Annotated in this window: 430 protein-coding genes, 10 tRNA genes, 1 rRNA gene and 1 other RNA gene (1 of these 442 cut by a window edge); 268 read left to right on the forward strand and 174 right to left on the reverse strand. The window is 67.6% G+C overall.

The window, feature by feature from the left end:
* Positions 1-140: 140 nt before the first annotated feature.
* Positions 141-257 (forward strand): 5S ribosomal RNA (rrf, locus tag ACP699_RS00005).
* Between the two features lie 9 nt (positions 258-266).
* On the opposite strand, the gene ACP699_RS00010 is transcribed toward rrf, so the two are convergent.
* Positions 267-1,637 (reverse strand): hypothetical protein, encoded by a 1,371-nt coding sequence (locus tag ACP699_RS00010; protein ID WP_426168121.1) that lies wholly within the window; start codon positions 1,635-1,637, stop codon positions 267-269.
* 6 nt (positions 1,638-1,643) lie between these two features.
* Here ACP699_RS00010 and ACP699_RS00015 point away from each other — a divergent pair, with 6 nt between their 5' ends.
* The 21 genes from ACP699_RS00015 to ACP699_RS00115 all read left to right on the forward strand — a co-directional run bounded on the left by ACP699_RS00015 (position 1,644) and on the right by ACP699_RS00115 (position 22,631).
* Positions 1,644-2,420 carry a hypothetical protein gene (locus ACP699_RS00015; protein ID WP_127482159.1) on the forward strand — a complete coding sequence of 259 codons (777 nt, stop codon included), beginning with the start codon at positions 1,644-1,646 and terminating at the stop codon, positions 2,418-2,420.
* Positions 2,420-3,457, forward strand: coding sequence for an HAD-IIA family hydrolase (locus tag ACP699_RS00020; RefSeq protein ID WP_055867119.1), 1,038 nt, complete (start codon positions 2,420-2,422; stop codon positions 3,455-3,457). Before ACP699_RS00015 ends, ACP699_RS00020 begins: the two co-directional genes overlap by 1 nt.
* Positions 3,458-3,509: 52 nt before the next feature.
* Positions 3,510-3,686: a hypothetical protein gene (locus ACP699_RS00025; protein WP_200942461.1), complete on the forward strand. Its 177-nt coding sequence runs from the start codon at positions 3,510-3,512 to the stop codon at positions 3,684-3,686.
* Positions 3,683-4,480: a TlyA family RNA methyltransferase gene (locus tag ACP699_RS00030; RefSeq protein ID WP_055867122.1), complete on the forward strand. Its 798-nt coding sequence runs from the start codon at positions 3,683-3,685 to the stop codon at positions 4,478-4,480. The genes ACP699_RS00025 and ACP699_RS00030 overlap by 4 nt, the downstream gene beginning before the upstream one ends.
* Positions 4,477-5,397 carry an NAD kinase gene (locus ACP699_RS00035; protein WP_055867128.1) on the forward strand — a complete coding sequence of 307 codons (921 nt, stop codon included), beginning with the start codon at positions 4,477-4,479 and terminating at the stop codon, positions 5,395-5,397. Before ACP699_RS00030 ends, ACP699_RS00035 begins: the two co-directional genes overlap by 4 nt.
* A 13-nt stretch (positions 5,398-5,410) precedes the next feature.
* The gene (gene recN / locus ACP699_RS00040) at positions 5,411-7,102 is read left to right on the forward strand and encodes a DNA repair protein RecN (RefSeq protein ID WP_055872289.1); all 1,692 of its coding nucleotides are present in this window, start codon (positions 5,411-5,413) and stop codon (positions 7,100-7,102) included.
* 17 nt (positions 7,103-7,119) lie between these two features.
* Positions 7,120-8,814: a CTP synthase gene (locus ACP699_RS00045; protein WP_055872290.1), complete on the forward strand. Its 1,695-nt coding sequence runs from the start codon at positions 7,120-7,122 to the stop codon at positions 8,812-8,814.
* Complete coding sequence (locus tag ACP699_RS00050; RefSeq protein WP_055867133.1) at positions 8,807-9,388, forward strand: NUDIX domain-containing protein; 582 nt, start codon at positions 8,807-8,809, stop codon at positions 9,386-9,388. Before ACP699_RS00045 ends, ACP699_RS00050 begins: the two co-directional genes overlap by 8 nt.
* Positions 9,389-9,390: 2 nt before the next feature.
* On the forward strand, positions 9,391-10,293 hold the full coding sequence (xerD, locus tag ACP699_RS00055) for a site-specific tyrosine recombinase XerD (RefSeq protein WP_302791588.1): 903 nt from the start codon (positions 9,391-9,393) through the stop codon (positions 10,291-10,293).
* Between the two features lie 152 nt (positions 10,294-10,445).
* Positions 10,446-11,462: a hypothetical protein gene (locus ACP699_RS00060; RefSeq protein ID WP_055867139.1), complete on the forward strand. Its 1,017-nt coding sequence runs from the start codon at positions 10,446-10,448 to the stop codon at positions 11,460-11,462.
* Positions 11,462-13,105 carry a hypothetical protein gene (locus tag ACP699_RS00065; protein ID WP_426168132.1) on the forward strand — a complete coding sequence of 548 codons (1,644 nt, stop codon included), beginning with the start codon at positions 11,462-11,464 and terminating at the stop codon, positions 13,103-13,105. The genes ACP699_RS00060 and ACP699_RS00065 overlap by 1 nt, the downstream gene beginning before the upstream one ends.
* Positions 13,102-13,782, forward strand: a complete 681-nt coding sequence (locus ACP699_RS00070; RefSeq protein WP_426168135.1) for an ABC transporter ATP-binding protein — start codon at positions 13,102-13,104, stop codon at positions 13,780-13,782. The genes ACP699_RS00065 and ACP699_RS00070 overlap by 4 nt, the downstream gene beginning before the upstream one ends.
* Positions 13,779-15,116 (forward strand): ABC transporter permease, encoded by a 1,338-nt coding sequence (locus tag ACP699_RS00075; RefSeq protein ID WP_141388110.1) that lies wholly within the window; start codon positions 13,779-13,781, stop codon positions 15,114-15,116. The genes ACP699_RS00070 and ACP699_RS00075 overlap by 4 nt, the downstream gene beginning before the upstream one ends.
* 108 nt (positions 15,117-15,224) lie before the next feature.
* Positions 15,225-16,058 carry a ParA family protein gene (locus ACP699_RS00080; RefSeq protein WP_174799605.1) on the forward strand — a complete coding sequence of 278 codons (834 nt, stop codon included), beginning with the start codon at positions 15,225-15,227 and terminating at the stop codon, positions 16,056-16,058.
* Complete coding sequence (locus ACP699_RS00085) at positions 16,042-16,899, forward strand: segregation and condensation protein A (RefSeq protein ID WP_017830142.1); 858 nt, start codon at positions 16,042-16,044, stop codon at positions 16,897-16,899. Before ACP699_RS00080 ends, ACP699_RS00085 begins: the two co-directional genes overlap by 17 nt.
* Complete coding sequence (gene scpB, locus ACP699_RS00090) at positions 16,889-17,503, forward strand: SMC-Scp complex subunit ScpB (protein ID WP_426168140.1); 615 nt, start codon at positions 16,889-16,891, stop codon at positions 17,501-17,503. Before ACP699_RS00085 ends, scpB begins: the two co-directional genes overlap by 11 nt.
* Positions 17,500-18,306 (forward strand): pseudouridine synthase, encoded by an 807-nt coding sequence (locus ACP699_RS00095; RefSeq protein WP_055872297.1) that lies wholly within the window; start codon positions 17,500-17,502, stop codon positions 18,304-18,306. Before scpB ends, ACP699_RS00095 begins: the two co-directional genes overlap by 4 nt.
* Positions 18,303-19,439, forward strand: a complete 1,137-nt coding sequence (locus ACP699_RS00100; protein WP_055867150.1) for a prephenate dehydrogenase — start codon at positions 18,303-18,305, stop codon at positions 19,437-19,439. The genes ACP699_RS00095 and ACP699_RS00100 overlap by 4 nt, the downstream gene beginning before the upstream one ends.
* Positions 19,432-20,151, forward strand: coding sequence for a (d)CMP kinase (cmk, locus tag ACP699_RS00105; protein ID WP_426168145.1), 720 nt, complete (start codon positions 19,432-19,434; stop codon positions 20,149-20,151). Before ACP699_RS00100 ends, cmk begins: the two co-directional genes overlap by 8 nt.
* Before the next feature lie 40 nt (positions 20,152-20,191).
* Complete coding sequence (der, locus tag ACP699_RS00110; protein ID WP_229779055.1) at positions 20,192-21,664, forward strand: ribosome biogenesis GTPase Der; 1,473 nt, start codon at positions 20,192-20,194, stop codon at positions 21,662-21,664.
* 61 nt (positions 21,665-21,725) lie between these two features.
* Positions 21,726-22,631, forward strand: coding sequence for an NUDIX domain-containing protein (locus ACP699_RS00115; protein WP_426168148.1), 906 nt, complete (start codon positions 21,726-21,728; stop codon positions 22,629-22,631).
* Between the two features lie 30 nt (positions 22,632-22,661).
* On the opposite strand, the gene ACP699_RS00120 is transcribed toward ACP699_RS00115, so the two are convergent.
* From ACP699_RS00120 to ACP699_RS00140, 5 genes are all read right to left on the reverse strand, one after another.
* On the reverse strand, positions 22,662-24,080 hold the full coding sequence (locus tag ACP699_RS00120; RefSeq protein WP_426168151.1) for a DUF222 domain-containing protein: 1,419 nt from the start codon (positions 24,078-24,080) through the stop codon (positions 22,662-22,664).
* Between the two features lie 63 nt (positions 24,081-24,143).
* Positions 24,144-24,515: an RNA-binding S4 domain-containing protein gene (locus ACP699_RS00125; RefSeq protein WP_302791606.1), complete on the reverse strand. Its 372-nt coding sequence runs from the start codon at positions 24,513-24,515 to the stop codon at positions 24,144-24,146.
* A complete protein-coding gene (locus ACP699_RS00130) occupies positions 24,515-25,183 on the reverse strand; it encodes a lysoplasmalogenase family protein (RefSeq protein WP_302791609.1) in 669 nt (222 codons plus the stop codon). Before ACP699_RS00130 ends, ACP699_RS00125 begins: the two co-directional genes overlap by 1 nt.
* 50 nt (positions 25,184-25,233) lie before the next feature.
* Positions 25,234-25,689 (reverse strand): hypothetical protein, encoded by a 456-nt coding sequence (locus ACP699_RS00135; protein ID WP_055867160.1) that lies wholly within the window; start codon positions 25,687-25,689, stop codon positions 25,234-25,236.
* 33 nt (positions 25,690-25,722) lie between these two features.
* Positions 25,723-25,893 (reverse strand): hypothetical protein, encoded by a 171-nt coding sequence (locus tag ACP699_RS00140; protein WP_302791612.1) that lies wholly within the window; start codon positions 25,891-25,893, stop codon positions 25,723-25,725.
* 186 nt (positions 25,894-26,079) lie between these two features.
* Here ACP699_RS00140 and ACP699_RS00145 point away from each other — a divergent pair.
* Positions 26,080-26,153 (forward strand) — tRNA-Pro (locus ACP699_RS00145).
* A gap of 191 nt (positions 26,154-26,344) precedes the next feature.
* Here the strand turns inward: ACP699_RS00145 and ACP699_RS00150 are convergent.
* The 25 genes from ACP699_RS00150 to dnaE (ACP699_RS00270) all read right to left on the reverse strand — a co-directional run bounded on the left by ACP699_RS00150 (position 26,345) and on the right by dnaE (ACP699_RS00270) (position 51,023).
* A complete protein-coding gene (locus ACP699_RS00150) occupies positions 26,345-27,568 on the reverse strand; it encodes a tyrosine-type recombinase/integrase (RefSeq protein WP_183150385.1) in 1,224 nt (407 codons plus the stop codon).
* Entirely contained in the window at positions 27,555-27,764 is a 210-nt protein-coding gene (locus tag ACP699_RS00155; protein ID WP_120776674.1) for a helix-turn-helix transcriptional regulator, read from the reverse strand. Before ACP699_RS00155 ends, ACP699_RS00150 begins: the two co-directional genes overlap by 14 nt.
* Entirely contained in the window at positions 27,761-28,135 is a 375-nt protein-coding gene (locus ACP699_RS00160; RefSeq protein ID WP_426168159.1) for a hypothetical protein, read from the reverse strand. Before ACP699_RS00160 ends, ACP699_RS00155 begins: the two co-directional genes overlap by 4 nt.
* Positions 28,136-28,162: 27 nt before the next feature.
* On the reverse strand, positions 28,163-28,438 hold the full coding sequence (locus ACP699_RS00165) for a hypothetical protein (RefSeq protein WP_426168162.1): 276 nt from the start codon (positions 28,436-28,438) through the stop codon (positions 28,163-28,165).
* A 124-nt stretch (positions 28,439-28,562) separates the two neighbouring features.
* On the reverse strand, positions 28,563-29,054 hold the full coding sequence (locus ACP699_RS00170; protein WP_183150384.1) for a single-stranded DNA-binding protein: 492 nt from the start codon (positions 29,052-29,054) through the stop codon (positions 28,563-28,565).
* A 79-nt stretch (positions 29,055-29,133) separates the two neighbouring features.
* Complete coding sequence (locus ACP699_RS00175; protein ID WP_426168166.1) at positions 29,134-30,900, reverse strand: type IV secretory system conjugative DNA transfer family protein; 1,767 nt, start codon at positions 30,898-30,900, stop codon at positions 29,134-29,136.
* An 81-nt stretch (positions 30,901-30,981) separates the two neighbouring features.
* Positions 30,982-31,527, reverse strand: a complete 546-nt coding sequence (locus ACP699_RS00180) for a hypothetical protein (RefSeq protein ID WP_426168169.1) — start codon at positions 31,525-31,527, stop codon at positions 30,982-30,984.
* Complete coding sequence (locus ACP699_RS00185; protein WP_426168172.1) at positions 31,524-31,964, reverse strand: hypothetical protein; 441 nt, start codon at positions 31,962-31,964, stop codon at positions 31,524-31,526. Before ACP699_RS00185 ends, ACP699_RS00180 begins: the two co-directional genes overlap by 4 nt.
* Positions 31,965-32,032: 68 nt before the next feature.
* Positions 32,033-33,556 carry an ATP-binding protein gene (locus ACP699_RS00190; protein ID WP_183150380.1) on the reverse strand — a complete coding sequence of 508 codons (1,524 nt, stop codon included), beginning with the start codon at positions 33,554-33,556 and terminating at the stop codon, positions 32,033-32,035.
* 56 nt (positions 33,557-33,612) lie between these two features.
* Entirely contained in the window at positions 33,613-35,076 is a 1,464-nt protein-coding gene (locus ACP699_RS00195) for an SCO6880 family protein (RefSeq protein WP_183150379.1), read from the reverse strand.
* A gap of 180 nt (positions 35,077-35,256) precedes the next feature.
* Entirely contained in the window at positions 35,257-36,672 is a 1,416-nt protein-coding gene (locus ACP699_RS00200) for a conjugal transfer protein TrbL (protein WP_183150378.1), read from the reverse strand.
* A gap of 36 nt (positions 36,673-36,708) precedes the next feature.
* On the reverse strand, positions 36,709-37,032 hold the full coding sequence (locus ACP699_RS00205) for a DUF6112 family protein (RefSeq protein WP_183150377.1): 324 nt from the start codon (positions 37,030-37,032) through the stop codon (positions 36,709-36,711).
* Between the two features lie 86 nt (positions 37,033-37,118).
* Complete coding sequence (locus ACP699_RS00210; protein ID WP_183150376.1) at positions 37,119-37,418, reverse strand: DUF6112 family protein; 300 nt, start codon at positions 37,416-37,418, stop codon at positions 37,119-37,121.
* A gap of 76 nt (positions 37,419-37,494) precedes the next feature.
* Positions 37,495-38,661: a M23 family metallopeptidase gene (locus ACP699_RS00215; RefSeq protein WP_426168178.1), complete on the reverse strand. Its 1,167-nt coding sequence runs from the start codon at positions 38,659-38,661 to the stop codon at positions 37,495-37,497.
* A gap of 13 nt (positions 38,662-38,674) precedes the next feature.
* The gene (locus ACP699_RS00220) at positions 38,675-39,373 is read right to left on the reverse strand and encodes a hypothetical protein (protein WP_183150374.1); all 699 of its coding nucleotides are present in this window, start codon (positions 39,371-39,373) and stop codon (positions 38,675-38,677) included.
* Positions 39,374-39,449: 76 nt separating this feature from the next.
* The gene (locus ACP699_RS00225) at positions 39,450-39,914 is read right to left on the reverse strand and encodes a hypothetical protein (RefSeq protein ID WP_426168181.1); all 465 of its coding nucleotides are present in this window, start codon (positions 39,912-39,914) and stop codon (positions 39,450-39,452) included.
* Complete coding sequence (locus tag ACP699_RS00230; protein WP_183150372.1) at positions 39,901-41,025, reverse strand: ParB N-terminal domain-containing protein; 1,125 nt, start codon at positions 41,023-41,025, stop codon at positions 39,901-39,903. The genes ACP699_RS00225 and ACP699_RS00230 overlap by 14 nt, the downstream gene beginning before the upstream one ends.
* Positions 41,022-41,864, reverse strand: a complete 843-nt coding sequence (locus tag ACP699_RS00235) for a hypothetical protein (RefSeq protein WP_183150371.1) — start codon at positions 41,862-41,864, stop codon at positions 41,022-41,024. Before ACP699_RS00235 ends, ACP699_RS00230 begins: the two co-directional genes overlap by 4 nt.
* Before the next feature lie 263 nt (positions 41,865-42,127).
* Entirely contained in the window at positions 42,128-42,574 is a 447-nt protein-coding gene (locus tag ACP699_RS00240) for a hypothetical protein (RefSeq protein ID WP_183150370.1), read from the reverse strand.
* The gene (locus tag ACP699_RS00245; protein WP_426168186.1) at positions 42,567-43,376 is read right to left on the reverse strand and encodes a DUF2637 domain-containing protein; all 810 of its coding nucleotides are present in this window, start codon (positions 43,374-43,376) and stop codon (positions 42,567-42,569) included. Before ACP699_RS00245 ends, ACP699_RS00240 begins: the two co-directional genes overlap by 8 nt.
* A gap of 2 nt (positions 43,377-43,378) precedes the next feature.
* The gene (locus tag ACP699_RS00250) at positions 43,379-44,257 is read right to left on the reverse strand and encodes a bifunctional DNA primase/polymerase (RefSeq protein ID WP_183150369.1); all 879 of its coding nucleotides are present in this window, start codon (positions 44,255-44,257) and stop codon (positions 43,379-43,381) included.
* A 245-nt stretch (positions 44,258-44,502) separates the two neighbouring features.
* Positions 44,503-45,678, reverse strand: coding sequence for a hypothetical protein (locus tag ACP699_RS00255; RefSeq protein ID WP_426168190.1), 1,176 nt, complete (start codon positions 45,676-45,678; stop codon positions 44,503-44,505).
* 360 nt (positions 45,679-46,038) lie between these two features.
* A complete protein-coding gene (locus ACP699_RS00260; protein ID WP_183150367.1) occupies positions 46,039-46,539 on the reverse strand; it encodes a hypothetical protein in 501 nt (166 codons plus the stop codon).
* Between the two features lie 88 nt (positions 46,540-46,627).
* Positions 46,628-47,353: a helix-turn-helix domain-containing protein gene (locus ACP699_RS00265; RefSeq protein ID WP_210274175.1), complete on the reverse strand. Its 726-nt coding sequence runs from the start codon at positions 47,351-47,353 to the stop codon at positions 46,628-46,630.
* Positions 47,354-47,495: 142 nt separating this feature from the next.
* Positions 47,496-51,023 carry a DNA polymerase III subunit alpha gene (gene dnaE, locus ACP699_RS00270; protein ID WP_183150365.1) on the reverse strand — a complete coding sequence of 1,176 codons (3,528 nt, stop codon included), beginning with the start codon at positions 51,021-51,023 and terminating at the stop codon, positions 47,496-47,498.
* 125 nt (positions 51,024-51,148) lie between these two features.
* Here dnaE (ACP699_RS00270) and ACP699_RS00275 point away from each other — a divergent pair, with 125 nt between their 5' ends.
* A complete protein-coding gene (locus tag ACP699_RS00275) occupies positions 51,149-52,084 on the forward strand; it encodes a LysR family transcriptional regulator (protein ID WP_183150364.1) in 936 nt (311 codons plus the stop codon).
* 125 nt (positions 52,085-52,209) lie between these two features.
* Here the strand turns inward: ACP699_RS00275 and ACP699_RS00280 are convergent, their stop codons facing one another.
* Both ACP699_RS00280 and ACP699_RS00285 read right to left on the reverse strand, forming a co-directional pair.
* Positions 52,210-53,286: a DNA-methyltransferase gene (locus ACP699_RS00280; protein ID WP_426168196.1), complete on the reverse strand. Its 1,077-nt coding sequence runs from the start codon at positions 53,284-53,286 to the stop codon at positions 52,210-52,212.
* 255 nt (positions 53,287-53,541) lie between these two features.
* Entirely contained in the window at positions 53,542-54,186 is a 645-nt protein-coding gene (locus ACP699_RS00285; RefSeq protein ID WP_220173453.1) for a class I SAM-dependent methyltransferase, read from the reverse strand.
* A gap of 186 nt (positions 54,187-54,372) precedes the next feature.
* Here ACP699_RS00285 and mobF point away from each other — a divergent pair, with 186 nt between their 5' ends.
* Positions 54,373-57,882, forward strand: coding sequence for a MobF family relaxase (gene mobF, locus ACP699_RS00290; RefSeq protein WP_426168199.1), 3,510 nt, complete (start codon positions 54,373-54,375; stop codon positions 57,880-57,882).
* Between the two features lie 202 nt (positions 57,883-58,084).
* Entirely contained in the window at positions 58,085-58,420 is a 336-nt protein-coding gene (locus ACP699_RS00295; RefSeq protein WP_183150361.1) for a hypothetical protein, read from the forward strand.
* Positions 58,421-58,748: 328 nt separating this feature from the next.
* Here ACP699_RS00295 and ACP699_RS00300 read toward each other — a convergent pair whose 3' ends face one another.
* Both ACP699_RS00300 and ACP699_RS00305 read right to left on the reverse strand, forming a co-directional pair.
* Positions 58,749-60,014, reverse strand: coding sequence for an MFS transporter (locus ACP699_RS00300; protein WP_183150360.1), 1,266 nt, complete (start codon positions 60,012-60,014; stop codon positions 58,749-58,751).
* Entirely contained in the window at positions 60,011-61,666 is a 1,656-nt protein-coding gene (locus tag ACP699_RS00305; protein ID WP_426168203.1) for an ABC-F family ATP-binding cassette domain-containing protein, read from the reverse strand. Before ACP699_RS00305 ends, ACP699_RS00300 begins: the two co-directional genes overlap by 4 nt.
* Before the next feature lie 226 nt (positions 61,667-61,892).
* Here ACP699_RS00305 and ACP699_RS00310 point away from each other — a divergent pair, with 226 nt between their 5' ends.
* Positions 61,893-62,327: a protein-tyrosine phosphatase family protein gene (locus ACP699_RS00310; RefSeq protein ID WP_183150358.1), complete on the forward strand. Its 435-nt coding sequence runs from the start codon at positions 61,893-61,895 to the stop codon at positions 62,325-62,327.
* Between the two features lie 15 nt (positions 62,328-62,342).
* On the opposite strand, the gene ACP699_RS00315 is transcribed toward ACP699_RS00310, so the two are convergent.
* The gene (locus ACP699_RS00315) at positions 62,343-62,786 is read right to left on the reverse strand and encodes a MarR family winged helix-turn-helix transcriptional regulator (RefSeq protein WP_183150357.1); all 444 of its coding nucleotides are present in this window, start codon (positions 62,784-62,786) and stop codon (positions 62,343-62,345) included.
* On the reverse strand, positions 62,783-63,166 hold the full coding sequence (locus tag ACP699_RS00320; protein ID WP_426168208.1) for a hypothetical protein: 384 nt from the start codon (positions 63,164-63,166) through the stop codon (positions 62,783-62,785). Before ACP699_RS00320 ends, ACP699_RS00315 begins: the two co-directional genes overlap by 4 nt.
* A 97-nt stretch (positions 63,167-63,263) precedes the next feature.
* Here ACP699_RS00320 and ACP699_RS00325 point away from each other — a divergent pair, with 97 nt between their 5' ends.
* The 4 genes from ACP699_RS00325 to ACP699_RS00340 all read left to right on the forward strand — a co-directional run bounded on the left by ACP699_RS00325 (position 63,264) and on the right by ACP699_RS00340 (position 66,014).
* The gene (locus ACP699_RS00325; protein ID WP_426168211.1) at positions 63,264-63,878 is read left to right on the forward strand and encodes a TetR/AcrR family transcriptional regulator; all 615 of its coding nucleotides are present in this window, start codon (positions 63,264-63,266) and stop codon (positions 63,876-63,878) included.
* The gene (locus tag ACP699_RS00330) at positions 63,875-64,705 is read left to right on the forward strand and encodes an NAD(P)H-binding protein (protein WP_426168214.1); all 831 of its coding nucleotides are present in this window, start codon (positions 63,875-63,877) and stop codon (positions 64,703-64,705) included. The genes ACP699_RS00325 and ACP699_RS00330 overlap by 4 nt, the downstream gene beginning before the upstream one ends.
* A complete protein-coding gene (locus tag ACP699_RS00335) occupies positions 64,702-65,280 on the forward strand; it encodes a hypothetical protein (RefSeq protein ID WP_183150353.1) in 579 nt (192 codons plus the stop codon). The genes ACP699_RS00330 and ACP699_RS00335 overlap by 4 nt, the downstream gene beginning before the upstream one ends.
* Before the next feature lie 212 nt (positions 65,281-65,492).
* A complete protein-coding gene (locus ACP699_RS00340; RefSeq protein WP_220173451.1) occupies positions 65,493-66,014 on the forward strand; it encodes a glyoxalase superfamily protein in 522 nt (173 codons plus the stop codon).
* A 471-nt stretch (positions 66,015-66,485) separates the two neighbouring features.
* Here ACP699_RS00340 and ACP699_RS00345 read toward each other — a convergent pair whose 3' ends face one another.
* Positions 66,486-66,878, reverse strand: a complete 393-nt coding sequence (locus ACP699_RS00345; RefSeq protein ID WP_426168219.1) for a MerR family DNA-binding transcriptional regulator — start codon at positions 66,876-66,878, stop codon at positions 66,486-66,488.
* Between the two features lie 52 nt (positions 66,879-66,930).
* Between ACP699_RS00345 and ACP699_RS00350 the strand changes: the two genes are divergently transcribed.
* The 3 genes from ACP699_RS00350 (at position 66,931) to ACP699_RS00360 (ending at position 71,891) form a co-directional block, all read left to right on the forward strand.
* The gene (locus tag ACP699_RS00350; protein WP_426168222.1) at positions 66,931-68,481 is read left to right on the forward strand and encodes an MFS transporter; all 1,551 of its coding nucleotides are present in this window, start codon (positions 66,931-66,933) and stop codon (positions 68,479-68,481) included.
* Between the two features lie 48 nt (positions 68,482-68,529).
* Complete coding sequence (locus tag ACP699_RS00355) at positions 68,530-69,531, forward strand: IS481 family transposase (RefSeq protein WP_426168225.1); 1,002 nt, start codon at positions 68,530-68,532, stop codon at positions 69,529-69,531.
* A gap of 353 nt (positions 69,532-69,884) precedes the next feature.
* Positions 69,885-71,891 carry an ATP-binding protein gene (locus ACP699_RS00360; protein WP_183150333.1) on the forward strand — a complete coding sequence of 669 codons (2,007 nt, stop codon included), beginning with the start codon at positions 69,885-69,887 and terminating at the stop codon, positions 71,889-71,891.
* 27 nt (positions 71,892-71,918) lie between these two features.
* Here the strand turns inward: ACP699_RS00360 and ACP699_RS00365 are convergent, their stop codons facing one another.
* Together ACP699_RS00365 and ACP699_RS00370 are read right to left on the reverse strand one after the other, a co-directional pair.
* A complete protein-coding gene (locus ACP699_RS00365) occupies positions 71,919-72,731 on the reverse strand; it encodes a GIY-YIG nuclease family protein (RefSeq protein WP_183150332.1) in 813 nt (270 codons plus the stop codon).
* Between the two features lie 78 nt (positions 72,732-72,809).
* Entirely contained in the window at positions 72,810-73,550 is a 741-nt protein-coding gene (locus ACP699_RS00370) for a hypothetical protein (protein ID WP_426168230.1), read from the reverse strand.
* Positions 73,551-74,028: 478 nt separating this feature from the next.
* Between ACP699_RS00370 and ACP699_RS00375 the strand changes: the two genes are divergently transcribed.
* The 10 genes from ACP699_RS00375 (at position 74,029) to ACP699_RS00420 (ending at position 87,775) form a co-directional block, all read left to right on the forward strand.
* Positions 74,029-75,174 (forward strand): tyrosine-type recombinase/integrase, encoded by a 1,146-nt coding sequence (locus tag ACP699_RS00375; RefSeq protein ID WP_426168233.1) that lies wholly within the window; start codon positions 74,029-74,031, stop codon positions 75,172-75,174.
* Between the two features lie 210 nt (positions 75,175-75,384).
* Complete coding sequence (locus ACP699_RS00380; RefSeq protein ID WP_183150329.1) at positions 75,385-77,325, forward strand: ATP-dependent nuclease; 1,941 nt, start codon at positions 75,385-75,387, stop codon at positions 77,323-77,325.
* Complete coding sequence (locus ACP699_RS00385; protein ID WP_183150328.1) at positions 77,322-78,980, forward strand: UvrD-helicase domain-containing protein; 1,659 nt, start codon at positions 77,322-77,324, stop codon at positions 78,978-78,980. The genes ACP699_RS00380 and ACP699_RS00385 overlap by 4 nt, the downstream gene beginning before the upstream one ends.
* Before the next feature lie 318 nt (positions 78,981-79,298).
* Positions 79,299-81,074: a site-specific DNA-methyltransferase gene (locus tag ACP699_RS00390; protein WP_183150327.1), complete on the forward strand. Its 1,776-nt coding sequence runs from the start codon at positions 79,299-79,301 to the stop codon at positions 81,072-81,074.
* On the forward strand, positions 81,071-83,389 hold the full coding sequence (locus tag ACP699_RS00395; protein ID WP_426168238.1) for a DEAD/DEAH box helicase: 2,319 nt from the start codon (positions 81,071-81,073) through the stop codon (positions 83,387-83,389). Before ACP699_RS00390 ends, ACP699_RS00395 begins: the two co-directional genes overlap by 4 nt.
* 21 nt (positions 83,390-83,410) lie before the next feature.
* Positions 83,411-84,436, forward strand: a complete 1,026-nt coding sequence (locus ACP699_RS00400) for a hypothetical protein (RefSeq protein ID WP_426168241.1) — start codon at positions 83,411-83,413, stop codon at positions 84,434-84,436.
* 495 nt (positions 84,437-84,931) lie between these two features.
* A complete protein-coding gene (locus tag ACP699_RS00405) occupies positions 84,932-85,759 on the forward strand; it encodes a DUF4397 domain-containing protein (protein ID WP_055872303.1) in 828 nt (275 codons plus the stop codon).
* Positions 85,760-85,944: 185 nt separating this feature from the next.
* Entirely contained in the window at positions 85,945-86,424 is a 480-nt protein-coding gene (locus ACP699_RS00410; RefSeq protein ID WP_241244652.1) for a class F sortase, read from the forward strand.
* Between the two features lie 33 nt (positions 86,425-86,457).
* Positions 86,458-87,015 carry an RNA polymerase sigma factor gene (locus ACP699_RS00415; protein WP_017830174.1) on the forward strand — a complete coding sequence of 186 codons (558 nt, stop codon included), beginning with the start codon at positions 86,458-86,460 and terminating at the stop codon, positions 87,013-87,015.
* On the forward strand, positions 87,002-87,775 hold the full coding sequence (locus tag ACP699_RS00420; RefSeq protein WP_426168247.1) for an anti-sigma factor: 774 nt from the start codon (positions 87,002-87,004) through the stop codon (positions 87,773-87,775). Before ACP699_RS00415 ends, ACP699_RS00420 begins: the two co-directional genes overlap by 14 nt.
* 219 nt (positions 87,776-87,994) lie before the next feature.
* Here ACP699_RS00420 and ACP699_RS00425 read toward each other — a convergent pair whose 3' ends face one another.
* From ACP699_RS00425 to ACP699_RS00445, 5 genes are all read right to left on the reverse strand, one after another.
* Complete coding sequence (locus ACP699_RS00425; RefSeq protein WP_426168250.1) at positions 87,995-90,373, reverse strand: DUF7507 domain-containing protein; 2,379 nt, start codon at positions 90,371-90,373, stop codon at positions 87,995-87,997.
* Between the two features lie 387 nt (positions 90,374-90,760).
* Positions 90,761-92,350, reverse strand: coding sequence for a carboxylesterase/lipase family protein (locus ACP699_RS00430; RefSeq protein WP_426168253.1), 1,590 nt, complete (start codon positions 92,348-92,350; stop codon positions 90,761-90,763).
* A 27-nt stretch (positions 92,351-92,377) separates the two neighbouring features.
* Complete coding sequence (locus ACP699_RS00435) at positions 92,378-93,052, reverse strand: GAP family protein (protein WP_426168256.1); 675 nt, start codon at positions 93,050-93,052, stop codon at positions 92,378-92,380.
* Between the two features lie 50 nt (positions 93,053-93,102).
* A complete protein-coding gene (locus ACP699_RS00440; protein ID WP_426168259.1) occupies positions 93,103-94,845 on the reverse strand; it encodes a hypothetical protein in 1,743 nt (580 codons plus the stop codon).
* Positions 94,842-95,519 (reverse strand): response regulator, encoded by a 678-nt coding sequence (locus ACP699_RS00445; RefSeq protein ID WP_200935120.1) that lies wholly within the window; start codon positions 95,517-95,519, stop codon positions 94,842-94,844. The genes ACP699_RS00440 and ACP699_RS00445 overlap by 4 nt, the downstream gene beginning before the upstream one ends.
* A 182-nt stretch (positions 95,520-95,701) precedes the next feature.
* On the opposite strand from ACP699_RS00445, the gene ACP699_RS00450 reads away from it, so the two are divergent.
* Together ACP699_RS00450 and ACP699_RS00455 are read left to right on the forward strand one after the other, a co-directional pair.
* The gene (locus ACP699_RS00450; RefSeq protein ID WP_055867232.1) at positions 95,702-96,793 is read left to right on the forward strand and encodes an ATP-binding protein; all 1,092 of its coding nucleotides are present in this window, start codon (positions 95,702-95,704) and stop codon (positions 96,791-96,793) included.
* Positions 96,794-96,839: 46 nt separating this feature from the next.
* On the forward strand, positions 96,840-97,385 hold the full coding sequence (locus tag ACP699_RS00455) for a hypothetical protein (RefSeq protein WP_127482181.1): 546 nt from the start codon (positions 96,840-96,842) through the stop codon (positions 97,383-97,385).
* 15 nt (positions 97,386-97,400) lie between these two features.
* On the opposite strand, the gene ACP699_RS00460 is transcribed toward ACP699_RS00455, so the two are convergent.
* Positions 97,401-99,185, reverse strand: coding sequence for a 2-isopropylmalate synthase (locus ACP699_RS00460; protein WP_426168265.1), 1,785 nt, complete (start codon positions 99,183-99,185; stop codon positions 97,401-97,403).
* A 203-nt stretch (positions 99,186-99,388) separates the two neighbouring features.
* Here ACP699_RS00460 and ACP699_RS00465 point away from each other — a divergent pair, with 203 nt between their 5' ends.
* On the forward strand, positions 99,389-100,057 hold the full coding sequence (locus ACP699_RS00465) for a FadR/GntR family transcriptional regulator (protein WP_400645971.1): 669 nt from the start codon (positions 99,389-99,391) through the stop codon (positions 100,055-100,057).
* Between the two features lie 32 nt (positions 100,058-100,089).
* On the opposite strand, the gene ACP699_RS00470 is transcribed toward ACP699_RS00465, so the two are convergent.
* Positions 100,090-101,679, reverse strand: coding sequence for an amidohydrolase (locus tag ACP699_RS00470; protein WP_426168269.1), 1,590 nt, complete (start codon positions 101,677-101,679; stop codon positions 100,090-100,092).
* Positions 101,676-102,911, reverse strand: coding sequence for an MFS transporter (locus tag ACP699_RS00475; RefSeq protein ID WP_426168272.1), 1,236 nt, complete (start codon positions 102,909-102,911; stop codon positions 101,676-101,678). The genes ACP699_RS00470 and ACP699_RS00475 overlap by 4 nt, the downstream gene beginning before the upstream one ends.
* A gap of 186 nt (positions 102,912-103,097) precedes the next feature.
* Between ACP699_RS00475 and ACP699_RS00480 the strand changes: the two genes are divergently transcribed.
* From ACP699_RS00480 to ACP699_RS00490, 3 genes are all read left to right on the forward strand, one after another.
* A complete protein-coding gene (locus tag ACP699_RS00480) occupies positions 103,098-103,742 on the forward strand; it encodes a TetR/AcrR family transcriptional regulator C-terminal domain-containing protein (RefSeq protein ID WP_055872314.1) in 645 nt (214 codons plus the stop codon).
* A 33-nt stretch (positions 103,743-103,775) separates the two neighbouring features.
* The gene (locus ACP699_RS00485; protein ID WP_426168276.1) at positions 103,776-104,150 is read left to right on the forward strand and encodes a DUF2255 family protein; all 375 of its coding nucleotides are present in this window, start codon (positions 103,776-103,778) and stop codon (positions 104,148-104,150) included.
* Positions 104,151-104,483: 333 nt separating this feature from the next.
* Entirely contained in the window at positions 104,484-104,867 is a 384-nt protein-coding gene (locus tag ACP699_RS00490; RefSeq protein WP_055867259.1) for a hypothetical protein, read from the forward strand.
* 14 nt (positions 104,868-104,881) lie between these two features.
* Here the strand turns inward: ACP699_RS00490 and ACP699_RS00495 are convergent, their stop codons facing one another.
* From ACP699_RS00495 to ACP699_RS00505, 3 genes are read right to left on the reverse strand one after another with little or no spacing between them, the layout of a single operon-like run.
* Complete coding sequence (locus ACP699_RS00495) at positions 104,882-108,349, reverse strand: error-prone DNA polymerase (RefSeq protein WP_426168281.1); 3,468 nt, start codon at positions 108,347-108,349, stop codon at positions 104,882-104,884.
* A complete protein-coding gene (locus tag ACP699_RS00500) occupies positions 108,349-109,887 on the reverse strand; it encodes a DNA polymerase Y family protein (protein ID WP_426168284.1) in 1,539 nt (512 codons plus the stop codon). The genes ACP699_RS00495 and ACP699_RS00500 overlap by 1 nt, the downstream gene beginning before the upstream one ends.
* Positions 109,884-110,672 carry a hypothetical protein gene (locus tag ACP699_RS00505; RefSeq protein WP_426168287.1) on the reverse strand — a complete coding sequence of 263 codons (789 nt, stop codon included), beginning with the start codon at positions 110,670-110,672 and terminating at the stop codon, positions 109,884-109,886. The genes ACP699_RS00500 and ACP699_RS00505 overlap by 4 nt, the downstream gene beginning before the upstream one ends.
* A 126-nt stretch (positions 110,673-110,798) precedes the next feature.
* On the opposite strand from ACP699_RS00505, the gene ACP699_RS00510 reads away from it, so the two are divergent.
* The 6 genes from ACP699_RS00510 to ACP699_RS00535 all read left to right on the forward strand — a co-directional run bounded on the left by ACP699_RS00510 (position 110,799) and on the right by ACP699_RS00535 (position 115,191).
* Positions 110,799-111,269 (forward strand): prepilin peptidase, encoded by a 471-nt coding sequence (locus ACP699_RS00510; RefSeq protein WP_055872317.1) that lies wholly within the window; start codon positions 110,799-110,801, stop codon positions 111,267-111,269.
* Between the two features lie 49 nt (positions 111,270-111,318).
* Complete coding sequence (locus tag ACP699_RS00515) at positions 111,319-111,531, forward strand: hypothetical protein (RefSeq protein ID WP_017830198.1); 213 nt, start codon at positions 111,319-111,321, stop codon at positions 111,529-111,531.
* Positions 111,524-112,138, forward strand: coding sequence for a CYTH domain-containing protein (locus ACP699_RS00520; RefSeq protein ID WP_055872318.1), 615 nt, complete (start codon positions 111,524-111,526; stop codon positions 112,136-112,138). The genes ACP699_RS00515 and ACP699_RS00520 overlap by 8 nt, the downstream gene beginning before the upstream one ends.
* A 62-nt stretch (positions 112,139-112,200) precedes the next feature.
* Positions 112,201-113,361, forward strand: coding sequence for a type III polyketide synthase (locus ACP699_RS00525; protein ID WP_426168293.1), 1,161 nt, complete (start codon positions 112,201-112,203; stop codon positions 113,359-113,361).
* On the forward strand, positions 113,358-114,083 hold the full coding sequence (locus ACP699_RS00530; protein ID WP_426168296.1) for a methyltransferase domain-containing protein: 726 nt from the start codon (positions 113,358-113,360) through the stop codon (positions 114,081-114,083). The genes ACP699_RS00525 and ACP699_RS00530 overlap by 4 nt, the downstream gene beginning before the upstream one ends.
* Positions 114,070-115,191, forward strand: a complete 1,122-nt coding sequence (locus ACP699_RS00535; RefSeq protein ID WP_426168299.1) for an FAD-dependent oxidoreductase — start codon at positions 114,070-114,072, stop codon at positions 115,189-115,191. The genes ACP699_RS00530 and ACP699_RS00535 overlap by 14 nt, the downstream gene beginning before the upstream one ends.
* Before the next feature lie 66 nt (positions 115,192-115,257).
* Here ACP699_RS00535 and lpdA (ACP699_RS00540) read toward each other — a convergent pair whose 3' ends face one another.
* Both lpdA (ACP699_RS00540) and ACP699_RS00545 read right to left on the reverse strand, forming a co-directional pair.
* Complete coding sequence (gene lpdA / locus ACP699_RS00540) at positions 115,258-116,655, reverse strand: dihydrolipoyl dehydrogenase (RefSeq protein WP_017830203.1); 1,398 nt, start codon at positions 116,653-116,655, stop codon at positions 115,258-115,260.
* A gap of 9 nt (positions 116,656-116,664) precedes the next feature.
* Positions 116,665-117,312, reverse strand: a complete 648-nt coding sequence (locus tag ACP699_RS00545) for a copper resistance CopC family protein (RefSeq protein ID WP_055867292.1) — start codon at positions 117,310-117,312, stop codon at positions 116,665-116,667.
* Between the two features lie 100 nt (positions 117,313-117,412).
* Here ACP699_RS00545 and ACP699_RS00550 point away from each other — a divergent pair, with 100 nt between their 5' ends.
* The 3 genes from ACP699_RS00550 to ACP699_RS00560 all read left to right on the forward strand — a co-directional run bounded on the left by ACP699_RS00550 (position 117,413) and on the right by ACP699_RS00560 (position 119,230).
* The gene (locus tag ACP699_RS00550) at positions 117,413-117,898 is read left to right on the forward strand and encodes an FHA domain-containing protein (protein ID WP_017830205.1); all 486 of its coding nucleotides are present in this window, start codon (positions 117,413-117,415) and stop codon (positions 117,896-117,898) included.
* A complete protein-coding gene (locus ACP699_RS00555) occupies positions 117,898-118,584 on the forward strand; it encodes a MerR family transcriptional regulator (RefSeq protein ID WP_055867295.1) in 687 nt (228 codons plus the stop codon). The genes ACP699_RS00550 and ACP699_RS00555 overlap by 1 nt, the downstream gene beginning before the upstream one ends.
* Before the next feature lie 100 nt (positions 118,585-118,684).
* Positions 118,685-119,230 carry a MerR family transcriptional regulator gene (locus ACP699_RS00560; protein WP_055867298.1) on the forward strand — a complete coding sequence of 182 codons (546 nt, stop codon included), beginning with the start codon at positions 118,685-118,687 and terminating at the stop codon, positions 119,228-119,230.
* Between the two features lie 70 nt (positions 119,231-119,300).
* Here the strand turns inward: ACP699_RS00560 and ACP699_RS00565 are convergent, their stop codons facing one another.
* Positions 119,301-120,113: a ParA family protein gene (locus tag ACP699_RS00565; RefSeq protein WP_028501500.1), complete on the reverse strand. Its 813-nt coding sequence runs from the start codon at positions 120,111-120,113 to the stop codon at positions 119,301-119,303.
* A 93-nt stretch (positions 120,114-120,206) separates the two neighbouring features.
* Here ACP699_RS00565 and ACP699_RS00570 point away from each other — a divergent pair, with 93 nt between their 5' ends.
* From ACP699_RS00570 to def (ACP699_RS00580), 3 genes are all read left to right on the forward strand, one after another.
* Positions 120,207-123,614, forward strand: coding sequence for a pyruvate carboxylase (locus tag ACP699_RS00570; protein ID WP_127482193.1), 3,408 nt, complete (start codon positions 120,207-120,209; stop codon positions 123,612-123,614).
* 65 nt (positions 123,615-123,679) lie between these two features.
* Positions 123,680-125,377 carry an AAA family ATPase gene (locus ACP699_RS00575; RefSeq protein WP_426168308.1) on the forward strand — a complete coding sequence of 566 codons (1,698 nt, stop codon included), beginning with the start codon at positions 123,680-123,682 and terminating at the stop codon, positions 125,375-125,377.
* A complete protein-coding gene (def, locus tag ACP699_RS00580; RefSeq protein ID WP_017830211.1) occupies positions 125,377-125,868 on the forward strand; it encodes a peptide deformylase in 492 nt (163 codons plus the stop codon). Before ACP699_RS00575 ends, def (ACP699_RS00580) begins: the two co-directional genes overlap by 1 nt.
* A gap of 58 nt (positions 125,869-125,926) precedes the next feature.
* Here def (ACP699_RS00580) and ACP699_RS00585 read toward each other — a convergent pair whose 3' ends face one another.
* Entirely contained in the window at positions 125,927-127,759 is a 1,833-nt protein-coding gene (locus ACP699_RS00585) for an AMP-dependent synthetase/ligase (protein WP_055867306.1), read from the reverse strand.
* A 152-nt stretch (positions 127,760-127,911) separates the two neighbouring features.
* On the opposite strand from ACP699_RS00585, the gene ACP699_RS00590 reads away from it, so the two are divergent.
* A complete protein-coding gene (locus ACP699_RS00590; RefSeq protein WP_017830213.1) occupies positions 127,912-128,601 on the forward strand; it encodes a lysophospholipid acyltransferase family protein in 690 nt (229 codons plus the stop codon).
* 47 nt (positions 128,602-128,648) lie between these two features.
* Complete coding sequence (locus ACP699_RS00595; protein WP_055867309.1) at positions 128,649-129,989, forward strand: class II 3-deoxy-7-phosphoheptulonate synthase; 1,341 nt, start codon at positions 128,649-128,651, stop codon at positions 129,987-129,989.
* A gap of 106 nt (positions 129,990-130,095) precedes the next feature.
* On the opposite strand, the gene pknB is transcribed toward ACP699_RS00595, so the two are convergent.
* Positions 130,096-132,042, reverse strand: coding sequence for a Stk1 family PASTA domain-containing Ser/Thr kinase (pknB, locus tag ACP699_RS00600; protein ID WP_426168314.1), 1,947 nt, complete (start codon positions 132,040-132,042; stop codon positions 130,096-130,098).
* Positions 132,043-132,120: 78 nt separating this feature from the next.
* A complete protein-coding gene (locus ACP699_RS00605) occupies positions 132,121-133,302 on the reverse strand; it encodes a LysM peptidoglycan-binding domain-containing protein (protein WP_426168317.1) in 1,182 nt (393 codons plus the stop codon).
* Positions 133,303-133,423: 121 nt separating this feature from the next.
* On the opposite strand from ACP699_RS00605, the gene ACP699_RS00610 reads away from it, so the two are divergent.
* A complete protein-coding gene (locus ACP699_RS00610; RefSeq protein ID WP_327037748.1) occupies positions 133,424-133,792 on the forward strand; it encodes an Rv2175c family DNA-binding protein in 369 nt (122 codons plus the stop codon).
* A 12-nt stretch (positions 133,793-133,804) separates the two neighbouring features.
* Here the strand turns inward: ACP699_RS00610 and ACP699_RS00615 are convergent, their stop codons facing one another.
* Positions 133,805-134,893: a polyprenyl synthetase family protein gene (locus ACP699_RS00615; RefSeq protein ID WP_426168321.1), complete on the reverse strand. Its 1,089-nt coding sequence runs from the start codon at positions 134,891-134,893 to the stop codon at positions 133,805-133,807.
* Positions 134,894-134,990: 97 nt separating this feature from the next.
* On the opposite strand from ACP699_RS00615, the gene ACP699_RS00620 reads away from it, so the two are divergent.
* The 29 genes from ACP699_RS00620 (at position 134,991) to ACP699_RS00760 (ending at position 165,235) form a co-directional block, all read left to right on the forward strand.
* Entirely contained in the window at positions 134,991-135,365 is a 375-nt protein-coding gene (locus tag ACP699_RS00620) for a DUF3040 domain-containing protein (RefSeq protein ID WP_426168324.1), read from the forward strand.
* Between the two features lie 265 nt (positions 135,366-135,630).
* Positions 135,631-136,062: a division/cell wall cluster transcriptional repressor MraZ gene (mraZ, locus tag ACP699_RS00625; RefSeq protein ID WP_017830220.1), complete on the forward strand. Its 432-nt coding sequence runs from the start codon at positions 135,631-135,633 to the stop codon at positions 136,060-136,062.
* A gap of 102 nt (positions 136,063-136,164) precedes the next feature.
* The gene (rsmH, locus tag ACP699_RS00630; RefSeq protein WP_017830221.1) at positions 136,165-137,103 is read left to right on the forward strand and encodes a 16S rRNA (cytosine(1402)-N(4))-methyltransferase RsmH; all 939 of its coding nucleotides are present in this window, start codon (positions 136,165-136,167) and stop codon (positions 137,101-137,103) included.
* Complete coding sequence (locus ACP699_RS00635; RefSeq protein ID WP_288969897.1) at positions 137,100-137,666, forward strand: hypothetical protein; 567 nt, start codon at positions 137,100-137,102, stop codon at positions 137,664-137,666. The genes rsmH and ACP699_RS00635 overlap by 4 nt, the downstream gene beginning before the upstream one ends.
* A 25-nt stretch (positions 137,667-137,691) precedes the next feature.
* Positions 137,692-139,461 carry a peptidoglycan D,D-transpeptidase FtsI family protein gene (locus ACP699_RS00640; RefSeq protein WP_151486550.1) on the forward strand — a complete coding sequence of 590 codons (1,770 nt, stop codon included), beginning with the start codon at positions 137,692-137,694 and terminating at the stop codon, positions 139,459-139,461.
* 27 nt (positions 139,462-139,488) lie between these two features.
* On the forward strand, positions 139,489-140,901 hold the full coding sequence (locus ACP699_RS00645) for a UDP-N-acetylmuramoyl-tripeptide--D-alanyl-D-alanine ligase (protein ID WP_055872331.1): 1,413 nt from the start codon (positions 139,489-139,491) through the stop codon (positions 140,899-140,901).
* Positions 140,898-142,004 carry a phospho-N-acetylmuramoyl-pentapeptide-transferase gene (mraY, locus tag ACP699_RS00650; protein WP_055872332.1) on the forward strand — a complete coding sequence of 369 codons (1,107 nt, stop codon included), beginning with the start codon at positions 140,898-140,900 and terminating at the stop codon, positions 142,002-142,004. Before ACP699_RS00645 ends, mraY begins: the two co-directional genes overlap by 4 nt.
* Positions 141,994-143,529 (forward strand): UDP-N-acetylmuramoyl-L-alanine--D-glutamate ligase, encoded by a 1,536-nt coding sequence (murD, locus tag ACP699_RS00655; protein WP_055872333.1) that lies wholly within the window; start codon positions 141,994-141,996, stop codon positions 143,527-143,529. Before mraY ends, murD begins: the two co-directional genes overlap by 11 nt.
* Positions 143,498-144,703 carry a putative lipid II flippase FtsW gene (gene ftsW / locus ACP699_RS00660; protein WP_055867335.1) on the forward strand — a complete coding sequence of 402 codons (1,206 nt, stop codon included), beginning with the start codon at positions 143,498-143,500 and terminating at the stop codon, positions 144,701-144,703. The genes murD and ftsW overlap by 32 nt, the downstream gene beginning before the upstream one ends.
* Positions 144,700-145,776 carry a UDP-N-acetylglucosamine--N-acetylmuramyl-(pentapeptide) pyrophosphoryl-undecaprenol N-acetylglucosamine transferase gene (locus tag ACP699_RS00665; protein WP_017830228.1) on the forward strand — a complete coding sequence of 359 codons (1,077 nt, stop codon included), beginning with the start codon at positions 144,700-144,702 and terminating at the stop codon, positions 145,774-145,776. Before ftsW ends, ACP699_RS00665 begins: the two co-directional genes overlap by 4 nt.
* Before the next feature lie 40 nt (positions 145,777-145,816).
* Positions 145,817-147,217, forward strand: a complete 1,401-nt coding sequence (murC, locus tag ACP699_RS00670; protein WP_426168335.1) for a UDP-N-acetylmuramate--L-alanine ligase — start codon at positions 145,817-145,819, stop codon at positions 147,215-147,217.
* A 3-nt stretch (positions 147,218-147,220) separates the two neighbouring features.
* A complete protein-coding gene (locus ACP699_RS00675; RefSeq protein WP_055872335.1) occupies positions 147,221-148,153 on the forward strand; it encodes an FtsQ-type POTRA domain-containing protein in 933 nt (310 codons plus the stop codon).
* Positions 148,154-148,318: 165 nt separating this feature from the next.
* Positions 148,319-149,461 (forward strand): cell division protein FtsZ, encoded by a 1,143-nt coding sequence (gene ftsZ, locus ACP699_RS00680; protein ID WP_017830231.1) that lies wholly within the window; start codon positions 148,319-148,321, stop codon positions 149,459-149,461.
* Entirely contained in the window at positions 149,458-150,165 is a 708-nt protein-coding gene (locus ACP699_RS00685) for a YggS family pyridoxal phosphate-dependent enzyme (RefSeq protein ID WP_055867344.1), read from the forward strand. Before ftsZ ends, ACP699_RS00685 begins: the two co-directional genes overlap by 4 nt.
* A 43-nt stretch (positions 150,166-150,208) precedes the next feature.
* Positions 150,209-150,682, forward strand: a complete 474-nt coding sequence (locus ACP699_RS00690) for a cell division protein SepF (protein ID WP_017830233.1) — start codon at positions 150,209-150,211, stop codon at positions 150,680-150,682.
* 3 nt (positions 150,683-150,685) lie between these two features.
* Positions 150,686-150,985: a YggT family protein gene (locus ACP699_RS00695; RefSeq protein WP_017830234.1), complete on the forward strand. Its 300-nt coding sequence runs from the start codon at positions 150,686-150,688 to the stop codon at positions 150,983-150,985.
* A gap of 181 nt (positions 150,986-151,166) precedes the next feature.
* Entirely contained in the window at positions 151,167-151,763 is a 597-nt protein-coding gene (locus tag ACP699_RS00700) for a DivIVA domain-containing protein (RefSeq protein ID WP_055867351.1), read from the forward strand.
* A gap of 9 nt (positions 151,764-151,772) precedes the next feature.
* Positions 151,773-152,453 (forward strand): signal peptidase II, encoded by a 681-nt coding sequence (gene lspA, locus ACP699_RS00705; RefSeq protein ID WP_235562485.1) that lies wholly within the window; start codon positions 151,773-151,775, stop codon positions 152,451-152,453.
* Between the two features lie 2 nt (positions 152,454-152,455).
* Complete coding sequence (locus ACP699_RS00710) at positions 152,456-153,376, forward strand: RluA family pseudouridine synthase (protein ID WP_055867358.1); 921 nt, start codon at positions 152,456-152,458, stop codon at positions 153,374-153,376.
* Positions 153,377-153,424: 48 nt separating this feature from the next.
* Entirely contained in the window at positions 153,425-154,024 is a 600-nt protein-coding gene (locus ACP699_RS00715) for a GNAT family N-acetyltransferase (protein ID WP_426168344.1), read from the forward strand.
* 31 nt (positions 154,025-154,055) lie between these two features.
* Positions 154,056-154,646, forward strand: coding sequence for an RNA polymerase sigma factor (locus ACP699_RS00720; RefSeq protein WP_288969889.1), 591 nt, complete (start codon positions 154,056-154,058; stop codon positions 154,644-154,646).
* Complete coding sequence (locus ACP699_RS00725; RefSeq protein ID WP_288969888.1) at positions 154,633-155,763, forward strand: hypothetical protein; 1,131 nt, start codon at positions 154,633-154,635, stop codon at positions 155,761-155,763. The genes ACP699_RS00720 and ACP699_RS00725 overlap by 14 nt, the downstream gene beginning before the upstream one ends.
* A 41-nt stretch (positions 155,764-155,804) precedes the next feature.
* A complete protein-coding gene (locus ACP699_RS00730; RefSeq protein ID WP_127483382.1) occupies positions 155,805-156,410 on the forward strand; it encodes an RNA polymerase sigma factor in 606 nt (201 codons plus the stop codon).
* Positions 156,385-157,512, forward strand: coding sequence for a hypothetical protein (locus tag ACP699_RS00735; protein ID WP_127482206.1), 1,128 nt, complete (start codon positions 156,385-156,387; stop codon positions 157,510-157,512). The genes ACP699_RS00730 and ACP699_RS00735 overlap by 26 nt, the downstream gene beginning before the upstream one ends.
* A 61-nt stretch (positions 157,513-157,573) precedes the next feature.
* A complete protein-coding gene (dnaE, locus tag ACP699_RS00740; RefSeq protein ID WP_055867383.1) occupies positions 157,574-161,092 on the forward strand; it encodes a DNA polymerase III subunit alpha in 3,519 nt (1,172 codons plus the stop codon).
* A gap of 72 nt (positions 161,093-161,164) precedes the next feature.
* A complete protein-coding gene (locus tag ACP699_RS00745; RefSeq protein WP_426168351.1) occupies positions 161,165-162,400 on the forward strand; it encodes a hypothetical protein in 1,236 nt (411 codons plus the stop codon).
* Position 162,401: 1 nt separating this feature from the next.
* Entirely contained in the window at positions 162,402-163,706 is a 1,305-nt protein-coding gene (gene hisD, locus ACP699_RS00750) for a histidinol dehydrogenase (RefSeq protein WP_426168354.1), read from the forward strand.
* Between the two features lie 10 nt (positions 163,707-163,716).
* Entirely contained in the window at positions 163,717-164,187 is a 471-nt protein-coding gene (gene nrdR / locus ACP699_RS00755) for a transcriptional regulator NrdR (RefSeq protein ID WP_017830243.1), read from the forward strand.
* Between the two features lie 10 nt (positions 164,188-164,197).
* On the forward strand, positions 164,198-165,235 hold the full coding sequence (locus ACP699_RS00760) for a quinone-dependent dihydroorotate dehydrogenase (protein ID WP_055872343.1): 1,038 nt from the start codon (positions 164,198-164,200) through the stop codon (positions 165,233-165,235).
* On the opposite strand, the gene ACP699_RS00765 is transcribed toward ACP699_RS00760, so the two are convergent.
* Entirely contained in the window at positions 165,210-165,782 is a 573-nt protein-coding gene (locus tag ACP699_RS00765) for a DUF3043 domain-containing protein (RefSeq protein WP_017830245.1), read from the reverse strand. The genes ACP699_RS00760 and ACP699_RS00765 overlap by 26 nt on opposite strands.
* A 46-nt stretch (positions 165,783-165,828) precedes the next feature.
* Between ACP699_RS00765 and ACP699_RS00770 the strand changes: the two genes are divergently transcribed.
* From ACP699_RS00770 to ACP699_RS00790, 5 genes are all read left to right on the forward strand, one after another.
* Entirely contained in the window at positions 165,829-167,232 is a 1,404-nt protein-coding gene (locus ACP699_RS00770; protein WP_426168359.1) for a dipeptidase, read from the forward strand.
* Positions 167,233-167,302: 70 nt separating this feature from the next.
* Positions 167,303-167,665, forward strand: coding sequence for an iron-sulfur cluster insertion protein ErpA (gene erpA, locus ACP699_RS00775; RefSeq protein ID WP_017830247.1), 363 nt, complete (start codon positions 167,303-167,305; stop codon positions 167,663-167,665).
* Between the two features lie 140 nt (positions 167,666-167,805).
* A complete protein-coding gene (gene coxB / locus ACP699_RS00780) occupies positions 167,806-168,708 on the forward strand; it encodes an aa3-type cytochrome oxidase subunit II (protein ID WP_055867399.1) in 903 nt (300 codons plus the stop codon).
* A gap of 3 nt (positions 168,709-168,711) precedes the next feature.
* Complete coding sequence (gene ctaD / locus ACP699_RS00785) at positions 168,712-170,445, forward strand: aa3-type cytochrome oxidase subunit I (RefSeq protein ID WP_017830249.1); 1,734 nt, start codon at positions 168,712-168,714, stop codon at positions 170,443-170,445.
* Between the two features lie 3 nt (positions 170,446-170,448).
* Positions 170,449-170,883, forward strand: a complete 435-nt coding sequence (locus ACP699_RS00790) for a cytochrome c oxidase subunit 4 (protein ID WP_017830250.1) — start codon at positions 170,449-170,451, stop codon at positions 170,881-170,883.
* A gap of 72 nt (positions 170,884-170,955) precedes the next feature.
* On the opposite strand, the gene ACP699_RS00795 is transcribed toward ACP699_RS00790, so the two are convergent.
* From ACP699_RS00795 to ACP699_RS00825, 7 genes are all read right to left on the reverse strand, one after another.
* Positions 170,956-171,375: a rhodanese-like domain-containing protein gene (locus tag ACP699_RS00795; RefSeq protein WP_314474799.1), complete on the reverse strand. Its 420-nt coding sequence runs from the start codon at positions 171,373-171,375 to the stop codon at positions 170,956-170,958.
* Positions 171,376-171,491: 116 nt separating this feature from the next.
* Positions 171,492-172,004 (reverse strand): GNAT family N-acetyltransferase, encoded by a 513-nt coding sequence (locus ACP699_RS00800; RefSeq protein ID WP_127482210.1) that lies wholly within the window; start codon positions 172,002-172,004, stop codon positions 171,492-171,494.
* 2 nt (positions 172,005-172,006) lie between these two features.
* A complete protein-coding gene (locus tag ACP699_RS00805) occupies positions 172,007-172,411 on the reverse strand; it encodes a RidA family protein (protein WP_426168367.1) in 405 nt (134 codons plus the stop codon).
* Positions 172,412-172,492: 81 nt separating this feature from the next.
* A complete protein-coding gene (locus tag ACP699_RS00810) occupies positions 172,493-174,304 on the reverse strand; it encodes a cytochrome bc1 complex cytochrome b subunit (RefSeq protein WP_055867417.1) in 1,812 nt (603 codons plus the stop codon).
* Complete coding sequence (locus ACP699_RS00815; RefSeq protein WP_426168369.1) at positions 174,301-175,377, reverse strand: Rieske 2Fe-2S domain-containing protein; 1,077 nt, start codon at positions 175,375-175,377, stop codon at positions 174,301-174,303. The genes ACP699_RS00810 and ACP699_RS00815 overlap by 4 nt, the downstream gene beginning before the upstream one ends.
* A 36-nt stretch (positions 175,378-175,413) precedes the next feature.
* Complete coding sequence (locus ACP699_RS00820; RefSeq protein WP_151486697.1) at positions 175,414-176,217, reverse strand: cytochrome bc1 complex diheme cytochrome c subunit; 804 nt, start codon at positions 176,215-176,217, stop codon at positions 175,414-175,416.
* 20 nt (positions 176,218-176,237) lie between these two features.
* Complete coding sequence (locus ACP699_RS00825) at positions 176,238-176,795, reverse strand: aa3-type cytochrome oxidase subunit III (RefSeq protein ID WP_226533298.1); 558 nt, start codon at positions 176,793-176,795, stop codon at positions 176,238-176,240.
* A gap of 288 nt (positions 176,796-177,083) precedes the next feature.
* On the opposite strand from ACP699_RS00825, the gene trpD reads away from it, so the two are divergent.
* Together trpD and ACP699_RS00835 are read left to right on the forward strand one after the other, a co-directional pair.
* Positions 177,084-178,154 carry an anthranilate phosphoribosyltransferase gene (gene trpD / locus ACP699_RS00830; RefSeq protein WP_017830258.1) on the forward strand — a complete coding sequence of 357 codons (1,071 nt, stop codon included), beginning with the start codon at positions 177,084-177,086 and terminating at the stop codon, positions 178,152-178,154.
* Positions 178,155-178,156: 2 nt separating this feature from the next.
* Entirely contained in the window at positions 178,157-179,143 is a 987-nt protein-coding gene (locus ACP699_RS00835) for a PHP domain-containing protein (protein WP_200935122.1), read from the forward strand.
* A gap of 18 nt (positions 179,144-179,161) precedes the next feature.
* Here the strand turns inward: ACP699_RS00835 and ACP699_RS00840 are convergent, their stop codons facing one another.
* A complete protein-coding gene (locus tag ACP699_RS00840; protein WP_426168373.1) occupies positions 179,162-180,100 on the reverse strand; it encodes a 5'-3' exonuclease in 939 nt (312 codons plus the stop codon).
* An 89-nt stretch (positions 180,101-180,189) separates the two neighbouring features.
* Between ACP699_RS00840 and ACP699_RS00845 the strand changes: the two genes are divergently transcribed.
* Complete coding sequence (locus ACP699_RS00845; RefSeq protein WP_426168375.1) at positions 180,190-180,915, forward strand: hypothetical protein; 726 nt, start codon at positions 180,190-180,192, stop codon at positions 180,913-180,915.
* Between the two features lie 15 nt (positions 180,916-180,930).
* Here the strand turns inward: ACP699_RS00845 and ACP699_RS00850 are convergent, their stop codons facing one another.
* Both ACP699_RS00850 and ACP699_RS00855 read right to left on the reverse strand, forming a co-directional pair.
* Positions 180,931-181,527: a hypothetical protein gene (locus ACP699_RS00850; RefSeq protein WP_426168378.1), complete on the reverse strand. Its 597-nt coding sequence runs from the start codon at positions 181,525-181,527 to the stop codon at positions 180,931-180,933.
* 215 nt (positions 181,528-181,742) lie between these two features.
* Positions 181,743-182,291, reverse strand: coding sequence for a hypothetical protein (locus ACP699_RS00855; RefSeq protein WP_426168381.1), 549 nt, complete (start codon positions 182,289-182,291; stop codon positions 181,743-181,745).
* A 239-nt stretch (positions 182,292-182,530) separates the two neighbouring features.
* Between ACP699_RS00855 and rpsA the strand changes: the two genes are divergently transcribed.
* The 11 genes from rpsA (at position 182,531) to ACP699_RS00910 (ending at position 195,091) form a co-directional block, all read left to right on the forward strand.
* Positions 182,531-183,985 (forward strand): 30S ribosomal protein S1, encoded by a 1,455-nt coding sequence (gene rpsA, locus ACP699_RS00860; protein ID WP_017830264.1) that lies wholly within the window; start codon positions 182,531-182,533, stop codon positions 183,983-183,985.
* 142 nt (positions 183,986-184,127) lie between these two features.
* A complete protein-coding gene (locus ACP699_RS00865; RefSeq protein ID WP_426168384.1) occupies positions 184,128-184,976 on the forward strand; it encodes an ABC transporter ATP-binding protein in 849 nt (282 codons plus the stop codon).
* A complete protein-coding gene (locus ACP699_RS00870; protein WP_426168387.1) occupies positions 184,973-186,013 on the forward strand; it encodes an aliphatic sulfonate ABC transporter substrate-binding protein in 1,041 nt (346 codons plus the stop codon). The genes ACP699_RS00865 and ACP699_RS00870 overlap by 4 nt, the downstream gene beginning before the upstream one ends.
* Positions 186,010-186,870 (forward strand): ABC transporter permease, encoded by an 861-nt coding sequence (locus ACP699_RS00875; RefSeq protein WP_426168390.1) that lies wholly within the window; start codon positions 186,010-186,012, stop codon positions 186,868-186,870. Before ACP699_RS00870 ends, ACP699_RS00875 begins: the two co-directional genes overlap by 4 nt.
* Positions 186,861-188,870 carry an acetate--CoA ligase gene (gene acs / locus ACP699_RS00880; protein WP_055872353.1) on the forward strand — a complete coding sequence of 670 codons (2,010 nt, stop codon included), beginning with the start codon at positions 186,861-186,863 and terminating at the stop codon, positions 188,868-188,870. Before ACP699_RS00875 ends, acs begins: the two co-directional genes overlap by 10 nt.
* Positions 188,867-190,171 carry an O-acetylhomoserine aminocarboxypropyltransferase/cysteine synthase family protein gene (locus tag ACP699_RS00885; RefSeq protein WP_055872354.1) on the forward strand — a complete coding sequence of 435 codons (1,305 nt, stop codon included), beginning with the start codon at positions 188,867-188,869 and terminating at the stop codon, positions 190,169-190,171. Before acs ends, ACP699_RS00885 begins: the two co-directional genes overlap by 4 nt.
* A gap of 86 nt (positions 190,172-190,257) precedes the next feature.
* Positions 190,258-190,749: a CoA-binding protein gene (locus tag ACP699_RS00890; protein ID WP_055869131.1), complete on the forward strand. Its 492-nt coding sequence runs from the start codon at positions 190,258-190,260 to the stop codon at positions 190,747-190,749.
* A 32-nt stretch (positions 190,750-190,781) separates the two neighbouring features.
* On the forward strand, positions 190,782-191,381 hold the full coding sequence (gene coaE, locus ACP699_RS00895) for a dephospho-CoA kinase (protein ID WP_426168395.1): 600 nt from the start codon (positions 190,782-190,784) through the stop codon (positions 191,379-191,381).
* Positions 191,378-192,595 (forward strand): MFS transporter, encoded by a 1,218-nt coding sequence (locus ACP699_RS00900; RefSeq protein WP_082531436.1) that lies wholly within the window; start codon positions 191,378-191,380, stop codon positions 192,593-192,595. The genes coaE and ACP699_RS00900 overlap by 4 nt, the downstream gene beginning before the upstream one ends.
* Positions 192,596-192,653: 58 nt before the next feature.
* Positions 192,654-194,726 (forward strand): excinuclease ABC subunit UvrB, encoded by a 2,073-nt coding sequence (gene uvrB, locus ACP699_RS00905; protein ID WP_127482217.1) that lies wholly within the window; start codon positions 192,654-192,656, stop codon positions 194,724-194,726.
* 14 nt (positions 194,727-194,740) lie between these two features.
* A complete protein-coding gene (locus ACP699_RS00910) occupies positions 194,741-195,091 on the forward strand; it encodes a TfoX/Sxy family protein (RefSeq protein ID WP_235562489.1) in 351 nt (116 codons plus the stop codon).
* Positions 195,092-195,093: 2 nt separating this feature from the next.
* Here ACP699_RS00910 and ACP699_RS00915 read toward each other — a convergent pair whose 3' ends face one another.
* A complete protein-coding gene (locus ACP699_RS00915; RefSeq protein WP_017830275.1) occupies positions 195,094-195,336 on the reverse strand; it encodes a hypothetical protein in 243 nt (80 codons plus the stop codon).
* Between the two features lie 45 nt (positions 195,337-195,381).
* On the opposite strand from ACP699_RS00915, the gene ACP699_RS00920 reads away from it, so the two are divergent.
* From ACP699_RS00920 to ACP699_RS00995, 16 genes are all read left to right on the forward strand, one after another.
* Positions 195,382-195,825 carry a MarR family winged helix-turn-helix transcriptional regulator gene (locus ACP699_RS00920; RefSeq protein WP_017830276.1) on the forward strand — a complete coding sequence of 148 codons (444 nt, stop codon included), beginning with the start codon at positions 195,382-195,384 and terminating at the stop codon, positions 195,823-195,825.
* 60 nt (positions 195,826-195,885) lie between these two features.
* Positions 195,886-196,644 carry a DUF4129 domain-containing protein gene (locus ACP699_RS00925; RefSeq protein WP_288969220.1) on the forward strand — a complete coding sequence of 253 codons (759 nt, stop codon included), beginning with the start codon at positions 195,886-195,888 and terminating at the stop codon, positions 196,642-196,644.
* Entirely contained in the window at positions 196,641-197,114 is a 474-nt protein-coding gene (locus tag ACP699_RS00930; protein ID WP_426168403.1) for a hypothetical protein, read from the forward strand. The genes ACP699_RS00925 and ACP699_RS00930 overlap by 4 nt, the downstream gene beginning before the upstream one ends.
* Entirely contained in the window at positions 197,111-198,082 is a 972-nt protein-coding gene (locus tag ACP699_RS00935; protein ID WP_288969218.1) for an AAA family ATPase, read from the forward strand. The genes ACP699_RS00930 and ACP699_RS00935 overlap by 4 nt, the downstream gene beginning before the upstream one ends.
* Positions 198,079-199,392 carry a DUF58 domain-containing protein gene (locus ACP699_RS00940; protein WP_426168407.1) on the forward strand — a complete coding sequence of 438 codons (1,314 nt, stop codon included), beginning with the start codon at positions 198,079-198,081 and terminating at the stop codon, positions 199,390-199,392. The genes ACP699_RS00935 and ACP699_RS00940 overlap by 4 nt, the downstream gene beginning before the upstream one ends.
* Positions 199,389-199,928 (forward strand): hypothetical protein, encoded by a 540-nt coding sequence (locus ACP699_RS00945; RefSeq protein ID WP_426168410.1) that lies wholly within the window; start codon positions 199,389-199,391, stop codon positions 199,926-199,928. The genes ACP699_RS00940 and ACP699_RS00945 overlap by 4 nt, the downstream gene beginning before the upstream one ends.
* Before the next feature lie 63 nt (positions 199,929-199,991).
* Entirely contained in the window at positions 199,992-202,880 is a 2,889-nt protein-coding gene (gene uvrA / locus ACP699_RS00950; protein WP_055867475.1) for an excinuclease ABC subunit UvrA, read from the forward strand.
* On the forward strand, positions 202,880-204,784 hold the full coding sequence (gene uvrC, locus ACP699_RS00955; protein ID WP_426168414.1) for an excinuclease ABC subunit UvrC: 1,905 nt from the start codon (positions 202,880-202,882) through the stop codon (positions 204,782-204,784). The genes uvrA and uvrC overlap by 1 nt, the downstream gene beginning before the upstream one ends.
* A gap of 34 nt (positions 204,785-204,818) precedes the next feature.
* Entirely contained in the window at positions 204,819-205,691 is an 873-nt protein-coding gene (gene rapZ, locus ACP699_RS00960) for an RNase adapter RapZ (RefSeq protein ID WP_017830284.1), read from the forward strand.
* Between the two features lie 67 nt (positions 205,692-205,758).
* A complete protein-coding gene (whiA, locus tag ACP699_RS00965; protein WP_017202788.1) occupies positions 205,759-206,736 on the forward strand; it encodes a DNA-binding protein WhiA in 978 nt (325 codons plus the stop codon).
* A 187-nt stretch (positions 206,737-206,923) separates the two neighbouring features.
* Positions 206,924-207,550, forward strand: a complete 627-nt coding sequence (locus tag ACP699_RS00970; protein WP_017830287.1) for a superoxide dismutase — start codon at positions 206,924-206,926, stop codon at positions 207,548-207,550.
* 115 nt (positions 207,551-207,665) lie between these two features.
* Positions 207,666-208,676: a type I glyceraldehyde-3-phosphate dehydrogenase gene (gene gap / locus ACP699_RS00975; RefSeq protein ID WP_017830288.1), complete on the forward strand. Its 1,011-nt coding sequence runs from the start codon at positions 207,666-207,668 to the stop codon at positions 208,674-208,676.
* Between the two features lie 10 nt (positions 208,677-208,686).
* Positions 208,687-209,901: a phosphoglycerate kinase gene (locus ACP699_RS00980; protein WP_055867482.1), complete on the forward strand. Its 1,215-nt coding sequence runs from the start codon at positions 208,687-208,689 to the stop codon at positions 209,899-209,901.
* Positions 209,892-210,683, forward strand: coding sequence for a triose-phosphate isomerase (gene tpiA / locus ACP699_RS00985; protein ID WP_021201515.1), 792 nt, complete (start codon positions 209,892-209,894; stop codon positions 210,681-210,683). Before ACP699_RS00980 ends, tpiA begins: the two co-directional genes overlap by 10 nt.
* A gap of 81 nt (positions 210,684-210,764) precedes the next feature.
* The gene (gene secG / locus ACP699_RS00990) at positions 210,765-211,013 is read left to right on the forward strand and encodes a preprotein translocase subunit SecG (RefSeq protein ID WP_017202783.1); all 249 of its coding nucleotides are present in this window, start codon (positions 210,765-210,767) and stop codon (positions 211,011-211,013) included.
* A complete protein-coding gene (locus tag ACP699_RS00995; RefSeq protein WP_017830291.1) occupies positions 211,013-211,366 on the forward strand; it encodes an RNA polymerase-binding protein RbpA in 354 nt (117 codons plus the stop codon). Before secG ends, ACP699_RS00995 begins: the two co-directional genes overlap by 1 nt.
* 69 nt (positions 211,367-211,435) lie before the next feature.
* On the opposite strand, the gene ACP699_RS01000 is transcribed toward ACP699_RS00995, so the two are convergent.
* Both ACP699_RS01000 and ACP699_RS01005 read right to left on the reverse strand, forming a co-directional pair.
* Positions 211,436-212,638: a hypothetical protein gene (locus ACP699_RS01000; protein WP_426168425.1), complete on the reverse strand. Its 1,203-nt coding sequence runs from the start codon at positions 212,636-212,638 to the stop codon at positions 211,436-211,438.
* 109 nt (positions 212,639-212,747) lie between these two features.
* Positions 212,748-212,821: transfer RNA gene (locus tag ACP699_RS01005), tRNA-Gly, on the reverse strand.
* Positions 212,822-212,930: 109 nt separating this feature from the next.
* Between ACP699_RS01005 and ACP699_RS01010 the strand changes: the two genes are divergently transcribed.
* The 13 genes from ACP699_RS01010 to ACP699_RS01070 all read left to right on the forward strand — a co-directional run bounded on the left by ACP699_RS01010 (position 212,931) and on the right by ACP699_RS01070 (position 224,320).
* Positions 212,931-213,004 (forward strand) — tRNA-Pro (locus ACP699_RS01010).
* Positions 213,005-213,067: 63 nt separating this feature from the next.
* The gene (gene tig, locus ACP699_RS01015) at positions 213,068-214,537 is read left to right on the forward strand and encodes a trigger factor (protein WP_426168428.1); all 1,470 of its coding nucleotides are present in this window, start codon (positions 213,068-213,070) and stop codon (positions 214,535-214,537) included.
* Between the two features lie 72 nt (positions 214,538-214,609).
* Positions 214,610-215,104: a tetratricopeptide repeat protein gene (locus ACP699_RS01020; RefSeq protein ID WP_055872365.1), complete on the forward strand. Its 495-nt coding sequence runs from the start codon at positions 214,610-214,612 to the stop codon at positions 215,102-215,104.
* 81 nt (positions 215,105-215,185) lie between these two features.
* Positions 215,186-215,782, forward strand: coding sequence for an ATP-dependent Clp protease proteolytic subunit (locus tag ACP699_RS01025; RefSeq protein WP_017830295.1), 597 nt, complete (start codon positions 215,186-215,188; stop codon positions 215,780-215,782).
* A 20-nt stretch (positions 215,783-215,802) separates the two neighbouring features.
* Positions 215,803-216,444 carry an ATP-dependent Clp protease proteolytic subunit gene (locus ACP699_RS01030; RefSeq protein ID WP_017830296.1) on the forward strand — a complete coding sequence of 214 codons (642 nt, stop codon included), beginning with the start codon at positions 215,803-215,805 and terminating at the stop codon, positions 216,442-216,444.
* A gap of 152 nt (positions 216,445-216,596) precedes the next feature.
* On the forward strand, positions 216,597-217,532 hold the full coding sequence (locus tag ACP699_RS01035; RefSeq protein WP_235563064.1) for a sugar-binding transcriptional regulator: 936 nt from the start codon (positions 216,597-216,599) through the stop codon (positions 217,530-217,532).
* Positions 217,529-218,530 (forward strand): deoxyribose-phosphate aldolase, encoded by a 1,002-nt coding sequence (deoC, locus tag ACP699_RS01040; RefSeq protein ID WP_426168435.1) that lies wholly within the window; start codon positions 217,529-217,531, stop codon positions 218,528-218,530. Before ACP699_RS01035 ends, deoC begins: the two co-directional genes overlap by 4 nt.
* A gap of 13 nt (positions 218,531-218,543) precedes the next feature.
* Entirely contained in the window at positions 218,544-219,986 is a 1,443-nt protein-coding gene (locus tag ACP699_RS01045; protein ID WP_017830299.1) for an aldehyde dehydrogenase family protein, read from the forward strand.
* Positions 219,983-220,834, forward strand: a complete 852-nt coding sequence (locus ACP699_RS01050; protein ID WP_017830300.1) for an aldehyde dehydrogenase family protein — start codon at positions 219,983-219,985, stop codon at positions 220,832-220,834. The genes ACP699_RS01045 and ACP699_RS01050 overlap by 4 nt, the downstream gene beginning before the upstream one ends.
* Before the next feature lie 16 nt (positions 220,835-220,850).
* Entirely contained in the window at positions 220,851-221,303 is a 453-nt protein-coding gene (locus ACP699_RS01055) for a DUF4304 domain-containing protein (RefSeq protein ID WP_426168440.1), read from the forward strand.
* A gap of 767 nt (positions 221,304-222,070) precedes the next feature.
* A complete protein-coding gene (locus ACP699_RS01060; RefSeq protein WP_055872366.1) occupies positions 222,071-222,388 on the forward strand; it encodes a hypothetical protein in 318 nt (105 codons plus the stop codon).
* Positions 222,389-222,518: 130 nt separating this feature from the next.
* A complete protein-coding gene (gene clpX, locus ACP699_RS01065) occupies positions 222,519-223,787 on the forward strand; it encodes an ATP-dependent Clp protease ATP-binding subunit ClpX (RefSeq protein ID WP_017830302.1) in 1,269 nt (422 codons plus the stop codon).
* The gene (locus ACP699_RS01070) at positions 223,784-224,320 is read left to right on the forward strand and encodes an NUDIX hydrolase (RefSeq protein ID WP_127482228.1); all 537 of its coding nucleotides are present in this window, start codon (positions 223,784-223,786) and stop codon (positions 224,318-224,320) included. Before clpX ends, ACP699_RS01070 begins: the two co-directional genes overlap by 4 nt.
* A 71-nt stretch (positions 224,321-224,391) precedes the next feature.
* Here ACP699_RS01070 and ACP699_RS01075 read toward each other — a convergent pair whose 3' ends face one another.
* The 3 genes from ACP699_RS01075 to ACP699_RS01085 are packed head-to-tail and all read right to left on the reverse strand — an operon-like array spanning position 224,392 to position 227,911.
* Positions 224,392-224,889 carry a GyrI-like domain-containing protein gene (locus tag ACP699_RS01075; RefSeq protein ID WP_141386152.1) on the reverse strand — a complete coding sequence of 166 codons (498 nt, stop codon included), beginning with the start codon at positions 224,887-224,889 and terminating at the stop codon, positions 224,392-224,394.
* A gap of 19 nt (positions 224,890-224,908) precedes the next feature.
* Complete coding sequence (locus tag ACP699_RS01080; protein ID WP_426168445.1) at positions 224,909-226,960, reverse strand: M3 family metallopeptidase; 2,052 nt, start codon at positions 226,958-226,960, stop codon at positions 224,909-224,911.
* 33 nt (positions 226,961-226,993) lie between these two features.
* Positions 226,994-227,911, reverse strand: coding sequence for a LysR family transcriptional regulator (locus tag ACP699_RS01085; RefSeq protein ID WP_055867510.1), 918 nt, complete (start codon positions 227,909-227,911; stop codon positions 226,994-226,996).
* Between the two features lie 82 nt (positions 227,912-227,993).
* On the opposite strand from ACP699_RS01085, the gene tdh reads away from it, so the two are divergent.
* The 4 genes from tdh to ACP699_RS01105 all read left to right on the forward strand — a co-directional run bounded on the left by tdh (position 227,994) and on the right by ACP699_RS01105 (position 231,142).
* Positions 227,994-229,037, forward strand: a complete 1,044-nt coding sequence (gene tdh, locus ACP699_RS01090) for an L-threonine 3-dehydrogenase (protein WP_426168448.1) — start codon at positions 227,994-227,996, stop codon at positions 229,035-229,037.
* A complete protein-coding gene (locus ACP699_RS01095) occupies positions 229,037-230,215 on the forward strand; it encodes a glycine C-acetyltransferase (protein WP_288969975.1) in 1,179 nt (392 codons plus the stop codon). Before tdh ends, ACP699_RS01095 begins: the two co-directional genes overlap by 1 nt.
* Before the next feature lie 88 nt (positions 230,216-230,303).
* On the forward strand, positions 230,304-230,927 hold the full coding sequence (locus tag ACP699_RS01100; RefSeq protein WP_055867522.1) for an ArsR/SmtB family transcription factor: 624 nt from the start codon (positions 230,304-230,306) through the stop codon (positions 230,925-230,927).
* A complete protein-coding gene (locus tag ACP699_RS01105) occupies positions 230,924-231,142 on the forward strand; it encodes a hypothetical protein (protein WP_017830310.1) in 219 nt (72 codons plus the stop codon). The genes ACP699_RS01100 and ACP699_RS01105 overlap by 4 nt, the downstream gene beginning before the upstream one ends.
* 27 nt (positions 231,143-231,169) lie before the next feature.
* Here the strand turns inward: ACP699_RS01105 and ACP699_RS01110 are convergent, their stop codons facing one another.
* On the reverse strand, positions 231,170-231,385 hold the full coding sequence (locus ACP699_RS01110; RefSeq protein WP_055867525.1) for a hypothetical protein: 216 nt from the start codon (positions 231,383-231,385) through the stop codon (positions 231,170-231,172).
* Positions 231,385-234,000 (reverse strand): valine--tRNA ligase, encoded by a 2,616-nt coding sequence (gene valS, locus ACP699_RS01115; RefSeq protein ID WP_127482232.1) that lies wholly within the window; start codon positions 233,998-234,000, stop codon positions 231,385-231,387. The genes ACP699_RS01110 and valS overlap by 1 nt, the downstream gene beginning before the upstream one ends.
* Before the next feature lie 170 nt (positions 234,001-234,170).
* On the opposite strand from valS, the gene ACP699_RS01120 reads away from it, so the two are divergent.
* The 4 genes from ACP699_RS01120 to ACP699_RS01135 are packed head-to-tail and all read left to right on the forward strand — an operon-like array spanning position 234,171 to position 239,071.
* Entirely contained in the window at positions 234,171-235,784 is a 1,614-nt protein-coding gene (locus ACP699_RS01120) for an ABC transporter substrate-binding protein (RefSeq protein ID WP_426168455.1), read from the forward strand.
* A 25-nt stretch (positions 235,785-235,809) separates the two neighbouring features.
* Positions 235,810-236,757, forward strand: coding sequence for an ABC transporter permease (locus tag ACP699_RS01125; RefSeq protein WP_426168458.1), 948 nt, complete (start codon positions 235,810-235,812; stop codon positions 236,755-236,757).
* A complete protein-coding gene (locus ACP699_RS01130; RefSeq protein ID WP_055867542.1) occupies positions 236,754-237,566 on the forward strand; it encodes an ABC transporter permease in 813 nt (270 codons plus the stop codon). Before ACP699_RS01125 ends, ACP699_RS01130 begins: the two co-directional genes overlap by 4 nt.
* The gene (locus ACP699_RS01135) at positions 237,563-239,071 is read left to right on the forward strand and encodes a dipeptide ABC transporter ATP-binding protein (protein ID WP_426168462.1); all 1,509 of its coding nucleotides are present in this window, start codon (positions 237,563-237,565) and stop codon (positions 239,069-239,071) included. Before ACP699_RS01130 ends, ACP699_RS01135 begins: the two co-directional genes overlap by 4 nt.
* A 25-nt stretch (positions 239,072-239,096) precedes the next feature.
* Here the strand turns inward: ACP699_RS01135 and ACP699_RS01140 are convergent, their stop codons facing one another.
* The gene (locus ACP699_RS01140) at positions 239,097-239,747 is read right to left on the reverse strand and encodes a pentapeptide repeat-containing protein (protein WP_426168465.1); all 651 of its coding nucleotides are present in this window, start codon (positions 239,745-239,747) and stop codon (positions 239,097-239,099) included.
* A gap of 312 nt (positions 239,748-240,059) precedes the next feature.
* On the opposite strand from ACP699_RS01140, the gene ileS reads away from it, so the two are divergent.
* The 4 genes from ileS to ndk are packed head-to-tail and all read left to right on the forward strand — an operon-like array spanning position 240,060 to position 245,626.
* Positions 240,060-243,449: an isoleucine--tRNA ligase gene (ileS, locus tag ACP699_RS01145; RefSeq protein ID WP_426168468.1), complete on the forward strand. Its 3,390-nt coding sequence runs from the start codon at positions 240,060-240,062 to the stop codon at positions 243,447-243,449.
* Positions 243,446-244,798, forward strand: a complete 1,353-nt coding sequence (locus ACP699_RS01150; RefSeq protein WP_055867556.1) for a bifunctional folylpolyglutamate synthase/dihydrofolate synthase — start codon at positions 243,446-243,448, stop codon at positions 244,796-244,798. Before ileS ends, ACP699_RS01150 begins: the two co-directional genes overlap by 4 nt.
* Positions 244,795-245,208, forward strand: a complete 414-nt coding sequence (locus ACP699_RS01155; protein ID WP_229778863.1) for a DUF4233 domain-containing protein — start codon at positions 244,795-244,797, stop codon at positions 245,206-245,208. The genes ACP699_RS01150 and ACP699_RS01155 overlap by 4 nt, the downstream gene beginning before the upstream one ends.
* A 1-nt stretch (position 245,209) precedes the next feature.
* Positions 245,210-245,626 carry a nucleoside-diphosphate kinase gene (gene ndk, locus ACP699_RS01160; protein WP_017830321.1) on the forward strand — a complete coding sequence of 139 codons (417 nt, stop codon included), beginning with the start codon at positions 245,210-245,212 and terminating at the stop codon, positions 245,624-245,626.
* Between the two features lie 86 nt (positions 245,627-245,712).
* On the opposite strand, the gene ACP699_RS01165 is transcribed toward ndk, so the two are convergent.
* Positions 245,713-246,330, reverse strand: a complete 618-nt coding sequence (locus ACP699_RS01165; RefSeq protein ID WP_426168474.1) for a vitamin K epoxide reductase family protein — start codon at positions 246,328-246,330, stop codon at positions 245,713-245,715.
* Positions 246,331-246,612: 282 nt separating this feature from the next.
* Here ACP699_RS01165 and ACP699_RS01170 point away from each other — a divergent pair, with 282 nt between their 5' ends.
* Positions 246,613-249,264, forward strand: coding sequence for an Rne/Rng family ribonuclease (locus tag ACP699_RS01170; RefSeq protein WP_426168477.1), 2,652 nt, complete (start codon positions 246,613-246,615; stop codon positions 249,262-249,264).
* Here the strand turns inward: ACP699_RS01170 and ACP699_RS01175 are convergent.
* The gene (locus ACP699_RS01175; protein WP_055867569.1) at positions 249,229-249,495 is read right to left on the reverse strand and encodes a DUF4031 domain-containing protein; all 267 of its coding nucleotides are present in this window, start codon (positions 249,493-249,495) and stop codon (positions 249,229-249,231) included. The two genes, ACP699_RS01170 and ACP699_RS01175, sit on opposite strands and share 36 nt — an antisense overlap.
* A gap of 245 nt (positions 249,496-249,740) precedes the next feature.
* On the opposite strand from ACP699_RS01175, the gene rplU reads away from it, so the two are divergent.
* The 11 genes from rplU to ACP699_RS01230 all read left to right on the forward strand — a co-directional run bounded on the left by rplU (position 249,741) and on the right by ACP699_RS01230 (position 257,564).
* On the forward strand, positions 249,741-250,049 hold the full coding sequence (rplU, locus tag ACP699_RS01180) for a 50S ribosomal protein L21 (RefSeq protein ID WP_028501602.1): 309 nt from the start codon (positions 249,741-249,743) through the stop codon (positions 250,047-250,049).
* Positions 250,050-250,067: 18 nt separating this feature from the next.
* Positions 250,068-250,325: a 50S ribosomal protein L27 gene (gene rpmA, locus ACP699_RS01185; RefSeq protein WP_028501603.1), complete on the forward strand. Its 258-nt coding sequence runs from the start codon at positions 250,068-250,070 to the stop codon at positions 250,323-250,325.
* A gap of 100 nt (positions 250,326-250,425) precedes the next feature.
* Positions 250,426-251,925 (forward strand): GTPase ObgE, encoded by a 1,500-nt coding sequence (obgE, locus tag ACP699_RS01190; protein ID WP_055867574.1) that lies wholly within the window; start codon positions 250,426-250,428, stop codon positions 251,923-251,925.
* Positions 251,922-252,707: a glutamate 5-kinase gene (gene proB, locus ACP699_RS01195; protein ID WP_055867577.1), complete on the forward strand. Its 786-nt coding sequence runs from the start codon at positions 251,922-251,924 to the stop codon at positions 252,705-252,707. Before obgE ends, proB begins: the two co-directional genes overlap by 4 nt.
* A 9-nt stretch (positions 252,708-252,716) precedes the next feature.
* Positions 252,717-253,970, forward strand: a complete 1,254-nt coding sequence (locus ACP699_RS01200) for a glutamate-5-semialdehyde dehydrogenase (protein WP_055867580.1) — start codon at positions 252,717-252,719, stop codon at positions 253,968-253,970.
* A gap of 65 nt (positions 253,971-254,035) precedes the next feature.
* The gene (locus ACP699_RS01205) at positions 254,036-254,260 is read left to right on the forward strand and encodes a hypothetical protein (RefSeq protein WP_021198522.1); all 225 of its coding nucleotides are present in this window, start codon (positions 254,036-254,038) and stop codon (positions 254,258-254,260) included.
* A gap of 6 nt (positions 254,261-254,266) precedes the next feature.
* Positions 254,267-254,872, forward strand: a complete 606-nt coding sequence (gene nadD, locus ACP699_RS01210; RefSeq protein WP_055867584.1) for a nicotinate-nucleotide adenylyltransferase — start codon at positions 254,267-254,269, stop codon at positions 254,870-254,872.
* Complete coding sequence (locus ACP699_RS01215; protein ID WP_426168488.1) at positions 254,869-256,068, forward strand: hypothetical protein; 1,200 nt, start codon at positions 254,869-254,871, stop codon at positions 256,066-256,068. The genes nadD and ACP699_RS01215 overlap by 4 nt, the downstream gene beginning before the upstream one ends.
* Positions 256,068-256,448, forward strand: coding sequence for a ribosome silencing factor (gene rsfS / locus ACP699_RS01220; RefSeq protein ID WP_017830333.1), 381 nt, complete (start codon positions 256,068-256,070; stop codon positions 256,446-256,448). The genes ACP699_RS01215 and rsfS overlap by 1 nt, the downstream gene beginning before the upstream one ends.
* A gap of 1 nt (position 256,449) precedes the next feature.
* Entirely contained in the window at positions 256,450-257,139 is a 690-nt protein-coding gene (locus tag ACP699_RS01225; protein ID WP_055872381.1) for an SDR family oxidoreductase, read from the forward strand.
* Positions 257,140-257,279: 140 nt separating this feature from the next.
* Positions 257,280-257,564, forward strand: a complete 285-nt coding sequence (locus ACP699_RS01230) for a hypothetical protein (RefSeq protein ID WP_055867594.1) — start codon at positions 257,280-257,282, stop codon at positions 257,562-257,564.
* Positions 257,565-257,714: 150 nt separating this feature from the next.
* Here ACP699_RS01230 and ACP699_RS01235 read toward each other — a convergent pair whose 3' ends face one another.
* The 6 genes from ACP699_RS01235 to ACP699_RS01260 all read right to left on the reverse strand — a co-directional run bounded on the left by ACP699_RS01235 (position 257,715) and on the right by ACP699_RS01260 (position 261,188).
* Positions 257,715-258,476, reverse strand: a complete 762-nt coding sequence (locus ACP699_RS01235) for a hypothetical protein (protein ID WP_426168493.1) — start codon at positions 258,474-258,476, stop codon at positions 257,715-257,717.
* Positions 258,473-259,390, reverse strand: coding sequence for an ABC transporter ATP-binding protein (locus tag ACP699_RS01240; protein WP_426168496.1), 918 nt, complete (start codon positions 259,388-259,390; stop codon positions 258,473-258,475). The genes ACP699_RS01235 and ACP699_RS01240 overlap by 4 nt, the downstream gene beginning before the upstream one ends.
* Complete coding sequence (locus tag ACP699_RS01245; RefSeq protein WP_426168499.1) at positions 259,387-259,620, reverse strand: PLD nuclease N-terminal domain-containing protein; 234 nt, start codon at positions 259,618-259,620, stop codon at positions 259,387-259,389. Before ACP699_RS01245 ends, ACP699_RS01240 begins: the two co-directional genes overlap by 4 nt.
* A gap of 133 nt (positions 259,621-259,753) precedes the next feature.
* Positions 259,754-260,338 (reverse strand): helix-turn-helix domain-containing protein, encoded by a 585-nt coding sequence (locus tag ACP699_RS01250; protein ID WP_426168502.1) that lies wholly within the window; start codon positions 260,336-260,338, stop codon positions 259,754-259,756.
* Between the two features lie 70 nt (positions 260,339-260,408).
* Entirely contained in the window at positions 260,409-261,032 is a 624-nt protein-coding gene (locus ACP699_RS01255; RefSeq protein WP_426168505.1) for a hypothetical protein, read from the reverse strand.
* Positions 261,033-261,115: 83 nt separating this feature from the next.
* A tRNA-Ala gene (locus tag ACP699_RS01260) sits at positions 261,116-261,188 on the reverse strand.
* 148 nt (positions 261,189-261,336) lie between these two features.
* On the opposite strand from ACP699_RS01260, the gene ACP699_RS01265 reads away from it, so the two are divergent.
* On the forward strand, positions 261,337-262,407 hold the full coding sequence (locus ACP699_RS01265) for an NAD(P)-binding domain-containing protein (RefSeq protein WP_055867609.1): 1,071 nt from the start codon (positions 261,337-261,339) through the stop codon (positions 262,405-262,407).
* Here ACP699_RS01265 and ACP699_RS01270 read toward each other — a convergent pair.
* Positions 262,394-263,416 (reverse strand): DUF2804 domain-containing protein, encoded by a 1,023-nt coding sequence (locus tag ACP699_RS01270; RefSeq protein ID WP_426168509.1) that lies wholly within the window; start codon positions 263,414-263,416, stop codon positions 262,394-262,396. The two genes, ACP699_RS01265 and ACP699_RS01270, sit on opposite strands and share 14 nt — an antisense overlap.
* A gap of 136 nt (positions 263,417-263,552) precedes the next feature.
* Between ACP699_RS01270 and ACP699_RS01275 the strand changes: the two genes are divergently transcribed.
* Positions 263,553-264,209 (forward strand): SDR family oxidoreductase, encoded by a 657-nt coding sequence (locus ACP699_RS01275; RefSeq protein ID WP_426168512.1) that lies wholly within the window; start codon positions 263,553-263,555, stop codon positions 264,207-264,209.
* A 19-nt stretch (positions 264,210-264,228) separates the two neighbouring features.
* Positions 264,229-265,440 carry a glycoside hydrolase family 3 N-terminal domain-containing protein gene (locus tag ACP699_RS01280; RefSeq protein ID WP_426168515.1) on the forward strand — a complete coding sequence of 404 codons (1,212 nt, stop codon included), beginning with the start codon at positions 264,229-264,231 and terminating at the stop codon, positions 265,438-265,440.
* Positions 265,441-265,444: 4 nt separating this feature from the next.
* On the opposite strand, the gene ACP699_RS01285 is transcribed toward ACP699_RS01280, so the two are convergent.
* Genes ACP699_RS01285 through ACP699_RS01295 form a run of 3 tightly spaced genes read right to left on the reverse strand, consistent with a single transcriptional unit; the run spans position 265,445 to position 268,011 of the window.
* Entirely contained in the window at positions 265,445-266,308 is an 864-nt protein-coding gene (locus ACP699_RS01285) for a 3-methyladenine DNA glycosylase (protein ID WP_141386111.1), read from the reverse strand.
* 1 nt (position 266,309) lies between these two features.
* On the reverse strand, positions 266,310-267,335 hold the full coding sequence (locus ACP699_RS01290) for an App1 family protein (protein ID WP_055867622.1): 1,026 nt from the start codon (positions 267,333-267,335) through the stop codon (positions 266,310-266,312).
* A gap of 4 nt (positions 267,336-267,339) precedes the next feature.
* Positions 267,340-268,011, reverse strand: a complete 672-nt coding sequence (locus ACP699_RS01295) for a DedA family protein (protein ID WP_055867623.1) — start codon at positions 268,009-268,011, stop codon at positions 267,340-267,342.
* A gap of 41 nt (positions 268,012-268,052) precedes the next feature.
* Between ACP699_RS01295 and ACP699_RS01300 the strand changes: the two genes are divergently transcribed.
* Both ACP699_RS01300 and leuS read left to right on the forward strand, forming a co-directional pair.
* On the forward strand, positions 268,053-269,372 hold the full coding sequence (locus ACP699_RS01300; protein WP_426168520.1) for an anthranilate synthase component I family protein: 1,320 nt from the start codon (positions 268,053-268,055) through the stop codon (positions 269,370-269,372).
* 34 nt (positions 269,373-269,406) lie between these two features.
* Positions 269,407-271,983, forward strand: coding sequence for a leucine--tRNA ligase (leuS, locus tag ACP699_RS01305; protein WP_055869137.1), 2,577 nt, complete (start codon positions 269,407-269,409; stop codon positions 271,981-271,983).
* Between the two features lie 69 nt (positions 271,984-272,052).
* Here the strand turns inward: leuS and ACP699_RS01310 are convergent, their stop codons facing one another.
* Positions 272,053-272,691 (reverse strand): phosphatase PAP2 family protein, encoded by a 639-nt coding sequence (locus tag ACP699_RS01310; protein ID WP_426168524.1) that lies wholly within the window; start codon positions 272,689-272,691, stop codon positions 272,053-272,055.
* Between the two features lie 185 nt (positions 272,692-272,876).
* On the opposite strand from ACP699_RS01310, the gene ACP699_RS01315 reads away from it, so the two are divergent.
* From ACP699_RS01315 to holA, 3 genes are read left to right on the forward strand one after another with little or no spacing between them, the layout of a single operon-like run.
* Positions 272,877-273,491, forward strand: coding sequence for a ComEA family DNA-binding protein (locus tag ACP699_RS01315; protein ID WP_151486491.1), 615 nt, complete (start codon positions 272,877-272,879; stop codon positions 273,489-273,491).
* Between the two features lie 20 nt (positions 273,492-273,511).
* On the forward strand, positions 273,512-275,815 hold the full coding sequence (locus ACP699_RS01320; protein ID WP_426168528.1) for a ComEC/Rec2 family competence protein: 2,304 nt from the start codon (positions 273,512-273,514) through the stop codon (positions 275,813-275,815).
* A gap of 40 nt (positions 275,816-275,855) precedes the next feature.
* On the forward strand, positions 275,856-276,893 hold the full coding sequence (gene holA / locus ACP699_RS01325) for a DNA polymerase III subunit delta (RefSeq protein WP_426168531.1): 1,038 nt from the start codon (positions 275,856-275,858) through the stop codon (positions 276,891-276,893).
* Between the two features lie 105 nt (positions 276,894-276,998).
* Here holA and rpsT read toward each other — a convergent pair whose 3' ends face one another.
* Positions 276,999-277,259: a 30S ribosomal protein S20 gene (gene rpsT / locus ACP699_RS01330; protein ID WP_017830351.1), complete on the reverse strand. Its 261-nt coding sequence runs from the start codon at positions 277,257-277,259 to the stop codon at positions 276,999-277,001.
* A 223-nt stretch (positions 277,260-277,482) separates the two neighbouring features.
* On the opposite strand from rpsT, the gene ACP699_RS01335 reads away from it, so the two are divergent.
* Positions 277,483-278,865, forward strand: a complete 1,383-nt coding sequence (locus tag ACP699_RS01335) for a glycoside hydrolase family 1 protein (protein WP_426168536.1) — start codon at positions 277,483-277,485, stop codon at positions 278,863-278,865.
* Positions 278,862-280,100, forward strand: a complete 1,239-nt coding sequence (locus ACP699_RS01340) for an MFS transporter (protein ID WP_426168539.1) — start codon at positions 278,862-278,864, stop codon at positions 280,098-280,100. Before ACP699_RS01335 ends, ACP699_RS01340 begins: the two co-directional genes overlap by 4 nt.
* On the opposite strand, the gene ACP699_RS01345 is transcribed toward ACP699_RS01340, so the two are convergent.
* From ACP699_RS01345 to ACP699_RS01365, 5 genes are all read right to left on the reverse strand, one after another.
* Positions 280,095-280,850 (reverse strand): alpha/beta fold hydrolase, encoded by a 756-nt coding sequence (locus ACP699_RS01345; RefSeq protein ID WP_426168542.1) that lies wholly within the window; start codon positions 280,848-280,850, stop codon positions 280,095-280,097. The genes ACP699_RS01340 and ACP699_RS01345 overlap by 6 nt on opposite strands.
* Positions 280,851-280,925: 75 nt before the next feature.
* Complete coding sequence (locus ACP699_RS01350) at positions 280,926-282,635, reverse strand: ABC transporter family substrate-binding protein (RefSeq protein ID WP_426168545.1); 1,710 nt, start codon at positions 282,633-282,635, stop codon at positions 280,926-280,928.
* A 116-nt stretch (positions 282,636-282,751) separates the two neighbouring features.
* Positions 282,752-284,680, reverse strand: coding sequence for an ABC transporter ATP-binding protein (locus ACP699_RS01355; RefSeq protein WP_426168548.1), 1,929 nt, complete (start codon positions 284,678-284,680; stop codon positions 282,752-282,754).
* A complete protein-coding gene (locus tag ACP699_RS01360; protein ID WP_055867651.1) occupies positions 284,677-285,606 on the reverse strand; it encodes an ABC transporter permease in 930 nt (309 codons plus the stop codon). Before ACP699_RS01360 ends, ACP699_RS01355 begins: the two co-directional genes overlap by 4 nt.
* A 2-nt stretch (positions 285,607-285,608) precedes the next feature.
* Entirely contained in the window at positions 285,609-286,592 is a 984-nt protein-coding gene (locus ACP699_RS01365; protein ID WP_055867654.1) for an ABC transporter permease, read from the reverse strand.
* A gap of 241 nt (positions 286,593-286,833) precedes the next feature.
* Here ACP699_RS01365 and lepA point away from each other — a divergent pair, with 241 nt between their 5' ends.
* The 3 genes from lepA to hemW all read left to right on the forward strand — a co-directional run bounded on the left by lepA (position 286,834) and on the right by hemW (position 290,642).
* Positions 286,834-288,687 (forward strand): translation elongation factor 4, encoded by a 1,854-nt coding sequence (gene lepA, locus ACP699_RS01370; protein ID WP_017830359.1) that lies wholly within the window; start codon positions 286,834-286,836, stop codon positions 288,685-288,687.
* 84 nt (positions 288,688-288,771) lie between these two features.
* Entirely contained in the window at positions 288,772-289,425 is a 654-nt protein-coding gene (locus ACP699_RS01375; protein ID WP_017830360.1) for a DUF1990 family protein, read from the forward strand.
* Positions 289,425-290,642, forward strand: a complete 1,218-nt coding sequence (gene hemW, locus ACP699_RS01380; protein WP_288967874.1) for a radical SAM family heme chaperone HemW — start codon at positions 289,425-289,427, stop codon at positions 290,640-290,642. The genes ACP699_RS01375 and hemW overlap by 1 nt, the downstream gene beginning before the upstream one ends.
* A gap of 13 nt (positions 290,643-290,655) precedes the next feature.
* On the opposite strand, the gene ACP699_RS01385 is transcribed toward hemW, so the two are convergent.
* Positions 290,656-292,074: a carboxylesterase/lipase family protein gene (locus tag ACP699_RS01385; RefSeq protein WP_426168556.1), complete on the reverse strand. Its 1,419-nt coding sequence runs from the start codon at positions 292,072-292,074 to the stop codon at positions 290,656-290,658.
* Positions 292,075-292,177: 103 nt separating this feature from the next.
* On the opposite strand from ACP699_RS01385, the gene hrcA reads away from it, so the two are divergent.
* The 12 genes from hrcA to ACP699_RS01445 all read left to right on the forward strand — a co-directional run bounded on the left by hrcA (position 292,178) and on the right by ACP699_RS01445 (position 302,275).
* Positions 292,178-293,209, forward strand: coding sequence for a heat-inducible transcriptional repressor HrcA (hrcA, locus tag ACP699_RS01390; RefSeq protein WP_426168559.1), 1,032 nt, complete (start codon positions 292,178-292,180; stop codon positions 293,207-293,209).
* A gap of 36 nt (positions 293,210-293,245) precedes the next feature.
* Entirely contained in the window at positions 293,246-294,361 is a 1,116-nt protein-coding gene (gene dnaJ, locus ACP699_RS01395) for a molecular chaperone DnaJ (protein ID WP_031206040.1), read from the forward strand.
* A gap of 2 nt (positions 294,362-294,363) precedes the next feature.
* Positions 294,364-295,092 carry a 16S rRNA (uracil(1498)-N(3))-methyltransferase gene (locus ACP699_RS01400; RefSeq protein ID WP_288968743.1) on the forward strand — a complete coding sequence of 243 codons (729 nt, stop codon included), beginning with the start codon at positions 294,364-294,366 and terminating at the stop codon, positions 295,090-295,092.
* 67 nt (positions 295,093-295,159) lie between these two features.
* The gene (locus ACP699_RS01405) at positions 295,160-295,510 is read left to right on the forward strand and encodes an HIT domain-containing protein (protein WP_426168564.1); all 351 of its coding nucleotides are present in this window, start codon (positions 295,160-295,162) and stop codon (positions 295,508-295,510) included.
* Between the two features lie 79 nt (positions 295,511-295,589).
* Positions 295,590-296,615: a PhoH family protein gene (locus tag ACP699_RS01410; RefSeq protein WP_229778869.1), complete on the forward strand. Its 1,026-nt coding sequence runs from the start codon at positions 295,590-295,592 to the stop codon at positions 296,613-296,615.
* Entirely contained in the window at positions 296,612-297,070 is a 459-nt protein-coding gene (gene ybeY / locus ACP699_RS01415) for an rRNA maturation RNase YbeY (RefSeq protein ID WP_017830368.1), read from the forward strand. Before ACP699_RS01410 ends, ybeY begins: the two co-directional genes overlap by 4 nt.
* Positions 297,067-298,362, forward strand: coding sequence for a hemolysin family protein (locus tag ACP699_RS01420; RefSeq protein WP_017830369.1), 1,296 nt, complete (start codon positions 297,067-297,069; stop codon positions 298,360-298,362). Before ybeY ends, ACP699_RS01420 begins: the two co-directional genes overlap by 4 nt.
* Entirely contained in the window at positions 298,355-299,251 is an 897-nt protein-coding gene (gene era, locus ACP699_RS01425; RefSeq protein ID WP_031206042.1) for a GTPase Era, read from the forward strand. The genes ACP699_RS01420 and era overlap by 8 nt, the downstream gene beginning before the upstream one ends.
* A 54-nt stretch (positions 299,252-299,305) precedes the next feature.
* Positions 299,306-299,827 carry an RNA polymerase sigma factor gene (locus ACP699_RS01430; RefSeq protein ID WP_426168571.1) on the forward strand — a complete coding sequence of 174 codons (522 nt, stop codon included), beginning with the start codon at positions 299,306-299,308 and terminating at the stop codon, positions 299,825-299,827.
* The gene (locus tag ACP699_RS01435; protein WP_288968748.1) at positions 299,827-300,795 is read left to right on the forward strand and encodes a hypothetical protein; all 969 of its coding nucleotides are present in this window, start codon (positions 299,827-299,829) and stop codon (positions 300,793-300,795) included. Before ACP699_RS01430 ends, ACP699_RS01435 begins: the two co-directional genes overlap by 1 nt.
* Positions 300,792-301,277 carry a hypothetical protein gene (locus ACP699_RS01440; protein WP_426168574.1) on the forward strand — a complete coding sequence of 162 codons (486 nt, stop codon included), beginning with the start codon at positions 300,792-300,794 and terminating at the stop codon, positions 301,275-301,277. Before ACP699_RS01435 ends, ACP699_RS01440 begins: the two co-directional genes overlap by 4 nt.
* 62 nt (positions 301,278-301,339) lie before the next feature.
* Positions 301,340-302,275: a quinone oxidoreductase family protein gene (locus ACP699_RS01445; RefSeq protein ID WP_426168577.1), complete on the forward strand. Its 936-nt coding sequence runs from the start codon at positions 301,340-301,342 to the stop codon at positions 302,273-302,275.
* Position 302,276: 1 nt separating this feature from the next.
* On the opposite strand, the gene ACP699_RS01450 is transcribed toward ACP699_RS01445, so the two are convergent.
* Positions 302,277-302,924 (reverse strand): hypothetical protein, encoded by a 648-nt coding sequence (locus ACP699_RS01450; RefSeq protein ID WP_256934339.1) that lies wholly within the window; start codon positions 302,922-302,924, stop codon positions 302,277-302,279.
* A gap of 193 nt (positions 302,925-303,117) precedes the next feature.
* Here ACP699_RS01450 and leuA point away from each other — a divergent pair, with 193 nt between their 5' ends.
* Positions 303,118-304,872: a 2-isopropylmalate synthase gene (gene leuA / locus ACP699_RS01455; protein WP_055867695.1), complete on the forward strand. Its 1,755-nt coding sequence runs from the start codon at positions 303,118-303,120 to the stop codon at positions 304,870-304,872.
* Positions 304,873-305,024: 152 nt separating this feature from the next.
* Here the strand turns inward: leuA and ACP699_RS01460 are convergent, their stop codons facing one another.
* Positions 305,025-305,723 (reverse strand): trimeric intracellular cation channel family protein, encoded by a 699-nt coding sequence (locus ACP699_RS01460; protein ID WP_055869141.1) that lies wholly within the window; start codon positions 305,721-305,723, stop codon positions 305,025-305,027.
* 34 nt (positions 305,724-305,757) lie between these two features.
* Between ACP699_RS01460 and recO the strand changes: the two genes are divergently transcribed.
* Positions 305,758-306,501 carry a DNA repair protein RecO gene (gene recO / locus ACP699_RS01465; RefSeq protein WP_055867697.1) on the forward strand — a complete coding sequence of 248 codons (744 nt, stop codon included), beginning with the start codon at positions 305,758-305,760 and terminating at the stop codon, positions 306,499-306,501.
* A complete protein-coding gene (locus tag ACP699_RS01470; RefSeq protein ID WP_055872405.1) occupies positions 306,498-307,301 on the forward strand; it encodes an isoprenyl transferase in 804 nt (267 codons plus the stop codon). Before recO ends, ACP699_RS01470 begins: the two co-directional genes overlap by 4 nt.
* Here ACP699_RS01470 and ACP699_RS01475 read toward each other — a convergent pair.
* Positions 307,241-307,852 carry an AAA family ATPase gene (locus ACP699_RS01475; protein ID WP_055867701.1) on the reverse strand — a complete coding sequence of 204 codons (612 nt, stop codon included), beginning with the start codon at positions 307,850-307,852 and terminating at the stop codon, positions 307,241-307,243. The genes ACP699_RS01470 and ACP699_RS01475 overlap by 61 nt on opposite strands.
* Positions 307,853-307,921: 69 nt before the next feature.
* On the opposite strand from ACP699_RS01475, the gene ACP699_RS01480 reads away from it, so the two are divergent.
* Positions 307,922-308,608 carry a DsbA family oxidoreductase gene (locus ACP699_RS01480; protein ID WP_055867703.1) on the forward strand — a complete coding sequence of 229 codons (687 nt, stop codon included), beginning with the start codon at positions 307,922-307,924 and terminating at the stop codon, positions 308,606-308,608.
* Here the strand turns inward: ACP699_RS01480 and ACP699_RS01485 are convergent.
* Positions 308,605-309,099: a glutathione peroxidase gene (locus ACP699_RS01485; protein WP_017830381.1), complete on the reverse strand. Its 495-nt coding sequence runs from the start codon at positions 309,097-309,099 to the stop codon at positions 308,605-308,607. The genes ACP699_RS01480 and ACP699_RS01485 overlap by 4 nt on opposite strands.
* A 60-nt stretch (positions 309,100-309,159) precedes the next feature.
* On the opposite strand from ACP699_RS01485, the gene dusB reads away from it, so the two are divergent.
* The 5 genes from dusB to ACP699_RS01510 all read left to right on the forward strand — a co-directional run bounded on the left by dusB (position 309,160) and on the right by ACP699_RS01510 (position 314,531).
* Positions 309,160-310,314: a tRNA dihydrouridine synthase DusB gene (dusB, locus tag ACP699_RS01490; protein WP_055867704.1), complete on the forward strand. Its 1,155-nt coding sequence runs from the start codon at positions 309,160-309,162 to the stop codon at positions 310,312-310,314.
* Positions 310,304-311,689, forward strand: a complete 1,386-nt coding sequence (locus ACP699_RS01495; protein WP_055867706.1) for a deoxyguanosinetriphosphate triphosphohydrolase — start codon at positions 310,304-310,306, stop codon at positions 311,687-311,689. Before dusB ends, ACP699_RS01495 begins: the two co-directional genes overlap by 11 nt.
* Positions 311,689-313,548: a DNA primase gene (gene dnaG / locus ACP699_RS01500; protein WP_055867709.1), complete on the forward strand. Its 1,860-nt coding sequence runs from the start codon at positions 311,689-311,691 to the stop codon at positions 313,546-313,548. Before ACP699_RS01495 ends, dnaG begins: the two co-directional genes overlap by 1 nt.
* 36 nt (positions 313,549-313,584) lie before the next feature.
* Positions 313,585-314,358: an ATP-binding cassette domain-containing protein gene (locus tag ACP699_RS01505; RefSeq protein WP_017830385.1), complete on the forward strand. Its 774-nt coding sequence runs from the start codon at positions 313,585-313,587 to the stop codon at positions 314,356-314,358.
* A 97-nt stretch (positions 314,359-314,455) separates the two neighbouring features.
* Positions 314,456-314,531 (forward strand) — tRNA-Asn (locus ACP699_RS01510).
* A 121-nt stretch (positions 314,532-314,652) separates the two neighbouring features.
* On the opposite strand, the gene ACP699_RS01515 is transcribed toward ACP699_RS01510, so the two are convergent.
* Together ACP699_RS01515 and ACP699_RS01520 are read right to left on the reverse strand one after the other, a co-directional pair.
* A complete protein-coding gene (locus tag ACP699_RS01515; protein WP_055867711.1) occupies positions 314,653-316,089 on the reverse strand; it encodes an APC family permease in 1,437 nt (478 codons plus the stop codon).
* A 52-nt stretch (positions 316,090-316,141) separates the two neighbouring features.
* Positions 316,142-317,239, reverse strand: a complete 1,098-nt coding sequence (locus ACP699_RS01520) for an alcohol dehydrogenase catalytic domain-containing protein (RefSeq protein WP_055867714.1) — start codon at positions 317,237-317,239, stop codon at positions 316,142-316,144.
* Positions 317,240-317,353: 114 nt separating this feature from the next.
* Here ACP699_RS01520 and ACP699_RS01525 point away from each other — a divergent pair, with 114 nt between their 5' ends.
* Positions 317,354-318,772: a PucR family transcriptional regulator gene (locus ACP699_RS01525; protein WP_426168592.1), complete on the forward strand. Its 1,419-nt coding sequence runs from the start codon at positions 317,354-317,356 to the stop codon at positions 318,770-318,772.
* Positions 318,773-318,833: 61 nt separating this feature from the next.
* Here ACP699_RS01525 and ACP699_RS01530 read toward each other — a convergent pair whose 3' ends face one another.
* Positions 318,834-319,340: a hypothetical protein gene (locus ACP699_RS01530; RefSeq protein ID WP_426168595.1), complete on the reverse strand. Its 507-nt coding sequence runs from the start codon at positions 319,338-319,340 to the stop codon at positions 318,834-318,836.
* Positions 319,341-319,469: 129 nt separating this feature from the next.
* On the reverse strand, positions 319,470-320,036 hold the full coding sequence (def, locus tag ACP699_RS01535; RefSeq protein ID WP_426168598.1) for a peptide deformylase: 567 nt from the start codon (positions 320,034-320,036) through the stop codon (positions 319,470-319,472).
* Positions 320,037-320,097: 61 nt separating this feature from the next.
* Here def (ACP699_RS01535) and ACP699_RS01540 point away from each other — a divergent pair, with 61 nt between their 5' ends.
* Positions 320,098-321,192, forward strand: a complete 1,095-nt coding sequence (locus ACP699_RS01540; RefSeq protein WP_426171509.1) for a DMT family transporter — start codon at positions 320,098-320,100, stop codon at positions 321,190-321,192.
* 38 nt (positions 321,193-321,230) lie between these two features.
* On the opposite strand, the gene pgl is transcribed toward ACP699_RS01540, so the two are convergent.
* From pgl to tkt, 6 genes are read right to left on the reverse strand one after another with little or no spacing between them, the layout of a single operon-like run.
* Positions 321,231-322,010, reverse strand: coding sequence for a 6-phosphogluconolactonase (gene pgl / locus ACP699_RS01545; protein ID WP_031206051.1), 780 nt, complete (start codon positions 322,008-322,010; stop codon positions 321,231-321,233).
* Between the two features lie 5 nt (positions 322,011-322,015).
* A complete protein-coding gene (locus tag ACP699_RS01550; protein WP_055867726.1) occupies positions 322,016-322,951 on the reverse strand; it encodes a glucose-6-phosphate dehydrogenase assembly protein OpcA in 936 nt (311 codons plus the stop codon).
* Complete coding sequence (gene zwf, locus ACP699_RS01555; RefSeq protein WP_017830394.1) at positions 322,948-324,498, reverse strand: glucose-6-phosphate dehydrogenase; 1,551 nt, start codon at positions 324,496-324,498, stop codon at positions 322,948-322,950. Before zwf ends, ACP699_RS01550 begins: the two co-directional genes overlap by 4 nt.
* Before the next feature lie 21 nt (positions 324,499-324,519).
* Positions 324,520-326,127, reverse strand: coding sequence for a glucose-6-phosphate isomerase (locus ACP699_RS01560; RefSeq protein WP_055867732.1), 1,608 nt, complete (start codon positions 326,125-326,127; stop codon positions 324,520-324,522).
* Positions 326,124-327,236 (reverse strand): transaldolase, encoded by a 1,113-nt coding sequence (tal, locus tag ACP699_RS01565; RefSeq protein WP_055867735.1) that lies wholly within the window; start codon positions 327,234-327,236, stop codon positions 326,124-326,126. Before tal ends, ACP699_RS01560 begins: the two co-directional genes overlap by 4 nt.
* On the reverse strand, positions 327,233-329,344 hold the full coding sequence (gene tkt / locus ACP699_RS01570) for a transketolase (protein ID WP_426171511.1): 2,112 nt from the start codon (positions 329,342-329,344) through the stop codon (positions 327,233-327,235). The genes tal and tkt overlap by 4 nt, the downstream gene beginning before the upstream one ends.
* A 205-nt stretch (positions 329,345-329,549) precedes the next feature.
* Between tkt and ACP699_RS01575 the strand changes: the two genes are divergently transcribed.
* Complete coding sequence (locus tag ACP699_RS01575) at positions 329,550-330,470, forward strand: heme o synthase (protein ID WP_371861307.1); 921 nt, start codon at positions 329,550-329,552, stop codon at positions 330,468-330,470.
* Positions 330,471-330,543: 73 nt separating this feature from the next.
* Here ACP699_RS01575 and ACP699_RS01580 read toward each other — a convergent pair whose 3' ends face one another.
* Together ACP699_RS01580 and ACP699_RS01585 are read right to left on the reverse strand one after the other, a co-directional pair.
* Positions 330,544-330,993 carry a hypothetical protein gene (locus ACP699_RS01580; RefSeq protein ID WP_426168604.1) on the reverse strand — a complete coding sequence of 150 codons (450 nt, stop codon included), beginning with the start codon at positions 330,991-330,993 and terminating at the stop codon, positions 330,544-330,546.
* Between the two features lie 68 nt (positions 330,994-331,061).
* Positions 331,062-332,168, reverse strand: coding sequence for a COX15/CtaA family protein (locus ACP699_RS01585; RefSeq protein WP_426168607.1), 1,107 nt, complete (start codon positions 332,166-332,168; stop codon positions 331,062-331,064).
* A 233-nt stretch (positions 332,169-332,401) separates the two neighbouring features.
* On the opposite strand from ACP699_RS01585, the gene sufB reads away from it, so the two are divergent.
* The 7 genes from sufB to ACP699_RS01620 all read left to right on the forward strand — a co-directional run bounded on the left by sufB (position 332,402) and on the right by ACP699_RS01620 (position 339,085).
* Positions 332,402-333,820: a Fe-S cluster assembly protein SufB gene (sufB, locus tag ACP699_RS01590; RefSeq protein WP_055867748.1), complete on the forward strand. Its 1,419-nt coding sequence runs from the start codon at positions 332,402-332,404 to the stop codon at positions 333,818-333,820.
* Positions 333,820-335,037, forward strand: a complete 1,218-nt coding sequence (sufD, locus tag ACP699_RS01595; RefSeq protein WP_055867751.1) for a Fe-S cluster assembly protein SufD — start codon at positions 333,820-333,822, stop codon at positions 335,035-335,037. The genes sufB and sufD overlap by 1 nt, the downstream gene beginning before the upstream one ends.
* Positions 335,034-335,360 carry a non-heme iron oxygenase ferredoxin subunit gene (locus ACP699_RS01600; protein ID WP_017830403.1) on the forward strand — a complete coding sequence of 109 codons (327 nt, stop codon included), beginning with the start codon at positions 335,034-335,036 and terminating at the stop codon, positions 335,358-335,360. Before sufD ends, ACP699_RS01600 begins: the two co-directional genes overlap by 4 nt.
* A 3-nt stretch (positions 335,361-335,363) precedes the next feature.
* Positions 335,364-336,134: a Fe-S cluster assembly ATPase SufC gene (gene sufC / locus ACP699_RS01605; protein ID WP_017830404.1), complete on the forward strand. Its 771-nt coding sequence runs from the start codon at positions 335,364-335,366 to the stop codon at positions 336,132-336,134.
* 9 nt (positions 336,135-336,143) lie between these two features.
* Positions 336,144-336,473 carry a metal-sulfur cluster assembly factor gene (locus ACP699_RS01610; RefSeq protein WP_017830405.1) on the forward strand — a complete coding sequence of 110 codons (330 nt, stop codon included), beginning with the start codon at positions 336,144-336,146 and terminating at the stop codon, positions 336,471-336,473.
* 90 nt (positions 336,474-336,563) lie between these two features.
* Positions 336,564-337,718: a MalY/PatB family protein gene (locus tag ACP699_RS01615; RefSeq protein ID WP_426168614.1), complete on the forward strand. Its 1,155-nt coding sequence runs from the start codon at positions 336,564-336,566 to the stop codon at positions 337,716-337,718.
* Positions 337,715-339,085, forward strand: a complete 1,371-nt coding sequence (locus tag ACP699_RS01620) for an MFS transporter (RefSeq protein ID WP_426168617.1) — start codon at positions 337,715-337,717, stop codon at positions 339,083-339,085. The genes ACP699_RS01615 and ACP699_RS01620 overlap by 4 nt, the downstream gene beginning before the upstream one ends.
* Here the strand turns inward: ACP699_RS01620 and ACP699_RS01625 are convergent.
* Positions 339,048-339,632 (reverse strand): TetR family transcriptional regulator, encoded by a 585-nt coding sequence (locus tag ACP699_RS01625; protein ID WP_426168620.1) that lies wholly within the window; start codon positions 339,630-339,632, stop codon positions 339,048-339,050. The two genes, ACP699_RS01620 and ACP699_RS01625, sit on opposite strands and share 38 nt — an antisense overlap.
* A 66-nt stretch (positions 339,633-339,698) precedes the next feature.
* Between ACP699_RS01625 and ACP699_RS01630 the strand changes: the two genes are divergently transcribed.
* On the forward strand, positions 339,699-340,397 hold the full coding sequence (locus ACP699_RS01630) for an energy-coupling factor ABC transporter ATP-binding protein (protein ID WP_426168623.1): 699 nt from the start codon (positions 339,699-339,701) through the stop codon (positions 340,395-340,397).
* Positions 340,394-340,987 (forward strand): CbiQ family ECF transporter T component, encoded by a 594-nt coding sequence (locus ACP699_RS01635; protein ID WP_426168626.1) that lies wholly within the window; start codon positions 340,394-340,396, stop codon positions 340,985-340,987. Before ACP699_RS01630 ends, ACP699_RS01635 begins: the two co-directional genes overlap by 4 nt.
* 1 nt (position 340,988) lies before the next feature.
* Here ACP699_RS01635 and ACP699_RS01640 read toward each other — a convergent pair whose 3' ends face one another.
* The 4 genes from ACP699_RS01640 to ACP699_RS01655 all read right to left on the reverse strand — a co-directional run bounded on the left by ACP699_RS01640 (position 340,989) and on the right by ACP699_RS01655 (position 344,996).
* Complete coding sequence (locus ACP699_RS01640) at positions 340,989-342,311, reverse strand: acyltransferase family protein (protein WP_426168629.1); 1,323 nt, start codon at positions 342,309-342,311, stop codon at positions 340,989-340,991.
* Positions 342,312-342,409: 98 nt separating this feature from the next.
* Entirely contained in the window at positions 342,410-343,081 is a 672-nt protein-coding gene (locus ACP699_RS01645; protein ID WP_426168632.1) for a response regulator, read from the reverse strand.
* On the reverse strand, positions 343,078-344,373 hold the full coding sequence (locus tag ACP699_RS01650; protein ID WP_426168635.1) for a sensor histidine kinase: 1,296 nt from the start codon (positions 344,371-344,373) through the stop codon (positions 343,078-343,080). The genes ACP699_RS01645 and ACP699_RS01650 overlap by 4 nt, the downstream gene beginning before the upstream one ends.
* 5 nt (positions 344,374-344,378) lie before the next feature.
* Entirely contained in the window at positions 344,379-344,996 is a 618-nt protein-coding gene (locus ACP699_RS01655; RefSeq protein WP_426168638.1) for a DedA family protein, read from the reverse strand.
* 163 nt (positions 344,997-345,159) lie between these two features.
* Here ACP699_RS01655 and abc-f point away from each other — a divergent pair, with 163 nt between their 5' ends.
* Entirely contained in the window at positions 345,160-346,758 is a 1,599-nt protein-coding gene (abc-f, locus tag ACP699_RS01660) for a ribosomal protection-like ABC-F family protein (RefSeq protein ID WP_055867785.1), read from the forward strand.
* 53 nt (positions 346,759-346,811) lie between these two features.
* Positions 346,812-347,435 (forward strand): pyridoxine/pyridoxamine 5'-phosphate oxidase, encoded by a 624-nt coding sequence (locus ACP699_RS01665; protein WP_426168643.1) that lies wholly within the window; start codon positions 346,812-346,814, stop codon positions 347,433-347,435.
* A 113-nt stretch (positions 347,436-347,548) separates the two neighbouring features.
* Here ACP699_RS01665 and ACP699_RS01670 read toward each other — a convergent pair whose 3' ends face one another.
* The 4 genes from ACP699_RS01670 to ACP699_RS01685 are packed head-to-tail and all read right to left on the reverse strand — an operon-like array spanning position 347,549 to position 349,500.
* A complete protein-coding gene (locus ACP699_RS01670) occupies positions 347,549-348,361 on the reverse strand; it encodes an SURF1 family cytochrome oxidase biogenesis protein (protein ID WP_055867793.1) in 813 nt (270 codons plus the stop codon).
* Positions 348,358-348,552 (reverse strand): hypothetical protein, encoded by a 195-nt coding sequence (locus ACP699_RS01675; RefSeq protein ID WP_082524193.1) that lies wholly within the window; start codon positions 348,550-348,552, stop codon positions 348,358-348,360. Before ACP699_RS01675 ends, ACP699_RS01670 begins: the two co-directional genes overlap by 4 nt.
* Complete coding sequence (locus ACP699_RS01680; RefSeq protein WP_082531440.1) at positions 348,549-348,896, reverse strand: DUF3099 domain-containing protein; 348 nt, start codon at positions 348,894-348,896, stop codon at positions 348,549-348,551. The genes ACP699_RS01675 and ACP699_RS01680 overlap by 4 nt, the downstream gene beginning before the upstream one ends.
* A gap of 55 nt (positions 348,897-348,951) precedes the next feature.
* Positions 348,952-349,500, reverse strand: coding sequence for a DUF4190 domain-containing protein (locus tag ACP699_RS01685; protein WP_426168648.1), 549 nt, complete (start codon positions 349,498-349,500; stop codon positions 348,952-348,954).
* A gap of 140 nt (positions 349,501-349,640) precedes the next feature.
* On the opposite strand from ACP699_RS01685, the gene ACP699_RS01690 reads away from it, so the two are divergent.
* Positions 349,641-350,351: a beta-ketoacyl-ACP reductase gene (locus tag ACP699_RS01690; protein ID WP_017830420.1), complete on the forward strand. Its 711-nt coding sequence runs from the start codon at positions 349,641-349,643 to the stop codon at positions 350,349-350,351.
* A 15-nt stretch (positions 350,352-350,366) separates the two neighbouring features.
* Here ACP699_RS01690 and ACP699_RS01695 read toward each other — a convergent pair whose 3' ends face one another.
* The 3 genes from ACP699_RS01695 to glgC are packed head-to-tail and all read right to left on the reverse strand — an operon-like array spanning position 350,367 to position 353,033.
* Entirely contained in the window at positions 350,367-351,062 is a 696-nt protein-coding gene (locus ACP699_RS01695) for an alpha/beta fold hydrolase (RefSeq protein WP_127482284.1), read from the reverse strand.
* A 44-nt stretch (positions 351,063-351,106) separates the two neighbouring features.
* The gene (serB, locus tag ACP699_RS01700) at positions 351,107-351,742 is read right to left on the reverse strand and encodes a phosphoserine phosphatase SerB (protein ID WP_426168653.1); all 636 of its coding nucleotides are present in this window, start codon (positions 351,740-351,742) and stop codon (positions 351,107-351,109) included.
* Positions 351,743-351,791: 49 nt separating this feature from the next.
* The gene (gene glgC, locus ACP699_RS01705; protein ID WP_017830423.1) at positions 351,792-353,033 is read right to left on the reverse strand and encodes a glucose-1-phosphate adenylyltransferase; all 1,242 of its coding nucleotides are present in this window, start codon (positions 353,031-353,033) and stop codon (positions 351,792-351,794) included.
* Between the two features lie 46 nt (positions 353,034-353,079).
* On the opposite strand from glgC, the gene glgA reads away from it, so the two are divergent.
* From glgA to ACP699_RS01720, 3 genes are all read left to right on the forward strand, one after another.
* Positions 353,080-354,264 (forward strand): glycogen synthase, encoded by a 1,185-nt coding sequence (gene glgA, locus ACP699_RS01710; protein ID WP_426168657.1) that lies wholly within the window; start codon positions 353,080-353,082, stop codon positions 354,262-354,264.
* Between the two features lie 17 nt (positions 354,265-354,281).
* Positions 354,282-355,067 carry an ABC transporter ATP-binding protein gene (locus ACP699_RS01715; RefSeq protein ID WP_426168660.1) on the forward strand — a complete coding sequence of 262 codons (786 nt, stop codon included), beginning with the start codon at positions 354,282-354,284 and terminating at the stop codon, positions 355,065-355,067.
* Positions 355,068-355,158: 91 nt separating this feature from the next.
* Entirely contained in the window at positions 355,159-355,416 is a 258-nt protein-coding gene (locus tag ACP699_RS01720; protein WP_017830426.1) for a type B 50S ribosomal protein L31, read from the forward strand.
* A 92-nt stretch (positions 355,417-355,508) separates the two neighbouring features.
* On the opposite strand, the gene ACP699_RS01725 is transcribed toward ACP699_RS01720, so the two are convergent.
* From ACP699_RS01725 to ACP699_RS01735, 3 genes are read right to left on the reverse strand one after another with little or no spacing between them, the layout of a single operon-like run.
* Positions 355,509-355,790, reverse strand: a complete 282-nt coding sequence (locus ACP699_RS01725; protein ID WP_017830427.1) for a hypothetical protein — start codon at positions 355,788-355,790, stop codon at positions 355,509-355,511.
* Between the two features lie 56 nt (positions 355,791-355,846).
* On the reverse strand, positions 355,847-357,100 hold the full coding sequence (locus ACP699_RS01730; protein ID WP_426168665.1) for an alpha/beta fold hydrolase: 1,254 nt from the start codon (positions 357,098-357,100) through the stop codon (positions 355,847-355,849).
* Complete coding sequence (locus ACP699_RS01735) at positions 357,097-359,100, reverse strand: DUF262 domain-containing protein (RefSeq protein WP_141387675.1); 2,004 nt, start codon at positions 359,098-359,100, stop codon at positions 357,097-357,099. The genes ACP699_RS01730 and ACP699_RS01735 overlap by 4 nt, the downstream gene beginning before the upstream one ends.
* A 176-nt stretch (positions 359,101-359,276) precedes the next feature.
* On the opposite strand from ACP699_RS01735, the gene ACP699_RS01740 reads away from it, so the two are divergent.
* Together ACP699_RS01740 and ACP699_RS01745 are read left to right on the forward strand one after the other, a co-directional pair.
* The gene (locus ACP699_RS01740; RefSeq protein WP_021200730.1) at positions 359,277-360,050 is read left to right on the forward strand and encodes a hypothetical protein; all 774 of its coding nucleotides are present in this window, start codon (positions 359,277-359,279) and stop codon (positions 360,048-360,050) included.
* A 181-nt stretch (positions 360,051-360,231) separates the two neighbouring features.
* Positions 360,232-360,735, forward strand: coding sequence for a DUF3145 domain-containing protein (locus ACP699_RS01745; RefSeq protein WP_017830431.1), 504 nt, complete (start codon positions 360,232-360,234; stop codon positions 360,733-360,735).
* Positions 360,736-360,871: 136 nt separating this feature from the next.
* Here the strand turns inward: ACP699_RS01745 and ACP699_RS01750 are convergent, their stop codons facing one another.
* A complete protein-coding gene (locus tag ACP699_RS01750) occupies positions 360,872-362,275 on the reverse strand; it encodes a PLP-dependent aminotransferase family protein (RefSeq protein WP_127482289.1) in 1,404 nt (467 codons plus the stop codon).
* Positions 362,276-362,370: 95 nt separating this feature from the next.
* On the opposite strand from ACP699_RS01750, the gene ACP699_RS01755 reads away from it, so the two are divergent.
* Positions 362,371-363,036, forward strand: coding sequence for a YczE/YyaS/YitT family protein (locus tag ACP699_RS01755; protein WP_426168671.1), 666 nt, complete (start codon positions 362,371-362,373; stop codon positions 363,034-363,036).
* 138 nt (positions 363,037-363,174) lie between these two features.
* Here the strand turns inward: ACP699_RS01755 and ACP699_RS01760 are convergent, their stop codons facing one another.
* The 6 genes from ACP699_RS01760 to aceE all read right to left on the reverse strand — a co-directional run bounded on the left by ACP699_RS01760 (position 363,175) and on the right by aceE (position 370,791).
* Positions 363,175-364,413 (reverse strand): beta-ketoacyl-[acyl-carrier-protein] synthase family protein, encoded by a 1,239-nt coding sequence (locus ACP699_RS01760; protein WP_017830434.1) that lies wholly within the window; start codon positions 364,411-364,413, stop codon positions 363,175-363,177.
* A gap of 97 nt (positions 364,414-364,510) precedes the next feature.
* A complete protein-coding gene (locus tag ACP699_RS01765) occupies positions 364,511-364,759 on the reverse strand; it encodes an acyl carrier protein (protein WP_017830435.1) in 249 nt (82 codons plus the stop codon).
* A 68-nt stretch (positions 364,760-364,827) separates the two neighbouring features.
* Positions 364,828-365,829 carry a beta-ketoacyl-ACP synthase III gene (locus ACP699_RS01770; RefSeq protein WP_055867826.1) on the reverse strand — a complete coding sequence of 334 codons (1,002 nt, stop codon included), beginning with the start codon at positions 365,827-365,829 and terminating at the stop codon, positions 364,828-364,830.
* Positions 365,826-366,746 (reverse strand): ACP S-malonyltransferase, encoded by a 921-nt coding sequence (locus tag ACP699_RS01775; RefSeq protein ID WP_055867828.1) that lies wholly within the window; start codon positions 366,744-366,746, stop codon positions 365,826-365,828. The genes ACP699_RS01770 and ACP699_RS01775 overlap by 4 nt, the downstream gene beginning before the upstream one ends.
* 90 nt (positions 366,747-366,836) lie before the next feature.
* Positions 366,837-368,033: a PucR family transcriptional regulator gene (locus ACP699_RS01780; RefSeq protein WP_055867830.1), complete on the reverse strand. Its 1,197-nt coding sequence runs from the start codon at positions 368,031-368,033 to the stop codon at positions 366,837-366,839.
* A gap of 31 nt (positions 368,034-368,064) precedes the next feature.
* On the reverse strand, positions 368,065-370,791 hold the full coding sequence (gene aceE / locus ACP699_RS01785) for a pyruvate dehydrogenase (acetyl-transferring), homodimeric type (RefSeq protein WP_426168678.1): 2,727 nt from the start codon (positions 370,789-370,791) through the stop codon (positions 368,065-368,067).
* 153 nt (positions 370,792-370,944) lie between these two features.
* Here aceE and ACP699_RS01790 point away from each other — a divergent pair.
* The 3 genes from ACP699_RS01790 to ACP699_RS01800 all read left to right on the forward strand — a co-directional run bounded on the left by ACP699_RS01790 (position 370,945) and on the right by ACP699_RS01800 (position 373,126).
* Positions 370,945-371,017 (forward strand) — tRNA-Val (locus ACP699_RS01790).
* 195 nt (positions 371,018-371,212) lie between these two features.
* Positions 371,213-372,100: a TIGR01777 family oxidoreductase gene (locus tag ACP699_RS01795; protein ID WP_426168681.1), complete on the forward strand. Its 888-nt coding sequence runs from the start codon at positions 371,213-371,215 to the stop codon at positions 372,098-372,100.
* A 72-nt stretch (positions 372,101-372,172) separates the two neighbouring features.
* Positions 372,173-373,126 (forward strand): L-lactate dehydrogenase, encoded by a 954-nt coding sequence (locus ACP699_RS01800; protein WP_017830455.1) that lies wholly within the window; start codon positions 372,173-372,175, stop codon positions 373,124-373,126.
* A 38-nt stretch (positions 373,127-373,164) separates the two neighbouring features.
* On the opposite strand, the gene ACP699_RS01805 is transcribed toward ACP699_RS01800, so the two are convergent.
* The gene (locus tag ACP699_RS01805; protein WP_426168685.1) at positions 373,165-374,013 is read right to left on the reverse strand and encodes an aldo/keto reductase; all 849 of its coding nucleotides are present in this window, start codon (positions 374,011-374,013) and stop codon (positions 373,165-373,167) included.
* 42 nt (positions 374,014-374,055) lie between these two features.
* On the opposite strand from ACP699_RS01805, the gene ACP699_RS01810 reads away from it, so the two are divergent.
* From ACP699_RS01810 to ACP699_RS01830, 5 genes are all read left to right on the forward strand, one after another.
* A complete protein-coding gene (locus tag ACP699_RS01810) occupies positions 374,056-374,478 on the forward strand; it encodes a YchJ family protein (RefSeq protein ID WP_426168688.1) in 423 nt (140 codons plus the stop codon).
* 36 nt (positions 374,479-374,514) lie between these two features.
* Positions 374,515-375,249 carry a zinc ribbon domain-containing protein gene (locus ACP699_RS01815; protein WP_151486423.1) on the forward strand — a complete coding sequence of 245 codons (735 nt, stop codon included), beginning with the start codon at positions 374,515-374,517 and terminating at the stop codon, positions 375,247-375,249.
* Positions 375,250-375,271: 22 nt separating this feature from the next.
* Positions 375,272-376,972 (forward strand): bifunctional 3'-5' exonuclease/DNA polymerase, encoded by a 1,701-nt coding sequence (locus ACP699_RS01820; protein ID WP_426168692.1) that lies wholly within the window; start codon positions 375,272-375,274, stop codon positions 376,970-376,972.
* A gap of 43 nt (positions 376,973-377,015) precedes the next feature.
* An RNA gene (rnpB, locus tag ACP699_RS01825) (RNase P RNA component class A) lies at positions 377,016-377,372 on the forward strand.
* Between the two features lie 152 nt (positions 377,373-377,524).
* The gene (locus ACP699_RS01830) at positions 377,525-378,181 is read left to right on the forward strand and encodes a YoaK family protein (RefSeq protein WP_055872437.1); all 657 of its coding nucleotides are present in this window, start codon (positions 377,525-377,527) and stop codon (positions 378,179-378,181) included.
* Between the two features lie 98 nt (positions 378,182-378,279).
* Here ACP699_RS01830 and ppgK read toward each other — a convergent pair whose 3' ends face one another.
* Entirely contained in the window at positions 378,280-379,026 is a 747-nt protein-coding gene (gene ppgK, locus ACP699_RS01835; protein ID WP_055867859.1) for a polyphosphate--glucose phosphotransferase, read from the reverse strand.
* Between the two features lie 68 nt (positions 379,027-379,094).
* Here ppgK and ACP699_RS01840 point away from each other — a divergent pair, with 68 nt between their 5' ends.
* The 4 genes from ACP699_RS01840 to ACP699_RS01855 are packed head-to-tail and all read left to right on the forward strand — an operon-like array spanning position 379,095 to position 384,615.
* Positions 379,095-379,319, forward strand: a complete 225-nt coding sequence (locus ACP699_RS01840; RefSeq protein WP_017830462.1) for a hypothetical protein — start codon at positions 379,095-379,097, stop codon at positions 379,317-379,319.
* Between the two features lie 2 nt (positions 379,320-379,321).
* Complete coding sequence (gene glnA, locus ACP699_RS01845; RefSeq protein ID WP_017830463.1) at positions 379,322-380,659, forward strand: type I glutamate--ammonia ligase; 1,338 nt, start codon at positions 379,322-379,324, stop codon at positions 380,657-380,659.
* A gap of 9 nt (positions 380,660-380,668) precedes the next feature.
* Positions 380,669-383,644 (forward strand): bifunctional [glutamine synthetase] adenylyltransferase/[glutamine synthetase]-adenylyl-L-tyrosine phosphorylase, encoded by a 2,976-nt coding sequence (locus ACP699_RS01850; protein ID WP_426168699.1) that lies wholly within the window; start codon positions 380,669-380,671, stop codon positions 383,642-383,644.
* Positions 383,645-383,694: 50 nt separating this feature from the next.
* A complete protein-coding gene (locus ACP699_RS01855) occupies positions 383,695-384,615 on the forward strand; it encodes a diacylglycerol/lipid kinase family protein (RefSeq protein ID WP_426168702.1) in 921 nt (306 codons plus the stop codon).
* Between the two features lie 34 nt (positions 384,616-384,649).
* Here ACP699_RS01855 and ACP699_RS01860 read toward each other — a convergent pair whose 3' ends face one another.
* Positions 384,650-385,783, reverse strand: a complete 1,134-nt coding sequence (locus tag ACP699_RS01860; protein WP_235562500.1) for an AI-2E family transporter — start codon at positions 385,781-385,783, stop codon at positions 384,650-384,652.
* 202 nt (positions 385,784-385,985) lie between these two features.
* Entirely contained in the window at positions 385,986-387,410 is a 1,425-nt protein-coding gene (gene glnA / locus ACP699_RS01865; protein ID WP_127482300.1) for a type I glutamate--ammonia ligase, read from the reverse strand.
* Positions 387,411-387,557: 147 nt separating this feature from the next.
* Between glnA (ACP699_RS01865) and ACP699_RS01870 the strand changes: the two genes are divergently transcribed.
* Positions 387,558-387,986: an RDD family protein gene (locus ACP699_RS01870; protein WP_031206091.1), complete on the forward strand. Its 429-nt coding sequence runs from the start codon at positions 387,558-387,560 to the stop codon at positions 387,984-387,986.
* An 18-nt stretch (positions 387,987-388,004) separates the two neighbouring features.
* Here ACP699_RS01870 and ACP699_RS01875 read toward each other — a convergent pair whose 3' ends face one another.
* On the reverse strand, positions 388,005-388,493 hold the full coding sequence (locus ACP699_RS01875) for an ATP-dependent zinc protease family protein (protein WP_036323483.1): 489 nt from the start codon (positions 388,491-388,493) through the stop codon (positions 388,005-388,007).
* 17 nt (positions 388,494-388,510) lie between these two features.
* Between ACP699_RS01875 and ACP699_RS01880 the strand changes: the two genes are divergently transcribed.
* Complete coding sequence (locus ACP699_RS01880) at positions 388,511-389,698, forward strand: RimK family alpha-L-glutamate ligase (protein ID WP_017830470.1); 1,188 nt, start codon at positions 388,511-388,513, stop codon at positions 389,696-389,698.
* A 59-nt stretch (positions 389,699-389,757) separates the two neighbouring features.
* On the opposite strand, the gene ACP699_RS01885 is transcribed toward ACP699_RS01880, so the two are convergent.
* Positions 389,758-390,468, reverse strand: coding sequence for a DUF4191 domain-containing protein (locus ACP699_RS01885; protein ID WP_055867876.1), 711 nt, complete (start codon positions 390,466-390,468; stop codon positions 389,758-389,760).
* 161 nt (positions 390,469-390,629) lie between these two features.
* On the opposite strand from ACP699_RS01885, the gene ACP699_RS01890 reads away from it, so the two are divergent.
* Entirely contained in the window at positions 390,630-392,099 is a 1,470-nt protein-coding gene (locus ACP699_RS01890; protein WP_426168709.1) for a hypothetical protein, read from the forward strand.
* Between the two features lie 9 nt (positions 392,100-392,108).
* Here ACP699_RS01890 and sucB read toward each other — a convergent pair whose 3' ends face one another.
* The 3 genes from sucB to ACP699_RS01905 all read right to left on the reverse strand — a co-directional run bounded on the left by sucB (position 392,109) and on the right by ACP699_RS01905 (position 396,774).
* Positions 392,109-393,857 (reverse strand): 2-oxoglutarate dehydrogenase, E2 component, dihydrolipoamide succinyltransferase, encoded by a 1,749-nt coding sequence (sucB, locus tag ACP699_RS01895; RefSeq protein WP_426168712.1) that lies wholly within the window; start codon positions 393,855-393,857, stop codon positions 392,109-392,111.
* A gap of 67 nt (positions 393,858-393,924) precedes the next feature.
* Entirely contained in the window at positions 393,925-395,298 is a 1,374-nt protein-coding gene (lpdA, locus tag ACP699_RS01900) for a dihydrolipoyl dehydrogenase (protein WP_426168715.1), read from the reverse strand.
* A gap of 3 nt (positions 395,299-395,301) precedes the next feature.
* The gene (locus ACP699_RS01905) at positions 395,302-396,774 is read right to left on the reverse strand and encodes a leucyl aminopeptidase (protein WP_426168718.1); all 1,473 of its coding nucleotides are present in this window, start codon (positions 396,772-396,774) and stop codon (positions 395,302-395,304) included.
* A gap of 113 nt (positions 396,775-396,887) precedes the next feature.
* On the opposite strand from ACP699_RS01905, the gene ACP699_RS01910 reads away from it, so the two are divergent.
* The 3 genes from ACP699_RS01910 to ACP699_RS01920 all read left to right on the forward strand — a co-directional run bounded on the left by ACP699_RS01910 (position 396,888) and on the right by ACP699_RS01920 (position 399,928).
* Positions 396,888-397,829 carry a proteasome assembly chaperone family protein gene (locus tag ACP699_RS01910; RefSeq protein ID WP_055867890.1) on the forward strand — a complete coding sequence of 314 codons (942 nt, stop codon included), beginning with the start codon at positions 396,888-396,890 and terminating at the stop codon, positions 397,827-397,829.
* Between the two features lie 168 nt (positions 397,830-397,997).
* A complete protein-coding gene (locus ACP699_RS01915; RefSeq protein ID WP_017830477.1) occupies positions 397,998-399,236 on the forward strand; it encodes an RNA polymerase sigma factor in 1,239 nt (412 codons plus the stop codon).
* On the forward strand, positions 399,233-399,928 hold the full coding sequence (locus ACP699_RS01920; protein WP_426168723.1) for a coenzyme F420-0:L-glutamate ligase: 696 nt from the start codon (positions 399,233-399,235) through the stop codon (positions 399,926-399,928). The genes ACP699_RS01915 and ACP699_RS01920 overlap by 4 nt, the downstream gene beginning before the upstream one ends.
* A 61-nt stretch (positions 399,929-399,989) precedes the next feature.
* On the opposite strand, the gene ACP699_RS01925 is transcribed toward ACP699_RS01920, so the two are convergent.
* Positions 399,990-401,006 carry a sugar-transfer associated ATP-grasp domain-containing protein gene (locus ACP699_RS01925; RefSeq protein ID WP_426168726.1) on the reverse strand — a complete coding sequence of 339 codons (1,017 nt, stop codon included), beginning with the start codon at positions 401,004-401,006 and terminating at the stop codon, positions 399,990-399,992.
* An 80-nt stretch (positions 401,007-401,086) separates the two neighbouring features.
* Between ACP699_RS01925 and ACP699_RS01930 the strand changes: the two genes are divergently transcribed.
* Positions 401,087-401,791 carry an alanine racemase gene (locus ACP699_RS01930; RefSeq protein ID WP_426168729.1) on the forward strand — a complete coding sequence of 235 codons (705 nt, stop codon included), beginning with the start codon at positions 401,087-401,089 and terminating at the stop codon, positions 401,789-401,791.
* Positions 401,788-402,828 carry an alanine racemase gene (locus tag ACP699_RS01935; RefSeq protein WP_426168732.1) on the forward strand — a complete coding sequence of 347 codons (1,041 nt, stop codon included), beginning with the start codon at positions 401,788-401,790 and terminating at the stop codon, positions 402,826-402,828. Before ACP699_RS01930 ends, ACP699_RS01935 begins: the two co-directional genes overlap by 4 nt.
* A 45-nt stretch (positions 402,829-402,873) precedes the next feature.
* On the opposite strand, the gene ACP699_RS01940 is transcribed toward ACP699_RS01935, so the two are convergent.
* Complete coding sequence (locus tag ACP699_RS01940) at positions 402,874-403,092, reverse strand: DUF7455 domain-containing protein (RefSeq protein WP_021200689.1); 219 nt, start codon at positions 403,090-403,092, stop codon at positions 402,874-402,876.
* 181 nt (positions 403,093-403,273) lie between these two features.
* On the opposite strand from ACP699_RS01940, the gene ACP699_RS01945 reads away from it, so the two are divergent.
* On the forward strand, positions 403,274-405,394 hold the full coding sequence (locus ACP699_RS01945) for a DNA gyrase/topoisomerase IV subunit B (RefSeq protein WP_371861300.1): 2,121 nt from the start codon (positions 403,274-403,276) through the stop codon (positions 405,392-405,394).
* Between the two features lie 42 nt (positions 405,395-405,436).
* On the opposite strand, the gene ACP699_RS01950 is transcribed toward ACP699_RS01945, so the two are convergent.
* Positions 405,437-407,878 (reverse strand): DNA gyrase/topoisomerase IV subunit A, encoded by a 2,442-nt coding sequence (locus ACP699_RS01950; RefSeq protein ID WP_426168737.1) that lies wholly within the window; start codon positions 407,876-407,878, stop codon positions 405,437-405,439.
* A gap of 95 nt (positions 407,879-407,973) precedes the next feature.
* Here ACP699_RS01950 and ACP699_RS01955 point away from each other — a divergent pair, with 95 nt between their 5' ends.
* A complete protein-coding gene (locus ACP699_RS01955; RefSeq protein WP_426168740.1) occupies positions 407,974-409,044 on the forward strand; it encodes an alkaline phosphatase family protein in 1,071 nt (356 codons plus the stop codon).
* 32 nt (positions 409,045-409,076) lie between these two features.
* Here the strand turns inward: ACP699_RS01955 and sepH are convergent, their stop codons facing one another.
* A complete protein-coding gene (gene sepH / locus ACP699_RS01960; RefSeq protein ID WP_055872447.1) occupies positions 409,077-410,126 on the reverse strand; it encodes a septation protein SepH in 1,050 nt (349 codons plus the stop codon).
* Positions 410,127-410,324: 198 nt separating this feature from the next.
* On the opposite strand from sepH, the gene ACP699_RS01965 reads away from it, so the two are divergent.
* Complete coding sequence (locus ACP699_RS01965; protein ID WP_029259298.1) at positions 410,325-410,618, forward strand: DUF4193 domain-containing protein; 294 nt, start codon at positions 410,325-410,327, stop codon at positions 410,616-410,618.
* Between the two features lie 75 nt (positions 410,619-410,693).
* On the opposite strand, the gene ACP699_RS01970 is transcribed toward ACP699_RS01965, so the two are convergent.
* Positions 410,694-411,167 (reverse strand): DUF3093 domain-containing protein, encoded by a 474-nt coding sequence (locus ACP699_RS01970; protein ID WP_051056600.1) that lies wholly within the window; start codon positions 411,165-411,167, stop codon positions 410,694-410,696.
* Between the two features lie 3 nt (positions 411,168-411,170).
* On the opposite strand from ACP699_RS01970, the gene dut reads away from it, so the two are divergent.
* From dut to dxs, 5 genes are all read left to right on the forward strand, one after another.
* Positions 411,171-411,644, forward strand: a complete 474-nt coding sequence (dut, locus tag ACP699_RS01975; protein WP_051056601.1) for a dUTP diphosphatase — start codon at positions 411,171-411,173, stop codon at positions 411,642-411,644.
* A complete protein-coding gene (locus ACP699_RS01980; protein ID WP_017830490.1) occupies positions 411,637-412,224 on the forward strand; it encodes a DUF3710 domain-containing protein in 588 nt (195 codons plus the stop codon). The genes dut and ACP699_RS01980 overlap by 8 nt, the downstream gene beginning before the upstream one ends.
* Entirely contained in the window at positions 412,221-412,955 is a 735-nt protein-coding gene (locus tag ACP699_RS01985; RefSeq protein WP_426168747.1) for a DUF3159 domain-containing protein, read from the forward strand. The genes ACP699_RS01980 and ACP699_RS01985 overlap by 4 nt, the downstream gene beginning before the upstream one ends.
* Positions 412,956-413,108: 153 nt before the next feature.
* Positions 413,109-415,943 (forward strand): aconitate hydratase, encoded by a 2,835-nt coding sequence (locus tag ACP699_RS01990; RefSeq protein ID WP_055867921.1) that lies wholly within the window; start codon positions 413,109-413,111, stop codon positions 415,941-415,943.
* A 168-nt stretch (positions 415,944-416,111) separates the two neighbouring features.
* The gene (gene dxs, locus ACP699_RS01995; protein ID WP_055867924.1) at positions 416,112-418,052 is read left to right on the forward strand and encodes a 1-deoxy-D-xylulose-5-phosphate synthase; all 1,941 of its coding nucleotides are present in this window, start codon (positions 416,112-416,114) and stop codon (positions 418,050-418,052) included.
* Positions 418,053-418,081: 29 nt separating this feature from the next.
* Here the strand turns inward: dxs and ACP699_RS02000 are convergent, their stop codons facing one another.
* The 3 genes from ACP699_RS02000 to ACP699_RS02010 all read right to left on the reverse strand — a co-directional run bounded on the left by ACP699_RS02000 (position 418,082) and on the right by ACP699_RS02010 (position 420,944).
* Positions 418,082-418,843 (reverse strand): SPFH domain-containing protein, encoded by a 762-nt coding sequence (locus ACP699_RS02000; RefSeq protein ID WP_127482310.1) that lies wholly within the window; start codon positions 418,841-418,843, stop codon positions 418,082-418,084.
* A gap of 74 nt (positions 418,844-418,917) precedes the next feature.
* The gene (locus tag ACP699_RS02005) at positions 418,918-420,369 is read right to left on the reverse strand and encodes a glycerol-3-phosphate dehydrogenase/oxidase (protein ID WP_426168753.1); all 1,452 of its coding nucleotides are present in this window, start codon (positions 420,367-420,369) and stop codon (positions 418,918-418,920) included.
* A complete protein-coding gene (locus ACP699_RS02010) occupies positions 420,366-420,944 on the reverse strand; it encodes a TetR/AcrR family transcriptional regulator (protein ID WP_055872451.1) in 579 nt (192 codons plus the stop codon). Before ACP699_RS02010 ends, ACP699_RS02005 begins: the two co-directional genes overlap by 4 nt.
* Positions 420,945-420,964: 20 nt before the next feature.
* On the opposite strand from ACP699_RS02010, the gene ACP699_RS02015 reads away from it, so the two are divergent.
* From ACP699_RS02015 to ACP699_RS02025, 3 genes are read left to right on the forward strand one after another with little or no spacing between them, the layout of a single operon-like run.
* The gene (locus tag ACP699_RS02015; protein WP_426168757.1) at positions 420,965-422,587 is read left to right on the forward strand and encodes an FAD-binding oxidoreductase; all 1,623 of its coding nucleotides are present in this window, start codon (positions 420,965-420,967) and stop codon (positions 422,585-422,587) included.
* A 1-nt stretch (position 422,588) separates the two neighbouring features.
* Positions 422,589-423,509 (forward strand): YegS/Rv2252/BmrU family lipid kinase, encoded by a 921-nt coding sequence (locus ACP699_RS02020; RefSeq protein ID WP_055872452.1) that lies wholly within the window; start codon positions 422,589-422,591, stop codon positions 423,507-423,509.
* Positions 423,506-425,137: a GMC oxidoreductase gene (locus ACP699_RS02025; protein WP_426168761.1), complete on the forward strand. Its 1,632-nt coding sequence runs from the start codon at positions 423,506-423,508 to the stop codon at positions 425,135-425,137. The genes ACP699_RS02020 and ACP699_RS02025 overlap by 4 nt, the downstream gene beginning before the upstream one ends.
* On the opposite strand, the gene ACP699_RS02030 is transcribed toward ACP699_RS02025, so the two are convergent.
* From ACP699_RS02030 to ACP699_RS02050, 5 genes are all read right to left on the reverse strand, one after another.
* Complete coding sequence (locus tag ACP699_RS02030) at positions 425,122-425,673, reverse strand: hypothetical protein (protein ID WP_426168764.1); 552 nt, start codon at positions 425,671-425,673, stop codon at positions 425,122-425,124. The two genes, ACP699_RS02025 and ACP699_RS02030, sit on opposite strands and share 16 nt — an antisense overlap.
* Positions 425,674-425,769: 96 nt before the next feature.
* Entirely contained in the window at positions 425,770-427,914 is a 2,145-nt protein-coding gene (locus tag ACP699_RS02035) for a 3-hydroxyacyl-CoA dehydrogenase NAD-binding domain-containing protein (RefSeq protein WP_426171514.1), read from the reverse strand.
* An 8-nt stretch (positions 427,915-427,922) separates the two neighbouring features.
* Positions 427,923-429,128, reverse strand: coding sequence for a thiolase family protein (locus ACP699_RS02040; protein ID WP_426168767.1), 1,206 nt, complete (start codon positions 429,126-429,128; stop codon positions 427,923-427,925).
* Positions 429,129-429,200: 72 nt separating this feature from the next.
* Positions 429,201-430,394 carry a ribonuclease D gene (locus ACP699_RS02045; RefSeq protein WP_055867943.1) on the reverse strand — a complete coding sequence of 398 codons (1,194 nt, stop codon included), beginning with the start codon at positions 430,392-430,394 and terminating at the stop codon, positions 429,201-429,203.
* Positions 430,387-430,968 (reverse strand): DUF3000 domain-containing protein, encoded by a 582-nt coding sequence (locus ACP699_RS02050; RefSeq protein ID WP_426168771.1) that lies wholly within the window; start codon positions 430,966-430,968, stop codon positions 430,387-430,389. Before ACP699_RS02050 ends, ACP699_RS02045 begins: the two co-directional genes overlap by 8 nt.
* A gap of 25 nt (positions 430,969-430,993) precedes the next feature.
* Between ACP699_RS02050 and ACP699_RS02055 the strand changes: the two genes are divergently transcribed.
* Positions 430,994-432,148: an alpha/beta hydrolase family protein gene (locus ACP699_RS02055; protein ID WP_426168774.1), complete on the forward strand. Its 1,155-nt coding sequence runs from the start codon at positions 430,994-430,996 to the stop codon at positions 432,146-432,148.
* Here ACP699_RS02055 and ACP699_RS02060 read toward each other — a convergent pair.
* Positions 432,132-432,563, reverse strand: a complete 432-nt coding sequence (locus tag ACP699_RS02060) for a SufE family protein (protein WP_055867962.1) — start codon at positions 432,561-432,563, stop codon at positions 432,132-432,134. The genes ACP699_RS02055 and ACP699_RS02060 overlap by 17 nt on opposite strands.
* 19 nt (positions 432,564-432,582) lie before the next feature.
* Positions 432,583-433,476 (reverse strand): sulfurtransferase, encoded by an 894-nt coding sequence (locus tag ACP699_RS02065; RefSeq protein WP_055867964.1) that lies wholly within the window; start codon positions 433,474-433,476, stop codon positions 432,583-432,585.
* 145 nt (positions 433,477-433,621) lie between these two features.
* On the opposite strand from ACP699_RS02065, the gene zapE reads away from it, so the two are divergent.
* The 3 genes from zapE (at position 433,622) to ACP699_RS02080 (ending at position 436,607) form a co-directional block, all read left to right on the forward strand.
* Positions 433,622-434,659, forward strand: a complete 1,038-nt coding sequence (zapE, locus tag ACP699_RS02070; RefSeq protein WP_055872456.1) for a cell division protein ZapE — start codon at positions 433,622-433,624, stop codon at positions 434,657-434,659.
* A gap of 134 nt (positions 434,660-434,793) precedes the next feature.
* Complete coding sequence (locus tag ACP699_RS02075) at positions 434,794-436,032, forward strand: ammonium transporter (RefSeq protein ID WP_055867970.1); 1,239 nt, start codon at positions 434,794-434,796, stop codon at positions 436,030-436,032.
* 20 nt (positions 436,033-436,052) lie between these two features.
* Complete coding sequence (locus ACP699_RS02080) at positions 436,053-436,607, forward strand: type II toxin-antitoxin system PemK/MazF family toxin (RefSeq protein WP_174799576.1); 555 nt, start codon at positions 436,053-436,055, stop codon at positions 436,605-436,607.
* Here ACP699_RS02080 and ACP699_RS02085 read toward each other — a convergent pair.
* Complete coding sequence (locus tag ACP699_RS02085) at positions 436,573-437,730, reverse strand: DUF1611 domain-containing protein (protein ID WP_318278842.1); 1,158 nt, start codon at positions 437,728-437,730, stop codon at positions 436,573-436,575. The genes ACP699_RS02080 and ACP699_RS02085 overlap by 35 nt on opposite strands.
* A gap of 396 nt (positions 437,731-438,126) precedes the next feature.
* Complete coding sequence (locus ACP699_RS02090) at positions 438,127-438,576, reverse strand: GIY-YIG nuclease family protein (RefSeq protein WP_031206109.1); 450 nt, start codon at positions 438,574-438,576, stop codon at positions 438,127-438,129.
* An 89-nt stretch (positions 438,577-438,665) separates the two neighbouring features.
* On the opposite strand from ACP699_RS02090, the gene ACP699_RS02095 reads away from it, so the two are divergent.
* On the forward strand, positions 438,666-439,748 hold the full coding sequence (locus ACP699_RS02095; RefSeq protein WP_426168783.1) for a PQQ-dependent sugar dehydrogenase: 1,083 nt from the start codon (positions 438,666-438,668) through the stop codon (positions 439,746-439,748).
* Positions 439,749-439,853: 105 nt separating this feature from the next.
* Here the strand turns inward: ACP699_RS02095 and ACP699_RS02100 are convergent.
* Positions 439,854-439,929 (reverse strand) — tRNA-Val (locus ACP699_RS02100).
* A gap of 151 nt (positions 439,930-440,080) precedes the next feature.
* Here ACP699_RS02100 and ACP699_RS02105 point away from each other — a divergent pair.
* From ACP699_RS02105 to ACP699_RS02120, 4 genes are all read left to right on the forward strand, one after another.
* Positions 440,081-440,153, forward strand: a tRNA-Gly gene (locus ACP699_RS02105).
* 54 nt (positions 440,154-440,207) lie between these two features.
* Positions 440,208-440,278, forward strand: a tRNA-Cys gene (locus ACP699_RS02110).
* A 27-nt stretch (positions 440,279-440,305) separates the two neighbouring features.
* Positions 440,306-440,377 (forward strand) — tRNA-Val (locus ACP699_RS02115).
* Positions 440,378-440,508: 131 nt separating this feature from the next.
* The gene (locus tag ACP699_RS02120) at positions 440,509-441,081 is read left to right on the forward strand and encodes a dihydrofolate reductase family protein (protein WP_426168786.1); all 573 of its coding nucleotides are present in this window, start codon (positions 440,509-440,511) and stop codon (positions 441,079-441,081) included.
* Positions 441,082-441,144: 63 nt separating this feature from the next.
* On the opposite strand, the gene ACP699_RS02125 is transcribed toward ACP699_RS02120, so the two are convergent.
* From ACP699_RS02125 to ACP699_RS02155, 7 genes are all read right to left on the reverse strand, one after another.
* Positions 441,145-442,371, reverse strand: coding sequence for a Dyp-type peroxidase (locus ACP699_RS02125; protein WP_426168789.1), 1,227 nt, complete (start codon positions 442,369-442,371; stop codon positions 441,145-441,147).
* Complete coding sequence (locus ACP699_RS02130; RefSeq protein ID WP_426168792.1) at positions 442,371-442,904, reverse strand: copper chaperone PCu(A)C; 534 nt, start codon at positions 442,902-442,904, stop codon at positions 442,371-442,373. Before ACP699_RS02130 ends, ACP699_RS02125 begins: the two co-directional genes overlap by 1 nt.
* Before the next feature lie 11 nt (positions 442,905-442,915).
* Complete coding sequence (locus tag ACP699_RS02135) at positions 442,916-443,533, reverse strand: copper resistance CopC family protein (protein WP_055868009.1); 618 nt, start codon at positions 443,531-443,533, stop codon at positions 442,916-442,918.
* Between the two features lie 123 nt (positions 443,534-443,656).
* Positions 443,657-444,262 carry a hypothetical protein gene (locus ACP699_RS02140; RefSeq protein ID WP_426168796.1) on the reverse strand — a complete coding sequence of 202 codons (606 nt, stop codon included), beginning with the start codon at positions 444,260-444,262 and terminating at the stop codon, positions 443,657-443,659.
* A 67-nt stretch (positions 444,263-444,329) separates the two neighbouring features.
* Positions 444,330-445,682, reverse strand: a complete 1,353-nt coding sequence (locus tag ACP699_RS02145; protein ID WP_426168799.1) for a cryptochrome/photolyase family protein — start codon at positions 445,680-445,682, stop codon at positions 444,330-444,332.
* Between the two features lie 39 nt (positions 445,683-445,721).
* A complete protein-coding gene (locus ACP699_RS02150; RefSeq protein ID WP_055872466.1) occupies positions 445,722-446,135 on the reverse strand; it encodes a DoxX family protein in 414 nt (137 codons plus the stop codon).
* A 63-nt stretch (positions 446,136-446,198) separates the two neighbouring features.
* Positions 446,199-447,149 (reverse strand): alpha/beta fold hydrolase, encoded by a 951-nt coding sequence (locus tag ACP699_RS02155; protein WP_055872467.1) that lies wholly within the window; start codon positions 447,147-447,149, stop codon positions 446,199-446,201.
* 165 nt (positions 447,150-447,314) lie between these two features.
* On the opposite strand from ACP699_RS02155, the gene ACP699_RS02160 reads away from it, so the two are divergent.
* From ACP699_RS02160 to ACP699_RS02175, 4 genes are all read left to right on the forward strand, one after another.
* Complete coding sequence (locus ACP699_RS02160) at positions 447,315-448,472, forward strand: sensor histidine kinase (RefSeq protein ID WP_426168804.1); 1,158 nt, start codon at positions 447,315-447,317, stop codon at positions 448,470-448,472.
* Positions 448,469-449,152, forward strand: coding sequence for a response regulator transcription factor (locus ACP699_RS02165; RefSeq protein ID WP_426168807.1), 684 nt, complete (start codon positions 448,469-448,471; stop codon positions 449,150-449,152). The genes ACP699_RS02160 and ACP699_RS02165 overlap by 4 nt, the downstream gene beginning before the upstream one ends.
* Before the next feature lie 167 nt (positions 449,153-449,319).
* A complete protein-coding gene (gene thrS, locus ACP699_RS02170) occupies positions 449,320-451,245 on the forward strand; it encodes a threonine--tRNA ligase (RefSeq protein ID WP_235563090.1) in 1,926 nt (641 codons plus the stop codon).
* Positions 451,242-451,796: an HIT family protein gene (locus ACP699_RS02175; protein WP_055872471.1), complete on the forward strand. Its 555-nt coding sequence runs from the start codon at positions 451,242-451,244 to the stop codon at positions 451,794-451,796. Before thrS ends, ACP699_RS02175 begins: the two co-directional genes overlap by 4 nt.
* Positions 451,797-451,866: 70 nt before the next feature.
* On the opposite strand, the gene pdxY is transcribed toward ACP699_RS02175, so the two are convergent.
* Positions 451,867-452,718 (reverse strand): pyridoxal kinase PdxY, encoded by an 852-nt coding sequence (gene pdxY / locus ACP699_RS02180; RefSeq protein WP_127482324.1) that lies wholly within the window; start codon positions 452,716-452,718, stop codon positions 451,867-451,869.
* 46 nt (positions 452,719-452,764) lie between these two features.
* Positions 452,765-454,072, reverse strand: coding sequence for an aminotransferase class I/II-fold pyridoxal phosphate-dependent enzyme (locus ACP699_RS02185; RefSeq protein ID WP_426168812.1), 1,308 nt, complete (start codon positions 454,070-454,072; stop codon positions 452,765-452,767).
* Positions 454,073-454,162: 90 nt separating this feature from the next.
* On the opposite strand from ACP699_RS02185, the gene pdxS reads away from it, so the two are divergent.
* Complete coding sequence (gene pdxS / locus ACP699_RS02190; RefSeq protein WP_055868042.1) at positions 454,163-455,056, forward strand: pyridoxal 5'-phosphate synthase lyase subunit PdxS; 894 nt, start codon at positions 454,163-454,165, stop codon at positions 455,054-455,056.
* Positions 455,007-455,666 (forward strand): pyridoxal 5'-phosphate synthase glutaminase subunit PdxT, encoded by a 660-nt coding sequence (gene pdxT, locus ACP699_RS02195; RefSeq protein ID WP_426168816.1) that lies wholly within the window; start codon positions 455,007-455,009, stop codon positions 455,664-455,666. The genes pdxS and pdxT overlap by 50 nt, the downstream gene beginning before the upstream one ends.
* On the opposite strand, the gene ACP699_RS02200 is transcribed toward pdxT, so the two are convergent.
* A complete protein-coding gene (locus ACP699_RS02200) occupies positions 455,667-456,590 on the reverse strand; it encodes an aminoglycoside phosphotransferase family protein (RefSeq protein ID WP_426168819.1) in 924 nt (307 codons plus the stop codon).
* On the reverse strand, positions 456,587-457,297 hold the full coding sequence (locus ACP699_RS02205; RefSeq protein WP_426168822.1) for a dienelactone hydrolase family protein: 711 nt from the start codon (positions 457,295-457,297) through the stop codon (positions 456,587-456,589). The genes ACP699_RS02200 and ACP699_RS02205 overlap by 4 nt, the downstream gene beginning before the upstream one ends.
* Positions 457,298-457,383: 86 nt before the next feature.
* On the opposite strand from ACP699_RS02205, the gene ACP699_RS02210 reads away from it, so the two are divergent.
* Positions 457,384-457,570: the start of a YebC/PmpR family DNA-binding transcriptional regulator gene (locus ACP699_RS02210; protein WP_017830533.1), read on the forward strand. It continues 575 nt past the right edge of the window; 187 of the gene's 762 nt are visible here — the first part of the coding sequence; it begins with the start codon at positions 457,384-457,386; the stop codon falls past the right edge of the window.

Below are 457,570 nucleotides of genomic sequence, written 5' to 3' on the forward strand. Positions count from 1 at the left end.
GACTGGTACTAATAAGCCGATGACTTGATAACACACCGTTTGTTGGTGCTACGCGTCCACTGAGTGGTTCTCGATGTACGGTCGAGAACCGCATAACAACAATGACTTTGTTATGTGTTAGATTGAAACATCAATAGTGTTTCGGCGGCCATAGCGTGAGGGAAACGCCCGGTTACATTCCGAACCCGGAAGCTAAGCCTCACAGCGCCGATGGTACTGCAGGGGGGACCCTGTGGGAGAGTAGGACACCGCCGGACTCCTTTTAGTCAAAATGGCCACCCATCGTTGGGTGGCCATTTTGCGTTTACACGAAGAGAACAGGGAGCATCATGCCAGAAGAGGAAGAGCGCCGTCCGCGTCGCAACGACGACAGTGGATCGCGCGGGAACCGGGCTTCTGGCGGACGCTCCGGCAACAGCCGAGACGCCGCAGCTCCGCGCCGTGAGGGTGGCGGGTACAACCGTGATGGTGGTGCTCCGCGCCGTGAGGGTGGCCACAACCGGGACGGCGCAGCTCCCCGTCGCGAGGGTGGCTACAACCGTGATGGTGGTGCTCCCCGTCGTGAAGGTGGCTACAACCGTGATGGTGGTGCTCCCCGTCGCGAGGGTGGCTACAACCGTGATGGTGGTGCTCCCCGTCGCGAGGGTGGCTACAACCGTGATGGTGGTGCTCCGCGCCGCGAGGGTGGCTACAACCGTGATGGTGGTGCTCCGCGCCGCGAAGGTGGCTACAACCGTGACGGTGCAGCTCCGCGCCGCGAGGGCGGGTACAACCGTGATGGTGGTGCCCCGCGCCGCGAGGGCGGTTACAACCGTGATGGTGCAGCTCCCCGTCGCGAGGGCGGCGGGTACAACCGTGATGGTGCAGCTCCCCGCCGCGAAGGTGGCTACAACCGTGACGGTGCAGCTCCGCGCCGCGAGGGTGGCTACAACCGTGACGGTGCAGCTCCGCGCCGCGAGGGTGGCTACAACCGTGACGGCGCGGCTCCCCGTCGCGAGGGTGGCGGGTACAACCGTGATGGTGGTGCCCCGCGCCGCGAGGGCGGTTACAACCGTGATGGTGGTGCCCCGCGCCGCGAGGGCGGTTACAACCGTGACGGTGGTGCTCCCCGCCGTGAGGGTGGCTACAACCGGGACGGCGCAGCTCCCCGTCGCGAGGGCGGCGGGTACAACCGGGACGGCGCAGCTCCCCGCCGCGAGGGCGGGTACAACCGGGACGGCGCAGCTCCGCGTCGCGAGGGCGGCTACAACCGTGATGGTGGTGCCCCGCGCCGCGAAGGCGGGTACAACCGTGATGGTGGTGCTCCGCGCCGCGAGGGCGGCTACAACCGTGACGGCGCAGCTCCCCGTCGCGAGGGCGGCGGGTACAACCGTGACGGCGCAGCTCCGCGCCGCGAGGGGGGCTACAACCGTGATGGTGCAGCCCCTCGCCGCGATGGCGGCGACCGCGAGAAGTCCCGGTCCTTCCCGCAGCGTGGGGGAGCGGGCAGGGAGCGTCCGGCTCAGGCGGCCAACGAGCGTCCGCGGTTCGATGAGCCGCAGATCCCCGATGAGGTCACGGCCCGTGATCTCAATGGGGCAGCTCGCAACGAGCTCAAGACTCTGAGCAAGGAGAACGCCGAGCACGTCGCCCGTCATCTGGCGATGGCCTCCCGCCTCATCGACGAGGATCCCGCACTGGCTCACGAGCATGCGCTGGCTGCGTCGCGACGTGCCGGCCGCATCGCGATCGTCCGGGAGACTCTCGGCATCACCGCGTATGCCACGGAGGACTTCGCCCTCGCTCTGCGCGAGCTGCGCACCTACCGTCGCATCTCGGGCAAGGACGATCAGATCGCTCTGATGGTCGACAGTGAGCGAGGCATCGGTCGTTCCGATCGTGCCCTCGAGACCGGACGAGCCGTCGATCGCTCCGCGCTCGACACGCCTGTGCGCGTCGCGCTGGCGATCGCGATGTCGGGCGCTCGCCTCGACCAGGGCGACCTCGAACTCGCACTCGGCGAGCTCGAGATCCCCGAGCTCGACCCCGATCGCGCATTCGAATGGAGCCCGGCTCTGTTCGCCGCTCGTGCCGCTGTCCTCGAAGATCTCGGCCGCACGGACGAGGCGGAGTTCTGGGCTCATCGCGCCGAGGTGGCCGCCGAGGCGCTGGGCGTCGATGAAGCCGGCGACGAGGAGATCTTCATCGAAGACAGCCTCATCGAAGGCGAGTTCCCAGACGACGAGGACGGCGCACAGGGCGTCGCCGCGGCGACCTCTGACGATCTCGCTCCTGAGGGTGCTGAGGAAGAGTCGGATGTCGAAGAGGAGAGCGCCTCTGACGACGACGACGCGTCTGCGGAAGTGGACCCGACGGTCGAAGACGAGGTGCGCGAGCTTCTCGGCGAAGACGAGGACGAAGACTCGGACCCGGAGGCGTAGTGGCGCTGTTCTCTCGGAAGCGATCCCCGCGCACTCCGCTCGACGGGGTCGACACGGTTCTCGCTGATCTCGATGGTGTGGTGTACGCAGGGCCTGGCGCGCTGCCGTTCGCGGTGGACAGCCTCAACGAGGCGGCGAAGTCGGCCCGGCTCGGCTACATCACGAACAACGCGGCACGCACGGACGCCTCGGTCGCAGCGCACCTGAGCAGTCTCGGGCTGCGTGTCCAGGCATCCGATGTCGTCACCAGCCCGCAGGCCGCGATGCGACTGATGGCGCAGATCGTCCCCGCGCCGGCGACGATCCTCGTCATCGGCGGCGACGGCCTGGTCGACGAGGTGCAGAAGGCCGGCTACACGGTCACGCGAAGCGCCGAGGACTCGCCGAGCGCTGTCGTGCAGGGGTTCGCTCCCGAGGTGGCATGGACGGATCTCGCCGAGGCGGCATACGCGCTCAAGCTTCCCGAGGACGAAGGCGGCATCCCGTGGATCGCCACCAACACGGACTGGACGATTCCGCGCGAACGCGGCGTCGCGCCGGGCAACGGGACGCTCGTCTCGGCCGTGCACACGGCCATCGGCAGGCTCGCGACGGTCGCGGGGAAGCCGGAGGAGCCGATCTTCCGTGAGGCCCTCGCGCGCTTCGGCGCGAAGAAGGCGCTCTTCATCGGGGACCGCCTCGACACCGACATCATGGGAGCGAGTCGTGTCGGTATCGACTCGGTGCTGGTGCTCACGGGCATCGATCGTCCGAAGCATGTGCTGGCTGCACCGGAGGGTTCGCGTCCCACCTACATCCTCGGCGACCTCCGTGAGCTCCATGCCCCGTACCCCGAGGTGATCGAGCAGGGCGGTGTGTTCCACGTGAACGGTGCCGCCGTGCGCGTCTCGGGAGCGGATGTCGAGATCGTCGCGGAGTCCGGCGAGCAGATCGATCTGCTGCGCGCGGGTGCCGCCGCCATCTGGGCATCCGGGACCCCGGTGTTCGTGCTGCGGGTACCCGAGCGTCTGTACGACGATCCGTTCCATCGCCCCTGAGGCGGCTCGCGTGGCTCCCTCCGGCGTCGGAGGCGCCGCGTACAGTAGAACCGTGAGCGATGAGACGACGAGCACGCCGACCGATGGTCTGTGGAGTCGACTGCGCCTGATCGAGGGCCAGCCGCTTCCGGCGCGAGCCGATGCGTACTCAGCCCTCCACGACGAGCTTTCGCGTCGCCTCGACAGCGGCGCGAAGCTCGAGCAGCGGGAGACTTCGGGATCCCGATGACGCGACTCGACGCCGCCCTCGCCGCCCGAGGACTCGCCCGTTCGCGCAGCCACGCGGCCACCCTCATCTCCGAGGGGCTCGTGAGCGTGGACGGCCGCCCCGTCGTGAAGGCGTCCACCGCTGTCGACGACGCGGCGGAGATCACGATCGCCGGGGCCGACCACTACGTCGGGCGCGCCGCCCACAAGCTCATCGCCGGTCTCGACGGCTTCGCGATCCCGGTCCAGGGGCGTCTCGCGCTCGACATGGGCGCATCCACCGGGGGCTTCACCCAGGTGCTGCGGGAACGCGGAGCACGCAGAGTGCTGGCCGTCGACGTCGGGCACGGGCAGCTCGCCCCGACCATCGCCGCCGACCCGGGAGTGGTGGCCGTCGAGGGCTACAACGTGCGCCACATGACTCGTGAGAACCTCACTGCTGCCACGGGAGAGGCTGAGGCGCCCGACCTCATCGTCGGAGACCTCTCGTTCATCTCCCTCGAACTCGTCCTCCCCGCCGTCGCCGCCGTGGGCACAGCGGAATCCGACATCCTGCTGCTCGTGAAGCCCCAGTTCGAGGTCGGGCGCACCGCCGTCCGCGGGGGACTGGTCACGGATCCCGCCACGCGCGCGGATGCGGTGTCGCGAACGGTCTGGAGCGCCTGGGACGCAGGGCTCGGAATGCTCGGCATCCTTCCCTCCCCGATCCTCGGAACGCACGGCAACGCCGAGTATCTCGTGCATCTCGCGCCGGGCCGGGGAAGCAATCCGACAGAATGGCTGGACAGCATCAACCGACTGGCAGGAGGACGATGAACGAGCGCAGCATCCTGGTCGTCGCCCACGCGGGCCGTGTGGACACCGTCGAGGCCGCCCGCCGGGTGATCGATGCGCTGAGAGACGCGGACGCACGGCCCGTCCTCGCCGCCGATGATCACGAGGCCCTCGTCGCCGTCGACCCGTTCTTCGCCGAGACCGAGGTGCTCGGCGTCTCCGTCGACCCGTCCGACCTCGAACTGGCCATCGTTCTGGGTGGTGACGGGACGATCCTGCGTGCGGCGGAACTCGTGCGAGACAGCGGTGCACCGGTGCTCGGCATCAACATGGGGCACGTCGGCTTCCTCGCCGAGATCGATCGCGACGACATGGACAAGGCCGTGCGTCGTGTCATCGACCGTGACTACGAGGTCGAGGAGCGACTCGCGCTGTCGGTGCGTGTGAAGGATGCCGACGGCACCGTGGTCTACGAGACCTGGGCCCTCAACGAGGCCACCGTCGAGAAGGCGAGCCGTGAGCGGATGATCGAGGTCGTGCTCGAGATCGACGGCCGACCGCTGTCGAGCTTCGGCTGCGACGGCATGGTCGTGTCCACCCCCACGGGCTCGACCGCCTACAACTTCTCGGCCGGGGGCCCGGTCATCTGGCCCAGCGTCGAGGCGATCGCCGTGGTGCCGTTGTCCGCCCACGCTCTGTTCGCCAAGCCGCTCGTCGTCAGTCCCGATGCCTCCGTCGCGATCGAGATGCTCGAGCGCACCGACGGCTCGGGCATTCTGTGGTGCGACGGCCGGCGCTCGCACGATCTGCCGCCGGGCGCTCGCGTCGTGGTGCGTCGGTCGTCGCGTCCGGTGAGGCTCGCGCGTCTGCATCCGACGGCGTTCACCGATCGCCTCGTGCGCAAGTTCCAGTTGCCCGTCGAAGGATGGCGTGGCCAAGCCCCGGGGGCATCGTCGTGATCGAGGAGACGTCATGATCGAGGAGATGCGGATGCAGGGACTCGGCGTCATCGCCGATGCCGTGTTGCCGCTCGGCCCTGGATTCACCGCGATCACCGGCGAGACGGGTGCGGGCAAGACCATGGTCGTCACCGGCCTCGGACTGCTGCTGGGTCAGCGTGCCGATTCCGGAGCGGTGCGTGCCGGCGCAGCACAGGCATCGGTGGCCGGCGTCTGGATCGTCCCCGCCGCCGGCAGCGTCGCGGAGATCGTCGCCGATGCCGGTGGCGAGCTCGAGCCCGTCGGAGCCGGGAGCGCAGAGCTCTACGTGTCGCGCACGCTGAGCGCGGAGGGCCGCAGCCGTGCGAGCGTGGGGGGACGCGCCGCGCCCGCCGGTGTGCTCTCGTCGCTCGCGGAAGAGCTCGTCGTCGTCCATGGCCAGTCCGAGCAGTTGCGTCTGCGCTCGGCCGCGGCTCAACGCGATGCCCTCGACCGCTTCGGCGGCTCTCCGATCACGGACGCCGTGGACCGTTACGCCCAGGCCTTCGCACGCTGGCGGACCCTCGACAGCGAGATCACGGAGATCACCGAGAACCGGGACCGTCGAGCCGAAGAGGCCGCGCGTCTTCGGGAGGCCATCGCCCTCATCGAGGCGACGGCGCCCGAGCCGGGGGAGGACGAGGAGCTCACTGCGCGCGCGGAGCGTCTCGCCAATGCCGAAGAGCTGCGTCTCGCGGCCTCCCTCGCCCACGGCGCGCTCTCGAACGAAGAGGGCGAGCCCGATGCCTCGGCACTCGTCGCTGAGGCGCGTCGCGTGCTGGAGAGGGCGTCCGATGCCCAGCTGACCGCGATCGGGGAGAACCTCGCCGACATCGGCTACCGGATCGCCGACACCGCCGGCCTCCTCTCCGCCTATCTCGCAGACCTCGATGAGACCGGTCCGCATGAGCTCGCCGCCGTCGAGGAACGCCGTGCCGCCCTCGGCACCCTGATCCGTGCGCACGGATCTCTCGACGAAGCCCTGGCCCTCTGGCAGACCGGATCCGCTCGATTGGCCGAGCTCGATGACGACGGAGATCGCATCGAACGCCTCATCGCCGAGCGGGATGCGGCGCGGAGCGAGCTCGACGCACACGCCGACGCCCTGACGGCAGCGCGCACCGAGGCCGCGTCCCGGCTCGGTGCGGCCGTGACCGAAGAGCTGCACGCACTCGCGATGCCGGACGCGCGCCTGGAGGTCGTGGTCTCCGAAGGAGCGGAGAGCGCGCACGGTCGCGACGATGTCGCGATCCTCCTCGCTCCTCACCCCGGTGCGGAGCCGCGCTCCGTCTCGAAAGGTGCGTCCGGTGGCGAGCTCTCGCGCGTGATGCTGGCCATCGAAGTGGTGATCGCCGCGACGGACCCGGTTCCGACTTTCGTCTTCGACGAGGTCGATGCGGGCATCGGCGGAGCGGCGGCTATCGAAGTCGGGCGGCGACTCGCCCGGCTCGCCGAGAAGTCGCAGGTCATCGCGGTGACGCATCTCGCACAGGTCGCTGCCTTCGCGAACAACCATCTCTCGGTCGTCAAAGCCAATGACGGCGCGGTCACGGCCTCCAGTGTGCGGCGTCTGGAGGGGGAGGAGCGGGAAGCCGAGATGGCGCGTCTGCTGTCGGGACTCGCCGATTCCGATGCCGCTCTGACCCATGCCCGCGAACTTCTCAGCCTCCGCGTCCCCACTGCCTGATAGGATCGAAGCCCGTGATGAACTCTTCTTCTGCGGGACCCAAGAACGACACGACCAAGCACATCTTCGTGACTGGTGGTGTCGTTTCGTCTTTGGGTAAGGGACTGACGGCTGCCAGCCTCGGCAACCTCCTCACTGCTCGCGGTCTGCGCGTCGTGATGCAGAAGCTCGACCCGTACCTGAACGTCGATCCGGGCACGATGAACCCCTTCCAGCACGGCGAGGTTTTCGTGACGGATGACGGGGCCGAGACCGATCTCGACATCGGACACTACGAGCGCTTCCTCGACATCAACCTGTCCGAGGCGGCCAACGTCACCACCGGTCAGATCTACTCGCAGGTCATCGCGCGCGAGCGCCGCGGCGAGTACCTCGGCGACACCGTGCAGGTCATCCCGCACATCACCGACGAGATCAAGCGCCGCATGCGGCTGCAGGCCTCTGAGGAGCCGCGCCCCGACGTGATCATCACCGAGGTCGGCGGCACCGTCGGCGACATCGAGTCCCAGCCGTTCCTCGAGTCCGCCCGCCAGCTGCGCCACGAGCTCGGACGCGACAGCGTCTTCTTCGTGCACGTGTCGCTCGTGCCGTTCATGGGCGCATCGGGGGAGCAGAAGACCAAGCCGACCCAGCACTCGGTCGCAGCCCTCCGCCAGGTCGGCATCCAGCCGGATGCGCTGGTGCTGCGCAGCGACCGTCCGGTGAGCGTGAGCAACCGCAACAAGATCGCGCTGATGTGCGACGTCGACGTCGAGGGTGTCATCAACACCGTCGATCTGCCGAGCATCTACGACATCCCCTCGACGCTGAACGACCAGGGTCTCGACTCGTACATCGTGCGCCGCCTGGGTCTGGACCAGAAGGCGGCCGATGTCGACTGGACCCGCTGGAACAAGGTGCTGCACGCGGTGCACAACCCCAAGCACGAGGTGACGATCGGTCTGGTCGGCAAGTACATCGATCTGCCGGACGCCTACCTCTCGGTGACCGAGGCGCTCAAGGCCGGCGGCTTCGCGCAGGAGACCAAGGTCAACATCCGCTGGATTCCGTCCGACCTCTGCGAGACGCCGGAAGGTGCCCAGGAGCAGCTGGCCGAGCTCGACGGCATCTGCGTGCCCGGCGGATTCGGTATCCGCGGCATCGAAGGCAAGCTCGGCGCGCTGAAGTTCGCGCGCGAGCAGGGCATCCCGACGCTCGGCCTCTGCCTCGGACTGCAGTGCATGGTCATCGAGTACGCCCGTGACGTGGCGGGAATCGTCGGTGCCTCGTCGAGCGAGTTCGACCCGGACACCGCAGAGCCCGTCATCGCGACGATGGCCGAGCAGGTCGACATCCTCGACGGCGGCGACCTGGGTGGCACCATGCGCCTCGGTCTGTACCAGGCCGCACTCGCCGAGGGATCGCTCGCCCGTGACCTCTACGGCGCGCCCGAGGCATCCGAGCGTCACCGTCACCGCTACGAGGTGAACAACGCCTACCGTGACCGTCTCTCGGCAGCAGGACTGGTGTTCTCAGGCCTCAACCCTGAGCTCGACCTGGTCGAGTACGTCGAGCTGCCGCGCGACGTGCACCCGTACTACATCGCCACCCAGGCGCACCCCGAGCTGCGTTCGCGTCCGACCGCCCCGCACCCGCTGTTCCGCGGCCTGGTCGGCGCGGCGATCGAGCGGCACCGTGCAAGCGAGCTGTTCGACGTCAGCGCGGATGACTGAGTCGACGGAGAACCTCCGGGACGAGCCCTTCGAGCCGGAGGTTCTCCACAGCGACCTCGTCTACCGGGGCAGCGTCTGGGACGTGCGCTCCGACCGCGTGCGCTACGGCGAGGGCGAGATCGTTCGGCAGTACGTCGATCACACCGGCGCGGTGGCGATCGTCGCGCTCGACGACGAGGGGCGCGTGCTGCTGATCCAGCAGTATCGCCATCCGATCCGGCACCGTGACTGGGAGCTTCCGGCCGGGCTGCTCGACGTGGAGGGGGAGGAGCCTCTCGCTGCCGCCCGACGCGAGCTCGCCGAGGAGGCCGACCTGGTCGCCGCGCACTGGGAGCCGCTGGTCTCCTCATGGACGACTCCCGGCGGGAACGACGAGATCATCCACCTGTTCCTCGCGACCGGGGTCGCATCGGCCGGATCGCCACACGATCGCGAAGACGAGGAAGCGGACATCCGTGTGGAGTGGGTGCCGCTGGCCGAGGCCGTCTCCGCCGTGCTCGAGGGGCGGATGCGCAACGGCATCCTCGCGATCGGTGTGCTCGCAGCCGCACAGAGGCTCCGCGACCGGAGCTGACGATGCTGCTCGAGCGCGCCCTCGACGCCTACCTGCGTCATGTCACGGTCGAGCGCGGCCTGAGCGCGCACACGATCGCGGCGTACCGACGTGACCTCGGGACATACCGTGAGTGGCTGGTCGCCGAGGGGATCGGCGACACCGCGGAGGTGACACCCGCGGTGATCGATCGGTTCATCGGTGAGCGGGCCTCGGCGGAGCCGCCCCCGGCCTCGACGAGCCTGGCCAGACTGCAGTCCTCGGTGCGAGGGTGGCATCGCTTCCTGGCGCGGGAGGGCATCGAGGTCGATGACCCGAGCGCCCGTCTCCGTCCGCCGAAGGCGCCGCAACGGCTTCCCAAGGCGCTGACCATAGAACAGGTCGAGCGCCTTCTCTCGGCGCCCTCAGGCGAAGAACCTCTCGGCATCCGTGATCGTGCTCTGCTGGAACTCCTCTACGCGACCGGCGCGCGCGTGTCGGAGGCGATCGACCTCGATGTGGACGATCTGGCTCACGGCGACGTCCTGCGGCTGAGGGGCAAGGGGGCGAAGGAGCGCATCGTGCCTCTGGGGTCTTACGCGCGCACCGCCGTGGACGCCTATCTGACGCGCGTGCGCCCGGGGCTCGCCATGAAGGGACGGGCATCGGCCCGACTCTTCCTCGGTGCTCGTGGAGCCCCGCTTTCCCGCCAGAGCGCGTGGCTGGTCATCCGGGCCGCCGCCGAGCGCGCCCAGATCACCACTGACGTCTCGCCGCACACCCTGCGGCATTCGTTCGCGACGCACCTCCTGCAGGGAGGTGCCGACGTGCGCGTGGTGCAGGAGCTGCTCGGCCATTCCTCCGTCGCGACCACGCAGATCTACACGCACGTCTCGGTCGACGCCCTCCGCGACATCTACGCGACCTCGCATCCCCGCGCGCGCTGAGGGGAGAGGTCCGTTATCGGACGCGCCAGGGGCATCGCCCGGATTCTTCACGACGCGTGATTTATCATCCCTCAGGTGGATGCGGGGCCCGCGTCTGACGATTTAGCGTGGAGGGCTCCGGCCATCTTCGGTCGTACAAAGGAGTCTTTCGCATGCGTTCCACCGTTCCTCTCGCCGCGCTCGCGGCGTCCGCCATGGTGTTCATCCTCACGGGCTGCGGAGGCGCGTCCTCCGACGACAAGCTCAGCTACGAGGACTCGCCGCTGAGCCAGTACCTCTCTGCGGCGTGGGGCGGAGACCTCTCGCAGGAGGAGCAGCAGAAGAAGATGGAGAAGGAGCAGGCCCAGGTCGAGGAACTGGTCGCGCAGTGCATGGCCGACGAAGGGTTCGAGTACACACCGAACGCCAGCAACGGCACCGTCATCTCGGATGGCGGCGAGTGGGAGCCCGAGAAGCGGGAGTGGGTCGAGAAGTACGGCTACGGGTACGTCAACAGCCCGTTCGCGGAGCAGGTCGAGGAGAACCCATCCGAGGAGGAGAACTCCGACCCCAACGCCGACTACGTCTCCTCGCTCTCGGAGTCGGAGCAGACCGCGTTCTACGAGACGCTCTACGGCCCGAGCCCGGCGGAGGACGAGATGGCCGAGGACGGCAGCTACGAGTACAGCTGGGAGGACGCCGGCTGCCAGGGCTGGGCGCAGCATGAGGTCCAGGGCGACGACATCACGCAGTCCGAGGAGTTCGGTGCCCTGCGCACGAAGATGGAGGAGCTGACGACGGCGTCGCAGGAGTCCCCGGAGCTGGCCGACCTCAACGCGGAGTGGGCGTCGTGCATGGCAGACAAGGGTGAGCCCGGCTTCACGAAGCAGGCCGAGGCGGCGGAGTCGATCATGGAGGAGCAGAACAAGATCTATGAGACGGCCTACGGCGACGGCTCGGAGCCTGTCGACACCGAAGCCGCCGATTTCGAGGACCCGAGCAAGAGCCCGGAGATGAAGGCGCTCGGGGAGCGGGAGCTGAAGCTGGCCCTCATCGATCTCGACTGCCGTGAGAAGACTTCCTTCGCGACGAAGTCCCTGGAGATCCAGTTCGCGCTCGAGGAGAAGTTCATCGCCGAGAACAAGACGGAGCTCGAGGCGTTCAAGGCCGCTGCAGAGCAGAGCAAGTGATGCGCGAGGACGATACCCCGACCACGAAGTTCCCCACCGATTCCACGCCTGAATCCGAACCCGAATCCACGGCCGCATCCACGGCGGAGACGACGGCGTTCTCCGAACTCATCGACGGCACCGAGCCTGATCCCGATGCCGAGGAGAAGGCGACGGAGGCGGACACCTCTCGCGTGAGCGGGTGGGGCCGGGTGCTGCGGGGGAATCGTGCACTCTGGATCGTGGCGCTCATCGCCGTGGTGTGCCTGGTCGCGGGGCTGCTCGTCGGCCGCTTCCTGATGTCGCCGGACGCCTCCAGTGCCGATGCACCCGAACCCGGCCTCGTCACGGCGCCGGTCGATTTCGGCCCGCTCAGCAACGACGTGACGCTGCGTGCGGATGTCGGATACGCGGACGCGGTCGAGGTGAAGCTCGACACGTCGGCGTTCTCCGGCGCGGCGGTGGTCACGGGTCAGGTCCCTGAGGTCGGAGCCACTCTCACCCCGCTCTCGATCGCCCTCGAGGTGGTCGGGAGGCCGGTCATCGTGCTTCCGGGTGAGCTCCCCTCGTACCGCACGCTGCGGTTCGGGGTCTCCGGCCCGGACGTGCTCCAGCTGAAGCAGGCACTCACGAGCGTCGGGATCGGGGTCGGCGACGTGAACTCGAACGTGTTCGATCGGGCCACGGCTGATGCGGTCGCCCAGCTGTACGCGCAGGCGGGATATCCCGTGCCCTCGCCCGAGGACGGCGCGTCCGACGGCGTGCGGGCCGCCGAGGAGGGGGTCCGCGCGGCGCAGACCGGAGTCACGGAGGCCCAGAAGGCGCTGAACGAGGCAGGAGCCGGACCCAGCGCCGTCGAGACCTGGCAGGCCGATGTGAAGGTCGCCGCGGCCCAGCAGGCTCTCGCCAATGCGCAGGGCGGCGATGGAGACGTGCAGCAGGCGCAATGGGATCTGCAGACCGCCCTGCTCGAACGGGACGAGCTCCGCAAGGGCAGGGACACCAGCGCCCAGCGCTCGGCACTCGACTCGGCTCGCGCTCAGGTGACCTCTGCCAATCAGGCTCTCGAAGAGGCTCGTCAGAAGGCGCTTCCCTACCTGCCGGCGAGCGAGGTGCTCTACCTCACTGAGCTCCCGCGCCGGGTGGACGCCGTCGGCGTCGAGCGCGGATCGGTGCTGTCGGGCTCGGCCATGACCGTCTCGGGAGCGACGGTGCGTCTGACCGGTGCCGCAGCCGAGGCGGACGCCGCCCTTCTCAGCGCGGGAGCGGAAGGGTCGTTCGAACTCCCAGACGGGACGGCGCATCGTGCCGTGATCTCGGAGCTGAAAGCGGGCAAGGACAACAAGGCGCGGTGGGAGGTGCTCCTCGATCCCGATCCGCTCGCGCCCGAGCAGATCACCCAGCTGCAGGGGAAGAACGTGCGGGTGAAGCTCGCGATCGGCGCGACAGACGGAGACGTGCTCTCCGTTCCTCTCGCCGCACTCACTGCCGGGCCGGGCGGCGAATCCCGTGTGGAGGTCGTCGAGTCCGATCCCCGTGAAGGCAAGGATGCGAAGACGAGGCTCGTCGTCGTCGAGACAGGGCTCGCCGCGAAGGGCGCTGTCGAGGTGACGGCCGTCGATGGCGGGCTCGAGGAGAACGACCTGGTGGTGGTCGGGCGGTGACGCCTGCACCTCCGCTCGTCGAGTTCCGCGATGTCACGCGCTCGTTCCCCGGCCCGCCCGAGGTACAGGCGCTCAAGGCCGCGACGCTCACCGTGGAAGCGGGAGACTACATCTCCATCGTCGGACCCAGTGGATCGGGCAAATCGACCATGCTCAACCTTCTCGGCCTCCTCGATCGTCCGAGTGTGGGGGAGTACCGGCTTGCGGGCTCGCTCACCGGTGACCTCACCGAGGACGAGCGGGCGGCGGTGCGCGCGCGGTTCATCGGCTTCGTGTTCCAGTCGTTCCACCTGCTCCCGCGGCGCAGCGTGCTCGACAACGTGCTGATGCCCATGCTGTACAGCGGCGTGCCGCGACAGGAGCGCGAGGCCCGTGCGCGGGCGGCGTTGACCCGCGTGGGCCTCGGACACCGCATCGACTTCTTCCCCAACTCGCTCTCGGGCGGTGAGCGCCAGCGCGTCGCCGTGGCGCGAGCGGTCGTCAGCAGCCCGCAGCTGCTGCTCGCGGACGAGCCGACGGGAAACCTCGACCAGCGCACCTCGGGCGAGGTGATGGAGCTGTTCGAGGAGCTGAACGACGATGGGCTCACGCTCATCGTCATCACCCACGACGATGCGGTGGCACGGCGTGCCGGCCGCAGCATACGCATCGCCGACGGCCGATTGACGGAACTGTGAAACGCGTGCTGCGGCGTCGCAGGAACGTCGAGGAAACCAGCGCCGAGAACCCCGGCGATGAGGTCGTGGAGCCGAAGAACTCGGCGGCCGCGCTGCTCCCGGCGGTGAAGCATGCCGATCGGTTCACGTTTCAGGACCTCGTGGCCGAGGCCACGGCCGACATCGGCTCGCGCCCGGCACGGCTCGTCATGACCATCCTCGGCACGGTCCTCGGTATCGCTTCGCTGGTCGCGACGCTCGGATTCGCGCAGACCGCCGCCGCGCAGATCGCGAGGCAGTTCGACGGCGTCGCTGCGACGCAGGTGGTCGTCACCCCGGCCAAGGCGCAATCGGGCAAGGGGAACACGACGGTCGCGACCGGGCGGCTGCCGTGGGACTCTCCCGAGCGCGTGAAGCTGTTGGCCGGTGTGGACAGCGCCGCACTGATCGCCCCGGTCGAGCTCGCGGACGGCGAGACCATCACGGCCGTGCCGGTGAACGATCCCTCGGCACCGATCACGGCATCCCCGAAGCTCTTCGCCACCACGCAGGACCTTCCGGAGACGGTGGACGGCGACCTCGTGACCGGTCGCTTCTTCGATGACGGACACGACGCCCGTGGCGACCGCGTCGCGGTTCTGGGACAGCGCGCGGCCGAGCGGATGGGGATCAACCGCGTCGATTCGCAGCCCTCGATCTTCATCGCAGGTGTCTCATATTCCGTCATCGGCATCATCGAGGGCATGGATCGCCGTTCCGAGTTCGTGGACGGGGTCATCATCCCTCAAGGGTCCGCTCGCGCCGACTTCGGACTGACCGCGCCTTCCGAGTTGACGATCCACATCGCGCTGGGGGCGGGGCCGCAGGTCGCGAAGCAGGCGGTGCTGGCCCTCCAGCCCGACGACCCCGACTCGCTCGAGGCGCGGTCACCGGCGGCATCGTCCGACCTCAGCCAGAACGTGCAGGCCGACGTGAACGTCGTGTTCCTCATCCTGGGCGTCATCGCTCTGCTCGCCGGCGGTCTCGGCATCGCCAACGTCACCCTGCTCTCGGTGATGGAGCGCATCGGCGAGATCGGGCTGCGGCGTGCGCTCGGCGCGACCCGGCGACAGATCGGCGCGCAGTTCATGGTGGAGTCCATCGTCATCGGGTTCATCGGCGGCATCATCGGGTCGGCACTCGGCGTGGTCGCGGTGATCGCCGTCGCGGCGGTGCAGGGGTGGTCGCCCGTGACCGATCCTCTGGTCGCCGTCGCCGGGACCCTCCTGGGTGCGCTGGTCGGATGGGCGTCCGGATGGTACCCGGCACGTCGTGCAGCCCGCATCGAGCCGGTCGCCGCGTTGCGCGGCGTGTGAGAGGGGGCCCGGCCGGTACAATCGACCAAGCACGAAGGAGCAGGAGAACGGGTGGCTGAGAAAGTGGCGAAGTCCAGGGCGAAGGCGCAGAAGGCCGACGAGACCCCCATGGGACCCACCGGCCGCCCCTATCACGGGTTCCCGATCCCCGGGCCGTTGAAGTCGCACGGTCCTGCGCGCATCATCGCGCTGTGCAATCAGAAGGGCGGCGTCGGCAAGACGACGACCTCGATCAACCTGGCCGCGGCTCTTGCGGAGTACGGCCGCAAGGTCCTCGCCGTCGACTTCGACCCGCAAGGTGCGCTCTCGGCAGGCCTCGGCATCCCGACGCACGATGTGCCGACGATCTACGACCTGCTGCTGGACACCAAGCGCGACGCGCACGACGCGATCGTGCACTCGAGCGTCGAGGGTCTCGACGTCATGCCGGCCAACATCGATCTCTCCGCCGCCGAGGTGCACCTCGTCAACGAGGTGGCGCGTGAGACGATCCTCGCCCGTGTCCTCCGCCAGGTGGCGGGGGAGTACGACGTCATCCTCATCGACTGCCAGCCCTCGCTCGGCATCCTCACCGTCAACGCACTGACGGCCGCTCACGGCGTGATCATCCCGCTCGAGTGCGAGTTCTTCGCGCTGCGTGGTGTGGCGCTGCTGATCGAGACCATCGACAAGGTGCGCGATCGGTTGAACCCGTCGATCACGATGGACGGCCTGCTGGCGACGATGTACGACCCGCGCACGCTGCACTCTCGCGAGGTGCTCGAGCGCGTCGTCGAAGCTTTCGGCGACGACGTGCTGGAGACCGTGATCGGCCGCACCGTGAAGTTCCCGGATGCCTCGGTCTCAGGTGTGCCCATCACCGAGTTCGCCCCCGAGCACGCCGCCGCTCAGGCGTACCTGCGGCTGGCGCGGGAGCTGGTCGCCCGTGGCGCCGTCGCCTAGCGAAAGACCTGTCGACGCGTCGCCCGAGGAGGGCGCAGGCGATTCCGCGTCTGCCGACACCGCAGGCTTCCGGGTCTCGCTGTCGAACTTCGATGGCCCCTTCGACCTACTGCTGAACCTCATCTCGAAGCACGAGATGGACATCACCGAGGTGTCTCTGAGCGCGGTCACCAACGAGTTCATCGCGTACCTGGGCGCGCTCGACGACGACGATGATCTCGATCAGGCTTCCGAGTTCCTGGTCGTGGCTGCGACACTGCTCGACATGAAGGTGGCAGGGCTTCTGCCGCAGGGCGAGCTGGTGGATGCCGAGGCCGTGGCTCTTCTCGAGGCGCGCGATCTGCTGTTCGCCCGGTTGCTGCAGTACCGGGCCTTCAAGGAGGTCTCGACGTGGTTCGCCCGCTGCCTGCAGCGCGAAGACCGTCGTCATGTGCGTGCCGTCCGCCTCGAGGAGAAGCACCGCCGCCAGACGCCGGAGCTCGTCTGGTCGCTGACCGCCGACGACTTCGCGGCGCTCGCACTGCTGGCCTTCGCGCCCAAGGAGATCCCACACGTCGGGCTCGACCATCTGCACGCGCCGCTGGTCAGTATCCGCGAACAGGCGGCGATCGTGGTGACGCTGCTGCGCGGCGCCGAGTCGCTGAGCTTCCGCGAGCTCGTCGCCGGCGTGACCGAGCCGGGTATCGTCGTCGCGCGCTTCATCTCGGTGCTGGAGCTGTACCGGCATGCGGCACTGTCCTTCGAACAACTGGAACCGCTCGGCGAGCTGACGCTGCGCTGGGCAGCCGACTCCTGGTCGGATGAGACGCTGGCGACCCTGGGAGCCGACTATGACCGATGACGTGACCGACGAGAGCCTGACCCCGGAAAGCACGGACGCGGCGCCGGAGATCCCCCTCTCTGAGCGGATCGAGGCGATCCTGTTCATCGTGGACGAGCCGATCGGTCTCGTCGCACTGGCCGCCGCCGTGGGATCGCCCGTGCCCGCCGTGCGTCAGACGCTCGAGGCGCTCGTCGAGGACTACGACGGGGTGGGCACTGGTCCTCGACGCGGCTTCGAGCTGCGGGAGGTCGGCGGCGGGTGGCGACTGTACGTGCGTGAGGACCTCGACGCCGTGGTGGCCGAGTTCGTCGGCGGACAGGCCCCCGCTCGTCTTTCGCAGGCCGCTCTCGAGACTCTGGCCGTGATCGCCTACAAGCAGCCGGTGACGCGCAGCCAGGTCGCCTCCATCCGCGCGGTGAACGTCGACTCGGTCGTGCGCACCCTCCTCGCCCGAGGCCTGATCACCGAGCTGTTCGCAGACTCCGAGACGGGCGCGCTCAACTACGGCACGACCGACGCGCTCCTCCAGCACCTGGGCATCAACTCGCTCGACGAGCTGCCCCCGATCTCCCCGCTGCTCGATGACGGGGCAGACGGATTCGACGAAGGGACCATCCGATGACCGGCTTCGACGCCTCGACAGACTCCGAGACCGCACCCGAGGGCGTGCGCCTGCAGAAGGTCCTCGCCGGCGCGGGGGTGGCCTCGCGACGCGTGGTCGAGCAGTACATCACCGAGGGGCGCATCCGCGTCAACGGCATCGTCGTCTCCGAGCTCGGCAGGCGGATCGACCCGGAGAACGACCTCGTCGATGTCGACGGCACCGCCGTGCAGCTCGACGTCTCGAAGCGCTACGTCATGCTCAACAAGCCCACCGGCGTCGTCAGCAGCATGAAGGACGAGAGCGGTCGTCCCGACCTCCGTCGCTTCACCGCCGACTACGAGGAGCGTCTGTACAACGTCGGCCGCCTCGATGCCGAGACCAGCGGACTGCTGATCCTCACCAATGACGGCGCCCTCGCGCACGTGCTGGCGCACCCCTCCTTCGGCGTGACCAAGGTGTACATCGCGAAGGTCGAGGGCACCGTGCTGCCGCAGACGATCTCGAAGCTCACCAAGGGCATCGAGCTCGAAGATGGTCCGATCGCGGCGGACAAGGCGCGGCTGCTGGACACGTCTCGCGGGTCAAGCCTGGTGGAGCTGACGCTGCATTCCGGTCGCAACCGGATCGTGCGTCGGATGCTCTCCGCGGTCGGCCACCCCGTCACAGAGCTCGTGCGTCGCCAGTTCGGTCCGCTCCACCTGGGAACCCTCCCGGCCGGGAAGACGCGGGAACTGAGTAAAATCGAACTCGGCGCGCTTTTGACCCTGTCGCGCCGTGATTCCGGTGTCGCCGAGGCGCCAGGCGAGCAGGAGAACGAATGACCGATACGACGAGTGCGCCCACGGGGCGGAGAGCGGGCTTTGTCGCGCCGCGCCTCTCCGGCACCGTCCGCATCGTCGGCGCCGGACTCCTCGGCGCGAGCATCGGGCATGCGCTCCGCACGAAGGGCGTCGACGTCGTGCTGACCGATGCCTCGCCCGCACAGCTCCGCCTCGCCGTCGACTACGGTGCAGGCCGCCTCCCCGCGGAGGACGACTCACCATCCCTGATCGTGGTCGCCGTCCCGCCCGATGTCACGGCCGACGTGATCCAGGTAGAGCTCGAACGGTTCCCGCACGCCGTCGTCACCGACGTCGCCAGCGTGAAGCTCGAGCCGTTCCGCACGCTCCGGGCCCGCGGCGTCGACCTCGCCCGCTACATCGGCTCGCACCCGCTCGCCGGTCGTGAGCGCGGTGGGGCGATCTCGGCCCGCGCAGACCTCTTCATCGGTCGGCCGTGGGTGGTGTGCCGTGACGAGGAGACCAAGGCTTCCGACCTCGCCCTCGTCGAGGCTCTGGCGCTCGATGTGGGAGCGATGCCGCTCGAGATGACTCCGGAGGAGCACGACCGTTCGGTCGCACTGACCTCGCACGTGCCCCAGGTCGTGGCGAGTCTGCTTGCGGGTCGCCTCGCCGAAGCAGAGGAGGGGGCGCTCCGTCTCGCGGGCCAGGGCGTCCGCGACACGACGCGGATCGCGGCATCCGCCCCTGAGCTCTGGGTGCAGATCCTCGGGGCGAACGCCGCACCGGTGGTCGAGATCCTCGACGCGCTCGCGTCCGACCTCGGGGAGATCTCCGACGCCCTTCGCCAGCCCGGGGCTCCCGGCGCCCGCCGCATAGTGGCCGAGACGATCCGTCAGGGCAACGACGGCGTCGAACGTCTTCCCGGCAAGCACGGACAGAACCAGCGCTTCGAATCGCTCGTCGTCATGGTCGACGACACCGCCGGGCAGCTCGGAAGGCTGTTCGGCGAGCTCGGCGAGCTCGGCGTCAACGTCGAGGATCTCCGTCTCGAGCACTCTCCCGGCGCGCAGTTCGGTCTCGCTGAGATCAGCGTCGATCCGGCAGCGCTGCACGGTGCGATCACCGGACTGCAGGAGCGCGGCTGGCGCATCGCAGGGAGCACCAATGACTGACATCTCGACCTCTGCCGCGGAGACGCACGTGACCGACGCCCACAAGTTCATCGCGATCGACGGCCCGGCCGGCTCCGGCAAGTCCAGTGTGTCGAAGGCCGTCGCCCGCACGCTCGGCTTCGGCTACCTCGACACCGGCTCCGCCTACCGTGCGCTTGCCTGGCATGTACTCGACCAGGATGCCGACACCGAGGATCCCGAGACTGTTCGCGCCGCGGCATCCGCGTTCCCGCTCACGCTCGGGCTCGACCCCGACGAGCGGACGGTGCTCGTCGGCGACGTCGATGTCACCGAGGCGATCCGCGACCCGCGGGTCTCCGGGGCCGTGAGCGGCGTGGCGCGCGTGCCCGAGGTGCGGGCACAGGTCAACGAGATGTTCCGGCGACTCGTCGCCGAGTCGTCGTACCCCGCCGTCGTGGTCGAAGGGCGGGACATCACGACCGTTGTCGCCCCCGACGCCCCGGTGCGGATCCTTCTCACCGCGGCCCCCGAGGTACGGGCCGCCCGACGTGCCGGCGAACTCGCCGGCGAGAACGCGGCTGCTGTCGCCGCGGCGCTGCACAAGCGCGATGCCTCAGACAGCGCCGTCGTCGACTTCCTCAACGCCGCAGAAGGCGTCGAGGTCGTCGATTCGACGGAACTCGATTTCCCCCAGACCATCGATGCCGTCCTCACGGTGATCGAACGAATCCAAGGAGCACACCGTGGCTGACGACGAATACGAAGGCGGCCCCGACCAGCTCGCCGAGAAGATGGACCAGCTCGACGAGCATCTCGCCGAGCAGCGTGCGGAGACACTGCGCGCCGGACTCTCCGACTACGAGCTGGACGACGAGGATGCGGAACTCCTCGCGGGCATCACGCTCGGCGAGGACGGCATCCATTACAGCCCGGCGCTGCCCGTGGTGGCGATCGTCGGACGACCGAACGTGGGCAAGTCCGCGCTCGTGAACCGCATCCTCGGCCGCCGCGAGGCCGTCGTCGAGGACACCCCGGGCGTGACCCGCGACCGCGTGACGTACAAGGCCGAGTGGGCCGATCGTCGCTTCTCGCTCGTCGACACCGGCGGATGGGAGCCTGACGCCCGCGGCATCGACCGGTCGGTCGCGATGCAGGCCGAGGTCGCGATCGACCTCGCCGACATGGTGCTGTTCGTGGTCGACGCGATGGTGGGTGCGACGTCGACAGACGAGCACGTCGTGAAGCTGCTGCGCAAGAGCGGCAAGCCGGTGTTCCTCGTCGCCAACAAGATCGACGATGCCCGCCAGGAGCCGGAGACCGCGGCCCTGTGGAGCCTGGGCCTCGGTGAGCCCCACCCCGTGTCTGCCATCCACGGACGTGGCGTCGCCGACCTGCTGGACGCCGTGCTGAAGAAGCTTCCCGAGGTCTCGGCCGTCGCGAAGCAGGAGATCGGCGGCCCGCGTCGAGTGGCGATCCTCGGACGCCCGAACGTCGGCAAGTCGTCGCTGCTGAACAAGGCAGCCGGCGAGGAGCGCGTGGTCGTGAACGACCTGGCCGGCACCACCCGCGACCCGGTGGATGAGGTCGTGGAGCTCGGCGGGAAGATGTGGCGACTGGTCGACACCGCCGGCATCCGCCGCCGCGTGCACATGGCCCAGGGCGCGGACTTCTACGCGTCACTGCGCACTTCTGCCGCGCTGGAGAAGGCCGAGGTCGCGGTCGTCGTGCTCGACGTCTCCGAGACGATCAGCGAGCAGGATGTGCGCATCATCGACCTCGTGCTCGAGTCCGGCCGCGCGCTCGTGCTCGCGTTCAACAAGTGGGATCGTCTGAACGACGACGACCTCGAGAACGCCGACCGCCGTCGCTACCTCGAGCGCGAGATCGAGCAGGACCTGGCGCACGTCGCCTGGGCCCCGCGCGTGAACATCTCGGCGAAGACCGGTCGTCACCTCGACAAGCTCGTGCCGGCGCTGGAGACGGCGCTGGAGAACTGGGATCGTCGTATCCCCACGGGCAAGTTCAACGCCTTCCTGGCGGAACTCGTGGCCGAGCACCCGCACCCGCTGCGTGGTGGAAAGCAGCCGCGCATCCTGTTCGGCACCCAGGCGTCGACGCGTCCGCCGACGTTCGTGCTGTTCACGACAGGGTTCCTCGACCCGGGATACCGCCGATTCATCCAGCGGCGTCTGCGTGAGCTCTATTCGTTCGAGGGCACGCCGATCGTGATCAACATGCGGGTGCGCGAGAAGCGTCAGCGCTGATCTGTTCCGGCGCGTGTCGCGCCGTGGTGCCGTGACCCCGATGCTGTGAAAGGCTGAGGGGGTGACTGTCGTACCTCCTGCCTCCGGTGAACCGCGTCGCCCTGAGGAGCCGCGGAATCCCGGCGATGCCTGGGTGATCGCGGAGTCGGGGGAGAAGTACTGGGGCCGCTTCGGCGCCGCCGGTCTTCTCGCCTACGACCCTGCCCGGGGGATCCTGCTGCAGCATCGCGTCTCGTGGAGCCACTTCGGGGGCACCTGGGGGCTGCCGGGAGGCGCGCTGCACGAGGGGGAGAGCGCGATCGCCGGAGCCATCCGCGAAGCTCAGGAAGAGGCAGGCGTCCCGGACGGGGCGGTGCGAGCCCGGTTCACGAGCGTTCTCGACCTGGGGATCTGGGCGTACACGACCGTCGTCGCCGATGTGCGGGTTCCTTTCGAGCCGGTGATCAGCGACCCGGAGAGCGTCGCCCTGGAATGGGTGCCGGTCGATCAGGTCGATTCTCGACCGTTGCACCCCGGCTTCGGAGCGTCGTGGCCGGCGCTGCGGGCGCTGCTCACCGTGCGTCCGGCTGTCGTGGTGGATGCCGCGAACGTCGTCGGATCCGTTCCGGACGGCTGGTGGAAGGATCGCGCAGGGGCGGCGGCTCGTCTGAGGGCTCGGTTGGAGGGACTGGCGATCTCTGCGGGCGACCTGGAGCTCGGGGGCGACGCGTGGTTCCCCGAGGTGTCGATGGTGGTCGAAGGGCAGGCCCGAGGAATCGATGACGATGCGAGCGCAGTCGCCATCATCCGGGCGGAGGCCGCGGGCGACGACGCGATCGTCGCCGAGGTCGAGCGCCGCGTCGCCGGTGCGGAGACGGTAGTCGCAGTGACCAGCGACCGGGAACTCCGCGAACGAGTGGAGCGCGCCGGTGCCGGTCAGGTCCGATCCGCAGGATGGCTTCTCGAAACTCTCGCGGCGCACGGCTGACGTCGTCTCCCGCTCTGCGGACATCATGATTCAGACGAACATCACGCGGCTGGGTGGCGGGTCGACGTAGTCGCGACCCAGGGGGCTGTGCCACGTGACGCTGCCGTCTTTCTCCTGCTGGGCCGTCCAACGATGCGGGTCGGGCATGTCTGGATGCTTGAGCGTGTGGTGACCACGGCAGAAGTGACCGAGGTTGTCGATTCTGGTCTTCCCGCCCTTCGCGTGGTCATGATTGTGGTCGATCTCGCAGCGGTGCACCGGCATGCGGCACCCGGGGAACCGGCAATGCTGGTCGCGCGCACGGAGGAACCGTCGCATCCCCTCGGTCGGCGTGTAGGTGTCGGTCTCGACCACCATGCCGGTCGGGTCGAGGAACAGGCGGCTCCAGCCGGTGTTGCGACCCGCGAGGTCGCGGGCGATGTCGGGGTGAAGTGGGCCGTGTCCGTCGAGTTCCGCAATCTTGTCGTCGGCGCCGGCGAGCGTGGTCGCCGCGACGGTGACCTGGATTCGGGCCTGGATGCCGTCGAGGCCGTCGCCGTGCGCGACGCTGGGGTCTGCGGTGAGGAGGAGATCCGTGAAGAGGTCGGCTTCCGTCTGCGCCCACGTTCGCGTGTCGGTGGGGAAGTGCTCGACCTCGGGGTCGGTGGCGAACGTGTCGCCCCCGGTGCTCGGGATCACCCCGTCGTCGAGCAGGTCGAACGCGGGGTCGTCGAGCGAGAGATCTTCGGGGCTGATGCCATCGACTTCCTCGAACCACCAGGGCAGCGGCGCGATATCGCGGTCGCTTCGAGTGCGCACGACCTCGCGCGTCATACGGTTCAGCCTGTCGGAGATCGCGGTGGCGATCCACTCGGGGAGCACTGCAGTGAGCAGGGCCAGCCCGTCGTCGAGGGACTTCACGGTGACGCAGCGCTCTTCCGCAGCACGTCGGTGCCTCTGCACGACGGTCTCGCCGACGAGCGCGGCTGCGATCTGGCGCGCATGAGCCTTCGTGCGCGCTGCCGTGTCCTGTTCGGCGACCACAAGCACCGCCGTCTCGAACAGGCTCATGACCGCGGCGTCGACCTTCTTGTTGCGGACGGCTTCGGCGACGATCGCGCTCGCCCTGGCGATCTCGCGCACGTGCCCGGCGCTCACGGCGCCCTTCGAGAAAGCGGCGCGGACGGCGGGGAGAAAGGTGCGCAGCGCCTGGGCATCGGCGAAGGCGAACTCCACCGAGCCTTTCGACACGTGGCCGGCGGCGGAGAACTCCGCGATCATGGAACGGTAGATCGCCTCTCGATGGAAGGGGCTCACGGTTACTTCGGCATCGTGCAGGGCGATCTGCTCGGTCAGCAGCTCTGCGGCTTCCGCCTCGAGCGCGGCGATCCGACGCCTCGTCGCGACCCAGGCATCCAGGACGCGACGTCGCTCCTCGAGTTCGAGGTCGAGATCGGTCGTGTTCGCCATTTCCCCATTTTAGAACATAGCTTCGAATGAAGGAAGGCGAGAGGGGGCATGAATGCCGAGATATCAGGTCAGGCGGTCCTCGTTGCGTCCACGAAGCTTGTCGATGTCGCGACGCTCTCGCTTCGTCGGACGCCCGGCCCCACGATCCCGAAGGCCCAGGGCGGCTTGAGGCTCGCGCTCGGGCGTGCGGTCTTCGTAGGCGAGCGCCGCTACCGGCGCTCCGACGCGCTTGACGAGGAGCTGACGAACGATGAGGATCCGATCGAATCCCGCGATGCGGATGCGCAACTCGTCGCCCACACGAATCTGCTGCGCCGCCTTCACCTTGTCGCCGTTCACCCTTACATGCCCTGCGCGGCATGCTGTCGTCGCGGCCGAGCGTGTCTTGTAGACACGGATCGCCCAGAGCCAGCTGTCCACACGTGCGGCATCCATCAGGAACTCGTCCTCCGCAGGGATACGAGTGCGCCCGCGATGATCAGGCCCTGGCCGATCACGTAGGTGAGCATCACCGCGGGGCTGCTCCACGACGGCAGGGAATCGGGGAGGAAGAGGCGGAAGGCGAGGATCGTGTCGCTCGCGAGGAAGAAGGCCCCGCCGACCGCGACGAGGGGATGGCAGCGCGCCGAGAAGGCTGCGGTGGCGCCGAGGATGAGTCCGTAGAGGGCGACCGCCACGAGCAGGCCGCCGGTGTGCGGACCGAGGAGAGCGATCATCGCGACCCACCAGGCGGCGTACACGAGAGCCCACCAGGGCATCCGACGCGTCGACAGGTGTCGCACGAACAGGAGGATGTATGCCACGTGCGCGATGCCGAAGAACAGCAGCATCAGGGGCAGCTCGGGACCGGCGGGGAAGAACGCCCCTGCACCGTCGCCGAGCCAGGAGAACAGCAACGCCGCGAGCAACAGGAACATCGTGATACGCGGAGTGAGATGTCGCGCGACGACCAGCACCGGAATGGCGAGCATCGGCATCAGGAGCAGCTTCGTGGGTGCGGCGAACGGGTTGTCCGTAGCCAGCAGGACGACGTGGATGATCGAGATCACGACGAACGGGAGGAAGGCCCACGTGAGTGAGAGGGACGGGGCGCGACGCTGCATCCCCCCATCGTAGGATGACGCCCGTGACGGGCTCTCGGGGGCCGCGCTGTTCACGATTCGACGGTGACCTGAACGACGCCGTCGTCCACGCCGAGATGCACGGCGGGCCAGTATCCCTCGGGGAAGTGCTCGCCGCAGCTGTCGATGAGGTGCAGGACGACGGTGCCGTCTGCGGCCGCCTCGATCGCTTCGATGGTGAGGTCGGACGCGGCGTCGTCGAGCTCGTGAGCTTCGGGGGCGCCCGTGCTGAAGTTCGTGACGACCGCATCGGTCGCGATCCGCTTCATGATGGGCAGTCGCTTCACCGTGTCGCGCAGTCGGGGGAGGAGCGGGGCGACCTCGTCGGACGTCGTGCCCTCGAGCATGAGTTCGAGCTCGGTGCCCTCGACGGAGATCGTGCCGACGAACCAATCGTGCGTCAGGACCGTGCCGTCCGTGAGCTCCGAACGGGCGCGCGCGAACGTGCCGAGCTCTGGATCGTCGATGGTCGAAGTCTCGTCGCTCATGCCTTCACGCTAGCGGCTTCTCGATGGTCACGATCATGCGGCGAGACCGAGGACGACGAGAGTGTGACCCGGCTTCAGCTCTGCGCCGGCGGTCGTGTTCCAGCCCCCGTCGCTCAGCACCGGCCAGAGGCACTGGCTACTGGCCACGCCGCCGCCGGTGAGCGCATGTACGTTATCCCCTCGCGCGGTCGCGATCGTCGCCATGCCGCGACGCTAAGTCGGGCATCCGACACTCGCAACGCCTCGGTTCGCGGAGGGGCCGAGGATGCGGCTAAGATAGTGGAGTTGCCTGCGCGAGAGTGCAGAACAACGGGCTGTGGCGCAGCTTGGTAGCGCACTTGACTGGGGGTCAAGTGCGGTAGCGGCTGGTTCAGCCTGAAAAGTGAACAACGGGATGTGGCGCAGCTTGGTAGCGCACCTGACTGGGGGTCAGGGGGTCGCAGGTTCAAATCCTGTCATCCCGACAGAAAAGCCCAGGTGAGAGCATGTTTCTCGCCTGGGCTTCGTCGTTTCCGTAATCCTCTTCGGAGGTGTTTATGGAAGCATCACACCAGTGAAGGCTGATGCCCTTCGAGACCCCCAGCTGCGGCTGTTGTGACGAGCCGGGACCTGGCCGGGACCTGGAGCCCGATTTCGTGTCGATCCGCGACCGTTTTCATCGCCCGGGTGCGGCTGTCCGATGGGTCTTGGCAGGAGGTTCGCGGGTGGGGGTTTCCTGTCCGTCGAGGAACGCGTTCGCGCGGGCAGCGGCGTCGGTGAGGTGTCTGGTGTCGGGGTGCAGGTAGCCGCGGGTGGTCTCGATGGACTTGTGTCCGAGGATGCCTTGGAGGACGTGGAGGGGGATGCCGGCGTCGGCGAGCCAGGTGGCTCCGGTGTGACGGAGGCCGTGCCGGGTGAGGCTCGTCAGTTCAAGGTCGGTGACGAGCTGATCCCATTTCGTTGCGTCCCGTACGGAGGCGGTAGTGAGCACGCCGCCGCGGGGTCCGGTCAGTAGTCGTTCCTCGGGTTCACGGTCGGCGGTGAGGCGCTCAAGTACGGGGGTGAGCGCTTGCAGGATGGGGACTTGTCGGATGTCTCGTCCCTTGGTCTGTTTGGTGACGAGCCCGCCTGCGCCTGGGTAGGTTTGGCGGCGGACCGTGACGATCCGTTGATCCCAGTCGATGTCGCCGACTTGAAGGCCTGAGATCTCGGAGCCGCGGGCGGCGAGGAGAGCGCAGAGCATTACGAAGTCGGAATAGCTTTGATGCACCTCCCCACACCGATCCGCCAGCGCCGTGAGCTCCGCGAGGTCTTTGAGCGCGTGGACGCGCGGTGACAGCTCGTTCTCTTTCAGGTTGAGTGCTGATTTCCCGAGGGAGCGTCTAGACCGGTTGCGGGCGGGGTTGCTGGGCAGGAGGTCGTCGCGGACGGCTTCGTCGAGGACGCGGACGAGGGGCGCGATGGTGTTCTTGATGGTCGACGCGGAGTGCAGTGTTTCCCACTGGTCGATGGTGCGGTCGATCATCCCGGCCGTGATCTGTGACAGTGGCAAATGTCCGAGGGCGGGGAGGACGCGGAGGCGGAGTCCGAGTTTGTAGCCGTCGACGGTGGACGTCGGGTCCAGGCCCCGCTGCCACCGGTCGCCGATCATCTCGACGTAGTCGGAGAACAGGATGCGTTTGTCGATCCCGAGTTCGGCGGAGGCCTGCAGGTATTGAAAGAACTCTTCGGCGGCGTCCTCGTCGGGGACGACGAGCGCGCGGGTGACCCGTTTGCGGGTGTGGGGGTCGATCCAGCGGGCGCGAGCACGGATCCCCGAGGCGCGGTGTTCAAGGTCGGTGGTGACCTTCACCCCGATCGGCGGCACCGGCAGAGGTGCGGTCGGTTCAGGCGTGCTCATCGGTGCCGAGGGAGGCGAGCCAGTGCTCGACCTGTTCGATGCGGTACCTGGTCACCCCACCGATCCGGATGAACGGGGGCCCTTTCTTCTCGGCCCGCCACCTCGACAGCGTCGATTCCGACACCCGCAGGAACGCCGCGATTTCGCGGCTGTCCCGCAACGGTGAAACGAGGACGTCACCGGTCTGTTCGGTCATGACTGCTCGCTCCAATCGATGTTCACGATTTCCCGGATCGTCGCGTCCTGCTCCGCAATCCGGGCCTTGACCTGCTCCTCGACGAACGCGAGGAAATCGTCCGTGCGCTTCGCGACGGGGCGTTCGGTGGTGTCGGGTTCTGTCCAGTCTTCGGCTTCGCCGCCGGGCCACACTGTGATGCGGGTGGGGCGGTCGCGGTCAAGGCGGGTGCCGGAGATCGTGACCCAGTCCCGTAGCCGTTCGCGGGCGACGCTGAAGTCGTGGTGCCAGGCGAGGGCCTGGTTGCCTTTGGCTTGTGGGTCGAAGCAGAACAGCCAGTGCTGGCGCAGGGCGGACAGTTCCCAGATGAGTTCGGGGTGGCGGTGCCACATCGGCGGGACAACTTGTGCGGGGAGGCCTTAGGTGTGGCGGAGCCAGTCGACCCATCCGTTCAGCTCGAGAAGCTCGTGCTCGAGGTCGGCGGGTGGGAGGGTGCGCCAGTTGATCGGGCGTGCCACCGCGGTGAGTGACTTCGCCAGGTCCGCCTGGAACGTTTGCTTCGCGAACTGCTTCGCTTTCTCAGCGACGTCTGCGGGGAGCTCGGACAGGTCAATCCCATCGAAGTCAGGCCCCGGCACGGCCGGCCTCGAGCTCTGCGGTTCGGTGTCGGGTGGGGCGGGGTTGTTGGTGGTCATCAGAAAACTCCCGGAACGTGGCGAGGCGAAGAAGGAGAGCCGCGAAGGATGCGGCGCAGGAAGGAGGCGGGTGCGGCGACCACACGGTGGTGGTGGTGGGGTGGCTGGTCGCCGCACCCGCGGCTTATCGGGCGACCGCGTCGCGCTGCGCGGACGCAGCGCTGGTCGCGGTGGGTGGTTCCGGGTCGAGCTGTCCTTCGCGGTCGGCGAGGGCCTGCTGCATCTGACCGCGTATCGGGGTCTCCTGTTGTGGGGTGTCTCGTTCGGGTGGGGTGCGGTCGACGGTGTAGCGGGTGATGTTGTTGTCGTGTCCGATCCGGGACGCTACGAACTGCTCTCGTTCGGTGCCGTCGCTGCCGGTGTAGGTGCGGGTCTCGCCCTCGGCGAGGAAGTTGTCACCCTTCTGGAACTGCTCATGCGCGAGCTCCGCGGAGCGCCGGAACATCACCAGGTCCGTGAACGTCGGCTCCAACGGGGTGAACGTCCCGTCGTCTTCGACCCGTGCCTGGGGCTGCCCGATCCGGGCGTAGAGGCGGGCATCGCCCTTGCTGGTGAACGTCAGCTCCGGGTCGGACGCGACGAACCCCGACAGGGATTCCTTCGTGCGAATAGTCATCGTGATGTCTCCCAACATGTCCATGTCAATCCCGCAGCCGCGGGCTCACCAGACAGGTACGACCAACACCCCGGCGGTACTATCGGGCACCGCCTTGGAGCGCCTGCTCGACCTCGCCCCGGTCCGTGCGGAGCTGTTTGGCATCCGCGCGGGTTGGCCACGGGCGCAGGTTCGTGATGATGGGGCGGGCGGTGCGGAGCATCACCACGCCCGTGCCGAACGGGAGGGTGCGGAGGACGTCGGGTGGGAGGATCGGGACGCGGCGGATCGACCGTTGCGATGAGTGCGCCCCATAGGCATCCGTCGTCATGCTGTCGGTGGTTTCGTCGCGGTCGCCGATGAGGGTGGAGAGGTCTTGGAGGTCTCGGCTGTTGGAGGCTCCGCCGAGGATGATTTTCACGATGGATGCGTCCCAGATCGCGTTCGCCTGGTTCTCACCCCACTTCTCCCGCGCCTGGGCAAGGGACTGCAACACCGGGAGTGGGGTGATGCCGGTGCCGCCACCTTCCGCCATCAACGTCGGCAGCGACGGCAGCGGGGCAAGGTTCCCAATCTCATCCAACGCCAGCAACAAAGGCGGGTCCATGCGTGCGCCAGGTGACCGTGCGGCGATCTTCCGGGCGGACTCGACGAGGTCTTCAATGAACGCCGCCACCAGCGCCGACGACGCGCCGGCGCCGGCACCGGTGGCGAGGAGGTAGAGGGTCCCGTTGCCGAGGAGAAACTCCTCAGGGTCGAACTCCTCACCCGGCCCCGGGGAAACCGCGTCCAGGACGCGGGGATCGGCAAGAGCAGAGAACGCGAGGGAGACACCCTGCCAGATCGAATCCCTCGTCCGCGGGTCTGCCTGCACCATCGCATCCAAGGAGTCCGCCCACCCTTCCGCCGCTCCCGGATGGGACGACAGCACCCTTACGGCGTCGGCGGCGAGGGTCGGGTTCAGCGCCCACTGGTACAGGGTCTTCGCGTTCCTACCGTCGAGAGCGGCGGCATGGAGAAGGGCTTGGATCGCGGCGGTCGTCTTCCCTTCCCAAAACCCCGCGTCCTGGACGCCACCGAACCCTGTGGCGGTGGCGAGGCCTTTCGCGCGGATCATCGCCGTGAGCGGGTCCTGGCAGCCGCGCACGGGTGACCACCGCATCCCCGCCGGGAGCCCTGGGGCGAGCTGCTGGGGGTCGAACACCGCGACCTTCCCCTTCTTCGCGCGCGCTTTCAAGGTCGCGGTGAGGTTGTCCGGACGGGTGCTGGTGGTGATGACGGCTCCGGGGGCGTCGAGGATCGCGTTGATCACTACATGCAGCCCTTTCCCCGAGCGGGGCGGGCCGATCAGTAGGATCGAGTCTTCGACGGTCGCCCAGATCTGCCCGCCTTTCCCGGTACCGAGCAGATACCCCACGTCTTCCGGGGCGGGTGTTCCGGTGAGCGAGGGCCGCAACGTCGCAGCCTTCTTCACCAGGGTCTTCGGGGAGGCGGCCCGGGCGACCTCGGCGGCGGTGGCGGTCCCGGCGAGCCGGTGTGGGTCCGATTTCGACCGGGAACGGTGAACCGCCCGAACCACGAAGAGGCCTGATGTTCCGAGCACGCCAAGAACCACGGCGACGACTGCCCAGTAGACGAACGGGTTCAAGCCTTCCGCGCCAAGCGCCGTCCCGGGGTCCGTTGGGGTGGCAAGGACACTGATCCAAGAGGTGAAACTGCCGGACGGTTCGGGCAGGCCGGTGAGGAATGCGGTCACGGAGCCCGCGATCCTTAGTATCCCGGTGAACACGGCGGCGGTGATGAGGGCTCCGAGGGTGAGGTTGATGAAGAGGTCGTTGGCGGGTTTCGCCTGCACAGGACCAGACATGTCGGCACCTTTCTGATCCCGCAGAAGGCACACGCGCGGGGTCAGGACAACAGGTACGACGACGAGCGGATAAGCGGGCGGTCAGTCGATGCGCTGCACCGAGGCGGTGCCAGAGATTCGCCCCAGCAAGATCACCTCACCCCTCACGCGAGGGATCTCGCCGCGGTCGACGAGGGCGCGGGCGGCACCGGTTGGGTCGGCCGAGCTGTGGCGGAGGATCAGGGCGAGGGCGACGTCTTCACCGGGGACGAACCCGTCCGCGGTGAACTCCAGAAGGCTCGGCAGTGCTACCAGTGCGGGTGCGGCGTCTTCTGGTGGAGCGAACGGCGACCGCGGCTCCGGCGCAGGTGGCGTGAGGATGTCTGCGTGGACGCTGCCGTCCATCTCTCGCACCTCCACCCGGGTTGGTGATCCGAAGCGCCCGACGAGCTCCGTCACCGTGGCTGTGATCTCGTCTCGGCGGATCGGGGTAGCGGCAAGGCGGTTACCGTTCACGGTCACGACGAGAGTGTCCGCGTTCACGGCTTCGAGGAGAATCTGCGGCAGCACCGCAGGCACCACCAACCTCGATTTCGGGGCCACGGGGTGTGTCTGGTTGCTGTTCTGGCGACGGCGTCGAAGGGTCATGCCAGGAAGGTGCGACCCGGCCCCGAACGCCCCACCCCGTCGTCTGCGACGGGGGCGGTGGTGAGGGCTTCCTCCCGGGCAATGAGCTCGCACAGCGCATCCGCCCACCCACCGGTGATGTGCAGCAGCGTCTCGTAGTCGGCGGAGGCGACTTCACCCTCGGAGAGCGTCACCCACGGCCAGCTCCCATCCGGCTGTGGAAGCCGCGCTTCGGATGCCCACGTCCAGGACACCGGGACACGGTCTTCATCGGACCAGTCGACCCCGGGCGGGTACTGCTCCTCGATCGCGAACCGCGGCGAAGACCCGTGCAGGGGATATAGCACGAAATGCCCAGCTCCGAACGTCTCCGGATCCTCATACAACAGGATCAACTGATCCTGGGATTGCTGCTCGATCCGATGCAACCCGTCATCGAGGGCCATCATGTTCCGCACCAGCTCCTCCTCCGACACGCTGCTCGTATCGTCCGAGCCCTGGTGCTCCGAGGCGGGGCCGTCTACGCTCAAGACAGCTCTCCGGAGCGCTCAGGATTCGTGAACTCGCGGGGATTCTGAGTCATCCGCTGGGTGGTGTCGAAGGCCCGCAGCTCATCAGGGTGCAACTGATGCTGGACGACGTATGACGACTCTTTGATCCGCCACAACCCCTGCCCGGTCCCCAGGGACGGCAGGAGTTTCTGCTCGGTGCCGGTGAGGCCGAGGGTCTTCCCGGTGGTGCCGATCTGGTCGGATTCTTGTCGGTAGATGATCCGCGACTCCGCATTGGCCAGCAGGCTGTTGGCGAGGGATCGCATGGCGGAGCCGTGGTCGCCGACGTTGTCGAGGTCGGTGAGCTTGTGGAAGATGAGCAGGTTCGCGATCCCGTAATGGCGGGCGAGCCGCCAGTGCGCGTCCATCCGCTTCAACAACGCCGGGTGGGATATGAGCCGCCACGCTTCGTCGTAGACAACCCAACGTTGCCCACCGTTCGGGTCCAGCAGTGCGGATTCCATCCATGCCGACGAGCAGGTCATCAGCACGCTGATGAGGGTGGAGTTTTCGACGACGCGGGATAGGTCGAGGGTGATCATCGGCAACGTCGGATCAAAGGTCACCGTGGAGGGTCCGTCGAACAGGCCTTGGAGGTCGCCGGAGACGAGACGGCGCAGGGCGTGCCCGACCATGCGGCCGTCCTCGGCAAGGCGGTCGTCATCTGTGGGGTCGGGAGTGAGGATGCGGTCAACGACCATCGGCAGGATCGGCACATCGTTACTGGCGACCACGGCCTGGAGGGCGATATCGATGACCGTGTGTTCCAGCGGCGACAACGACCGCTCGAGCACGGTCTCGGCGAGGGCGCCGATCAGGTCACGGCGACGCGACGCAACCGTGGACGCCCATTCGGCGTCGGTGAGCCCGCCGGGCCGGTAGCCCTCGTCGAGCGGATTGAGACGGTTCGAGAGGCCATGCCCGAGGACGATCGCTTTCCCACCCACTGCCTCCGCAACCGCCGTGTGCTCACCCTTTGGATCGCCGGGGACGTACACGCGACGCCCGAACGGGATGCTGCGGGTGTAGAGCGACTTGGCCAGCGACGACTTCCCACTGCCGACGATGCCGGCGAGGACGAGGTTTGGGGCGGTGATGATGCCGCGCTGGTACAGCACCCACGGGTCGTACACGAACGATCCGCCGGAGTACATGTCCTGCCCCACGAATACGCCCTGGGAGCCGAGGCCGCCTTCGGCGAGGAACGGGTACGCGCCCTGCAGCGCGGCCGAGGTGTCCTGATGCGAGGGAACCCGAAACCCCCGATACGACCGCAATCCCGCGGGACCTGGCTCGCCACCCCTGGGGAGGTAGTTCGTCGAGCGCGCTTCTGCCCGTTCCGCGGCGAGCTTCGCCTTCTCTGCGGCGCGTTGCTCGGCGTGCTCGCGGGCGATGACTTGCCGGGCGGCACGTTCCCGGGTCTTGCGGTTCTTCCGGCCGGTACCGTCTTCGACGAGGACGGTGGAGTGGAGCTTCTTCGGGCTGGTGTGCTGTCCCATGAGGGGTGGCCTTCCGACGGAGTGTGCAGTGACACCCGTCAGGTACGCCTCATGTCTCAGATTCCTCGGCAGAGCGGCAGGGCTGCCGCGACGAACGCCTGTGCCTGCTGCCCGACCAGGCGACGGGTTTCGCACGACGCCTGGATCGCTGCCTGCTCTATCGCCGACACTGCAGCTTCCAGCTCATCGGCGGTGGGTGCGGAGACGGCGAGGAGTCCGGTGTAGCGCAGGACGCCGTGGCCGCTGGTGAGGTCGGCTTCCTGCTGCAGCACGTCTTGGTATTCGGCGGATTGCTGCGCGTCTTCGATCTGCCCGACCTTCTGCCGCTGCGCCGCATCACTGATGTACTCGGTCTTCTTCTTCCGAATATCCCGCGCCGCCTGATCACTGCGGATCGGGTCGCACAGCAGCGTGAACGCTCGACGGATCCCGCTGGTCAGGAGTACGGGTGCGAGGAAGCCTGGGTAGACGAGTGAGCGCGGCCACTCACTGATCCACAACACCGCGTGATGCGCGCTGTCGGAGCGCAGCTGGTCCCAGGTCTCTTCGACCGCGACCGGGCCAGCCATGGCGAGGTCCTGCCCGATCTCCCCGGAGCGCTCCAGGGTTGCGGCGATCGCGGGGTCGTACGCACTGCGGAGCATGATTGCGAGCTGTCCTGGTGTGTACCAGTCGGAGGGTTTCAGGTCTGCGGTGCGGAGCGCGGTGGTGAGGGTCTCCATTTCTTGCTTGAGCACCACCGCGGCACCCTTGAGGCCACCGCCCGCGGTGCGGATAGTGCGGGATGCGGCCCGCATGTCCAGGCTGAGGGAGATGGTGGAGATGTGGCGTTCCCCGGCAGGGCCTGCCCGGTCGATGAGCTCCCGGTAAGTGCGCGCGACCCAGGAATCGTCGTCGTTGCCGTGCTCCGCCCACCACTGCGCGAGCCCCGACCCGGAGTCAGGGACGGTGCGTTCGAGGACTTGGAGGCGGGCGATCCGGGTGGACCGGCACGCAACGGACAGCACCCGACCCCAGGCGTGAACGCGGTGCTCCTGCTCACCCGGATCCAACAGAATGAACGAGGGATGGGTCACCTCCACCAGCGCCGTCAGGGTCTGCCCGTGCGGGTCATGCACCATCACCGCCCCGCTCTCGGGATCCTCGTACTGACGCAACGGCGCCGCATCTCCAGGCAGCGCGAGGGTTCCCGCAGGGCGTGGCTTCACAATCCGACGTCGATACCTCGTCTGCTGGAGGGCTTGCCGGAGCACCCAGTGCAGGGTGATCGGTACCCATTCGACGAGCTTCCGCCCACCGACCGGTACCCAGGCGAGGGCAGCGCCGGTGCCCCAGATCGGGGACGTGTAGAGCGCGGCGGGGCCTCCGGTGTAGAGGGAGGCGATGAACACGGCGACCGCGACGGAGAGGGCGATGACTTGTGGGAGGGAGAGGCCGAGGATGATCCCGCGTTTGGTGAGGCGGGAGAACTTCACCGCTGACAGCTCGAACTCGGTGCGGGTGGACGCAGTGCTGGCCATAAGGTGCTCCTGAACAGGCGAACGGATTGGGGTCGCCGGTCAGGTACGGACAGCACAGCGGGCGGTGACCCGTGAACCACCCCTGGGGTCAGGTCGTTTCTGACCACACGGGGTGTGCTGTTCACTGGCCACCGCCCAGATGACGGAACGTCACCTCCTTTCAGTGGCGGATCTCTCCGGTCAGGGCTTCGGCGGCGGCGGAGCCTGCCCACCACCGCTGTTGTTCGCGGGCGGGGTCTGCGGCTTCGATGCAGGCGCGCTCGGCGCCGGCGTGGTGGGGTGCGCGGGCGGCACTGACCGGTCAGGTGGTGGTGGCGTGGCCTGCCCCTCGCTGGCGGCTCCGGCGTGGCTGTCGGCGGTGCGGCCGATCGCGTCGCCGAGCTTCGGGCCGGCCTCCGCTGCGCCCTTGGCGATCTTTGCCCCGGCGACTGCGGCGATCCCGACCGGACCTGCCGCTGCAGCACCCGCCCCGGCTCCCGCTCCTGCACCGCCTCCGGCAGCGCCACCACCTACGCTGCTCCCCGCCGCTCCGGCACCACCTCCGCCGCCCGGCGAGGGTTTGGGCCCACCCCCTGGCGGGGGCGGCGGATTCCCTCCACCACCATCGTTCTTGCTGTCGCCCCCGCCGTCGAGGATCTTCTGTGGCCCGCCACCGTCGGGCTTGCCGGGGAGGGGCATGGGCCGGTTCATGGCCTGCTTCGACTCTTGCTCCGCACTCATGACGTGGTACATGTCGAAGCCGACGAAGGAGATGAACTTGTAGACCATGTAGGGCGCGAACGCGGCGATGAACATCAGCACAATCCCCGCGATCGGATCTGCAATCGAACTGAGGTCCATATCGATCGGCGCGTTGACCTGATTGATCGCCACCAGGAACACCACGACGATCACGAGTTTGGAGAAGATCAGCGCAAGCACAAACGACGCCCACTTCCCGAACCACCCCTTCGTCGCATCCCACGACGCTCCCGATAGCGCGATCGGTGCCATCACGACGGCGACCAGGATCAGCGCCTTCCGGATCAGGAGGCTGAACCAGACGATTGCTGCCGCGCAGATCGCGAGGAAGCTGAGGAAGATGGTGATGATCGCGCCGGCTCCGGGTGCGGTGAGGGTGATCGCGGTGAGACCTGCGACGAGGACCCCGATCTTCCCGCCCATCTCCTCCAACGTCGTCCCGGTCGCCTGGATGATCCCGATCGAGAGTTGGTCGACGATCTCGAGCAGTGTCGCGGTCAATGTGATGACCAGGAACGACCCGAGCACCGACTTCGCTAATCCGAGGGCGGCGCGGGAGAGGGCGGTGGGATCGCGTCTGATGAGGCCGGTGATGAGTTGCAGGCAGAAGAAGATCAGCATGACGAAGATCGCAATCCCGAAGATCACGTTGTACACGCCGATGTAGCCGGCCCCGGTGATGTCGACCAGGGTGGTCGAGTCGAACAGCGCCCACACGCCTTGGAAGATCCAGGACGCGGCCGCTCCGATCGCTTGGGCGAGCCAGTCGAACGGTGCAGCGACGAGGGTGGCTGCACCTTCGCCGACGGCGTCGCAGACGTTGCTGATGATGGGGACGTCACAGATACCAGCCACAACACCCCTCCCTTCTACGGGTCGAGATGGTGGTGGTTAGGAGACGGCCTGGCCGACGTTCCAGAAGAAGTTGATCAGCGTCACCGATGCGCCGGTAATGATCGCCGCCCCGCAGGAGATCAGCACCCCGACCTTCCCCCGCGACGCCAGATGCGGGTTGCTGCTGTTGGCGCCGAAGCCCCACACGACGGCGGAGACGATGAGGGCGAGGACGGACAGGATCAGCCCGATCGTCATCACCGCGCCCACGACCGTGCGCAGAGCGGCGATGCCGGGCAGCCCGGAGTCGTTCGGGGTGATGTCCACATTCGCGGGCAACACCGCGGCGAGAGTGGTGAGAGTGTCGAGAACGGCAAGCATGAATGGGCTCCTTCGCAAGCGATCGCCCCGTACCCGGTCGTGCGGGGTCACTGGGACAGGTGCGATGCCGGAACGTGCGACCAGGCTCAGAGGGTGTCTCCGAGGTTCAGGAGGAAGTTCATCCATGCCACTCCGGCACCTGCGAGGGCGGCGGCTCCGAGGGCGACGAACACACCGACTTTCCCTTTCGCGGCGGTCTGCGGGTTCCCGGCGGAGGAGGACACCGCCCACACGATCCCGGAGACGACGAGCATGAGCACCGAGACGATCAACACGATCGTGAGCAGCGCGCCGACGATCTCGATGAGGGTGGAGCGGCCTCCGACACTGGAGAGATCGGGGTAGACGTTCTCAGCCTGTAGCAGGGCCAAGGTGATGGCAGGCATACGGTTCTCCTCACGACAACGGGGGTGGGTGGGCACCGGTCAGGTGCGCCACCCACCCCGCCAGGCCCCGCTCAGCTCAGCTGGTGCAGCCTGGCCCGCCACCGACCGGGGCGTCGATGCCCTCGACACCGCGTTCTGCGAGCCACGGTTTTGCGTCGACGGCGGGGGCGTTCGCGCCGCCGGGGTGGACTTGGAAGTGCAGGTGCGGGCCGGTCGAGTGGCCGCTGCTGCCGACGTCGCCGATGTGTTGGCCGGCGGTGACCCTGTCGCCAGTGGTGACGTGGATGCCGTGTGCCCACATGTGGATGTACTTCGTCGCGACCTTTTCGCCGCCGATGGTGTGCTCGATAGTGATCTGCCCCGAATACCCATCGACCATCCCCGCATAGGTGACCATGCCGTCGGCGAGGGCAAAGATCGGCGTCCCATCAGCGGCAGCCCAGTCAGTTCCGGCGTGCACGCGCGCCTCACCAGTGATGGGGTCAATCCGCGGCCCGAACGACGACGTGTGCACATAGCTGCCTGTCGGCAGTGGGAACACCAGCCGGCTCGTCTCGGGAATGTTCGTGTCCCCGGGCACACCGCTCCCGCCGCTGTTGTTGCGGGTGAGGGTGTCGAGGATGGTGCGGGCGACGGGCTCGTAGTTCTGGTACCGGTCCGGGTAGGCGGACACTTCGACGGCTTGGGCGGCCTCGCCCTTGTCCATCTGCTGCCACCCCGGAATATCGAGCAGCCCCCGCGGTGAGGGATGGTTCGGTCCGTCGGGTCCGCCATAGAACGCCCGCGCCTGATACGTGGTGTCCATGAGCTCGGCAACGGTGCCCCACCCGGACTGCGGGCGCATCTGGAACAGACCCAAGCTGTCGTGATCGGAGCCGTTCCCGTCGTTCGGGTAGCTCCCGGATTCGGGGTAGGTGCCGGTATTGGCGAGCTGCCGCAGCGTCGACTCCGTCAGCGCCGCCATCAACGCGATCAAAATCCCGTCCCGCCCCACCCCAGGAGTATTCGCTCCGACGGTGATCATCGTCCCGGCGTGGGTGAGCTGCTGCTTGTTGAGAGTGAACGTGTACCCGTCTTTCATCGTCACCTGGAGCGAGTCCGGGATCGGCCCGAGGGTCACACCGCTGGCGATGCAGTTCCCCTGGTTGAGGACGGCCGGGTTCACGAGCAGACCAATGCTGAGCAGCCCCAGCATCGGGGCGAGCAGCATAAACGTGGCTGCGGCAGCAAGGAGCTTCTTCATCCCGTGCCCCGGCCTATCGGAGGGGGTTGTCGAGTTCGGATAGGCGCAGCAGATGGCACCGGTTGAACACCGGCTGGCAGGACATGAACACCGTGAACGCCACCGCATGCTCGCTCTGGACGGGGTCGTCGTACCAGACGCCGTCCCGGTGCCTGATGCCTTCGACCGTGTACGCGACCGTGCCGTCGGTGATGTGCCCGCCGGAGGCGGCGACCGCTTCCTCCCACTGTGCGGGGACGAATACCCGGTCGATCTCAATGTGTTGGCGGGTGCGGTACTCGGCAAGATCCCGCCACGTCGACGCCGACGGGAAGTACCCGTCCATGTCCGCGATCAGCCCCGGCGTCTCCGTGCCGGACGGGTCCGCGTCCTCGATCAACACACCCCGGTGATCAGCAGGAGTCAGGAGGGTAAAGGTATCCCAGTCGAACAACGCCACAGCGACCGCGCGCACGTAGGTCTCGGGGTTATTCGTGCGCGGCAAGGCCGGCAGATCGGCCTCGCCCGGCTGCCCAGTCGGGTCGACGGGGTCGAGCGGTGCCGTGGACGAGGTGGGTGTGCGCTCCCCGGGATCCTCACTGCCGTGGGGGCCGGTGACGAGGCCGTAGATGCCGACACCGGCGAGCACCGCGATGACGAGACCGGTCGCGGTGAGGGTGATGATCAGACGGCGACGACGACGCTGCTGGTCGTCGGTGTGAGGAGAAGACATGAAGTGGGGCCTTCCAATAGAGGGGCGGGCGGAGTCACCCGATAGGTGCGCCGCCCGCCCGCCGTCCGTTCCGCTCTCAGCGCGAGAGGCCCCTGCTCTGGTTGGTGTGTCCGCTTGCTGGGGGTTCGGAGTCGAGGGCCTCTTCCCGTTCCACGAGTGCTTCAGCGAGCCCCACAGTTCGTGTCGGTGCGGCCTCGGGCTGCCAGGCGATCCGCCCGTTCTCGCTGTGAGCTTTCATCACGAGCTGGACCACCTGCTCCGCGGAGGCAGCGGCGATCGTCAACCAGCCACCGGCCTTGACCGCGTGATCGTGCCCCGCAGCCCGGTCACCGTTGTCGGTAGCAGCGAACGAGGCATGCCGGTCGTGCCAGGCCGCGAGCTGCTGCAGCCACTGCTGGAGCCGCGACAACGTCAGATGCAATGACCCGAGCACTTCATACGTGTCCTCCGGGGTCCTGATCTGCCGGGTCGCATACGCGAGCCCGCGCGCTGCCTCCGCCAGCTCATCCGCGTCCAGGGACGGGTCCTCATACGTCGGCATCAGCGCTGTCCTCACTGGTGGTCATTCGTGCGGTGCGGGCCTGCTCGAGGAACCGGCTCGCTTCGGTGATGTAGCTCTCGACGAGTTCCCACTGCTTGGCGTCGGCGTATCGTCCGAAGTCTTCGGGGTTGTAGCGGTCCCACCAGCCGTGTTCCCGGCGCAGCAGATCGACGAGCTTGCGGATGGCGTGTTTCTGTCGCAGCAACGGGTCCGCGTCCTTCCACCCCTCTCGCGGCGCGAGAGCGGCGGCATCCCTCCGCAACTGCCCCACCCGAGAAATCGCCCGGGTAGCTTCCTTCATCGCATCCTTGGGATGCTCCTGCGCCTTCACCAGCTCGAGCTCCGCTGCGGCCGCCTCTCGGACTGCGTCGGGCTCGTCCGGGTCGAGTGCCCACCGCTGCAGGGCGTTCAGGGCTTGGAGGAGCTTCACTCGCAGGTAGCGGCCGTTGACCTTCCCATCCGTGTTCAACTCGAGCAGGGCTTCGGCGGCGCCCTGCCGCACCTCGGGATGCTCGTTGTCGGACGCGGCGATCTGCTTGAGCTCCACGACCTGATCGAGCATCGAGTGAGAGTCCCGCCCGGTCACGGCTTTCGCGGCTTGCACTCTCGTCTTCCCACCGCCCGTGGTGCTCGTCTGCTGCGGGGGTGTTGAATCAACACCCCCGTGCATTCCACCCTGTGGTGCGGCATCGTGGGCCTGCGCGATCCGTTCATCCCGGGTCTCGGAACCGAACCGGGTCGCAGTCTCCCGCCGTTCAGCTTCTTCGGCGTAGAGATGCTTGAGTTCCTCGTAGAGCTCTGCTTGTTCGATGGGGGTGAGCATCTTGTGGAGGGTGTTCTCGTCCTGGATCGCGAGGACGGTGGAGAGCTTGTCGGAGACTCCCTGCACAACCCATACGGGCACGGTGCGGTGTCCGAGGGCGCGCATGACGGCGAGGCGGCGGTTGCCGGAGATGAGGACGTTGCCGGTAGTGATCACAATCGGCGACAGCAACCCGAACCGGCGGATCGACTCCGTCAACTCCTCCAAGTCGCCGAGATCACGCCGGTAGGAGTGACCATCGATGATCTGATCCGTCGCATGCTCCAACACCAAATGACCCCGACTCATGACGCACCTCCGTTGCCTTCCTGCCCGGCAGGTATGGACGCCATCCGGCGGGAGGTTGTCACGAGGGTCTCGTCGCGAAGGAGGTCGGCGACATCGTCACCGAGCAGCACCCGGGCGAACAGCCCGTAGTCCCCGGCCTTCCGTTTCCCTGTCTTGGTGCCGACGACCAGGCGGACGAGGCTTGCCCATTCGTCGGGGGTGTAGCCGAGACGGATCGCGATGTGAAGCTCCTTGGCAACAATTTCCAGTGCGGAGGTGCCGGAGGAGAGGCCGGTGATGCGGTGGGCGATGTAGTCCACGGCCTGCTCGACGGGGCGGGCGGGCCAGTCGGTGAGGACGAGGAACACGCAGGTCGCGCGGATCACCCGATCCACCGACCTGTCCTCGCCGCCGTCGCCCCTGGCGTACAGGGTGTGGGCGTGGGGGTGGACGTCGTAGAAGAACTCCTCGTAGTGCCCGGCCCGCATCGGCTCCTCCGCCGGCCTCTTCGACGGACGGCGGGCCTTGTCCTGCGAGGTCATGTTGCGGTCGGCGTGGACTTCGGCGGCGATGCCGAGCGCGACCGCACGCGTGATCACCGCCCACGGATCATCCGCGCGCAGGGTGGTGGGTTGCCGCATCGCGAGGAACGCCTCGTAGGCGGCGTCGTCGGGGGTGCGGTGCCAGGCCTTCGCGATCGGCGCATACTTCCGTGTCGCGTAGACCATGAGCTCGGCCGCGACCGGGCTGTTCGCCCAGGCGTTGTGCTCGTTTAATTCCGTGAGCAGCTCGCGCAGCCCCTCGCTCGTGGTGAAGTCCGGCGACAGCGATGATGCCGGTGTGGTTGGGTGGTGGTTCATAGCGACTCCTGAAACGTGATGAGATCCGTCAACAGATAGGTGCGACACCCATCCCGACGAACTCCGCCATTGGGGTCACCGAGCACCGCCCACCGCAGGTACCACGGCCGTGCGGAGGCATGAGGGGACCACCAGACCCGCCCAGTGTGCGCGGGTCTGTGCGGTGCTGTCCGGTGCGACAGTGAGCAGCCGGAGCGGCTGGATGAGTGGTCAGGGGGTGTGGGTGTCGTGCGGCACTCGGGTGGTGCCGGGACAGGCAGCGATCACCGGCTCACCCCCGTTCTCCCGACCACACGCTCCCGCGCATTTGTCGGACTGCTCGAATCTGGGTCCAGGGCCTCCTGGCGGCGGACCAGACGCTCCTGCAACTGCGCACGCCCTTCACGAACCCCGTCAAGGACCGCATCACGCAGGCGCGTGTTCAGCTCCGCACCGCGGTCCAGAACGACGGCCCCGGCGCGGGCGGCGACATCGGTGGGGCGCACCCACTGCACGCCCGGACGAGGCGAGACCGGACTGGCGCCTCCTCCTCGGACGAGCGTGGGATCGCCGTGGGTAGCGAACTCCGATGCCCGCGCATCCTCAGCTGCCCCTGTTGGCGTCGATGTCGGTGGCGCATCGGTGTGCTTGCTCGCACCCGTCCGCTGGTCGTGATCCGCGAGGCGCTGGTGGTCGACGTGCTGGTGGTCGGGGGTGGTGGGGTCAGTCATGGGGGTCTCCGTCCTGTTGCCGGTCAGGTGCGTTTACCCATCGGCCTACCGTGGTCGGGTGCACGCCCAGCTGCGCGGCGATCTGCCGCTTCGACACACCCTCCGCACTCAGCGCGAGCGCCCGAGCACGCGCGTCTCCCTGCTGCCCACTTCCTCCACGGGATCTCGACGGCTGTTCGGTGACGCTCAGTTCCGGCGGCGCCGCCACCGTTATCTCCTGCGGCTTGGGTATCGCGTCCTGCTCGGAGCGATCCAGGGTTTCGGTCATTGCGACCGTGCTCTCGGTAGGGACCAGTGGTCGAATGCTCGGCTTCTGAATGGTCGGAGACGGTGCGGTGTTGCGAGTGAGTTCGACGGTGAGATGCGTCATCGCGAGCAGCACCAGCGGTGGCACCGACGCGACCAGCGCGGCGATCAGGGCGGGGACGCGGGTATCGGCGGCGACGACCGCGTGGGTGATGTTCGCCGCCACGCTCACTCCGGCACCTGCGCCCAGCAGGAGCCACGCGAACCGCCTCGCGGTGCGGGCGGAATCCCGCAGGGCGACGACACTGATCGTGGCTTCAAGGATGACGCCATCGACGATCAGCGGCCACATCCACGCTTGCCCCTCGGGAATCCCGGAGAGAACGGCGAGGTCACGGAGGGTGGTGAAGGACAGCCAGAACGCTCCCAGGGCGAGCAGGATCGTCCCGGTGACTGCGAGCACGATCACGAACCGCGACACACCAGCAACGGGGGCTCCGTCCGGGCTCAGGTCCAGATCGCGCGGGGCGCGAGCTGTCACTGCCGGGCCGGTCACCGCTACCTCCCGATCCCCGACAAAGAGCGAGCAGTCTGTGCGACGGGATCGTCGGGCACCTCAACGATCGCTGTGCGGTGGGCGGAGCGGATCGTTTTCGCGATCTCCCGCGGCTCGAGACCGGCGGCGGACGCGGCAGACTCAAGTACCCCGAGAGTGTCGGGCTCGGGCAGGCCGGCCTCGGCGAGACGGCATGCCGCCCAGAACAGGCCCGCGTTCCGGTTCCCCTCCGGTAGCGCGGCGACCCAGGCCGCGAGATGCTCCACCTCCCGCACCGCTAACGGATCGAGCCGGCGGGGCGGGTGCTCAGGCTGGGGCGTCAGCAGCTCACGGATCGTGTCCGCGTCAACTGGGCGCGGGTGACGGCCCCGGGCAATGATCTCGTAGTAGCGGGCTCCGTCGTCGGTGGTGATGGTGGAGGGTGGGGCGATGATGTAGCCGCCGGTGCCGCGGAAGTCCACATGCGCCCGCCCCCGCGACCACGATCGTTGAGCAGCGTCTGGGGCTGTCGGGTAGTACAAGTGCAGTCCACCCGATGGGGAGCGCACGGCCTGCCCCCACCCGCCGATCAGCCCCTCTCGTTGCAGGGTGCGGAGGATCGGGTATCCGCTGCCTGTGGCGTGTACATCCACGTCCAGCACGCCGATCACTGTCCCGGTGGGGATGCCGATATTCGCTTCCGGATGCCGTCCCCACCAGGCGGCGATTTGCGCGGGGTCGGTGGTGGCGTCCCGGAACCCATGCACGGTGAGCGGGCGCTTCTGACCGGGCGCGCACGGGAACACCGGGATGCCCGCCGCAGTGTAGACGGAGGCAGCGTGCGCGAGCACTCCAGGAAGCTCCGCGGGCATCGGCCAAACTTCGGGGTCGGTGATGACCATGCGCACCTCCTTCAGTACACGGCACGGGCCGGGGCTCGTGCGCGGTGTCACTGGGAAGGTGCGGGCAGCAGCCGTGCTGCCCGCAGAATCTCCGCTCTGAGCATCCCTTCTGAACCTCAACCCCTACCCGAACTCGCATGGTCGCCACGAGCGTTCCGGGGCAGGATGCGCCGTTTCGTCAAGAACATGCGCCAAATCGTCAAACACACCGGCACCCGCCTCCACCGGCCAACGGCGGCCCTCTGCTACAGGCTTCGGCCAGAATCACGATCCGGGGAGGGCGGCTCGGGGCCGTCAGGATCGGTGCTCAGGTGCTGCTCTCGTTCCGCGAGTAACTCGCTCAGCAGTGCCCCGCGTTCCAGCCTGGTCAGCGCCTGCTCGGGAGGGCGAATGTCCCCGGGAGCGGTGCCAGTGCGACCGGTAGCGAGGACTGCGGCGTTGATCCGATCAAGGACCACGGCCGGGTTGAGCTGTTCGGTGTCCTGCTCGAGGATGCGGGCGATCTCGTTCACCACGGCACTGTCATGCTCAACGGGTGGGAACGCCGACGATGCCGTCGCCCCATCGCCGACGGATACGCGGCCCACGACGAGTCGGAACTGGCCTTCTCCGTCGATCCCGGTCGCGTCGTAGACGCCGGGGACGATCCACGCATGCGCCTCCGACGCCAGCCCCTCATAGATCGGCACACCGACCGGATCATCCGGATCAGGAACGCTGACGTCGGGGTCGGCGGCGAATAACATCGCCTCCAGTTCTTCCCGTTCCCGCCGGTCCAACAACGGCCTGCCTTCCCCGGCCTTCTCCCGTTCCACGAGGACGCGGAGGGTCTGCAGGGCGATCAGATCCGACGGCACCCACTCACGGTGAAACCGCTCCGGAAGGAACATCGTCCGCGGCCCGCCCTCAGCGAGCAGTCCCTCCAATGCGTGTTCGCGTCGGAGCGCGGTTGCGGTGAACTCGGACCGCCACTGGGCGTGGTCGGATCTGAACCGCAGATCCTCAAACTCGCCCTCGAACGACGGGGGAACCGTGACGAGATAGTCCTCCTTCACCGGCTCCACGGGAAGATGCTCCCGCTCCAGAAGATCGGCCAGGCCGTCACGGACCCGTTCGGCCCGCTCCAACCGTTCCAACGTGTCCGGGAGGCGGGAGGCCTGTACAGCGAGCGAAAGACACTCGTCGCGCCACCGCTCGTGCGCGTCCTCAAACCCCTCCCGGTCGGGCGTGCCGTCTGGGAGGCGGAAGTCACCGGTGCTCGGTTCGGGTGGGAACATCTCCGCCACAATCTCCGGGATCCCCGACTCCTCGAACGCCTCCCACCCCACCGGCGGCAGCACCCGCGCGGCGGGCGAGGCCACGGGTGCGGGTATCCAGGAACGGATGTGCGGGACATCGTCGCCGAAGTCCTCACCGAACACCCGGTCGCCGTCTGTGCGGGGCTGACCGGGAGGGCCTGCGAGGTCTTCGATCAGCACCTCATCGACCATGTGTTGAGCCTCGGCCTGGGTGCGGGCGAGGACCTCGAACTCAACCACCACCCGGTGCGGGCGGGGCGGCTCAGGCGAATACCCCAACGGTGGGATCGTGGTGTCGGACATGATGAAGGCCTCCATTCACAGACAGATCGACAGAACACGCACCGCGCGCGAACGCTCAGCTGGCACGGGTGGTGCTGTTCCAGAGGTACGCACAGGAGCACGTCAAGGTCGAGGCGTCCGGGAGATGACGCGTCGAAACATCAAGAAGACGCGTGGAAACGTCAAACTCCCGCGATCGGGTCAGCGGGCGAGATATCCTCCAGTCGACCGGCCGACGTAAGTGCTCGGTGACGGGTCAGCGGTGAGAGCGGCTTCGCGTTCCTGCAGAGCATGCTGCAAGTACCGGTTCACGGCCGTGTGGTTCGTCCCGTCCGCACCACCGGTCATAGGCACTCGGTGGAACGAGTACGCCGGGTGCGGCGTCGCTTGCCGCAGCGCCTCCAACCATGCATCTACGTTTTCGGGCAGTACCCAATCCTGCGGCGGAGGATTTGACTGAAGGAACTCCGTCGCCCCGGCATACGCTTCGGAGTCTTCGAGCATCTCGTGAATTGTGACTGCAACCGCCCGCGCCACGGCGACCGGATTGCGGTCCGCGACCACCGTCGGATCAATCTCCGGGTCATCAGCCCACACAATCACCCCCAGAAACAGCGCACCCGGCAGGCTCGTCGCACCTCTGCGTGCTGTGGTGCCAGCAGGCGTCGATACTGCTGCCTCGTCAGGGTCAATGCTGCTCATGAGATTCCTTCCCTCAAGGTTCCCCGCGCGCGGTCGCGTCGGGGGCGTACCTGTCAGGTGGGCCCCCGATAGTGGGCGCTCAGACGGCCTAGGAAGATTGCTCGTGTGCTCGTCGGTACTGCTGCGGAGAGAGCCCGTACACGCGGCGGAACGCACGCGAGGCATGACTGGCGTCCAACCATCCGACCTGGCGAGCGGCTTCCTCGACACTAAGGCCACTGGAAAGCAGAAGATCGGCCATGCGACGCGCTCGCTCGTGGCGCAGGAACTCCGCAGGGCTTATCTGGAGGTGCTTGCGAAACAGTCGTGAGATCTGTGATCGAGACATCGCCGCCGAAACGGCGAGAGCGTCAAGAGTCCACGGCTGGTCGAACCGTTCGATGAGGATCGCCACTGCTCGCCGTACCGCTTCGTCGCCGACCCCGATCGCAGCATCCGACTGGGTAAGTACGTCGAGAAGCCCGGTAACAAGACTGAGGCTTCGGAGCGGCGAAACCTCGTGCTGCTGAATATCGAGCAGCACTCGGAATGCGGACTCTAGTTGCGGAAGCGTCCTGGGTGAGAGGCGGAACGTGACAGGATCCGACCCGCATTTGTTCAGAGAACCAAGAAGAGCGGGCGCGGCGGACTTGGGTATCCACCGTGCCTGCTCGTGAAGGAAGGTCGTGTCGATGTAGGCCGTCGTCGTCACCACCGTCCCGGAGGGGTCTCCCGAATACCAGTGACCAGGTCGCAGCAAGATGACGTCGCCTTCGACGGCCTTGAGCTCGCCGGACTGGTGCCTGAGCGTGGTCGCACCCGCGTTGACCATCATTACTTTCGTCGCAGCGAAAAGGACGCGGCCCGTGGGACCGGAATGTGTGGCACGGCGAACCGCCACCGGGAAAAGATCAGGTCGAGTAATTGGAGCGTCCGGCAGCAGGACTTTGGTGAACGGCTCCCTCACGATGCCTCGACTACATCTCGATGCTCTTTGCTCCGAGGAGCGACTTGACTTCGGCGTATAGGTCGGCGGTAACGGTGACAGGGTAGGGCGTCAAGGAGAAGAGGGACGCGGTGTCGGTCTTGACTAGCTTGAGGCGTGACTCAGTCTGGCCGGGGTGTCGGATGAGGATCTCGCGGAGTTCTGTGATGCGAGTCTCCGTTGCGGCTCGCTCTGGCATGACGATTACAAAGGGGCGATTTTGCATGTGGTCGGCCGACTCGATTTCTTCAAGGCCGTCGGCGTGGATTGTCACCCCGTCGTCGCGGAGACTTACTCGCCCGCTGACGAGCACGACGGAGTCAGCCTGAAGTGCTGATGAGTAGGCCTGATAGGTCTTTCCGGTGAACATAGTGCTGACCTCTCCGCCGAGGTCCTCGATTCGGACGAGGGCGTAAGGGTTGCCGGACGCTTTGGCGACGCGATGTTGAACGTTGGTCAGAAGACCGGCAACGGTCACCGACTTGCCGTCCTTCGGGGAACCTTCCCCCAGGAGCGCAGCGATCTGAGTGTTTGCGCGTTTGGAGAGCACCTGTTCAAGTCCACGAAGTGGATGGTCAGACACGTAGAGTCCGAGCATTTCTCGTTCGAACGCGAGTTTGTCGCGCCTGTTCCACTCGGGGAGATCAGGAATCTCAGTGTCGAAGGAGTCTTCCGCGTCGTCGCCGAGGGCGGCGAAGAGATCGAACTGTCCGTGAGCTTCTTGTCGTTTGATTCCGGCGACGGCATCGACGGCTTCTTTGTGGATGCTCAGCAGTCCACGCCGAGGATGCTCGAACGAGTCGAACGCCCCTGCTTTGATCAGCGATTCGACGGTGCGTTTGTTGGCGACATCGATGGGTGCTTTGCGGAGGAAATCATGGAAGCCGGCGTATCGTCCTTTGGCTTCACGAGTGTTGATGATCTGGGCGACGACGTTGCCTCCTACGTTGCGGATTGCTTCGAGTCCGAACCGGATATCTTCGCCGATGGCAGCGAAGTAGCGACCGGACTCGTTCACGTCTGGTGGGAGAACCTTGATACCCATCCGCCGGGTCTCGTTGAGGTAGAGCGCCATCTTGTCTTTGGATTCCCCGACGCTGGTGAGCAGGGCGGCCATGTACTCGGCCGGGTAATGGGCTTTGAGGTACGCGGTCCAGTAGCTCAGGAGTCCGTAGGCGGCGGAGTGAGCCTTGTTGAAGGCATAGTCGGAGAACGGGAGCAAGATGTCCCAGAGCGTTCGCACTGCCTCCAAACTGTACCCGTTGGCTTTCATCCCGGAGGAGAATGCCTCGAACTGCTTGTCGAGTTCTGACTTTTTCTTTTTGCCCATCGCGCGGCGGAGCAGGTCGGCTTGTCCGAGCGTGAAACCGGCAAGTACCTGCGCGATCGTCATGACTTGCTCTTGGTAGACGATCAGCCCGTAGGTCTTGCCAAGGACATCGGCGAGCGGTTCCGCGAGCTCGGGATGGATGGGGGTGATCTCCTGCTGCCCTGTCTTGCGGAGTGCGTAGTTGATGTGCGAGTTTGCGCCCATCGGCCCCGGTCGGTAGAGCGCGCCGACGGCGGTGATGTCTTCGAAGTGGTCGGGCTGGGCGAGGCGGAGGAGTGAACGCATTGCGTCGCCGTCGAATTGAATGACGCCGAGGGTGTCACCTCGGCGCATCAGCTCGAACACGGCAGGGTCGTCGAGGGGTAGGTCTTCCAGGGAAATTTGTTCGGCACGGTTGGTTCGGATGTTCTCGACCGCGTCGCTGAGGATGGTGAGGTTGCGTAGCCCGAGGAAGTCCATCTTGATCAGCCCGAGTGACTCACAAGCCGGGTAGTCGAACTGCGTGACGATCTGCCCGTCTTGCTCTCGTTTCATGAGCGGGATGACGTCGGTCAGCGGGGTGCTGGACATGATGACTCCGGCCGCATGGACGCCCCATTGCCGTTTCAGGCCTTCCAGCCCGACCGCGGTCTCGTAGACCGCTTTCGCGTCGACCTCAGATTCGATCAGGGTGCGGATCTCGGCGGCTTCGGCATAGCGGGGATCTTCGGAGTTGAAGATCCCCGCTAGCGAGATGTCCTTGCCCGACACGGTCGGCGGCATCGCTTTGGTGAGCTTGTCACCGGTGCTGAACGGGTAGCCGAGCACGCGGGAGCTGTCTTTGAGGGCCTGCTTGGACTTGATGGTTCCGTAGGTGACGATCTGCGCAACCCGATCGTCGCCGTACTTCTCAGTGACATAGCGAATCACCTCACCGCGACGCCGGTCGTCAAAGTCGACATCGAAGTCGGGCATCGATACACGGTCGGGGTTGAGGAAGCGTTCGAAGATCAGGTCGTGCACCAGCGGGTCGAGCCCGGTGATCTGCAGTGCGTAGGCGACCATTGAGCCGGCGCCGGAGCCTCGACCGGGGCCGACTCGGATGCCGTGGTCCTTCGCCCAGCCGATAAAGTCCGCGACGACGAGGAAGTACCCGGCGAACCCCATCTGGAGGATGATCCCGGTCTCGTACTCGGCGCGCTCTCGCACCTGCGCGCTTGCCCCGTCGGGATAGCGTTCCGCGAGGCCGCGCTGGATCTCCTTGACCAGCCAGGTCTCCTCGGTCTCGCCGACAGGGACGGGAAAGCGGGGCATGTAGTTTGCCGAGGTGTCGAACTCGACGTTGCAGCGCTCCGCAATCAGCAGAGTGTTGTCGCATGCGCTGGGGAAGTCCTTGAACAGGTCGCGCATCTGCGCCGGCGACTTCAGGTAGAACTCGTCAGCATCGAACTTGAACCGCTTTGGATCATCCACCGTGCTTCCGGACTGGACACACAGCAAGGCGGCGTGGCTCTTGGCATCATCGGCATGGACGTAGTGAAGGTCGTTGGTCGCGACCAGCGGGAGCGACAGCTCATCGGCCAGCCGCAGCAGGTCGGTCATGATCCGCCGTTCGATACCGAGGCCGTGATCCATAATCTCGCAGAAGTAGTTCTCCGCACCGAAGATGTCACGGAAGTCCGACGCAGCCTGGCGTGCTTCCTCGTACTGGCCAAGCCTCAGCCGAGTCTGAACCTCACCGCTCGGACACCCCGTCGTCGCGATCAGCCCCGCGCCGTGCTCGCTGAGGAGCTCACGATCCATGCGTGGTTTGAAGTAGTAACCCTCGATCGACGCCCGTGACGAGAGCCGGAACAGATTGCGCATCCCGGGCGTCGTCTCCGCGAGGAGCGTCATGTGCGTGTATGCACCGCTGCCGGATACATCGTCCCTCGAATCGGTGCCGTCACCCCACCGAACTCGCGTTCGATCCTGCCTCGCGGTCCCCGGCGTGATGTAAGCCTCAGTGCCGATGATCGGTTTCACCCCGGCGGCCGTCGCTGCACGCCAGAAATCGAACGCACCGAACACGTTGCCGTGATCGGTCATCGCGATCGCAGGCATGCCCTGCTCCGCGGCGGAGGAGATCAATGGACTCACCCGCGCTGCGCCGTCGAGCATCGAATACTCGCTATGCACGTGCAAATGGACGAATGAGTCCTGTGATGCCATCGGGTCTGGCTCCTGTCCACAACAGTTTGTTGTTCATGTCGATGGAACCAAGTAAGAATGGAGTTCAGCAAACAACGCTGGAGGCGGCGAGCCACAGCCAATAGTTGTGTTGATATGCTTTGGGGGTGGATGTTGAAGTAGTGCGAACCTTCGTAGCAGCTGCCGACGCGGGACAGTTCCAGGAGGCAGCGGTGGACCTCCACGTGACCCAGCAAGCGGTCTCGAAGCGCATAGCTGCACTGGAGCGCGAGCTGGGTGTTTCGTTGTTCAACCGTGCGGCTCGCGGGTCAGAACTCACGGTCGACGGACAAGCCTTCTTGCCTCATGCCCGAGAACTGCTCCGCATCGCAGTTCGGGCGGTCGAATCGGTGCAGCCGGGGACGCGAGCGCTCCGGGTTGATGTCGTCCATCGACGTATCGCTCCGGCAGTAGTTCTTCAGGACTTCTATCGAAGCAACAAAGAGATCCCGCTTGACGTCGTCACCCTCGGTTCGCACACCGCGGAAGGTGCCGTAGCAGCTGTCCGCGATGGCCTGATAGACGCAACATTCCGCGCCTGCGATATGAGCAAGCGACTGCCGATCGGTGTTGAAGTCGGCCCTACGCTCAACTCGGCACTCGAGCTACTTGTCGGCCCGGCCCATCCACTCGCAAATTTCAAAGAGGTCGAACTCAGCCAGCTTGGCGGGCATCGCATCTGGGTTCCAGGAATCACTGACGGCAGTGAGTGGGCCGTCTTCTACGCGCAACTCGCGAGGGCATTTGGCCTGTCAATCGATGCTTTAGGTCCGCACTTCGGAGACGAAGCACTCATGGATCAGCTATCCACTTCTTCGAACCTTGCGACGCTGGTAGGCGACCATGACCGGTACCTCTGGCCAACGCAGCATGACCTACGGCGTATCCGGATTCGTAACCCCACACCGGTGTATCCGCACTCCCTGATCTGGCTTAACACCAACCCGCACCCCGGACTCACTGCACTGCGGGCCTATCTTGAGAGCTACACCGCCCAAGAGGTTGCCACTGATATGTGGACGGCGGAGTGGCTCAAGAATTGACACGCAGCGACCATGGTTGGGTGCACCAAGTGCATATGATCGACGCCGCTTGCGAGGTGACGAACGTCTGGCTCAGCGTGATGCTCCCGCGTCAGGCGCCCCGCTGCGGGATTCGTCCGATGCGCTCACCACTGCATCCGCGAACTGATCAACGGTACATACGATGCGTCCTTCTCCGCTCCGACCACCCGGTGCCCGGCTTGCACAGCAGCTTCAATCGTCGTACCCGAACCTGCAAACGGCTCTAGCACGACACCTCCGCTCGGCGTGACGAGCGTGATCAGCCAGCGCATCAGGGCTAGCGGTTTCACCGTCGCGTGCGAGACTCCGAATGCGCGAGGGCGTTCATTGGCGTTGGGCTTGTTGTCGAGGCGGAAGATCGGGAACTTCCGCGACAGTGATTCGCCCTGCCACGTCCCCGTCAACACATCCAACGCATCCGCCTGCCCGGGGTCGAAAGCGACGTTCGTCGGCCACCGGCCGTCAGCGAACCTGCCGTTGTCGATGTTGATCCCGCCGACGCCATGCTTGAGGACGTTGCGGACGAGGTTTCCTTCGGGTGGTTTGCGGGCGATGATGATCGGCTCGAATGCCGGCCGCAACGCCGTACCCCACCCCTCCCACCGCTGCGCGTCCTCGGTCACCGGAGTGCCTTTGGACAGGACCGTGCGGGTCGCGCCGAGCACCCCGTCATGATCAGTGGTCTGCACGACCCGGTCGGTGCGTTGCGTGCCGTGGTGCTTGTCGATGGCGTGCGAGAGGTCCATGCTCTTGGGCATTCCGGTGGTGTGTAGCCATGCAATCTGGTCGCGGATCTCGAACCCTGCATTCTCGATCCCGCGCACCATCCGGTGCCAGGTGCGTGCACCACCGAACGCTGCAATATACGCACCCGGCTTGAGCGCATGCAATGCTCCTGCAGCCCACGCGGTGCACCACGTCTCGAACACCTCCGGTGCACTCATCGCACTTGTGTCGATGTGCGGGAGGGATTCCCGGAACCCGGATGCGTCATCCCATGCCTGCCCGTTGAAGCTCAACCCGTAGGGCGGGTCCGTGACCAGGGCGTCGATGCTCCCTTCGGGCAGGAGCGCGAGGAGCTCGACCGCGTCACCGAGATAGAGCGTCGCCCGTTCATCGGCGAACACCGGCTTGGGTAGTTCGGTCAGGCGTGCGGCGGGCGTCGGGGTGGAGTCGGGCATGACGGTGGCTCCCTGCTGTTCGGGGCCTGTCCGCGCTCGTGTGCGACGAACAAGCTCATCCGGCAGGTACGTGCCACACCGACGAAGTCGAGCCCACACAGCCCCAGCGTGGATGCCACGCGAGAGTCAGCGCCCGCGCGCCAGATCAGAGTTCCACGAGGTGCCCGGGCCTCGCTGATTCCCACTGCCAGATTTCTCCCACACACGATCGGCAATCAACGATCGAATGGGACCGTGAATGCCTCTGGACCGTCGCTACTCGTGTCTGGTGAGCGACGTGCTGATGGGTTTCTTCCAGGCAAGGAGGTACCGGTAGTAGAGCCCGCTGCGAACCGTGCGTCCAGGAAGGATATCCCGGCTCATCTGTCGGATTGCCACGAGGTTCTCCTGCGGTTCTGCGATGGGGACTCCGATGTCCGCCGTCTCGCGGTGTATGAGGGATCCGATCCTCACGAGCGGAAGGGTCGCTGCCGAGAGGATCCAGTCGACCAGGGTGTGGTTCGCCGCGAGCCCGACAACCATCAGGTGCCCTCCGGGGCGAAGCAACGATGCAGCTTTCTCGAGCGTCGGCTGAAGCTCCATGTGGTGGAGTGTCGCTACAAAGGTGATGAGGTCGAACCGTGCAGCACCGGGATGGAAAGACGCAAAGCTGGTGCACTGCAGCGAAACGTTCTCGGTGTCGCGCAGTCGGGTGCGTGCGCGCGCAATGGTCTCCGCGTCTGGTTCGATGCCGACGGCTGTGGTGACGTGCGGTGCAAGGCGCTGCAGCAGGAATCCGTCGCCGCACCCGACGTCCAGCACGTCACGCACGTCGTCGCGTAGGCCGGTGCGGAGAATCCACCCGTGGTATGCGGTGTTGTGATTCCAGTAGTCGCCCACATCACCAGTCTTCCAGGACACCGCTCTCCATGGCCCGTCACACCTTCACGGTGGAGGTGATTGTCCGAACACCGTTCGATAGGCAATTGACGCCTGGCTCGGATCATGGCAATCGCTCACTGGCGGCACTCTGACGTGCTGCAAAACGCAGAAAGGCACCGCTTCTTCGGCGTAGTCCGGTGGAAGGTCGTTGCGTACCTGCTGGATATGACGGTCTCCATCAGGGTGATGACCGCCGGTGACGGATACCGGTATCTACTCAACTCCGCCGTCACCGGCGACGGGGATCGTGACGCCGCTTCTGCGCTGACGAGGTACTACCTCGAGTCGGGGACACCACCGGGCACATGGACAGGATCCGGGCTCGTCGGGCTCCCCGGGGGCGTGGCCGCGGGCACGGCAGTGAGCGAGGAGCAGTTGCGGCGTCTGATGGGGTTCGGGCAGGACCCGAACAGCGGCGAGCAACTGGGTCGTCCATACCGGAAATTCGCCACCACCGCAGAACGTGTCGATCGTCGCGTCGAGAAACTCTCCGGCACTCTCACCGACGAGAAGCGCGCGATCCAGACCGCGCTGATCGAGGCCGAGGAGGCGGCGAAGCCGACGGGCGCACCGGTGGCGGGGTTCGATCTGACGTTCTCAGTCCCGAAGTCCGTCTCGACGCTCTGGGCGGTCGCTGACGCTGGGATACAGGCACTGATTGCCCAGGCGCATCACGTCGCGATCCAAGATGTGATCGCGCTGTTCGAGCGCGATGCCGCGATGACCCGGATCGGCGCGAAAGGGCCGCGGGGCGCAGTCGCCCAGGTCGAAGTCCGTGGTGTGATCGCGACAGCGTACGACCACTACGACTCCAGAGCATCGGATCCGCAGCTCCACACACATGTCGTCGTCGCGAACCGTGTTCAGGCCGTTCATGACGGAAAATGGCGGACCCTCGACTCCCGGGCGATTCATGCTGCGGTGACGGGGCTGTCAGAGCACTACAACGCGGTCCTCTCCGACCACCTCACCCAGGTTCTCGGGGTGGGGTGGGAAGCGCGGGAGCGTGGCGTTGGGCGGTCGACAGCGTGGGAGATCGCCGGCGTGCCGCAGAAGCTGATGGACGATTTCTCCTCCCGCACTCGCGATATCGAGCAGGTCAAGGACGGCCTCGTCGCCGACTACGTGACGAAGCATGGGCGGCAGCCGTCGCCGAAGTTGTTGTGGCAGCTCCGACAACAAGCCACATTGGAGACTCGACCCCCGAAGCAGCATCACTCGCTGAGCAGCCTCACCGCTGGGTGGCGAGATCGTGCGACCGAGCTTCTCGGTGAGGATGCTCCGACGTGGGCCACAACGCTCCTGGCCGAGAGCGTGGGGGAGCCGTTGCTGCGCGCGGACGACATTCCGCTCGGCGACCTTGATCAGGTTGCCGAAGGCGTGGTGGCGCGGGTGGGGGACCGGCGGGCGACATGGAAACGATGGAACCTTCACGCGGAGGCTGTCCGGCAGACGATGGGACTCCGGTTCGCGTCCGCGACTGACCGCGATCACGTCACCGAACAGATCGTCGACGCCGCGGAACGCGTATCGCTGCGGTTGACTCCGCCGGAGCTCGCGTCGAGCCCGCTGACCTTCCGCCGCGCGGACGCATCGAGCGTGTTCCGCCCGAAAGCCTCAACTGTGTTCTCATCCGAACAGGTGCTCGCCGCCGAAGACAGACTCCTCACCGCGTCGAACGACAGGAGCGCACCGACGGTGCCGCTTACGTGGGTCGAGCAGGCGGCGCGGAAGAGGAACCGAGACGGGCATGTGTTGTCACCGGATCAGGAGCGGGCGATCACGAAGATCGGCGTCTCCGCCCGCACCCTCGACGTGTTGGTCGGTCCAGCAGGAACCGGGAAGACGACGACTATGTCGGCGTTGCGGCGAGCGTGGGAGAAACGCCACGGCAGCGGTTCTGTGATCGGTCTCGCGCCGTCTGCGGCGGCAGCGGATGTCCTGGCAGGGGATCTGGGGATCTCGACGGAGAACACGGCGAAGTGGCTCCACGAACACCGCCACGGCAACTGGAACCTCACATCAGGCCAACTCGTCATCATCGACGAAGCCTCACTCGCAGGAACCCTCGCCCTCGACACCATCACCACCCACGCCCTGCAGGCTGGTGCGAAGGTGCTCCTCATCGGCGACTGGGCGCAGCTCGCGGCGGTCGATGCGGGTGGTGCGTTCGGGATGCTCGTCCGACACCGGGACGATGCCCCTGAGCTCACCGACGTGAGGCGGTTCCGTAAAGAGTGGGAGAAACAAGCCTCCCTCGGACTGCGCATCGGCGACACCGACGTCATCGACACCTACCTCGACCACGATCGCATCGCTCCAGGCCGATATGAGGACATCCTCGAGCAGGCATATCAGGCGTGGCGTGCCGACCAAGCCGAAGGGAAAGCGTCGGTGTTGATCGCTGAGGCCCTCGACACCGTCTCCGAACTCAACACCCGCGCCCGCACCGACCGAGTCCTTGCAGGCGACGTCGCCCTCGACGGCGTTCGACTCCATGACGGGAACGAAGCCTCCCGCGGTGACCTGGTCATCACCCGAAACAACGACCGACGACTCGCGATGGGGCGAGGGTGGGTGAAGAACGGCGACCGGTGGACCGTGACCCGCGCGAACGATGACGGATCTCTCACGGTCCGACGCGCCCACTCCAAATGGCGCATCACCATCACCCTTCCTGCCGCGTACGTGAGCGAACATGTCGAGCTGGGGTACGCGATCACCGCGCACCGCGCACAAGGTTCCACGGTCGATACCGCGCACGCGATCGTCTCGTCACCAGAAATGACCCGCGAGTCCTTCTACGTCGCGATGACTCGCGGCCGGGAATCCAACCACGCCTACATCGCCGCCGACCAACATCACCTCGAAGAACATCAACACCATGACGACCTGCAGATGACCGCCAGGAGCATCCTCTACGGCATCCTGCAACACGTCGGTGCCGAACAATCCGCCCACGACACCATCACCACTGAGCACGAAGCGTGGGGGTCGCTTGCGCAGTTGGCTGCCGAATACGACACCATCGCCCAAGAAGCTCAGCAACACCGATGGATCGCCCTGCTTGAGCAAGGTGGCCTCACCACCGAAGCGGTCGATGAACTCGTCCAGACCGAGTCATTCGGGGTCCTGACCACCGAGCTGCGGCGTCTCGAAGCCGCCGGCCACGACATCGAAAACCTCATGCCACGGGTCGTGCACGCAGGGAACCTCGACGAGGTCGATGATCTCGGGTCGATGCTGCGGTACCGGATCCAAAAGCTCACCAGCACCTACCCTCCCAGCGCTCGCCGAGTCGCAGGGCTCATCGCTGGTGTTGTCCCGCGAGCTACTGGCATCACTGATCTCGAGATGCAGCGAGCGCTCGAAGAACGCGAACACCTCATGGTCCAACGCCTTAACACTCTCACCACAGCAGCGCTCGAACAGCCTGTTCCCTGGACGGCAGGACTCGACGTTCTCGACGCCGAGGCTCGCATCGTCGCGGTCCGTGCGGTTGCTGCGTACCGTGACCGATGGGGCATTACCTCGACTCGCCCACTGGGGCCTGTACCCGCCGACGATGCGCAACGCATCGACTACGAACGCACCCGAGCCACGCTCACCCGCCTTCAACAGGACGCTAGCGAGCCCCATGAGACCCCGCAGCGACGGGACGGGCCGACCCTCTAAGCACTGTGGCGCTGGAGCGCCTCAAAGTGCTCGCCCTTCCTTCTCGCTGAGCACTTGGGTATCCTGGCGGTGGCAGGAGCAACCACGCGCCAACCCCTCAGAACCAGGGAACGGCAGACCGTTCGAGAAGTACCTCGGGCACTCAACCACTCAGGACCGGCCACACCACCGTTGTCCTGCGTGCGAAAGTGAGGCCCACGTCATGCTCCTGAACCGGCTCTGGAACGCCAGCGTCCACACCCGCGTCTTCCTCCGCAGATGGATGCCTACCAACATCCTCCTCGACGTGCTCCGCTCCCGTCGCGGCCTCAAATGGGGCATCCCCGCGATGCTCCTCGGCGTCATCTACCTGCTGATCGCTGTGACCTGTACCGGACTCATCGAACAAGGGTGGAGCAAGTGGCTGTACCTCGTGTTCTTCCTCGCCCTGTGGAACGCGCTGAAGCTCATCCTCTTCGGGCCGTGGAGCCTTGTGCTCCTTGCGCGATCCCGGTCGCAAGAACGACGCGCCCGCTCAGCTGTCATCGTCCAGCGTTAGCGGCCTGGAACGAATTCGTCGGAACACGCCCCAACGTCCGCAGAACCAGTTGCCGATCGTAGGCCGAAAACGGCCGCGACAATGACGGCTACTTGTGCGGGTGCTTTCATGGTTGCGCGATCCGCACCGATCGGATGGTGATGATCTACCAGCTTCGACGCATGTTTATCGTCGGATAGTTCTCGGTCATCACGACATCACTATCCGCCTGCAAACGTTGACTGGCTGAAACCGCAATCGTTGCGGTCGTTTCTCACGCCGCAATGCACGGGGCGAGTCCGCAGCGGGCGCTACACCGGACAAGAGCAGCAGGACAATCCGTCTAGATCTAGGCGTCGAGCGGGCGTTGTAGCTCGGTGCTGCGCATCCGGCCCGCGGCCAGAGCTATGACGGCCAATGCTGGCGGCACGACGCCAACGACGATGAAGATCGTTTCCACGGGGAAGATCAGCGACAGCGGCCCGGCGATCGCGATTGAGACGGGCATGAATGCGATCGAGACGAAGAAGTCGAGGCTTGCGACTCGACCGATCATGTCGACGGGCACGAGGCGTTGCAGCAGCGTGCCCCAGATCACGACTCCCGCGCCGGTCGCTGCGCCAACGACGAACAGCGCCGCCAGCATGATCCCGAGGTTGTCGGCCACGCCCAGCACGACGAGGGGGAGGGTTCCGCCGCCCCAGCAGAGGATCATGAACGTCAGGTAGCGGCGCGGCAGTCTCAGTGAGGAGACGACGAGCGAGCCGACCGCGCCGCCGATCCCGAATGCTGCCAGGAGAATCCCGAACGTCGCTTCGGCGTCCTCGAATCGGTCGCGGGTGAGGAACGGCAGGAGAACTTCGATGGGCCCTTGGATGATGAGGGCGAGCGATGATCCGAAGATGAGCGTCCAGAGTAGCCACCGGGTGCTGGCGACGTACCGGACGCCCGCGCGCAGGTCGCCCCACACGTTCGTTTTCTCGGCAGGCGTCGCGGGGCCGGCTATCTCGTCGCGTCGGCTCAGGAAGAGCACGATGACGAAGGCGACCGCGTAGGAAGCGGCCACGATCACAGCGCCGATCGCGGGGAAGAACGCGCCGACGATGATCCCGCCGAGCGCAGGTCCGAGTCCTTGCCCCATCGAGGGGCGCAACGCACCTTCGAGCCCGTTTGCGGCGAGGAGCTGTTCGGGCGGAAGCACCTGGGGGAGATAGGCGCTGTAGGCGGGGTAGAAGAACGCACTGCCGGCCCCCATCGCGAACGAGGCGACGCCGACGTGCCACAGCTCGATCGTTCCGGTGAGGGACAGGGCCGCGACGGCGGCCATCACTACGGCGGTGCATCCCTGCACGGTGATGATGATGCGCCGTTTCGAGAACCGGTCAGCGACGACTCCGCCGAGGATCGAGGACGCGAACAGGCCGAGACTCATCCCCGTGGCGACGGCGGACAACGCCAGCGGGCTGTCGTTGAGGGCGAGCACCTGGAACACCATGACGATCGTCCACATGCCGGTGCCGAATACCTCGATCCCGACGGCGGCGAACAACAGTCGGTAGTCGCGGGTCGCGAGGGGTCGCAGCGCACGAAGGGCGCCAGGGTTCTTCCGGCTCATGCCCGTGGCTCACTCTCAGTCATCGCGCCGAGGCGCAGCGGGGGCCAGTCGTCGACGTCGCGGAGGAGCTGCCGGTCATGGGTGGAGAGCACCACGGCGGCTTGCGTCGCTCCGAGGGCGTCGGTGAGTTCGTCGACGAGCGCGATCGACAGATGGTTGGTGGGCTCGTCCAGCAGCAGGACGTGTGGTTTCGTCGCGAGCACCAATGCCAGGTCGAGTCGGCGTTGCTGTCCCATCGACAGCTCACCGATGCGTTTGCTCGACTCCCGAGCGCGCAGGAGGCCGAGCTGCGAGAGCCCGACCGCTTCGGCGGCAGTGAGTGTCCCCGCCGCCACGAGAGCGTCGACGTGGGCGGCGTAAACCTCGCTCGCTCGCCGTTGCAGCGGCAGATCAGTCTCCTGTCGCAAGAATCCGAGACGGACGCTCTGCGGCATCCGCACCGAGCCGGTATCGGGGTGCAGCTCGCCCGCGATCACGGCGAGCAGGGTCGATTTGCCGGCCCCGTTCGGGCCGGTCACGACGAGGCGGCCGCGGTGCGAGAGCGAGAACGACACCGGATGCGCCAGGCGGCCGGCGACGCTGACGTGCTCCGCGCTTAGCAGCACCGCGCCCGTCCTGGTCGGCAGATCGGGGAACCGGAAATGCAGCGGCGGTTCCGGCACGGTGACGGCGTGCGCTTCGAGCTGTTCCTGCCGACGGTGAACGCTCTGCACGAGCCCGCCAGCACGGGTCGCTCGGCCGTGCTTGTTGGTGCCCTTCTCCGGCCGCCACCCGGAAACGAGCCTGTTCTGTGCGGAACTGAGACTGTCCTGCAGTCGGGCGTGCTCGGCTTGTTGCCTGTCGAATTCCTGTTCCCACCGTTCCCGCTCGGCCTGCCGGCCCTCGCGATACCCGGCGTACCCGTTGCCGTAGATACGCACTCGGTCGTCGGGAGTGGGGTCGAGGTCGAGGATAGTTTCCGCGACGTCTGAGAGCAGCGCGCGATCGTGCGTGACGATGACGACCCCGCCGGCACGAGCTCGGAGCTGCGAGCTCAAAAACTCGAGGCCGGATCGGTCGAGGTGGTTCGTCGGCTCGTCGAGTAGCAGGAAATCATGATCCGCACCGAGCAGGCACGCCAGGCGCACCCGATACCGCTGCCCCACAGAGAGGTCAGCGAGCAGCCTGGCCGGATCGGTTTCGGCGTCCAGGGCGTCGAGCGCTATTCGCACCCGCCGCTCGGCGTCCCAGGCATCGAGCACTTCGGCATGCTCCAACGCGGCCGCGTAACGCTCATCAGCGCCGGCCCTGCCGGCCGAGAGCGCACGGGCGGCCTCGTCGAGCGATGCCAGGGCCGCGAGAGGTTCGGCTATCGCTTCCGCGATGGCCTGGCCCACGGTGCGGTCATCGTCCGCGGACATTTCCTGTTCCGCGACCGCGAGCGTTCCGGTGCGCTGCACCGTGCCGGCATCAGGAGCCAGCGTGCCGTCGAGCACATGGAGCAGCGTGGACTTCCCGCGCCCGTTCTCCCCGACGATCGCGAGCCGAGAGGCGGGCGTCACGGTGAGGTAGACATGGTTGAGGACACGGGTCGCTCCGCGCATCACGGAGACGTCGGAGGCGATGAGTTGGGCGCGCTGGCGCGCCGGTAGATGGTTGGTCGGGGTGAGCATTCGAATCCTTCGAGACGACGCACCAGCCAGCCCACGTGAGGGCGGTCAGGGTGCGCGGATGACGGCGACCCGCGGAGGGTCGAGAACGAGTGGCCGCCGCATGCTCGGATTACTCAACGAGCGCGGTGGGCCTCACTCAGCCGTCAGAGGAACAACAAATGCACCCTTCGATCGTACGGGACCGCCGCGGCGTCCCGCAAACGATCGACGATGCGACGATGTACAGATGGAACCGTGGGCGGCTGGGCTGAGCGGTGTGGTGTCCTTGCCGAGTGGTCGACTGGTGCGCGGGCGCGGGCTGAGAAGCGGCCCGGTCGACGCGGCTAACGCGCCGGATTTCGGGGTGTATCTCACGGCCCGCCTGCACCAGGAGACTTGGCAATCGCAGTGGATTGCGTGGCCGGACTTTCGTCTACCCAGAGAGCCGTCGAGCGCACTATCCGCCCTACGAGAGGCTTATGACCGGTCGGCCACCGAGAGGGTGGAAATTGCTTGCGGTGGCGGTACGGGGCGAACGGGAACCGCTCTGGCCATCCTCGCGCGATACGACGGGGTGCCGGCCGATGAGGCCGTGGCATGGGTGCGCGCTGCCTATCGGCACAACGCGGTCGAAACTCCCTGGCAACGCCGGTTCGTGCGCGAGGCACATCTACAGCTCTGACCCATCAACGATCGTCTAGGAGCTGCTGAGGTCGGGTGACTTTTCGACCAGGCGGCGCATGGCCTGTTCGAACGCTGCGCGTTCGCCGTCGGTCCATTCCGCCGTGAGTGCTTCAAACACGCTGTCTTGCCATACGTGCGCCGCGGCGAGGAGCTGGTGCCCGGATGCGGTGAGGGTGACCGTCCGCTGCCGCCGATCGACCGCTGAGCGACTGAGAGCCAGGTAGCCCGCCTCCGCTGCATGCGTCAGCAGCCGCGAAGCGTTCGACTGATCGAGCCCCAGCTCGGCCGCAACGTCATTCACTGTCGGGTCGCTGCCGTGCGAGAGTGCGTTGACGGCCTCGACCGCGAGAACGTCGCGGCCGCGAGCTGCACGCTCGCCGTCAGCGGTTCCGTTCCAGCGTCGCGACCAGTGCCGCACGAACGAGAACAGTGCTCGACCGGCCCCGGGCTCGCTCATTCTGTGGCCGCAAGTTCAGTGTACAGGTAGGCGAACTCCAACGCCTCCCGCAGCGCGGGAAAGTGCAGCGCGGCCGACACCTGATCGCCAGTGGCTCGGAACAACGTCGCTAACCGTGTGGGCTCCGCGTCCGCCGGCCATTGAGCGTCTTGCTCGACGACGATCACCCGATCGGTGATCGGGTGATACGAGCGCGGCCGCAGGGTGATTCCTGACCGAGTGATCCACTTGACGAAACCCTCATCGGTGATCGGCCCGGCCACCTTCGGGCCATTGATGACGACGGGGTTAGTGACGGTGCCGAGGGCGGCCGTCAGGTCTTTGCTGTTCACCGCGTCATGCCACCGGCCGATCGCGGCCTCTGTCTCTACTGCACTCATCCTCAAAGTGTATGCGACTCGCATTCATTTAGGCACGGGAAGGATTGAGCCCAAAATTCGTTGCTACCGAAAATCGGTACGGTGATACCGTATATGCATGACGATTGTAGAGACGCGACAGCGGAGAGCCGGCACGGGACGTCGGCGGGAGACAGCTCTTGATGCTGCGGTGACCGTGCTGGTCGAGCGGGGTTATGAGGGCACGCGATTCAAAGATGTTGCGGCGGTGAGTGGTATCGCGGTGAGCACGTTGCAGGTCTACTTCGGCAGCCGGGAAGACATGCTGGTCGAGGCGCTTCTGCGATCCACGGCCTCGGAAGTTGAGGCGATGGAGCGATCAGCCGGCCAGGTGGCCGATGGGAGCTGGGAGCGGTTGTCAGCGCTGGTTGACTACGGGTTGAACACGCCTGTCAGGGCTTGGCGGATGTTGATGGAGTTCTGGGGTGCAGCAGCTCACGACGACGAGCTACGTCGTCACAGCGAGACGCTGGCCGCACGCTACCGGGCACCTTTCGCTGACGCGATCAACGCAGGAAGCCGTGCCGGTGATTTCGTTCCCGTGACCGATGTGGATGCGATCGTGGACGTTCTGATCGCGACTCTGGATGGTCGCATGGTTCCCACGGTTCTAGCCCTGCACACCCAGGCGACGGATGCTCACCGTGGAGTGGTTCATGCGCAGCTTCGTGGGGTGCTGGGGGTGCGCTCATGACCGTTCTGGTGACGGGTGCAACGGGCAAGGTGGGGAGCCGCGTCCTCGCTCAGCTCCTCGCGGATGGTCGCGCAGCTCGCGCAGGAACGCGGCGCAGTGACATTCCTCTCGACTGGTCGATCCCGGCCACGTGGACGCCGGCACTCAGCGGCGTTGAAGCGTTGTTCTTCGTCCTGCCGGGTGGTGATGACGGGCACCGATCCGTTGCCCGCATCGGAGACCAAGCGCAAGCATTTCTCGAGGCCGCGAGCCAGGCCGGGGTGCGCCGGGTAGTGCTCATGACGGCACTTGGGATGAATTACGCTCCGAGCGAGGTTGACCAGCGCGCGGTCGAGCTGAGGTTGCAGGAGAGCGATTTCGAGTGGTCGATCGTCCGCCCGAATTGGTTCCATCAGAACTTCACCGAAGGGTCGCTGCGCGACCTCGCTGTGGCGAACCACGGAGTTTTGCGCATCCCCGCGGGGGAAGCGGCAGTGAGCTTCATCGATGCGAACGACATTGCCGCCGTGAGCGTCACCGCGCTTAGGGGCACCCACGGCAACCGAGAGTACGACGTCACCGGTGAGGAAGCCCTGACATTCACCCAGGCGGCAGCGATCACCGCACAGGCAGGGCTCCCGGTCACCGCCTACGAGCCGGTTTCCGATGAGGAGTTCCGACGATCTGCCGCGGCGCTGGGATGGCACCCGGAGTACGTCGACACTCTCAGTGGGCTCTACTCCGTCATCGCGAGCGGCGCGAACGCACACACCACGCCCGACGCCACCGACCTACTCGGCCGGCCCCTACGCACGCTGGCTGAGTACGCGGCCGCCCCTGGCGCATGATCCTGACCGACCGCGTGGCGGCCGGCGTCGCCGCCGGCAGCATCACGCTCGCCTTTCGACGGTGGATGAAGCCCCGCGTTCGACCCGGCTCCACCTTTCGCAGCACAGCCGGGGTGGTGACCATCGGTGACGTCTCGATCGTCGCCGCTCACGACATAACCGTTCGGGACGCCGAGGCCGCCGGAGCGGCATCGGTTGAGGCGCTTGTCGGAACCTTTCGCGGCGATGAGGGAGACCCCGTATTCAGGATCGAGCTGGCAGCGGCCGGCCCCGACCCGCGCACAGAACTGGGCAACGACGCCGCCCTCACCGAGGACGACTGCACCGAGATCGACCGACGCCTCCGGCGACTCGATCAGCGCCCCCTTCACGGCGCATGGGCACTACGGACACTCCGACTCATCCAGGAGCGGCCCGGCCAGCACGCAGAATCGCTGCGCGGCGACATGGACAAGGAAACCTTCAAACGCAACGTCCGCAAGCTCAAAGAACTCGGACTCACCCGGAGCCTGCCCGAGGGCTACGAAATTGCACCGCGCGGGTCGAGCTACCTCGCCTACCGTGCGGGCCGCTGAGGTCTCCGCGTTTGGGGACTCCACATCCGGCCAGAACTGATCGTTTCGGATGAGGGGTCTTGCTAGGGTTGGTGTGGGTTGACGTACCCGCCGCTCGCAGCTTCGGCATGGTGAACGCGTCGCTTCGATTCGATCCGCGTGCATCCTCGTTCGAGCACGGCGACTCTGGCAATGCGAGCACCAGGACGGCCGCTCGATAACAAGGAGCAACCGTGATCCCTCTCACCATTGACGAAGCTAAGACTCTCGCGCGATCGCTACGCGACTCCCTGCCGAACGGCGTCGACCTGTCCCACGGTCAGAGTCTCGACCTCCTGTCGCGGACCCTCGGTTTCGCTGACTGGAACGAGCTTGCAGCACAGTACAAGCAACCAGGATTCGGTCCAGCGATGCCGGTCCTGCGCGTGTTCGACGTGGACCTTGCCCGCTCGTTCTACGTCGATGTTCTGGGGTTCACGATCGACTTCGAGTACCAATTCGAACCTGGTCTGCCGACCTTCCTCGGAGTCAGTCGCGGTGATACCTCGTTGGGCCTCAGCGAGCACCACGGGGACGGCACACCTGGGTCCGTTGTTTGGGTGCCGACCCGCAACCTCGACGACTACCGATCGCACGTAACGAGGGGCGCTGCGGGCAAGCTTCGGCCGGGCATTGACCGAGATGCGCCGGGTGGGCCGACGATGACCATCATTGATCCGTTCGGGAACGAGCTTCGATTCTGCGAGCCGGAGTAGGGCGTGCCGGAAACGATCGATTACGGCACGTCGACCAGGTTCAGCGCGGCGACGTCGACACGCCGTGCCGAAACCTCTCACGTTCCGAAAATCACTACCGACCGTTTCGGAGCAAGCTGGTTCGCTCGACGCCGTACCGCAGGCACGCGCGACTCCGCCCGAGCGCTTGGCGTTCTTCGATGCAGCTCTCGCGTTGGCTGGCGAGGAGGTTACCGGCCGGGTGCCGCGCGCCCTCATGGAGAGCGCCGTTCGTAGCGAGCTGACGGGGGATGAGGCGTTCGCTCGCGCTTCCTCCTTCAGCGCAGCCGTCATCCGACGCTTTGCGGCCCGGGCTTCCTTCTGCTCCTCGGTTAGTTGTTGCTGGCCATGAGGTCGTTTACGCCCGGAACCTTCGGCCTCGGCGGCGGTCCTCGTAACTGCGTGAAGAACACTGCCTACCAAGCAGCCCGGTCATCCCGTCTGATTTGCGCTTCACTGGCGCATAGGTCCGCCGGAGAGATCGCAGCGCTTGGCCTCGGATTTCAGGTCTGCGAGCACGGCGTGGAGTTCGGCGATCCGGCGTTCGGCGTCAGCGATGAGGTGGTCGGTCAGTCGCTGCCAGTCCTCGGGTGTCGGCTCGTCCGGAACATCCTCCAGCACCTTGGCGATCTCCTGCACGGACAACCCAACGCGCTGGGCCACTCGGGCTACGCGAACCACGCAGGGAACCCAGGGCTGGTAGCGGCGCTGGTTGCCGGAGGTGCGCTGTGACTCGATCAGTCCTTGCCGCTCGTAGAAGCGGATCGCTGAGGTTGCGGTGCCGCTGAGTTCAGCCGTCTCGCCTACCGTCAGCAACTCGGGGGCGTGAGTCTCGATGGTAGTCATGCTTCCAGCATGTCTTGACTTCAACCAATGTTCAAGTTCTAGCGTCGTGGCTATGAAGATGAGTACGCGCCAGCGTCTGGCCTTGACCACGTTGCTGCTGCCGGTCGTGGTGGTTTCGATGGACCTCACAGTGCTGTATCTCGCGGTGCCCTCGCTGAGTCAGCAGTTGCGCCCGTCGGGTTCACAACTGCTGTGGATCATGGACGTGTATGGGTTCGTCCTAGCTGCGCTGCTGATTCCGGCGGGCAGGCTCGGGGATCGCATCGGACGCCGCCGCCTGCTCGTGATCGGGGCGGTACTGTTCGGTCTCGCGTCGTTGGCTGCGGCGTTCTCGACCTCCGCGGGGTGGCTGATCTTCGCTCGCGCGATGATGGGGGTCGGTGGTGCCACGCTGATGCCCTCGACGCTTGCGCTCATCCGCACGACGTTCACCGACGAACAGCAACGCGCCAGAGCCATCGGCCTGTGGACGGCGGCGTTCGCGGCGGGCGGTGCGCTGGGGCCGGTGGTCGCTGGCGGGCTGCTTGAGTTCTTCCCCTGGGGGTCGGTGTTCATCATCAATGCTCCCGTCGTGGTGCTCCTGCTGCTCGGGTTGCGGCGATGGGTCGCGGAGTCTCGCGCAGAGACACCTGCACCGTTGCCCCTCGTCGGTGCTCTGATCGGTCTCGCGCTGGTCGTCTCCGCGATGGCCTTGCTGAAGCAAGCAACCTCCGGCGTCTGGGGTGTGGCCGAGTGGCTGCTGCTCGCTCTCACGCTGGCAGCGGGTGTCGGGTTCGCGTGGCACCAGCGCCGCGCACGGCATCCCCTGATCGACCGCGACCTGATCCGCGTGCCCGGCGTCAGGCTCGGACTGCTGATCGTCGCGGTCGGAATGTTCGCCCTCACCGGGCCGAACATGTCGCTGGCCCAGTACCTCCAACTCGTACTCGGCCTCTCTCCGCTGCTTGCATCACTGGCGATGATTCCGATGGCCTTGTTCGGGATCGGCGGCGCGATTCTGGCCAGCATCCTCATCACCAAGCTATCGAAACCGCGGGTCATCGTCCTCGGGCTGGGTGCCGCAAGCGTTGGCTTGTTCGGCATCGCGTTGGCCACCCCCACGCAGTCACTCGTCTTGGTGCTGCTGGGCGGTGTCGCAATGAGCGTTGGCGTGACCGCGTTTCTCTCCCTGGCCACTGACCTCACCGTCGCTGCCGCGCCGCCCGATCACGCGGGGTCGGCTTCGGCGCTCTCAGAGACCAGTTCCGAACTCGGCGCAGCGCTGAGCATCGCTGTCCTCGGCACTGCCGCATCGGTGGTCTACCGCAACGGACTCTCGCTTCCATCAGAGCTAAGTGCCAGCGATGCCGAGCAAGCCGGGCAGTCACTCCAGAACGCCGTCGCAACTGCCGACACCCTTCCCGAAACGGTCGGGAAGACGCTATTGGAGGCGGCGCAATCAGCTTTCAACGCAGGACAGTCCGCCATCACCGCCGGTGCCGGCGTTCTGCTTCTCACCCTCGCCATCGTCGTAACGATCTCGACGCGAGGCCGAGCGCTTCGCGATTCCCAAGCCACCGAATCAACACCGGACGCAGTGAGCCGGCCAACGAGTAATGACTGACGAGGCTGGTGTACAGACTCGGACACGTCTGTTCTGGGTGACGGCCAGATGACGCACGCCAACGCTCCATTGACCATCGAAGGCCGCCGCCGACTAGTAAAGAGGTGCCAGACGCGCCCGATCGCGCACGTCGCCTCCGAGATGGGAATCTCACGCGCTACGGCCTCGAAATGGGTGAACAGGTACCGGCAGTTCGGCGAGCTCGGACTGCAAGACCGTTCCTCAACCCCGCTACATCAACCCACCGCAAAAGGGGGCCAGCTCGTTGCACACATCGAACGGTTGCGCAGTGACTACAAGTGGTCGGCATCGAGAATCGAGTTCGAGCTGGCGCAGGAGGGTGTCGCCGTCAGCCGGCGCACGATCACGCGAATCCTCGCGCAGCTCGGCCTGAACCGGCGTAGCTTCATCGATCCGAGCGGAGTATCAAACCGCGAGCGAAAGCCCATCGTCGCTGAACGCCCCGGGCACATGGTTCATATCGACGTGAAGAAGGTCGGACGCATCCCGAATGGCGGCGGTTGGCGCGTTCATGGACGTGGCAGCGCACAGGCCCGAGCGGTCGAGCGAACGAAATCGCGCAGCACACGCGCAGGCTACGTCTACTTGCACTCTGCCGTCGACGGATACACGCGCCTCGCCTACACCGAGGCCCTGGACGACGAGAAGGGTGCCACCGCTGCAGGTTTCCTCAACCGCGTGAGGGAATGGTTCGCCGCGCATGGGATCACCACGATAGAGCGCATCGTTACGGACAACGGCGCGTGTTACCGCTCGAAAGTGTTCGCCGAGACCGTCGCACACGCACGGCATCAGCGGATCGCGCCCTACACGCCGCGACACAACGGCAAGGTCGAACGCTATAACCGAATCCTCGCCGAGGAGTTCCTCTACGCGAGAACCTGGACTTCGGAGCAGCAGCGCGAGAGAGCTCTGGAGACCTGGAACCTGCACTACAACTATCACCGGCCCCACGGCGCGCATGGCGGCAAACCACCTGCTTCCGCGACGCCCTTGCGCGTCAACAAGGTCCTGGCCTCATACAGTTAGTGGCACCGAGACTCCCCACTTCGTCGGCCAATGTCGGAGGTCCCGGGCACAATGATCCCGTGGCAGACCTATACACGAAGAATGGCCGTCCGCTTCGACGTAGCGGTGACAAGTTGTTTGCGCGCTCGGGAACATACGTGGGCAAAATCAAGGGCGACTACGTATTCGACCCTTCGGGACGCTACGCGGGCACGATCGTGGGGGAGCGCATTGTCTATCGCTCCACGCACTCCTCGAGGATCGCGAGCCCGTCGGTATCGGCGAACCGCGGAGGCAGTGGTGCAGGAAATCGCGGCGCCTCCGGTATGTGGGGCGATGAGCCGCCCTTCACTGACTGAGTCGACGGGCTCAGCATGAGCGTTGGCCCTACAGTGAGTCTGGTGAGGGACCTTCCACTGTCAGCAGGCGGCGATCTAGTCACGCGCCTCGCGCGCGAGCGCGATCCCGTTCGCGCGGTCGTCGAGCTTGTGTGGAACGCCATCGACGCCGAGGCCGACACTATTCGAGTGCAGTTGGCGCGAACCGATATGGACGCCATCGAGCGTGTGACCGTCGAGGACGACGGTCACGGAATCACGTCGGACGAGGTGCAAGCCACGTTCGGGCGTATTGGCGGGTCATGGAAGGCGCTCGCCAGCCGCTCCAAGAACGACAAGCGCGGCCTGCACGGGAAGCTGGGCGAGGGTCGCCTGCGCGCCTTCGCGCTCGGCTCACGGGTGACGTGGGCGAGCGAGAGCGTCAACACGACCGGCGAGAGAGAACGTGTCGTCATCGAGGGTGCCAAGGAGCGGGCAGAGCCCTTCAGTTGGGAAGCTTCACCTTCGACGGAGGCGACGACCGGCACGGTCGTGACAGCTCTGAACGAACAGGACCGCAGCCTCAACTCCCTCCTCAGCGACACGACCCTCGCGACGCTCACGTCTCACTTCGCCCCAGTGCTTCTCAACGACGACTCGCTGACGGTGATCTTCGACGGCTCGAAGCTCAACCCGAGCGACGAGATCTTGGATGACACCACTGTCGAAGTGGGCCTCGACGTCATCCAGGACGCTGCGCTCTCAATCCGCATCATCGAATGGCGCACGGGCAAGCATCGCGCGATCTACTTCGGTGAGGACGCGGAGCGATTCGTCGTCGAAATGTCGGGAGCCGAACTCGAGAGCCAGACGGCCTACTCGGCCTACGTCACTTGGAACGGCTTCGACGTCGACTCGCTGTCGGAGCTCGGACTCGGCGAGATGGCTCCAGACCCGGCCGGCGCCGTTTGGCGTGCCACCAAGACTGCGGTCCGCGAGCACTTCGCGTCTCGGCGTCGTTCGCGCCGTCGGGATCAAATCGACGAGTGGAAGTCGAAGGGTATCTACCCGTACGAGGCGGAGCCTACGACTGAAGCCGACAAGGCCGAGCGAGCTGTCTTCGACATCGTGTCTAGTGCCCTCGTGCCGCAGATCCCGAAGCGGAAAGACGGAGCACAGCTGACCCTGAACCTTCTTCGCGATGCGTTGAAGACTGATCCGGAGAACTTGGCCCTGCTGGTCAGCGAGTTCGTCGCCCTCACCGAGCAAGATCGACAGGCACTCACCAAGCTGCTCAGCGAGACAACGCTCGCAGGTGTGATCCGAGCCGCCAACCTCGTGACAAGTCGCACGAAATTTCTCGCCGGGCTCGAGCACCTGCTCTTCGACCCAGACGACTCGAAGAAGGTTGGCGAACGCGACCACCTCCACAAGATTCTCGAGCACGAGCTCTGGATCTTCGGCGAGGAATACCACTTCATGAACAGTGAGCGAGGGCTCACACAGATGCTGCGGACGCACCTCAAGCTCGAAGGCTTGCCGACAGGCAAAGCCGAGCCCGTCAAACGATGGGACGGCAAGAGTGGACGAATAGATCTCCACCTCGCCGTCAAGGCAAAGGAACACGACCGAATCCGTCATCTCGTGATCGAACTGAAGGCGCCGGGCATCACTGCTGGACGCACCGAGCGGAACCAGATCGAGGACTACATCAACGTCGTCGCCGACAACGCCGCGTTCGCGAGCGACCGCTCGGTTTGGGAAGTCATCCTCGTGGTCACCGACTACGACAGTGTCATGGACAACTCGATCATCGGATCCGACCGCGAACTTGGACTGGTCTTCGAACCCGACAAAAAGCCCGGCCGTCCGACCGTGCGAGCGTACGTGCGCCGCTGGCGAGACATCATCGATGAGAACAAGAGACGCTTGGACTTCGTGACCAGCTCTCTCGAGTTCGACCCCTCGCTCGCCGAGGGCCTGGCATTCATCCGTGAGGAATATTCGGAGTTGATCCCGGATAATTTGGCCGCTGACGAGGAGCCCCGCGGCGGCGATAGCTAGCTGGGCCGGTTCGGTTGGACGTGATGCCTAGTTTCGGTTCAAGCCGTGTCGGCGACTGTCGAGAGCGTCCTTGAAGTGACTTTCAGCCGCATCGATGTCCCGAGTGGGCGTCGACGGGTCGAACACGCGCAGCAGCGAGAACCGGAAGCTGGACGGGTCCAGCCTGCGTAGTTCGACGTTCCCTCCGTGACCGTTCGTCGCGTACGCGTTCCAGCGCTGACGAATGCTCTCTGCACCATCCGCCTTGCCGACATAGTGACGCCCGTCGTCAGTGTCGGTGATGAGGTATATGCCGACGACCGAAGCCAACGCCGTACGCCACGACGCGTAGCGGTGCTCACGCATCACCGCTTGCAGCCGCGCATGACTCAGGACGAGCCGGTCGAAACCTGGGAAGGGGATCGGCTCGGCATCTGCAATTCCTACGACGGGATAGCTCGCTGCGGTGGTCGCGTTAATTCGCCAGGTGCGGGGGGATCGCCACCCGATCACTAGCCGGTTTCGCAGGTCCGCCATTAACTCGGACTCAACCACGTCGAACGTTCGGATGATCCCATTGTTCGCGATTTCACTGCGGTTCTCGACGACCGACCAAAGTCGCGCCTGGTCGCCGCCTTCCTTGATGAAGACCACCCACATGCCCGGCGGTACGGCCGGGAATCGCTTCGTGTCCGCGGATTGGTTGCGCGTGTATTCGAGAATCTCCGCATGCGTCGAGTCCGCGTGAAGTCCCGTCAGGCCGCTCTCCTCAGACTCCTGCGCAAAGGCATGGCGAATCACGAGAGCCCGAGCTGGGTCGATTCCCGCGTCGAGCAGCAGCGGTCCGAGAGTTAGCGCCATTGGTGAATCGCTCCTGCTTCCTCAACGTCGACCGCCCATACGGTCAGATTTGGCGGTGATGGTCTACTCATGGCGAAGCTATCGCTTCGCGGTGACCTGCTCGCGGATGATCTCGACGATGTTGTCACGGTAGCGCGGCTTCACCCGATGCCGCGTGCCGGCCTTCATCTCCTTGACAAGCTTTTCGATCGACTCGGCGTGGCGGAAGCTACCACCAACCGCGAAATAGGCGCGCAGCCAGGGGGCGGGCTCCACCGGATACCCTTCGGCTGCGAACGCACGAATGAGCTGCACGACAGCATCCTTACCGCGACTGGAACTGAGCCCGTTGTAATCCTCGTTCCGCATCATCTCGGCGGCAGCCAGCATTAGGGAATCGGCAGGCGCGACGCTCTCGCCCGCGTGCAGGTTCGTCGCCCCGAGCGCGTCGAGCCAGATCCGCACCATGTCGTGTCGAGACCAGATTAAGACGAACAACCTTCCCACCGAGTCCGCTTCCACAGCGCGGCGCACGGTCTCAAGCTCACGCTGCTCGAACGGATGCAACACAACGGCGGTATGGTCTATGACCTTGTCCTCGCGATCGAGCCGGGAAAGCTCGCTGATGCTGAAGACCTTGCGATCACCTGCTGCGGGGGCAATAAACTCGGCCGCTTCAACATCGGCGCTCCGGTCGTCATAGCTGAACTTCTTCACATCTGTCACAGCGAAGAGATAGGGCGCTTCACCAAGCCACTCACGAATCACGGCGCTCTGCGACACCATGGCGGTTCCGTGCTGGCCCCAGTCTTCACGGACCATGTACGCAAGTTCAGTCATGGCGAGATGTTCTCATATAGGTCTGACATTGTGGCCGCTCGTCACGCGGGCGGGCGGCCGTCTCGATTCGCTCTCGACAGTAGCTCCCGCCGTCCTGCCCTCCTCCATCGCGATGAGCTCGTCCGTCCGCCGTGCACTGGCGATCGAGGGATTAGCGCCGTCGACGGACGACTTTAGCGCGAGGACTCCTCGAGCCGGACTAGAGCAATTGGCTCTGCCTCGCCCCGTGGAACGTAGTCAACTTCCTCCGCTTCGGACCGTGGAGCCTCGTACTCCTCGCGATCGCGGTTACAAGAACGATGCGCGTGTCCGTCTGCCAGCATCCCAGTTTCGCAACGGCCCGGGGGAGCAGCCCAGACTTGACGGATGCACGCAATACAACTTCCCAGCGAGCTCGATCCCCCGCACCATTCGGGAACGACGACAGTGACGGCGGTGGCTGGTGGTTAGACCGCGCACTCCAATAGGCACTTTCGGCGTGATCACCACCGCCCAGACGAACGGAAGCCGTTACGTCGCGCGGACCCGCTACCGAGACTGGGACGGCAAGAGCCGCCATGTTCAGACCACCGCGGACACGCGCCCCGCTGCTGTCCGGGCGTTGAAGAAGAAGCTCGCTGAACGAGATCTGTTCCATCCGGGGTTTTCCGGGATGAGTGCCGACAGTTCCTTTCCCGCGCTCGTTTCCTACTGGCTCGATGACATGGACCTCGAAGACCGGCTCTCCCGGACGACCCGGTTGCTGTACGAGCGGAACATGCGCACCCTCGTCCTTCCGTACTTTCAGAACGTCACACTCCGTGAAATTGGCGTGGCCCGTTGCGACTACTTCCTCAAGCAACTCGCGAAGCAGAGTTACAACCGTGCCCGCCAAGCCCGCGTCGTTCTTCGCCTCGCCCTCGGACTCGCCGTCCGGCACGAAATTCTGCCACGCAACCCGATGGACCACGTCTCACGCCTGCGCAGGCCCACCCGCAGCCCCGACGTGTTCACCTGGGACGAGATCACGTCGATCCGTACCGCGATCCGCGACTGGGAGAAGCGGCCCATCCTCGCCGGACCCCGCCCCGACGGGCAGCTCGGCCAGATCGTCGAGGCCATGCTTGGCACATCCGCCCGCATTGGCGAAGTCCTCGCGATTCGCCTCACCGACCTCGACCTCGACGCACCCGTACCGATGGTCCGTATTGCGGGGACGATCGTCAGCCGCAAGGGCGAACCTACACATCGACAGGATCACCCGAAGACCGCACGATCGGTCCGTCGTGTCGCGCTCCCGGGGTTCGCGCTGCGCGCAGTCCGTGCTCGGGTCCGCAGCCTGCGTTTCGTCGGCCCGGAGACTTTGCTATTCGCCACTCGTGTCGGGACACCACATACGACGAACAACGTGCGCCGCCAGCTCCGTGACGTCATGGAGCAAGCCGGTATCGAGGACGTCACCCCGCACCGGTTCCGTCGCACCGCTGCCACCGCGATCAACGACATCGGTGGACTCCAGCTCGCCTCCGAGCTCCTCGGCCACAGCGACCCCGCGATCACCAGGGAGCACTACATCCGCCGCAACGAAACCGTGAACCCAGCTACCGCCGAGTTCCTGGAGCAGGCGTTCGGGAAGGCGAGCTGAGATAGCTGCTCCGGTGGGTCGTGCGCTTTCGACTCATCTCGGAGCGAGAACGGCGTGTTCGTTGCCTCACCATGGAGGGCACAAAGGAGAATGAGCGAAACGCCATTTATGCGCTCGACTTGATCATCCGGATGAAGCGCTTCCGCACTAACCCGCTGCCCGCTTGGTTCTAGGACCCTCCACGCGCGTGCAGAGAGACGAGGACGTCTGATGCAGCTCACTCACCTCCGGATTTCCGGCTTCCAGTCGTTCGGTCCGACGCCGACCACGATCGTACTGCGAGATGTCACCTACGTGCTTGGCCCGAACGGCGCCGGCAAGACGGCGGTGCTCGAGGCGCTGTCGCGACTGTTTAGCCCGCTACCTACGCAGCGCAAGATCCGACACTCCGACTTCCACATCGCCGCCGGTCGCACCGCTGCTGAGGTGCACGCAGATGGGCCCGAGCTCTGGATCGAAGTCGACATCGAGGTCCCGGAATCGGGCGAGGACGGCGACCATCCGACTGTCCCGCCGAACTTCGCGCACATGCGCATCGCAACTGAAGACGGAGTACCTCGGATCCGCGTCCGACTTACCGCCACGATCGCTCCGGACAATGTCATCGAGGAGAAGCTCCAGTACATCCTCGAAGCTGACATCGATGGGGCGCCTTCGCAGCGCGCTGATATGTCCCGATTCGATCGCGCCAACATCGAAGTGCACTACCTGCCTGCGCGCCGCGATCCCGCTGAGCACATCGCCTACACCACCGCTTCGCTCGTCGGACGGGCGCTGCGCGCTGCCGACTGGGCAGCGGAGCGCACCACGCTCGACACGCTGTCGAAGGATCTCACCGACTCGCTTGCAGGGAACGCAGCGGTCAAAAGCATCGGCGTGCAGCTTGCGGGGGAATGGTCTGGGCTTCACTCCGGCGCCTTCTTCACCGACCCTTCAATCGCGTTCGGCAGTGGCGACCTGGAGAGTGTGCTGCGTCAGCTGACGGTCTCGTTCGCGCCGTCTCCGGCCGGTTCGTCGCTGCCGTTCGATCGGCTCAGCGATGGCCAGAAGTCCTTGCTCTACATTTCGCTCGTGCTCGCCTGGCAGTCGCTCGCGCGGGAGGTGCTGAACGGCACGGAGACTGCCTTCGATCAGCACCGACTCCGACCGCCGGTGCACACCATCATCGCGCTGGAGGAACCAGAGAACAGCCTTGCTCCGCAATACCTCGGTCGCATCGTCCGGCAGCTCCGCAAGGCTGCGGAGCATGGAGACTCGCAGGCCCTGATTGCAACCCACTCACCTGCCCTGCTGCGCCGCGTCAATCCCGAGGCCATCTGTTTCCTCCGTCTTGACGGTGATCGTCAGTCTCAGGTGCGTCGGATCGTCCTACCGGCCAAGAACGACGAAACGGCGAAGTACGTTCGCGAGGCGGTATTGGCGTTCCCGGAGCTCTACTTCTCGCGCTTGGTCGTTCTCGGTGAGGGCGATAGCGAGCAAATCGTGCTACCGCGCGTACTCGCTGCGGCTGGCGTTGCGGAAGATGACGCGTCAGTCTCCGTTGTCCCGCTGGGTGGGCGCCACGTCAATCACTTCTGGCGCCTATTGAACGAACTGGAGATCCCGCACGTCACCCTGCTTGATCTGGATTCCGGCCGGTACCAAGGAGGCTGGGGCCGCGTGAGCAACGCGCTTAAGCAGTACAACAAACTCAACCCCGGTAACTTCACGGACGCCCAGATTGACGGGCTTTCGAAGTGGGACGACGTCGTCGATTTCCCCGTCTACAACGACGTGAGCTTCACGGACGGTCACGGCCCGATCTATGCGCTGGAGCAGAAGGGCGCCTACTTCTCGCACCCGGTAGACCTCGACCTGATGATGCTCGAGGCCTTCCCCGACGCATACGGGGCGGAGTCGGTTGGAACGCCCGACGAGAAGACAGTCGCCGCTGTGCTCGGCAAGTCTCACGCGAACGAGGACCACCTGCCCGAGGATGCCTTCGAGCTCTTCGATGACTACCACCGCTTGTTCGATCTCAAGAGCAAGCCCGCGTCGCACCTCAAGGCGATGGCGGCGCTGACTAACGAGGCACTCCTGGCGGAACTACCCGAAGTCTTGCAACGCTTGGTCGCGGACGTGCAGGCCAAACTCGAGGCGCTTCCCGAGTGATTCAGCCAGAGGACTGGACACCGGTCGGCGGGCTGGAGCTCGAGCCGAACGCTCTGAAAGCAGTTCGCGACACCAACGCGAACGTCGTCGTGACCGCTGGCCCTGGCGCAGGCAAGACAGAGCTTCTCGCCCAGCGCGCCGACTTCCTCTTTCGCACGGGAGCGAGCCCGTACCCGAAGCGCATCCTGGCAATCTCATTCAAGGTCGACGCCGCCCGCAACCTGCAGTCCCGCGTTCGCCTACGCTCCGGGTCTCAGTACGCCGCCCGCTTCGACAGCTTCACCTTCCACGCATTTGCCAAACGCCTCATCGACAACTACCGTCCGGCCCTCACAGGCCAGAACGCGCTGAACCCGGACTACCGGATCGATGCCCGCACACGCATCCAGAACCAACAGATCACCTTCGATGACCTCGTGCCCCTCGCGCTAGAGATCCTCGAGAAGAACGACTACGCACGCGGCGCGTTGCGGCAGACGTACAGCCACGTCTTCATGGATGAGTTTCAGGATGCAACGACGGCGCAGTACGCCTTCTTGAAAGAGGCCTTCGCAGGCACCGGCGTGCACCTCATCGGTGTCGGTGACACCAAGCAGCGCATCATGGGCTTCGCGGATGCACTCGAAGGTGTCATGGCGACCTTCGCCGAAGACTTCGATGCGACTGATCTGCAGCTCTATCAGAACTTCCGATCCAAGCCTCGGCTGCGCCGGATGCAGAACCGCATGATCTTGGAGATGGACCCGTCCGCCGCGAGCCCGGACGAAGACCTCGAAGGCGAAGAAGGCATCCTGAAAGTGCTCCGCTTCGACACCGACGAGGAAGAAGCAGCTGCGGTCACTGAGATGATCGGCGAGTGGCTCGACGAAGGAGTGCCGACCCGGGAGATCACGGTGCTGGCTCGGCAACAGCCGCACCTCATCACGAGCGTCTTGGGGGAGCGTCTCACCGCTGCTGGCATCCCGTACCGCAACGAGCAGCAGTCCCAGGATCTGACCGCCGAGCCCGCTGCCGCCCTCATCTTCAACTTCCTCCGGGTCGTTACGGATGACGGCCGTCCCGAGGCGTACTCGGAATTGGTGCGCGTGGTGACGCGCGGCGGAATCGAAGAAGCTGACGGCGTCCTGGACAGCAAGCTCCGAACGATCCTGCGTGGAGCACGGCAGACCGTGCGCGCTACCGGGTTTGGCGCGTCGGACTACGCCTCGTGGAAGCCGCTCATCAACTCGTTCCTCAAGTTCGTAACGCGTCCGGCGCTCAATGCGCTGTCGCCTTCGTATCAGCAGGGCTCGCGGCTCAATGACGTGATCAAGGAAGCCGCCGGTGCGTTCAAGCGCGAGCTGGCGGTCGACGGTGAGCCGGTCGCCGCGCTCGACCGGCTGTCGGAAGAAGATGCCGTCCGGATCCTGACGGTGCACAAATGCAAGGGCATGGAGTTCGAGAAGGTCATCGTTTTCGGCGTTGAGCCCCAGTTCTTCTGGGGCAAAAAGGACGCCGACGTAAAGGCCGAGTTCTTCGTGGCTATCTCGCGGGCGAAGGATGAGCTCGTCCTGACAACAGCGCGCCACCGAACGAAGCCGGACGGCGCGAACGCCTACTGGCGCGAGGATTCGCCGCCACATGAGGAGCTCCTTGGGTACGCAGATGAATCCTGAGCTGTCATCCCGCACCAGCCCGTTCGATCCGGGAATGCCGCGGGGAACTCACCGTCATTGATCTCGAGGAGCTCAAGTGCCCCTCGATCGCCCCCGGTCGATATCGAGCGGACACTCTCAGTCTGTGCTTCGGGCGATGCCGCCGTTTCACGCACTTCAATAGGGCTTCGCCGTGACCCGCAAGCTGGCCTCGGCTGTCAGCTCCTGAAAAACCCCAGGCTGCAGGCTCATCCTCCAGAGGAGCAGGAGACCTGAGCTCGACTCGCCTGTCCGACACGCGTCTTCGTGAAAGTCGGTGGTGACTGAGAGAATCGAGGCATGACTGACCACGCCCTGCCGGAGACCGAGTCCGTGCGCGAAGAAGCCGGACTACACCTGCATTGGCAGGGGCGTCGATCGTACAAGTCGCTCATCCCGGTGCCTCGCGTCCTTGAGCGTGACGATGAACTCTCGTTCCAGTCGGACCGCGGCAGCAACCTCGTGATCGAGGGGGACAACCTGCAAGTGATGGTCTCCCTGCGAACGCAGTACGCGGAGTCCGTGGACGTGATCTACATCGATCCGCCATACAACCGCGGCGGCAATGACTTCCGGTACAGCGACGCTCGATTCCAAGACCCAGACGCAGACGGAAGCGATTCGGAGTATGTCTCGAACGTTGATGGCGGGCGACACACCAAGTGGCTGAACTACATGGCTCCCCGCCTGGTCGCAATGAAGTCACTCATGGCGGAAAACGGCGTGATCTTCGTGTCGATCAACGACATCGAGCTCGGCCGCTTACTCATGCTCATGGATGAAATCTTCGATGAGAAGAACCGTATCGGCGTGATCACCTGGCGCGGCTCGGCCGACAACAATCCTTCGCGAATCCAGATCGAGCATGAGTACGTCATCTGCTATGCCAAGAACGTAACTCAGGTCGCCAAAGCCTGGACCACACCGGCCGACGAGATGAAAGAGACGCTGCTTGAGCAGTTCGAAGAGCTCCTCCAGAGCGAGCCTGACACTGCCAAACGCGCGAAGGCGTGGGGTTCTCTCGTTCGAGCCAACGGGCGAGATTCTCTTGGGCGACTCGCCCGCTACACGCACCTCGACGAAGCCGGCCCGTACCAGGTTGCGTATCGCGTGCATAACCCGAAAAAGGGTGGCTACCAGTACGGGGTCACCAAGAAGGGGGTCGTCGACAGTGTGAAGGCACGAGGTACCTATCGTGTGCCGGCAAATGGCTACCGCTTCCCGGCGCAGACCATGCAGCGTTACATAGACGAGGGGCGTATCGTCTTCCCGCGCCGGCTTGAGCAAATCGTCCAGATGAAGGACTACCTGAAAGACTTCCGAGGCACGCTCCGAAGCGTCATCGACCTTGATGCGCGTGCAGGAAGCTACCGACTCAAGCAGCTCTTCGGTGAGGACTTCGATGGATTTCGATACGCGAAACCGGTCGAACTGATTGAGCTTCTCGTAGGTGCTGCCGGTTCAAAGGATGCTCTGGTCCTGGATGCCTTCGCTGGCAGCGGTACGACCGGCGATGCCGTCATGAGTCTCAACGACAAAGACGGCGGTCGCCGCCGGTTCGTCATGATTGAGGAAGGTAGCGAGGAAGACCCGTACGCGAGAACCCTTGTAGCGCGTCGTCTTCGGTCCGCCATCGAAACGGACGGCTTCGATGCAGGATTCACATTCCTGACAACTGGTGCTCAGCTCGATCGCGAAGCCATCCTGACACTTGAAAAAGACAAGATAACGGCCGTGATCTGTCAGACCGACAGATCTGGTACGCGTTCCGGCATCCGCCAGATCGACGGTAGGAAATGGGTCATCGGGGCGAATCAGCGGGGCGAGGCTCTCGCCCTTGTTTGGCGCGGCGCCACTAACAGCCAGGTCAACGCTGACGTCATCAACGAGGCGCTCTCGGAGACGAAGGCGCTTGGGCTCAAGACTCCGATCCGCATCTACGGCACGACATGCAACATCAGCGAGACGAAGTCCTTCGTTTTTTGCCAGATTCCGGATGAGATTCTGGCCGCATTGCAGATCGAGGACGCGATTCCTGAAGACATCGAAGCCGAGCTGGAGGCGAGCAACGCGTGAGTAACACGATGCGCCTGTTTGAGTTTCAGGAGAACGCTGCGAATCAGATTGTCGAGGCTGCGGCGGACTGGGTTCAGTACTACGCCGAAGATGGACCACTCTACTTTGGTAAGACCCCGATTCCCTTTATTGGGCATCTGAAAGCAGTCACCGGCGCGGGAAAGACGCCGATCCTCGCCAAAATTGTTGCTGATCTCGGCCCAAGCATCGTGCTCTGGACTTCAAAGTCGAGTGCCGTCGCAGATCAGACCTACCGCAACCTCAACGGCAAATATGCTCATCTGCTTCCGGCCGGAACTAGGATTGTTCGCGAGCGACCCAGCAAATCGGAATGGGAAGAACTCCTCGAGGCGACGACGGGCCTGACGATTTGGGTTACGACGGTGGGCTCTTGGAATGAGGTCGAGTACGCAGCCTCCGAAGGTAGCGAGACTGCACGACTCAACATGCACCGCCCCCACACCGACTGGGGCGGTGATCGATCGCCATGGGATCAGCTGCGCACCGAACCGCAGCGGCCGCTCTGGATTGTCTACGATGAGAGCCACAATCAAACCTCGACTCAGCTCGAGCAGCTGATCGGACTGCGACCTGTGGGCTTTCTGCTTGCGTCCGCAACACCTCCGAGTGGCGGACAGTTCGATCGATTCGCCGAGGTCGTTGACGGGGACGACCGTGCTCGGGAAATCGCCGACCGCGCGCGCTACCACGTGAGTACACGCGATGTGGTTGAGAACGAGCTACTCAAGCACACGATCATGGTCGAGAACTTCGATTCGGACCCCGATCAGCTGCTCGACTCCACGGTGGCGCTGCACAAGGAACTTACTCAGGCCGCCACAGCTGAAGGCGCAAGCATCACGCCGAAGGCGCTATACATAGTCGAGCGCTCTAACCCGACCAAAGACGAGATCATCTCCCGCCCGGTTGCTATCTGGGAACACCTGCGCGCCAGAGGCGTTCCGGCCGAAGAGATCGCAATCTATACGCAGACGAAGGTCGTCCCAGACGATGCTGTCCGCGTCTCATCCTTGGCAGAGCTCCAGCCTCACCACACGCACATCATCTGTAATCGCGCGCTGCAGGAAGGCTGGGACGATCCGGAAGCGTACATCGAGTACTTCGACGACGAGTCCAACTCCTATATCCGTATCGCGCAGGTCATCGGTCGTGCACTGCGCCAGCCTGGGGCGCGTCATTACGAGGACGACCGACTCAACACCTCGACACTATTTGTCCGCGTGCCGAACCGTACCTTCGAAGGCATTGTTGACGGGTTGAAGGCCGAGCTTGCGCTCTATGCCATCGATGAGACGAATCCAGGCGCAAACCCGTCCATCCGCATTAAGACACGCAAGCAACCGTTGCCTGATGTGCCTCTGAAGACGGACCTGCCGGTCGCCCTTTCGTTGCCGCAGTATGTGCTGGGCGAAGCGGAGCTCGAGGACGAAAAGAAGAAGATCCAAGCAATGTCGCGCCAGCCGTTCGCAGATGAAGATCTCCTCGCGAGAGGGCGAAAGAGCATTCAGAAGATCTCCTTGCGCGGTGAGGACGATTCCACACGCTATGAACAGATCGCTGCGAGCATGCGTCGCAAGAACGGCGAGTACCTCCGGCGCCGAGTTCAGCTTCGCGCTCGCCACTGCGCTCACCTGCTCGAGCCCGAGCTCTTCACTGGTCTCGCATTCGATCAGTGGGCCTGTTCCGGGTCCGCAGCGCAGTCTCTGCTATCTGACCGTGCGGACGCGATCGCAGAGGCGTTCGAGAACACAGTGGAGCTCGTAATCAACCAGATCCATGGCGAAGAAACCTGGACGCCTGCGGCACACACGCCCAGCGTCGACAAGTACCACTCGTTCGAGAACGCAATCCACTCGCGATACGCCCAGAACCAATTCAACACCGAGGAACTTGAGTTCGCGAAGGCTCTGGACTCCCTCGGACGGGGTGTGTGGATGCGGAACCCGACACGCGGCGACGGATACGGGGTGCTACTTCCCGTCAAGGTTGGAAGCTCCAACACCTTTTACCCAGATTTCCTGTGGTGGGTTGACGGTGAGTGCTTCGCAATCGATCCGACCGGTAAGCACATTCTCGAAGAGAAGGTTCGTGGAAAGCTGCTGACGATTGACCGGCCAAAAATCGCCCTGCTCACCCGAGGCAGGGTGAGCACGGACTTCCACTCTCTTTCGGACACTGACGGATACACGCTGGTGCGCCCTAGAAAAAACCGTGGTGCGGCGCCGGAGTATTTTTCATCAATTTCGGACGCACTACTGCGGCTTGCTCCCGAGCCCACTCTTGAAACCAGCTAAAACCGAGAGTGGGGAATGGCAATGAGCTCATCAAGCTCGAAGACGCGACGAGCTGCGCGGTCAGCGAAGGTGACAGCTCGTAGCGCCCAGAGCTCCGGCATCGTCAAGTGCTACATCGAGCGGTTCGAGAATGCCGCTGGCGCGCCCGACCTCCGCCTTCGCGAGAAGTCGACCCAACGGCTCGTGAGGGTTCTGACGAGAAACGAGATGTTCAGGTCATTCGCGCCATTGTCAAACCTGCTGCGAGACTGTTACGAGCATGGAGGCGGCCTCGTGGAGTCGCGGAGTCGTGCGGAGCACATCGCCATCTCCGCGCCGATCGTGACGCAAAATGCTCGGGAGATCGCTGTGGCGTTCGAGCGCTTATCGGTGCATGTCGACATCGTAACCGCGAACATCGCATCTCCTCCGACGTCCGTGTGGGCCTACATCGAGGAGTACACCGCCGAGGAAGGTGGCCTCGGACTGCGTCTTCGGGAGAAGATCACCGGCCGGAAAATCGAGATGTACGGCAAGAACCAGGACCATTTGCTCACATTCCTTAGCAGCCCGCACTTCACTGGTGCCCAAACACACATGGCGAACCTCTACCAGAAGGATGGCTTCGACGACTACGTCCTTGTCTCCGGAGGCACAGCCATAGATTCGTACGACGTGGTGCTGTATACGGATGGCGTCGAACTCACCTACTTGCTTGGCCCAACTCCTGATACCGCATACCGGGACGCGTTCCGGGCGCTGACGGAGGAGTCAGCGCCCAAGGCGCACGGGCGTACTGCGCAGATGCACTTCGATATGGGCCGGTACCGCGAGGCCATACTCTCCGCGCGACTCGCTGTCGAGACGGCTTGTGGTGGACGGGGGGCCGATGTGAAGCGCCGACTCGCCGATGCTCCCGCGGACGTCAAGGCCGCTGGTGATGCCCTTTACGGGAAGCGCCACGTCGCCGTTCACGAGGGCGACACGCGAGTCGAGCAGCCCGACGCGATACAGGCGATCCGTGCGATGCGCCGCGTGATGGACTACCTGGCTGACTACAGTTTCTGAGCCCTCAGCCCGGTGCGGCCACGTCCAGTTGCACGCACCGCACAACGTTGCTTCGATATGTGTGTTGGGCGCACCTTATAGAGAAGGCATAGGTGCTTCGAGCGCTTCCATAAACCTCTGACCAAATCGTCGACGATTATCAAGAGCCGGGACCTGGCCGGGACCTGATGCATGCAAACCATGCCATCCATGACGTGAAATGACGCCGTTTGAGGAGCAGGGACGTCCGGAAAATCAAGGATTCGGGTTGAACCGTCTACCTGGGGGTCAAGGGGTCGCAGGTTCAAATCCTGTCAGCCCGACCACATTGAGGCTCGGAATCACGCGGAAGTCGCGAGGTTCCGAGCCTCTGTCGTATCCACCGCGGTGCCGTGGCAGAACGGTCGAGCGACTCCGTCGCGACGAATTTCAGATCCAGTGCATCCAAACTCCGACTTCTCGGAGAACAACTCCTATGAAGGGCCGCGCAGGGCGGTCCGCGTTCAGGAGGAACAGATGCGCAAGACAGTCGCCGCCGGCCTCGCCGTCGGAATGATCACCGCTCTCGGCCTGGCATTGCCGGCCGGCGCCGCTACGGCCCAGGAGGCTCAGCTCTCCGTGCTCCACGCGATCCCTGACACGCCGGTCGACGTGTATGTGAACGGCGAGCTGACCCTCGACAACTTCGCCCCGGGAGACCTGGCAGGCCCTCTCGCATTGCCCGCCGGTGACTACGAGGTCGCCCTCACCGCTCCTGATGCCGCCGACGCGAGCGCCCCGATCCTCGGTCCGGCCACTCTCACCCTCGAGGGCGGTGCGAACTACACGGCCGTCGCACACCTGACGGCGGCGGGAGATCCGGGCCTCAACCTGTTCACGAACGACATCTCTCAGACGGCACCGGGTCAGGGACGGCTCACTGTCCGTCACACGGCCGCGGCACCCGCGGTCGACATCCTGGCGGGCGGATCGCCCGTCATCCAGAACCTCGCCAACCCCGATGAGGCGAAGCTCGACCTCGCCGCGGGAACGGTGTCGGCGGCCGTGGCTCTGGCCGGAACGACCGACCCTGTCATCGGCCCGACCGACGTCGCCATCCAGGAGGGCGTCAACACGATCCTGTACGCCTGGGGCAGCGCCGAAGACGGAAACCTCGCCATCGCGGCGCAGACGATCGGCGGGCTGCACACGAACCCCGACGGTGTGCCCTCGGGTACCGCCGGCTATCTCGCACAGCAGGACGCGTCGGTGACGACGATCCTCTCGGTCGGCGTCATCGCGATGGCCATCGCGGCCGCGGTGGGCGCAGGCCTGGTCGTGCGTCGGCGCCAGTCGGTGCGCTGATGCCCGCAGGCACGTCGCGGATCCCCGGTCGGCACCGCGCCATCGCGGCGTTGGGTGCAGTGGTCGCCGCGGCGTGCCTCGTGGCATGCACACCGGGAGGGGCGGGTGATGGCTCCCCTCCGTCGTCGGAGCCGACCCCCACGACTCCGACCCCCGTCCCTCCCACACCCACGCGAGACGTGGAGGTGCGACCGGGCTCCCTCCCCGCCCCGGTCGCACCCGTCGCCCCCACGCGTCTTGCCATCCCATCTCTCGACGTCGACATGCCGGTGACGGATGTCGGGGTGGAGGAGTCGGGACAGATGGAGCTTCCCGTCGACCCGGCCGTGGCCGGGTGGTACCGGTACGGGGCGGATGCCACGAGCACGAGTGGCCGGATCCTGATCGCAGCGCACGTCGACGCGATCGACTATCCGATCGGACCGCTCGCTCGCCTGCGGGACGTGCCCGCAGGCGAGACCGTCAGCGTCACCGCGGCGGACGGGACGACTCGCGACTTCGTGATCCAGTCGCTGACCTACTACGAGAAGTCCGCGTTGCCCTCCGACGAGCTCTTCGCCCGAGGTGGATCGTCCGCCCTGGTGATCGTCACCTGCGGTGGCCCTTTCGACAGCACCACCGGCCATTACCGCGATAACGTGGTGGCCGTGGCCGTCCCGCAGTGAGTCGGGGTGATCACCATGGAGAGGAGACTCCGGGTGGATGAGACCACCGAAGCCGAAGCGGCGCTCGATCGACGCTTCGTCGCGGGCGATGAACAAGCCCTCGCTGAGCTGTACCGGCGATGGTCTCCGGTCGTCTTCACGCTCGCGCTGCGATCGCTCGGCGATCGAGGCGATGCGGAAGACGTGACGCAGCGCACTTTCGTCTCGGCGTGGAACTCGCGCGCGGGTTATGACTCGTCGAAGGCGCGCCTCTCGACCTGGTTGATCACGATCGCCCGACGGCGCATCGCCGACACCTTCGAAGCGAGGGCCAAGGTGCAGCAGCTGCAGGCCGAGATGGAACGCCTCACCCCGCCGGACGCACTCGTCTCGGATGCCATCGATCTCTCGGAGACGCTTCTGCTCTCGAGCGAGCTGCAGCAGCTCGCACCGGACGCTCAGGCCGTGATGCGATTGGCCTTCTACGATGACCTCACGCATGACGAGATCTCCCGGAGAATGGGGATGCCGCTCGGCACCGTGAAGAGTCACATCCGCCGAAGTCTTGCCCGAATGCGTGATCGATTGGAGGTGAACCATGTCGCATCTTGATGACGAGACGATCGCTCTGATCGCGATGGGTGAACCGGTCGACTCCGACGCAGACACGCAGCACCTGGCCGAATGCGATGCCTGTGCCGCTGAGGTGGCCGAGATGTCGCGCGTGGCACTCGTGGCTCGATCCAGCGTCGTAGAGGGGGAGCTGGAGAGTCCCTCCACGGATGTGTGGTCGAGGATTCACGAGGAGCTCCGTCTGAGTCCAGCGCTGGCTTCGGATCCGGCGTCTTCGGGCGCACCCGAAGTCTCCGAGGCGCATGAGCAGCCGATGCGTGTCGCTGCGCCGACACCTCCGCGTGCCGGACGCACGCGTCGCTCGCGGTCGACCATCTGGGTGCTCGCGGCTTCGATGGCACTCGTCGCCGCGATCGGCGCCGGCATCTGGATCACGCGCACGCTCACGCCGTCGTCTGCGGTGATCGCGTCCGCCGAGCTCGCAGCCTTCCCCGACCACCCGCAGGCGACAGGGCAAGCCGAAGTCGACGACGACGGCGACGGACGACGCACCCTCACCGTGACTCTCGAAGGAGACGAGGGACTCGACGGCGACTACCGCGAGGTGTGGTTGATCCGTGCCGACGGTGAGGCCCTGATCAGTCTCGGTGTGCTCGAGAACGCGTCAGGGACATTCCTCGTGCCGGACGGCGTCGACCTCGACGAGTACCGCGTCGTCGACATCTCGTTCGAGCCGGTCGACGGTGATCCGGCGCACTCCGGTGATTCGATCGTGCGCGGCGAGCTCGACTTCGCCTGAGCGCTGCTTGGGTCATCTGCCCGAAACCATGGGCTGACCGGGCGTGTAGATGCGTTGTGCACGCCTCTTCCGACGGCCCAGAGGTCCGTCGGCCGCTGGGGTGCGGGGGAGAGGCAGACGGCGCCGATTCTCAGCTGCGCCCTGTCGTGGACAGCAAAGAAGGGAGGGAGTGGGATCGACTCCCACTCCCTCCCTTCTGCTAGAGGATCCTGCCCTCACTCACGATCGGGAGAATCTCGATCCCGACCTCACCTTGAGCGCTCCTCCGAGCACGAGGAGGAAGGCGGCTGCAAGAAGCGCAGCCCACAGGGGCTCCGATCCCGTGGTCGCCAGCCCGGAGAACGGGGGAACCGCGGGAACCTTGACCGTGGAGGGCGGCGATTCGATCGGCGGGCCCGTGGGCGGGACGCCGGTGGCCGTCGCCGTGTTCGACAGGCTTCCGGACTGCAGATCAGCGCGCGTGACGACGTAGGTCGCGGTGAACGTGGTCGATGCTCCCGGTGCGAGAGTGGCGACGGACGCCGGCGTGATCGGTCCCAGCTGACCGGAACCGGTGAACGCGCCTTCCTTGACCGTGACGCCGGTGAGCGTCGTGTTGCCGGTGTTGGTCACCAAGAACGAATAGGTGATTGTCTGACCGACAGTGGACACGCTGGGGCGGTCGACGGACTTCACGAGGGAGAGTCCGGGGGCGGGGATCGAGGGGACCTCGACCGTGGAGGGCGGGGACTCGATCGGGGGGCCCGTGGGCGGGACACCGGTCGCGGTCGCGGTGTTGCTGGTGGTTCCGCGGTCGATGTCGGCCTGGGTGAGCGTGTAGGTCGCGGTGAACGTCGTGGATGCTCCCGGTGCGAGAGTGGCGACGGACGCCGGGGTGATCGCCCCGAGGGTGCCGGAGCCGGTGAACGCGCCTTCTTCGACGGTGACGTCGGTGAGGGTGGTGTTTCCGGTGTTGGTGACCAGGAACGAGTAGGTCAGTTCCTGACCGACTTCGTAGGAGGCCTCATCCGACGGGGTCACGGACTTCACGAGGGAGAGTCCGGGGGCGGGGATCGAGGGGATCTCGACCGTGGAGGGCGGGGACTCGATCGGGGGGCCCGTGGGCGGGACGCCGGTCGCGGTGGCGGTGTTGCTGGTGGTTCCGCGGTCGATGTCGGCCTGGGTGAGCGTGTAGGTCGCGGTGAACGTCGTGGATGCTCCCGGTGCGAGAGTGGCGACGGACGCCGGGGTGATCGCCCCGAGGGTGCCGGAACCGGTGAACGCGCCTTCTTCGACGGTCACGTCGGTCAGGGTTCTGTTGCCCGTGTTCGTCACCAAGAAGGAGTACGTCAGTGTCTGACCGGCCGCCGAGACGCTGTTGCGGTCAGCAGACTTCACCAGGGACAGTCCCGGTGCAGGGATCGAGGGGACCTCGACCGTGGAGGGCGGGGACTCGATCGGCGGGCCCGTGGGCGGGACACCGGTCGCGATGGCGGTGTTGCTCGTGGTTCCACGGTCGACATCCGCCTGGGTGAGCGTGTAGGTCGCGGTGAACGTGGTCACCGCTCCGGGCGCCAGCGAGGGGACGGATGCCGGCGTGATCGGTCCCAGCTGACCCGAGCCCGTGAACGCGCCTTCCGTGACCGAGATGTTCGTGAGCGTGGTGTTTCCCGTGTTGGTCACGACGAACGAGTACGTCAGCTCCTGGCCGACCTCATAGGTTGCTGCATCCGCCGGGTCGACCGACTTCACCAGCGTGAGCTCCGAGCACAATCCGCTGTCCTGGGGTGAGGTCGCACCGAAGAACGGCAGTCCCGTCGCGACGATCGTGGTGAGCGGCACAGGCGAGGTGGAGGGCACGACGGGTACGGTCGCAATCTCGTACAGGTCACCGTTGGACCCGGCGAGATAGATCTTTCCGCCGCTCTGGGCGGCGCCGAACGACTGCGGCACGGTGCCGACCTGAGTCACCGAGAAGTCGGGGGCGATGCGGAACAGCGCACCCCCGGTCCCAGTGGAACCGACAGCGAGGATGTCTCCATCCGCGAGGGAGAGGAAGTCGCCGGCTGAACCGAAGCCCGTCGGGAACATGGCCTGGAACGGTGTGGCGACACCCGTCGTCGGGTTGATCTCGAAGATCATGCGGCCGGTTTCCCCGTTCGGTGCGGCACCGACGAGAAGAGACCCGTCCGGCAGCGCACTCAAGGCATTCGCGAAGTAGGCAGTGGCGGGCAAGCCGGTGACGGGAACCGATGCGATCTCGGCTCCGGTGTCGGGATTGATCGTGTACAGGACCGTCGGGGTTCCCGGAGCGATGCCGTAAAGCGTGACACCATCGCCCAGGAACGCGATGTCTGTGTAGGAGCGCGCAAGCGGGACGCTCGACACGAGGTCACCGGTCGTCGAGTACTTGTTGAGCTCGTTGACGGCGCCACCGGTGTTGGCGTAGATGTTCCCTGGCGTGCATACCGCCGCGGCCTGAGCGGCCTGCGGGGACCCGATGACGTTGATCGTGGTCAGCATCGCGAAGATCATCGCGAGCACAGCGATGACGGCCGCTCGGCGCTTTCCTGGAGACTCGCCGGTGTGCGCAGCGAGGGCGCGACGATCGTTGTTCATTTTTTCCTCCCCTGGCCGGGGCGGAACCTCAGCTCCGCCGCCGATCCCCCTGGCGCGGGTGAGAGATGATCTCGCACCCGTTTTGCGCCAGTATATCGACCGACTGTGACGCGGCAAGGGCCGATTCTCGCACCGGGATCACCAGCGTGGAGCTTTCGGCGCGCTGCTGTGGTCCGCGTTCAGTGAGGCAGGACCGCGGCGCGAGACCGAGGCGGCGGCGGTCCCCCTCTGGTCCTGGGGAGACCTCGAGGGACCGCCCGGGCCCGCCAAGTTGGGGGACTCCGCAGGCCCGTTGGCCGCGATGACTCAACGGCTATGCGGCCACCATACTGACGCGCTGTGAAGAACGGAAGAGGAATGCTGCCACGGCTCCTGTCCTGAGCGCGCTCAGCGGAAGTCGAGCACCTCGTCGCCCCAGGCTGCTCGCAACGGTGCATCGAGGTCGGCGACGAGGGTGTCCTGCCGCTCGATCACGAGAGTCTGTCGACTGCTGTCCGTTTCGCCTGCGGAATAGGGTGCCCACGCAGGCGCGTCCTTCGCCGTCGGGGAATCAGGGCTGCGTCCGTGAGCGAAGGCCGTCCAGCGCTCCTGCATCCGCACCGAGATCTCCTCGGCTGCTCGTCGACCGCCCAACCGGAACGTCGGATCCTTCGGTCCGCTCGAGAGGTTGCCCCACAGGTACGGCAGCTCGGTCGCGTGCGTCGCCCCGAGGCCGAGCAACCGCAGGAAAGGTGCGGCGTGATCGAACCGGTACAGCCACACATCGGCGACCGTGCTGTGTCCTTCCGCGATCCACAGAGTGGGCATGCGGAAGCCGATGTCGCGGGCGATGCCGAGACCGACGGCGCGCTGCCGCACGTTCTCATACGCCGTCTGCACCTGGGCGACGGCGGGGAGGGTGATCGTCGGATTGTCCTCGGCCATGTCGGTGAACATCTGCCTGATGCGGTCGTCGGTGATCGGGATGAGAGGCGACTTCATGAACTTGAACAGCGACGCCTCGTCCTTGTTCGTCCCGATCAGGAGAGGAACCCGGATCCCGCGTCCCTCGCGCAGGACCGTGACCGGCGCCTCCGGAATCAGTTCGCCGTCGATGACGGGCGCGAAGGCGAGGGTTCCCGGGGCCTCGTCCGGCACGGCCGCATACACGCTCATGCTCGCCGCCACGATGTCATCGACGGATGCCGCGCGCAGTGCCCCCGCGACTGCCGCAGCATCCGTCGAATCGATGCCCAACTCATGCACGAACCGGGCGGCGACGTCACGCGCTCGCTCGGTGCCGTACATGCTCGAGGCGGGGGAGGACTGCGCGATCGCGCGCGTGAACAGGCCTTCAGCAGAAGGCGTCGCCAGCAGCGTCGTCACGAGCCCCCCTCCCGCGGACTCCCCGAACACCGTGACCCTGCCTGCGTCGCCCCCGAACGCGGAGATGTTCGCCTGCACCCAGCGCAACGCGAGCAGCGCGTCCTTCACGGCCAGGTTGCGATCGAAACCCCCTTCGGGCAGGAGCCCGGCGAGATCCAGAAAACCGAAAGCGCCGAGTCGGTAGTTGACCGTCACGACCACGACTTCGCCGCGCGTCACGAACGAGGTCGCATCGAACAGCGGCTGGCTCGACGATCCGAAGGTGTAGGCACCTCCGTGCAGCCACACCATCACCGGCAGCGGGGTCTCGCGTGGCTCCGACGGCGCCCATACGTTCAGCACGAGGCAGTCCTCGTCCATCACCGCATCATCGCCCAGGGGCACTGCGGGGTTGGGTTTCTGCGGGCACACGTTGCCGTACGCGGTGGCATCGACCTCGCCCGCGGCGGCCGGCGCAGAGACGGGATCACGCCAGCGCAGCTGGCCGACGGGCGCTTGGGCGTAACGGATTCCGCGCCACGAGCGCACGACGCCGGTTGCCGTGCCGCGGAAGGCTCCGGCCGGAGCCGTGACCACCTGCGTGTCGTCGAGGGGGAGGGACTCGTCTGACATGTGCGCTGCTCCTGACATGGTCGTGGTTCAGATCAGATGACGGATGACCTGGGCGGCTTCGTTCGCGGCGAGGATCGCGAACAGCACCGTCATGATGATGGCGTTGTGGGCGATCATCTCGGTCTTCACCCGCTCGAGTGCCTTCGTGACGGCTGCTGAACCGCTGGTCGCGACGCTGGCCGCGACGATGAGCGGCAGCGAACCGACGACGACCAGTGCGAGGCACAGCCCTCCTGCCGCGAGCAGGGGGAGATGCGCTTCACCGATCAAGGCACCGCCCTTCAGCGCGAGCGGGATGTTCTTCGTGTTGGTGACCGCCATGATCAGGCCCAGAGCCGCTGCCTTGGCCGGGGTGACGGAGTCGAGCGCCGCGAGCCAGGCCGGCGCCTTCGGCGGTTGCCCGTGGCGCGGACGCGAGAGCCAGCTCGCGATGGCGAGGGCCGCGAAACCGAGCGTGAGCACGATCGCGAGGATGAACGACACGGTCTTCGCGGTACCGGACGGGGAGGCCGAGGAGGAGCCGGCGGAGGTGAGGGCACCGACGACGATGAACACGAGGGAGACGCCGATGAACACCGACGCATAGGCGGGTGCCGCCGTGCGTCCGCGCGGAGCGAGGGTGATCGCCACGATGGCCACGATGGGCAGCGGCGAGATGAGCATGCCCACCGCCAGTGGGAGGAGATCGTGCAGCTGGTTCACTTCGCGTCCGTTCGTCTTCGTGTGCCCTGCGGAGCGGGGCGAAGACGACGTTACGACTGCGGGGTGCGCGTCTGAACGCGATGTTCGGCTGACACGACAGCCGGAACGGAGGAGAGGGCGAAGGAGGCCTCGAGGGTGACTCCGTCGGGGATGCGGATGAGGCGGGCGCCGAGTTCCTGCATCCGGGAAGAGGCCCGAAGTCGTGCCCCGGGAGCTGCCGCGCCTGCCGAGGAGACGCGAACACGAAGCCGGGGCCCGGCGCCGGTCGTGACGCGGTGGAGCGATACAGCCGCCCGTCGCTCGCTCGCGTGTTTGGCGGAGTTCAGGAGCCCCTCGGCGATGACGTCGTAGCAGTCTCTCGCCACCCACGGCGCATGCTGCAGCGCCGAGCGGGCAGCCTCGTCGATGTCGATGCGAAGGTCGATGACGTGCGCCCAGGTGTCGAACAGCGCGGTCAGAGAGACGTGGGCTGAGGGACCGGGTGCCGCGGTGAAGGCATCGGGCAGGCGTCCCACCACCGCGGCGAGATCGTCCTGCAGGAGCTGCACCTCGTCCAGGGCGGGTGTCGGGTGAGCGAGCGCGAACATGATGCAGGCTCCCTGGGCCTCGGCGTGTAGAAGGTCGGCAGCGGCGCGGAGGCCTTCGCGAGTGGGGCGTGTACCGGCACGGGCGAGGTCCTGGGCGGCGGAGACAGCGCTGGAGAGTCGGTGCTGCTCACGGCGGAGGCTGTGCAGGACGCCGGCGCACGACGCGGCGGCGAGCGCGAAACCGACGTACGCGATCGCGGACACGGCAGCCAGGAGCGGTGTCACCCCTTGCGCGACCGCGAGGGCCGCGAGCGCGACGCCGACGGCGAGAGAGAGGAGCGCGAAGAGGCAGGAGGCTCCGTGAGGGATTCGGGTGATCGTGCGGCGACGGGGCAGCAGATCGGCCAGCACGCCTCCCGCGGCGAGCGCGGCGAGCCCGATGAGCAGGTCGAGCGGTGTCTGCGTCCGCGCCGCGTAGGGGAACAGGCACGCCGCGTAGACGAGGGTGACCATGCCCGGTGGCGGCACACGGAACGGGAGGCGTCGCCGTGCGGGTCGGGCGAGGGGGACACCGTCGTCGAAGAGAGCTTCGTCGGCGCTGCGCGGGCCTGCCGTACCCTTCGCCGCGGAGAGCTCGGCGAGGCGGTGGCTCCATTCGCGGATCTGCTCGCCGCCGAGACGGCGGACGCCGGCGGATGTCGGTTCCAGATCGACGATCGCCGCATCGAGAGTCGCTCGCGCCCGGTCGACGAGGTGGCCGGCGTCGGTGGCGAACACCTGCGCTTCGTCTTTCGCCCGAGATAGCTCCTGGGCGACGGACCGCAGCAGGGCGTTCGCTCGACGCAGCGATCGGAGCGAGGATTCGAGCACGGCGAGGATGCTCAGCACGACCGCCCAGACCACGATGTTCGTCGCGATGCGGAACGGCAGCTGATCTGTCGGCGGGGTGGGAAAGCCGCTGAGGTGGAGCCAGCCGTCCTGCACCACAGGACGCAGTGCCGCGCAGACGATGATCCCGGCGATCACGATGGCGGTGCGCGCCCGCCTCGTGCGGCTCCACCGTTCCAGCGCGGCGATGACGGCGAGTGCGGCGCCGAAGCAGAGCCAGGTCGCGCCCGTCGCCGCGAGCGCGTTCAGCGGATCGACGCCGTCTCCTGTCGGGGCCATGACGGTCAACGAGAGCGGGAGCGAGGCGGCGATCGACCAGGGGGTGAGGAAGTGGCCGCTGCCGACCGCGCGACCGGCGGCGCGGAGGAGATTCCTCATCGAGCGGGACCGAATGCGGCGAGATACAGCCCCGCCGCCGCCACGCGCGCGTTCACGGTCGGGTCGCGTGTCACCTCGAGCCGCGCGAACAGTCGGCTGATGGACCGTTCGACCGCACGCACCGTGCCGCCGGTCTCGACGGCGATGCGCTCATTCGACCATCCGCGGGCGATCATCGCGAGGATCTCCAGCTGATGCCGCGTGAGAGCGCCGAGGGCGTCGACCGAGTCGGCTTCGGGAGGTGCCGGCGTCGGATGCGTCGACAGGGCGCGCTCCAGCGCGGAGAGGAGAGTCTCTGGTGAGTCGAGGTCCTGCTTCGCGACGAACACGGCATGCTCGATGCCCATCGCCGTGGCCCCCGCGGCGGCGCGAGGGTAGCTGCTGAGGAAGACGACCGCGATGTGCGGTGCGAGCTCGACCAGCATGGCGGCCAGGTCGGCTCCGGAGGGGCGGGAGCCCAGGTCGATGTCGGTCAGCAGTGCGTCGGGGTCGAATTCGGTGAACAGCCGTGTCGCCTCTGCGGCATCGGAGGCTGCGGCGGTCTGGAAGCCGTGGCGCTCGAGCAGGTCGCACACCAGCATGCGCAGGGCGCCCTGATCCTCGACGACGAGCACCCGTCGTCTCCACTCCGCGCCCACGTTGTCACTGTAGTGGAGCGCGGGCGCGCCGATCATGGTCGAAATGCGAGAAACCGGTCGGTTTCCGGGCGTGCGGCCGCCCTGCGGGAATCCGCGGCATCGCATGTTCGCACTGGTGCGCACGAGCGCGACCGAGGATGATGTCGTCCACCGGCCTCGGAGGAGGAGGCGCCTCGGCCGGGCAGAACGATGACGACAGTGAAAGGCCTATCGGAGTGATGACGAACCTCACCATCGGAGCGGCGCTCGAGGACCCCGACGCGTCGGTCGACCTCGATGCGCGACGCTTCAACCGGCACACCTTCTGGGTCGGGCAGAGCGGCAGCGGCAAGACCTATGCGCTCGGTGTCGTGCTCGAGCAGCTCCTGCTGCACACCGAGCTGCCGATGCTCATCCTCGACCCGAACGGCGACTTCACACGCCTGCCGGAGACGCGTGCTTCTGCAGGCGTGGTGGATGCGGACCGGATGGCGGAACTCGACATCCGCGTCTTTCGCTCCGGTGCCGGCGAGGGCGAGCGTCTGCACGTGCGCTACGTCGATCTCGCCCCGGCGTCGAAAGCGGCCGTTCTGCAGATGGACCCGATCGCGGATGCGGAGGAGTACAACGCCCTTCTGCACGAGGAGCGAGACGCTCGTACCTTCGACGGACGGAACATGCTCCCGGGGCTGCGCGCATCGGGAGACCCCGCACGGGTGCGGCTGGCGAACCGGATGGAGAACCTGCAGGTGCTGGAGTGGGCACTGTGGTCGCGCGGTGCAGGATCGGTCGTCGACGTGATCGAAGAGCGCCCGCGGGCGACCGTGCTCGATCTCGGCGGATTCGAACACCCCGCGGAGCCGAAAGTCGCCGCCCTCGCCGTGCTCGAGCACCTCTGGGCGCATCGTGAGGAGCGTCGACCCGTCCTGATCGTCATCGATGAGGCTCACAACCTGTGCTCGCCGAACCCGGAGACGGCGGTCGAGCGCGCTCTCACCGAGCAACTCGTGCAGATCGCCGCCGAGGGACGCAAGTTCGGGCTCTGGTTGCTGCTCTCCACGCAGCGACCGACGAAGATCCACCCCAATGTGCTCTCGCAGTGCGACAACCTCGCGCTGATGCGCGTCAACGCACCGCGGGACCTCGCCGAGCTGGCCGAGGTCTTCGGCTTCGCCTCTGAGGACGCCATCCGCAGGTCGGCGGACTTCGTGCAGGGGCAGGCCCTGTTCGCCGGGGGCTTCATCGCGGCCCCGACCTTCGTGCAGATGGGGGAGCGGATCACCGAGGAGGCAGGAGGCGACGTGAAGGTCCCGCTGCGCGTCGAGGGATGAGGGGACTCGGATGCGGCGACGGCGCCGAGGATCGGGAGGGACGGCGGTGACGGACAGGCGGAGAACGGCTGCGGACGACGGGATCCTCCGGGTGCATCAGGCGCTGCGGTCGGGATTCGGCACGGAGGCTGCCGTCTACGGCACGATTCTCGTGAGCGGTCTGGTGGCGGTGTCCTCGGCGCACGGGGAGACATCACTGGTGGTGCTCGTGACCGTCGCCGTCACCGTGCTGGTGTTCTGGGGCGCACATGTCTATGCCGGCACCGTGGCCAGGGTCAGCGATCGGGACGAGCGCGAACAGGGCGAGACCGTGGGCGTGCGCGCGGCGTTCGCGGCCTCGGTGAAGCACTCCCTGGGCATGCTCAGCTCCGCCACGGTGCCGGCGGTGTTCCTCCTGGCCGGCACGACCCGCGCCATGCCCGACGGGCTCGCGAACGATCTCGCCCTCTGGTCGGGCGTCGTCATCCTCGCCTTCCTCGGCTACGTGGCCTTCCTCCGTCGGGGCAGCCCCTTCCTCACGCGCATTCTCGGCGCGCTGGGCACGGCGTCTTTCGGGCTCGTGTTCGTGGTCCTCAAGGCCCTCGTGCACTGAGTCGGGCGCGACGCGTCAGGCCGTCTGGTCCGCCCTGATGCGGTTGGCTGCCGCGATCACCGCGGACAAAGTCGACGACAGGACCGACCGGTCCCGCCCCGCCGACCAGGCGCCACCGTCGGCAGTGCGGTGTTCGAGGAGGGTCAGCGCCTCGCTGTCGGCGCCGGATCCCACGCTGGTCTGGTGCAGGCTGACGACGTCGATCCGGATGCTCTGAGCGTCGAGCGCCGCGGTGAGCGCCTCGACCGGACCGCCGCCCCGATGAGTGGTCGTGTGCTCGCGCCCGTCGATGCGCAGGGTGATCCGCGTGCAGGAATCCCCGTCGGTCTCGGCGGTATCGTACGAGGTGATCGCGATGCCGGCGTCGGCATCAGCGCGGAGGTAGGCCTCTTCGAACACTCTCCACAGTTCTGTCGCCGTGACCTCCGTGCCGGTCGTGTCCGTGTGCTGCTGCACATGTCGGGCGAAGTCGATCTGCAGCCGACGAGGCAGTTCGATCCCGAACTCGGTCTCCAACAGGTAGGCGATGCCGCCCTTGCCCGACTGCGAGTTCACGCGGATCACCGCGTCGTAGTCACGGCCGATGTCGGCGGGGTCGATCGGCAGGTAGGGGACCCGCCACTCGATCTCGCTCTCCTCGCGTTCCTCGGCTGCCGCGCGGGCGCGGTGTTCGGCGAAGCCCTTCTTGATCGCGTCCTGGTGGGTGCCGCTGAACGCCGTGTGCACCAGATCGCCGACGTACGGGTGACGGGCATGCACCTCGATCCGGTTGCAGTGCTCCACCGTGCGGCGGATCTCGTCGATGTCGGAGAAGTCGATCATCGGATCCACACCCTGCGCATGCAGGTTCAGGGCCAGAGTGGCGATGTCGACGTTGCCGGTGCGCTCGCCGTTGCCGAAGATGCAGCCTTCGACCCGCTGTGCTCCGGCCAGCACCGCGAGCTCGGCGCACGCGATGCCGGTGCCGCGGTCGTTGTGGGGGTGCACCGAGAGGATCACGGCATCGCGGCGCGCGAGGTTCTTGTGCATGTACTCGATCTGGTCGGCGTACACATTCGGGGTGGCGACCTCGACCGTCGCCGGGAGGTTGAGGATCACCGGACGCTCCGGCGTGGCGTGCCAGAGGTCGGTCATCGCGTCGCAGATCTCGATCACGTAGTCGGGCTCGGTCAGGTTGAACACCTCGGGGGAGAACTCGAATCGCACGTTCGGCATGTCTCCGGCGAGCTCCCACACATCGCGTCCGCCTGCCAGGATCAGCTGCTTCAGGTCTTCGCGCTCGCGGCCGAGCACTACGCTGCGCCAGGTCGGTGCGGTCGCGGTGTACATGTGGATCACGACGGGATTGGCGATGCCCTGGATGGACGCGACGGTGCGTTCGATGAGGTCCCGGCGCGCGGGAGTGAACACCACGACCGTGACGTCATCGGGGGCGATGTCGCCCTCGGCGATCAGCCGGACGAAGTCGTAGTCGGTCTGCGATGCCGAGGGGTATCCGACTTCGATCTCCTTGTAGCCCATCGTTACCATCAGCTCGAAGAAGCGACGCTTGCGTGCAGGGTCCATCGGCTCGGCGAGCGCCTGGTTGCCGTCGCGCAGATCGACCGGCACCCACAGCGGGGCTGCGGTCAGCCGATTCGCGGGCCAGTCCCGCTCGGTCTGGGGCACCTCCACCCGGGAGTGGACGTCGCGATAGCGGTGCGACGGCATCGAGGAGTGTCGTTGCCGGTTCCAGGAGGGAGCCTGGAGGGGCACGGGGCCGGTGGGGGTGCAGATGCGGGGGAACGATGTCGTGGTCATGGCGGTGCGGGTCCTTCGTCGGGAGTTGCGACCGGCACACGTTCGACCCCACGACGGGGAGCCGGTCCGGCTACGCCCCGCCGTGGCGGCGAAGAAGAAGGTGCTCTGACGAGAACATGGCTAGACTGTAACACAACTCCTCAGACAAGTAGACAAATTTAGTCGGATGAGATGATCTGAGGTGGAGAGAGCGGAGTCGACGCATGGCACAGGTCAGACGTGCACCCTTGGCGGACCAGGCTGCGGAGCTTCTGCTGGAGCGCGTCCGCGCCGGGGAATGGGCATTGGGGGAGAAGCTCCCTGGCGAGACGACGCTCGCCCCGCAGCTCGGCGTCGGCCGCTCCACCGTGCGCGAGGCGATCCGCCAGCTCGCCGGGCGCGGGGTGCTGGCCTCGCGACAGGGCGCTGGCGTGTTCGTGACGGCGCTCGACGCCCCGGAAGACTGGGACGCAGTTCTGCGCAAGGCCGGCATCGCCGCGGTGATCGAGGCGCGTATCGCGATCGAGACCGAAGCCGCGGCGCTCGCCGCCGTGCGACGTACCCCCGCAGACCTGCGCAGCATCCGTCGCGCCCTCGCCGATCGTGGAGCGCAGCGGTCCGACATCGAAAGCCATGTCGATGCCGACACCGCGTTTCATCGGACGATCGTCGCCGCCTCGCACAACCCCGTTCTCCTCGATCTGTTCGACAGCTTCACCCCCCGGCTGCGCGAGTCCATGATCGAGATGCTCCGCCTCCGTCGCGAGTTCGGCGACGATGCCGACCACGACGCCCATGCCGAGCAGGTGGAAGCGATCGCCGACCGTGATGAATCAGCCGCATCAGCGCGCAGCCGCGCTCATCTCCTCGCCCTGCGTGACGCGCTGGCGTGACGCGCCGCCGGAGTGTGAGGGGCTGCCGAGCACTAGACCTCGTGCACCGTACGGCCCGCGATCACGGTCCGGACCACCCGCGTCGTGAGCAGGGTCGCCGGATCCGCCGCGAACGGGTCGACGTCGAGAACGGCGAAGTCTGCCGCGTGGCCGACCGCGATGCGACCGCGCCAGCTCCCATCGCCGATCGACGCCGCCGCATCCCGAGTGGCGTGCGCGATGGCTCGCTCGAGCGGGAGGGCCTGTTCCGGGTGAACCGCCGGTGTACCCGGAGCCAGAGCCGAGGCGCGGGTGGCCGCGACGTACATGTTGGCGAGGGCCTCGTGCGGCGCTGTCGGTGCATCGGTCGAGAAGGCGAGAAGCGCACCGGCCTCCTCGTATTCCGACCAGGCGAATGCGCGGTCAGCGCGCTCGTCGCCGACCTGTGCCGTCCAGTTGGCGAAGATCGCGGGGTCGGCGTGCACGGGTTGCATGGATGCCGTCACCCCCAGCCGAGCCATCCGCTCCGCCGTCCCTGCCGCCGCGAACTCGAGGTGCTCGATCCGGTGACGGCGCGCGCGCTCGCCGTTCACGGAGATGGCATGCTCGATCGCATCGAGGGCGAGCGCGCTCGCCGCGTCGCCGATCGCGTGCATCGCGATCTGCAGTCCCGCGGCATCGGCCGCCGCGACGACCGGCAGCAGTCGTTCGGCGGGCCAGATCGGCTCGGCGTTGGTGCCATCGGCATAGGGGGTGCCCATGGCCGCCGTGCACGCGTCGATCGTGCCGTCGAGCACGAGCTTGATCCCGAGCACCCGTACCCCCGCCGTCGTTCCCGAAGCGTGGGCTGATGCCTGTCTGACCTGTGCGAGGTTCGCGGCGTCGTCTCCGGTGTTCGCGACGAACCAGTGCGCGGCGATGCGCAGCGGGAGCCGATCGCGCTCGGCCGCTCGACCGAGCGCGGCGAGCCCGAGCTCGTCGAAGGCCATGTCCACAGCGCCGGTCACACCGGCGGCGAGATAGGCGGACACGACCCGCTCGACCGCCGCGTCCCGCTGGGCATCGGTCGTGGTCGCGTCACGATGAGCCCACGCGTGCAGCTGCGCGGCCGTCTCGTACAGCATCCCCGTCGGCTCGCCGAGCGCGTCGCGCGCGATGCGTCCACCGATCGGGTCGGGGGTGTCTCTTGTGATCCCCAGCTCGGCGAGGGCCGCCGTGTTCACCCAGCAGGAGTGGTAGTCGTTCGCATCGAGGTAGACCGGGATGTCGGCGACGACCTCATCGATCATGGCCGCGGTCGGCTCGCCCCCGGGGATCGCGTCGAACAGCCAGCCGCGTCCGCGCAGCACGCCGGGCGCTGTGCGTCGCGCGGCGAGCAGTCGGCGCTGGATCTCTTCGAGCGAGTGCGCATCGGTGAGTCCGACCTGTCCGAGCGCCTCGCCCATCATGAGCAGGTGGGTGTGCGCGTCGGTGAAGCCGGGAAGGACGATGCGACCTCCCAGGTCGATCGCCGTGTCGGCGGGCGGCGCGGAGTCCTCGGTGCCGACGTGGATGAACTCCTCGCCGTCGACGACGAGGGAGTCCGCCCAGCGCGACTCGTCGCCGGTGAAGATGCGGCCGTTGCGGTAAAGGGTGCGGGTCATGCGTCGATCTCCTGTGCGGTCATGCGTTCCAGACGCGTCGATACGAGGGCGATCGCCCCGGCGGGCACGGCCAGGACGAAACTCGCGACGCCGAGAGCGATCGCGAAGCCCTGGTATCCGAGAGCGCCGACGAGCGCGGCGCCGATGACGGGAGTGAGTGCCGAACCGACGAGGTAGACGGCGAGCAGAGGGCCCGACCAGCGGCCGTCGGCGTCGAGCGCCGCCGATGTCGACACGAAGTACATGAACGCGATCGCGTACACGGAGTTCCAGACGATGAACACCACGATGAAGGTGGTGGGGTCGGTCACGAACCCTTCCACGATCTTGAGTGCGCCGCCGGCGATCAGCAGGATCACGAGGGGGACGGCACGCCCGAAGCGCGCTCCGACGATCATCAGCAGCAGTGAGCCGAGCAGTCCGCCGGCCGTGGCGCCGCTGAGCGCGATGCCGAGTCCCTCGGGTGTCAAACCGGCCTGCTCCGCGCCCATGACGCCTGCCATCGCCCAGAGCGAATCCTCGCTGGCCGCCCAGAGTGCGAACACGAGGAGGAGCCCGAAGCCGGCGAGGGTGACGGTGCGCGAACGGGCGGGAGAGGTGCGGATCGTCCCGGTCGGGGGGATCTCGATCGGCATCGCCTCGGCGACGGCCGCTCCCGCCTGCGGAGCGACGACCGGCGCGGCGGGGAGCCACGCCGAGGCGACGAGTCCGATCAGGTTGAACAGCGCGAGGGCGCCGAAGACATCGATCGGAGCGAGGCCGATCAGGGGGATCACGGCGAGTACCACCGTGATGATGCCGCGGTTCGCGAGCCCGTTGAAGCCGGCGACCCTGTCCGGATTGCGGAAGGCCGCGAGCGCCGCCCCGGACGCGGCGACTGCGCCACCGGCTCCGGCCCCGCCGAGGAGGAGTCCCGGAAGCATGGCGGCGGGCACGAGGGCCGCGATCGTGAAGCCCACCACGGCGAGACCGAGGCCCGCGCGTGCGACGGCCCGGCGATGCACGCCGGCGCACAGGGGGGCGATCGCCAGGCCCGTCACCGCCGTGAGCAGGAGCGTCGCGGTGACGAGCCAGCTGGCGGCGAGGATGTCGAGGCCCAGCCCCGTCTGCGCGGCGGTGATCATGTAGGGCGACAGGTTGACGCCGAGGTATCCCGCGATTCCGACGGCGAAGGTCGCCGTCGCTGTCGGGAATCGGAGGGGGATTCGCGTGCGGAGATCGAGAGTTGTCATGGGGCTCCAGGGAGTCGGCACGGCATTGTGCGCGGAGGGGAAGTCGGCGGACGTGCATCGGATGGGGCACGACGTCGTAAACGAATGGTGTTCGTAAACGAATGGTGTTCATTATTATGCACAGGAGAGGGTTTCCGCGGAACCCCGAATTTCACGATCCGGTCATCCGGAGAAAGCGAGCTTCCGATGCCGAGGCCCTCCTCACCGCTTCTTTCCCCGGAGATCATCGGCTCCGCGGGCCTCGCGCTGGCCAGAGCAGGCGAGCCGTTCGGGGTCAACGCCATCGCTCGCGAGCTCGGAGTGCGGCCGTCGTCGCTCTACAACCATGTCGACGGCATGGAGGGGATCCTCGAACTCATGCGCGGACAGCTCATGGAGGGCTACCGCATCCAATGGCAGGGGGAGCACTGGGAGGAGTTCGTGCTCACCGTGCTGCGCACCCAGCGTCGGATGTACGCGGATCATCCGCAGCTCGTGCCGCTGCTCGTGGGCAAGACGATCACGCACCCGGCGGTCATCGCCGCATACGACGACCTCGCCTCCGTGCTCGTCGACGGAGGATTCGCCGATGACGAGGTGCTCTCGGTCATCGCGGTGATCGACGCCTTCGCGATCGGATTCGGTCTCGATCTCGCATCTCCCGACGAGGTCTGGCAGCCCGGCGGTCCGACCCGCACGCTCGGTCGCCTCATCGACGGCGCGGAACGGGGGACCGCCCGGTCGGATCGCACGTTCGAACTCGGCGTCGGTCTTCTCCTCGATTCGCTGCGCATGCGTCTCATCGATGCCCCACCCGCGGTCGATCGTGAGGCCGGGCGCGATCTGACGTAGCATGCACTCTGCCGTATCGACCGAGGAGGACTCATGACGACCTGGAACACTGAAGAGCTCGCGCGCATCGCCGAGCCGGAGATGTTCGATCTCTCCGCGCAGCTCGAAGACGGGACGACGCCGAAGACGGTCGGGATCTGGGCGGTCGCCGTCGACGGGCGACTCTTCGTCCGCTCCTACACGGGGCTCGAGGGAAAGTGGTACGCCCCGGCTCTCGCCAGTCTGCGCGGCCGCGTCTCAGCGGGTGGCGTCACCAAGGACGTCCGCTTCGAGCGGATCACCGACGAGGCGATCAACTCCGCGATCGATGCCGAGTATCTCCGCAAGTACACGCCCAGCCCGTACGCTCCCGAGATGGGTCAGGAGTCGGTCCGGTCCAACACGCTCGAGGTCATCCCGCTCGACTGAATCGGAACTCTGCGCGACAGGGCTCTGCTCGGCGGGGCTCTGCTCGGCGAGTCGTGGCCTGACAGGCCCACCGGGGAGAATGGCCCTCTCGATGACCCGCCCCAGACGGTGCCGTCGAGAGGGCTCACCGCCCTTCCCGGACGGTAGGGGAGGCGGCGAAGATCTCGCTGCGCTCACGGCTGATTCCCCAGTCCATCAGCCTCGTAGCCCCCGCTACCCGAGCAGAATATCGCTTAATCCCCTTGTCCGCCATTTGGGGGACAAAGAAATCTACGAATGTTACTCGCATGGACGCCCTGTTGCCTTCCTGACGGGCGTGCCTAGGGTGGACTCATGGACAGACTGCTCGTGCTCTCCGCTCAGGTCGCCATCGCTCACGGCCACCGCATCGAGGTGACGGAGCAGGCCGATCCGCTCACCGATGAACCGGTGGTCCTCACCCTCGTCGACCTCGACACGGGGATCCGCTACCGACGTGCAGAAGACCCGAGCGGCGACTTCTCCCGCTGGATCGGGCGAGTCCTGCGGTGCACCGTGACGATGGGGGACGCAGGCGCGCACACCACGCTGCTCGTCGATCCCCTCGGGCCCGGCCCGACCGGCGCCAAGGTCGCTCTGCGCGAAGCCGACGCGGCTGCCGATGCCGCGAAGGCCGAAGCCGACAGATGGGGTGGAGTCGACCGTCCTCCGATGGAGGAGTCAGAGCGCTTCTGGTGAGTCGGGGGTCCTCCTCAACGGAAGTCCCTGGAGCGGTGCGTGAGACCGGTGCGCAGGTCCTCGAAGCCATCGGCGAGCACATTGATCACGCCCTCGGCGGATCGCTCCAGGATGCCGCGGATGATGAGCGCCGGTGAATCCCTGGCGACGCGGCGGTAGCGGTTCCACACCCCGGCGGAGCAGACGATGTTCACCAGGCCGCTCTCGTCCTCGAGGTTCACGAAGGTGATCCCGGCGGCCGTCGCCGGTCGCTGACGATGGGTGACGAGACCGGCGACCTCGATGCGTCGACCCACCTCGTGCCCGCGCAGGTCGACTGCCGTCAGCACACCGCGGGCGCGCAGCTGTTCGCGGAAGTGCGCCATCGGATGATCGTCGGTCGACACACCGGTCGCCCACAGGTCGGCGGAGAGGCGCTCGTAGCTGGTCTGGTCGGCGAACAGCGGAGGCTGCACGGCGACCGTCGTCCCCGGCAGGAACCGGGAGCGGTCGTCTGCCGCCGCGCCGGCCAGCCAGATGGCCTCGCGACGCTCCAGGCCCAGACACTCGAAAGCGCCGGCGGTGGCCAGAGCCTCCACGTGTGCGGCGGTGGCATCCGTTCGCCGCACCAGGTCGTTCAGATCCCGGTACCGGCCGTTCGCGTCGCGTTCGGCGACGATCCTCTCCGCCATCGGCACACCGATCCCACGGATGCCGCTGAGTCCCAGCCGTACCGCGGAGTTCCCGTCCCTGCGGTGCGCGGCCGATTCGTCCGGCGCATCCCGATCGAAGCGGAGCGCGGGCGGCTGCAGGTCGGCGGTGCACCCGTCCCGACCCGTCGGCCTTCGCGGGGCGCCGTCGACGAGCGGCTCCAGGGTCTCCGTCGCCCCCGAGACGTGCAGATCGGGACGTCGGACCTCGACCCCATGCCGCCGCGCATCCGCGGTGAGGGTCGCTGCGGAATAGAAGCCCATCGGTTGTGAGCGCAGGAGGCCGGCGAGGAACGCTGCGGGGTAGTGCAGCTTCACCCAGGAGCTGGCGTAGACGAGGAGAGCGAACGACAGGGAGTGCGATTCGGCGAATCCGAAATTGGAGAATGCCTGGATCTGCGCGTAGATGCGATCGGCGGCCTCATCCACCAGGCCCCGCCTGGCCATCCCCGCGTACAGCTTGTCCCTGACCTTCTCGATCTTCTCCAGGCCGCGTTTGGATCCCATGGCACGACGCAGCAGGTCGGCCTCATCGGCCGTGCAATCGCCGATCGCCGTCGCCATCTGGATGAGCTGCTCCTGGAAGATCGGAATGCCCAGCGTGCGCTTGAGGATGTCCTCCAGATCGCTGTGCGGGTAGGGGATCGCGAACTCCACCGGCGCCTCGCCGCGAGTCGCCCGTTCCCGGTTCTCCTCGTCGATGCGATCCTTGGCCATCTTCCGCCGCACGAACGGATGCACCGCGCCGCCCTGGATGGGGCCAGGGCGGATGAGGGCGATCTGGATGGCGAGGTCGTAGAAGGCCCGGGGCTGCAAGCGGGGGAGCAGCCCGATCTGCGCGCGCGACTCCACCTGGAACACCCCGATCGAATCCGCACGGCAGAGCATGTCGTAGACCGCGGGCTCCTCCTTGGGGATGGTCTCGAGCGTCCACTCCTCGCCCGTGCTCTCCCGGATCAGATCGAAGCAGTGCTGAAGGGCGGCGAGCATCCCGAGCCCCAGCAGATCGAACTTCACCAGGCCCATGAAGGCCGAGTCGTCCTTGTCCCATTGGATGACCGTGCGGTTCTCCATACGGGCGTGCTCCACAGGCACGACCTCGCCGACGGGACGGGCGGTGAGCACCATGCCGCCGGAGTGGATGCCGAGATGCCGGGGGGCCTTCAACAGCTCACCGGCATAGGCGAGCACCTTCTCGGGGATGTCGTGCCCCTCGACGGGTTCCAGTCCGGCGCCCCAGCCATCGACCTGACGGGACCAGGCGTCCTGCTGACCGGGGGAGTGGCCGAGCGCTCTTGCCATGTCGCGCACCGCGTTCTTCGGGCGGTACTGGATGACGTTGGCCACCTGGGCCGCACGTTCCCTGCCGTACTCGGCATACACCCACTGGATGATCTCCTCGCGGCGATCGGAGTCGAAGTCGACGTCGATGTCGGGCTCCTCGGTCCGCGTGGTCGCGAGGAACCTCTCGAACGGCAGGCGGTAGAGGATCGGGTCGACCGCGGTGATCCCCAGCAGGTAGCAGACCGCGCTCGCCGCAGCCGACCCCCGCCCCTGGCAGAGGATGCCGCGTCTGCGCGCCTCGGTGACGATGCCGTGCACGATGAGGAAGTACCCGGGGAAGTCCTTCTCCTCGATCACGTCGAGCTCGCGGGCGATCCGGTGGCGACCGTCGTCGTCCATTCGCGGGTACTTCGACGGCACGGCCTCCCAGACCAGGTGGCGCAGCCACGTCATCGGTGTGTGCCCCGCCGGCACCTTCTGCTGAGGCAGTGCCGGTCGCGCCAGGCGCAAGGGGAAGGCGGATGCCGCGGCCAGCTCGAGCCCGTACGAGATCGCTCCGGGGTGGCGTGAGAAGCGCGCCGACATCTCGGCACCGCTGCGCAGATGCGCGCCCCCGTGCGCAGGCAGCCAGCCGTCGAGCTCGTCCATGCTGCGCACCGCGCGGACCGCGGCCACGGCTTCGGCGAGCGACGCCTGCGCAGGGGTGGCGTAATGGACGTTGTTGGTCGCGACCATCGGCAGTCGCATCCGACCGGCGAGCTCGGCGAGGGCGTCGTTGCGACGGGTGTCCAGGGGATCACCATGGTCGAAGAGCTCGACGACGACGTGGTCGCTCCCGAACAGATCGACGAGCGACCGCAACGGGGCGCGCGCGTCTCCCGCCTCGAGCCCGCGGCGCACGGCACCTTTGCGGCATCCGGTCAGGATCGTCCAGTGCCCGTCTGCACGCGCGGCGAGATCGTCGAGGTCGTACACCGGGCGTCCCTTCTCACCGCCGCGCAGCTGTGCCGCGGTGATGGCCCCCGAGAGCCGGTGATAGCCCTCCATGCCTCGGGCGAGGACCAGCAGATGCTCGCCGGCGGGGTCGGCGGAGCCTCGTTGCGGCGCGGGCAGGTCGAGCGACAGCTCTGCCCCGAACACCGTCTGCAGCGGGCTCTCCATGAGATCAGCCACCTCGGCGAAGCGCGCGGCGCCGTAGAAGCCGTCGTGATCGGTGAGGGCGAGAGCGGTCAGCCCGAGGCGATCGGCCTCGGCGAGGAGGTCTTCGGGGGAGGAGGCACCGTCGAGGAACGAGTACGACGAATGAGCGTGCAGCTCGGCATAGGGGACCGCGCTCTCGGGACGGGGGACGGCGACGGGAGGGGTGCGCTTGCGGCGATGGCTTACCGGCCCTGCGTCTGTCCGCTGCCCCCGGGGCTCGGCGGCGGGAGGAGGCGACGGGGGTGACTCCTCGCCACTGAGGGTGCGCTCCAGGTCGTTCCAGGACAGGGGCGGATTGTGCCAGCCCATCAGCGATACCTCCCCTCGGCCCACCAGCGCTCGCCGGTGTGGAAGACCAGCCACGCGCGGTCGTGGGCGTCGATGATCTGGAGGCGATGCCCTCGCTTCCCACCGCCGGAGGTCCAGCGCCTCTCATGCACCGGCCAGGGGCCGGCCCAGGCCTGCACGGCGGCTCCGTCGATGCGGGCGGGCTCGCCCGAGAGAGCCCCGCGCTCATCGACGCTGATGGTGCTCTCATCCGCGGCGAGCACCCCGATGGGGCGCGGGGGCAGGAACACCTCGGCGGGCAGCGGGTCGGGAAGGCTGCCCGGCCATGGGGATCCGGGGTCGCGCGGGGGTACCGTGCGCTCGCCCCAGGGGGTGAGCACCTGGCGATCGGCGAGCCAGCGGCCGCCCGCCACAGCGGCTGTGACCACGCCCTGGTGGCCGAGCATGGTCTGCACGCGCGAGACCGCATGGTGCAGGCGTTCATCGGTGCCGGATCCGAAGAGGCCGGGCTGGTGGTGCGCGGCATCGTCGACGGCGGCCGGGATGATGCGCACCGCCACGATGCCGCCGAACGCTCGTGCCTCGTCGACCGGATCCTTCGCGGACTGCGCGGCCAGCGCCTCCAACTGCCAGCGCACCCGGTCGACGAGGTCGGAGGCGTCGAAGCAGGTCGGATGCAGCCAGGACCGCGAGAAGACCACCCCGTTGTCGTCGGTCAGGTCGATCCGCACCTCCGTGCAGACGAGCGAGGCGTCACCGAGAGCGAGCAGCACCGCATCCGCCGTCTGACGCACAGCGAACGCCACCTGATCGGTTCCGCCCAGCGGGGAGTCGAACTCGATGCTGCGCACCAGCTCAGGGTCGGGAGGGCGCGGTGTCAGCGGACGGGAGTCGGCGCCGGCGGCGAGTGCCTGCAGGCGCGCACCGTGCTCGCCGAAACGATCGCGCACATCGAGCGGTGCGAGGGCGGTGAACTCGCCGAGAGTGCGCACTCCGAGCCGCACGAGGAGGCCGGTGACCTGCTCGTCGCGCAGCACCTGCACGGGGTACGGCGCCAGGAACTCCCGTGAACCTCCTGGCGGCACGACCGTGCAGGGCATGGGACCCCGTGCGGCGATCTCGGCCGTGAACGGGCCATCGGCCACACCCACGCGCACCTCGGGAAAGCCGGCCTCCGTCAGGACGGCGGTGAGTGCTTCCGCGGCCTCCGCCTCTCCTCCGTGATAGCGGGAGAGGCCCCTGGCGCGGAGGATCGCGAGCCCGGGGCGCAGCAGCGTGACTCCGGGGGCGTGCTTCTCGATCAGGTGCAGCACCGGCAGGAAGGCGCGTTCGTCTCGATCGGGGTCGTGGGAGAGCACACGCAGCGAGGAGAGGTGGCCCTGCGCGACCCGGCGGCGCTGACCGGTGCGCACACCATGCTCTCTGGCGGAGGCGGTGCAGGCGACGATCGTGTTGGCCTGCACCAGGGCGGTGGGCGGATGCGGGGGCGCGCTGCCGAGGACGGCCCGCATCGGCCAATCCGGGAACCACAGCACGAGCACGCGGAGCGGGCTGCTCATCCGGCTTCCGCCCATCGCAGGAGCTCCGGTGGTGCGGATTCGCGTGAGGTGACGGACTCCGCCGGTCGTGCGGGCAGTGCAGCGAGCTCGACCCCGACGGCCTCGACGGCCCCGTGTCCTCCCGGCAGCTGCACCCGCACGCTCGACGGGCGGGGGCTGTGCCGCGTCTGCGCCGTCACCGTCACCGTGCAGTCGGAGAGCAGCCCCCAGCCGGCGCCGAGGCCGTGCCAGTGCGGATCGTGCAGGCGTATCGTCCCCTCGCTCTGCGGCCAGCGTTCGGTGACGGGAGACTCGGTGACCAGGAGCGTGCACCCGCGGTCGCGCAGGCGCGCGCTCAGCCGAGCGACATCCGCGTCTCGTGCGCGGGCGCCCGGGGCCACGACGATCAGGGGCACGACCTCGGCCAGGGCGGAGGTCGCCGCCAACCAGCGGTCTCCGGGGGTGGGGACGAGGATCAGGCGTGCGAGGTCGATGCCGAAAGCGGCGGCGGCTTCGACGCCGAGGGTCGGCATGCCCACCACGGCGCACCACAGCCCCTTCTGCGATGCGGCGCTGAGCAGTGCGAGGACGAGGCTCGGCGAGGGGGAGACGGTGTAGGAGGTGCCGGTCTGCAGTCCCTCCTCCGGAAGGAGCGCGGCGAAGGCGGGGTCGAGGGGGAGCAGCGCATGTTCGCTGCGCCGTCGTTGCATCCGGTTGATCTCGCGACGCAGGCGCAGCACTTCTCCCGCGCGGGAGTCGCCCGCCGGAGAGAGCGAGGCGATTGCATCGAGCCCGATCACCTGCATCCTTTCTCGAAGATATATTCTAATATAACAACCCGCGTGAATGACGATAGTTCGTACATCGGACATCGGCCAGGGGTTCTCCACAGGGAGTCGGAGCGAGGTCCGCCGATCTCCTAACCTGCGGGGATGGACATCCGGCTCGCCCTCATCGCCCTCGTGCACGCCGCACTGATCGGCGTCGGCGCGTGGCTCATCGTGATCGACGCCCGCACGCATCGCCTCCCGAACAGGATCGTGCTGCCGACGCTCGGCTGCCTGCTCGCGCTCGTCGCCGTCGACGCCCTGGCCGCGGGGCAGGGGGCACCGCTCGTTCGTGCCCTCCTGGGAATGGTGATCCTCGGGAGCTTCTATGCGGTGCTGCGGGCGCTCAGCCGTGCAGGGATGGGAGGCGGAGACGTGAAGCTCGCCGCCGTCATCGGGCTGGTGCTGGCCTGGCACGGCTGGCAGGCACTCGCGATCGGGGCGGCCGCGGCCTTCGTGCTGGGAGCGCTCTACGCGCTCGTGCTCATCCTGCTGCGGAGAGCGAACGGCTCCACCCGCATCGCCTTCGGTCCCTGGATGATCGCCGGCGCCCTTCTCGGTGTCGTCCTCGGTTGATTCCGCCTGCCCTGCACCGATACCGCGACGACGGCGCTACCCTGAGCACATGGCACTCGCACGACTTCACGGCGGCCCGCTCGACGGGCAGATCATCCCCCTCGGCGACGCGGACGACAAGCTGATCGTTCCCTACAGCGAGACGCAGGTGGTTTACAACCGCCGCGGCGAGCCGCAGAACACCGGCCCCGCCGACGGCCCCACGGAGATCGACTACTGGTTCGAAGAGTCTCTCGAGGACCTCACGCTCGACGATGACTGAGCCCTCCCGCACGGTCGAGGTCGAGCGCAAGTACGACGTCGATCCGGAGACCCCGTTGCCGCGATGGGAGGCGCTCCCGGGCGTCGACGCGGTCAGCCCCGGTGTGCTGCGCACGCTGGACGCCCAGTACTTCGACACTGCTGACGGCACGCTTTCGCGCGCCGGCGTGGCATTGCGTCGTCGCACCGGCGGGCCGGACGAGGGCTGGCATGTGAAAGGTCCCCGACAGGGAGACGGTCGACTCGAGCTCGGCTGGCCTCTAGGGGAGGGCGACGCGCTCCCCTCTGCGGTCGCCACGACCGTGTCGGAGTGGACGAGCGCACCGCTCACCCCACTCGCCCGCATCGAGAACGACCGCACCGCCTATCTGCTCACCGGCCCGGACGGCGTCGTCGCCGAGTTCGTCGACGACCGGGTGCGAGCGAGCGACCTGCGCCAGAACGTGAAACGCGAATGGCGTGAGTGGGAGATGGAGCTGGGGCCCGCGGCGCCGGCTGATGAGGCGGGACGCACCGCGTTCTTCGCGGCGGTGGAGCAGGCGGTGCTGGCTGCCGGAGGCCGCGAATCGGCATCCGACTCCAAGCTCGCCAGGGCGCTCGGCTTCTAGGGCAGACCGCGGTCGCGCGCAACCCCTTCCCCCCGGGCGGTGCGCAGTGCTTGAGTGGCACCATGAGCCGACCGCCTGTGCTTCGATCGCTGCAGACGATCGTCCCCGATACTGTTCTCGTCCAGGATCAGGTGCGTGACGTCTTCGCGCAGCAGCCCGGCCTCGGGCGGCTGGCGCAGCGCATCGTCACGACCTCGTTCAACGTCTCGGGCATCGACACCCGGCACACCGTGATCGACGAGCTGTCGCTGGATTCCGAAGCGACAGACCCCGTGTTCTTCGACCGCGGATCGGGGATGCTGCTCGCCCCCGGCACCAAGGCGCGCAACGACTTCTACGCCCGAGAGGCCACGAAGCTCTTCGTCGAGGCCGCCCGGCGGGCGATCGACTCCGACCCCGACCTCGAGCCGGCCGATGTGACCCACGTCATCACGGTCTCCTGCACAGGGTTCCATGCCCCGGGGCCGGAGTACGAGATCGTGCGTGCGCTCGGGCTGTCCGACGCGGTGCAGCGTTTCCACCTCGGCTTCATGGGCTGCTACGCCTCGATGCCTGCGCTCCGGGCCGCGAGTCAGTTCTGCGCCGCGGATGAGAACGCCGTGGTCCTGGTCGTGAGCGTCGAGCTGTGCACTCTGCACCTGCGTTCCTCGGAGAATCCCGACACGATCGTCGCGTCGTCCCTGTTCGCCGACGGTGCGGCCGCCGGGATCGTCACCGCGCGCGATCTCCCGTCTGCGTCGACCGGGTTGCGCCTGGACCGCTTCCACACCGCCATCGCGCCGGAGGGGGAGAAGGACATGGCCTGGACGATCGGCGACACCGGTTTCGAGATGATCCTCTCCACGGCCGTCCCGCAGATCATCGGAGAGACGATCATCGGTGCGCTCCGGCCGCTGTACGGCGCCGAGGAGGGGCTCGGCGAGGCCTTCGAGGCCGGCAGCGTGGGGGATGCGGTCCAGCACTGGGCCATCCATCCCGGCGGGCGGAGCATCCTCGACAAGGTGCAGGAGCGGCTACACCTCAGCGATGCGCAGCTGCGCCCGGCCAGGGACGTGCTGCGGGAGAACGGCAACATGTCCAGTGCGACCGTGCTGTTCGTCCTCAAGCGCATCCTGGAGGTGGAGGGGGCGAGCGACGGCGACCGGGTCTCCGCGATGGCGTTCGGTCCCGGTCTGACGGCGGAGAGCGCGCTGATGACCGTCGTCGCCTCGCCCGGGTCATGAGGCCGGACCTCACGACGCGGGACGCCGAGGCTCGCGAGCTGATGGACGATCCGCACGCCGACGTACGGATGCTGGCGCGGACCTACGGACGGTTCGGGTTCGTGAACGCCCTGGTCTCCCGGCCGGGGGCCCTGTACCGACGCGACATCCGACCGCGCGCGCAGCGCTCCCGGCCGTTGCGGATCCTCGACGTCGGGGCGGGCGGGGGAGACCTCTGCCGGCTGCTCGCCTGGCGGTTGCGTCAGGACGGTCTCGACGCGGAGATCACCGCTCTCGACGCGGACGAGCGGGCTATCCGCTGGGCGTCGGCGCACGACGGCGGCGCGGGCATCCGGTATCGCCGCGCCCTGACGACCGAACTCGTGGCCGCGGGCGAGACCTACGACGTGGTGCTGTCCAATCACGTGCTGCACCATCTCGATGACGCCGAACTCACGACCGTGCTCAGCGATTCCGTGCAGCTCGTCACTCCGGGCGGGTTGGTGTCGCATCATGACATCGCACGCAGCCGCACCGCCTACGCGCTGTTCGCCGCGGCCACCTGGACCATCTCGACCACGCTGCTGGCGGACTCGTTCATCCGCGAGGACGGCCTCATCAGCATCCGCCGCTCGTACACAGCCGCCGAGCTCGCCGCGATCGCCCCTGCCGGGTGGACCGTCCGCGGGGGTGTGCCCTCTCGTCTGGAACTGCGGTGGGGGGGTGATCATGCCCGACCATGACGTGCTGATCGTCGGCGCGGGGCCGGTCGGCCTGCTGCTGGCCTGTCTGCTGGTGCAGGACGGGGTGCGGGTCGCGGTCTGCGAACGCCGAACGTACGCCGACGATCGGACCAGGGCCATCGGCATCCACCGCCCGGGGCTCGAAGCGCTGGATGCCGCAGGCATCGGCACCGCGGTGCGGGCGGAGGCGCTGCGGCTCGAGGGCGGCGAGGTGCGCAGCCGTCGACGGAGTCTGGCGTCGCTGACCTTCGCCCCTGATCGCCCGGTCCTGATCCTTCCGCAGCCGCGAACGGACGCCCTGCTGCGCGCCCGGCTGCACTCGCTCTCCGCGGACGCATTGATCTGCGGATGCACCGTGCGCAGCATCTGCCAGAGCGCGGATGCCGTGCGGGTCACGGCCGACTCCGCCGAGGGTCCGCACGAGCTCTCGGCCAGCGTCGTCGTCGTCGCGGACGGCGTGCGCAGTCGATTCCGCGACGAGGTGGGTGCCGGGTGGCGCCCCCGCGCGGGACGCGCCTCCTATGCCATGGCAGACGCGGTCGATGCGACACCGGACGCACGTGCCGTGCTGCACTGCGAACCGGAGGGTCTCGTCGAGTCGTTCCCCCTCCCGGGCGGGCGCCGGCGATGGGTGGTGCGGGATACGGGGAGCGGTGTCCTCGGCAGCATCGAGGACTTCCGGGCGGCGATCCAGATGCGCACGGGAATCGACCTCGAACTCGCACCCGACCTGAAACCCGCGTCGTTCGTCGCCGCGCAGCACACGGCGACGAGGCTGCATCGGGGGAGGATCGTGCTCCTCGGCGACGCCGCGCACGAGGTCAGCCCGATCGGCGGGCAGGGGATGAACCTCGGATGGGTGGATGCCGTCCGTCTCGCCGCAGAGCTCGCACGGGTGCTGCCGAGCCGGACCCCCGACTTCTCGGCGTTCGCGCGAGAGGCGCACCGATCGGTGGCGCGGGCGCAGCGCCGCTCGTCGTTCTACATGTCGATGGGTGCTCCGGCATCCGCCACGATCGTGCGCGGCAGGGAACTGCTGATGCGGGCGCTCGGATCCGCGCCGCTGCGCGGGTGGACGGCGGGGCTGCTCACGATGCGCGGTCTCTGACCCAGGTTCCGGGACACACGAAGGCCCGGTCCGCGTATCGCGGACCGGGCCTTCGGGAGGATGAGATCAGAAGTTGATCATGTGGCCGGCGAGGCCGTGGAAGCCCTCCTGCAGCGCCTCCGACAGCGTCGGGTGCGTGTGCACGTTGCGGGCCAGCTCCAGCGCCGTCAGATCCCACTTCTGAGCCAGCGTCAGCTCGGGCAGGAGCTCCGACACGTCCGGGCCGATCATGTGGGCGCCGATGAGCTCGAGGTGCTCTGCGTCGGCGATCAGCTTGACGAAGCCGACCGGCTCGCCGAGGCCGTGCGCCTTGCCGTTCGCCATGAACGGGAAGGTGGCGACCTTGATCTCGCGCCCCTCGTCCTTGGCCTGCTGCTCGGTGAGACCGAACGACGCGACCTGCGGAGAGCAGAACGTCGCACGCGGCATCATGCGGTAGTCGCCCAGCGTCTGGGTCTCCGCGCCGCCGATCGTCTCGGCAGCGACGACGCCCTGAGCCTCGGCCACGTGGGCGAGCTGCAGCTTGGCGGTCACGTCGCCGATGGCGTAGATGCCCTCGACATTGGTGCGCATGTGGTCGTCGATGTCGATGGCGCCGCGCTCGGTCAGCTTCACTCCGGTGTTCTCGAGGCCGAAGCCCTCGATGTTCGGGGCGAATCCGACCGACATGAGCACCTTACCGGCCTCGATCGAGCTCTGCTGCCCGTCCTTGCCGGTGTAGGTGACGGTGACGGAGGAGCCGTTGTCGACGACCGACTCGACCTTGGTCGACGTGAGGATGTCGACGCCGTAGTTCTTGTACTGCTTCGTGATCTCCTTCGACACATCGGCGTCCTCGTTGGGCAGCGCACGGTCGAGGAACTCGATGATCGTGACCTTGACGCCGTAGTTCGTCAGGACGTAGGCGAACTCCATGCCGATGGCGCCGGCGCCGACGATGACGATCGACTCGGGCAGCTCACGGGTCATGATCTGCTCTTCGTACGTCACGACGTTCTCGCTGAGCGTGACACCCGGCAGCAGACGGACCTTGGAGCCGGTGGCGATGATGACGTTGTCGAAGGTGACCTCTTCGACCTGGCCGTCGGCCTTGGCGACCGAGATCGCCTTGGGACCGGTGAAGGTGCCGCGACCGTTGTACTCGGTCACCTTGTTCTTCTTCATCAGGAAGTGGATGCCCTTGACACGGCCCTCTGCGACCTCACGGCTGCGGTCGAAGGCCTTGCCGAAGTCGATCGTGAACTCGCCGGAGATACCGAAGAACTCCGCCTTGTGGTTCAGGGTGTGTGCGAGCTCCGCGTTCTTCAGGAGCGCCTTGGAGGGGATGCAGCCGACGTTGAGGCAGACACCGCCCCAGTACTTCTCCTCGATGATGGCGGTGGAGAGACCGAGCTGCGCGCTGCGAACCGCAGCGACGTATCCGCCAGGACCTGCACCAAGGATGACGACGTCGTAGTGTGGCATGCCTTAAGCCTATCGCTCGGAGGACGGGTCGGAATCGGTCGGAGTCGTGCCGCGACGGCGGCTCATGACGATCCAGACGACCACGCCGGCGACGACCAGGACGGCGACGATCGAGACGATCCAGATCGCCGCGGAGGTGCCGGCGGAGTCGTCTGCGTCCGTGCTCGGCGCGCTGGTGACCTCGGGAGCGGCGGTCTGCTCCGCGGTGGGCGCGGCCGTCGTCGGTGCCGCGGTGGGTTCATCCGTGGTCGCTGCGTCGCCGACCGTCACCGTGAAGAAGTACTCGCCCGACGTGGGGTGCCCGTCGCTGGAGACGACCTTCCAGATCACGTGGTAGGCGCCGGCCGGTCCCGATCCCTTCAGCGGCTGGGTGACGATCGCGCCGTCGACGGCCGCCGGGCCGTCGGTGACCTGGTTGCCGTCGGGGTCGGTCACGACCACCTCGGTGGAGCCTTCACCGCCGATCAGCTTCGCGCTGAAGGTGAGCGTCAGCGTGGCGGGCACGACGTCGACCGACTCATCAGCCGCCGGCGACGACGAGACGAGCGCGTCGTGCGCCGAAGCCGAAACCGGGGAGAGGAGAACGAGAAAGGCGGCGAGCAGTGTCGCGGCGAGGGCGATCGGGGCAGCCGAGCGGCTCAGAGCTTTGGTCTTCACGAGTACAGCCTATGAATCCTCGGTATGGGACCGCTGAGTGTGAAAGCGGCCTCCCGCGAGCGGCTCGGCATCCGTTAGTCTGGACAATCAGGAGGGCACAGTGACTGACAGCGACAGCCGACCGGCCGGAGAAGCCGCGATCCACCGTTCCGGTGAGCAGAGACACGACGTTACGCAGACGTTCGGACATGATTCCGATCTGTCGTTCGTGCCGTTCGGAGTGGAACTCACCGACGTCGAGCAGACGGCGATCGCCGCTCTGCCCGCGGGATCGGCGCTTCTGCTGGTCCGTTCCGGCGCTCTCGCCGGAGCGCGATACCTTCTCGACACCGACGTGACGACCGTCGGCCGTCACCCCGAGGCCGACATCTTCTTCGACGACGTGACGGTCTCGCGTCGTCACGCGGAGATCACTCGCACCGGGTCGACGTTCGAGATCATCGATCAGCGTTCGCTCAACGGCACGTACGTCAACGGTGAGCGCGTCGACCGCAGCGCGCTGGTGGACGGTTCAGAACTCCGTGTCGGCAAGTTCCGACTGAACTTCTTCGCCTCTCCGCACGACCGCCTGGCGGCGAACGCCTGATGGCGGCCTCTCCCGCCCGCGAACGCTCTGCGTCCGCGGGCCTGCTGAGTATCGGCCAGGTGCTCGCACGGCTCACCCCGGAGTTTCCCGACCTGACCTCCAGCAAGCTGCGCTTCCTCGAGGTGCAGGGGATCGTCACCCCGTCTCGCACGGAGTCCGGCTACCGCAAGTTCTCGGCCTCCGACATCGAGCGGCTGCGTCTCGGGCTCACGCTGCAGCGCGACCACTACCTGCCGCTGAGCGTGATCCGCGAACAGCTCGATGAAGCCGACGCCGGCGGGGATGCGACCGCGCTCGTGCCGCCGCCGTCCATCGCTCCGACCCCGCGCCGCTATCGCCGCGACGAGCTCCTGGCTGCTGCCGGAGCCGGGCCCCAGCTTCTCAACGACGCGATCAGCACCGGCGTCATTACCGCTCAGGAGAGCTACCCCGAGGCGACGGTCACGCTGCTGCGCGGTCTCGTCGGACTGGATCGTCACGGCATCGAGCCGCGGCACCTCCGCTCGCTGCGCCAGGGCGCCGAACGCGAGGTCGCCCTCATCGAATCGGCCATGTCCGCGCTGCTGCGCAGGACCGACGCCGCCTCCCGTGCGAAGGCCAGCGAGCTCGCCCCCGAGCTCGCCTCGCGCATCGATGAAGTGCGCTCGCTCTTCGTCAAGGACGCGCTCTCGCGAGTGCTTTCGTAACGAACTGATTGCGACACACCTTCGCCGTCCCACGGATGTGATTGCCGGTGCCCAGGCACTGCTCTACCGTGGAAGATAACCGTTCCAGGGAGGATTTCAGATGAATGCGGATGAGCTCACAGGCGACCCGCGGTTCGTACCCGAACTCCTCTTCACCGACGGTCTTCCCGCGATGGATGATGAGGTCGGATACCGCGGCGCTGTCGCTGCTCGTGCCGCCGGCATCACCTACCGACAGCTGGACTACTGGGCACGCACCGAGCTGGTGGAGCCCACTGTCCGCGGAGCGAGCGGTTCCGGTTCGCAGCGGCTCTACGGCTTCCGGGACATCCTCGTCCTCAAGCTCGTGAAGAGCCTTCTCGACACCGGCATCTCGCTGCAGCAGATCCGCACGGCCGTGGACGAGCTCCGCCGCGCCGGCATCCGTGACCTCGCAGGCACCACGCTCATGAGCGATGGGGCCTCGGTCTACCTGTGCACCTCGAACGACGAGGTCATCGACCTCGTCAGCCGTGGTCAGGGAGTGTTCGGCATCGCCGTCGGCAAGGTGCTCCGCGAGGTCGAGTCGACGCTCGTCGCCTTCGATGCGACCGCTCCCGACCCCGTCGACGAACTGTCGGCGCGTCGCACCAAGCGCACCGCCTGACCTCTCGCGTCATACAGAAAACGGCCGTCCTCGAAGAGGATGGCCGTTTCGCTGTGTGCGTCCGAGAGCGTCAGCTCTGCTGACCGCTCTCGGGGACGGCGATGCGTCCGGTGCGGATGATCCGGTCGAGCAGCTGGTCGAAGTCGGCCGCGAGCTCCTGCGCGGAATCTCCCGGCCAGATGTGCAGCGGCTTGGCGGCACCCTGCGCCTGCTGCAGCGAGGTGCGCTCCGGCAGCTGCGGGGAGAGCACGAGGGGCCCGAACATGTCGCGCAGCTCCTTGATGCGGAACTGGTGCTCGATGGACTGGGGGCGCACGCGGTTCACGACGATGCCGAGAGGCTGCAGACGAGGCGAGAGGCCGCGGCGGATCTCCTCGATCGCGCGAAGGGCACGGTCGGCCGCGGCGACGGAGAACAGGCCGGGTTCGGTGACGACCATGACGCGGTCACTCGCCGCCCATGCGGTGCGGGTCAACGCGTTCAGAGACGGTGCGCAGTCGACGAGCACGAGGTCGTAGTCGGCCTCGACGGATGCGAGCGCCTCTTCGAGCTTCCACACGTCGCGCACGCTCGGGTGCGGACCGTCGAAGTTGATCGCGGAGGGGCTGCCGATGAGGACATCGATCGTTCCGGGGTGCACCTTCGCCCAGCCGCTGGAGGTGATCGCCTGACGGACGACCTTCTCCTTCGGGTTCGCCAGGACGTCGGCGATGTTGAGACGTCCGGCCACCTGGATGTCCATCCCGGTGGAGACGTCGGACTGCGGGTCGAGGTCGACGACGAGAGTCCGGACTCCTCGGGCGAAAGCCGCTGAGGCCAGCCCGAGTGTCACGGTCGTCTTGCCGACGCCTCCCTTGAGAGAGCTGACGCTGAGTACGTGCACGGACACCACGTTACCTTCCCCTAGGCTGGGGGAACACTCAGCCCCGCCCCATGCGCATCGAAAACGCTGCGCATCGAGCTCCCAGAGGTGTGCATGTTCCAGAAGATCCTTGTGGCGAATCGCGGCGAGATCGCGATCCGTGCCTTCCGTGCGGCGGTCGAGGTGGGGGCGCGCACCGTCGCGGTGTTCCCACATGAAGACCGCGGCTCCGTGCACCGGCTCAAGGCCGATGAGGCCTACGAGATCGGTGAGCGCGGGCATCCTGTGCGCGCATACCTGAACGTCGACGAGATCATCCGCGTCGCGCTCGAGTCCGGTGCGGATGCGATCTACCCCGGTTACGGGTTCCTCTCCGAGAACCCGGAGCTCGCGGAGAAGGCCGCGGCGAACGGCATCGTGTTCATCGGACCTCCTGCCCACGTTCTCGAGATGGCCGGCAACAAGGTCGAGGCGAAGCGTCACGCGATCGAGGCCGGTGTCCCCGTCCTCCGCTCCACCGAGGCATCGGACGACGTCGAGGCTCTGGTGGCGCAGGCCGAGGACATCGGATTCCCGCTGTTCGCCAAGGCCGTGGCCGGCGGCGGAGGGCGCGGGATGCGTCGGGTCGAGACCGCAGGCGACCTCGCTCCCGCTCTCGCAGAGGCGATGCGGGAAGCCGCGAGCGCCTTCGGCGACGCACGGATGTTCCTCGAGCAGGCGGTCGTTCGCCCTCGGCACATCGAGGTGCAGATCCTCGCCGACAAGACCGGCGAGACCGTGCACCTCTTCGAGCGTGACTGCTCGGTGCAGCGACGCCACCAGAAGGTGGTGGAGATCGCTCCGGCGCCGAACCTCGACGACAGTGTGCGCACTGCCCTGCACGGGTACGCCGTCGCCTTCGCCCGCTCGATCGGCTACGAGAACGCCGGAACGGTCGAGTTCCTGCTCGAGACGGCGGGGGAGCGCACCGGCGAGGTCGTCTTCATCGAGATGAATCCGCGCATCCAGGTCGAGCACACGGTCACGGAAGAGGTGACCGATGTCGACCTGGTGCAGAGCCAGATGCGGATCGCCTCCGGCCAGAGCCTCGCCGACCTCGGCCTGCAGCAGGAGAACCTGCATCTGCGCGGCGCCGCACTGCAGTGCCGCATCACCACGGAGGACCCGACGCAGGGATTCCGCCCCGACACCGGCAAGATCACCACGTACCGTTCCCCCGGCGGTGCCGGCATCCGCCTCGACGGCGGCACGGTCCACCAGGGGGCCCAGATCAGTCCCCACTTCGACTCCATGCTGGCCAAGCTCACCTGCCGTGGGCGCGACTTCCCCGCCGCCGTCGCCCGCGCACGTCGTGCTCTCGCGGAGTTCCGCATCCGCGGCGTCTCGACCAACATCCCGTTCCTGCAGGCGCTCCTGGAAGATGAGGCCTTCATCGCGGGCGATGTCAGCACGTCGTTCATCGACGAACGCCCCGAGCTGCTGCGCGGCCGTGTCTCCAAGGACCGCGGGACGAAGCTCCTCAACTGGCTGGTCGACGTCACGGTGAACAAGCCGCATGGCGTCCACCCCGGCGTCGTCGACGCGGTCACCAAGCTGCCTGCCGTCGACCTGACTTCCGAGCCGGCGCCGGGTTCGCGCCAGCGCCTGCTCGAACTGGGACCTGAGGGCTTCGCCCGCAGCCTCCGTGCGCAGACGGCCCTGGCGGTGACCGACACTACGTTCCGCGACGCGCACCAGTCGCTCCTGGCCACACGTGTGCGCACCAAGGACCTGGTCGCCGCGGCGCCGTACCTGGCGAGGCTCACTCCCGGTCTGCTCTCGGTCGAGGCATGGGGCGGTGCCACCTACGACGTCGCGCTGCGCTTCCTCGGCGAGGACCCCTGGGAGCGCCTCGACAAACTCCGTGCGGCGCTGCCCAACGTGGCGATCCAGATGCTGCTGCGCGGTCGCAACACGGTCGGCTACACGCCGTACCCCACGGCTGTGACCGAGGCATTCGTCGCGGAGGCCGCTGCCAGTGGCGTCGACATCTTCCGCATCTTCGACGCGCTCAACGACGTGGAGCAGATGCGTCCGGCGATCGAGGCGGTCCGCAACACGGGGACCGCCGTCGCCGAAGTGGCGCTCTGCTACACCGGCGATCTGCTGGATCCGGCGGAAGACCTCTACACCCTCGACTACTACCTGGGCCTCGCGGACCAGATCGTCGACGCGGGGGCGCACATCATCGCGATCAAGGACATGGCGGGTCTGCTGCGTCCGGCCGCCGCCGCCAAGCTGGTCACGGCACTGCGCGAGCGATTCGACCTTCCTGTCCATCTGCACACGCATGACACCCCCGGCGGTCAGCTCGCGACGCTCCTCGCAGCCAGTGCCGCCGGCGTCGATGCCGTGGACGCCGCGTCTGCGCCGCTCTCGGGAACCACGAGCCAGCCGTCGCTGTCGTCTCTCGTCGCTGCGCTCGCGCACACCGAGCGCGACAGCGGGATCTCGCTCGACGCCGTCTCGGATCTCGAGCCCTACTGGGAGGCGGTCCGTCGCCAGTACGCGCCGTTCGAGTCGGGTCTTCCCGGCCCCACCGGGCGCGTCTACCACCACGAGATCCCCGGCGGTCAGCTGTCGAACCTGCGACAGCAGGCGAAGGCGCTCGGCCTCGCCGACGACTTCGAACTCATCGAGGACATGTACGCCGCGGCCGACCGCATCCTCGGTCGCGTGCCCAAGGTGACGCCGTCGTCGAAGGTCGTCGGCGATCTCGCCCTCCACCTCGCGGCCGTGAAGGCCGACCCTGCCGACTTCGAGGCGAACCCCGAGAAGTACGACGTTCCGGACTCCGTCGTCGGCTTCATGGCGGGCGAGCTCGGCGACCTGCCCGGGGGATGGCCGGAGCCCTTCCGCACCAAGGTCCTCGCCGGGCGCTCCGTGCGCACCGGCCTCACCGCGATCACGGCAGACGACGAAGCAGCACTCGCCGGAACCAGCGCCGAGCGGCGAACACGCCTCAACACGCTGCTGTTCCCCGCGCCCACCGCGGAGTTCGCCGAGCGTCGGGAACTGTTCGGCGACCTCTCGGTGCTCGACACCAGTGACTACCTCTACGGTCTCGTCGCGGGACAGGAGCACCAGATCGAGATCGATCGCGGTGTGCGCCTGTACGTCGGGCTCGAAGCCATCGGCGATGCCGACGACAAGGGCATGCGCACCGTCATGACGACTCTGAACGGGCAGCTGCGCCCGGTGTTCGTCCGCGACCGTTCGGTCAAGGTCGACGCTCTCGAGGTCGAGAAGGCCGACACCTCCGTTCCGGGTCAGGTGGCCGCTCCGTTCTCCGGTGTCGTCACTCTGAAGGCCGAGGTCGGGGCCACTGTCCGGGCCGGCGAACCCGTCGCATCCATCGAGGCGATGAAGATGGAGGCGGCCATCACCGCCCCCGTCGACGGCGTGATCGAGCGGCACGCGATCGCCGAGACCCAGCAGGTGGATGCAGGAGATCTTTTGGTCGTGATCCGCCCGGCGCACTAATCTTGTGCGGGCGAGGGCCGCGCATTCGTGTGCACCCGAGGCCCGCGCAGGCTTGGAGCGACATCGTGACACCGAAGAACACCACTGACCCCGAGGAGAACTCGCTGGGGGTGCTCGACGAAGCCGCGTCTCTCGACACGGCAGTGATCGGCATCCTCGGCGGGACGGCCCAGGTCAGCGTGACCCTGCCCAGGAGCGACGACGACGATGACCTCGCCGACGACGGTGTGGTCGACGGCGAGGTCATCGGCGACCTCGTGATCGATCCGCCCCCCGCCGTGGGATCGACGACGAAGACGAAGTCGCTTCCGAAAGCACCCCGTCCCGACCCCGTGCCCGCAGCCGCAGCCGCCGTCGCGCAGGATGCGGAGCCGGACGAAGCGCAGGTCGTCGAGGCGGCGTCAGAGGTCGAGCCTCCTGCGGAACCGGCTGTCGTCACGGGCGTGATCGACGAGCCGCTCGTCATCGAACCGATCGTGATCGAGGTGACGGCACTCGAATCGGCCCCCGTCGCGGATGCCGTCGTCGATGCGGTCGTCGTCGATGACCAGGTGTCCGAGACGATCGCCGACGATCGAGACACCGCCGACCAGCACGCAGCGGAGGAAGTCGCCGCCGCCCAGTTCCTCGCCAAAGCTCGGTCCGAGATCGAGACGGCTCCGCCGGCACCGGCATCCGCCGTGCAGGCGGCCACCGAGAAGGAGACCACCGTGTCCACTCCTGAAGAGAGGTCCGTCGTACCGCAGCCCGCTCGGGCGGCAGCGCGAGCGGATGTGACGCTGACCTCGAAGCGCCTGGACGATCTGGGCGAGTCCTCGCGCGAGTCCGCCGATCTGCTCACCGCCGACCGGCTGCTCGACCCGCACCGCATCACGAACCCGGAGCCCGAGGGGGCATGGAGTCATTTCCTCTACGCCGTCTCCGGTCGGCGCATCAACATCGGCGACGGTCGCCGTGCGCGGGAGCGGAAGGCGCTCTCGGCGAGGATCGCGGCGCCACTGGCCGGGGGAGCGCGGTTCGTCCCCGTGCTGTCCCGCAAGGGCGGGGTGGGCAAGACGACGATCACCGCGCTGCTGGGCATGGCTCTCGCCGACGCCCGCGAGGATCGTGTGATCGCGGTCGACGCCAACCCCGACCGCGGAACGCTCGCGGAGCGCATCGTGCGCCCGCACCACAGCAAGTCCGTGCGCGATCTCGTCCGGATCCACGACGACGTCAAGGGATACCACGACATCTCCGCGATCGTGGCCCGGGATGCGACCCGCCTCGACGTCCTCGCCTCCGATGCCGACCCTCGCATCGCCGAGGCCTTCAGCGACAGCGACTACCGGGATGTTGCCGGCGTCGCCGCACACTACTACTCGCTCGTCCTCACCGACACGGGCACGGGCATCGTGCACTCGGTGATGTCGGCGACTCTCGATCTCGCCGATCAGATCGTCATCGTCTCCGGTCTCAGCGTCGACGAAGCCCGGCTCGCCTCCGAGACGCTCACGTGGTTGGAGACCAACGGGTATGAGGAGCAGGCGCGCGAGGCGATCGTCGTCCTCAACCAGTCGACGCCGGGGACGCCGCTCGTGCGCCTGAACGAGTTGCAGGCGCACTTCGCCACTCGGGCGCGGAGCGTCGTCCGCGTGCCCTATGACCCGCAGATCGCCGGGGGAGGGACCATCGTGTTCGCGAATCTCCTGCCGGAGACGCGGATCGCAGCCCGTGAACTCGCCGCGCTGCTCGTCGAGGGCCTGCGGGCCAAGGCCGCCTGATGGCCGTCCGCGAGATCCGCATCTTCGGAGACCCCGTCCTGCGGGCGGTCTGTGCGCCGGTCGAGGAGATCGATGACGGAGTGCGTGCGCTGGTGGCAGACCTGGTCGACACCGTGGAGCTGCCCGGTCGCGCCGGAGTCGCTGCGCCCCAGATCGGTGTCGCTCTGCGCGCCTTCAGCTACAACATCGACGGCGACATCGGCTACGTGATCAACCCGGTCCTGACCGAGGTGCGCGGAGAGCCCGAGCCGACGGGGGAGGGCTGCCTCTCGGTCCCCGGACTCTGGCACGACGCGCAGCGTCATCCCTGGGCTCGTGTCGAGGGGATCGACCTCGATGGCAACCCCGTCGTCCTCGAGGGCGACGGCCTGCTCGCACAGGCGCTGCAGCACGAGACCGATCACCTCGACGGCAAGCTCTTCCTGACCCGTCTCGATCCGCAGACGCGCAAGGTCGCCATGCGTGAGGTGCGCGAAAGCGCCTGGTTCTGATCCTCAGCGCATGAAGAAGGGCCCCGCAGCTGCGGGGCCCTTCTTCGATCTCGGCGCGTCAGCCGCCGATCGGGACGTTCGTCGTCGCGACGGGCTCGTCGTAGATCGCGGCGATCTCGTCGGCGAAGTCGTTCATGATGATGTTCCGCTTGATCGAGAGCTTCGGGGTCAGATGTCCGGAGGCCTCTGTCCATTCGGAGTCGAGGATCGTGAACTTGCGGATCGACTCCGCACGCGAGACGCGAGCATTCGCGGCATCGACGGCACGCTGCACTTCGGCGCGCACACCCTCGTTCTTGGAGGCGTCGACGAGCGACATCTTCGCGTCGAGGCCATTGTTCGCCAGCCACGTCGGGAGCATCTCGGGGTCGAGCGTCACGAGCGCCGAGATGAACGGACGCTGATCGCCGACGACGACCACCTGGCCGATGATCGGGTTCGCGCGGATCGGGTCCTCGAGCGCCGCGGGGGCGACGTTCTTGCCGCCGGCCGTGACGATGATCTCCTTCTTGCGCCCCGTGATCGTCAGGAAGCCCTCGGAGTCGAAGCTGCCGATGTCGCCGGTGTGGAACCAGCCGCCTTCGCTGAAGGCCTCAGCTGTCGCCTCGGGGTTGTTCCAGTACTCTTTGAACACGTTGATGCCGCGGACCTCGATCTCGCCATCGTCTGCGAGACGCACGCCGACGCCGGGGAGCGCGGGACCGACGGTGCCGATCTTCGACTTGTCGGCCAGGTTCACGGTGGCGGGAGCGGTGGTCTCGGTCAGGCCGTAGCCCTCGAGGATCACCACGCCGAGGCTGTGGAAGAAGTGCCCGAGCCGCGAGCCGAGGGGAGCGGAGCCCGAGACGGCGTAGACGACGTTGCCACCCATGGCCTCGCGGAGCTTGCTGTAGACGAGCTTGTTGAACAGGGCGAACTTGAGCTTCATCCCGAAGGGGATCGGCTTGCCCGCCTCGAGCAGCTTGGAATGCTCGATGGCGACATCGGCCGCGGCGCGGAAGATCTTGCCCTTGCCGCCGGCCTCGGCCTTCTGCTCCGCGGAGTTGTAGACCTTCTCGAACACGCGGGGGACCGCGAGGAGGAAGGTGGGCTTGAACGATCCGAGTGCCGGCAGGAGCTGGCGGGTGTCGGGCTGGTGGCCCGTGCGCACTCCCGCGTGGACGTCGAGGATCGAGATGAACCGGGCGAACACGTGCGCGGTCGTGATGAAGAGGAGAGTGGAGGCTCCGGGCGTCTGGACGACCTCATCAAGGGCCTTGGCCGAGTTGCGGGACAACTCGACGAAGTTGCTGTGCGTGAGCACGCATCCCTTCGGGCGCCCGGTGGAGCCCGACGTGTAGATGAGGGTCGCGATGTCGGATCCGACCGCCAGACTGCGCCGGCGCTCGATCTCGGCGTCGGTCACCGAGGCGCCCTGTGCGGTCAGGGTGTCGATGGCTCCGAGGTGCAGCTGCCACACCTCACGGATCAGGGGAAGGTCGCCGCGGACCTCGTCGACACGGGCGAAATGCTCCGGCGACTCCACCATGAGCGCGATCGCTCCGGAATCCTCGAGGATCCACTGGATCTGGGAGGGCGAACTGGTCTCGTAGATCGGCACCATCACGGCACCGGCGTAGAAGAGCGCGAAGTCGACGAGCGTCCATTCGTACGTGGTGCGTGCGAGGAAGCCCACCTTCTCGCCAGGCCGGATGCCCGCAGCGGCGAAGCCCTTCGCGAGCGCGATCACGGCCGTCTGGAAGTCCGCGGCGGAGATGTCGCGCCAGCCGTCTCCCTCGGGGACCGAGAACAACGCACGATCAGGGGTGGCTTCGACACGCTTCACCAGAAGGTCGGCGACGTTCGCGTCGGGATCGGCGGGGACGATCGCAGGGACTTCAAACTGGACCACGGCAGCTCCTTCGGTACCGGTCGGGCACGGACTTGGCTACGAGTCTAGGGCATGGAACCGAGTCGCGCCTTGGGTGAAACTGGGTCGCGCGCGGGCTCGAAGCGGGAAGAGGCTTCCGACAGACGCTGGGCGCGGCGCTAGACTTCACCACGATGTTCTACTGGCTGATGAAGTACGTGGTGATCGGCCCCGTGGTCAAGGCGGTATTCCGCCCCTGGATCGTGGGGCGGAACAACGTGCCCGCGAACGGCGCGGCGATCCTCGCGAGCAATCACCTCTCCTTCGCCGATTCGATCTTCCTTCCCCTGGTGATCGACCGGTCGATGTCCTTCCTCGCGAAGAGCGACTACTTCACCGGCCGCGGCATCAAAGGCTGGGCGACGAAGTTCTTCATGAAGGCCACAGGGCAGATCCCCATCGACAGATCGGGTGGCAAGGCCTCCGAGGCCTCGCTGAACACGGGGCTCCAGGTTCTCGGCGGAGGCGACCTGCTCGGGATCTACCCCGAGGGCACGCGCAGCCCGGACGGCAAGCTCTACCGAGGGCGCACCGGCATCGCCAGGATGGCGCTCGAGGCGAAGGTCCCTGTCGTGCCGGTGATCATGGTCGACACCGACACGGCGATGCCCATCGGTCGGCGGCTGCCGCGCATCGTGCGCGTCGGCATCGTGATCGGGGAGCCTCTCGACTTCTCCCGTTACGCGGGGATGGAGAACGATCGCTACATCCTGCGATCGGTCACCGATGAGATCATGGTGGCCCTGCAGAGGCTCGGTGAGCAGAAGTACGAAGACGTCTACGCCTCGACGGTCAAGGAGCGGCTCCCGAGTCGCGTCACATAGGCCTCGCGCGGATCTGGGCGGCACCAGCGACCACTAGGCTGGAACGCATGCTCCCGCACCACATCGAAGCCCTTGATGCATGGCGCTCGCTTCCCATCAAGCAGCAGCCGCAGTGGCCCGACGCGGACCGCGTCGCCGACGTCTCCCAGCAGATCGCGACCCTTCCGCCTCTGGTCTTCGCCGGCGAAGTCGACAACCTTCGCGACCGGCTCGCGCGCGCCGCATCCGGTCAGGCATTCCTGCTCCAGGGTGGCGACTGTGCCGAGACCTTCGCAGGGGCGACCGCCGAACAGATCCGCAACCGCATCAAGACGGTGCTGCAGATGGCCGTCGTGCTGACCTACGGCGCCTCGATGCCCATCGTCAAGATGGGCCGCATGGCGGGACAGTTCGCGAAGCCGCGTTCGAGCGACTCCGAGACCCGTGGCGATGTCACGCTGCCGGCTTACCGCGGCGACATCGTGAACGGCTACGACTTCACCGAGGGGTCCCGCACGGCCGACCCCGGTCGCCTGCTCCAGGGCTACCACACGGCGGCGTCCACGCTGAACCTGATCCGTGCGTTCACGCAGGGTGGTTTCGCCGACCTCCGCGAGGTGCACTCGTGGAACAAGGGCTTCGCGCAGAACCCGGCCAATCAGCGCTACGAGCGCATGGCCGCCGAGATCGACCGCGCGATCAAGTTCATGGAGGCCGCGGGCGCGGACTTCGACGAGCTGAAGCGCGTCGAGTTCTTCACCGGGCACGAGGGCCTGCTCATGGACTACGAGCGCCCGATGACGCGTATCGACTCGCGAACGGACACCCCGTACAACACGTCTGCGCACTTCCTCTGGATCGGAGAGCGCACGCGCGAGCTCGACGGCGCGCACGTCGACTACTTCTCCAAGATCCGCAATCCCATCGGCGTGAAGCTCGGACCGACCACGTCGCCGGACACCGCCCTCGCTCTGATCGACAAGCTGGATCCCGAGCGCGAGCCCGGCCGACTGACGTTCATCACCCGCATGGGAGCGGGCAAGATCCGCGATGCTCTTCCGCCCCTGCTCGAAGCAGTTCGCGACTCCGGCGCGCAGCCCCTGTGGGTCACCGACCCGATGCACGGCAACGGCATCACCACGCCGACCGGCTACAAGACTCGTCGCTTCGACGACGTGGTCGACGAGGTGCGAGGCTTCTTCGAAGCGCACCGTGCCGTGGGGACGTTCCCCGGCGGCATCCACGTCGAGCTCACCGGTGACGATGTCACCGAGTGCCTCGGCGGGTCGGAGCGGATCGACGAAGCGGCCCTGGCCACGCGCTACGAGAGCCTGTGCGACCCGCGACTGAACCACATGCAGTCTCTGGAGCTCGCCTTCCTCGTCGCTGAGGAGCTCGAGAAGCGCTGACGCTCCCGTCGCGAAGACGAAAGAAGCCGCCCTCCCGGAATCATCGGGGAGGGCGGCTTCCTTCGTCGGTGGGTTCGTGCTCTTGCAGCAACCGACGCGGGAGCGCTCAGCCGCTCAGCTGGATCGAGAGGTTCACGGTGCCGCCGCGGGGGAGGGACTTGTCCGTACCAGGATCCTGGCCGGTGACTCTCGCCATCTCGGCGAAGCCCGGCAGATCGCCCCAGGCGGCGTAGGTCGATTTGAACCCCTTGTCGGCGAGGATCTTCTTGGCCTCGTTCAGGGTCTTCCCCGAGACGTCGGGCACGGGGAACAGCTCCGGCCCCTTCGAGACGATGAGCTGCACGTTGTCGCCGGGCCGCCAGTTGCCCTCCTCCGCGCGGTCGGCCACACCGATGACGACATCCTTGGCGACGCTGTCGCTGAACGTGTACTGCGGCTCGGCGGTGACGGTGAGGCCCTTGTCCGAGAGGGTGGAGGTCGCCTCGCCGATCGACATGCCCGCGACATCGGGGAACTCGCCGGCCGAGACGTACAGCTCCACCGTGTCGTCTTCGAAGACATCGCAGCCGTCGCCGCAGATGTATGCCTCTCCGCCGGCTCTCGGGGTGACGTAGGCGTTGATGACGATGCCGGCGTCGGCGTCGGAGAACAGCATCAGCGACGTGTCCGTGACGTTGACGTTGAGGCCATCGAGGTAGTCGCGGGCGTCTTGCTCGGCGCGTCCGTTCAGGGGGTCGAGAGTGTGCGCGGCGGGTCCTGCAGAGACGATCACCGTCACCGAGGCGCCCTTGTCGAGTCGCGAACCCTCGGCAGGGTCGGTCTCGATCACGGTCCCGGCGGGGATGTCGATGGAGAACTCGTCCTTCTGCGCGGGGACGAAGCCGGCCTCGGTCAGCGTGGAGGCGGCCGCGTCGTAGGTGCCTCCTGCGACGGAAGGCACCGCGATCAGCGAGCCGGGGCCGGAACCGAACCACCAGCCCACACCACCGGCGAGCACCGCCAGCAGGAGCACGAGAGTGAGGAGGAACGCTCCGCGCGCGCGGCGCTTGGACGCGCGTCGCCGCAGGAGGGTCGCATTGTCGAGCGCGGCGGGCACGGGAGCCGTGGGGTCGGCGATCACCATGGTTCCCGGCATCACCTTGGTGAGGTCGCCGGAGTCGCCGTGGCTGTGCTGCGCAGCCGTGGCTCTGGCCGCCGTCGGCGTGACGCCGAGGTCGCGTTCGATCTCCCGCAGGCGCTCGAGCATCTGCTGAGCGTCGTCCGGTCGGTCGTCCGGGGACTTCTCCGTGGCCCAGAGCACGAGCTCGTCGAGCTGCTCCGGCACGGCGGGGTTACGAACGCTCGGCCTCGGGACGGACTCCGTGGCGTGCTGGAAGGCGATCTGCATCGGCTGCTCGCCCTTGTAGGGCTGCTCACCGACCAGCATCTCGTACAGCATGATGCCGAGCGCGTAGATGTCGCTGCGGGCGTCGGCGGTGCCTCGGGTGACGAGTTCGGGGGCGAGGTAGGCGATCGTCCCCAGCAGCTGCTGTCCGGTCGCGGTGTTCGCGGTCGTCGCTCGTGCGAGTCCGAAGTCGCCGATCTTGATGCGGCCGTCCTCCGCGAGGAGGACGTTCTCCGGCTTCACGTCGCGATGCACGATTCCGGCGCGGTGTGCGGCCGAGAGACCGGCCAGGATCGCGTCCATGATCGTGATGGTCTGCGGGAGCGTGAGGCGCTTCTGCTCTCGGAGGAGCTCGCGCAGCGTGATTCCGGGCAGGTACTCCATGACGAGGTACGCCAGCTCGCCGTCCTGCCCCTGGTCGAACACGTTGACGACGTGCGGATCCGCCAGGCGGGCCGCGGCCCTCGCCTCCTGGATGAAGCGGCTCTGGAAGGCCGAGTCGTCGCTGAGGTGCGCGTGCATCACCTTGAGGGCGATGCGCCGTTCGAGACGGAGGTCGGTCGCGACATAGACCGTCGCCATGCCTCCGCGGGCGATGCGGGCGCGCACACGATAGCGGCCGTCGACAAGCCGCCCGATGAGGGGGTCGGCTTGCTGATTGGTCGTCACGTCAGAATTCTATGGAGAACTGCCTGAAAGACAGGGGAGCGCCTCACCCCTCGGGCCTGCGGGTTTTCCCGGATGTCGTCAGCTGTAGAGAGCGAGCCAGGCATATGCTTGGGCCTCCCACTGGCCGTACCTGTCCGGATACGCCGAGATCTGCACCGCCTGCGCCGCCGCTGTGAAGGGCATGCTGTCCCAGCCGGGGATGTCCAGGAGCCCGCGGGTCGCCTGTCCGTTCGGGTCGCTCTGACCGCCGTAGAACACGCGTGTGCTCCGGTCCGCGTCCATGATCTGCGCCGGGGTTCCCCACCCCGTGCTCGGACGCTGCTGGAAGATGCCGAGCGAATCGCGGTCGCCCCAGTCGAGGTTGCGCAGCCCCGACTCGACCATCCCGGTCGCGAGGGCGATGGCGATGGCCCGGTCGTTGACGCCGATCTCGCGACCGATGCGGATGATGAGCGCCGCGTTCGCCGCTTGCTCCGCGGAGAGCGTCGTCGCCTGCTGTCCGCCCGTGGAGGCGGGAGCAGTCGTCGCGGGGGCGGGGGTCGGCGCCCCCTGCAGGGACAGGGTCTGGCCGGGATAGATGATCGACGAGGGGCCGAGCCCGTTGGCGGCATACAGCGTCTGGGTCGTCGTGCCGTATCTCTGCGCGATGCCGAACAGGGTGTCTCCTGCGGCGACGGTGTGCGTGGCGGCGGATGCCGGAGCGGGGGTCTGAGCCGGAGCAACTGCCGGTGCGGCCGCCGCACTGCTCCCGGAGACGACGAGGCTCTGACCGGGGAAGATGATCGACGCGCGGTCGAAGCCGTTCGCCGAGAGCACGGCGTCGACGGTCGTGCCGTATCTCTGAGCGATGGCGTACACGGTGTCGCCGGCGACGACCTGGTGCGTGGCCGCGGCGGCGGGTGCTGGAGCGGCGGCGGGGGCTGCGACCGCTCCGGGCTGGAGCGTCAGACTCTGGCCGGGGTGGATCACGGAGCGCCAGGAGAGGCCGTTCCAGGTGAGGACGTCGACGGTGCGCAGCCCGAAGCGCGTCGCGATCGCCGAGACCGTGTCACCTGGCTGGACGACGTAGCTCGGTGGTGCCGCTTCGGTGGGAGCCACCCGTACGGGGAGGAGGCGCTCGCGTTCGACGGTGGCGGTGCCCACGGGGGAAGCCGCGCTGGCCGGTGCGGCGGTGAGCGTGGTCGCGAGGGCGCCGAGCACGGCTGCAGGCACTCCGATCTGCAGGTGTCGCGTTCGACGCGTGGCGGTCTTGAATGTCAAGGCTTGCCCCCTTTTCGAGTTTTTCACGCTGACACGGATGTAAACAGAAGTCAACTGAAGTGACGCAAGTGAAGGATGTGACTGGAGGGTCGACATGCGACGGTCACGCAGAGGTGAGATAGTGGGCAACGTGTCTGAGAACGTTGCTGGAACCCCTGCCGCTGCCGCCATCGAGTGGTTGACGATGCCCGACCTCGTCGAGGTGCTCGACGAGCCCCTCGGCCGTGTGCGCCGTCTGATCGACGAGCACTACCTGGTCGGATCCACTCGTAGCGGAGTCTTCGCGGTGCCGTCGGTGTTCATCGTCGATGGACACCCGCTGAGTTCTCTGCGCGGAACGGTGATCGTCCTGCAGGATGCCGGCTTCACGGACGACGAGCTGATCGACTGGCTCCTCGCCGACGAGGAGAGCCTCGGTCGCTCGCCGATCGACGCCCTGCTGGCCGGGCACAAGAGCGCGGTCCGACGCCTCGCTCGTACCCTCGCCTGACCGCAGGATCGCTCAGGAGGAACGCACCGTCGCCGCCCGCGCGAGCTCGCGCAGTTCGCCGACGGCCGCGTTGTCGAGCCGGGCGCCCGACAGTGCGCGATCAGCCTCGCGCGCATAGTCGGCGATCATCGCCTCGACCTGTTCCAGCGCGCCGGAATCGGTGATGGTCGCCTGCAGGAACGACACCTGCTGCGGCGTCAGTTCCGTGTCTCCGAGCATCTCGTCCAGGAGATTGCGCGCGGAAGCGTCGAGGGTCTGCCGAGTGAGGGCGATCAGCACTGTGCGCTTGCCCTCGCGCAGATCGTCTCCGGCCGGTTTCCCCGTGACGGATGCGTCGCCGAACACGCCGAGCACGTCGTCCCGGAGCTGGAAGGCCATCCCGACCGGGTGCCCGAAGCGGCGCAGCGCCGCCATCTGATCCGCGTCGGCCCCGCCGAAGGCTCCTCCGAGGACCAGCGGCTGCTCGATGCTGTACCTGGCGGACTTGAGCGATGCCACACGAAGAGCCCGTTCCGCATGGAGGCCGCCGTCGTTGACGCTCCACGCCGATTCCTCGGCGATGTCGAGGAACTGACCGGTGGTGACGTCTCTTCGCATCCTGGCGTACTCGGAACGCACGGTGAGTGCCTGAGGATGCCCCTCCAGCGCCGACTCCAGCAGGTCATCGCTCCACGCGACCAGGAGATCTCCCAGGAGGATGGCGGATGCCCGACCGAACGCCTCTGCATCTCCCGACCATCCGGCGGCGCGGTGCGATGCCTCGAGCGCACGGTGCGCTGCGGGGCGACCACGGCGGGTGTCGGAGTTGTCGATCAGATCGTCGTGGACGAGCGCGGCCGACTGGAAGATCTCCAGTGCGGTGCAGATGTCCCACAGAGCATCGGACTCCGTCGCATCTCGGTCGTGGAACCTGGCCACGGCGCGCCAACCTGCATGGCAGAACCGCGCACGAAGCCGCTTGCCTCCGTCCAGCGTGGCGGCGGCGGCGGAGAGGAAGGATGCCGCATCGGGGCCGTACTCCATCGATTCGTCGCGCATCCGCGCGAGGAAGCGGTCGAGATGTGCGGCGACGGCGTCGGGTACAGGGGAGGAGGACGACACGACTCCCAGCATACGTAAAGCAAGGGGACGCCGAACTGCTAGCCCCGGACGTCTCGTCGCGCGTAGAATGGAAGGCACGATACCCGAGGGGGACGAAATGCCACTCTCCGAACAGGAGCAGCGTCTGCTCGACGAGATGGAACGCCATCTCCTTCACAACGATGCCGACGTGGTGACCGCGCCGTCCGGCGATCGAGCATTGAGCTACCGAAATCTCGTCTACGGTGCACTCCTCCTGCTCGCCGGCGTCGGCGGTCTGGTCGCCGGAGTCATCCTCAGCGGCGTCTGGGGCATCGTCGTCGGCGTCGTCGGTTTCGCCGCGATGCTCGCCGGTGTCATGGTCGCCGTCACTCCCGTGAGGCGAACGAGCGCGGCTGGGCCCCGAGAGCGTTCCGCTCCCAAGCGGCAGGAGTCCGCCTCGTTCATGGATCGAATGAACGACCGCTGGGATCGCCGCCAGGACGGTCACTGACCGACATCGATACTTCACGACAGAAGCCCGGATGCTGAGCATCCGGGCTTCTGCCGTTAACCCCCGCGGGGAACGGGCCATCTCGATGGGTGGGAAAACCCTCCACTAGCCCTCCACCTTTCTCCACCGCGTAATTCCGCGGCTCTTCAGCGCGCCGATCGTCGTCGGCATGCGTTGCCTGCGGATTGGTCGTAGGTATGTGGAGGAAAGTGGAGTAAAGTGGGGCGCACCTCGAGTTGGCCGGACGCAGAGGGGGTGATGGCCGATGTTGCTGGGTACGCACTCACCGAAGCTGGACGACAAGGGACGGGTCATCCTTCCTGCGAAGTTCCGCGAAGACCTCGGCGGCGGCATCGTCGTCACCCGAGGCCAGGAGCGGTGCCTCTACGTGTTCAGCACGGCCGAGTTCGAGGCGATGCACGAGCGGATCCGTCAGGCCCCGCTCGCCAACAAGCAGGCGCGTGACTTCATGCGACTGTTCCTCTCCGGAGCCAGCGCGGAGATGCCAGACAGCCAGAACCGCATCACCATCCCGGCGCACCTGCGTCAGTACGCAGGCCTGCAGAAGGAACTCATCGTCACCGGAGTCGGCGCCCACGCCGAGATCTGGGATGCCGAGAGCTGGAACGCCTACCTCGCCGCCGGCGAGGAGACCTACTCCGACCTCGAGCAGGAGGTGATTCCGGGACTCTTCTGACCACGGCTGTGATGCCCCGCCGCTCCCGCCCCGACACACTTCCCCGGTGCCGGGTCGAGAAGCGGAGGGGGATCAGAGCCGAAGGTCACCCCGAGAAAGATCATGAACCTCCGAGACATACACACCCCCGTCCTGCTCGACCGCTGTGTCGAGCTGCTCGCTCCCGCCCTCCAGGCGGACGGAGCGGTGCTCGTCGATGCCACGCTCGGCATGGGAGGCCACTCCGAGGCACTGCTCGAACGCTTCCCGAACATCCGTCTGGTCGGACTCGACCGCGACACCGACGCGCTGCGCATCGCGGGGGAGAGGCTCGCTCGCTTCCGTGATCGCGTCACTCTCGTGCACACGGTGTACGACGAGATCGGGCTGCACGCGCAGGGAGCTTCGGGGATCCTGTTCGATCTCGGCGTCTCGTCCCTGCAACTCGACGAGGCCGAGCGCGGGTTCGCGTATTCGAAGGACGCCCCGCTCGACATGCGGATGGATCAGACGAAGGGTGTCACCGCCGCTGACGTGATCGCCACCTACAGCGAGGGCAACCTCCGCCGCATCTTCGAACGCTACGGCGAGGAGAAGCTCGCCGGCCGCTACGCCCGCTTCATCATCGACGCGCGTCAGAAGCAGCCGATCACGCGCTCCGGCGAGCTCGTCGAGATCCTGATCGCGGCGACGCCCGCAGCGGCGCAACGCGCCGGTCACCCGGCCAAGCGCGTGTTCCAGGCGCTGCGCATCGAGGTGAATGCGGAGCTCAACGTGCTCGCAGACGCGATTCCGTCGGCCATGGACGCGCTCGGCGTCGGAGGACGCATCGTCGTGATGTCGTACCAGTCGCTCGAAGATCGCCTCGTGAAGCAGGCGTTCGCCGCCGCTTCCTCCTCGACCGCACCCGCCGGGCTCCCGGTCGAGCTCCCCGAACATGCTCCGCGCTTCCGCATCCTGACCAAGGGCGCAGAACTCGCAGACGATGACGAGCGCGCGCGCAACCCGCGCGCGATCCCGGTGCGCCTGCGCGCCGCCGAGAAGCTGCGGGAGAGCGTATGAGCCTGAATGCCGTCGTCCGCAAACCGGTGCAGCCGGTCGCACCGGAGCGGACCCCGCAGCGGAAGCTGCAGCCGGTCACCCGGCCGGCCGTCCGTCGCAAGCCGAAGCTCGCCTACGCCCTCGTCGCACTCGGTGGAGCGCTCGCAATCGGTGCCGCGCAGATCGCACTGTCGCTCGCCATCACCCAGGACTCGTTCACCCTTGCCAGCCTCTCGTCGCAGCAGCGCGAATTGAACCTCAAGACCCAGGCGCTCCAGGAGGAGCTCACCGGCGTCAGCTCGCCGCAGGTACTGGCGGGCAATGCCGCCGGACTCGGCATGGTCGTGGCGGGCTCGCCGTCCTACCTGCGCCTCAGCGACGGAGCCGTCTTCGGCACCGGGGTCGGCGCCGACTGGACATCCACGGTCAACCCCGCCGGCGTCGGAGCCGTGAGTAACTCGCTCATCGTGGAGCCGCCGCCGCCTCCCGCGGAGACCGAGGACGGGACGGCCACGACCGAGCAGCCGGCGCAGGAACTCCCGCCGTCGATCACCGACGGCCTCCCCAGCCCCACGACGCACTGACACCCAAGATCGACGGAGAGATCCCATGACGACACGAGCCACCCGCGGACCGCGGCGACGCACCGTCGTCGCCCTCGCCGTGATCCTCTCGGTGCTGGTCGCCTTCGTGGTGCGGCTGGTCGATATCCAGGTGGTCAGCGCCGACGAGCACGTCTCCGAGTCGCTCGAGCATCTGGGCGCGAGCTCGGCCATCCCCGGGCAGCGCGGTTCGATCCTCGACGCCGACGGCACGGTCCTGGCGTCGAGCGTGATGGTCTACGACGCGCAGCTCAGCCCGCAGGTCATCATGCTGGTGGAGGAGAAGGACCCGAAGCTGCCCTGGGCCGAGGCCTCGGACAAGATCGCGGCCATCACCGGACAGACCGGCGAGGAGGTTCGCGCGTTGGTGTCGAACGCTCTCGCCGAGAACCCCAACAGCCAGTACGTGGCCCTCAAGCGCGGACTCAACACCGACCAGTTCATGAAACTCAAGGCGCTGGGCATCTCCTCCTACTTGAGCATGCCGCCACGCGAGACGCGGGTGTACCCGAACGGCGCGGTCGCCGGCAACCTCCTCGGCTTCCTCGACAACTCGGGCGAGGCGCAGGCCGGCGTCGAGAAGCTGGACGACTCGTGCCTGGCTCCCATCGACGGGGAGGAGACGTACCGCAAGGGCAAGGACGGCGTCGTGATCCCCGGGAGCGAGCGCACCATCGACGCCGTGAACGGCGGTTCCGTGCAACTGACCATCAACAGCGACCTCAACTGGTACCTGCAGCAGATGATCGCCGAAGAGGCCCAGATACAGGGCGCCAAGGGTGCCACCGCGACAGTTGTCGAGGTGAAGACGGGGAAGATCCGCGCCGCGGCCGAGTGGCCGGCGCTGGACCCGAACGACCTCGACGCCTCGACACCGGAGACCAGGGCGAGCCAGATCTTCCACCGCGACTTCGAGCCGGGATCGACCTTCAAGGCCGTCACCGCGGCTGCAGCCATCGAGGGCGCTGGTCTGACGCCCCTCAGCACGGTGAGCGCTTCCTCTCGCGAGAAGTTCCCGAACGGCGCCGTCGTCAACGACGCGTTCAGCCACCCCGCCTACAACTACACCCTCGCCGGTGGACTCATCGACTCGTCGAACGTCGCGCTGTCGAAGTTCGGCACCATGGTGAGCCCCGAGGTGCGGTACGACTACCTCGAGCGGTTCGGCGTCGGCGAGAAGACGCTCGACTTCCCGTCCGAGGTCGGGGGGATCCTGCACCCGGTCAGCGACTGGGACAACCAGTCGCTCTACACGACGACATTCGGGCAGTACTTCACCGTGACGGCCGCCCAGCTCGCCGGCGCCTACCAGGCGATCGCGAACGGCGGCGAGAAGATCGATCTCTCGCTCGTCGAGTCGTGCACCGGAGCCGACGGCACCGTCACCGAGGCGGCGGATCCGAAGCACGAGCAGATCATCCAGGAGCAGACGGCCGCCGAGCTCACCCGGATGCTCGAGAACGTCGCGGTGCAGGGCGGCAACGCCGAGCGCATCCAGGTTCCCGGCTACCGTGTGACCAGCAAGACCGGTACCGCGCAGGTCTCCGACGGGAACGGCGGCTACAAGGCCGGGGTCTACTACACCAGCATGGTGGGCTTCGCGCCGGTCGACGATCCGCAGTACGTCGTCGTGGTCACCCTGGACGAGCCGACTAAGGTTGTATCGTCCGCGGCCACCGCATCCGCCTTCCAGAAGGCGATGACGCAGGTGATGAAGACCTATCGCGTGATGCCGTCCTCTGTCCCGATGGACGAGCTCCTTCCCAAGTTCGGATAGTCGGCGAGAGCCGCGCATGGAGATGACATGATCGCCCTGACGCTCGCTGAGATCACCGCCGCTGTCGGCGGTGATCTGCGCGTGGCCGGAGAAGACACGACCGAGACCGTGGTCGACGGACTCGTCGACACCGATTCGCGCACTATGGGCCCCGGCTCGATCTTCGTGGCCAAGCCCGGAGCCGAGACCGACGGCCACCGCTTCGTCGGTGCCGCCGCCGAGGCAGGCGCCGTGCTGGCGATCGTCGAGCACCCCGTCGATGTCGCCGTCAGTCAGATCGTCGTACCGGATGCGGTCGCAGCTCTCGGCGCGCTCGCGAAGGAGGTCGTCGCGCGCGTCCGTGCCGGCGGAGACCTTCGCATCGTCGGCATCACCGGATCGAACGGCAAGACCACCACCAAGAACTTCCTCGCGCGCATCCTCGAAGCCGAGGGCGAGACCGTCGCCCCCGTGAAGTCGTTCAACAACGAGGTCGGCGCTCCCGTCACCATGCTCCGGGTCACCGAGAGCACCCGCTTCCTCGTGAGCGAGTTCGGAGCGGCGGCACCGGGGAGCATCGCTCACCTCGCAGGCCTCGTGGAGCCCGATGTCGCCGTCGTGCTGATGGTCGGCATGGCGCATGCCGGGGGATTCGGCGGGATCGAGGCGACGGCCAAGGCGAAGGCCGAACTCGTCGCCGCCGCCCGCGTGCCCGGAACCGCAGTGCTCAACATCGACGACGCCAGGGTCGCCGCCATGCGCGACCTCGCGGACTTCCGCGGACTGCGCACGGTCGGCTTCGGCCAGGGGCCCGCAGCCGACGTGCGCGCGCACGACATCCAGGTGTCTGCCTCCGGGACCGCATGCGTCGTCGAGGTCGACGGCGACCGACTGCCCCTGCGGCTCCGCGTGCTCGGGGCGCATCACGTCTCCAACGCCCTGGCCGCGATCGCCGCCGCGCACGTGCTCGGTGTCGCCCCCACCGACGCGGTCGCCCGCCTCGAGACGGTCGAGATCGCTGAGCGGTGGCGCATGCAGCCGCTGGGCAGCGACCGAGTACGGATCATCAACGACGCCTACAACGCCAGCCCCGACTCCATGTCGGCCGCCCTGCGCACCCTCGCGCAGATCACCGGCCCCGAGGAGCGCACGGTCGCGGTGCTCGGTGCCATGAGCGAGCTCGGAGAGAGCGCAGGGGAGGAGCACGACCGCATCGGGCTGCTCGCGGTGCGCCTCAACATCCGCCGGATCGTGGTCGTCGGACCCGAGGCGCGGCGGCTGTACCTCGCCGCGGTCGGTGAGGGGTCCTGGGACAGCGAGGCCGTGCATCTGCCCGACCAGGACGCGGCGTTCGAATACCTCCGCACCGAGCTCCGCGACGGCGACCGCGTGCTCGTGAAGTCATCCAACTCCGTGGGCCTCCGGCATCTCGGCGATCGTCTGGGAGAATTGTTCTCGTGAGGTCTCTCATCATGTCGGCGGCGATCTCGCTCGCCTTCACCCTGTTCTTGACTCCCGTCTTCCTCCGGCTCTTCCGGAAGTGGGGCTGGGGGCAGGTCATCCGCACCCCGGAGTCCGTCCACAACCCCAGCCATGAGGCCAAGCGCGGCACCCCCACGATGGGCGGTGTCATCTTCATCGTCGGTTCGATGGTCGGCTACTTCACCGGCGTGCTGGTGAGCGGAGAAGTCCCTGCCCTCTCCGCGCTGCTGGTGATCTGGCTGATGGTCGGATTCGGCGCCGTCGGATTCATCGACGACTACATGAAGGTGCGCAGCCAGCGCAGCCTCGGGCTCTCGGGCTGGCGCAAGGTGATCGGCCAGCTGCTGGTCATCATCCCCTTCGGCATCGTCGCGCTGAACTTCCCGAACAAGTGGGGTCAGACACCGGCGAGTTCTGCCATCTCGCTGTTCCGTGACATCACCTGGCTCAATCTCTTCGCGTTCGGCGTGGTGCTCGGCTGGATCCTCTACCTCGTGTGGATCTCGATCATCGGCGTCGCGACCTCGAACAGCGTGAACCTGACGGACGGTCTCGACGGGCTCGCCGCAGGCGCCGGCGTCATCGTCGTCGGCGCTTACAGCGTCATCGCCTTCTGGCAGTTCAAGCAGCCCTGCATCGGCGGCGATCTCGATGCCCTCGGCGGGTGCTACGAGGTGCGCGACCCGTTCAACCTGGCGATCATCGCCGCCTCGTTCGCCGCGAGCCTCATCGGATTCCTCTGGTGGAACGCGCCCAAGGCGAAGGTCTTCATGGGCGACGTCGGCTCGATGGCGATCGGCGGCGTCATCACCGCGATGGCGATCCTGACCCGCACCGAGCTCCTCCTGCTCGTGATCGCCGGCGTCTTCGTCCTGTCCTCCGGGTCCGTGATCCTGCAGCGCACATACTTCAAGCTCACCCGCGGCAAGCGCCTCTTCCTGATGAGTCCGTTCCATCACCACCTCGAGATGCGCGGGTGGTCCGAGGTCACGATCGTGGTGCGGATGTGGATCATCGCCGGGCTGCTCGCCGTCTCGGCCGTCGGACTCTTCTATGTCGAATGGCTGACGCGTGTCGACTGATCGTCTGGCAGGGCTGACGAGCTGGAACGCCGACTGGCGCGGTCTGCGCGTCGCCGTGCTCGGTCTCTCGATGACGGGCTTCTCGGTGGCGGACACGCTGGCCGAGCTCGGCGCCGACGTGCTCGTGCTGAGCGAGTCCGCCGAGGAGGAGTACGAGCGTCTGCTCCCGGTCATCGGCGCGAGGCTCGAGCTGGGTCCGCTCGATGAGGTTCCCAGCGTCCTCGTCGACTTCGCCCCCGAGGTGATCATCGCGTCGCCCGGCTTCTCTCCCGCTCACCCGCTCATCCGTTGGGCGCAGGAATCCGGCATCGCGATCTGGGGTGACGTCGAACTCGCCTGGCGCGTGCGGGACAAGGTCGTCCGGCCCGACGGCACACCGGCGGACTGGGTGCTCATCACCGGGACCAACGGCAAGACGACGACGACCCAGCTGACGGCCACGCTGCTCGTCGCGGGTGGACTGCGAGCGGCTCCGTGCGGCAACATCGGCGTTCCGGTGCTCGACGCCGTGCGCGACCCTGCCGGCTTCGACGTGCTCGTGGTCGAGCTCTCCAGCCACCAGCTCTGGTATCTGGGGCAGTCGAGTCCCGAGGGAGAGCTGTTCCCCTACGCATCGGTGTGCCTCAACCTTGCAGACGACCACCTCGTCTGGCACGGGAGCGCAGAGGCCTACCGCGACGCGAAAGCTGTGGTGTATCGCAACACCAGGATCGCGTGCGTCTACAACAAGGCCGACGAGGCCACCCGGCGGATGGTCGAGGAGGCGGAGGTCGTGGAAGGCGCTCGGGCGATCGGTTTCGATCTGGGCATCCCCGGACCGAGCGATCTCGGCGTGGTGGAGGGACTGCTCGTCGACAGAGCTTTCTTGGACGATCGCTCGCGCAGCGCCCTCGAGCTGACGACCGTCGCCGATCTCGACGCCGCGGGTCTCGCCGCCCCCCACGTCGTGCAGAACATCCTCGCCGCGAGCGCCCTCGCGCGTTCACTCGGCGTCGAGCCGGAGGCCATCCACACCGCGCTGCAGTCCTTCCGGCTCGATGCGCACCGCATCCAGGTGATCGCCCGGCACCGTGGCATCACCTGGATCGATGACTCGAAGGCGACGAACCCGCACGCCGCGGCGTCGTCGCTGCGCGCGTACCCCGGATCTGTGTGGGTGCTCGGCGGAGATCTGAAGGGCGTCGACATCTCCGACCTCGTCTCCGAGGTCGGAGCGACGGCACGTGCTGCCGTCGTGATCGGGGTCGAGCGCTCCGCCGTGGTCACGGCATTCCGGCGACACGCGCCCGGGGTGCCGGTGTTCGAGGTGGATGCTGGCGAGACTGGACAGGTCATGAACCGTGTCGTGGAGATCGCCGCGGGAATCGTCGACGACGAGGGAACAGTCCTGCTGGCCCCGGCGGCGGCATCCTTCGATCAGTTCTCCGGCTACGCGGAACGAGGCCATCGCTTCGCCGAGGCGGTGCGGGACTGGATCGACCGGGGGAGCGCCGATGACACAGGTATCTCGCCCTCCGCGCTCTGAGTCGGGCGGACTCGCAGCCCGGGTGTCGCTCGGACGCCGGTTCACCCCGGTGTCCACCGAGTTCCTGCTCATCGCTTCGACCGCGCTTCTCCTCACGCTCTTCGGTCTCGTCATGGTGCTCTCGGCGACGAGCGCGACCGCCGTCTCCAAGGGCGTCAACCCCATGGACGGCGTGCTGCGCCAGGGAGTGTTCGCGCTCCTCGGCATCCCGCTGATGTTCCTGATCAGTCGCCTGCCCGTCGACTTCCTCAAGAGGATGGCATGGCCGGCGCTGTTCGGTGCCGTGGCGCTGCAGATGCTCGTGTTCACGCCGCTGGGCATCGAAGACGGTGGAAACCGGAACTGGGTGAAGATCGCGGGCTTCACGCTGCAGCCCTCCGAGTTCCTCAAACTCGCCCTGGTCCTGTGGATCGCGGCCGTCCTCCTGCGCAAACGCACGATGCTCGGCACCTGGCATCACGTGTTCATCCCGGTGATCCCGGTCGGTGCACTCGCGATCGGCACGGTGCTCGCGGGTAAGGACCTCGGTACCGCCATGGTGCTGGTGCTCATCCTGCTCGGGTGCCTCTTCTTCTCCGGGGTCAAGCTCCGGCTGTTCATCATTCCGCTGATCCTCGGCATCATCGCCGTGCTCGCCTACGCGCTGTCGAGCGAAGACCGCATGCGGCGCATCACGGCGACCTGCGACAACATGGCGCTCTACTACACGGACTGCTACCAGTCGATCCATGGGATCTGGGGGATGGCCACCGGCGGCATCTTCGGTCTCGGACTCGGGAACTCGCAGGAGAAGTACGGGTGGCTCCCGGCCGCGGGCAACGACTTCATCTTCGCCATCGTCGGTGAGGAGCTCGGTCTGATCGGCTGCATCGTCGTGCTCGCGCTGTTCACGTTCTTCACGATCGGCGCGTTCCACATCATCCGCAAGACCCCGGACCCGTTCATCCGGGTGGCGGCCGGCGGCATCACGGTGTGGATCGTCGGCCAGGCCGTCATGAACGTCGGTGTCGTCATCGGCGTCTTCCCGGTGATGGGCGTCCCGCTCCCGTTCATGTCCCAGGGCGGCACGGCCCTGCTCGCGGTGCTGATCGCGTGCGGTGTGCTGCTCGCGTTCGCGCGCACGATCCCCGTGACCGAGAAGCAGTCAGCCGAGCGGGGTAGGGTCACCAGGTGACTTCGTATCTCCTCGCCGGCGGTGGCACCGCCGGTCATGTCAATCCCCTGCTCGCGGTCGCGGATGGTCTTCGCGCGCGCGATGCCGACGCGTCCGTCCTCGTGCTCGGCACGGCCGAGGGGCTGGAGTCCCGTCTCGTCCCCGCCCGCGGCTACGAGCTCCTGATCGTCGACAAGGTCCCGTTTCCCCGGCGCCCCAACCGGCAGGCCCTGTCCTTCCCCGGGCGCTTCCGCCGGGCCATCGCCCAGGTGCGCGCCCACATCCGTCGGCACGGCATCGACGTGGTGGTCGGCTTCGGCGGGTACGCCTCGGCCCCGGCCTACGTCGCCGCCCGTCGGGAGGGTGTGCCCTTCGTGGTGCACGAGGCCAATGCCAAGCCGGGGCTGGCGAACGTGCTCGGTGCCCGCCGCGCGGCCGCAGTGGGCGTCGCCTTCGAGGGCACCCCGCTGCGCGGCGGCGAGGTCGTCGGCATGCCGCTGCGCCAGGAAGTGATCGCCCTCGACCGCGCGGCTTCCCGCGCGGAGGCCGCGGAGTACTTCGGCCTCGACGTGGAGCGGCCCGTGCTCCTCGTCTTCGGGGGGTCGCTGGGCGCCCAGCGTCTCAACGAGGCGCTCGAGGACTCGTGGCGCGACATCCTGGACACCGGGTGGCAGCTGCTGCACGTCACGGGAGAGCGCAGCGACCTCCCCGACCCCGGCGTCACCGGCTACGCCCTGCGCCGTTACGTCGACCGCATGGATCTCGCCTTCGCGCTGGCCGATCTGATCGTCTCCCGGTCCGGCGCGGCGACCGTGAGCGAGATCAGCGCCCTGGGTATCCCCGCACTCTACGTGCCCTATTCCGTGGGCAACGGCGAGCAGCGTCTGAACGCCGCCTCCGCTGTCGCGGCCGGGGCCGCCGAGCTCCTCGACGATGCCACGTTCGACGGTGACGCGGTTCGGCGCATCGTGGTCCCGCTGCTCGGAGACTCGGCGCGGATCGCGCGGATGGCGGCGGCCGCGGAATCGGCCGGCACCCGCACGGGCACCGAGAACGTCATCACTCTCATCGATCGCGCACTCGTCGCCGCCTGACGCGGTCGGTGAGACCGAAGAAAAGTAGACTGAAGCGGACATGATCAGACCCGACCTCTCCCTCCCCATTCCCGACACGATCACCGCCGCGCACTTCATCGGCATCGGCGGTTCCGGCATGAGCGGTCTCGCGAAGATGTTCCTCGACGCTGGTATCCGGGTCTCCGGCAGCGACCGTGCCGACAGCGACAACCTGCGGGCACTGGCCGCCGCGGGAGCGACTGTTCACGTCGGTCACGACGCCGCCCATCTCGGCGACGCCGACACGGTCGTGCACACGGGCGCGATCTGGCCCGAGAATCCCGAGTTCGTGACGGCGAAGGCCCGCGGACTCCACGTGATCCATCGTTCGCAGGCACTGCACTGGCTGGTCGGCTCCCGTCGCCTCGTGTCGGTCGCAGGTGCGCACGGAAAGACGACGTCGACGGGCATGATCGTCACGGCGCTGCGTGAGCTCGGCGCCGACCCGCACTTCGTCAACGGCGGTGTGATCGAGCAGCTCGGTGCGTCGAGCGCGACGGGTTCCGGCGACCTCTTCGTCATCGAGGCCGACGAATCCGATGGCACGTTCCTGCTGTACGACACCGCGGTCGCGCTGATCACCAACGTGGATCCCGACCACCTGGATCACTACGGTTCGGACGAGGCGTTCCACCAGGCGTTCGTGCAGTTCGCTGACGCCGCCACCGAGGCTGTCGTGATCTCCAGCGACGACGCCGGGGCGCTGCGGGTCGGCGCCGGGCTCTCGCATCCGAACATCCTCACCTTCGGTCAGGCCGAGGGTGCGAATGTGCGGGTCACCGACATCGTCGCCGCAGGTCCCGTCGCTGCGACGCTGACGCATGGCGAGGAGCAGGCGCGCATGCAGCTCGCCGTTCCCGGTGTGCACAACGCCATCAACGCGGCGGGAGCGGTCACGGTTCTGCGCGCGCTCGGCTACCCGCTCGCCGACGCCGTTCGCGCCGTCGAGGGGTTCGCGGGCACCGTTCGTCGCCTGGAGCAGCACGGCGTCGAGCGCGGCGTCACGGTGTACGACGACTACTCGCACCACCCCACCGAGGTCCGCGCGGCTCTCGAGGCGATGCGCAGCATCGCCGGGGAGGGGCGGATCATCGCGATCCAGCAGCCCCACACGTACTCCCGCACGCAGCACATGTACCAGGAGTTCGCCGACGTGCTCGAGGAGTTCGCCGATCACACGGTGATGCTCGACGTGTACGGAGCCAGGGAAGACCCTGTGCCCGGAGTCACCGGTGAGCTGGTGAGCGGAGCCTTCCGCGACCCGGCGCACGTGCACTACGTCGCGGACTGGCAGCAGGCGGCCGACTACACGGCGACGGTCGCACGAGACGGCGACTTCGTCGTCACGCTCGGCTGCGGAAACGTCTACCAGATCATCCCGCAGGTCCTGGATTCGCTGCGTCGGACCGACGAGGCGTAGTCGATGCGTCGGCCCGCACCGCTTCCGACCACCCCGGGGCGCCCGGGGGAGGAGGCCACCGCGCCGGCGGCGACGTCTCGCCGACGACGTCGCGACGCCGGAGTGGAGGAAGAGCTCGCCTCGATCGACGCGATGACTCCCGGCGACAGCGCGGACGACGACTCGGGCGATGACCCGCAGCCGACATCGACGCGAGATGTCTGGCGTGCGGCGCGTGCGCGACGCAAGGCCCTTCGCGCCGAGATCCGACGCTTCACCCAGCGATCCCGACGGCGCAGGATCATCTGGTTGAGCAGCATCGGCGCCGCGCTCCTGCTCGTCGGAGGCAGCGTCGCGGCGGCCTACAGTCCGCTCTTCGCCGTGCAGAAGATCACCGTCGACGGTGCCACCAGCCTCGACCCCGCAGCGATCGAGGCCGCCCTCGGCGACCAGCTCGGAACCCCCCTCGCGCTCGTCGATTCGAGCAAGGTGAAAGCGGCGCTGCTCGCCTTCCCGCTCATCGAGACGTATGCCCTCGAAGCGCGCCCGCCGCACGACCTCACGGTGCGCATCGTGGAACGCACCCCGGTGGGCGTCATCCGTTCGGAGGCCGGCTACACGCTGGTGGATGCCGCCGGTGTCGCCCTCTCCACCACCTCGGATCAGCCGGCGGGGCAGCCGGTGATCGATGTGGCGGGTGGTGTGGATTCCGCGGCGTTCCGCAGCGCCGGTCTCGTCGTCCGCTCTCTGCCTTCCGACGTGCGCGCCGCCTTGACCGGCATCAGGGCCACGACGGCCGATGACGTGACCCTGACCCTCAGCAGCGGGCTGACGGTCGTCTGGGGAAGCGCCGATAAGTCCGCACTGAAGGCCATCGTCCTCTCGAAGACCATGGCGGCGAAGCCGGATGCCGCCTCGATCGATGTCACTTCTCCCGAGGTCGCGGTCGCGGGCTGATCGCTTTCGCGGGGCAATGGCGCGACACGCCCGTGTCTTCGCGCGCACGCGGCCGGGCGGCGCTTACCTTCGATCAAAGAGAACGCAATACCGGGAAATACTTTACACCTCTACTTGAGGTTTAAGGTTCACCCACTTCCAGGCTCGAATAATCGGAGGCCGGCCATGAGCCAGAACCAGAACTACCTCGCCGTGATCAAGGTCGTCGGCGTCGGCGGTGGCGGCGTCAACGCCGTCAACCGCATGATCGATCTCGGCCTCCGCGGAGTCGAGTTCATCGCCGTGAACACCGACGCCCAGGCGCTGCTGATGAGCGACGCCGACGTCAAGCTCGACGTGGGTCGCGAACTCACCCGCGGCCTCGGTGCCGGTGCCGACCCCGAGGTGGGTCGTCGTGCCGCCGAGGACCACGCCGAGGAGATCGAGCAGGCGCTGACCGGTGCCGACATGGTCTTCGTCACGGCCGGCGAGGGCGGTGGCACCGGAACCGGTGGCGCGCCCGTCGTGGCTCGCATCGCGAAGTCCATCGGTGCCCTCACCATCGGTGTCGTGACCAAGCCGTTCTCGTTCGAGGGTCGTCGTCGCCAGAGCCAGGCCGAGGCCGGCGTGTCCAAGCTCAAGGAAGAGGTCGACACCCTCATCGTGGTGCCGAACGATCGTCTCCTCGAGATCAGCGACCGCGGCATCTCGATGATCGAGGCCTTCGCCACCGCTGACCAGGTTCTCCTCGCCGGTGTGCAGGGAATCACCGACCTCATCACGACCCCGGGTCTCATCAACCTCGACTTCGCCGACGTGAAGTCGGTCATGCAGGGCGCGGGATCCGCGCTCATGGGCATCGGATCGGCGCGCGGCGCCGACCGTGCGATCAAGGCCGCCGAGCTGGCCGTGGAGTCTCCGCTCCTGGAAGCGAGCATCGAGGGCGCGCACGGCGTGCTCCTCTCGATCCAGGGTGGCTCGAACCTCGGCATCTTCGAGATCCACGATGCGGCCGACCTCGTCAAGGAAGCCGCTCACCCGGAGGCGAACATCATCTTCGGTACCGTTATCGACGACACGCTCGGCGACGAGGTGCGGGTGACGGTCATCGCGGCAGGCTTCGACGGCGGCGAGCCCTCTCTGCGTCTGGACCCGATGGTCGTGTCTCGGCCGGCCGCGACGACGCTTCCCGAGGTCGCGCTCACCGAAGAGACCGAGAGCAAGACCGAGACGGTCAAGCCCGAGCCCGTGCAGCAGCGTGTGCCGGCGACCAGCATCGAGCCGGCCTTCGCGGATGACGACATCGACATCCCCGAATTCCTGAAGTGACCCCGCCGGTCGACGCCTCGGGGTCGTCCCTCCTGGCGGCGCGGCTGTCGGCGATCGACGAGAAGATCGCCGTGGCCGCGCACGCTGCAGGGCGCAGCGCCGAGGAGATCACCCGCATCGTGGTGACGAAGTTCCACCCGGCATCCCTGGTGCGCGACCTGTACGAGCTCGGTGTGCACGACGTCGGCGAGAACCGCCAGCAGGAGCTGTCGGCCAAGCAGGGCGAACTCGCGGCTCTGGATCTGCGCTGGCATTTCATCGGGCAGGGGCAGACGAACAAGGCTGCCGCGATCCGCAGGAGTGCGGGCGTCGTGCATTCGGTCGATCGCGATCGATTCGCCGATGCCCTCCACCGGGCGGCGGACGGCGACGATCGGCTCGACGTGCTCGTGCAGATCAACCTCACCGATGATCCCGGTCGCGGGGGAGCGACGCCCGCTCAGGCGGTCGCACTCGCCGAGCACGTCCTGGCGCTGCCGTCGTTGCGTCTGCGCGGCGTCATGGCCGTGGCGCCCCTCGACGAGGAGCCCGCATCGGCCTTCGCCCGTCTGCGCGATGTCGCCGACGGCGTCCGCGCAGTGGAACCCTCAGCCTCCTGGATCTCTGCCGGGATGACCGGAGACTTCGTCGAGGCGATCGCCGCCGGCGCGACACACCTGCGGATCGGCTCCGCAATCACCGGCCCCCGACCAGACCGGGGTTAACCTGTGAAAAGACCAGCCCGACACGTTCGAACCGGAGGACACGATGGGTAACCCGCTGAAGAAGACCATGGTGTATCTCGGCCTCGCCGATGAAGAAGAGGTCTACGAGGAGGAGACGCAGGCACCCGCCCGCGCTCACCGCGAACGTGACCGTGACCGCGAGGAGCCGGCACCGGCCCCCGTCACGCCGCTTCGTCGCCCCGTCGCCGTCCGCCAGCCGTCTGCAGGAGCCGTGAACGAGATTCTCACCGTCCACCCGAAGCAGTACCGCGACGCCCAGCTGATCGCGGAGAGCTTCCGCGAGGGCGTCCCGGTCATCATCAACCTCTCCCAGATGAGCGACGCCGACGCGCGTCGCCTCATCGATTTCGCGAGCGGGCTCTCTCTCGGTCTCTACGGCCGTATCGAGCGCGTGACCTCGAAGGTGTTCCTGCTGTCGCCGGAGAACATCGCCGTCTCGGGTCACGGGGGCATCGCACACGCAGACGCCGAGTCTGCGGGCTTCGACCAGTCGTAGCCCGTGCAGCTGGTCTCCGTTCTCGCGAGCATCGTCCATCTGGTGCTCCTCCTGTACGTCTTCGTGCTTTTCGCGCGCCTGATCCTGGACTACATCCCGATGTTCAATCGGGAGTGGCGGCCCAAGGGTTTCGGATTGGTGGCTGCCGAGGCGGTCTACACGCTCACCGATCCGCCCATCCGGTTCTTCCGGCGGATCATCCCGCCGCTGCGGATCGGTTCGCTCTCTCTTGATTTCGGGTTCACGCTCACCCTTCTGATCGTTCTGATTCTGATGAACGTCGTCGGGCTGTTCATCCGCTGAAATCCAGGCGTGTCTCCCGATCGGACCTCGACCACTTCGCCCACTCTGGGTGTCGTGACATCGCGGCGCCAATGCGCGGGGGCTATGCTGGCACCCAGGTGCGCGCCCCGGGTTCGCGCCACATCACGACCACGCCATACATCGATACTGGCAATCGAACTCATCGAAAGAGGAGCCACCCATGGCACTTACCCCGGATGACGTCGTCACCAAGCAGTTCCAGCACGTCCGCTTCAAGGACGGCTTCGACCCGGACGAGGTCGACGACTTCCTCGACGAGATCGTCATCGAGTGGCGCAAGGCCCTCGAGGAGAACGTCGAGCTGAAGGCCAAGCTGGCCGCATACGAGTCCGGTGCTGCTCCTGAAGCCGCCGCTCCCGCTGCCGCCGAGGCTCCGGCCGCCGCCGCCCCTGTCGCCGAGGTTCCTGCGGAGCCCGCTCCGACCGGCTCCGCCACCGCGACCGCCGGCATCATCGAACTCGCACAGCGTCTGCACGACGAGCACGTCGCCGAGGGTGAGGCGAAGCGCAACGCGCTCATCGCCGAGGCCGAGACCGAGGTCGCCCGCATCCGCACCGAGGCCGAGGCCAAGCAGCGCGAGGAGTCGGCCCGACTCGAGCGCGAGCGCAACACGCTCGAGGCTCGTATCACCGAACTCCGCAACTTCGAGCGCGACTACCGCTCGCAGCTGCGCGGCTACATCGAGGGTCAGCTCCGCGAGCTCGACGAGAAGTCGACCTCCACGGACTCGACGCCCGTTTCCGCGATCGGTCTGTAAGGCGCCCTCTTGTCAGGACGCCGTCCCCTTCGTCGGTCGGCGGCCGGTGCGGTCGTTGCGATTCTCGCAGCGCTCGTACTGGCCGCCGATCAGTTTGTGAAGCACCTCACGATCGAGAACCTTCCGTATCAGGAGCCGGTTCCGGTCCTGGGGGAGTTCCTTCAGCTGTACTACGTCCGCAATCCCGGAGCGGCGTTCTCCCTCGGGTCCGAGGTCACCTGGATCTTCACGATCGCCCTCGCCGTCGTGGCCTGCGTGATCGTCTGGAAGGCGTTCGGACTCAAGTCGCGGCTGTGGGCGGTCGTCCTCGGCTGTCTTCTGGGCGGGGTGCTCGGCAATCTGAGCGACCGTCTCCTCCGTGAGCCCGGCTTCCCGGTGGGGCATGTGGTCGACATGATCTCGATGCCGTGGATGATGCCGGCGATCTTCAATGTCGCCGACATCTTCATCGTCACGGGCATGATCTCCGTGGCTTTGCTGGTCGTCTTCGGCCTCCGTTTCGACGGCACGCGGGAGCGCGATCACGAGATCGTCGAGACCGAGGCAGAAGCCGAGGCGGCTGCCGCGGCCGCTGTCACGGGGACCGAGACCGACGACGAGATGGTCGACGCAGGCGATTCCGTGCCGCTGCGTGCGTCCGATGACGATGCGCCTTCGGAGGGTGCGACTCCCGCACCCGAAGGGCGCTGACCGTGGAGTCGCGGTCGCTTCCCGTCCCCGACGGTTTGGACGGTGCGCGCGTCGACGCGGCGCTGGCGAAGCTGATGGGGTTCTCCCGCACCTTCGCCGCTGACGTCGCCGCGGCCGGCGGAGTCAGACTCGACGGCGTGACGCTCGACAAGTCGGACCGTCTACGCGGTGGCGGCTGGCTCGACATCGAGTGGCAGCCGAAGGAGGCGCCGAAGATCGTTCCCATCGCGGTGCCCGAACTCGGCATCGTCTACGACGACGACGACATCATCGTGGTCGACAAGCCGACGGGCGTCGCCGCCCATCCCTCAGTCGGATGGGAAGGTCCCACGGTCGTCGGCGCTCTGGCCGCCGCAGGCTTCCGCGTCGCAACCAGCGGTGCCCAGGAACGTCAGGGTGTCGTGCACCGACTCGATGTCGGCACCAGCGGTCTGATGGTCGTGGCGAAGTCCGAGCACGCGTACACCGTCTTGAAGCAGGCCTTCAAGGACCGCACCGTCGAGAAGATCTACCACGCAGTCGTCCAGGGGCATCCCGACCCGCTCGCGGGGACGATCGATGCACCCATCGGACGTCACCCGAATCACTCCTGGAAGTTCGCGGTGGTCCCTGAAGGCAAACCCTCGGTCACGCACTACGAGACGCTGGAGGCTTTTCCCGGCGCTTCGCTGCTCGAGATCCACCTCGAGACAGGACGCACCCACCAGATCCGCGTGCACATGGCGGCGCACCGTCACCCCTGCGTCGGCGACCCGCTCTACGGAGCCGACCCGACGATGTCGGCGCGGCTGGGGCTCACCCGTCAATGGCTGCACGCGCACCAGCTCGCCTTCGCCCACCCGACGACGGGGGACTGGGTGCAGTTCGAATCCCCGTACCCCGAGGACTTCCGCCACGCATTGGATGTGCTTCGAGGCGAGTAGACCGCGCTGCGCCGACACGATGTCCGTGATGTGCGCAACACTGGGCGCATGAGCATCGAGGTTCGACCGGCGACGGTGTTCGACGACGTCGCCACGCTCGTCGGACCGAAGAACCCGTCATCGAATGTCTGCTTCTGCCTCAGCTATCGCATCGGCAGCAAAGAGAACGTGGCGCTGAAGGGGAGCGCTCGCGCCGACCGCGTGCGCGAGCTGTGCCGTCAGGACCCTCCGCCCGGTGTGGTCGCGTATCTCGACGACGAACCGGTCGGGTGGGCCGCCGTGCATCCCCGACGGGAGACGAGCTTCGCTCGAAATCGGCTGATCCCGCACATCGATGATCTCGATGTGTGGTCGCTGTGGTGCTTCCGCGTGCGCCCGGGGTACCGCAAGCAGGGCATCTCCCACGCATTGATCGACGGCGCCGTCGCGTACGCGAGGGAGCGCGGTGCGTCCGCCATCGAGGGGTATCCGGTCGACAACGGTGGGGAGAAGGTGAACCCGACCATGGCCTACGTAGGTACGCGCGCGCTTTTCGAGAGCGCAGGCTTCGTGAAGGCGGCGGATACGGGGTCGGTCCTCGACGGGTTCCCCCGGGTAGTGATGAGGCTCGATCTGGGCGCCTCCACGATGTCGTCGAAGAAAGCGTGAACCGATCGACGGCGCACGGCCAATACATAGCGTGACCACAGACAGCGAGATCATCCAGCGATCTCTCCAGCAGCCGGCGGCGTTCGCCGAGCTCTTCGACAGACATGCGCGCGCGGTCAACGCGTTCGCGACATATCGGATAGGTCGGCATGCGGCCGAGGACGTCTTGAGCGAGACGTTCCTCGTCGCGTTCCGCAGACGCGCCGACTTCGACACGGACGTCGAGTCGGCGGGTCCGTGGCTTCTCGGCATCGCCTCGCGCCTTATCCGCCGGCACCGCGCGGTGGAAGCCAGGCAGTGGAGGTCCTTCGCGGCATCCATCTCTCAGCATGAGCACTCATCGCTCGGAGGTCTGGAGGATGCCTTGACGCGTGTCGATGCCGAGCGCGAGGTCGAGACGCTGAAAGCGCGTATCGCGGCCCTCGCGCCGAAGGACCGCGAGACACTGCTGCTGTACGCCTGGCAGGGGATGAGCTACGACGAGGTCGCGGCGGCACTCGGGGTTCCCGTCGGAACCGTGCGATCGCGCCTTAACCGGGTTCGCAGACGATTGGACTCCGCCCGGAGGATTCAGGCATTCGAGCAGCTGCAGCAGAAGGGAGAGACCCTTGGACATATTTGAGAAGGTTCAGCAGACCAGGCCCGCGATCGAGGGCGAGGAGGAGAATCTCGCCGCGGCGCGTGCGCTCCTCCTGATGGAGATCCAGAGACAACGCGAGCCCGCGTCCTCGCGGGCGGCGCGGCGGCCGTGGTTCATCGCCGCCGGTGCCCTCGGCGCAGCGGCTGCGGTCACCGCGGGAGTGCTCGTGGTGAGCAGCATCACGGCTCCGGCGCCGACAGTGGAGGCCGTGCCGACGCGCGTGCCGGGGCCGGTGCTCGTGCCGAGCCCGGTTCCGTCGCCTGCCCCCACACCGATGACGGGGCCTGAGGTCCTGCTCGGGGCGGCGAATGCGGCTGCCGGCTTCACTCCTCCTGTGCTCGCTCCTGGACAGTATCTGCGACGAGCGTGGACGACCTCTACGTTGGGCCTGTTCGACCCTGAACTCGGCGTGCCAGGAATGCCCGGCTACGGTGCCTCGCGTGCGACAGCGTCGAGTGGATGGGTGATCAGTCGCAGTGGCGCCGACTATGCCCCTGCCGACCTTCGCTCCCAGTGGTACCAGGAGTGGGGATCTCCGGTTGCGGGCGGCGTCTACGGAGACCAGGCGCAGGGGCGTGCAGGGCAGGATGCGGGGATGCAGGCATACGGGCCGGCGGTCACGCTGTTCCCGTCGGATGCTCCATATCTTCCCGAGAGCGGCGCCGAAGACGTTCTATGGTTCTTCGAATCGCTGCCGCGGGATCCGGCCGCCATGGTCGTGTGGATTGACGACTACCTGGGCCCCGATACGCAGGATTGGGCTGAGGGGAAGGTCGGGTGGCTGCTCATCGGTCTGCTGTCGCAGAACGTCGGTGACCCGGAGATGCGTGCTGCGATGTATCGCGCGCTGAGCACGCTCCCGGGATCGACGGTGGGGGTGGAGCATGACGGACGACGCACCGTCACCTTCGACTCGCATCTCGCCTTCTCCGAGGTCGGGGAGAGGTCGCTACGGCGGTCCACGATGACGATCGACATGGCGACAGGGCTCGTGACGGAAACCACGGACACCAGCGAAGTGGGCGAGGGGACGATCCCGAGCGATGTTCCCGACTCCCGGATGACCTTCGAGATGAGCGTGGTCGACAGTCTGCCGTGACGGGTTTCGAACTCTCCTCGCCCTCCGGGGCAATACATAGTGTGAGCACAGACAGCGAGATCATTCAGCGGTCGCTCGGTCAACCCCGCGCCTTCGCCGAGCTGTTCGATCGGCACGCCAGGACGGTGGGCGGCTATGCCGCTCGCCGTCTTGGTCCCGACGCGGGCGAGGACATCCTCAGTGAGACGTTCCTGGTCGCATTCGCACGACGCAAGTCGTTCGACACCGCGTGGGAGTCGGCGCTTCCGTGGCTGTACGGGATCGCGTCCCGTCTGATCAAGAAGCACCGGACCCGAGAGGCCAAGCATCTGCGATCGAGCGCGGCGGCAGCCGCGAGAGAAGAGCACATCTCGCACGGGGACCTCGACGTGACGGTCGCCCGCCTCGACGCCGAGATCTCCACCCGCGAACTGGCTCCGATGATCGCGTCGCTCTCTGCCAAAGATCGCGAGACCATGCTGCTGTATGCCTGGGGGGATCTCACCTATGAAGAGATCGCCATCGCTCTCGGGGTCCCGGTGGGGACCGTCCGATCGCGCATCAACCGAGTGCGGACGCGATTGAATCCGAGTCGTGGGAGCAGTCTGGAACGACTCGCGAACGAGAAGGAAGGAGAAGCCGATGGACGTCTTCGAGCGCGTGCGTGAGGTCAACCTGGGGGCTGGCCTGACGGAGGAGCGGATCACCGGGGCTCGTGCCAGGCTCCTGGTGGGTATCGACGCGTCCCGGAAAGCTGGTGGTTCCGCTCCGACGGCGCTGGCGAATGAGGCCTCGAGCGTGGCGTCAGAACTCGCGCATCGTGTCCGACGGCGGGCTTGGGCCGGCCTCGGTATCGGGGGTCTCGTGGCCGTAGCGGCTGCGTTCGCGATCGTGGCCGGTTCGGTTCTCGCGCCGACGGTCACGCCTGATGCTGCGGCGGCCGAGGTGCTGGAGCGTGCCTCCGCGGTGACTTTCGACGCGCAGGACACGACTCTCGTTCCGGGTGAGTATCTGCGGATCGAGACCGTCGGTGAGCACCTGCAGTTCTGGAAGGCCGAGTGGGCAGATGACGACGACGAGAACACGCTCTCGTTCAACGCCTCTCGAGAGGGGAGCGACGCCGCCGTTCTGGTGCGCGATACTCGGGTGCTGTACATCCCGGCGGACCGGGAAGGCGACTGGTTCTACGACTGGGGTCACTCCGAGGTCGTCGAGTCCTTCGGGGAACGGGGACCGGAGGCGGCGCGAGATTGGTCCGCCTGGCCCGGTTCCCAGGTGATCGAACATGGCACGATCGAGACACTCCCGGCCGGAGAGTACCTCGCCATCGGGGGAGACGAACCTCCGATGCCGTACCTGGCGGACCGCTACCGCCCCTTCTACGCGGAAATGCCCCGCGAGCCACAGGAATTGCTCGACTGGCTCCGCGGGCAGTCGGGGATGACGGGCGAAGACGCGGACCGCTGGCTCGTTGCGAGTCTGTCCGACCCGTCGGCGATCAATCTGATGCCGGCGGACCTGCGTTCGGCGTTCTTCCTCGCGATCGCCCTGATCCCGGGATTCGAAGTGGTGGCAGAGGAGGGTTCGACGGCGACGCTGCGGTACGTCGTTCCCGGTCACCGGACCACGACTATCGCGATCGACACCGTCCAGGGGTTGGTCTCCTCGATCTCGGAGAACTACGGAACCGGGGGGCCAGCGGGGGACACTCTCGACTCCACCACCACTGTGCGCACGACTGTCGTGGACTCCGCTCCGCAGGAACGCTGACGCGGCAGGACAGCCCCGCCACCGACCTCCGGTGTCGGGGCCCCGCCGTAGAATCGAAGGCATGGCATCCGACTCTTTCGTCCACCTGCACGTGCACAGCGAGTACTCGATGCTCGACGGTGCGGCGAAGATCAATGCGATGACCCAGGCGGCCGCCGACTACAAGATGCCGGCCATCGCGGTGACCGATCACGGCAACACCTTCGCGGCTTTCGAGTTCTACAACGCGGCGCGCAACGCGGGCATCAAGCCGATCATCGGGCTTGAGGCATACATGACCCCCGGCACGCACCGCAGCGACAAGACGCGTGTGCAGTGGGGCTCGCCCGACCAGAAGAGCGACGACGTCTCGGGCTCCGGCGCCTACACCCACATGACCATGTGGAGCCAGAGCACCGAGGGCATGCACAACCTCTTCCGCATCAGTTCCCGGTCGAGTATGGAGGGCTACTACTTCAAGCCCCGCATGGACCGCGAGCTGCTCCAGACCTATGGCAAGGGGATCATCGCGACGACGGGGTGCCCGTCGGGTGAGGTGCAGACGAGGCTCCGGCTGGGCCAGTACGACGCGGCGCGGGCGGCAGCGGCGGAGTTCCAGGACATCTTCGGCAAGGAGAACTACTTCGCCGAGATCATGGACCACGGGCTGTCGATCGAGCGGCGCGTGATGACCGATCTGCTGCGGCTCTCGAAAGACCTCAACATCCCGTTGGTCGCCACCAACGACTCGCACTACACGCATCAGCACGAGGCCGACGCGCACGAGGCGCTGCTGTGCGTGCAGTCGGGCTCGACGATGGACGACCCGAACCGGTTCAAGTTCGACGGCGACGGGTACTACATCAAGACCGCGGCCGAGATGCGCCAGCTGTTCCGCGACCACCCCGAGGCCTGCGACAACACGCTGCTGATCGCCGAGCGCTGCGAGGTCGAGTTCAACACCTCGGCCAACTACATGCCGCGCTTCCCGGTTCCCGACGGCGAGACCGAGGACAGCTGGCTCATCAAGGAGGTCGAGGCGGGCCTGCACTACCGGTATCCCGGCGGCATCCCCGACAAGGTGCGCAAGCAGGCCGAGTACGAGACCGGCATCATCCTGCAGATGGGCTTCCCCGGGTACTTCCTCGTCGTCGCCGACTTCATCAACTGGGCGAAGGACAACGGCATCCGCGTGGGGCCGGGTCGTGGCTCCGGTGCCGGCTCGATGGTCGCTTACGCGATGAAGATCACCGACCTGGACCCGCTCGAGCACGGACTCATCTTCGAGCGCTTCCTCAACCCCGACCGTGTCTCCATGCCCGACTTCGACGTCGACTTCGATGACCGGCGCCGCGGCGAGGTCATCGACTACGTCACGGAGAAGTACGGATCCGAGCGCGTCGCGCAGATCGTCACGTACGGAACGATCAAGTCCAAGCAGGCGTTGAAGGACGCCGGCCGTGTGCTCGGCTTCCCGTTCAGCATGGGGGAGCGGCTCACCAAGGCGATGCCGCCGCCCGTGATGGGCAAGGACATGCCCCTCGACGGCATGTTCGACTCGGCACACCCCCGGTACAAGGAGGCGAGCGAGTTCCGCACGCTGATCGATACCGATCCCGAGGCGAAGACGGTCTTCGACCGCGCGCTGGGGCTCGAGGGTCTGAAGCGCCAGTGGGGCGTGCATGCCGCCGGCGTGATCATGTCGTCGGATCCGCTGCTCGACATCATCCCGATCATGCGACGCGAGCAGGACGGGCAGATCGTCACGCAGTTCGACTACCCGTCGTGCGAATCTCTCGGCCTGATCAAGATGGACTTCCTGGGGCTCCGCAACCTCACGATCATCTCGGATGCCCTCGACAACATCCGCACGAACCGTGGCGAAGAGCTCGATCTCGAACACCTCGGCCTCGACGACCCCGGCGTGTATCAGCTGCTCGCCCGTGGTGACACCCTGGGCGTCTTCCAGCTCGACAGCCCGCCACTGCGTTCGCTCATGCGCCTGATGAAGCCCGACAACTTCGGTGACATCTCGGCACTCATCGCCCTGTATCGACCAGGCCCCATGGGTGCCAACTCGCACACGAACTACGCGCTGCGTAAGAACGGGGTGCAGGAGATCACCCCGATCCACCCCGAGCTGGAAGCGCCGCTCGCCGAGATCCTGGAGGAGTCCTACGGGCTCATCATCTACCAGGAGCAGGTCATGGCGATCGCCCAGGCGGTCGCCGGGTTCAGCCTCGGACAGGCAGATATCCTGCGCCGCGCGATGGGCAAGAAGAAGAAGTCCGAGCTCGACAAGCAGTACGAGGGCTTCGCGGGCGGCATGACGGAGCGCGGCTTCGGTGAGGCGGCCATCAAGGCGCTGTGGGACATCCTGCTGCCGTTCTCGGACTACGCCTTCAACAAAGCGCACTCCGCCGCATACGGCCTCGTGTCGTATTGGACGGCCTACCTCAAGGCGCACTATCCCGCCGAGTACATGGCAGCGCTGCTCACCAGCGTCGGCGACTCCAAGGACAAGATGGCGCTGTACCTGAACGAGTGCCGCCGCATGGGCATCAAGGTGCTCCCGCCGGATGTGTCCGACTCGATCAACTTCTTCGCCGCCGTCGGCGACGACATCCGCTTCGGCCTGGGTGCCGTGCGCAACGTCGGCAGCAACGTCGTCGAAGGCATCGTGCAGGCCCGCAAGGATGAGCGCTTCACGTCGTTCCATCACTTCCTCGACAAAGTGCCGCTGCACGTGTCGAACAAGCGCACCATCGAATCGCTGATCAAGGCCGGCGCCTTCGACTCGATGGGCGACTCCCGTCGCGCGCTCATGGAGGTGCACGAAGATGCGGTGGAGGCCGCAGTCGACCGCAAGCGCAACGAAGCACAGGGCGCGATCGGATTCGACTTCGACAGTCTCTATGACGGCATGGACGAGGCAGCCCCGGCGAAGGTCCCCGCGCGTCCCGAGTGGGTCAAGAAGGACAAACTCGCCTTCGAGCGCGAGATGCTCGGCCTCTATGTGTCGGACCACCCTCTGGCGGGGCTCGAGGTCCCGCTCGCGAAGCACGCATCGATCTCGATCCATGACCTCAACAACTCCGAAGACCTGCAGGATGGCGACCAGGTGACGGTGGCAGGCCTCGTGACCAGCGTGCAGCATCGTGTCGCCAAGGCGAGTGGAAACCCCTACGGCATGATCACCGTCGAGGACTTCAACGGCGAGGTCACCGTGATGTTCATGGGGAAGACCTACACCGAGTTCCAGCACACGCTGCAGCAGGACGCGATCCTCGCTGTCCGCGGGCGGGTGTCCCGGCGCGACGACGGGCTCAACCTCCATGCGCAGTCCGCATTCGCACCCGATGTGGGCTCCTTCGATGCTGCCGGCCCTCTGGCATTGGTCCTGGCCGAGCAGAGAGCAACCGAGCGCGTGATGATGGAGCTCGCGGAAGTGCTGCGACGACACAACGGCGACACCGAGGTACTGCTTCGCGTGCACCGTGGCGGCACGGCGAAGGTCTTCGAAGTGCCCATGCCGGTCAAGGTGTCCGCGGATCTGTTCGGTGACCTCAAGTCACTGCTCGGACCCACCTGCCTCGGGTGAGCGGGGTAGGATCGTGAGCCGTCGGCAGCACGACGAATCACCCCGTCGAGCCCTGTGACGAAAGGACCACGCATGAGCACGGATCTCCCCGAAGCAGAACCCGAGGACGAGGTTTTCGGCGACGATGACGGTGTCCTGTACGACGAAGAGGTCACCCCTGAGTTCGGCATCCTCGGATTCACGCTGCGGGAGCTGCTCATCGTCGGCGTCTGGCTGCTGTCGTTCGTGTTCTCGTTCTTCCCGCTGATCGGCGACCTCTCGCTGTGGAGTGTCGGCATCCAATGGGTCCTCCCGGTCGCGCTCCCGACGGTCGCCGTCTTCCTGCTGGTGCTGCGCCGATTCTCGCCCGAGGGCATCCGCCGGGTCGGTTCGCTCGGCATCGATCAGTTCGCCTCGGTCGCCTTCTCCGTGTCGGCCACGGTCTGGGCCGGCAGCCTCTGGCTCGCGATCTCCGCTGTGGTGTCCACCGGGAACTGGAGCCTCCCGTGGAACGGGGTGGCCATGGTCATCACCTCCCTGGCTCTCGTCGTCCTCACGGTCTTCGCCCCGATCATCCCGGGATTGAAGGAAGACTTCCACGGTCGCCTGGTGACTCTCGCCCACCGCAATGCGAATCCGGTGCGCCCCGTCATCGCGAGACCGCGTCCCGAACCCGTGCCGGTCCCGGAAGCCTCCGAAGAATCCGTCGACACATCCGCCTCGGCGGCATCCTCCGCCGCACCCGAGGCGCACGCCGAGAGCCCGACCGACGTCATCGCGGACGGCTCCGCGTCCCCCCTCGTCGTCGCGCTCGACGACGAGGCATCGGGTGAGCAGGCGACCGACGAGATCGCTCGTTTCGACCTGGCTGCACAGGTGCCGCTGACGGCGCACGCCTCGGGCGGCGGCATCGGCACCGAGCAGGCGAGCACCGACGAGGAGTATGTGCCGGCCTATTCGCGCCGTTCGCGTGGACAGGAGCCGGAGATCGTCTCGGACACCGGAAGCATCGAGTCCCTGCTGGAGACGGCCGCGACCTACGAGACGGGCGCGGTCGAGGAAGAGCCTGCGCCGCTGCTGCTCGAGGGCGTGACCGATGCCGATCTCGAGGCGACGAACCCGCGCGAGACCGCCGCCGTGGCACAGCCGTTCTGGATCCTCGCGCCCTCTGAGCGCGACGTCCACGACGAGCGGGGCGAACCGCTTTTCCGTATCGGTCCGAACGCCTGGGCTCTCGTGATCGAGGACCGTGGGGGTGCGTTCGTCGTCCGACATGACGACGGACGGATCGGCTACCTCCACGACATCTCCGACATCACGAAGGGCTGAAATGCGCACCATCGATCTGCGAGGGCGCGAGCTCTCGCCCGCAGGCATGCTCGCCGCAGTACCCCGGGCGACTCAGGCACGTGCCGAAGCACTCGACACCGCCGCACGCATCGTCGAGGACGTGCGTGACCGCGGCGAGGCCGCTCTTCGCGAGCAGGCCGAGCGTTTCGACGCGGTCACGGACCACGCCGTGCGGGTGCCCGCTGAGCACATCATCACGGCTCTCGCGGAGCTCGCTCCCGAGGTGCGCAGTGCGCTCGAGGAGGCCATCCGCCGAGTCCGTCTCGCCTCCGCCGCGCAGGTCCCCGCCACACAGGTCACCAGGATCGGCGAGGGAGCTGTCATCACGCAGCGCTGGCAACCGGTCCACCGCGTGGGCGTGTACATTCCCGGCGGCAAGGCCGTCTACCCGTCGAGCGTGATCATGAACGTCGTCCCCGCGCAGGTCGCCGGCGTCCAGGAGATCGCCCTGGCTTCGCCGCCGCAGGCAGATCAGGGTGGAAGAATCCACCCGACCATCCTCGCGGCGGCGGCGCTGCTGGGTGTGACCGAGGTGTACGCGATGGGAGGTGCCGGCGCGATCGGCGCCCTGGCGTACGGCGTGCCGTCGCTCGGCCTCGATCCGGTCGATGTCGTGTCCGGGCCGGGCAACAACTATGTCGCGTCGGCCAAACGTGCCGTCGCCGGCGTCGTCGGCACGGACTCGGAAGCCGGGGCGACGGAGATCCTCGTGGTCGCCGATGCACACGCGGATCCGCGTCTCATCGCCGCCGACCTCGTGAGCCAGGCCGAGCACGATGAGCAGGCGTCCGCCGTGCTTGTCACCGACGCGGCCGAGCTCGCAGAACAGGTCGCCGTCGAGGTGCAGCGGATCGCCGCGATCACCCGGCACAGCGAACGCGTCGCCGCCGCGCTGTCGGGGCCTCAGTCCGCCATCGTCCTCGTCGACGACAGGGCCATGGCCACGGCGTTCAGCAACGCCTATGCGCCGGAGCACCTCGAACTGCACCTCGTGGATGCCGAAGAGGCGGCCGCCGACTTCACCAGCGCCGGAGCCGTCTTCGTCGGCGACCAGACGCCGGTGAGCCTCGGTGATTACATGGCTGGCAGTAATCACGTGCTGCCGACCGGGGGACAGGCGCGCTATGCTCCCGGGCTCGGCTCGTACACCTTCCTTCGACCGCAGCAGGTGATCTCCTACGACAGGGCTGCGCTGGCGGCCGTGCGCGCCGGGGTCGTCGCCCTCGCCGACACCGAGGTGCTTCCCGCGCACGGTGAAGCGATCGAGGCCCGTTTCACCGCGTAGGATCGGTCAGATGCACTGCCCCTTCTGTCGACACCCCGACTCCCGCGTCATCGATTCACGCACGAGCGACGACGGGCTCTCGATCAGGCGTCGTCGACAGTGCCCGGAGTGCGGCGGCCGTTTCACGACGACCGAGACCGCGAGTCTCAACGTGATCAAGCGTTCCGGCGTGATGGAGCCGTTCAGTCGGGAGAAGGTCATCACGGGTGTGCGGAAGGCCTGCCAAGGGCGCCCGGTGACGGAGGGCGACCTCGCGGTGCTCGCACAGCGCGTGGAGGAGGCCGTCCGACAGACAGGGGTGTCGCAGCTCGACACCAACGAGATCGGTCTCGCCATCCTCGGTCCGCTTCGTGACCTCGATGAGGTCGCGTTCCTGCGCTTCGCCAGCGTCTATCAGGCCTTCGATTCGCTCGAGGATTTCGAGGCCGCGATCACAGATCTGCGCGCCGACCACACGAAGCGGGAGTCCGAGGAGCGGTAATCTGGCAGGGATGTATCCGCTGCTCTTCCGCGCTGTCCTCTCGCGCTTCGATCCCGAGTTCGCCCACCACGCCGGTATGGCGGTGATCCGCGTGCTCGGTGTGCCTCCGTTCTCGTGGGCCACGCGCGCGATCACCCGCCCTGACCCGTCGCTGCGCGTCGAGGCCCTCGGTCTCACCTTCCCCTCGCCGTTCGGCGTCGCGGCGGGCTTCGACAAGAACGCGGTCGGCGTGCGAGGACTCGCAGCTCTCGGCTTCGGACATGTGGAAGTCGGCACCGTGACCGCGATCGCCCAGGAGGGGAACCCGAAGCCGCGGCTGTTCCGTCTCATCGCGGATCGCGCCGTGATCAATCGGATGGGCTTCAACAACGCCGGAGCGGATGCGGCGGCGCGCCGGCTCGCTCGCCTGCGGCGCGGCGCGCCCGACACGATCATCGGGGTCAACATCGGCAAGAGCCGCGTGGTCGAGGTCGAGGATGCGACAGCGGACTACGTGGCCTCGGCGACGCGGCTCGCTCCGCTCGCCGACTACCTGGCCGTGAACGTGTCGTCGCCGAACACTCCAGGTCTGCGAGGACTGCAAGCGGTGGAGACGCTGGCTCCGCTGCTGCGCGCCGTTCGAGAGGCTTCCGGCGCCACACCGCTGCTCGTCAAGATCGCACCGGATCTTCCCGACGAGGAGATCACGGCGATCGCCCAGATGGCCGTCGCTGAGGGACTCGCGGGAATCATCGCGCACAACACCACCATCAGCCGAGACGGTCTGCTCACGGATCCCGCGACGGTCGAGGCTGCAGGCGCGGGAGGACTGTCAGGTGCACCGCTGAAGAAGCGCTCGCTCGAAGTCCTTCGCGTCGTGCGCGAAGCCGTTCCCGCCGACTTCTGCGTGATCGCCGTCGGGGGAGTGGAGACGCCATCCGACGTGCAGGAGCGCCTTGCGGCCGGTGCGACCCTCGTGCAGGGCTACACCGCTTTCCTGTACCGCGGCCCGTTCTGGGGCCGGGAGATCAACAGGGGACTGATCAGTCGGGGTACTGGCCGCGCTTGACCTGCGGCTTCGGCAGACGCATGAATCGCATCTGCAGGGCGCGCATCGCGGCGTACCAGCCCAGACCGCGCTCGAGACGCTCCTTGCCGAACTTCGCCGCGGCCTTGCGCTTGACGCGCATGCCGAGCAGGATCATGCCGCCGATCGCGATGACGAGGTAACCCATCATCACGATGTACGCGTAGAACGAGATGACCGTGTTCGCCGGCACCAGCGAGGCGAGGATGACCAGGACCATCACTCCCATCACGAACTCGGCCGGGTGCCAGCCCGCATCCACGTAGTCGCGGACCCAGCGGCGCTGCGGGCCCTTGTCGCGGACCGGGAGGTACTTCTCCTCGCCGGCGGCCATGCCGGCCTGCGCTCGTGCGCGACGCTCGTTGAGCTCCGCCTTCGCGGCCGCCTTCGCCTCCTTGGTGTTGGCGACCAGGGGGCGGCGACGAGCTGCCTCCTGCTCCGCACGGGTCGGCGTCGCGCGCCCCTTGCCGACGGCAGTCGTCTCGGGGGTGTCGTCGTTCGTGGAAGGGGAGGTAGGGGTAGTGGACACGGAGTTCCTCGGTTCGCCGGCGGGGGATCACCTTAAGATTACTCGCATGACCTCTCCTGTTCCTCCCCGTGAGTCCGATGCCGCCGTCCTCGAGGCGGTGGCGACCGGGATCCCGTCAGCGCTGTCGGACCTCGGCCACCTCGTGCGCATTCCGGGGACGGCCTGGCCCGCGTTCGATCAGACCCAGCTGGAGCGCAGCGCGGAAGCCGTGGCCGCGCTGGCGTCGGGCACCGGAGTCTTCGACGAGGTGCGCGTCCTCCGCGCCGCGATTCCCGGCACCGACGAGCAGGGGCAGCCGGCCGTCCTCGCCACGCGCGCGGCCCGCAACGGCAAGCCCACGATCCTTCTGTACGCGCACCACGACGTGCAGCCTCCGGGAGACGATGCCCTCTGGGAGACCCCGCCGTTCGAGCCGACGGTGCGCGACGGGCGTCTCTACGGGCGCGGTGCGGCCGACGACAAGGCCGGCATCATGTCGCATATCGCCTCGATCCGCGCGGTGAGCGAGGTGCTCGGCGATGACCTCGACCTCGGCATCGCGATGTTCATCGAAGGGGAGGAGGAGTACGGGTCCCGTTCGTTCGCCCAGTTCCTCTCCGACAACAAGGATGCTCTCCGCGCCGACGCCATCGTCGTGGCCGACTCGGGCAACTGGGACTCCGTGACTCCCGGTCTCACCGTCTCCCTCCGCGGCAACGCCCGGTTCACGATGCGCGTGCGCACCCTGGACCACGCCTCGCACTCCGGAATGTTCGGCGGCGCCGTGCCCGACGCGATGATGGCGACCGTCACGCTGCTGTCCACGCTGTGGAACGCCGACGGCTCGGTGGCGGTCGAGGGGATGACCGAGCGCGACGCCCCCACCCCCGACTACACCGAGGCGACGCTGCGAGACGAGGCGGGACTCCTTCCCGGCACCACTCCCATCGGGGACGGCAGCATCCTCAGCCGGATCTGGAACAAGCCGTCGGTCACGGTGATCGGGATCGACGCTACCAGCGTGGCGGCAGCCTCCAACACGCTGCTCCCCGAAGTCACCGTCGTGATCAGCGCTCGCGTGGCTCCTGGCCAGAGCGGCCAGGAGGCATACGAGGCCTTGGAGCGCCACCTCCGCGCACACGCACCGTTCGGTGCCGAGCTCACCTTCTCGGATGTCGACCTCGGCGACGGTTTCCTCGTGGACACCAGCGGCTGGGCGGTCGCGCTGACCCGGGACGCGATGCGCGACGGGTACGGGGTGCCTCCGGTGGACCTGGGCGTGGGTGGATCGATCCCGTTCATCGCCGACCTGGTGCGGGAATTCCCCGCTGCACAGATCCTCGTCACGGGTGTCGAGGACCCGCATTCGCGCGCGCACAGCCCGAATGAGTCGCTGCACCTCGACACCTTCCGCCACGCGGTCGCGACCGAGGCGCTGCTGCTCGCTCGCATGAATGCCGCAGAACTCTGAGCCTCCCCGCATCTGCGGCGGTAGAATCGTCCGAGAAGCCGTGCACCTGCGGCCCGTCACAAGGAGCGACATGAGCGACACCACACTCTCCCCAGAGACCACCCGCGCACACGGCGTCACCCTGACCGACGCTGCCGCCACGAAGGTGAAGAACCTCCTCGAGCAGGAAGGCCGCGATGACCTGCGTCTGCGCGTCGCGGTGCAGCCGGGCGGGTGTTCGGGGCTGATCTACCAGCTCTACTTCGACGAGCGCTACCTCGAGGGCGACGAGACCGTCGACTTCGACGGCGTCGAGGTCATCATCGACAACATGAGCGTCCCGTACCTCGACGGAGCGGCGATCGACTTCAAGGACACCATCTCCGAGCAGGGGTTCACGATCGACAACCCCAACGCAGCGGGCAGCTGCGCCTGTGGCGACAGCTTCCACTGACCCTCGCTTCGCCGACTCGGCCGTCGTCACCACTGGTGACGACGGCCGTTCTGGTTCCGGAACCTGCGTGGATGGCATGAATCAGGTGTGAGGTTGCCCTAGACTTGGGTGTGCTCTGTTCGCGATCTGAAAGGTGCATCGTGCCCTCGAAACGCAGCCTTCGTTGGGCCGCCCTCCCTGTGGGAGTTGCGGCAGCCTTGGCCCTGGCGGGATGCTCTCCCACCGAGCTGAACGGCTTTCTTCCGGGCTTCGTGGAGGGTGGCCCCGCAGCCACCAACCAGACCGAGCGCGTCTCCTCGCTCTGGGTGAACTCCTGGATCGTGCTTCTCGCCGTCGGCATCATCACCTGGGGCCTGATGGCCTGGGCTGCGATCGCCTACCGCCGCCGCAAGGGTCAGACCGGTCTTCCGGTGCAGATGCGCTACAACATGCCGATCGAGATCTTCTACACGATCGTGCCGCTCATCCTCGTGCTGGGAATGTTCTTCTTCACCGCTCGTGATCAGACCGAGATCGAAGCCAAGTGGGACCAGCCCGACGTCGAGGTCACCGCGATCGCGAAGCAGTGGGCGTGGGACTTCCAGTACGACGGCGACGAGAAGGACAACTCCGACGCCGTGTGGACCATGGGCATCCAGGCCCAGCCCGACAAGGACGGCAATATCGACCAGGCGCAGCTGCCGACGCTGGTGCTGCCCGTCGACAAGAAGGTGACGATCAACCTTCAGTCCCGTGACGTCATCCACTCCTTCTGGATCATCGACTTCCTCTACAAGAAGGACATGTTCATCGGGAAGGACAACTCCTGGTCGTTCATCCCGACGCGAGAGGGCGAGTACGCCGGTAAGTGCGCCGAGCTCTGCGGCGAGTACCACTCGATGATGCTCTTCAACGTGAAGGTCGTCTCGCAGAGCGAGTACGACTCCTACCTCGCGTCGCTCGAGGAGCAGGGCAATACCGGTGACATCACCGGCGCCTACGACCGTCTCTCGAACCTCCCGGGGACGACCCCGAAGACCGACACCGAGGAAGGAGGGGAGTAAGCCATGTCGACCACAGAAGCTCCCCGTACCGACGAGTCTCCCCGCTCGCGTCCTAACACCCTGCCTGCACGCCAGGCTGCTCTGATGAGCTCCTCGCGTGTGGAGCAGAAGGGCAACATCGTCGTCAAGTGGATCACCTCCACGGACCACAAGACCATCGGGTACATGTACCTGATCGCCTCAGTGATGTTCTTCCTGCTCGGCGGCGTGATGGCACTCGTCATCCGTGCCGAACTGTTCGCGCCGGGCATGCAGATCATCCCGACGAAGGAGCAGTACAACCAGCTGTTCACGATGCACGGCACGATCATGCTGCTGATGTTCGCGACGCCGCTGTTCGCCGGCTTCGCCAACGCCATCCTGCCGCTGCAGATCGGTGCTCCCGACGTCGCCTTCCCGCGTCTGAACGCCTTCGCGTTCTGGCTCTTCCTCTTCGGCTCCACCATCGCGGTCGCCGGCTTCCTCACCCCGCAGGGCGCGGCCTCCTTCGGATGGTTCGCCTATCAGCCTCTGGCAGGAGCATCCTTCTCGCCGGGGGCGGGTGGAAACCTGTGGATGGTCGGCCTCGGCATCTCCGGTTTCGGAACGATCCTCGGTGCCGTGAACTTCATCACGACGATCATCACGATGCGTGCGCCCGGCATGACGATGTGGCGCATGCCGATCTTCTCGTGGAACACGCTGATCACGAGCCTGCTCATCCTGATGGCGTTCCCCGTTCTCGCAGCCGCGATCTTCGCTGCAGCGGCAGACCGCATCCTGGGCGCTCACATCTACGATCCGGCCAACGGTGGTGTCCTGCTCTGGCAGCACCTGTTCTGGTTCTTCGGTCACCCTGAGGTGTACATCATCGCGCTGCCGTTCTTCGGCATCGTCTCCGAGATCTTCCCGGTCTTCAGCCGCAAGCCGATCTTCGGATACAAGACCCTCGTCTACGCGACGATCGCCATCGCGGCGCTCTCGGTCGCGGTGTGGGCTCACCACATGTACGTGACGGGCTCGGTCCTGCTTCCGTTCTTCGCGCTGATGACCATGCTGATCGCCGTGCCGACGGGTGTGAAGATCTTCAACTGGATCGGCACGCTCTGGCGAGGGTCCGTGACATTCGAGACTCCGATGGTCTTCTCCCTCGGCTTCCTCGTGTCCTTCGTCTTCGGTGGTCTGACCGGCGTCATCCTGGCAGCACCGCCGCTGGACTTCGCCCTCTCCGACTCGTACTTCGTCGTCGCTCACTTCCACTACGTGGTGTTCGGAACCGTGGTGTTCGCCATGTTCGCCGGCTTCTACTTCTGGTGGCCGAAGTGGACCGGACGCATGCTGAACGAGCGCCTCGGCTACGTGCACTTCTGGCTGCTGTTCATCGGCTTCCACATGACCTTCCTCATCCAGCACTGGCTGGGCGTTGACGGCATGGTGCGTCGTTACGCCGACTACTCGGAGGCGGACGGCTGGACCTGGCAGAACCAGGTCTCGACGATCGGTGCGATCATCCTCGGCGCCTCGATGCTGCCCTTCTTCCTGAACGTCTGGATCACGGCGCGCAAGGCTCCGAAGGTCACGGTCAACGACCCGTGGGGCTACGGCGGATCGCTCGAGTGGGCGACCTCCTGCCCGCCGCCGCGACACAACTTCACGTCGATCCCGCGCATCCGCAGCGAGCGTCCTGCGTTCGATCTGAATCACCCCGAAGCCGCCGAGTTCGCTACGACGGCTCCCGGCGAGCGAGAGGCCCACTAAGTCATGCGCGACAATGTCATTCTCTGGTGGATCCTGACGGCGTTCTTCGCCCTCGTCGGTGTGGTCTACACCGGCTGGCACATCCTGGCCACGCCGGCGGACAACTTCGCCATGCGGATCGAGTGGGTCGGAACGGTCGCCCTGTTCTTCGGCGCCTTCATGGGAGCCATGATCGCGTTCTACCTCGACCGCACGCACAAGGCTCAGCGGGGCGAGCTTCCCGAGGACATCCTGACCTCCGACATCGATGACGGTGACCCGGAGCTGGGCGAGTTCAGCCCGTGGTCCTGGTGGCCGATCGTGCTGGCGGCCTCGGCGGGAGTCTTCGTCGTCGGTCTCGCGGTCGGACACTTCCTTCTGCCGATCGGTCTCGCGATCTTCGTGGTCGCCATCGTCGGCTGGGTGTACGAGTACTACCGAGGCAACTTCGCCCGCTGATACTTCCGCATCGAAGAAGGCCCCCGGATTCCTCCGGGGGCCTTCTTCGTGTGTGCGGACGGGGCGCCGCGATCAGGCGCGGGTACGGATGCGGGGGATACCGGTCAGCGGATCGACCGGACGGTGGTGGACGCCATCCGCGTCCTCGACCGCGTACCCTTCTCTGACCCAGTACTCGAAACCGCCGATCATCTCGCGGACACGGTAGCCGAGACGGGCGAACTCGAGCGCGCCCTTCGCGCCGGCGTTGCATCCGGGACTCCAGCAGTAGACGACGACGTCAGCGTCCTTCGGCACCTCCGCCGGTGCACGAGAGGAGATCTCGCTGTAGTGCATGTGCACGGCGCCGGTGACGCGGCCCTGCGCCCAGGCTGCGTCGGAGCGGACGTCGACGACGACGATGCTCTCGCCGGACTCCAGCGCGGCATGCACGTCGCTGGGGTCTGTCTCATAGGCCAGCTTGGCAGCGAAGAAGTCAGTGCGATCGATCATGACCTCAGCCTAGGGAGGCAGCGGCGTCGCCCCCAGCGGATTCCGGTCGGCCGGCGTCCGATTGCCGTCAACGACAGTCGGACAGAGCGCGTGATGGTGCTCGGAGCGCCGACTGGTCAGAGCGTGGCGGTCATCTGCACACGAGGCCCGTGCTCGAAGAGTCCCAGACTCTCTTCGATGGCCACGAGCTCTCGGAGCAGCGCCGTGTCCGGTTCGCTCTCGACAAAGCCGCACGAAGCGTAGAACGGCGCGTTCCAGGGCACTTCGGTGTAGGTGCGCAGCGTGACGTCGGTGTGGCCGCGTCGCCGCGCCTCCGCCAGCGCGGCCGCGACGAGCTGACGACCGATGCCACGACGTCCGAACGAGGGGAGTACCGAGAGCTGCTCGAGATGGGCGTGTCCGTCGATCTCGAGGACATGGACGAAGCCGACGACCATCGGTGCCGCGACGTCGTCGGTGAGCTCGGCGACCAGGACGAATCCCGGTGACTCCGTACGATCCTGCGGCGGCGTCGGGGGAGGCCAAGTGACCGCGCCGAACAGGTCGATGAGCAGGGCATCGGCGGCGCGCTCGATCTGTTCGGTCAGCGCATCGTCCCTCGGCGTGGAAGGGCGTATGACGATGTCCATGATCAGTCGGTGACGGCGGCGATCGCTTCGATCTCCACGAGCTGATGGTCGTAGCCGAGCACGGTGACGCCCAGGAGGGTGCTGGGGACGTCGTGAGCGCCGAAAGCGGCATGGACCACGTCCCAGGCCGTCACGAGGTCGGCCTGCGCGGAGGAGGCCACCAGGACCCGCGTGCTGATGACATCCGTGAGCGTGGCGCCGGCCACGTCGAGCGCCGCCCGCAGGGTCTCCACACAGCGCGCCGCCTGGGCCGCGTAGTCGCCCGGTGCCGCGGTCGTGCCGTCATCGTTCAGGGGGCATGCTCCGGCGAGGAAGATGAGCCGGGATCCCGCCGGTGCGGTCGCGGCGTAGGCGTAAGGAGTGTCGGCGAGGGAGGTGGCGCGGATCAGCTGGACGGCGGATGACATGGGTGGATCCTCTCATTCGGGTACTAACGATGAAGGCCCCGTCCGTATGGACGAGGCCTTCATCAGATGGGGGAGTGGCGACTACTCGCCGTCCTCCGACTTCTTGCGAGGCTTCTTCACCGGCTCGGTCGCGATGACCGTGCTGGGGGTGTTCGGCGTCTCGTCGACGTGCGTCTCATCGACCGTGAGCGGGGCGTCGGGGAAGCCTGCGCGCTCGTGAGCGCCCTGGATCTCCGCGGCCTCGGTCTCGTCGTTGTGAGCCGTGACGTGGTGCTGGTGAGCGTCTGCTGCCTCGACCTCGGCCTGCGTGAGCGGTGCCAGGCGGTCTTCGAAGAACCAGCGGGAGATCGAGGATCGGAGGTTCTCCGTCCACGGGATACGTCCCTTGGCGTTCGGGCGCACCACGAGGGGCTCGTACGTGTCGACGTCGATGAGCTTCCAACGGTCGTACTTGTCGACCGGCTGGTGCACCTCGATGAACTCTCCGCCGGGAAGGCGGACGATGCGACCGGACTCGAAGCCGTGCAGCACGATCTCGCGGTCCTTCTTCTGCAGCGCGATGCAGATGCGCTTCGTGACGAAGTAGCCGAGGATCGGGCCCAGGAAGAGCATCGCCTGCAGCGTGTGGATGACGCCTTCCATCGTGAGCATGAAGTGCGTCGCGATGAGGTCGGACGAGGCTGCAGCCCACAGCACCGCGTAGAAGATGACACCGGCCACACCGATCGCCGTGCGCGTCGCGGCGTTGCGCGGGCGCTGAGCGATGTGGTGCTCGCGCTTGTCGCCCGTGACCCACGCCTCGATGAAGGGGTAGATCGCGACGAGCACGATGAACAGACCGAGCACGAGGACCGGCGCGATGATGCCGAACGACCAGGTGTGGTCGAGGAAGACGATGTCCCAGTTCGACGGTGCCAGACGCAGGGCGCCGTCGGCGAAGCCGATGTACCAGTCCGGCTGCGTGCCGGCGGAGACGGGGGACGGGTCGTACGGTCCGTAGTTCCAGATCGGGTTGATCTGGAAGAAGGTCGCGATCAGCACGATGGTGCCGAAGACGATGAACAGGTATCCGCCCATCTTCGACATGTACACCGGCATCATCGGGTAGCCCACGACGTTGTCGTTCGTGCGGCCGGGGCCGGCGAACTGCGTGTGCTTGTTGATGATCATGAGCATCAGGTGCACCACGATCAGTGCGATGACGAGCATGGGCAGCAGCAGGATGTGCAGCGTGTACAGGCGTCCGACGATGTCGGTACCGGGGAACTCTCCGCCGAAGAGGAGGAACGAGGTCCAGGTGCCGATCAGGGGGAGGCCCTTGATCATGCCGTCGATGATGCGAAGACCGTTGCCCGAGAGCAGGTCGTCGGGAAGCGAGTAGCCGGTGAAGCCCTCTGCCATGGCGAGGATGAAGAGGATGAAGCCGATCACCCAGTTGAGCTCACGCGGCTTGCGGAACGCACCGGTGAAGAACACGCGGAGCATGTGCACGCCGATTCCGGCGATGAACACCAGCGCGGCCCAGTGGTGGATCTGACGGACCAGCAGACCGCCTCGCAGGTCGAAGGAGATGTGCAGCGACGATTCCAGCGCTGCGGACATCTCGATTCCACGCATCGGCGCGTAGGCGCCGGTGTAGTGGGTCTCGACCATCGACGCGTCGAAGAAGAACGTCAGGAAGGTTCCGGAGAGGAACACGACGACGAAGCTCCACAGCGCGATCTCACCCAGCATGAACGACCAGTGGTCGGGGAAGATCTTGCGTCCGAGCTCCTTGACGAAGCCGGAGAGGCTGGTGCGCTCATCGATGTAGTTCGACGCGGCACCGACGAAGCGGCCGCCGAGAGGTGCCTTGGTGTCGTTGTCGTCTTTGGACAGCGTTGCGGTGCTCAATGGCGCTCCCAGAAGCTCGGGCCGACGGGTTCCGTGAAGTCGCTGCGTGCGATCAGGTAGCCCTCGTCATCGACGGTGATGGGCAGCTGCGGCAGCGGACGTGCCGCCGGGCCGAAGATGACCTTTGCGTGGTCCGTGACGTCGAACTGCGACTGGTGGCACGGGCACAGCAGGTGGTGGGTCTGCTGCTCGTACAGTGCCACGGGGCAACCGACGTGCGTGCAGACCTTGGAGTAGGCGACGATGCCGTCGTAGGACCAGTCCTTGCGATCCTCGGCCTCGATCAGCTGCTCGGGGCGCAGACGCATCATCAGCACGATGGCCTTGGCCTTCTCCTCGAGGTAGCCGTCGTGGTGGCTCAGCGTCGCGAGCTCTTCCGGGATCACATGGAACGCGGAGCCGAGCGTGACATCAGCGGCGCGGATCGGGGTGCCGTCGGGGTCGCGCACCAGGCGCGCTCCCTTTTCCCACATCGTGTGCTTGAGCAGCACGACCGGGTCGCCCGCCGTGGGGTCTTCCGGAGTGGAGTGCGGCGCCAGGCCACGGAACAGCGTCACGCCGGGGATGATCGAGGCGACGATCGCTGCGAACAGCGAGTTGCGGATCATCGAGCGACGACCGAAGCCGGACTCCTCGTTCGCGTCGGAGAAGGCCTTGATGGCCGCTTCGCGCGTGGCGTCCGTGCCACGGGTGGGGTGGCGGTGCTCGATGAACTCCTTGTCGGACATGAGCGCCTTGGACCAGTGGATCGCACCGATACCGAGGGCCAGCAGCGCGAGGGCGATGCCGAGACCGATGAAGAGGTTGTTCTGCCGGATGTCGATGAGCGCGCCGCTCTCGATCGGGAACAGCATGTAGGCGGCGACCGCCCAGATGCTGCCGGCGAGCGAGAGGTAGAACAGCGTGTAGACAGTGCGGACAGCGGCCTTCTCAGCGCGCGGGTCCTTGTCGGTCATCCGCTCGCGGTGCGGCGGAAGCCCGGGGTTCTGCACGGGATCGCTGACTGCGACACCCAGCCCCGGAGAGGGCTGGTAGGCCCTGTCAAGAGCCTGCGAGTCGTCGTCGTGTGCCATGGTGCTCCTCGTACGTTCCTCTTCGATGATTAAGCGTCAGTTGGACTTCGCCGTGATCCACACGGTGACGGCGACGAGTGCGCCGATACCGAAGATCCACACGAACAGGCCCTCGGAGACCGGTCCGAGCGAGCCCAGCGAGAATCCGCCGATCTGCACGGACTGCTGCTGGAAGAGCAGCGCCGAGATGATGTCGCGCTTGTCTTCGTCGGACAGGTTCATGTCGCCGAAGACAGGCATGTTCTGCGGGCCGGTGACCATGGCCGCGTACATGTGCAGTGCGCTGGTCTCGCTGAGTCCGGGGGCGTACTTGCCCTCGGTGAGCGCTCCACCGGCGGCGGCCACGTTGTGGCACATCGCGCAGTTGACGCGGAACAGCTCCGCGCCCTTGGAGACGTCACCCTTGCCGTCGAGGATGTGGTCCGACGGGAACGTCGGGCCGGGTGCCTCGGACTGGACGAAGGACGAGATCGCGAGGATCTGGTCCTCCGTGAACTGGGGTGCCTTCTGCGGTGCCTGCGGTCCCTGCATCTGCAGGGGCATGCGACCGGTCGACAGCTGGAACTCGGTTGCCAGTTCGCCCACGCCGTAGAGGCTGGGGCCGTTGGCCGTTCCCTCCAGGTCGAGACCGTGGCAGGTGGCGCAGTTGGCCGTGAACAGCTTCTCGCCGTCTTCGACGGTCAGCTGCGAGGTCGCGGCCGACTGGGTGTCGGATGCAGCGAACGCGGCGGTCGCTCCGGCGTATACAGCGCCGGTGATCATGAGGCCTGCTCCGATGAGCGCCGCTGCCGCCAAAGGGCTGCGACGACCGCCGGAACGGCGCTTCTTCTCTCGTGCCATCTCGGGGATCAGCTCCGCTCTTATTTCAGGAAGTAGATAACGAGGAACAGCACGATCCAGACGACGTCGACGAAGTGCCAGTAGTAGGACACCACGATCGAGGAGGTCGCCTCCTTGTGCCGGAAGTTCTTGACGGCGTATGCACGGCCGATGACGAGCAGGAACGCGACCAGACCACCGGTGACGTGCAGGGCGTGGAAGCCGGTCGTCAGGTAGAACGCGGAAGCGTAGGAGTCGGCGCCGATCGGCATGCCTTCAGCGACCAGCTGGGCGTACTCCCAGACCTGGCCGGAGACGAAGATCGCGCCGAGGGCGAAGGTGAGGAAGAACCACTCGACCATTCCCCAGCCGAACAGGCGACGGCGTCCGGCGCCGTTCTTCTGTCCCTTGCCGATCTTGTAGGGCTGCAGGTCCTCCGCCGCGAACACGCCCATCTGGCACGTGAACGAGGAGAGCACGAGGATCGCAGTGTTCACTGCGGCGAACGGGACGTTCAGCAGCTCGGTCCGGTCTGCCCACAGCTCCGGGGAGGTGCTGCGGAGGGTGAAGTAGATCGCGAAGAGTCCCGCGAAGAACATCACCTCACTGCCGAGCCACACAATGGTGCCGACAGCTACCGGGTTGGGCCGCTTAATCGTTCTCGCCGCCGGGGCATACGTCGCTGAGGTCGTCACCCCTCCATTATGGCCGATCCGCGGGCGTGATTCTTGCACCGACGGCCCTCGAATAGCCTGCCTTGGACTTAGGGGACCCTAAGAAAACACTGCGAATACCCGGTGAATCCGCGGGAAACAAGGGGTGAGGCCCCTGTGCACGTGTGTTCGGAAGCATCTGCATGTTTTCTCTGCGCCGATAGGATCGCACACATGGCTGATTCCCTGACCTGGTCCGACGTGCTCACCTCTCTGCTGGAGCGCCGTGATCTCAGTGTGTGGGAGTCCACGTGGGCGATGCGTCAGATCATGCAGGGAGGCGTCACCGAAGCGCAGTTGGCGGGCTTCCTCGTAGCCCTCCGTGCGAAGGGGGAGACGATCGACGAGATCGTCGGCTTCCGCGATGCGATCCTCGAGGCTGCGGTTCCCCTTCCCGTCTCACCCGACGTGCTGGACATCGTCGGAACCGGTGGTGACCGAGTCGGCACGGTGAACGTCTCGACCACGGCGGCGATCATCATCGGCGCGACGGGTGTGCCCGTGGTCAAGCACGGCAATCGCGCGGCGAGCTCCGCCTCCGGGTCCTCCGACGTGCTGGGGGCCCTCGGGCTCGAGCTGTCCCTCGACCCTGCCGCCGTCGCATCCATCCTCGACCGCACCGGCATCACCTTCGCCTGGGCCGGAGCCTTCCACCCGGGCTTCAAGCACGCCGGTCCCGTGCGGGCGGAGCTGGGAGTGCCGACCGTCTTCAACATGCTCGGACCGCTGTGCAACCCCGCTCGTGCCGAGGCCAACGCGGTCGGCGTCGCGCAGATCGAGCGCGTCCCGCTGATCACGGGTGTGTTCCGTACCCGTGGTGCGACGGCGCTCGTCTTCCGTGGCGATGACGGACTCGACGAACTCACCACCACCGGACACAGTCGCATCTGGGAGGTCACCCGCGGGGACATCCACGAGCACGACCTCGACCCCCGCGACCTCGGCATCCCGATCGCCGATCTCGCCGACCTCATCGGCGGCTCGCCCCAGCACAATGCGGAGGTGCTCCGGCGCACCTTGGCGGGGGAGACCGGCGCCGTGCGTGACATCGTGCTGCTCAACGCCGCGGCGGGCATCGTCGCCTTCGAGCTCTCGCAGGATGCCACTCAGGTGCAGCGGCCGATCCTGGAGCGCCTGCGTGAAGGCTACGACAAGGCGTCGGCGGCGGTCGACGACGGTCGCGCCCTGGCGAAGCTCGACCAGTGGATCTCGGTGAGTCGCGAACTGGCTGCTCCGAAGGAGTGACCGTGGACCCCGTCGACGCGCTGCTGGAGATCGCCTCTCTGCTGGAGCGCGAGCGGGCGTCGCGGTATCGAGCGAAGGCGTTTCGTCAGGCCGCGGCGACACTGCAGGACCTTCCCGACGACCTCAGCGCCGATCCCACCCGACTGCGTGCGGCGAGGGGCATCGGCGAGTCGACGTTCGCGGTGATCCGTCAGGCCCAGGCGGGGCAGGTTCCCGACTACCTCGTCGAGCTGCGGGGAGATGTCGAACCCGAGCGCGTCTCCGAGCTTCGCGCGAAGCTCCGCGGCGACCTGCACGCGCATACCGACTGGTCCGATGGAACGACTCCGCTCTCGGTGATGGCTGCTGCTGCACGCGCCCTCGGGCACGAGTATCAAGCGATCACGGATCACTCGCCACGCCTTCGGGTGGCCAGAGGGCTCTCTGCGGAGCGGCTGCGCGAGCAGATGCCCCTCGTGCGTGCGGAATCCGGCGACGGTTTCACCCTTCTCACCGGCATCGAGGTCGACATCCTCGAAGACGGGGCGCTCGATCAGGAAGACAACCTGCTCGCCGAGCTCGACATCGTCGTGGCATCGGTCCACTCCAAGCTGCGTATGGACTCGCGTCCGATGACCGCGCGGATGATCGCCGCGGTGTCGCACCCGAGGGTGAACGTGCTCGGACACTGCACAGGTCGACTCGTACAGGGCGAGCGGGGCACGCGCCCGCAGTCGGCGTTCGATGCGGCAGCGGTCTTCTCCGCCTGCGCCGACAACGGAGTGGCCGTCGAAATCAATTCCCGGCCTGAGCGTCAGGATCCGCCGGATGAGCTGATCGCGATCGCCCTGGAGGCGGGATGCCTGTTCTCCATCGATTCGGATGCTCATGCTCCCGGCCAGCTCTCACTGCTGGACCACGGCGCCGAGCGCGCGGAGCGGGCGGGGATCCCCGCGTCGCGGATCGTGACGACCTGGGGGCTCTCGCGTCTGCTCGCCTGGGCGGAGTAGACCCGCTCCGTCGCCCTGTCAGGCGGCTTTGAGCGCGGCGTTGGACACCGCGGCGACCGCACGCGTCATGGAGCCGCCGAGGTTCCACTTCTCCGCGAGTGCCGTGGCCGCGTCCACCTCTGCGGGGTCGAGCACTCGAAGCGGAACGTCGGGTGCGGTGAGGGGGAGGGAGGTGGCGACGGCCACCACCGTCGGCGCGACATCGAGGTAGGCGGATGCCGCGAGCAGCTTCGCACGCACTCCGGCGCTCATGCCCTCGCCTGCCTCCGCGGCGGCACGGATGCCCTCGAGATCGGCGTGCGCCTGGAGCAGGGTCGCCGCGGTCTTCTCGCCGACGCCGGCCACCCCGGGGAGTCCGTCTGAGGCATCGCCGCGCATGGTGGCGAAGTCGGCGTACTGCGAGGGGAGCACGCCGTACTTCGCGACCACCGTCGCATCGGTCACGATCTCGAGGTTGCTCATGCCGCGTGCGGTGTAGATGACCCGCACGTCGCGGGCGTCGTCGACGAGCTGGAACAGGTCACGGTCACCCGTGACGATGTCGACCGGCATCGTCGCGGTGGTCGCGAGCGTGCCGATCACGTCGTCAGCCTCGTGCTCCGCGACCCCGACGATGGGGATCCCGATCGCCGCGAGCGTCTCGCGGATGAGGGGGATCTGGGCTTCGAGAGGGTCGGGAACCTCTTCGACGTCTGGCCCGCTCTCGACGACTTCGACGACGCGGTGCGTCTTGTAGCTGGGGATGAGGTCGACGCGCCACTGCGGGCGCCAGTCGTCGTCCCAGCAGGCGACCACATGAGTGGGCTCGTAGAGCGTGACGAGCTTGGCGATGATGTCGAGCAGACCGCGTGCCGCGTTGATCGGCGAGCCGTCCGGTGCGGTCACCTTGTCGGGGACGCCGTAGAAGGCACGGAAGTAGAGGCTGGCGGTGTCGAGCAGCATGAGGCGATCGGTCACGAACGACAGTCTGGCACGGGCATGTGGCGCGGGCCGGCGCTTGTCGGTCGCAGACTGAGACGATCCGCTCGGTGGGGACACTCACGGGTATGAAAGCTCCTCTTCGCACGTTCTCGTCCCTCGTCCTGGGCGGGGTGGTGCTCGCCGCGGCACTGGCCGGATGCGCTACGTCGGCGGGAACTTCTCCGGTTCCGGAGTCGACGTCCGATCCGAACACCTCAGACTCGTCATATGCCCCGAAGGCGGCGTGGCTCGATGGAACGTCATTCGTGTTGAAGACATGGGGCGATGCGTGCGTGCCGCAGATCGGCGACATCGTCGCGGGGGATCAGTCGCTCGAGATCGTGCTCGTCGACGGGGAGGACGAGGCATGTGCGGACGTACAGACCGCGCACGGAACCTACATGGGCTTGCCGGCCGGGTTCGATTCCTCACGCCCGGTGGAGCTGACGGTGACCGACGCGGCAGGCGTGAAGAGCGAGCTCACTCTGCCCGGCCTCGCGGACGGAGAGATCATCCCTGCGGACAGGATGTCTCCGCAGACACCGGCGGCGACGTGGATCGATGAGCGCGAGCTCGCGATCCTGACATGGGGGTCGTCGACGTGTATGCCGGCCGCCGGAACCGTCGAAGTCGTCAGCGAGACGGAGGGGATCGTCCGGCTGGAGCCGAGCGCGAACCAGGTCTGCACGATGGATCTGGTTCCGCAGGTCACGTTCGTGCCGGCGGAGGGCGTCCCCGCGGATGCGAAGCTGACGCTGGAAGGCTATGTGGATGCGGACGGTGCTCCGGTCGTCGTGACCGCCGTGGGTTAGTCCGCGTGCGTCGTCTCAGCAGCCGGGTGCCGACGGTCGCTGCGCGCAGGTGAACGCCACGAGCGCGGTGTGCGCCTCGAAGATGCGTATCTCCCGCGCGGGGCCGGGAATCGTGAGGTCGCCGACCACCGGGAACCAGCCGCCGCCGAGGTCGACTTCGGCGGCGTAACGGACCGTGACGTGCGCCTGGTACGTGCCCCGTTCGCTGTACACATGGCTGGTGGAAGTGGGGGTGAACGGTGATTGACCGAGCGCCGACCACGTCTGTCCGCCTGTGCTCGAGGTGGCGGACGTGCCGTCGCCGTGCACGAACTCATAGCTGACAGGAGTGAAGCGCACGCTGAGCGGTGCGCCGAAAAGCGTGCCAGAGCGCGTGTGCACCGATGCCGCTGCGATGAAGTTCGTCGGCATCCCGGCCACGCCGACGTTGTCGGGTTCGCCCTCGTTCGCGACCGGATCCGGAGCGAACTGCGCGAGGTCGTCGATCGTGATCGCCGGGGCCGCAGGAGAGTCGGTGCCCGGTGACGACGGTTCCTCATCGATGACGGTGCGGAAGCAGCCGCGGGAGCTGTTCCAGTCGTCGAGACATGAGTCGAAGTCGAACTCGTGCACGGGGAAGGCGGGAAAGGACGGGGAGTCGGGGCGCGGCGCGCTGTCGCGGGGGCCGTCGGACGAGGTCTGGGTTTGCGTGCCGGAGATGACGACTGTGTGGTCACTGGTTGACGCCCAGGCTCCGTCGAACCCTGCTTGAGGCGGTGGCGCATCGAGCGATCCGATGTGCACGACGCCGCTTGTGAGTATGACCAGTGCAATGAGTGATGGTGACATCACTCGCACTGGATGCTCTCTGTGGGAGTGGTCGACGAGATAGCGAGCCTCGTCGCTGTCTCGGCTGAGACGTAGAACACCTCGATCGCCTGACGCGGGGGCCGGTCCGGCGGAACGGCCGAGGTGCCGTCCGCGTTTGACAACGTCACCTCTGAGATATCAAGGCATACAAGTGCTGTGACCGTCCCGTCGGAGTACTCCATCGGAGTGAAGGCGTCAAACGTTGAAGCGCCGCTTCGAGTGATCCCGGCAGCATAAAACTGACTGTAGTTTTCGCGCGCCGCAGAGAGGGCGTCACCCGCCAGCCAGGCAAAGACGGGTTCAAATGAGCTGGGGTCGGTGAGATCAGTTTCGTTGGTCGCATCCGCGTAGTGCTGAAAAGTCTCTTCTGCGGCGGCGAAGGCTTCTTCCTCCGAGGCGAAGGCCGCGGTGGGGGTGGGTGTCGGCTCGGGCGTCGGCGCGCAGCCCGCGAGCATCACGACGATCGAGACCATCATGAGCGCACCGGAACGACGGGGAATGGCGGAGGAAGCTGTCGGCGGGATCACCCAGTCACGGTAACCCGGAGGGTCGACGGCCCGTGTGAGTTATCCACAGCGCGATGCTCGGGGGAATCCGACTCCTGCAGTGTCGGAACTTCTGATAGCGTTAACTGTCACTCGTGGCGTGCATACGCGTGCCCTCGTGGCGAGAAAACCAAAATCCAACTGCTGTGAAGCATGCAGTCGGCCGTGCGCGGCCGTTGCCTCCCAGCCCGAGTCTCCATTCAACAAGGACAACCCACTACATGACTACCGCAACGACCGCCCCGGCCACCAAGCAGGTCGCCATCAACGACATCGGATCTGCTGAGGACTTCCTGGCCGCGGTCGAGAAGACCCTGAAGTTCTTCAACGACGGCGACATCATCGAAGGCACGATCGTCAAGATCGACCGCGATGAGGTCCTCCTCGATGTCGGCTACAAGACCGAGGGTGTCATCCCCTCGCGTGAGCTCTCGATCAAGCACGACGTCGACCCCAACGAGGTCGTCGCAGTCGGCGATCTGGTCGAGGCCCTCGTTCTCCAGAAGGAGGACAAGGAAGGCCGTCTGATCCTCTCCAAGAAGCGCGCACAGTACGAGCGTGCCTGGGGAGACGTCGAGAAGATCAAGGAGAACGACGGCGTCGTCACCGGTACGGTCATCGAGGTCGTCAAGGGTGGACTCATCGTCGACATCGGCCTCCGTGGCTTCCTCCCGGCTTCGCTCATCGAGCTGCGCCGCGTCCGCGACCTCACGCCGTACCTCGGCCAGGAGATCGAGGCGAAGATCCTCGAGCTCGACAAGAACCGCAACAACGTCGTCCTGAGCCGCCGCGCGCTGCTCGAGCAGACGCAGTCGGAGTCGCGCACCACGTTCCTGAACAACCTGCACAAGGGTCAGGTCCGCAAGGGTGTCGTCTCGTCGATCGTCAACTTCGGTGCGTTCGTCGACCTGGGTGGCGTGGACGGCCTCGTGCACGTCTCCGAGCTGTCCTGGAAGCACATCGAGCACGCCTCCGAGGTCGTCGAGGTTGGCCAGGAGGTCACCGTCGAGATCCTCGAGGTCGACCTCGACCGCGAGCGCGTCTCCCTGTCGCTGAAGGCGACGCAGGAGGACCCGTGGCAGGTCTTCGCCCGCACCCACGCGATCGGTCAGGTCACGCCGGGTAAGGTCACCAAGCTCGTTCCGTTCGGTGCGTTCGTTCGCGTCGCAGACGGCATCGAGGGCCTCGTCCACATCTCCGAGCTCTCCAGCAAGCACGTCGAGCTGGCTGAGCAGGTCGTGTCGGTCGGCGAAGAGGTCTTCGTCAAGGTCATCGACATCGACCTCGAGCGTCGTCGCATCTCGCTGTCGCTGAAGCAGGCCAACGAGTCGGTCGACCCCAACGGCACCGAGTTCGACCCGGCCCTGTACGGCATGCTCGCCGAGTACGACGAGAACGGCGAGTACAAGTACCCGGAGGGCTTCGACGCCGAGACCGGTGCGTGGAAGGAAGGCTTCGACGCCCAGCGCGAGGCATGGGAGCAGGAGTACGCTGCAGCCCAGGCTCGCTGGGAGGCGCACAAGGCTCAGGTCGTCAAGGCGGCCGAGGCCGAGGCTGCGGCCGGAGACGACTTCGGTGGCCAGTCCTTCACCAGCGAGGCTGCCGGCGCCGGCACCCTCGCGGACGACGAGGCTCTCGCCGCTCTGCGCGAGAAGCTCTCGGGCGGCAACGCGTAAGCAGCATTCTGAAACGGGTCGTCACCTCGCCTTCGGGCGGGTGTGGCGGCCCGTTTCGCATGTCCGCGTGACGGATTCCCGTGCGTGACGCAGCATTACGCCCGTATTCGCCGCAATCGACCCACTCGGCCAGCATGGGCACATGACCGCCTTGCTGCCCGCGCCGCGCACCACAGCCGTCCCGACGGCGTGGGGGACCGCGCAGGCGGTCCGGCTCGACGGAATCGAACGATCGTTTCCGCTGGCGAGCGGACGCCGCGACGTGCTGCGCACTGTAGATCTCGACATCTCCGCGGGCGAGATCGTCGCCGTGGTCGGACCCTCCGGGTGCGGAAAGTCGACCCTGCTTCGCCTCGTCGGCGGCCTGGACGCACCGACACGGGGCAGCATCCGCCTCGATGACACGCTCGTCGCCGACGTCGACGAACGCACGGCCGTCGCATTCCAGGAGCCCCGACTGCTCCCGTGGCGCACGATCGCCCAGAACGTCGAGCTCGGCCTGCCACGCGGCACCGCCCGTCGTGCCGGTCGTGAACGCGTGCGCGAGCTGCTGCACCTGGTCGGCCTCGACCATGCCGCCGACCAGCGCCCGCGCGAGGTGTCCGGCGGCATGGCGCAGCGCGCATCCCTCGCGAGGGCCCTCGCCCGCAACCCCGGCGTCCTCCTGCTCGACGAGCCGTTCGGAGCGCTCGACGCACTCACCCGCCTGCGCATGCACGACCTGCTGCTGAAGATCCATGCCGCGGAGCCGACCACGGTTCTCCTCGTCACCCACGACGTGGAAGAGGCCCTCTACCTCGCCGACCGTGTGCTGCTGCTGCGCACGCTGGACGGAACCGGCACCGACGAGTCCTCCATCGCCCGCACGATCACCGTGCCGGGCCTTCGCCCCCGAGACCGTGCCGATCGCGGCCTCGCCAACCTGCGCGCCGACCTCCTCGAAGGCCTCGGCGTCGACACCCACCACCGCACCGCCGAGGAGAACCGATGAGCATCACTACCCGCCGAATCATCCCCGCGATCGCGATCGCCGGGACGATGATGCTCGTCGCCACCGGCTGCGTCGCCGGAGAGAACGCCGCAGCCACCGACACGAAGCCCACGTCCGGCACGACCGAATGGTCATCCGACACGCTCTCGATCGACTTCGCCACCTACAACCCGCTGAGCCTCGTGATCCGCGACCAGGGCATCCTCGAAGACATCCTCGGCGACGACGTCACCGTCGAGTGGGTGCAGTCCGCCGGTTCGAACAAGGCCAACGAGCTGCTGCGCTCCGGGTCGGTCGATGTCGGATCGACGGCGGGATCGGCTGCGCTCCTGGCCCGGGCGAACGGCTCGCCGATCCAGGTCATCGACATCTTCTCGCAGCCGGAGTGGGCGGCGATCGTCGTCGGACCCGACAGCGACATCACCTCGATCGAAGACCTCAAGGGCGCCTCCGTCGCGGCCACCAAGGGCACCGACCCGTACTTCTTCCTGCTGCAGGCGCTCGAAGAGGGCGGTCTGTCTCTGTCCGACGTCGAGGTGCAGAACCTTCAGCACGCCGACGGCCGTGCCGCTCTCGACGGTGGTTCGGTCGACGCGTGGTCGGGTCTCGATCCGATCATGGCCGCGGCCGAGGCGGAGTCCGGCGACAAGCTCATCTACCGCAACGTCGACTTCAACACGTACGGCTTCCTCAATGCGACCGAGGAGTTCATCACGAACCACCCCGACCTGGCGCAGGCCGTCGTCGACGCGTACGAGCAGGCCCGTGAGTGGGCGCTCAAGAACCCCGACAAGACCGCGGCGCTTCTCGCCGAGGTCGCCGGCATCGACATCGGGATCGCCACCACCGTGATCGAGGAGCGCTCGAATCTCGACGTGAGCGGGATCCCCGGAGACGACCAGGTCGCCGTGCTCGAGAAGATCGCTCCCGTGCTCGTGGAGTCCGGCGACGTGCAGGGCGGCAAGGAATCCGTCGACAAGGCACTGTCGTCGATCGTGAACGACACGTTCGCCAAGAAGGCGGTCGACGGCGAGTGAGCGATCTCGACCAGAGGGTGATCGTCCCTGCGGACTCGCAAGACGCCCTCGACTTCGCCAGGGGAGAGCTCCGGCGCCCTGACCCCGTCGTTCGGCGCACGTGGGATCGACCCGCGGCGCGGATCATCGCCGGGCTCGTACTGCCGGCGATCATCGTGATCGTCTGGCAGGTCGTGACGACGAACGGAGCGATTCCGTCGTACCGTCTTCCCACACCCGCCTCTGTCTTCCGGGCCGGTGTCGAGCTGGCGCAGAGCGGGCAGCTCTGGACGCACATCGCCATCTCCGTGCAGCGCGTGCTGCTCGGATTCGCGATCGGATCCGTGATCGGGCTCGCCGTGGCCGGCGTGGTGGGGCTGTCGCGGCTGGGAGACGTGCTGCTCAGCCCGACGCTCGCCGCCGTCCGTGCGGTGCCCTCGCTCGCCTGGGTGCCGCTGCTGATCCTCTGGATGCAGATCGGCGAGGAGTCCAAGGTCACGCTCATCGTGATCGGGGCGTTCTTCCCCGTCTACACCACGGTCGCCTCGGCGCTGCGTCATGTCGATCCGCAGCTCGTCGAGGCCGGACGATCGTTCAGCCTGCGCGGATGGTCGCTGTTCCGCATCGTGCAACTGCCCGCCGTCGTGCCCTCCGTCATCTCCGGCCTTCGCCTCGCGCTCGCCCAGGCGTGGCTGTTCCTCGTCGCCGCCGAGCTCATCGCGTCGTCCATGGGCCTCGGCTTCCTGCTGACCGATTCCCAGAACAGCGGCCGGGTCGACCGCATCCTGCTCTCGATCGTTCTGCTGGCACTGCTGGGCACCCTCACCAACGGCCTCCTCGTGCTGGTGGAGAAGTACCTGCTCCGACGATGGGTGTGAGCGTGACGGAGGCCCGGCTGCACGAGACACGCGTCTACGAGCCCTCGAACGAGTTCCCGCACGCGAACGTCACGGGGGAAGCCTATGCGCGCGCGGCAGCAGATCCCGTCGCGTTCTGGGAGGATGCTGCCCGCCGCCTCGACTGGTCGGAGCCGTGGCATACCGCCCATGAGTGGGAGCCGCCGATCGGCGACGCGGTTCCTGCAGCCCGCTGGTTCGTCGGCGGCAGGCTCAACGTGGCCGCGAACTGCATCGATCGACACGTCGATGCCGGCCACGGAGACAGGGTGGCCCTGCACTTCGAGGGCGAGCCGGGCGACCGCGTCGCGGTGACCTATTCCGACCTGCAGCAGCGGGTCTCCCGCGCCGCCAACGCCCTCGTCGCGCTCGGCATCGAACCGGGCGACCGCGTCGTGATCTATCTCCCCGTTCTCGTGGAGACGATCGTCATCACGCTCGCCTGCGCCCGGATCGGTGCCGTGCATTCGCTGGTGTTCGGCGGATTCTCGGCCGAGGCCGTACGCTTCCGCCTCGAAGACACCGGCGCGAAGCTGCTGGTGACGAGCGACGGGCAGTATCGTCGCGGCGTCGCCACCGTGGTCAAGACCACGGCCGACGTCGCGGCGGCCGGTCTTCCCGACCTCGAGCACGTGCTCGTGCTTCGGCGCACCGGTCAGGACGTGCCGTGGACCGACGGGCGCGATCTCTGGTGGCACGACGTGGTCGACACCGCGCCGTCTACCCACGAGGCCCAGGCGTTCGACGCCGAGCATCCCCTCTTCATCATCTACACCTCCGGCACCACCGGGAAGCCGAAGGGGCTCGTGCACACCGCGGGAGGGTATCTCACGCAGGCGAGCTGGGCGCACTGGGCGCACTTCGACGCGAAGCCGGACGACGTGCACTGGTGCACGGCAGACCTCGCCTGGGTCACCGCGCACACCTACGAGATCTACGGCCCGCTCTCGAACGGGCTCACCCAGGTCATCTACGAGGGGACGCCGGATTCGCCGCATCGGGAGCGCCATCTCGAGATCATCGAACGGTACGGGGTCACCGTGTATTACACGGCACCCACGCTGATCCGCACCTTCATGACGTGGTTCGGCGCCGAGCTGCCGGGCGGCCACGACCTGTCGACCCTTCGACTGCTCGGAACGGTCGGCGAGGCCATCAACCCCGAGGCCTGGATCTGGTTCCGGCAGAACTTCGGCCGTGACGAGCTGCCGGTGATCGATACGTGGTGGCAGTCGGAGACCGGCGCCGCGATGATCGCCCCGCTGCCGGGCGTCACGCGGCTCAAGCCCGGTTCGGCCTCGGTGCCGCTGCCGGGGATCGACGCCGCGGTGGTCGACGCCGACGGGATCGAGGTGGCACCCGGTCGCTCGGGGACACTCGTCATCCGCCGCCCGTGGCCCGGGATGGCCCGCACCGTCTGGGGCGACCCGGTGCGCTATCGCGACGCGTACTGGTCGGCATTCTCCGGTCACGGACGCTTCGGCGGCTTCTACGTCGCCGGTGATGGCGCGACCAGGGACGCTGACGGGTACATCTGGATCCTCGGTCGCCTCGACGACGTCGTCAACGTCTCGGGACACCGGCTCTCCACGATCGAGATCGAGTCGGCCCTCGTCGCACACGACACGGTCGGCGAGGCGGGCTCCGCCGGGGTCTCCGACCCCGTCACCGGTCAGGCCGTCGTGGCTTTCGTGACGCCTTCCGGTCGTGCCGACGTGAATCCGGCCGACCTTCGCGCTCAGGTCGCGCAGTCGATCGGTCCCGTTGCAAAGCCCCAGCACATCGTGGTCGTGCCCGATCTGCCCAAGACCCGGTCGGGCAAGATCATGCGACGACTCCTGGCGCAGTTGTGGGAAGCCGAGCAGGATCGACGGGCCGGTCGCGAAGCCCAGCCGCTGGGAGACACGACGTCGCTGCAGAACCCCTGGGCCGTCGATGAGATCGCCGACGTGCTCGCCGCCGCTGAACTGAGGACATCATGACGGAAGAACATCGCTTCGGATTTCGCACCAGAGCACTTCACGCCGGTGGAACCCCCGACGCCTCCACCGGTGCGAGGGCCGTGCCGATCTACCAGACGACGTCGTTCGTCTTCGACGACGCGGCGGACGCCGGCAACCTCTTCGCCCTGCAGAAGTACGGCAACATCTACTCCCGGATCGGGAACCCCACGGTCGCCGCTCTGGAGGAGCGCCTCGCGTCGCTCGAAGGCGGCATCGGCGCCGTCGCCACGGCCTCGGGCATGAGCGCGGAATTCATCACGTTCGCCGCTCTGGTCGGCGCGGGCGATCACGTCGTCGCCGCTGCGCAGCTGTACGGCGGAACGATCACTCAGCTGGATGTCACGCTGCGCCGCTTCGGCGTGGAGACCACGTTCGTCGCCTCGACGGACCCGGCCGATTTCGCCGCCGCGATCCGCCCGGAGACGAAGGTCGTCTACGTCGAGATGATCGGCAATCCGTCGGGTGAGATCGCCGACATCGAGGGGCTCGCCGCCGTCGCCCACGCGGCGGGTGTGCCGCTCGTGGTCGATGCGACGCTGGCGACCCCCTACCTCGCGCGTCCTCTCGAACACGGCGCCGACATCGTCATCCACTCCGTGACGAAGTTCCTCGGCGGGCACGGCACCACGCTCGGCGGCGTCGTCATCGAGAAGGGCACGTTCGACTGGGGCAACGGCAAGTTCCCGCAGATGACCGAACCCGTCGACTCGTACGGCGGCATCAAATGGTGGGACAACTTCGGCGAGTACGGGTTCCTCACCAAGCTCCGCTCCGAACAGCTGCGTGACATCGGTCCCGCGCTCAGTCCGCAGTCGGCGTTCAATCTGCTCCAGGGGATCGAGACCCTTCCGCAGCGCATCGACGCGCACCTCGCGAACGCTCGCATCGTCGCCGATTGGCTCGCCTCCGACCCGCGCGTGGCGTACGTGACCTGGGCAGGGCTCGAAGGGCATCCGCATCATGACCGCGCGGCCAAGTACCTGCCGCTCGGACCCGGTTCCGTCTTCGCCTTCGGAGTCGCGTCGCCGGAGGGTCGAGCGGCGGGGGAGAGCCTGATCGAGAACCTGCAGCTCGCCTCACACCTCGCGAACATCGGCGATGCCCGCACCCTGGTGATCCACCCGGCCTCGACGACGCACCGCCAGCTCACCGAGGAGCAGCTCGTCGCCGCGGGTGTGCGTCCGGACCTGATCCGCATCTCGGTCGGACTGGAAGATGCCGAGGACATCGTCTGGGACCTCGATCAGGCCCTCACCGCGGCGACAGGAGCGAACCGATGAGCGCGACCACCTCGGGCGATGCGTGCGCGCTGCCCTCCGTGACGGATGATGCTGCGGCCTGCGCCCTCCCCGGTGCGGTGCCGACGATGCCGGGGCGGACCTGGATCGGGCCGACCCAGCAGGAGCGCTTCGGACTGCTGCGACGCGCGAAGTCGATCGCGATCGTCGGAGCGTCCAACAACCCCGCACGCGCGTCGTACTTCGTGGCGACGTATCTGCTCTCCAGCACGGCCTACGACGTGTACCTGGTGAACCCGCGCGAGACCGAGATCCTCGGACAGCCCGTCTACGCGACCTTGCGCGACCTGCCAGTGGTGCCCGACATCGTCGACGTGTTCCGTCGTCATGACGACCTTCCCGGCGTCGCCCAGGAAGCCATCGAGGTGGGGGCGCAGACGCTGTGGCTGCAGCTCGGGTCGTGGAACGAGGACGCGGCAGCGATCGCCGAGGGTGCCGGTCTCTCGGTGGTCATGGACCGCTGCATCAAGATCGAGCACGCGCGATTCCACGGCGGACTGCATCTGGCTGGCTTCGACACCGGCGTGATCAGCTCGCGCCGTCAGCTGCTCGCCCGATGAGACACGATCTCGACGACGCCTAGACTGGCGGCATGCCCCTCATCGCCCTCACCGGCGGCATCGCCTCCGGGAAGTCGACCATAGCCCGGCGCCTGGCAGAGCACGGTGCCGTGATCGTCGATGCAGATCAGATCGTGCGGGACGTGCAGTCGCCCGGATCGCCGGTCCTCGCGAGGATCTCGGAGGCCTTCGGCGCCGCCGTCATCGCACCGGACGGCTCCCTCGACAGAGCCGCGCTGGGGGCGAAGGTATTCGGCCATGCCGGCCTCCTCGCGCGGCTGAACGCGATCGTGCATCCTGCGGTGCGCGAGGAATCGCAGCGGCGTTTCGATGCCGCCCTCGCCGACGACGCGAAAGCCGTCGTCGTCTACGACGTGCCCCTCCTCGTCGAGGCTCGGGTGGACGACCCGTGGGATCTCATCGTGGTCGCGCACGCTCCTGCAGCGTTGCGTCGGCAGCGGCTCGTCGACCTGCGCGGCATGGACGAGAGCGCGGCGCAGGACCGGATCGACGCCCAGGTCTCCGATGACCGCCGCCTCGCGATCGCCGATGTCGTGATCGATACCTCCGACACCCTGGAGCGCACGCTCGAGCAGACGGACGCCCTCTGGGAGCGGATCAGCGAACAGTGACCTTCTCCGGTCACGCGCCGGGTTCGCGCGAGTATCGGCGTCTGATCGTCGGCCTCTTCTTCGCAGGCATCGCGACGTTCGCGCAGCTGTACTCCGCCCAGGCCGTCCTGCCGCAGATCTCGTCCGACCTCTCCGTCAGCCCGGCCACGGCGGCCCTGAGCGTGTCGGCGGCCACCCTCGGTCTGGCACTGGCCGTCATCCCCTGGTCGGTCGTGGCCGATCGCATCGGTCGGGTGCCGGCGATGGCCACGGGCGTTCTCACGGCGACGGTGCTGGGGCTCTCCGCGCCGTTGAGCGGCGAGATCATCACGCTGCTGTCCCTCCGATTCGCGGAGGGAGTGGCACTGGGCGCCGTGCCGGCTGTGGCCCTGGCCTACCTCAGCGAGGAGGTCGAGGCACGCCACGCCGCCGCAGCCGCAGGGAGCTACATCGCCGGAACCACAGTAGGCGGACTCCTCGGCCGCATCGCGTCGGGGATCGTCGGGGAAGTGGGCGGATGGCGTGCCGGAATCCTCTCCGTCGCGCTGATGTGCGCGCTGGCTGCTGCACTGTTCCTCTGGCTCACGCCCCGCGCCAGAGGGTTCGTCCCCGGACGCCTGCGGGTGGACCGCGGTCCCGGCATCCTGGAGAAGCTCCGCGCGCCGTTGCGCTCGTCGCTGCAATGGGCGCTGTATGCACAGGGCTTCCTGCTCATGGGGGCCTTCGTCGCGGTGTACAACTACCTCGGCTTCCATCTCTCGGCCGAGCCGTTCGCCCTGCCGGCCTGGTTGGTGCCGCTGCTCTTCCTGGCCTATCTGGCAGGCACCGCCTCCTCTCCGTGGGCCGGCGCGCTCGCCTCGCGGATCGGACGCTTCCCTGTACTCCTCTCCTCGATCGGTGTGATGGCCGCGGGCGCGGTTCTGCTGCTGGTGCCGATGGTGGCGATCGTGCTGCCGGGGCTCGTGCTCTTCACCGCTGGATTCTTCGGAGCCCATGCCATCGCCTCCGGATGGACACCTGTCGCTGCCGGTCCTGCCAGCAGGGCGCAGGCTTCGTCCCTCTACTACTTCGCCTACTACGCGGGATCGAGTCTGTTCGGCTGGATGCTCGGTCTCGTGTTCGGGGCCGCGAGCTGGGGGTGGTTCGTCGCCGTCATCGTCGCGATGTGCGCGGCCGCCGCTCTCGCGGCCTTCTCCGCACTGCGCGGCGCGTCGAGCGGCCAGTCATCTGCCTGAGCACATCTCGTCATCGGGCGACGGCCTCGATGTCGGAGGGGCGGCATACGCTGGAGGTATGCAACCCACGCGCAGTGTCCGACCCTTCGAGGTCATCAGCGAGTACGAGCCTGCAGGCGACCAGCCCAAGGCCATCGCCGACCTGGCGGCACGCATCAACGCGGGCGAGACCGACGTCGTCCTGCTCGGCGCGACCGGTACCGGAAAGTCCGCGACGACGGCCTGGCTGGTCGAGCAGGTCCAGCGCCCGACGCTCGTGCTCGCGCACAACAAGACGCTGGCCGCTCAGCTCGCGAACGAGTTCCGCGAACTCATGCCGAACAACGCGGTCGAGTACTTCGTGTCGTACTACGACTACTACCAGCCCGAGGCCTACGTGCCCCAGACCGACACCTTCATCGAGAAGGACTCGTCGATCAACTCCGAGGTCGAGCGACTGCGCCACTCCACGACGAACTCCCTGCTGAGCCGCCGCGACGTCATCGTCGTCTCGACAGTGTCGTGCATCTACGGGCTCGGGGCGCCGGAGGAGTACCTGCGTGCCATGGTCGCGCTGCAGGTGGGGGAGCGCTACGACCGTGACGCGCTCATCCGGCAGTTCATCGCGATGCAGTACAACCGCAACGACGTCGACTTCTCGCGGGGCAACTTCCGTGTGCGTGGCGACACCATCGAGATCATCCCCGTCTACGAAGAGCACGCCATCCGCATCGAGCTGTTCGGCGACGAGATCGAGGCGCTGTACTCGCTCCACCCGCTGACCGGAGAGGTGATCGAGAAGCTCGACGCCGTACCGATCTTCCCGGCTTCGCACTACGTGGCCGGCACCGACGTCATCCAGCGTTCGATCGGCACGATCGAGGCGGAGCTGGAAGAGCGTCTGGCCGAGTTCGAGCGGCAGGGCAAGCTCCTCGAGGCGCAGCGTCTGCGTATGCGCACCACCTTCGACCTCGAGATGCTTCAGCAGCTGGGCTTCTGCTCCGGTATCGAGAACTACTCGCGGCATATGGATGGGCGCGCGCCCGGCGAGCCGCCGCACACCCTGCTCGACTTCTTCCCGGATGACTTCCTGCTGGTGATCGACGAGTCGCACGTGACTGTGCCGCAGATCGGCGCCATGTACGAGGGCGATGCTTCTCGCAAGCGCACGCTCGTCGACCACGGCTTCCGTCTGCCGAGCGCGATGGACAACCGGCCGCTGCGATGGGACGAGTTCAAGAACCGCATCGGGCAGACGGTCTACCTCTCGGCCACCCCCGGGAAGTACGAGATGGGGATCGCCGACGGCATCGTGGAGCAGATCATCCGCCCGACGGGCCTTGTCGATCCGGAGATCGTGGTGAAGCCGTCGAAGGGTCAGATCGACGACCTGCTCGAGGAGATCCGCCTGCGAGTCGAGCGTGACGAGCGCGTGCTCGTCACGACTCTCACGAAGAAGATGGCAGAAGAGCTCACCGACTTCCTCGGCGAGCACGGGGTGCGGGTGCGTTACCTGCATTCCGATGTCGACACGCTGCGTCGCGTCGAGCTGCTCAGCGAGCTGCGCGCCGGGGTGTACGACGTCCTCGTGGGCATCAACCTCCTGCGTGAGGGTCTCGACCTGCCAGAGGTGTCCCTCGTCGCGATCCTCGACGCCGACAAGGAGGGCTTCCTGCGTTCGGGCACCTCCCTCATCCAGACCATCGGTCGTGCCGCTCGAAACGTGTCCGGCGAGGTGCACATGTACGCCGACAAGATGACCGACTCGATGACGAAGGCCATCGAGGAGACCGACCGGCGCCGCGAGAAGCAGGTCGCGTACAACAAGGAGCACGGCATCGACCCGCAGCCGCTCCGCAAGCGCATCGCCGACATCACCGAGGTGCTCGCCCGTGAGGGTGCAGACACGGCGGAGATGCTGTCGGGTCGAGGCCGCGCGACGGGCAAGGGCAAATCGCCGACGCCCAACCTGCGGCGCACGGGTATCGCAGCTGAGGGGGCGCAGCAGCTCGAGGCCACGATCCAGGACCTGTCCGACCAGATGCTCGCCGCGGCCGCCGAGCTGAAGTTCGAACTCGCCGGGCGTCTGCGTGACGAGGTGCAGGATCTCAAGAAGGAGCTCCGCGCCATGGAGCGCGCTGGACACGCGTAGACGGGGGCTGGTCGATGGACGCTGCGGGGAACGAGCTGGCCGACCGGGTGCGTGCCTTGTTGGGGGCCGACACCTGGATCGAAGAGCGGCGCATGTTCGGCACCAGGGCGTTCCTCGATGACGGCCACATCCTCGTCGGAGCGCGTCCCGGTGGAGTCCTCCTGGTGCGCGTCGACGACGAGAACGGCGCGGCGCTGCTCACGCACCCCGGAGCCGCACGTGCGGTGATGGGTTCGCGCACGATGGGTTCGGGGTGGATCGACGTGGTGCCGGGTGCCATCGAAGACGACACGGAGCTCATGTTCTGGCTCGATGTCGCCCGCGAGTCGACGGGCTCGGCGGTCGAGACGCCGGAGCAGGACTGACGCTATGGGCAGTGCACCAGGGTCTTGGGCCCGGTGCGGTCGATCTCGTGCTTCGTCATCGGGGCGCCGCAGAGCGGGCAGGCGCGCTCTGCGCGTTCGGCAGCGCTGGGCGGCGGGGTCTTCTCGTACGGGCCGACGGATGCGGGCCCCGCGAACCGGATGAGGTTCGTGTTCACCCAGGAGTACAACCCTCCTGCGTCGCGGATGCGAGTGCGGAGGGGTGGGCGGTCGGAATCCTTTGCCATGTTCGTTAGTGTACTAACTATTAGTGCAGATGTATAGTCTCCCTTGTGACGGCATCCGACGACCTGCTCCGGCTCGAGAACCAGCTCTGCTTCGCCCTGGTGACAGCGGCGCGCAACGTCGTCGCCCTGTATCGCCCGATCCTCGAGCCGCTGGGCCTCACGCATCCGCAGTACCTCGTCATGCTGGCGCTGTGGGAGAGGGCCCCGCGCACGCTCAACGATCTGGCGGTCGACCTCGCCATGGAGCCGGCGACCGCATCGCCGCTGGTGAAACGGCTCGAAGCCGAGGGGCTGGTCGCACGTCAGCGCAGCAGCGAGGACGAACGACGTCTGGAGATCACGCTCACCGCAGCGGGGTCGGCCCTCCGTGATCGGGCGATCGACGTTCCGCACCAGGTCATGGCGGCGGTGGGCATGGGCGTCGACGAGATCGCGGCCCTTCGGGACGGTCTCGGCCCTTTCGCCGGTCGTCGCCCTGACCTCGCCTGACGAGTCGTCTCACGGCGCGGTCGGGCCCGTGGCGTGGGAGCAGCCCCCTAGGGTGGAGGCATGTCGCGCTCCGAGCCCTCGGTCCCGGAGCGGCAGCGTGCCGGTGAAGAACGGCCTCGAACGAGGCTTCTGCTCCCGCTGCTCGCCATAACAGGTTTCTTCGCGACGATCATGTTCGCGGCGGCCACGCAGGGGATTCCGCAGTTCGGCGGAGGGTTGGACGACACCGAGGGGCGCACTGGCGAGGATGTCCTGCCGACCGCGCCGACGGAGACCGCACCCCCGCCGTTGGAGCCTCCGGAGGATTCGCCGCTGCTCGCGATCATCGGCACCATCCTCGCCGCGGTCGTCGTCGCCGCTGTGCTCGCGATGGCCTACCTCGGTATGCGGCTCCTGATCCGCTACCTCGTGGGGCTGTGGCGTGACCGCCCGCTCGCGCGCCGAGAGGCGGCGCAGGTCGCCATCCAGGTCGTGGCCGCGCCCGTGACGGATGTCGAGCCTGACGAGGCGACGATCAGACGAGGAATCGAGGAAGCCCTGCGGACGATCGACGACCGCCCCGTGCCCGGCGACAGCATCGTGGCAGCGTGGGTGGGCCTGGAGGAGTCGGCGGCGGACGCCGGTGCCGGGCGAGGACGCAATGAGACCCCGTCGGAGTTCACTGCGCGTATCATCGGTCGGCGCGCCGGAATCGCCGCCGACGTGGTCACCCTGCTCGCCCTCTACGAGCAGGTCCGCTTCGGCGGTCATGACGCCGACGAGAGCGATCGAGCCCGCGCCTCCCAGTGCCTCCGAGGCATCCAGGAGGGGTGGCGATGAAGCGACGGATGCTGATCCTGGGGATCGGCGGCGTTCTCGCCCTGGCCGTGCTCCTGCTGCTCGCGCAGCTGGGCTTCCCCGTGCCGTTCGTGCTCGCGTGGATGATCCTCGTCGTCGCAGTGGTCGTCGCCTGCCGCCAGGAGTTCATCGAGGTCGGACCTGCGTGGCCTCCCGAGAAGCCCGGCCGCGACTCGCGCGGCTCCGAGGTGTCGCGCATGGCCTGGGCGATCAACACGCGTACGGGTGTGGCCGGCCACGTCGTCGTGCGCCGGGTGCAGAGCGTGCTGAGAAGACGCCTCGCCCTGCGTGGACTCGACCTCGACGACCCCACGCAGCACGCTCGCATCGACGCCCTCCTCGGTGAGGGGGTGCGCGACGCCCTGCACCGTCGCGAAGTGCAGCGCACCGACATCGAGATCGTGCTCGACGCGATCGAACGAATCCCGAACGACACGGAGGAGACCGGATGAGCAGCCAGGAGACCACCCAGATCGCCGAGACCGGGCGTCGAGTGCTCGACAGCGTCCGCGGCGCCGTCGTCGGGATGGACGAGCCCCTCACGATCGCCCTCGCTGCGATCCTCGCGGGTGGCCATGTGCTCTTCGAGGATGTTCCGGGGTTGGGGAAGACGCTCGCCGCACGGAGTCTGGCGTCGGCGCTCGGCCTCGACTTCCGTCGCCTGCAGTGCACTCCGGACATGCTCCCTGGGGATGTCACCGGCTCCTACGTCTACGCGCCGGCCACCGGCGACTTCGTGTTCCGGCCCGGGCCGATCTTCACCGGGCTGCTCCTCGCCGACGAGGTGAACCGCACGACCCCCAAGACCCAGTCGGCGATGCTGGAGGCCATGGCGGAGCATCAGGTCACCGTCGAGGGGAACAGCTTCCCGCTCCCACTGCCGTTCCACGTGATCGCGACCTCGAACCCCATCGAGTACGAGGGGACGTACGCGCTTCCCGAGGCGCAACTCGACCGCTTCATGGTGCGCCTCGCCGTCGGCTACCCCGCACCGGAGGACGAGACGCGCATCATCCTCGACCGCGTCCGCCGACAGAGTCCCGATGCGTCCGTCGATTCCGTCGTCGACGCGGCAGGTCTCCTCGCTATCCAAGCAGCCGTCGAGAGGATCCATGTCGACGCCGATGTCGCCAGGTACTGCGTGGAGCTGACGAAGTCCACGCGGGAGGCGACGCATGTCGCCGTCGGAGCCTCGCCGCGCGGATCGCAGTCTCTCGTGCTGCTCGGTCGCGCACTCGCGGCGCTGGACGGACGAGACTTCGTCCGTCCAGACGACATCAAACGCATCGCGGAGGCGGTGCTCGCGCACCGCCTCACGCTCACGCCGCAGGCGTGGGCACAGGGAATCGACCCCCGGACTGTCGTGGCCGCGGTGGTCGAGAGCACGCCCGTGCCGCCGACCGTGGCCGCGGTGCGGTGACCGAGCCGGTCCGCGTCACGGCGCGTTCCTCTGCGCGCTGGAGCCGGACGCCCGTGATCGCGATCGGCGTCGCCGGCTCGGCGATCCTGGCTGCCGTGGGCCTGGTGTTCTCGCGGCCCGATGTCGTCGGCATCGGACTTCCGCTCGCCCTCGGGACAGCATGGATGCTGATGCGTCGGCCTCGGGATTCCACGATGTCGATCGAACTGCGTGCGCATGTCGAGGGTTCGGGAGACTCGTCGGAGGTCATGGCGGAAGTCGATGCGATCCTCGACAGCGACTGGGTCCAGGTGGCGATCGATCAGGAGGCGCGGCGGTCCGGGCTCGCCGATGCGCGACCGGGGCACTCCATCCTCCTCACCCGCAACCGCCTGCAGCACTCCGGTCCTGTGGAGCTCCTCGGAGTGACCGTGCGCGGCGTCGCGCTCGACGGCGCATGGGTCTCGGAAGCCGGCCCCCGCGTCGTGCTGGAGTGGAACACCCCGCCCAGGCAGGTCCGGATCGGGCAGCTTCCGGTCGCTCGCCGGCTGACGGGTCTGCACGGCGCCCACGAAGGTGTCCGCCCCGGTCAGGGCGGTGACTTCCGCGACATCCATCCGTTCGTCCCCGGCGACGAGCTGCGCCGCGTCGACTGGCGGGCGACGGCTCGCGCGGCCCGTCGACCTGGCGAACTCCTCGTTCGACGCAGCACGACCCTCAGCGATTCCTCGGTGGTGATCGCCGTGGACACCGCGGAGGATCTGGGGACCGTGGTCGCCTCCTGGGGAGCGGACGACGCCGACCGGTCAGGAGTCACCTCGCTGGATCTCGCGCGTGAGGCTGCCCTCTCCATCGCCACAGCGGCGGTCGGTGTCGGTGATCGGGTCGCGTACCACGCGTTGTCGCCCGGCGGCCGCAGTCTTCCCTCGGGTGGCGGCCCGCGCCACCTCGCACGCGTGCGGGACATGATCGCGGCGACCGGACAGAGCGAGGAGGTGTCCCGGTACCGGCGGTCGCCGGTCGTGCCGTCGGGATCCATCGTCTTCGTGCTCTCGACGTTCTTCGACGGCGTCGCCGCTCAGCTGGCCACCCGGTGGCGGGCGGCGGGTCATGTCGTGGTCGCGGTCGATGTGCTCCCGATTCCCGACCGGAGTCGGCTCACTCGTGAGCAGCGCATCGCACTGCGCACGCTGCTCGCTGAACGCTCCGACATCCTCGTCGAGCTCCGACATGCCGGGGTCGAGGTCGTCGCATGGACGGATCCCGACATCGACGTCGCGATGCGGCTCGCTGCCCTTCGCCAGCGACGGATGCGGACGGTGCGGCGATGACGCGCGGTCTCCGTTCGTTCCGGGTGCGTGCCGCTGTTCCCGGGATCACCGTCCGCCTCCTGATCCTCGCGATCGTGTGGGGCGGCGCTGTCGTGCTCGTTCCCTTCCCCCTGTGGCAGGGGGTGGCGGTCGTCACCGCTCTCGTCGCGGTGGCGCTCCCGCGATCACTGGCGGCGTGGTTCGGGGCCGCCTGCCTCGTTCTGGGCGTCCTCCTGACCGAATCGGATCCGGGACGCACAGCCCTCGCCGTGCTGCTCGTTCCCGCGATCCACGTCCTCGCATCGGTGAGTCTCGAGATCCCGATCTCCTCGCGCGTCGCCCTCGCCGTGCTGTGGCCGAGCCTTGCGCGCTTCCTCGTCGTGCAGCTGCTGGCGCAACCTGTCGTCTTCGGCGTGTGGGTGCTCGCGCCCTCGAACGTCGACCATGGGATCGCGGCGCTCGCCCCGCTCGCCGCCGTGGCGCTCGTGCTCGGGGTGCTGCTCGCGGTGCGAGCCGTGCGGAGGTCGGATGCTCCGCGGAAGGTGCCTCAGGTATAGGACTGAGGTGTGGGTCAGCGTCCTCGCGGAGCCAATGTCCGTGGCCCCTCGTAGACTTGTTCGGTGCCCATCGTCCCCGTTGCCTCCTCCGGAAAACTCAGTGTCCGCGGTGCCCGCGTCCACAACCTCAAGAACGTCGACATCGATATCCCGCGCGACTCGCTCGTCGTGTTCACCGGCTTGTCCGGATCGGGGAAGTCCAGCCTGGCGTTCGACACGATCTTCGCCGAGGGGCAGCGTCGCTACGTCGAATCGCTGAGCGCGTACGCGCGCCAGTTCCTCGGTCAGGTCGATCGACCGGACGTCGATTTCATCGAGGGCCTGAGCCCCGCCGTCTCGATCGATCAGAAGTCGACGAACCGCAACCCGCGGTCGACCGTCGGCACGATCACCGAGATCTACGACTACATGCGTCTGCTCTGGGCGCGAATCGGCATCCCGCACTGCCCCGAATGCGGTGAGCGGATCCAGCGTCAGACCGTGCAGCAGATCGCCGATCAGCTCATGGAGCTTCCCGAGCGCACCCGCTACCAGGTCGTCGCGCCGATCGTGTCGCAGAAGAAGGGCGAGTTCGTCGACCTCTTCCGTGAACTCGGCGCGAAGGGATACTCCCGCGCGATCGTCGACGGCGAGCTCATCCAGCTGGCCGAGCCGCCCACGCTGAAGAAGAGCTACAAGCACGACATCGCGGTGGTCGTCGACCGTCTCGTCGCCTCCGACGACATCCTCGGACGCGTCACCGACTCGGTCGAGACCGCTCTGGGCCTCGCCGGCGGCGTGGTGCAGATCAACTACGTCGACGGCGAAGGCGACGACGCCTGGCAGACCTTCTCCGAGAAGCTGGCGTGCCCGAACGGGCACGCGCTCACGCTCACCGAGATCGAACCGCGCACGTTCTCGTTCAACGCGCCTTTCGGCGCCTGCCCCGCCTGCTCCGGACTCGGCACGCGCATGTCTGTCGACGTCGACCTGATGCTCGGCGATGAAGACCTCTCGATCCGCGAAGGTGTCATCATCCCGTGGACCACTCAGGGCAAGGGGCTGTTCCAGTACTACGAACGCCTGCTGGAGGGGCTCTCGAACGACCTCGACTTCTCGCTGGACACCCCCTGGCGCAAACTCCACTCCGATGTGCAGAACGCGGTGCTGCGCGGCGAGAACTACAAGGTCTCCGTCAAGTGGAAGAACCGCTACGGCCGAGAGATGCGGTACACATCCGGGTTCGAGGGCGTGGTGCCGTACATCGAGCGGCAGTACCTGCAGGCCGAGTCCGACAACCAGCGCAATCGCTGGGGCGAGTACCTCCGCGAGGTGCCGTGCCCGGTGTGCGACGGCAACCGTCTCAAGCCGGAGGTCCTCGCCGTGCAGGTGCACGGTCACTCGATCGCCGAGGTCTCGCATCTCAGCCTGGCCGACGCGCGCGCCTTCATGGAGACCCTCACGCTCACCGACCGTGAGGCGAAGATCGCCGCGCAGGTGCTTCGCGAGATCCGTCTCCGTCTCGACTTCCTGCTGCAGGTCGGACTGTCCTACCTCAACCTCAGTCGCTCGGCGGGCTCGCTCTCGGGCGGAGAGGCCCAGCGCATCCGCCTGGCGACGCAGATCGGCTCCGGCCTGACCGGGGTGCTCTACGTGCTCGACGAACCGTCGATCGGTCTGCATCAGCGTGACAACCGCCGTCTGATCGAGACGCTGCTCGCGCTGCGCGACCTCGGCAACACGCTGATCGTGGTCGAGCACGACGAAGAGACCATCGAAGCGGCGGACTGGGTCGTCGACATCGGCCCCGGCGCCGGCGTCAACGGCGGCGAGGTCGTGCACTCCGGGCCCTATTCGGCCCTGCTCGAGGACCGCGCGTCGATGACGGGGGAGTACCTCTCAGGTCGCCGCGAGATCCCCATGCCGGCGAAGCGGCGCAAGATCGACAAGAAGCGGATGCTGAGCGTCGTGGGCGCTCGTGCGAACAACCTGCGCAACGTCACGGCCGACTTCCCGCTCGGCGTGCTCACCGCGGTCACCGGGGTCAGCGGCTCCGGCAAGTCCTCGCTCGTCAACGACATCCTCTACCAGGTGCTGGCGTCGCGGCTGAACGGTGCGCGCACCGTTCCCGGCAAGCACACACGGGTGACCGGACTCGACAACCTCGACAAGGTCGTGCATGTCGACCAGGCGCCGATCGGCCGTACGCCGAGGTCGAACCCGGCCACCTACACGGGTGTGTTCGACCGCATCCGCACACTCTTCAGCGAGACGCCGGAGGCGAAGGTCCGTGGCTACCAGCCCGGCCGGTTCAGCTTCAACGTCAAGGGCGGCCGCTGCGAGGCCTGCTCCGGCGACGGCACCATCAAGATCGAGATGAACTTCCTGCCCGACGTGTACGTCGACTGCGAGGTCTGCCACGGCAAGCGCTACAACCGCGACACGCTCGCCGTGCACTACAAGGGCAAGAACATCGCCGAGGTGCTCGAGATGCCGATCGAGGAGGCAGCCGACTTCTTCGAGCCCATCCAGGCGATCCACCGCTACATGAAGACGCTCGTCGACGTCGGGCTCGGCTACGTGCGGCTCGGCCAGTCGGCGACGACGCTCTCGGGCGGTGAGGCGCAGCGCGTCAAGCTGGCGACCGAGCTTCAGCGCCGCAGCAACGGGCGCAGCATCTACGTGCTCGACGAGCCGACGACGGGTCTGCACTTCGAAGACGTCCGCAAGCTCCTCGAGGTGCTGGGCGGTCTGGTCGACAAGGGCAACACGGTCATCGTCATCGAGCACAACCTCGATGTGATCAAGTCGGCCGACTGGGTGATCGACCTCGGACCCGAGGGCGGTTCCGGCGGCGGACAGATCATCGCCACGGGCACACCGGAGCAGATCGCGCGCGTCGAGGAGAGTCACACCGGTCTGTTCCTCTCCGAGATCCTGGGTGAGGGGCGCTCCGCGCGGAAGGCCAGCTGATGGCCGACGTCCTGTCGTACAAGCCGAGGCCGGGGGAGATCCCCACCGACCCCGGCGTGTACCGCTTCCGCGACGCCGCCGGTCGGGTGCTCTACGTCGGCAAGGCGAAGAACCTTCGTCAGCGCCTCTCGAACTACTTCGCGCCGCTGCGCACGCTGCACGAGCGCACGCGGCGCATGGTGACCACCGCGGCCTCCGTCGAGTGGACCGTCGTGCCGACCGACGTCGATTCGCTGCAGCTCGAGTACATGTGGATCAAGGAGTTCGATCCGCCCTTCAACGTGCGCTACAAAGACGACAAGTCGTACCCGTTCATGGCGGTGACGCTCGCGGACGAAGCGCCCCGCGTGATCGTGACCCGCAACCGGAAGATCCCGGGGGCGCGGTACTTCGGTCCGTTCCCGAAGGTGTGGGCGGTGCACGAGACCATCGACCTGATGGTCAAGGCGTTCCCAATCCGTACGTGCAGCGACTCCAGCTACCGGCGCGCGATGCAGACGGGCAGGCCGTGCTTCCCCGGCCAGATCGGCAAGTGCGGTGGTCCGTGCTCGATGACGGTGAGCATCGCGGAGCACCGCGCCATGGTCGACGACTTCGTCGCGTTCATGGCCGGTGGCGACGAGCGCTTCACCCGTGAACTCACCAAGCGGATGCTGGCGGCCTCCGCGGCGATGGACTACGAAGCGGCGGCGAAGTATCGCGACAAGCTTTCCGCGATCGAGGCGGTACTCGGCAAGAGCGCACTCGTGCTCCCCAGTGACGAGGATGCCGACCTGTTCGGCATCGCCGAGGACGAGCTGGCCGCTGCGGTGCAGCACTTCGTGATCCGCGGTGGCAGAGTGCGCGGTGTGCGCGCGCTGACGATCGAGAAGGAGATCGACATCTCCAGCGGCGAGCTCGTCGAGCAGGTGCTGCAGCAGGCCTACGGCGAGGCACAGGACGTTCCGCGGCGCATCCTGGTCCCCACCCTGCCCGACGACGCCGCGGAGCTCGAGGAGTGGCTGCGCGAGCGTCGGGGCAAGAAGGTCGAGATCGCGGTCGCGCAGCGGGGTCAGCGTGCCGACCTCATGCGCACCGCGACTCTGAACGCGCAGCAGGCGCTCATCCGGCACAAGACCCGTCGCACCACCGACTATGTCGCGCGCACGCAGGCACTCACAGACCTGCAGGAGGCGCTCGGCATGGACGAGGCGCCCCTGCGCATCGAGTGCTTCGACATCTCGCACCTGGGCGGCACGAATGTCGTGGCGTCGATGGTGGTCTTCGAAGACGGGCTGCCCCGCAAAGATCAGTACCGATCGTTCAACATCGCCGAGACCACGGACGACACGGACTCGATGTACCAGGTGCTCCGTCGTCGGCTCGCCTATCTCGATCGTCCTGACGAGTCGGAGACGATCGACCCGACGACCGACGAGGTCGTCGCGGAAGACGTCGGCGAGGCGACGGTGCGTCGCAAGCCCCGTTTCGCCTACCCGCCTCAGCTGCTCCTGGTTGACGGCGGCCAACCGCAGGTCGAAGCCGCGGCGCGAGCGCTGCGCGATGCCGGACACACCGAGATCGCAGTCTGCGGCATCGCCAAGCGACTCGAAGAGGTCTGGCTCCCCGGAGACGACTTCCCAGTGATCCTGCCTCGCACGAGTGAGGCGCTCTACCTGCTGCAGCGTCTGCGCGACGAGGCGCACCGGTTCGCGATCATTCATCAGCGCAAGAAGCGGCGAAACGACATCGGTTCGGTGCTTGCCGAGGTTCCGGGGCTCGGCGCCGCGCGCATCAAGGTGCTGCTCAAGCACTTCGGCTCGGTCACCGCTCTGCGTGCGGCCGAGCCGGGGCAGATCGAAGAAGTCCAGGGAATCGGTCCCGTGCTCGCTCAGAACATCCACACGCACCTGTCCACTCGCTAGGCTGGAGGCTGAGGGGGAGAGGGAGCACTGAGCAATGGCTGACGGGGAAAAGGGCGAGTTCCTCATCGTCACGGGAATGTCCGGCGCGGGTCGGACGACGGTGGCGAACGCACTCGAGGATCTCGGCTGGTACGTGGTCGACAACCTGCCCCCGCAGATCCTGCGTCCGCTGCTGGATCTGACCGACATGGGCGGCACCGCCCTTCCGAAGGTCGCGGCCGTGGTCGATGTGCGCGGCCGCAATCTCTTCGACGACTTCCCCGGGGTGGCGCGTGCGCTGCGTTCACGGGGTTCCGTGCGGGTGCTCTTCCTCGACGCGTCCGACGACGTGCTGGTGCGTCGGTTCGAGTCCGTGCGCAGACCGCATCCGTTGCAGGGCGAAGGCACCCTGCTGGACGGCATCCGCATCGAGCGTGCCCGGCTCGCGCCGATCCGCGAAGCGGCCGACCTCGTCATCGACACCTCGACCCTCAACATCCACCAGCTCGCGACCCAGGTCTCCGACATCTTCTCGGAGGAGGGCCAGGCGCGCCATCGCGTCACCCTGCTGAGCTTCGGGTTCAAGTACGGGCTGCCGACCGATGTCGACATCGTCGCCGACATGCGGTTCCTGCCGAACCCGTTCTGGAACGAGGAGCTTCGAGGCTTGACGGGCCAGGACGAGGAGGTCCGGGACTACGTGCTCTCCCGCGACGGCGCGATGGAATTCCTGGATGCGTACTCCGCGGCCTTGGCACCGGTGCTCGAGGGATATCAGCGTGAGAACAAGAGCCACTCGACGATCGCGATCGGCTGCACGGGGGGAAAGCACCGCTCCGTGGCGATGTCGGAGGAGTTGGGCCGCCGTCTGGCCGCGATCCCCGGCGTCGCCGTGAACGTCCGTCACCGGGACCTCGGCCGAGAGTAGTGGGCCGCCCGGCCGAGTAAGCTGGACGTTTGCGTCGCGATCCGGCGCGTGAACGTGAAGGAGTGTCGTGGCACTAACCACCGACGTCAAGGCCGAGCTGGTCAGCATCCGCAATGCACCCCCGACGGTGCGAGTCGCGGAAGTGACCGCCATCCTCCGGTTCGCCGGCGGTCTGCATTCGATCGCCGGTCGTGTGGCCGTGGAGGCCGAGGTGGATGCCGAGACTCTCGCGCGCCGCGTCGCGCGTGACCTCGCCGAGATCTACGGTGTGCGACCCGAGATCGCCCAGGTGCAGTCGAGCACCGCGAACGACGGCGCCCGCTGGGCGGTGCGTGTGATCGCGCAGGGGGAGACCCTCGCCCGTCAGACCGGCTTGCTCGACCAGCGTCGGCGTCCTGTGCGGGGGCTGCCCAACCGGCTCACCACCGGCTCGCGCGCCGAGGTCGCGGGTCTCTGGCGCGGTGCGTTCCTCGCTGCGGGCACTCTGAGCGAGCCCGGACGCTCGGCGATGCTGGAAGTCGTCTGCCCGTCCTCGGAGGCGGCGATGGCGCTCGTCGGCGCCGCTCACCGACTCGGCGTCGCCGCCAAGGCGCGCGAGGTGCGGGGCATGCCGCGCGTGGTCGTGCGCGAGGGGGAGGCCATCCGCACCATCCTCAACGAGATGGGCGCCCAGAAGACCGCGATCGCGTGGGAAGAGCTCCGTCAGCGCCGTGAGGTGAGGGCCGGCGTCAACCGTCTGGTGAACTTCGACGACGCGAACCTGCGCCGTTCCGCGCAGGCTGCCGTCGCCGCGTGCGCGCGCGTCGAGCGTGCGCTGGAGATTCTGGCCGACGAGGTGCCCGATCATCTGAAGGTGGCCGGCGAGCTGCGTCTCGCGCACCGCGATGCCAGCCTCGATGAGCTCGGCCACCACGCCGACCCGCCCCTGACGAAGGACGCCGTCGCCGGCCGCATCCGCCGCCTGCTCGCGATGGCCGACAAGCGCGCCCAGCAGGAGGGCATCCCCGGAACGGAAGCCGCGGTCCCCGTCGGACTCGACGTCTGACCCCGCACCCTTCGACGAAGACCCGCCGCCCGACATGAGGGCGGCGGGTCTTCGTCATACGACGGAAGGATCGGGGACGCAGCCGTGTTGTCGTCAGTAGGATGAATCACGTCCGCTCTACGCCGCACATCGGCGGCGCGGAGGATCGGCAAGCGCCGCGGCGCGGCGCGGATTGGATGAAAGCGATATGGCGACCTACACGCTCCCCGACCTTCCCTACGACTTCGCAGCTCTCGAGCCGCACATCAGCGGCAAGATCATGGAACTGCACCATGACAAGCACCACGCGGCCTACGTCGCCGGCGCGAACACCGCGCTCGACCAGCTCGCCGAGGCCCGCGAGAGCGGCAACCTCGCGAACGTCAACAAGCTCGAGAAGGACCTCGCCTTCAACCTCGGCGGTCACGTCAACCACTCGATCTTCTGGACGAACCTCTCGCCGAACGGCGGAGGCCAGCCCGAGGGTGAGCTGAAGGCGGCCATCGATGAGTACTTCGGCTCGTTCGAGAAGTTCCAGGCCCACTTCACGGCTGCAGCGACCGGCATCCAGGGCTCCGGCTGGGCGGTGCTCAGCTGGGACTCGATCGGCTCGCGCCTGATCATCCAGCAGCTGTTCGACCAGCAGTCGAACACCGCGCAGGGCACGATCCCGTTGTTCCAGCTCGACATGTGGGAGCACGCCTTCTACCTCGACTACCTCAACGTCAAGGCCGACTACGTCAAGGCCGCGTGGAACATCGCGAACTGGGAGAACGTCGCCCAGCGCCTCGAGGTCGCCCGTAAGCAGACGAACGGCCTGCTGGTACTGTCGTAATCGGGTCGCGTCCCGACGGGCCACGGCTCGTCGGGACGCCCTCTCAGCCAAAAAACCCCGCGCTTCACGCTTGCTGGAAAGCTGCGTGCAGCGCACGAGAAACAGGGAGACCTGAGTGTCTGTCAAGATCGGTATCAACGGCTTCGGCCGCATCGGACGCAACTACTTCCGCGCGGCTCTCGCGCAGGGAGCGGACCTTGAGATCGTCGCCGTCAACGACCTCACCGACAACAAGACCCTGGCGCACCTGCTGAAGTACGACTCGGTGGGCGGCGTCCTCGACGCCGAGATCAGCTACGACGAGGACAGCATCACCGTCAACGGCAAGACGATCAAGGCGTTCGCCGAGCGCGACCCCGCAGGCCTCCCGTGGGGCGAGCTGGGTGTCGACATCGTGATCGAGTCGACCGGCTTCTTCACCAAGGCCGAGCTCGCCAAGAAGCACATCGAGGCCGGCGCGAAGAAGGTCCTCATCTCGGCACCGGGCACCGGCGTCGACGGCACGTTCGTCATGGGCGTGAACGAGGACACGTACAACCCGGAGACGGATCACATCATCTCCAACGCGTCCTGCACCACGAACTGCCTCGCACCGCTGGCACAGGTCTTCAACGACGCCTTCGGTATCGACCGCGGCTTCATGATGACCGCGCACGCGTACACCGCCGACCAGAACCTGCAGGACGGCCCGCACAGCGACCTCCGCCGTGCACGCGCCGCCGCGATCAACATCACTCCCGCCTCCACCGGTGCCGCCAAGGCCATCGGAGAGGTGCTGCCGGAGCTCCAGGGCAAGCTGAGCGGCTCCTCGTACCGCGTCCCGGTTCCCACCGGCTCGATCGTCGACCTCACCCTCATCACGGACCGCGAGAACCTGACGGTCGACGAGGTCAACGAGGCGTACAAGAAGGCTGCTGCCGAGGGGCGCCTCGCCGGTTTCCTCCAGTACAACGAGGACCCGATCGTCTCGAGCGACATCGTGCACAACCCGCACTCGTCGATCTTCGACTCGACGCTCACCAACGTCAGCGGCAACCTGATCAAGGTCTCCAGCTGGTACGACAACGAGTGGGGCTACTCCAACCGTCTCGTCGACCTGACCGAGTACGTGGCCGAACGCCTCTAAGGTCAGACACATGACTCTGCGCACCCTGGACACACTGGGGTCGCTCGAGGGCAAGCGCGTCATCGTCCGTTGTGATCTCAACGTCCCCCTGCGGGATGGGATCATCACGGACGATGGCCGTGTCCGCGCCTCGTTGCCGACCCTCAATGCACTGATCAACGCGGGTGCCCGCGTGGTCGTGTGCTCCCACCTCGGCCGCCCGGATGGCGCGCCCGATCCTCAGTACAGCCTGGAGCCGGTGGCCCAGCGGCTGTCCGAGCTGCTTGGCGCTCCTGTCGCCTTCGCACGCGACACCGTCGGCGAGTCGGCTCAGGAGGCCGTCGCCTCGCTCGAGGACGGCGGGGTCGTCGTCATCGAGAACCTGCGGTTCAACGCGGGGGAGACGTCGAAGGATGACGCCACCCGCGCCGCGTTCGCCGCGGAGCTGGCAACGCTCGGGGACGTTCTCGTCTCCGACGGGTTCGGGGTCGTTCACCGCAAGCAGGCGAGCGTCTACGAGCTCGCCGAGCTGCTCCCGTCGGCGGCAGGCCTGCTGATCGCCGCCGAGCTCGATGTGCTCGATCGTCTGACCGAGAACCCGGAGCGCCCGTACGCGGTCGTCCTCGGCGGATCGAAGGTCAGCGACAAGCTGGGCGTCATCTCGCATCTGCTTCCGCGGGTGGACAGGATCCTCGTCGGCGGCGGCATGCTGTTCACCTTCCTGAAGGCACAGGGCCACGCCGTAGCGTCGAGCCTGCTGGAAGAGGACCAGCTCGAGACGGTTCGCGGCTACATCGCGGAGGCCGCCGAGCGTGGCGTGGAGCTCGTGCTCCCCACCGATGTCGTGGTCGCCGCATCCTTCGGCGCGGACGCCGCGCACGAAGTCGCCGCAGCCGACGCGATCGAGTCGACGCCGTTCGGTGCCTCCGGCATCGGACTGGACATCGGCCCTGCGACGGCGGAGCGTTTCGCGGAGGTCATCCGCGAGTCGAAGACGGTGTTCTGGAACGGCCCGATGGGCGTGTTCGAGTTCCCCGCGTTCGCGGCCGGCACCAAGACCGTGGCGCAGGCGCTCACCGAGGTCGACGGCCTCAGCGTGGTGGGCGGCGGTGACTCCGCGGCGGCCGTGCGTCAGCTCGGATTCTCCGACGACCAGTTCGGTCACATCTCGACCGGCGGCGGCGCGAGCCTCGAATTCCTCGAGGGCAAGAAACTACCTGGGCTGGAGGTCCTCGGATGGGCGTGAACTCCCGTACCCCGCTGATCGCGGGAAACTGGAAGATGAATCTCGACCACCTTCAGGCGGTCGCGTTCGTGCAGAAGCTGCACTGGACGTTGAAGGATGCCAAGCACGAGGACGGGTCCGTCGAGGTGGCGGTCTTCCCGCCCTTCACCGACATCCGCAGCGTGCAGACGCTCATCGATGCGGACAAGATCCCGTTCGCGCTCGGTGCGCAGGACGTGTCGGCGCACGACTCCGGTGCGTACACCGGCGAGGTCTCCGGGGCGTTCCTGGCGAAGCTCGACGCGAAGTACGTCATCATCGGACACTCCGAGCGTCGTGAGTACCACTCCGAAGGCGACGACATCGTGGCCGCCAAGGTGAAGGCGTCGCTCAAGCACGGCCTCGTGCCCGTGATCTGCGTCGGTGAGACCGCTGGCGACCTCGAGAAGTTCGGCGCCAGTGCGGTTCCGGTGTCGCAGCTCGAAGCCGCGCTCGAGGGTGTCTCGCCGAAGGCGGACATCGTCGTGGCCTACGAGCCCGTATGGGCGATCGGCTCCGGCCAGGCGGCGACCCCGCAGCAGGCGCAGGATGTCTGCGCCGCACTGCGCGCCGTCATCGCGAAGGTTCTGGGCGACGAAGCGGCCGCGCGCACGCGCATCCTCTACGGCGGTTCGGTGAAGTCGGGCAACATCGCCAGCTTCATGCGCGAACCCGATGTGGACGGCGCTCTGGTCGGCGGGGCGAGCCTCGTCGTGGACGAGTTCGCCGCGATCATCCGCTTCGAGAAGCACGTCGGCGTGTGAGTGCAGCGGGGCTTCGGCCCCGCTGCACCGTATACTTGACCGTTACGGGGGCGCTCCGGCCCCAGCGAAAGGCTCTTTCTCGTGGCAATTCTCGAGTTCGTCCTGCAGGTCGTGCTGGGTATCACCAGCGTTCTGCTGACCCTCCTCATCCTCTTGCACAAAGGTCGCGGCGGTGGCCTGTCCGACATGTTCGGTGGAGGCATGACCTCTGCGGTCGGCTCTTCCGGACTCGCGGAGCGGAACCTGAACCGCTTCACCGTCGTCCTGGCTCTGACGTGGTTCGTCTCCATCGTCGCGCTGGGCCTCATCACGAAATTCGAGGTCATCTGATGGCAACCGGTGGAAACGCGATCCGCGGAACCCGAGTGGGCTCCGGCCCCATGGGCGAGCAGGACCACGGCTATCACGCCGACCGCATCGCGGTCTCGTACTGGGACGGCCTCGGCAACGAGACCGTGCGGTACTTCGCCGCCGGTCTCCCGGAAGAGGAGATCCCGGAGACGATCGATCACCCGCAGTCCGGTCTCCCCGCCGGTCGCGACAAGGAGAATCCTCCTGCGCTCGCGAAGGCGGAGCCGTACAAGACTCACCTCGCCTACGTGAAGGAGCGTCGTACCGACGAGGAAGCCGTCCAGCTTCTCGACGATGCTCTCACGCAGTTGCGTGAGCGCCGGGGACAGTGACCTCGGTCTGACCTAGAAGAAGCCGCCGCGAGTGATCGCGGCGGCTTCTTCCGTATCCGGAGACCGTGCTCAGCGGCAGCCCGCCGCTGCGTCGATGTAGTTCTGCGGAGGGTATCCGTATGCCCAGACCCCGTTGGCATCGTCGGTGTAGCCCATGCTGATGGCCCAGGCGGTCGCCCACTTCTCGATGCTGTCCTGCGTGGAGGAGTCGTACATGCTCTGACACTTGACACTGATCGCATGCCCGACCTCGTGTGCGACGAGCGCCTTGCTCCGGACGCCCGGCCACTGCTCGGCAACCGAGTTCGAGAGTGCGATGGTCGCCCGCCCCTTCTCTCCCCACCACCAGGTCGTATAGCCGCCCATGCTGCCGTTGTAGCCGGCGCCGCTGACCACCGGCGCCCAGTCGAAGTCGAGAAGCACGCCGGGAGCGAGGGACCGCGCGAACGCCTCGATCTCGAGCCGGGTGTCCAGAAGCGGCCCTGCCTTCTCCGCCAGCTCTTCGTTCTCGGTCGCGATGACCTGCGCAGCCGCGTCCTGCAGGGCGAGGTAGGCCGTGGCCGCATCTTCATCCACCGCCGTCGCGGCCGTCGCCTCCGCGGCCGCGTCGCGCAGGGCGATCACGGTTTCGGTGCGCGCCGAGAGATGAGCGCCTTCGAACCCAGGCGCGGCCTCGCCCGCGGTGGTGATCACAGCCAGACCGCTCTCGGTCACCGTCGCCCGTGCGTCTTGGATATCGGTCGAGGCGTCCACGAGCTCGTCGGCGAGGGCATCGACGTCGCGGAGTCGCTCGTCCAGTTCCGACGTGGCGCCGAACAGCTCCCAGAACCAGCCGGGCTTCGTACCAACGGCAGGGATGTCCGTCGCGACGACGCCATCCGCGTCCGAGGCCGTGGCGGTGCTGTCTTCGACCGCTGAGGCGAGCCTGGCATGCACATCGTCGGGCACGGCGATCGGCTGGTTCCCTCCCGAGATGACCCGTCCGGCCGCATCGGTTGCGGCACGCAGGTCGGCGATATCGTCGCGCACCTGCGCCTTCGCGCTCGACGTCGTCTCGGCGGCGCTCTCGTACTGCGACGCGGCGCTGTCGTATCCGAGATTCGAGGTCACCTGAGTGATGGCCAACGCCGCGATCACGGCGGCTCCACCGAGCAGGCCGAGAAGGAGTCCGGTGCGCGTGCTTCGGCGTGGCGGCGTCGGTACAGGGGCGGAGGATGCCGCGGAGAACTGGACGGGCAGCTGGTGCCCGCCGTCGCGAAGCGTCTGACCCATTCGATGGTGCCTTCCGGTCGGAGACTGCGTGCAGCGGTGCTGTCAGCGTATTCGACGGGAGGGACAGGAATGCGAGAAGGCCCCCACCGATGGTGGGGGCCTTCTGGAGTGGAGGGGCTGACGAGAATCGAACTCGCATCATCTGTTTGGAAGACAGAGGCTTTACCACTAAGCTACAGCCCCGGATCCGCACCTTCGGAAAGGTTCGGTACCGACTCATCGACTATACCGGACTCTGACGCATGCTCCTGTCCGTTAGACTCGGTGGGGCTGAATCCGCGTGCGGATTCCCCGGGGCGTAGCTCAGTTTGGTAGAGCGCCCGCTTTGGGAGCGGGAGGTCGCAGGTTCAACTCCTGTCGCCCCGACACGGCCCCCACGGACCTTACAGCCGCGATTCGAAGCGGAAATCACAAGGAGAACACACCAGCATGGCGAACAGCACCGTCGAGAAGCTGACCCCGACCCGGGTCAAGCTCACCATCACGGTCACCCCGGACGACCTCAAGCCCAGCATCGCTCACGCGTACGAGCACATCGCTCAGGACGTGCAGATCCCCGGCTTCCGCAAGGGCAAGGTCCCGGCTCCGATCATCGACCAGCGCATCGGTCGTGGCGCCGTCATCGAGCACGCCGTCAACGAGGGCCTGGACAAGTTCTTCCGCGACGCGACGGTCGAGCACAAGCTGCGCGTCGTCGGCCGCCCGGCCGCCGACATCACGCAGTGGCCGAACGAGAAGGACTTCTCGGGCGACCTGCTCGTCGACATCGAGGTGGACGTCCGTCCCGAGATCGAGCTGCCCTCCTACGACGGCATCACGGTGACGGTCGACGCCGTCGAGGCCGATGACGCCGCGCTCGACGCAGAGCTCGACAACATGCGCGCCCGCTTCGGCACGCTCGTCCCGGTCGACCGTCCCGCCGCGAAGGGCGACTTCGTCGAGCTCGACCTCGTCGCCACGATCGACGGCGCCGAGATCGACCGCGCCGAGGGTGTCTCCTACGAGGTCGGCTCCGGCGAGCTGCTCGAGGGCATCGACGACGCGATCGAGTCGCTCACCGCCGGTGAGGACACCACGTTCCGCTCGGCTCTGGTCGGCGGCGACCACGCCGGTTCCGAGGCCGAGGTCTCCGTGACGGTCAAGGCGGTCAAGGAGCGCGAGCTCCCCGAGGCCGACGACGACTTCGCGCAGATCGCGAGCGAGTTCGACACGATCGCCGAGCTCCGCGAGAGCCTCGCCGAGCGCGTCGCTAAGCAGGGCGTCTTCACGCAGGGCTCCGCCGCGCGCGACAAGCTCGTCGAGGTGCTGCTCGAGCAGATCGAGATTCCGGTCCCGCCGCAGCTCATCGAAGACGAGGTGCACAACCACCTCGAGGGCGAGGGCCGTCTCGAGGACGAGGTGCACCGCGCCGAGGTCACCGAGGCCAGCGAGAAGCAGTTCCGCACGCAGGTTCTCCTCGACACGATCGCCGAGCAGGCCGATGTGCAGGTGTCGCAGGAAGAGCTCAGCCAGTACCTCATCCAGTCTGCTGCGCAGTACGGCATGGCTCCGCAGGAGTTCGTCGAGGCGCTGCAGTCCTCGAACCAGCTGCCGGCGCTCGTCGGTGAGGTCGCCCGCAACAAGGCCCTCGCGATCGCCCTGGGCAAGGTGAAGGTCGTCGACAGCAACGGCAAGCCCGTCGATCTGTCCGACTTCATCGTCACCGACGACGAGGCCGCCGAGGCCGAGTCCGCCGAGGTCGAGGAGAAGCCGGCCAAGAAGGCTCCTGCCAAGAAGCCTGCTGCCAAGAAGGCTCCGGCCAAGAAGGCCGACGCGGCTGACGAGGCCGAGAAGCCGGCTGCCAAGAAGCCCGCCGCCAAGAAGGCTCCGGCCAAGAAGGCGGCCGACAAGGCCGAGTGATCGGACACGATCCAGTGAAGAGGGCGGATGCTGCGGCATCCGCCCTCTTTTCCATACAGGGAGCGGACAGTGATGAAGACGTGGGATGAGCGCATCGACGAGGTGTGGGATGACGCGACAGGCGAAGAGGTCGGCGACGACACGATCGCCCGCATCGACGCCCTCGCCGCCGAACGCGGACCGGATGACGCTCGTGCGGAGTTCGAGCGCGGTGGTGCGCGGGATTCCGCGGGGAGGCCGGCGGAGGCCGTCGTGCTGTATCGGCGCGCCCTGACGCTGGGCTTGGACGAGGAGCATCGCCCGCAGTGCGTGATCCAGATGGCCAGCTCTCTGCGGAACCTCGGCGAGTACGACGACGCTCTCGCCGTGATCCGCGCCGAGGAGGAGCTGTCGGCGGACGGTCCGTATCGCGACGCCATCGCGTGCGTCCATGCCCTCATCCTCGCGAGCGCGGGACGGCCGGCGCAGGGTCTGTCGGTGGCTCTGCTCGCCCTGGTGCCGCATCTGCCGCGCTACCACCGGTCGATGACGGCATATGCCCGCGAGATCGCGGACGCCGACACCTGATATGCCGACGGCGAACACGGCCTGGGTGCTGCGTTGACGCCGGTAGATTCGAATCACTGAAACACGGAATCAGGAGCTGACATGGCTGCAGAACCCCTCCTCGCAACGAGCGTCTTCGACAGGTTGCTGAAGGACCGCATCATCTGGCTGGGGTCGGAGGTGCGCGACGAGAACGCGAACGAGATCTGCGCGAAGATCCTTCTTCTCGCCGCAGAGGACTCCGAGCGAGACATCTACCTCTACGTGAACTCGCCCGGTGGCTCCATCACCGCCGGCATGGCGATCTACGACACGATGCAGTTCGTGCCGAACGACATCGTCACGGTCGGCATCGGTATGGCCGCCTCGATGGGCCAGCTGCTGCTCACCGCGGGCACCAAGGGCAAGCGGTACATCACGCCCAACGCGCGAGTGCTGCTGCACCAGCCGCACGGTGGCTTCGGCGGAACGTCGAGCGACATCCAGACCCAGGCGCAGCTCATCATGTCGATGAAGAACCGCCTCGCCGAGATCACGGCGGCCCAGACCGGGAAGTCCGTCGAGCAGATCAACGCCGACGGTGACCGCGACCGCTGGTTCACGGCCGAGGAAGCGCTCGAGTACGGCTTCGTCGACCACATCCGCGAATCGGCCTCCGACGTCATCGGCGGCGGCGGAACCGACCAGGACACCGAGTAACGGAAAGCGAAAGGACGCTCATGTACACACCCACCTTCCGCTCAGCCGGTGACCTGCCCTCCAGCCGCTACGTGCTCCCGCAGTTCGAGGAGCGCACGGCCTACGGCTTCAAGCGTCAGGACCCGTACAACAAGCTGTTCGAAGACCGCGTGATCTTCCTCGGCGTGCAGGTCGACGACGCCTCGGCCGACGACGTGATGGCGCAGCTCCTCGTCCTGGAGAGTCAGGATGCCGAGCGTGACATCACGATGTACATCAACTCGCCCGGTGGCTCGTTCACCGCGATGACGGCGATCTACGACACGATGCAGTACGTCGCGCCGCAGATCCAGACCGTGGTGCTCGGCCAGGCGGCCTCTGCTGCGGCCGTGCTGCTCGCGGCCGGCGCGCCGGGCAAGCGCCTCGCGCTCCCGAACGCCCGGGTGCTCATCCACCAGCCCGCGATGGGGGAGGCCGGGCACGGCCAGGCCTCCGACATCGAGATCCAGGCCGCGGAGATCCTCCGCATGCGCACGTGGCTCGAGGAGACCCTCGCCGGGCACACCAAGCGCACCCCGGAGCAGGTGAACCGCGACATCGACCGCGACAACATCCTCTCCGCATCGCAGGCGCTGGAGTACGGCATCGTCGACCAGGTGCTCACGACGCGCAAGCGCGTCTGATCCCGATCGACTCGAAGGGCGTCCGTCATCACGACGGGCGCCCTTTCGTCGTCCCGGCGGATGTGCACTCGCCCTGGTGGAGAATGCGCATATGAGCAAGATGGTGCGCGAACGCTGTCAAAGGCCTACTCTGGAGGAGGAAGGAGGAAGCCGTGGAAGAAGATCTGCTCATGGTTCGCGTCGCCGAGCTGTACTACGACGAGGACAAGACCCAGGACGAGATCGGCGGACTCCTCAAGATCTCCCGGTGGAAGGTCGGTCGGCTGCTCACGCAGGCCCGTGAACGAGGCATCGTGCGCATCGAGATCGTGCACCCGCGCGCCCGCAGGCTCGGCCTCGAGCGGCTTCTGGTCGACCGGTTCGGACTGACGGATGCCGTCGTCGTGCCGGCGCCCGACGGCGATGACGGCACACTCGAGCGCGTCGCGCAGGCCGCCGCAGACTTCCTGACCGCCCTCCGGCCGGTGCCCCGCACTCTCGGGGTGAGCTGGGGACGCACGCTCCGCGCAGTCGCCGAAGCGCTCCCCGACGGGTGGGCGAACGGCGTGACCGTCGTGCAGCTCAACGGGGGAGTGAGCCTGAACCGGCGCTCCGGCGGTGCTGCCGGCCTCGCTGTCACGATCGCGCAGCGCGCCTCGGGACAGGTCTCCCTGCTTCCGAGCCCCGCGATCCTCGAGCGCGTGGAGACGAAGCAGGCGATCGAGTCCGACCGCACGGTCGCCGCGGTGCTCGAAGAAGCCGCGGAGGCGCAGGCGTTCCTGTTCACCGCCGGACCCTGCGATGCCTCTTCCGCTCACGTCGAGAACGGATACCTCAGCGCCGAGGACGTGGAAGAGCTCGCGCGTCGTGGCGCGGTCGGAGACGTTCTCGGGCGCTATGTCGACGCCGAGGGCAACATCGTCGACTCGCAGCTCGATGCGCGAACGGTCGGCGTCTCGCTCGACCGCCTGCGCGGAGCCACCCGCGCGATCTTCGTCACGGCGGGACCCGCCAAGCACGACATCGCGCGCACTGTCGTGACCAGCGGCCTGTGCGGCGTTCTGGTGACCGATGAGACCACAGCACGAGCATTGTTGGAGGAACAGTGACGACCAAAGAACTCAACCGCAGGACGGCGGTGGACGTTCTGGGCGGAGAGCCCGACGACGCCACGCTCCGGCGTTTCCTGCACGGACTTCCCGGAGTGGACGCCGTCGGTCTGGAGCAGCGCGCTGCCGGGCTCGGCACCCGCTCGATCAAGACCACCTCGAAGGCGTGGGCGCTCGACACGATCATCAAGCTGATCGACCTGACGACGCTCGAGGGCGCGGACACCCCCGGCAAGGTGCGCTCCCTGGTCGCCAAGGCGAAGAACCCGGATGCCGCCGATGCGTCGACCCCGCGGGTTGCCGCCGTCTGCGTCTACGGCGACATGGTCGCCGACGCGGTCACGGCGCTGGGGAGCCTGCACGGCGACCCCGACGACGGTCTGATCTCCGTCGCGGCGGTGGCCACGGCATTCCCGAGCGGGCGCTCGTCGCTCGCGATCAAGCTCGCCGACACCGCTGAGGCGGTCGCCGCCGGAGCCGACGAGATCGACATGGTCATCGACCGTGGGGCGTTCCTGTCGGGCCGCTACGGTCTCGTGTTCGACCAGATCGCCCAGGTCAAGGAAGCGTGCCGTCGCGAAGACGGCTCCTACGCCTCGCTCAAGGTGATCCTGGAGATCGGTGAGCTGAACACCTACGACAACATCAAGCGCGCCTCGTGGCTCGGCATCCTGGCCGGAGGCGACTTCATCAAGACCTCGACCGGCAAGGTCCAGCCCGCCGCGACGCTCCCGACCACCCTGCTGATGCTGGAGACCGTGCGCGACTGGCACCGTGGCACCGGAGAGAAGATCGGCGTCAAGCCGGCCGGTGGCATCCGTTCCTCGAAGGACGCGGTGAAGTATCTCGTGACCGTCGCCGAGACCGTGGGCGAGGAGTGGCTCCAGCCGCACCTCTTCCGCTTCGGCGCATCCAGCCTCCTCAACGATGTGCTCCTGCAGCGTCAGAAGCTCAGCTCCGGCCACTACTCGGGCCCCGACTACGTCACGATCGACTGACGGGAAGACGAACATGTCATTTCTGGAATACGCTCCCGCACCGGAGTCCACCGCGATCCTGAACCTCAAGGACAGCTACGGCCTGTTCATCGACGGCGAGTTCGTCGACGGCTCGGGCACCCCGTTCCACACCATCTCGCCGGCGACGGAGAAGCACATCGCCGAGATCGCCTCGGCCAGTGACGAGGATGTCGACCGCGCGGTCGCCGCCGCTCGTCGCGCCTACGAGAAGACCTGGTCGAAGATGAGCGGCCGCGATCGCGGCAAGTACCTCTTCCGCATCGCGCGCCTCGTGCAGGAGCGCGCCCGCGAGCTCGCCGTCGCCGAGAGCCTCGACAACGGCAAGCCGATCAAGGAGAGTCGCGACGTCGACGTGCCGCTGGTCGCCTCGTGGTTCTTCTACTACGCGGGCTGGGCGGACAAGCTCGATCACGCCGGACTCGGCGCGAACCCCCGCGCTCTCGGCGTCGCCGGGCAGATCATCCCGTGGAACTTCCCGCTGCTGATGCTCGCCTGGAAGATCGCGCCTGCACTCGCCGCCGGCAACACGGTCGTGCTCAAGCCTGCGGAGACCACGCCGCTCACGGCGCTGATCTTCGCGGAGATCCTTCAGCAGGCCGACCTTCCGGCCGGTGTCGTGAACATCGTGACCGGTGCCGGTGCCACCGGCTCCACTCTCGTCCGCCACCCGGATGTGGACAAGGTGGCCTTCACCGGTTCGACCGGTGTCGGCCGCGACATCGCACGGGCCGTGGCAGGCACCCACAAGAAGCTGACGCTGGAGCTCGGCGGCAAGGCCGCGAACATCGTGTTCGACGACGCCCCCATCGATCAGGCCATCGAAGGCATCGTGAACGGGATCTTCTTCAACCAGGGTCACGTGTGCTGCGCGGGAAGCCGCCTGCTGGTGCAGGAGTCGATCCACGATGAGGTCGTCGACCGGCTCAAGACGCGCCTGTCGACGCTGCGCCTCGGCGACCCGCTCGACAAGAACACCGACATCGGTGCGATCAACTCCGCAGCCCAGCTGGCGCGCATCCGTGAGCTCAGCGACATCGGGGAAGCCGAGGGCGCAGAGCGCTGGAGTGCGGACTGCGCGATCCCGGAGCAGGGCTTCTGGTTCGCCCCGACGATCTTCACCGGTGTCGAGGCGTCGCATCGCATCGCCCGTGATGAGGTCTTCGGACCCGTGCTCTCGGTGCTCACCTTCCGCACGCCCGCCGAGGCCATCGCGAAGGCGAACAACACGCCTTACGGCCTGTCCGCAGGCATCTGGTCCGACAAGGGATCGCGCATCCTCGCGGTGGCCGACCGCCTGCGTGCCGGTGTCATCTGGGCCAACACCTTCAACCGCTTCGACCCGTCGAGCCCGTTCGGCGGCTACAAGGAGTCCGGGTTCGGCCGCGAGGGCGGCCGCCAGGGTCTCACCGCCTACCTCAAGGGAGCCGCAGCATGAGCAAGCGACTGACCGTGCCCAAGACGTACAAGCTGGCGATCGGCGGGGCCTTCCCGCGGAGCGAGTCCGGCCGCACGTACGAGGTGCTCACCCCCAAGGGTGCCTTCCTCGCGAATGCGGCGAAGGGTTCCCGCAAGGACGCTCGCGACGCCGTCGTGGCCGCTCGTGCTGCGGTCAAGGGCTGGTCCGGTGCGACCGCCTACAACCGCGGACAGGTCCTGTACCGCGTCGCGGAGGTGCTCGAAGGCCGTCGTGCGCAGTTCGTCGAGGAGATCTCGGCGCAGGAAGGCGTCTCGGCGGCGGCCGCGGCCTCGCAGGTCGACGAAGCCATCGATCTCTGGGTCTGGTACGCCGGATGGTGCGACAAGTACGCCCAGGTGGCGGGTAACGCGAACCCCGTCTCGGGTCCGTACTTCAACATCTCCGTGCCGGAGCCGACCGGGGTCGTCGCGATCGTCGCACCCCAGGACTCGGCGCTGCTCGGTCTGGTGTCGGTCGTGGCTCCGGCTCTGGTCGCCGGGAACACGGTGGTCGTCGTCGCGAGCGAGCAGCACCCGCTCTCGGCCATCAGCCTCGCCGAGGTGCTGGCCACCAGCGACGTCCCCGGTGGCGTCGTCAACGTGCTGACGGGCTCGCCGGCGGAGATCGCCCCGTGGTTGGCCTCGCACCAGGACGTGAACGCGCTCGACCTGGCGGGTGCGGGTGCTCTCGACTGGGTCGACATGCAGATCGCTGCGGCCGAGACGCTCAAGCGCGTGCTGACTCCGGGTGAGGTCGTCGCCTCTCCGGAGCGGATCGGCGCGTTCACGGAGATCAAGACCGTCTGGCACACCAAGAGCATGGTCTGAATCGACGGAGGCGATGATGACGACCGCTCAGGATCAGGTGCGTTCGCTGCTACGTGAAGATGTTGCCCCGATCCTCCGTGCCGCGGGTTTCCGCGGCACGGAAAGGTCGTTCGCGATTCCCAACCCGGACTGGTTCGCCCAGATTGGCGTTCAGACCTCGGCGGCGAGCACAAGCATGCTCTCGAAGCTGACACTCAACGCGCAGGTCATCCCCAAGGCGTTCTGGAAAGAGGTGCGAGTCGAGCGACAGTATCCCGCCAAGCCGTCCCCGAACACACACTATGGGCGCGGTGGCGAGTTCTGGCAGGTGCGAGTAGGGGAACTCGTCGATGGCAACGACCGCTGGTGGGAGCTCGACGATCGTGGGACTCGCCGACGCCAGTTGGCTGTTGAGCTCACCGACCTGATCATCGATGTCGTGCTTCCCGCGATGATGTCGCGTATGTTTCGTCAGTCGAGCGAGTCGTGAGACGGTCTGGCACACCAAGAGTCTCGTTTGATCTGGGTGCGGTCGTCGATGGGGGGCTCACTTGGGTCTTGTGAAGCCGCCGCGGGCTGACCCATCGATCGATCCGTTCGTCGACGGATTGGGAGTGCTGTCGCGAGAGGGGCTACCCGCCGGTTATGTGGCAACGACGGTCGGTGAGTTCTGGAGCCCATCCCGTCCGCTTCGGAAGCAATGGTGGGTCTGGTACGTCGTGATCTGGCCGGACGGAACGCGAGAGCCGTCGACGGAGGACTACCCGCCGTGGTCCGCTGTTGCCGAGATGCGGAATGGCTACCTGGACGTTCAGGGTGCAGGTGCTCGCGATGGTCGCTACGACGTCTCGTTGCTCGATGCAGACGAAGCCGTGGCGGAAAGGATGCGTCTCGGCGTCTCCACCCGAGACTTCTGAGCCCTCGCCGGTGCGGCACACCAAGAGTATGGTCTGACGGACGTCGGAACGACGGAGGGCCCTGCCGCGCATCGCGCCGCAGGGCCTTCTCTCTCGAAAGGGCGTTGCGGGAGCATCACTGTGGTTTCATGACGGCATGACGATCACGCCACGTCGGAATCCCTCCGCGGTCTTGTCGCTCCTGCTCGCCGGGACACTCTTGCTCGGGGGATGCGCCGTGGTGCCGGCCGAGACGGGCGGTGCGGGGAGTCCGGCCCCGCCCACGCCCACCGTGGCGTGCCCCCAGAACGACGGTGCGGTGCTTCCCCCGGAATGCGCGCCGTACGATCCAGATCACGCCATGGCGCAGAACGATCGATATCGGGATCGCATGGAGCTCTCGGACGAGGCTGCGGCAGCAGCGGTGCAGCCGGTGGCCGACCTGCGTGTGCGTCTGGAAGCACTGCGGACGGAAGGCGAGATCTCGATCCGGGCCGTCGAGCAGGCGTTGCAGGAGATCGGCCTCCCGGACGCCGTGGTCCGCGGTGACGAGGCTGCCGTGGAGTTCGGCGCCGGCGCGCCGGAGGGCGGGTGCGTGTTCGGCGAGGTGCGTCAGGACGCGGTCCGCGTCGAGGCGGGCGGATACATCATGGACGGAGGGTGCCTGCCCGCGCAGTGAGTCCGGATCCGACTCGCCGCAGACCAGAGCTCGCCGGTATGCGCAAAGCACTACGCGCCAATGCGGCCCGGTGTCGTATGCAGCGGTTAGGCTCGAAGGACGATCTCTGATCCCCCCTAGGAGGACGCGCATGGCACGCATCGGTGAAAGCGCTGACCTGTTCAAATGCTCTTTCTGCGGAAAGAGTCAGAAGCAGGTCCAGCAGCTCATCGCGGGCCCCGGCGTGTACATCTGCGACGAGTGCGTCGAGCTGTGCAACGAGATCATCGAAGAGCGCATGGCCGAGTCGTCCGCCGACGGGGTCGCCGAGTTCGAGCTCCCCAAGCCGCGTGAGATCTTCGCGTTCCTCGAGGAGTACGTCGTCGGCCAGGAGCCTGCGAAGCGTGCCCTCGCCGTCGCCGTCTACAACCACTACAAGCGCGTGCGTGCGCACGGCACCCTGCAGACCGCCGAGCAGAAGGCGGAAGAGGTCGAGATCGCCAAGAGCAACATCCTGCTCATCGGCCCGACCGGATGCGGCAAGACCTACCTCGCACAGACGCTCGCGAAGCGCCTCAACGTCCCGTTCGCCGTGGCCGATGCCACCGCGCTGACCGAGGCCGGCTACGTCGGCGAAGACGTCGAGAACATCCTCCTCAAGCTCATCCAGGCTGCGGACTACGACGTCAAGCGCGCGGAGCAGGGCATCATCTACATCGACGAGGTCGACAAGATCGCCCGTAAGGCCGAGAACCCGTCGATCACCCGCGACGTCTCGGGGGAGGGCGTGCAGCAGGCTCTCCTGAAGATCATCGAGGGCACGGTCGCCTCGGTTCCGCCGCAGGGCGGCCGCAAGCACCCGCATCAGGAGTTCCTGCAGATCGACACCTCGAACGTGCTGTTCATCGTCGCCGGAGCCTTCGCGGGCCTGGAAGACATCGTGTCGGCGCGTGTCGGCAAGCACGGCATCGGCTTCGGCGCCCCGCTGCACGACAAGGGCAAAGACCTCGATCTCTTCAGCGAGGTGCTCCCCGAAGACCTGCACAAGTTCGGACTCATCCCCGAGTTCATCGGGCGTCTTCCGGTCGTCACCTCGGTGTCGCCTCTCGACCAGTCCGCGCTCATCGACATCCTCACCGGCCCGCGCAACGCTCTCGTGAAGCAGTACCAGCGCATGTTCGAGATCGACGGCGTGCAGCTCGAGTTCGAAGAGGATGCACTGCGATCGATCGCGGACCTCGCTGTCGAGCGCAAGACCGGTGCCCGCGGACTCCGCGCGATCCTGGAAGACGTGCTGGGACCGATCATGTTCGAGATCCCGTCGGCGGAAGATGTCGCCAAGGTCATCGTCACGCGCGCGGCCGTCGACGAAGGCGCACCGCCCACCATCGTGATGGAGCGCAAGCGCAAGAGCGCGTGAGCGCTGAGCCGGCCGCCTGGACGACGATCGCCCGCAGGACGGTCGTCGAAGACCGGTGGATCCGTCTGCGCGCGGACGACTGCGAAGACATCAGCGGCCGGTCGATAGCGCCGTACTACGTGCTGGAGTACGGCGACTGGATCTCGGTACTGGCCCTCGACGGGAACGACGACGCGATCGTCGTCGAGGAGTACCGTCACGGCGCCGCCATCGTGGCCATCGGCACGATCGGCGGGGGAGTGGAGCCCGGGGAGTCGCCGGAGGACGCGGCCGCCCGGGAACTCCTCGAGGAAACGGGCTTCGTGTCCAACGACCTCATCGGGCTCGGTGCGACGTGGGCCAACTTCGGCAACCACACCAACCGCGTGCACCACTTCCTCGCGCGAGGATGCCGGCGCGTCGCGGAGCAGTCGCTCGACGACGGAGAGTCGATCGCCGTGCACGTGCTGTCGCTCGACGGGCTCGGTGACCGCCTCTCGCAGAGCTACCACCAGCTCACCTGGTACAAGGCGATGGACTGGCTCGGACGATGACCGGTGCCGCGGCACGGGACGGAGATCGCCACTCCGCACCGCCGCAGTAGGCGGCGCTGTCTCGTCGCGGGTCAGGCGGTCTGCATCAGCAGATCGGTGCGCAGCTCCGCCGGTGCGGTGCTCGGGTCGGAGACGTAGACCTCGATCCAGACGCCTCCGGGACGGAGGCCTTCTGCCGCTGCGCGCTCGACCAGCCCTGCCCACGCGGCGCCGAGCTCTTCGTAGGAACCCAACAGGGTCGTCGCGACCGCTGGGCCTTCGGGCAGGGTCGAGGCGACGATGACACTCCCGCTGGCGGTCGGGATGGGATGATCGGGCGGCGACTGCACGGGGTAACCGATCTCGAGGTCGAACACGCCCATCGGATCACCGTGGTAGATCGCCAGCGCAGGGCCGGTCGGGATCAGGACGTCGCCCGCGAACGTCAGTGCGATCGCCGAGTAGCTCGCGTCGAACGCGGCCGGGAGGTCGGCGATGCGGATGCCTTTGTGTCGGATGACGGCGAGGGGGACGGCGTCGAGGTCGAGCCGGTCGGCAGGACCGAAGGGGGCGTCGGGGAATGCACTCATGCGCTCAGGGTCTCACGACTCACGAGCCCAGTCCACGGCGCTTCAGGAGGGGTTCGATGTCGGCATCGCGGCCGCGGAAGTCGCGGTAGGCCTCGAGCGGATCCTTCGAGCCGCCCACTCCGAGCAGGCGCTGGCGGAATCGGTCGCCGTTGCATCGCGTCAGACCGCCGCTCTCGCGGAACCACTCGACCGTGTCGGCGTCGAGCACTTCGCTCCAGATGTACGAGTAGTAGCCGGCACTGTAGCCGCCGGAGAACACATGGGCGAAGTAGGTGGATGAGTATCGGGTCGGGACGGCCGGATCGTCGAGTCCGATGTCGGTCAGCGCTGCAGCCTCGAAAGCGGCGACGTCGTCGACGTGTGCGTCTGTGCCCAGCCGATGCCATGCCTGATCCAGCCATGCCGCCGCCAGATACTCGCTGGTGGCATGGCCCTGGTCGAACGTCTCGGTCGCTCGCAGGCGCTCCACGATCGCGGAGTCGAGCGGTGCACCGGTCTCGTGGTGCCGGGCGTAGTTGTCGAGCACCTCGGGCCACAGGATCCACATCTCGTTCACCTGGCTCGGGAACTCGACGAAGTCGCGGAACACGTTCGTCCCGGCGAAGTGCGGGTAGGTCACGGTCGCGAAGAGTCCGTGCAGCGCATGCCCGAACTCATGGAACAGCGTGGTCACCTCGTCGAGGGTCAGCAGCGTCGGCTCGCCGTCTCCGGGGAGGGGCACGTTCAGGTTGTTGACGACGACGGGTGCCGTGCCGCGCAGTCGGGACTGGCTCACGATGGCGTTCATCCAGGCGCCGCCGCGCTTCGAGTCGCGGGTGTACAGATCGAGCACGTAGAGACCGACTGCGGTTCCGTCGGCGTCGCGCACCTCGAAGACTCGTGCGCCGGGGTGGTACGCGGCGAGGTCTTCGCGCTCGGAGAAGGTCACCCCGTAGAGCCGGTTCGCCGCGAAGAAGACACCGTCCTGCAGGACGCGCTCTGCCTCGAACCAGGGGCGCAGCGCACTGGAGTCGATGTCGTACCTGGCTGTGCGCACGCGTTCCGTGTAGAAGGCCCAGTCGTGTGCCTCGACCGGGAAGGGCGACGCCTCGGTCTCGTCGACGATCGCCTGGAGTGCGGCACGCTCGGCGCGGGCGTTGCGCGCGGACGGGGCGGCGAGGCGGCGGAGCATCTTCTCCACGGCATCCGGCGTCCCCGCGGTCTCATCGGCGGTGACATAGGCCGCGTGCGAGTCGTAGCCGAGCAGCTTCGCGCGTTCGGCGCGCAACCGCACGATCTCCCGCAGGACCGGTCGGTTGTCGTTGGCGTTGTCCCGAGAGGCCCGCATGAGCGAGGCCGCCATGATGCGCCGCCTCGACTCCCGCACGCGCAGCTGAGCCAGTGCGGGATGCCCGCTGAACAGCGGCAGCGTGATGAGGTACTTGCCGTCGAGCCCCCGATCCGCCGCCGCGCGCGCGGCAGCGGACAGCTCGCCCGCGCTCAGCCCCTCGAGTTCATCGGCGGCATCGAACACCACGGCGAGGGCGTTGGTGTCGTTCAGCAGGTTGCGCTCGAAGGTGTTGGTCAGCGTCGACAGCTTCTGGGTCAGCGCCGTCAGCTGCGCCTTGTCCTCGTCGTCGAGACTCGCACCCGCGTGCGTCATCTCGCGGTGATGGCGCTCCACGAGGTAGCGCTGCTCGGGGTCGAGGTCCAGGGCATCGCGCTGCTCGTACACTCGCTGCACCCGCCAGTAGAGCTGACCGTCGAGCGTGATCGCGTCCTGGTGTGCGGCCATGAGCGGTGCGAGCTGCTCATCGATCTCCTGGATCTCGGGCGTCGCATCGGCCGAGCTCACCGTGTAGAAGGTGTGCGCGACGCGGTCGAGCAGTTCGCCTGATCTCTCCAGCGCCTCGATCGTGTTCTCGAACGTCGGCATCGAGCGCACCATCGTGATGCGGGCGATCTCGCGAAGCTGCTCCTGGAAACCCGCCTGGAACGCGGGGAGATAGTGCTCGGGCCGGATCGCGCCGTAGTCGGGGAGCCCGTAGGGGAGCGTCGACGGCTGCATCAGCGGATTCGTGGCGTCGGTCATGCCCACGAGCCTATCCACCGTGACCCGGCGTGCTCAGGATCCGTCCTCGCTCAGGCGCGTCATCACCCCGCGGAGGGCTTCGACGACCACGCGGACCGATCGGCGACGCAGAGTCTCGGGACGAGCGAGCAGGTCGATCATCCGATGAGTGCTCACCCCCTCGAGCGGGATGCGCACGATGTCGCGGTCGTCGACGCTGCGTGACGTGAATCGGGGCAGCATCCCGATCACCCCGCCCGCGGCCACGACCGCGGACACCGCGCCGTAGTCGTTGATGCGGTGCTGGATGTCGACGGGGTGACGAGCAACCGCCGACACGGCACGGAGCACGTCATCGGGGGAGTATCCGATGCGACTGGTGACCCACCTCTCGCCCGCGACGTCGGCCGGTGTGAGGTTCGCGCGATCGGCGAGGCGATGGGCCGTCGAGACGGCGACGTCGAGCGGCTCGCGGATCAGCGTGAGGCTGCGCACGCCCTGATCGGGCCAGGGCTCGGAATGCTCCATGCGGTGCGCGAGCACGAGGTCGTAGCGTGCGGTGAGCGCGGGGAACTCGCTCTGGGCGACGTCCTCGTCGGTGAGCTGCACCGTCGGCGCGTTCTCGGAAGACGACAGCTCCCTCACCAAGGGGCCGAACAGGGCCTGTCCGACACTGTGGAATCCGCTGACGCTCACGACCCCCGTGGCGGCACCTTCGAAGTCGTCGAGGGCGTGCCGCGCCGAGGCCATCGCGTCGATGACCTCGGCACCCGCCGCTGCCAGCACCTCGCCGGCAGGTGTGAGAGCGAGTGTGCGACCGAGCCTGCGGGTCAGTGGGGTCGGAACGCCTCTCTGCAGGGCGGCGAGCTGTTGGGATACGGCGGAGGGGGTGACCCGGAGCGCATCGGCCACCGCCGTCACGCTCCCGAGAGCACCGAGCTCTCGCAGGATCTGCAGCTGATGGAGTTCCACGTTCTCAGTGTAGGTGCGGCTACATCGATGATGCAGACGATGCCGATTGTTCTACATTGTCTGATGCGATGGGATCGAACACATGAAGGCACTGTACAAAGGCGCACCCGGCGCCGGACTCGAGCTCGTCGAGCGTCCTGATCCGACTGCCGGCACCGACGACGTCGTCATCCGGGTGTTGCGCACGGGGATCTGCGGCACCGATCTGCACATCCTCCGTTGGGATGACTGGGCGGCGTCCGCGATCGCCGCTCCGCTCATCCCCGGCCACGAGTTCTACGGGGAGGTCGTCGAGGTCGGCCCCGGTGTGCACGACATCGCCGTCGGCGACCGGGTGTCCGGCGAAGGACACATCGTGTGCGGCACGTGTCGCAACTGCCGGGCGGGTCGCCGCCAGATGTGCATCCGCACGATCGGCCTCGGTCTGCAGCGCGACGGCGCCTTCGCGGAGTACCTCGCTCTTCCCGCGACGAATGTGTGGGTGCACCACTCCGAGGTGACGCCCGAACTCGGTGCGATCTTCGATCCCCTCGGCAACGCCGTCCACACCGCCCTCACGTACCCGCTCGTCGGTGAGGACGTGCTCGTCACCGGCTGCGGACCCATCGGGCTGATGGCGATCGCGGTGGCCCGGCACGCGGGTGCACGGTTCATCACGGCGACCGACGTCAGCGCACCCCGCCTGGAGATGGCCCGCCGGATGGGCGCCGACGAGGTGGTCGACGTCTCGGTCCGCGACATCCGCGATGCGCAGCAGGCGCTCGGAATGCGGGAGGGGTTCGACATCGGATTCGAGATGAGCGGTGCGCCCTCGGCTCTCCCGGCCATGATCGACAACATGAATCACGGCGGCCGCATTGCGATGCTGGGTCTGCCGAGCGCGGGGTTCGGAGTCGACTGGGGCAAGCTCGTCACCCACATGCTCACGATCAAGGGCATCTACGGACGCGAGATGTTCGAGACATGGAACGCGATGGGGGCGATGCTGCAGACCAGCGCGACCCTGCGGGACGCCATCGGCCGGGTGATCGCCGAGGTCGTCCCCGCTCGCGACTGGGAGCGCGGCTTCGCTGCGGCCGAGTCTGCGGGAACGGGCAAGATCATCCTCGACTGGACGGAGCTGTGATGTACGGGACTTTTCAGAAGCATGTGGCGGGCGAGCTGGCGGGGATCGAGGAGGCCGGGCTCACCAAGCATGAGCGCGGTATCCGCGGACCGCAGAACGCCTCGATCACCGCGGACGGCACGGAGGTGCTGAACTTCTGCGCCAACAACTACCTCGGCCTCGCTGACGACCCGCGCATCCTCGACGCCGCGACCACGGCCCTGCAGGAATGGGGCTACGGTCTGGCCAGCGTGCGCTTCATCTGCGGTACCCAGGAGCAGCACCTCGAGCTCGAGCGTCGGCTCGCCGACTTCCTCGGCACGGACGAGGCCATCCTGTACTCGTCGTGCTTCGACGCGAACGGGGGCGTGTTCGAGACGCTCTTCTCCGCCGAGGATGCGATCATCTCGGACGAGCTCAACCATGCGTCGATCATCGACGGTATCCGGCTCTCGAAAGCGCGCAGGCTCCGCTACCGCAACCGCGACATGGCCGATCTCGAAGCGCAGCTGCAGGCCGCCTCGGACGCCCGTTTCCGCGTGGTGGTGACGGACGGCGTGTTCTCGATGGACGGCTACATCGCACCGCTCGCCGAGATCTGCGACCTGGCAGAGCGTTATGACGCCCTCGTCTTCGTCGACGACTCGCACGCCGTCGGCTTCGTGGGCGAGAACGGCCGGGGGACGCCGGAGCTCTGCGGAGTCGCCGACCGCGTCGACATCTACACCGGCACATTCGGCAAGGCGCTCGGCGGCGCATCCGGGGGTTACGTCGCCTCGCACGCGGACATCGTGGCTCTGTTGCGCCAGCGATCCCGTCCGTACCTCTTCTCGAACACGCTCGCCCCGGCGATCGTGGCGGGTACCCTGACCGCGCTCGACCTCGTCGAGGGGTCGGCCGATCTTCGTGCGCGTCTGCGCAGCAATGCCGCGCTCTTCCGCGAGCGCATGACCGCCGAGGGGTTCGACCTGCTGCCGGGGGAGCACCCCATCGTCCCTGTCATGTTCGGCGACGCCGCGAAGACGGCGCGGATCGCTCGCGAGATGCAGGAGCGCGGTGTCTACGTGACCGCCTTCAGCTTCCCCGTCGTGCCCCGCGACCTGGCACGGATCCGGGTGCAGCTCTCGGCGGCGCATACGCCGGATCAAATCGAGCGCTGCGTCGCGGCCTTCGTCGCTGCACGGGCGGCGATCGACTGATCCGCACAACTTGCAAAGAAACACTTGCAAAGAAACACTTGCAAAGAAACACTTGCAAAGACTTCTTTGCAACGGTATCTTTGCATGCATGACGAATGAGACCCAGGTCAGGACTCTGGACGCCAGTGCGCTGAAGGCCCTGGCGCACCCGCTCCGGGTGAAGATCTTCGACCTTCTCGCCGCACGTGGTCCGCAGACGGCGAGCTCGCTCGCCGCCCTCGTGGGGGAGACCTCGGGGTCGACCAGCTACCACCTCCGCGCCCTCGCCGCGCACGACCTCATCCGCGAGGTCGAGGGGCGGGGCACGGCACGCGAGCGATGGTGGGAGCGGCCCAAGGGGCGCATCGACGTGCCGGGGCCCGACGAGATGACCTCGCCGGCGAACCGTGCCGCTGCGCAGATCGTCACGTCGGAGTTCTTCCGGCTGCGGCACGAGACGCTGATGTCGTACCTCAACCGGCCGCAGTCCGAGGTGCCCGAGGCCTGGCGCGATGTGGGGATCACGATCACCACCCACCTCGATATGACGCCGGAGCAGGCCATGTCGCTCCGGGAGGAGCTCGAGAGCATCGTGGAGAGCGCCATCGAGCGCTACCGGGGTCAGACCGGCCCCGATGTTCGACGCGTCTCGCTCCGCACCGAACTCTTCGACCTTCCGACGCCGCAGCAGGCGACGCACGGATCCAGCGACGACACCGTGGAGGAATCATGACCAGCGCGACTCTTCACCTGGTGGCGCCGACCCAGACCGAACGCGGGCTGCTGAGACTCGCCGGCCATCTCACCGCCTACGTCGAGCACCGCATCTCGCGGCGCGCCGAACGGCGTGAGCTCTCCCTCGATCTGCTGCGCGAGCAGCAGACCCGCAGGCAGGACCCGCGCGCCGTCGATCACGCTCTCGCCCAGCTCGGGCTGACCCGGCGCTGAGACCCGGTCTCGGCCTGGCGGGGAGGTTCAGTCCTCGAAGGGGCGGGCGACGATCTCGCCGGAGGCGGTCTGGAAGACCTCCCACCCCGCGTCGAGCTCAGCGATCGCGCGGCCTTCCAGCCAGGTGAGCGTCCAGTGACCGGTCAGCCCCTTGGCCTCGACCTCGGCGATCGCCGGTCGCAGGGAGGCGGGGACGGAGGCCGGAGCCTCGGACCCCGCCGCCCAGCGCGTGCCCAACTGCATCAGGACGCCTCGACCGGAGCGAGCTCGATCGCGGTGACCGCGAACGCCTCCGCCTCGGTGAACTCGAGCTCGGCGATGCGGCCGACGGCGCGGAGGTCGTCGGCGGCTGCGCGGAGGGCGTCGAGCTTCGCGGCGGGGGCGGCGATCGCCGCACGCGAGACCGGAGTCTTCTGCGAGGCCTTCGCCTCGGTCTTCGCACGGCGGATGCCGATCAGCGCTTCACTGGCTGCAGCCAGCACCGCCGGGTCGCCGTCGATTCCGAGCGGCGTCGGCCACGCGGCCGTGTGCACGGAGCCCTCTTCGAACCAGGACCACGATTCCTCTGCCGCGAAGGACAGCACCGGAGCCAGCAGGCGGAGCAGCGTCGACAGGGCCAGACGCAGCGAGAGCGCCGCGGAGGCCTGTCCCACGTCGGCCTGGTTGTAGGCGCGCTCCTTCACGAGCTCGAGGTAGTCGTCGCAGAACGTCCAGAAGAAGGCCTCGGTGAGCTCCAGTGCACGAGCGGCGTCGTACCGCTCGAACGCCTTGGTGGCCTCGACGACGACGCTGTCGAGCGCGGTCAGCATCGACGCGTCGAGGGCATGAGTCACCTGCGCACCCTCGGGCACGGGGAACGACAGCACGAACTTCGCCGCGTTCAGTACCTTGATGGCCAGACGGCGACCGATCTTCACCTGCGTCGGGTTCTGCGGGTCGAACGCCGCGTCCATGCCGAGGCGGCTCGAGGCGGCCCAATAGCGCACCGCGTCGGAGCCGTGGGCCTCGAGCACGTCGGCCGGGGTGACCACGTTGCCCTTCGACTTCGACATCTTCTTGCGGTCGGGGTCGACGATGAATCCGGAGATCGCGGCGTTGCGCCACGGCGTCCTGCCGTCTTCGAGCGTCGAGCGCAGCATCGTCGAGAACAGCCAGGTGCGGATGATGTCCTGACCCTGGGGGCGCAGGTCGAACGGAGCAGTGAGCTGCCAGAGCTCCTCGTCGCGCTGCCAGCCACCCGCGAGCTGCGGGGTGAGGGACGAGGTCGCCCAGGTGTCGAGGATGTCGGCCTCGGCGTCGAAGCCGCCCGCCACGCCGCGCTGGTCCTCGGTGTATCCGGCGGGCACATCGGTGGTCGGGTCGATCGGGAGCGTCGCCGCATCCGGGGTGAGCACGCGGTCGTAGTCGCGCTCGCCGTTCTCGTCCAGGGCGTACCAGAGGGGGATCGGCACGCCGAAGAAGCGCTGACGCGACACCAGCCAGTCGCCGGTCAGGCCGCCGACCCAGTTCTCGTAGCGCACACGCATGAACTCGGGGTGCCAGGCGAGCTCCTCGCCGTGGGCGATGAGCTTGTCGCGCAGCTCGCCGTCGCGGGCGCCGTTGCGGATGTACCACTGCCGCGTGGAGACGATCTCGAGCGGACGGTCGCCCTTCTCGAAGAACTTCACCGCGTGGTTGAACGGCTTGCCGACAGCGGTCATGTCGCCCGTCGCCTGCAGCTTCTCCACGATCGCCTTGCGCGCGCTGAAGACGGTCTTGCCCGCGATCTCCTCGCCGTACCAGGTCGCCGCCTCGGGGTTCGCGACGGAGGCGGGGGCATCGGGCAGGAATCGCCCGTCCAGGCCGATCGTGGTCATGTTCGGCAGCGACTCGTTGTCGGTGGTGCGCAGCTCGCGCCACCAGATGATGTCGGTCACATCGCCGAAGGTGCAGACCATGGCAGCGCCGGTGCCCTTGTCGGGCTGGGCGAGGTGGTGCCCGTGGATCTCGATCTCGGCGCCGAAGAAGGGGGTCTTCACCTTGGTGCCGATGAGGTGCTTGTGCGGGCCCTCCGGGTGCGTCACGATCGCGATGCACGCGGGGAGCAGCTCCGGGCGGGTGGTGTCGATCGCAATCGATCCCGAGCCGTCCGCGAAGGGGAACTCGATCGTGTGATAGGCCGCCTGCTGGTCGCGGTCCTCGAGCTCGGCCTGCGCGATGGCGGAGCGGAAGTCGATGTCCCACAGCGTCGGGGCCAGCGCCTGATACGCCTCACCGCGCTCGATGTTGCGCAGGAACGCGAGCTGGCTCTGACGGATGGTGTCGTCGGAGATCGTGCGGTAGGTCTGCGTCCAGTCCACGCTCAGTCCGAGCTGGCGGAACAGTGCTTCGAACTGCTTCTCGTCCTCGATCGTGAGGCGCTCGCAGAGTTCGATGAAGTTGCGGCGGCTGATCGGCTGCTGATCGGCTGCACGGCTGGACTTGTTGTCGCCACCCTCGAACGGGGGTGTGAAGTCGGGCGTGTAGGGGAGCGAGGGGTCGCACCGCACACCGTAGTAGTTCTGCACGCGGCGCTCGGTGGGCAGGCCGTTGTCGTCCCATCCCATCGGGTAGAACACGGTCTTGCCGCGCATACGCTCGAAGCGCGCCTTCACGTCGGTGTGCGTGTACGAGAACACGTGTCCGATGTGCAGGCTGCCCGATGCCGTGGGAGGAGGGGTGTCGATCGAGTACACGCCGTCACGGCCGGCCTGTGCCGCGCGCAGACGATCGAACAGGTAGGTGCCCTGCTCGGCCCATGCGGCATCCCACTTCGCTTCGAGGCCTTCGAGTACGGGCTTGTCGGGAATCTGGTTCTGCGACGATTCGGAAGCAGGCATGAAGGTCTCCTCGAGCGATGTATGCGGCACTGTGTGAGCGTGCCTGAGTGTGGGTGGTGCCGAACAGTCTACCGAGCATCGCGGGGCTGGCAGGTCGCCGCAGATCGACCCGGTCCAACAATCCGCCGTAGGATGGAGGGATCCCGACCCGCTCGTCCAGAGGAATCGTCATGCCCGCAAAATCAGTGCGTCGTCTCCTGCCCTTCGCGGCGCTCGCCGCTGCCACCGCGCTGGTGCTCAGCGCCTGCGCGGCCCCCGGTTCCGAGGGAGAAGGCGGAGGAGAGCTGGTGTGGTCCATCGAGGGCGCGAACCTCTCGGCCGGGCACATGGACCCGCAGGTGAGCCAGCTCGACGTCTCCGGCATGGTGCAGCGGGCCGTGCTCGACTCGCTGGTGTTCCAGGAGGCGGACGGAACGTTCAGCCCGTGGCTTGCGAAGAGCTGGGAAGTCTCGCCGGACAGCACGGAGTACACCTTCGTGCTCCGGGACGACGTGACCTTCACCGATGGCGAGAAGTTCGACGCCGCCGCGGTCAAGGCGAACTTCGACCGCATCGTCGACCCCGAGACGGCTTCCGCTCAGGCCGCCAGCATGCTCGGCGCTGATTTCTACAAGGGCACGGAGGTCGTCGACGACTATACGGTCACGGTGACCTTCACCCAGCCGTACGCCCCGTTCCTGCAGGCGGCGAGCACGCCGCAGCTGGGCTTCTACTCGCCGGCCGTGCTCGCGAAGTCCGCAGACAAGCTCAAGGCCGGCGGACCCGACATCACCGTGGGCACCGGCCCGTTCGAGCTCAGCGAGTACACGCCAGACCAGGAGATCGTCTACACCCGCAACGACGACTACGCGTGGGGTCCGCACGACACCGAGGCTCCGAAGTTCGAGACCCTGCGCGTCGAGATCCAGCCGGAGGCCTCGGTCCGCACCGGTGTCGTCACCAGCGGCGAGGCCGACCTCGCCAGCAACATCCCGCCGAACCTCGCGAAGGACCTCGGCGACGGCGTCACGGTCGACTCGATCGAGTACCCGGGTCTGCCGTACTCGCTGTACCTGAACGAGAAGTACGGGGTGTTCGCCGACGAGAAGGTGCGCCAGGCCTTCGCCCGCGGCATCGACATCGACGCCGCTGTCGAGGAGATCTACTTCGGACAGTTCCCGCGGGCATGGAGCATCCTCGGCTCGACGACTCCGGGCTACGACGCGTCGCTCGAGGGCAGCTGGCCGTTCGATCAGGATGCGGCCGATGCGCTGCTCGACGAGGCCGGATGGACGGATCGCGACGCCGACGGCATCCGCATGAAGGACGGCAAGCGACTCTCCGTGCGCTGGATCGCCTGGACGCCGGTTCCCGACGACCGCGCCGCGCTGGGCAACGCCATCCAGTCGGATCTGAAGAGCATCGGCTTCGAGGTTCAGCGTGAGGAGCTCGAGCCCGGCGCCTACAACGAGCAGTACGAGCCGAAGACCTTCGATCTGACCGACTGGGGCTTCTCGGGCGTCGATCCCGATCTGCTGCGCAGTCACCTGCACACCGACGGATTCCAGAACGCCTCGCAGGTGAGCGACCCGCAGATCGATGCCTTGCTCGAGCAGGCCGTCGCCTCCAGCGATCAGGACAAGCGCAACGAGCTGTACACCCAGCTGCAGCAGTGGAATGCCACATACACGGCCATCGTGCCGCTGTACAGCCCGTCGGCGATCACGGCCGTCGGCGACCGCGTCGAGGGACTCGAGTACGACCTGTACGGTCGGCCGCTGTTCTACGATGTGACCGTCGGCTGAACCGTCGACGGAGCGGAGGGCACGGGTGGTGAAGGCTGCTCTCGCCCGTATCGCCGGTCTGGTCGCATCCGTCGTCATCGTCCTGTGGGGCGCGGCGACCGTCGCCTTCCTCGCGTTCCGGGTGATCCCCGGTGACCCCGTCTCGGTGATGCTGGGGCCCCAGGCGCAGGTGAGTGAGGCCGTCAAGGACGGGATCCGTGCCGACCTGGGGCTGGACCGTCCGCCGTTCGAGCAGTACCTCGGCTTCATCGGCCAGCTCGCTCGGGGAGATCTGGGGGAGTCGTACCAACTGCGGATGCCGGTGACGGAGGTGATCGGACGTCAGCTCGGAGCGACGGTGCAGCTCTCGGTGCTCGCGCTCGTGATCGCCCTCGTGCTCGCGCTCGCGGTGGCGGTCCTCGTGCGGAGCAGGGCAGCGCGCACGATCGCGGCCGCTGTGGAGCTCGTGGTGCTCTCCTCCCCGGTGTTCTGGATCGGGCTCGTCCTGCTCAGCGTCTTCGCGTTCGGACTGGGCTGGTTCCCGGTGTCGGGAGCCCGCAACCCCGCCACGCTCGTCCTGCCGGCGATCACTCTCGCGCTCCCGGTCGCCGCGCTGCTCAGCCAGGTGCTGCGTGACGGGCTGATGCAGGCGGAGCGCATGCCGTTCGCCGAGACGGTGCGTGCCCGGGGTGCGAGCCCCTCGTGGTTCACCCTGCGGCACGGACTGCGGCACGGCGCTGCATCGGCCGTGACGCTCGCGGCCTACCTGACCGGATCCGTGCTCGGTGGTGCGGTGCTGGTGGAGACCGTGTTCGCGCGTCCGGGCCTGGGCCGCGTGACCCTCGCCGCGATCAGCGACCGCGACCTGCCGGTGATCACCGGGATCATCCTGCTGAGCGCCCTGGTCTTCGTCGCGGTGAACCTCGTGGTCGAACTCGTGCATCCCCTGATCGATCCGCGTGTCAGGGCCTCGCGAGCCGGAGACATCCGATGAGGCGCGCGCAGCGGGTGCTGCTGTGGGTCGCGATCGTGGTGCTCGCGGTGATCGTGTTCGCGGCGCTCTGGCCCGGCGTGCTCGCCACTCACGATCCGCTGCAGACCGCCGTTCGCTCCGCCCTGCTTCCGCCGAGTGCCGAGCACCTGTTCGGCACCGACCAGAGCGGGCGCGACGTGTACTCGCGAGTCATCTACGGCGCAGGGCGTTCGCTGGGCATCGGACTCCTCGCCACCGGGGTGGCGCTCGTCGTCGGGCTCGTCATCGGCGCGCTCGCCGGAGTCGCACCGAAGGGCATCGATACCACCGTGATGCGGGTGAACGACGTGCTGATGGCTTTCCCCGAGTTCCTCGTCGCGCTGGTCGTGGTCGCGGTCCTGGGTCCGGGGCCGGTGAACATCGCGATCGCGGTGACCCTGGCCGCTGTGCCCGTCTACATCCGGCTGGCGCGCGTGCAGACGCAGACGCTGCGCGTCGCCGAGCACGTCGAGGCGGCCCGCATCCTCGGCGTCCCGCGGGTGCGCGCGTTCACGCGGCACGTGGTGCCCGGCGTCCTCGGCGCACTGAGCGTGCTCGCGACCATCGGCATCGGTTCGAGCATCCTGGCCGCGGCCGGGCTCAGCTTCCTGGGTCTCGGCCCCTCGGAGCCGACACCGGAGTGGGGGCTCATGCTCGCCGGTGGTCGCAACGTGCTGGGACAGGCGTGGTGGATCTCGCTCTTCCCCGGCATCGCGATCACGCTCACCGTGGTGTCGGCGACGGTCGTCGGACGGATCCTGCGGGCGCGCGCAGACGGGAGGGCGGCATGAACGCTGCACTGCAGGTGCGGGGGCTGCGCATCGCCTTCGACGGGAAGCGCGTGGTGGACGACGTCTCCTTCACGGTCGAACGCGGGGAGTGCGTCGCGATCGTCGGGGAGTCCGGCGCGGGGAAGTCGCTCACGGCCCGCGCACTGCTGGGGTTGACGCCGGCAGAGGCCACCGTCTCCCTGGAGGGCCTCCTCATCGACGAAAGGGATGCCGCCGGGCTCTCCGAACGTGCGTGGCGCGACCTTCGCGGAGCCGGGATCGCGCTCGTCTCCCAGGACGCTCTGGTCTCGCTCGACCCCCTTCGCCGGGTCGGGGCGGAGGTCGCCGAGCCGCTGCTGCTGCATCGGCTCGTCCGCGGACGTGCGGCGCTGGCGGGGCGGGTGCAGGAGCTTCTGGCGCGGGTATGGATGCCCGACCCCGAACGTCGCTCCCGACAGCACCCGCACGAGCTCTCCGGAGGCCTCCGACAGCGGGCGCTCATCGCCTCCGCACTCGCCGCGGGCCCCGCCGTGCTGGTGGCGGACGAGCCGACGACCGCACTCGATGCCACCGTGCAGGCCCGGATCCTCGGACTGCTGCGCGAGATCACCGATGCAGGTACCGCGCTCGTCTTCATCAGTCATGACTTCGCCGCGGTTCGCCGGATCGCCGACCGAGTCCTCGTGATGAAGGATGGCATCGTGGTCGAATCCGGCACGGTCTCCGAGGTGCTCGAGAACCCCCGGCACGAGTACACGAAGCAGCTCATCGCCGCGACGATGCACGAGACCAGAGCTGCAGCCCCCACGGAGGCCTCGCCGGTGCTGATCGCCCGCGGCCTCTCGCGCAGCTTCGCCACGGTGCCCGCCGTCATCGACGCGACGTTCACGGTGAAGGACGGACAGACGCTCGGCATCGTGGGGGAGTCGGGGTCGGGCAAGACGACACTCGCGCGCATGATCGTCGGGGTCGACACGCCGGACAGCGGCACCCTGCGGTGGACGGCGGAGCGACGGGTGCAACTCGTGCACCAGAACCCGCTCGGCGCCTTCGATCCACGGTGGACGATCGGCCGATCGCTGCGGGAGGGACTGGAGGCGGGCGGCGTGCCTCGCGCGCGACGTGTCGCCCGCGTCGGGGAGCTCCTCGCCGAGGTCGGTCTTTCGCCGGAGATCGCCGACAGGCGTCCGAACGCCCTCTCCGGGGGTCAGCGACAGCGGGCTGCGATCGCCCGCGCGCTCGCCGCCGACCCGGAGGTGCTGGTGCTGGACGAACCCGTCTCGGCGCTCGACCCCTCGGTGCGGGAGCGGGTGCTGCGGTTGCTCGGCCGGTTGCAGCAGGAGCGGCAGCTGACGATGATCCTCGTCTCCCACGATCTCGACGTGGTCGGCGCGGTCGCCGACGAGGTGCTCGTGATGCAGGACGGACGGATCGTCGAGCAGGGGGCGACCGTCGACGTGTTCGCCTCGCCCCAGCATCCGTTCACGCGGGAACTGCTCGACGCGAGTGGCCCCGCCGGCTTCTGATCTGCCGTCAGTCCTTGATCTGCCGTCAGTCCTTGATCTGGATGCCGATGCCCGCCGCCAGCGCCGGGGCGAGCTGCTGAACCTGGAACGAGGTGAGGGTGGCCCCGCGGAGGCTGTGGGCGTCGAGATAGGCGACGGCGTCGAGCCCACGCAGATCCACGTCTTTCGCACGCATGCCCCGTGGGTCGACCTCGTCGCTCGATGTGGCTGTGAAGCGCACACGGGAGAGCTCGGCCTGCGGCATGTCGATGGTGCGGATGCTGCACCCCGAGATCTCGAGATCGGTGACTTTGGCCGCCCCCAGATTCAGATAGTCGATGCGCACATCCCGCAGATCGAGCTCCGAGATGAGCGCCTCGCTGAGGTCGAGAGTGCCGATACGCCCGCCACTGATCCGCACCCGCCGCACACCGGCATCGCGCATGCGGAGCGAGGCGATGCGCACACCGGACATGTCGACGTCGACGACCGTCGCGCCGGTGAGGTCGATGGCGTCGGCGTCGGCGCTCAGGATGCACTGCTCGAGCGTCGAGTAGGCGAGATCGACGGTGCCGTTCAGGTCGAGCCTGGCGGCGATGAGGTCGGCGCTGCGCGCGGGAAGCGCGGGCTCGAGCACGGGCGGCAGGTCGGGAGCGGTGATGCGGGGAGGGGCGGGGGACTCGGGGGTGCGGGCCATGCTTCGAGCGTAGGGTGCGCCGGCGACATCGCTTCCGGCGCGCGGGAGGCCGGGGCCAGGAGAGCAGAGGAGCGTCCTGAGGGTGTACGCACGCGTACACTGGACACACGAGCATCGATCCGGCCATCACCGGGGAGCTCTCGGAAGAACGGCGTCGCCCGCGGGAAGCGCTCAGTAGAACCGAGCGGGGCAGGCCCGTCACAGCCGCAGTGAGAGTGGTCGCGTCGTAAGGCGTGGCACGCGAGGTGGTACCGCGGTCCGCGAGGATCGTCCTCGCAGGAGCATCCGCCACGACGACCACTGCGAGACACGATGACCTACCCCCGTTCCTCCTTCGGCCCCGCCGCCGATTCCGTCGCGCCCAGCCCCCGCTTCCCGCAGATCGAGGAGGAGGTGCTCGCGTTCTGGAAGACGGACGACACCTTCCGCGCCTCGATCGCGCAGCGTGAGGGCTCACCCGAATGGGTGTTCTACGACGGGCCTCCGTTCGCGAACGGCCTGCCGCACTACGGCCACCTGCTCACCGGGTACGCGAAGGACGTGTTCCCGCGCTTCCAGACCATGACCGGCCACAAGGTCGATCGTGTCTTCGGGTGGGACACGCACGGGCTGCCGGCCGAGCTCGAGGCCATGAAGCAGCTCGGGATCACCGAGAAGGCCGAGATCGAGGAGATGGGCATCGACGTCTTCAACGCGAAGGCGAAGAGCTCGGTCCTGACCTACACGCACGAGTGGCAGGACTACGTCACCCGTCAGGCGCGCTGGGTCGACTTCGAGCGCGGGTACAAGACGCTCGACCTCGGCTACATGGAGAGCGTGCTGTGGGCGTTCAAGACCCTCTACGACAAGGGCCTCGCCTACGAGGGGTACCGCGTGCTGCCGTACTGCTGGCGCGACGAGACTCCGCTCAGCGCCCACGAGCTGCGCATGGACGACGACGTCTACCAGATGCGTCAGGACCCGTCCGTCACGGTCACCTTCCCGCTGACGGGAGCCAAGGCGGAAGCGCTCGGCCTCACCGGCGTCCGCGCCCTCGCCTGGACGACCACGCCCTGGACCCTGCCGACCAACCTCGCGCTCGCCGTGGGCCCGGAGATCGAGTACGTCGTGCTCCCCGCCGGTCCGAACGGCGCGGCCGACGTGCATCAGGCCGCAGGGACGACGGATGCCGCGATCGAGTCCTCCGCGCACCGCTACCTGCTCGCCCGTCAGCTCGTCGGCGGATACGCCAAGGACCTCGGCTACGAGAGCACCGAAGAGGCTCTCGCGGCCGTCGACGCCACGGTCCGCGGCGCCGAGCTGCAGGATGTGACGTACGACCGGCTGTTCGACTACTACGCCGACACCGAGACCTACGGGACCGAGAACGCCTGGCGCATCCTGGTCGACGACTACGTCACCGTCAGCGACGGCACCGGCATCGTCCACCAGGCCCCGGCCTACGGTGAGGACGACCAGCGTGTCGCCGGCGCCGCCGGGATCCCCACGATCCTGTCCCTCGACGACGGTGGACGCTTCCTCCCGAACGTCACCGATGTGGCGGGCGAGCTGTGGATGGAGGCGAACACTCCGCTCGTGCGCCTGATCCGCGACAACGGTCGTCTGATCCGCCTGCAGAGCTACGAGCACTCGTACCCGCACTGCTGGCGCTGCCGGAACCCCCTGATCTACAAGGCCGTCTCGAGCTGGTTCATCCGCGTGACGGACATCAAGGACGACCTGCTCGCGAACAACGAGCAGATCACGTGGGTGCCGGAGAACGTCAAGCACGGGCAGTTCGGCAAGTGGCTCGAGGGCGCGCGCGACTGGTCGATCAGCCGCAACCGCTACTGGGGTTCGCCGATTCCGATCTGGAAGAGCGACGACCCGGAGTACCCGCGTGTCGACGCCTACGGCTCGCTGGAGGAGCTCGAGCGCGACTTCGGCACGCTGCCGCGCAACCCCGAGGGCGAGATCGACCTGCACCGGCCGTACATCGACGACCTCACGCGCCCGAACCCCGACGACCCCACCGGCAAGAGCACGATGCGCCGCATCGAAGACGTCTTCGACGTGTGGTTCGACTCGGGCTCGATGCCCTATGCGCAGGTGCACTACCCGTTCGAGAACCAGGAGTGGTTCGACTCGCACTCGCCGGCCGACTTCATCGTCGAGTACATCGGGCAGACCCGCGGCTGGTTCTACGTCATGCACGTGCTGTCGACCGCGCTGTTCGATCGCCCCGCGTTCACGGGTGTCAGCTGCCACGGCATCGTGCTCGGCAGCGACGGCTACAAGATGTCGAAGTCGCTGCGCAACTACCCCGACGTGTCCGAGGTGCTCGACCGCGACGGCTCCGATGCGATGCGCTGGTTCCTGATGTCGAGCTCGGTGCTGCGCGGAGGCAACCTCGCGGTCACCGAGGAGGGCATCCGCTCGGGGGTCCGCGAATTCCTGCTGCCGCTGTGGAACTCGTGGTACTTCTTCGCGACCTACGCCAATGCATCCGGCGCCGACGGCTACGAGGCCTCCTGGCGCACCGACTCCACCGATGTGCTCGACCGCTACATCCTGGCGCGTCTGGGTGACCTCGTCCGCGAGGTGCGCGCCGACCTCGAGGGCCTCGACTCCACCACCGCGTCCGCGCGTCTGCGTGACTTCGCCGAGGTGCTCACCAACTGGTACATCCGGCGTTCGCGCGACCGCTTCTGGACCGGCGTGACGGAAGACCCGAAGAGCCGCGAGGCCTTCGACACGCTCTACACCGTGCTCGAGACGCTCACCCGTGTCGCGGCGCCTCTCGTACCGCTCGTCAGCGAGCGCGTGTGGCAGGGCCTGACCGGCGGACGCAGCGTGCACCTGACCGACTGGCCCGACGCGGCGCAGTTCCCGGCGGCGGACGAGATCCGCGACGCGATGGACGCGGTACGCGAGCTGTCGAGCGTCGGCAATGCCCTGCGCAAGAAGGAGAAGCTGCGCGTGCGCCTCCCGCTCGCCCGCTTCACCGTGGTCTCGCCGCTGGCGGCGTCGCTCGGCCAGTTCGAGGACATCCTCCGCGAGGAGCTGAACGTGAAGTCGGTGGAGCTCGTCCCGCTCGCCGATGACACGGCGACGGAGTACGGCATCGCCCACCGCCTCAGCGTCAACGCCCGCGCGGCGGGGCCGCGTCTGGGCAAGGACGTGCAGAAGGCGATCCAGGCTGCGCGTTCGGGCGACTGGAGTGAGGTGTCCGGCGTCGTGACCGCGGGCGGCATCGTGCTCGAACCCTCGGAGTACGAGCTCGTGCTCGAGACCACGGGCCGCCCGGAGGGAGAGGCTCTCGCCATCGTCCCCACCGGCGGCTTCGTGCTGCTCGACACGACGACGACCCCGGAGCTGGAAGCCGAGGGGCTCGCCCGGGATGTGATCCGCGCCGTGCAGGAGACCCGCAAGAACGCCGACTTCGACGTCAGCGATCGCATCCAGCTGGTGCTCCGGTTCCAGGACGACGTGGACACCGCGGCTGTCGTCTCCGCCTTCGACCTCGCCGGGATCGCGGCGGAGACCCTGGCCGAGGAGTACTTCGTGATCGACGCGCAGGGCGACTCGATCTTCGGACACGGGACGGTGCTCGCCGCCGCCGCGGCAGTGACGCCCGAGTTCTCCGCCGTCATCCCCGCCGGCACGTATGCGAACGCCGGTGACTTCACGATCGCCGTCACCAGGATGGGAGCAGCAGCATGAGCGCCGCCGACCGGGCCGATGCCGTCTACGAAGCCCTTCTGAGCCGCGCGGGAGAGCGCTGGGTGCAGCCCCGCAAGGAGCGCACCGCCCGCATCCTCGCCTTCCTCGACGACCCGCAGCGCACCTACCGCGTTGTGCACATCACGGGCACGAACGGCAAGACGTCGACCGCGCGGATGATCGAGAGCCTGTTGCGGGCGCATGATCTGCGCACCGGATTGTTCACGAGTCCCCACCTGGAGCGCTTCACCGAGCGCATCATGATCGACGGCGAGCCGATCGCCGACGAGGCGGTGGCGGACGCGTGGGACGAGATCGAGCCGTTCGTCGACATCGTCGACGCCGAGCTCGAGGCAGCCGGCGACGCTCCGCTGACGTTCTTCGAGCTGCTGACAGTGCTGGCGTTCGTCGCAGTGGCCGACGCGCCGATCGACGTGCTGGTACTCGAGGTCGGCATGGGCGGCGAGTGGGATTCCACGAACACGGCCGATGGTGACGTGGCGGTGTTCGCCCCGATCGACATCGACCACGCCGACCGTCTCGGCAGCACGATCGCCGAGATCGCCGAGGTCAAGGCCGGCATCATCAAGGAGGGCGCGGCGGTGGTGTCGGCCCAGCAGCCCGCAGAGGCGGCCGAGGTGCTGCGTCGGGTGGCGGCAGAGCGCAACGCGACCATCGCCTTCGAGGGCGAGGAGTTCGGTCTCACCGAGCAGAAGCTCGCGGTCGGTGGGCAGCTGCTCACGATCCGCGGCCTGGCGGGGGAGTACGCCGAGGAGTACCTCCCGCTCTACGGCGCGCACCAGGGGCACAACGCCGCTCTCGCCGTCGCCGCCGTCGAGTCGCTCATCGGCGGGGCCACTCAGCGCATCGCCGCGGACATCGTCACGGCAGGCCTGCAGGAGAGCACCTCGCCCGGAAGGCTGCAGCTGCTCGGCATCGCCCCGACCGTGATCGTCGACGCCGCGCACAACCCGCACGGCGCCAAGGCGCTCGCTCAGGCGCTGGACGACAGCTTCGACTTCGACGAGTGGGGTCTGGTGCTCGGTGTGCTCGCCGACAAGGACGCCGCCGGTATCGTCGCTGAGCTGGCTCCCACCGCGGCGCACGTGTTCGCCACCGCTCCGGATTCCGACCGCGCGAGCGATGCAGATGCGATCGCCGACCTCGTCGAGCAGAACGGACAGCGCGCGACCGTGCACCACTCGCTCGCCGATGCCGCCGACGCCGCGCGTGAGTGGGCCGCATCCTCCGACCGGCGCGCGGTGATCATCGCGGGGTCGGTCGTGCTCGCCGGTGAGGCGATCGCGCTGGCGCAGGACGAGGATTGGAAGGCGGGGTGGCGCGCATGAGCGCCGAGGCGACACCTGCTCGTCGGCCACGTCCGCCGCGCACCCTCGTGCAGAAGCTCGCACCGGTCGTGCTGGGCTTCGAGGCCATCGTGGTCTTCCTCGTCGGCCTCACGATCTTCGGGCTGCGCCAGCTTCCCGAGGGGATCGAGCAGTGGTGGGCGATCGTCGCCGGCGCCGTGCTCGCGCTCGCCTGCATCGTGATCGCCGGGATGATCACGAAGCCCTGGGCGCTCACCGCCGGATGGGTCATCCAGGCCGTCGTCGCCCTGTCGGCGTTCTTCGTCCCGTCGATCCTGCTCGTCGTCCTGATTTTCGGCGGCATGTGGGCGTATGCGACCATCGGAGGGGCCCGATTGGACGCACGACGCCCCGCCGAGCCCACGACCGAGACTCAGACAGAGAGTGAATGACATGGCCACCGAAGAAACCCTCGTCCTCGTCAAGCCCGATGGTGTCGCTCGCGGCCTCACCGGCGCGATCCTCGCCCGCATCGAGGCGAAGGGCTACGCCCTCGTCGACATCCGCCTGGTCGAGCCCGACCGCGACCTGCTCGCCGAGCACTACGCAGAGCACGAGGGCAAGCCGTTCTATGAGCCGCTGCTCGAGTTCATGCTCTCCGGCCCTTCGGTCGCCATCCGTCTCGCGGGCAACCGCGTGATCGAGGGCTTCCGCTCGCTCGCGGGCACCACCGACCCGACGACCGCGGCCCCCGGCACGATCCGTGGCGACTTCGGTCGCGACTGGGGACTCAAGGTGCAGCAGAACCTCGTGCACGGCTCGGACAGCCCCGAGTCGGCAGCTCGCGAGCTCGGCATCTGGTTCGACTGAGCGCCCGTCACGCCGAAGAAGCCCGCCCGTCGATCCGAGGATCGACGGGCGGGCTTCTTCGGTATCCGTCCGATATCAGCCGAGGGTCAGAAGACCATGCCGATGACCTCTCCGAGGAGGTCGAGGCCGCGCAGCTGGGCGAGCAGGATGACCACGGCGTAGGCGAGGATCGTCGCGAGTGGGACCCAGACCATCAGTCGGTTCGCCCGGTCCTTCAGCTTCTCGTTGTTCGTGAACGTGCCGTTGCGGGTCAGATGCAGCATCGTCGCGAAGAAGGTGGGGATGGTGACCGACCAGGTCAGCATGCACCAGGGGCAGAGCACGCCGAGGTTGGGCGCGTAGATGCTCTGCCAGATCAGCCAGCACACGAGGCCGAAGGCGAAGGTGACGCCCGCACCGAAAGTCATCCAGAACCATCGCGGGAAGCGCGAGCCTGCGAGCAGTGCGACGCCGATGAACAGGGGAGCCATCCAACCGGCGATGCCGAGCAGGGGGTTGGGGAAGCCGAACACCTCGCCCTGCCACGAGTCGAGATTCTTGCCGCACTGGATCATGACGCTGACGTTGCAGCTCAGCACGGCGTCCGGATTCGCCGCCAGCACGAACTTCTCGATCGTGAGCTGGAAGGCGGCGAACCAGCCCACCACACTCGCGATGATCAGCCAGACGGCATAGATGACGGGGCGGGTGCGCTGCTCGCTCATACTGGGGATTATCCCAGCGACTGCTATGGATGCGGCGAGAACAGGCCGGAGAAAACTCGCTGCGCGTGATGGGATGCCGCGAACGGAGCCACTTGGTGCGATAATGGCCTGTGATGCGATGAACGGCGTTGCCGCGACACGCATCGAGCAGACTTCGGGGTCCAATGCCCCACGCGATCAGAGCCATGAGCCGGTCGCAAACCGAGTGAGTTCGCGGAACCCGCGGGTACCGCATGAGATTTCACAGGACACCGAGTGTCCCGTGCAGGGAGTAAGCCAGAGATGGCCGATGACAACAATGACAACAACGCCCCTACCCTCGACTTCCCGGCTGACGCCGCGGGAGAGCTGACGGAGCCCACTGCTCCCGAGGCGGACGACCTCACAGGGTCGTCGGACGAGGGCGATGAGCTCTCCGAAGCGGCAGAGGTGGCAGAGGACGCCGCCGCCGATGACGTCGCCGCCGGCTATGCCGCTGCGGATGACGCCGCGGCCGCTGCCGACGACGCTGCTGCTGCCGCCGAGTCGGTCGCGGATGCACAGGCGGAAGCAGAAGCTGACGCGGAAGCCGCTGCAGGAGCGAGCGCTGAGGCAGAGGAGACCACCGAGACGGTGAGCACCGACACCGAGACGCTGCAGGCTGCCTCTTCAGAGGCAGACGCAGAGTCCGTGGCCGAGCTGGTCGTCGAGGAGACCACCGCCTCGGAGACCACCGCCGCGGAGACGGCCGTCGAGGAGAGCACCGCCTCGGAGACCACCGCCTCGGAGACGGCCGTCGAGGAGAGCACCGTCGAGGAGGCTCCGGTGACCGCCGTGTCGCTCGGCCTGCTTCCCGAGGTGTTCGTCTCCCAGGTCTCCACGCAGCTGCACTTCTACGCGCCGGAGGTCGTCCCTCTTCCCGCACGCCCGGGTCGCGAGCGCATCTTCGACCGCATCGCCGAACGCGAGCAGCCCCAGGAAGACGCGGCGGGCCGTGGTCGTGGCCGTCGTCGCCGCGGTGGCTCCGAGGGCGAGGATCAGCGTGAAGAGCCGCGTCAGCGTCAGCGCGTCGTGGAGTACATCACCGAGCCGAAGGCCATCAAGGGGTCGACACGTCTCGAGGCGAAGAAGCAGCGTCGCCGCGACGGCCGCGATGCCGGACGCCGTCGCCCCGTCGTGACCGAAGCAGAGTTCCTCGCGCGCCGTGAGTCGGTCGACCGCAAGATGGTCGTCCGGTCCAAGAACGGCCGTACCCAGATCGGCGTCCTCGAGGACGGCGTGCTCGTCGAGCACTATGTCGCCCGCAACCAGGACGCGTCGCTCATCGGGAACGTCTACCTGGGCCGCGTCCAGAACGTCCTCCCCAGCATGGAGGCCGCCTTCGTCGACATCGGTCGCGGGCGCAACGCCGTGCTGTACTCCGGCGAGGTCGACTGGGACGGTGTCGAGACCGGCAACCAGCCGCGTCGCATCGAGCTGGCGCTCAAGCCCGGCGACCGCGTTCTCGTGCAGGTGACGAAGGACCCGGTCGGACACAAGGGCGCGCGTCTCACGAGCCAGATCTCGCTCCCCGGCCGCTACCTGGTCTACGTGCCGGGCGGGTCGATGAACGGCATCAGCCGCAAGCTCCCCGACAACGAGCGTGCGCGCCTCAAGCGCATCCTCAAGGAGGTGCTGCCGGAGTCCTCCGGCGTGATCGTCCGCACTGCGGCCGAGGGTGCCACCGAAGACCAGCTGACCCGTGACGTACAGCGACTCACCTCGCAGTGGGAGCACATCCAGAAGCAGGTCGAGAACCAGCAGGCGCCCGCGCTCCTGCACGCTGAGCCCGACCTTCTCGTGAAGATCGTCCGCGACGTCTTCAACGAGGACTTCACGAAGATGCTGATCCAGGGCGAAGATGCGCAGCAGACCATCCGTGCGTACCTGGAGAGCGTCGCCCCCGACCTGCTGGAGCGCGTCGAGGCCTACGAGGACGAGACCGACCCCTTCGATGCTTTCCGCATCACGGAGCAGATCGAGAAGGCGCTCGACCGCAAGGTGTGGCTGCCCTCCGGCGGCTCGCTCGTGATCGACCGCACCGAGGCCATGACGGTCGTCGACGTCAACACCGGCAAGTTCGTCGGCTCCGGCGGAAACCTCGAGGAGACGGTCACCAAGAACAACCTCGAGGCTGCGGAGGAGATCGTCCGCCAGCTGCGTCTGCGTGACATCGGCGGCATCATCGTCGTCGACTTCATCGACATGGTGCTCGAATCCAACCGCGACCTCGTGCTGCGTCGACTGATCGAATGCCTGAGCCGCGACCGCACGAAGCACCAGGTCGCCGAGGTCACCTCACTCGGCCTCGTGCAGATGACGAGAAAGAAGCTCGGCCTCGGCCTGCTGGAGACGTTCAGCGAGGCGTGCGAGGTGTGTGCCGGTCGTGGCGTGATCGTGCACCACGACCCGGTCGTGAAGCACCGCTCCAGCAACAGCAATGGGGGCGGCAACAGCAACGGCAACGGGCAGAGCGGTCGTCGCCAGCGCGGCAACGGCGGCAACGGCAACGGCAACGGCAACGGGCAGAGCCAGAGCGCTCCTGCGGCGCCGGCCGTCACTCACAGCATCACAGAGGGCGCCAAGTCGGCTCTCGCGCAGATCGCGGCCTCGACCATCGCTCCGACGGCCGAGGGGGCGGCGCAGGAAGCCGAGACGGTCGACGTCGCGGCGGAGGCGCCCGCAGCTGCCGAGCGTCCGAAGAAGGCCCGCAAGAAGCGCGGCGGCGACCGCAAGGGCCCGAAGACTCCCGCTGAGCAGCTGCTCGACTCGGTTCTCGATGCCCTTCCGGAGCCGAAGGCACCCGGTCAGGGGCGAGGGCGTCGTCGAGTGAGCACGGCAGCGCTCACCGGCACTCCCGTCTCGGTGAACAACGAACCGTCAGCGCCGGTCGCGGCTGCGGACTCGGAGTCCTGAGGCGATCAGGCGACGCACCAACTCTTTGCCTTTCACATGCTGAGCGCCGGCGGCGACGAGCCGGGGGATGATCTCCTCCGGCACGTCGTAGTGGTCGAGGTCGAACGCGCGCGGAGCGATGCCGTTCGCCCGCGCGAACGCGTGCAGCTCATCGAGGCTCTCGTCGCTGACCAGGTGTGCCCACAGGCGTCCGTGGGCGGGCCAGAGCGGGTCGTCGACGAGTACGGTCACCTCGTCAGCCTACGTCCGCAGCGATGGGGTGGGGCTCGAGCGTGCGCCCAGACAGATCGGAGGCGGCCCGCTTTGCGACACAGACCCGCATCCGGTAAAGTAGTCCCTTGGTGCGTATGCCGCGTCGTCCTCGTCGGCCGAAGCGGAGAGTCTTGCGTTCGCACCCGCCGTTCTGCGGTGCATGCAAGCAACAGTCTTCCCGTGAGATCTCGGAGCCGCGAGCTCCCCAACGAAACAGGTATGAAGTGGTTTACGCAGTAGTGCGCGCCGGTGGGCGGCAGGAGAAGGTCGAGGTCGGCACGATCGTTCAGCTCGACCGTGTCAAGGCTGCCCAGGGCGAGAAGATCGAGCTGGCTGCAGTGCTGCTCGTCGACGGCGCCACGGTGACCACCGACGCTGACTCGCTCGCGAAGGTCAAGGTCACGGCTGAGGTCATCGGCAACCTCCGCGGCCCGAAGATCATCATCCAGAAGTACAAGAACAAGACCGGCTACAAGAAGCGTCAGGGCCACCGCCAGGAGCTCACGCGCGTCAAGATCACCGGCATCAAGTAAGCCCGAGGGGATTAGGACATGGCACATAAAAAGGGCGCAAGCTCAACCCGTAACGGTCGTGACTCCAACGCTCAGCGCCTCGGCGTGAAGCGCTTCGGCGGTCAGCAGGTCCTCGCCGGCGAGATCATCGTCCGCCAGCGCGGCACGCACTTCCACCCCGGCGTCAACGTCGGCCGTGGCGGCGACGACACGCTGTTCGCTCTGGCCGCCGGTGCGGTCCAGTTCGGCGCGAAGGGCGGCCGCAAGGTCGTCAACATCGTCGCCGCAGCTGAGTGATCACAGCGCGACACTAGATATCCGGTTCGGGGCGGGCTTCGGCTCGCCCCGTCCGTGTATCTGCCCTCCGAAAACGCACAGCAACCCAGAGGACTAGCAAATGGTCACGTTCGTCGACACCGTCACACTGCACCTGCGTGCGGGTAAGGGCGGCAACGGCTGCGTCTCCGTGCACCGCGAGAAGTTCAAGCCGCTCGGCGGCCCGGACGGAGGCAACGGCGGTGACGGCGGCGACGTCGTGCTCGTCGCCGATCCTCAGACCGGCACGTTGCTGTCGTATCACCACTCGCCGCACCGTTCCTCCGGCAACGGCGGTCCGGGCATGGGCGACCACCGCTCCGGGTTCCTCGGTGAGACGCTCGAGCTGCCGGTCCCGGTCGGCACCGTGGTGAAGAACACCGCAGGCGAAGTCCTCATCGACATGATCATCCCCGGTGAGCGGTTCGTCGTCGCCAAGGGCGGGATGGGTGGCCTCGGCAACGCCGCCCTCGCCACCCCGAAGCGCAAGGCCCCCGGGTTCGCTCTCCTGGGCACCCCTGGGCACGAGGGTGACATCATCCTCGAGCTGAAGACGGTCGCCGACATCGCCCTCGTGGGCTACCCGTCCGCCGGCAAGTCGAGCCTGATCGGTGCGATCTCCGCCGCCCGGCCCAAGATCGCCGATTACCCGTTCACGACCCTCCACCCGAACCTCGGCGTGGTGCAGGTCGGTGACTTCCGCTACACGGTCGCCGATGTGCCCGGGCTGATCGAGGGCGCCAGCGAGGGCCGAGGACTCGGTCTCGAGTTCCTCCGCCACGTCGAGCGCTGCTCGGCGCTGCTGCACGTGCTCGACTGCGCGACTCTGGAGCCCGGTCGTGACCCGATCTCCGACCTCGACGTCATCCTCGCCGAGCTCGGTGCCTACGAGGTCCCCGAGGGACAGACGCCGCTCCTCGAGCGCCCGCAGTTCATCGCTCTGAACAAGATCGACGTCCCCGAGGCACGCGACCTCGCCGAGCTCGTGCGTCCCGATCTCGAGGCCCGCGGGTTCCGCGTGTTCGAGATCTCCACGGTCTCCCATGAGGGGCTGCGTCCGCTCACCTTCGCGTTGGGCGAGCTCGTCGAGAAGGCGCGTGCCGAAGCCGCGCTCGAGACGCCGCCGGAGCGCGTCATCATCCGTCCTCGCGGCTCCAAGAAGGAATTCACCATCCGTGTCGAGGGTGGCACCTACGGCAACGTGTACCGCATCCTGGGTGAGAAGCCGGTTCGATGGGTGCAGCAGACCGACTTCCAGAACGAAGAGGCCGTCGGCTATCTCGCCGATCGACTCGAGAAGCTCGGTGTCGAGGATGAGCTCTTCCGTCTCGGCGCCGTTCAGGGCTCGACGGTCGTCATCGGCGAGGGCGACAGCATCGTCTTCGACTGGGAGCCCACCATGACATCGGCCGCGGAGCTGATGAGTGCGCCGCGTGGAACCGACCCCCGTCTGGCCCCGAACGCGCGACGGACGACGTCGGAGCGACGCGAGCAGTACTACGAGCGCATGGATGCCAAGGCCGAAGCCCGCGCCGAGGTCGAGACGCAGCGTCTCGCCGCGTACCGCGAGGACGGCGAGTGACAGCACGAACCCGCGCAGAACTCGCCACTGCGTCCCGCATCGTCGTCAAGGTCGGATCCTCCTCGATCAGCGGTGAGTCGTCCTGGCGCATCCCCGTCATCGTCGAGGCCCTCGCTGCCGCGCATGCACGCGGAGCCGAGGTCGTGCTGGTGTCATCGGGTGCGATCGCGTCGGGCATCCCGTTCCTGCGGTTGGACGCCCGCCCGACCGACCTCGCGACCCAGCAGGCCGCGGCGGCGGTTGGTCAGAACATCCTGATGTATCGCTACCAGGAGTCGCTGCGTCCCTTCGACATCGTCGCAGGGCAGGTGCTCCTCACCACCGGTGACCTCGAGAACCCGACGTCGCGCTCCAACGCCCGTCGCGCCATGGAGCGACTGCTCGGGCTGCGCACCCTGCCGATCGTGAACGAGAACGACACGGTCGCAACTCAGGAGATCCGCTTCGGCGACAACGACAGGCTCGGTGCGCTCGTCGCCCAGCTGATCGAAGCCGATGCGCTCATCCTGCTCAGCGACATCGAGTCGCTCTACACGAAGCCTCCGACCGATCCCGACGCCGAGCCGATCGACATCGTGGCCCCGGACGCCGACCTGACCGGCCTCGAGTTCGGAGCGACGGTCGTCAACAGCGTCGGCACCGGGGGAGCGGCCACCAAGGTCTCGGCGGCGCGCCTCGCGGCGGCGTCGGGGATCGGGGTGCTGGTCACCAGTGCCGACCTCGTCGAGCAGGCTCTCGCCGGCGCCGAAATAGGGACCTGGTTCGAGCCGGCCACCTCATAAACTGGGCGGATGACCGACCAGACCCCGCAGGCACGCCTCGAGCGCGCCAAAGAGGCCTCCCGCGCCACGGCAGCGCTCACGAGCGATGACAAGGCCCGTGTGCTCGAATCCATCGCCGTGTCCCTTCTGGATGCCGCGCCGCGCATCATCGAGGCGAACGGTCGCGACATCGCCCGCGGACGCGAGGACGGCATCGGGGAGTCGCTCATCGACCGGCTGCGTCTCGACGACAAGCGCGTGGCGGCCCTCGCCGCGGCTGTGCGCGAGGTGGCCGCTCTCGCAGATCCCGTCGGCCGCGTTGTCGGCGGACACCGGATGCCCAACGGCGTAGCTCTCGAGCAGGTGCGCGTGCCGTTCGGTGTGGTCGGCGCGATCTACGAGGCCCGCCCCAACGTGACGGTCGACATCGCCGCGCTCGCGCTGCGTTCCGGCAACGCCGTGGTGCTGCGGGGCGGGAGTGCCGCCCGCGACTCCAACACCGTCCTCGTCGACGTCATGCGCAGCGCCGTGCAGAACGCTGGACTCACGCCCGAGGCGATCCAGACCGTGGACGACTTCGGTCGTGACGGCGCGAAGGCGCTCATGCACGGTCGTGGCTTCATCGATGTCCTGATCCCGCGGGGGAGTGCGGGCCTCATCGAGGCGGTCGTCACGGAGTCGACCGTGCCCGTCATCGAGACCGGAGCGGGCAACGTCCACATCTTCCTCGACGAGACGGCGCCGGACGACTGGGCGAGTGACATCGTCGTGAACGCCAAGGTCCAGCGCCCGAGCGTGTGCAACGCGGTGGAGACCGTTCTGGTGCATCGTCAGGCGGCTCCGCGTCTGATCCCCCTGGTGGCCAGCGCGCTGCAGAGCGAAGGGGTCGCGATCCACGGCGACGACATGGTCGCCGGTCTCGTCTCCAACGTGATCCCCGCGGTCGAGGACGACTGGGAGACCGAGTACCTGAGCCTCGACATCGCGATGAAGGTCGTCGACTCCCTCGATGAGGCGCTCGATCACATCCGCCGATACAGCACAGGTCACACGGAATCGATCATCACGACCGACTCGCGCAATGCGGAGCGCTTCCTCGCCGAGGTGGACTCAGCCGTCGTGATGGTGAATACCTCGACCCGCTTCACCGACGGCGGCGAGTTCGGCTTCGGAGCGGAGGTCGGCATCTCCACCCAGAAGCTGCATGCGCGGGGGCCGATGGGCCTGTCGGAGCTGACCAGCACGAAATGGCTCGCGCGTGGGGCGGGGCAGACCCGCGGCTGAGGGCTAGACTGGGGGACGCTGTACATCACAGGATCCCGAACAGCACGCCACGAAACGGAGTCAGGATGAACCTCGTCGCACAGATCGCGATGGCCGCTGCCGAAACCGAGCACCACGGCAACGTCGCGCTCGAAACGGTGATCTTCGGAGCCATCGCTGCGGTCGTGTTCGCCTTCCTCGGACTGGTGACCTTCTCCTACAAGAACGTCGCCAACCGTCACTCGGCGAAGGCCGAGGCCTGGGCTGCGCAGCACGGCAAGGACGGTCACGAGGCGGGACACGGCCACTAGGCCCCCATGAACGACGCTGCGACCACGCGCACCCCGCGCATCGGCGTGATGGGCGGCACGTTCGACCCCATCCATCACGGCCACCTGGTCGCAGCCAGCGAAGTCGCGAACTCCCTCGGTCTCGACGAGGTCGTATTCGTGCCGACCGGACACCCGTGGCAGAAGTCGGGCGTCTCGCCGAGCGAGCATCGCTATCTCATGACGGTGATCGCCACCGCCTCGAACCCGCAGTTCACGGTCAGCCGTGTCGACATCGACCGCGAGGGCCCCACCTACACGATCGACACGCTGCGCGATCTGAAGCGCGATCGTCCGGATGCGGAGCTCTTCTTCATCACCGGTGCCGACGCCGTGGCGCAAATTCTCAGTTGGAGGGACCATGATGAGTTGTGGGAGTTGGCCCACTTCGTCGCGGTCTCACGCCCCGGACATGTCCTGAGCACCGACGGCCTCCCGAGCGACAACGTCAGCCAACTCGAAGTGCCGGCGCTGTCGATCTCGTCGACGGACTGCCGTGAACGCGTTCGCGACGATCAGCCGGTCTGGTATCTGGTCCCTGATGGGGTCGTTCAGTACATCGCGAAGCATCATCTGTATCGGAGCAAGGCATGAGTACATCGGATCAGCAGGAGCAGGGTCCGCTGACGCGAAAGCAGCTGCGGGAGATCCGGCTGACGGGATCGACCCCGGTCATCTCCAACGAAGAGGCCGCTGCGGCGGCTGAGGCGGCACCCCCCGTGCCGCCGCTGCCCCGTGCTGTCGAACCCGTCGAGGTCGCGCCGGCACCGACGTCGAACGCCGACGAGGCGAACGGCGATGCACCCCTGACGCGTCGTCAGGCACGTGAGCTGGAGAAGGTCCGCACCGCCTCGGTTCCGGTCATCGCCGACGACGATGCTGCAGAGGATTCCGACGACACGGAGTCGGAGCAGCCTGCCGACCACGCGCCGGAGGAAAACCCCGTCGAGTCGACCGCCGCCATCGCGGACGATGCTGACGCTCCTGCGGAGATCGTGTCGGGTGTCCCGGACTTCACCAGGAACGAAGAGCCCGGCGACGACGACGACATCGACGACGAGGTCGCCATCGCACCCGTGAGCGCATCCGTCGCCGCGGACTCGGTGGGCGAAGTTCCGCTCGAGGTCGCTGATGAGCAGGCTGAGGAGTCGGCGCACGACGAGGACGTGGCTTCGGCTCTCGGCCTCGTGACGAAGGACGCCGACGGTTCCGACGAAGATGCCGACGACGTGCTCGCCGACGTCGACGATGCCGATGACGACGACGACGATGACGCCGAGGTTCGCCCCACGGTCAACCCCGCCTTCGGTGAGGGGCTCCTCGCCGATGCTCCGGACCCGCATGCGCCGTTCCGCCCGTCGTTCGACGAACTGCTCACCGTGGGCGACTCGACCGGTTCGCAGCACTCCGCGCCGAACGCCCTGATCTTCACCCCGTCTCCGGGCGAAGGATCACTCTCCGGCCCTGTCGCCTCCACCGGCGAGATCCTCGTCACCGGGTCATACGAACTGCCGCAGGGCATGGGCTCGCAGGGCCATGCTCTCGGAACCACCGACGGCAAGGACGTCGACGCTGTTCTCATCGACGGCGAGCTTCCTCCCGCGTCGTCCCCCACGCCGATCGCCGCCAGCTCGGCGGTCAGCACCATCAAGCCCGCCGGCGAGGTGATCCGTCCGCCGGCGCCTGAGAAGGGCAACCGGCTGATGATCACCCTGGCGATCGTCGCCGGAGGCCTCGCCCTCGCTGTCGGTGTCGTCGTCATCATCGCCATCACCACGAATGTGTTCTGATGCAATCACCTGAAACCGCCGAAGAGATGCTGCGCCTCGCAGCACAAGCCGCCATCGACAAGGGTGGAGAGGATCTCGTCGCGCTCAACGTCTCCGAGCCGCTTCCGCTCGTGGACATCTTCCTGCTCGTCACCGGAAACAGCGAGCGCAACGTCGCCGCGATCGCCGATGAGATCGAGGACCGACTGATCGAGTCGGGCCACAAGCGGGTACGACGTGAGGGACGTGCAGAAGCGCGGTGGGTGCTGCTCGATTTCGGCGACCTGATCGTGCACGTCTTCCACCAGGAGGAGCGCGTCTACTACGGTCTCGAGCGTCTCTGGAAGGACTGCCCCGTCGTTCCGATCGACGTGGCCGAGCCCGCCGCAGACCCCAGCTGACATGTCGACGCACCTGATCACGGGTGCGGGCTCCGGCATCGGCGCGGTTCTCGCCCGTCGACTGCTGTCCCGTGGCGACGGCGTGGTGGCGCTGGTCCGTGACGCTGGGCGTGCCCGGCAGATCGCGGAAGAGCTCCCCGGCGCATCCGTCCTCGTCGGCGACCTCGCGCAGCCCGGCCGTCTGTCGTGGGCGCTGTCGAAGCAGCATCTGCCCGACCGCATCGACTCGCTGGTGCACGTCGCCGGCGTCGTCGATCTCGGTGACGTCGCCGACCTCGCCCCCTCACTCTGGGAGCAGCAGCTCGCGGTCAACCTCATCGCGCCCGCGGAGCTCACGCGCCTCCTGTTGCCGGTGCTGCGCGTGTCTCAGGGTCAGGTCGTGTTCGTGAACTCGGGCGCCGGGCTCCGTGCCAACGCCGGATGGTCGGCGTATGCGGCATCGAAGCACGGGCTCAGGGCCCTCGCCGATGCGCTGCGGGCGGAAGAGGCCCAGCACGGCGTGCGGGTGACCTCGATCTACCCCGGGCGCACCGCCACTCCGATGCAGGAGCGCGTGCATCAGCAGGAGGGGCAGGAGTACGACGCCGGCCGCTTCATCACCCCGGAGGCCGTCGTCACGACGATCCTCACTGCGCTCGACCTCCCTCGCGACGCGGAGATCACCGACCTCACGGTGCGACCGGGCCGCTGAATCGTCGCGGTTCTCCGCGCCCGTGCCGCGACCGAATCCACCGACGGCACCGTCCTCGCGTGGTGTCAAGGGGCTTCCCCGGCAACGGTTCGTGGCGCACTCTCTAGGGAGAGAGAGAGAGAGTCCTGGAGGGCCCCCACATGTCTGAACTTCCGGATCCGCGTTTCATGCTGAATCGCATCACGGCATCGGAGTGGGTGATCAACGACCTTCGTTACTCGCCCAACGATCCACGCCACGTGGTCGCGTGCGTGTACGAGCTCGCCGAAACAGAAGTCGAAGTGACCTGGTTGCGCGACCTGCCTCTCGCCACCCGATACGGGACCGTTTTCGAGGTGCTCGAGGACGTCGAGCGGATGCGTGGTTCGAGCAGGGCCACACGTCCGATCTCCATTCCCCATCGGCCGCCGCTGCTGGCGACGTAGTCGACCGCACGAGGCGCTGGCCACCGCGACGAAGCGCACCCCTCGATCATCGAGGGGTGCGCTTCGTCGTTCACCTGTGGAGTGCTCCACCGACCGAGGTCCTCGGAGAAACCGCGCGCGTCAGGCCGCACAGACACGCTCACACGTGACCTATGCGTCGCGTCGAAGGCTCTGCCGGTTCGAGATGAGACCGGCAGTGATCACGCATCCGACGGAGACGGCTGCCGCCGAGAGCAGCGGCGCCGCGAGGTCCGCGAGTCCGACGCCTGATGCAGTGAGCAGCGTCGTCGGAGCCCAGGTAGCCAGTGAGTCGACGCTGCTCAGCAGCGGCAGTACCAGCATCAGCAGGGTCGCGGCGGCGATCGCGGGGGCGGTGCGCCTGGTCAGCGCCATGATGAGGTATCCGATGCTCATCGCCATGACGAGGTAGAGCGCCGACGCCACGCCGACAGTGATGATCAGCCCGCTGTCGATCGGACCGAGGAACACCGTGGTGAGTGCGGTAGCGAGCAGCAGGGCCCCGGCGTAGCTCCCGACGGCCGCGATCCAGTTGATGACGAGGCGGGGCAGCATCAGCGGGGCGAGGTGTCTGACCCGGGTGCGGTAGAAGATCGAAGAGCCGGGGCGGGTGTCCCAACTCATGGAGGTGATCGCGAGGGCGACAGCCAGAATGAGACCGAGTTGCATGGCGCTCTGGTTGAACAATGCGATCCCGTCCATCGGGGTGGCGTCGGCAGCTTCGATGGTGAGTTGCTCAGTGCCGGCGGCAGCGGCCAGCAACTCGGGCATGTAGAGCGCGAGGGCGGGGCCGGAGAGTCCGAAGAACGCGAACACGGCAAGCAGACCAATCAGCGCTCCGGAACGGATGAGGCGTCGCGTCTCGACGCGGGCCGAGGCGAGGATGAGTGTCATCGGTGTTCCTGGTTCTGGATGATGCGGGCGAATGACGCGTCGAGGTCGCGATCGCTCAGAGTGACCTCGATGATGGGCGCGCGGAGGTTCTGCAGGGCGGTCACCAGGTGTTCGGCGGCTGATTCGAAGCTGGGGAAGCGGACCGTGCACAGCATGTCCGCGTCGAACTCGAAGCGCGCTTCAGGGACAGCAACCGCAAGGTCGGCAGCGCTGATCTGCGCGGGGGCGCCGAGGCGGATCGCCCAGACGGGCGCGATGCCCTCAGTGAGGATCGACGCCGTCGTTCCCTGGGTGATGACGCGCCCTTGGTCGATGACGACGATGTGGTCGGCAAGCTGTTCGACTTCGCTGAGCATGTGGCTGGAGAGCAGGATGCAGCGGTGGCGCTTCTGCGCGGTGATGATCCCGCGCACGTCGGCGCGGCCGATGGGGTCGAGCGCGCTGTTCGGCTCATCGAGGATCAGGATCTCCGGATCCGTGACCAGCGCTGCCGCGATGCCGAGGCGTTGGAGCATGCCGCGCGAGAAGTCTGCGACACGACGATCCTTCACCGATCCGAGGCCGCACGCCTCGAGGGCCTCCCGTGCGGTCTCACGAACGATTCGCGCTCGGTCTTCGCGTCTGCGTGACATCGCGAGGGAGATCTCCACCACTTCGAGTGCGGTGAGCCAGGACTCGAACTGGGGCACGTCAGGGCAATACGCCACACGTGCGTTCGGCGAGGCGAACTCGACGGTGCCCGACTCGGGCCGGGCGAGGCCTGCGATGATGCTGAACAGGACCGTCTTTCCGGCTCCGTTGGGCCCGATGACGGCCGTCACGGCGCGTTCGTCAGCGGTGAAGTCGATGCCACGGATGCCACCACCGCCCGGGTAGATACGGGTGAGGTCTCCGACCTTCAGCGCCGCGGTCACCGCAGGTCCTCGTCTCTGAGTCTCTCGCCCCGGGCTCGGCCGATGATGATGTAGATGACCGCGCCGACCGGGACGGCGAACAGCACGATCAATACCCACGCCCACTTGGGGAGATGCTCGACGGGCCTGCGGATGATGTCGACGAGTGACCATCCGATGAGCACGGCCACGAGGACGAGAACAGGCATGAGGGGGAGGAGCATCGACGTGTCGAAGTTCACGGCGTTCACAAGGACTTCCCTTTCTTTCAGAGGATTGCCGTGGCAGAGTGCGCGGGTGCTGCACGAGCCACGCACGGCGAGCTGAATCAGTGGTGGGCACCAAACCACCACTGACTCGCCGCCTTCGCGACGTCGATATCGCTCAGCCGTTCGGCTCCGCGCTCTTCGGGGTGCTGCCCCGACGCGCATCGCCTCCGGGGGCGGTTTCGCGCGGCATCAGAACCGTGCTGAGAGTGCGACGACGGCGACCCGCGGACGGTTCGTTGGTCAGCACGCCTTCGAGTGCCGTCATGAGGGTGCGCCCGAACTCATCGACCTCCTCGTCGCTGGCCCAGAAGGACGCCTGAGCGAAACTGACCTGATCGGCGTGCAGGTCCGGGTCTCCGGCGTGCAGATAGTCGCTGAAGTCGCGGATCAGTCCGGAGGTGAAGACCGTGAACGCCGTCAGCAGCTCCTCGTTGCTCAGGGAGTTCAGTTCCTCCGCTGAGGGGTTGGCGAAACTCGGGGAGAGGCGGTAGGTCCTCTCGCTCGCTCCTCGAACCTGCTGCTCATCTGCCACCTCGATCAGCTCGTGCGTGACCAAGTGGCCGACGTGCCGGTAGAGGGTGGCGATCGGGATGTCGGCCAAGCGCTCATGAAGCTGGTGCGTCGTGAGTTCCTCCTCGCCCAGCAGCGTCTGGACGATACGAAGGCGAACCGGATGCAGAAGTGCCGAAGAAGTAGCCACATCGCAACGCTATCAGTATTGATAGTGATAATGGTAAACAGCGTGGCCTCGCTGCCTCACGGTCGACAGGTCAGTTGACGGCGGGGCGGGGGTGATAGACCGATTGAGCCTCTACGGCTGCGGTGGCGAAATCACCGTCTGCATTGATGACGTGGCCGCGAGCCAGCGTGAGTCCGGTGGCGCGGCCCCGTCCCTTGAGCACGGCGCCGCGCAGGTCAGGGTCGGGGTCGCGGTGGCTCCCGCCGCCGACGAGCGAGACGTTCACCGCGGCGACGTCGCCGAGGATCTGCGATCCATCGCCCAGCGTGGAAGCGCCTGCGAGGTCGATCCTCCCGATGAGACGCACTCGACTGCCGACGGTGATCACGGCATCGTGACGATTCGCGAGGAGGGCAACGGCGTGCGGGCCGAACTCGTTGTCGGCACCGATGCTCACGCGCCCGCCGTCGGTCGCCTCGATGCGGGTGCCCTCGAAGAACCTGTTGCCGTCTCCGATACGGAGAGCGTCGGATTCAGCGTCGATACGGACGTTCGGTGAGAACACGTTTCCTGTCCCGATCCGAGCGTGCACGGAGAGGAGGGCGGAGTAGGGGTCGATGAAGACGTTGTGATCGTCCGCGAGGAGCTCGCTCACCGTCCGATAACCCAGGAGCGTGCGCACGCGGTCCGCGTAGGCGAGGGGTGTCTCCGTCATGGCGCCTCCTGATCGCGTCCTCGTCCACTGGAGCGACCCCCATGAGACGAAGAAAGCCCCCGGGGAACCGGGGGCTTTTTCTGTGGACCTGAGGGGACTCGAACCCCTGACCCCCTGCATGCCATGCAGGTGCGCTACCAGCTGCGCCACAGGCCCAGACGCTGTTCCGGACCAGCCGGAGCAACTTGAAAAGAGTACTACACGAATCGACACGAGCACCAATCGGGGTGGGTATCCCGGGCGCGTCACGGCGTGGACGACGGCGGAGAGGAACAAGCGCGTGGAGCGGGGCGTTGAACCCGGCGTGAGCATCCTCGACAGTCTGGTGATCGGCGCAGGGCAGGCCGGCCTCTCGGCATCCTTCCACCTCGCGCGGCTGGGCATCTCGCACGTGGTCCTCGACGCGGATACGCGTCCCGGGGGTGCCTGGCAGCACCGGTGGGACGCGCTGACCATGCGTGACGTGCACGGGGTCGCAGAGCTGCCGGGAGACACACCTCCACCACGCGACGGCACACGCGCGAACGAGGCAGTGCCCGCCTATTTCGCCGCCTACGAGCACAGGCATGCCCTCCCGGTGCTCCGTCCCGTGCACGTGGAGCGGGTGGACGACCGGGACGGCGTGCTCGTCGTGCGCGCCCGCGAGGGGGAGTGGACGACCCGCACCCTCGTGAACGCGACCGGCACCTGGTCGCATCCCTTCCTGCCGCACTTCCCCGGTATGGAGACCTTCGTCGGCGAACAGCTGCACACCGTCGACTACCCGGGGCCGGAGCACTTCATCGGCAAGCGGGTGCTCGTCGTGGGCGGGGGAGCGTCCGCCGTGCAGTTCCTCGGCGCACTCGCGCCGATCACCGACACGCTGTGGGTCACCCGTCGAGAACCGGTGTGGCGCAACGACGACTTCACACCGGAGGCAGGAGCTGCAGCCGTCGCGCTCGTGGAGCAGCGCGTCGCCGCCGGTCTCCCTCCTGAGAGCGTGGTCAGCGTCACCGGGCTCATGCTCCGCCCGCAGGAGCGGGAGGCCGAGCGTCTGGGCGCCTACGCCGACCGGCGCCCCCTGTTCGAGCGGATCGAACCCGACGGGGTGCGGTGGGCCGACGGCAGCTTCGAGCAGGTCGACGTGATCCTGTGGGCCACCGGGTTCCGCCCTGCGGTCACGCACCTGGCTCCTCTTCACCTGCGCAGTGCGGCCGGGGGCATCCAGTTGGACCGGAACGGCCGCGGTACGACGGCTGTCGCAGACCCCCGAGTGCAGCTGGTCGGCTACGGTCCGTCGGCGAGCACGATCGGTGCCAATCGTGCCGGTCGCTCGGCGGCGAAGGGAGTGCAACGGGCGCTGCAGTCCACGAACGCGCGCGTCACCAGCGGTTGAGCACCTCTTCCGCGAATCCTTCGATGCCGTCGACATGCACCTGCGTTCCGGTGTCGTCCCGTACCCAGCCCGACCACACGCCGAAGAGCTGATCCGTCCTGCTCGAGATCACCAGGGCATTCGTGCGCGAGTGCTTGTCATAGAACGGGGTGAAGGTGAGGTCGGCGCTCGTCCCGTGCACACGCCACGGGCGCAGGAACTGCTCGGGGTCGTAGTCCCAGACGAGCTCCTCGCTGATCTTCGACAGGCGTCCGCCGACCAGCAGCGCGTTCTCGGTCGCCCCGGAGCCGTCGGTCCATTTCGAGCCCAGCTGCAGCCCTATGACGCGGCCGTCGACGGTACCGCTCCCCGCCGCCCAGTTCCAACGCACACGGTAGGGCCAGCGTCCGCGCCCGTGGTCGAGCACCGCCCAGCTGCCCGCGGACACGTCGTGGGTGACGCCGTCCACCGTCACCGTCCCGGTCGTCGGGCGTGCCACATCCTTCACCGTGTACTGGAAACGGGAGATGTCCTCTCCTCGGCGCCAGGGGACGACGACACCGAGGGACTCGTGACCGGGAGGACGGCCCGCCAGCAGGTCGAAGGACACCCGTGGAGCGGTGCCACGCAGACGGGTCCCGTCGAACGTCTCGTCGACGTCGATGGTGATGCGACGGGTGCGCGCTCGGACGGGCCCTGCACCGAGAGACGCCGGTAGCGTCGCGCTGCGGCCTCCCGGCGATATCACCGTCGTGCCGATGTCGTCACCGGTCGCTCGGTCGAGCACCCACACCTCATGCAGCGACATGTAGTCGACGCACGACACCGTGAAGGCGATGATGTGCGACGCCGTCATCACGTTCCAGTACTCCCAGCGCTTGTTGCGCCCCCAATGACCGCGGCCCGGGATCCCCGAGGTGTCGTGCACCGGTACGCGCGACCAGCCCAGCGCATCGTGGTTCAAGGCCCCGTCGGGGGTGGTGAGTGACACGTGCGCGGTGATCTCGCGCTCGATCAGCGGTGTGGGCATCGTCGTCCTGCTGTCGGGAGGGACACCGTCTCGGGTCGGCGTCGTTGACCCGAGTGTAGAGGACCGAGTGCCGGGTTCGGGATCGACAGCGACCAGACCCCCGCCGCGCTCGGGGAGGGGAGCGTAGGGTGAAGACATGTCGCGAATCATCGTCTTCGGCGGCCACGGCCGCATCGCCCTCCTGCTCGCGCCGCTCCTGGTCGCTCGAGGGGATGAGGTGACGGGAGTGATCCGCAACCCGGAGCATTCCTCCGATGTGGAAGCCGGCGGAGCGAAAGCGCTGGTCGCCGACGTCGAGAGCATGGACGTCGAGGCGCTCGCCGAGATCATCCGAGGTCACGACGCCGTCGTCTGGTCGGCAGGTGCCGGCGGCGGGTCTGCCGAGCGCACCTACGCGGTCGACCGCGACGCGGCGCAGCGCTCCATGGACGCGGCCGAACGCGCCGGCGTCCGACGGTATGTGATGGTGTCCTGGCTCGGCTCCACCGCCGATCATGGCGTGCCGCAGGACGATTCCTTCTTCCCATACGCGGACGCGAAGTGGGCCGCTGACGAGCACCTGCGAGGAACCGGCCTCGAGGGCACGATCCTCGCACCGGGAACGCTCACCTTCGACGAGCCCACCGGCCGGATCCAGATCGACCCCGACGGTCGAGGAGCGGTATCACGCGCCGACGTCGCGGCCGTGATCGCAGCCACCCTCCACGAGCCGTGCACGGTCGGCCGGACGATCCGCTTCGGGAACGGCGACACCGACGCCGCGGTGCCGATCGCCGAGGCCCTCTCCTGCTGACGAGCCCTGCACCGCACCGATGCGCGTGAACTCTCGACACCGGGGACGGGCGGCAGGCGCACTCGCGCTCGCCGCAGCGGTGGGGCTCTGCGCCTCGTCGGCGGCGTCTGCCTCGATCACGGCGACCACGGCTCCGCGCACTCCCGCGGCCACGGTGCCGAGCACCGGAGCCGAGAGGTTCGTCGACCGCGCGACAGCTCTGGTGAAGGCGATGCCTGTCGGGGAACAGGCGTCGACCGTGGTGATGGGACACGTGGCGGGGACCGATCCGGGCGCGCTCCGGGCGTACATGGAATCGGGCCTGGGCGGATTCATCCTGATGGGAGCCAACATCCCGGCATCCGAAGACGAGCTGCAGGCGCTCACCGCCGCGCTCACTGTGGATCCGACGCTGCCGCCGCTCATCGCCGTCGATCAGGAGGGCGGTCTGGTCTCTCGTCTGAACGGCGACGACCATGCCGCCTCCACCTCGCTGAAGGGTCTTCCGGTGTCTGAGACTTCCGCGGCGTTCGCCGCGCGGGGCTCGTTGGTGGCACGCGCGGGGATCACCGTGAACTTCGGCACCGTGGCCGACTACACGGCCGATCCCGGCTCGTTCATCCATGGCCGCGCACTCGGCACCGATCCGGTCGGTGCGGCGGAGCGCGTGGCGGCTGCGACCGGTGCGCAGGAGCAGTTCCTCGCTTCGACGCTCAAGCACTTCCCCGGGCACGGTGCGGCGCCCGGCGACTCGCATCATGCGATCCCGAGCACGACGATGGGGCTCGAGGAGTGGCGTGCCACCGCCGCTGTTCCGTTCGCTGCAGGGATCGACGCGGGGGCCTCGCTGCTGATGTACGGGCATCTGGCCTACACGGCCGTCGACACCCTGCCGGCATCCCTCTCGCCGACCTGGCATGAGATCGCCAGGGACGAGCTCGGCTTCACGGGTGTCGCGGTCACCGACGACCTCGGGATGCTGCTCTCGTCGGGAGACCCGGCCTATGCGGACCCGGTCGCGAACGGAGTGGCGGCGATCGCCGCGGGGAACGACCTGGTGCTGATGGTCGCGGGCTCCGATGCGCAGACGGCGGGATCGATGGTGCACGGCATCACCGCGGCGGTCGAGACGGGCACGCTGTCGCCCGAGCGCCTCGAAGAAGCGGCGACGCGCGTGGTCGCGCTGCGGTTGCAGCTCTCCGCCGCGACGGCCTCCTGGGCGGTCTGCGAAGACTGCGACCGGGTGGACTGAGCGCTCAGGCCGCGTCGCGGGCCCCGGCGCCGAGCCAGGCGTTCAGCAGTGCGGTGCGCAAGGCGGCCCCGCGGTCCGCGAACCCTCGCTGCCGACGCACGTACTCGGCCTTGCCCTCGGGCGTCTCGATGGGCACAGGAACCACGTCCCACGCCGAGAGGTCGTACGGTGCCGCCTGCATGTCGAGAAGGCGTATGTCGCGAGCGAGTTCGAACGAATCCAGGAGGAGGTCGCCCGGGATGAGGGGCCCGAGCTTCGTCGCCCACTTGTACAGGTCCATGCCCGCGTGCAGGCACCCCGGCTGCTCGAACAGCGGCTGCTCGTCGCGACTCAACGAGGTGCGGTTGCGGGGGACCGCCTCGGGGGTGAAGAAGCGGAAGGCGTCGAAATGAGTGCAGCGCAGGTCGTGATTCTCGACGACGGCATCCGTGCCCGCCTGCCCCAGCCGCAGCGGAACCGCATGTCGGTGCTCGTCGGCGCGGTACACCATCGCCCACTCGTGCAGACCGAAGCAGCCGAACTGCCCTGGCCGCGATGCCGTGCGGCGGAGCATCTTCTCGATGAGCGATGCCAGCTCCGCCTTCTCTCGGCCGAAAGCTGCCGCATCGGGAACCGCGCTGTCAGCGGATCGTCCTGCGCGGTACCAGCGCCAGTCGAGGCGTTCGCCGGCATCGGCGAGCTCGACGCCGGCGCCCGGGTGCCAGCGGCGCAGCTGCGCGGGCTTGTACGAGTAGTACGTGAAGAGGAAGTCCCACACCGGGTGCTTCTCCGCCCGGGTCGCCCGGTCGCGGTGCGCAGCAGTGAGAGCATCGGCACGTTCACGATGCGCTTCTTCGAGGACCAGCCAGTCCTGGCGGGAGAGGGACATGTCAGTGCAGGATGCCGGCTTCGCCCAGCAGATCGCGAAGGCCGGCACCGTCTTCGGCGCTCACCCACGGGGCGACATCCTCGGAGTGCGGCTCGTGGCCTGCCCGACCACCCGCGAGGACGGCCTCGGCAGGGAGGAGACGACGGATCGCGACGCCCGCGACGGAGTCGGGGTACTCCTCCATGAACTGACTGTAGATCGACTCGTCGTGCTGGCCGTCGTCACCGATCAGCAGCCACTTCACATCGGGGAACTCGGTCGCGAGTCGCCGCAGGTTCGTCAGCTTGTGCTCGCGCCCGCTGCGGAACCAGCGCTCATGCGTGGGCCCCCAGTCGGTCAGGAGCATGGAACCGGCGGGGAACAGATGACGGCCGAGGAAGCGCCACAGGGTGGGGGCGACGTTCCACGCCCCCGTGGAGAGGTAGACCATCGGCGCGCCGGGGTGCTGCCGCAGCAGCTGGTCGAGGAGCACGGCCATCCCCGGTACGGGAAGACGTGCATGCTCGTCGAGCACGAAGGAGTTCCAGAAGGCGATGAAGGGACGAGGGAGAGCCGTGACCATCACGGTGTCGTCGACATCCGACACCACACCGAACGACGTGCCCTCAGCGACGATGAACGCTCGTGCCTCCACCGGAGGCTGTCCCTCGACGGAGAACGTGAACGTCTGCCAGCCGGGCTCCAGATCGACGCGGATCATGGCGTCGACCACACCGCCGCGGTCGGCGGCGACCTGATGCGTGGTGCCGCCGAAATGCACGCTCACGGCGGCGAAGCCCACAGGGATGCCGACGAAGCTGCGCCAGCCACGAACGCTCGCGGGTTCACCGTCGCGGGTACGACGCTGCGGCGGCACGATCAGAACACGGCCGACGACGCGGACCCAGCCGGGACCACCGTAGCCGGGGAAGGGAAGGATCGTCGCGACGCGGCCTCGACGGCGCGCGCGACCCTCTCGCCAGACGTGGAGGCGATGTTCGAGTCGGGCGAACCAGTGGATCCGGGGGGCCGGGGGAGCCGATGCCATTGCCTCAGTCTTTCACGTCGGCGTCGGCCTCTGCCTCCGGGCCCTCCAGATGACGCGCCTCGACGCGCTGCAGGAGCTTCTTGCCGAGGAACGCCAGGAGCAGGAAGAGCGCGATCACGCCGACGAAGATGTATCCCGCGAAGTGCACGCGATCGACCAGTTCGCGGAAGCTGCCCGCAGCGAGCGAGGTCACGCTCACGTAGGCGGTGGCCCAGAGGACGCACGCGGGAGCCGTCCAGGCCAGGAACCTGCGGTACGGGTACTCGCTCATGCCCACGGTGAGCGGCACGAGGGAATGCAGCACCGGGAGGAAGCGGGACAGGAAGATCGCGATGCCGCCGCGGCGCTCGAGATAGTTCTCGGCGCGAACCCAGTTGTGCTCACCGATTCTGCGCCCCAACCACGACACTCGGATGTGCGGGCCCAGCCAGCGCCCCAGCCAGAAGCCGATGCTCTCGCCGATCAGGGCCCCGATCACGACCGCGACGCCCATCGCGACGCCCTCCAGCGGAGTGGCGACCCCCATCGAGGCGATGATCACGATCGTGTCACCGGGAACGACGAGACCGATCAGGATGCTCGTCTCCAGCATCACGGCGAGCCCGGCGATCAGCGTGCGGGCGACCGGATCGATCGACTGCACGGTGTCGAGGAGCCAGATCAGGAGGTCGTCCACCCCATGAGGATACGGGAGCCGCCCGGTCCTAGGCTGGAAAGGTGCCCGAACAGCTGAGTGCTCGACCGCTTCCCGCCTGGGTGGAGCCGTCGTCGGTGTTCGGGATGCTGGAAGCCGAAGCCGCGGATGTGTTCTGGCTCGATGCCGGGGCAGCCGCCACGACGGGGTGGAGTTTCGTCGGTACGGGGGCGCGCTCGACACTTCCGCGCGAAGTGCGCCTCGACAGGGGCGCCGCCGATCCCGCGCTGCCGCCGTTCACCGGGGGGTGGGTCGGCTGGCTCGACTATGAGAGCGGCGCCCGTGTCGCCGGGGCGCCCGTGGCCGGCGCCGTCGAGGAGAGCGGCGGCTCCTGGCTGCGCGCCACCCGTGTCGTCGCCTTCGACCACTCCCTCGGCCGCGCGTGGGCCCTCAGTGCGGATCACGACGCCGAAGCCTGGGCAGCCGCTGTCTCCGCGTTGGCCGGGGCGCGGGAACCCGTGCCCATGCCCGTGCGGGCCGACGAGACACGCGTCGCCCAGGCGCGCCACGACCCGCAGGAGTATGCGGCGCTCATCGAACGCTGCCGCGATCTCATCCGCGCGGGTATCGCCTATCAGCTGTGCCTGACCACGCGCTTCACCGTCAGGGGAGCGCATGACGCCGTGGACGTCTACCACCGGCTCCGCACCGCCACGCCCGCCCACCACGGCGGGTTCGTGCGGATCGGCGACCGCGCGCTGCTGAGCGCCAGCCCGGAGCAGTTCCTCCATGCGGACGGAGGCGTCATCCGCACGCGTCCCATCAAGGGCACCAGGCCCCGAAGCTCCGATCCCGTCGCAGACGCCGCGCTCGCCGCTGAGCTCGCGACGGATCGCAAGGAGCGCGCCGAGAACGTCATGATCGTCGACCTGATGCGCAACGATCTCTCGCGGGTGTGCGAGCCGGGGAGCATCCGTGTCGAGGGGCTGTGGGTGGTGGAGAGCTATCCGGCCGTGCACCAACTCGTGAGCACGGTGAGCGGCGTCGCGGCCGCAGGGACGACGGTCGGTGCTCTGCTGGAGGCGGCCTTCCCCGCCGGCAGCATGACCGGCGCTCCGAAGCTGTCGGCGATGACCAGGCTCCACGAGTTGGAGGGCGGGCCCCGCGGCGTGTACGCGGGCTGCTTCGGCTACATCGGCGTCGACGGCACGCTGGATCTGGCCATGGTGATCCGCAGCATCCTGATCGAGGGGGAGCTGGCCGTCGTCGGCGCCGGGGGAGGCATCACCTGGGGCTCTGTCGCGGCGTCCGAGGTGGCGGAGGTGGCGACCAAGGCGCGCGCACCGCTCGCCGCGCTCGGCGCCGGAATGCCTGTGCTCTGGCGTTCCGATATCCTGAACTGATCCCGCTTTTTCCTTCAGATTGGTCGTGCGTTCGTTGTCTGAGAACCTGTCCACCGCTCCTGCCGACGACGAGGCCCCGTCGGCGCACGCCATCCAGAACAAGTGGCAGAAGTACTGGGCGGACAACGGCACGTTCCTCACGGGCGGCGACGACGACACGCGCCCGCGGCGGTACGTGCTGGCGATGTTCCCCTATCCCTCGGGCGACCTGCACATGGGGCACGCCGAGAACTATCTCTACTCCGACATCGTGGCCCGTTTCTGGCGCCACCGCGGGCACAACGTGCTCAACCCGATCGGCTGGGACTCCTTCGGTCTGCCCGCCGAGAACGCGGCGATCCGTCAGGGTGCCGACCCGCGGGAGTGGACGTACCAGAACATCGCGCAGCAGAAGGTCGGTTTCGAGGCGTACGGCGTCTCGTTCGACTGGAGCCGGGTGCTGCACACCTCCGACCCCGAGTACTACCGCTGGAACCAGTGGCTGTTCCTGAAGCTGTACGAGCGCGGTCTGGCCTATCGCAAGAAGAGTCCGGTCAACTGGTGCCCCAACGACCAGACGGTCCTGGCGAACGAGCAGGTCGTCGACGGACGCTGTGATCGTTGCGGCGCCGAGGTGATCAAGAAGAAGCTCACCCAGTGGTACTTCCGCATCACCGACTACGCCGACCGTCTGCTGGATGACCTGAACCAGCTCGAGGGCTTCTGGCCGCACAAGGTGCTGCAGATGCAGCGCAACTGGATCGGTCGCTCGGTGGGTGCCGACGTCGACTTCCTCATCGAGGGTCGCGAGGAGCCGGTCACGGTGTTCTCGACGCGTCCTGACACCCTGCACGGGGCGACGTTCTTCGTGGTCGCCCCCGACTCCGACCTGGCGTCGGAACTCGCAGCCGACGCTCCGGACGAGGTGCGCCAGCGCTTCCAGACGTATCTGGAGCAGGTGCAGAAGGAGACCGACATCGATCGGCAGTCCACGGACCGTCCGAAGACCGGCGTCTTCCTCGAGCGCTACGCGATCAACCCCGTCAACGGCGAGAAGCTGCCCGTGTGGGCAGCCGACTACGTGCTGGCCGACTACGGTCACGGCGCGGTCATGGCCGTCCCGGCACACGACCAGCGCGACTTGGACTTCGCCCGCGCGTTCGACCTGCCCGTCAAGGTGGTCGTCGACACGACGGCCCCCGTCACCGGTGCCATGCCGGTGATCGAGGTCGACGAGGAGGGCGTGCCGATCGACACCGGTGCCGCGCTCGAGGAGCAGAACCCCGCGACCACCGGCATCGCGCTCACGGGCGAGGGTCGCATGATCAACTCCGGGGCGCTGAACGGACTCTCCAAGCGCAACGCCATCGCGCGGGCCATCGAGCAGCTGGAGGCCACCGGTACCGGTCGTGCCGCCAAGAACTACCGTCTGCGTGACTGGCTCATCTCGCGTCAGCGGTTCTGGGGCACGCCGATCCCGATGCTGCACGCTGAGGACGGAAGCATCATCCCGGTTTCCGAGGACAAGCTCCCCGTCAAGCTGCCGAGCGTCGAGGGACTCGACCTCAAGCCCAAGGGCACGTCGCCGCTGGGTGGCGCCGAGAGCTGGGTGCGCACGACCGACCCGCACACGGGTGAGCCCGTGCTGCGTGACCCCGACACGATGGACACGTTCGTCGACAGTTCGTGGTACTTCCTGCGCTTCCTCTCGCCGAACAGTGACACCGTGGCGTTCGATCCGGCCCAGGCTTCCCGCTGGGCGCCGGTCGACTCGTACATCGGCGGCGTCGAGCACGCGATCCTGCACCTGCTGTACGCGCGCTTCATCACGAAGGTGCTGTTCGACATGGGGCTGATCGACTTCACCGAGCCCTTCTCGAACCTCATCAACCAGGGCATGGTGCTGCTCGACGGGCAGAAGATGTCCAAGAGCAAGGGCAACCTGGTTCTCTTCCAGGAGGAGCTCGACGCCCACGGCGCCGATGCCCTGCGCGTGGGGCTGGCGTTCGCCGGTCCTGTGGAGGACGACAAGGACTGGGCTGACGTCTCGACGACCGGCGCTCAGAAGTTCCTGGCGCGCGCGATGCGCATCGCCGGCGAGGTATCGAGCCCGGTCGATGTGGTGTTCGACGGTGGCGACGCCGCTCTTCGGCGTGCGACGCACAAGCTCCTGTCCGAAGCGCCGGGCCTGGTCGAGCAGACCAAGTTCAACGTCTTGGTCGCCCGCCTGATGGAGCTCGTGAACACCACCCGCAAGACGATCGACGGCGCAGCGGGCGCAGCCGACCCCGCTGTGCGCGAGGCCGCTGAGACGATCGCCGTGATGCTCGACCTCATCGCTCCGCACACCGCAGAGGAGATGTGGGAGATCCTCGGTCACGAGCCTTCCGTCGGCCTGGTGACGTGGCGTTCCGCCGACCCGGCGCTGCTGATCGAGGACAAGATCACCGCCGTCGTGCAGGTGGGTGGCAAGGTGCGCGCCCAGCTCGAGGTCTCCGCCCGCATCGGCGAGTCGGAGCTCGAGGCTTTGGCACGCGCGGACGAGCGCGTGATCCGGTCGATCGGCGACCGCGAGATCGTGAAGGTCGTCGTGCGTGCGCCGAAGATCGTGAGCTTCGTCGTCAAGGGCTGATCGCCTCTTCCTCCACGGAGGACGATGATCCGGTCAGGGGCCCCGCGGTACGCCGCGAGGTCCCTGATCTCATTCGGGGCGTGCTGGCGATCCGGTGTGCAGAGATTCTCGAAGTCTCTCCGAAAACGCGACGAGGATGATCGGGACGGCGACACCGAGCAGCGCACCGAGCGCGATGTCGTGGAGATAGTGGACGCCCTGGGCGACCCGCGCGACCGCGACCACCGTGGCGAGCGCCATCGCCGACCAGGTGAGCCAGGAACGCCCGACCGTCAGAGCGATGGCGGCAGCAGCACCGAACGCAAGCGTCGCGTGATTCGACGGCAGCGACCAGTCTCCCGGAGGCGGGCATTCGGCGGCGATCAGCCACACGGTGCACGGGCGCTCCTGGGCGAAGACCAGCTTCCCGCCCTCGCTCAGGACGTAAGCGAGAGCAACACCCGCGGCGGCCATCACGATCCGTGGTCGGCGTTCCGGATGACTCCACCAGGTGCGTCCCAGAGACGCGGCCGTCGTGGCTGCGAGCAGCATCAGTCCCGCGTCGGAGATCAGCTCGAGTCCGGGCATTCCGGCGGCGGTGGAATGGAGCCACCGCGTGCCGAGCACACTCACGCTGCCGGGCATCGGAATCGTAAGCAGGAGGGCCGCGGTGCAGATCGTGACGACCACGGGCAGGAGACTGCGCGCGGGCAGACGTGTCGAAGGCATGCCTACGAACGTACGGAAAGGGCATCCGAAGAGCATCCGTCCGGAGAAGTAACCGCATCGGTCGGACGGAGGAGACGTTGCGTGCACTTGGCCGATCTCCTGCACGGGGCGCCGTCTCAGACACTTGTCCACGGCTGATGTCCGAGGCGCCGACCGGGGTCACGCAGCCCGCCTAACGTGGCCGGATGGCATCCCCGCAGGCACCCCTTCCACCGCGTCATCGCCTGCGGCTGAGCATCGGCGCGGCGGTGGTGCTGGCGCTCGTCGTGCTGTCGGCTGCTGTCGGGCTCGGCATCATGCGGGGGCAGGCAGCCCCGGTCGAATCGGTGCCGCTGACCGATGCCGGATCGGGGAACGGATCCGGCGCCGAGCCGTCCGGCGATCTCTACGTGCACGTTCTGGGCGCCGTCGAGAAGCCGGGGCTCTACGTGCTCGATCTCGACGCGCGACTCGTCGATGCGCTGGCGGCCGCGGGCGGGACGACCACCGATGCCGACCTGGCTGCGGTCAATCTCGCACGTGTGCTCGAAGACGGGGAGCAGGTCGTGGTGCCGGCAGCCGGTGCGGCGGGCGGTGCGCCCGGCGGCGCAGCACCGCCACCGGGCGATGACCGCATCGACCTCAACGCTGCGGATCAGGCCGCGTTGGAGACGCTGCCGCGTATCGGACCGGCACTCGCGGAGCGGATTATCGCCTGGCGGGAGGAGAACGGCAGGTTCACGTCGGTCGATGATCTTCTCGCCGTGCCCGGAATCGGCGAGAAGCTGCTCGCGGGACTCCGCGACGGGGTCAGAGTGTGAGGGCGCGTGACCTTCGGCTGGTGCCGCTCGCGGTGGCGGTGTGGGGTGTGGTGCTGCTGTGCGTGCTGCTCCCGGCGGTCGCGTGGGGGTGTGCCGGCGCGTGCACGACAGCCGCGGTGGGAGTGCTGGTCTTCGTGTGCCGCCGGTCGCACGGCGCGCGTGGTCAGCGCGACCACGGGGGCTTCGTGGTCGTGGTGCTGGCCACGATGGCAGCGGCGGCGGCCTGCGTCGGGTTCGCCCTCCCCGCGCGGGAGGCGGCCATGAGATGGGACGGGCGGGTCGTCGAGATCACTGCCGAGGTGACATCCTCTGCCTCGGTCGGACGAGACGGGCGGCTGTGGTTCGAAGCGGCGACGACCACGCTCGGTCCGCCGGGGCATCCGGCCGACTCCAGCGCGCCGGTGCGCCTCGGCGTCGATCCTGCCGAAGGCTTCGATCTCGGAGCGCAGATCCGCGCGGTGGGAGAGTCGTCGGCGACCGATGCGGGGGAGCATTCGGCGCTGGTCGTCTTCGCGAGTGACGCGGAGGTCGTCTCACCCGCATCCGGTGCCTTCGGTGTCGCGGCAGGTCTCAAGAGCGCGTTCGTCGAACGCTCGCTGCGCCTGCCGGAGCCAGGATCCGGCCTTCTACCCGGCCTCGCGGTCGGCGACACCCGTGCGGTGACGCCTGCTTTGAACGAAGACATGCGCATCAGCGGCCTCAGCCACCTCACCGCCGTCAGCGGTGCGAACTGCGCGATCGTCGTCGGTGCACTCTTCTGGCTCACGGCAGTGTGCGGCGGCGGGCGAGGGATGCGCGTCGGGCTCTCCCTCGCAGGACTTGCCGGATTCGTCGTCCTGGTCACTCCTGAGCCGAGCGTGATCCGGGCAGGCGTGATGGCGGCTGTGGGCATGCTCACGGTGCTCCTGGGCAGGCCGAGCGCCGGCGCCGGCATGCTGTCCCTGTGCGCGACCGGGATTCTGCTGGCGGATCCATGGCTGGCGGCGACACCCGGGTTCGCTCTGTCGGTGGTCGCCTCCGGCGCGTTGATCCTCCTCGCTCCACCGCTAGCGCGGGGCCTGAGCCGGGGCATGCCCCATCCCGTCGCCCTGGCCGTCGCTGTGCCGCTGGCGGCGCAGCTCGCGTGCGGGCCGATCATCGCACTGTTCGCGCCGCAGCAGTCTCTGATCGGCGTCGCCGCGAACCTGATCGCCGCTCCGGCGGCTCCGTTGGCGACAGTGATCGGGCTCCTCGCCTGCGTCGCGGCGCCCCTGCCGGCGCTCGCTGATCTGCTCGCGTCCTCGGCGTGGCTGCCGGCAGCCTGGATCGCGACGACTGCCGCCACGACCGCGCGGCTGCCGGGCGCGCAGGTCCTGGTGCCTGCTGGGCCCGGCAGTGCCCTGCTGGTGGCCGTGGTGAGTGCGGCGGTCGCCATCGTGCTGATTCGGGCACCCTCCCGTGACCTGGGATCGAGCGTCGCGCGCGCGAGCGTGTGGGTGAGGCGAGGAGCGGCGGCGATCCTCGTGGTCGTTCTTTCGCTGGCCGGATCCCGTGTGCTCCTCGACGGTCCCCTGGCCACGGCGACCGCTCCGGAGGGGTGGGCCATCGCGGTATGCGATGTCGGACAGGGAGACGCAGTGCTCGTGCGCTCGGCGACCGAGATCGCGCTCATCGACGTAGGGCCCGATCCTGAGCCTCTCTCCGCGTGCCTGCGATCGCTCGGCATCGAGCGCATCGACCTTCTCGTGCTCACCCACTTCGACCTCGATCACGTCGGCGGGATAGGCGCTGTCCAGGGGCGAGTCTCCACGGCTCTGCACGGTCCGGTCGCCGAGGAGTCGGATCGACGTCTTCTCGAAGACCTCGTCGCGGGAGGCGCGCGCGTCGATGAGGCCTCGGCGGGCCAGCACGGCATGCTCGGCGAGGCGGCATGGCGAGTGCTCTGGCCGCTGCGGAAGTCCGTCGCGTTCCCCGAAGGCAACGACGCGAGTGTCGTGATGGAGTTCGACGGGGGAGGAGTGCCGCGCTCGATCTTCCTCGGCGACCTCTCCGCAGCCCCTCAGCGCATGCTGCAGCGTTCAGCGAGGCTGACGCCGTACGCCGTGGTCAAGGTGGCTCATCACGGCAGCGCGGATCAGGAGCCAGGCCTGTACGAGATGATCCAGCCGCGGGTGGCCCTGTTCAGCGTCGGAGCGGACAACGACTACGGCCATCCACGCTCCGAGACCCTCGACCTCCTGGCCGCGACCGGCGCGCATGTGCTGCGCACCGACGAGCAGGGACGCGTCCTGCTCGGCCTCCGGGACGGCGAGCTGCAGGTCTGGACGGAACAGGTGGGGCGGTGACAGTCCGAGCCATGTCGGCCACCGCCGGTAGGCTGGATCCATGGCAGCTTCGCGAACCCCCTCCCGCGGCGGCGCGAAGCCCACCAAGATTCCTCTGGTCTCCTGGCGCGAGCCGCACCCCGCCCCGATCGTGCTCGTGTCGGGCCCGGAAGAGGTCTGTGCCGAGAGAGCGATCGCCGGTGTCCGCGACTACCTCCGGGCCGAAGACCCTGCACTCGAAGTGAGCGACGTCCGCGCCGATGACTACGCTCCTGGAACGCTGCTCTCTCTCACCTCGCCGTCGCTTTTCGGAGAACCCCGCCTGGTACGTGTCTCGGGTGTGGAGAAATGCTCCGATGCGTTCATCCAGGAGGCGGTGTCCTACCTCGACAACCCGCAAGAGGGGGCGACGGTCATCCTTCGCCACACCGGCGCCAGCGTGCGCGGCAAGAAGCTTCTCGACGCGCTTCGCGCCGGGAACGGCGGCGGTATCGAGATCGCCTGCCCAGCCATCAAGCGCGACAGCGACCGGGTCGACTTCGCCGCCGGCGAGTTCCGTGCGGCGAAGAAGCGCATCGCGCCTCCCGCTCTGCGCGCTCTGGTCTCTGCATTCGCCGACGATCTCACCGAGCTCGCTGCGGCCTGTCAGCAGCTCATCGGCGACGTCGAGGGCGATATCTCCGAAGAGATCGTCACCAAGTACTACGGTGGCCGTGTCGAGGTCTCGGCCTTCGTCGTCGCAGACACGGCGATCGCCGGTCGGTACGGTGAGGCCCTCATCGCCCTCCGCCATGCGCTCTCATCGGGCGCCGACCCCGTGCCGATGGTCGCGGCGTTCGCGATGAAGCTGCGCACCATGGCGCGTGTCGCCGGCAACCGCGAGCCGAGCCGCCAGCTCGCTCAGCGCCTGGGCATGAAGGACTGGCAGGTGGATCGTGCCCGCCGCGACCTCGCAGGCTGGAACGAGCGCTCGCTCGGGATGGCGATCCAGGCCACGGCGAGGGCCGATGGCGAGGTCAAGGGTGCCGCTCGTGACCCGATCTTCGCGCTCGAGCGCATGGTCACCGTGATCGCCACGCGTCAGCCGTTCGGGGAGTAGCCGATCGCCTCCGGATCCGTCCGGCTCGCCGAGGCGATGACCTTTCCGAGGCAATGAAGAAGGCCCGCCCCGATGACGGGACGGGCCTTTCTCAGAAGCTTCGGCTCAGAGGGAAGCGACCTGCTTGGCGAGAGCCGACTTGCGGTTCGACGCCTGGTTCTTGTGCAGGACACCCTTGCTGACGGCCTTGTCGAGCTTGACGGCGGCCTTCTTCAGGGCAGCCTCTGCGGCTGCCTTGTCGCCGGCGGAGACGGCCGTGCGAGTGGTGCGGATGACCGTCTTGAGCTCGCTCTTCACGGCCTTGTTGCGCTCGCGCGCCTTCTCGTTGGTCTTGTTGCGCTTGATCTGCGACTTGATGTTTGCCACGTGTGGACGCTTTCTGTACAGGAGTGTTCGGAATGCCGGCAGCAGAAGAGGGCTGCTGCACAGCGGTCGTGAGGGAAGAACCCACACGCAAGCCAAGAGTCGAGTCTACCAGCAGACGGGCTGTTGACGCGAAACGGCGACGGGAACACGAGACGCCGTCGCGCTTTCGATGGTACCGGGTGCAGAATCATCACTATCCCGACACTGATGTCAAGGAGCCCACATGACCCCCGAGTCCTCTCGTTCGTCCCTGCCCTCAGGGCTCCGCTGGTCCGCGGCGACCTCGGCCTTCCAGATCGAGGGGTCGCGCCCCACCGGGATATCAGGACGATCGATCTGGGACGACTTCCTCGAGAGGCCGGGAGCCATCCTCGACGGTTCGGTCGCAGACCCGGCCTGTGACAGCTATCGACACCCCGAGGCCGACGTCGCTCTCGCAGCCGGGCTCGGGCTCGATCGCTACAGGTTCTCGATCCCCTGGGCCCGCGTGCAGCCGGACGGCCTCGGATGCGGCGACGGGGTGGCGCTCGATCACTACTCCCGTCTGGTCGATCTTCTCCTCGACGCGGGAGTCGTTCCGTTTCCCACCCTGTTCCACTGGGAGATGCCGAGCAGAATCGAAGCGGGCGGCGGCTGGCTCGAGAGGGACACGGCGGAGCGCTTCGCCGACTACGCGGCGATCGTGGCGGATCGTCTCGGCGACCGTGTGCAGCACTGGTACACCCTGAACGAGCCCGCCATGTCGACGCTCCAAGGCTATGCGGTCGGTGCGCTGGCACCCGGGAAGCAGCTCCTCTTCGGCGCGCTGCCGACCGCGCACCATCAGCTGCTCGCCCACGCTCGGGCGGCGGCCGCTCTGCGCGAGCATGGTGCCGCATCGGTCGGATTGGTCAACAACCACACCTGGGTCCTGCCGCTGCGCGACACCGCCGAGGACCACCAAGCGGCGGCGATCTACGACCTGATCCACAACCGCATCTTCAGCGAGCCGCTCCTCGCCGGTTCGTACCCCGACCTGGAAGCACTCGGCCTGCCTCCGATGCCTGTGCAGGACGGTGACCTCGAAGCCATCGGCCGCTCGATCGACTTCTACGGCATCAACTTCTACAACCCGACCACGGTGACCGCAGCAGGGGAGGAGAGCCCGATCCCGTTTGACATCGTGCCCACACCCGGAGCGCCGGTGACCGGGTTCGGTCCGGAATGGCCGATCATGCCGAGCGCGCTGCACGATCTTCTGATCGACCTGCACGCCCGTCATCCGCAGCTGCCACCCGTGATCATCGGTGAGAACGGGGCCTCGTTCCCCGAGCCCGACCGTGCGGCCCGCGTCGACGATGCCGACCGGATCTCGTACCTCGCCGACCACATCGCGGCCGTCGGCGATGCGATCGATGCGGGGGTGCCGGTGGAGGAGTACACGGTGTGGTCCCTGCTGGACAACTGGGAGTGGGCCGACGGCTACACTCAGCGCTTCGGTCTCGTCCACGTCGACTTCGATACGGGTGAGCGCACGCCCAAGGCGTCGTACGACTGGTATCGAGAGGTCATCGCGAGCTCGCGTGCAGCGGCTCCACAGGTGGCCGGGACGGGGGAGAAGCGGTGACCGAGGTCGCCGGCGCTCGCACGGTGCGGGCGGGGGCGCGATGGATGTCGCTGTTCACGCTGGCGTGGCTGGCGATCTGGACCGTGCAGCTCACGCCCGTCCAGCTGCTGCTGCCGCTGCAGCTCGACACCCCGGAGGACGACTGGATCCGTGGTGTCGTCTCCTCCGGACTGGTTCTCGGCATCGGCGGGCTCGCGGGGATCATCGCGGGCCCCGCCGCCGGTGCGCTCTCGGATCGTGCGGCGGCCGGACGCCACCGTCGGCGCCCGTGGGCCGTGGGCGGCGCACTGTTCACCGCTGCCTGTCTCGCGCTCACGGGCTACGCCGAAAACCCGTGGACCGTGGGCGCCGGCTGGGTGGGAGTGTCGATCGGCGTCGCCGTGTCGTCGGCGGCCTTCACCGCGCTCATCGCCGACCAGCTGCCGACGACACAGCGTGGGGCCGCTTCTGCTGCCGTCGGCTCCAGCCAGGCCGTCGGCATCGTGGTCGGGGTGGGGCTCGTCGTCCTTCTCGGCCTCGGGATCCACGAGGGGTATCTCCTGCTCGCGGGCGTCATCGCGGTGGTCGGCACGACCACCGCTCTGCTGTTGCCGGATCCCCCGACCACGGAGGCGATGCGACCGAAGCAGATCGGACGACGCCGTCTGGCCTCGCTGCGAGATCGGGACTTCGCCTGGATGCTCTCCGGGCGCCTCGTGACGAATGTCGGCAACGCGCTCGGAACCGCGCTGTTCCTGTTCTTCCTGCTCCACGGCCTCGGCCAGCCGAGTGCGGTGGCGCAGGACAACCTGCTGCTGCTCATCGTCGTCTACACGGTGTTCGTGGTCATCGCCTCGGTGGTCACGGGAATCGTCTCCGACCGCACCGGGAATCGGCGGACGCTCGCGGTGGCCGCGACCGTCGTCCAGGCGGCCTCGGGGGTGGCGATCGCGCTCGTGCCGACCTTCGAGATGACGATGGTCGCTGCCGCCCTGATGGGTCTCGGCTACGGAGCGTTCTCCACGGTGGGCCTCGCGTTCGCCGCCGACCTGCTGCCGGACGAGCAGGACCATGCGAGGGATCTCGGGATCGTGAACGTGACAGCCGCTCTCGGGCAGCTCATCGGACCTGTGCTGGGGGCGGGGCTGGTCGCGCTCGTGGGCGGCTTCTGGCTGGTGTTCGTCGCGGCCGCGGTGCTGTCCCTCGTCGGCGGGCTGCTCACGGCCTTCGCGCGCCAGCCGGTCAGGACATCATGAGGTCGAGGAGTCCCGCTCCAGGTCACCCTCGACATCCCGCTCCACTGTGGCGATGGCGAGTTGCAGCACAGCGTTGAAGATCTGCGGTCGCATCGCGGTGACGAGGTGCGTCGTCCGTGGCACGATGATGAGCTCGGCGTGCGGTGCGAGCCGTCGGAACAGCGACTCGTTGAGCCGCAGCTGATCGTACTGCCCGTTCACGAACCAGAGCGGAACCGTGACGCGGGGGATCGCAGCGGCGATGTCGAGTGCCGCCAGGCTGCGAAGCGCGGCGTCCTGGGTGTCCAGTGCGTACCCGCCTGCGGCGAAGTCGGATCGGGTCTCGAGGGGGATGGTGGCCTCGAGCATCCGTCTGGTGAGCCACATCCCACGGTCGGGGAGGGAATCGACGGCCCGGGCGAACAGGCGATAGGCGCGAAGACCGGCGCCGCGGGGGAGCGACGTGCAGGCGGCGGCGATGAGCCCGGCGACCGGCGGACGCTCTGCCCCGCCGGCATAGGCGAGACACAGCAGGCCGCCCATGGAATGCCCCACCAGGAGCACCGGACCCCTCTCGGCTGCGGCGCGCACCGCGACGTCGATCGTGTGCAGCGCCTCGTGAAGGGTGAAGTCCTCCTGCATGCGGGTGCCGTGACCCGGCAGATCCACGGCGGTGAACGCGGCGCCGCGCTCTTCGAGGTGGGCAGCCTGAGATCGCCACATGGTGGCCGAGGTGCGGATGCCATGCACGAAGACGATCTGGGCGCTCACGGGTTCAGCATAAGGAAAGCGGGGCCGGTGGATGAACCACCGACCCCGCTTCGACACGATGTGTGTCAGAGAGTTTTACTTCTCCCAGCCGACGTTCTCGACCGGGGTGATGCCGAACAGGTCGAGACCGACGTAGGGCTCGGGCGTGAGGTTCGCCAGGCCTTCCTTGACGGTGTAGATCTGCGGGCCGTTGTACAGCGGGATGAGGCCCCAGCGCTTGTAGATCTCGGGCTCGAGCTTCATCGCGGCAGCGGTCTGCGCCTCGGGGTCGCTCTGCGACTCGACCTTGTCCTTGATCTCGGCGTCGAGTTCGGCGTCACCGACACCCGACAGGTTGAGACCAGAGTCCGAGCAGTACAGCTGGCAGAACCACGCGGCACCGAACGGGTCGGAGGAGGTGAAGCGGAGTCCGGAGACATCCCAGTTCTTCGAGGTGTAGTCCTCGGAGAACTGGCTGGCCGGGCGGACCTCGACCTTGACGTCGATGCCGATCGCCTTCTCCTGAGCCTGCAGCGACTGCGCGAGGGCCTTCTGCGTCGCGGAGTCAGCCCAGATCGGGTACACGACGGAGAGCTTGACGCCGTCCTTCTCGCGGATGCCGTCGGAGCCTTCCGTCCAGCCGGCCTCGTCGAGGAGCTTCTTGGCACCCTCGACATCGAACTTCCAGCCGGCGGCCTTCATCGAGTCGGAGTAGCCGGGCTGGAACGAGAACAGGGTCAGCGAGCCGGCCGGGTCCTCTTCGTATCCGAGACCGTTCCAAGCGATCTGCTTCTGCTGATCGATGTTGATCGCCTTGAAGAACGCCTCGCGAACCTTGACGTCCTCGAACTGCGGCTTGGTCGAGTCGACCTGCAGGATGGTGTTGGCGGTCTGCTGCGCGCGGTAGACCACGGCGCCGTCGACGTCCTTGACCTGATCGATGAGCTCCTGGGAGCCCGTCTCGACCATGTCGACCTCGCCGTTCTTGAAGGCGTTGACGCCGGCCTGAGCGTCCATGCCGGTCATCGTGACCTCGTCGAGCAGGGGTGCATCGCCCCACCACTCGGGGTTCGGCTTGAACGAGACGTAGCCCTTGTTGGCGTCGAACTCGTTGATCGTGTACGGACCCGCGCCCCACTCGGGGTGCGGGTTCTCGATCATCGCCTCGTTGAAGGTGGTCGGGTCAGCGAGCGCGGGGTGCATGACGCCGCCGTTGAACGGCATCTGCGGCCACGCGAACTCGCTCTTGAACGTGACGATGGCGGTCTTGGCCGTGTCGCCCTGCTCGACCGACTCGATGTCCTTGTAGCCGTCGGTCGCGTTCGGGTTGAAGCCCTCGTCGTAGGAACGGTTGGCCTTCCACGTGGCGTCGATGGCCGTCCAGTCCATGTCGGTGCCATCGTTCCAGTGCGCCTCGTCGGTGAACGTGAAGGTCAGGACCGTCTTGCCGTCCTTCACCTCGTTCTTCCACTCGGAGAGGTAGTTGTCGTTCTTGTACTGCGTGCCATCCGGCTTCATGAGGATGATCTGCGGCATGTACCACGCGGCGATGCGCGCGGTGTCGGCGCTGCCGTCGCTGTTGAACGAGTTCAGCTGCGGCGGGACCTCGCGGATGGCGAAGTTGACCGTGCCACCCTCCTTGAGGTTCTCGCGCGGCTGCGGGTTGTAGTTCGCCATCTCGACACCGGCTGCTTCGCCGCTGTCGCCCTTGTCGCTACCACCGGTGGTGCCGGTAGCGCACCCGCTGAGCGCGAGTGCGAAAGCGCCGGTGAGTGCCAGCGCTCCCATCAGCTTGTACTGCTTCATGGTGCTCCTTTCGCCTTGCGGCGTGTCATAAGGGGAGAATAGTTCGCCGAATCCCCGATTGCCCGGGCGGCGAGTGAATATGGGCTAACCGTTACCGGACGGTGATGCGCTCCTCATCAGGAGGCAGCGGGGCGTGCCGACATGGTCGCCGGATCGAACACGATCCGCTCGCGGGTGCGCTCGATGTCGGGGTCCGGCACCGGGATCGCCGACAGCAGAGCCTTGGTGTACGGGTGCTGCGGGTTGTCGAAGACATCGTCCACGTCACCGTGCTCGACGAAGTCGCCGAGATACATCACGGCGACCCGGTCGGCGATGTGTCGGACGACGGACAGGTCGTGGGCCACGAACAGATACGACAGTCCGAGTTTGACCTTGAGGTCGTCCAGCAGATTGATGACGCCGGCCTGGATCGACACGTCGAGCGCGGAGACCGGCTCATCGAGCACCAGGATCTTCGGGTTGGTCGACAGCGCCCTGGCGATGCCGATGCGCTGACGCTGTCCACCGGAGAACGCCTGCGGGAAGCGGTCGCTGTGCGCGGGGTTGAGCCCCACGAGGTCCATCAGCTCCTTGACACGCCGGTGCGCCTCGGCCTTCGGCGTACCGATGGCCGACAGCGGCTCCGAGATGATGTCCGCGACCGTCATGCGGGGGTCGAGGGCGCCCATCGGATCCTGGAACACGATCTGGATGTCGCGGCGCAGCGCCCGCTCCACCTTGTGGCTGCGGATGTCGTTGACGCTGGTTCCCGCGATCACGATGTCGCCCTCGGTCTGCTTGACCATGTCCATGATCTGGAGGAGCGTCGTGGTCTTCCCACTGCCGGACTCGCCGACGATGGCCAGGGTCTCTCCCTCGCGCACGTCGAAGCTGATGCCCTTGATCGCGTGCACCTCGCCGACCTTGCGCTTCAGGAACGCACCCTTGAGCAGGGGGAAGGTCTTGGTGAGGTTCTTCACCTCGAGGGTGATCGGTCGCTGTTCGCGGGGGAGCCGGGTCAGCGGGCTCTCGGGTGCCTCACGAACGGGGTACACGGGCAGACCTCCGAGCAGGCCGCCGTCGGTGATCTCGTTCGCGCGGATGCAGGCTGCACGGTGCTCCTCGCCGCCGCCGGTGAGGACCGGCAGGAGCTCGGGCTCGCTGGTGCGGCACGCGTCCATGACGATGGGGCAGCGGTCAGCGAACGGGCAGGCATCCGGCAGGTCGATCAGCAGGGGAGGGTTGCCCTTGATCGGGGTGAGAGGCTCCTTCTCGGCCTTGTCCACACGAGGGATGGCACCGAGGAGACCGATCGAGTAGGGCATGCGGGTCTGGTGGAACAGCTCGCGGACCGGCGCCTGCTCGACCGGCTTGCCGGAGTACATGACCATCACATCGTCGGCCGTGCGGGCGACGACTCCCATGTCGTGGGTGATCATCATCACGGCGGCACCGGTCTCGGCCTGGGCCTTCTCGATCAGGTCGAGGATCTGCGCCTGGATCGTGACGTCGAGAGCCGTGGTGGGCTCGTCGGCGATGATCAGCTTCGGGTCGTTGGCCATCGCGATGGCGATGACGACGCGCTGCCGCATGCCGCCCGAGAACTCGTGCGGGAAGGACTTCATCCGCTTCTCGGGCTCGGTGATGCCGACCAGCTTGAGGAGATCGATCGAGCGCGCCGTCGCCTCCTTGATGCTGAGGTTGCGGTGCACCGTCAGCGCCTCGATCAGCTGCGCGCCGATCGTGTACACCGGGGTGAGAGAGGTCAGCGGGTCCTGGAAGATCATCGAGATCCCGTTGCCGCGGATGGTGGAGAGCTGCGCGTCGGTCTTTCCCAGGAGCTCCTGGCCGTCGAACACGATCGACCCTGAGACCTTGGCGTTCTCATCGAGCAGGCCCATCACCGCGAGAGAGGTGACGGACTTGCCGGAACCGGACTCGCCGACGATGCCGAGAGTCTTTCCCGCTTCGAGGTCGAAGGAGACGCCGCGCACGGCGTCGACGCGGCCCGCCTCGGAGGCGAAGCTGACCTTGAGGTCGCGGACGGAGAGTACGGGGCTCATGCGCGGCCTCCTGCAGCCGAAGTGGGATCGAGGGCATCGCGCAGTCCATCGGCGATGAGCGCCATGGACACGGTCAGCATGGTGAGGACCAACGCGGGGAAGTAGAACAGCCACGGCGAGCTGGTGATCGAGGAGCTGCCCTCACCGATCAGCGAGCCGAGCGAGACATCGGGGATCTTCACACCGAAGCCGATGAAGGACAGGCCGGTCTCGGTCGTCACCGCCGCGACGATGCCGAGGGTGAAGTTGATGACCAGCAGGGATCCGATGTTCGGGATCAGGTGACGCGTCACGATGCGCAGGCCGCGGACGCCCATGTAGCGCGCGGCCTGGACGTACTCGCGCTCACGCAGTGAGAGGGTCATCGTCCAGATGATGCGAGCGGGGAAGAACCAGCTGACGAAGATCATCACGAACGCGATGACCCACCACACGCCGCCGGAGTCGTTCGAGATGATCGACAGCAGGAGGAAGGTCGGCACGACCATCATGAAGTGGATGACGAGCAGCGCGATTCGCTCGAACCAGCCGCCGAAGTACGCGGCGGCGGTACCGACGAGCGCGGAGAGGATCGTCGTTCCCACCGAGACCGTGATCGCGATCATGAGGGATCGCTGCAGGCCGATGGCGGTCTGCGTGTAGGTGTCGTTGCCGGCACCGTTGGTCCCGAACCAGTGCGCCGCGGACGGCGGCTGGCTCAGCGCGAGGAAGTCCATGCTGTCGACGGCGTACGGCGACAGCAGCGGACCCAGCGTGGAGAAGAGGACCAGCACGAGCAGGACGACGACGCCGCCGACGGCCGGCTTGTTGCGCATGAACCGGCGCGTGTAGAGCGTCCACTTGGACAGCGACTTGTCCGCGGCGCGGTCGGCGCTGGACGGCGCTGCCGGCGGCTCGACGAGGGGATCGATCATATCGGTGGTCATAATCAGCTCACCCTCACTCGCGGGTCGAGAACGACGACGATGATGTCGGCGAGCACCGCACCGATCGCTGTCAGCACGGCGCCGAAAGCGGCGACGGCGACGACGCCGTTGATGTCGTTGTTGTTGATGGTGTCGAGGAAGTACCGCCCCATGCCCTGCCAGGCGAAGATGCGCTCCGTCAGGATCGCGCCGGTGAAGATCGTCGGGATCGTGAACGCGACCTGCGTCGCGACCGGGATGAGCGACGTGCGCAGGGCGTGCTTGCGGACCGCCTGCGCCTTGGTCAGCCCCTTGGCCCGGGCGGTGCGCACGTAGTCGGCGTTGATGTTGTCCAGCAGCAGCGACCGCTGCAGGAAGTGGTACTGGGCGTAGCCGACGATCACGAGCGCGATCGTGGGCAACGTGAGGTGCTGCAGGGTGTCGACCAGCACGGGGAAGAAGCCGGTGACGCCGGGGCTCGAGGAGCCGGTGACGTAGAAGATGCGGACGCCGGTCCACTCGTTGAGGGAGATCGCGAGGAGCACCACGGCGAGTCCGGCGACGATGATGTTCACGTTCATCGTGATGATCGAGGTCGCCTGGCCGATGCGGTCGGCGAGCTTGTACTGACGCGAGGCGGTGTAGACACCGAGCCAGATGCCGAGCACCGCCGCGATGATCGTGGCCCCGAGAACGAGCTCGGCGCTGACCCACATGCGGTATGAGACCTGCTCGTTCACTGACTGACCGGTGGGACTCACACCCCAGTCCCAGCGGATCAGGATGCCGCTGAACCAGTTCCACCACCGCTCGATCAGCGGAACTGTGTCGCTGAGGTTGCGGGGGATGAGGACGTTGTCGATCTGCTCCGGGGAAAGCGGAGGTCGGCGCCCGACGTAGTTGCTGCGCGGATCCAGGAAACCCCACGCCAGGAAGAACGTGAGATTCGTGGCGACCACGATCATGAGCAGCCAGCCGAGTGCTCGGCGCAGGAGGTACTTGATCAAGGGGGGTCAGTCTTTCTCTTCTACAGACGCGCTCGGGATCTGCCGACGCAACGCTGAGTCAGTTGGATACACAATCGCCATCCACCGAACTCTGCGACGCGACGACCATCACGGGGTGTATGACGGAGTCTTATCGCTTGCGGGATCCGGTGTCACGGATTTTCCCTGGCAACTTCGGGAGACTATCACCGGTATGCCCGAATCGGGGATTAGCCTCCCCTGACCGTAGAATCGAGTGGACATGTCCCCACGCGCTCTCACTCCTCTTCAGCCTGCTGCGACGCCGGCTGCGCAGATCCGTAACTTCTGCATCATCGCCCACATCGATCACGGCAAGTCGACGCTCGCCGACCGCATGCTCCAGATCACCGGAGTCGTCTCCGATCGCGACATGCGTGCGCAGTACCTCGACCGCATGGACATCGAGCGCGAGCGCGGCATCACCATCAAGAGCCAGGCGGTCAGGATGCCGTGGGAGCTCGATGGTCAGACCGTCGCTCTGAACATGATCGACACGCCCGGTCACGTCGACTTCACCTACGAGGTCTCGCGTTCGCTCGCGGCCTGTGAGGGAGCGATCCTGCTCGTCGACGCCGCACAGGGCATCGAGGCGCAGACTCTCGCAAACCTCTACCTGGCGCTCGAGAACGACCTGCACATCATCCCGGTGCTCAACAAGATCGACCTGCCGGCCGCCGACCCGGAGAAGTACGCCAAGGAGCTGGCTTCACTCATCGGCGGCAAGCCGGAGGACGTGCTGCGCGTCTCGGGCAAGACCGGTGTCGGCGTCGAAGAGCTGCTCGACCGGTTGGTCCAGGAGATCCCCGCGCCGACCGGCGACGCGGATGCTCCGGCCCGCGCGATGATCTTCGACTCGGTGTACGACGCCTACCGCGGTGTGGTCACCTACGTGCGCATGGTCGACGGAAGCCTGTCACCGCGCGAGCGCATCCAGATGATGTCCACCGGAGCGAACCACGAAGCCCTCGAGGTCGGCGTGTCGAGCCCGGAGCCGACTCCGACCAAGGGGCTCGGCGTCGGCGAGGTGGGCTACCTCATCACAGGTGTGAAGGATGTGCGCCAGTCGAAGGTCGGCGACACCATCACCACGTCGCGGAAGCCGGCATCCGAGGCCCTGCCGGGATACACCGACCCGAAGCCGATGGTCTTCTCCGGGCTGTACCCGATCGACGGCAGCGACTACGCCGAGCTGCGCGAGGCCCTCGACAAGCTCAAGCTCTCCGACGCTTCCCTCGTGTACGAGCCGGAGACCTCGGTCGCGCTCGGTTTCGGTTTCCGCTGCGGCTTCCTCGGACTGCTGCACCTCGAGATCATCACCGAGCGTCTGGCCCGCGAGTTCAACCTCGACCTCATCACGACCGCGCCCAGCGTGATCTACGAGGTACTGACGAGCGACACCGGCGAGACCGTCACCGTGACCAACCCAAGCGAGTATCCCGACGGGCGCATCGGGTCGGTGTCGGAGCCGATGGTCAAGGCGGCGATCCTGCTGCCCAAGGACTACGTCGGCACGGTCATGGAGCTGTGCCAGTCGCGTCGTGGAACGCTGCTCGGCATGGAGTACTTCTCCGAGGAGCGCGTCGAGCTGCGCTACAACATGCCGCTCGGCGAGATCGTGTTCGACTTCTTCGACCAGCTCAAGTCGAAGACGCAGGGCTACGCCTCGCTCGACTACGAGCCCTCAGGGCAGCAGGAAGCCGACCTCGTGAAGGTCGACATCCTCCTCCAGGGCGAGAAGGTCGACGCGTTCAGCTCCATCGTCCACCGTGAGAAGGCCTACGCCTACGGCACGATGATGGCCGAGCGTCTGCGCAAGCTCATCCCTCGCCAGCAGTTCGAGGTGCCGATCCAGGCCGCGATTGGTGCCCGCATCATCGCGCGCGAGACGATCCGCGCTATTCGCAAGGACGTGCTCGCCAAGTGCTACGGCGGTGATATCACCCGCAAGCGCAAGCTCCTCGAGAAGCAGAAAGAGGGCAAGAAGCGCATGAAGATGGTCGGCCGCGTCGAGGTCCCCCAGGAGGCGTTCATCGCCGCGCTCTCGGGCGACGTCGAAGGCAAGGACAAGAAGTAGCGAGCCTCGATCGCGCCCGGGGGATATGACGCCCCGCGGCGCGTGGGGGTGTTCGCTCAGGTAACGCGAAGTAGGGTGGAAGTCATGCGGCGCGGGACTTTCCGAGACGACACGGTGGACTATGCGGCCGTGGGTGCGACCCATGCGCCCGACCTGATGCAGTACCCGCCGGAGCGCAGCATCCCGGCGGAGGAGTCCTGGCGCATCGGCAGCGGTGTCGAACGTTTCCAGACCGCCGGTGAAGCCCTTCTGTCGTGGACCGCGCAGCGTGCGGCCGGACTGTCGGTGGAAGACGTGCGTCCTGCGCCAGGGCCCGCCTATGCGGGCGTGAGCTTCGATGCCGAAGGCAATCCGATCGCGCCGAGCAAGCGCGACGTCGAGCCCCGCTACGACGCGGAGGGCATGCCCTTCGTCGGGGCGGGGATGACGCTGCACCTTCGAGGACGCGTCGCCGGCATGCGCGCCGATTCCGAGCTGCGAGTGATCTCCGTCACGGAGGAGACCCGACGCGTCGGCTTCGTCCTCGGGACGGTCGGCGGATCGGTGGTCAGCGGCGAGGAGTCCTTCGATGTGGACTGGCGCGAGGACAACGACGAGGTGTGGTTCACCGTCCGCGCGTTCGACGCGCCGAACGGTCTTCTCTACCGCACGATTCCGGCGCTCGTGAAGCGTCGCCGCCGTGAGCTCTTCGCACGCTACCTCCGGGCGATCTCCCCGCTCTACGCGACCCCGCTCTGATGGCGGGACCGCTTCCTCTCGGAGACCCCGCGCCCGCGGACGGGCACCTGCCGGCCGATCTTCCGATCGATACGACGGTGCCGTTCTCCGCGTATCTGCACATTCCGTTCTGCACTGTGCGCTGCGGGTACTGCGACTTCAACACCTACACGTCGACCGAACTGCGCGGGGCGAAGCAGGAGGACTACGCGTCGACCCTGATCTCCGAGATCGCGCTCGCCCGTCGAGTGCTGGGCGACGCGGGAGCGCTGCGGCCGATGGACACGGTCTTCTTCGGCGGCGGTACGCCGACTCTTCTTCCCGCAGGTGACCTCGCGCGCATGCTCGAAGCGGTGACCGGTGCCTTCGGCCTCGCCGATGGAGCGGAGGTCACGGTCGAGGCGAATCCCGACACCGTGACGCCCGAGGTGGCCCGCACTCTGGCGCGAGCCGGAGTCACGAGGATGTCGGTCGGCATGCAGTCGGCTGTTCCGCACGTGCTCGCCGCGCTCGATCGCACCCATCGCCCGGAGAACGTGCGCACCGCCGTTGCCGCAGCGAAGGACGCGGGGCTCGCGGTGAGCGTCGACCTAATCTACGGGGCCCCGGGGGAGTCGCTGTCCGACTGGGAGGCCTCCCTCGATGCCGCGCTGGTGCTCGAACCCGACCACATCTCCGCCTACGCGCTCATCATCGAGGACGGCACGAAGCTCGCCCGCCAGATCCGCCGCGGCGAGGTTCCGACTCCGGATGACGACCTCCAGGCCGACATGTACGAGCTCGCCGATGCCCGTCTCGCGGACGGCGGCTTCGACTGGTATGAGGTGAGCAACTGGGCGCGCACGCCCGATCGCCGTTCCCGCCACAACCTCGCGTACTGGCGGGGGAGCGACTGGTGGGGCTTCGGTCCCGGTGCGCACAGCCACGTCGCCGGTTTGCGCTGGTGGAACGTGAAGCACCCGGCCGCCTACGCGCAGCGTCTGGCGGCAGCCGAATCGCCGGCGGCCGGAACCGAGCGCCCGGACGACGAGTCGCGCACGCTCGAGCGCATCCTGCTGCTCAGCCGCATCCGCGAGGGGATCGCCGTCGATGACGTGCCGAGCGCGAACCGGAGCAGAGTCGCCGGGCTCATGGCCGACGGGCTCATCGACCCGGTCGCGGCGCTCCAGGGACGCATCCGGCTGACCCTGCGCGGTCGCCTTCTCGCCGACGCCGTGGTTCGCGAACTGACCGACTGACCGACGGCCGCCGTCAGCCGGGGAGCAGATCCATCGCGGCTGTTCGTCGCTGCGCCACCGTCGTGCTGTCCGCATCGAAGAGTCGCGTCCGGCGACCCGATCCGTACGCGGGCCAGCCGGGGTCGCCCGTGGTCACGAACGCGACCCACGCGGCGTTCATCTCGGCGGCGAGTCCACGGGGAGCGTCAGGGCCGGCCATGCGCTGGGCCTCGGCATCGTCGAGCCGGTCGAAAACGAAGCCGAGTTCCAGCGCGTGGGCCGCGCGCAGGTCTCGGACCGGACTCGGCCATGCGAACTCGTAGACGTGCGTCGCGTCTGGGCGAGCGGCCGCCACCCGACTCAGGGGCGCCCGCAGCATCATGTCGGTGACGAGCTGCCCGAAGATCTCTCCGGTGATCGCTCCGGGGAAGGCCGAGCGGTACTTGGCGATCGCGCGCCGGGGAATCCGGGAGAGGACCCGGGCGGCTTGCATCTTGAACTCGCTGATGCCCGCGAGCGCCTCGGGTGGGAACCAGAGCCGATACTCGTCGGTGTTGCTGCCGATGAGTAGAGGAGTGTCGATCTCTGCGAGAACCTCGTGCGGCGACCGGGGAAGGCTGTCGGGGTCGATCGCGAACTGGTAGCCCGGTGCTCCGCCGAGCGGCGACGACCCCGCGGCCTGCGCCCTCCGCGCTTCCAGGAGCTGCTCGGGTGTCAGCGCCGCGAAGGACTCGCGGTCCGCTCGTACCCCGAGCCGCTTCGCGAGCTGTGCGGTCACCCGTCCCGCCTTCCGCGCCGTCTGCGCCTGGAGCGGTCCTGATTCGATGATGGCCCTGCTGATCAGCTCGCGGGAGCTGTCGCGAGCGAGGAGGCCGGCGACGATCGCTCCGCCGGCCGACTCGCCCATCGCGGTGATCCGCGCCGGATCACCGCCGAACGCGCTGATCTCACGGTGCACCCACTCCAGCGCGGCGGCGGCATCGCGCAGACCGAGGTTTCGGGGCGCGCCCTCCAACACCGAGAAACCCTCCGAACCCAGTCGGTAGTTGATCGAGACGAAGACGATGCCCGCCGTGGCGAAGACCGTGCCGTCGTAGAGGGGCAGCGCAGCGGTGCCTCGTTCCAAGGCGCCGCCGTGGATCCACAGCAGCACCGGCGCACCGGAAGCGTCCGACGGCGCCCACACGTTCGCGGTGAGGATGTCGTCGCCGTCGATGCGCACGGAACCCAGCAGCTCGCCGATGGCGCCGGCGTAGGGAACCTGGGGAGCGGTCGGACCGAACCGCGTCGCATCTCTCGCCCCTTCCCAGCTCACGGCCGGATGCGGCGCGCGGAACCTGTTCTCCCCGAACGGCGCCTGCGCGTAGGGAATGCCGAGGTAGCGGACGATCCCGGCCTCCTCGGTGCCGCTGACGATGCCGCTCGACAAGGTGGCCTGGGGCGAGGTGGTCATGAGCGTCATCCTAGGGTCGTGTGCCCGAGGTACGGAGAATCCCGAGCTGCACGGGGTAGGATTGGCACTCTGAACGTCCGAGTGCCAGCGGAAGGGAAGGGTGATGGTCACAGAGCGAGGACTCCAGGTTCTCCGCGCGATCGTGCAGGACTACGTCGAGACCCACGAGCCCGTCGGCAGCCGATCCATCGTCGACCGGCACTCCTTCGGCGTCTCCGCGGCGACAATCCGCAACGACATGGCGCTGCTCGAGGACGAAGAGCTCATCACGGCTCCGCACACCTCGTCAGGGCGCGTGCCCACCGACAAGGGCTATCGGGTGTTCGTGAATCACCTCGCCCAGCTGCGACCGCTCTCGTCGGCTCAGCGCTCGGCGATCGAGTCGTTCCTCGGCGAGCCTGCCGACCTCGATGACCTGATGGTCCGCACGGTGCGGGTGCTCACGCAGCTGACAGGACAGGTCGCGCTCGCCCAATATCCCTCCTTCGCGCGCGCGCACGTCACGCACGTCGAGCTGGTCGCGCTGGCGCCGAATCGGCTTCTCATCGTGCTGGTGACCGATGCGGGTGGAGTCTCTCAGCGCATGGCCGTCCTCCCGGAGGCGATCGACGACGCCGATATGGCGGTGCTTCGCGCCCGACTGTCCGCGTTGATCACCGGTCAGGGCATCGGCGAGGCCTCCGACCGTCTGCAGGCGTTGCTGGCCGCCGAGGAGACGCCGCAGGATGCGGTGCTGCGCACGCTCGCCGGTGTCGTCGTGGACGAGCTCGGCGGATTCCGTCAGGAGCGTCTGGTGATGGCGGGAGCGGCGACCCTCGCGCGCCGGGAGCAGGACTTCCGCGGCAGCATCCACCCCCTCCTCGAAGCCATCGAGGAGCAGGTCACGCTGCTGCGTCTGATGAGTGAGATGGTGACGGACGAGCACGGGCTCGCCGCCAGCATCGGCACCGAGAACGCCCCGTTCGGGCTCGGTGAGGCGTCGATCGTCGCCAGCAACTACGCCGCGCCCAGTGGCACGGCGCGCGTCGGCGTGATGGGGCCGACGCGCATGGACTACCCGAGCAACCTCGCCGCAGCGCGGGCCGTGGCCCGCTACCTGTCTCGGATGCTCGATGAAGACGAGGCCGGCCGCTGACGCGGTCGCCGACAGTACACACGCAGAAAGGCGATCGTGGCGGACCACTATGAGGTTCTCGGGGTGTCCCGAGACGCTTCCACCGACGAGATCAAGAAGGCGTACCGACGTCTCGCACGGCAGTTGCACCCGGATGTGAACCCGGGAGAAGACGCTGCGGAGAAGTTCAAGCTCGTCACGCACGCGTACGACGTGCTCAGCGACGACGACTCCCGCCGACGCTATGACATGGGCGGCGGAGACGGCGCTGCGGGGAACTTCGGTGGGTTCGGCGGGTTCGGCGACATCTTCGAGACGTTCTTCGGCGCCTCGCAGGGCGGCGGACGCGGTGCGCGTCCGCGTTCGCGCCGCGAGCGGGGCCAGGACGCCCTCGTCCGCGTGACGCTCGATCTCGGCGACGTCGTGTTCGGAGCGCACCGTGACATCGACGTCGACACGGCGGTGCTGTGCGAGACGTGTCAGGGTTCGTGCTGCCAGGAGGGCACCTCCCCGGTCACCTGCGACATCTGCGGCGGCTCCGGTCACGTGCAGCGTCAGGTCCGCAGCCTGCTCGGCAACGTCGTCACCTCCCAGCCCTGCGGCACCTGCGAGGGCTACGGCACGACGATCCCGTACCCCTGTGGCACCTGCGGCGGCCAGGGCCGTGTGCGTTCGCGCCGTACGGTGTCGCTCGACATCCCGGCCGGCGTCGAGACCGGACTCCGTCTGCAGCTGCCCGGCTCCGGCGAGGTCGGCAAGGCGGGCGGACCGAACGGAGACCTCTACGTGGAGGTGACGGTCAACCCGCACGCGGCCTTCAGTCGTGACGGCGACGACCTGCTCGCGACCTTGGAGGTGTCCATGACGGATGCGATCCTCGGCACCGAGACCAAGATCCAGGGGCTCGACGGCGAGGTCGACCTCGAGATCCGCCCCGGCGTGCAGTCCGGCGACGTGCTCACGATCAAGGGCAGGGGCATCACCCCGCTTCGTGGCACGCAGCGGGGCGACCTGCGCGTCGGCGTTCAGGTGCTCACCCCCACGCGGCTGGATTCCGCGCAGCGGGCGCTCATCGAGGATTTCGCGAAGAAGGCGAAGTCGCCCGAGCCGCAGCTGGCACAGTTCCAGCAGGGACTCTTCTCCAAGCTCCGCGACCGCTTCCGCAGCCACTGATCATGGCACTGCATTTCCTCGTCGAGTCGTCGACGGATGCCGCTGTCGGCGACCTCGTGTCGTTGACCGGGGCCGAGGCGAAGCACGCAGCCGTCGTGAGACGACTTCGCGTCGGCGAGGCGGTCACGGTCGGCGACGGTGCCGGAGTGTGGTTGGCCGGGACCGCCGAGGAGGTGTCTCCCGCTCGCGTCGATGTGCGCATCGCGGAGCGCGTCGAGCATCCTGCGCCCACGCCGCGGATCGTCCTGGTCCAGGCGCTGGCGAAGGGCGATCGCGACGAGCTCGCCGTGCAGGCCGCGTGCGAACTCGGCGTCGACGAGATCGTGCCCTGGCAGGCGAGCCGGAGCGTGTCGCGCTGGGAGGGACCGAAGGCGGCGAAGGGCCGCGAACGTTGGGCGACCATCGTGCGCGAGGCCGCCAAGCAGGCTCACCGCGCCTGGCTCCCCGACGTCGTCGCGCCGGTGTCGACCACGCAGCTCGCCGAGCGGGCGCGTGAGCAGCGCGTTCTGCTGCTCGATCCGACCGCGCCCGTGCGACTCTCGGAGATCGAGCCGGACGACCGTGACCTGGTGCTGGTCGTGGGGCCGGAGGGAGGGATCTCCGAGGAGGAGCTCCGCCGGTTGACGGAGGCGGGGGCCGAACGCGTGCTCCTCGGGGACACGGTGCTGCGCACCTCGACGGCGGGACCTGCCGCGATCGCCGTGCTGTCGGTCGCGCTCGGGCGATGGTGACGGCACCGCGAGCACACGACGACGGGCTCACGGCTGCGGGGTCGCTGTGGTCAGTAGACTTGTCGGCATGACGGACACCTCGATCTTCACGCGCATTCTGAACGGGGAGATCCCTGCCGAGATCATCGGCGAGACCGACCGCCTCTTCGCTCTGCGCGACATCGCCCCGCAGGCACCGGTGCATCTGCTCGTGGTGCCGAAGTCGGCGGACTACCGCGATGTCACCGAACTCGCTGCGGGGGATCCCGCTCTGCTGGCCGAGATGATCGCCTTCGCGGGGACGCTCGCCAAGGAGCACACCGAAGACGGCGACTTCCGCCTCGTCTTCAACACCGGCGCCAACGCCGGACAGACCGTTTTCCACGTCCACGCGCATGTGCTGGCCGGCGGATTGACCGAGAAGAGCGTCGGTGCCTGAGAACCACGAACCCCAGGAGCGGAGCCTCGGCGGCCAGCCTCCCGAGGCGGTCGAGAAGATCTACGCCGACGGCGTCGCGATGGTCCAGCTGCTCGGGCCGCAGGACCGGCTTCTGCGGATGCTGGAGAAGGAGCACCGTGACGTCCAGGTGCTGGTGCGCGGCAACGAGATCACACTCAGCGGCACCGCCGATGCGGTCGCGAAGGCGAAGACACTGGTCGAAGAGCTTCTCGAGATGACCAGGGCAGGCCATGATCTGGCCCCGAGCGATGTCTCCAGCTCAGCACGCATGCTGCGGCAGGAGGGGGGCCCGCGTCCGAGCGAGGTCCTGGGCGAGGCCATCCTGACGACGCGCGGCAAGGTCATCCGTCCGAAGACCCTCGGGCAGAAGGAGTACGTCGACGCGATCGAAGAGAACACGATCGTGTTCGGCATCGGTCCCGCCGGTACCGGCAAGACCTACCTCGCGATGGCGAAGGCTGTGCAGGCGCTCCAGCGCAAAGAGGTCACCCGCATCATCCTCACGCGTCCCGCCGTCGAGGCGGGGGAGCGGCTCGGTTTCCTCCCCGGCACCCTGACCGACAAGATCGATCCGTACCTGCGCCCGCTGTACGACGCGCTCAACGAGATGATGGACCCGGAGATCGTCCCGCGCCTCATGGCGACCGGCACGATCGAGGTGGCACCTCTCGCCTACATGCGCGGCCGTACCCTCAACGACTCCTTCGTCGTGCTCGACGAGGCGCAGAACACCACCCCCGAGCAGATGAAGATGTTCCTGACCCGTCTCGGCTTCGGCACGCGGATGGTCGTCACCGGTGACATCACGCAGGTCGACCTTCCGCAGGGGTCCTCGGGACTCCGCCTGGTGACCCGCGTGCTCGACGGCATCGACGACATCCACTTCTCCCGGCTCACGAGTGACGACGTCGTGCGGCATTCGCTGGTGGGACGCATCGTCGACGCGTACAGCGAATACGACGAGAAACGCACCGCGCAGCGGTTCGAGCGCGAACAGGCGGCCGAGTTCGCCAATCGGGCCGAGCGCAGGGGAGCACAACGACCAGGACCGCGTGACCGCGCGCCGAAACGAGGACTCTCATGATCGAGATCAACAACGAGTCGGCCATCGACGTCGACGAGGCCGTGCTGCAGCGGCTGACGGACTTCAACCTCGCGCAGCTGCACGTCAGCCCGGATGCCGAGGTGGCGATCGTCCTCGTCGACGAGGGAGCCATGGAAGCCCTCCACGTGCAGTGGATGGATGAGCCCGGTCCCACCGACGTGCTGAGTTTCCCGATGGACGAGCTGCGTCCCGGAACCGAGGACCGTCCGACGGCTCCCGGCCTGCTCGGCGACATCGTGCTCTGCCCGCAGGTGGCCGAGACGCAGGCGCAGGCTGCGGGCCACACTCTGATGGACGAGCTCATCCTGCTCACCACTCACGGGCTGCTGCACCTCCTCGGTTTCGATCACGCCGAGCCCGACGAGGAGCGTGAGATGTTCGGGCTGCAGAAGGAGCTGATCCAGGGCTTCGCCGCAGCTGAACGCCGGCGATGACCGCGGCTCTCCTCCTGATCGCCGCCGTTCTGCTGGTGGCGTTCGGCGGTCTCATGTCTGCGATCGACGCCGCATACGGAGTCACATCGCGCGCCGGGCTCGCCGACATGGCGACAGAGGGTCGCAGAGCCAAGGCGCTGGGTCGCATCGCCGCTGACCTCGACGCGCACGTGAACGCCGTGGCCTTCATCCGCGTGCTCGCGGAGGTCACAGCGGCCGTGCTGGTGACGGTGGCATTCACGATCCTGATCGAGAACAACTGGTGGGCGATGCTCGCCGCCGCCGTCCTCATGACGGCCATCACGTTCGTGCTCGTGGGAGCGAGTCCTCGGTCGTTCGGTCGCCAGCACGCCGAGGCGATGATCCGCGGCACGGCCTCGATCGTGCGAGGGCTCCGGATCTTCCTCGGGCCGCTTGCACAGGGGCTCGTCCTGCTCGGCAACCGCGTGACGCCCGGCACGGGCCGCAGCTCCTTCACCAGCGAGGACCAACTGCTCAGCATGGTCGACGAGGCGGCGTCGAACGACCTCATCGAGGAGGACGACCGCGATCTCATCCACTCGGTCTTCGACTTCACCGATCAGTTCGTCCGCGCCGTGATGGTGCCCCGCACGGAGATGGTCACGGTCGATGCGACGGCGACCACGGACGAGGCGATGTCGCTCTTCCTGAACCGCGGTGTGTCCCGGATGCCCGTCGTCGATGATGATGCCGACGACGTCGTAGGAGTGCTGTACCTCAAGGATCTCGTGCAGTTCGCGTACCGCGACGACAGTGCGTGGCGCTCGGCGTCGATCCGGCCGATCGCCCGCCCTGCGACCTTCGTCCCCGAGTCGATGCGCGCGGAGACGCTCCTGCAGCAGATGAAGCGCGACGCCGTGCACGTGTGTCTGGTGATCGACGAGCACGGGGGGATCTCTGGCCTGGTCACTCTGGAGGATCTGATCGAGGAACTCGTCGGCGAGATCTCCGACGAGTACGATCAGGTATCGGCGGAATTCGTCGATCTCGGTCACGGGCGATACCGCGTGAGCGCCCGACTCTCGCTCGAGGATGTCGGCGATCTGTTCGGTCTCGAGCTCGAGGACGAGGACGTCGATTCGATCGGCGGTCTGCTCGGCAAGGCGCTGGGACAGGTTCCGCAGCCCGGGGCGACGGCTACCGTGGAAGGCTTGGTGCTCACGGGCGGCGCATCGCGCGGTCGTGGGCGAGGGATCGCGACGGTGTTCGTGGAACGTGCGGCGGGGGAACCCGACGATGTGCAGGATGAAGGAGATCGAGACGATGACTGACGACACTCGAAGCGGGTTCGTGACCTTCGTCGGCCGCCCCAATGTCGGGAAGTCGACGCTCACCAACGCGCTCGTCGGCGAGAAGATCGCGATCACCAGCGAGAAGCCGCAGACGACGCGTCGGGCGATCCGCGGAATCGTCAACCGGCCGGAGGGGCAGCTCGTCATCGTCGACACCCCCGGCATCCACAAGCCGCGTACGCTGCTCGGCGAGCGGCTCAACGATCTCGTCGAGCAGGTGCTGGGCGACGTCGACGTGATCGGCTTCTGTGTACCCGCCAACGAGAAGGTCGGCCCCGGAGACCGGCGGATCGCCGCCTCCCTCGACGGCTACCCGCGCGCGAAGAAGATCGCGATCGTGACCAAGATGGATGCGGCCGGGCGCGACGAGGTCACCGAGCGGCTGATGGAGGTCGACTCGCTCCGGGAGGACTGGGCCGCGGTCATCCCGCTGTCCGCGCTGACCCGTGAGCAGCTCGACGTGCTTTCTGACGAGATCCTCTCGCTGATGCCGCAGGGTCCTGCGCTGTATCCTGAGGGCATCACGACCGACGAGTCGGAAGAGGATCGGATCGCGGAGATGATCCGCGAGGCCGCCCTCGAGGGCGTGCGCGATGAGCTTCCGCACTCGATCGCCGTCGTGATCGACGACATCGCACCCCGGGAGGGCACCGACCTGACCGACGTGCATGCCTCGATCGTGGTCGAACGGGACAGCCAGAAGGCGATCATCATCGGGCACAAGGGAAAGCGGCTCAGCGAGGTGGGTGCACGCGCGCGTGTCGGGATCGAAGAGCTGCTGGGAACACGCGTGTTCCTCGGGCTGCATGTGAAGGTCGCGAAGGAATGGCAGCGCGATCCGAAGCAGCTCGGCAGGCTCGGATTCTGAGATGACGTCCGGCACCACGTCGATGGCGGCGGGAAGACCGCCGACCCCGGCGACATGAGCGGTCGCAGCGAAGACCCGGATCCGCTGCGCACCGAGGTCTTCACCCGAGTGTTCGACGAGCACTGGGCGGCAGTGCGCCATCACATCGAGGGTGTGGTCGGTGCGGAGGAGGAAGTCACCGAGATCGTCTCGGAGGTGTTCCTTCTCGCGTGGACGAAGCTCAGACCCGCGCGACCGCCGAGTCGCGTCTGGCTGCTGCGCGCCGCGGATCGGAGGCTACGTGCGCGTTCGGGTCGATCGTCCACTCCGTATGGCGCGCTCGACGCGGTGCATGTGGGCGTCTCATGCGATGATGCTCCGCCGGATCAACGGAACCGCGTCGAAGTCCTCCGGGCCTTGTCTGTCCTCACCCCAGCTCAGCGGCGTATCATCATGCTCACGTACTGGGATGGACTCGCGGTGGGGGAGATCGCGGAGTTGATGCGTGCTTCCGAGTTCCGGGTGCGCAAGACGCTGGGACGCGCGCGGCATCGCCTGTGCGCGGAGCTGGGACTGGAGGGGGTGGACAACGGGTGATGACTGAGAACGCCGTGCTCGAACGGATGCTGAGCGAAGCCGACCCCGCGCCGACGCTCCGTGACGCTGCGCCCGATGCGCGGGCGCTTGCCACACGTGACCGCATCCTCCGCACGAGCACGGCACCGAGTCGTCGTCGAGTGCGTGCTGTCGGATGGGCTTCGGGTCTCGTCGCCGCGGCCGCATGCGCTGCGGTGGCCTTCACGCTGATGATGCCCACGGGAGCCGCGGTCGCAGGGACTCCGTCTCCGTTGGCCTTCGGTGAATCGGAGACGGTTGCGGAGATCGTCGATGCCGCCGAGGTCGATCTCGCGGCGGTTCCGGGGCCCGCGGAACCGGAGCGTCACGTGCGCGCCGCATCGTGGACCCTCTCTCTCGATGACGCGAAGATCACGCCGCAGTTCTCTGTGCTCACCTGGAACGCGGATCTCTCCGGGCGGGTGGTGATGTACGCCGGCGTGCCGTATGAATCCACTGACGCCGTCGCGAACAACAGCGCCGAGGTCCGCAGCAGCGGTGAGGTGACCATGGATCTCGTGATGTCACCAGGAGAGTTCAGCACGCCGGTTCCGGAGGCACCGGGTGCGTCGCACGATGAGCTCATGGCGGCGCTCCACGCATTCGGGATGCCGGATTCGCCGAACGCGTTCGAGGTCGCCACGGCGATCACATCGCTCATCGAGCAGTGGACTCTCACCAACGCGCAGCATGCCGAACTCCTGTCCATCGTCGAGAACACGGCGGGAGTCGAGGGACTCGGCATCGCGACCGACCGACTCGGCCGTTCCGTTCTAGGGATGCGGATGGTGTCGGGAGACGGTGACGCGAGCAACGTGCTTCTCGTATCGGCTGACACCGGGCGGATCGTCGGGCTGGAGACCATAGCCCTGCGTGACGTCGGAGCGGCCCCCGTCGGCGCGGTGACGGGCTATCGCATGTGGGGCCTAAGTGAAGGTGAGGCGGAGTGAAGAAGCTGACTGTTCTTGCCGCGATGACGATCGCTTCGCTTCTGACGACCATGATCACGCCGTTGATGGCGAGTGCGAGCACGGACATGGATAATGTCCATCCGGAGATCGCGGAGGCCCTGAGTCAGATCCCTGGTGGTGTCGTGATCGATGCCACCCACGCCTACTGGGCGGAGTGGGACATGGATCTGCGGGTGCTGGGCTCCGCGGGGCTGGCGGCCCGATCAGTCGGGAGCTGTGCTACCGGCAAGATCTGCGCCTACACTTCTGGGTCCCTGGTCAATATGTATGTCAGTTGGGGCGCCTGCTCGACGAGTCTCCCCGTACCGAACTCGTCTCAGTACGCCATGCGTTCCTTGGCCAATGCCCGCAGCACGGGCTATGCACAAGCTCGAAACGGCACGACGGTGCTGGCGACCGCGAATGCGGGAGGCTGGACGAACGTCTCAGGAACTCCGAACTTGATCAGGTGCGTGCTCTGAGCAGCTCTCGGGCTCTCGAGCTCTCTGGGTGATGCTCGACACGTCCTCGCGAAGGGATGATGATGGCTTGGCGATGGCTGGCGACGGCGTGGGGCCCTCCTGAGACGTGGGAGTTCGTCGAACACGACGTCCCTGCTCCCGAAACGGGCGAGGTCAGGATCCGCGTCCGTGCCGCGGGGGTGAACCCCGCCGACGCGAAGCATGTGGCTGCCGCCCGCCCGGGCGCCGAACTGCCCGTGCCGATCGGGTACGAGATCTCGGGGGAGGTCTCGGCGATCGGCGCGGACACCCGGATCGGTTCGGGCGCCGTCGACATCGGTGACGAGGTCATCGCCTTCCGCGTGCGCGGCGGCTACGCGACAGAGATCACCGTGCCCGCCGAGAAGGTGTTCGCGAAGCCGTCGACTCTCACGCATCCTGAGGCGGCGAACCTGCTGCTCGTCGGCACGACCGCCGCGGAGATGCTCGCCGTCACCGGTGCGGCGCCGGGGGAGACGATCCTTCTCCATGGCGCTTCCGGCGCTGTCGGGGTGAGTGTGTTGCAGCAGGCGCGACTCCGTGGCGTCCGCGTCATCGGATCGGCGAGCGAGGCCCGCTTTGAGGAGGTGCGACGGTTCGGGGGCATTCCGGTGGAGTACGGCCCGGGGCTCGCCGGTCGCGTGCGCGATCTGGCGGGCGATCCGATCGCCGCGGCGCTGGATGCGGTGGGGACGAACGAGGCTGTCGACGTGTCCCTCGAACTCGTCCGAGACCGTCGGCGGATCGTCACGATCGCCGCTGCCGGTAGAGCCGCGACCGACGGCATCACGTTCATCGCGGGTTCGATGCCCGAAAGCGCCCGCTTCCGCGACGAGGTGCGTGGCGAGCTGATCGCTCTGGCGCAGAACGGCGATCTCGTCGTCCCCGTGGCCCGCGCCTTTGCCCTGGGCGAGGCACCCGTGGCGCATCGGCTTCTCGCCACCGGGCATCCCGGCGGCAAGCTCGCGCTGGTCCCGTAGATCAGTCGATCTCGCGGAGCGCGGAGGCCACGATCACGACGTCGTCGCCGTACTCGGCATCGACGGCATCCTGCATGCTTCCGTCGTCCCACACGACACTCAGCCAGACGTACCCGCGATCGGTGCGGAGAGCGAGTGCCTCCTCGCCGAGACGTGCGGAGATGTCGTCCTGGATCCGGGTGAGCTCATCGCTCGGCGTCGCGCCGTCCACCCCGCCCGTCGGATCCTCCGGAGCGATCGGGTCGTACAGCGCGAGCATGATGGGTGCGTCGGTGTTGGTGAGTCGCTCGCCGTCGAAGGTCGCATACACGGCATAGGCCCCCCAGGTGGTCTCCCCGCTGGACTCGCTTCCCTCCACGCCCTCCCAGGACCAGTCGTCGAGAGGGACTCCGCTGCACTGCGGAGGGTACGACTCCCTGATCGCGCCCATGCACAGCTGCACGTCGCCTGCCACGTCCAGCACCGTGCCCACCCCGATGACGCGCCCGTCAGGGAGATCGGGGCGGACGTTCTCGAGGCGCTGGTCGGAGGGCACCGTCGTGCTCGTAGGGGCCGCGGAGCTTCCGGGGCCCGACGTGCACGCGCTCAGGAACAGGAGGCCGACGGCTGAGGCCGCGGCGATGGCCAGGCGACGCTGCGATGTGCTCATACCGGGGAGTGTCGTCACCGCCGTGATCGTCTCAGCCTCGTCGAAACCGTCATGGCATCCCTGCTACCATGACCTCATGCCTTTCGGCGGTCTGCTTCTTCTTAGCTGCCGCGACGAGTCCTAAAGCTAGGGCCTTCCTCGTCGCGGCGCTTGTGTTGGCCCGTTCATCTTGACGAAGAGAAGAAGCCCCATCATGCAGAACACTCAGCGCCCGTCCGCGATGCCGATCCACAAGTACCGGCCGTTCCACGAGCAGATCAACGTCCACCTGCCTGACCGCACTTGGCCCGACGCCCGCATCACCGAGGCGCCCCGTTGGTGCGCGGTCGACCTCCGCGACGGCAACCAGGCCCTGATCGACCCGATGTCGCCCGAGCGCAAGCGCGTGATGTTCGAGCTGCTCGTCAGCATGGGGTACAAGGAGATCGAGGTCGGCTTCCCCTCGGCGAGCCAGACGGACTTCGACTTCGTCCGCCAGCTCATCGAAGAGAACCTGATCCCGGACGACGTCACGATCCAGGTGCTGACCCAGGCTCGTGAGCACCTCATCGCCCGCACCTACGAGTCGATCGCCGGCGCGAAGCAGGCCATCGTGCACCTCTACAACTCCACGAGCGTGCTGCAGCGCGAAGTCGTGTTCCGCACCGACAAGCAGGGCATCATCGACATCGCGCTCGAGGGTGCACGCCTGTGTCGTCAGTTCGAGAAGACCATTCCCGACACGAAGGTCTACTACGAGTACTCGCCCGAGAGCTACACCGGCACCGAGCTCGAGTTCGCCGTCGACATCTGCAACCAGGTGATCGAGGTCTTCGAGCCCACCCCCGACCGCAAGGTCATCATCAACCTGCCGGCGACCGTCGAGATGGCCTCGCCCAACGTCTACGCCGACTCGATCGAGTGGATGAGCCGCCACCTCGCGCATCGCGAGAACGTGATCCTGTCGCTGCACCCGCACAATGACCGCGGTACCGCGATCGCTGCCGCTGAGCTCGGCTACATGGCCGGCGCGGACCGCATCGAGGGCTGCCTGTTCGGCAACGGAGAGCGCACGGGCAACGTCGACATCGTCGCGTTGGGCATCAACCTGTTCACCCAGGGCATCGACCCGCAGATCGACTTCAGCGACATCGACCAGGTCAAGCGCACGGTCGAGTACTGCAACCAGCTGCCGGTGCCCGAGCGCAGCCCGTGGGCGGGCGACCTGGTCTTCACCGCGTTCAGCGGATCGCACCAGGACGCGATCAAGAAGGGCTTCGAGGCCATGGCGGTTCGTGCCGAGGCCGAGGGCGTCACGGTCGACGACATCGAGTGGGCGGTGCCGTACCTGCCCATCGATCCGAAGGATCTGGGGCGTTCGTATGAGGCCGTCATCCGCGTCAACTCGCAGTCCGGCAAGGGCGGCGTCGCCTACCTGCTGAAGGCCGACCACGCCATCGACCTGCCCCGCAAGCTGCAGATCGAGTTCTCCGGTGTCGTGCAGGCGAAGACCGATGCCGAGGGCGGCGAGGTCACGAGCGACCAGATCTGGTCGATCTTCAACGACGAGTATCTGCCCGCCGCCGACACCGCGGCCAAGTGGGGACGCTTCGAACTGCTCGCGACGCAGACCCGCAGCGATATGTCCGGCGAGGTCGTGCTCGACGTCGTGCTGCGCGACGACGACCAGCAGGTGTCTGTCACCGGCAACGGCAACGGTCCGGTCGCTGCCTTCGTCGAGGTGCTGCGCGCACAGGGCTTCGACATCACGGTGTACGACTACGTCGAGCACGCTCTCAGCGCCGGCGGTGACGCGCAGGCCGCGGCCTACGTCGAACTGCAGGTCGGTGACCAGCGTCTGTGGGGCGTCGGCATCGACGGCGATATCTCGACGGCATCGCTCAAGGCGATCGTGTCGGGAGTGAATCGCTCGATCCGCACGCGTCAGCAGGAGCTCGCGGCGGTCTGATCGTCCTCGCACAGGCGACGGCGGCCGGAATCCCCTGCGGATCCCGGCCGCCGTCGCCTGTATCTGCGCTGACGGTCGTCCGCGCAGGGCACGTCGGCGCGTGCGGTCTCCTCGTCCTCACGGCGTGAGCCGGGCTCGGGATGCCGCCCGCGTCAGAGGTCGATGCCGGGCTTGACGATCGCGATGGCACCCGTCTCGGCGGCGACCTTGCGACGGTAGATGCGCCGCTGCTCCGGCAGGGAGACGTCGAAGGTCACAGCGAGGACCCGGATGACAGCGGTGACCGCGATGCCGACGACCGCGGCGAGTGTGATCGGCATCCCCAGAGCGACGGCGATCACGATGAACGTGCACCCCGCGCCGGCGGCCACAGCGTAGAGCGAGCCGACGTGCATGATCGCGGTCGGCAAGCCCATCAGCATGTCGCGGAGCACGCTGCCGCCGACGGCGGCGCAGACGCCTATGAAGACGGCCGGCACCTCGGGGATGCCGAATGCGAGGGCCTTGCTCGTCCCGAAAGCGCCGAACATGCCGATCACCACGGCATCGAGCACGACGATCGCCGTGTTCAGGCGGGTGAAGAGGCCGGACAGCAGCATCCCGAGGAGCGCGGCGCCGCCTGCCGTCACCAGATACCACTGGTTCTGGAGCGTCGCGGGCGTCTGTCCGAGCAGGATGTCGCGGATCAGACCTCCGCCCATGCCGATCATGATGCCGATGATGGCGACACCCAGCCAATCGAGCCGACGCTGGCCCTGGAACCCCGATGCGAACATCGCGCCCTGGACCCCGCCGAGGCCGACGCCGAGCAGGTCCGCCCACAGCGGAATGGTGAAGAGCGGTTCGGTCACGCGTCCATTCTCGCGCACGGAGGATAATCGAAGGGTGCCCACCTATCGAGACGAAGCGGTGATCCTGCGCACCCACAAACTCGGTGAGGCGGATCGCATCGTCACGATGCTCTCGCGACGCCACGGCAAGGTCAGGGCGGTGGCCAAGGGTGTGCGCCGGACGTCGTCGAAATTCGGTGCCAGGCTCGAGCCGTTCATGGTGGCCGACGTGCAGCTCTACCAGGGTCGCTCCCTCGATATCGTGCAGCAGGCCGAGTCGCTCGGCTCCTACGGAACGGACATCGCCGCGCACTACGACCGCTTCACCGCGGCGAACGCCATGGTCGAGACCGCCGACCGCCTGAGCGACGCGGAGGCGACTCCCGACCAGTACCTGCTCCTCGTGGGTGGACTGCGGGCGCTATCGCGCGGTGAGCACGTCGCCCGGAGCATCCTCGATTCGTACCTCCTGCGGGTCATGTCGCTGTCTGGGTGGGCGCCCTCGCTCGACGAGTGCGCACGGTGCGGCACACCAGGGCCGCACTCGCGGTTCGTCGCGCAGCTGGGCGGCGTGGTGTGCCAGAACTGCGCCCCCGCCGGCAGCCCGCGCGTCGCCGAGAAGACACTGGGCCTGCTCCGATCTCTCATCGCGGGGGAGTGGGACGTGATCGACGCCGCTCCGCACGCCGACACCGCCGCTGCGTCCGGACTCGTCTCCGCCTACGCCCAATGGCACCTGGAGCGCGGCATCCGCTCGCTCGCCCACGTGTCCGACATCACTTCAGGAGGAGAACGGTGAGCCCGAAGCCGTACACGCACAAAGACGCCGTGGCCTATCGCCCGCTGGACTGGACGGGCGTGCATCCGCCCGCGTTCCGCGCCGTACCCGCGCACGTCGCGATCGTGATGGACGGGAACGGACGCTGGGCCAACCGCCAGGGACTCACTCGCATCGAAGGACACAAAGCGGGCGAGGAGGTGCTGCTCGACGTGGTCGCCGGCGCGATACAGGCGGGAGTGAAGCACCTCTCGGTCTATGCCTTCTCCACCGAGAACTGGGCGCGCTCTCCGGAAGAGGTCCGCTTCCTCATGGGCTACAACCGCGATGTGCTGCATCGCCGTCGTGACCAGCTCAACGAATGGGGCGTGCGCATCCGCTGGGCCGGCCGCAAGCCCCGGCTGTGGGGGAGCGTCATCAAGGAGCTGCAGTACGCCGAGCAGCTGACCCGCGACAACGACGTGCTCACCCTCACGATGTGCGTGAACTACGGCGGCAGGGTCGAGCTCGTCGATGCGATGCGGGCCATCGCCGAAGACGTCGCCGCCGGGCGCGTGAAGCCCAAGGCGATCAGCGAGAAGATGATCCGTCGGAACCTCTACGTGCCCGACATGCCGGACGTCGATCTGTTCCTGCGCAGCTCGGGGGAGCAGCGCACCTCGAACTTCCTGCTGTGGGAGTCCGCATACGCCGAGATGGTGTTCCTCGACACGCTCTGGCCCGACTTCTCACGTGAGGAACTGTGGCGGGCGATCGGCGTCTACCTCGCCCGGGACCGCCGCTTCGGCGGCGCGATCGACACTCCTGACGCGTCGGCCTGAGACCGCAGCCATCGCTCCGTCTCCCGCGGATGCCGTAGCCGCACGACGGTGAGGTGCGGGAAGCGCTCCTGCATCTCCGGGAACCGCTCGTGCCATTTGTGCAGTGTCGCCCTCTGCCACGCCAGGATGTTCTCCTCGGGATCGCGGTTGAGGAGGTTCCACGGTCCCTTCTCGCGGTTGCCGTTCCAGAGCTCTCGCCGCAGGATGCCTCGGGCCAGGGTGCGCCGCATCAGACGGCCGCGCACCACACGGTAGGGGTAGTCGAGCCAGAGCGCGAGCTGGGCGCGCGGTGCGAGGATCGCGTCGGTGCCCTTGCTCGTGTACTGCCATTCGGTGACCCATCGATCCTCGGCGGCGAAGGCGCGCACGTCGTCGAGGAACTCGGGCCTCGGAGTCCAGTTCGCCCCGTGGAACAGGCCGTCGATCTCGATGTGGCGGAGCCCCCACAGTGCGCCGATGCGACCAGACAACGTGGTCTTCCCTGATCCGGAGACGCCGGCCACCAGCACCCGCTCCGGGGTGAACGGGAGCGGATCGTCGGCGCAGAGCATCCGAGAATCCTACCCACCGTGGCGCGGCGCCGAGGAATAGCTCATAGGCGCATGCGGTTGGATGAAAGTGTGACTGAACCCATCTCCATCGACATCTGGTCCGACATCGCCTGCCCCTGGTGCTACATCGGCAAGCGCAACCTCGAGAAGGGTCTCGAAGCGGTCGCGGCCGATGAGGATGCGCCGCAGGTCAACATCACCTTCCATTCGTTCGAGCTCTCGCCCGACACTCCCGTCGACTTCGACGGTGACGAGGTCGACTTCCTCGCCGGGCACAAGGGCATGCCGCGCGAGCAGGTCGAGCAGATGCTGTCGAACGTGACCGGCGTGGCCGCGAACGCGGGGCTCGAGTACCGCTTCGATCTGCTGCAGCACACCAACACGGTGAAGGCACACGAGCTGCTGCACTTCGCGAAGGCCGAGGGGCGTCAGCACGAGATGGAGGAGCGGCTCATGTCCGCCTACTTCACCGAGGGCAAGCACGTCGGGCGCATCGACGACCTCGTCGACCTCGCGGTCGAGGTCGGCCTCGACGCCGATCGAGCACGTGCGGCGCTCGAGAGCGAAGAGTTCCTTCCGGCCGTTCGCCAGGACCAGGCTCAGGCTCGCGCCTACGGCATCCAGGGCGTGCCGTTCTTCGTCGTCGACGGCCAGTACGGCATCAGCGGCGCCCAGCCGCCCGCCGCATTCGAGAACGTCCTTCGCGACCTCTGGTCGAAGCGCGGAGAGAGCGAGACGGAGACCGCAGCGGTCTAGCGGGTCAGAGCCGCTTCGATCGCGCTGACGATCTCGGGGGCGTCCGGCTTCTGCTTCGGGCGGAAGCGCAGGACGTCCCCGTCCGGCAGCACGAGGAACTTCTCGAAGTTCCACTCCACCCGGCCGGCCTTGCCACCGGCGTCCGGGGTCTCCTTGAGCGCCTTGTAGAGCTCCGCGGCGTTCTTCCCGTTCACCTTGACCTTGTCGTTGACCGGGAACGTGACGCCGTAGGTCGTCGAGCAGAACTCGAGGATGTCGTCCACCGAGCCGGGCTCCTGGCCGAAGAACTGGTTGCACGGGAAGCCGACGACCGTGAACCCGCGGTCGCCGTACAGACGCTGCAGCTCCTCGAGCTGCTCGTACTGGGGCGTGAGGCCGCACTTGGAGGCGACGTTCACGACCAGCACCACGTCGGCGCCGAGATCGTCGAGGGTCTTCTCCTCGCCCTTCGCGTCGGTGAACGGGATCGTGCGGAGCGCGGAATCGGTCATACTTCACAGCTTAGATCGCAGCATCCCTCGTGGCTCTGCGTCTGGGAGAATGGAGGGGACATGACTCTCGCCACCGCCCCCGCCCGCCCCCTTCGCATCGGTCCGATCGATCTCGACGTGCCGGTCGTCCTCGCCCCCATGGCGGGGATCACCAACACCGCCTTCCGGCGTCTGTGCCGTGAGTACGGCGCCGGGCTCTATGTGAGCGAGATGATCACCTCGCGTGCCCTGGTCGAGCGCAACGAGACCACGATGCGGCTGATCCGCCATCACGAGTCGGAGACGCCGCGGTCGATCCAGCTCTACGGCGTCGACCCGAAGACCATCGCCGAGGCGGTGCGCATCATCGTGGCCGAGGATCACGCTGACCACATCGACCTCAACTTCGGGTGCCCGGTGCCGAAGGTCACCCGCCGCGGCGGGGGAGCGGCGCTGCCCTGGAAATCGAAGCTGTTCGCCGACATCGTCGACCAGGCCGTCAAGGCCGCAGGTGACGTGCCGCTCACGGTGAAGATGCGCAAGGGCATCGACCGCGATCACCTGACGTTCCTCGACGCCGGGCGCGCGGCCGAAGATGCCGGTGCGGCTGCGGTCGCCCTCCACGCCCGCACCGCGAGCGAGTTCTACTCCGGCTTCGCCGACTGGAATGCCATCGGCGAGCTCAAGCAGGCCGTGACGAGCATTCCTGTGCTGGGCAACGGCGACATCTGGTCGGCCGACGACGCGGTGCGCATGATGGCCCAGACCGACTGCGACGGCGTCGTGGTCGGACGCGGCTGCCTCGGACGCCCGTGGCTGTTCGGCGAGCTGGCGACGGCTTTCGGCGGTGAGGGCAAGACCGTCGATGCCACGCTCGGATTCGTCGCGAACGCCTTCCGGCGTCACGCAGAGCTTCTCGTCGAGTTCTTCGAGGATGAGGACCGCGGGTGCCGCGATGTGCGCAAGCACGTGTCCTGGTACTTCAAGGGGTATCCGGTCGGCGGCGACATCCGCACGGGGCTCGCCACCGCGTCCAGCCTCGCGGAGATCGACGACTTCCTCGGGCGCCTCGACCACACCGCGCCGTACCCAGGCGCGGATGCCGAGGGCCAGCGCGGTCGGTCAGGTCACCCCAAGCGCACGGCGCTGCCCGACAAGTGGTTGGAGTCTCGGGAGCTCGCATCGTCGGCCTCCGAGATGATGCGTGGAGCGGAGATCGAGAACAGTGGTGGTTGATCCCCAGGTCGGCCTGCGTGCCGACGGCTATGACGCACGCGACGCCGAGCGCTTCTTCGCTGAGACCCACCGTTCCGAGCGCAACGACTTCGCCCGCGACCGCGCGCGGGTGCTGCATTCCGCAGCGCTGCGCCGGCTCGCCGCGAAGACGCAGGTGCTCAGCCCCGCCAGCACAGCCGACTTCGCGCGCAACCGCCTGACGCATTCCCTGGAGGTCGCACAAGTCGGGCGTGAGCTCGCGGTCGCCCTCGGCGTCTCGGCCGATGTCGTCGACACCGCGTGCCTCAGCCACGACCTGGGCCACCCTCCCTTCGGCCACAACGGCGAGCGGGCGCTCAACGAATGGGCTGAGCCCATCGGAGGGTTCGAGGGGAACGCGCAGTCCTTGCGCATCCTCTCCCGACTCGAGGCGAAGGTCCTCGACGACGATGACCGCTCGGTCGGACTGAACCTCACCCGCGCCAGTCTCGACGCCACGTGCAAGTACCCGTGGACGGTCGACAGCCCGGTTCCGGACCCGGGTGGTCGCCTGAAGTTCGGCGTGTACCCCGAAGACGAGGCGGTCTTCCGCTGGATGCGCGAGGGGGCACCGGGGCGTCTGCGCTGCATCGAGGCCGAGATCATGGACCTCTCCGACGACATCGCCTACTCGGTCCACGACTTCGAGGATGCGATCGTCAACGGCTACGTCGACGTCGCCCAGCTCGCCGATCCGCGCCAGCACGATGCCCTCGTCGGACGCATCCAGCAGTGGGTGGGCTACGACTTCACGCGCGACGAGCTCGCCGATGCTCTGTACCGCCTGGCATCGCAGCCGATGTGGCTGTCGTCGTTCGACCGCTCCCGTCAGGCACTCGCCCGACTCAAGAACCTGACGAGCGACCTGATCGGACGTTTCGCCCGTGCCTCGGTCTCCGCCACGAAGGAGGCGTACGGCTCGACCGCCCTGGTGCGCTACAACGCCCACGTCGTCGTGCCACGCGTGATCGAGGTGGAGATCGCGGTCCTCAAGGGCATCATGGGCCAGGCGATCGTCACGATCGAAGCCCGCAAGGGCGTCTACAAGGAGCAGCGACGCGTGCTGAAGCGGCTCGCCGACGCCCTCTGGTCGACCGACGCGCTGTGGTCCGCGGGCTCCGATGTGCTCGAGCCTGCATTCGCGGCCGACTTCGTCGCCGCGCAGAACGACGCCGAGCGCGCCAGGGTCGTGGTGGATCAGATCGCGAGCCTCACCGACCAGAGCGCGATCGATTGGCACAACCGGCTCGTCGGCGAGATCGATCCGGCCGAGGTCGGGATCTGGACTCCGCGTCACCCCCGTCCGGGCGCGCAGGCGCACGCCGAGCGGCTGCCCGTGGTCGAAGGGGCGCACTGATGCCGCGGATCCTGCAGGCCGACGTCGACGAGGTGAAGGCGCGGACGAACATCGCCGACATCATCGGTGAGCGTGTGGCTCTCAGATCGGCCGGGGTCGGATCCCTCAAGGGACTGTGTCCCTTCCACGACGAGAAGAGCCCGAGCTTCCATGTGCGCCAGCAGGTGGGGTACTACCACTGCTTCGGCTGCGGGGAATCCGGCGACGTCTACTCGTTCCTGCGGGAGATGGACCACGTCAGCTTCACCGAGGCCGTGGAGCGTCTCGCCGGGCGTATCGGATACACGCTGCATTACGAAGACGGGGGAGCGGCTCCCGAGACCAGCGGTCGCAGCCGTCTGTACGCTGCCAACACCGCGGCGGCGGAGTTCTTCCGTGCGCAACTGCTCACCCCCGATGCCGAGGCCGGGCGTCGCTTCCTGGGCGAGCGCGGGTTCGATGCTGGTGCTGCCGCGCATTTCGGAGTCGGTTTCGCCCCGCGCGGGTGGGACGGGATGCTCAAGGCCCTCACCGCGCAGGGATTCACGCGTGAGGAACTCAGCAACGCCGGTCTCGTCTCGACGGGGCAGCGCGGCGTGTACGACCGCTTCCGCGGGCGGCTGGTGTGGCCGATCCGGGACGTGTCGGGACAGACCATCGGTTTCGGCGCGCGCAAACTGTTCGACGACGACCAGGGGCCGAAGTACCTGAACACCCCCGAGACGCCGATCTACAAGAAGGCGCAGGTGCTCTACGGGCTCGACCTCGCCAAGCGCGACATCGCTCGCGGGGATCCTCGCCGTGTCGTCGTGGTTGAGGGATACACCGATGTGATGGCCTGCCACCTCGCGGGTCTCACGACCGCGATCGCCACCTGCGGCACGGCGTTCGGCACCGAGCACATCAAGGTCCTGCGCCGGGTGATGGGCGACGACAACGCCTCGGGCGAGGTCGTCTTCACCTTCGACGGAGACGAAGCGGGACAGAAGGCGGCCCTGCGTGCATTCACGGAGGACGACAGGTTCAACGCGCAGACTTTCGTCGCCGTCGCCCCTGACGGCATGGATCCGTGCGACCTGCGACTCCAGCGCGGAGATGCGGCCGTGCGCGGGCTGATGGACGCGAAGCAGCCGATGTTCGAGTTCGCGATCGACCGCAAGCTCGGCGGCTTCGACCTCTCCACCGTCGAGGGGCGGGTCGGTGCGCTGCGTGCGGCCGCGCCCATCGTGGCCGAGATCCGCGACCAGCTTCTTCGTCCGGGATACGAGCGGGTGCTGGCGCGCCGGCTCGGGATGGATCCCACCGAGGTGCGCAGCGAGGTCGAACGCGCGGCACGCGGCGCGTCGACTCCGCAGCAGGTGCGTCGGGAGGCTCCGCTGACGGATGCGGTGACGGGTGCTCCCGTCGTCGCTCCGGTCACTCTGTCGAGCCTGCCGCGCAGCCCCGACGTCGCCGTCGAACGCGACGCGCTGATGGGCGCCCTGCAGTACGGCCATCAGGTCGATCAGGCCCTCCTCAACAGGGCGTTGGAGGCGCCGTTCCGGACCCCCGGTCTCGACGCCGTGCGCGAGGCCGTCGCCGCCGCCCCCGACCGCACCAGAGCCGGGTGGGTGACCGAGGCGGTGAACAGCGTCCGTGAGCCCTACCGTTCGCTCGCGGGGGAGCTGCTGATGACGCCGTTCCCCGCCCGCGACGAAGAGCGAGCCGTCGCCACCGTGGCCGACCTCACCCGTCGACTCGTGCTCCGTCAGCTCGAGCGCGAGAAGCAAGAGCTCCTCGGTGCGGTGCAGCGAGTGCCCGCGGATTCCGACGGAGGCCGCGCGCTGCGGATGCGGTTGCGCGACATCGATGCGGAGCGTCAGCGCTTCGCCGAGTCGTAACCCCGACCGGCATCGCGCAGAGGGCAGGATGGAGTCATGTCCCGCAGGCCCGAATCCACGAACGCGATCGATTGCTCTGATCTGGTGATCGACCGCATCGGCCACGGGATGCCGACGCGTGCCGTCGACGGCGTCACCTTCTCGCTCGCGCCCGGCGGTCTGATCTGCGTCGCTGGGCCCACCGGCTCCGGCAAGTCGACGCTGGTCGCCGCCCTCGCCGGCTCCACCGATCCCTCGGTCAAGGTCGTCGGAGGGAGGGCCCAGGTGTGCGGCGTCGATGTGCGCCGGCCTGGCCGCAAGCACCGGATCCTCACCTATCGCACCGGATTCGTACCGCAGGGTGCGGGCGCCGACCTGCCGCCGCGGCTCACCGTGAACGAGGTGATCGCGGAGCCGATCCTCATCCGCGAGCGTCGGGTGAACACGAAGGCGCTCTCGATCCGTGTGGCGACGCTGCTGGACGAGCTGCACCTGCCCCTCGGCACGGCGGCGAAGTTCCCCTATGAGCTCAGTGCCGGCATGCGTCAGCGTGTGGCGATCGCCCGCTCGTTCGTCTTGGAGCCGAAGGTGCTCATCGCCGACGAGGTGCTCGCGAACCTCGACCTCGAGGTGCGGCCGGTCGTCTTCGATGCGATCACCCGTCGCCGCAAGGAGCAGTCGATGGCCGCTCTCCTGGTGACCAACGACGCCGACTTCATCCGCGAGCTGAATGCCGAGACTTTGATGCTCCGCAGTGGGCACGTGGTCGCCCGTGGCGTGGGCAAGGATCTGCTCTGGGTGCCGAACGCGGAGTCGGATTCGCGGCACTGAGTCCGACACGCCCGGCATCCCCGAACGGCGCCTCGGTGTCGTGAACACCTCCCGGAGTTTGCTAAGCTTGTCGAGTTGCCCGCTCAGCGGTGCACATTCCTCGGTAGCTCAATTGGCAGAGCAGCCGGCTGTTAACCGGCAGGTTCTTGGTTCGAGTCCAAGCCGGGGAGCCAACGAGAGAAGCCCCCTCCACGGAGGGGGCTTCTCTCGTTTCCCCGTGAAGTCGAGCAATGGGCTGGACGCAGAAGAGCCCCTTCGATGGAAGGGGCTCTTCTGCACGGCGGCGAGAGAGGATCAGCCGACGCCCTCCATCGCACTCGTCTCGGTGTTGCCGATGCGGGCGATGACATCGGGGCGACGACGCGCCAGGTAGGCGTATCGCGTGAGGGCCAGGGCCACCGTCGCCAGGAACACGTACGGGATCACGTTGTAGGGGAATGCCGGCACCGGCCAGACGTTCGCGAAGAACACGTACCCCATCGTGACGACGGCGACGGTCGCGCACGCCTTCACGAGGCCGTTGCGCATCTTCGCCCGCTGCGTGTAGACGACGCAGGCGATCGCGACGAGGGCGTAGGCCACCATGTAGCCGTAGGTGCCCCAGGTGTTGACCCAGACGAGGATCTCTCCGGTCGCGGCGCCCGAGACCAGCAGCACGATGTCGACCGCGACGGCCGCAGCGCCGGCGATGATGAGCACGCGGTGCGGCGTCAGATGCTGCTCGTGCGTGCGCCCGAACCGCTCCGCGACGACGCCCTCCTTGCCCATCACGTAGACGATGCGTCCGATCACGTTGAGCGGGGCGACGACCACGGCGAAGAACGACGCGGAGACGCCGAACGTGAGCACGGCGGCGAACCAGCCCGGCATGCCGATCAGGGCCGACATGCTCTCCAGAGGACTGGACGAGGTGGCCAGATCGTCCCCGAGCACGGTGATCTGCGTGTACGCGGCGAAGACGTACAGCACACCCACGCCGAGCGCGCTCCACATGATCGCGCGGGGGATGGCCTTGTACGGCTCCTTGGCCTCACGACCGAGCGCGTCGGCCGAGGAGAAGCCCACGAAGCCGAGGATGCCGAGCACCATGCCGGAGGCGACGCCCTGGAACGACGAACCGGTGGCGAGCACCTGCGCGGGGTCCCACGCGGCCGGGCCGGCCCAGACGAGGGCGGCGATCAGCAGCACGAGGATGATCCCGACCGAGACGAGCTCGAGGACGAGCGAGACGCGGGCGGACAGGCGGATGCCGCGGATGGTGAACAGCGTCGCCAGGCCGCCGAGCACGATGGCGAGACCGATGTCCCAGCCGAGTCCCTGTGCCGGGAGGCCGAGCATGCTCAGGAACTGCGCCATGTAGCTAACGGATCCGCTGAGCGAGGCCGCGGCGATGCCGAAGCAGCCGATCAGCAGCGTGACGCCGGCGAGGAACGCGCCGAACGGGCCGAGTCCCTTCGAGACGTAGGTGTAGAGGGACCCGGCCGAGGCGTGCTTGCGGGCGAACACCACCACGCAGTAGCCCACGCACAGGATGACGATGGTGGCGAGAGCGAAGGCGTAGATGGTGCCGTTACCCGCACCGAGGAAGATCGCCGCTGCGGTGAAGGCGATGACGGCGCTGGGGGCGATGTTGGCGATGGCCTGGGCGGCGAGTTCGGGTCCGCTCATGACGCCGGTGCGAAGACCGGCATCCTTGGGTGCGCCAGGCGGGGCGACGACGGTGTCTGACATGGTTCTCCTGGATTCGGGTTTCAGGGGTGGGGGTGGGGTCCGCCGAGGGCGGTCAGGGGATGAGGAGCGTGCGAAGCGCGGATCCGGCCTCGAGGTCGTCGAGCGCGGCGGCGGCTTCGGACAGCGGGCGCCGCCCCGAGATCAGGGGATCGATCTTGAGCTGGCCGTCCATGTACCGGTCGACGAGAGCGGGAACGTCGATCGAGGGGCGCACGGAGCCGTAGTTCGAGCCGAGGATGCGCTGATCGGCCTCGGCCAGGACGAGGGGCTCGAACGATGCGCGGGCGCCCGTGGGAGGAAGCCCGACGATGACGGCGGCGCCGCCGAGACCGAGCATCTGGATCGACTGCTCGGTCGTGGACGTGCGACCGATCGCGTCGAACGCGTAGTCGACGCCGTCGGGGATGAGCTCGCGCAGCTGGGCGACGGCGTCACCCTGCGACGCGTCGATACGGTCGGTCGCACCGAACTGCAGCGCCATCTGGGTCTTCTCGGGACGCACATCGATCGCGACGATGCGCTCGGCGCCGGCGAGTCGTGCGCCCTGGACGACGTTGAGTCCGACGCCGCCGCAACCGATGACGACGACGGTGGAGCCGGGCTCGACGGCGGCTGTGTTGAGCACCGCGCCGACGCCGGTGGCCACGGCGCAGCCGACGACGGCGACGACGTCGAGCGGGGCGTCGTCTCGGACCTTGACCGCACCGGATGCGGGAACCACGACCTCCTCCGCGAACGAGGAGACGCCGAGGTAGTGGTGCAGCGGTTCACCGTCGCGGCTGAGGCGGGACGTGCCGTCGAACAGCACTCCGAGGGGAGCGACGACCGTGGCGACTTTCTGGCACCGGGCCTCGTGACCGGCTCGGCAGTAGCGGCACTCACCGCACGGCGGTACCCAGCTCAGGACGACGTGATCGCCGACAGCGAGGGTCGTGACACCTTCGCCGAGTTCGGTGACCACGCCGGAGCCTTCGTGGCCCATGACCAGGGGAGCGGCGGCATCCCACTCGCCGCGCTTGACGTGCAGATCGGAGTGGCACACGCCGGCAGCGGCGATGCGCACGCGCACCTCACCCGCGCGCGGGGGTGCGAGGTCGACGTCGACGAACTCGATCGGTGACTGGGGATCGCGGAAGACAACAGCTTTCATGACATCCTTCGGGTGGAGAGGGGATGCCGACGATGCTAGGAGAGTGCTGACCGTCGGGCATCCGACAAATATGTGGATGGAGTGCCACCCGTTCACACTTTGTATGATCAAGGTGTGGCTCGTGATGTCGCCTCCGTGGCGCGATACCTCCAAGGTGAGCTGCTGCATGGCGGGGTGTCGAGTGCCCGGCATGTGAACTCGGTCGTCGCTCTCGAGTCCTTCGGCGCTCCGACCGACCGCCTGTTCGCCACTCTCGTCGTCGTCGACGCCGCGCAGTGGGACGAACTCGCCGACGATGCGGACCGGCTCACCCTCTTCCGGGACGTGGTCGTGGTCACCGGCGCGGACACGCCAGCGGTCCGGCGCATGCTCGAGGAGGGCGGCGTTACCGCTATCGTCCGAGCGGGCACGTCGTACGAGCTGCTGATGCCGACGCTGACGACCCTGCTCGCCGTCGACCAGGCGGCCGAGGCGAGAGCGATCACCTCGGCGATGCGGGTGCTCACGCTCGCCGCTCGACGCAGCGGGATCACCGGCGTCATCGCCGAACTCGCGCACCGGATCGACGGATGGGCGGTGCTCCTCGACCGCCACGGAGAAGTGATCACGACCGCAGGCGCGGGGAGTCTGCACATCGACGATGCGATCGCGGTCGCTGTCGGCCGCCCCGTGCGGGTGCGCCACCGCGCGCTTCAGGTGCATCCTGTCGGTCCGGGGCAGGACATCACCGCGCAGTTGGTCACCGCGCCGCGCAACGACAGCTCCGGTCGAGGGAGGGAGCTCAGCTCTCAGGCCGCAGCGTTGCTCGATCTCCTGATGCGCACCCGGGACAGCAGCCACCTCGAACGCCTGGGCCGATCCATGATGCTGGAGACCGTGCTGGAGGGAGGGGAGGAGGCGACACGGCTCCTCCGACGTTGGGGCGTGCACGAGCGGAGCCTCGTGGGGTTCGCCCTGGCCTCACGCACGAGCGGAGTGGACGTCGAGCACCTGCTCGCGCTGTGGCTCGACGAACTCGGGGCCGAGCATGTCTTCGCCGCGCAACGAGGACTCATCCGCGGCGTCGTGCGCGAGGATCATGCGCAGGAGATCGCGCATCGGGCGCAGGCCTTCGCCTCGACGCTCTATCTCGGACTCGGGCGCCCGGCCACGACGGATACGCTCGCCCGCAGTGTCGACGAGGCCCGACAGGCCTGCGAGACGGCTCGTGCGGGTGGGGAGCGCGTCGTCCGCTACGCATCGATCCCGACGGTGTCGTTCGTGCTCGGACAGTTGGATGCGGACCAGACGCAGCGGATCGGTCGGCTTCTGGATCCGTTGCGCGGCGTCGAGCAGCAACCCGAGCTCATCGAGACCCTGCGCGTCTTCCTCTCCGCGAACAGCGCCTGGGGTGAGCGCGCCACGCGGTTGCGGATCCACCGGCAGACGTTGGCCGCGCGGATCAGACGGATCGAGGACCTGATCGGTCTCTCGCTGTCGGATCCTGATGATCGCGTCGCCGCCTGGCTCGCGCTGCGTGCGTCGGACGGCTGAACCCCTCGGAACGACGAAGAGGGCCCCGCCGGATGGCGAGGCCCTCTTCTGAGACGGTGGATCAGCGCGCGGCGCCGGCCAGCGAACCTGTGGTCTGCCCAGCCGGGTCGAAGACGATGCACTGGATCACGCGGTCGTTGTTCTGCTCCCACGAGTCCTTGGTGGGAACGAGCGTGGTGACATCGAATGCGGAGTCCTGGTAGGCCACGCCCACGAACGTCGTGTACGCGTCTCCGATGCACTCCTGCGTCGCCGCGTCGATGTCGGTGTCGGAGAACTCGCCATCCGGCATCGTGATCTCGTAGTACACCTCCTGGTCGTGCGGGTCGGTGCAGGGGAGGATGTTGGCTTCGGTCATCGTGCCGGAACCGGTGTCGAGCATGCAGTCGCCCAGCTTCACCGAGAAGACGCCGACGTTCGAGCTCTCCGTGACCTGGCCGCTCTCCTCGTCGCGGTTGGCGTCGCCGGAACCGCCGCCGAGAATGCCGTTGAGAGCGCTGCACCCGCTGAGGGCGACCGAGAGCGCCACTGCCGATCCTGCGAGCATCAGGGCGCGTCGAGTGCGCATCTTCATCATGATCTGTTTCCCCTCCGAAGCGTGATGCGGAGGCATGCGAAAAGCCCCCGCCGCGAACACGCTAACCCCCGGCGAGTCTGTGACGCAACTCGAAGGATGCTGTGGTTCGGCTGGGAGCGCTCAGCCTTCGAGGTCGTCGACGCCGGGCATCCAACTCGCGCCGGGGCGTCCCCACCCGCGCTTTCGGGCGATCTTCTGCGCGGTCTTCCAGTCGCTGTCCGACAGGCGATCGACGTACAGGATGCCGTCGAGGTGATCGAACTCGTGCTGCATGATGCGGGCACGCCACCCGTCGACATCGATCGAGACCGGCTGCCCTTCCAGGTCGGTGGCCGTGACGTGGACGCGCTCCGACCGGCGCAGCGGGAACCGCTCGCCGGGGAACGAGAGGCAACCCTCGGATTCGAGATCCGGGTCGGGTTCACCCGGTTCGAGTGGCACCATCCAGAGTGTGGGATTGATGAGAACGCCGCGCCAGGGTCGTTCGTCGTCATCGACATAGGCATACGTGTAGATGCGCAGGGGCACTCCGACCTGCGGAGCGGCGAGGCCGACCCCTGGGGCGGTGTCCATCGTCTCGAACATGTCGGCGACGAGGGCGCGGACGTCGTCGGTGATCTCGTCGACGGGGGAAGCGGGGGAGTGCAGGACGGGGTCGCCCATGATGCGAATCGGAAGTACAGCCACGTCACAACCCTAGTCGGCGGCACTCGCCAGGTAGGGTCGTACTGTGAATGCTGGGGTGTGGATGAACACGGTCGAGGACGTCGGCGATCAGCTCGTCGGCGCGTTCCAGAACCCGGACCTGCTGCTCGGCATCCCGCTCGCTCTCGCCGGCGCCGTCTTCATGTCCCTCGGGGCCCAGTATCAGCACCGCGGTGTCGAGAAGGTCGAACGCCTCAGCGGGGCCAACGGCGCCTCGGGCCTGAGCCTCGATCAGCTCAAGCGCCTCCTGACCCGTCCGTCGTGGCTCATCGGCACGCTGATGCTCGGACTCGCCGTGATCTGTCAGCTCGCCGCCCTTGTGAAGGCGCCGCTGATCGTCGTCCAGCCGCTCGGGGCGATCGCCCTCGTGATCACCACCTTGCTCAACGCGCGGATCTCCGGCCACTCGCCGACGCGGCAGTCGCTGACCGCCATCGTGTGCTGCGTGGGTGGCATCTTCCTCTTCGTGTTCTTCGCGGCGATCTACGCGACCGAGCAGGATGTCACCGACCGTGAGCTCTTCACGATCCTGGCGCTCCTGCTCGTGGTCATCATCGTCCTCGGCGCCTGCTGGCTGATCCTGCGCCGCCGGATGCGCGCCCTGTTCTACGTGATCGGCGCGGGAATCCTCTACGGGTTCGTCGCCACCTTGGCCAAGGTCGTCATCAAGCGCATCGAGGCCGGTCAGTTCGAATGGATCACCGGGATCTGCGTGCTCGCCCTCGTCTCGGCGGCCGCTGTCGGCGCATACTTCGTGCAGACCGCGTACAGCTCGGGTCCGCCCGACCTCGTGATCGCCGGGCTCACGGTCGTCGACCCTCTCGTCGCCGTGCTCATCGGAATGGTCGTGCTGGGCGAAGCCTCTGCGGCTCCGTGGTGGGTGCTCGTGATCTTCGCCGTCGCCGGAGGCATCGCCGTCTGGGGCGTGGTGGGGCTCGCCCGCTACCACCCTCAGGTGCTCAGCGACAGCCAGGATCTGGGAATCCAGCGAGGCAGCACGCCAGGCGGATCATCGCAGGGCGGCACTGGAGAGGCTCCCTCGTCGCAGTCCGCCGCGACGAGTGCTCCGGAGCACTCGGATAGCTCGGGACGTCCGCAGACGCCGCCGTGGCACGACGGTTCGTCAGAGCGACCCTAGCGACAGCGAACCGAGCGGCCGCGCGTGGCGGCACCGACTCAGTAGGCCTGATCGATCAGGTCGACCGAGACCTCGGAGGCCGCGGCTTCATCCACGAAGAACACCGTGCGCTTGCGCCCCTTGGCGCCTGCGGCGGGCACGCTCGAGTAGCTCGCCCCCGCGAGAGCGAGGCCGAGAGCCGAAGCCTTGTCGGCGCCCGTCATCACGAGCCAGACCCGCTTCGAAGAGTTGAGCACCGGGCGGGTCAGCGTGACACGCTCGGGCGGCGGCTTCGGCGAGTTGCGGACGGCGAGGACTGCGGCATCCGTCACCGTGACCTCCTCCCGATCCGGGAAGAGGGAGGCGATGTGCCCGTCAGGGCCGACCCCGAGGAAGCACACGGCGAAAGAGGGCCACGGATGCTCGTCGGTACCGAACCGCGCCAGGTCCGCCGCGTACGCCGCCGCGGACTCGTCGAGGGTCAAGCCGGTGTCAGGGCCGGCGACCTCGTGCACGTTCTCCTGGGGCACAGGGATGTGGTCGAGGAGAGCCTGTCGGGACTGCAGCGAGTTGCGATCGACATCGTCGCGCGGCACGAATCTCTCGTCACCCCACCAGAAGTGCACGAGCGACCAGTCGATCTCCGCCGCTCGCGGGTGCTCGGACGCCGCACGCAGCACCGCACCGCCCATCGAACCGCCCGTGAGGGCGATGTGCGCGATGCGACCGTTGCGTGTGCGCGCGCGCACCCGTGTCAGGAACCGGTCGGCCACTCGGGTGGCGAGGGCTGCGGGCGTGGCTTCCACCACGACCCGCTTCTCTGCGGACGATGTCGTCATCGACGTCACTCTCCTGTCTCGGGCGGACCCAGCTTCTCCCAGCCCTCGGTGATGACTCGACCGTACAGGACGTCCGGGTCGAGTCGACGCAGCTCCTCTGCGAGGCACTCGCGCAGAGTGCGTCGCGGCAGGTGCAGGTCGTGGTTCGGCTGTCCCGGCTGCGTGAGCACGGCGACGCCGGGTGTCGGGCGCTCCAGGAGGATGTCGCCGGACTCGCGTGTCAGGCGCACCGACTTGATGCCCTCCGCCCAGTGCTCGGGGTCTTCGTAGGACCAGCGCACCGGAACATCGAGCGCCATCTGCAGCCAGGCGGCCAGCAGCGCGGTCGACGGGGAGGCCGCGGCTCCGCGCACCTCGACGCCGGTGATCTGCTCGTACGGCGGCTGGTCGAGCACAGCGGCGAGCTGCTCGCGCCAGTGGGTCAGACGCGTCCACGACAGATCGGTGTCGCCGGGGGCGTGGGTCTCGCCCAGGAGCGCGAGCCGGTCGCGGACGTCGTTCGCGGTGGCGGCATCGGTGATGCGTCGCTGCGCGATCTTGCCGAGCGGTGACTGCGCAGGCGCCACGGGGGCCGCCTCCGGCCACCAGGCGACCACGGGAGCATCGGGCAGCAGGAGGCCGGTGATCAGGCTCTCCTCGTTGCTGGCGGCGTCTCCGAAGGCGCGAAGGACCACGACTTCGCTGGCGCCGGCATCTCCACCGACGCGGATCTGCGCGTCCAGGCGTGACTCGCCCTCACCTGTGGTGATGACGATGACCCGCATCGGGTGCTCTCGTGAGGCGTCGTTCGCGGCGTCGATAGCCGCTTCTGCGACGCCGTTGCGCGCAGCGATCACGAGCGTGAGCACGCGGCCGAGGGCGACGGCTCCACCCTCTTCGCGGACCTTGACCAGCTGCTTCGCGACCTGGCTGACGGTGGTGTCGGGAAGGTCGATGATCACGGGCGTCTCCAGACTCGTCCATCGCGGGCCAGCAGGTCGTCAGCGGATGACGGTCCCCATGAGCCGGGCGCGTACTGCTCGACCGGGCCGCCTTCGGCTGCCCAGTACTTCTCCACGGGGTCGAGGATCTTCCAGGAGAGCTCGACCTCCTCGTGCCGCGGGAACAGCGGCGGATCGCCCAGGAGGACATCGAGGATCAGACGCTCGTAGGCCTCGGGGCTCGCCTCGGTGAAGGCGTGGCCGTATCCGAAGTCCATCGTCACGTCGCGCACGTTCGTGCCGCTGCCGGGAACCTTCGACCCGAAGCGGATCGTGACGCCCTCATCCGGCTGGACGCGGATGACGAGGGCGTTCTGCCCGAGTTCCGAGGCGTTTCCGCGCCCGAAGAGGTGCTGAGGTGCACGCTTGAAGACGACGGCGATCTCGGTCACCCGGCGTCCGAGACGCTTGCCTGTGCGCAGGTAGAACGGCACGTCCGCCCACCGGCGCGTGTCGATCTCGAGCTTGATCGCGGCGTACGTCTCCGTGGTCGACTCGGGGTTCATCCCCTCTTCTTCCAGGAAGCCGGTGACCTTCTCGCCCCCCTGCCACCCGCCCGCGTACTGACCGCGAGCGGTCGCGAGGGAGAGATCGTCCGGGACGTGCACCGCCGCGAGCACCTTCTCCTTCTCGGCGCGCAGGTGCTCAGCCGAGAGGCTGATCGGCTCTTCCATCGCGGTGAGAGCCAACAGCTGCAGCAGGTGGTTCTGGATCACGTCACGGGCCGCACCGATGCCGTCGTAGTATCCCGCGCGTCCGCCGACGCCGATGTCCTCGGCCATGGTGATCTGCACGTGGTCGACGTAGTTGCGGTTCCAGATCGGCTCGTACAGCTCGTTCGCGAAGCGCAGCGCCAGGATGTTCTGGACCGTCTCCTTGCCGAGGTAGTGGTCGATGCGGAAGATCGAGTCGGCCGGGAAGGCAACCTCGAGCGCGGCATTGAGCGCCCGCGCCGACTCGAGGTCATGGCCGAAGGGCTTCTCGATCACGACGCGACGCCAGCGCTCGTCGTCGTCGCTGTTCTCGCCGACGAGACCGGACTCCTTGAGCTGCTTCGCCACCAGCGGGAAGTCCTTCGGCGGGATCGACAGGTAGAACGCGTGGTTGCCCATCGTCCCCCGTTCGACGTCGAGCTTCTCGATGGTCTCGCGGAGCTTGCGGAAGGAGTCCGGATTGTCGAACTCGCCCGAGACGAAGCGGATGCCCTGCAGCAGCTGGGTCCAGGTCTCCTCGCGGAACGGTGTGCGCGCGTGCTCCTTGACGGCGTCGTAGACGACCTGCGCGAAGTCCTGGTCCTCCCAGTCCCGGCGGGCGAATCCGACCAGGGCGAACCCGGGCGGGAGCAGTCCGCGATTGGCGAGGTCGTAGACCGCGGGCATCAGCTTCTTGCGTGAGAGGTCTCCGGTGACGCCGAAGATCACGAGGGCGCTGGGCCCGGCGATCCTGTTGAGACGGCGGTCATCGGGGTCACGCAGCGGGTTGTGCCCGCGCGAGATGGGAACAGACATCGGTGGGGGATTCTCCTGCTGTTACTTCTGTGCGGCTTCGAAGAGGGCGAGCACGTCGTCGGAGGACTCGGTGATCGTCAGCGTCACGACGGGGCGGCCGTGCTCGGCGAGTACGGCGGCGTCACCGGCGGCCTGCGCCTGGATGAGCTGTCCGAAGGTGAACGGACGGTCCGGGATCTCGAGGTCGACCTCGGTGCGCTCGAGGATCTGCAGGAACACGCCCTGCGCGGGCCCGCCCTTGTGGTACTGGCCGGTCGAGTGCAGGAACCGCGGTCCCCATCCGAAGGTCGTGGGTCGTCCGGAGTCCGCCGCGACGAGTTCGCGCAGGCCCTGGAGCTGCGGCACCTCGAGACGGTTGACGTAGGCCTGGATCGACACGTATCCGTCTGCCGGGAGCTGGGCCCAGAGCGCATCGAGCACGCCCTCGACGCTGCCGGAGGTGGCGAGAGCCGGGTCGGACACCCGCACCTCGACGCCGTTCTCGATGAACGCGGGAGCCGTCGGCTCCGGGCGTGCGTCGAGGAGCCCGCGCGCGGCGATCTTGGCCGATTCGACATCGGGCTGATCGAACGGGTTGATGTGGAGCAGGTGACCGGCGATCGCCGTCGCGTACTCCCACACGATGAGCTGAGCGCCCAGCGTCCCGCTGACGAGGATCTCGCCCTCGTGACGCTCGTGCAGGTGGAACTCGTTGGCGTCGTCGACCAGCCGCACGATCTGCAGGTCGGCGGGCACGGGGTCGAGCTCGGGGGAGACCGGGAGCAGGACGACCGGGAGGATTCCGGTGCCCTCCTTGCCGGTGGACTCGGCGATCAGCTGCTCGATCCAGTCCGGGAGGCCCTTGATGTGCGTGCCGTCGGTGATGAGGCCGAGCTTGTCGCGGCGGGGTGTCGTCGCCGCGATCGCCGCGCCCAGACGAAGGGCGGGGTTGTCTGCCGAGTCGACGGCGACCTCCAGAAGCGAGGCCTCGGCCTCGTTCAGCAGCTCGTCGATGTCGACACCGGCGAGCCCCGACGGCACGAGGCCGAAGGCGGTGAGCGCCGAGTAGCGTCCGCCGACGTTGGGGTCCGCGTTGAAGACGCGGTATCCCGCCTCGCGGGCCGAGACATCGAGCGGAGAGCCGGGATCAGTGACGACGACGATGCGCTCGACGGGGTCGATGCCGAGGTCGCGGAACGCCGCTTCGAAGGTGCGACGCTGCGAGTCGGTCTCGACCGTGGAGCCGGACTTCGAGGAGACCACCAGCGCCGTGTCGGCGAGGCCCTCGTCGAGAGCGGCGAGCACCTGGCCCGGAGCCGTCGAGTCGAGGATGGTCAGCGGCACTCCGGCGGTCTGCGCGATGACCTCGGGGGCAAGCGATGATCCGCCCATGCCCGCGAGCACGACGCGCGTGACGCCCTTGGCGTTGAGGTCGGCGCGCAGCGCGACGATCTCGGCGACCAGCGGACGCGAGATCGACACGGCTTCCACCCATCCGAGCCGGACGGATGCCTCAGCCTCGGCGGCCGGCCCCCAGAGCGTCGCGTCCCCGCCGGTGATGCGCGAGGCGACCAGATCGTGGACGAGGCTGGGCACCGTCTCATCGATCGCGGCGCGTGCTGCACCGGACGTGTGGATCGAGAACGTCATCGCTGCGACTCCAGACCCTCGGCGACCTGCGTCAGCAGGTCGTGCCAGGAGTCGATGAACTTCGCGACGCCCTCGTCCTCCAGCACCTGGGTGACATCGGCGAAGTCGATCCCGACCTCGGCGAGGCCGGCGAACACGGCTCGTGCCTCTTCGTAGCCGCCCGTGATCGTGTCGCCCGTGACGACGCCGTGGTCGAACGTCGCCTCGAGCGTCTTCTCGGGCATCGTGTTGACCACGCCCTGGGCGACGAGCTCGGTGACGTACAGGGTGTCGGGAAGGGCCGGGTCCTTGACACCGGTCGACGCCCACAGCGGACGCTGCAGGTTCGCACCGGAGTCGAGCAGCGCCGTGGCGCGGTCGCCGGCGAAGGTCTTCTCGAACAGCTCGTAGGCGAGGCGTGCGTTGGCCAGGCCGGCCTTGCTCTTGAGCGCTTCGGCGGCATCCGTGCCGATCGCGGTGAGGCGCTTGTCGGTCTCGGTGTCGACACGCGACACGAAGAACGAGGCGACGGAGTGGATGGTCGACAGGTCGATGCCTGCGGCCTTCGCCGTCTCGAGACCGGTGAGGTAGGCCTCGATGACCTCGGCGTAGCGTTCCAGGCTGAAGATCAGCGTGACGTTGACGCTGATCCCCGCCCCGATCGCCTCGGCGATGGCCGGAAGGCCGGCCTTGGTCGCGGGGATCTTGACGAGCAGGTTCGGGCGGTCGACCTTGGCCCACAGCTCCTTGGCCTGCGCGACCGTGCCGGCGGTGTCGTGCGCGAGGTCGGGGGAGACCTCGATCGAGACGCGGCCGTCGACGTGGTTCGAGGCTTCCCAGACGGGGCGGAACACGTCGAGGGCTGCCGCGACGTCCTGCGTGGTCGCGGCGAAGACCGCTTCCTCCGCCGTCGCGCCCGAGGCGGCGAGCTCGGTGACCTGTGCGTCGTACGACGTGTCGTTCTTGTCGGTGATCGCATTCGCGAAGATCGTCGGGTTGGTCGTGACACCCACGACGTTGCGCGACGAGATCAGATCGGCCAGGTTGCCCGAGGCGATGCGCGTGCGGGAGAGGTCGTCGAGCCAGATGCTGACGCCGGCGGCGGCGAGCTGTGCGGTGGGGGTGCTCATGCGTTCTCCTTGGTGCTGTTGGCCGCGATGGTCTCGCGGGCGGCCGCGATGACGGCCTCGGTGGTGATGCCGAACTTCTCGAAGAGGGTCTTGTAGTCGGCGGAGGCGCCGAAGTGGTCGATGCCGACCGAGCGGCCGCGGTCGCCCACGATGCCGCGCCAGCTGAGCACCGAGCCCGCCTCGACGGAGACGCGGGCGGTGACGGAGGCCGGCAGCACGCTCTCGCGGTACTCCGCGTCCTGCTCGTCGAACCACTCCAGCGACGGGGCGGAGACGACGCGCACGTTCACGCCTTCGGCGGCCAGTGCCTCACGGGCGTTGACCGCCAGCTGCACCTCGGAGCCCGTGGCCACGATGATGACGTCCGGCGTGCCGTTCGGCGCTTCGGCGAGCACGTAGGCGCCCTTGGCCGCGTTGTCCGCCGAGGCGAACGTGTCGCCCGATGCCGCGCCCTCGCCACGCGCGAACACCGGGATGTTCTGACGCGTCAGCGCGATGCCTGCCGGTCCTTCGTGGCGACGGAGGATCTCCAGCCACGTGGCGGCCGTCTCGTTCGCGTCCGCAGGTCGCACGACCGTGAAGTTCGGGATCGCGCGGAGCGTCGCCAGCTGCTCGATCGGCTGGTGGGTGGGGCCGTCCTCACCGAGGGCGACCGAGTCGTGCGTCCAGACGAAGATGCTCGGCACGTTCATGAGCGCGGCGAGACGGACGGGCGGGCGCATGTAATCGCTGAAGATGAGGAAGGTGCCGCCGAACGCGCGGGTGGGTCCGTGCAGCACGATGCCGTTGATGATCGCGCCCATGGCGTGCTCGCGGATGCCGAAGTGCAGTACCCGGCCGTAGGGGTTGCCCGACCACTCGTGGGTCGACCACTCCGCGGGGATGAACGAGGGCGCGCCCTTGATCGTCGTGAGGTTCGACTCGGCGAGGTCTGCCGAACCGCCCCACAGCTCGGGGAGCTCAGCGGCGAGGGCGTTGATGACCTGGCCGGATGCCGCGCGGGTCGAGACTTCCTTACCCGCCTCGAACACGGGCAGCGCGCTCGTGATGTCGTCGGGGAGCTGGTGTGCTTCGAGGCGGTCGAGCAGTGCCTTCTTCTCGGGGTTCGCCGCGGCCCAGGCGTCGAACGACTCCTGCCATGCGGCACGGGCCTCGGCGGCGCGGGCCGCGAGTCCGCGGGTGTGCGCGATCACGTCGTCGGCGACGACGAAGCTCTGCTCGGGGTCGAACCCGAGGACCTTCTTCGTGGCGGCCAGCTCTTCGGCGCCGAGAGCGGAGCCGTGGATCTTGCCGGAGTTCTGCTTGCCGGGCGACGGCCAGCCGATGATCGTCTTGAGGATGAGGAGCGAGGGCTTGGCGGTCTCGCCCTTGGCGGCCTCGATGGCGGCGTGCAACTCGGCGACGTCTTCGACGTACTCGCCGGTCTTCTTCCAGTCGACGACCTGCACCTGCCAGCCGTAGGACTCGTAGCGCTTCGCGACATCCTCGGTGAAGGCGACGTTCGTGTCGTCCTCGATGGAGATCTGGTTCGAGTCGTAGATCGCGATCAGGTTGCCGAGCTGCTGGTGGCCTGCGAGCGAGGAGGCCTCGCTGGTCACGCCCTCCTGCAGGTCGCCGTCTCCGGCGATCACGTACACGAAGTGGTCGAACGGGCTGGCTCCCGCCGCGGCCTCGGGGTCGAAGAGACCGCGCTCGTAGCGGGCGGCGTAGGCGAAGCCCACGGCCGAGGCGAGGCCCTGTCCGAGCGGACCGGTGGTGATCTCGACGCCCTTGGTGTGGCCGTACTCCGGGTGGCCCGGTGTCAGCGAGCCCCAGGTGCGCAGTGCCTTCAGATCGTCGAGCTCGAGTCCGAAGCCGCCGAGGTAGAGCTCGACGTACTGGGTGAGGGAGGAGTGGCCGGCAGAGAGGATGAAGCGGTCGCGACCGAGCCAGTCCACATCGTTCGGGTCGTGGCGCAGCACGCGCTGGTACAGGAGATATGCCGCCGGAGCGAGGCTCATGGCTGTGCCGGGGTGACCGTTACCGACCTTCTCCACGGCATCGGCCGCCAGGATTCGTGCGGTGTCCACCGCGCGCCGATCGATCTCATCCCACTGCAATTCCGACACGTTCATGCCCTTTCCGACAGTTTCGAGGGCGCCCGTATTCCCTGGCGCATCCGCATCATCACGGAGAGGTGTGCACATCGCCGGGCGCGCGAGTGGTTTCAGCATAGCGGTGAGGTGACTTGCGCTACGCGGGCCCGCGAGCCGGAACACGTCATCCGGTGTCATACACTGGAGAGGTTGTCCGGTCACACGTGCGGAGGAGGCGATCGAGATCTCGACGATGTCTGATCAGACCGTGAGGAAGTCGTCCATCGGTCGCACGGTGAAGGCCTACATCACGCTCACCAAGCCGCGTGTCCTCGAGCTCCTGCTCGTGTCGACCGTGCCGGTGATGTTCCTGGCGCAGGGGGGACTGCCGAACCTGTGGCTCGTGTTGGCGACCGTCATCGGCGGTTCGTTGAGCGCCGGTTCCGCCGCATCCTTCAACATGTACCTCGATCGCGACATCGATGCGCACATGCACCGCACCGAGAACCGTCCGCTGGTCACAGGCGAGGTCAGCCCTCGCGGTGCCCTGGTCTTCTCGTGGACGCTCGCCATCGCCTCGACCGTCTGGCTGCTCGCCACGACCAACTGGCTCACGGCGGCCCTCTCGGCCACGGCGATCTTCTTCTACGTCGTGATCTACACGATCATCCTGAAGCGCCGCACCGAGCAGAACATCGTGTGGGGCGGCATCGCGGGCTGCTTCCCGGTGCTGATCGGCTGGTCCGCGGTCACCGGTTCGCTCGACTGGCCGGCATTCATCCTCTTCCTCCTCGTCTTCCTCTGGACGCCGCCGCACTACTGGCCGCTGTCGATGAAGTACAAGGACGACTACGAGGACGTCGACGTCCCCATGCTCGGCGTCACGCGCAATGCCTCGCAGGTCGGCCTCCAGGTGATCCTCTACGCGTGGGCGACCGTCGCCTGCTCGCTCCTGCTGGTACCGATTGCGAACATGGGCCTCGTGTACACGATCTCCGCTGCGGTCTTCGGCGGATGGTTCATCTACGAGTCGCACCGCCTCTACAACCGTGCGGTCCACGGCACCGAGCCGCGTCCGATGCGCGTGTTCCACGCCTCGATCACCTACCTGACGCTGATCTTCGTCGCGGTCGCGGTCGACCCGCTGCTCCCGTTCTGACACTGATTCCGAACGACGAAGCGGCGCCGAGGAATTCCTCGGCGCCGCTTCGTCGTTTGCTGCCGGTGGTCGATCAGCGGGTGATCGAGGGTGAGCCGTCCGGGTTCGCGTCGGTGGCCGGGGCGTCGTCTCTCGTGACCTCGTCTTCGTGAACGACATCTTCGGTTGCGGGGGTCGTTTCCGCAGACGGGGTCGTGGCGACGGGAGCGGGCGTCTCCTCAGCCTCGACGGTCCAGTCGATGGCCTCGACGACCGCCGGTGCCGGTGCAGGGACGAGCGATCGCGCGGCGACGAGCGTGAGCGTCAGCAGGATGCCGACGATTCCGGCCGCGAGCACTCCGGCACCCACCACGACGAGCGACTGGCCGACGTAGACCTCGACGCCGGTGGCCGTGCCATCGAGCAACGTGGTCGTCATCGTGCCGATCTGACCCGAGATCAACCAGGCGCCGACCGCCGTGGTGGCGAGGGAGACGACCAGGAGGAGCCAGAACCCCATGCTTCGTGTGAGTGACTTGTTCATGTCGCCCACCATCGCGGATGCGCTGATGAGTCCGCGATGTGGAAGCTATGGAACGACTGTGCGGGCCCTCAGGCGTCGACGGGAACCGGACGCTTGAGGCGCAGCACCACGACGGTGTAGGCGGCCGCCGAGAGCGAGGCCAGGACCATGTGGATGCCGACGAGCAGCGGGGGGAGTCCTTCTCTGGCCTGCCAGATGCCGACCCCGACCTGCACGAGGATCGCGAGCGCGAGCACGAGCAGCCAGCGTCGAGGCTCCAGGCGCAGCACCCAGGCGGAGACCGTCAGGAACAGGACCAGCGCCGCGAGGATGTAGCCCGGCCACGAGTGCACGTGCGCGAGCACGGTCGCGTCGAACCCGTGGCGCAGCACGTCGGCATCCCCGGAGTGCGGACCGGATCCGGTCGTCAGCACACCGAAGACGATCGTGACGGCCAGGGCGAGACCGGTCACGTGGGTGACGGCGGCGAACCATGCGGGAACGGCGCGCTCGCGAGGTCCGGGCGAGGTCTTCAGGCGTACGAGGAAGGCCGCGGTGATGCAGACGAGCAGCAGGGAGGACGTGTAGTGGAAGCCCACGATGAAGGGGTTGAGGCCGGTCAGGACCGTGATGCCGCCGACGAGCGCCTGGGCCACCACGCCGATCAGGGTGAGCCAGGCGAGCAGGACGAGGTCGCGCCGGGTGGGAGTAGTGCGTACCGAGCGGACGGCTGCAGCGATGACGGCGACCAGCAGGACGGCGAGGGCGATCGGCGAGGCGGGGAAATGCAGGGGAGTGGCGATGGCGAACGTTGCGACAGCCGCGACGATCCCACCCAGTGCGAACCAGAGGGCGTTGACCAGGCCGCGCTTTCCGCTGAACAGATGCAGGACCAGCAGCACGACCGCCAGGGCGATGATGCCGACGACGCCGGTCATCAGTCGATTGCCGAACTCGATGATCCCGTGGATGCCCTGCACCTCGAGGATCGGCACGAGGGAGTCCGGGGTGCACAGCGGCCAGTCCGAGCACCCGAGGCCCGAGCCGGTGAGCCGCACGGCCCCGCCGGTGCCGATGATGATCGTCTCGCTGATGAACGACAACCACGCGAAGACCGTCAACGCACGACCCCAGGACGAGGAACGAGGGGGGACCCCCTGCGTCGTCGAGGTGGCGGGGATCATCGTGTCGGGCATAAGTCCTCCGGACCGCGCGAGACGCGGCGGGCATGGCCCGTCTGTCAGGCGGAACCTGTAGAATCGGATTGTTGCGATGAGCGCTGACAGCGCTGAAGCATCGTCAACAGTTTAGGCGCGATGGAAGCGCCGGTGATGAGGGCCCACCAACGGCACCCGCTCCCGCAGGCTCGACGGGGATCAGGTGTGTCGGGGCGGATGACACCGTTTGGGACCTGTGAGGAGAGTGTTGGATGTCGGATGTGCTGATCGACCGCCCGGAGCTTGACGGTCTGGGGGTGTACGAATTCGGCTGGCACGATGAGGATGCTGCGGGTGCCATCGCGAAACGCGGTATCTCCGAAGACGTCGTCCGTGGGATCTCGGGCCTCAAGAACGAACCCGAATGGATGCTGAAGACCCGCCTCAAGGGGTACCAGCTCTTCGGGCGCAAGCCGATGCCGACCTGGGGTGCAGACCTCAGCGAGATCGACTTCGACAACATCAAGTACTTCGTCCGCTCCACCGAGAAGCAGGCGCAGACGTGGGAAGACCTTCCCGCCGAGATCCGTGAGACCTACGAGCGCCTCGGCATCCCCGAGGCCGAGCGTCAGCGCCTCGTGGCTGGCGTCGCGGCGCAGTACGAGTCCGAGGTCGTCTACCACCAGATCCGTGAGGACCTGGAGCAGCAGGGCGTCATCTTCATGGACACCGACACCGCGCTGCGCGAGCACCCCGAGTTCTTCGAGGAGTACTTCGGCACCGTGATCCCCGCCGGCGACAACAAGTTCGCCGCGCTCAACACGGCCGTGTGGTCCGGCGGCTCGTTCGTCTACGTTCCCAAGGGCGTGCACGTCGAGATCCCGCTGCAGGCGTACTTCCGCATCAACACCGAGAACATGGGTCAGTTCGAACGCACGCTGATCATCGCCGACGAGGACAGCTACGTCCACTACATCGAGGGCTGCACGGCTCCGATCTACAAGTCGGACTCCCTGCACTCGGCCGTCGTCGAGATCATCGTGAAGAAGAACGCCCGCGTTCGCTACACGACGATCCAGAACTGGTCGAACAACGTCTACAACCTGGTCACCAAGCGCGCCGTGGCGTACGAGGGCGCGACCATGGAGTGGGTGGACGGCAACATCGGCTCCAAGGTGACGATGAAGTACCCGTCGATCTACCTGATGGGCGAGCACGCCAAGGGCGAGACGCTGTCGGTCGCCTTCGCCGGTCCCGGTCAGCACCAGGACGCCGGCGCGAAGATGATCCACATGGCCCCGTACACGCAGTCGTCGATCGTCTCGAAGTCGATCGCCCGCGGTGGGGGACGCGCCGGTTACCGCGGCGAGGTGCGAGTGGATGCTGCGGCACACCACTCCGCGAACACCGTGCGGTGCGACGCCCTGCTCGTGGACACCAAGTCCCGCTCCGACACCTACCCGGCGATCGACATCCGTGTCGACGACGTGCAGCTCGGCCACGAGGCCACGGTCTCGAAGGTGAGTGAGGAGCAGCTGTTCTACCTGCAGTCCCGCGGCATGCCAGAGGACGAGGCGATGGCGATGATCGTGCGCGGCTTCATCGAGCCGATCGCGCGTGAGCTGCCCATGGAGTACGCGATGGAACTGAACAAGCTCATCGAGATGGGCATGGAAGGATCGGTCGGCTAGTGACGGCCTCGACGACAGCGCCTGCCGAGGCGCAGCACAGCAACGCGCCCGAAGGCGCGCACATCGACCCGGCGGCCCAGGTCGCCGCCGCGGGCTTCGTCCCGGTGCAGACCCGCTCGGAGCGGCCGCACTCCTTCGAGCCCGCCGACTTCGGTGCCCCGACCGGGCGCGAGGTCAACTGGAAGCACACCCCGGTCGCGCAGCTCACCTCGCTGTTCGAGGTGGCGTCGCCGAACGACGGTGTCAGCTACACGTACGGCGCGGGGGAGCAGTACATCGCCGCTCCGCTCGCCATCGGTGCGGCTCCCCGTGGCGAGGTCTTCCTCGCGGAAGACGTGACGGCCGCCGTCGCGTGGCAGGGGAGCACCGAGGCACTCCACGTGCGCATCCCGCGCGAGGAAGAGGTCGCCGAGCCTGTCTTCATCTCCATCGCGGGTCTCGGAGCGCAGCGCCGTGCCGACGCGCACATCGTGATCGAGGCACTGGAGCACAGCTCTGCGACGGTCGTGCTCCAGCACACCGGTTCCGCGCAGTACGCGCAGAACGTCGAGATCATCGTGCGCGACGGCGCGAAGCTCACGGTCATCAGCCTGCAGCAGTGGGAGGACGACGCGGTTCACGCGGCCGCACACCAGGCTCGGGTCGGCGCCGATGCGACGCTCAAGCACTTCGTCGTGAGCTTCGGCGGCGGCATCGTGCGCGTCAACCCGAACGTCGAGCTGGCCGGCGCCGGTTCCGAGGGCTACCTCTACGGCCTCTCCTACGCAGACGCCGGGCAGCACCTGGAGAGCCAGGTCTACCTGCACCACAAGGGCCCGCACACCAAGGGCGACGTCCTCTACAAGGGGGCGCTGCAGGGTCAGGGCGCGCACAGCGTCTGGATCGGCGACGTCCTCATCGGCGCCGACGCGACGGGCACCGACTCGTACGAGGCGAACCGCAACCTCGTCCTCACCGAAGGTGCACGCGCCGACTCGATCCCGAACCTCGAGATCGAGACGGGCGACATCCTCGGTGCCGGGCACGCGAGCGCCACCGGTCGTTTCGACGACGAGCAGCTGTTCTACCTGCAGGCGCGCGGCATCACCGAGGAAGAGGCGCGACGCCTCGTCGTGCTCGGATTCCTCACCGACATCGTGCAGCGCCTGGGTATCCCCGCCCTCGAGGCCGAGCTGCTCGCAGCCATCGAGACGGAGCTCGCCGAGGTGAGTGCATGACCGCCGAGCGCGTCTGCGGCGTCGCCGACCTGGAACAGGACATGCCTCTGCGCGTGGACCCGGGCGGCGTGCCCATCACGGTGATCAAGGACGGCGAGGGTGTCATCCACGCCATCGGCGACACCTGCACCCACGGCGACATCTCGCTGTCTGAAGGCTTCGTCGAGGGCGACACGGTGGAGTGCTGGGCACACGGCTCCGCCTTCTCGCTGCTCACCGGCAAGCCCCAGAATCTCCCCGCTTATGAGCCCGTCCCGGTCTACGTCGTCCAGATCGACGGCGACGACGTGCTCATCGATCCGACTGTGATTAAGGAAGTCTGAAGAATGTCTGTTCTCGAGATCCGCGACCTGCACGTGACGGTCGAGACCGAGGCGGGGACCACCCCGATCCTCAACGGAATCAACCTCACCATGAACACCGGTGAGACCCACGCCATCATGGGCCCCAACGGCTCCGGCAAGTCGACCCTGGCCTACACGATCGCCGGTCACCCCAAATACACGGTGACCTCGGGATCCATCACGTTCGACGGCCAGGACGTCCTGGAGATGAGCGTCGACGAGCGGGCCCGCGCCGGCCTGTTCCTCGCGATGCAGTACCCGGTCGAGATCCCCGGCGTCACGGTGACGAACTTCCTCCGCACCGCCAAGACGGCGCTCGACGGCGAAGCACCGGCGATCCGCGGCTGGACCAAGGACGTCAAGGCGGCCATGTCGAACCTGCGCATGGACCCGAAGTTCGCGCAGCGCAACGTCAACGAGGGCTTCTCCGGTGGCGAGAAGAAGCGCCACGAGATCCTGCAGCTCGAGGTGCTGAAGCCGAAGTTCGCGATCCTCGACGAGACCGATTCCGGCCTCGACGTCGACGCGCTCAAGATCGTCTCCGAGGGTGTCAACCGCGCGAAGGAGTCCACCGGACTCGGCGTGCTGCTGATCACGCACTACACCCGCATCCTTCGCTACATCCGCCCCGACTTCGTCCACGTGGTCGTCGCGGGCAAGATCGTCGAAGAGGGCGGCCCCGAGCTGGCAGACCGGCTGGAGAACGAGGGATACGACCGTTTCCTCGACCCTGCAGCTCCGATCGAGGCGTAGGCTGATCGCATGACAGCGACCCTCACGGACGAGAAGTACGACGCGGTCACCGAGGCCCTCAAAGACGTGATGGATCCCGAGCTCGGGATCAACGTCGTCGACCTCGGCCTCATCTACGATCTCGCTTGGGATGACGAGAACGACGCTCTCGTCATCCACATGACGCTGACCAGTGCCGGATGCCCGCTCACCGACGTCCTCGAGGACCAGACCGCTCAGGCTCTGGACAACGTCGTCGATCGCTTCCGGATCAACTGGGTGTGGATGCCGCCGTGGGGTCCGGAGAAGATCTCCGACGACGGGCGCGACATGATGCGCGCCCTCGGCTTCGCGATCTGACCCGCGCAGGAGCACTGCCGGAAGGCGTTGTCGGCGCGCGTCGGATCGGATGACACCGCGACGGCGCGTGTCGGAACCTCGGGAGAGAGAGTGCTTCAGGTGAAGGCCCTGCCTCTGGCGGAGCTCCGCGAGCGCAGCAGCGAGAAGTGGCGGGAGTACCCCGCAGACGTCCTGCCGTTGTTCGTCGCGGAAACCGACTTCCCGCTGGCTCCGGCCATCTCGACGGCGTTGCAGCGTGCCGTCGAGATCGGCGACACGGGATACATCGCCTCGCGGACCCCGTTGGCCGAGTCGTTCGCGTCCTTCGCGTCCCGGCGTTACGGGTGGGAGCCTGATCCCGCCCGGATGCGCAGCACGGCGGACGTGAGCATGGGGATCGTCGAGATCCTCCGTCGCGTGACCCAGCCGGGAGAGCGCATCGTCGTCACGCCGCCGGTGTACCCGCCTTTCTACGATCTGGTGGCCGAGGCCGGTGCGGAGGTGGAGCGTGTACCGCTTCGCGATACCGGAACCGGGTGGGAGCTCGATCTCGACGGCATCCGCACGGCGTTCGACGACGGCGCGACCGCGATCCTGCTCTGCAACCCGCACAACCCCACCGGCACCGTGCATGACCGCGACAGCCTCGCTGCTCTCGCGGAGTTGGCCGACGAGTTCGGCGTCGCGGTGGTCTCGGACGAGATCCATGCCCCGCTCGCTCAGCCGGGCACGGGGTTCACCCCTTTCCTCGCCGTGAACGACGCCGCGCAGCGGGTGGGCTACGCCGTGGTGAGCGCGAGCAAGGCGTTCAACCTCGCCGGGCTCAAGTGCGCTCTCATGGTCACGGCCGATGACGAGACGAGTGCCGTCGTGCGCGGGCTTCCGGTCGAGGTGGAGTGGCGTACCGGGCAGTTCGGTCTGCTCGCCGCTGTCGCCGCCTTCTCTGAGGAGAGCGACGCCTGGCTCGATGGACTGCTGCGCACTCTCGACGAGAACCGGGTGCTGCTCGAAGACCTTCTCGCCGCGCGCCTCCCCGGCGCGCGCTATCGCCTCCCCGATGCCGGGTACCTCGCGTGGATCGACCTCTCAGCGATGGGATGGGGCGACAATCCCGCGCGGCGCATCCTGAAGGACGCCAAGGTCGCCCTGCACTTCGGGCCGGCCTTCGGTGCGGAAGGCGCGGGCCACGTGCGGCTGAACTTCGGCACCAGCCCGGAGATCCTCACCGAGGCCATCGAGCGCATCGCGGCGCTCGTCGGTCGATGACCGCCCCGGCGGACGCCGCGACGATCTGGGACCGCCAACGCATCTGGGTGACCCTCGGCGCGGTCGCGCTGATCTTCCTCGGGGCGATCGAAGCTCTCGCGGTCACCACCGTGATGCCGATCGTGAGCGCAGCGCTGAACGGTGAGGCTCTCTTCGCCGTCGCCTTCGCCGGCACTCTGGCGACGAGTGTGATCGGCATGGTCGCGACCGGAGCATGGTCGGATGCCCGCGGACCACGCGGTGCCCTGTACGTCGCCGTGACCCTCTTCATCATCGGCCTGCTGCTCTCCGGCTTCGCCGTCACGATGCATCAGTTCCTGATCGGACGACTCGTCCAGGGCCTCGGGACCGGAGGGCAGACGGTCGCACTGTACGTCGTGGTCGCCCGGCTGTATCCGCCCCACCTGCACGGTCGGATCTTCGCCGCCTTCGCCGCGGCATGGGTCGTGCCGTCGATGGTCGGTCCCTTCCTCGCCGGTGCGGTCGCCGAGTATCTCGACTGGCGCTGGGCGTTCCTCGGCGTGGCGGTGCTCACGGCTGCGGCCTTCCTGATGATCGCCGTCCGTCTTCGCGGTGTGGACCTCGGCCGCGGCACCCCGCAGGACCGCAAGACGCTGATCGTGCGGCTGGTGCTGGCGGTGGTGGTCGCGGTCTTGGCCGTCGTGGTCGGCTTCTCGGCGGATCTGCAGCCCTCGATGAGGTGGCCGGTGGCGCTCGGCGCCGTGCTGGCGATCGGATTCGCCGTGATGCCGCTGTTGCCGCGGCGCACACTCCGCGCCGGAGCGGGGCTCCCCAGCGTGGTGCTGATGCGGGGAATCGTGGCCGGGGCCTTCTTCGCGGCTGAGGCGTACATCCCGTATCTGCTGATGAAGAAGTTCGACTTCACCGCGACATGGGCGGGCATCGCCCTGATGCTCGCGGCGCTGGCCTGGGCAGGCGCCTCGGCTCTGCAGGGGCGATTCGGGGAGCGGTTGGGGAATCACCGCATCACGACGATCAGCCTGAGCTCGCTGCTCATCGCCATGCTGTGCGTGCTCACGGCCGCGGTGTTCGATGTCTCGGCCGCCGTGGTCGTGGTGGGCTGGGCGTTCGCCGGGGGCGGGATGGGGCTGCTCTATCCTCGTCTCACGGTGCTGACGCTGGCCTACTCGGACGATACCGACCAGGGGTTCAACTCCTCGGCGCTGTCCATCTCGGATGCGTCCGGATCGGCCGTCGCCATCGCCCTCGCCGGGCTCGGCGTCGCGACCCTCGGCGGCGGGGCAGGGGCGTTCAGCGCGGTGTTCGCATTCTGTATCGTCCTCGTCGTGCTGGCTCTGGTGCCCGGTCTCAGGCTCGGGCACGCGGCGGAGTCGGCGGCGCGCTGATCACTCCGGCGAGGGCGGTGACCCCGAGCTCGAAGACGCGATCGAGGCCTGCGGTGACATCGACGTCATCGGTGTCCGGCAGGGCGCCGTGGCTGTCGGCGTGCATGCGCTGCTGCACGAGCGTGGCATGGCCGAGCACGAAGTGCAGGATCGCGGCGCTCCGATCCTCCGCATCGGCGGCACCCTGCGCGCGCAGCGCATCGGCCAACGCGGTCTGCGCCTGCGAGGAGCCGAGCTGGAGCGCGTAGGTGCTGAGGACCAGCTCCGCGCCGTCGCGGTAGGTGAAGAGCGCGTCACGGATGCCCCGCGCCGTCGCCACGACGTCGGTCGGCTCGCTCGGGATCGTCGCGGTGATCCGATCGGCCAGCTCCGCGAGCAGCTCCTGCTTGTTCGCGAAGTGCCAGTAGAGCGCGCTCGGCTGCACGTCGAGGCCTGCCGCGATACGCCGCATCGAGAGGTCTGCCAGCCCCACCTCGTCGAGCAGAGCGAGGGCACTCCTGGCCACGCTGTCGCGGTCGTGACGTGCGGGATTGGGCTCAGGGCTCATGCTCCGATTATAGTGAACGACGTTCAGGTGAACAGTGTTCAGGTGAGACGCGTGGAGAGGCCCAAGGTGACGACATCCCCTCAGATCGGCATCGCTCCGATCAGCCTCGACCGGGTGTCGGTGCAGATCGACGGTCGTCGGGTGCTGCACGACGTCAGCGCCGAGCTCACAGCGGCGACCATCGCCGTGATCGGGGCGAACGGGTCCGGCAAGTCGACCTTCGCGAGAGTGCTGAACGGCCTCATCGCGCCCCACAGCGGTTCGGTGTCGGTACACGGGCTCGACACGGTGCGTGAGTGTGCCGCGGTGCGCAGACTCGTGGGCTTCGTGTTCACCAACCCGGATGCGCAGATCCTCATGCCGACCCCTGCCGAAGACCTCGCGCTGTCGTTGCGCGGCCTCCCGAGGAAGGAGATCGCCGAACGCGTCAGACAGACCCTCCAGGCGCACGGACTGGAGGCACATGCGGAGATGCCCGCGTCGAGCCTGTCCGGCGGGCAGAAGCAGATGCTCGCGCTGGCCTCGGTGCTGATCGCGGCGCCGAGGATCATCGTCGCGGACGAGCCGACGACACTCCTCGATCTGCGCAACGCCCGCCGCATCGGCGACCTCCTGCTCGCCCAGCAGGCTCAGCTCGTGGTGGTGACGCACGACCTCGATCTCGCGGCCCGCTGCGACACCGCGCTGCTCTTCGAGGACGGACGGATCGTCGCCTCAGGCCCGCCACCGACGGTGATCGCGGCATATCGTCAGGCGTGCGCGTGATCGCGCTGTACCGCCCGGGAACAGGGATACTCCATCGCCTCCCCGCCGGGGTCAAGCTCGCGGCGCTCGCGCTCGGGGCTCTCTTACTCTCGCTGTATCCTCACGACCCGATCAGCATCGCCGTCTCGCTCCTGATCGTCGTCGGGCTCTACGGCGTGAGCGGGATGCCGCTCCGCGTGCTCCTGGTCGAGATGTGGCGACTGCGGTGGATCGTCCTCGTCCTCACCGCCGCCCTGGTGATCTTCGTGTCGCCGGTGGCCGCGTGGATCAGCACAGGAAGAGTCCTGGCGGTGCTGCTCCTGGCCGGCCTGCTCACGCTCACCACGCGGATGGCAGACCTTCTCGAGGTGTTGCACCGGCTCCTGCGGCCGCTGCGCAGGGTCGGGGCGGACCCGGAGGCGATGGCGCTGACGATATCGCTGACCCTCGCCACCATCCCGGTGATCGCCGGGTTCGCCGCACGCGTCCGAGAAGCTGAGCAGGCGCGTGATGTGCGCTTGGGCGTCCGCACCGTAGTGCCCCTGCTCGTGCTCGCGCTCACGCATGCGGATGAGGTCGGAGACGCACTGGCGGCGAGGGGCATGGGCTGACTCAGGCCGGCACGAGCCTGGCGGTGGGGGATGCCGACTGAGACGCCGCCCCTGCGGAGGAAAGCGACGACAGCCGCAGGGAGGCCGCGATCAGTGCGATCGCGATCAGCGCGGTCGCGACCGAGGTGCCGAGAGCCAGGAGCAGCACGATGCCGACGAGGCCGCTCAGGGTTCCCACGACGAGACGACGCATCGAGGACGTCGCCGGGGGTGCGGGCTGCGATTCGAATCGCGTGAACGCGACGGCTACGAGGGCCGTCAGAGCGACGGCGGTCGCGAGCCAGAGCGGGCGCCCGGCCCACCAGCCCGCGCTGTCCAGCGCCGGCAGCGTCATGCCGGTCATGAGGGCGAACACGGCGGTGGAGCCGGCCATGAGCAGCAGCACCGGCATGTGCCACAGGTAGATCGTCATCGTGCGCGCCGTGACGAACCCGGTGAACACGGCGACCCGCGGGCGACGGCTGAACCGCTCGAGCCGCTCACGGTGCATCGACAGCAGGCTGGTGTGGGCGACGCCGACCAGCAGGAGCGCAGCCGTGGGCGGGTTGATGTTGGCGATCAGGTCGGGGGAGTAGATCCCGAAGGCGAACGTCGCCACCAGCGTCAGGAGGGCGGCGATGCCTGCAGCGGCACGGACGCGTCTGCTGAGGCGGTCGATACTGCCGTCGGCGAGGAAGAAACCGAGCTGCTGGAGGGTCATCCACACGAAGGCGAGGTTCAGGAAGCCCAGGCCTTCGAGCCCGGAGGCCGCCCGAAGTACGTCGACGGCGATCGCGGTGAGGGCCAGGGCGCCGATGGTCCGCAGGGGCGCGCGCTCGTGAGAGGCGGCGAGGAGGGGGAGCAACGCCTGGCAGAGGAGGAAGACTCCCAGGAACCAGAGCGGCTGCCCGTAGCGGAAGCCGGCCGTCGCGATCAGGTCGGCAGGGACGCCCGAGACTGTGAGCAGGGCGAGCGCGAGTCCGATGACGGCGATCGTGAAGATCGCCGGACGCAGCAGGCGGTGCACGCGGCCGGCGACGAAGCCGATAGCCGTTCCTCCGCGCTGACGCATCCGCTGATAGGCGAGGAGTCCGGAGAAGCCTCCGATCACGAAGAACAGCGGCATCACCTGCAGGAACCAGCTGAGCGGTGCGATCCATGCCGTTTCGTCGCTGGCGTTGTCGAAGACCGGGCCGGACTCGCCGACGGTGACGCCGACCATGATCGCGTGCAGGAGGACGACGCCGAGGACGCAGAGGGCCCGGAGGAAGTCGATCCCGGTGTCACGGGATGCGCGCGGGGGAGCCGTGGTGCTGACGGCGCGCGGTGCCTGGACGATGGTCATGAGTCCTCCTCGGAAGCGGTGTTCCAGGAGACTATGGACGCGGTGCAGGCGGAGGCATCACCCTCGGGTGCTGTTGCGACCCCCTACGACGGGGTGAGTCAGGATGAGGGCTCTACGAGTCCGGTGTCGTAGGCGAGGATCACGGCGTGCACGCGGTCGCGCAGGTTCAGCTTCGCGAGCACCTTGCCGACGTGCGTCTTCACGGTCTGCTCCGCGATGAAGAGCTCGTCGGCGATCTCCGTGTTGGAGCGTCCTCGACCGATGAGCACGAGCACCTCGCGCTCCCGATCGGTGAGGTCGGCCAGGGTTGTCGCCGAACGCGGCGCCCGGGGGCGACGGCCGGCGAACTGCTCGATCATGCGACGGGTCACACTGGGGGCGAGCAGCGCATCTCCACCTGCGACGACCCGTACCGCGTGCACGAGTTCCTCCGGTAGTGCGTCCTTCAGCAGAAACCCGCTGGCACCGGCCTCGAGGGCGTCGTACACGTAGTCATCGATGTCGAACGTCGTCAGCATCAGTATCCGGGGCACGTGCGCCGCGGGGTAGGCGGGGCCGAGGATGCGCCGAGTCGCCTCGATCCCATCCAGCTCGGGCATGCGCACGTCCATGAGGATCACGTCGGGATCGAGACGCGCCGCCAGGATGACCGCCTCCGCACCGTTGGCGGCCTGCCCCGTGACGCGGATGCCGTCGTGGGCATCGAGGAGCGCAGCAAAGCCTGCTCGTACCATGGCCTGATCGTCGGCGATGAGCACGCTGATCGTCACGGGTTCTCCTTCTCGAGGGGGGTGGACAGTGCTGGGCTCCTCAGCGACGGGGCCGCGATCGTGTCGGCGGCGACACCGGCGTCGAGGGGGAGCACGGCGTCGACATTCCACCCGCCGTCCGGCGCCGGTCCTGCGGAGAGGCTTCCGCCGAGGATCTCTGCGCGCTCGCGCATTCCGCGGAGGCCGTAGCCGCCGCCATGACCGTCCGGGCTGCGTGGTGGTGCGGCGCTGTGCACCAGGATGCGGAGAGTGCGGGCCTCCGCGCGCACACGCACGGAGATCCGCGCACCCGGGGCGTGGCGGACGGCGTTGCTCAACGCCTCCTGGACGATGCGGAACGCGGCGATCTGCACGGCGGGGGTGGCCGAGGCGGCGGTCTCGCCGCCCTCCAGCAGGAGTCCGACCTCGACGCCGGCGCGGCGGATGCTGTCGACCAGGGCAGGGATGTCGTCGATACCCTGCTGGGGCGCGAGCTCGGCACTCTGGTCCTCGGTGCGGAGCACACCGAGCATGCGGCGCATCTCGGTGAGTGAGCCCCGGGCGGTCGCCGCGATGTCGTCGAACTCGGCGATCGCCGCATCGTCGAGCTCGGGGATCCGGTACTTCGCGGTCGAGGCCTGCACCTGGATCACGGACATGCTGTGCGCCACCACGTCGTGCAGCTCTCTGGCGATCTTCGTGCGCTCCTCCACGAGAGCGCGTCTGGCCTCCTCGAGCGCGCTGTGCTCCTTCTCACGTGTCAGTTCGGCGGCCACTCTGGCGCGTCCGGCGATGAGCGCCGCGATGAGGAACATGGCGGAGGCGACGGCCGTCGTCACGATGAGGTCGGCTGTGGCGCTCGCGGATGATTCCGGCAGCGCCACCATGTCGGGACGAAGCAGCGGCGCGAGAAGAGAAGCGATCGCCCCGAGGATCAGTGCGAAGGCGCCGAGCCGTGCGCCGTGCAGGAACGTGAGGACACCGACGAACAAGACGAACGTCAGGAGCGCGGGGACGGACCAGGGCCACGGGGAGCGGATCGCCAGTTCCGGCACGACCGTGAGCGGAAGGGCGAGCGCCCCGGCGGTGAACAGCCCGATGGCCCAGCGGGGGTGCGAGATCGACAGCAGCGGAGAGACGCACAGAGCCGCGCCGAGGATGAACGACAGGGGCAGCGGAGTGCCGTACAGCACGCTCTGCAGCGACACCAGCACCGAGAACAGCGCCACGACCGCCGCACACAGCGCAATGAAGGCGGAGGTGCGGCGGCTGATCCGTGGTCGGCGAGGTGAGCGCTCGCGGCGGCGTGCCATGACAGTCATCCTGCCAGCTGCGGGGTCGGCACACGGCGTCGACGGGCTGCGGCGATCCTGTCGATCACGAAGCCGACGACCAGCGCGATGGCGATGCCGAGCCCGGCGCTGAGCAGAGGTTGATCCTTGATCCAGGCGCCGGCGAGCAGACCGATGGCCAGGCTGAACACGCTCCAGCTGACTCCGGCGATCAGGCTGAGCGGGAGGAAACGCCGCCAGGGGAAGTCGAGGGCCCCGGCCGTCATGTTGACGGCGACCCGTCCGACGGGAATGTACCGGGCGCCGAGGATCAGGGTGGCGCTGCGGCGATCGAGTGCGCATTGAGCATGTGCGAACGCCGCAGCGACCCGTGGCCGTCGCATCCACGCGAAGCGGGTGGTGCCCACCCCGCGGCCGATGAGGAAGGCGATGTTGTCGCCGATGGCCGCGCCGATCGCGGCGACGGCACCGAGCAGCAGCAGATTCCCCTCGCCGGTGGAGGCGGTGACGGCCGCCGCGGCCACGAGCACGGTCTCGCTGGGGATCGGGGGGAAGAAGCCGTCGATGATGGTGACGGCGAACAGCACCAGATACAGCCAGGGCGACGCGATCGCCTGCATGATGAGCTCGTTGAGGATGTCCACTCCCGCACGTTATGCGGCAGGCGATGGCACAGGCATCCCTCTGAGGTATCGGGACGCTCACTCTCCGGGCTGATCTTGCTGACCGCGACGCCCGGCTACGACGCTTATACTGGGAGGCTGGCCGATCGGCCGAACAACCTCCCCGAAAGAACGGACGTCCGCTGTGCTTGCCGTGCACGACCTCGAGATCCGCGTTGGCGCGCGCCTGCTGATGGAGAACGTCTCGTTCCGCGTCGCCGACGGAGACAAGATCGGACTCGTCGGCCGCAACGGGGCCGGAAAGACCACGCTCACCAAGGTGCTCGCGGGCGACGTGCTGCCCTCCGGCGGAAGCGTGACCCGCTCCGGCGAGCTCGGCTACCTGCCGCAGGACCCCCGTTCGGGCAACCCCGAAGACCTCGCGCGCACCCGCATCCTCGACGCTCGCGGGCTCGGTCAGCTCAACCTCGGCATGACCGAGGCCGCGCTCGCGATGGGCTCCGACGACCCGGCGGTGGCCGACAAGGCGATGAAGCGCTATGCCCGCCTCACCGAGCAGTTCGAGGCACAGGGCGGCTATGCGGCAGAGGCCGAGGCCGCCTCCATCGCCAACAACCTGTCGCTTCCCGACCGCATCCTCGACCAGCCGCTGTCGACGCTCTCCGGTGGGCAGCGTCGCCGCATCGAGCTCGCCCGCATCCTGTTCTCCGACGCCGAGACGATGATCCTCGACGAGCCGACGAACCACCTCGACGCCGACAGCGTCGTGTGGCTGCGGGAGTTCCTCAAGGGCTACAAGGGTGGACTGATCGTGATCAGCCACGATGTCGAGCTGGTCGGCGAGACGGTGAACCGCGTGTTCTACCTCGACGCCAACCGCCAGAGCATCGACACCTACAACATGAACTGGAAGAACTACCTGCGCCAGCGGGTGGCCGATGAGGAGCGCCGCAAGAAAGAGCGTGCGAACGCCGAGAAGAAGGCGACGACCCTGCAGCTGCAGGCCGCACGCTTCGGGGCGAAGGCCTCGAAGGCCGCTGCTGCGCATCAGATGATCGCGCGCGCCGAGAAGCTGCTCGCGGGGCTCGACGAGGTGCGCCAGGAAGACCGGGTCGCGAAGCTGCGCTTCCCGAAGCCGGCGCCCTGCGGCAAGACGCCGATGATGGCGTCAGGCCTGTCGAAGTCGTACGGATCGCTCGAGATCTTCACCGATGTCGACCTGGCCATCGATCGCGGTTCCAAGGTGGTCGTGCTCGGTCTCAACGGTGCGGGCAAGACCACGCTGTTGCGCATGCTCGCCGGTGTCGACCAGCCGGACACGGGGCAGCTGGAGCCGGGGCACGGTCTCAAGGTCGGGTACTACGCGCAGGAGCACGAGAACCTCGATGTGAACCGCTCGGTGCTGGAGAACATGGTCTCGGCTGCGCCGCACATCACCGAGACCGAGGCCCGCAAGGTGCTGGGGTCGTTCCTGTTCACGGGCGACGATGTGCTCAAGCCCGCCGGAGTGCTCTCCGGTGGAGAGAAGACGCGTCTGTCGCTCGCGACGCTCGTCGTCTCGTCCGCGAACCTGCTGCTGCTCGACGAGCCGACCAACAACCTCGACCCCGCCTCCCGCGAGGAGATCCTCGGTGCGCTCGCGCACTACGAGGGCGCCGTCGTGCTCGTCTCGCATGATCCGGGCGCCGTGCAGTCGCTCAACCCCGAGCGCGTGCTCATCCTGCCCGACGGTGTCGAGGACATCTGGAGCCAGGAGTACCAGGACCTCATCGAGCTCGCCTGATCCCTTCGCGGGAACGGGTGAGCCCGCAGAGTATTCGTGGCATAGTCGGGACCATGTCGATTGCGCCACCCCCGTCCTTGTCAGACATCAGGGAGTGGTTGCGTGCGCAGCCTTCCCTCACCGGCGCCGCGCCGACGCTCGACCTCGCAGAGCTTCCCGAGGATCCTGAGCCGCTCTTCGTCGACTGGATCGGGGAGGCGGCCGAGAGCGGGGTCGCAGAGCCGCACACGGCCACACTGGCGACGGTGGACGATGACGGCATACCGGATGCGCGGACGCTGATCCTCAAGAACGTCGATGCGGAGGGATGGTCGTTCGCCGGGGCGCGCTCTTCCCGCAAGAGCCAGCAGATCGCTGCGCGCCCCGCCGCGGCGTTGAACTTCTGGTGGCAGCCGCTCCGGCGAGCCGTTCGCGTGCGAGGAATGATCCGAGACGCTTCTCCGGTGGAGAGCGCCGCAGATCTCGCCGCGCGCTCGACCGAGGCCCGCGGTGGCATCGCGCCGGGGGAATGGGTTCTCTGGAGGATCGTTGCGACGCGAGTCGAGTTCTGGCAGGGATCAGCGGACCGGAACCATAACCGGATCATCTATCGTCGCGCGGAGGGTGGCTGGCAACGCACCGTGATGGGCTCGATCACCGGCGTGGAGAGCGATCAGATCGTCGACGGACGTGCATGAGTGACTGTCAGGTGGTCGAGATCGGGGCGCTCGAGGAATGGCGCACCCACCACGGTGGCTTCGACGTCTCGCGATGAACGGCGCTGGCTCTGTCTCCGCAGCGGCGGCACCGATCAGCGCACGTCGAGCAGTTCGTCCTCGACGTCGGCATCGTGGTCCTTGCGACGCGACTTCCTGACCGGGGCCGGCGCGCCCTCGACCTCTTCGCGGTGCTTCACGATTTCCGTGCGGATGATGTATCCGATGAAGATGAAGCCCATCAGGGCGAAGAGAATCCACTGGATCGCGTACGACAGATGGGGACCGGGATCGTCGGTGGGGGAGTCGAATCCACCCAGGGCGCCGTCCCCTGCCGGTTCCTCGCTGATCACTCGTCCGTAGGCGCTCGTGATCACATCGCCGTCGACGAGCGTCGCGATCGACGGCAGGTTGATGGTCGGGACCTGTCCTTCGGGTGCCCCGCGACCCGAGGCCGGAAGCTGCTCGCCCGGGCGAAGTCGCACCGTGACCTCGGCTTCCCCCGAGGGAGGGGCCGGCACCGAATCCGGGGCATCGCCGTCGCCGGGCGGCACCCAGCCGCGATCGACGATGAAGATGCGTCCATCGGCGTCACGGAACGGCACCAGCACCTCGAAAGCACTGGTCCCACCGTGAGGGCGGTTCCTGACCAGTAGCTGCTGTTCCGCCAGGTATTCGCCCTTCAGGACCACCGGGCGCCACTCATCGGCCGGATCGAGTGCGCCGTCGTCTCCGATGAGATCGGCCAGGGGGACGGGGTCGGCGTCGTAGTTCTGCTCGACGAGTTCGATCTGCGCGGCGCGGGATTCGTTCCGCTCGAACTGCCAATGCGACAGGAACACGCACGCGACCCCGAATCCGATCGCGATGAGCACGTAGATGACCCACCTGGTCAGTCGTCGGCTCATGCCGGAACTCCGTCTCGAACAGTCACCGGGAACTCACGTGCTGCGAGGTAGTCGCGGAGGTACTCGACATGCTCATCGCAGGCCAGCCAGATCTTCTCCCGATCGATGGCATGGATCCGAGGATTACGCCACACGACCTGTCTGGTCGCCGCGCTCCGGCACCCGGCGCGCGAGCATTCGAGCTGTGTCATCGGTCCTTGGGGCCTTCATGGATCGTGAACACCGGCGGGGTCGTCGCCTCGGGCTCGATCGGAACCGGTCCCGGCGCTTCCAGCTCCTGCAAGGGCGACTCCGCTGTGGCTTCGGTGCTGTCGCTGCCCGCGTTCGCGAACACCACGGCGATGTACGGAAGCACGGCCGCCGAGATCCCGAAGACCCAGGTGTACCACCCGTAGGGCTGGACGAGCACCATGAGTGCGAAGCACACGATGCGGATGGTCATCGTCAGGACATATCGGCGCACGCGATGGTCAGCCTCGTCCTGCGGAGACTGCGGCAGGGAGGTGACGGCCGGGACTTGACGCGCGTTCTTCACGATGCCTCAAGCCTACGCCGCTGCCGACCCGTCGGCGTGCCCCTTCTGCGGCAGATCAGCGGGAGAAGATGAAGGGCAGGCTGAACGCTCCGACGAACAGGAAGCTGATGATGATGCCGATGAGGGTGAAAGCGGCGATCGCGATCATCGCGTAGCCGAGGATCAGTCCGGCGATGGCCATGCCTCGACCGCCGATGTCGGGATCACGCCGGGTCTGCCCGAGCGCCATGTGACCGGTGATGACGGCTGCGATCGACGCCAGCACCGGAATGATGGCCCAGACGAGCACGACTCCGGCGATGCCACAGATCAGCGAGGTGATCGCGAGTCCACTCGTGGGGCGCGGGGCCGGGACTGCGGGGTAGACCGGTGCGCCGTAGGGCGCATATGCAGGCGGGGTCGCAGCTGCGGGCGGGATCTCCCAGGTCGGCGGGGTCGTCGGGCTGTACGCCGGCGGGATGGGCTGGTTCTGCGCCGGCTGCGGGGCGGGCTGCACCGGATACGCGGGAAGGGCCGGTACGACGGGGAAGGCAGCCGGAGCGGGCGGCCGAGGCGGAATGCGTGGTGGCTCGCCGGCAGGAGGGGGAGTGCGGTTGTCGCTCACGGTGAAGCCTTTCGTTTCGATCAGAGTTCCAGCACCGTCCGTGCCTGTCAAACGCCGGGAGGTGGTCGGGCGGGGCATCGTCGGTAGGATCGATGACGGCTCGGGAACTCGGGCCACCGGCCCAGAGCAGGAGTGTCCCCATGAGCGCTGAGCGCGTCGTCCTCGTCACCGGCGGAAACCGCGGTATCGGCCGCGCGATCGCGGAGCGCTTCGTGCGGGACGGGTACCGCGTCGCGGTCACCGCCCGCAGCGGCGAAGGGCCGGAGGGAACGCTCACCGTCCGCGCGGACGTCACGGATGCCGCTGCCCTCGACGCCGCGTTCACCGAGGTGGAGCAGCAGCTCGGTCCGGTCGAGATCGTCGTCGCCAACGCCGGCATCACGAAGGACACCCTCCTCATGCGCATGAGCGAGGACGACTTCGACAGCGTGGTCGCCACGAACCTGGGAGGAACGTTCCGCGTCGTCAAGCGTGCCTCGAAGGGCATGCTCCGCGCGCGGTTCGGCCGCATCATCCTGATCTCGAGTGTCGTGGGGCTCTACGGTTCCGCCGGGCAGGCGAACTACTCCGCATCGAAGAGCGCCCTGGTCGGCTTCGCCCGCTCGATCACGCGTGAGCTCGGGGCCCGCGGGATCACGGCCAACGTCGTCGCTCCGGGCTTCATCGAGACGGACATGACCGCGGAACTGCCGGAGGAGACCCAGAAGCAGTACAAGGCGAGCATCCCGGCGGCACGATTCGCGACCCCTGATGAGGTCGCGGGCGTGGTGACCTGGCTCGCGGGTGATGACGCCGGTTACATCTCGGGCGCGGTCATCCCCGTCGACGGCGGACTCGGGATGGGGCACTGATCCCGAGGTCGAATCTCAGCGTGCGATCGCTGCGTTGAGGAGTTCCGCGAGCCTCTCGGGAACCGAGAACTGCGGCCAGTGACCGGAGCCGATGCGCACGACCTCGGCGTCGTCGATCGCACGGTACTCGGCGGCGTAGGCGCCCCACTGGTCGATCATCCCCTCGAACGCGGCCTGATCCAGGCCGCCCATCAGCAGCGTCACCGGCACTCGGTACCGAGCAGGATTCACCAGCGCGATGGCGTCGGTGGGCACTCTGGCGGGAACACTGCGGGTGAGTGGCGCCGTACGCGCTCGCGTCGACTCGTCGAGATCGCTGACGTCCTCGTCGGGGAAGAAGTCCCAGCCGGGGAAGGGCACCACACCGTCGACGACCTCGAACTCGCTGATCCCGCTCTCGGCCGGCGGCGGAGCGGTGTCGACGAAGATGACACGGCTCACGCGCTCGGGGCGCGCATCGGCCACGCCCCACGCGACGTTCCCGCCGCCGCTGTGACCGACCACCACGACGTCTCCTGACAGAGCGTCTACGGCGGACACCGCTGCCGCGATCCAGTGCGCGATGCCGATCTCGGCAGAGGTCGACGCGGGGTCATCGAGTCCGGGCAGGGTGAGCGGATGCGCGCGATGCCCTGCCTCTTCGAGGGCCGGGACCACCCCTTCCCAGCTGGATGCGTCGAGCCAGAGGCCGGGGATGAGCAGGATGTCCATGAACCGACGCTAGCGGTGGCGCCGGGCTTTCTCCAGGCTTCGGTCTACGGCAGCAGTGCGATGACCTCGGCAAGATCCTGCGGGCCGATCACGAGGCTGGCGGCCGCGCGCACGGCGGGCTTGGCGTTGAAGGCGATGCCGAGGCCTGCCACCGCCATCATCTGCAGGTCGTTCGCGCCGTCGCCGATCGCGATGGTCGCCCTGGGGTTGACGCCGAGCTCTGCGGCCCATCCCTGGAGCGAGGATGCCTTCGCGGCGCCGTCGACGATGTCGCCGTCGACCCGGCCGGAGAGCACGCCGTCTGCGACGTCGAGGCGGTTCGCTCGCCAGCGATCGACGCCGAGCTCGGGGGCGACGCTGTCGAGGATCTCGTGGAAGCCTCCCGAGACGACGCCGACGACACCTCCGCGGTCGTGGACGGCCGCGGTGAGTTCACGTACCCCGGGGGTGGGCTCGATCCGCGCCCGGACACGCTCGAACGCCGAGACGGGAACGCCTTCGAGTGCCGCCACCCGGGAGCGCAGGCTCGTCGCGAAATCGACCTCGCCGCGCATCGCCGCCTCGGTAGCGGCCTGCACTTCGGCGCGCCGTCCGGCTTCGTCGGCAAGCAACTCGATCACCTCATTGCGGATGAGGGTGGAATCGGCATCGAGGACGACGAGGAAACGCGCGGCAGTCACCCGTCGAGCCTAGCGATCACCGGGACGGTCGGCGTGCTCCGTGACGCACTCAGCGTTCGATGAAGACGCCCTTGCCGACGACCGTGATGCCGGATTCGGTGACGGTGAAACCACGGGCCAGGTCGCGTTCGCGATCGACGCCGACCGTGGCACCATCGGCCAGCACCACGTTCTTGTCGAGGATCGCCCGATGGATGCGCGCCCCCTGCCCGACGTGCACGTGGTCGAAGACGACCGAGTCCGTGATGGTCGATCCGCCCCCTGCCAGGGTCCACGGACCCACAACGCTGCGTTCCAGGTGGGTACCGGACAGCACGGATCCGAGCGAGACGATCGAGTCGATCGCGTTGCCGATGCGACCGACCGAGTCGCGGACGAACTTCGCCGGCGGGGAGTTGACCGCCTGCGAGTGGATCGGCCACTCCATGTTGTAGAGGTTGAAGATGGGCAGGGTGGAGATCAGATCGCGGTGCGCGTCGTAGAACGAGTCGATCGTCCCCACGTCTCGCCAGTACGAGCGGTCGCGCGGCGAGGAGCCGGGGACCTCGTTCTGCTTCATGTCGTAGTAGCCGGCCTCGCCGCGCTCGACGAAATAGGGGACGATGTCGCCACCCATGTCGTGCCCCGACACGGGGGACTCCCCGTCTGCCTCGACGGCGGCGATCAGCGCGTCGGCGTCGAAGATGTAGTTGCCCATCGAGGCGAGCACCTCGTGGGGGGAGTCCTCGAGACCTGCGATGTCGGTCGGCTTCTCCAGGAACTGCTTGATCCTTCCCGATTCCGCGTCGGCGTCGATCACACCGAACTGCGACGCGAGCGCGAGCGGCTGACGGATGCCGGCGACGGTCGCCTTCGCGCCGGACTCGATGTGGGCCTCGAGCATCTGACGGAAGTCCATGCGGTAGACGTGGTCGGCGCCGATCACCACGACGATGTCGGGCTTCTCGTCGTTGATGAGGTTCATGCTCTGCAGGATCGCGTCGGCAGAGCCGGAGAACCACCGCTTGCCCAGGCGCTGCTGCGCGGGCACGGACGTGACGTACGAGTCGAGCAGGGCCGACATCCGCCACGTCTGCGAGATGTGCCGGTCGAGGCTGTGGGACTTGTACTGCGTCAGCACCACGATCTGGCGCAGTCCTGAATTGATGAGGTTCGAGATGGCGAAGTCGATGAGCCTGTACTGTCCGCCGAACGGCACTGCGGGTTTCGCTCTGTCGGCCGTGAGGGGCATGAGGCGCTTGCCCTCGCCGCCGGCGAGGATGATCCCGAAGACCTTCTTTGGAGCGGACATGGCTCCACCATAGATGCCTTCGTCGTCGCTGTACTAGCGTTCAGACATGCGAGTTGAAATGATCACGAAGGAGTACCCGCCGGAGGTCTACGGCGGTGCCGGCGTGCACGTCGCCGAGCTCGTCGCGGCCCTCAGGGAGCACGTGAACGTGCAGGTGCGCGCGTTCGGCGCTCCCCGAGACGAGGCGGGTACCTTCGCGTACCGCACGCCCGTGGAGCTCGCGGGGGCGAATGCCGCATTGCAGACGCTCGGCACCGATCTGGAGATCGTCTCGGCCATCGCCGACGCCGACCTGGTGCACAGTCACACCTGGTACGCGAACTTCGCCGGTCACCTCGCCTCCCAGCTGCACGGCATCCCGCACGTCCTCACAGCGCACAGCCTCGAGCCCCTGCGGCCGTGGAAGGCGGAGCAGCTCGGGGGCGGTTACGCCGTCTCGAGCGGGATCGAGCGACTGGCCTATGAGAACGCCGCAGCCGTGATCGCCGTGAGCGCAGGGATGCGCGCCGACATCCTGCGCAGCTACCCGCAGGTCGACCCGGCGAAGGTCCGGGTGATCCACAACGGAATCGACGTCGAACGCTGGCGCCCTGTGCAGGACGAGTCGTTCCTGCGCTCGATCGGGATGGATCCGGACCGTCCTTCGGTGGTCTTCGTAGGACGCATCACGAGGCAGAAGGGGCTGCCCTATCTGCTGCAGGCTGCGCGGCTGCTCCCTCCGGAGGTGCAGCTGGTGCTCTGCGCTGGCGCTCCGGACACGCCGGAGATCATGGCCGAGGTGCAGGAGGGGGTGCGCCTGCTCCAGCAGAACCGCGACGGCGTGATCTGGATCGAGCGGATGCTGCCGCGGGACGAGCTGTCCGCCATCTTGACGGCAGCGACGACGTTCGTCTGCCCGTCGATCTACGAGCCGCTGGGCATCGTGAACCTCGAGGCCATGGCGTGTGGTGCTGCCGTGGTGGGAACGGCGACCGGCGGGATCCCGGAGGTCGTCGCCGACGGCGTCACCGGGCGTCTCGTCCCGATCGAGCAGGTACAGGACGGCACGGGCACACCGGTCGATCCGCAGCGTTACGTCGCGGATCTGGCCGCCGTGCTCACCGAGGTGGCGATGGATCCGGAGAGAGCACGCGCCTACGGCGAGGCCGGACGCGAGCGGGCGCGCAACGAGTTCAGCTGGGCGGCGATCGCCGAGACGACGCGCGCGCTCTACGCGGAGCTGACCGCTTGAGCCGATAGGCTGGGGACATGCCGAGCGCTCTGGAATTCACTGACGTCGTCGTGCGCCGTGAGGGGCGCAACATCATCGATCACGTGACCTGGCAGGTCGACGATGATCAGCGATGGGTGATCCTCGGCCCGAACGGCGCGGGCAAGACGACGCTCCTGCAGCTGGCCGACACACTCATGCACCCGACCGCCGGAACAGTGACGGTGCTGGGGGAGACCCTCGGCCGCACCGACGTGTTCGAGGTGCGTCCGCGTATCGGGTTCGCCTCCTCGGCGATGGCCAAGCGGATCCCTCGTGACGAGACGGTCCTCAACACCGTGCTCACTGCCGCCTACTCGGTGCTCGGCCGATGGAACGAGAGCTACGAGGACATCGATGAGCGTCGCGCGCTCCGTGTCCTCGCCGACTGGCGCCTCGACCACCTGGCCGACCGCACCTTCGGCACGCTCAGCGACGGCGAGCAGAAGCGCGTCCAGATCGCGCGCGCCGTGATGACCGACCCGGAGCTCCTGCTGCTCGACGAGCCCACGGCATCGCTCGATCTCGGCTCCAGAGAAGAGCTCCTCGCGCTCCTCAGCGGCTACGCCTCCTCCCCGACAACCCCGGCCATGCTCATGGTGACGCACCACGTGGAGGAGATCCCCGTGGGGTTCACCCACGTCATGCTGATCCGCGATGGTGCCGTCGTGGCTGCAGGACCGATCGCCGAGACGCTCACCGCGGAGGCGCTCACCGACACCTTCGGCATGCCGATCGTGCTCACCAGCGAAGACGGACGCTACGCGGCACGCGCAGCATCCTGATGAGCGTCTGATAGAATCGACCCTTGGTGCTCTCTGCACCGCAGACTTCCCTCGTCCCTGGCACAATCCAGGGCAGCAACTAAGGAATCCCATGAAGACTGACATTCACCCCGAGTACAAGGCTGTCGTGTTCCGCGACCTCGGATCGGGCGAGACGTTCCTCACCCGTTCGACCGTGTCGAGCGACAAGACCATGGAGCTGGACGGCGTGGAGTACCCCGTCATCGACGTCGAGATCTCCTCGGCTTCGCACCCGTTCTACACGGGCAAGCAGCGCATCATGGACTCGGCCGGCCGCGTCGAGAAGTTCAACCAGCGCTTCAAGGGCTTCGGCGGCTCGTCCAAGTAACGACCGTCACGAAGAAGGCCCCATGCTCCTCGGAGCGTGGGGCCTTCTTCGTTCTCAGATGTGTGCGTCGCATCCGACCGTGCTCCGAGGCGTCAGAGGTCGAGCCGGATCCGGCCGTCGTCGATCGTGTCAGGGGGATCGCCGGGCGCCGGTGCCGGAGCTGTCCTCTGTGTCTGGCGGTCGCGTTCCATTCCCGCTTCATGCGCAGTCGGCGACCAGACGGCGTCGAACGCGCCGCCGAGGCCGCCACCACTGCTCTCGTACTTCTTCTCGATGGGTACCTTCGAGAAGCCGAAGGCGATCATGACGATCACGGCGGAGACCAGGAGCAGCAGCACTCCGACCGTGACGATCACCCCCACACCCTGTTCCATGCGCTCCAGACTAGGCGTCGGGTGGGACGAGGGCATCCTCCTCGAGGAGGAGAAGCTCAGCGAACGCGGCGGCCGTGGGCGAGGTCGATCAGGTGGGACAGCACCGGTCCGCTGCGCAGGCCGTTGTGCTCGTGCTCACTCGTCTGCCAGAGCTGCACGCCCGGGAGCAGCTTCGCGGTCTCGAGAGAGAACTCGTAGGGCACGTAGACGTCGTTGATGTAGACCGCGGCCGCACCGGTCGCACCCGATGCCGAGATGGCGGTGGCGTCGTAGATGCTCGGCCACTCGAACTCGGCGAGGTGGAGGGCGACATCGCGCCACGGCTGGAACGCGGGCACCGTCTCGGTCCACTCGCGGCGGATGTGCTCGCCGGTGAACAGCGTCGGGTCGTCGCGGAAGTCTGTCGGCTCGGTGCGCTCGGCCGACCACCGGGTGGCATGGCCGTCGGCGTAGCTCGATTCGTGGAACGCGAAGTACAGCGGGTTGCGGCCGTCGTAGGGCATCGCGTGCATCAGGTCGTACCGGAAGGCGTTCGAGGACGGATCGCGCTCCAGGATCGACCACAGGGTCTGCCACCCGTCGTTGGTGCCCAGCGCCGACCCCACCGACCGCAGGCGCGAGCGGGAGACCACCTCGCCGTCGGGAAGGACGATGCCACCGGCATCCGCCAGATCGACGAGTCGCCGCATGGCGTCGCGGTGCTCCGGGAATCGGCGGTAGTAGCGCTCGGACGCGTCGCGCATCTTGTCGTAGCAGAGCGCGTAGACATCGTCGGGGTGGCGTCCGACGGCGCTGAGACCACCCGTGATGAAGACGTCTTCGAGAGAGGCGGCGTCGGTGGAGAGGTAGGCCAGGGTCGTGAAGCCGCCGAAGGACTGCCCGAGCACGCTCCACGTGGTGGCGCCCAGGTGCTCCCGCATCGCCTCGCAGTCGCGCACGATCGCGTCGGCGCGGAGGTGCGTGAGGTGCTCGGCCACGGCCTCCGCGCCGCGCGCGAGGTCGTGATCCCCGACCGGGGTGGAGAGCCCGGTCCCGCGCTGGTCGAGAAGGACCAGGCGGTAGTGGGCGAGTGCTTCATCGAGCCAGGCCGGCGACGTCGAGGAGTGGAACGGGCGCGGTGCCTCGTGCCCCGGCCCGCCCTGCAGGAAGACGAGGTAGGGGAGGGACTCTCCGCCTTCGCGGGCGACGACGCGCGCGAAGATGTCGATCGTGCGGTGGTCGGCGGGATCGCCCCACACCAGGGGGACGGTGAGCGTGTGCTCTTCGACGGTGAGATCCTGCAGCGTGCGGATGACGGTGCTCATGTTCACATCACATTTCCGATATAGGAGTACTTGACGAAGACCTCCGAGGCGATGCCCGACTCCTCGAGCACACCCTGCACAGCGGTCATCATGTAGTTGGAATCCCAGCCCATGTAGAGGAAATGGCCCTCGTCGAGCTCGTCCCACTGGCCCTTCCAGGCCATGTCCTGGTAGATCGGGCCCCCGTGTGCGGCGCAGTACGCGAGCGCGGCGGTCCTCGTGTCCGTCCAGGCGCGACGGAAGACCCGGTTGAACAGGTACTTCACGTCGGGCACCTCCCAGCGCTCACCGCGGTACTCGACGTAGTCGAACTCCCGCTCCCAGCCCGTCGGCCATCCGCGACGGCGGACGGCATCGAGGATCGGCGTCAGGCCGTCGTCGTCGATCTCCGGGAGTGCGGGACGCGCCCAGATGCGGATCAGGTCGGCGGTGAGTGCGATCGTGCGCCGAGTGATCGCCGCCGTGTTCCACGCGTCGACGTCGGCGAGGTCGCGCGTGGCGGGTACGGAACTGCGGGCGTAGGCGTCCGTGCGCTTGACGGGGAACGAGGCGCCGAACACCCGCTCGGTGAGGGGCTGTTCGAGCAGGGTCAGGTTGCCGAGGGTCGGGGCGAGGGCGCGGTGGCTGTTCTGCTCGTCCTCGGTGTACTCGATCCAGGGCCGTTCGCCATCGCCGGACCACGTGTCACCCGGCACGACAGGCACGATGTGCTCGACGTCGAAGGACTCGAGGTCGTCGACCCCCTCCAGCCTGCCGAGGACGTAGGCCGGGTGGGGGAGTTCGCTGTACTTCAGGACGGCGCTCACACGTTCGTCGGACGGGGTGATGCGCGCGAACGCACGTGCGAGTGCGTCCCGGCCGTCGCGCCGCGCGCGGCAGAGCCTCGCGACGAGTCTCTCGGTCGGCAGATTCACCAGTGCGCGTCGAAGGTAGAGGGTCTGCAGCCACTCCAATGTCTCGATGAGCTCGGAGCGGTCGATGACGCCCCGCGCGTGATCGCTGTAGACGCTCATCACGAGCGGATACGAGGAGCGGCCGAACGTGTTGACGTGGCGCAGCTGCTGCGCGATCTCGGGGTCCTGCTCCCGCGACGGATCGAGCAGGATGCCGTAGATCTCGGCGTGGTGCCGCCACTCGGACGCATCCGCCTGCAGGTGGGAGAGATCGACGCGGGGGAACGACTGCCGGAACGCGCTGTACACGCCGTGCTCGCCGTTCGCCGCGACCTCACGTCCGGTGACGAGCACGAGGTAGTGCCTCCAGAAGGCGCCGATCGCCTCGCCGGTGTGCCGCTCGATGGGCACCCAGAAGCGGGATTCGACATCGACCTGCTCAGCGTGGCTCAGCCCCATGAGGATGTAGTTGTGGATGAGCTCGTGGTCGCGCAACGGCTCCCCCGTCGAGTTCAGGCTCTCGAAGATCTGCTGGGCGTTCGCCTGCGCGCCGAGGGTGATCGACACGTGCTCGAGCTTCTGCAGCCCGCGCCAGATGAGCGGAACCTCGTCCACGTGGATCTGGCTGCGGAAGAAGGCGTAGTTGTCGTCGAAGCGCGATTCGCGGTCGGCGTCGTCGCGTCGGTCGAGCACCACGGACTCGTACAGGTCTGCCCAGGCGTCGTGCGGGCGCAGCTTCGTGCGGCCGGGGGCATCGGAGCGCACCAGCACGCGTTCGAGCGCCGCGGCCAGAGCCTGGTCGGTGTCGCGGACCGCGTGATGCAGAGCCGCCACCAGGAGCATGAGCGTGGTGATGCGCTGCTGCCCGTCGATGAGGATCAGGTCCGACTCGGCTGAGGCGCCGTCTTCGGCGGACAGGATCGAACCGATGAAGTGACGGTGGGCGTCGTCTTCACGGGCGACCGCGCGGATGTCGGACAGGAGACGTTCGCATCCCCCGATGTCCCACCGATACTGCCGCTGATACACGGGGACGACGATGGTGGTGGTGCCCGCCGCGAGCCACTCGATCGTGTTGACTGCTGTCGCCTCGACGTTGGTCGCGGTGCTCATGCTGGTGTCTCGTCCTCCCGTAGCGACGGGTGCCGAGGACTCGCCGGGCGCCCCGATCAGTCTATTCGGTTATGCACGGCGGACCTCCGAAGGGCTCGCGGGTGACGCTGTTAGGCTTGCCTTATCAGGGCCTGTTAAAACGTGCTGGCCCCCGATGAAAGGAACATGACTCGATCATGGGTTACATCAAGTCCGCTGCCCTCGAGGAAAAGGGATTCGTCGTCCTCGACAGCTACAACCAGGAGCTCGACCCCAAGGAATGGCTCGACATCGAGTACAACGACTGGAAGTCGTCGGGTGACACCCGCTTCGCGCCGCTCGCCAGTGCCTTCGGCGACATCGAGTGCAACGGGTTCTGGAACCACAAGCCGCCGCGCACCGACAAGGACGGCGTCTGGATCGACTCGCAGACCGAGAAGGCCCCGAACCTGACGCGTCGCGCGCAGGAGCCGGGCGCCAACGTCGGCCGTTGCCGCGTGATCGAGCTGCAGCCGACCCCGTACGGAGACTGCCTCTACAACCTCCACCAGGACGACAACAACCGTCTGAACCCGGACGGCACCGGCTGGGTGGTCCGCGGCTTCTTCAACCTCACCGATGACAAGGACAGCTACTTCGTCCTGCGCGAGAACCGCACCGACCCGAGCATCGAGTACCGCATCGCGCTCCCCGCCGGCGCTCAGCTCATCGTCGACACCCAGCGCCTGTGGCACGCCGCCACGCACAACGGCACGGAGCCGCGCTACTGCCTCATCACGTCGTGGACCTCGGGCCCCGAGCTCGACGCGTACATCGAGAAGTACCACGGCACCGACGACGTGCCCAACTACGAGGTCGACCAGGAGACGCTCGAGTTCGGCTACGCCGAGCAGGCGCGCAAGGACGCTGCCCGCGCGGCGTATTACGCCGCCAAGGGCCAGCAGGTCAAGCAGGCCATGAGCGAGGCCTGACCTCACCGACTCGACCGTTCGCGGTCCGAAGGCCCCGGTCGTCATGACCGGGGCCTTCGTCGTCGAATGACATGCTTGTGGTTTCCGCAGATCTCGGCGAGAATGGGCCCACAACCGCATATTCTCGCCACTTCGTGGTTCAGGTCGTTGGGGAAGACGCACCTGATGAAACGGAGAGATCATGGCGACGGCTTACGCACGCGGAGTGGTGTTCATCCACTCTGCGCCTCGCGCGCTCTGCCCGCACCTCGAATGGGCGGTGGGTCGCGCTATCGGGCGTGCGGTGAACTTCGACTGGACCGAGCAGCCCGTCCTCGACGGCGCCCGACGTGCGGAGTTCTACTGGGACGGCCCCGTCGGCACCGGTGCCGCTCTCGCGACGTCGATCCGCGGGTGGGAGCACCTCCGCTTCGAGGTGACCGAGGATCCCACGCCCCGCAGCGACGGCGGCCGCTGGCTGCACACTCCCGATCTGGGTATCCACTACGCGCAGACCGATGCCGCCGGCAACATCGTGATCGGTGAAGACCGCATCCGCTATGCGATGGAGATCGCTGCGGGCAGCGCGGTCGAGCTGCAGCGCGAGCTCGACATCGCCCTCGGCTCCGCGTGGGACGAGGAACTCGAGCCCTTCCGCCATGCCAGCGACGACGCCAGAGTCGTCTGGCTCCACAAGGTCGGCTAGCCCGACCCCACAGACCGGAACGGGGGAGGCGTGAGTATCGGATGCCGGTGAGTCATCCCGGACGCTGAGAAGACGTTTCCCCGCTCCGCACGACGAGGACCCCGCCCCGGAGACGAGGCGGGGTCCTCGTCGTCGGTCAGATCACCGCGGCGTGCTGCAGCTCAGCGTGCGGGGACGTGCCGGCGCCGCGCACGTCCTCCCAGGCCAACGAAAGGCGACGCATGGCCTCAGCCGTGCGCTCGGGCGGCAGGGTGATGGGGATGCGCAGTCGACGTTCGAGCACGCCGCCCGTCGTGAAGCGCGGTCCGGGAGGCAGGATCAGCTGCCGCTCGCGAGCAGCGAGGGACAGCGAGGTCGACAGCGGCGCACCGATGTCGAGCCATGCGGACAGCCCTCCTGGTGTCGGTGGCATCCGGAAGCCGGGGATGCCCGCCACGCCGGCCTCCACCGCTGCGCGACCGTCGTGCAGACGCTGACCGACGTGCGAGGTGAGCGCAGGCATGTCGGCGAGAAGCTCGACGGCGATGCACTGCTCGAGCAGGGCGGTGCCCAGCTCGAAGGATGGACGAACGGCGAGCAGTCGAGCGATGACCGTGCGCTCCGCACGGATCCAACCGATGCGCATCCCGCCCCACGCGATCTTCGACATCGATCCGACCGTGATCACATTGGGTCCGCTCGCGGCCATCGGAGCCGGCGACCAGCCGCGGTCGATATCGAGCTCGGTGGTCGTCTCATCGACGATGAGCTGAGTGCCCACGTTGCGCGCCGTCGTGACGATGCGTGAGCGCTCCTCGTCAGGCAGCGTGGCGCCGGTCGGGTTGTGAAAGTCGGGGATGAGGTAGGCGACATGGGGGCGGGAGCCGAGCAGAGTCTCGTTCAGATGGCGCGTGTCCCATCCGTCGACGTCGACGGGGGTCGGAAGCAGACGGTATCCGTGCCGGTGCAGCGCCTCGAGCGCGTGCGGGAACGTGGGCTGCTCGACCAGAGCCCTCTCGCCGCGCCGTCCGATCGCCGCGAGGATCAGGTTCACCGCGTTGAGCGCCCCAGAGGTGATGATGATCTCGTCGGCCGAGGTCGGTGCTCCGCGATCGCGGAACCGCTGCGCTACGGCCTCTCGGAGCTCCGGAAGGCCACGGAGGGAGTATCCGCTGGTGCCGCGCAATGCCGCAAGACGGGGCAGGGATCGGACCGTCGCGTCATACAGTCCCGGTGTGGAGTCCATCGACGCGATGGACAGATCGATGGCGTCGTCGTCGGCATCAGTGCCGGGCGCGGCGTGTCCGTTCGGCAGGGTGACGCGCGTGCTGCCTCCGTGCAGACGGGAGACGTACCCGTCGGCCTCGAGAAGCCCGTAGGTGCGGGTGATCGTGGAGCGGGAACGGCGAAGCTCCACCGCGAGAGCGCGCTCGCTCGGCAGACGTTCGCCGACCGTGAGCCGGCCGTCGAGGATCAGCGCCCTGATCCGGTCGGCGAGCGTCGTCGCTGCGGAGCCTGCCACGTTGTGCGCCCCGAGCTGTTCGACGAGTCGTGATCCCATGCGTCCAGCATGCCGCAAAGTGGCCTGACGAGTGCAGGCCACTTTGCGATGAGTGGATTCGCTGACGGACGTGGCCCAGGGGCCAGAGTGGAAGCATGCTCCTGCGCTCCGTCGTGCTCCCCGTGACCGCCACCAGTCGGCGTGACCTCGTCGAGCGGCTCGTACAGCTGCTCGTGGGCCTCTTCCTCTACGGCGTGGCCCTCGGCTTCATGGTGCGCGGCGGCATCGGCGTCGCGCCGTGGGACGTCCTGGCGCTCGGTCTCGCCGAGCAGACCGGCCTCCGATACGGCGTCATGACCGTCGTCGTGTCCATCGTCGTGCTGCTGCTGTGGATCCCGCTGCGTCAGCGGGTGGGGCTCGGCACCGTCTTGAACGCGCTCCTCGTCGGGCCCAGCGCCGACCTCGCGCTCGCTCTGATCCCGCAGCCCGCTTCGGTGTGGATCGGCGCCCCCATGTTCGTCTTCGGACTCCTGCTGCTGGCCTTCGCGACCGGTCTGTACATCGCCGCAGACTTCGGTCCCGGACCCCGCGATGGATTGATGACAGGCCTCGTCCGACGTACCGGCTGGGCGGTGTGGCTGGTGCGGACACTGATCGAAGGCGGCGTGCTGCTGATCGGATTCCTGCTCGGTGGACCCGTCGGCGTGGGAACCGTGCTCTTCGCCTTCGGCGTCGGGCCGCTGATCGGCTGGTTCCTCCCGCGCATCACGCGGATGAGGGAAGCACGTTCGCAGAAGCTCGGCCTGCTCCGCTCCGCCTGACGGATCACCGCGCACCTGCATGACCTGCGCACACGTGCATGACTGAGTACCGGCGGATGCTCAGTCATCCGTGTGATCCTCATGCAGATGAGAAGAGCGGCCCTCGGAATCCCGAGGGCCGCTCATCGGCATGGCGTGTCAGTCGGCGCTGGCGACCACCAGCACGGCGTTGTGACCGCCGAAGCCGAACGAGTTGCTGATCGCGAACTGCGGACCCTCGCCGAGCGGGGTGGCGTCGCCCGAAAGACGGAACGGGACAGCGGGATCGGGCTCCGTCATGTTGATCGTGGGCGGTGCGACACGGTCGCGCAGGGCGAGGAGCGCGAAGATCGCCTCGAGTGCGCCGGTGCCTCCGAGCAGGTGCCCGGTCGATGCCTTCGTCGCCGAGACGGGGATCTCGTCGATCCGGTCTCCGAAGACCTTCTTGAGCGCCACGTACTCGTTGGGGTCGCCGACCGGGGTCGACGTCGCGTGCGCGTTGATGTGGGTGACCTGGTCGGCGGTGATGCCGGCCTCTTCGAGCGCCTGCGTCACCGCACGTGCGGCACCGTTGCCCTCGGGGTCGTTGCCGGTGATGTGGTAGGCATCGGCGGTGACGCCTCCGCCGAGCACATAGCCGTAGATCTTGGCGCCGCGAGCCTTCGCGTGCTCCTCGGTCTCGAGGATCAGGGCTGCGGCCCCCTCGCCCATGACGAATCCGTCACGGTCGATCGCGCCCGGTCGGGACGCGTGGGCCGGGTCGTCGTTCCGACGCGAGAGCGCCTGCGCGGAGGCGAACGATGCCATCGTGATCGGGTGGATCGCGGACTCCGTGCCACCGGCGATCACGACGTCGGCGAGACCGTCCTGAAGGTGGTGGAAGGCGTGGATGATCGACTCGGTGCTGGAGGCGCACGCGCTGACGACGGTCTGCGCGTAGGCGCGGGCGTGGAACTGCAGCGACAGGTTTCCTGCAGCGGCGTTCGGCATGAGCATCGGGACGGTGAGCGGCATCACCCGGCGCGGGCCCTTCTCGCGGAGGGTGTCCCAGGCGTCCAGGAGCGTCCAGAGTCCACCGATGCCGGTGGCGAAGTCGACACCGAGTCGCTCGGGGGCGACTTCGGGGGAACCGGCATCCGCCCACGCCTCGCGCGCCGCGATCAACGCGAACTGCGACGAGGGGTCGAGACGCTTGGCCTCGTGGCGGGGGAGAACCTCTTCCGGGCGGACGATCGCCTCGGCGGCGAAGGTGACGGGCAGCTCGTACTGCTGTACCCAGTCGTGCTCGAGCGTGCGGGTGCCGGACATGCCGGCCAGCAGGTTCGTCCAGTTCTCCGGGGCCGTTCCGCCGATGGCGGAGGTGGCGCCGATGCCGGTGACGACGATGCGCTTGGTCATGGGGTGTGGTTCCTTGTCGAAACGAAGTCGAACGGGTGGGAGGGCAGGTCGGAGGATGCCACTCCCCGCGAGGTGCGGGGGTGGCATCCTGCCGGGATTACTCCTGGCCCGCGACGATGAAGCTGACGGCGTCGCCGACGGTCTTCAGGTTCTTGACCTCGTCGTCGGGGATGGTGACGCCGAACTTCTCCTCGGCGTTGACGACGATCGTCATCATCGAGATGGAGTCGATGTCGAGGTCGTCCGTGAACGACTTCTCGAGGGCGACCTCGGAAGCGTTGATGCCGGTCTCGTCGGTGATGAGCTCTGCGAGGCCAGCGAGGACCTCATCGTTGGTGAAAGCCATGTGGTCTTCCTCTTTCTTGCGGGTTGTTTTCGGAACCGTGGAACAGTCTAGGGAAAGTCAGCGCATTCTCAGGGAAGGACGACGACCTGTGCGGCGAACACGAGGCCGGCGCCGAAGCCGATCTGCAGTGCGAGACCGCCCGACAGCTCGGGGTGCTCGGCCATCAGGCGGTGGCTGGCCAGCGGGATCGACGCCGCCGAGGTGTTGCCCGTGGTCTCGATGTCGCGGGCGATCACCGTGCTCTCCGGCAGCTTGAGCTGCTTGGCGAACTCGTCGATGATGCGCATGTTGGCCTGGTGGGGGATGAACGCGGCGATGTCGGTCGGCTCGACGCCGGCCTTGTCCAGCGCCTCACGGGCGACCTTGGCCATCTCCCAGACGGCCCAGCGGAAGACCGTCGGGCCCTCCTGACGAAGGGTCGGCCACGGCACCACGCCGTCGCGGAAGTCGGTGAGGGTGCCGTTCATTCCCACAGCGTCGGCCTTCGAGCCATCCGAACCCCACACCGCCGGTGCGATGCCCGGCGTGTCGCTCGGACCGATCAGGGCTGCGCCTGCACCGTCGCCGAGCAGGAACGAGATGCTGCGATCGGTCGGGTCGACGACGTCGGACAGCTTCTCCGTGCCGATGACCAGTGCGTAGCGGGCGGCGCCGGCCTTGATCAGCGCGTCGGCCTGGGCGATCGCGTAGGCGTATCCTGCGCAGGCCGCGTTGATGTCGTAGGCGGCTGCGGGGTTCGCCCCGACACGGTCGGCGACGATGGCCGAGACCGAGGGGGTCTGCTTGGGGTTGCTGATGGTCGCGACGATCACCAGGTCGACCTGGTCCGCCGCGACGCCCGACTTCTCGATGGCCTCGGCAGCCGCCGCGGTCGCGAGGTCGATCGCATCGGTGCCCTTGTCGGCGCGAGCGCGGGTGACGATGCCGGTGCGCTGACGGATCCACTCGTCGCTGGAGTCGATGGGGCCGATCAGGTCTTCGTTCGGCACGGCATTCTCGCCACGGGCGGCGCCGTAGGAGTAGATGCGCGTGTACGCGGGACCGGTGAGCTGGGCGAGCGTGACGCTCATGCGGCTTCTCCGTTCAGCAGCGCGACGGCTGCATCAAGGTCTTCAGGGGTCTTCACAGCGACGGTCGGTACACCGCGGAGGCCGCGCTTGGCGAGGCCGACCAGGGCGCCGGCCGGAGCGAGTTCGATGACACCGGTGACGCCCGCGTCGGCGAAGGACTGCATGCAGAGGTCCCAACGCACCGGGGACGACACCTGATCGACGAGGAAGCTCAGCGCCTGCGCTCCGTCGGCCACGGCGGAGCCGTCGCGGTTGGTCCACAGCGTGATGTCGGGGTTGGCGGGCGTGACGTCGGATACCGCATCGCGGAGCGAGGCGACGGCCGATGCCATGTACCGCGTGTGGAACGCGCCGGCGACCTGCAGAGGGATCACGCGGGTGCCCTTGAGGGGCTCCTCGGCGAGTGCCGCGAGAGCGGGGAGGGCGCCTGCGACCACGATCTGGCCGCCGCCGTTGTAGTTGGCGGGGGAGAGGTCGAGTTCGGCGAGGCGCGCGAGAAGGGCTTCCTCGTCACCGCCGAGGACCGCACTCATTCCTGTCTGCTCCTGCGCTGCCGCATCGGCCATCGCGCGGCCGCGGATGCCCACCAGGCGCATGCCGGTGTCGGCATCGATCACACGGCTGCCGACGAGTGCGGCGATCTCACCGACCGAGTGCCCGGCGATGCCGTCGGCACGTCGACCGGCGCGCTGCGTGAGGGCATCCCCGGCGATCAGCGACGCGGCGACGATCAGCGGCTGAGCGATGCGGGTGTCCCGGATCGTGTCGGCGTCCGATGCCGTGCCGTGTTCGCGAAGATCGACCTCCGCGGCGTCCGAGTAGGCGTCGAGGCGTTCTGCCACTCCGTCGAGCTCGAGCCAAGGAGCGAGGAATCCGGGGGTCTGCGAGCCCTGACCTGGGCATACGACGACAATCACCCACCCAGTCTGCCAACGTTTGCGGCAGAGCGGTGGATGATCCATCACAAGATTCCGAAAAACCCTTGTGTGTGGCGTACAGAGAAGGGTTCAGCGCTGGGTGCGTCGGAGCGGGGCGCGCCGACGCACCTGATCCGCCGCACCGATCGAGCCGAGGATCAGAGCGGTCTGCAGGATGAGCGCTTCGCGGGGGCCGGTGGCATCCCAGCCGATGACTTCGCTCACGCGCTTGAGGCGGTAGCGCACGGTGTTGGGGTGCACGAACAGCTCGCGCGCCGTGGCCTCCAGGGAGCGCCCGTTGTCGAGGTAGCTCCAGAGGGTGGTGACCAAGTCGGTGGAGTGCGCCTGCAAGGGGCGGAAAATGCGCTCGATCAGCGTCTGCTTCGCCAACGGGTCTCCGGCGAGTGCGCGCTCTGGCAGCAGATCATCAGCCTCGACCGGACGGGGTGCGCCGCGCCATGCGCGGGCGACCGCGAATCCTGCGAGGGCGGCACGGGCGCTCTGGCTCGCGTCCACGAGCGCCGCGACCTCGGGTCCGAGCACGACGTATCCGGGCCCGAACGACGGTTCCAGGCGGGAGGCGATCTCCTGGAAGCCGAGTTCTTCCTCTTCGAGCTCCTGACCCTCGACTCTGGCGCGGCCGAGCACCAGGACGAGGCGGGAGCCCTGCACACCGATGAGCACGTCGACGGCGAGCTTCCTGGCGGTGCGGCGGACCAAGTCGACGTCGAACTGCGGAGGTGTCGTCCCGACGAGGACGGCGACCTCGCCGTGACCGTGCCACCCGAGTGCGGCGATCCGGCTCGGCAGCTCTTCATCGGCCTCGCCGGTGAGGATCGAGTCGACGACGAGTGCTTCCAGGCGCGCGTCCCATAGGCCGCGGGCCTCGGCTGCCCTCGCGTACACGTCGGCCGCCGCGAAGGCGACGTCGCGGGAGTAGAGCAGGATCGCCTCGCGCAGATCGTTCCCCCGCCCGGCGACCCGCTCCTCGGTGACCTCGACGGTCACGCGGATGAGCTGCAGAGTCTGCTGGAGGCTCACGCTTCGCAGCAGCTCGCGAGGAGCCGCCGCGAAGATGTCCGCCGCGATCCACGGAGTGGAGGTGGGGTCCTCGTACCACTGGATGAACGACGTGATACCCGCCTGGGCCACCAGCCCGACCGCAGAGCGGCGGGCTGGTGGCATGTCGGCGTACCACGGGAGGGTGTCCTCCAGGCGCTTGATCGTCACCGAGGCGATGTCACCGGAGATCCGGCGCAGCCAAGTGAGTGTCGCGGCCTTGTCCATGCCGGAAGGAGGAGAACCTGTCACGGAGGGCTCAGCTTTCGCCGCCCGCGTTGCCGCTGGTGCCGGCGTTCACATCGTGCAGGCTGTACTTCTGGATGGCCTGCGCGGCGAGCGAGCGGTCGACGACCCCGTCTTCGGCGAGCGACTGCAGGGTGCGCACCACGATCGACGGGCCGTCGATCTTGAAGAAGCGACGGGCAGCGGCACGGGTGTCCGAGAAGCCGAAACCGTCGGCGCCGAGCGTGGCGAAGCGGTTCGGCACCCACGGACGGATCTGGTCCTGCACGGCGTGCATGAAGTCGCTGACGGCGACCACGGGGCCTTCGGCGCCCTGCAGCTTCTGGGTGAGGTACGCGGTGTGAGGCTCTTCCTCCGGGTGCAGGAAGTTGTGCTCGTCGGCGGCGAGGCCGTCGCGGCGCAGCTCGGTCCACGAGGTGACCGACCAGACATCGGCGATCACACCCCAGTCGTTCTTCAGCAGCTGCTGTGCCTCGAGGGCCCAGGGAAGTCCGACGCCCGAGGCGAAGAGCTGGGCACGGGGGCCTTCGCCCTCGCCGACCGAGACGCGGTGGATGCCGCGCACGATGCCGTCGACGTCCACGTTCTCCGGCTCAGCCGGCATCACCATCGGCTCGTTGTAGAGCGTGATGTAGTACATGACGTTCGGGTCTTCGTGGTTGCCGCCGTACATGCGCTCGAGACCGGAGCGCATGATGTGCGCGATCTCATAGCCGTACGCCGGGTCGTACGAGACCGTCGCCGGGTTGGTGGCGGCGAGCAGGTGCGAGTGGCCGTCGGCGTGCTGCAGACCCTCACCCGTGAGGGTGGTGCGCCCTGCCGTCGCGCCCATGATGAACCCGCGGGCCATCTGGTCGCCGGCTGCCCACTGGGCGTCGCCCGTGCGCTGGAATCCGAACATCGAGTAGAAGAGGTAGATCGGGATCAGCGGCTCGCCGTGCGTGGCGTACGACGTGCCGGCCGCGGTGAACGCCGCAAGGGCGCCCGCCTCGTTGATGCCGACGTGGACGATCTGGCCCTGCGGGCTCTCCTTGTAGGCGAGGAGAAGTTCGCGGTCGACCGAGGTGTAGTGCTGGCCGTTCGGGTTGTAGATCTTCGCCGAAGGGAAGTAGGCGTCCATTCCGAAGGTACGTGCCTCATCCGGGATGATCGGGACGATGCGGTGACCGAAGTCCTTGGAACGCAGCAGGTCCTTCAGCAGACGGACGAACGCCATGGTCGTGGCGATCTCCTGCGTGCCAGAGCCCTTCTTGGGCAGGGCGTAGGCGGTGTCATCCGGCAGCGAGAGGCCGACATGGGTAGAGCGGCGCTCCGGCAGGAAGCCGCCGAGCGCGTTTCGACGATCGAGCATGTACTGGATCGTCTCGTCCTGGGGGCCCGGGTTGTAGTACGGGGGCAGGTACGGGTTCTCCTCGAGCTGCGAATCCGTGATCGGGATGTGCATCGCGTCGCGGAACGTCTTGAGGTTGTCCAGCGTCATCTTCTTCATCTGGTGGGTCGCGTTGCGGCCCTCGAAGTGCGGACCGAGGCCGTAGCCCTTGACGGTCTTCGCGAGGATGACGGTGGGCTTGCCCTTGTGCTCGGTCGCTGCCTTGAACGCGGCGTAGACCTTGCGGTAGTCGTGGCCGCCGCGCTTGAGGTTCCAGATGTCGTCGTCGGAGTAGTCCTTGACGAGGGCTGCGGCGCGCTCGTCGCGGCCGAAGAAGTGCTCACGGACGTACGCACCGGACTCGGCCTTGTACGTCTGGTAGTCGCCGTCGGGGGTGACGTTCATCAGGTTGAGCAGCGCGCCCTCGGTGTCGCGGGCGAGCAGGTCGTCCCATTCGCGACCCCAGACGACCTTGATGACGTTCCAGCCCGCACCGCGGAAGAACGACTCGAGCTCCTGGATGATCTTGCCGTTGCCTCGCACGGGCCCGTCGAGACGCTGCAGGTTGCAATTCACGACGAACGTCAGGTTGTCGAGGCCCTCGTTCGCGGCGACCTGCAGCTGTCCGCGGCTCTCGACCTCGTCCATCTCGCCGTCGCCCAGGAAGGCCCAGACACGCGACTGGGACGTGTCCTTGATGCCGCGGTTCTCGAGGTACTTGTTCGACATCGCCTGGTAGATCGCGTTGATCGGGCCGAGGCCCATCGACACGGTCGGGAACTGCCAGTACTCCGGCATAAGGCGCGGGTGCGGGTAGGACGGGATGCCGTAGGGGGCGTGCGACTTCTCCTGGCGGAATCCGTCGAGCTGGTCCTCGGTCAGGCGTCCTTCGAGGTACGACCGGGCATAGGTACCGGGGGAGGCGTGACCCTGGATGAAGATCTGGTCTGCACCACCGGGGCTGTCCGCACCCTTGAAGAAGTGGTTGAAGCCCACCTCGTACAGAGCAGCCGAGGAGGCGTAGGTCGAGATGTGGCCGCCGACGCCGATGCCGGGTCGCTGAGCGCGGTGCACCGTGATCGCGGCGTTCCAGCGGATCCAGGCGCGGTAGCGGCGCTCGACTTCCTCATCACCGGGGAACTCGGGCTCGTTCTCCGAGGCGATGGTGTTGATGTAGTCCGTCGTCGGGACCATCGGCACGCCCAGGTGCAGCTCCTTCGAGCGCTTGAGCAGGCTGAGCATGATCTCGCGGCCGCGGCCGTGGCCCTTGGCATCCACCAGCTCATCGAGGGACTGCTGCCACTCGCCGGTCTCCTCCGGATCGCTGTCGAGGGGGCCCTGGGAGTACGGATCCTGGTCGTGCACGGTCACGGGGGAACCTTTCGTCAAGCTGGCAGGTCATGCCAAGGAAACGGGAAGCGACACGGGCAGCCTTGTCAGCTGTGCACAACGCGCGCCGGATTCAGCCTATCCCTCTTCTACGACACGGGTGCGCATCGGCCTCCCGATAGACTGACGACACCAGGGCCTTTAGCTCAGCTGGTAGAGCGCCACGTTTACACCGTGGATGTCGTCGGTTCGATCCCGGCAGGGCCCACACCCTCATCCTGCAGAACCTGGTGGCCGTCTGTTCGCAGACCTCGACGCCCGCACGGGGCTTCCTCCTTCCCTCTCACCGGTGGGCTGCGCGGGAGCATGCAGCGATTCTCCTGTCCGGCGGCGCCTGTCCACGCCGACGCGTACGCTGTAACGCACGACACGACTCGGCGATCGGAAACGGGAGCTCTCACACATGGCACGACGCATCGTCATCAGCGGGGCATCGGGCCTCATCGGCTCCGCCCTCGCTTCATCCCTGCGCGCCGACGGCATCGAGGTCACCTCCCTCGTCCGCCGCCCGCCGCGGTCGGAGGACGAGGCGCAGTGGGAGCCGGGGGAGAGCGCGCTCGATCCGGAGGTGCTGGCGGGAGCCGATGCGGTCGTCGCTCTCGGCGGCGCCAGCGTCGGACGACTCCCGTGGACGCGTGGCTACCGTCAGGAGCTCATCGACTCGCGCCTGGGAGCGACGCGAACCCTGACCACCGCGCTTCGTGCACTGCGCTCCGACGCTCCGGCCCTCATCTCGGCATCGGCCGTCGGCTACTACGGCTCTGCGCCCGGCGAGGTCCTCACCGAGGACTCCGCTGCGGGGCAGACCTTCTTGGCCGATCTGACCGTGCGTTGGGAGGCCGAGGCGCGTCAGGCCGAAGACCACACCCGGGTCGCGCTGCTGCGCACCGCGCCGGTCATCCACCGGCGCGGAGTGCTCAAGCCGCTCATCCAGCTGACCCGTTTCGGCGTCTCCGGGCCGCTCGGGCGCGGGACGCAGATCTGGCCCTGGATCTCGCTCGACGACGAGGTGCGGGCGATCCGCCACATCCTGGACAAGAAGATCGCGGGGCCGGTCAACCTCACGGGACCGACACCGGCGTCTGCGAACGACATCGGCCGAGCCCTGGCCGCTCGGATGCACAGGCCGTTCTGGGTGCCGGCGCCGGCGTGGGCGTTGCGTTTCGCCCTCGGCGACGCGGCCGATTCGCTGCTGCTTCCCGATGCCGACGTGCGGCCGCTGGTGCTGGAGCGCTCGGGGTTCCGGTTCACGCACGCGACCGCGACGGAGGCGGTCGCCGCCGCTCTGTGACCTTCTCTGTGGGACACATTGATCCGGCGAGATCGCTCGCTGATCGGGGTTCACCACTGCGAGACTGAGCGCATGGAGATCATCGAGAACTCGAAGCTCACGGTCGTCGGCGCAGGAAGCGTCGGGTCGAGTGTCGCCTACGCGGCACTGATCCGGGGTTCCGCCCGTCATGTCGCGCTGTACGACATCGCCACCGAGAAGGTCGAGGCAGAGGTGCTCGACCTCGCCCACGGCACGCAGTTCACGGGCTCCAGCGACATCATCGGCGGCAGCGACATCTCGGTCGCCGCCGGCTCGCACGTCGTGGTGATCACTGCCGGCGCGAAGCAGAAGCCCGGTCAGACCCGCATCGAGCTCGCCGAGGTCAACGCGGGCATCATCCGCAGCATGATGCCCGACCTGCTCGAGGTCGCCCCGAACGCGATCTATGTGATCGTCACGAACCCGTGCGATGTGCTCACGGTCATCGCGCAGGAGGAGACCGGGCTTCCTCCCGAGCGGATCTTCGCCTCCGGAACGGTGCTCGACACCTCGCGGCTGCGGTGGAAGCTCGCCCAGCGAGCCGGTGTCTCCACCGCCAGCGTCCACGCGCACATCATCGGAGAGCACGGCGACACCGAGTTCCCCCTCTGGTCTCGCGCGACGATCGGCACCGTGCCGATCCTGGAGTGGGAGACGCCCGGCCACCCTCGCTTCACCCTCGACGAATTGCAGGAGATCGCCGTCGACGTGCGCGACGCCGCGTACAAGGTCATCCTCGGCAAAGGGGCGACCAACTACGCGATCGGACTGTCGAGTGCACGCATCGTCGAAGCGATTCTGAGCGACGAGCATGCCGTGATGCCCGTCAGCACCGTGCTGCGCGACTTCCACGGGCTGGACGGTGTGGCGCTCTCGGTGCCGTCGATCGTGAGCGCGAAGGGTGCCGTGCCGATCCGGAACACCTCGTTCTCGGAGGGTGAGCTGGCGCTGCTGCGTCAGTCCGCTGACGCGCTCACGGCAGCCGCCGCATCATTGCGGCCGTGACCAGGCGGGTGACGCAGGGTCTCTGAGGCGGGTCTGCATCAGGACTCCTCGTGAGTCCTCGGGTCGGCGTCGAACAGGCGTCCGTCCGGACGTCCGAGCGCGGTGATCGCCGCCACCTCGGCATCGTCGAGAACGATCTGCGCCGCCGCGAGGTTCGCCACCTGGTGCGCGAGCGACGACGCCTTCGGGATCGACACCGTACCGCGGGCGACGTGCCAGGCGAGCACGGTCTGGGCGGTCGTGATCTCGCGGGCCGCAGCGATCTCGTGGATCACGGCCTCGTCGAAGAGCTCCCTCGCCCGCCCCAACGGGCTCCACGCTTCGGTGAGGATGCCGTGTTCCCGGTGAAACGCGAGCTGCTCCTCCTGCGGGAAGTACGGATGCACCTCGATCTGATTGACGACGGGTCGCACCCCGGTCTCGTGCTCGAGGCGCTCCAGGTGCTCCGGAAGGAAGTTGGAGACGCCGATCTGTCGGACCACGCCGCGGGACTGGGCGTCCACGAGCGCGGCCCACGCCTGGACGTACTCGTCCTGGAGGGGATTCGGCCAGTGGATCAGGTGCAGATCCGTCACATCGAGTCCGAGGCGCGAACGGCTCTCCTCGATACTGGTGCGTGCCTTCGCCGACGGGTGATGGCGACCGGGGAGCTTCGTGGTGACGATGACCTCGGAGCGCGGCACATCGGCGGCCGCGACGCCACGGCCGACCGAACCCTCGTTCTCGTAGTTGAACGCCGTGTCGATGAGACGGTAACCCGCGCCGATGCCTCCGGCGACTGCGTCTGCCCCGGCATCTCCGAGGAGTCCGTAGGTGCCGAGGCCGATGGCCGGAAGGGCGAACCCGTTGTGGGCGGTGAACGAGGGGACGACGGGCTGAGTGGTCACGGTGCTCCTTCTTGGCCTTTTCCCCGAGCGTACGCTGAGGGGATGACGACGGAGGCGGAGATGGCGTCGGATGACACCGTGATCGAGGACCAGGATCGCTGCCCGTGTGCGTCCGGGGACGTGTTCGGCTGCTGCTGCGGGCCGTTGCTCGACGGTGCGCCCGCGCCGACGGCGGAGCGCCTGATGCGCTCGCGTTACACCGCGTTCGGCCTCCAGGACGCCGGGCACCTCCTGCGCACCTGGCACTCGACCACGAGGCCGGAGACGATCGATTTCGAGCCGGACCTCGAGTGGCGACGGCTGCTGGTGATCGATCGCGCGGCCGGAGGCCCCTTCGACCGCGAGGGCGTGGTGGAGTTCGAGGCGTTCTGGCGGCAGGGCGCTGCGAGGGGCTCGCTCCATGAGCGCAGCCGCTTCGTGCGCGAGGACCGGCACTGGTACTACGTCGACGGCGACGTGCGTTGATGGGCGGATGTCGCGACAGCGACTAGATTTGGAAGCGTGAACGCCAGCCCCGAGAACCAGCGCACCCTGCTCGACATCGCCGACCTCGACCGGCGCATCGCGCAGGCCGAGCGTGCCCGAACGAAGCCGAGCCAGGCGGGGCGGATCACCGAGCTCGTCGCCATCCGTCAGGAGCAGCTGCGCGAGCTGACCGCTCTCGCCGGCACCCGTGACGACGTGCGCACCGAGCTGAAGCGTCTGGAGTCCGACGTCGCCGTCGTCGAGGCGCGTCGGAATCGCGATGCGGAGCGCCTCGCAGCGTCGACGAACTCGAAGGACGCGCAGGCGCTCGAGCACGAACTCGCGAGCCTTGCCCGGCGTCAGAGCGACCTCGAAGACGCCGAACTCGACGTCATGGGTCGACTGGAAGAGGCAGAAGCCGCCCTCGCCGCGCAGCAGGCGCTTCTGGACGCGACGACAGCCGAGGGCTCGACGCTCACCGCACAGGCGAAGGCCGATGTCGCTGCCGCCACAGACCTGGGTGCGCAGCTCTCCCGCGATCGTGCGGCCGTCGCCGAGGGAGTGTCGCCCGAGCTCTTGGCGGAGTACGCCCGTCGCGCCGTGAACAGTGCGGGTGCCGCGCTGCTCACCCGTGGCACCTGCGAAGGCTGCCGCATCCTGCTTCCGAGCACCGATCTGAACGACATCCGCCGCGCGGCGGACGACCTCGTGGTCTCCTGCCCCGAGTGCGGGTGCATCCTCGTGCGTACCGAGGAGTCAGGGCTCGCATGAGCGGTGCCTCCGCTCGCCGGCGATGACAGCGCCGGCGTCGGGCGTCGAACGACGCATCGCGCTCATCTCCGTCGGCGCTCACGAGTACGTCGCCGTCGAGCTCGACGGGAACGACGAGGAGCAGGATCGCACGTCGCTGCGTACCGATGACCTTCCGGACTGGGTCCGCACCGCCGAGGCATCAGACGCCCCGCGATGGATCATGCGGACCGCCGCCGAAACCTACGCGCTCCTCCTCGGAGCCGGAGTGCGGATCACTCGCAGTCACGACCTGGTGCTGTGTCATGCGATCCTGCGCGACACCTCCTCGGTGCCGACGCCACTCCCGGCCTCTCCGGAGTGGGAACGGCGGGAACTGACCGTGGCGGCACCGTCCCTCTTCGATGTGTTCGATGAGGTGGGCGGTGAGGATGCGATCGCCGCGACTCTGGATCAGTATCGGGCGCAGCGCCGCGTGATCGCCGCGGCGCCGGATGGACGTCTCACGCTCCTGTGCGCAGCGGAGTCGGCGGGCGGTCTCATCGCGGAAGAGATGCGGGCCGCAGGATTGCCGTGGGACGAGGGCGTGCACGACGCGATCCTCACCGACACCCTGGGCACCCGCCCGGTCGCCGGCGGCGTGCCGAGTCGCATGCTCGAACTCGGAGATCGTGTGCGCGAGCTACTCGGCGATGCCTCACTGCACCTGGACAGTCAGCAGAAGCTGCTCAGGGCGCTGCACCGCGTCGGGGTGCAGGTCGAGTCAACGAGCCGGTGGGAGCTCGCCGAGCACGACCACCCGGTCGTCGAACCGCTGCTGGCGTACAAGAAGCTCTCCCGGCTGCTCAGCGCCAACGGGTGGGCGTGGCTGGCGGAATGGGTGCATGACGGCCGGTTCCGCCCCGTGTACATCCCCGGAGGCGTCGTCACCGGGCGATGGGCCTCCGCCGGTGGGGGAGCGCTCCAGCTTCCGCGGAGCCTGCGCCCTGCGGTGCGTGCCGACCCCGGGTGGACGCTGGTCGTGGCCGATGTCGCGCAGCTCGAGCCGCGGATGCTCGCCGCGATGGCAGCCGACGAGGCGATGGCTCGTGCGGCCAGGGGGAGCGACCTCTATGCGGGCGTCGTCGCTTCCGGGGCGGTCGCCACTCGCGAGGAGGCGAAGTATGCGGTCCTCGGTGCGATGTACGGTGCCACGACGGGCGACAGCGGCCGACTGGTCCCGCGGCTGCGCAAGGTGTACCCGCGCGCCATGGGACTCGTCGACGCCGCGGCACGAACGGGGGAGGACGGCGGCATCGTGTCGACCTGGCTCGGTCGATCATCACCCCGCCCATCCGTGGAGTGGATGCGGCTGCAGTCCGAGGCGACCGATGCGGATGCCGATCCCGCGGTGGTGGCCCTCGCTCGGCGCAGGGCGCGCGACTGGGGGCGGTTCACACGGAACTTCGTCGTTCAGGGCACGGCTGCGGAGTGGTCGCTGATCTGGCTGGCCGAGATCCGTCACCGCCTGCAGCAGATCCCCGAGGTCTTCGCCGAGGCTGCGGCCTCCGGTCCTTTCGCACGCTCCCCGCACCTGGCGTTCTTCCTGCACGACGAGGTGATCCTGCACGTTCCGCTCGAACATGCGGAGGCGGCGGCCGAGGCCGTGCGCGAGGCGGCGGCCACGGCGACGACGCGACTGTTCGGCTCGTTCCCGATCGACGTGCCTCTCGATCTGCGCATCGCGGAGTCTGCGCAGAAGTAGCCGCAGGCCGCGGGTCTCCGAGAACGTAGACTGGAGACGCGAATGGGTCGACTGGACGGCCGCGTTGCGGGCAACCGCACCGAGGAACGTCCGGGCTCCTCAGGGCAGGACGGTGGGTAACGCCCACCCGGAGCAATCCGCGAGAAAGTGCCACAGAGAGTAGACCGCCCCGCGAGGGGTAAGGGTGAAAGGGTGGTGTAAGAGACCACCGGGGGCCATGGTGACATGGCCCGCCAGGTAAACCTCGTCCGGAGCAAGGTCAGACAGAGGATGTTGACGCGGCTCGCCGAGTCCTCGGGTAGACCGCTAGAGTGCCACGGCAACGTGTCGCCGAGAGAGATGGCCGTCGAAGGGGCGAAGAACCCCGGAACAGAACCCGGCGTACAGGTCGGCCCATTCGCATAAAGAAGATCTGATCAGGTCTCCTTCCGCCCGACTCCCGGCAGCGCGCCCAGAGCGCTGTTCTCAGGGAGGGCGTGCCGGGGCGCGGCGGACCGCACCGCCTAGGCTCGGAGTAGCCACCCAGAAAGGCACGTCCATGAGGCCTACGCCATGAGAGATGTCACACGACGGGGTCTGGCCTTGTCATTGGTGCTCAGCGGCGTCGCGGGGTATGTGGACGCGATCGGGTTCATCGACACCGGCGGCTTCTTCGTCTCCTTCATGAGCGGCAATTCGACCCAGGCCGGTGTGGACATCCTCGAGCAGGGATTGGCGTCGTCGCTTCTGCCCTTGACGCTGGTGGTGGCTTTCGTCCTGGGCGTCGCCGCCGGCGCGATGATCGGCGGGAACGGGAGACGGCGCGCCTGGGCGGTGGCGGCATCCGCGTCCGCCGTCGCTCTGAGCGCCGTCCTCGCTGCGGTGGTACCGACGAGCCCTGCTCGGTTCTGGATGCTGGCCTTCGCCATGGGGGCGCTGAACACCCTGTACCTCTCGGACGGACGTGCGCGGGTCGCCATCACGTACGCGACCGGCACGTTGGTCAGTCTGGGTCTCGCGGTCGCGGCGCTGCTCACCGGGCGCTCCGGATCCGCCTGGCGCCGCCCTCTCCTGCTGTGGGGATCCCTCGCGGGAGGCGCGGTGGTCGGTGCCGCGGCGCACCGGCTCGGAAGCGGCCCCGCGTTGCTCCTCGCCGCCGTCGTGCTCGCCGCCGCCGGGGTGGGTCTGGCCATGAGGACCCGCGTTCGACGGGAACCTCCGATCGACTGAGCGGGGGAGGAGGCTCCGGCCCGCACCTTCGCGAACACGCGAAGACCCCGATGACTACGGCAGTCATCGGGGTCTTCGGTGTCAGGGACGTGCGTGGATCAGTCGCCGGCGAGGGATGCGGCGCCGATGATGCCCGAGTTGTTGCGGTGGATCGCCGGGACGATCGGCGTCTTGAGGTCGAGAAGCGGAAGGAAGTCTCCGGCGTTCTTCGAGACGCCACCGCCGACCACGAACAGGTCGGGGCTGAACAGGAACTCGATGTGCGAGTAGAACGCCTGCAGGCGCTCGGCCCACTCCGCCCAGCTGAGGTTCTCCCGCTCGCGTGCCGACGTCGCGGCGTACGTCTCGACCGACTCGAACTCGCGGAAGTTGAGGTGACCGAGCTCGGTGTTCGGCAGCAGCACCCCGTCGTAGAGGAATGCGGATCCGATGCCGGTGCCGAGGGTCGTGAGGAGCGTGAAGCCGCGCACATCCCTGGCCGCTCCGTGGCGGGCTTCGGCGACACCCGCGGCGTCGGCGTCGTTCACGAACACGATGTTGCGGCCGAGGCCGTCGCGGAAGAATCGTTCGGCGTCGAAGTCGATCCACTCCTTGGACACGTTCGCGGCCGAGAGCGTCTTGCCGCGCTTGACGATCGCCGGGAAGGCGACTCCGAGCGGCAGCGTCGACTCGTGCACGTCGAGCGTCTTCAGAACGGTCTGCACGGCGTTGAGCACGTCCTGCGGCGATGCGCCCTCGGGAGTGGGGACCCGCACCCGGTCGGATGCCATGACGCCGTGCTCGAGGTCGACGATTCCTGCTTTGATTCCCGTGCCGCCGATGTCGACGCCGATCGCTTTTGCCATGGGCGATAGCTTAGCGACCACGGTGCGCGCCAGTAGGATCGATGACATCACGTGAAGAAGGGGCAGACATGTCTGACGGCGACCACAAGTACTGGTACAACTCCGCGACTGGCGAGATCGAGTTCGGCATGATCTCGCCCGCCATCGACCGCATCGGTCCGTTCGACACGGAGGCCGAAGCCCGCCGTGCTCCCGAGGTCGTCAAGGAGCGCGCGCGTTCCTGGGCCGAGGAAGAGGCCGTCGAGCAGGGCTGGGACGCCAAGGGCGACGCAAAGGGCCAGGGCGCAGAGTAGCCATGGACAAGCAGAGGGACTTCGTCCTCCGGACCATCGAGGAGCGCGGCGTCAAGTTCGTGCGGTTGTGGTTCACGGACGTGATCGGCACTCTCAAGTCGGTGGCCATCGCGCCCGCCGAGGTCGAGGGGGCTTTCGCGGAAGGCATCGGATTCGACGGTTCGGCGATCGAGGGGCTGACACGCACCTACGAATCCGATCTGCTCGCCCAGCCCGATCCGACGACGTTCCAGACGCTGCCCTGGCGCGGTGAGATCGACCCGACCGCGCGCATGTTCTGCGACCTGACGACCCCCGACGGCCAGCCGGCCGTCGCCGACCCACGTCACGTGCTCAAGCGCACGCTCGCGAAGGCCGCAGACGCCGGATTCACCTTCTACACGCACCCGGAGATCGAGTTCTATCTCCTGAAGTCGTCCTCGTTCGGACCCGACGGCCCCGTGCCCGTCGACTCCGCCGGCTACTTCGACAACGTTCCCGGGGGCACGGCGCACGACTTCCGCCGTCGCTCCGTGCGCATGCTGGAAGATCTCGGCATCTCCGTCGAGTTCAGCCATCACGAGGGCGGCCCCGGTCAGAACGAGATCGACCTGCGCTACGCCGATGCGCTGACCACAGCCGACAACGTCATGACGTTCCGCACGGTGATCAAGGAGGTGGCGATCGAGCAGGGCGTCTACGCGACGTTCATGCCGAAGCCGCTCAGCGGTCAGCCCGGCAGCGGCATGCACACGCACATGTCGCTCTTCGAGGGCGATCAGAACGCGTTCTACGAGGAGGGCGCGAAGTACCAGCTCTCCAAGACGGGGCGGCACTTCATCGCGGGCCTGCTCAAGCACGCGAACGAGATCTCCGCCGTCACGAACCAGTTCGTGAACTCCTACAAGCGCCTGTGGGGCGGCGACGAGGCGCCGAGCTTCATCACCTGGGGCCACAACAACCGTTCCGCGCTCGTGCGCGTGCCGATGTACAAGCCCAACAAGGGGCAGTCGTCGCGCGTGGAGTACCGCGCGTTGGATTCGGCCGCGAACCCCTACCTGGCGTACGCGCTCATGCTCGCGGCCGGGCTCAAGGGCATCGAAGAGGGATACGAGCTGCCGCCGGAGGCCGAGGACAACGTCTGGGCGCTCAGCGACGCGGAGCGACGGGCACTGGGCTATTCGGCGCTGCCGGCGAGCCTCGACCACGCCCTCGAGTACATGGAGGCGTCCGAACTCGTCGCCGAGACGCTCGGGGAGCAGGTGTTCAACTACGTGCTGCTCAACAAGCGCAAGGAGTGGGAGGCCTACCGCGGTCAGGTCACCCCGCTCGAGCTGAAGAACAACCTCGAGCTTCTCTGAGGGGCGCGCATGGCCCGTCCGGACGATTCCGTCTCGCTCTCCGCGCTGGCCAGACTCGGCTTCGCCGAGCTGAGTGAGGCGGCAGCGTCCCTGTCGGAGCTGGCGAGCATCCTCGACCAGCCGCGCACCGTGCTGCTCGAAGCGGCGGATGCGGCGGATCCCGATGCCGCCGTGCGCGGGCTGCTCAGAGTGGCGCGCCGTGACGAGGCGCCGCTGCGGAGACTTCTCGTCGACGAGGAGACGCGTCGACGGGTCTGGCGGGTGTTCGGTGCGTCCGAAGGGCTCGCCGACTTCTTCCTCCGTCATCCGGACCAGCTGACCGTCCTGGAAGGCCCCCTCACTGCTCTGCCGTCGTCCGACGAACTGCGCGAGCGTCTGCTGGCTTCGGTGGGTGCGCACGACGGTTTCGCGCAGTCGTCCGGAGACGAAGCCGTCGTCGCGATCAGAGTCGCATATCGGCGCAATCTCGCAGCCATCGCCGCCTACGACCTGTCGCATCCTGCACCGGAGACGATCATCGCACCGGTGTCGGCGGCGCTGGCGGACATCGCCGGTGCCGCGCTCGAAGCATCGCTCGCGGTCGCCAGGACCCGGTTGCGGGACTCGATGGGCCCTGCCGAAGTGGCGGCGACGCGCCTCGCCGTCATCGGCATGGGAAAGGCCGGAGCGCGGGAGCTGAACTACGTCAGCGATGTCGACGTGATCTTCGTCGGCGGCAGCAACGATGAAGAGGTCGTCACGGAGGCACGCGCCATCGACATCGCGACCCGTCTCGCGCGCGAGACGATGCGCAACCTCGATGCGATCGAGGTGGAGCCCCCGCTGTGGGAGGTGGATGCCGCGCTGCGTCCCGAGGGCAAGCAGGGTGCTCTGGTCCGCTCGCTCGCGTCGCATCTGGCCTACTACGACCGCTGGGCGAAGAGCTGGGAGTTCCAGGCCCTGCTCAAGGCACGCCCGCTCGCCGGCGACGCCGAGCTCGGCGCCGAGTACATCGCCGCGGTGCAGCCGAAGATCTGGTCCAGCGCCGCCCGACAGGACTTCGTCGAGAGCGTGCAGCGCATGCGCGAGCGCGTGATGGAGCACATCGATCCCGAGGACGCCCCGTACCAGCTCAAGCTCGGCGCCGGCGGCCTGCGCGACATCGAGTTCACCGTGCAACTGCTGCAGCTCGTGCACGGCCTCACCGATGAGTCGCTGCGCACCCGTGGCACGCTCGAGAGCCTCGACGCGCTCGTCGAGGGCGGCTACATCGGGCGGGTCGACGCCGCCGCGTTCGCCGACGACTATCGGCTGCTCCGGCTCATGGAGCATCGCCTCCAGCTGCGCGAGCTCAGCCGCACGCATCTGATGCCGCGCACTCCCGCCGGCCTGCGGACCCTGGCGAGGGGCACCGGACTCGCCGAGAGCGGTGAGCGGGTGTGGGCGCGCTGGGAGAGCGTGCGACGCGAGGTGCGTGAGATCCACACCCGCCTGTTCTACCGTCCGCTGCTGAGCGCCGTCGCCGGCCTGCCGGAGGAGGAGCGCACGCTCTCCGCCGCCCAGGCACACGACCGCCTGGCGGCGATCGGGTTCCGCGATCCGGCGGGAGCCCTGCGCCACATCGGCGCCCTCACGAGCGGCCTCAGTCGCAAGGCGACGATCCAGCGCCACCTGATGCCCATCATGGTGCGGTGGTTCGCAGACGGCAGCGATCCGGATTATGCGCTGCTCGCCTTCCGCCGCATCAGCGAGCGTCTCGGGGACACCCCCTGGTTCCTGCGGATGCTGCGCGACTCCTCCGGCGCGGCTGAGAGCCTCACCCGGCTGCTGTCCTCCTCGCGCTACATCGGCGAGCTCCTGGAGTGGATCCCGGAATCTGTGGCCTGGTTGGACAGCACGGGACGCCTGCGGCCTCGTGGTGCCGCTGCGCTGGACGAGGAGGCGCGCGCGATACAGACGCGCCACGAGACGATCGGCGACGCCCTGCGCGCCGTCAGGGCGCTACGCAGGCGGGAGCTGCTGCGCACGGCGATGGGGGCTGTCCTCGACGTCCTCACGATCGAGGAGGTCGCCACGGCGCTCACCGAGATCACCGAGGCCACGATCCAGGCGGCCCTGCGTGCGGTGATCCGTGATGTCGTTCCGCCGGAGGACGAGGCGCTGGATTTCGCGGTCATCGCGATGGGACGCTTCGGCGGCGCCGAGCTGGGCTTCGGCTCCGACGCCGACATCCTCTACGTCTACGACGCGAACGGCGTCGATCCGCAGCGCGCGCAGAAACTCGCGACGCAGATCGTGGCGGGGCTGCGCGAGCATCTCACCGACCACCGCCTGCCGCTGGACCTCGATGCCGACCTGCGCCCCGAGGGGCGCAACGGCCCCGTCGTGCGGTCCATCGAGGCATACACGGAGTACTACCGGCGCTGGTCGCTCTCGTGGGAGGCCCAGGCGCTGCTCCGGGCCCGCGGCGTGGCGGGGAGCGCCAAGCTGATCGCGCGGTTCACGGCACTGGCCGACACGATCCGCTACCCGGAGTCGGTCGACTTGCAGGGCACACGCGAGATCAAGCGCATCAAGGCGAGGGTCGAGGGGGAGCGGTTGCCGCAGGGCGCAGATCCCCGGCGTCACCTGAAGCTCGGGCCCGGTTCGCTCAGTGACGTGGAATGGCTCGTCCAGCTGTTGCAGCTGCAGCACGCGCACGCCGTCCCCGGACTGCGCACGACGTCGACCCTCGGTGCGCTCGAGGCCGCGGTGGCAGCGGACTTCGTGACCGAGGAGGATGCCACACGTCTTCGTGAGGCCTGGCTGCTCTCCAGCCGTCTCCGGTCGGCGATCACCCTGCTGACCGGTCAGACCAGCGATGTGCTGCCCGCGGACCGCAGGCAGCTCGACGCGATCGGGAGACTGCTCGGGTATCCCGACCGCTCGGCGACCGAGCTCGAAGAGGACTACCTCGGTGTGACGCGGCGTGCACGCAAGACGTTCGAGCAGCTCTTCTACGGCTGATCGAGCAGCCTCAGTTTGCGGTATCGGACGAGGTGTCCCAAGCTGACGATATGACCCACGCGCGAATCGGCATCGTCTGGAACCCTTCGAAGGTCGAGCAGGAGGTTCTGCAGACCGCGGTGAGCGGTGTGTTCGATGATCAGTACGACATCCGCTGGTGGGAGACCACCCCGGAGGACCCGGGCCGCGGCATGGCTCGCGAGGCCCGCGAGGAAGGCCGCGACATCGTGATCGCGGTCGGTGGAGACGGCACCGTGCGGGCTGTGGCCGAGTCGTTGGCGGGATCGGAGACTGCTCTCGGGATCGTGCCGCAGGGGACGGGCAACCTCCTCGCGCGCAACCTCGAGGTCCCGCTGAACAACGTGAAGGCCGCGCTGGAGCGTGTTCGCGACGCCGAGCATCGACGCATCGACCTGGGCTGGGTCTCGTACGACGGCACCGAGCACGCGTTCGCCGTGATGGTCGGGTTCGGCGTCGATGCGCAGATGCTGGTGGAGACCGACGACGACCTCAAGTCCAAGGCCGGGTGGCTGGCCTACGTCGAGGCGATGGGCCGTGCACTGGCCGGCACCGAGATGACCGACATCACCCTGGGGATCGACGGCGAGAAGGCTGTCGCCGTGCGAGGGCACACCATGCTCATCGGCAACTGCGGCATGGTGCAGGGCGGCATCCGTCTGCTCCCGGACGCGGTTCTCGACGACGGCAAGCTCGATGTGCTCATGATCAGCGCCGACGGCGCGCTGCAGTGGCTCGACACGCTGCGCTCGTTCGTGTGGGACAACGGTATCCGCCGACTCTTCGGCGCCACGGATGAGGCTGTCAGCACCGATTCCGCTCGTCATCTGCCCGTCGAGACCATCTCGGTCGAGCTGAAGACGCCGCTCGTGTTCGAGATCGATGGCGAGGAGATGGGCGAGGTCACCGCGTTCGACGTGCGCGTCGAGCCTGGTGCGCTGCTGGTCCGCTGAGGATCATCGAGCTCGCCGTCCCGGCGCCGTCCTCTCAGCGGGTGACGGGCGGCGGGACGATCTTCCGATCCTGCGCGGGGAAGGTCACCTTCTGAATGATGATGATGATGCTCGCGGCGACGGGGATCGCGACGAGTGCGCCCAGGATGCCGCCCAGCGCGGCACCGGCGACCGCGGCGATCACCACGAGGGCGCCGGGCACGGCGACGGCCTTGCTCATGATGCGCGGCGAGAGCACGTAGGCCTCGATCTGCATGTAGATGAGGTAGTAGATGATCGCGATCAGCGCCGTCAGCGGTGAGACGAAGAGGCAGATCAGCGAGTTGATGATCGACGCGGTCAGCGTTCCGACCAACGGGATCATCGAGCCGATGAACGCGATGAGCGCGAGCAGGGCCGGCACCGGGGCGCCGATGATGCTGAGGAAGATGAGACTCAGGATTCCGTTGACGAGCGCGAGGCTCACCTGACCGATGACGTAGCGACCGACGGCGCCGGAGACGTCTTCGAGGAGGCTGCTGAAGGTGTCACGCTGGTAGGCCGGGACGAAGCGGGCGGCGACATGCTTCATGCTGCGTAGCGACGCCATGAAGTAGAGCGTCAGGATCAGGACGATCGTGATCCCGGTGAAGCCGCCGGCGATGCCCGCACCCACCGCGAACACGCCGCCGCCGATGTCGAGGAAGTTGTTCGGGTCCTTCACGAAGCTGAGGACGCCCTGCACGGCATCGTCGATCGTGGAGCCGAACTGACCGCTGACGTCCTTGAACCAGGCGCTGGCCATGAAGTCCTCGATCATCCGCGGGCCGTCCTTGATCAGATTGCTGATCTGCTCGACGAGGATCGGGACGATGGCGAGGATGATACCGGCGAAAGCGAGGATGACCCCGGCCACCACGATCGTGACGGCGGCGGGGCGGGGGAGCTTCTTCTCGATGAAGGTGACGATCGGATCGAGGCCGAGCGCGAGGAACACCGCGACGCCGATGTAGACGAGCACGGTCGCGAGCTGACCGACGACGCTTCCGATACCCAGCGCCACCAGCACGCCGAGGGCGCCCAGCAGCCCGAACATGAACGGGTTGGTCCTGGCGTATGCGGCGACCGCATTCGAGGGCTGCGAGGGCCGGGGGTCGGCCGGGGTGCGCAGCTCGGTGTTCGCGGTCACTCTTCTACGGCGCATGATTCCCCCGGTCGATGGTCAGACTCACCAGTTGACCACCCGGGATGCCGCGCGGTCAAGCCGATGACGCGGTGTGGCGACCTCCGGTGTTCGCGACGTCACTCGAGCGTCGATCCGACATCGCACGACAATGCGGAAGAGCCCGCCCAGCGGAAGCTGAGACGGGCTCTTCGCGATGTTCTGGTCGTCAGACGCCGAAGTACAGCTCGTACTCGAACGGGTGCGGACGCTGCGCCATCGGCAGGATCTCGTTCTCGTACTTGTAGGAGATCCAGGTCTCGATGAGCTCCTTGGTGAACACGCCGCCCTCGAGGAGGAACTGGTGGTCGGCCGCCAGCGCGTCGAGCGAGTCGAGCAGGGAGTTCGGGACCTGCGGGATGTCCTTGGCCTCCTCGGGGGGAAGCTCGTAGAGGTCCTTGTCGACCGGCTCGTGCGGCTCGATGCGGTTCTTGATGCCGTCGAGGCCGGCCATGAGCTGTGCGGCGAAGGCGAGGTACGGGTTGCCGGACGCGTCGGGCGCACGGAACTCGATGCGCTTGGCCTTCGGGTTCGAGCCCGTGATCGGGATGCGGATCGCGGCCGAGCGGTTTCCGGCCGAGTAGACCAGGTTGACCGGAGCCTCGAAGCCCTTGACCAGACGGTGGTAGCTGTTCAGCGTGGGGTTGGTGAAGGCGAGCAGCGCGGGCGCGTGGGCCAGGATGCCGCCGATGTACCAGCGCGCGATGTCGCTGAGCTGTCCGTAGCCGGCCTCATCGTAGAACAGCGGCTTGCCGTCGGCCCACAGCGACTGGTGGGTGTGCATGCCCGAGCCGTTGTCGCCGTAGAGGGGCTTGGGCATGAAGGTCGCGACCTTGCCCCATTCCTCGGCGGTGTTCTTGACGATGTACTTGAACTTGAGGATGTCGTCCGCCGCGTGGACCATGGTGTCGAAGCGGTAGTTGATCTCCTGCTGGCCGCCGGTGCCGACCTCGTGGTGCGAGCGCTCGAGGATGAACCCGGCGTCGATCAGCTTGAGGGTGATGTCGTCGCGCAGGTCGGCGGTCTTGTCGACCGGGCTGACCGGGAAGTAGCCGCCCTTGTAGGGCGTCTTGTTGGCGAGGTTTCCGCCCTCTTCCTCGCGGCCGGTATTCCAGGCGCCCTCTTCCGAGTCGACGCTGTAGAAGCTCGAGTTCGAGGTGACGTTGTAGCGGACGTCGTCGAAGATGTAGAACTCCGCCTCGGGGGCGAAGAATGCGGTGTCGGCGATCCCGGTCGAGGTCAGGTACTTCTCGGCCTTCTTGGCGACCTGACGCGGGTCCTTCGAGTAGATCTCGCCCGTGCGCGGGTTGTAGATGTCGAACAGCATGACGAGTGTGCTCGCCTCGCGGAACGGGTCGACGTACGCCGTCGTGACGTCGGGGATGAGCTGCATGTCGGACTCGTGGATGCTGGCGAAGCCACGGATCGAGGAGCCGTCGAACAGCTGGCCGTCGGTGAAGAAAGCCTCGTCGACCGTCGATGCAGGAATGTTGAAGTGCTGCTGAACACCCGGGAGATCGGTGAAACGGATGTCAAGGAACTTGACGTCGTTCTCCTTGATGTAGGTCAGTACCTCGGACGAATCTTTGAACATGTACGACTCCTGTAATGCGGATCGATGGCTTCACGGCCACTCTGCAGAGTACGGACGGGGGATTTCTCTACGGTATCCGCTTTGTTTCGGGCGTGTTACAGGCGCGACGGCGTCAGCGCGGCATATCGCGCTGGGTAGGCTGGGGGAGTGACGGATGCTGTGAACGCGTACCCCGGTGAACGACTCGGACTCCCCGAATCCGGCTCCGGGAGCATCGCCCGCCCCGGACGCCGCATCGGTGCCCTCCTGATCGACTACGCGGCGGCGACGATCATCGCCACCGGATTCCTCGGATTCAACCAGTTCGCGCTGCCGACGGAAGCCGGCCTGAGCCAGTTCGCTCCGATGCTGGTGTTCGCGGTGCTGCAGATCGTCTTCATCCCGACCGCGGGCGGCAGCCCGGGGCACCGTATCCTCGGCATGCGTCTGGCGCGCATGGACGGCAGCTGGGTCGGACTGTGGCGTCCGATCGTGCGCACGCTCCTGCTCGTGGTGGTCGTGCCGGCCGTGATCTGGGACGCCGATCAGCGCGGTCTGCACGACAAGGCGGTCGGCACGGTTCTGATCCGCACCTGACCACGCGGTCGGGCGGATTCAGGCGCGCCCGCGGTTGCGCCGGCGTGCCTCGCGCGGCGCCCTTCCACCGAGGAACGAGCGCGCAGGATCGACGATGTACCCGCGGCGCAGAGCCTCACGTCCGATGAGCATCCGGAAACCCATCTCGTCGCGATTGCTCAGAGTCACCTCGGCCAGCACCTCGCGGTCCACGAGACGGATGAGCAGTTCGACGACGAGTCGCTCCTGGGCATGACCGGAAGAGCTCCGTACCGCGCGACGATCGTGGACCGGCAACTCGACGACGACCGCGTCCTCTTGGCTGTCCTGCCAGGGTTTGACCTTGAAACGGACCCAGGGCTGCTCGTCCTGTTCGAACTCGACGATGTCGAAAGCGTGGAGCGACGAGGTGCGCGCACCGGTGTCGATCTTGGCTTTGAGCCAGTCGACGCCGAGATCGGGCAGGCTCACCCACTCTCGCCACCCCGTAAGGGTGTTTGAATGGGTAGACCTACTCACCTGATACATCCTGGCAGGAAATCCCCGTGAAGATCGCAGTGCTCTCCCGCGCGCCGCAGGCGTACTCCACCCAGCGGCTGCGTGCAGCCGCGCTTCAGCGCGGGCACAACGTCAAGGTGCTCAATACGTTGCGCTTCGCGATCGACCTCACCGCCGAGGAGCCGGACCTGCACTATCGAGGTCGTCAGCTCAGCGACTACGACGCGATCCTGCCGCGCATCGGCAACTCGATCACGTACTTCGGCACGGCCGTCGTGCGACAGTTCGAGCAGATGGACGTCTACACGCCGAACACCGCGAACGGGATCTCGAGCGCCCGCGACAAGCTGCGCGCGAACCAGATCCTCTCCCGCCACAACATCGCGATGCCGCCGACGGCGTTCGTGCGCAACCGTGCGGACGTGCGCCCTGCGATCGAGCGTGTGGGTGGAGCGCCCGTGGTCATCAAGCTCCTGGAGGGCACGCAGGGGATCGGGGTCATCCTCGCACCGCAGGTGAAGGTCGCCGAGGCGATCATCGAGACCCTGCACTCCACCAAGCAGAACGTGCTCATCCAGAAGTTCATCTCCGAGAGTCGCGGCCGGGACATCAGAGCGCTGGTCGTCGGCGATCGCGTCGTCGCCGCCATGCGACGATCGGCGGCCGGAGACGAGTTCCGATCGAACGTGCACCGCGGCGGTTCGGTGGAGGCCATCGAGCTCGACCCCGTCTACGAGCGCGCAGCCGTGCGCTCCGCCCAGATCATGGGCCTGCGCGTGGCCGGCGTCGACATGCTCGAAGGCGATGACGGTCCGCTGGTGATGGAGGTCAACTCCTCTCCAGGGCTGCAGGGCATCGAGACGGCGACGAAGCTCGACGTCGCGGGCGCCATCATCGACTACATCGCCGGTCAGGTGGCGTTCCCCGAGATCGACGTGCGCCAGCGCCTGACGGTCTCGACGGGCTACGGCGTCGCCGAACTCATGGTGCACGGCGCGGTCGACCTGGTCGGCAAGACCCTGGGCGAAGCAGGTCTGTGGGAACGGGACATCACGGTTCTCACGCTGCACCGCGGTGTCAGCGTGATCCCCAACCCGCGCAAGCACGTCGTGCTGGAAGCGGATGACCGCCTGTTCTGCTTCGGCAAGCTCGACGAGATGCGCTCGATGGTCCCGGAGCGTCGGCGCCGTCGTGCGAAGGTCCGTCGTCTGCCGCGGCAGCCGCTCTCCGAGTGAAACAGAGCGCGGCCGCCCTCACAGGAGGACGGCCGCGCTCGAGGCTCGTGTGCGCGAGCTCAACGAGGACGCTGGGAGCGCACCTTGGTCGGGTCGATGCCCTTCGGGATCGGCAGCGACGACAGCGACTGCGACACGGAGTCCACGCGGCGGATGACGGCGGCCATCGTGGCCTTGTCGATCACCTTCGGGAGCTTCTTGATCGTCTTAGAGAGATCGGCGATCGCCACCTCGTCATCGCCGTGACCGACGTAGAGAACCGTGACGGGAACGCCGTGCGCGACGCGCTGGGCCTTGCTGCGCTCTTCGTTCACGAGGCGGGTCAGCCGGCCTCGTGCGCCTTCGCCGACGACCACGATGCCACCGCGGCCGATGGTGCGGTAGACGGCTTCCTGCGTCTTCGGGTTGATGCCGACGGGCGTCTCGGACGCCTGCCAGCTGCGACCCAGGCTGGTGCTGAGCACATGACCGGTGGCGCCGGGCATGCCGTCGATCTTGCTGTACATGGCCGAGGTCGACAGGCGCGTCATCAGGAACAGGGCGCCGAGGATGCCGAGCATGAGACCGGTGATGCCCCAGAGGACGAGCGTCCAGATCTGGAAGGGCGGGATGAGATAGCCGGCGACGAGGCCGAGCAGCACGCCGCCGATGAGGATCGCGGCCTGCGCCCACGGAAGCCATGAGTAGGCCTCACGTGTGAACCGGAAGAGGGACTTGATCTGGGAGAAGAACCCAGGACGCTTTTCGGGTTCAGGAGCACTCTTTGCCATGAGGACCAGCCTACCGAGTCCGACGGCCTCGTGATGTCGACGTTCGCGCGAAGCGGAGCGGGCGCCTCTCACTCCTCCTGCACATCGGGGGCTCAGCCGGAATCCGTCCGGGTCGCCTCCGAACCCGGTGACGAAAGCGCCTCCTGCGCTGTGATGGGGAGATGAACGACATCGCGATCGACGACGGCCGGGGAGTGCCACTCGTACCGGGGGCGCATCGCGTGGTGAGGACGCTCGATCCGACCGAGGGGCCGTTCTCGGGCACGCTGGTGACCCAGGGGGAAGGCGTCGCTGTGCGGATGGACGCAGCGATCCTCCGCGGCTGGGACGGATGGCGGTTCGCGGGAGCCGAGCACATCGCGGCGCCCATCGATGTCAGTCGTCGTAGGGGAGGGCACGATGCGTTGCTTCCGTGGTGCACGGAGCGGGTGCGGGGGTTCCTGGGCCGGCGATCCGCGGCGGGAGGGAACATCACTCCCGGTGAATCCAGCACGCTCGTCGTCAGCCTTCTGCGGGGTCTCGACGAGTTGGGAGAGGGTGCCGGCGGCGCTCACACCGGCACGTGGTGGCTGACGGACGGAGGGCGTCCCGTCATCGTGCTCGGAGATGGTCCTGAGGCCAGAGCAGGAGTCCTGGAGATCCTCGGCAGTCTGAGGGAGCAGACCGCCGACAAAGCAGTCACGCGCGTGCTGGCTGCTGTCGAGGACGGGTTGGAGAAGACTCTCACCCATCCGCGTCTTCCTCGCACGCTCATCGATTCGTGGGAGCGGTCGATGCTCGACATCGCGGCTCCGCAGCCGCTCGAGCGCGAACTCCACGCTCCCGAGCGCGCACGAGACCTCGCTCGCGCGACCGCGCCAGGTGTTCCCCAGGACCGTCAGGGTGCGCTCCGTCTGCGTGCGGATCGCGTCCGCACCGGTGAACCGCATCGGGGGAGCCGCAGACGGGACGCGATCCGCGATGCTCTCCGCGGGTTCGTCGAGGCGATCCATGCGCGACTGGAGGACAGACGACGAACCCGTCCCGCTCGCACACGACCTCGGAACAGCGGGGCAGGGCAGTCTGAGACGACAGCAGACCGGCGGAAGAGATCAGTGCTGGTGGCGGGGGTGGCCGCGGCTCTGGTGCTCGCCGGAGGGCTTCTCTGGCCTGACGGCGAAGAAGCAGGGAAGGCCGACGGGGCAGCAGGTGGCAGCTCTCAGTCGCCGTCGCCGGGGGGAGATGCAGCGTCGGCGAGCACACCGCCCCCGAGAGCAGCTCCCGCGGGCGGAGAGGCCTCGAGGTCGCAGTCCTCCTCCGCCGAGGAGGATCCCCTCGGCGCCGTGCCATCTCTCCTGCGGGCGATCGCGGACTGCCGTGCCCAGGGCGATACTCCCTGCACGGATGCCGTGGCCGGCGACGCCGAGAACGTCATGGGGGCTCTGGGCAGGGTGGATCCGGTGAAGCCGAGCCCCGAACTCGTGGACGAGTACGGAGACGTCGCGGTGGTACGCCTTCGGACGAGTGGGGCGGATGAGGGGGCGGGAGACGCGGAGGGCGAAGGGTCCGATCAGACGATCGTCGTCCTCATCCGTACAGAAGAGAAATGGCTGGTCCGCGACGTCTATGACGTCGCGGACCAGCCAGGATGACTCGTGCGGTCAGGCGCCGAGCTGAGCGGCGAACTGCGCCGACTCGAGGCGGGCCTTCACCGCGCCCAGGAATCGGGCTGCGTCGGCGCCGTCGATGATCCGGTGGTCGTAGGAGAGCGCGAGGTACACGTACGACCGGACGGCGATCGCATCAGCACCCCCGACCTTCACGAGACCCGGACGCTTGACGACCGTGCCGGTACCCAGGATCGCCGACTGGGGCAGGAACACGACAGGAGTGTCGAACAGGGCGCCACGCGAACCGGTGTTGGTCAGCGTGAACGTGCCGCCGGCAAGCTCATCGGGCTTCAGCTTGTTGTCGCGGGTACGCGCGGCGAGATCGGCGATCTCGTGAGCGATCTGCGCGATGTTCTTCGAAGCGGCGTCGCGCAGCACCGGCGTGAGCAGACCGCGCTCGGTGTCGACGGCGATCGACACGTTCTCGCTGGCGGGGTAGACGATGTTCTCGCCGTCGACGGTCGCGTTGACGATCGGGAACGCCTGCAGCGCCTCAGCCGTGGCGAGAGCGAAGAACGGCAGGAAGGAGAGCTTGTCGCCCGTCTTCTCCAGGAACGACGCCTTCACGCTGTCGCGGTAGTCGGCGAGGGCCGTGACATCGACCTCGACGACCGTGGTCAGCTGAGCCGTCTGCTGCATCGACTCGACAGCACGCTTGGCGAGCACCTTGCGCAGACGCGACATCGGCTGCGTCGTGCCGCGCAGGGGCGAGACCTCGAGCGGAGCGGGGGCCGGGGCTGCAGCAGCAGGTGCCGCCGTCGCGGTCTCCGCGGCCTTCAGCACGTCTTCCTTGCGGATACGACCACCCACACCGGTGCCGGTGACCGAAGCCAGGTCCACGCCCTGCTGCGACGCCAGACGGCGCACGAGCGGGGTCACGTAGAGGTTGTCGTTCTCTGTCGGGAGTGCGAGCTTCGTCGCGGCGGGAGCCGGGGCTGCAGCAGCAGGTGCCGGAGCAGCAGCGGGTGCCGGGGCTGCAGCAGCAGGTGCCGGAGCGGCAGCGGGTGCCGGGGCAGCGGCCGATGCCGGGGCTGCAACGGGTGCAGGAGCAGCAGCGGGCGCCGGGGCAGCAGCAGGTGCCGGAGCCGCAGGCGCTTCGGCGGCGGGTGCGGCACCCGAGCCGACACGTGCCAGCACGGCGCCGACAGCGACGGTCTCGTCTTCGCCGGCGACGATCTCCTGCAGCACGCCGGCGACCGGCGAGGGGATCTCGGTGTCGACCTTGTCGGTGGAGATCTCCAGAAGAGCCTCGTCGACGGCGATGCTGTCACCCACCTGCTTGAGCCAGCGGGTGACGGTGCCCTCGGTGACGCTCTCACCCAGCTCGGGAAGAACGATGTCGGTCGCATCGCCGGCGGGTGCTGCGGGTGCAGCCTCTGCGGCCGGTGCTTCGGCAGCGGGTGCCGGTGCTTCGGCAGCGGGAGCCTCAGCGGCGGGGGCCGGTGCCTCTGCTGCGGCGGGGGCCGCGGCGGCGGGGGCATCTGCAGCCGGGGCCGCAGCGCTGCCATCACCGATGCGCGCGAGGAGAGCGCCGACCTCGACGGTCTCGTCCTCGGCCACGAGGATCTCCTCGATCACGCCGCTGACGGGGGAGGGGATCTCGGTGTCGACCTTGTCGGTCGAGATCTCGAGCAGGCCCTCGTCCGCCTGCACGGTGTCTCCCACCTGCTTGAGCCAGCGGGTGACCGTACCCTCTGTGACGCTCTCGCCGAGAGCGGGGAGGACGACGGATGTGCTCATGACTGAGTCTCCTTCAGGAAGTTGTATGACGCTTGTCTAGCTTAGTGACTCGGGCACCGGTTGGTGCTCAGAGGGCGTGCAGGGGCTTGCCGGCCAGAGCCAGGAAGGCCTCGCCGAGCGCCTCGCTCTGGGTAGGGTGCGCGTGGATCAGAGGAGCGATGTCCTCCGGGTGCGCCTCCCAGGCGACGGCGAGCTGCCCCTCGGTGATGAGCTCGCCGACACGATCGCCGAGCAGGTGCACACCGATGACGGGCCCGTCCTTGAGACGGACGACCTTCACGAGACCACCGGTTCCGATGATCTCGCTCTTGCCGTTGCCGGCGAGGTTGTACTCGTAGGCGACGATCGCGTCCGCGCCGTGCTCGGCGGCGGCGGCGGCCTCGGTCACACCGACCGAGGCGACCTCGGGGCTCGAATACGTGACCTTGGGGATCTGCGCATCCGGGATGTTGGCAGGCGAGAGTCCGGCGATCCGTTCGGCGACCGCGATGCCCTGCTGGAATCCACGGTGCGCGAGTTGGAGGCCGGGCACGATGTCGCCGACCGCCCAGAGCCCCGGTACACCGGTGAGCAGGTCTTCGTCGACGATCACGAATCCACGATCGAGGGTCACACCTGCCTCTTCGAAACCGAGATCGGCCGTGACGGGACCGCGACCGACGGCGACGAGGAGGTAGTCGGCGGTGAACTGCGTGCCGTCTTCGAGCGTCAGCGTGACGGATGACTCGTCCTGCACGACGCTCTGGAAGCGGGTTCCGAGGGAGTACTTGATGCCGCGACGACGGAATGCGCGCTCCAGTCCCTTGCTGAGGGCGATGTCCTCGTTCGGGACGAGGTGCGGGAGCGCCTCGATGATGGTGACCTCGGATCCGAAGGAGCGCCAGACGCTCGCGAACTCGACACCGATCACACCCCCTCCGAGGATGAGCACGTGGTCGGGCACGACGTCCAGAGCGAGAGCCTGCTCGCTGGTGAGGATTCGGCCGCCGATCTCGAGGCCGGGGAGGGAGCGGCTGTACGAGCCGGTGGCGAGCACCACATCCGTCCCCACGTAGACGTCGTCGCCGACGCTGACGCTGCGATCCGCGTTCAGGCGGCCGAGTCCGGAGACCGTGGTGATCCCGCGGGCCTTGACGAGTCCCTCGAGGCCCTTGAACTTCTTGGCGACGATCCCTTCGCGGTAGGCGCGGACCCCGGCGGTGTCGATGCCCTGCAGCGCTGCGGTCACGCCCACAGACGCGGCATCGCGCACATGGTCGGCGACCTCTGCGGCATGCAGCAGCGCCTTGGTCGGGATGCACCCGCGGTGCAGGCAGGTCCCTCCGACCTTGTCCTTCTCGATCAGCGCGACGGACTTGCCGAGCTCACTCGCCCGCAGTGCCGCGGCATAACCGCCGCTGCCGCCGCCCAGGACGACGATGTCGAAGGTGTGGGTTGTCATATGTCATGCCTCCGTGTGGGATGCTGCGGCGAAGGCGACGATCGATCGGACCATCGCCCCGGTGGGGCCCTTCTCAGTGAAGCCGTACGGGGCGCCGGCGTGTTCGCCGGATCCCGCGATGTCGAGGTGCACCCAGGGGATGCGCGGAGCGTCGTCGGCATCCGACGTACGACCGACGAAGCGGCGCAGGAACAGGCCGGCGTAGGAGGCGCCGCCCATCCGGTCGCCCATGTTCGCGTTCTGCAGGTCGGCGATGGGGGATTCGAGCGACTCCTCCATGTACTCCGGCAGCGGCATGTGCCATGCGGGCTCGTCGACCTGAGCGGTCGCGGAGATGAACGAGGACACGGTCTCGACGTCGCCGAAGACGCCGGTGTGCCGGTGGCCCAGTGCGGCGACGATGGCGCCCGTGAGAGTGGCCACGTCGATGATGACGTCCGGGTTCTCGCGACTCGCGGCCACGAGGCCGTCTGCGAGCACGAGTCGACCCTCGGCATCGGTGTTCTGGACCTCGACCGTCGTGCCGTCGAGGATGCGGATGACGTCGCCGGGGCGCAGCGCCCTGCCCGACGGCATGTTGTCGGTGATGCAGAGCCACGCCGTCACGTGGACCGGGAGGCCGAGCGAAGCGATCGCACGGATCGCGGCGAGCGACGTCGCGGCACCCGCCATGTCGAACTTCATGCCGACCATGGACGCAGCGGGCTTGAGCGACAGGCCGCCGGTGTCGAACGTGATGCCCTTGCCGACAAGGGCGATGTGTCGCGAAGCGTCGGCGGGGGAGTAGTCGAGGCGCACGAGACGCGGGGGACGATCCGAGCCCTGCCCCACGCCCAGGATGCCGCCGAAGCCCTGCTCGGCGAGGGCCTTCTCGTCGAGGATCTCGACGGTGACGTCGAGGTCGGCGACACTGTCGGCCGCGCTCTGCGCGAGCTGTGCGGGGCTCTGCCACTCGGCGGGAACGTTCACGAGGTCCTTGATCAGGGCGACCGCGTCGCCGATGACCTGGGCGTACTCTGCGTCTTCGTCGTCGAGTTCGGCGTGCAGGGTGACCGCAGTGGCGCGCGCCTTGCCCTTCTCCGTGCGGTATCCGTCGAACTTGTGCGCGCCGAGCACCGCTCCCTCGGCCGCTGCCGCGGCGAAGGGCTCGAGGCCTTCGGCAAGGGCCAGCGCGACGTGCTCGAAGCCGGTGAGCGTGCGCAGCGCCGTACCGGCCGCGTTGCGCACCGCTGCGGCGTCGGGCTTGGCGCCGGCGCCGACGACGGCGAACGGCAGAGACGTCACATCAGGGGCGTACACGCGGGCGAAGGATCCGGCGGAGCCGGTGAATCCGATGCCGGCCAACGTGTCGGCGAGGCCGGGGTAACCGGCCAGGGAATCCGCCGAATCGGGGAGAGCGGCGACGACGAGCACTGCGGCATCTGCAGCGCTTCCGGGGAACTGAGCGGTGGTGTGCGAGAGCACGGGAAGCGTCATACCTCCATCCTAGGATCTTCGCCGCGGCATGGTCGCGCGCCGTCCGTGCGCGTGTTCGCTCTCAGCATGACGCTCCGCGCCCCGGCATCCGGACCTGCTCGTAGCATGGAGACATGCCCTTCTCCGGTGAGATCCACGAACGCGTCGCGAATGCGCCCGCAGTGCCGCATGGCCTGCCGTTGGTGCTGCTTCTCACCGGTTTCACGGATGCGGGCAGCGCGGTCTCCGGTCTGATCGACCACTTGCGCGAGACCGCATCACCACAGCCGGTCGTGGTGTTCGAGAACGACGCGCTGCTGGACTACCGTGCGCGTCGTCCGGTGATCTCGTTCGACCAGGACCATCTCACGGAGTTCACGCCACCGCGACTCGAGCTGTCGCTGGCGACCGATGCACTCGGTCGTCCGTTCCTGCTCCTCGCCGGATACGAGCCCGACTTCGCGTGGAACCTCTTCGCGAAAACGGTTCTCGCGCTGGCGGCAGAGTTCGAGGTCTCGGGCCTGCACTGGGTGCATTCGATCGCGATGCCGGTACCCCACACGCGCCCGATCGGCACGACGGTCAGCGGCAATCGCCGAGAGCTCACCGTGGCGCACTCCGTGTGGCGTCCGCGCACGCAGGTCCCGGCGACAGCGGGGCACCTGCTCGAATTCCGCTTCGTCGAGCGCGGCGATCGAGCCGTCGGCTTCGTTCTGCTGGTTCCCCACTACCTCGCCGAGACCGAGAATCCCGACGCGGTCATCGCGGCGGCGGAGCGGCTGATGGCGTCGACCGGACTCGTGCTCATGCTGGATGCCGTCCAGGAGCGCCGCGAGGACTATCTGACGCGGGTCGACGAGCAGGTCGCCGGGAACGACGAACTGCAGCAGATGGTCCACAATCTCGAGCGCCGCTACGACGCGTACATGGCGGGACGTAACCCCGACGACGACTCCTACGACGAGGGCGGTTTCAGCGAGCGCGACCTTCCCAGTGCCGATGAGCTGGCCGCGGAGCTGGAGCGCTACCTGGCCTCGCGCCCGTCCGGCGACGAGGACAAGCCCGGTCGCGGTTGAGTCGGATCCGCGAGAACTTCGTCGGAATGCGTCCGCATCGCCACACGTGTGCGATACTAGGACTCTGACCCGTTGTCAATCAGTGTTTTCGAGCGCTGGACTTGACAAGGGTCTTACTAGTGTCCGAAATGTCCCGGGGCTACACAGCAGCTCCGTGAAAGGCGAAACGTGACTCCTGCCACGACGAAGAACACCCGGACGAAGAAGGCTGCCGAAGAGACGACCGCCGACGCTCCGGTCGAGGCCGATGCGCCCGAGAAGCCCGCGCCCCTGAGCGCGGCGAAGCGTGCGGCAGCGAAGCGCGCCCCCGTCAAGAAGAAGAAGTCCGAGGACGTCGTCGAAGAAGACGAGGCTCCCGCAGCTGCCGCTGTAGAGGATGACGAGGACGAGGACGCCAAGCCGAAGTTCACCGAGCCGCTGCCGACCGGCGCGATCGTCATCTCGTCGAACGACGACGAAGACGTCCCCGTCTACTCGACGCAGATCACCGGTGCGACGGCCGACCCTGTCAAGGACTACCTGAAGCAGATCGGAAAGGTCGCGCTCCTGAACGCGGCCGAAGAGGTCGAGCTCGCGATGCGCATCGAGGCGGGTCTGTTCGCCGAGGAGAAGCTGTCGGCGATGACCGCGGCCGAGAAGACGAGCCAGCTCGGTCTCGACCTGCAGTGGGTCGCCCGCGACGGTCAGCGTGCCAAGAGCCACCTGCTGGGTGCGAACCTGCGACTCGTCGTCTCGCTCGCCAAGCGCTACACCGGCCGCGGCATGCAGTTCCTGGATCTGATCCAGGAGGGCAACCTCGGTCTGATCCGCGCTGTCGAGAAGTTCGACTACACCAAGGGCTTCAAGTTCTCGACCTACGCCACCTGGTGGATCCGTCAGGCGATCACCCGCGCCATGGCCGACCAGGCCCGTACCATCCGCATCCCGGTGCACATGGTCGAGGTCATCAACAAGCTCGCGCGAGTGCAGCGTCAGATGCTGCAGGACCTCGGCCGCGAACCCACTCCGGAAGAGCTCAGCCGTGAGCTCGACATGACGCCCGAGAAGGTCGTCGAGGTGCAGAAGTACGGCCGTGAGCCGATCTCGCTGCACACTCCGCTGGGTGAAGACGGCGACAGCGAGTTCGGTGATCTCATCGAGGACACCGAGGCCGTGGTCCCCGCCGACGCCGTGGGCTTCACCATGCTGCAGCGTCAGCTGGAGCAGCTGCTCGACTCGCTGTCCGAGCGTGAGGCGGGTGTCATCCGCATGCGCTTCGGCCTGGGCGACGGTCAGCCGAAGACGCTCGACCAGATCGGCGACACGTTCGGTGTGACGCGTGAGCGCATCCGCCAGATCGAGTCCAAGACGATGGCGAAGCTGCGTCACCCGAGCCGCTCGCAGTCCCTGCGGGACTACCTCGAATGAGTCAGGCGAACGACGGCAAGGCGCTCGAGGCGAGCGTCGACGGCAAGAGCTACGCACGCATCCCGCTGCGCACCCGCGTGGTCATGCCCGAGGACGACCTCGACGCGATCATCACGGAGTACGCCACGGACGCCGTGCAGCCGGGCGACCTGCTGTTCGTGACCGAGAAGATCGTGGCGATCACCCAGGGGCGGTCCTACCGTCTCGACGAGATCAAGCCGCGCAAGCTCGCGCTCTTCCTCTCGAAGTACGTCACCCGCACGCCGTACGGCATCGGACTCGGCATGCCCGAGACGATGGAGATGGCGCTGCGGGAGTGCGGCACCCCGCGTATCCTGTTCGCGTCCGCCGTGGCGGCGGTGACCAAGGCTTTCGGCCGTCGTGGTGACTTCTACCGCATCGCCGGGGACAAGGCACGCGCGATCGACGGTCCGACCAAGCACACCATCCCTCCTTACAACGAGGCCGTCGTGCTCGGACCCAAGGATCCCGACGGCGTGGCCGCACGTGTGAAGGCGCTGATCGGCGGTCAGGCGGAGGTGGCGGTGGTCGACATCAACGATCTCGGCGGCAACATCCTCGGTTCGACGCTCGACAAGGACGCAGAGCGTCGCCTCGTCAAGATCCTCGGCGACAACCCGCTCGGACAGGGCCTGGAGTCGACGCCGCTCGGTATCGTCCGCGCGGTCTGATCCGCTCAGATCCACGAAGAAGGCCCCGGATGCTCAGCATCCGGGGCCTTCTTCGTGGATCTCAGAAGCCGATGACCTCGCGGTAGCGAGGCTTGTGGCCCGTGCGGATGCCGGTGACGCTGGGCTTGTTCTCGTACACGCCGGCACCCCAGTTGCCCTCGACGAGCACGGGCCCGTCCGGGGAGACCACGATGTCCCAGCCGACGTACTGCACCTGCGGCACGACGCGGGCGACCTCGTCGATGAACGCGCGTACCTCGTCCATGTAGGGAAGCTGGAAGTCGGCGATGCGGAAGCCCGAGTCCGGATGCGTCTCGTGCACGTGGCCGTGCGAGTCGTACCCTGCGCCGGCGGCATGACCGTTCTCGTCGAGCATCGTGTAGAAGCCGCCGAATGTCATCTGGTCGCTCACGGCACCACGCCCGAACTTCTGGGCCATCGCGAGGATATGGGCCTTCTCGCCGTCGAAGAACGCCGTGATCCGGGTGGTGTTCACCGTGCCGGGGCACACGGCTGCGAGGGCGTCGTGCTGACGGATGACTTCCTCGATCAGGAGTTCGCCGCGGGCCAGCAGCCCACGGTGGAACTCGTCCCAGTCGGCGATGTCGGCGGCGTGATAGCGGTGCACTCCGGTGCCCGCCTGGCCCACCGGCTCCTTCGTGACGATCGTTCCGAGGCGCTGGGTGAGCTCGCGAACAGCGTCGGCGTTGCCCTCCTCGACGACCATCCATTCGCGGTGCAGATGGTCGGAGAACTGCTTGTCGAACTCGACCTTGTCCTGGAAGATCCAGCGATAGTCCGGGTGGTCGTACCGCTGGGAGAGCTGGTTCGAGACCGGATGCGTCATGTACGTCGCGCGCTCGGCCTTCGTCAGCATCGCGAAGTCGTAGTCGATGTAGTCCTGGAACCCGACGTTGTGGCGCGCGGCCGACCAGAGCATGTCGACGACGATCGCGGGAACCGCCTTGTGGTGCTGCTCGGAGGCCTCTTTGGCGCGTTCCACCACCGATCCGACGTCGATGCGGCGGGCACGTCCCATCAGATAGCGGATGCGGGGCGTGAGGGAAAGACGAGACATGAGGCTCCAGGGTCGGGGTCCCCACCAGTCTACGGGGGCCGGGGAGGCCGACCTGGGAGCCGGAAGCTAGGCTGGAACACGTGTGTGACACGACTTCCAGCTCCCTGCCGCGTGCGATGATCTCCCGCTCCGCCTTGGCGGCAGGAGCGTCGGCGGCGGTGGCAGCCGGTGGTCGCGTGGCCGATCTGCGCCGCGACGCGTGGGGTCACGGCGTCCTCGCCGTCGCCCAGGTCGTGACCGCGGCCGGCGCCGAGCATGTGCTCGTCGACGCTCAGGGCGAGGTCGAGGCACTGCAGCTCGAGGGAATCCACGGTGTCACGACCGGAGAGCCCGATATCGAAGCGTCTCTCCTCTACGGCATCCCCGATTCGGACCGAGAGCTCGCGACACGACCGGTCATGCGGTTGACCGGCCGAGTCCTGTCGACCAAGCGCCTTCGGCCGGGAGACGCCGTCTCCTACGGCTACACCTACCGCGCGTCCCGGGACACCGTGGTGGCGCTCGTGACCGGCGGCTACGCACAGGGCATCGTGCGCGCGCTCGGCAATCACGCCGAGGTGGAGATCGATGGTGTGAGCAGGCCCATCGTCGGGCGCGTCGCCATGGACGTCTGTGTCGTCGACCTCCAGGGCGCCGACGTCGCGGCAGGCACGGAAGTCACCTACTTCGGCGGCGAGGGACCGGCGTCGTCAGGGATCTCGCGGTGGGCCGCCGTCACCGGAATGAGTGCGGCCGAGCTCATCACCGTCGCCGGCGCTCATGCCGTGCGGGGGTGGGAGGCATGAGCCGCCCCGAACTGCGTCTGAGCAGCAGCGTCTTCCGAGCGAACATCGATGCGGTGCGCGCCCGTGTCGCCCCGTCGACCTTGATGCTCGTGCTCAAGGACGATGCCTACGGTCACGGTCTCTCCTGGGCGGTGGATGCCGCGGTGCACGCGGGAATCGAGTGGTTCGGAAGCTACGACATCCGCACCGGTCTCTCCGTCCGCAGGATCGCCGGCGGCGATGCCAGGATCTTCGCCTGGGTCACATCGACGGATGAAGAGATCGACCATGCGCTGATGCAGAGGATCGATCTCGGCGTCGGCACGATCGACTATCTGCGGCGGATCATCGCGCGCGCCGAGGCGCTCGGACGATCTGCACGCGTGCACCTCAAGATCGACACGGGTCTGCACCGCAACGGCATCCTCCCGGAGGACTGGGCGGTGGCTGTGGCGGAAGCGCGCGGAGCCGAGCAGGCGGGGCTCCTGGAGTTCGCTGGCGTGTGGAGCCATATCGCGGAGGCGAGTGACGCCGACGACGACATCGCCCACGAGGCGTTCCTCGACGCGGTCCGCGTCGTCCGGGAGTCGGGCGCGAGCCCCGCGGCGCTTCACCTGACCGCCTCGGCGGCTTCGTGGTGGCGTCCCGAGCTGCGGGGAACGGTCTCACGCATCGGAGCGTTCTGCTACGGCATCCGATCCGCGGAGGGACCGGAACTCGACGGCATCCGCCCGGCCGCGAGCCTCGTCGCGACGGTCGTCGACCTCCACGGGGATCGGGTATCGATCGGGATCGGCAGCTTCGACGGCCTCCCCTCCACACTCTCCGGAAGCCGCGTCGGAACCTCCGGCGGAGCACGGACGCTCGTGTCGGTGGGACACACCTCATCGGTCGTCGAGGGGTGGCCGGGAGCGCGGGTCGGTGACGAGGTCGTCGTGTTCGGCGCTGGTGAGCGCGGAGAGACGTCGGCGACGACTCTCGCCGAGCGCATCGACACCGTGGGAGAAGAGATCCTCACCCGGCTCACGCCGCGCGTGCGCAGAGTCGTCGCCGACTGATCTGCCTCGGCTGACCACGGTCAGCCGAGAGGAGTCAGGATGCGATCAGACCGTCTCGACGAGGCGGGCCGTCTCGTCGTGCCAGCTGGTGGCGATGCTGCGGAGCTTCTCTTCGTACTTGCGACCATGGTGGGCGCAGAACAGGAGCTCGGACCCGTTGACCTCAGCGGCGATGTACGCCTGAGCGCCGCAGGAATCACAACGATCCATGGCTGTCAGGCGGAACTCGACGGTGGAGGTGTCACGTTCGGTCGTTGCGTTCATCTCGGTGCCTCCTCGGGTGTCGGCTTCGCTGGGGGATTTGGTCAATACAACCACGCTCCACCTGTACGCATGCCCGGTTTGCGGCGTGTTTCGCTCAGCGCGTACGCGACCCCCGCCGAGTGGCCTCCCGCGGGGAGTGTCTGCGGAGTCCGGGGAGCTCACGAGATTAGACTCGGAGATTGTGAATGCCGAGTACTCCGCCCATCATCTCCAGGTGCTTGAAGGCCTCGAGGCCGTCCGCAAGCGCCCAGGGATGTACATCGGGTCCAACGGCTCGCCCGGGCTCATGCACTGCCTCTGGGAGATCATCGACAACTCTGTCGACGAAGCGGTCGCCGGTAACGGCACGAAGATCGACATCATCCTGCATGCCGACGGCAGCGTCGAGGTGCACGACCGTGGGCGCGGCATCCCGGTCGATGTGGAACCGCGCACCGGGTTGACCGGTGTCGAGGTGGTTTACACGAAGCTGCACGCCGGCGGCAAGTTCGGTGGCGGCTCCTACGCGGCATCCGGTGGTCTGCACGGCGTGGGCGCTTCCGTGGTGAACGCGCTCTCCGAGCGCCTCGACGTCGAGGTCGACCGCGGAGGCAAGACCTATGCGATGTCGTTCCATCGCGGCGAGCCCGGCATCTTCGCGGACTCGGGGGAGAAGCGCCCGGACGCTCCTTTCACACCGTTCCAGGAGAAGAGCGAACTGCGGGTGATTGGCAAGGCGCCCCGCGGCGTGACCGGCACCCGGGTGCGCTACTGGGCCGATCGGCAGATCTTCACCAAGGATGCGGCCTTCCAGCTGTCCGAGCTGGAGACCCGCGCCCGTCAGACCGCCTTCCTGGTGCCGGGGCTCGAGATCGAGGTCGCCGACAAGCGCACGAATCGTCCGGACGCCCCGGAACTCGGTTCCGAGGACGCGGATTCCCCCGGAACCGTGACCTCCTACCTCTATGAAGGCGGTATCTCGGAGTTCGTCGACTACCTCGCCGTCGACCCGCCGATCACCGACAACTGGCGCATCCAGGGTGAGGGAACGTTCAAGGAGACGGTTCCGGTCCTGCAGGCCGACGGACACATGATCGCCACCGAGGTGGAGCGTGTGTGCGCCGTCGACATCGCACTGCGGTGGGGCACGGGCTACGACACAAAGGTGCGCTCCTTCGTCAACATCATCGCGACGCCCAAGGGTGGAACCCATCAGCAGGGCTTCGAGCAGGAGCTCCTCAAGGTGCTCCGCGCGCAGGTCGAGCAGAACGCCCGCCGTCTCAAGGTCGGGAACGACAAGCTCGAGAAGGACGACGTCCTCGCCGGATTGACGGCCGTGCTCACGGTCAACGTGCCCGAACCGCAGTTCGAGGGGCAGACCAAGGAGATCCTCGGCACCCCTGCGGTCCGGCAGATCGTGGCTCAGGTGATCCGCAAGGACCTGGCGCAGCGCTTCAGCTCCACCAAGCGCGACGACAAGAACCAGGCGTCCCAGCTGCTGGACAAGGTCGTCTCCGAGATGAAGGCACGCGTCTCGGCGCGTGCGCACAAGGAGACCCAGCGTCGGAAGAACGCACTGGAGTCGTCGACTCTTCCGACGAAGCTCGTCGACTGCCGCACCAACGAGGTCGAGCGCAGCGAGCTCTTCATCGTCGAGGGCGACTCGGCGCTCGGCACCGCCAAGAATGCGCGCAACAGCGAGTTCCAGGCCCTGCTGCCGATTCGAGGGAAGATCCTCAACGTGCAGAAGGCCTCCGTGGGCGACATGCTCTCGAACACCGAGTGCGCATCGATCATCCAGGTCATCGGGGCCGGCTCAGGGCGGACCTTCGACATCGACGCGGCGCGCTACGGCAAGATCATCCTGATGAGCGATGCCGACGTCGACGGTGCCCACATCCGCACTCTGCTGCTCACCCTGTTCTTCCGCTACATGCGACCGCTGATCGAGCACGGCCGCGTGTTCGCCGCCGTACCGCCGTTGCATCGAATCATCGTGATGAACCCCGGATCGAAGCCGAACGAGACGATCTACACCTACAGCGAGCAGGAGATGCACACGCTGCTGGCGAAGCTTCGCAAGGCAGGCAAGCGCTGGCACGAGCCGATCCAGCGCTACAAGGGTCTCGGCGAGATGGACGCCGAGCAGCTGGCGAACACCACCATGGACCGCTCCGGTCGTCTTCTGCGTCGTGTGCGCATGGAGGATGCGGAGGCCGCGGGGCGCGTGTTCGAGCTCCTGATGGGCAACGAGGTCGCTCCGCGTCGCGAGTTCATCATCGACTCTTCCGACCGGCTGTCGCGCGAGTCGATCGACGCGTGAGGAGATCCGGAGGCCGGCGGTGACCAGCAGCCTCCGGATCGCTCAGACGAGTGTGCGGCCGATGCTGCCGATGACGCCGTCGATGGGCTGACCAGAGGCGTCGCGGCGTGCTCCCGCTTCGGGGAGCTTGCGCACGGCACCGGTCGGATCGATCGCCTGCGGAGGGTTCGGGCCCACCCAGGCGACCGTCAACCGGTCCTCGCCCTTCAAGAAGGAATGCGCGCGGACGCCACCGGTCGCGCGGCCCTTGGCGGGGTACTCCGCGAACGACGACACCTTGGCCCGGCCGGGGTCGGTACCGGGGAGGATGCTCTCTCCACCCGACACCGTGGCGACGACGGCATCCGCAGACGGATCGACCACACCGAAGAAGAGCACGGATGCCCCCGAGCCGAGCTTGACTCCCGCCATTCCGCCGGCCGGTGCTCCCTGCGGGCGCACCGCCGACGCCGGGAAGTGCAGCAGCTGGGCGTCGCTCGTCACGAACACCAGCTCGGCGTCGTCCGGGGCCTCAGCCGCTCCCACGACGGTGTCTCCCGGCTTCATGCCGATGACCTCGAGGTCGGGACGTACAGGCAGGCTGGAGGGAACGATGCGCTTGACCGTGCCCTGCGCCGTGCCGAGCGAGATCGGCGTCTCACTGTCGAAACGCACGAACCCGACCACGCGTTCACCCTTGGTCGTGATGCCGAGGTAGTCGCGCAGCGGGGTGCCGGCGGCGAGCTGCACGGAGGTGGCGGGCACGGACGGGAGGTCGACGGGGGAGAAGCGCACGACGCGGCCGAGGCTTGTGAGTGCTCCGAGTTCGGCTCTGACCGTGGTCTCGACCGTCGTCAGGATCGCGTCGTGCTTGCTGCGCCTGGCGGGGACGGAGAGCTCCTGGCCTTCGCCGAGGTCGACGCGGACCGTGCGTCCTGTGGTGGAGAGCACCAGCACGGTCGGTGCGTCGGCGATCTGCAGGTCGACCGCGCCCTTGGTGGCGCGGGGCTTGGGCGGAGCGGCATTCATCAGCAGCGTGCGCCGGGGGGTGCCGTACGCCTCGGCTGCGGCGTCGAGCTCCTTGGCCACCGCGGCGCGCAGCAGCACGGGGCTGCCGAGGAGTTCGCGGAGAGCAGCGATCTCGGCCAGCAACGCATCGCGCTCGGTCTCGAGCTCGATCCGGGAGAACTTCGTCAGACGGCGCAGACGCAGCTCGAGGATGTACTCCGCCTGGAGCTCGCTCAGGTCGAAGACCGATCGCAGTCGCGCACGGGCCTGCTCCGAGTCGTCGGACGAGCGGATGACCTGGATGACCTCATCGATGTCGAGGATCGCGATGAGCAGACCCTCCACGAGGTGCAGACGCTCCTCGCGACGCTTCAGGCGGTAGCGGCTGCGACGGGTGATGACCTCGAGGCGGTGGCCGACGTAGACGCTCAGCATCTCCTTGAGGCCGAGCGTGCGCGGCTGGCCCTCGACCAGGGCGACGTTGTTGATGCTGAAGGAGTCTTCCAACGGGGTCAGGCGGTAGAGCTGTTCGAGCACCGCGTTCGGGTCGAAGCCGGTCTTGATGCCGATCGCGACGCGCAGTCCGTGATTGCGGTCGGTGAGGTCGGTGACGTCGCTGATGCCCTGCAGCTTCTTCGCCTGCACCGCGTCGCGGATCTTCTCGAGCAGTCGTTCCGGACCGACCATGTACGGCAGCTCCGACACGATGATGCCGGTGCGCCGGGGACCGAGAGGCTCGATCGACGTCTTGCCCCGGACCTTCAGAGCCCCGCGTCCGTTCGTGTAGGCGTCTTTGACGCCGTCGAGTCCCATCAGGATTCCGCCGGAGGGGAAGTCGGGACCGGGAACGAACTCCATCAACTCCTCAGTGGTCGCATCCGGGTGCTCGAGCAGGTGCGTGGCCGCCGCGACCACCTCGATGAGGTTGTGCGGCGCCATGTTGGTGGCCATACCCACGGCGATACCGCTCGCACCGTTGACCAGGAGATTGGGGAAGGCCGCCGGCAGCACGGCGGGCTGCTGGAACTGGCCGTCGTAGTTCGGGATGAAGTCGACGACATCCTCGTCGAGGTTCTCGGTGAGCGCCAGGGCAGCGGCGGCGAGCCGTGCCTCGGTGTAGCGGGCCGCGGCGGGCCCGTCGTCGAGGGATCCGAAGTTTCCGTGCCCGTCGACCAGGGGAACGCGCAGGGCCCACTCTTGAGCGAGGCGCACCAGGGCGTCGTAGATCGCGGAGTCGCCGTGGGGGTGCAGCTTTCCCATCACCTCGCCGACGACGCGCGCGCTCTTGACGTGCCCGCGGTCGGGGCGCAGGCCCATCTCCGCCATCTGGTAGAGGATGCGGCGTTGCACGGGCTTCAGACCATCGCGCGCGTCGGGCAGGGCGCGCGAGTAGATCACCGAATATGCGTACTCGAGGAACGAGCCCTGCATCTCGGTGGAGAGGTCGATGTCCTGGATGCGCTCCTCGACAGGCTCGGGCGGCGGGGTTTTCGGCATGGACTTCCTGAGGGCATACGGGAGCCTGTGTCAGACTGGCTCGGATGTCCTTCATGCTACCGTCCGCGCCGCCGAGTTCCCGGAGTGTCGTCGGGGTGGCGGACGACCTGTTCGCCGCTCTGCGCGGCGAGTCCCAGGTGCTGCCGCGCGCGGAATCGGTGGTCCTCGTCGTGATCGACGGTCTCGGCGCGATCAGTCTGCGCGGGCATGCCGGGCACGCACGGGCTCTGACGTCGGGGATGGCGAAGAAGGACGTCGCGCAGTCGGTGTTCCCCTCCACCACGGCGGCGGCGCTCACCAGCATCGTCACGGGCGTGTGGCCGGGGGAGCACGGTCTCGTGGGCTATCGCGTGCTCGATCCGAGCCGCGATGTGCTCGTGAACCAGCTCAGCGGCTGGGAGACCGACGGGATCGATCCCCTCACGTGGCAAGCGGCGCCCACGATCTTCGAGCGAGCGGCCCGCGGCGGTCATGCGAGTTTCGCCGTCGGATTCGCCGGGTACGCCCACAGCGGTTTCACCAAGGCAACGCTCCGCGGGGCCGAGTTCGTCGCGGCGACCACAGCGCGCGCTCGCATCGAAGCGGCGTACGAGCTCGCGCAGACTCATCCGGGCTCTCTCGTCTACTGCTATCTTCCCGAGGTCGACAAGGCCGGGCACAAGCACGGCATCGCCTCAGCGGAATGGGTCGCTGCATTGGAGGACGTCGACGCCGCCCTGTCGACACGCGTGCCCCCCGGCGTCGGCGTGGTGGTCACATCGGATCACGGGATGGTCGACGTGGCGCCGAATCGACAGGTGGTTCTGGAGGAGACGCATCTCGAGGGGATTCGTCACGTCGGGGGCGAGCCGCGCATGCTGCACGCCTACCTGGAGCCCGAGGCGGACGCCGCCGCGGTGACCGCACGATGGCGCGCCGACCTCGAAGGCGTAGCCGACGTCGTGACCCGTGACGAAGCTGTGCACGCGGGGCTCTTCGGACCGACGGTCACCGAGGCGGCCTCGTCGCGGATCGGCGATGTGCTCGCGATCGCCCGCGGAACCTGGGCCATCTACGACGGCACGGCTGCCGACCAGCGCGGACGAGGGATGGTCGGTCAGCACGGAGCGCTCACACCCGAGGAGCGGCAGGTGCCGGTGATCAGGCTCGGCGCGTTCTCGCGCTGACGCCGATCGCGGAAGCCGCGATCAGACGGGTCTCACTCGTCGGTGCGGGCGCCGAAGACGATCTCGTCCCAGGAGGGCATCGCGTTCCGGCGCCGTCGTCGGCCGTTGGAATCACCGGAGTCCGAACCTGACGGACGCGGTGCAGGCTGCTGCGGCTCCGGCTCGTCATCCGGCTGCTCCAGAGCCTCGAACAGGGAGATCGGGCTCGGCTCGGGGCGCTCTGCGTCCTCGACATCGTCGAGCAGCGGCGCCGTCTCCCGCTGGCCACGTCGTCGACGAAGCGCCTCCAGGAGATCGGCGGTCTCCGGACTCGTCGTCTGCGCTGCGGGCGCGCGCTTGATCGCCGCGTCCTGCGCGGCGGCGTCGGAGCGCTCAGGGAACGACGGGTCCTCGATCTCCGCATCGGGCGCCGGCAGCAGGCGTGGCCCGAAGGCGCCGGAGTCGAAGCGGCTCTCGTCCTTGTACGGCGAGGTGATCCGGTCGGCGTCCACGGCCCGCAGGCGGGGGATGAGGCCCTCAGGAAGCGAACCCTGCCGCGACAGCTGCGTGGCGTCGGCGTTGAGCGGCGAGAGAGCGCTGCGGCGAGGGTCGAAACTCCAGCGCGCATCGTGATCGACGTCGTTGGCCGTGAACTCGAGCTTGATGATCCAGCCGGACTCATCCTTCCAGCTCGCCCAACGCTCGGACGTGGCCTCGATCTCGGCGAGTTTGGCCCGCACGGCGACGCCGAAGGTCGGCTGCGCATCGGGTTCGACCTCGCTGCCGATGAGCACGGGAACGGCGAGCGCCTGCCCGATCACATGCTCGCGCTCGGCGAGGACCGGGCCTTCGAACCGTGCGACGTCGTCGACGCCGATGCCGAGCAGTTCTGCGACCTCTGTGGCCGTGAGGCCGGCACGGATCTGCGCCTGGATGTCGCGCGGGCTCGCGGCGAGCTTCTGGGCCGTCGGCTCGCTCTGACGCGTGGCGCGACGGATCTCGCGCTGCAGCATGTCGTCGATGGGCAGCGCGAACCGCTCGCCCGACTCGGTCGCGAGTACGAGGACTCCTGCTTCTGTGCCGACGATGGTGACGTTTTCCATGCGAATGCCCCTCTGATGGGTGTCCGTTCATGGTGTCACGTGCGGGGCGTCAGGCCCGGGAATACCCTGGGCGTGCCGTGAGTTTCCTCCGTCGCACGGACGAGCATTTGCGTTATGTCGTTTGGTCGTGCAAACTATGGCCGCCGAATACCCGACGGCGCACCACCCACTCGCACCATGAAAGTGGAGATCTACCGCATGGCAACCGATTACGACGCCCCCCGAAAGAGCGAAGACGACTCCGAGTCGATCGAAGCCCTGAAGGAGCGTGTGCCGGACAAGCTCTCCGGCTCAAGCGGGGACGAAGACTCCGACAACCCGTCGAGCTTCGACCTTCCGGGTGCCGACCTCTCCGACCTCGAGCTCGACGTCGTCGTGCTGCCCGCGCAGCAGGACGAGTTCACGTGCATGAGCTGCTTCCTCGTGAAGCACCGCTCACAGCTCGACCACGAGGGCGCATCCGGGCCCATCTGCAAGGAGTGCGCTGCGTAAGCAGTCCTCCGAGCGACGTATCACGCGCCCCCGACCACACCGGTCAGGGGCGCGCTGTCGTCTGTGGGAAGCGTCTCAGTCGCGCGAAGCGCGGATCGCCGCGGCCAGGCGGTCGGGCGTGCGGGTCGAGATCGTCCAGGCGTCGACCGGGTCGTCCTGGTCGAGGTTCGGAACGACGACGATGCCGTCGATGCCGCCGCGGATCAGGTGCCACCCACGTGCCGGCAGCCCCGGGCCGCGGGCGTGACGAGCTTCTTCGCCCGTCAGGGCCACGGGGTCGCCGAGATGCCTGGTGTCGATGTGTGCGCGGCCTGCGTGCAAGACGGAGCCGACGACGGAGACGACCGGGGCGGCGGCGATGAAGCCCAGCACCAGCAGGGCCGACACGGCCGCGCCGAGCACGAGCGCGACGGTCGAGCCGATCGGCACGAAGACGAGCGAGACCATCGGGCCGGCGACCGCGACGGTCACGAGCAGCCAGAGGCTCGGCGAGAGCCTTTCGCGGTAGCGGGGGCGTGTGTCTGTGGCGGGGTTCTGCATTAGCCTCATGGGGTGACCGATTCCGTTGATATCCCCATTATCGCTGCAGTGGTGCCCGGGTACGCGCATCCGGGCGATGCCGGTGCCGATCTGATCGCGGCGGAAGCCGTGCACCTCGAGCCGGGGGAGCGCGCACTCGTGCCGACGGGCGTGCGTATCGCCCTCCCCGAGGGGTACGCAGCGTTCGTGGTTCCGCGCAGCGGGCTGGCGGCGAAGCACGGGATCTCGATCGTGAACTCGCCCGGAACTGTCGACGCGGGCTATCGCGGCGAGATCAAGGTGAGCCTGATCAACACCGATACCCGGAGCGCGTACGATGTGGCCGTCGGCGATCGTATCGCGCAGCTGATCATCATGCCCGTCACGCGCGCCACGTTCATCCCGGTCGACGAGCTGCCGGACAGCGTCCGCGGCGCCGGAGGATTCGGATCCACCGGCTATCAGGCAGCGACCCACCAGAACGAAGCAGGACAGGCCAATGACTGACAACAACGAGACCCCTTCGAAGTCGGCACCGCTGAATCGTGCCACCGACGGTCCCTTCGATGACTCCGAGGCGAACCCCGTCCGCCCGTACATCGACCTCGGCGGGATCAAGATCCTTCCGCGGGAGGGCCTGAACCTCCGTCTCGAGGTCGAGGAGCAGTCGAAGCGCATCGTGGCGGTCGGTCTCGACTACGCGGACTCCTCGCTGCAGGTGCAGCCGTTCGCGGCCCCGCGCACCGGTGGGCTGTGGGACGAGACGCGCGTGCAGCTGCGCGACCAGGTCAAGGCGCAGGGCGGCCGTGTGGAGGAGAGGGAAGGCCCGCTGGGCAAGGAGCTCCTCGCCGAGGTGCCCGCCACGGCGGCTGAGGGATCCGGGCTGCGCCTCGCGCGCTTCATCGGCATCGACGGTCCTCGCTGGTTCCTCCGCGGTGTGATCGGTGGCGCCGGAGCCTCCGACCCGGATGCAGCCGCGAAGGTCGAAGACCTCTTCCGTTCGATCGTGGTCGTCCGTGGCGGATCCCCCATGCCTCCGCGCGACCTGATCCCGCTCAAGATGCCGGCGACCCCGGGTTCCGCGTGAGCGCTCCCGAGCCCGGACCCGAACGAGACAAGAGCACCTCCGAGATTCTCGGGCAGGCTCTCGGAGGTGCCGCGCGTCGCGCCGGCCTCGACCCCGCCGAGAGCTCGAGCACGCACAAGGTGGTCTGGTCCGCGATGGGCGGGTGGCGCGGCATCCTCGAGTCGGTGCTGCCCAGCCTCGCGTTCGTGATCATCTTCACGATCCGCCCGGAGCCGCTGATCCTCTCGCTCGGGATCTCGGTCGGTCTCGCGGCGGTCTTCACGATCATCCGGCTCGCTCAGAAGTCACCGCCCTCGGCAGCCCTCGGCGGTCTCGTCGCCGCGGCTGCGGCTGCGGCGCTGGCGCTGTGGACCGGACGCGGCGCTGACAACTTCGTCCCCGGACTCATCACGAACGCGGTCTACGGATCGGTGATCCTGGTCTCCGCTCTGATCGGGTGGTCGCTGATCGGCCTCGCGGTCGGATTCCTGATGGGGGAGGGCACCACCTGGCGCAATGATCGCCGCAAGCGTCGTGCCTACTTCTGGCTCGGGATCGCCTGGGCCGCGCTGTTCTTCGCGCGTCTGGCCGTGCAGCTGCCGCTCTATCTCGCCGGAGATGTCACAGCGCTCGGCACTCTCAAGCTCATCATGGGCCTGCCCCTCTTCGCGCCGCTGATCGCCGTCACCTGGCTCGTCGTTCGCGCTCTCCACCCGCGCGAGCCCGCGAGCGAGGATGCTCCGGAGGCGTGATAGATTTATCTTGACATCAAGATAAATCGCAGGCTTTCGCCGGTGAGCTGCGCGGAGCAGACTGGTTAGGGCCGCCTTGCTAGCCGCAGGGGCTCGCTGGCGAGCAAGATGGAGGCGCCTGTCGCTCCCATCCGAATAGAAGGAGACGGATCCGTGTCCACGGTGAACAGCTTCGGTGCCAAGAGCACCCTGACAGTCGGCAGCACCGACTACGAGATCTTCCGCATCGACACGGTGCCCGGTTTCGAGAAGCTCCCCTTCAGTCTCAAGGTTCTCCTCGAGAACCTGCTTCGCACCGAGGACGGCGCGAATGTGACGAAGGCGCAGATCGAGGCGCTGGGTTCGTGGGATGCCGCGGCCGAGCCGAACACCGAGATCCAGTTCACGCCGGCCCGTGTGGTCATGCAGGACTTCACCGGTGTGCCCTGCATCGTCGACCTCGCCACCATGCGCGAGGCCGTGACGGCGCTCGGCGGTGACGCGAACAAGATCAACCCGCTCTCGCCCGCCGAGATGGTCATCGACCACTCCGTGATCGCCGACCTGTTCGGCTCGGAGAACGCGCTCGAGCGCAACGTCGAGATCGAGTACGAGCGCAACGGCGAGCGCTACCAGTTCCTGCGCTGGGGTCAGACGGCGTTCAGCGACTTCAAGGTCGTCCCGCCCGGGACCGGCATCGTCCACCAGGTGAACATCGAGCACCTGGCCAAGGTCATCTACGACCGCAACGTCGACGGCGTGCTCCGCGCATACCCCGACACCTGTGTCGGCACCGACTCGCACACCACCATGGTCAACGGCCTCGGTGTGCTGGGCTGGGGCGTCGGCGGTATCGAGGCCGAGGCGGCCATGCTCGGCCAGCCCGTGTCGATGCTCATCCCGCGCGTCGTCGGCTTCAAGCTCTCCGGCGAGATCCCCGCCGGGGTCACCGCGACGGACGTCGTGCTCACGATCACCGACCTGCTGCGCAAGCACGGTGTGGTCGGCAAGTTCGTCGAGTTCTACGGTGAGGGCGTCGCCTCGGTGCCGCTCGCCAACCGCGCGACCATCGGCAACATGTCCCCGGAGTTCGGCTCCACCGCCGCGATCTTCCCGATCGACGACGTCACCCTCGAGTACCTGCGCCTCACCGGCCGCAGCGAAGAGGCCGTCGCGCTGGTCGAGGCGTACGCCAAGGAGCAGAAGCTCTGGCACGACGCCGCGCACGAGCCCACCTTCAGCGAGTACCTCGAGCTCGATCTCGGCACCGTCGTGCCGTCGATCGCCGGCCCGAAGCGCCCGCAGGACCGCATCCTCCTCTCCGAGGCGAAGTCGCAGTTCGAGCAGGACATCCTGAGCTACGCCTCGCCGTCCACCTCGGACTCGATCGTCGACCTCGAGTCGAAGCACTCGTTCCCGGCGTCCGACCCCGGTCAGGCCCCCGGCGACGAGGAGCCGACCACGCGTCCGGTGCACATCAACAGCGGTGCCCCGGCGAACGCCTCGAAGCCCGTGCCGGTCACGACGCCGTCGGGGGAGAAGTACATCCTCGACAACGGTGCCGTCACGCTCGCGGCCATCACCTCCTGCACCAACACGTCGAACCCGTCGGTGATGATCGCCGCCGGTCTCGTCGCACGCAAGGCGCTCGCGAAGGGCCTGAAGCAGAAGCCGTGGGTCAAGACCACGCTCGGCCCCGGCTCGAAGGTCGTCACCGACTACTACGAGAAGTCCGGACTCGACAAGGACCTCGAGGGCCTCGGGTTCTACACCGTCGGCTACGGCTGCACGATCTGCATCGGCAACTCGGGTCCGCTGATCGAAGAGGTGTCCGAGGCGATCAACTCGCACGACCTCGCCGTCACGGCCGTCCTCTCGGGCAACCGCAACTTCGAGGGGCGCATCAGCCCCGACGTGAAGATGAACTACCTCGCCAGCCCGCCGCTGGTCATCGCGTACGCGCTGGCCGGGTCGATGCACTTCGACTTCGAGAACGACGCGCTCGGCAAGGGCACCGATGGGGAAGACGTCTTCCTCAAGGACATCTGGCCGACACCGGCAGAGGTGCAGGAGCTCGTCGACTCCTCGATCTCGCGTGAGCAGTTCATCAAGCAGTACGCGACGGTCTTCGACGGTGACGAGCGCTGGCGCAGCCTGCCCACTCCGGACGACGACATCTTCCAGTGGGACGAGAACTCGACCTACGTGCGCAAGGCGCCGTACTTCGAGGGCATGACGATGGAGCTCACCCCGGTGAAGGACATCGAGGGTGCACGCGTCATGGCGACCCTCGGCGACTCGGTGACCACCGACCACATCTCGCCCGCCGGCAACATCAAGGCCGGCACGCCTGCGGCCCAGTACCTCACGGAGCACGGCGTCGACCGCAAGGACTTCAACTCCTTCGGCTCGCGTCGAGGCAACCACGAGGTCATGATCCGCGGAACCTTCGCCAACATCCGTCTGAAGAACGCGATGGTCGCGGCCGTCAACGACGGACAGGTGGTCGAGGGCGGCTACACGCGTGACTTCACTCTGCCGGGCGGCCCGCAGTCGTACATCTACGACGCGAGCATGAACTACCAGGCAGAGGGCACGCCCCTGGTCATCTTCGGCGGCAAGGAGTACGGCTCCGGTTCGTCGCGTGACTGGGCGGCCAAGGGCACGAGCCTGCTGGGCGTCAAGGCGGTCATCACCGAGAGCTTCGAGCGCATCCACCGCTCGAACCTGATCGGCATGGGCGTCGTCCCGCTGCAGTTCCCCGCCGGCGAGAGCTGGGAGTCGCTGGGCCTCGACGGCACCGAGATCGTCTCGATCTCGGGTCTGGAAGAGCTCAACAACGGCGTCACGCCCAAGACGGTCAAGGTCACGGCGATCCCGAGCGAGAACTCGCCCGAGGGCAAGCAGCCGGTCGAGTTCGACGCGGTCGTCCGCATCGACACCCCCGGCGAGGCCGACTACTACCGCAACGGCGGCATCCTGCAGTACGTGCTGCGTTCGCTGGTCTGATCGCACAGATGAGGGGGCTCGGATCTTCGGATCCGAGCCCCCTCATCGCGTCATCCCTTCCTGTCAAGGGGGCGGCGCCCTCCGGGTTTTCCCGGAGTCTCGGGGTAGGATCTAGAGACGTCCGCACCCTCGTCGGGCGCTTGTGACGGAGCCTGTGAGGAGGTGCAGATGCCCATTCTTCCGAGCATCTCAGGACCCCGTGATCTGGATGCGCTCTCGACAGAGCAACTGGCGGAGCTCGCCGCGGAGATCCGCGAGTTCCTGGTCGAGAACGTGTCCCGTACGGGCGGCCATCTGGGGCCCAACCTCGGTGTCGTCGAGCTGACGATCGCTCTGCACCGCGTGTTCTCCTCCCCGGACGATCCCTTCATCTTCGACACGGGACATCAGTCCTACGTGCACAAGCTCCTCACCGGGCGCCAGGACTTCTCCGCTCTGCGCGTCCGAGGCGGCCTCGCCGGCTATCCGCAGCGGGGGGAGAGCCCCCACGACGTCGTGGAGTCCTCGCACGCCTCCAGCTCTCTCAGCTGGGCCGACGGCATCTCGCGGGCGCTGACGGCGACCGGACGCGCGGACCGGCACGTGGTCGCGGTCGTCGGCGACGGCGCACTCACCGGCGGCATGACCTGGGAGGCGTTGAACAACATCTCCGACGACAACGACCGCAACCTGGTCATCGTCGTCAACGACAACGGGCGCTCGTATGCACCGACGATCGGCGGCATGTCGCGGTACCTCAACCGCGTGCGCACGGCAGCGGCCTACAAGGACCTCCACCAGCGCTCCGACCGCCTCTTCCGGGCGTTCGGTCCCGTGGGGCGTGCGGTGTTCCGCGGCGTCCGTGGAGGCACGCACGGCTTCCTCTCACGTTTCACGAACAACGAGGCCCTCTACTCGAACCTCGACATCAAGTATCTCGGCCCGGTGGACGGACACGACCTGCCTGCGCTCCTGGAGACGCTGGAGCTGGCGAAGTCCTACGGGGCCCCTGTCATCGTCCACACGATCACCGAGAAGGGGCGGGGCTACCAGCCGGCTCGGGATGACGAGGCCGATCAGTTCCACGCCGTCGGCAAGATCGATCCGACGACCGGTGAGACGCTCTCCTCCGGCGGGCGAGGCTGGACGGATGTGTTCTCCGACGCTCTGGTGTCCGTCGGCGAGCAGCGCAGCGACGTGATCGCGATGACGGCTGCGATGCTGCGCCCGACCGGGCTCGCGCCGTTCGCCGAGCGCTTCCCCGATCGGGTCTACGACGTGGGCATCGCCGAGCAGCACGCCGTCGCGTCCGCCGCCGGCCTGGCATACGGGGGCCTGCACCCCGTCGTGGCCCTCTACGCCACCTTCATGGGGCGCGCCTTCGATCAGGTGCTGATGGATGTCGCCCTGCACCGCGCCGGGGTGACCTTCGTCCTCGATCGCGCCGGCGTCACAGGCCCCGACGGTCCCAGCCATCACGGCATGTGGGATCTCGCGATGCTGCAGATCGTTCCGCACATCCGCATCGCCGCGCCTCGCGACGGTGCGCGTCTGACGGAAGCCCTCGGCGAGGCCGTCGATGTCGAAGACGCCCCCACCGTCATCCGGTTCCCGAAGGGGGAGGTCGCCGCCGATCTGCCGGCGATCGAACGACTGAGCGACGGTGTCGACGTGCTCGCCCGCGGTGAGTCTGAAGACGTTCTCATCGTCGCCATCGGCCCGTTCGCCGAACTCGCTCTCGACGTCGCCGAGCGGCTCCGTGCGCAGGGGATCGGTGCGACGGTCATCGATCCGCGCTGGGCCATCCCCGTGCAGCCCTCGATCGTCGAGCTCGCGGCGCATCATCGCCTCGTGATCACGCTCGAAGACGGCATCCGCGTCGGTGGCGTCGGCACTCGTGTGCGCCAGGTTCTCCGGGAGGCCGGGATCGACACCGCGGTGGACGAGCTGGGACTGCCGGACGAGTTCATCGACCATGCCTCGCGTGATCAGATCCTCTCCGACGCCGGTCTCACGGCACCGAAGATCGCGCAGGACATCGTCTCGCAGGTGCTCGGGACGCGCATTCCGAAGGCGCGTCACGCGGGGGAGAGCGGAACCATCGACATCCCGCTGCACGAGCGGCACTGACGCCCGATCGGATGTCGGCGCCGCCGCCGTCAGTTCAGCGCGTGCAGTGCCGCGACGGCCTGTGCGCCTCGGTCGACGTCACGGAGCGCCGTCGAGAGCAGATAGCCGTCGGTGAGCGCGTCGCCGGTGACCATGACGCGCACCAGCTCGACGCCGCAAGCACGGCGTACCTCCTCGGCGCTGGCGGCGATGACGCGGGTGTTGATCTCGTCGTTGTGCGGGAGCTCGGCCCCCTCGAGCCCACGGATCACATCCCTCAGTGCCGCGCCGACGATGTTCGATGCGCGTTCCTTGACGTTGACCACATCGAGCTCGAAGACCCGCAGGTCGCTTCCCGTCGGTATGGGGCGCCACTCGAAAGAGGCGTGGACCCGATGCTGATGGCCGCTGGATCCGGTCATCTCGCGCGCGGGTAGATCCGTCGCGCGGCAGCGGACATCGATGAGCTTGTACCAGTAGAACAGCGGGAAGGCGCCGTGGGACCCCGGGTGCAGCACCACGACCTCGCCGACCGCGCCTGCGCGAGCGGACGGGCGTCGCTGTGGACGGTTCCGGATGATCGGCTTGCCGTTGCGGGTCCGGATCGCTGCCCAGCCCTCATCGACCGTGACGATGAAGAGCTTGAGGAGGGCGGGCAGGACCAGGAGCGTGGTGAGGATCGCCGTGCCGGTCTTCAGCAGCCCCGACATCCCCTTGCCGCCCAGCATCGTGAAGAGCATGTCCATGACACCACTGTGCAGGGTCGCGGCGCACGGGAGTACCGGGGAGACGCCCGGTTCGGGGGAGTTCATGCGCTGTTCCCCGCGCGTTCTCCGCGATGCTTCTCGGTGGATACGCCCCGGTCCCGATCCGCCGGGGGACGGGCTCAGACGAGGTCGGCGACGGTGCGAGCGACGATCGTCTCCACCGCCCCCCTGCAGCGTTCGCGATCCGCGTCGACGAGACCGACGCGTGTGCGGCGGTCGAGCACGTCGTCGACGGTCATCGCCCCCTCGACACGGACGGCGTACTCGACCTCGGCTGCGGTCAACCCCGTCGTCTCGTCCAGCAGCTCCGGCGAGGAGGGGATCACGCGATCGACGAGTCGCAACGATGCCGTCCGACTCGATGTCGCCTGCAGGCCCCGTGTCCGAGCTGCGAGATCGACCGCATCCTCGGCCATCCGCCGATACGTCGTCAGCTTTCCGCCGAGAACAGTGACGAACCCGGCCTCTGACATCGCCACCAGGTGCCTGCGCAAGACGTCGGCGCTCGAGTCCGTACCGCTGTCGACCAGCGGCCGCAAGCCCGCGAAGGCCCCTCGCACCTGATCGCGACCGATCGGTGCGGCGATCACCCGGTTGAGGCTGCGCAGGAGGAAGTCGATCTCCGGCTCCGTCGGCTGCGCCACGCGTGGCACGGCACCGGGAGAGTCCTCGTCGGTGAGCCCCACGATCACGCGACCGCATGCCTGCGGCAGCGCGAACACATAGCGGCTGATCGAGCCCTCGTGGGGGATCGTGAGGGCCGTCGAAGGAGTTCCGAGGTCGGCGGCATCGAGCACGATATGGGTGCCTCGGCTCGGTCGCACCCCGATCGCCTGGTCGAGCGTGCCCGCCCACACCCCGGTCGCGTTGATGACGGCACGTGCGCTGATGTCGAATCGTTCACCCGTCGTCGTCTCCTCGACGGTGGCACCGTCCGCACGCAGCGCCACCGCACGGACCCGGGTGAGTATGCGGGCGCCGAGGTCAGCTGCGGTCCGCGCCACGGTCGCCACGAGTCGTGCGTCGTCGACGAGCTGGCCGTCGTAGGACAGCACGCCCCCGCGCAGACCGTGCGGATCGAGAGCGGGCGCCAGCCGAGCAGCGGTGCGCGCCGACACGAGCACCGGGGCCGGCAGCACGCTGCGAGGCGTGTGCGCGCGCATCCGCAGCAGATCACCCAGCGCCATCCCGACCGCGCCTGCCGTGCGCTGGCGGAGTGTGACGCCGTGTGAGAACGGCAGGAGCTGCCCGAGCGGGCGGATCAGATGCGGGGCGATCGTCGTCATGAGGAGATGACGCTCGTGTGCGCTCTCTCTCGCGGTCGCGATGTCGCCCGTCGCGAGGTAGCGCAGGCCGCCGTGCACCAGCTTCGAGCTGAACCGGCTGGTTCCGAAAGCGAGGTCATCCGCTTCGATCAGCGTCACGCGGAGGCCGCGAGATGCGGCATCGAGCGCGGCTCCCGCACCGGTGATACCGCCTCCCACGACGAGAACGTCGGCGCGCTCATCGGCCGCGAGTGCGAGATCGATCCTCCGTCGCGCGACGTTGAGCGCGGATGATGCCCCGTTCACGGTCTCAGCAGCCCGTCGAGTGCGGCGCGCAGTTCGCGTTCCCACCCGGCTTCGGAGATGAGGTCGGCCACCGTGCCGTGCGAGAGGACCGCGGACTGCGCGATGAGAAGCAGCATGACCGCGATCTCCTGCGGCTCGCCGGGCCTGACCGATCCGTCACCCTGTGCGGAACTGATGGCCCTGGCGAGCCAGCGCAGGATCATGCGTTGGCTCGAGCCCACGCGCTGCAGGGTGTACCGCGTGAAGGCCTCGGGCTCGTCGGCGAGCAGCCGCCCGTAGAGAGGGTCGCTCCGAAACAGCGTCGTGAAGCGCAGCACGTCGTCCACGAGAGCGGTCCTCGTGCGCGCGTCCGCCGAGAAGGTGCTCAGGATGCCATCCACGCGGCGCAGCAGCGCGGCGCGGACGACGTCATCGGCATCGCTCCAGTTGCGGTAGATCGTCGGACGGCTGAGGTCGGCGCGGCGGGCGAGCTCGGCGATGGTGACCCCGTGCACGCCACGGCGCTCGATCAGCGCGTCGGCGGCATCGAGGATCCTCGTCTGCGTCGCGTCCCACAGAGGTTGACGTTCTTCCATGATGTGTCACACTGTAACGCATGAACCCAGACAATGGCAGGGTCGATGCGGACCCGTCGATGAGGTGGAACGGCTGGGGTGACCCGGCCAAGGCGAAGGACCTGCCCCTGCCGGTGCGCGCGCTGCTCCCGATGCTGCTGGGGCGTGTGCGCAGGCCCGAGCCGGCAGCCACGCTTGCCGAGGTGCAGCTGGCGCCTTCACGGTTGTCCCACGACGACCATGCGGCCCTCTCCGCCGCTGTCGGCCCCGCCCACGTCGACGACACCACTGAGGCGCGTATCCGCCATGCCGGAGGGCGTTCGACCCCCGATCTCCTGCGTCGTCGCGAGACCCGGCAGGACGCGCCGGACGCCGTCGTGAGTCCCGCCGACCACGACGAGGTGCGCGCGTGTCTCGACGTCGCCGTCGCGCGTGGAATCGCGGTCATCCCCTTCGGCGGCGGCACGAGCGTCGTTGGAGCACTCGATCCGCAGCGGGGCGCGCATCACGCGGTGGTGAGCCTCGACCTGCGGCGTCTCAGCGGTGTGGTCCGGCTGGATGAGATCAGCGGCGAGGCCGTGCTCGCCGCCGGCACCGCAGGGCCCGAGGCGGAGGCATTGCTGTCCGTGCACGGGTTCGAGCTCGGTCACTACCCGCAGAGCTTCCGCTACGCGACGATCGGCGGCTTCGCCGCAGCGCGGTCGTCGGGACAGAACTCGGCGGGCAACGGGCGCTTCGACTCGATGGTGACGGGAATCCGCGTGGCGACGCCGACCGGCGACATCGAGCTCGGACGGTCGCCCGGCTCGGCGGCGGGTCCCGACCTGATCAGGGTGTTCCTCGGGTCGGAGGGCATCTTCGGCGTCATCACCGAGGTGCGGGTGCGGGTGCATCCGATCCCCCGCGAGCGTGTCTTCGAGTCCTGGTCCTTCCCCGACTTCGCCAGCGGGGCTGAGGGTTTGCGTCGTGTCGCGCAGCAGGGCAACGGGCCCACCGTCATCCGACTGTCCGACGAAGCGGAGACGGCGGTGAGCCTCGCGCAGGTCGGCAAGATCGGCAAGGCTCTTTCGAAGGGCACGAGCGTGGTGACCGTGTACGAGGGTGATGGCATCGCCGAACGACGGGCTCGTACCAGCGCTCAGCTGGCTGCCGCCGGCGGCATCTCGGCAGGGGAGGGGGCGGCGGAGGACTGGCTGAAGGGCCGCTTCGACGGTCCTTACCTGAGGGATTCACTGCTCGACGCCGGAGTCTTCTGCGAGACACTGGAGACCGCGACCACGTGGTCGAACCTGCAGAGGCTGCGATCGGCCGTCGAAGCGGCTCTCAAGGACGGCTTCGCGGATGCCGGGGCGAAGTCGTACGTCATGTGCCACGTGTCCCACATCTACCCGACGGGGGCGTCGCTCTACTTCACCGTCCTCGCCGGTATCCGCTCCGATCCGCTCGGGGTGTGGGAGCCCGTGAAGTCGCGCGTCAATGATGCGATCATCGCGTCGGGCGGAACCATCAGCCACCACCACGCGGTCGGCAGGGATCATGCGCCCTGGATCCGTGAGGAGATCGGCGAGACCGGCATCCGGATCCTCGCCGCCATCAAGCGTGAACTCGATCCTGCCGGCGTGCTCAACCCCGGCGCCGTGATCCCGATCGAGCGGTCGCGCTGACGTGGCCGAGCACATCGCGGTGCTCGCGAACCCGTCCTCCGGCAAGGGGCGGGGCGGAAGGGCAGCCGAAGCCGCTGTCCTGCACCTCAGGAGTCGCGGGGCCGAGGTGCGCGCTTATGCGGGCGGCTCCGCGGCCGACACGGCCCGGCTCGCGGTCGCAGCCCTGGCCGACGATCCACGAGCGCTCGTGGTCGTCGGCGGAGACGGCACGCTGTCGGGCATTCTCGACACGGTGTGTGCAGCCGCCGCCCCGGTCGTCCTGGTGCCGGCCGGGACGGGGAACGACCTCGCGCGTGCCCTCGGCCTGCCCCGAGGTGACGCCGCGGCCGCTGCGGAGCTGGCACTCACCGGTGTGCCGCGACCGGTCGATGTCGGTGAGGTCAGCACGGCGGCCGGGACGCGGAAGTTCCTCACGATCGCGGCGTTCGGGTTCGACGCGAAGGTCAGCGACCGCACCAACCGGCTCCGCTGGCCGCACGGGGCACCGCGCTACTATCTGGCGCTGCTCATCGAACTCGTGCGTCTGCGTGCGATGGACTTCTCGCTCGCCATCGACGGCGAACCCGCGCGGAGGGCTCCGGGTACGCTGATCGCCGCCGGCAGCACATCGAGCTACGGCGGGGGGATGCCGATCTGCGCCGGGGCGGTTCCCGACGACGGACTGCTCGACATCGTTCATGTCGCACCTCTGGGCCGACTGCGGCTGCTGCGTCTCTTCCCGCTGCTGCTGCGAGGATCGCACCTGCGTCGACCGGAGGTCTCTCACCGCCGAGCGCGGACCGTGACGGTCTCGGCCCCTGGCCTGGTGGTGTACGCCGATGGCGAGCGTATCGGCGAGAATGTGTGCACCGTCGCGGTGCTCCCTGCGGCGCTGACGATGATGGTGCCGGAGGCGACGATGCGGTCGGAGGGTGTGCGATGACGAGGTTCGATGAAGACGTCGTGATCGTCGGCTCCGGGTTCGGCGGGTCCGTGGCCGCGCTGCGACTGGCGGAGAAGGGCTACCGGGTCCGCGTCTACGAGGCCGGCTGTCGCTTCGAGGATGACGACTTCGCGAAGACGAGCTGGAATCTTCGCCGCTACCTCTGGGCGCCGATGCTCGGGTGCTACGGTGTGCAGCGCATCCATCGGCTTCCGCACGTGATGATCCTGGCGGGCGCGGGGGTCGGCGGAGGCTCGCTCAACTACGCGAACACGCTCTATCAGCCGGGTCCCGCGTTCTTCCAGGACCCGCAGTGGCGAGGCATCGCCGAGTGGGAGTCGGAGCTGTCGCCGCATTACGCCACCGCGAAGCGGATGCTCGGCGTGGTGGAGCACTATCCGCACACGGGGCCTGTCGAACGGATCATGGCCGGTGCGGCCGACGACCTGGGCGTCGGCTCGACGTTTCGTCGCGCCCCGGTCGGCGTCTGGTTCGGGAAGCCGGGGGAACGCACGACCGATCCCTTCTTCGGCGGTGAAGGACCGGACCGCACCGGCTGCACGCTCTGCGGCAACTGCATGGTGGGCTGCCGTGTGGGCGCGAAGAACACCCTCATGAAGAACTACCTCGCCCTCGCGGAACGTCGAGGTGTCTCGATCGAGGCGCTGCGCACGGTGAGCGAGGTGCGTGAACTCCCCGGCGGCGGATTCGCGGTGACCACGCGGCGCAGCGGTGCCTGGTTCCGGCACGGACGTCGCACGGTGACGGCAGAGCAGGTCGTGCTCGCCGGCGGCACCTGGGGCACTCAGCAGCTGCTGCACCGGATGAAGGCCTCCGGTGCGCTGCCACGGGTCTCCGATGCCCTGGGGCGGCTCACCCGAACCAACTCCGAGGCCCTCGACGGCGCGGTGGCGACCGCGGTTCCGGAGTCTCTGGAGCTGGCGCGGGGAATCGCGATCACCACCTCCTTCCACGTCGACGACCGCACTCATGTGGAGAACGTGCGCTACGGTCCCGGCTCGAACCTGATGGGTGCGCTCGCGACCGTCCTCGTGCCGGGCGACCGTGGTCTGGGTGCACGACTGGGCAGCCTCATCAGACAAGTGCTCCGATCGCCGGTGCGGCAGTTCCGTCTCGGGAACCTCCGCCGGTGGAGCGAACGGGGAATCATCGCGCTCGTGATGCAGACCGCCGACAACTCGCTCACCCTGTCCCTGCGACGCCGCTTCGGCCGCCTCGTGATGACCAGTGCACAGGGACACGGTGAACCGAACCCGAGTCATCTCCCGCAGGCGCACACGGCCGCTGCGGCGATCGCGAGGCGCGTCGAGCAGGAAGGCGGAGTGTCCGCGGAAGCCCGCGGCTCGTGGCCCGAGGTCTTCGGGATCCCGCTGACCGCGCACTTCCTCGGCGGTGCGGTGATCTCGGCGTCGCCTGAAGACGGAGTGATCGATCCCTATCACCGCGTCTGGGGACACCCGGGGCTGCACGTGGTCGACGGCTCGGCCGTGCCCGCGAACCCCGGCGTCAACCCGTCTCTCACGATCACCGCTCTGGCCGAACGGGCGCTGTCCTACTGGCCTCGACGCGGCGCCGACGATCGCCGACCGGCTCAGTCCACGAGCTGAGTCTCGGCGATCGCGGTCTGTGGCGCAGGGTCGTCGAGCAGCGCCCGCGATGCCGTCCAGTACCAGCCGTAGGCGACGCTGATGGCGCTCACGCACAGGAGCGGCAGCGCGATGTACGGCTCGGTGATGTCACTCAGCAGGGTGCCGAACTCTTCGGCTTTGCTCGCTGGCCAGACGCCGATGATTGCGATGGCCAGACCTCCGACGACGAGACCGAGCCCCGCGAAGGCGACAAGGTGTCGGCGGATGCCCGCGACGGTCCGCAGGAGTCGGCCCAGCCCGAAGGCAGCCGCGCCGCCGACGACGGTAGCCAGAGCGGAGACGGTGACGACGAAGACCAGCTGGAACCATGCCACCAAGACCAAAATTGAAAAGACGCCCTGGAGCGAGTGCGAAATGATCGTGAGGACGATCGTCGTCACCAAAAGGAACAGCGCGTTGAAGGTGATCCACGTGGCGACAGCACCGCGCCAGAACTCGCGCCAGAGGAAGGCCATCGGCTGCTGCGCCGTGCGCGGGGACGGACGAGAGGTCATCGCCTCAGGTTAGGCCCCCGGCCGCGGTGGACGACGAATCGCCCCGCCGGATTCGCGAGGAATCCGGCGGGGCGAATTGTCTGATGATCTTCTCGATCAGCGGCTCTCGATGCCGCGGATCTGCGGAGTGTGGAACGAACCGCCGAACGCCCGCTCGGAAGCACCCTCGCGGTCGAGGTACGGCGAAGCGCCGCCGTCGATGAAGGGCCAGCCGGCGCCGAGGATCAGGCACAGGTCGATGTCCTCGACCTCGGGGACCACGCCCTCATCGAGCATCAGCTTGATCTCCTGCGCGAGACCGTCCTGCACACGCTGGAGGATGGTCGCAGCCGTCGCCGGAGTCTTCCCGACAGCGGGCTTCAGGACCTTCTCGGCCTGCTTGCTCCAGCCGACGACGCGTCCGCCCTTGTCCTTCTCCACGACCGCGTCGAGCTCGGCGAGGGCGTGGAAGTTCTCGTTCGCGTAGAACCGCTCGGGGAAGGCGTGCACCATCGTGTCCTGCACGTGGGCTGCGACCTTCCAACCGACCAGGTCGATCAGCTGGAAGGGTCCCATCGGCAGGCCGAGCGGGCCGAAGGCCTTCTCGACGTCGGCGATCGGTGTGCCCTCGTAGACGGCACGTGCGGCCTCGCCCATGACCTTCGCGAGCAGCCGGTTCACGACGAAGCCCGGGGCGTCGGCGGTGAGAACCGCGTTCTTTCCGAGGTTCTTCGCGACGACGAAGGCCGTCGACAGCGCCGCATCGGCCGTGTCGGGCGTCTTCACGATCTCGATCAGCGGCATCACCGCGACCGGGTTGAAGAAGTGGAACCCGACCAGGCGCTCGGGGTGGGCGAGCTTCGCACCGATCTCTTCGACCGACAGCGACGAGGTGTTGGTCGCGAGGATCGCGTCCTCGGCGATGATCTTCTCGATCTCTCCGAACACCTGCTGCTTGACGCCGACCTCTTCGAACACGGCCTCGATCACGAAGTCGCAGTCCGCGTAGAGGCTCTTGTCGGTGGTGCCGGTCACGAGCGCGCGCAGCTTGTTCGCAGAGTCGGCGTCCAGACGCCCCTTGGCCTCGAGCTTGCCGATCTCCTCGTGGATGTAGGCGACGCCCTTGTCGACGCGTGCCTGGTCGAGGTCCGTGATGAGCACGGGCACCTGGAGCTTGCGCACGAACAGCAGCGCGAACTGGCTGGCCATGAGTCCGGCACCGATGATGCCCACCTTGGTGACCTTCTTCGCGAGCTCCTTGTCAGGAGCACCGACAGGCCGCTTCGCGCGCTTCTGCACGAGGTCGAAGGCATACATCGACGCGGCGAACTGGTCGCCGGTGACGAGGTCGGCGAGCGCCTCGTCCTCGCGGGCGAAGCCCTCGGCCTTGGTGCCGCTCTTCGCCTTGTCGAGCAGGTCGAGCGCCGCGTACGGAGACTTCGGTACCGTTCCGATCTTCGATTCGAGCATGCCGCGCGCCATCTTGATCGCGATCGGCCACTTGGTGAGCCGCTCGATCTTCCCTGGTTCGTTCTTGCGCTCGACCTTCTTGCCGCCGAGTACGGCGTCCGCCCAGGAGAGCGAGTTCTCCAGATAGTTCGCGGCGGGGAAGATCGCGTCGAAGATGCCGAGATCGAACGCCTGCTGGGGCTTCAGCATCCGGTTCTGCTTGAGCGGGTTCGAGATGACGACCTCGAGGGCGTTCTCGATGCCGATCAGGTTCGGCAGCAGATAGGCGCCGCCCCAACCGGGGATGATGCCGAGGAAGACCTCGGGGAGTGCGACCGCTGCCGCAGACGCGTCGACCGTGCGGTAGCTGGAGTTCAGTGCGATCTCCAGGCCGCCGCCCAGGGCGAGGCCGTTCACGAAGGCGAACGACGGCACGCCGAGATCGCCCAGCTTGCCGAGCACCTTGTGGCCGAGCTGCGCGATGAGGCGTGCGTTGTCGCGCGAGCCGACCTTGCTGATGTCGGACAGGTCGGCACCCGCGGCGAGGATGTACTGCTTTCCCGTGATGCCGACGGCCTGGATCTCGCTGGCGGCGGCTCGCGCCTTGAGACCGTCGAGCGTCTCACCCAGCTGCGTGAGCGTCGCAGGGCCCAGCGTGTTCGGACGGGTGTGGTCACGACCGTTGTCGAGCGTGATCAGCGCCAGCACCTTGCCCGAGGGGAGACGGATGTCGCGCACCGGGGACTGGGTGATGACCTCGCCCTCGGTAAGCGCCTGGATGGGGGAGAAGTCGATCTCGTCGTAGTTCGTCACGGTGGCGCTCACTTCTTCTTCTTGCCGTCGTAGTGCGGGTTCTCCCAGATGACCGATCCGCCCTGGCCGAGGCCGACGCACATGGCGGTCAGGCCGTAACGGACGTCGGGGCGCTCGGCGAACTGTGCCGCGAGCTGGATCATGAGGCGCACGCCGGATGCCGCGAGCGGGTGACCCAACGCGATGGCGCCGCCCCACTGGTTCACTCGGGGATCGTCGTCGGCGATGCCGAAGTGGTCGAGCAGCGAGATCACCTGGATGGCGAACGCCTCGTTGAGCTCGAACAGGCCGATGTCGGCGATCGTGAGGCCGGCCTTCTTCAGGGCCTTCTCGGTCGACGGGATCGGTCCGATGCCCATGATCTCCGGCTGCACTCCGGCGAACGCGAACGAGACCATCCGCATCTTCGGCGCGAGCCCGAACTCCTTGACCGCACCGCCGCCGGCGAGCAGCGACATCGTCGCGCCGTCGGTGAGAGGCGACGAGGTACCGGCGGTGACGCGGCCATGCGGGCGGAACGGCGTCTTGAGGGCCGCGAGGTCCTCCATGGTGGTCTGCGGGCGACGGCCCTCGTCTTCGGTGGCGAGACCCCAGGCGCCGTCGGGCCCCTTGGTGGCCACGGGAACGAGGTCGGGCTGGATCTTGCCGGCGTCGTACGCGGCCTGCACCTTGTGCTGGCTCAGCATGCCGAACCGGTCCGAGCGCTCCTTGGTCAGGTGCGGGAAGCGATCGAAGATTCGCTCCGCCGTGACGCCCATGTTGAGCGCGCCGGGGTCGACCATCTTCTCGGCCACGAAGCGGGGGTTCGGGTCGGCGTTCGCCCCGATGGGGTGGTGGCCCATGTGCTCGACGCCGCCGGCGAGGGCGAAGTCGTACATGCCGATGCCGATCGAGGCGCCCATCGTCGTGACGCTCGTCATCGCGCCGGCGCACATGCGCTCGACGGCGAGGCCGGGGACCGTCTGGGGCAGCCCGGCCAGGATCGCCACGGAGCGGCCGAGCGTGAGGCCCTGATCTCCCGTCTGCGACGTCGCGGCGATCGCGACGTCATCGATGCGGTCGGTGGGGACCGCCGCGTTCCGCTCCAGCAGGCCGATGGTCGCCTTGACGGCCAGGTCATCTGCGCGGGTGTTCCAGTACATGCCTTTTTCGCCGGCGCGCCCGAAGGGGGTGCGTACTCCATCGACGAAGAAGACGTCCGAGATCTCGGCCACTCTGCCTCCAAGTTAGTGCGTGGCCTCAGTCTATGAAGCCCGCGAAACGGGGAGGAATCGGTTGGGTCGAACCTACGAAGCGGGTGCGGGGGTCGTGTCGGGCGTTTGCGCCGCCTCTACAAAGGCGGTGGCGATCTTCTGTGCGGTCTGTGCAATCTGCCAGGGTCGCGCGCCCAGGGCGGCCAGAGCAGCGCCGATCTCCTCCGCGGTCTCGCCGGGCAGATCCCAGGCCACGCGACGGAGGTACTCCGGAGTGAGGAGGTTCTCCGTCGGCATCCCCAGCTCCTCGGCCACGGCCTCGACGACGGGGCGGGCGGCCTTCAGACGAGCATCCGCCTCGGGGTTCCGATCAGCCCAGGCGCGCGGCGGAGGAAGAGTGTCGCTCGGGACGCGTTCGCGAGGGAGCTCCTCCGACGCCCGGCCATCGACGATCGCCTGCCACCACCGATCGAGCTGCGTGCGACTCGCGCGCCCCTGGAACTCCTTGATGCCTGCCAGTGCCTGTTTCGACGTGGGATTCGCCATGACCGCCGCCACGAGGGAACGGTCGGGGACGAGACGTCCGGGGGAGACGTCCTGATCCTGCGCGAACGCCTCGCGAGCCTGCCAGAGCGAGCGGGCGACGGCGAGGTTACGGGCTCCGCGCACCTGGTGCAGGCCGCTGAGCCGGCGCCAGGGGTCCTCGCGCGGCGGTTTGGGGGCGCGAGAGAGCGTGGCGGCGAACTCCTGCGCGGCGAACTCCGTCTTCCCCTGCTCCTCGAGCTCGAGCACCAGCACGTCACGCACGTCGATCAGGTGCAGAACATCGAGGGCGGCGTACTCGAGCCAGGAGTCTGGCAGCGGCCGCGTCGACCAGTCGGCCGCGGAGTGCTCCTTCTTGAGCGTGATGCCCAGGGTGTCCTCGACGACGGCACCGAGTCCGACGCGTTCATGCCCCAGGAGGCGCGATGCCAGCTCGGTGTCGAAGATCACCGGCGGCTCGAGGTGCAGCTCCCGGAGTGAAGGCAGGTCCTGGCTCGCGGCGTGCAGCACCCATTCCACGTCTCCGATCGCATCCTGCAGAGGTGCGAAGTCGCCGATGGCCGGCGGGTCGAACAGGAAGACTCCTGCGTCGCGGCGGAACACCTGCACCAGATAGGCGCGCTGCGAGTACCGGAAACCGGATGCCCGCTCCACGTCCACGGCCACGGGGCCGGTTCCTGCGGCGAGCACGGCGCAGGCTGCGCGGAACTCCTCGACATCCGAGATCACGGAGTATTCAGTCACGTACAGCCTTTCGCGCGCCGATCACGGCGATGCCCTCGGAGCCGGGCGGAAGCCCCGCCAGCATTCCGACCAGTTCGGCCCATGCTTCGACGTGCGGTCGGAACGGGCCCTCCGGAGTCCAGGACGCCCGCAATTCTATCTGGGCGCCGTCTCCTTCGATGGCGAGCCCACCGAATCCCTTCGAGAGCGTCTTGGTCGAGGTGCCCGACTCCGAGTGATAGATCGCGTCGCGGGAGTCGAGCGCGTCGACCAGCCACGACCAGGTCACGTCGGCGAGAAGCGGGTCGGTGCCGATCTCCGTCTCCAACGGCGCCTGGGCGAACAGCACGATACGCCACGAGCCTCCCCACGCGCCGGGCTCTTCCGGATCGTGCAGCAGGACGAACCGACCGGTGCCGTACACCGACTCGCCGTCACCCTGCGGGCGCACGTCGGCGGCGAGGGCGATGGCGAAGGGCGCGAGGCCCTGCGGGGTGGCGATCTCGCGCACCGTGATGTCATCACGGAACTCGGTCTCGCGCAGTTCGGCCACGGCGCTCTCGAAAGGCGTCCCGGCCTCGGGGTGTGCGGTCACGGCAACAGGCTAGAGTCAGGAAGCGATGAAGAGTCTCAGGCACGCCGTTACGCTCCTTGTCCCTGCCCTGTTCGCTTTCGGGGCGGCGCTCGCTCTCGTCGTGTTCGCCGTCGCCCGTCGGGTCGTCACGCCCATGCGTCGTGCCACCGACACCGAGATCCTCGCCGTCGACACCGGTGCGCAGACCATCGAGTTGCAGCGCACCCTCGACACCGAGCTCCCCGGACGGTACGGCCTGTTCACGACCGGAACCTACGGCTATGTGAAGCTCGGTGCTGTGCTCAGCGCAGACGGCTCGACTGTTCGCCGTAAGCTCCTCACGCAGATCGAGCCCGGCGCCCGCGTCGATCGTGCCGCGGCCTTCAGCGGCTACTACTACTCATCCCCGAGCGAGCTCCACCTGCGCTGGGAGAACCTGCTGATCGGCACCCCGGCCGGTCCGTGCCCTGCCTGGTACTTCCCGGCGTCGTCCTCGACCTGGGTGATCCAGGTCCACGGACGCGGGGCGACACGCGCCGAGTGCCTGCGGGCCGTTCCGGTGCTCTCTGCCGCGGGCCTGCCCAACCTCGTCGTCTCCTACCGCAACGACGGCGAGGCCCCCCGCACCAGGGCGGGCGCCTACGCGCTCGGAGCGTCGGAATGGCGTGACGTGGACGCCGCGATCGCCTACGCACTCCGACACGGCGCCGAACAGGTCATCCTGATGGGGTGGTCGATGGGGGGAGCGGTCTCGCTGCAGGCTGCGGTGACGTCGGAGCACCGCGATCGCATCGCCGGGATCATCCTCGAATCTCCCGTCGTCGACTGGCGCACCGTGCTGCGATTCCAGGCGAAGATGGCCGGAGTTCGGGCACCGCTGCCCGCACTCGCCATGGGCGCGCTCCAGATGCCGCTCACCGCGCGCCTCAGCGGAGCCGACGAGCCGATCGCGTTCGATCGCCTGGACATGGTCGCCCGCGCCGACGAGCTGACAGCGCCCATCCTGATCCTGCACAGCGACGACGACGGCTTCGTCCCTGCCGACTCATCGCACGCGTTGCAGGAGGCGCGTCCGGATCTCGTGACGATGCCCAGATTCACGGTCGCGCGCCACACCAAGCTCTGGAACTACGACCAGACGGGCTGGACCACCGCGATCACCGACTGGCTCGAGGCCCAGGGCTTCAGCGCTTCTGCGTGACCTGGTTCTTCGCCCGCATCAGCATCCCGGTCATGCCTCCGATGCGCAGAGGCGACACCGCCTTGGTGAGCCCGATCGACTGCGGATAGTCGTTCGGGATCGCGAGGACCTCGTCGGCGGTCAGGCCGGTGAGGCCCTGCACCAGGATGCTCGCGAAACCGCGGGTGGTCGGAGCCTCGGGCGGCGCCGTGGCGTGCATGGTCACGATGTCGTCGTTCACCTCGACGTGGATGTACACCGGCGACTGGCACTCAGCGACGCGCTCGTACATCTCCGGGTGGGCCGCGACCTCGTCGGACACGTCAGGGAGCTCGTCGGAGAACTCGAGCAGCAGGAGAAGACGATCGGACTCGGGGGTCTCCAGGAAACCGTCGCGGATCTCGGCGAGGGCGTCAGGAACGTCGCTTGTGGTCATCCCTGTCATTGTCACATGTTCAGAGCGTGCCGGGCTCTGAGCCGGTGACGATCGGCACACGCACCGCGCTGCCCCACTCGGTCCAGGACCCGTCGTAGTTGCGCACGTTCTCGAAGCCCAGAAGGTGGGTGAGTACGAACCAGGTGTGGCTCGAGCGCTCCCCGATGCGGCAGTAGGCGACGACATCGTCCCCGTCCTTCAGCCCGGCCCCGTCGCGGTAGATCGCGTCGAGCTCGGCACGGCTGCGGAAGCCGCCGTCCTCGGCGACCGCCTTGGCCCACGGCACGCTCTGCGCGGTGGGGATGTGGCCGGCACGCAGCGCGCCCTCGTCGGGGTACGCGGGCGCCGTGGTGCGCTCACCGGTGTACTCCTCGGGAGAGCGGACGTCGATCAGCGGGCTGCCGATATGGGCGAGAACGTCATCCTTGTACGCGCGGATGAGGGAGTCGTCGCGCTCGACGACCGGATACTCCGTGGCCGGACGGCTGGTCGCCTCACGCGTGAGCTCGCGCCCCTCCGCGATCCAGCGGTCGCGTCCGCCGTCGAGCAGACGCACGTCCTCGTGACCGAAGAGGGAGAAGACCCAGAGGGCGTAGGCGGCCCACCAGTTGTTCTTGTCGCCGTAGATGACGACCGTGTCCGAGCGATCGATGCCCTTGCGGCTCAGCAGCTCGGCGAAGCCCTCGCCGTCGACGTAGTCGCGCACCACGGGGTCGTTGAGCTCGGTGTGCCAGTCGACCTTCACCGCTCCCGGGATGTGACCGGTCTCGTAGAGCAGGACGTCTTCATCGGACTCGACGACCACCAGACCCGGCGCTCCCAGCCGTTCCGCGAGCCACTGCGTGGTCACGAGGCGGCCCGGTTCGGCATACTCGGCGAACTTGGGGGAGGAGGAATCGAACTCGATGGCCATGGGATCTCCGAAGCGTTGAGCGGACGAGGGGGCGGTGGCAGACGGCGTAGTGTTGATCCGTCCCTTCGACGATAGATCCCCGCCGAGCACCCTGCGCCCGATTCGTAAGACTTCGACACAGGTGAGCACCTGATTCAGGACTGTGATGACCGACCAGACCAGCCGCACGGGAATCGTGCACCTCACCGAGCGTCAGCCGACCGTCAGCGGACCCGAGATGCTGGCGAGCCTGGTGCCGCCGCCGCAGTTCGACTCCGCGACGTTCGACAGCTACCGCGCTGATCCGGCCTATCCCTCGCAGGAGGAGGCGAAGGAGACGCTGATGCGCTTCGCCGGGCGCGGAACGCCTGCGAAGCGCGGCGGTCTGTTCAGCCGCGCGAAGAAGGAGCCGGAGCTCAAGCCCGGCGTCTACCTGGACGGCGGGTTCGGCGTGGGCAAGACGCACCTTCTGGCGTCGATCTACCACGCGATGCCTGCGCGTCGGAAGTACTTTGGCTCGTTCATCGAGTACACCGCGCTCGTCGGCGCGCTCGGTTACAAGAACACCGTCGATCTGCTCAAAGGCGCCGACCTGCTGTGCATCGATGAGTTCGAGCTCGACGATCCGGGCGACACGATGGTGATGACCCGTCTGCTGGGGGAGCTCGTGCCGACCGGCACCCGGCTCGCCGCGACCTCGAACACCCCGCCGAACGCGCTCGGCGAGGGACGCTTCGCCGCACAGGACTTCCTGCGGGAGATCCACGCCATGTCGGACAGCTTCCAGACGCTGCGCATCGACGGCGTCGACTTCCGCCAGCGCGCCCTCGACGGGCACGCGGTCGTGCTCGACGACGCGGCGTACGCCGACGCGGTCGAGAAGGCGGGCGCCGCCGGTGCGACATCCGACGACCGGTTCGACGACCTGATCCGCCACCTCGCACAGGTGCATCCGTCGCGCTACATCAGACTCATCGACGGCGTCGCCGGTGTGGGTCTGCGCGGGGTGCGCCAGCTCACCGATCAGTCGGAGGCGCTGCGCTTCGTGGCGTTCGTCGACCGCGTGTACGACGCGCAGATCCCGATCCTCGCCACGGGGCTCGGGCTCGACTCCGTCTTCTCCGACGAGATGCTCGCCGGCGGGTACCGCAAGAAGTACCTGCGCGCCATCTCTCGACTCAACGCCCTCACACATTCTGCGTAAGCCCGCAGAATCGCGTAACGCGATGTTCACGGGCGGAGCCGCGCTGTAACCGCGGGGAAACAAACCTCACGCATTGACGAAACCGCAGGTCGTCACACTGAAGCTCTCAATTACTTCGGATGTGAGGTTTTCCTATGGATGCTCCCGGCAACATCTCGTGGGCGATCACCGCGACAGCGCTGGTTCTGCTCATGACGCCCGGCGTCGCCTTCTTCTATGGCGGTCTCGTCAAGGCGAAGAGCGTCGTCAGCATGATGATGATGAGCTTCGGCTCCATCGGACTCGTCGCCGTGCTGTGGATTCTCTTCGGCTTCTCGATGAGCGCCGTCGACAGTCCGACCGCTTTCGCGGGCAACCCCTTCGCCGACATCGGGCTCTCGAGCCTGGCTGAGGGTGAGGGCTCGAACGTCGCGCTCCTGGGAGTCGCCTACGGCGCCACCTTCGCCATCATCACTGTGGCGCTGATCTCCGGAGCGATCGCGGATCGTGCGAAGTTCGGCAGCTGGCTGATCTTCGCCGGCATCTTCGCGACCGTCGGCTACTTCCCGGTCGCCGCATGGGTCTGGGGCGGTGGCTGGATCATGAACCTCGGCACCACGCTCTTCGGCGAGGACAGCGGCATCGGTGTGATCGACTACGCCGGTGGTACCGCCGTGCACATCAACGCGGGCGCCGCGGCCCTCGCTCTCGCGCTGGTGCTCGGCAAGCGTATCGGCTTCCAGAAGGGCATCCTGAAGCCCCACAACGTGCCTCTGACGCTCCTCGGCGCCGCGCTGCTGTGGTTCGGCTGGTTCGGCTTCAACGCCGGCGCGGAGTGGCTCGCGGAGGACATGGGCGGGGTTGGACTCATCGGTCTGAACACCCTGGGGGCGACCGCTGCCGCCATCCTCGGCTGGATCCTCGTTGAGAAGATCAAAGACGGCAAGCCCACCTCGGTCGGAGCCGCCTCCGGTGCGGTCGCAGGTCTGGTCGCGATCACCCCGGCGTGCGCCAACCTGACGCCGGGCTGGGCTCTGCTGCTGGGTGCACTCGCCGGAGTCGTGTGCGCACTCGCGATCGAGCTGAAGTTCCGTCTCGGCTTCGACGACTCCCTCGACGTCGTCGGCATCCACCTCGTCGGTGGTCTCATCGGAACGGTGTACCTCGGCTTCTTCGCCACCGAGACCGGCCTCTTCGTCGGCGGCGACGCCCGCCAGCTCGCCGTGCAGCTGATCGCCGCGCTCGGAGTGCTGATCTACTCCTTCGTGGTCGCCTTCATCATCGGTTTCGCCATCGAGAAGACGATCGGCTTCCGTGTCACGAACGAGGACGAGATCGCCGGTGTCGACCAGGTCGTGCACGGCGAGGAGGGCTACGCACTCGCCGACGCGTGATCTGCGGTTAGGGTGACCGTGTGAGCAAGACCAACGGCATCCTGGCAACACTCGCGGAGATTCTGCTCAAGGCAGTGGGCTCCGGCCGGGCGTCTCGGACAACAGATCCGAGACGCCCGGACGCGCGTCTGCGGACCCCGCAGGAGACCTCCGCCCCCGCCGGCACCGAGACCGCCCGCATCGATCCGGACCGGATCAGGGATCTGCGGGTCGCCTATGCGCCGCAGCGGGACGGTGCCCCGGATGCCGGCGAGATCGTCTGGACCTGGGTGCCCTACGAGGAGAACGACGGGCGCGGCAAAGACCGTCCCGTGCTCGTGATCGGCCGGCAGTCAGCGGATCGCGTGTACGCGGTGCGGATGACCAGCAAGCCGCACGACGGGGAGCGGGACTACCTCTCGATCGGGACCGGGGCCTGGGACTCTCAGGGACGCGAGTCCTGGGTCGACATCGAGCAGCTGTACAGCGTCCACGAACGCGGACTGCGACGGGAAGCGGCGGTGCTCGATCGCCGCCGCTACGACCGCGTCGGAACGGCTCTCACGCGGCGCTACGGCTGGTCCGTCGCGGGCTGAGCATCGGGAACGCCTGCAGCACCATATCGACGAGTTCGGCCAGCGGTCGTGTGAGCGGGTCGGTCGCGGGGAGTCCCGTGCGGAGCTCGATCTCGTCGATCGCGGTGGCCAGCTGTTCCGTCGAGAGGTTCTCGTGGTTGACGGTCACGCCGATCACCGTCGTGTCGGCGAACGCCTCGATCAGGGCGATCTCGCTCGCGACCGTGGGCATCGCCACCATGGGGAAGTCGCCGAGGACCTTGCGTCCGGGGGCGTGCTGCACGATCACGCCTGCGGGCTGGCTGCCGCGGAGGATGTGCGCGGAGGTGATGTAGGCGGGATGGCTGAGTGCGCCTTGTCCTTCCACGATGATCACATCCGGGTTCTCGCCCTCGAACGCCGCGACGACCTGATTCTCGACCTCGCCGGAGCAGAACTGCGGGACGAGGGCGTCGAGGGCGACACCGTAGCGCCCGCCCTGGATGATCGTGGTCTGCCCGGTGCCGACCATCACAGCGTGCACGCCCCGCTCATTGAGCGCCCGCACGAGGATCGTCGCCGTGGTGCGCTTGCCGATCGCTCCGTCGGTGCCCAGGATCGTGATGCGCGGGCAGGTCACGTCGAAGATGCGACCGGAGAAGAGGTGGAGATCCTTCTTGTCGCGCGGGCGACGGATGTCGGTGATCGTGACCTGGGCGAGAAGCGCCGCGGCGACGAACTCGGCGTCGTCGGTGAGGAACTCGTGCAGGCCGTTGATGATGTGCATTCCGCGGGCGATGCCATCCAGGAGCACGGTGCGCTGATCGGCTGAGAGCAGGCCGTCGGCGGGAGCGACGCCGCAGATCAGGTAGTCGGGGACGTGCCCGGCGTGCGCGATCGCGGTGGGGAGACCGTCGAGGATCGGGATGTCGTTCACGTGTCCGTCCAGAAGCATCCCGGCATCCGCTCCCGCGTGGGTGCTGTCGATGACGCTGAGGATCTCGTACTTCTCGGAGTGGCGGACCAGCCCGTTGGCGGTCTTGCCGTCCTGCTCGCCGAACTGGCCTTCGCAGTACACGATCGCGGTCGTCCCCGAGGGGAGGCCGATCGGGGCGGCCCAGGCGTGCGCGGGGTCGATGAAAGACGGAACTGACGGGGTGGGCATGATGCTCCTCGGACTCGCACAGAGGAGGCGACGGAGAACGAAATGACCGATGAGGCCCGTTGGTCGACGAGAAGTCTTCCCTGATGCCGGCAAGATACCGGCACCCTCACCGTAGCAGTGGTGTCTGGGACCCGGCCGCGAAGATCCGGGGCGATCGACCGCGGTGTCTCACCCGGTGCTCGAGGGGCCGCCGGGAGGCAGGTGAGGAGCAATCCGATCCGCATCGGGCTTCGAACCAGTGGTGAGTCGCGCACCGCGGCGCCACACGAGGAGGAATCATCCCGATGCCAGCCGCAGCCTGCGACCGCCCGGGGTCGGGCCGCCACAGCCTGATCCTTCCCGAGACGCGGTGCCGGGTGACTGGACTTCTCGAAGCAGTCGCCCGGCACCGTCATGTCACAGCTCGGGTGCCGCGGCGTCGATACCGCGCAATGCTCCGCTCAACCAGCGTCCGTACAGCGGCCACGGCTCGCCCTCTTCCTGGAGGGCAGCGACGTGCGCCCGCAGCTCATCTGTCCAGGTGAACCACTCACCGCCCTCACGGATCGCGGCGAATTCGCGATGTCGCTGCTGTTCGACGGCGCGACCGCCGCGCTCGAAGGCCAGGAGCTCGTCGTGCCTGATGCTGGCCAGCCGCTGTCGCGGACGCCGGCTCGTGCCGATCTTCACGCGACGGTCGAATCGGATGTAGTAGACGACGTCGACACGGGGGAGGGGGAGGTCGGGATCGGGGGCGTCGCCGACGCGCCATCCGCAGGAGGCGCAGCACCACGAGCCCTCCGTGCGTACTCCCCGTGTGCCTCCGCAGAGCGCGCAGGGGCCGGGGAGAAGTTGATTCGTCGACACCGTGGCAGGCTACGCGGCCCCTCCGACACACGCCTCTTCTGCGCCGCGCGCAGCGCGTCTAGTGTCGAACGCAAGGCGAGGGAACGGTGATGAGGACGACGCGGCGAGGGTTGAGGGCATCGGCCGCGTTGTGCGCCGCCGGGATCGCTCTCGTCGCGTGCGCGCCGACACCACCTGCTCCGCCTTCGCCGACGCTGTCCGAGGGGTCCGTCAGCATCTCCCCGGAGCAGAGGAAGACGATCGTGCAGGGCTTGGAAGCCCCCTGGTCCATCGCGTTCTCAGGGAGCACCGCGTTGCTCAGCGAACGCGACACCGCCCGCATCGTCGAGGTCTCGGATGCAGGTGAGACGCGCGAGGTCGGCGTGATCGAGGGCGTCGAGCCGCGCGGGGAGGGCGGCCTGCTCGGTATCGCCGTGCACGAGGGCGACCTGTACGCGTACTCGACGGCCGCCGACGAGAACAGGGTGCAACGATTCGTCCTCTCGGGCGCACCGGGGTCGATGGAGATCGGTGAGCCCGAGACGATCCTCTCCAGCCTCCCCGCCGCCGGAAATCACAACGGCGGCCGCATCGCATTCGGCCCTGACGGGATGCTCTACGTGACGGTCGGCGACGCCGGCGATCGTGAAGGCGCTCAGGATCTCGGATCTCTCGCGGGGAAGATCCTCCGCGTCACACCGGATGGGCGCGTGCCCGAGGACAACCCCTTCGAGGGCTCGCCCGTCTACAGCCTGGGCCACCGCAACCCGCAGGGGCTGGCGTGGGACGAAGACGGAACCCTCTACGCGAGCGAGTTCGGTCAGGACACCTGGGATGAACTCAACGTGATCGAGCCGGGCGGCAACTACGGATGGCCGAGGGTGGAAGGCATCGCTGGTCGTGCGGATTTCATCGATCCGGTGCAGCAGTGGGCTCCCGGCATCGCGAGTCCGAGTGGCATCGCGATCACCGCGGGGTCGATCTTCATCGCGAACCTCCGCGGAGAGCGGATCCGACAGGTGCCGCTCACTGACCTCCGCGCCTCCGGCGAGTTCCTCGTCGGGGCGCTCGGGAGGCTTCGGGACGTCGCGGTCGCACCGGACGGGGCGCTGTGGGTGCTGACGAACAACACCGACGGTCGGGGAGACGCGGACGAAGGCGACGACCGCGTCGTGCGTATCCCTGTCGGGTAGCGCGACGGCAGGTCGACCGGCAGACGCGCGCGAGGGAACCGGGAGGTCTGCGGCCCGGGGCGGTGGAGGAAAAGAAAAGAACCCCCGAGTGGATCGGAGGTTCTGTGGTGGGCGATACCGGACTCGAACCGATGACCTCTTCCGTGTGAAGGAAGCGCGCTACCAACTGCGCCAATCGCCCGTACCCGCGGGGTACGTCAACCGATACTACCGGACGCTCAGAGGGCCTGTGGACCACTCGGCGAGACACGCGCGAGATTCGCTGCCGGTTTGGCGGAGTGCGGATCTTCGGCTAATGTTTCATGAGTGCCCGGGACAACCGGGAACGAAATGCGGATGTAGCGCAGTTGGTAGCGCACAACCTTGCCAAGGTTGGGGTCGCGAGTTCGAGTCTCGTCATCCGCTCGAGTGAAGGAGAACTTCTTCGGAAGATCTTCCGCACGTGGGGTCAATCCACACGGTGGCGTGGCCGAGCGGCTAGGCACCGGCCTGCAAAGCCGTTTACACGGGTTCGAATCCCGTCGCCACCTCACGGGAAAACTGAATAGCCCCAACGGGCGCGATTGGCGCAGCGGTAGCGCGCTTCCCTGACACGGAAGAGGTCACTGGTTCGATCCCAGTATCGCGCACAGACAGAAACCCCCGGTTCTCCGGGGGTTTTTTCGTGCCTGGAGTGCGACCGGGAGGATGCGATCCGCATCGGCCGGGGTTACTGTGGGGCGATCCGCGAAGATGCGGACCCACGCCAAGGAGATCGATCATGGGATCGCTTCGATACTCGATCAATGTCACGCTCGACGGCTGCTGCGATCACGAGGCCGGCGCCGCGCCGGATGAGGAGTCGATGCGGTACTGGACCGCGGAGATGGAGCGCGCCGACGCCCTGCTCTTGGGCCGGGTGACCTACGAGATGATGGAATCCGCGTGGCGCAAGCCCGCGACGGGTGTCTGGCCGGACGGGATGAGCGCGTGGGAGATTCCCTTCGCCGAGGCCATCCACGGGGCGAAGAAGTACGTCGTGTCGAGCGCGCTGAGCGAGGTCGACTGGAACGCGGAGCTGGTTCGCGGCGACCTCGAGCGTGCGGTTCGACGTCTCATCCTCGAGTCCCGCGGAACGGTGTGGGTGGGCGGCGTCACGCTTCCCGCGGCGTTGGCCGACCTGGGATTGATCGACGAGTACGAGTTCGTCGTCCAGCCGGTGATCGCCGGACACGGGCCCGCGCTCCTCTCCGGTCTGCGCGAGCGCATCCCGCTCGAGCTCATCGGCCGCCAGGAGTTCCGTTCCGGCTCGATCGCCCTGCGATATCGACCCGTACGGGAACAGGTGCGGTGACGGCTCGTCCGCCGCAGGTGGTGTCCCGACCGTGCCCGGCCGTCGCCGGGCACGGTCGGAGTCTCAGTCGAGGAGGGTCTCGCCGATAAATCCGCCCTCAGCGCACCCGGGTGGGATCGCGAAGACCGCCGACCCGATCGGAACCGTCCACTCGTTGAGCAGGTCGAGTTCATCGAGTCTGCGCTGCATCGGGATGAACTGCCGCTCGACATCGGCTTGAAACGAGACGAAGATCAGGCCGGATTCGGACACTTCGGTGCCGAGCGGTCGCTCGTCGTAGTTGTATGCGCGGCGGAAGATGTGTTCCTTCCCCTCGCCGCGGGCGCGTCGGATGTGTGCGAACGGCGCGATCACGGGGAAGCCGATCGCCGTCGTCGCCTCGAAATCGGGTTCGTCGAACTCCTCGGTCCCGGTCAGCGGGGCGCCGTTGGCGAGCGTCCTCCCCACGGATGCGTCGCGTCCGCTGCGATCCAGTCGGTCCCACTTGTCGAGATCCATGCGGATGCGGCGGATCACCATCCCGGTGCCTCCGGCGAGCCATCCGTCTGCGCTCCACACGACCTCGTCGAACTGCTCCGTGCCCGGTTCCGGGTTGGTCGTGCCGTCCACCTGCCCGAAGAGGTTGCGCATCGTCGTGCCGGGGCGTTCTGTGCCATGGGCCCGGCGGAAGCCCTGCTGTGTCCACCGGATGCTCGCGAAGCCGCGGGCGTCCTTGAGGAGCATTCGCGTCGCGTGGGCGACGGTCAGCGGATCGTCTCCGGCGACCTGCACGAGAAGGTCGCCGTCCGAGAATTCGGGCCGCAGCTGATCCACACGGAAAGCCGGAAGGGGAGCGAGCCAGGAGGGTCCTGCTCCTGCGGCTCGTGCGACGAGCCCTGGACCGAACCCGAAGGTGATCGTGAGCCGCGCCGGCGAGAGGGCGAGCTCCGGCTCGGAGTCGGCGAGGGCCGGCAGCCCCTGCGTCAGACGAGCCGCGTCGTCCGTCAGGATGCGCATCAGGCGGGTGAGGCCGTCTCGGTCGACATCCTCGCGGAGATCGAGGCCGAGGAAGACGCCGTGGGCCTGTGCTGCGGTATCGACACCGGCCTGGTGGACTCCGAAGAACGGCACTGTGAGTTCACCGTTCATCGGGGCGGAGACCGGTTTCGCTGCGCTCTCCTGGCGGTTCAGGGCGAGGTCCACTCCCACGGCCGCGACCGCGCCGACTCCGGCGACAGCGCCTCCGAGGAGGAACTGCCGCCGGGTCGACCCGGCGCGGCGGGAGCGGGCGCCCTCAAGGGGCGCCGACATCAGTGATCCATACCCTCGTGCTCTTCGCCGCCCTCGTAGTTCTCGTTCGCGCCGGAGTAGTCCTTGACGGGAGCGGTGAACTCATACGTGGAGTCGTCGGAGAACGTGAGAGTGAAGGTGACGTCACTGCCCGCGGTGAGAGGACCGGAGAGGCCCATCAGCATGATGTGGTTCGCTCCCGGCTCCAGGGCGAGCTTCCCGCCGGCGGGGATGACGAATCCGCCGTCCTTCTCGCGCATCACCATCTCGCCGGCCTCGTTCTCGACCGTCTCGTGCAGCTCGATCATGTCGGAGGCCTCGGACGTGACGGAGACGACCGTCACGTTGTCGTCACCGCTGTTGAGGAGGGTGCCGAAGGCGGCGGACATGCCTTCGTCCGCCGACTTCACCCAGGCATCCTCGATGGTGACGGTCTCGCCTGCGGGGCGGGACGCGGACTCGGAGGTGCTGCTCTCCGGCGTGCAGCCGGTGAGCGCGAGCAGGGAGACCGCGATCACAGCGGCGAGGCGGGGGAGGTTCTTGGTGGTGTTCACAATGGTGCCTTTCACAGGTCATCTGCCGCGGATCCGCCGTCGTGCGGCGGAGCGGCTGCCGTCCGAGGACGACGAAGGAATCGAATGAGGACGAGGGCGAGGACGGCCACGGCCGCTCCGCCCGCGCCGATGAGCAGCACCCTGAGGGCGCTGCCCGAATCTGCTGCGGTCTGATCCGGCTGTTCTGCGGAGGCCGGAGGTGTCGCTGTCGAGCCGCCGGAGGTGGGGCTCTGCAGCGGTTCGGCGTCGCCGATCGTGAAGGGGATGACCCCGGCGATCGGATGACCGTCTTCCGACACGACCTGCCAGCGCACCTGGTAGCCGGCGGTCGGCATTCCCGGTTCGAGCGCGGCGGTGACCGTGCGCCCGGCGACTGTCGCATCGCCGGAGACCCAGTCCTTCCCCGACGCGTCCACGACCAGGACGACGGCCCCGGTCAGTGACTCATCGAGCACCAGGAGCTCGCCGGAGAACGTCATCGTGATGCTCTCCGGCGCTGCAGCCAACTGCTCATCGGCGGCCGGCGTGCTGGACATCAGTTGGTCGTGGGCGGACGCGGGCGTGGCGATCGCGAGGGTCGCGACCGTCGCCAACGCCAACCCGGCCGCAATCCTGCGGACAGGGGACATGGGAATGGCCTCTCATCAGACGTCGCGTGCGCGACGTTCATGCAAGCGTTCAGAACCCGCGCGCATCGATGGCGCACGGCGGTGACGCACCACAGGACCGGTCGGGCCGGTACAGGGCGCGGATCAGATCGCAGCGAAGAGAGGCGGAGCGCGACCCCTGAGGGTGGCGAGGAGGACGAGGCCTACGGCCCGCTCGAGATCGAACCGACCACGCAAGCCGCCGGCGACCGGGGCGACCGGAAGCACCAGGACATGATCGACACGGCGACGCAGCCAGCGGACCACCTGCACGGCGAGATCGCGGAGGGCGAGGACCAGGCGCTCGCCCCGATGAAGCGCGGCCACCGTCAGAAGTGCGGCGATCGCGTGTCCGAGCCACATGGACGCATCGGCGGTGACGGCCTCGGGGACACCGGCCGTCGCCGGGATCACCAGGGGCGCCCCATGCACGTGCGGGGTGGTGACGCCGGACGGCGTGACGGTGCCGAGCACGAACAGCGTGTGGAACAGGAACTGGCTGACCGCGACGGAGATGCTCAATCGGATCAGCGACAGAGAACGACCGGCGAGCAGCACGCAGATCATGAACGAGAACACCCACGGCACGGCGATGCCGAGCGCTCCGGGCATCTGCCCGCCGCCCGAGACGTGACCTGCGAGAGCGACGAAGATCGCCAGTGACGAAGCAGCGAAGCCGCGGACGACGGCTGGCTTCCTGGATTCGGTCACGGCTCCAGTCTGGCATGGACGGCGTCGGCGACTCGATTCGCCCACCCGATCGTGGGTGCCGCTCTCGTCAGTCGCGTCCTGTGCGCGGTGCGCGCTTGACCTGCTCGTAGGCGGCGAGCGCGATCTTCCGCGTCTCGGCCAGGTCCACGATCGGCTCGGTGGGGGCGTCGGCGGCCCAGCGCGAGATGTAGAGGCTCTGCGGGTCGAACTTTTTCGCCTGGAGTTCGGGGTTGAACACGCGGAAGTAGGGCGCCGCATCGGCTCCGGAGCCGGCGACCCACTGCCAGTTGAAGGGGTTGTTGGCCTCGTCGGCGTCGACGAGCGTGTCCCAGAACCACTCTTCTCCCAGGCGCCAGTCGATGAGCAGGTTCTTCACGAGGAAGGATGCCACGACCATCCGGACCCGGTTGTGCATGTAGCCGGTGTGCCAGAGCTCACGCATGCCGGCATCCACGAGGGGAACGCCCGTCTCTCCGTGCTGCCACGCGTCGAGGTGGGCGGGGTTCAACGGCGGCCAGGGGAAGGCGTCGAACTCCGGCCGCAGATTCTCGCTGGCGAGGTCGGGGGAGTGGTACAGCGTGTGCCAGGCGAACTCGCGCCAGCCCACCTCGGAGAGGAATCCACCGGCGCCGTCGACGCCGACCGCCTCGTGCCAGACCGTGAACGGGCTGATCTCTCCCCATCGGAGGTGGGGGGAGAGCAACGAGGTGGCCCCGGCTGACGGTTCGTCCCGCGCGCGGTCGTATGAGGGGAGGTCATGCTCGAGGAAGTCCTTCAGCCGCTGTCGCGCGGCGGGTTCTCCCGGCTCCCACGTCTCGCGCAGCCCCTCGGCCCAGTCCGGGGTCGTGGGCAGGAGATTCCAGTCGTCGAGCGTGTCCGATGGCGGCATGTGCGTCGGGCCGGGGACCGACCGAGGCTCCGGCAGAGGGGAACGCGGCGCCGGCAGCGCGAGGCAGGCCCGCCAGAAGGGCGTGAACACCGAATAGTGCGTGCCGCTTCCGGTTCTGACCGTCCAGGGCTCGTGGAGAAGCGAGCCGGCGAAGGAGGCGACCTCGAGTCCATCGGCCCGGAGCGAGCTTTTCAGCGCCGAGTCGACTTCGCGCCCGGGACCCCCGTACCGGCGGTTCCAGAACACGGCGCCCGCTCCGACTTCGGTCACCGTTTCGCGGACGATGCGCTCTGCAGGGCCGCGACGCAGCACGAGGGCGCCACCACGGTCGCGGAGACGCGCGTCGAGAGAGGCCAGCGAGTGGTGCAGCCACCAGCGGGTTGCGCCACCGATGGCACGGATGCCCGGCGACTCCTCGTCGAACACGTACAGGGCGATGACCGGTTCTCCTCGGTCGGTCGCTGCCCGCAGCGCGGGGTTGTCTGCGAGTCGGAGGTCATTGCGGAACCACACGATCGAGGGAGACGTCATGGGACCATTCTCCTGGAACGCGTGGTCATGGTTCGTCGCTCAGCCGCGACGGCGGTTGCGACGACGAGGGGCCTCGCCGCTCGTCGACCACAGCGCCCACAGTACGAGGAGCGGCTGCAGGAAAAGCCTGCCGAAACGCCGGGCATCCGTGTCGAGTCCCGGCGTCGAGCGCCGGGTCTGCCACTGGTGGATGTTCCCCGGCATCACGGCGACGAAGAACGCCGCGGTCGCCCAGCCGATGCGGCGGCGCTCCTTCGGCAGCGCGAGCAGTCCGGCGGCGAGCGCGACTTCGGCGGCACCGGATGCGATCACGATCGTGTCCTTGTCGAGCCTGGTGAGGCGCGTGGCCCAGTCCGGCACCACCACACGGAATCCCCGGGTGCTCAGGAAGTGGCCGACCCCGATCGCGCCGAGCGCGAGCGCCAGTATCCATCGTGCGACTGCTCTGTCCATCCGTTCACGCTACGTGATGTTCGACTGCTCGCCGCTCCCGCCGCCTCAATGCGCTGTGACACGTCACTGCGGGGCGGACATCCGCGTGCGCTCCCAGGAGCGGAACTCGTCGACGATCCTCGGCGTGTGCGTGTGATGGAGGTAGTGCTCCCCGTCGAGCGGCACGACCGTGCCGTCAGCGACCGCCTCGGCCTGCTCCTCGTGCAACCGCACCCACGTGGGGACGGACGGATTGTCGGCGACGACGAACAGCAGCAGGGGGAGGTCCTCGGGAAAGCTCGTGCCGAGTGCATCCTCGAAGTTCGCCGGAAGCAGAGACATCGCATTCAGGTAGGTGGGGCTCAACGTGTTCCGGTCGGTGAGCAGGGCGATCTGCTCCCGTGCCTTCGCGGAGTAGACGGATTCGTCGTAGCCCGTGCCACGGAAGGACGCGATGAGTCGGACCAGTCCGAGGGTCTTCGCGGCACCGAACAGTCCGACCGGCAGCTCGGTGTCCGAGCCGGGTTGGCCGGGCACGCTGCTGTCGATGCCCACGAACGCCCTGACCTCATCGGGATAGCGGTTCGCGAACTGGATGCCGTAGATGCCGGCGATGGAGTGTCCCATCAGGACGTAGTCGTCGACGCCGAGCTCCTGCAGGGCGGCGTGCGTCTCCGTCACGATGTTGTCGGTGGTGCGGGCGCGGTCCGTGCCGTCGCTCAGCCCGTAGCCGAACGGCTCCACCACGATGACGCGATGATCCCGCGCCAGCTCGGCGACGAGCGGCTCGAAGTCGAGCACGGGCGATGCGGTACCGAACCCCGGCAGGAGCACGATGTCCTCTGAACCCTCGCCGGTGATCATGACGTTCATGTCGTGCCCGTCCACGGTGACCTTCTGGCCGTAGGGCTCGATGCGATCCTGTTCGATCGTGGTGGCCACCGCATTGCCGACGGTGGTGGCCGTCAGACCGAGCGCGATCACCGCGACGACGGATGTGAGCGCGACGAGCACTCTCTTGACAGGCTTCTTCATGCCGACCCCTCTCGGCGCACGCCCTGTGCGCCCTCGTTCCAGCGTGCCGTCCGGCATCCGCCGTCGCGTCGCCCTGCCGCGGACACTCGTGTACTGCGAGCGCAGTACACGCAGCTCATCCCGTCGGGGGATCCCCGTGCCGGCGTCGCGGGGAATACTGGTGTGATGTCGGCACCCCGTCCTCCGCGAATCCCGGCGCCGGTCGGCGACGTGATCGCCGTGGTCGTGGTGGTCCTGTTCGCCGTGTCACCCTTCCCGGACGACGCTTTCCGTGCGAGCGGCTGGATGCTCGTCACAGCCCTCGTCCCCGCGGCCGCGATGCCCTTCCGTCGACGGCTTCCACTTGTCGTGCTCACCCTCAGCCTGCTGTGCGCGACGGTCCTGGCGCTCACGGGCGTCATGTCGCCGAGCGCGCTCATCGCCACGGCGATCAGCGCCTACGCCGTCGTGGACCGCCGTGGACGACTCGTCGGGATCATCGCGGTGAGCGCGGCGACGGTGCTCGTCTTCTTCGTCAGCGCGATCCCGCTCGGCGGGGACCTCCTCGATGCCCGCGCGCTGCAGTTCGTCTTCATCATCGCCCTCGCCGGGGCGCTGGGAGACGCGGCCAGGTCGCGACGCGAGTTCGTGCGCGCCATGACGGAACGAGCGGAACGCGCCGAGCAGGGGCGAGATACGGAAGCACGGCGTCGGGTCGCGGAGGAACGGGTGCGCATCGCCAGGGACCTCCACGACGTCGTCGCACATCAGATCTCGGTCATCAGTCTCAATGCGGGCGTCGCGTCGTCCGCGTTGGAGGTCCGTCCGGAGCGTGCGCGCGAGGCACTGACGACCATCCGACGTTCCTCCCGTACCGTGCTCGCCGACATCGGCGGACTGATGGCGCTGCTGCGCTCCGACGATCCGGACGACGTGCGCGACCTGCGCCCGCAGGTCGGCCTGGACGGTCTCGATGGGCTGGTCAGGCAGTTTCGCGAGGCGGGGCTCGACGTCGATCTGGACGACGATCTCGACCGGCCCGCCCTGTCGCCGGCCAGCGATCACGTCGCCTACCTCGTGGTTCTCGAAGGTCTGACGAATGCGCACAAGCATGGAGCGGACGGCTCGGCGCGCGTTCGTCTCCAGGCGGAGGACGATGCGCTCCGCCTCGTCGTCGTCAATCAGACGGCTGCGCAACCGGGCTCCGTGTCGGATGCCGGTGGCCACGGGCTGCGCGGGCTGCGCGAGCGGGTCGTCGCCGTCCGCGGAGACGTGCAGGCCGGCACCGCCGACGGCGCGTTCCGCCTGGAGGTTCGGATCCCGCTCGATGGAGGCGCACGATGATCCGGGTGCTCGTCGTCGATGACCAGCCGCTGGTGCGGCAGGCCGTCAGCGACATCCTCGCCGACGGCGGCATCGAGGTGGTCGGCGAGGCGGCGAACGGGCGGGAGGCGGTCTCCGCGGTGAGCCGATGGATGCCGGACGTCGTGGTGATGGACATCAGGATGCCGGAGCTCGACGGCATCGCCGCCACTGCGCAGATCATGAGCGCGCCGCTGACCACGACGCCGCGCGTGCTCATCCTGACGACCTTCGAGGAGGACGACTACGTCGTGGCCGCCCTCCGTGCCGGCGCCAGCGGGTTCATCGGCAAAGGTGCGGAGCCGGAGGACATCGTCGGTGCCGTGCGAGTGGTGCATCGCGGAGAGGCGCTCCTGTCATCGGCGGCGACGCGGTCGCTGATCGAACGCTCGGTGCTGCCACAGCATCCACACGCCGAGGCCTGGAGCAGCGAGCCGTTGCGCCAGCTCACGGAACGCGAACGGGAAGTGCTGCTCCTCGTGGCGGGTGGGGCTTCGAATCAGGACATCGCGGACGACCTCGTGATCTCACCGCACACGGCGAAGACCCATGTGAATCGCATCATGTCGAAGCTGCACGCGCGCGATCGGGCGCAGCTCGTGATCGACGCCTACGAGTCGGGGATCGTGATCGCGTCGGGCGGAGCCGACCGTCGCGGCTGAACCCGCCGGAGCGCCACATCCGCGCCGGTGATCTTCACGCGGGTGGCGGTCAGGAGGGCCCAGCCGGGCGAGTAACCTGGTACCGACCCAGATGGAGAGTTTCTGTGCCTGAAAACGCCCGGCCGAATGACGGCTTCGCCCTGTTCACTGACCGAAACGTCGTCGCGATGCGCGTCAACGGCGATCTCAAGGATCTTGCCACGACCGTGACCGACACCGACGTGGTCGAGCCGGTCACGATCGACAGCGCGGACGGGTTGAACATTCTCCGTCACTCCGCTGCCCACGTGCTGGCTCAGGCCGTGCAGCGCATCAATCCGCAGGCGAACCTCGGCATCGGTCCGCCCATCACCGACGGGTTCTACTACGACTTCGGCGTCGACACCCCGTTCACGCCCGAGGACATCAAGGCCATCAGCAAGGAGATGCAGCGCATCATCCGCGAGGGCCAGCGCTTCGTCCGCCGTGTCGTCACCGACGAGGAAGCTCGCGCCGAGCTCGCGAACGAGCCGTTCAAGCTCGAGCTCATCGGGCTCAAGGGCGCCCAGGAGGCGGCCGAGGGCGCGTCCGTCGAGGTCGGCGAGGGTGAGCTGACGATCTACGACAACACCACCCGCGACGGCGAGGTCGTCTGGAAGGACCTCTGCCGCGGTCCGCACCTGCCGAACACGCGCATGATCGGCAACGGCTGGGACCTCACCCGCATCGCCGCCGCGTACTGGCGCGGCAGTGAGAAGAACCCGCAGCTGCAGCGCATCTACGGCACGGCCTGGCCGACCAAGGAAGAGCTGCGCGCCTATCAGGAGCGCATCGCCGAGGCGGAGCGCCGAGACCACCGCAAGCTCGGTGCCGAGATGGACCTGTTCTCCTTCCCGGACGAGATCGGCTCCGGACTCGCGGTGTTCCATCCCAAGGGCGGCATCATCCGCTACGAGATCGAGGAGAACCTGCGCAAGCACCTGCTGCGCAACGGGTACGACCTCGTGAACAGCCCGCACATCACGAAGAAGGATCTCTTCATGACGTCGGGTCACCTGCAGACCTATGCGGACGGCATGTTCCCGCCGATGCACCTCGACGAGGTCGTCGATGAGGAGGGCAACGTCACCCGGCAGGGGCAGGACTACTACCTGAAGCCGATGAACTGCCCGTTCCACAACCTCATCTTCCGTTCGCGCGGGCGCTCCTACCGTGAGCTGCCGCTGCGACTGGCCGAGTTCGGCACGGTCTACCGCTACGAGAAGAGCGGCACGCTGTCCGGCCTGACCCGCGTGCGCGGCCTGACGCAGGACGACGCGCACATCTACGTCGCTCAGGACCAGGTCAAGGAAGAGCTCACCACCAACCTGAACCTCGTCCTCGACCTGCTCCGCGACTACGGACTCAACGACTTCTACCTCGAGCTGTCGACGAACGAAGAGGGCAACCCGAAGTTCCTCGGCGAGCCGGAACAGTGGTCGACGGCGATCGACACGCTGCGTGAGGTCGCGATCGAGTCCGGGCTCGAACTGGTCGCCGACCCCGGCGGAGCGGCCTTCTACGGTCCCAAGATCTCCGTGCAGGCGCGTGACGCGATCGGCCGCACCTGGCAGATGTCGACCATCCAGCTCGACTTCAACCAGCCGGACCGGTTCGAACTGGAGTACACCGGTCCCGACGGCCAGAAGCACCGGCCGGTCATGATCCACCGTGCACTCCTCGGCTCCGTCGAGCGGTTCTTCGCGATCCTCCTCGAGCACTACGCCGGCGACTTCCCTCTGTGGCTCGCACCCAGCCAGGTTGTGGGTGTTCCGGTCGCTGAGCAGTACGGCGACTATCTGGACGACGTCATCGCGCAGCTGCGGGCGGCGGGGGTCCGGGCCGATGTCGACCACTCGGACGACCGCATGCAGAAGAAGATCCGCACCCACACGACCGCGAAGGTCCCCGTCATCCTCATCGTCGGGGAGCAGGACCGTGCCGCTGGCACCGTGTCGTTCCGCTTCCGCGACGGCACGCAGGAGAACGGCGTCCCGGTCGAGGACGCGGTGCGTCGTATCGGCGCCGCCATCGCGTCCCACGCGCTCGTGCTGAAGGCAGGGGATCTGGCGTGACCGACGGGGCGCAGCCGCTGGAGGATGCCGGAGTGCTCGCAGGAGTCCCGGACGAGTTCCAGCGGCTGTGGACCCCGCACCGGATGGCGTACATCCAGGCAGGGCCCGAGCCGCTTCGCGAGGAGTGCCCGTTCTGCGAGGCGCCGAAGTTCCCGGATGCCGAGCGGCTGGTCGTCGCCCGGGGAGAGACGGCCTACGTGCTGCTGAACCTCTTCCCCTACAACTCGGGACATCTGCTCGTCTGCCCCTACCGCCACATCGCCACGTACGACCAGGCGACGGCTGAGGAGGTCGCCGAGATCGGCGCGCTGACGCAGACGGCCATGCGGGTGCTGCGTGAGGTGTCACGCTGTGACGGCTTCAACCTCGGGATGAACCAGGGGGCGGTGGCCGGAGCGGGCGTCGACGCCCATCTGCACCAGCACGTGGTGCCGCGCTGGACGTCGGATGCGAACTTCTTCCCGATCATCGCGAAGACCAAGGCGCTTCCGCAGCTCCTCGGCGAGGTGCGCGAGGCCGTCGCGGCGGCCTGGCCGGAATCCGGCAGCTGAGACCGACAGCCTCGCTCGCCCGCTCGACAGACCGGGGTGGTCGAGCGAGCGGTGAGCGAGACGACGGGGCTCAGCGCACCTGACGTGCCGTGAACTGCATCCGCGGGTGGGCGTAGAAATCCTGGGCCTCGACGAGCTGCAGTTCGCGCTCACCGGATTCGAGCGTCGCCTTGAGCAGGTCGTACACACTGGACGCCGTGCGCTCGAGGGCGATCTTCGCGCTTCCGGTTTCGACGTAGTGCGCGGTGAACAACGCTGCGGTCACATCGCCGGAGCCGTTCGCCTTCATCGGCAGGTGCGGGGTCTGCACGACCCACGCGCCCTCGTCGTCGGCGGCGAGCATCTCGATCGTGCCCTCTTCGCGGTCGGGGCGTTCGACACTGGTCACGAGCACGGTGCGCGGACCCATGGCGCGTGCGAGATCGACAGAGGCGAGGGTGGACTCCAGCGTGTCCGGCTCGGTGTCGGTGAGGAAGCCGAGTTCGAACTGGTTCGGTGTGATGATGTCGGCCACCGGGACGACGCGCTCCCGCAGCAGCACCGGGATGGCGGGTGCGACGAAGCAGCCGGACTTCGCGTTGCCCATGACGGGATCGCACGCGTAGACGGCGTTCGGGTTCGCGGCCTTGACCCGTGCGACGGCGTCGATGATCACGTCGCCGATGCCCTCACCACCCTGGTAACCGCTGAGGACGGCGTCGATCCGGTCGAACACGCCGCGCTCCTCGATTCCCGTGATGACCTCGCGCACGTCGTCGGGCGCGATCAGCGGTCCGCGCCAGGCGCCGTAGCCGGTGTGGTTGGAGAAGGTCACGGTGTAGACCGGGAGCACCTCGACGCCGATGCGCTGCAGGGGGAACACGGCAGCGGAGTTGCCGACGTGCCCGTAGGCGACGGCTGACTGGATGGAGAGGATCTTCATTCTCCGACTCTTTCGTTCAGGGCGGGTCGATGCCCGCTGTGGATGGTCATCGCCCCGCGGCGACGAGATCTGCGACCAGGGACTCGGCCTCGTCGTCGGAGAGGTCGTGCACGGTCAGGCGCAGGTGGTGCGAGGGCTCCGCCTTTTCGTCGAGGGCGAAGTCGTCTCCGGTGCGGGCGAGCCACCCGCGCCGCATGAGCCGGTCGGCGACGGCGCGTGCAGGCTGGCCGAACCGCACCCACAGGCTCAACCCGTCGGATGCCGTGGCCTCGATGCCGTTCGCGCGCAGCCGGGCGGCGAAGGCGGCGTTCCGCTGCGCGTAGTGCGCCGCGGCAGAGGCGACTTCTGCCCGCACCGTCTCGTCGGTGAGCTGGGTGAGGGCGAGACGCTGCAGGAGGTGGCTGACCCAGGTGGTGCCGGGGCTCAGCCGCATCGCGAGGCGCTCGGCGGTCTCGGCGTCGGTCGCCGCGATGGCCAGGCACATATCGGGTCCCAGGAACTTCGAGACGGAGCGCACGAGGGCGAACCGGCGGTGGTCCGGCCCGATGAGCGACTCGTACGGCCGTTGCGAGAGCATCGAGAAGTGATCGTCCTCGATGATCAGCACGTAGGGGTGGTCGGCGAGCACATCGCGCAGTTCAGCGGCCCGGGATGCGGTGAGGCTCGCTCCGGTCGGATTCTGGGCCCGTGGCGTGCAGATGATGGCGCGGACTCCGGCCGTCAGCGCGGAACGTAGGCCGTCGACCGTCATGCCCTCGGCATCGACGGGCACGGGAACCGCGCGGTACCCGCCGAGTCGTACCGTGTGGATGCTCGCTAGGAAGCAGGGGTCTTCCAGTGCGACGGCGTCATCGCGCATCAGCGCCTGCGCCAGCAGGCGCTCGACGGCGTCGACCGCGCCGCTCGTGATCGTGATCCGGAAGTCGTGTTCTGCGAGATCGCCGGTGATCCACCGGCTCGACCACTGCTCGAGGCCTTCGTCGATCACGGGCTCGCCGTAGAGCACCGGACGCGATGCGATGGTCATCAGCGCGGGCGCCGGGTCGGGGATGAGCCGCGGATCCGGGTTCCCCGTGCCGATGTCGCGGAGCACCGTGTCGGAGGCGTACCCCTCCTGCGCCACCGCTTCGAGGCCGGCGACGACGGTGCCCGCTCGGCCGCGAGAGATCACCAGGCCCGCCTGGGCGAGCTGTCGATAGGCCGCGACGGCGGTGTTCCGGTTCACACCCAGCGTGGCCGCGAGCTCCCGCACCGGGGGGAGCACCGCACCGGCGTGGAGGATTCCGCGATCGCGCAGGGAACGCACGCTGTCGGCGATGTCCGATGCGGTGGTGCCTGTGATCTGGTCGCTCATGGTCCTCCTCAGCGATTCTAGGTCGAATCGGACAGTGCTATGTTTGACCTAGATCAAAACCGACTTCGGTGCATCCGACAGGAGTTCCCCATGGCAGAGCAGACAACCACCGGATCCTCGCGCGTCAAGCGCGGACTCGCCGAGATGCTCAAGGGCGGCGTCATCATGGACGTCGTCACGGCAGAGCAGGCGAAGATCGCCGAAGACGCCGGCGCCGTCGCCGTCATGGCGCTCGAGCGCGTGCCGGCCGACATCCGTGCGCAGGGCGGCGTCTCGCGCATGAGCGACCCCGACATGATCGACAGCATCATCGACGCGGTGTCGATCCCCGTCATGGCCAAGGCCCGCATCGGGCACTTCGTCGAGGCGCAGGTCCTGCAGGAGCTCGGTGTCGACTACATCGACGAGTCCGAGGTGCTCTCGCCCGCCGACTACGTGAACCACATCGACAAGTACGGCTTCACTGTGCCGTTCGTGTGCGGTGCGACCAACCTCGGCGAGGCGCTGCGTCGCATCAATGAGGGCGCGGCCATGATCCGCTCCAAGGGCGAGGCCGGTACCGGTGACGTCTCGGAGGCGATGAAGCACATCCGCAAGATCCGTGGCGAGATCGCTGCGCTCACCGCGCTGCCCAAGGACGAGCTGTTCGTCGCGGCCAAGGAGCTGCAGGCACCCTACGAGCTCGTGGCCGAGATCGCCGAGACCGGAAAGCTCCCCGTCGTGCTGTTCGTGGCCGGCGGAGTCGCGACCCCTGCGGATGCGGCGATGATGATGCAGCTCGGCGCCGACGGCGTGTTCGTCGGATCCGGGATCTTCAAGTCGGGCAACCCCGCCGAGCGCGCGAAGGCGATCGTCAAGGCGACGACCTTCTTCGACGACGCCAAGGTCATCGCCGAGGTTTCGCGGGGTCTCGGCGAGGCTATGGTCGGCATCAATGTCAGCGACCTCCCGGCACCGCACCGCCTCGCCGAGCGTGGCTGGTAGCACTCGGGTCGGTGTCCTCGCGCTGCAGGGCGACGTGCGCGAGCACGCCGCCCTGCTCACGAGCCTCGGCGCCGACGTGGTTCTGGTACGTCGTCCCGACGAGCTCTCGTCGGTGGGCGGCCTCGTGATCCCGGGTGGAGAGTCGAGCGTGATCGACAAGCTCTCCCGCATCTTCGGGATGCAGCAGCCGATCCGCGACGCGATCGCGGCAGGGATGCCGGTGCTCGGCACCTGTGCGGGACTGATCATGCTCGCCGATGACATCGTCGACGCGATCGACGGGCAGGAATCGTTCGGCGGGCTCGACGTCGTCGTCCGCCGCAATGCCTTCGGACGTCAGGTGGAGTCCTTCGAGGCCGAGCTCGACGTCCCCGCTCTCGGTACGGAGCCGGTCTCTGCGGCGTTCATCCGCGGCCCCGTGGTCGAGTCGGTCGGTCCGCGTGCCCAGGTGCTGGCGGCGTTGCCGGACGGTCGCGTCGTCGCGGTGGAGCAGGGAGAACTGCTCGGGCTGAGCTTCCACCCCGAGATCACGGGGGAGAAGCGCTTCCATGAGCGCTTCCTCGCGCGGGTCGAAGCGCGCCGACGCGCGATGGTGACGCCGCGCGTCTGATCAGAGCAGCGTGGCGAGCCAGCGCAGCGCCGGAACCGCCTGCGCGCGCTGGAAGGCGCGAAGGCCAGGGAGCTGCGGAATCTCCGGTTGTGCCTGCTGGTACCAGAGGAACGACGCGAACGCGGAGATCACGGGGAGCAACTCGATCTGCGACGGCGCATCGTGGTCTTCGAACACAGCCCACGCCTCTTCGCAGGTCGGCCCACCCGACGCCTCGATGCTCGGCAGCAGACAGGGCAGGTCGACCCACGCAGCACCCCGGCGCGCATGCGGCCAGTCGAGCAGGTGCGCTCGTGCGCCGCTGATGAGGATGTTGTCTGCGCGCACGTCGTCATGAACGATGACGTCGCCGTGCAGGGCGTCGCTGAGGTCCTCCTCGATCCGCAGGAGCTGCGGCATCCGCACTGACAGATCGTGGGGCAGAGCATCGAGGAGACGGGGATCCGCGGCGATCTCCGCCCACCGGGCGAAGCCGGGGATCATGCGGTCTTCCGCTCGCGGCATCTCCGACGGCGCGGCGGTGGTCGAGAGTGTTCGCAGAGCCTCAGCCACGGCGTGCAGGTCTTCGACCGTCCACGGTCGACCGGGGTGGTGTCCGTCGATCGCCTCGATGACGAGTGCGACACCCGCGGCGTCGTCGAAGGTGGCGAGGAGGCGCGGAGCGACCGAAGACGGCAGCTGGACGAGCGCGCGCATCTCCTCGCGGAGGAAGTGCAGCGAGTCCGCGTGCCAGTCGGCACCGCAAGCCTTGACGAAGGCATGACCCGCCGTGGTCGTCACGGTGCCCGCATAGGAGGCGCTGAAGCCGCCGTGTGCGGGCCGGTCGGTCACGAAGTCGCCCCCGATCGCCCCGACGATCTGTGCGCGTACCGACGGAGGAAGTGTCGTCCAGGCGGGCCGGAGGCGATCAGCTCCGGTGTTCATCGTGCGGTGCCGTCCGTGTCGGGATCGACCCGGCGGTGGGAGAGCAGCCAGTCGTAGAACTCGGGGTTCGCGTACGTCTCGGTCCAGGAATCGTGACCGACGCCCGCATATCGCGTGAACCGCACGTCGGCGTCCAACGACTGGAGCTCGGTCACGATCTGCTCCGTGGCGGAGATCGGCACGACATCGTCGGCGTCGCCGTGGAACCCCCAGACGGGCAGGCTGCGCACAGGCGCGGCGCTCTGCATCCACAGTCCGCCGCAGATCGGTGCGATCGCGGCGAACCGCTCCGGATAGCGCACCGCCAGACTCCAGGTTCCGAACCCGCCCATGCTGAGTCCGGTCACCGATATGCGCGCCGGGTCGATGCGGTGCGCCGCGACGACCTCGTCGAGAAGTGCGGCCAGCGTCGAGACCTCGGCGACCCACTGACTCGACTCCGCGCACTGGGGTGTGACGAGGACGAAGGGGAACTCGCGGCCGGCATCCGCCAGCATCGGCGGGCCGTGCACGGCGGCGAGGTCGATGTCGGAACCTCGTTCTCCGGCACCGTGCAGGAACAGCACGAGGGGCCAGAGCTTCTCCTGATCGGCGTCGTAGTCGTCCGGCAGATGGACCAGGTAGCGCAAGGCGTCGGCCGGTGTCGGCTCGCCGTCGCGCACGTGCGAGGAGAGCCGTGCAGGAGCGATGTGTCGTGATCTGCGCATTCCTCCATCCTGCGCCACCCGCGCCGTTCGATAGAATGGACGACGCGCTGAGCGCGAGCTCACGCGGATACGACGAGCGGAGACTTATGTCCGGGCATTCCAAGTGGGCGACCACGAAGCACAAGAAGGCCATCATCGACTCCAGGCGCGCGAAGTCCTGGGCCAAGCTCATCAAGAACATCGAGGTCGCCGCGAAGCTCGGCGGACCTGACCTGGCGGGCAACCCGACGCTCTTCGACGCGGTGCAGAAGGCGAAGAAGACCTCTGTCCCGA

It is taken from the genome of Microbacterium sp. DWRC1-3, from assembly GCF_049896645.1.
Lineage (GTDB): Bacteria > Actinomycetota > Actinomycetes > Actinomycetales > Microbacteriaceae > Microbacterium > Microbacterium maritypicum.

Excerpts from the sequence above, each read along its gene's own strand:
- ACP699_RS00010 (WP_426168121.1), bottom strand. The coding sequence starts at position 1,637 with ATGACGGGCGACGTGCTCGGCGTTCTCCTTGCTCAGAGTCTTGAGCTC.
- ACP699_RS00015 (WP_127482159.1), top strand. The coding sequence starts at position 1,644 with ATGGCCTCCCGCCTCATCGACGAGGATCCCGCACTGGCTCACGAGCAT.
- ACP699_RS00030 (WP_055867122.1), top strand. The coding sequence starts at position 3,683 with ATGACGCGACTCGACGCCGCCCTCGCCGCCCGAGGACTCGCCCGTTCG.
- ACP699_RS00035 (WP_055867128.1), top strand. The coding sequence starts at position 4,477 with ATGAACGAGCGCAGCATCCTGGTCGTCGCCCACGCGGGCCGTGTGGAC.
- recN (WP_055872289.1), top strand. The coding sequence starts at position 5,411 with ATGATCGAGGAGATGCGGATGCAGGGACTCGGCGTCATCGCCGATGCC.
- ACP699_RS00045 (WP_055872290.1), top strand. The coding sequence starts at position 7,120 with ATGAACTCTTCTTCTGCGGGACCCAAGAACGACACGACCAAGCACATC.
- ACP699_RS00050 (WP_055867133.1), top strand. The coding sequence starts at position 8,807 with ATGACTGAGTCGACGGAGAACCTCCGGGACGAGCCCTTCGAGCCGGAG.
- xerD (WP_302791588.1), top strand. The coding sequence starts at position 9,391 with ATGCTGCTCGAGCGCGCCCTCGACGCCTACCTGCGTCATGTCACGGTC.
- ACP699_RS00060 (WP_055867139.1), top strand. The coding sequence starts at position 10,446 with ATGCGTTCCACCGTTCCTCTCGCCGCGCTCGCGGCGTCCGCCATGGTG.
- ACP699_RS00065 (WP_426168132.1), top strand. The coding sequence starts at position 11,462 with ATGCGCGAGGACGATACCCCGACCACGAAGTTCCCCACCGATTCCACG.
- ACP699_RS00080 (WP_174799605.1), top strand. The coding sequence starts at position 15,225 with ATGGGACCCACCGGCCGCCCCTATCACGGGTTCCCGATCCCCGGGCCG.
- scpB (WP_426168140.1), top strand. The coding sequence starts at position 16,889 with ATGACCGATGACGTGACCGACGAGAGCCTGACCCCGGAAAGCACGGAC.
- ACP699_RS00095 (WP_055872297.1), top strand. The coding sequence starts at position 17,500 with ATGACCGGCTTCGACGCCTCGACAGACTCCGAGACCGCACCCGAGGGC.
- ACP699_RS00100 (WP_055867150.1), top strand. The coding sequence starts at position 18,303 with ATGACCGATACGACGAGTGCGCCCACGGGGCGGAGAGCGGGCTTTGTC.
- cmk (WP_426168145.1), top strand. The coding sequence starts at position 19,432 with ATGACTGACATCTCGACCTCTGCCGCGGAGACGCACGTGACCGACGCC.
- der (WP_229779055.1), top strand. The coding sequence starts at position 20,192 with ATGGACCAGCTCGACGAGCATCTCGCCGAGCAGCGTGCGGAGACACTG.
- ACP699_RS00120 (WP_426168151.1), bottom strand. The coding sequence starts at position 24,080 with ATGGCGAACACGACCGATCTCGACCTCGAACTCGAGGAGCGACGTCGC.
- ACP699_RS00125 (WP_302791606.1), bottom strand. The coding sequence starts at position 24,515 with ATGGATGCCGCACGTGTGGACAGCTGGCTCTGGGCGATCCGTGTCTAC.
- ACP699_RS00130 (WP_302791609.1), bottom strand. The coding sequence starts at position 25,183 with ATGCAGCGTCGCGCCCCGTCCCTCTCACTCACGTGGGCCTTCCTCCCG.
- ACP699_RS00135 (WP_055867160.1), bottom strand. The coding sequence starts at position 25,689 with ATGAGCGACGAGACTTCGACCATCGACGATCCAGAGCTCGGCACGTTC.
- ACP699_RS00140 (WP_302791612.1), bottom strand. The coding sequence starts at position 25,893 with ATGGCGACGATCGCGACCGCGCGAGGGGATAACGTACATGCGCTCACC.
- ACP699_RS00150 (WP_183150385.1), bottom strand. The coding sequence starts at position 27,568 with ATGAGCACGCCTGAACCGACCGCACCTCTGCCGGTGCCGCCGATCGGG.
- ACP699_RS00155 (WP_120776674.1), bottom strand. The coding sequence starts at position 27,764 with ATGACCGAACAGACCGGTGACGTCCTCGTTTCACCGTTGCGGGACAGC.
- ACP699_RS00160 (WP_426168159.1), bottom strand. The coding sequence starts at position 28,135 with ATGTGGCACCGCCACCCCGAACTCATCTGGGAACTGTCCGCCCTGCGC.
- ACP699_RS00165 (WP_426168162.1), bottom strand. The coding sequence starts at position 28,438 with ATGACCACCAACAACCCCGCCCCACCCGACACCGAACCGCAGAGCTCG.
- ACP699_RS00170 (WP_183150384.1), bottom strand. The coding sequence starts at position 29,054 with ATGACTATTCGCACGAAGGAATCCCTGTCGGGGTTCGTCGCGTCCGAC.
- ACP699_RS00175 (WP_426168166.1), bottom strand. The coding sequence starts at position 30,900 with ATGTCTGGTCCTGTGCAGGCGAAACCCGCCAACGACCTCTTCATCAAC.
- ACP699_RS00180 (WP_426168169.1), bottom strand. The coding sequence starts at position 31,527 with ATGACCCTTCGACGCCGTCGCCAGAACAGCAACCAGACACACCCCGTG.
- ACP699_RS00190 (WP_183150380.1), bottom strand. The coding sequence starts at position 33,556 with ATGGGACAGCACACCAGCCCGAAGAAGCTCCACTCCACCGTCCTCGTC.
- ACP699_RS00195 (WP_183150379.1), bottom strand. The coding sequence starts at position 35,076 with ATGGCCAGCACTGCGTCCACCCGCACCGAGTTCGAGCTGTCAGCGGTG.
- ACP699_RS00205 (WP_183150377.1), bottom strand. The coding sequence starts at position 37,032 with ATGCTTGCCGTTCTCGACACTCTCACCACTCTCGCCGCGGTGTTGCCC.
- ACP699_RS00210 (WP_183150376.1), bottom strand. The coding sequence starts at position 37,418 with ATGCCTGCCATCACCTTGGCCCTGCTACAGGCTGAGAACGTCTACCCC.
- ACP699_RS00215 (WP_426168178.1), bottom strand. The coding sequence starts at position 38,661 with ATGAAGAAGCTCCTTGCTGCCGCAGCCACGTTTATGCTGCTCGCCCCG.
- ACP699_RS00220 (WP_183150374.1), bottom strand. The coding sequence starts at position 39,373 with ATGTCTTCTCCTCACACCGACGACCAGCAGCGTCGTCGTCGCCGTCTG.
- ACP699_RS00225 (WP_426168181.1), bottom strand. The coding sequence starts at position 39,914 with ATGCCGACGTATGAGGACCCGTCCCTGGACGCGGATGAGCTGGCGGAG.
- ACP699_RS00230 (WP_183150372.1), bottom strand. The coding sequence starts at position 41,025 with ATGAGTCGGGGTCATTTGGTGTTGGAGCATGCGACGGATCAGATCATC.
- ACP699_RS00235 (WP_183150371.1), bottom strand. The coding sequence starts at position 41,864 with ATGAACCACCACCCAACCACACCGGCATCATCGCTGTCGCCGGACTTC.
- ACP699_RS00240 (WP_183150370.1), bottom strand. The coding sequence starts at position 42,574 with ATGACTGACCCCACCACCCCCGACCACCAGCACGTCGACCACCAGCGC.
- ACP699_RS00250 (WP_183150369.1), bottom strand. The coding sequence starts at position 44,257 with ATGGTCATCACCGACCCCGAAGTTTGGCCGATGCCCGCGGAGCTTCCT.
- ACP699_RS00260 (WP_183150367.1), bottom strand. The coding sequence starts at position 46,539 with ATGAGCAGCATTGACCCTGACGAGGCAGCAGTATCGACGCCTGCTGGC.
- ACP699_RS00265 (WP_210274175.1), bottom strand. The coding sequence starts at position 47,353 with ATGATGGTCAACGCGGGTGCGACCACGCTCAGGCACCAGTCCGGCGAG.
- dnaE (WP_183150365.1), bottom strand. The coding sequence starts at position 51,023 with ATGGCATCACAGGACTCATTCGTCCATTTGCACGTGCATAGCGAGTAT.
- ACP699_RS00280 (WP_426168196.1), bottom strand. The coding sequence starts at position 53,286 with ATGCCCGACTCCACCCCGACGCCCGCCGCACGCCTGACCGAACTACCC.
- mobF (WP_426168199.1), top strand. The coding sequence starts at position 54,373 with ATGACGGTCTCCATCAGGGTGATGACCGCCGGTGACGGATACCGGTAT.
- ACP699_RS00295 (WP_183150361.1), top strand. The coding sequence starts at position 58,085 with ATGCTCCTGAACCGGCTCTGGAACGCCAGCGTCCACACCCGCGTCTTC.
- ACP699_RS00300 (WP_183150360.1), bottom strand. The coding sequence starts at position 60,014 with ATGAGCCGGAAGAACCCTGGCGCCCTTCGTGCGCTGCGACCCCTCGCG.
- ACP699_RS00305 (WP_426168203.1), bottom strand. The coding sequence starts at position 61,666 with ATGCTCACCCCGACCAACCATCTACCGGCGCGCCAGCGCGCCCAACTC.
- ACP699_RS00310 (WP_183150358.1), top strand. The coding sequence starts at position 61,893 with ATGGAACCGTGGGCGGCTGGGCTGAGCGGTGTGGTGTCCTTGCCGAGT.
- ACP699_RS00315 (WP_183150357.1), bottom strand. The coding sequence starts at position 62,786 with ATGAGCGAGCCCGGGGCCGGTCGAGCACTGTTCTCGTTCGTGCGGCAC.
- ACP699_RS00320 (WP_426168208.1), bottom strand. The coding sequence starts at position 63,166 with ATGAGTGCAGTAGAGACAGAGGCCGCGATCGGCCGGTGGCATGACGCG.
- ACP699_RS00325 (WP_426168211.1), top strand. The coding sequence starts at position 63,264 with ATGACGATTGTAGAGACGCGACAGCGGAGAGCCGGCACGGGACGTCGG.
- ACP699_RS00330 (WP_426168214.1), top strand. The coding sequence starts at position 63,875 with ATGACCGTTCTGGTGACGGGTGCAACGGGCAAGGTGGGGAGCCGCGTC.
- ACP699_RS00335 (WP_183150353.1), top strand. The coding sequence starts at position 64,702 with ATGATCCTGACCGACCGCGTGGCGGCCGGCGTCGCCGCCGGCAGCATC.
- ACP699_RS00345 (WP_426168219.1), bottom strand. The coding sequence starts at position 66,878 with ATGACTACCATCGAGACTCACGCCCCCGAGTTGCTGACGGTAGGCGAG.
- ACP699_RS00350 (WP_426168222.1), top strand. The coding sequence starts at position 66,931 with ATGAAGATGAGTACGCGCCAGCGTCTGGCCTTGACCACGTTGCTGCTG.
- ACP699_RS00355 (WP_426168225.1), top strand. The coding sequence starts at position 68,530 with ATGACGCACGCCAACGCTCCATTGACCATCGAAGGCCGCCGCCGACTA.
- ACP699_RS00360 (WP_183150333.1), top strand. The coding sequence starts at position 69,885 with ATGAGCGTTGGCCCTACAGTGAGTCTGGTGAGGGACCTTCCACTGTCA.
- ACP699_RS00365 (WP_183150332.1), bottom strand. The coding sequence starts at position 72,731 with ATGGCGCTAACTCTCGGACCGCTGCTGCTCGACGCGGGAATCGACCCA.
- ACP699_RS00370 (WP_426168230.1), bottom strand. The coding sequence starts at position 73,550 with ATGACTGAACTTGCGTACATGGTCCGTGAAGACTGGGGCCAGCACGGA.
- ACP699_RS00380 (WP_183150329.1), top strand. The coding sequence starts at position 75,385 with ATGCAGCTCACTCACCTCCGGATTTCCGGCTTCCAGTCGTTCGGTCCG.
- ACP699_RS00390 (WP_183150327.1), top strand. The coding sequence starts at position 79,299 with ATGACTGACCACGCCCTGCCGGAGACCGAGTCCGTGCGCGAAGAAGCC.
- ACP699_RS00400 (WP_426168241.1), top strand. The coding sequence starts at position 83,411 with ATGAGCTCATCAAGCTCGAAGACGCGACGAGCTGCGCGGTCAGCGAAG.
- ACP699_RS00405 (WP_055872303.1), top strand. The coding sequence starts at position 84,932 with ATGCGCAAGACAGTCGCCGCCGGCCTCGCCGTCGGAATGATCACCGCT.
- ACP699_RS00420 (WP_426168247.1), top strand. The coding sequence starts at position 87,002 with ATGTCGCATCTTGATGACGAGACGATCGCTCTGATCGCGATGGGTGAA.
- ACP699_RS00425 (WP_426168250.1), bottom strand. The coding sequence starts at position 90,373 with ATGAACAACGATCGTCGCGCCCTCGCTGCGCACACCGGCGAGTCTCCA.
- ACP699_RS00430 (WP_426168253.1), bottom strand. The coding sequence starts at position 92,350 with ATGTCAGACGAGTCCCTCCCCCTCGACGACACGCAGGTGGTCACGGCT.
- ACP699_RS00440 (WP_426168259.1), bottom strand. The coding sequence starts at position 94,845 with ATGAGGAATCTCCTCCGCGCCGCCGGTCGCGCGGTCGGCAGCGGCCAC.
- ACP699_RS00445 (WP_200935120.1), bottom strand. The coding sequence starts at position 95,519 with ATGATCGGCGCGCCCGCGCTCCACTACAGTGACAACGTGGGCGCGGAG.
- ACP699_RS00450 (WP_055867232.1), top strand. The coding sequence starts at position 95,702 with ATGACGAACCTCACCATCGGAGCGGCGCTCGAGGACCCCGACGCGTCG.
- ACP699_RS00460 (WP_426168265.1), bottom strand. The coding sequence starts at position 99,185 with ATGACCACGACATCGTTCCCCCGCATCTGCACCCCCACCGGCCCCGTG.
- ACP699_RS00465 (WP_400645971.1), top strand. The coding sequence starts at position 99,389 with ATGGCACAGGTCAGACGTGCACCCTTGGCGGACCAGGCTGCGGAGCTT.
- ACP699_RS00470 (WP_426168269.1), bottom strand. The coding sequence starts at position 101,679 with ATGACCCGCACCCTTTACCGCAACGGCCGCATCTTCACCGGCGACGAG.
- ACP699_RS00475 (WP_426168272.1), bottom strand. The coding sequence starts at position 102,911 with ATGACAACTCTCGATCTCCGCACGCGAATCCCCCTCCGATTCCCGACA.
- ACP699_RS00480 (WP_055872314.1), top strand. The coding sequence starts at position 103,098 with ATGCCGAGGCCCTCCTCACCGCTTCTTTCCCCGGAGATCATCGGCTCC.
- ACP699_RS00485 (WP_426168276.1), top strand. The coding sequence starts at position 103,776 with ATGACGACCTGGAACACTGAAGAGCTCGCGCGCATCGCCGAGCCGGAG.
- ACP699_RS00490 (WP_055867259.1), top strand. The coding sequence starts at position 104,484 with ATGGACAGACTGCTCGTGCTCTCCGCTCAGGTCGCCATCGCTCACGGC.
- ACP699_RS00495 (WP_426168281.1), bottom strand. The coding sequence starts at position 108,349 with ATGGGCTGGCACAATCCGCCCCTGTCCTGGAACGACCTGGAGCGCACC.
- ACP699_RS00500 (WP_426168284.1), bottom strand. The coding sequence starts at position 109,887 with ATGAGCAGCCCGCTCCGCGTGCTCGTGCTGTGGTTCCCGGATTGGCCG.
- ACP699_RS00505 (WP_426168287.1), bottom strand. The coding sequence starts at position 110,672 with ATGCAGGTGATCGGGCTCGATGCAATCGCCTCGCTCTCTCCGGCGGGC.
- ACP699_RS00510 (WP_055872317.1), top strand. The coding sequence starts at position 110,799 with ATGGACATCCGGCTCGCCCTCATCGCCCTCGTGCACGCCGCACTGATC.
- ACP699_RS00515 (WP_017830198.1), top strand. The coding sequence starts at position 111,319 with ATGGCACTCGCACGACTTCACGGCGGCCCGCTCGACGGGCAGATCATC.
- ACP699_RS00520 (WP_055872318.1), top strand. The coding sequence starts at position 111,524 with ATGACTGAGCCCTCCCGCACGGTCGAGGTCGAGCGCAAGTACGACGTC.
- ACP699_RS00525 (WP_426168293.1), top strand. The coding sequence starts at position 112,201 with ATGAGCCGACCGCCTGTGCTTCGATCGCTGCAGACGATCGTCCCCGAT.
- ACP699_RS00530 (WP_426168296.1), top strand. The coding sequence starts at position 113,358 with ATGAGGCCGGACCTCACGACGCGGGACGCCGAGGCTCGCGAGCTGATG.
- ACP699_RS00535 (WP_426168299.1), top strand. The coding sequence starts at position 114,070 with ATGCCCGACCATGACGTGCTGATCGTCGGCGCGGGGCCGGTCGGCCTG.
- lpdA (WP_017830203.1), bottom strand. The coding sequence starts at position 116,655 with ATGCCACACTACGACGTCGTCATCCTTGGTGCAGGTCCTGGCGGATAC.
- ACP699_RS00555 (WP_055867295.1), top strand. The coding sequence starts at position 117,898 with ATGGCGGCCTCTCCCGCCCGCGAACGCTCTGCGTCCGCGGGCCTGCTG.
- ACP699_RS00560 (WP_055867298.1), top strand. The coding sequence starts at position 118,685 with ATGAATGCGGATGAGCTCACAGGCGACCCGCGGTTCGTACCCGAACTC.
- ACP699_RS00570 (WP_127482193.1), top strand. The coding sequence starts at position 120,207 with ATGTTCCAGAAGATCCTTGTGGCGAATCGCGGCGAGATCGCGATCCGT.
- def (WP_017830211.1), top strand. The coding sequence starts at position 125,377 with ATGGCCGTCCGCGAGATCCGCATCTTCGGAGACCCCGTCCTGCGGGCG.
- ACP699_RS00590 (WP_017830213.1), top strand. The coding sequence starts at position 127,912 with ATGTTCTACTGGCTGATGAAGTACGTGGTGATCGGCCCCGTGGTCAAG.
- ACP699_RS00595 (WP_055867309.1), top strand. The coding sequence starts at position 128,649 with ATGCTCCCGCACCACATCGAAGCCCTTGATGCATGGCGCTCGCTTCCC.
- ACP699_RS00620 (WP_426168324.1), top strand. The coding sequence starts at position 134,991 with ATGCCACTCTCCGAACAGGAGCAGCGTCTGCTCGACGAGATGGAACGC.
- mraZ (WP_017830220.1), top strand. The coding sequence starts at position 135,631 with ATGTTGCTGGGTACGCACTCACCGAAGCTGGACGACAAGGGACGGGTC.
- rsmH (WP_017830221.1), top strand. The coding sequence starts at position 136,165 with ATGAACCTCCGAGACATACACACCCCCGTCCTGCTCGACCGCTGTGTC.
- ACP699_RS00635 (WP_288969897.1), top strand. The coding sequence starts at position 137,100 with ATGAGCCTGAATGCCGTCGTCCGCAAACCGGTGCAGCCGGTCGCACCG.
- ACP699_RS00640 (WP_151486550.1), top strand. The coding sequence starts at position 137,692 with ATGACGACACGAGCCACCCGCGGACCGCGGCGACGCACCGTCGTCGCC.
- ACP699_RS00645 (WP_055872331.1), top strand. The coding sequence starts at position 139,489 with ATGATCGCCCTGACGCTCGCTGAGATCACCGCCGCTGTCGGCGGTGAT.
- ftsW (WP_055867335.1), top strand. The coding sequence starts at position 143,498 with ATGACACAGGTATCTCGCCCTCCGCGCTCTGAGTCGGGCGGACTCGCA.
- murC (WP_426168335.1), top strand. The coding sequence starts at position 145,817 with ATGATCAGACCCGACCTCTCCCTCCCCATTCCCGACACGATCACCGCC.
- ACP699_RS00675 (WP_055872335.1), top strand. The coding sequence starts at position 147,221 with ATGCGTCGGCCCGCACCGCTTCCGACCACCCCGGGGCGCCCGGGGGAG.
- ftsZ (WP_017830231.1), top strand. The coding sequence starts at position 148,319 with ATGAGCCAGAACCAGAACTACCTCGCCGTGATCAAGGTCGTCGGCGTC.
- ACP699_RS00690 (WP_017830233.1), top strand. The coding sequence starts at position 150,209 with ATGGGTAACCCGCTGAAGAAGACCATGGTGTATCTCGGCCTCGCCGAT.
- ACP699_RS00700 (WP_055867351.1), top strand. The coding sequence starts at position 151,167 with ATGGCACTTACCCCGGATGACGTCGTCACCAAGCAGTTCCAGCACGTC.
- ACP699_RS00715 (WP_426168344.1), top strand. The coding sequence starts at position 153,425 with ATGAGCATCGAGGTTCGACCGGCGACGGTGTTCGACGACGTCGCCACG.
- ACP699_RS00735 (WP_127482206.1), top strand. The coding sequence starts at position 156,385 with ATGGACGTCTTCGAGCGCGTGCGTGAGGTCAACCTGGGGGCTGGCCTG.
- dnaE (WP_055867383.1), top strand. The coding sequence starts at position 157,574 with ATGGCATCCGACTCTTTCGTCCACCTGCACGTGCACAGCGAGTACTCG.
- ACP699_RS00745 (WP_426168351.1), top strand. The coding sequence starts at position 161,165 with ATGAGCACGGATCTCCCCGAAGCAGAACCCGAGGACGAGGTTTTCGGC.
- hisD (WP_426168354.1), top strand. The coding sequence starts at position 162,402 with ATGCGCACCATCGATCTGCGAGGGCGCGAGCTCTCGCCCGCAGGCATG.
- nrdR (WP_017830243.1), top strand. The coding sequence starts at position 163,717 with ATGCACTGCCCCTTCTGTCGACACCCCGACTCCCGCGTCATCGATTCA.
- ACP699_RS00760 (WP_055872343.1), top strand. The coding sequence starts at position 164,198 with ATGTATCCGCTGCTCTTCCGCGCTGTCCTCTCGCGCTTCGATCCCGAG.
- ACP699_RS00770 (WP_426168359.1), top strand. The coding sequence starts at position 165,829 with ATGACCTCTCCTGTTCCTCCCCGTGAGTCCGATGCCGCCGTCCTCGAG.
- erpA (WP_017830247.1), top strand. The coding sequence starts at position 167,303 with ATGAGCGACACCACACTCTCCCCAGAGACCACCCGCGCACACGGCGTC.
- ctaD (WP_017830249.1), top strand. The coding sequence starts at position 168,712 with ATGTCGACCACAGAAGCTCCCCGTACCGACGAGTCTCCCCGCTCGCGT.
- ACP699_RS00790 (WP_017830250.1), top strand. The coding sequence starts at position 170,449 with ATGCGCGACAATGTCATTCTCTGGTGGATCCTGACGGCGTTCTTCGCC.
- ACP699_RS00795 (WP_314474799.1), bottom strand. The coding sequence starts at position 171,375 with ATGATCGATCGCACTGACTTCTTCGCTGCCAAGCTGGCCTATGAGACA.
- ACP699_RS00800 (WP_127482210.1), bottom strand. The coding sequence starts at position 172,004 with ATGGACATCGTCATACGCCCTTCCACGCCGAGGGACGATGCGCTGACC.
- ACP699_RS00805 (WP_426168367.1), bottom strand. The coding sequence starts at position 172,411 with ATGTCATCCGCCGTCCAGCTGATCCGCGCCACCTCCCTCGCCGACACT.
- ACP699_RS00815 (WP_426168369.1), bottom strand. The coding sequence starts at position 175,377 with ATGGCACACGACGACGACTCGCAGGCTCTTGACAGGGCCTACCAGCCC.
- ACP699_RS00820 (WP_151486697.1), bottom strand. The coding sequence starts at position 176,217 with ATGGCACGAGAGAAGAAGCGCCGTTCCGGCGGTCGTCGCAGCCCTTTG.
- ACP699_RS00825 (WP_226533298.1), bottom strand. The coding sequence starts at position 176,795 with ATGTTCTTCGCGGGACTCTTCGCGATCTACTTCACCCTCCGCAGCACC.
- trpD (WP_017830258.1), top strand. The coding sequence starts at position 177,084 with ATGGCTGATTCCCTGACCTGGTCCGACGTGCTCACCTCTCTGCTGGAG.
- ACP699_RS00845 (WP_426168375.1), top strand. The coding sequence starts at position 180,190 with ATGAAAGCTCCTCTTCGCACGTTCTCGTCCCTCGTCCTGGGCGGGGTG.
- rpsA (WP_017830264.1), top strand. The coding sequence starts at position 182,531 with ATGACTACCGCAACGACCGCCCCGGCCACCAAGCAGGTCGCCATCAAC.
- ACP699_RS00865 (WP_426168384.1), top strand. The coding sequence starts at position 184,128 with ATGACCGCCTTGCTGCCCGCGCCGCGCACCACAGCCGTCCCGACGGCG.
- ACP699_RS00870 (WP_426168387.1), top strand. The coding sequence starts at position 184,973 with ATGAGCATCACTACCCGCCGAATCATCCCCGCGATCGCGATCGCCGGG.
- acs (WP_055872353.1), top strand. The coding sequence starts at position 186,861 with ATGGGTGTGAGCGTGACGGAGGCCCGGCTGCACGAGACACGCGTCTAC.
- ACP699_RS00885 (WP_055872354.1), top strand. The coding sequence starts at position 188,867 with ATGACGGAAGAACATCGCTTCGGATTTCGCACCAGAGCACTTCACGCC.
- ACP699_RS00890 (WP_055869131.1), top strand. The coding sequence starts at position 190,258 with ATGCCGGGGCGGACCTGGATCGGGCCGACCCAGCAGGAGCGCTTCGGA.
- coaE (WP_426168395.1), top strand. The coding sequence starts at position 190,782 with ATGCCCCTCATCGCCCTCACCGGCGGCATCGCCTCCGGGAAGTCGACC.
- uvrB (WP_127482217.1), top strand. The coding sequence starts at position 192,654 with ATGCAACCCACGCGCAGTGTCCGACCCTTCGAGGTCATCAGCGAGTAC.
- ACP699_RS00910 (WP_235562489.1), top strand. The coding sequence starts at position 194,741 with ATGGACGCTGCGGGGAACGAGCTGGCCGACCGGGTGCGTGCCTTGTTG.
- ACP699_RS00915 (WP_017830275.1), bottom strand. The coding sequence starts at position 195,336 with ATGGCAAAGGATTCCGACCGCCCACCCCTCCGCACTCGCATCCGCGAC.
- ACP699_RS00925 (WP_288969220.1), top strand. The coding sequence starts at position 195,886 with ATGTCGCGCTCCGAGCCCTCGGTCCCGGAGCGGCAGCGTGCCGGTGAA.
- ACP699_RS00930 (WP_426168403.1), top strand. The coding sequence starts at position 196,641 with ATGAAGCGACGGATGCTGATCCTGGGGATCGGCGGCGTTCTCGCCCTG.
- ACP699_RS00935 (WP_288969218.1), top strand. The coding sequence starts at position 197,111 with ATGAGCAGCCAGGAGACCACCCAGATCGCCGAGACCGGGCGTCGAGTG.
- ACP699_RS00945 (WP_426168410.1), top strand. The coding sequence starts at position 199,389 with ATGACGCGCGGTCTCCGTTCGTTCCGGGTGCGTGCCGCTGTTCCCGGG.
- uvrC (WP_426168414.1), top strand. The coding sequence starts at position 202,880 with ATGGCCGACGTCCTGTCGTACAAGCCGAGGCCGGGGGAGATCCCCACC.
- rapZ (WP_017830284.1), top strand. The coding sequence starts at position 204,819 with ATGGCTGACGGGGAAAAGGGCGAGTTCCTCATCGTCACGGGAATGTCC.
- ACP699_RS00970 (WP_017830287.1), top strand. The coding sequence starts at position 206,924 with ATGGCGACCTACACGCTCCCCGACCTTCCCTACGACTTCGCAGCTCTC.
- ACP699_RS00980 (WP_055867482.1), top strand. The coding sequence starts at position 208,687 with ATGACTCTGCGCACCCTGGACACACTGGGGTCGCTCGAGGGCAAGCGC.
- tpiA (WP_021201515.1), top strand. The coding sequence starts at position 209,892 with ATGGGCGTGAACTCCCGTACCCCGCTGATCGCGGGAAACTGGAAGATG.
- ACP699_RS00995 (WP_017830291.1), top strand. The coding sequence starts at position 211,013 with ATGGCAACCGGTGGAAACGCGATCCGCGGAACCCGAGTGGGCTCCGGC.
- ACP699_RS01000 (WP_426168425.1), bottom strand. The coding sequence starts at position 212,638 with ATGGGTCAGACGCTTCGCGACGGCGGGCACCAGCTGCCCGTCCAGTTC.
- tig (WP_426168428.1), top strand. The coding sequence starts at position 213,068 with ATGGCGAACAGCACCGTCGAGAAGCTGACCCCGACCCGGGTCAAGCTC.
- ACP699_RS01020 (WP_055872365.1), top strand. The coding sequence starts at position 214,610 with ATGAAGACGTGGGATGAGCGCATCGACGAGGTGTGGGATGACGCGACA.
- ACP699_RS01025 (WP_017830295.1), top strand. The coding sequence starts at position 215,186 with ATGGCTGCAGAACCCCTCCTCGCAACGAGCGTCTTCGACAGGTTGCTG.
- ACP699_RS01030 (WP_017830296.1), top strand. The coding sequence starts at position 215,803 with ATGTACACACCCACCTTCCGCTCAGCCGGTGACCTGCCCTCCAGCCGC.
- ACP699_RS01045 (WP_017830299.1), top strand. The coding sequence starts at position 218,544 with ATGTCATTTCTGGAATACGCTCCCGCACCGGAGTCCACCGCGATCCTG.
- ACP699_RS01050 (WP_017830300.1), top strand. The coding sequence starts at position 219,983 with ATGAGCAAGCGACTGACCGTGCCCAAGACGTACAAGCTGGCGATCGGC.
- ACP699_RS01055 (WP_426168440.1), top strand. The coding sequence starts at position 220,851 with ATGACGACCGCTCAGGATCAGGTGCGTTCGCTGCTACGTGAAGATGTT.
- ACP699_RS01060 (WP_055872366.1), top strand. The coding sequence starts at position 222,071 with ATGGCGCAGAACGATCGATATCGGGATCGCATGGAGCTCTCGGACGAG.
- clpX (WP_017830302.1), top strand. The coding sequence starts at position 222,519 with ATGGCACGCATCGGTGAAAGCGCTGACCTGTTCAAATGCTCTTTCTGC.
- ACP699_RS01075 (WP_141386152.1), bottom strand. The coding sequence starts at position 224,889 with ATGAGTGCATTCCCCGACGCCCCCTTCGGTCCTGCCGACCGGCTCGAC.
- ACP699_RS01080 (WP_426168445.1), bottom strand. The coding sequence starts at position 226,960 with ATGACCGACGCCACGAATCCGCTGATGCAGCCGTCGACGCTCCCCTAC.
- tdh (WP_426168448.1), top strand. The coding sequence starts at position 227,994 with ATGAAGGCACTGTACAAAGGCGCACCCGGCGCCGGACTCGAGCTCGTC.
- ACP699_RS01095 (WP_288969975.1), top strand. The coding sequence starts at position 229,037 with ATGTACGGGACTTTTCAGAAGCATGTGGCGGGCGAGCTGGCGGGGATC.
- ACP699_RS01100 (WP_055867522.1), top strand. The coding sequence starts at position 230,304 with ATGACGAATGAGACCCAGGTCAGGACTCTGGACGCCAGTGCGCTGAAG.
- ACP699_RS01105 (WP_017830310.1), top strand. The coding sequence starts at position 230,924 with ATGACCAGCGCGACTCTTCACCTGGTGGCGCCGACCCAGACCGAACGC.
- ACP699_RS01110 (WP_055867525.1), bottom strand. The coding sequence starts at position 231,385 with ATGCAGTTGGGCACGCGCTGGGCGGCGGGGTCCGAGGCTCCGGCCTCC.
- valS (WP_127482232.1), bottom strand. The coding sequence starts at position 234,000 with ATGCCTGCTTCCGAATCGTCGCAGAACCAGATTCCCGACAAGCCCGTA.
- ACP699_RS01120 (WP_426168455.1), top strand. The coding sequence starts at position 234,171 with ATGCCCGCAAAATCAGTGCGTCGTCTCCTGCCCTTCGCGGCGCTCGCC.
- ACP699_RS01130 (WP_055867542.1), top strand. The coding sequence starts at position 236,754 with ATGAGGCGCGCGCAGCGGGTGCTGCTGTGGGTCGCGATCGTGGTGCTC.
- ACP699_RS01135 (WP_426168462.1), top strand. The coding sequence starts at position 237,563 with ATGAACGCTGCACTGCAGGTGCGGGGGCTGCGCATCGCCTTCGACGGG.
- ACP699_RS01140 (WP_426168465.1), bottom strand. The coding sequence starts at position 239,747 with ATGGCCCGCACCCCCGAGTCCCCCGCCCCTCCCCGCATCACCGCTCCC.
- ileS (WP_426168468.1), top strand. The coding sequence starts at position 240,060 with ATGACCTACCCCCGTTCCTCCTTCGGCCCCGCCGCCGATTCCGTCGCG.
- ACP699_RS01150 (WP_055867556.1), top strand. The coding sequence starts at position 243,446 with ATGAGCGCCGCCGACCGGGCCGATGCCGTCTACGAAGCCCTTCTGAGC.
- ACP699_RS01155 (WP_229778863.1), top strand. The coding sequence starts at position 244,795 with ATGAGCGCCGAGGCGACACCTGCTCGTCGGCCACGTCCGCCGCGCACC.
- ndk (WP_017830321.1), top strand. The coding sequence starts at position 245,210 with ATGGCCACCGAAGAAACCCTCGTCCTCGTCAAGCCCGATGGTGTCGCT.
- ACP699_RS01165 (WP_426168474.1), bottom strand. The coding sequence starts at position 246,330 with ATGAGCGAGCAGCGCACCCGCCCCGTCATCTATGCCGTCTGGCTGATC.
- ACP699_RS01170 (WP_426168477.1), top strand. The coding sequence starts at position 246,613 with ATGGCCGATGACAACAATGACAACAACGCCCCTACCCTCGACTTCCCG.
- rpmA (WP_028501603.1), top strand. The coding sequence starts at position 250,068 with ATGGCACATAAAAAGGGCGCAAGCTCAACCCGTAACGGTCGTGACTCC.
- obgE (WP_055867574.1), top strand. The coding sequence starts at position 250,426 with ATGGTCACGTTCGTCGACACCGTCACACTGCACCTGCGTGCGGGTAAG.
- ACP699_RS01200 (WP_055867580.1), top strand. The coding sequence starts at position 252,717 with ATGACCGACCAGACCCCGCAGGCACGCCTCGAGCGCGCCAAAGAGGCC.
- ACP699_RS01205 (WP_021198522.1), top strand. The coding sequence starts at position 254,036 with ATGAACCTCGTCGCACAGATCGCGATGGCCGCTGCCGAAACCGAGCAC.
- nadD (WP_055867584.1), top strand. The coding sequence starts at position 254,267 with ATGAACGACGCTGCGACCACGCGCACCCCGCGCATCGGCGTGATGGGC.
- ACP699_RS01215 (WP_426168488.1), top strand. The coding sequence starts at position 254,869 with ATGAGTACATCGGATCAGCAGGAGCAGGGTCCGCTGACGCGAAAGCAG.
- rsfS (WP_017830333.1), top strand. The coding sequence starts at position 256,068 with ATGCAATCACCTGAAACCGCCGAAGAGATGCTGCGCCTCGCAGCACAA.
- ACP699_RS01225 (WP_055872381.1), top strand. The coding sequence starts at position 256,450 with ATGTCGACGCACCTGATCACGGGTGCGGGCTCCGGCATCGGCGCGGTT.
- ACP699_RS01230 (WP_055867594.1), top strand. The coding sequence starts at position 257,280 with ATGTCTGAACTTCCGGATCCGCGTTTCATGCTGAATCGCATCACGGCA.
- ACP699_RS01235 (WP_426168493.1), bottom strand. The coding sequence starts at position 258,476 with ATGACACTCATCCTCGCCTCGGCCCGCGTCGAGACGCGACGCCTCATC.
- ACP699_RS01255 (WP_426168505.1), bottom strand. The coding sequence starts at position 261,032 with ATGACGGAGACACCCCTCGCCTACGCGGACCGCGTGCGCACGCTCCTG.
- ACP699_RS01270 (WP_426168509.1), bottom strand. The coding sequence starts at position 263,416 with ATGCCCACACCGCTGATCGAGCGCGAGATCACCGCGCACGTGTCACTC.
- ACP699_RS01275 (WP_426168512.1), top strand. The coding sequence starts at position 263,553 with ATGTCGCGAATCATCGTCTTCGGCGGCCACGGCCGCATCGCCCTCCTG.
- ACP699_RS01280 (WP_426168515.1), top strand. The coding sequence starts at position 264,229 with ATGCGCGTGAACTCTCGACACCGGGGACGGGCGGCAGGCGCACTCGCG.
- ACP699_RS01285 (WP_141386111.1), bottom strand. The coding sequence starts at position 266,308 with ATGTCCCTCTCCCGCCAGGACTGGCTGGTCCTCGAAGAAGCGCATCGT.
- ACP699_RS01290 (WP_055867622.1), bottom strand. The coding sequence starts at position 267,335 with ATGGCATCGGCTCCCCCGGCCCCCCGGATCCACTGGTTCGCCCGACTC.
- ACP699_RS01310 (WP_426168524.1), bottom strand. The coding sequence starts at position 272,691 with ATGCCTTCGACACGTCTGCCCGCGCGCAGTCTCCTGCCCGTGGTCGTC.
- ACP699_RS01315 (WP_151486491.1), top strand. The coding sequence starts at position 272,877 with ATGGCATCCCCGCAGGCACCCCTTCCACCGCGTCATCGCCTGCGGCTG.
- holA (WP_426168531.1), top strand. The coding sequence starts at position 275,856 with ATGGCAGCTTCGCGAACCCCCTCCCGCGGCGGCGCGAAGCCCACCAAG.
- ACP699_RS01335 (WP_426168536.1), top strand. The coding sequence starts at position 277,483 with ATGACCCCCGAGTCCTCTCGTTCGTCCCTGCCCTCAGGGCTCCGCTGG.
- ACP699_RS01350 (WP_426168545.1), bottom strand. The coding sequence starts at position 282,635 with ATGAAGCAGTACAAGCTGATGGGAGCGCTGGCACTCACCGGCGCTTTC.
- ACP699_RS01355 (WP_426168548.1), bottom strand. The coding sequence starts at position 284,680 with ATGAGCCCCGTACTCTCCGTCCGCGACCTCAAGGTCAGCTTCGCCTCC.
- ACP699_RS01360 (WP_055867651.1), bottom strand. The coding sequence starts at position 285,606 with ATGACCACCGATATGATCGATCCCCTCGTCGAGCCGCCGGCAGCGCCG.
- lepA (WP_017830359.1), top strand. The coding sequence starts at position 286,834 with ATGTCCCCACGCGCTCTCACTCCTCTTCAGCCTGCTGCGACGCCGGCT.
- ACP699_RS01375 (WP_017830360.1), top strand. The coding sequence starts at position 288,772 with ATGCGGCGCGGGACTTTCCGAGACGACACGGTGGACTATGCGGCCGTG.
- hemW (WP_288967874.1), top strand. The coding sequence starts at position 289,425 with ATGGCGGGACCGCTTCCTCTCGGAGACCCCGCGCCCGCGGACGGGCAC.
- ACP699_RS01385 (WP_426168556.1), bottom strand. The coding sequence starts at position 292,074 with ATGACCACCTCGCCCCAGGCCACCTTGTCGAGCGGCATCGTCAGCGGC.
- hrcA (WP_426168559.1), top strand. The coding sequence starts at position 292,178 with ATGGTCACAGAGCGAGGACTCCAGGTTCTCCGCGCGATCGTGCAGGAC.
- ACP699_RS01400 (WP_288968743.1), top strand. The coding sequence starts at position 294,364 with ATGGCACTGCATTTCCTCGTCGAGTCGTCGACGGATGCCGCTGTCGGC.
- ACP699_RS01405 (WP_426168564.1), top strand. The coding sequence starts at position 295,160 with ATGACGGACACCTCGATCTTCACGCGCATTCTGAACGGGGAGATCCCT.
- ACP699_RS01410 (WP_229778869.1), top strand. The coding sequence starts at position 295,590 with ATGGTCCAGCTGCTCGGGCCGCAGGACCGGCTTCTGCGGATGCTGGAG.
- ybeY (WP_017830368.1), top strand. The coding sequence starts at position 296,612 with ATGATCGAGATCAACAACGAGTCGGCCATCGACGTCGACGAGGCCGTG.
- ACP699_RS01420 (WP_017830369.1), top strand. The coding sequence starts at position 297,067 with ATGACCGCGGCTCTCCTCCTGATCGCCGCCGTTCTGCTGGTGGCGTTC.
- era (WP_031206042.1), top strand. The coding sequence starts at position 298,355 with ATGACTGACGACACTCGAAGCGGGTTCGTGACCTTCGTCGGCCGCCCC.
- ACP699_RS01430 (WP_426168571.1), top strand. The coding sequence starts at position 299,306 with ATGAGCGGTCGCAGCGAAGACCCGGATCCGCTGCGCACCGAGGTCTTC.
- ACP699_RS01435 (WP_288968748.1), top strand. The coding sequence starts at position 299,827 with ATGACTGAGAACGCCGTGCTCGAACGGATGCTGAGCGAAGCCGACCCC.
- ACP699_RS01445 (WP_426168577.1), top strand. The coding sequence starts at position 301,340 with ATGGCTTGGCGATGGCTGGCGACGGCGTGGGGCCCTCCTGAGACGTGG.
- ACP699_RS01450 (WP_256934339.1), bottom strand. The coding sequence starts at position 302,924 with ATGAGCACATCGCAGCGTCGCCTGGCCATCGCCGCGGCCTCAGCCGTC.
- leuA (WP_055867695.1), top strand. The coding sequence starts at position 303,118 with ATGCAGAACACTCAGCGCCCGTCCGCGATGCCGATCCACAAGTACCGG.
- ACP699_RS01475 (WP_055867701.1), bottom strand. The coding sequence starts at position 307,852 with ATGCTCTGCGCCGACGATCCGCTCCCGTTCACCCCGGAGCGGGTGCTG.
- ACP699_RS01485 (WP_017830381.1), bottom strand. The coding sequence starts at position 309,099 with ATGACCGATTCCGCGCTCCGCACGATCCCGTTCACCGACGCGAAGGGC.
- dusB (WP_055867704.1), top strand. The coding sequence starts at position 309,160 with ATGACTCTCGCCACCGCCCCCGCCCGCCCCCTTCGCATCGGTCCGATC.
- dnaG (WP_055867709.1), top strand. The coding sequence starts at position 311,689 with ATGCCGCGGATCCTGCAGGCCGACGTCGACGAGGTGAAGGCGCGGACG.
- ACP699_RS01505 (WP_017830385.1), top strand. The coding sequence starts at position 313,585 with ATGTCCCGCAGGCCCGAATCCACGAACGCGATCGATTGCTCTGATCTG.
- ACP699_RS01515 (WP_055867711.1), bottom strand. The coding sequence starts at position 316,089 with ATGTCAGACACCGTCGTCGCCCCGCCTGGCGCACCCAAGGATGCCGGT.
- ACP699_RS01520 (WP_055867714.1), bottom strand. The coding sequence starts at position 317,239 with ATGAAAGCTGTTGTCTTCCGCGATCCCCAGTCACCGATCGAGTTCGTC.
- ACP699_RS01530 (WP_426168595.1), bottom strand. The coding sequence starts at position 319,340 with ATGCGCACTCGACGCGCCCTGATGCTCGCAGGATCGGCAGTGGCGCTC.
- ACP699_RS01540 (WP_426171509.1), top strand. The coding sequence starts at position 320,098 with ATGAACACGGTCGAGGACGTCGGCGATCAGCTCGTCGGCGCGTTCCAG.
- pgl (WP_031206051.1), bottom strand. The coding sequence starts at position 322,010 with ATGACGACATCGTCCGCAGAGAAGCGGGTCGTGGTGGAAGCCACGCCC.
- zwf (WP_017830394.1), bottom strand. The coding sequence starts at position 324,498 with ATGTCTGTTCCCATCTCGCGCGGGCACAACCCGCTGCGTGACCCCGAT.
- ACP699_RS01560 (WP_055867732.1), bottom strand. The coding sequence starts at position 326,127 with ATGACGTTCTCGATCCACACGTCCGGTGCAGCACGCGCCGCGATCGAT.
- tal (WP_055867735.1), bottom strand. The coding sequence starts at position 327,236 with ATGAGCACCCCCACCGCACAGCTCGCCGCCGCCGGCGTCAGCATCTGG.
- ACP699_RS01580 (WP_426168604.1), bottom strand. The coding sequence starts at position 330,993 with ATGAACAAGTCACTCACACGAAGCATGGGGTTCTGGCTCCTCCTGGTC.
- ACP699_RS01585 (WP_426168607.1), bottom strand. The coding sequence starts at position 332,168 with ATGCCCGACACGATGATCCCCGCCACCTCGACGACGCAGGGGGTCCCC.
- sufB (WP_055867748.1), top strand. The coding sequence starts at position 332,402 with ATGTCGGATGTGCTGATCGACCGCCCGGAGCTTGACGGTCTGGGGGTG.
- ACP699_RS01600 (WP_017830403.1), top strand. The coding sequence starts at position 335,034 with ATGACCGCCGAGCGCGTCTGCGGCGTCGCCGACCTGGAACAGGACATG.
- sufC (WP_017830404.1), top strand. The coding sequence starts at position 335,364 with ATGTCTGTTCTCGAGATCCGCGACCTGCACGTGACGGTCGAGACCGAG.
- ACP699_RS01610 (WP_017830405.1), top strand. The coding sequence starts at position 336,144 with ATGACAGCGACCCTCACGGACGAGAAGTACGACGCGGTCACCGAGGCC.
- ACP699_RS01620 (WP_426168617.1), top strand. The coding sequence starts at position 337,715 with ATGACCGCCCCGGCGGACGCCGCGACGATCTGGGACCGCCAACGCATC.
- ACP699_RS01625 (WP_426168620.1), bottom strand. The coding sequence starts at position 339,632 with ATGAGCCCTGAGCCCAATCCCGCACGTCACGACCGCGACAGCGTGGCC.
- ACP699_RS01640 (WP_426168629.1), bottom strand. The coding sequence starts at position 342,311 with ATGACCATCGTCCAGGCACCGCGCGCCGTCAGCACCACGGCTCCCCCG.
- ACP699_RS01650 (WP_426168635.1), bottom strand. The coding sequence starts at position 344,373 with ATGGCACGCCGCCGCGAGCGCTCACCTCGCCGACCACGGATCAGCCGC.
- ACP699_RS01665 (WP_426168643.1), top strand. The coding sequence starts at position 346,812 with ATGTCGATTGCGCCACCCCCGTCCTTGTCAGACATCAGGGAGTGGTTG.
- ACP699_RS01670 (WP_055867793.1), bottom strand. The coding sequence starts at position 348,361 with ATGAGCCGACGACTGACCAGGTGGGTCATCTACGTGCTCATCGCGATC.
- ACP699_RS01675 (WP_082524193.1), bottom strand. The coding sequence starts at position 348,552 with ATGACACAGCTCGAATGCTCGCGCGCCGGGTGCCGGAGCGCGGCGACC.
- ACP699_RS01690 (WP_017830420.1), top strand. The coding sequence starts at position 349,641 with ATGAGCGCTGAGCGCGTCGTCCTCGTCACCGGCGGAAACCGCGGTATC.
- ACP699_RS01695 (WP_127482284.1), bottom strand. The coding sequence starts at position 351,062 with ATGGACATCCTGCTCATCCCCGGCCTCTGGCTCGACGCATCCAGCTGG.
- glgC (WP_017830423.1), bottom strand. The coding sequence starts at position 353,033 with ATGTCCGCTCCAAAGAAGGTCTTCGGGATCATCCTCGCCGGCGGCGAG.
- glgA (WP_426168657.1), top strand. The coding sequence starts at position 353,080 with ATGCGAGTTGAAATGATCACGAAGGAGTACCCGCCGGAGGTCTACGGC.
- ACP699_RS01715 (WP_426168660.1), top strand. The coding sequence starts at position 354,282 with ATGCCGAGCGCTCTGGAATTCACTGACGTCGTCGTGCGCCGTGAGGGG.
- ACP699_RS01720 (WP_017830426.1), top strand. The coding sequence starts at position 355,159 with ATGAAGACTGACATTCACCCCGAGTACAAGGCTGTCGTGTTCCGCGAC.
- ACP699_RS01725 (WP_017830427.1), bottom strand. The coding sequence starts at position 355,790 with ATGGAACAGGGTGTGGGGGTGATCGTCACGGTCGGAGTGCTGCTGCTC.
- ACP699_RS01735 (WP_141387675.1), bottom strand. The coding sequence starts at position 359,100 with ATGAGCACCGCGACCAACGTCGAGGCGACAGCAGTCAACACGATCGAG.
- ACP699_RS01740 (WP_021200730.1), top strand. The coding sequence starts at position 359,277 with ATGGGTTACATCAAGTCCGCTGCCCTCGAGGAAAAGGGATTCGTCGTC.
- ACP699_RS01745 (WP_017830431.1), top strand. The coding sequence starts at position 360,232 with ATGGCGACGGCTTACGCACGCGGAGTGGTGTTCATCCACTCTGCGCCT.
- ACP699_RS01750 (WP_127482289.1), bottom strand. The coding sequence starts at position 362,275 with ATGGGATCACGACTCGTCGAACAGCTCGGGGCGCACAACGTGGCAGGC.
- ACP699_RS01755 (WP_426168671.1), top strand. The coding sequence starts at position 362,371 with ATGCTCCTGCGCTCCGTCGTGCTCCCCGTGACCGCCACCAGTCGGCGT.
- ACP699_RS01760 (WP_017830434.1), bottom strand. The coding sequence starts at position 364,413 with ATGACCAAGCGCATCGTCGTCACCGGCATCGGCGCCACCTCCGCCATC.
- ACP699_RS01765 (WP_017830435.1), bottom strand. The coding sequence starts at position 364,759 with ATGGCTTTCACCAACGATGAGGTCCTCGCTGGCCTCGCAGAGCTCATC.
- ACP699_RS01770 (WP_055867826.1), bottom strand. The coding sequence starts at position 365,829 with ATGAGCGTCACGCTCGCCCAGCTCACCGGTCCCGCGTACACGCGCATC.
- ACP699_RS01780 (WP_055867830.1), bottom strand. The coding sequence starts at position 368,033 with ATGGACAAGGCCGCGACACTCACTTGGCTGCGCCGGATCTCCGGTGAC.
- ACP699_RS01795 (WP_426168681.1), top strand. The coding sequence starts at position 371,213 with ATGGCACGACGCATCGTCATCAGCGGGGCATCGGGCCTCATCGGCTCC.
- ACP699_RS01800 (WP_017830455.1), top strand. The coding sequence starts at position 372,173 with ATGGAGATCATCGAGAACTCGAAGCTCACGGTCGTCGGCGCAGGAAGC.
- ACP699_RS01810 (WP_426168688.1), top strand. The coding sequence starts at position 374,056 with ATGACGACGGAGGCGGAGATGGCGTCGGATGACACCGTGATCGAGGAC.
- ACP699_RS01820 (WP_426168692.1), top strand. The coding sequence starts at position 375,272 with ATGACAGCGCCGGCGTCGGGCGTCGAACGACGCATCGCGCTCATCTCC.
- ACP699_RS01830 (WP_055872437.1), top strand. The coding sequence starts at position 377,525 with ATGAGAGATGTCACACGACGGGGTCTGGCCTTGTCATTGGTGCTCAGC.
- ppgK (WP_055867859.1), bottom strand. The coding sequence starts at position 379,026 with ATGGCAAAAGCGATCGGCGTCGACATCGGCGGCACGGGAATCAAAGCA.
- ACP699_RS01840 (WP_017830462.1), top strand. The coding sequence starts at position 379,095 with ATGTCTGACGGCGACCACAAGTACTGGTACAACTCCGCGACTGGCGAG.
- glnA (WP_017830463.1), top strand. The coding sequence starts at position 379,322 with ATGGACAAGCAGAGGGACTTCGTCCTCCGGACCATCGAGGAGCGCGGC.
- ACP699_RS01850 (WP_426168699.1), top strand. The coding sequence starts at position 380,669 with ATGGCCCGTCCGGACGATTCCGTCTCGCTCTCCGCGCTGGCCAGACTC.
- ACP699_RS01855 (WP_426168702.1), top strand. The coding sequence starts at position 383,695 with ATGACCCACGCGCGAATCGGCATCGTCTGGAACCCTTCGAAGGTCGAG.
- glnA (WP_127482300.1), bottom strand. The coding sequence starts at position 387,410 with ATGTTCAAAGATTCGTCCGAGGTACTGACCTACATCAAGGAGAACGAC.
- ACP699_RS01875 (WP_036323483.1), bottom strand. The coding sequence starts at position 388,493 with ATGTATCAGGTGAGTAGGTCTACCCATTCAAACACCCTTACGGGGTGG.
- ACP699_RS01885 (WP_055867876.1), bottom strand. The coding sequence starts at position 390,468 with ATGGCAAAGAGTGCTCCTGAACCCGAAAAGCGTCCTGGGTTCTTCTCC.
- ACP699_RS01890 (WP_426168709.1), top strand. The coding sequence starts at position 390,630 with ATGAACGACATCGCGATCGACGACGGCCGGGGAGTGCCACTCGTACCG.
- sucB (WP_426168712.1), bottom strand. The coding sequence starts at position 393,857 with ATGAGCACATCCGTCGTCCTCCCCGCTCTCGGCGAGAGCGTCACAGAG.
- lpdA (WP_426168715.1), bottom strand. The coding sequence starts at position 395,298 with ATGACAACCCACACCTTCGACATCGTCGTCCTGGGCGGCGGCAGCGGC.
- ACP699_RS01905 (WP_426168718.1), bottom strand. The coding sequence starts at position 396,774 with ATGACGCTTCCCGTGCTCTCGCACACCACCGCTCAGTTCCCCGGAAGC.
- ACP699_RS01910 (WP_055867890.1), top strand. The coding sequence starts at position 396,888 with ATGCCCTTCTCCGGTGAGATCCACGAACGCGTCGCGAATGCGCCCGCA.
- ACP699_RS01920 (WP_426168723.1), top strand. The coding sequence starts at position 399,233 with ATGAGTCAGGCGAACGACGGCAAGGCGCTCGAGGCGAGCGTCGACGGC.
- ACP699_RS01925 (WP_426168726.1), bottom strand. The coding sequence starts at position 401,006 with ATGTCTCGTCTTTCCCTCACGCCCCGCATCCGCTATCTGATGGGACGT.
- ACP699_RS01935 (WP_426168732.1), top strand. The coding sequence starts at position 401,788 with ATGAGCCGCCCCGAACTGCGTCTGAGCAGCAGCGTCTTCCGAGCGAAC.
- ACP699_RS01940 (WP_021200689.1), bottom strand. The coding sequence starts at position 403,092 with ATGAACGCAACGACCGAACGTGACACCTCCACCGTCGAGTTCCGCCTG.
- ACP699_RS01950 (WP_426168737.1), bottom strand. The coding sequence starts at position 407,878 with ATGCCGAAAACCCCGCCGCCCGAGCCTGTCGAGGAGCGCATCCAGGAC.
- sepH (WP_055872447.1), bottom strand. The coding sequence starts at position 410,126 with ATGGAAAACGTCACCATCGTCGGCACAGAAGCAGGAGTCCTCGTACTC.
- ACP699_RS01965 (WP_029259298.1), top strand. The coding sequence starts at position 410,325 with ATGGCAACCGATTACGACGCCCCCCGAAAGAGCGAAGACGACTCCGAG.
- ACP699_RS01970 (WP_051056600.1), bottom strand. The coding sequence starts at position 411,167 with ATGAGGCTAATGCAGAACCCCGCCACAGACACACGCCCCCGCTACCGC.
- ACP699_RS01980 (WP_017830490.1), top strand. The coding sequence starts at position 411,637 with ATGACTGACAACAACGAGACCCCTTCGAAGTCGGCACCGCTGAATCGT.
- dxs (WP_055867924.1), top strand. The coding sequence starts at position 416,112 with ATGCCCATTCTTCCGAGCATCTCAGGACCCCGTGATCTGGATGCGCTC.
- ACP699_RS02000 (WP_127482310.1), bottom strand. The coding sequence starts at position 418,843 with ATGAACTCCCCCGAACCGGGCGTCTCCCCGGTACTCCCGTGCGCCGCG.
- ACP699_RS02010 (WP_055872451.1), bottom strand. The coding sequence starts at position 420,944 with ATGGAAGAACGTCAACCTCTGTGGGACGCGACGCAGACGAGGATCCTC.
- ACP699_RS02015 (WP_426168757.1), top strand. The coding sequence starts at position 420,965 with ATGAACCCAGACAATGGCAGGGTCGATGCGGACCCGTCGATGAGGTGG.
- ACP699_RS02025 (WP_426168761.1), top strand. The coding sequence starts at position 423,506 with ATGACGAGGTTCGATGAAGACGTCGTGATCGTCGGCTCCGGGTTCGGC.
- ACP699_RS02030 (WP_426168764.1), bottom strand. The coding sequence starts at position 425,673 with ATGACCTCTCGTCCGTCCCCGCGCACGGCGCAGCAGCCGATGGCCTTC.
- ACP699_RS02055 (WP_426168774.1), top strand. The coding sequence starts at position 430,994 with ATGAAGAGTCTCAGGCACGCCGTTACGCTCCTTGTCCCTGCCCTGTTC.
- ACP699_RS02060 (WP_055867962.1), bottom strand. The coding sequence starts at position 432,563 with ATGACCACAAGCGACGTTCCTGACGCCCTCGCCGAGATCCGCGACGGT.
- ACP699_RS02065 (WP_055867964.1), bottom strand. The coding sequence starts at position 433,476 with ATGGCCATCGAGTTCGATTCCTCCTCCCCCAAGTTCGCCGAGTATGCC.
- zapE (WP_055872456.1), top strand. The coding sequence starts at position 433,622 with ATGACCGACCAGACCAGCCGCACGGGAATCGTGCACCTCACCGAGCGT.
- ACP699_RS02075 (WP_055867970.1), top strand. The coding sequence starts at position 434,794 with ATGGATGCTCCCGGCAACATCTCGTGGGCGATCACCGCGACAGCGCTG.
- ACP699_RS02085 (WP_318278842.1), bottom strand. The coding sequence starts at position 437,730 with ATGCCCACCCCGTCAGTTCCGTCTTTCATCGACCCCGCGCACGCCTGG.
- ACP699_RS02095 (WP_426168783.1), top strand. The coding sequence starts at position 438,666 with ATGAGGACGACGCGGCGAGGGTTGAGGGCATCGGCCGCGTTGTGCGCC.
- ACP699_RS02120 (WP_426168786.1), top strand. The coding sequence starts at position 440,509 with ATGGGATCGCTTCGATACTCGATCAATGTCACGCTCGACGGCTGCTGC.
- ACP699_RS02125 (WP_426168789.1), bottom strand. The coding sequence starts at position 442,371 with ATGTCGGCGCCCCTTGAGGGCGCCCGCTCCCGCCGCGCCGGGTCGACC.
- ACP699_RS02135 (WP_055868009.1), bottom strand. The coding sequence starts at position 443,533 with ATGTCCCCTGTCCGCAGGATTGCGGCCGGGTTGGCGTTGGCGACGGTC.
- ACP699_RS02145 (WP_426168799.1), bottom strand. The coding sequence starts at position 445,682 with ATGACGTCTCCCTCGATCGTGTGGTTCCGCAATGACCTCCGACTCGCA.
- ACP699_RS02150 (WP_055872466.1), bottom strand. The coding sequence starts at position 446,135 with ATGGACAGAGCAGTCGCACGATGGATACTGGCGCTCGCGCTCGGCGCG.
- ACP699_RS02155 (WP_055872467.1), bottom strand. The coding sequence starts at position 447,149 with ATGAAGAAGCCTGTCAAGAGAGTGCTCGTCGCGCTCACATCCGTCGTC.
- ACP699_RS02160 (WP_426168804.1), top strand. The coding sequence starts at position 447,315 with ATGTCGGCACCCCGTCCTCCGCGAATCCCGGCGCCGGTCGGCGACGTG.
- ACP699_RS02165 (WP_426168807.1), top strand. The coding sequence starts at position 448,469 with ATGATCCGGGTGCTCGTCGTCGATGACCAGCCGCTGGTGCGGCAGGCC.
- thrS (WP_235563090.1), top strand. The coding sequence starts at position 449,320 with ATGCGCGTCAACGGCGATCTCAAGGATCTTGCCACGACCGTGACCGAC.
- pdxY (WP_127482324.1), bottom strand. The coding sequence starts at position 452,718 with ATGAAGATCCTCTCCATCCAGTCAGCCGTCGCCTACGGGCACGTCGGC.
- ACP699_RS02185 (WP_426168812.1), bottom strand. The coding sequence starts at position 454,072 with ATGAGCGACCAGATCACAGGCACCACCGCATCGGACATCGCCGACAGC.
- pdxS (WP_055868042.1), top strand. The coding sequence starts at position 454,163 with ATGGCAGAGCAGACAACCACCGGATCCTCGCGCGTCAAGCGCGGACTC.
- pdxT (WP_426168816.1), top strand. The coding sequence starts at position 455,007 with ATGTCAGCGACCTCCCGGCACCGCACCGCCTCGCCGAGCGTGGCTGGT.
- ACP699_RS02200 (WP_426168819.1), bottom strand. The coding sequence starts at position 456,590 with ATGAACACCGGAGCTGATCGCCTCCGGCCCGCCTGGACGACACTTCCT.
- ACP699_RS02205 (WP_426168822.1), bottom strand. The coding sequence starts at position 457,297 with ATGCGCAGATCACGACACATCGCTCCTGCACGGCTCTCCTCGCACGTG.